Annotated in this window: 380 protein-coding genes, 1 tRNA gene, 10 pseudogenes and 2 riboswitches (1 of these 393 cut by a window edge); of the genes and pseudogenes, 165 read left to right on the top strand and 226 right to left on the bottom strand. The window is 73.7% G+C overall.

Annotated features, from left to right (window positions below; all coding sequences use genetic code 11):
- Positions 1 to 1,330, bottom strand: the 5' portion of a protein-coding gene (locus OG617_RS30705) for an RtcB family protein (protein ID WP_405096389.1). 77 nt of this gene lie to the left of the window's left edge; 1,330 of the gene's 1,407 nt are visible here — the first part of the coding sequence; its start codon is at positions 1,328 to 1,330; its stop codon lies off the left edge, out of view.
- Between the two features lie 166 nt (positions 1,331 to 1,496).
- On the opposite strand from OG617_RS30705, the gene OG617_RS30700 reads away from it, so the two are divergent.
- Positions 1,497 to 2,426, top strand: a complete 930-nt coding sequence (locus OG617_RS30700; protein WP_405096388.1) for a pentapeptide repeat-containing protein — start codon at positions 1,497 to 1,499, stop codon at positions 2,424 to 2,426.
- A gap of 246 nt (positions 2,427 to 2,672) precedes the next feature.
- Entirely contained in the window at positions 2,673 to 2,903 is a 231-nt protein-coding gene (locus tag OG617_RS30695; RefSeq protein WP_396685854.1) for a hypothetical protein, read from the top strand.
- 104 nt (positions 2,904 to 3,007) lie between these two features.
- Here the strand turns inward: OG617_RS30695 and OG617_RS30690 are convergent, their stop codons facing one another.
- The 5 genes from OG617_RS30690 to OG617_RS30670 form a co-directional block, all read right to left on the bottom strand.
- Positions 3,008 to 3,199 (bottom strand): ferredoxin, encoded by a 192-nt coding sequence (locus OG617_RS30690; RefSeq protein WP_405096387.1) that lies wholly within the window; start codon positions 3,197 to 3,199, stop codon positions 3,008 to 3,010.
- A 14-nt stretch (positions 3,200 to 3,213) separates the two neighbouring features.
- Entirely contained in the window at positions 3,214 to 4,437 is a 1,224-nt protein-coding gene (locus OG617_RS30685) for a cytochrome P450 (protein WP_405096386.1), read from the bottom strand.
- 86 nt (positions 4,438 to 4,523) lie between these two features.
- Positions 4,524 to 4,997 carry a ribonuclease HI gene (gene rnhA, locus OG617_RS30680; RefSeq protein ID WP_405096385.1) on the bottom strand — a complete coding sequence of 158 codons (474 nt, stop codon included), beginning with the start codon at positions 4,995 to 4,997 and terminating at the stop codon, positions 4,524 to 4,526.
- Between the two features lie 374 nt (positions 4,998 to 5,371).
- A complete protein-coding gene (locus tag OG617_RS30675) occupies positions 5,372 to 6,565 on the bottom strand; it encodes a lycopene cyclase family protein (protein ID WP_405096384.1) in 1,194 nt (397 codons plus the stop codon).
- Between the two features lie 34 nt (positions 6,566 to 6,599).
- Positions 6,600 to 7,496: an aldo/keto reductase gene (locus tag OG617_RS30670; RefSeq protein WP_405096383.1), complete on the bottom strand. Its 897-nt coding sequence runs from the start codon at positions 7,494 to 7,496 to the stop codon at positions 6,600 to 6,602.
- A gap of 87 nt (positions 7,497 to 7,583) precedes the next feature.
- Here OG617_RS30670 and OG617_RS30665 point away from each other — a divergent pair, with 87 nt between their 5' ends.
- Positions 7,584 to 8,411 (top strand): class I SAM-dependent methyltransferase, encoded by an 828-nt coding sequence (locus OG617_RS30665; protein ID WP_405096382.1) that lies wholly within the window; start codon positions 7,584 to 7,586, stop codon positions 8,409 to 8,411.
- 12 nt (positions 8,412 to 8,423) lie between these two features.
- On the opposite strand, the gene OG617_RS30660 is transcribed toward OG617_RS30665, so the two are convergent.
- A complete protein-coding gene (locus tag OG617_RS30660) occupies positions 8,424 to 8,957 on the bottom strand; it encodes a GNAT family N-acetyltransferase (protein ID WP_405096381.1) in 534 nt (177 codons plus the stop codon).
- A 187-nt stretch (positions 8,958 to 9,144) separates the two neighbouring features.
- Between OG617_RS30660 and OG617_RS30655 the strand changes: the two genes are divergently transcribed.
- Positions 9,145 to 9,654 (top strand): DinB family protein, encoded by a 510-nt coding sequence (locus OG617_RS30655; RefSeq protein WP_405096380.1) that lies wholly within the window; start codon positions 9,145 to 9,147, stop codon positions 9,652 to 9,654.
- A gap of 90 nt (positions 9,655 to 9,744) precedes the next feature.
- On the opposite strand, the gene OG617_RS30650 is transcribed toward OG617_RS30655, so the two are convergent.
- Both OG617_RS30650 and OG617_RS30645 read right to left on the bottom strand, forming a co-directional pair.
- Positions 9,745 to 10,677 (bottom strand): TauD/TfdA family dioxygenase, encoded by a 933-nt coding sequence (locus OG617_RS30650; RefSeq protein ID WP_405096379.1) that lies wholly within the window; start codon positions 10,675 to 10,677, stop codon positions 9,745 to 9,747.
- Positions 10,678 to 10,853: 176 nt separating this feature from the next.
- The gene (locus OG617_RS30645) at positions 10,854 to 11,291 is read right to left on the bottom strand and encodes a DUF6069 family protein (protein ID WP_405096378.1); all 438 of its coding nucleotides are present in this window, start codon (positions 11,289 to 11,291) and stop codon (positions 10,854 to 10,856) included.
- A gap of 198 nt (positions 11,292 to 11,489) precedes the next feature.
- On the opposite strand from OG617_RS30645, the gene OG617_RS30640 reads away from it, so the two are divergent.
- The 7 genes from OG617_RS30640 to OG617_RS30610 all read left to right on the top strand — a co-directional run bounded on the left by OG617_RS30640 (position 11,490) and on the right by OG617_RS30610 (position 17,532).
- A complete protein-coding gene (locus tag OG617_RS30640; RefSeq protein ID WP_405096377.1) occupies positions 11,490 to 12,584 on the top strand; it encodes a sensor histidine kinase in 1,095 nt (364 codons plus the stop codon).
- Positions 12,581 to 13,246 (top strand): response regulator, encoded by a 666-nt coding sequence (locus tag OG617_RS30635; protein WP_405096376.1) that lies wholly within the window; start codon positions 12,581 to 12,583, stop codon positions 13,244 to 13,246. The genes OG617_RS30640 and OG617_RS30635 overlap by 4 nt, the downstream gene beginning before the upstream one ends.
- Positions 13,247 to 13,439: 193 nt before the next feature.
- On the top strand, positions 13,440 to 13,922 hold the full coding sequence (locus OG617_RS30630) for an LPXTG cell wall anchor domain-containing protein (RefSeq protein WP_405096375.1): 483 nt from the start codon (positions 13,440 to 13,442) through the stop codon (positions 13,920 to 13,922).
- Between the two features lie 88 nt (positions 13,923 to 14,010).
- Positions 14,011 to 14,646 carry a class F sortase gene (locus OG617_RS30625; RefSeq protein ID WP_405096374.1) on the top strand — a complete coding sequence of 212 codons (636 nt, stop codon included), beginning with the start codon at positions 14,011 to 14,013 and terminating at the stop codon, positions 14,644 to 14,646.
- Positions 14,647 to 14,722: 76 nt separating this feature from the next.
- Positions 14,723 to 15,832, top strand: a complete 1,110-nt coding sequence (locus OG617_RS30620; protein WP_405096373.1) for a magnesium and cobalt transport protein CorA — start codon at positions 14,723 to 14,725, stop codon at positions 15,830 to 15,832.
- A gap of 432 nt (positions 15,833 to 16,264) precedes the next feature.
- Positions 16,265 to 16,930 (top strand): C39 family peptidase, encoded by a 666-nt coding sequence (locus tag OG617_RS30615; RefSeq protein ID WP_405096372.1) that lies wholly within the window; start codon positions 16,265 to 16,267, stop codon positions 16,928 to 16,930.
- Positions 16,931 to 17,112: 182 nt separating this feature from the next.
- Complete coding sequence (locus tag OG617_RS30610; RefSeq protein WP_405096371.1) at positions 17,113 to 17,532, top strand: YchJ family protein; 420 nt, start codon at positions 17,113 to 17,115, stop codon at positions 17,530 to 17,532.
- 64 nt (positions 17,533 to 17,596) lie between these two features.
- Here OG617_RS30610 and OG617_RS30605 read toward each other — a convergent pair whose 3' ends face one another.
- The 3 genes from OG617_RS30605 to OG617_RS30595 all read right to left on the bottom strand — a co-directional run bounded on the left by OG617_RS30605 (position 17,597) and on the right by OG617_RS30595 (position 21,327).
- Positions 17,597 to 18,646 carry a mechanosensitive ion channel family protein gene (locus OG617_RS30605; RefSeq protein ID WP_405096370.1) on the bottom strand — a complete coding sequence of 350 codons (1,050 nt, stop codon included), beginning with the start codon at positions 18,644 to 18,646 and terminating at the stop codon, positions 17,597 to 17,599.
- Between the two features lie 120 nt (positions 18,647 to 18,766).
- Positions 18,767 to 19,612 carry a hypothetical protein gene (locus tag OG617_RS30600; protein ID WP_405096369.1) on the bottom strand — a complete coding sequence of 282 codons (846 nt, stop codon included), beginning with the start codon at positions 19,610 to 19,612 and terminating at the stop codon, positions 18,767 to 18,769.
- Between the two features lie 35 nt (positions 19,613 to 19,647).
- Positions 19,648 to 21,327, bottom strand: coding sequence for a serine/threonine-protein kinase (locus tag OG617_RS30595; RefSeq protein WP_405096368.1), 1,680 nt, complete (start codon positions 21,325 to 21,327; stop codon positions 19,648 to 19,650).
- A 347-nt stretch (positions 21,328 to 21,674) separates the two neighbouring features.
- Between OG617_RS30595 and OG617_RS30590 the strand changes: the two genes are divergently transcribed.
- A complete protein-coding gene (locus tag OG617_RS30590; protein ID WP_405096367.1) occupies positions 21,675 to 22,805 on the top strand; it encodes an N-acetylmuramoyl-L-alanine amidase in 1,131 nt (376 codons plus the stop codon).
- A gap of 106 nt (positions 22,806 to 22,911) precedes the next feature.
- On the opposite strand, the gene OG617_RS30585 is transcribed toward OG617_RS30590, so the two are convergent.
- Positions 22,912 to 24,957, bottom strand: coding sequence for a HelD family protein (locus OG617_RS30585; RefSeq protein WP_405096366.1), 2,046 nt, complete (start codon positions 24,955 to 24,957; stop codon positions 22,912 to 22,914).
- Positions 24,958 to 25,047: 90 nt separating this feature from the next.
- On the opposite strand from OG617_RS30585, the gene OG617_RS30580 reads away from it, so the two are divergent.
- The 5 genes from OG617_RS30580 to OG617_RS30560 all read left to right on the top strand — a co-directional run bounded on the left by OG617_RS30580 (position 25,048) and on the right by OG617_RS30560 (position 30,295).
- Positions 25,048 to 25,725, top strand: coding sequence for a TetR/AcrR family transcriptional regulator (locus OG617_RS30580; RefSeq protein ID WP_405096365.1), 678 nt, complete (start codon positions 25,048 to 25,050; stop codon positions 25,723 to 25,725).
- A 93-nt stretch (positions 25,726 to 25,818) separates the two neighbouring features.
- Positions 25,819 to 25,930: riboswitch (SAM riboswitch) on the top strand.
- A 278-nt stretch (positions 25,931 to 26,208) separates the two neighbouring features.
- The gene (locus tag OG617_RS30575; protein ID WP_405096364.1) at positions 26,209 to 27,102 is read left to right on the top strand and encodes an ABC transporter substrate-binding protein; all 894 of its coding nucleotides are present in this window, start codon (positions 26,209 to 26,211) and stop codon (positions 27,100 to 27,102) included.
- Between the two features lie 80 nt (positions 27,103 to 27,182).
- The gene (locus OG617_RS30570) at positions 27,183 to 27,989 is read left to right on the top strand and encodes an amino acid ABC transporter permease (RefSeq protein WP_405096363.1); all 807 of its coding nucleotides are present in this window, start codon (positions 27,183 to 27,185) and stop codon (positions 27,987 to 27,989) included.
- Positions 27,986 to 28,735 carry an amino acid ABC transporter ATP-binding protein gene (locus tag OG617_RS30565; RefSeq protein ID WP_405096362.1) on the top strand — a complete coding sequence of 250 codons (750 nt, stop codon included), beginning with the start codon at positions 27,986 to 27,988 and terminating at the stop codon, positions 28,733 to 28,735. The genes OG617_RS30570 and OG617_RS30565 overlap by 4 nt, the downstream gene beginning before the upstream one ends.
- Before the next feature lie 165 nt (positions 28,736 to 28,900).
- Complete coding sequence (locus tag OG617_RS30560) at positions 28,901 to 30,295, top strand: endo-1,4-beta-xylanase (protein WP_405096361.1); 1,395 nt, start codon at positions 28,901 to 28,903, stop codon at positions 30,293 to 30,295.
- A 137-nt stretch (positions 30,296 to 30,432) separates the two neighbouring features.
- Here the strand turns inward: OG617_RS30560 and OG617_RS30555 are convergent, their stop codons facing one another.
- From OG617_RS30555 to OG617_RS30520, 8 genes are all read right to left on the bottom strand, one after another.
- On the bottom strand, positions 30,433 to 31,242 hold the full coding sequence (locus OG617_RS30555) for a hypothetical protein (protein ID WP_405096360.1): 810 nt from the start codon (positions 31,240 to 31,242) through the stop codon (positions 30,433 to 30,435).
- Positions 31,239 to 31,820 carry an RNA polymerase sigma factor gene (locus OG617_RS30550; protein ID WP_405096359.1) on the bottom strand — a complete coding sequence of 194 codons (582 nt, stop codon included), beginning with the start codon at positions 31,818 to 31,820 and terminating at the stop codon, positions 31,239 to 31,241. Before OG617_RS30550 ends, OG617_RS30555 begins: the two co-directional genes overlap by 4 nt.
- A 54-nt stretch (positions 31,821 to 31,874) precedes the next feature.
- Entirely contained in the window at positions 31,875 to 32,981 is a 1,107-nt protein-coding gene (locus OG617_RS30545) for an ABC transporter ATP-binding protein (protein ID WP_405096358.1), read from the bottom strand.
- Positions 32,978 to 33,748 (bottom strand): ABC transporter permease, encoded by a 771-nt coding sequence (locus OG617_RS30540; protein WP_405096357.1) that lies wholly within the window; start codon positions 33,746 to 33,748, stop codon positions 32,978 to 32,980. The genes OG617_RS30545 and OG617_RS30540 overlap by 4 nt, the downstream gene beginning before the upstream one ends.
- 57 nt (positions 33,749 to 33,805) lie before the next feature.
- The gene (gene modA / locus OG617_RS30535; protein WP_405096356.1) at positions 33,806 to 34,609 is read right to left on the bottom strand and encodes a molybdate ABC transporter substrate-binding protein; all 804 of its coding nucleotides are present in this window, start codon (positions 34,607 to 34,609) and stop codon (positions 33,806 to 33,808) included.
- Positions 34,606 to 35,028: a molybdopterin-binding protein gene (locus OG617_RS30530; protein ID WP_405096355.1), complete on the bottom strand. Its 423-nt coding sequence runs from the start codon at positions 35,026 to 35,028 to the stop codon at positions 34,606 to 34,608. The genes modA and OG617_RS30530 overlap by 4 nt, the downstream gene beginning before the upstream one ends.
- Before the next feature lie 224 nt (positions 35,029 to 35,252).
- On the bottom strand, positions 35,253 to 36,437 hold the full coding sequence (locus OG617_RS30525) for an acyl-CoA dehydrogenase family protein (protein ID WP_405104016.1): 1,185 nt from the start codon (positions 36,435 to 36,437) through the stop codon (positions 35,253 to 35,255).
- A gap of 126 nt (positions 36,438 to 36,563) precedes the next feature.
- Positions 36,564 to 37,367, bottom strand: a complete 804-nt coding sequence (locus tag OG617_RS30520; protein ID WP_405096354.1) for a maleylpyruvate isomerase family mycothiol-dependent enzyme — start codon at positions 37,365 to 37,367, stop codon at positions 36,564 to 36,566.
- Between the two features lie 179 nt (positions 37,368 to 37,546).
- Between OG617_RS30520 and OG617_RS30515 the strand changes: the two genes are divergently transcribed.
- Positions 37,547 to 38,482, top strand: coding sequence for a hypothetical protein (locus OG617_RS30515; RefSeq protein WP_405096353.1), 936 nt, complete (start codon positions 37,547 to 37,549; stop codon positions 38,480 to 38,482).
- Positions 38,483 to 38,537: 55 nt separating this feature from the next.
- Here OG617_RS30515 and OG617_RS30510 read toward each other — a convergent pair whose 3' ends face one another.
- On the bottom strand, positions 38,538 to 39,089 hold the full coding sequence (locus OG617_RS30510) for a carboxymuconolactone decarboxylase family protein (RefSeq protein ID WP_405096352.1): 552 nt from the start codon (positions 39,087 to 39,089) through the stop codon (positions 38,538 to 38,540).
- Between the two features lie 247 nt (positions 39,090 to 39,336).
- Between OG617_RS30510 and OG617_RS30505 the strand changes: the two genes are divergently transcribed.
- The 3 genes from OG617_RS30505 (at position 39,337) to OG617_RS30495 (ending at position 42,498) form a co-directional block, all read left to right on the top strand.
- Positions 39,337 to 40,491 carry a M20/M25/M40 family metallo-hydrolase gene (locus OG617_RS30505; protein ID WP_405096351.1) on the top strand — a complete coding sequence of 385 codons (1,155 nt, stop codon included), beginning with the start codon at positions 39,337 to 39,339 and terminating at the stop codon, positions 40,489 to 40,491.
- A gap of 144 nt (positions 40,492 to 40,635) precedes the next feature.
- Positions 40,636 to 41,751, top strand: coding sequence for a glutamate--cysteine ligase (locus OG617_RS30500; protein WP_405096350.1), 1,116 nt, complete (start codon positions 40,636 to 40,638; stop codon positions 41,749 to 41,751).
- Between the two features lie 147 nt (positions 41,752 to 41,898).
- Positions 41,899 to 42,498 (top strand): nitroreductase family protein, encoded by a 600-nt coding sequence (locus OG617_RS30495; protein WP_405104015.1) that lies wholly within the window; start codon positions 41,899 to 41,901, stop codon positions 42,496 to 42,498.
- 3 nt (positions 42,499 to 42,501) lie between these two features.
- Here the strand turns inward: OG617_RS30495 and OG617_RS30490 are convergent, their stop codons facing one another.
- The gene (locus tag OG617_RS30490) at positions 42,502 to 44,055 is read right to left on the bottom strand and encodes an NAD(P)-binding domain-containing protein (RefSeq protein WP_405096349.1); all 1,554 of its coding nucleotides are present in this window, start codon (positions 44,053 to 44,055) and stop codon (positions 42,502 to 42,504) included.
- A gap of 179 nt (positions 44,056 to 44,234) precedes the next feature.
- Positions 44,235 to 44,549 (bottom strand): hypothetical protein, encoded by a 315-nt coding sequence (locus tag OG617_RS30485; RefSeq protein ID WP_405096348.1) that lies wholly within the window; start codon positions 44,547 to 44,549, stop codon positions 44,235 to 44,237.
- 626 nt (positions 44,550 to 45,175) lie between these two features.
- Here OG617_RS30485 and OG617_RS30480 point away from each other — a divergent pair.
- The 5 genes from OG617_RS30480 (at position 45,176) to OG617_RS30460 (ending at position 55,025) form a co-directional block, all read left to right on the top strand.
- Positions 45,176 to 47,092, top strand: a complete 1,917-nt coding sequence (locus OG617_RS30480; RefSeq protein ID WP_405096347.1) for a CRTAC1 family protein — start codon at positions 45,176 to 45,178, stop codon at positions 47,090 to 47,092.
- Positions 47,089 to 48,084 carry an enediyne biosynthesis protein gene (locus tag OG617_RS30475; protein ID WP_405096346.1) on the top strand — a complete coding sequence of 332 codons (996 nt, stop codon included), beginning with the start codon at positions 47,089 to 47,091 and terminating at the stop codon, positions 48,082 to 48,084. The genes OG617_RS30480 and OG617_RS30475 overlap by 4 nt, the downstream gene beginning before the upstream one ends.
- 97 nt (positions 48,085 to 48,181) lie before the next feature.
- Positions 48,182 to 54,001: an SDR family NAD(P)-dependent oxidoreductase gene (locus tag OG617_RS30470; RefSeq protein ID WP_405096345.1), complete on the top strand. Its 5,820-nt coding sequence runs from the start codon at positions 48,182 to 48,184 to the stop codon at positions 53,999 to 54,001.
- Between the two features lies 1 nt (position 54,002).
- Positions 54,003 to 54,476 carry an acyl-CoA thioesterase gene (locus OG617_RS30465; protein ID WP_405096344.1) on the top strand — a complete coding sequence of 158 codons (474 nt, stop codon included), beginning with the start codon at positions 54,003 to 54,005 and terminating at the stop codon, positions 54,474 to 54,476.
- A 45-nt stretch (positions 54,477 to 54,521) separates the two neighbouring features.
- Positions 54,522 to 55,025 carry a flavin reductase family protein gene (locus tag OG617_RS30460; protein WP_405104014.1) on the top strand — a complete coding sequence of 168 codons (504 nt, stop codon included), beginning with the start codon at positions 54,522 to 54,524 and terminating at the stop codon, positions 55,023 to 55,025.
- Positions 55,026 to 55,142: 117 nt separating this feature from the next.
- On the opposite strand, the gene OG617_RS30455 is transcribed toward OG617_RS30460, so the two are convergent.
- From OG617_RS30455 to OG617_RS30445, 3 genes are all read right to left on the bottom strand, one after another.
- Complete coding sequence (locus OG617_RS30455; protein WP_405096343.1) at positions 55,143 to 56,147, bottom strand: multiprotein-bridging factor 1 family protein; 1,005 nt, start codon at positions 56,145 to 56,147, stop codon at positions 55,143 to 55,145.
- Positions 56,148 to 56,372: 225 nt separating this feature from the next.
- Positions 56,373 to 57,740 (bottom strand): cytochrome P450, encoded by a 1,368-nt coding sequence (locus tag OG617_RS30450; protein ID WP_396683552.1) that lies wholly within the window; start codon positions 57,738 to 57,740, stop codon positions 56,373 to 56,375.
- Entirely contained in the window at positions 57,737 to 58,723 is a 987-nt protein-coding gene (locus tag OG617_RS30445; protein ID WP_405104013.1) for a DUF1702 family protein, read from the bottom strand. Before OG617_RS30445 ends, OG617_RS30450 begins: the two co-directional genes overlap by 4 nt.
- 233 nt (positions 58,724 to 58,956) lie before the next feature.
- On the opposite strand from OG617_RS30445, the gene OG617_RS30440 reads away from it, so the two are divergent.
- Both OG617_RS30440 and OG617_RS30435 read left to right on the top strand, forming a co-directional pair.
- Positions 58,957 to 60,048, top strand: coding sequence for an SDR family NAD(P)-dependent oxidoreductase (locus tag OG617_RS30440; protein WP_405096342.1), 1,092 nt, complete (start codon positions 58,957 to 58,959; stop codon positions 60,046 to 60,048).
- Complete coding sequence (locus OG617_RS30435; RefSeq protein ID WP_405096341.1) at positions 60,045 to 60,722, top strand: maleylpyruvate isomerase family mycothiol-dependent enzyme; 678 nt, start codon at positions 60,045 to 60,047, stop codon at positions 60,720 to 60,722. Before OG617_RS30440 ends, OG617_RS30435 begins: the two co-directional genes overlap by 4 nt.
- Positions 60,723 to 60,953: 231 nt before the next feature.
- Here OG617_RS30435 and OG617_RS30430 read toward each other — a convergent pair whose 3' ends face one another.
- Positions 60,954 to 61,733, bottom strand: coding sequence for a helix-turn-helix transcriptional regulator (locus OG617_RS30430; protein WP_405096340.1), 780 nt, complete (start codon positions 61,731 to 61,733; stop codon positions 60,954 to 60,956).
- Positions 61,734 to 62,188: 455 nt separating this feature from the next.
- On the bottom strand, positions 62,189 to 63,259 hold the full coding sequence (locus tag OG617_RS30425; RefSeq protein WP_405096339.1) for a carboxymuconolactone decarboxylase family protein: 1,071 nt from the start codon (positions 63,257 to 63,259) through the stop codon (positions 62,189 to 62,191).
- Between the two features lie 348 nt (positions 63,260 to 63,607).
- Here OG617_RS30425 and OG617_RS30420 point away from each other — a divergent pair, with 348 nt between their 5' ends.
- Both OG617_RS30420 and OG617_RS30415 read left to right on the top strand, forming a co-directional pair.
- Entirely contained in the window at positions 63,608 to 64,168 is a 561-nt protein-coding gene (locus OG617_RS30420) for a carboxymuconolactone decarboxylase family protein (protein WP_405096338.1), read from the top strand.
- 25 nt (positions 64,169 to 64,193) lie between these two features.
- Positions 64,194 to 65,069, top strand: a complete 876-nt coding sequence (locus OG617_RS30415) for an SDR family NAD(P)-dependent oxidoreductase (RefSeq protein ID WP_396683542.1) — start codon at positions 64,194 to 64,196, stop codon at positions 65,067 to 65,069.
- A gap of 80 nt (positions 65,070 to 65,149) precedes the next feature.
- On the opposite strand, the gene OG617_RS30410 is transcribed toward OG617_RS30415, so the two are convergent.
- The 3 genes from OG617_RS30410 to OG617_RS30400 all read right to left on the bottom strand — a co-directional run bounded on the left by OG617_RS30410 (position 65,150) and on the right by OG617_RS30400 (position 67,839).
- Complete coding sequence (locus tag OG617_RS30410; RefSeq protein WP_405096337.1) at positions 65,150 to 65,749, bottom strand: copper resistance protein CopC; 600 nt, start codon at positions 65,747 to 65,749, stop codon at positions 65,150 to 65,152.
- Positions 65,739 to 66,329 carry a hypothetical protein gene (locus tag OG617_RS30405; RefSeq protein WP_405096336.1) on the bottom strand — a complete coding sequence of 197 codons (591 nt, stop codon included), beginning with the start codon at positions 66,327 to 66,329 and terminating at the stop codon, positions 65,739 to 65,741. The genes OG617_RS30410 and OG617_RS30405 overlap by 11 nt, the downstream gene beginning before the upstream one ends.
- A 163-nt stretch (positions 66,330 to 66,492) precedes the next feature.
- Entirely contained in the window at positions 66,493 to 67,839 is a 1,347-nt protein-coding gene (locus OG617_RS30400; RefSeq protein ID WP_405096335.1) for a carotenoid oxygenase family protein, read from the bottom strand.
- 96 nt (positions 67,840 to 67,935) lie between these two features.
- Here OG617_RS30400 and OG617_RS30395 point away from each other — a divergent pair, with 96 nt between their 5' ends.
- Together OG617_RS30395 and OG617_RS30390 are read left to right on the top strand one after the other, a co-directional pair.
- Positions 67,936 to 68,586, top strand: coding sequence for a TetR-like C-terminal domain-containing protein (locus tag OG617_RS30395; RefSeq protein ID WP_405096334.1), 651 nt, complete (start codon positions 67,936 to 67,938; stop codon positions 68,584 to 68,586).
- Between the two features lie 268 nt (positions 68,587 to 68,854).
- Positions 68,855 to 70,396, top strand: a complete 1,542-nt coding sequence (locus OG617_RS30390; protein WP_405096333.1) for a GMC family oxidoreductase — start codon at positions 68,855 to 68,857, stop codon at positions 70,394 to 70,396.
- 289 nt (positions 70,397 to 70,685) lie between these two features.
- On the opposite strand, the gene OG617_RS30385 is transcribed toward OG617_RS30390, so the two are convergent.
- The 5 genes from OG617_RS30385 to OG617_RS30365 form a co-directional block, all read right to left on the bottom strand.
- Positions 70,686 to 71,243: a pyridoxamine 5'-phosphate oxidase family protein gene (locus tag OG617_RS30385; protein ID WP_405096332.1), complete on the bottom strand. Its 558-nt coding sequence runs from the start codon at positions 71,241 to 71,243 to the stop codon at positions 70,686 to 70,688.
- 330 nt (positions 71,244 to 71,573) lie between these two features.
- The gene (locus OG617_RS30380) at positions 71,574 to 73,037 is read right to left on the bottom strand and encodes an MFS transporter (RefSeq protein WP_405096331.1); all 1,464 of its coding nucleotides are present in this window, start codon (positions 73,035 to 73,037) and stop codon (positions 71,574 to 71,576) included.
- A 209-nt stretch (positions 73,038 to 73,246) separates the two neighbouring features.
- Positions 73,247 to 74,047, bottom strand: a complete 801-nt coding sequence (locus OG617_RS30375) for an SDR family NAD(P)-dependent oxidoreductase (RefSeq protein WP_405096330.1) — start codon at positions 74,045 to 74,047, stop codon at positions 73,247 to 73,249.
- 96 nt (positions 74,048 to 74,143) lie between these two features.
- The gene (locus OG617_RS30370; RefSeq protein ID WP_405096329.1) at positions 74,144 to 75,403 is read right to left on the bottom strand and encodes an RNA polymerase sigma factor; all 1,260 of its coding nucleotides are present in this window, start codon (positions 75,401 to 75,403) and stop codon (positions 74,144 to 74,146) included.
- A complete protein-coding gene (locus OG617_RS30365; protein WP_405096328.1) occupies positions 75,403 to 75,738 on the bottom strand; it encodes a YciI family protein in 336 nt (111 codons plus the stop codon). The genes OG617_RS30370 and OG617_RS30365 overlap by 1 nt, the downstream gene beginning before the upstream one ends.
- A 203-nt stretch (positions 75,739 to 75,941) precedes the next feature.
- Between OG617_RS30365 and OG617_RS30360 the strand changes: the two genes are divergently transcribed.
- Positions 75,942 to 76,826 (top strand): alpha/beta fold hydrolase, encoded by an 885-nt coding sequence (locus tag OG617_RS30360; RefSeq protein ID WP_405096327.1) that lies wholly within the window; start codon positions 75,942 to 75,944, stop codon positions 76,824 to 76,826.
- A gap of 115 nt (positions 76,827 to 76,941) precedes the next feature.
- Positions 76,942 to 77,808 (top strand): helix-turn-helix transcriptional regulator, encoded by an 867-nt coding sequence (locus OG617_RS30355; protein WP_405096326.1) that lies wholly within the window; start codon positions 76,942 to 76,944, stop codon positions 77,806 to 77,808.
- Between the two features lie 202 nt (positions 77,809 to 78,010).
- Here the strand turns inward: OG617_RS30355 and OG617_RS30350 are convergent, their stop codons facing one another.
- Positions 78,011 to 78,772: a DUF899 domain-containing protein gene (locus tag OG617_RS30350; RefSeq protein WP_405096325.1), complete on the bottom strand. Its 762-nt coding sequence runs from the start codon at positions 78,770 to 78,772 to the stop codon at positions 78,011 to 78,013.
- A gap of 253 nt (positions 78,773 to 79,025) precedes the next feature.
- On the opposite strand from OG617_RS30350, the gene OG617_RS30345 reads away from it, so the two are divergent.
- Positions 79,026 to 80,210, top strand: a complete 1,185-nt coding sequence (locus tag OG617_RS30345) for an acyl-CoA dehydrogenase family protein (RefSeq protein WP_405096324.1) — start codon at positions 79,026 to 79,028, stop codon at positions 80,208 to 80,210.
- Positions 80,211 to 80,277: 67 nt separating this feature from the next.
- On the opposite strand, the gene OG617_RS30340 is transcribed toward OG617_RS30345, so the two are convergent.
- The 3 genes from OG617_RS30340 to OG617_RS30330 all read right to left on the bottom strand — a co-directional run bounded on the left by OG617_RS30340 (position 80,278) and on the right by OG617_RS30330 (position 81,687).
- Positions 80,278 to 81,060: an inositol monophosphatase family protein gene (locus tag OG617_RS30340; RefSeq protein WP_405096323.1), complete on the bottom strand. Its 783-nt coding sequence runs from the start codon at positions 81,058 to 81,060 to the stop codon at positions 80,278 to 80,280.
- Positions 81,061 to 81,145: 85 nt separating this feature from the next.
- Positions 81,146 to 81,400, bottom strand: coding sequence for a hypothetical protein (locus OG617_RS30335; RefSeq protein WP_161683792.1), 255 nt, complete (start codon positions 81,398 to 81,400; stop codon positions 81,146 to 81,148).
- Positions 81,397 to 81,687, bottom strand: a complete 291-nt coding sequence (locus OG617_RS30330; RefSeq protein WP_405096322.1) for a DivIVA domain-containing protein — start codon at positions 81,685 to 81,687, stop codon at positions 81,397 to 81,399. Before OG617_RS30330 ends, OG617_RS30335 begins: the two co-directional genes overlap by 4 nt.
- A gap of 1,319 nt (positions 81,688 to 83,006) precedes the next feature.
- On the opposite strand from OG617_RS30330, the gene OG617_RS30325 reads away from it, so the two are divergent.
- Positions 83,007 to 83,345 carry a nucleotide pyrophosphohydrolase gene (locus OG617_RS30325; protein ID WP_405096321.1) on the top strand — a complete coding sequence of 113 codons (339 nt, stop codon included), beginning with the start codon at positions 83,007 to 83,009 and terminating at the stop codon, positions 83,343 to 83,345.
- Positions 83,346 to 83,636: 291 nt separating this feature from the next.
- Here OG617_RS30325 and OG617_RS30320 read toward each other — a convergent pair whose 3' ends face one another.
- Both OG617_RS30320 and OG617_RS30315 read right to left on the bottom strand, forming a co-directional pair.
- On the bottom strand, positions 83,637 to 84,542 hold the full coding sequence (locus OG617_RS30320; protein ID WP_405096320.1) for a bile acid:sodium symporter family protein: 906 nt from the start codon (positions 84,540 to 84,542) through the stop codon (positions 83,637 to 83,639).
- 506 nt (positions 84,543 to 85,048) lie between these two features.
- Positions 85,049 to 85,348 (bottom strand): annotated as a pseudogene (locus tag OG617_RS30315) (3'-5' exonuclease); the annotation flags it as partial.
- Between the two features lie 450 nt (positions 85,349 to 85,798).
- Between OG617_RS30315 and OG617_RS30310 the strand changes: the two are divergent.
- The 4 genes from OG617_RS30310 (at position 85,799) to OG617_RS30295 (ending at position 90,031) form a co-directional block, all read left to right on the top strand.
- Positions 85,799 to 87,028: a trypsin-like serine peptidase gene (locus OG617_RS30310; protein WP_396683511.1), complete on the top strand. Its 1,230-nt coding sequence runs from the start codon at positions 85,799 to 85,801 to the stop codon at positions 87,026 to 87,028.
- Between the two features lie 356 nt (positions 87,029 to 87,384).
- Positions 87,385 to 88,221 carry a CPBP family intramembrane glutamic endopeptidase gene (locus tag OG617_RS30305; protein ID WP_405096319.1) on the top strand — a complete coding sequence of 279 codons (837 nt, stop codon included), beginning with the start codon at positions 87,385 to 87,387 and terminating at the stop codon, positions 88,219 to 88,221.
- Positions 88,221 to 89,375, top strand: coding sequence for a sensor histidine kinase (locus tag OG617_RS30300; protein WP_405096318.1), 1,155 nt, complete (start codon positions 88,221 to 88,223; stop codon positions 89,373 to 89,375). The genes OG617_RS30305 and OG617_RS30300 overlap by 1 nt, the downstream gene beginning before the upstream one ends.
- Positions 89,372 to 90,031: a response regulator gene (locus tag OG617_RS30295; protein WP_405096317.1), complete on the top strand. Its 660-nt coding sequence runs from the start codon at positions 89,372 to 89,374 to the stop codon at positions 90,029 to 90,031. Before OG617_RS30300 ends, OG617_RS30295 begins: the two co-directional genes overlap by 4 nt.
- Positions 90,032 to 90,062: 31 nt before the next feature.
- Here the strand turns inward: OG617_RS30295 and OG617_RS30290 are convergent.
- From OG617_RS30290 to OG617_RS30275, 4 genes and pseudogenes are all read right to left on the bottom strand, one after another.
- Positions 90,063 to 90,974: pseudogene (locus OG617_RS30290) on the bottom strand (IS481 family transposase).
- Entirely contained in the window at positions 90,886 to 91,767 is an 882-nt protein-coding gene (locus OG617_RS30285; protein ID WP_405096316.1) for a hypothetical protein, read from the bottom strand. The pseudogene OG617_RS30290 and the gene OG617_RS30285 overlap by 89 nt, the downstream one beginning before the upstream one ends.
- A 51-nt stretch (positions 91,768 to 91,818) precedes the next feature.
- Positions 91,819 to 92,700 carry a hypothetical protein gene (locus tag OG617_RS30280; protein ID WP_405096315.1) on the bottom strand — a complete coding sequence of 294 codons (882 nt, stop codon included), beginning with the start codon at positions 92,698 to 92,700 and terminating at the stop codon, positions 91,819 to 91,821.
- A gap of 277 nt (positions 92,701 to 92,977) precedes the next feature.
- Positions 92,978 to 93,184: pseudogene (locus OG617_RS30275) on the bottom strand (TetR family transcriptional regulator); the annotation flags it as partial.
- A 431-nt stretch (positions 93,185 to 93,615) separates the two neighbouring features.
- Here OG617_RS30275 and OG617_RS30270 point away from each other — a divergent pair.
- The 3 genes from OG617_RS30270 to OG617_RS30260 all read left to right on the top strand — a co-directional run bounded on the left by OG617_RS30270 (position 93,616) and on the right by OG617_RS30260 (position 95,085).
- Complete coding sequence (locus tag OG617_RS30270) at positions 93,616 to 93,897, top strand: hypothetical protein (RefSeq protein WP_405096314.1); 282 nt, start codon at positions 93,616 to 93,618, stop codon at positions 93,895 to 93,897.
- Between the two features lie 54 nt (positions 93,898 to 93,951).
- Positions 93,952 to 94,344 (top strand): hypothetical protein, encoded by a 393-nt coding sequence (locus OG617_RS30265; protein WP_405096313.1) that lies wholly within the window; start codon positions 93,952 to 93,954, stop codon positions 94,342 to 94,344.
- 213 nt (positions 94,345 to 94,557) lie between these two features.
- On the top strand, positions 94,558 to 95,085 hold the full coding sequence (locus tag OG617_RS30260; protein WP_405096312.1) for a hypothetical protein: 528 nt from the start codon (positions 94,558 to 94,560) through the stop codon (positions 95,083 to 95,085).
- A gap of 81 nt (positions 95,086 to 95,166) precedes the next feature.
- On the opposite strand, the gene OG617_RS30255 is transcribed toward OG617_RS30260, so the two are convergent.
- Complete coding sequence (locus OG617_RS30255; protein ID WP_405096311.1) at positions 95,167 to 95,853, bottom strand: SDR family NAD(P)-dependent oxidoreductase; 687 nt, start codon at positions 95,851 to 95,853, stop codon at positions 95,167 to 95,169.
- Between the two features lie 171 nt (positions 95,854 to 96,024).
- Between OG617_RS30255 and OG617_RS30250 the strand changes: the two genes are divergently transcribed.
- The gene (locus OG617_RS30250) at positions 96,025 to 96,633 is read left to right on the top strand and encodes a TetR/AcrR family transcriptional regulator (RefSeq protein WP_405096310.1); all 609 of its coding nucleotides are present in this window, start codon (positions 96,025 to 96,027) and stop codon (positions 96,631 to 96,633) included.
- Between the two features lie 101 nt (positions 96,634 to 96,734).
- Here the strand turns inward: OG617_RS30250 and OG617_RS30245 are convergent, their stop codons facing one another.
- Positions 96,735 to 96,992, bottom strand: coding sequence for a hypothetical protein (locus tag OG617_RS30245; protein ID WP_405096309.1), 258 nt, complete (start codon positions 96,990 to 96,992; stop codon positions 96,735 to 96,737).
- Positions 96,993 to 97,014: 22 nt separating this feature from the next.
- Complete coding sequence (locus tag OG617_RS30240) at positions 97,015 to 100,530, bottom strand: CHAT domain-containing protein (protein ID WP_405096308.1); 3,516 nt, start codon at positions 100,528 to 100,530, stop codon at positions 97,015 to 97,017.
- An 88-nt stretch (positions 100,531 to 100,618) separates the two neighbouring features.
- Between OG617_RS30240 and OG617_RS30235 the strand changes: the two genes are divergently transcribed.
- The 3 genes from OG617_RS30235 to OG617_RS30225 are packed head-to-tail and all read left to right on the top strand — an operon-like array spanning position 100,619 to position 102,426.
- A complete protein-coding gene (locus OG617_RS30235; protein WP_405096307.1) occupies positions 100,619 to 100,981 on the top strand; it encodes a hypothetical protein in 363 nt (120 codons plus the stop codon).
- Positions 100,978 to 101,808, top strand: coding sequence for a hypothetical protein (locus OG617_RS30230; protein ID WP_405096306.1), 831 nt, complete (start codon positions 100,978 to 100,980; stop codon positions 101,806 to 101,808). The genes OG617_RS30235 and OG617_RS30230 overlap by 4 nt, the downstream gene beginning before the upstream one ends.
- Before the next feature lie 18 nt (positions 101,809 to 101,826).
- Positions 101,827 to 102,426, top strand: coding sequence for a tetratricopeptide repeat protein (locus OG617_RS30225; RefSeq protein ID WP_405096305.1), 600 nt, complete (start codon positions 101,827 to 101,829; stop codon positions 102,424 to 102,426).
- Positions 102,427 to 102,527: 101 nt separating this feature from the next.
- Here the strand turns inward: OG617_RS30225 and OG617_RS30220 are convergent, their stop codons facing one another.
- Entirely contained in the window at positions 102,528 to 102,854 is a 327-nt protein-coding gene (locus tag OG617_RS30220; RefSeq protein ID WP_405096304.1) for a hypothetical protein, read from the bottom strand.
- 12 nt (positions 102,855 to 102,866) lie between these two features.
- Entirely contained in the window at positions 102,867 to 103,523 is a 657-nt protein-coding gene (locus tag OG617_RS30215; protein WP_405096303.1) for a DJ-1/PfpI family protein, read from the bottom strand.
- A 97-nt stretch (positions 103,524 to 103,620) separates the two neighbouring features.
- Here OG617_RS30215 and OG617_RS30210 point away from each other — a divergent pair, with 97 nt between their 5' ends.
- Entirely contained in the window at positions 103,621 to 104,589 is a 969-nt protein-coding gene (locus OG617_RS30210) for a GlxA family transcriptional regulator (RefSeq protein ID WP_405096302.1), read from the top strand.
- Between the two features lie 61 nt (positions 104,590 to 104,650).
- Here the strand turns inward: OG617_RS30210 and OG617_RS30205 are convergent.
- A pseudogene (locus OG617_RS30205) lies at positions 104,651 to 104,873 on the bottom strand (hypothetical protein); the annotation flags it as partial.
- 281 nt (positions 104,874 to 105,154) lie between these two features.
- Positions 105,155 to 106,075 (bottom strand): LysR family transcriptional regulator, encoded by a 921-nt coding sequence (locus OG617_RS30200; protein WP_405096301.1) that lies wholly within the window; start codon positions 106,073 to 106,075, stop codon positions 105,155 to 105,157.
- Positions 106,076 to 106,169: 94 nt separating this feature from the next.
- On the opposite strand from OG617_RS30200, the gene OG617_RS30195 reads away from it, so the two are divergent.
- Positions 106,170 to 106,895, top strand: a complete 726-nt coding sequence (locus OG617_RS30195; protein ID WP_405104012.1) for an SDR family NAD(P)-dependent oxidoreductase — start codon at positions 106,170 to 106,172, stop codon at positions 106,893 to 106,895.
- Positions 106,896 to 107,031: 136 nt separating this feature from the next.
- Positions 107,032 to 107,196, top strand: coding sequence for a DUF2255 family protein (locus tag OG617_RS30190; protein WP_405104011.1), 165 nt, complete (start codon positions 107,032 to 107,034; stop codon positions 107,194 to 107,196).
- A 53-nt stretch (positions 107,197 to 107,249) separates the two neighbouring features.
- Here OG617_RS30190 and OG617_RS30185 read toward each other — a convergent pair whose 3' ends face one another.
- The 3 genes from OG617_RS30185 to OG617_RS30175 are packed head-to-tail and all read right to left on the bottom strand — an operon-like array spanning position 107,250 to position 111,929.
- On the bottom strand, positions 107,250 to 107,867 hold the full coding sequence (locus OG617_RS30185; protein WP_405096300.1) for a hypothetical protein: 618 nt from the start codon (positions 107,865 to 107,867) through the stop codon (positions 107,250 to 107,252).
- A 6-nt stretch (positions 107,868 to 107,873) separates the two neighbouring features.
- Positions 107,874 to 111,329 carry a protein kinase domain-containing protein gene (locus OG617_RS30180; RefSeq protein WP_405096299.1) on the bottom strand — a complete coding sequence of 1,152 codons (3,456 nt, stop codon included), beginning with the start codon at positions 111,327 to 111,329 and terminating at the stop codon, positions 107,874 to 107,876.
- Between the two features lie 9 nt (positions 111,330 to 111,338).
- Positions 111,339 to 111,929: a DUF7019 family protein gene (locus OG617_RS30175; protein WP_405096298.1), complete on the bottom strand. Its 591-nt coding sequence runs from the start codon at positions 111,927 to 111,929 to the stop codon at positions 111,339 to 111,341.
- 48 nt (positions 111,930 to 111,977) lie between these two features.
- Here OG617_RS30175 and OG617_RS30170 point away from each other — a divergent pair, with 48 nt between their 5' ends.
- Complete coding sequence (locus OG617_RS30170) at positions 111,978 to 112,277, top strand: Scr1 family TA system antitoxin-like transcriptional regulator (RefSeq protein WP_405104010.1); 300 nt, start codon at positions 111,978 to 111,980, stop codon at positions 112,275 to 112,277.
- 22 nt (positions 112,278 to 112,299) lie between these two features.
- Positions 112,300 to 112,467, top strand: a pseudogene (locus OG617_RS30165) (DUF397 domain-containing protein); the annotation flags it as partial.
- Between the two features lie 150 nt (positions 112,468 to 112,617).
- On the opposite strand, the gene OG617_RS30160 reads toward OG617_RS30165, so the two are convergent.
- On the bottom strand, positions 112,618 to 112,923 hold the full coding sequence (locus tag OG617_RS30160; protein ID WP_405096297.1) for a hypothetical protein: 306 nt from the start codon (positions 112,921 to 112,923) through the stop codon (positions 112,618 to 112,620).
- Positions 112,924 to 113,315: 392 nt separating this feature from the next.
- Between OG617_RS30160 and OG617_RS30155 the strand changes: the two genes are divergently transcribed.
- From OG617_RS30155 to OG617_RS30140, 4 genes are all read left to right on the top strand, one after another.
- Complete coding sequence (locus OG617_RS30155) at positions 113,316 to 113,552, top strand: hypothetical protein (RefSeq protein WP_405096296.1); 237 nt, start codon at positions 113,316 to 113,318, stop codon at positions 113,550 to 113,552.
- Positions 113,553 to 113,776: 224 nt separating this feature from the next.
- Positions 113,777 to 115,111 carry a hypothetical protein gene (locus tag OG617_RS30150; RefSeq protein ID WP_405096295.1) on the top strand — a complete coding sequence of 445 codons (1,335 nt, stop codon included), beginning with the start codon at positions 113,777 to 113,779 and terminating at the stop codon, positions 115,109 to 115,111.
- Between the two features lie 153 nt (positions 115,112 to 115,264).
- Positions 115,265 to 116,578: a hypothetical protein gene (locus tag OG617_RS30145; RefSeq protein WP_405096294.1), complete on the top strand. Its 1,314-nt coding sequence runs from the start codon at positions 115,265 to 115,267 to the stop codon at positions 116,576 to 116,578.
- Positions 116,575 to 117,414: a hypothetical protein gene (locus OG617_RS30140; RefSeq protein ID WP_405096293.1), complete on the top strand. Its 840-nt coding sequence runs from the start codon at positions 116,575 to 116,577 to the stop codon at positions 117,412 to 117,414. Before OG617_RS30145 ends, OG617_RS30140 begins: the two co-directional genes overlap by 4 nt.
- A gap of 50 nt (positions 117,415 to 117,464) precedes the next feature.
- Here the strand turns inward: OG617_RS30140 and OG617_RS30135 are convergent, their stop codons facing one another.
- Both OG617_RS30135 and OG617_RS30130 read right to left on the bottom strand, forming a co-directional pair.
- Positions 117,465 to 121,379, bottom strand: coding sequence for a hypothetical protein (locus OG617_RS30135; protein ID WP_405096292.1), 3,915 nt, complete (start codon positions 121,377 to 121,379; stop codon positions 117,465 to 117,467).
- Positions 121,376 to 122,257: a hypothetical protein gene (locus tag OG617_RS30130; protein WP_405096291.1), complete on the bottom strand. Its 882-nt coding sequence runs from the start codon at positions 122,255 to 122,257 to the stop codon at positions 121,376 to 121,378. Before OG617_RS30130 ends, OG617_RS30135 begins: the two co-directional genes overlap by 4 nt.
- Before the next feature lie 221 nt (positions 122,258 to 122,478).
- Here OG617_RS30130 and OG617_RS30125 point away from each other — a divergent pair, with 221 nt between their 5' ends.
- Positions 122,479 to 123,798, top strand: coding sequence for a hypothetical protein (locus OG617_RS30125; protein ID WP_405096290.1), 1,320 nt, complete (start codon positions 122,479 to 122,481; stop codon positions 123,796 to 123,798).
- 19 nt (positions 123,799 to 123,817) lie between these two features.
- Here the strand turns inward: OG617_RS30125 and OG617_RS30120 are convergent, their stop codons facing one another.
- Together OG617_RS30120 and OG617_RS30115 are read right to left on the bottom strand one after the other, a co-directional pair.
- Entirely contained in the window at positions 123,818 to 124,876 is a 1,059-nt protein-coding gene (locus OG617_RS30120) for a pentapeptide repeat-containing protein (RefSeq protein ID WP_405096289.1), read from the bottom strand.
- A gap of 109 nt (positions 124,877 to 124,985) precedes the next feature.
- Positions 124,986 to 125,492: a hypothetical protein gene (locus tag OG617_RS30115; RefSeq protein WP_405096288.1), complete on the bottom strand. Its 507-nt coding sequence runs from the start codon at positions 125,490 to 125,492 to the stop codon at positions 124,986 to 124,988.
- Positions 125,493 to 125,684: 192 nt separating this feature from the next.
- Between OG617_RS30115 and OG617_RS30110 the strand changes: the two genes are divergently transcribed.
- The 13 genes and pseudogenes from OG617_RS30110 (at position 125,685) to OG617_RS30050 (ending at position 140,006) form a co-directional block, all read left to right on the top strand.
- Positions 125,685 to 126,617 (top strand): STM4015 family protein, encoded by a 933-nt coding sequence (locus OG617_RS30110; protein ID WP_405096287.1) that lies wholly within the window; start codon positions 125,685 to 125,687, stop codon positions 126,615 to 126,617.
- A gap of 7 nt (positions 126,618 to 126,624) precedes the next feature.
- Entirely contained in the window at positions 126,625 to 127,572 is a 948-nt protein-coding gene (locus tag OG617_RS30105) for an STM4015 family protein (protein WP_405096286.1), read from the top strand.
- Position 127,573: 1 nt separating this feature from the next.
- A complete protein-coding gene (locus OG617_RS30100) occupies positions 127,574 to 128,728 on the top strand; it encodes an STM4014 family protein (protein WP_405096285.1) in 1,155 nt (384 codons plus the stop codon).
- Positions 128,716 to 129,519 carry an STM4013/SEN3800 family hydrolase gene (locus OG617_RS30095; RefSeq protein ID WP_396683466.1) on the top strand — a complete coding sequence of 268 codons (804 nt, stop codon included), beginning with the start codon at positions 128,716 to 128,718 and terminating at the stop codon, positions 129,517 to 129,519. Before OG617_RS30100 ends, OG617_RS30095 begins: the two co-directional genes overlap by 13 nt.
- Positions 129,516 to 130,841 (top strand): STM4012 family radical SAM protein, encoded by a 1,326-nt coding sequence (locus OG617_RS30090; RefSeq protein WP_405096284.1) that lies wholly within the window; start codon positions 129,516 to 129,518, stop codon positions 130,839 to 130,841. Before OG617_RS30095 ends, OG617_RS30090 begins: the two co-directional genes overlap by 4 nt.
- Positions 130,838 to 131,722, top strand: coding sequence for an STM4011 family radical SAM protein (locus tag OG617_RS30085; RefSeq protein WP_405096283.1), 885 nt, complete (start codon positions 130,838 to 130,840; stop codon positions 131,720 to 131,722). The genes OG617_RS30090 and OG617_RS30085 overlap by 4 nt, the downstream gene beginning before the upstream one ends.
- Positions 131,723 to 132,090: 368 nt before the next feature.
- On the top strand, positions 132,091 to 133,734 hold the full coding sequence (locus tag OG617_RS30080) for an MFS transporter (RefSeq protein WP_405096282.1): 1,644 nt from the start codon (positions 132,091 to 132,093) through the stop codon (positions 133,732 to 133,734).
- A 24-nt stretch (positions 133,735 to 133,758) separates the two neighbouring features.
- A pseudogene (locus tag OG617_RS30075) lies at positions 133,759 to 133,920 on the top strand (AsnC family protein); the annotation flags it as partial.
- Positions 133,921 to 133,957: 37 nt separating this feature from the next.
- Complete coding sequence (locus OG617_RS30070; RefSeq protein ID WP_405096281.1) at positions 133,958 to 134,761, top strand: Lrp/AsnC family transcriptional regulator; 804 nt, start codon at positions 133,958 to 133,960, stop codon at positions 134,759 to 134,761.
- Between the two features lie 221 nt (positions 134,762 to 134,982).
- Positions 134,983 to 136,413, top strand: coding sequence for an MFS transporter (locus OG617_RS30065; protein ID WP_405096280.1), 1,431 nt, complete (start codon positions 134,983 to 134,985; stop codon positions 136,411 to 136,413).
- 37 nt (positions 136,414 to 136,450) lie between these two features.
- Entirely contained in the window at positions 136,451 to 137,713 is a 1,263-nt protein-coding gene (kynU, locus tag OG617_RS30060; protein ID WP_405096279.1) for a kynureninase, read from the top strand.
- Positions 137,714 to 137,852: 139 nt separating this feature from the next.
- On the top strand, positions 137,853 to 138,521 hold the full coding sequence (locus OG617_RS30055; RefSeq protein WP_405096278.1) for a hypothetical protein: 669 nt from the start codon (positions 137,853 to 137,855) through the stop codon (positions 138,519 to 138,521).
- A 111-nt stretch (positions 138,522 to 138,632) separates the two neighbouring features.
- Entirely contained in the window at positions 138,633 to 140,006 is a 1,374-nt protein-coding gene (locus OG617_RS30050; protein ID WP_405096277.1) for a CoA transferase, read from the top strand.
- Between the two features lie 190 nt (positions 140,007 to 140,196).
- Here OG617_RS30050 and OG617_RS30045 read toward each other — a convergent pair whose 3' ends face one another.
- The 3 genes from OG617_RS30045 to OG617_RS30035 form a co-directional block, all read right to left on the bottom strand.
- Positions 140,197 to 140,778, bottom strand: coding sequence for a GerMN domain-containing protein (locus tag OG617_RS30045; protein WP_405104009.1), 582 nt, complete (start codon positions 140,776 to 140,778; stop codon positions 140,197 to 140,199).
- A 170-nt stretch (positions 140,779 to 140,948) separates the two neighbouring features.
- Complete coding sequence (locus tag OG617_RS30040) at positions 140,949 to 142,232, bottom strand: sensor histidine kinase (RefSeq protein ID WP_405104008.1); 1,284 nt, start codon at positions 142,230 to 142,232, stop codon at positions 140,949 to 140,951.
- 92 nt (positions 142,233 to 142,324) lie between these two features.
- Positions 142,325 to 143,011 (bottom strand): response regulator transcription factor, encoded by a 687-nt coding sequence (locus tag OG617_RS30035; protein WP_405096276.1) that lies wholly within the window; start codon positions 143,009 to 143,011, stop codon positions 142,325 to 142,327.
- A gap of 152 nt (positions 143,012 to 143,163) precedes the next feature.
- Here OG617_RS30035 and OG617_RS30030 point away from each other — a divergent pair, with 152 nt between their 5' ends.
- The 9 genes from OG617_RS30030 (at position 143,164) to OG617_RS29990 (ending at position 150,703) form a co-directional block, all read left to right on the top strand.
- Complete coding sequence (locus OG617_RS30030) at positions 143,164 to 143,628, top strand: STAS domain-containing protein (protein WP_405096275.1); 465 nt, start codon at positions 143,164 to 143,166, stop codon at positions 143,626 to 143,628.
- A gap of 31 nt (positions 143,629 to 143,659) precedes the next feature.
- The gene (locus OG617_RS30025; RefSeq protein ID WP_405096274.1) at positions 143,660 to 143,929 is read left to right on the top strand and encodes a GlsB/YeaQ/YmgE family stress response membrane protein; all 270 of its coding nucleotides are present in this window, start codon (positions 143,660 to 143,662) and stop codon (positions 143,927 to 143,929) included.
- Positions 143,930 to 143,981: 52 nt separating this feature from the next.
- A complete protein-coding gene (locus tag OG617_RS30020; RefSeq protein ID WP_405096273.1) occupies positions 143,982 to 144,281 on the top strand; it encodes a BON domain-containing protein in 300 nt (99 codons plus the stop codon).
- A gap of 617 nt (positions 144,282 to 144,898) precedes the next feature.
- Positions 144,899 to 145,966 carry a hypothetical protein gene (locus OG617_RS30015; protein WP_405096272.1) on the top strand — a complete coding sequence of 356 codons (1,068 nt, stop codon included), beginning with the start codon at positions 144,899 to 144,901 and terminating at the stop codon, positions 145,964 to 145,966.
- 1 nt (position 145,967) lies between these two features.
- Entirely contained in the window at positions 145,968 to 147,008 is a 1,041-nt protein-coding gene (locus tag OG617_RS30010) for an ABC transporter substrate-binding protein (protein ID WP_405096271.1), read from the top strand.
- Entirely contained in the window at positions 147,005 to 147,910 is a 906-nt protein-coding gene (locus tag OG617_RS30005; RefSeq protein ID WP_405096270.1) for an ABC transporter permease, read from the top strand. The genes OG617_RS30010 and OG617_RS30005 overlap by 4 nt, the downstream gene beginning before the upstream one ends.
- Positions 147,907 to 148,698: an ABC transporter ATP-binding protein gene (locus OG617_RS30000; RefSeq protein WP_405096269.1), complete on the top strand. Its 792-nt coding sequence runs from the start codon at positions 147,907 to 147,909 to the stop codon at positions 148,696 to 148,698. The genes OG617_RS30005 and OG617_RS30000 overlap by 4 nt, the downstream gene beginning before the upstream one ends.
- Positions 148,695 to 149,615, top strand: coding sequence for an ABC transporter substrate-binding protein (locus OG617_RS29995; protein WP_405096268.1), 921 nt, complete (start codon positions 148,695 to 148,697; stop codon positions 149,613 to 149,615). Before OG617_RS30000 ends, OG617_RS29995 begins: the two co-directional genes overlap by 4 nt.
- A gap of 5 nt (positions 149,616 to 149,620) precedes the next feature.
- Positions 149,621 to 150,703, top strand: a complete 1,083-nt coding sequence (locus OG617_RS29990; protein ID WP_405096267.1) for an LLM class flavin-dependent oxidoreductase — start codon at positions 149,621 to 149,623, stop codon at positions 150,701 to 150,703.
- 29 nt (positions 150,704 to 150,732) lie between these two features.
- Here the strand turns inward: OG617_RS29990 and OG617_RS29985 are convergent, their stop codons facing one another.
- On the bottom strand, positions 150,733 to 151,311 hold the full coding sequence (locus tag OG617_RS29985; protein ID WP_405104007.1) for a flavin reductase family protein: 579 nt from the start codon (positions 151,309 to 151,311) through the stop codon (positions 150,733 to 150,735).
- 295 nt (positions 151,312 to 151,606) lie between these two features.
- Here OG617_RS29985 and OG617_RS29980 point away from each other — a divergent pair, with 295 nt between their 5' ends.
- The gene (locus tag OG617_RS29980) at positions 151,607 to 152,209 is read left to right on the top strand and encodes a hypothetical protein (RefSeq protein ID WP_405096266.1); all 603 of its coding nucleotides are present in this window, start codon (positions 151,607 to 151,609) and stop codon (positions 152,207 to 152,209) included.
- 93 nt (positions 152,210 to 152,302) lie between these two features.
- A complete protein-coding gene (locus tag OG617_RS29975) occupies positions 152,303 to 152,797 on the top strand; it encodes a hypothetical protein (RefSeq protein WP_405096265.1) in 495 nt (164 codons plus the stop codon).
- A 468-nt stretch (positions 152,798 to 153,265) separates the two neighbouring features.
- On the opposite strand, the gene OG617_RS29970 is transcribed toward OG617_RS29975, so the two are convergent.
- Entirely contained in the window at positions 153,266 to 153,484 is a 219-nt protein-coding gene (locus OG617_RS29970) for a hypothetical protein (RefSeq protein WP_405096264.1), read from the bottom strand.
- 94 nt (positions 153,485 to 153,578) lie between these two features.
- Between OG617_RS29970 and OG617_RS29965 the strand changes: the two genes are divergently transcribed.
- Complete coding sequence (locus OG617_RS29965) at positions 153,579 to 153,905, top strand: hypothetical protein (RefSeq protein ID WP_405096263.1); 327 nt, start codon at positions 153,579 to 153,581, stop codon at positions 153,903 to 153,905.
- 138 nt (positions 153,906 to 154,043) lie between these two features.
- Here the strand turns inward: OG617_RS29965 and htpG are convergent, their stop codons facing one another.
- Entirely contained in the window at positions 154,044 to 155,897 is a 1,854-nt protein-coding gene (gene htpG / locus OG617_RS29960; protein ID WP_405104006.1) for a molecular chaperone HtpG, read from the bottom strand.
- Positions 155,898 to 156,312: 415 nt separating this feature from the next.
- On the opposite strand from htpG, the gene OG617_RS29955 reads away from it, so the two are divergent.
- From OG617_RS29955 to OG617_RS29945, 3 genes are read left to right on the top strand one after another with little or no spacing between them, the layout of a single operon-like run.
- A complete protein-coding gene (locus OG617_RS29955; protein ID WP_405096262.1) occupies positions 156,313 to 158,055 on the top strand; it encodes an ATP-binding cassette domain-containing protein in 1,743 nt (580 codons plus the stop codon).
- 60 nt (positions 158,056 to 158,115) lie between these two features.
- On the top strand, positions 158,116 to 158,622 hold the full coding sequence (locus OG617_RS29950; protein ID WP_405096261.1) for a SigE family RNA polymerase sigma factor: 507 nt from the start codon (positions 158,116 to 158,118) through the stop codon (positions 158,620 to 158,622).
- Complete coding sequence (locus OG617_RS29945; protein WP_405096260.1) at positions 158,619 to 159,983, top strand: hypothetical protein; 1,365 nt, start codon at positions 158,619 to 158,621, stop codon at positions 159,981 to 159,983. Before OG617_RS29950 ends, OG617_RS29945 begins: the two co-directional genes overlap by 4 nt.
- A gap of 15 nt (positions 159,984 to 159,998) precedes the next feature.
- On the opposite strand, the gene rph is transcribed toward OG617_RS29945, so the two are convergent.
- From rph to OG617_RS29930, 3 genes are all read right to left on the bottom strand, one after another.
- Entirely contained in the window at positions 159,999 to 162,599 is a 2,601-nt protein-coding gene (rph, locus tag OG617_RS29940; RefSeq protein WP_405104005.1) for a rifamycin-inactivating phosphotransferase, read from the bottom strand.
- Positions 162,600 to 163,113: 514 nt separating this feature from the next.
- Positions 163,114 to 164,127 (bottom strand): XRE family transcriptional regulator, encoded by a 1,014-nt coding sequence (locus OG617_RS29935; protein WP_405096259.1) that lies wholly within the window; start codon positions 164,125 to 164,127, stop codon positions 163,114 to 163,116.
- 172 nt (positions 164,128 to 164,299) lie between these two features.
- On the bottom strand, positions 164,300 to 165,613 hold the full coding sequence (locus tag OG617_RS29930; RefSeq protein ID WP_405096258.1) for a helix-turn-helix domain-containing protein: 1,314 nt from the start codon (positions 165,611 to 165,613) through the stop codon (positions 164,300 to 164,302).
- 298 nt (positions 165,614 to 165,911) lie between these two features.
- On the opposite strand from OG617_RS29930, the gene cutA reads away from it, so the two are divergent.
- Positions 165,912 to 166,220, top strand: coding sequence for a divalent-cation tolerance protein CutA (gene cutA / locus OG617_RS29925; protein WP_405104004.1), 309 nt, complete (start codon positions 165,912 to 165,914; stop codon positions 166,218 to 166,220).
- Here the strand turns inward: cutA and OG617_RS29920 are convergent.
- The 22 genes and pseudogenes from OG617_RS29920 to OG617_RS29815 form a co-directional block, all read right to left on the bottom strand.
- Positions 166,177 to 166,977 carry a helix-turn-helix domain-containing protein gene (locus OG617_RS29920; protein WP_405096257.1) on the bottom strand — a complete coding sequence of 267 codons (801 nt, stop codon included), beginning with the start codon at positions 166,975 to 166,977 and terminating at the stop codon, positions 166,177 to 166,179. The two genes, cutA and OG617_RS29920, sit on opposite strands and share 44 nt — an antisense overlap.
- A gap of 227 nt (positions 166,978 to 167,204) precedes the next feature.
- A complete protein-coding gene (pip, locus tag OG617_RS29915; RefSeq protein ID WP_405104003.1) occupies positions 167,205 to 168,185 on the bottom strand; it encodes a prolyl aminopeptidase in 981 nt (326 codons plus the stop codon).
- Positions 168,186 to 168,314: 129 nt separating this feature from the next.
- Positions 168,315 to 169,487 (bottom strand): trans-sulfuration enzyme family protein, encoded by a 1,173-nt coding sequence (locus OG617_RS29910; RefSeq protein WP_405096256.1) that lies wholly within the window; start codon positions 169,485 to 169,487, stop codon positions 168,315 to 168,317.
- 31 nt (positions 169,488 to 169,518) lie between these two features.
- Positions 169,519 to 170,364 carry a carbon-nitrogen hydrolase family protein gene (locus OG617_RS29905; protein ID WP_405096255.1) on the bottom strand — a complete coding sequence of 282 codons (846 nt, stop codon included), beginning with the start codon at positions 170,362 to 170,364 and terminating at the stop codon, positions 169,519 to 169,521.
- The gene (locus tag OG617_RS29900; RefSeq protein ID WP_387017409.1) at positions 170,361 to 170,690 is read right to left on the bottom strand and encodes an AzlD domain-containing protein; all 330 of its coding nucleotides are present in this window, start codon (positions 170,688 to 170,690) and stop codon (positions 170,361 to 170,363) included. The genes OG617_RS29905 and OG617_RS29900 overlap by 4 nt, the downstream gene beginning before the upstream one ends.
- A gap of 5 nt (positions 170,691 to 170,695) precedes the next feature.
- Positions 170,696 to 171,640, bottom strand: a complete 945-nt coding sequence (locus tag OG617_RS29895) for an AzlC family ABC transporter permease (RefSeq protein ID WP_405096254.1) — start codon at positions 171,638 to 171,640, stop codon at positions 170,696 to 170,698.
- Positions 171,633 to 176,705, bottom strand: a complete 5,073-nt coding sequence (locus OG617_RS29890) for an amino acid adenylation domain-containing protein (RefSeq protein ID WP_405096253.1) — start codon at positions 176,703 to 176,705, stop codon at positions 171,633 to 171,635. The genes OG617_RS29895 and OG617_RS29890 overlap by 8 nt, the downstream gene beginning before the upstream one ends.
- Positions 176,706 to 176,721: 16 nt before the next feature.
- The gene (locus tag OG617_RS29885; protein ID WP_405096252.1) at positions 176,722 to 178,545 is read right to left on the bottom strand and encodes a condensation domain-containing protein; all 1,824 of its coding nucleotides are present in this window, start codon (positions 178,543 to 178,545) and stop codon (positions 176,722 to 176,724) included.
- Positions 178,542 to 181,292, bottom strand: coding sequence for an amino acid adenylation domain-containing protein (locus tag OG617_RS29880; RefSeq protein ID WP_405096251.1), 2,751 nt, complete (start codon positions 181,290 to 181,292; stop codon positions 178,542 to 178,544). Before OG617_RS29880 ends, OG617_RS29885 begins: the two co-directional genes overlap by 4 nt.
- Positions 181,289 to 182,155 (bottom strand): SDR family oxidoreductase, encoded by an 867-nt coding sequence (locus OG617_RS29875; RefSeq protein WP_161683875.1) that lies wholly within the window; start codon positions 182,153 to 182,155, stop codon positions 181,289 to 181,291. The genes OG617_RS29880 and OG617_RS29875 overlap by 4 nt, the downstream gene beginning before the upstream one ends.
- Complete coding sequence (locus OG617_RS29870) at positions 182,152 to 182,853, bottom strand: thioesterase II family protein (protein ID WP_405096250.1); 702 nt, start codon at positions 182,851 to 182,853, stop codon at positions 182,152 to 182,154. The genes OG617_RS29875 and OG617_RS29870 overlap by 4 nt, the downstream gene beginning before the upstream one ends.
- Positions 182,850 to 183,605, bottom strand: coding sequence for a thioesterase II family protein (locus OG617_RS29865; protein WP_405096249.1), 756 nt, complete (start codon positions 183,603 to 183,605; stop codon positions 182,850 to 182,852). Before OG617_RS29865 ends, OG617_RS29870 begins: the two co-directional genes overlap by 4 nt.
- Positions 183,598 to 185,451 (bottom strand): condensation domain-containing protein, encoded by a 1,854-nt coding sequence (locus OG617_RS29860; RefSeq protein ID WP_405104002.1) that lies wholly within the window; start codon positions 185,449 to 185,451, stop codon positions 183,598 to 183,600. Before OG617_RS29860 ends, OG617_RS29865 begins: the two co-directional genes overlap by 8 nt.
- Before the next feature lie 300 nt (positions 185,452 to 185,751).
- Positions 185,752 to 187,947, bottom strand: a pseudogene (locus tag OG617_RS29855) (amino acid adenylation domain-containing protein); the annotation flags it as partial.
- A 986-nt stretch (positions 187,948 to 188,933) separates the two neighbouring features.
- Positions 188,934 to 189,953 carry a TauD/TfdA family dioxygenase gene (locus OG617_RS29850; protein WP_405096248.1) on the bottom strand — a complete coding sequence of 340 codons (1,020 nt, stop codon included), beginning with the start codon at positions 189,951 to 189,953 and terminating at the stop codon, positions 188,934 to 188,936.
- Positions 189,950 to 191,047, bottom strand: a complete 1,098-nt coding sequence (locus tag OG617_RS29845; protein ID WP_405096247.1) for a TauD/TfdA family dioxygenase — start codon at positions 191,045 to 191,047, stop codon at positions 189,950 to 189,952. Before OG617_RS29845 ends, OG617_RS29850 begins: the two co-directional genes overlap by 4 nt.
- Positions 191,044 to 194,469, bottom strand: coding sequence for an amino acid adenylation domain-containing protein (locus OG617_RS29840; protein ID WP_405096246.1), 3,426 nt, complete (start codon positions 194,467 to 194,469; stop codon positions 191,044 to 191,046). Before OG617_RS29840 ends, OG617_RS29845 begins: the two co-directional genes overlap by 4 nt.
- Before the next feature lie 523 nt (positions 194,470 to 194,992).
- Entirely contained in the window at positions 194,993 to 195,568 is a 576-nt protein-coding gene (locus OG617_RS29835; RefSeq protein ID WP_405096245.1) for a GNAT family N-acetyltransferase, read from the bottom strand.
- 106 nt (positions 195,569 to 195,674) lie between these two features.
- Positions 195,675 to 196,088: a type II toxin-antitoxin system Phd/YefM family antitoxin gene (locus OG617_RS29830; protein WP_396685340.1), complete on the bottom strand. Its 414-nt coding sequence runs from the start codon at positions 196,086 to 196,088 to the stop codon at positions 195,675 to 195,677.
- Positions 196,089 to 196,289: 201 nt separating this feature from the next.
- Positions 196,290 to 207,524 carry a MupA/Atu3671 family FMN-dependent luciferase-like monooxygenase gene (locus tag OG617_RS29825; RefSeq protein WP_405096244.1) on the bottom strand — a complete coding sequence of 3,745 codons (11,235 nt, stop codon included), beginning with the start codon at positions 207,522 to 207,524 and terminating at the stop codon, positions 196,290 to 196,292.
- Positions 207,521 to 208,783 carry an MFS transporter gene (locus tag OG617_RS29820; protein WP_405096243.1) on the bottom strand — a complete coding sequence of 421 codons (1,263 nt, stop codon included), beginning with the start codon at positions 208,781 to 208,783 and terminating at the stop codon, positions 207,521 to 207,523. The genes OG617_RS29825 and OG617_RS29820 overlap by 4 nt, the downstream gene beginning before the upstream one ends.
- A gap of 94 nt (positions 208,784 to 208,877) precedes the next feature.
- Entirely contained in the window at positions 208,878 to 209,423 is a 546-nt protein-coding gene (locus OG617_RS29815; RefSeq protein ID WP_405096242.1) for an RNA 2'-phosphotransferase, read from the bottom strand.
- 594 nt (positions 209,424 to 210,017) lie between these two features.
- Between OG617_RS29815 and smpB the strand changes: the two genes are divergently transcribed.
- The 4 genes from smpB to OG617_RS29795 all read left to right on the top strand — a co-directional run bounded on the left by smpB (position 210,018) and on the right by OG617_RS29795 (position 214,462).
- Positions 210,018 to 210,506 carry an SsrA-binding protein SmpB gene (gene smpB / locus OG617_RS29810; RefSeq protein WP_405096241.1) on the top strand — a complete coding sequence of 163 codons (489 nt, stop codon included), beginning with the start codon at positions 210,018 to 210,020 and terminating at the stop codon, positions 210,504 to 210,506.
- 193 nt (positions 210,507 to 210,699) lie between these two features.
- Positions 210,700 to 211,407 carry a TetR/AcrR family transcriptional regulator gene (locus OG617_RS29805; protein ID WP_405096240.1) on the top strand — a complete coding sequence of 236 codons (708 nt, stop codon included), beginning with the start codon at positions 210,700 to 210,702 and terminating at the stop codon, positions 211,405 to 211,407.
- Positions 211,408 to 211,455: 48 nt separating this feature from the next.
- A complete protein-coding gene (locus OG617_RS29800; protein WP_405096239.1) occupies positions 211,456 to 212,943 on the top strand; it encodes an MFS transporter in 1,488 nt (495 codons plus the stop codon).
- A gap of 142 nt (positions 212,944 to 213,085) precedes the next feature.
- On the top strand, positions 213,086 to 214,462 hold the full coding sequence (locus OG617_RS29795; protein WP_405096238.1) for a hypothetical protein: 1,377 nt from the start codon (positions 213,086 to 213,088) through the stop codon (positions 214,460 to 214,462).
- Between the two features lie 10 nt (positions 214,463 to 214,472).
- Here the strand turns inward: OG617_RS29795 and OG617_RS29790 are convergent, their stop codons facing one another.
- The 3 genes from OG617_RS29790 to OG617_RS29780 all read right to left on the bottom strand — a co-directional run bounded on the left by OG617_RS29790 (position 214,473) and on the right by OG617_RS29780 (position 217,189).
- Entirely contained in the window at positions 214,473 to 215,672 is a 1,200-nt protein-coding gene (locus OG617_RS29790; protein ID WP_405096237.1) for an RtcB family protein, read from the bottom strand.
- Positions 215,673 to 215,705: 33 nt separating this feature from the next.
- Positions 215,706 to 215,779: transfer RNA gene (locus OG617_RS29785), tRNA-Gly, on the bottom strand.
- Positions 215,780 to 216,193: 414 nt separating this feature from the next.
- Complete coding sequence (locus OG617_RS29780; protein ID WP_405096236.1) at positions 216,194 to 217,189, bottom strand: hypothetical protein; 996 nt, start codon at positions 217,187 to 217,189, stop codon at positions 216,194 to 216,196.
- Positions 217,190 to 217,366: 177 nt separating this feature from the next.
- Here OG617_RS29780 and OG617_RS29775 point away from each other — a divergent pair, with 177 nt between their 5' ends.
- Positions 217,367 to 220,348 (top strand): S8 family serine peptidase, encoded by a 2,982-nt coding sequence (locus OG617_RS29775; protein WP_405096235.1) that lies wholly within the window; start codon positions 217,367 to 217,369, stop codon positions 220,346 to 220,348.
- Positions 220,349 to 220,454: 106 nt separating this feature from the next.
- On the opposite strand, the gene OG617_RS29770 is transcribed toward OG617_RS29775, so the two are convergent.
- A complete protein-coding gene (locus OG617_RS29770; RefSeq protein ID WP_405096234.1) occupies positions 220,455 to 220,853 on the bottom strand; it encodes a hypothetical protein in 399 nt (132 codons plus the stop codon).
- Between the two features lie 175 nt (positions 220,854 to 221,028).
- On the opposite strand from OG617_RS29770, the gene OG617_RS29765 reads away from it, so the two are divergent.
- Positions 221,029 to 221,814, top strand: a complete 786-nt coding sequence (locus OG617_RS29765) for an alpha/beta hydrolase (protein WP_405096233.1) — start codon at positions 221,029 to 221,031, stop codon at positions 221,812 to 221,814.
- Between the two features lie 72 nt (positions 221,815 to 221,886).
- On the opposite strand, the gene OG617_RS29760 is transcribed toward OG617_RS29765, so the two are convergent.
- The 6 genes from OG617_RS29760 to OG617_RS29735 all read right to left on the bottom strand — a co-directional run bounded on the left by OG617_RS29760 (position 221,887) and on the right by OG617_RS29735 (position 227,915).
- The gene (locus OG617_RS29760; RefSeq protein WP_405096232.1) at positions 221,887 to 222,393 is read right to left on the bottom strand and encodes a DinB family protein; all 507 of its coding nucleotides are present in this window, start codon (positions 222,391 to 222,393) and stop codon (positions 221,887 to 221,889) included.
- A gap of 139 nt (positions 222,394 to 222,532) precedes the next feature.
- Positions 222,533 to 223,207, bottom strand: a complete 675-nt coding sequence (locus OG617_RS29755; RefSeq protein ID WP_405096231.1) for a M15 family metallopeptidase — start codon at positions 223,205 to 223,207, stop codon at positions 222,533 to 222,535.
- A gap of 356 nt (positions 223,208 to 223,563) precedes the next feature.
- A complete protein-coding gene (locus OG617_RS29750; protein WP_405096230.1) occupies positions 223,564 to 224,424 on the bottom strand; it encodes a peptidylprolyl isomerase in 861 nt (286 codons plus the stop codon).
- A gap of 124 nt (positions 224,425 to 224,548) precedes the next feature.
- A complete protein-coding gene (locus OG617_RS29745; protein ID WP_405096229.1) occupies positions 224,549 to 225,298 on the bottom strand; it encodes a polysaccharide deacetylase family protein in 750 nt (249 codons plus the stop codon).
- Positions 225,295 to 226,485 (bottom strand): MGDG synthase family glycosyltransferase, encoded by a 1,191-nt coding sequence (locus OG617_RS29740; RefSeq protein WP_405096228.1) that lies wholly within the window; start codon positions 226,483 to 226,485, stop codon positions 225,295 to 225,297. Before OG617_RS29740 ends, OG617_RS29745 begins: the two co-directional genes overlap by 4 nt.
- A 191-nt stretch (positions 226,486 to 226,676) precedes the next feature.
- On the bottom strand, positions 226,677 to 227,915 hold the full coding sequence (locus OG617_RS29735; protein ID WP_405096227.1) for a D-alanyl-D-alanine carboxypeptidase family protein: 1,239 nt from the start codon (positions 227,913 to 227,915) through the stop codon (positions 226,677 to 226,679).
- 267 nt (positions 227,916 to 228,182) lie between these two features.
- On the opposite strand from OG617_RS29735, the gene OG617_RS29730 reads away from it, so the two are divergent.
- The gene (locus OG617_RS29730) at positions 228,183 to 230,456 is read left to right on the top strand and encodes an ATP-binding cassette domain-containing protein (protein ID WP_405096226.1); all 2,274 of its coding nucleotides are present in this window, start codon (positions 228,183 to 228,185) and stop codon (positions 230,454 to 230,456) included.
- Positions 230,457 to 230,554: 98 nt separating this feature from the next.
- On the opposite strand, the gene OG617_RS29725 is transcribed toward OG617_RS29730, so the two are convergent.
- The 3 genes from OG617_RS29725 to OG617_RS29715 all read right to left on the bottom strand — a co-directional run bounded on the left by OG617_RS29725 (position 230,555) and on the right by OG617_RS29715 (position 234,827).
- A complete protein-coding gene (locus tag OG617_RS29725) occupies positions 230,555 to 233,434 on the bottom strand; it encodes a M48 family metalloprotease (protein ID WP_405096225.1) in 2,880 nt (959 codons plus the stop codon).
- Positions 233,435 to 233,658: 224 nt separating this feature from the next.
- The gene (locus OG617_RS29720) at positions 233,659 to 234,081 is read right to left on the bottom strand and encodes a protein-tyrosine phosphatase family protein (protein WP_405096224.1); all 423 of its coding nucleotides are present in this window, start codon (positions 234,079 to 234,081) and stop codon (positions 233,659 to 233,661) included.
- Positions 234,082 to 234,233: 152 nt separating this feature from the next.
- Positions 234,234 to 234,827 (bottom strand): hypothetical protein, encoded by a 594-nt coding sequence (locus OG617_RS29715; RefSeq protein WP_405096223.1) that lies wholly within the window; start codon positions 234,825 to 234,827, stop codon positions 234,234 to 234,236.
- Between the two features lie 515 nt (positions 234,828 to 235,342).
- Between OG617_RS29715 and OG617_RS29710 the strand changes: the two genes are divergently transcribed.
- From OG617_RS29710 to OG617_RS29700, 3 genes are all read left to right on the top strand, one after another.
- Positions 235,343 to 235,705: a hypothetical protein gene (locus OG617_RS29710; protein WP_405096222.1), complete on the top strand. Its 363-nt coding sequence runs from the start codon at positions 235,343 to 235,345 to the stop codon at positions 235,703 to 235,705.
- Positions 235,702 to 236,364 (top strand): nucleotidyl transferase AbiEii/AbiGii toxin family protein, encoded by a 663-nt coding sequence (locus OG617_RS29705; protein WP_405096221.1) that lies wholly within the window; start codon positions 235,702 to 235,704, stop codon positions 236,362 to 236,364. Before OG617_RS29710 ends, OG617_RS29705 begins: the two co-directional genes overlap by 4 nt.
- 217 nt (positions 236,365 to 236,581) lie before the next feature.
- Positions 236,582 to 238,375: a bifunctional metallophosphatase/5'-nucleotidase gene (locus tag OG617_RS29700; RefSeq protein ID WP_405096220.1), complete on the top strand. Its 1,794-nt coding sequence runs from the start codon at positions 236,582 to 236,584 to the stop codon at positions 238,373 to 238,375.
- A gap of 113 nt (positions 238,376 to 238,488) precedes the next feature.
- On the opposite strand, the gene OG617_RS29695 is transcribed toward OG617_RS29700, so the two are convergent.
- The 3 genes from OG617_RS29695 to OG617_RS29685 all read right to left on the bottom strand — a co-directional run bounded on the left by OG617_RS29695 (position 238,489) and on the right by OG617_RS29685 (position 242,166).
- On the bottom strand, positions 238,489 to 239,376 hold the full coding sequence (locus OG617_RS29695) for a hypothetical protein (RefSeq protein ID WP_405096219.1): 888 nt from the start codon (positions 239,374 to 239,376) through the stop codon (positions 238,489 to 238,491).
- 189 nt (positions 239,377 to 239,565) lie between these two features.
- Entirely contained in the window at positions 239,566 to 240,456 is an 891-nt protein-coding gene (locus OG617_RS29690; RefSeq protein ID WP_405096218.1) for a hypothetical protein, read from the bottom strand.
- Positions 240,457 to 241,002: 546 nt separating this feature from the next.
- Positions 241,003 to 242,166 carry a geranylgeranyl reductase family protein gene (locus OG617_RS29685; RefSeq protein ID WP_405096217.1) on the bottom strand — a complete coding sequence of 388 codons (1,164 nt, stop codon included), beginning with the start codon at positions 242,164 to 242,166 and terminating at the stop codon, positions 241,003 to 241,005.
- Positions 242,167 to 242,325: 159 nt separating this feature from the next.
- Between OG617_RS29685 and OG617_RS29680 the strand changes: the two genes are divergently transcribed.
- Positions 242,326 to 242,562 (top strand): hypothetical protein, encoded by a 237-nt coding sequence (locus OG617_RS29680; RefSeq protein ID WP_405096216.1) that lies wholly within the window; start codon positions 242,326 to 242,328, stop codon positions 242,560 to 242,562.
- Positions 242,563 to 242,646: 84 nt separating this feature from the next.
- The gene (locus OG617_RS29675; RefSeq protein ID WP_405096215.1) at positions 242,647 to 244,128 is read left to right on the top strand and encodes an MFS transporter; all 1,482 of its coding nucleotides are present in this window, start codon (positions 242,647 to 242,649) and stop codon (positions 244,126 to 244,128) included.
- A 100-nt stretch (positions 244,129 to 244,228) separates the two neighbouring features.
- On the opposite strand, the gene OG617_RS29670 is transcribed toward OG617_RS29675, so the two are convergent.
- The 4 genes from OG617_RS29670 to OG617_RS29655 all read right to left on the bottom strand — a co-directional run bounded on the left by OG617_RS29670 (position 244,229) and on the right by OG617_RS29655 (position 249,094).
- Positions 244,229 to 244,828 carry a hypothetical protein gene (locus tag OG617_RS29670; RefSeq protein ID WP_405104000.1) on the bottom strand — a complete coding sequence of 200 codons (600 nt, stop codon included), beginning with the start codon at positions 244,826 to 244,828 and terminating at the stop codon, positions 244,229 to 244,231.
- A gap of 457 nt (positions 244,829 to 245,285) precedes the next feature.
- Positions 245,286 to 245,948 carry an LPXTG cell wall anchor domain-containing protein gene (locus OG617_RS29665; RefSeq protein WP_405096214.1) on the bottom strand — a complete coding sequence of 221 codons (663 nt, stop codon included), beginning with the start codon at positions 245,946 to 245,948 and terminating at the stop codon, positions 245,286 to 245,288.
- Positions 245,949 to 245,961: 13 nt separating this feature from the next.
- On the bottom strand, positions 245,962 to 247,746 hold the full coding sequence (locus OG617_RS29660; protein ID WP_405096213.1) for a DUF4012 domain-containing protein: 1,785 nt from the start codon (positions 247,744 to 247,746) through the stop codon (positions 245,962 to 245,964).
- A 115-nt stretch (positions 247,747 to 247,861) separates the two neighbouring features.
- On the bottom strand, positions 247,862 to 249,094 hold the full coding sequence (locus OG617_RS29655) for a glycosyltransferase family 4 protein (RefSeq protein ID WP_405096212.1): 1,233 nt from the start codon (positions 249,092 to 249,094) through the stop codon (positions 247,862 to 247,864).
- Between the two features lie 147 nt (positions 249,095 to 249,241).
- Between OG617_RS29655 and OG617_RS29650 the strand changes: the two genes are divergently transcribed.
- Complete coding sequence (locus tag OG617_RS29650; protein ID WP_405096211.1) at positions 249,242 to 249,796, top strand: low molecular weight phosphatase family protein; 555 nt, start codon at positions 249,242 to 249,244, stop codon at positions 249,794 to 249,796.
- Here OG617_RS29650 and OG617_RS29645 read toward each other — a convergent pair.
- The 10 genes from OG617_RS29645 to OG617_RS29600 all read right to left on the bottom strand — a co-directional run bounded on the left by OG617_RS29645 (position 249,777) and on the right by OG617_RS29600 (position 259,420).
- Positions 249,777 to 251,252, bottom strand: a complete 1,476-nt coding sequence (locus tag OG617_RS29645) for a polysaccharide biosynthesis tyrosine autokinase (protein WP_405096210.1) — start codon at positions 251,250 to 251,252, stop codon at positions 249,777 to 249,779. The two genes, OG617_RS29650 and OG617_RS29645, sit on opposite strands and share 20 nt — an antisense overlap.
- Positions 251,253 to 251,685: 433 nt before the next feature.
- Positions 251,686 to 251,892 carry a hypothetical protein gene (locus OG617_RS29640; RefSeq protein WP_387017484.1) on the bottom strand — a complete coding sequence of 69 codons (207 nt, stop codon included), beginning with the start codon at positions 251,890 to 251,892 and terminating at the stop codon, positions 251,686 to 251,688.
- Between the two features lie 119 nt (positions 251,893 to 252,011).
- Positions 252,012 to 252,134 (bottom strand): DUF1622 domain-containing protein, encoded by a 123-nt coding sequence (locus OG617_RS29635; protein WP_405096209.1) that lies wholly within the window; start codon positions 252,132 to 252,134, stop codon positions 252,012 to 252,014.
- A 270-nt stretch (positions 252,135 to 252,404) separates the two neighbouring features.
- Positions 252,405 to 252,992: a TMEM165/GDT1 family protein gene (locus OG617_RS29630; RefSeq protein WP_405096208.1), complete on the bottom strand. Its 588-nt coding sequence runs from the start codon at positions 252,990 to 252,992 to the stop codon at positions 252,405 to 252,407.
- A gap of 249 nt (positions 252,993 to 253,241) precedes the next feature.
- Positions 253,242 to 254,207, bottom strand: a complete 966-nt coding sequence (gene egtD, locus OG617_RS29625; RefSeq protein WP_405096207.1) for an L-histidine N(alpha)-methyltransferase — start codon at positions 254,205 to 254,207, stop codon at positions 253,242 to 253,244.
- Positions 254,208 to 254,223: 16 nt separating this feature from the next.
- Positions 254,224 to 255,000, bottom strand: a complete 777-nt coding sequence (gene egtC, locus OG617_RS29620; RefSeq protein WP_405096206.1) for an ergothioneine biosynthesis protein EgtC — start codon at positions 254,998 to 255,000, stop codon at positions 254,224 to 254,226.
- A 73-nt stretch (positions 255,001 to 255,073) separates the two neighbouring features.
- Entirely contained in the window at positions 255,074 to 256,405 is a 1,332-nt protein-coding gene (gene egtB, locus OG617_RS29615) for an ergothioneine biosynthesis protein EgtB (protein ID WP_405096205.1), read from the bottom strand.
- Positions 256,402 to 257,637, bottom strand: a complete 1,236-nt coding sequence (egtA, locus tag OG617_RS29610) for an ergothioneine biosynthesis glutamate--cysteine ligase EgtA (protein WP_405096204.1) — start codon at positions 257,635 to 257,637, stop codon at positions 256,402 to 256,404. Before egtA ends, egtB begins: the two co-directional genes overlap by 4 nt.
- Positions 257,638 to 257,822: 185 nt before the next feature.
- Positions 257,823 to 258,776: a hypothetical protein gene (locus tag OG617_RS29605; RefSeq protein ID WP_405096203.1), complete on the bottom strand. Its 954-nt coding sequence runs from the start codon at positions 258,774 to 258,776 to the stop codon at positions 257,823 to 257,825.
- A complete protein-coding gene (locus OG617_RS29600) occupies positions 258,773 to 259,420 on the bottom strand; it encodes an RNA polymerase sigma factor (protein WP_405096202.1) in 648 nt (215 codons plus the stop codon). The genes OG617_RS29605 and OG617_RS29600 overlap by 4 nt, the downstream gene beginning before the upstream one ends.
- Before the next feature lie 551 nt (positions 259,421 to 259,971).
- Between OG617_RS29600 and OG617_RS29595 the strand changes: the two genes are divergently transcribed.
- Complete coding sequence (locus OG617_RS29595; RefSeq protein WP_405096201.1) at positions 259,972 to 261,369, top strand: protein kinase domain-containing protein; 1,398 nt, start codon at positions 259,972 to 259,974, stop codon at positions 261,367 to 261,369.
- Between the two features lie 150 nt (positions 261,370 to 261,519).
- Positions 261,520 to 262,782 (top strand): nucleotide sugar dehydrogenase, encoded by a 1,263-nt coding sequence (locus OG617_RS29590; RefSeq protein WP_405096200.1) that lies wholly within the window; start codon positions 261,520 to 261,522, stop codon positions 262,780 to 262,782.
- Positions 262,783 to 262,830: 48 nt separating this feature from the next.
- Here OG617_RS29590 and OG617_RS29585 read toward each other — a convergent pair whose 3' ends face one another.
- From OG617_RS29585 to OG617_RS29570, 4 genes are all read right to left on the bottom strand, one after another.
- Entirely contained in the window at positions 262,831 to 265,311 is a 2,481-nt protein-coding gene (locus OG617_RS29585; RefSeq protein WP_405096199.1) for an ABC transporter permease, read from the bottom strand.
- On the bottom strand, positions 265,308 to 266,093 hold the full coding sequence (locus tag OG617_RS29580; protein ID WP_405096198.1) for an ABC transporter ATP-binding protein: 786 nt from the start codon (positions 266,091 to 266,093) through the stop codon (positions 265,308 to 265,310). Before OG617_RS29580 ends, OG617_RS29585 begins: the two co-directional genes overlap by 4 nt.
- A 148-nt stretch (positions 266,094 to 266,241) precedes the next feature.
- The gene (locus OG617_RS29575; protein WP_405096197.1) at positions 266,242 to 266,907 is read right to left on the bottom strand and encodes a response regulator; all 666 of its coding nucleotides are present in this window, start codon (positions 266,905 to 266,907) and stop codon (positions 266,242 to 266,244) included.
- Positions 266,904 to 268,151 carry a sensor histidine kinase gene (locus OG617_RS29570; RefSeq protein ID WP_405096196.1) on the bottom strand — a complete coding sequence of 416 codons (1,248 nt, stop codon included), beginning with the start codon at positions 268,149 to 268,151 and terminating at the stop codon, positions 266,904 to 266,906. The genes OG617_RS29575 and OG617_RS29570 overlap by 4 nt, the downstream gene beginning before the upstream one ends.
- A 337-nt stretch (positions 268,152 to 268,488) precedes the next feature.
- Here OG617_RS29570 and OG617_RS29565 point away from each other — a divergent pair, with 337 nt between their 5' ends.
- Positions 268,489 to 269,526, top strand: a complete 1,038-nt coding sequence (locus OG617_RS29565) for a hypothetical protein (protein WP_405096195.1) — start codon at positions 268,489 to 268,491, stop codon at positions 269,524 to 269,526.
- Positions 269,527 to 269,707: 181 nt separating this feature from the next.
- Here the strand turns inward: OG617_RS29565 and OG617_RS29560 are convergent, their stop codons facing one another.
- The gene (locus OG617_RS29560; RefSeq protein ID WP_405096194.1) at positions 269,708 to 270,718 is read right to left on the bottom strand and encodes a linear amide C-N hydrolase; all 1,011 of its coding nucleotides are present in this window, start codon (positions 270,716 to 270,718) and stop codon (positions 269,708 to 269,710) included.
- Between the two features lie 183 nt (positions 270,719 to 270,901).
- On the opposite strand from OG617_RS29560, the gene OG617_RS29555 reads away from it, so the two are divergent.
- Positions 270,902 to 271,690, top strand: a complete 789-nt coding sequence (locus OG617_RS29555; protein WP_405096193.1) for an SLC13 family permease — start codon at positions 270,902 to 270,904, stop codon at positions 271,688 to 271,690.
- Between the two features lie 40 nt (positions 271,691 to 271,730).
- On the opposite strand, the gene OG617_RS29550 is transcribed toward OG617_RS29555, so the two are convergent.
- Positions 271,731 to 272,198: a DUF1203 domain-containing protein gene (locus tag OG617_RS29550; RefSeq protein ID WP_405096192.1), complete on the bottom strand. Its 468-nt coding sequence runs from the start codon at positions 272,196 to 272,198 to the stop codon at positions 271,731 to 271,733.
- A 297-nt stretch (positions 272,199 to 272,495) separates the two neighbouring features.
- Between OG617_RS29550 and OG617_RS29545 the strand changes: the two genes are divergently transcribed.
- Positions 272,496 to 275,507 carry a carbohydrate binding domain-containing protein gene (locus OG617_RS29545; RefSeq protein WP_405096191.1) on the top strand — a complete coding sequence of 1,004 codons (3,012 nt, stop codon included), beginning with the start codon at positions 272,496 to 272,498 and terminating at the stop codon, positions 275,505 to 275,507.
- 190 nt (positions 275,508 to 275,697) lie between these two features.
- Here OG617_RS29545 and OG617_RS29540 read toward each other — a convergent pair whose 3' ends face one another.
- The 3 genes from OG617_RS29540 to OG617_RS29530 form a co-directional block, all read right to left on the bottom strand.
- Positions 275,698 to 277,299, bottom strand: coding sequence for an asparagine synthetase B family protein (locus tag OG617_RS29540; RefSeq protein ID WP_405096190.1), 1,602 nt, complete (start codon positions 277,297 to 277,299; stop codon positions 275,698 to 275,700).
- A 3-nt stretch (positions 277,300 to 277,302) separates the two neighbouring features.
- The gene (locus OG617_RS29535; protein WP_405096189.1) at positions 277,303 to 278,271 is read right to left on the bottom strand and encodes a DUF5715 family protein; all 969 of its coding nucleotides are present in this window, start codon (positions 278,269 to 278,271) and stop codon (positions 277,303 to 277,305) included.
- 130 nt (positions 278,272 to 278,401) lie between these two features.
- The gene (locus OG617_RS29530) at positions 278,402 to 278,530 is read right to left on the bottom strand and encodes a hypothetical protein (RefSeq protein ID WP_405096188.1); all 129 of its coding nucleotides are present in this window, start codon (positions 278,528 to 278,530) and stop codon (positions 278,402 to 278,404) included.
- A gap of 479 nt (positions 278,531 to 279,009) precedes the next feature.
- Here OG617_RS29530 and OG617_RS29525 point away from each other — a divergent pair, with 479 nt between their 5' ends.
- Positions 279,010 to 280,719, top strand: coding sequence for a DEAD/DEAH box helicase (locus OG617_RS29525; RefSeq protein ID WP_405096187.1), 1,710 nt, complete (start codon positions 279,010 to 279,012; stop codon positions 280,717 to 280,719).
- A gap of 98 nt (positions 280,720 to 280,817) precedes the next feature.
- Here OG617_RS29525 and OG617_RS29520 read toward each other — a convergent pair whose 3' ends face one another.
- Positions 280,818 to 281,189 carry a DoxX family protein gene (locus OG617_RS29520; RefSeq protein WP_405096186.1) on the bottom strand — a complete coding sequence of 124 codons (372 nt, stop codon included), beginning with the start codon at positions 281,187 to 281,189 and terminating at the stop codon, positions 280,818 to 280,820.
- A gap of 111 nt (positions 281,190 to 281,300) precedes the next feature.
- On the opposite strand from OG617_RS29520, the gene OG617_RS29515 reads away from it, so the two are divergent.
- On the top strand, positions 281,301 to 281,810 hold the full coding sequence (locus OG617_RS29515; protein ID WP_405096185.1) for a MarR family winged helix-turn-helix transcriptional regulator: 510 nt from the start codon (positions 281,301 to 281,303) through the stop codon (positions 281,808 to 281,810).
- A gap of 79 nt (positions 281,811 to 281,889) precedes the next feature.
- Here the strand turns inward: OG617_RS29515 and lon are convergent, their stop codons facing one another.
- On the bottom strand, positions 281,890 to 284,220 hold the full coding sequence (gene lon, locus OG617_RS29510) for an endopeptidase La (protein ID WP_405096184.1): 2,331 nt from the start codon (positions 284,218 to 284,220) through the stop codon (positions 281,890 to 281,892).
- 492 nt (positions 284,221 to 284,712) lie between these two features.
- Here lon and OG617_RS29505 point away from each other — a divergent pair, with 492 nt between their 5' ends.
- Together OG617_RS29505 and OG617_RS29500 are read left to right on the top strand one after the other, a co-directional pair.
- On the top strand, positions 284,713 to 285,060 hold the full coding sequence (locus tag OG617_RS29505; protein ID WP_161683941.1) for an Lsr2 family protein: 348 nt from the start codon (positions 284,713 to 284,715) through the stop codon (positions 285,058 to 285,060).
- A 778-nt stretch (positions 285,061 to 285,838) separates the two neighbouring features.
- Positions 285,839 to 286,120 (top strand): hypothetical protein, encoded by a 282-nt coding sequence (locus OG617_RS29500; protein ID WP_405096183.1) that lies wholly within the window; start codon positions 285,839 to 285,841, stop codon positions 286,118 to 286,120.
- Between the two features lie 440 nt (positions 286,121 to 286,560).
- On the opposite strand, the gene OG617_RS29495 is transcribed toward OG617_RS29500, so the two are convergent.
- Positions 286,561 to 287,454 (bottom strand): hypothetical protein, encoded by an 894-nt coding sequence (locus OG617_RS29495; RefSeq protein WP_405096182.1) that lies wholly within the window; start codon positions 287,452 to 287,454, stop codon positions 286,561 to 286,563.
- Between the two features lie 191 nt (positions 287,455 to 287,645).
- Here OG617_RS29495 and OG617_RS29490 point away from each other — a divergent pair, with 191 nt between their 5' ends.
- The 4 genes from OG617_RS29490 (at position 287,646) to OG617_RS29475 (ending at position 290,938) form a co-directional block, all read left to right on the top strand.
- Positions 287,646 to 288,788, top strand: a complete 1,143-nt coding sequence (locus tag OG617_RS29490) for a DICT sensory domain-containing protein (protein ID WP_405096181.1) — start codon at positions 287,646 to 287,648, stop codon at positions 288,786 to 288,788.
- A 77-nt stretch (positions 288,789 to 288,865) separates the two neighbouring features.
- A complete protein-coding gene (locus OG617_RS29485; protein WP_405096180.1) occupies positions 288,866 to 289,591 on the top strand; it encodes a helical backbone metal receptor in 726 nt (241 codons plus the stop codon).
- Positions 289,592 to 289,841: 250 nt separating this feature from the next.
- A complete protein-coding gene (locus tag OG617_RS29480; protein ID WP_405096179.1) occupies positions 289,842 to 290,399 on the top strand; it encodes a hypothetical protein in 558 nt (185 codons plus the stop codon).
- A gap of 170 nt (positions 290,400 to 290,569) precedes the next feature.
- Positions 290,570 to 290,938, top strand: coding sequence for an FKBP-type peptidyl-prolyl cis-trans isomerase (locus tag OG617_RS29475; protein ID WP_405096178.1), 369 nt, complete (start codon positions 290,570 to 290,572; stop codon positions 290,936 to 290,938).
- Positions 290,939 to 291,169: 231 nt separating this feature from the next.
- Here the strand turns inward: OG617_RS29475 and OG617_RS29470 are convergent.
- Positions 291,170 to 291,529, bottom strand: a pseudogene (locus OG617_RS29470) (STAS domain-containing protein); the annotation flags it as partial.
- A gap of 292 nt (positions 291,530 to 291,821) precedes the next feature.
- On the opposite strand from OG617_RS29470, the gene OG617_RS29465 reads away from it, so the two are divergent.
- Positions 291,822 to 292,841 (top strand): SMP-30/gluconolactonase/LRE family protein, encoded by a 1,020-nt coding sequence (locus tag OG617_RS29465; protein ID WP_405096177.1) that lies wholly within the window; start codon positions 291,822 to 291,824, stop codon positions 292,839 to 292,841.
- 117 nt (positions 292,842 to 292,958) lie between these two features.
- Here the strand turns inward: OG617_RS29465 and OG617_RS29460 are convergent, their stop codons facing one another.
- The 5 genes from OG617_RS29460 to pdhA all read right to left on the bottom strand — a co-directional run bounded on the left by OG617_RS29460 (position 292,959) and on the right by pdhA (position 300,406).
- Positions 292,959 to 294,218 carry an Ig-like domain-containing protein gene (locus OG617_RS29460; protein ID WP_405096176.1) on the bottom strand — a complete coding sequence of 420 codons (1,260 nt, stop codon included), beginning with the start codon at positions 294,216 to 294,218 and terminating at the stop codon, positions 292,959 to 292,961.
- Between the two features lie 227 nt (positions 294,219 to 294,445).
- A complete protein-coding gene (locus OG617_RS29455; protein ID WP_405096175.1) occupies positions 294,446 to 296,128 on the bottom strand; it encodes a right-handed parallel beta-helix repeat-containing protein in 1,683 nt (560 codons plus the stop codon).
- Positions 296,129 to 296,691: 563 nt separating this feature from the next.
- Positions 296,692 to 298,161 carry a dihydrolipoamide acetyltransferase family protein gene (locus OG617_RS29450; protein ID WP_405096174.1) on the bottom strand — a complete coding sequence of 490 codons (1,470 nt, stop codon included), beginning with the start codon at positions 298,159 to 298,161 and terminating at the stop codon, positions 296,692 to 296,694.
- Entirely contained in the window at positions 298,158 to 299,174 is a 1,017-nt protein-coding gene (locus OG617_RS29445) for an alpha-ketoacid dehydrogenase subunit beta (RefSeq protein WP_405096173.1), read from the bottom strand. Before OG617_RS29445 ends, OG617_RS29450 begins: the two co-directional genes overlap by 4 nt.
- Positions 299,174 to 300,406: a pyruvate dehydrogenase (acetyl-transferring) E1 component subunit alpha gene (pdhA, locus tag OG617_RS29440; protein WP_405103999.1), complete on the bottom strand. Its 1,233-nt coding sequence runs from the start codon at positions 300,404 to 300,406 to the stop codon at positions 299,174 to 299,176. Before pdhA ends, OG617_RS29445 begins: the two co-directional genes overlap by 1 nt.
- A 72-nt stretch (positions 300,407 to 300,478) precedes the next feature.
- Between pdhA and OG617_RS29435 the strand changes: the two genes are divergently transcribed.
- Positions 300,479 to 300,985 (top strand): Lrp/AsnC family transcriptional regulator, encoded by a 507-nt coding sequence (locus OG617_RS29435; RefSeq protein ID WP_405096172.1) that lies wholly within the window; start codon positions 300,479 to 300,481, stop codon positions 300,983 to 300,985.
- Positions 300,986 to 300,998: 13 nt separating this feature from the next.
- Here the strand turns inward: OG617_RS29435 and OG617_RS29430 are convergent, their stop codons facing one another.
- The 3 genes from OG617_RS29430 to OG617_RS29420 form a co-directional block, all read right to left on the bottom strand.
- A complete protein-coding gene (locus OG617_RS29430) occupies positions 300,999 to 301,967 on the bottom strand; it encodes a DNA polymerase domain-containing protein (RefSeq protein WP_405096171.1) in 969 nt (322 codons plus the stop codon).
- Between the two features lie 77 nt (positions 301,968 to 302,044).
- Entirely contained in the window at positions 302,045 to 302,866 is an 822-nt protein-coding gene (locus OG617_RS29425) for an SAM-dependent methyltransferase (protein ID WP_405096170.1), read from the bottom strand.
- An 82-nt stretch (positions 302,867 to 302,948) separates the two neighbouring features.
- The gene (locus tag OG617_RS29420; RefSeq protein WP_387017534.1) at positions 302,949 to 303,275 is read right to left on the bottom strand and encodes a hypothetical protein; all 327 of its coding nucleotides are present in this window, start codon (positions 303,273 to 303,275) and stop codon (positions 302,949 to 302,951) included.
- A gap of 339 nt (positions 303,276 to 303,614) precedes the next feature.
- Here OG617_RS29420 and OG617_RS29415 point away from each other — a divergent pair, with 339 nt between their 5' ends.
- Positions 303,615 to 305,105, top strand: a complete 1,491-nt coding sequence (locus OG617_RS29415; RefSeq protein ID WP_405096169.1) for a S8 family peptidase — start codon at positions 303,615 to 303,617, stop codon at positions 305,103 to 305,105.
- 62 nt (positions 305,106 to 305,167) lie between these two features.
- Here OG617_RS29415 and OG617_RS29410 read toward each other — a convergent pair whose 3' ends face one another.
- Entirely contained in the window at positions 305,168 to 305,314 is a 147-nt protein-coding gene (locus OG617_RS29410) for a hypothetical protein (protein WP_405096168.1), read from the bottom strand.
- 93 nt (positions 305,315 to 305,407) lie between these two features.
- On the opposite strand from OG617_RS29410, the gene OG617_RS29405 reads away from it, so the two are divergent.
- From OG617_RS29405 to OG617_RS29395, 3 genes are all read left to right on the top strand, one after another.
- Positions 305,408 to 306,619 (top strand): hypothetical protein, encoded by a 1,212-nt coding sequence (locus tag OG617_RS29405; RefSeq protein ID WP_405096167.1) that lies wholly within the window; start codon positions 305,408 to 305,410, stop codon positions 306,617 to 306,619.
- Positions 306,616 to 307,287, top strand: a complete 672-nt coding sequence (locus OG617_RS29400) for a hypothetical protein (RefSeq protein WP_405096166.1) — start codon at positions 306,616 to 306,618, stop codon at positions 307,285 to 307,287. The genes OG617_RS29405 and OG617_RS29400 overlap by 4 nt, the downstream gene beginning before the upstream one ends.
- A 94-nt stretch (positions 307,288 to 307,381) precedes the next feature.
- Positions 307,382 to 307,867, top strand: a complete 486-nt coding sequence (locus OG617_RS29395) for a GNAT family N-acetyltransferase (RefSeq protein WP_405096165.1) — start codon at positions 307,382 to 307,384, stop codon at positions 307,865 to 307,867.
- Positions 307,868 to 308,008: 141 nt separating this feature from the next.
- On the opposite strand, the gene OG617_RS29390 is transcribed toward OG617_RS29395, so the two are convergent.
- The gene (locus OG617_RS29390) at positions 308,009 to 308,857 is read right to left on the bottom strand and encodes a metallophosphoesterase family protein (RefSeq protein ID WP_405096164.1); all 849 of its coding nucleotides are present in this window, start codon (positions 308,855 to 308,857) and stop codon (positions 308,009 to 308,011) included.
- A 141-nt stretch (positions 308,858 to 308,998) separates the two neighbouring features.
- A riboswitch (ZMP/ZTP riboswitch) is annotated at positions 308,999 to 309,088 on the top strand.
- 18 nt (positions 309,089 to 309,106) lie between these two features.
- Here OG617_RS29390 and OG617_RS29385 point away from each other — a divergent pair.
- Complete coding sequence (locus tag OG617_RS29385; RefSeq protein WP_405096163.1) at positions 309,107 to 310,546, top strand: glycine hydroxymethyltransferase; 1,440 nt, start codon at positions 309,107 to 309,109, stop codon at positions 310,544 to 310,546.
- 121 nt (positions 310,547 to 310,667) lie between these two features.
- On the opposite strand, the gene OG617_RS29380 is transcribed toward OG617_RS29385, so the two are convergent.
- From OG617_RS29380 to OG617_RS29355, 6 genes are all read right to left on the bottom strand, one after another.
- A complete protein-coding gene (locus OG617_RS29380) occupies positions 310,668 to 310,928 on the bottom strand; it encodes a hypothetical protein (RefSeq protein WP_350887997.1) in 261 nt (86 codons plus the stop codon).
- A 61-nt stretch (positions 310,929 to 310,989) separates the two neighbouring features.
- Positions 310,990 to 312,393, bottom strand: coding sequence for a PLP-dependent aminotransferase family protein (locus OG617_RS29375; protein WP_405096162.1), 1,404 nt, complete (start codon positions 312,391 to 312,393; stop codon positions 310,990 to 310,992).
- A complete protein-coding gene (locus tag OG617_RS29370) occupies positions 312,342 to 313,454 on the bottom strand; it encodes an alpha-hydroxy acid oxidase (protein ID WP_405096161.1) in 1,113 nt (370 codons plus the stop codon). The genes OG617_RS29375 and OG617_RS29370 overlap by 52 nt, the downstream gene beginning before the upstream one ends.
- Positions 313,447 to 314,418, bottom strand: a complete 972-nt coding sequence (locus OG617_RS29365; protein WP_405096160.1) for an alpha/beta hydrolase — start codon at positions 314,416 to 314,418, stop codon at positions 313,447 to 313,449. Before OG617_RS29365 ends, OG617_RS29370 begins: the two co-directional genes overlap by 8 nt.
- A gap of 9 nt (positions 314,419 to 314,427) precedes the next feature.
- Positions 314,428 to 315,645 (bottom strand): cytochrome P450, encoded by a 1,218-nt coding sequence (locus OG617_RS29360; RefSeq protein WP_405096159.1) that lies wholly within the window; start codon positions 315,643 to 315,645, stop codon positions 314,428 to 314,430.
- A gap of 69 nt (positions 315,646 to 315,714) precedes the next feature.
- On the bottom strand, positions 315,715 to 316,986 hold the full coding sequence (locus OG617_RS29355) for an SGNH/GDSL hydrolase family protein (RefSeq protein ID WP_405103998.1): 1,272 nt from the start codon (positions 316,984 to 316,986) through the stop codon (positions 315,715 to 315,717).
- 377 nt (positions 316,987 to 317,363) lie between these two features.
- On the opposite strand from OG617_RS29355, the gene OG617_RS29350 reads away from it, so the two are divergent.
- The 3 genes from OG617_RS29350 (at position 317,364) to OG617_RS29340 (ending at position 322,519) form a co-directional block, all read left to right on the top strand.
- A complete protein-coding gene (locus OG617_RS29350) occupies positions 317,364 to 318,938 on the top strand; it encodes a class I adenylate-forming enzyme family protein (protein WP_405096158.1) in 1,575 nt (524 codons plus the stop codon).
- 116 nt (positions 318,939 to 319,054) lie between these two features.
- Entirely contained in the window at positions 319,055 to 320,302 is a 1,248-nt protein-coding gene (locus tag OG617_RS29345; RefSeq protein ID WP_405103997.1) for an MFS transporter, read from the top strand.
- A 1,515-nt stretch (positions 320,303 to 321,817) separates the two neighbouring features.
- The gene (locus tag OG617_RS29340) at positions 321,818 to 322,519 is read left to right on the top strand and encodes an SGNH/GDSL hydrolase family protein (RefSeq protein ID WP_405096157.1); all 702 of its coding nucleotides are present in this window, start codon (positions 321,818 to 321,820) and stop codon (positions 322,517 to 322,519) included.
- Positions 322,520 to 322,568: 49 nt separating this feature from the next.
- On the opposite strand, the gene OG617_RS29335 is transcribed toward OG617_RS29340, so the two are convergent.
- The gene (locus OG617_RS29335) at positions 322,569 to 323,312 is read right to left on the bottom strand and encodes an ABC transporter permease (protein WP_405096156.1); all 744 of its coding nucleotides are present in this window, start codon (positions 323,310 to 323,312) and stop codon (positions 322,569 to 322,571) included.
- A 77-nt stretch (positions 323,313 to 323,389) separates the two neighbouring features.
- Positions 323,390 to 324,043 (bottom strand): annotated as a pseudogene (locus tag OG617_RS29330) (ABC transporter ATP-binding protein); the annotation flags it as partial.
- Between the two features lie 131 nt (positions 324,044 to 324,174).
- Here OG617_RS29330 and OG617_RS29325 point away from each other — a divergent pair.
- Positions 324,175 to 326,100: a histidine kinase gene (locus OG617_RS29325; protein ID WP_405096155.1), complete on the top strand. Its 1,926-nt coding sequence runs from the start codon at positions 324,175 to 324,177 to the stop codon at positions 326,098 to 326,100.
- Positions 326,064 to 326,711: a LuxR C-terminal-related transcriptional regulator gene (locus tag OG617_RS29320; RefSeq protein ID WP_405096154.1), complete on the top strand. Its 648-nt coding sequence runs from the start codon at positions 326,064 to 326,066 to the stop codon at positions 326,709 to 326,711. Before OG617_RS29325 ends, OG617_RS29320 begins: the two co-directional genes overlap by 37 nt.
- Positions 326,712 to 326,755: 44 nt before the next feature.
- Here the strand turns inward: OG617_RS29320 and OG617_RS29315 are convergent, their stop codons facing one another.
- The 13 genes from OG617_RS29315 to OG617_RS29255 all read right to left on the bottom strand — a co-directional run bounded on the left by OG617_RS29315 (position 326,756) and on the right by OG617_RS29255 (position 339,185).
- The gene (locus tag OG617_RS29315; RefSeq protein ID WP_405096153.1) at positions 326,756 to 327,733 is read right to left on the bottom strand and encodes a phosphotransferase; all 978 of its coding nucleotides are present in this window, start codon (positions 327,731 to 327,733) and stop codon (positions 326,756 to 326,758) included.
- 219 nt (positions 327,734 to 327,952) lie between these two features.
- Positions 327,953 to 329,311, bottom strand: a complete 1,359-nt coding sequence (locus OG617_RS29310; protein ID WP_405096152.1) for a hypothetical protein — start codon at positions 329,309 to 329,311, stop codon at positions 327,953 to 327,955.
- Complete coding sequence (locus OG617_RS29305) at positions 329,311 to 330,282, bottom strand: alpha-ketoacid dehydrogenase subunit beta (RefSeq protein WP_405096151.1); 972 nt, start codon at positions 330,280 to 330,282, stop codon at positions 329,311 to 329,313. Before OG617_RS29305 ends, OG617_RS29310 begins: the two co-directional genes overlap by 1 nt.
- A complete protein-coding gene (locus OG617_RS29300) occupies positions 330,282 to 331,253 on the bottom strand; it encodes a thiamine pyrophosphate-dependent dehydrogenase E1 component subunit alpha (protein WP_405096150.1) in 972 nt (323 codons plus the stop codon). Before OG617_RS29300 ends, OG617_RS29305 begins: the two co-directional genes overlap by 1 nt.
- Positions 331,250 to 332,047: a DUF3050 domain-containing protein gene (locus OG617_RS29295; protein WP_405096149.1), complete on the bottom strand. Its 798-nt coding sequence runs from the start codon at positions 332,045 to 332,047 to the stop codon at positions 331,250 to 331,252. Before OG617_RS29295 ends, OG617_RS29300 begins: the two co-directional genes overlap by 4 nt.
- Positions 332,048 to 332,051: 4 nt before the next feature.
- Positions 332,052 to 332,981: a phytanoyl-CoA dioxygenase family protein gene (locus OG617_RS29290; protein ID WP_405096148.1), complete on the bottom strand. Its 930-nt coding sequence runs from the start codon at positions 332,979 to 332,981 to the stop codon at positions 332,052 to 332,054.
- Positions 332,978 to 334,063: a 4-hydroxyphenylpyruvate dioxygenase gene (gene hppD, locus OG617_RS29285; RefSeq protein ID WP_405096147.1), complete on the bottom strand. Its 1,086-nt coding sequence runs from the start codon at positions 334,061 to 334,063 to the stop codon at positions 332,978 to 332,980. Before hppD ends, OG617_RS29290 begins: the two co-directional genes overlap by 4 nt.
- A 70-nt stretch (positions 334,064 to 334,133) precedes the next feature.
- Complete coding sequence (locus OG617_RS29280; protein ID WP_405096146.1) at positions 334,134 to 335,393, bottom strand: beta-ketoacyl-[acyl-carrier-protein] synthase family protein; 1,260 nt, start codon at positions 335,391 to 335,393, stop codon at positions 334,134 to 334,136.
- Positions 335,390 to 337,006, bottom strand: a complete 1,617-nt coding sequence (locus tag OG617_RS29275) for a class I adenylate-forming enzyme family protein (RefSeq protein WP_405096145.1) — start codon at positions 337,004 to 337,006, stop codon at positions 335,390 to 335,392. Before OG617_RS29275 ends, OG617_RS29280 begins: the two co-directional genes overlap by 4 nt.
- Positions 337,003 to 337,590, bottom strand: coding sequence for a hypothetical protein (locus OG617_RS29270; RefSeq protein WP_405096144.1), 588 nt, complete (start codon positions 337,588 to 337,590; stop codon positions 337,003 to 337,005). Before OG617_RS29270 ends, OG617_RS29275 begins: the two co-directional genes overlap by 4 nt.
- A complete protein-coding gene (locus OG617_RS29265; protein WP_405096143.1) occupies positions 337,587 to 338,681 on the bottom strand; it encodes a beta-ketoacyl-[acyl-carrier-protein] synthase family protein in 1,095 nt (364 codons plus the stop codon). The genes OG617_RS29270 and OG617_RS29265 overlap by 4 nt, the downstream gene beginning before the upstream one ends.
- The gene (locus tag OG617_RS29260) at positions 338,674 to 338,919 is read right to left on the bottom strand and encodes an acyl carrier protein (RefSeq protein WP_405096142.1); all 246 of its coding nucleotides are present in this window, start codon (positions 338,917 to 338,919) and stop codon (positions 338,674 to 338,676) included. Before OG617_RS29260 ends, OG617_RS29265 begins: the two co-directional genes overlap by 8 nt.
- Positions 338,919 to 339,185, bottom strand: a complete 267-nt coding sequence (locus OG617_RS29255) for a phosphopantetheine-binding protein (RefSeq protein WP_405096141.1) — start codon at positions 339,183 to 339,185, stop codon at positions 338,919 to 338,921. The genes OG617_RS29260 and OG617_RS29255 overlap by 1 nt, the downstream gene beginning before the upstream one ends.
- 15 nt (positions 339,186 to 339,200) lie before the next feature.
- Between OG617_RS29255 and OG617_RS29250 the strand changes: the two genes are divergently transcribed.
- On the top strand, positions 339,201 to 339,884 hold the full coding sequence (locus OG617_RS29250; protein ID WP_405096140.1) for a 4'-phosphopantetheinyl transferase family protein: 684 nt from the start codon (positions 339,201 to 339,203) through the stop codon (positions 339,882 to 339,884).
- A 50-nt stretch (positions 339,885 to 339,934) separates the two neighbouring features.
- Here OG617_RS29250 and OG617_RS29245 read toward each other — a convergent pair whose 3' ends face one another.
- On the bottom strand, positions 339,935 to 341,329 hold the full coding sequence (locus OG617_RS29245) for a class I adenylate-forming enzyme family protein (RefSeq protein ID WP_405096139.1): 1,395 nt from the start codon (positions 341,327 to 341,329) through the stop codon (positions 339,935 to 339,937).
- A 405-nt stretch (positions 341,330 to 341,734) separates the two neighbouring features.
- On the opposite strand from OG617_RS29245, the gene OG617_RS29240 reads away from it, so the two are divergent.
- Positions 341,735 to 345,313: a trypsin-like peptidase domain-containing protein gene (locus tag OG617_RS29240; protein ID WP_405096138.1), complete on the top strand. Its 3,579-nt coding sequence runs from the start codon at positions 341,735 to 341,737 to the stop codon at positions 345,311 to 345,313.
- Positions 345,314 to 345,364: 51 nt separating this feature from the next.
- Here OG617_RS29240 and OG617_RS29235 read toward each other — a convergent pair whose 3' ends face one another.
- From OG617_RS29235 to OG617_RS29195, 9 genes are read right to left on the bottom strand one after another with little or no spacing between them, the layout of a single operon-like run.
- Positions 345,365 to 345,685, bottom strand: coding sequence for an antibiotic biosynthesis monooxygenase family protein (locus OG617_RS29235; RefSeq protein ID WP_405096137.1), 321 nt, complete (start codon positions 345,683 to 345,685; stop codon positions 345,365 to 345,367).
- Positions 345,682 to 346,971 (bottom strand): beta-ketoacyl synthase N-terminal-like domain-containing protein, encoded by a 1,290-nt coding sequence (locus OG617_RS29230; RefSeq protein WP_405096136.1) that lies wholly within the window; start codon positions 346,969 to 346,971, stop codon positions 345,682 to 345,684. The genes OG617_RS29235 and OG617_RS29230 overlap by 4 nt, the downstream gene beginning before the upstream one ends.
- Positions 346,968 to 348,242: a beta-ketoacyl-[acyl-carrier-protein] synthase family protein gene (locus tag OG617_RS29225; RefSeq protein WP_405096135.1), complete on the bottom strand. Its 1,275-nt coding sequence runs from the start codon at positions 348,240 to 348,242 to the stop codon at positions 346,968 to 346,970. The genes OG617_RS29230 and OG617_RS29225 overlap by 4 nt, the downstream gene beginning before the upstream one ends.
- Positions 348,239 to 348,673 (bottom strand): cupin domain-containing protein, encoded by a 435-nt coding sequence (locus OG617_RS29220; protein WP_405096134.1) that lies wholly within the window; start codon positions 348,671 to 348,673, stop codon positions 348,239 to 348,241. The genes OG617_RS29225 and OG617_RS29220 overlap by 4 nt, the downstream gene beginning before the upstream one ends.
- Positions 348,666 to 349,394, bottom strand: coding sequence for an SRPBCC family protein (locus tag OG617_RS29215; RefSeq protein WP_405096133.1), 729 nt, complete (start codon positions 349,392 to 349,394; stop codon positions 348,666 to 348,668). Before OG617_RS29215 ends, OG617_RS29220 begins: the two co-directional genes overlap by 8 nt.
- Entirely contained in the window at positions 349,394 to 350,830 is a 1,437-nt protein-coding gene (locus OG617_RS29210) for an acetyl/propionyl/methylcrotonyl-CoA carboxylase subunit alpha (protein ID WP_405096132.1), read from the bottom strand. Before OG617_RS29210 ends, OG617_RS29215 begins: the two co-directional genes overlap by 1 nt.
- Before the next feature lie 13 nt (positions 350,831 to 350,843).
- Positions 350,844 to 351,272, bottom strand: a complete 429-nt coding sequence (gene accB, locus OG617_RS29205) for an acetyl-CoA carboxylase biotin carboxyl carrier protein (RefSeq protein ID WP_396679113.1) — start codon at positions 351,270 to 351,272, stop codon at positions 350,844 to 350,846.
- A gap of 11 nt (positions 351,273 to 351,283) precedes the next feature.
- Positions 351,284 to 353,236 (bottom strand): acetyl-CoA carboxylase carboxyltransferase subunit alpha, encoded by a 1,953-nt coding sequence (locus tag OG617_RS29200; RefSeq protein WP_405096131.1) that lies wholly within the window; start codon positions 353,234 to 353,236, stop codon positions 351,284 to 351,286.
- Positions 353,233 to 353,466 (bottom strand): hypothetical protein, encoded by a 234-nt coding sequence (locus OG617_RS29195; RefSeq protein ID WP_405096130.1) that lies wholly within the window; start codon positions 353,464 to 353,466, stop codon positions 353,233 to 353,235. Before OG617_RS29195 ends, OG617_RS29200 begins: the two co-directional genes overlap by 4 nt.
- Before the next feature lie 425 nt (positions 353,467 to 353,891).
- Between OG617_RS29195 and OG617_RS29190 the strand changes: the two genes are divergently transcribed.
- From OG617_RS29190 to OG617_RS29170, 5 genes are all read left to right on the top strand, one after another.
- Positions 353,892 to 354,704: a BTAD domain-containing putative transcriptional regulator gene (locus tag OG617_RS29190; RefSeq protein ID WP_405096129.1), complete on the top strand. Its 813-nt coding sequence runs from the start codon at positions 353,892 to 353,894 to the stop codon at positions 354,702 to 354,704.
- A gap of 256 nt (positions 354,705 to 354,960) precedes the next feature.
- A complete protein-coding gene (locus tag OG617_RS29185; protein WP_396678773.1) occupies positions 354,961 to 355,311 on the top strand; it encodes a TcmI family type II polyketide cyclase in 351 nt (116 codons plus the stop codon).
- A 15-nt stretch (positions 355,312 to 355,326) separates the two neighbouring features.
- Positions 355,327 to 356,676, top strand: coding sequence for an FAD-dependent oxidoreductase (locus OG617_RS29180; protein ID WP_405096128.1), 1,350 nt, complete (start codon positions 355,327 to 355,329; stop codon positions 356,674 to 356,676).
- An 889-nt stretch (positions 356,677 to 357,565) separates the two neighbouring features.
- Positions 357,566 to 358,204 carry a hypothetical protein gene (locus OG617_RS29175; RefSeq protein WP_405103996.1) on the top strand — a complete coding sequence of 213 codons (639 nt, stop codon included), beginning with the start codon at positions 357,566 to 357,568 and terminating at the stop codon, positions 358,202 to 358,204.
- Between the two features lie 497 nt (positions 358,205 to 358,701).
- Positions 358,702 to 358,911 carry a hypothetical protein gene (locus OG617_RS29170; protein ID WP_350888920.1) on the top strand — a complete coding sequence of 70 codons (210 nt, stop codon included), beginning with the start codon at positions 358,702 to 358,704 and terminating at the stop codon, positions 358,909 to 358,911.
- 177 nt (positions 358,912 to 359,088) lie between these two features.
- Here OG617_RS29170 and OG617_RS29165 read toward each other — a convergent pair whose 3' ends face one another.
- The 3 genes from OG617_RS29165 to OG617_RS29155 form a co-directional block, all read right to left on the bottom strand.
- The gene (locus OG617_RS29165) at positions 359,089 to 361,308 is read right to left on the bottom strand and encodes an amino acid transporter (protein ID WP_405096127.1); all 2,220 of its coding nucleotides are present in this window, start codon (positions 361,306 to 361,308) and stop codon (positions 359,089 to 359,091) included.
- A 482-nt stretch (positions 361,309 to 361,790) separates the two neighbouring features.
- Complete coding sequence (locus OG617_RS29160) at positions 361,791 to 362,561, bottom strand: DUF5995 family protein (protein ID WP_405096126.1); 771 nt, start codon at positions 362,559 to 362,561, stop codon at positions 361,791 to 361,793.
- A gap of 124 nt (positions 362,562 to 362,685) precedes the next feature.
- On the bottom strand, positions 362,686 to 365,637 hold the full coding sequence (locus OG617_RS29155; RefSeq protein ID WP_405096125.1) for an AAA family ATPase: 2,952 nt from the start codon (positions 365,635 to 365,637) through the stop codon (positions 362,686 to 362,688).
- Positions 365,638 to 365,825: 188 nt separating this feature from the next.
- On the opposite strand from OG617_RS29155, the gene OG617_RS29150 reads away from it, so the two are divergent.
- On the top strand, positions 365,826 to 368,339 hold the full coding sequence (locus OG617_RS29150) for an AAA family ATPase (protein WP_405096124.1): 2,514 nt from the start codon (positions 365,826 to 365,828) through the stop codon (positions 368,337 to 368,339).
- Between the two features lie 45 nt (positions 368,340 to 368,384).
- Here OG617_RS29150 and OG617_RS29145 read toward each other — a convergent pair whose 3' ends face one another.
- Positions 368,385 to 368,951, bottom strand: a complete 567-nt coding sequence (locus tag OG617_RS29145) for a dienelactone hydrolase family protein (RefSeq protein WP_405096123.1) — start codon at positions 368,949 to 368,951, stop codon at positions 368,385 to 368,387.
- Positions 368,952 to 369,156: 205 nt separating this feature from the next.
- Here OG617_RS29145 and OG617_RS29140 point away from each other — a divergent pair, with 205 nt between their 5' ends.
- The gene (locus OG617_RS29140; RefSeq protein ID WP_405096122.1) at positions 369,157 to 370,338 is read left to right on the top strand and encodes a hypothetical protein; all 1,182 of its coding nucleotides are present in this window, start codon (positions 369,157 to 369,159) and stop codon (positions 370,336 to 370,338) included.
- Between the two features lie 50 nt (positions 370,339 to 370,388).
- Here the strand turns inward: OG617_RS29140 and OG617_RS29135 are convergent, their stop codons facing one another.
- Positions 370,389 to 371,360: a zinc-binding dehydrogenase gene (locus OG617_RS29135; protein ID WP_405096121.1), complete on the bottom strand. Its 972-nt coding sequence runs from the start codon at positions 371,358 to 371,360 to the stop codon at positions 370,389 to 370,391.
- 332 nt (positions 371,361 to 371,692) lie between these two features.
- Between OG617_RS29135 and OG617_RS29130 the strand changes: the two genes are divergently transcribed.
- From OG617_RS29130 to crcB, 3 genes are all read left to right on the top strand, one after another.
- Positions 371,693 to 372,475, top strand: coding sequence for a class I SAM-dependent methyltransferase (locus tag OG617_RS29130; protein WP_405096120.1), 783 nt, complete (start codon positions 371,693 to 371,695; stop codon positions 372,473 to 372,475).
- A 149-nt stretch (positions 372,476 to 372,624) separates the two neighbouring features.
- Positions 372,625 to 373,200, top strand: coding sequence for a FluC/FEX family fluoride channel (locus tag OG617_RS29125; RefSeq protein WP_405096119.1), 576 nt, complete (start codon positions 372,625 to 372,627; stop codon positions 373,198 to 373,200).
- Entirely contained in the window at positions 373,197 to 373,559 is a 363-nt protein-coding gene (gene crcB / locus OG617_RS29120; protein ID WP_396678797.1) for a fluoride efflux transporter CrcB, read from the top strand. The genes OG617_RS29125 and crcB overlap by 4 nt, the downstream gene beginning before the upstream one ends.
- A 63-nt stretch (positions 373,560 to 373,622) precedes the next feature.
- Here the strand turns inward: crcB and OG617_RS29115 are convergent, their stop codons facing one another.
- The gene (locus OG617_RS29115; RefSeq protein WP_405096118.1) at positions 373,623 to 373,958 is read right to left on the bottom strand and encodes a hypothetical protein; all 336 of its coding nucleotides are present in this window, start codon (positions 373,956 to 373,958) and stop codon (positions 373,623 to 373,625) included.
- Positions 373,959 to 374,179: 221 nt separating this feature from the next.
- Positions 374,180 to 375,430 carry an MFS transporter gene (locus OG617_RS29110; protein WP_405096117.1) on the bottom strand — a complete coding sequence of 417 codons (1,251 nt, stop codon included), beginning with the start codon at positions 375,428 to 375,430 and terminating at the stop codon, positions 374,180 to 374,182.
- A 164-nt stretch (positions 375,431 to 375,594) separates the two neighbouring features.
- Here OG617_RS29110 and OG617_RS29105 point away from each other — a divergent pair, with 164 nt between their 5' ends.
- Complete coding sequence (locus tag OG617_RS29105; protein WP_405096116.1) at positions 375,595 to 376,311, top strand: alpha/beta hydrolase; 717 nt, start codon at positions 375,595 to 375,597, stop codon at positions 376,309 to 376,311.
- A gap of 45 nt (positions 376,312 to 376,356) precedes the next feature.
- Here the strand turns inward: OG617_RS29105 and OG617_RS29100 are convergent, their stop codons facing one another.
- The 4 genes from OG617_RS29100 to OG617_RS29085 all read right to left on the bottom strand — a co-directional run bounded on the left by OG617_RS29100 (position 376,357) and on the right by OG617_RS29085 (position 380,706).
- On the bottom strand, positions 376,357 to 377,481 hold the full coding sequence (locus OG617_RS29100; RefSeq protein ID WP_405096115.1) for an FUSC family protein: 1,125 nt from the start codon (positions 377,479 to 377,481) through the stop codon (positions 376,357 to 376,359).
- Positions 377,482 to 377,567: 86 nt separating this feature from the next.
- Positions 377,568 to 378,413, bottom strand: coding sequence for a sugar phosphate isomerase/epimerase family protein (locus OG617_RS29095; protein WP_405096114.1), 846 nt, complete (start codon positions 378,411 to 378,413; stop codon positions 377,568 to 377,570).
- Positions 378,410 to 379,561 (bottom strand): dihydrodipicolinate synthase family protein, encoded by a 1,152-nt coding sequence (locus OG617_RS29090; RefSeq protein ID WP_405096113.1) that lies wholly within the window; start codon positions 379,559 to 379,561, stop codon positions 378,410 to 378,412. The genes OG617_RS29095 and OG617_RS29090 overlap by 4 nt, the downstream gene beginning before the upstream one ends.
- A complete protein-coding gene (locus tag OG617_RS29085) occupies positions 379,558 to 380,706 on the bottom strand; it encodes a Gfo/Idh/MocA family protein (protein ID WP_405096112.1) in 1,149 nt (382 codons plus the stop codon). The genes OG617_RS29090 and OG617_RS29085 overlap by 4 nt, the downstream gene beginning before the upstream one ends.
- A gap of 188 nt (positions 380,707 to 380,894) precedes the next feature.
- On the opposite strand from OG617_RS29085, the gene OG617_RS29080 reads away from it, so the two are divergent.
- Positions 380,895 to 381,911 (top strand): LacI family DNA-binding transcriptional regulator, encoded by a 1,017-nt coding sequence (locus tag OG617_RS29080; RefSeq protein ID WP_405096111.1) that lies wholly within the window; start codon positions 380,895 to 380,897, stop codon positions 381,909 to 381,911.
- Between the two features lie 7 nt (positions 381,912 to 381,918).
- Here OG617_RS29080 and OG617_RS29075 read toward each other — a convergent pair whose 3' ends face one another.
- From OG617_RS29075 to OG617_RS29040, 8 genes are all read right to left on the bottom strand, one after another.
- Positions 381,919 to 382,545 (bottom strand): bifunctional 4-hydroxy-2-oxoglutarate aldolase/2-dehydro-3-deoxy-phosphogluconate aldolase, encoded by a 627-nt coding sequence (locus tag OG617_RS29075; RefSeq protein WP_405096110.1) that lies wholly within the window; start codon positions 382,543 to 382,545, stop codon positions 381,919 to 381,921.
- Positions 382,545 to 383,702 carry a sugar kinase gene (locus OG617_RS29070; protein WP_405096109.1) on the bottom strand — a complete coding sequence of 386 codons (1,158 nt, stop codon included), beginning with the start codon at positions 383,700 to 383,702 and terminating at the stop codon, positions 382,545 to 382,547. The genes OG617_RS29075 and OG617_RS29070 overlap by 1 nt, the downstream gene beginning before the upstream one ends.
- Positions 383,699 to 384,766 (bottom strand): PmoA family protein, encoded by a 1,068-nt coding sequence (locus OG617_RS29065; RefSeq protein WP_405096108.1) that lies wholly within the window; start codon positions 384,764 to 384,766, stop codon positions 383,699 to 383,701. The genes OG617_RS29070 and OG617_RS29065 overlap by 4 nt, the downstream gene beginning before the upstream one ends.
- Positions 384,763 to 385,371, bottom strand: coding sequence for a hypothetical protein (locus tag OG617_RS29060; protein WP_405096107.1), 609 nt, complete (start codon positions 385,369 to 385,371; stop codon positions 384,763 to 384,765). Before OG617_RS29060 ends, OG617_RS29065 begins: the two co-directional genes overlap by 4 nt.
- A gap of 4 nt (positions 385,372 to 385,375) precedes the next feature.
- A complete protein-coding gene (locus OG617_RS29055) occupies positions 385,376 to 386,137 on the bottom strand; it encodes a carbohydrate ABC transporter permease (protein WP_405103995.1) in 762 nt (253 codons plus the stop codon).
- 119 nt (positions 386,138 to 386,256) lie between these two features.
- A complete protein-coding gene (locus OG617_RS29050) occupies positions 386,257 to 387,240 on the bottom strand; it encodes a carbohydrate ABC transporter permease (RefSeq protein ID WP_405096106.1) in 984 nt (327 codons plus the stop codon).
- Between the two features lie 31 nt (positions 387,241 to 387,271).
- Positions 387,272 to 388,612 (bottom strand): ABC transporter substrate-binding protein, encoded by a 1,341-nt coding sequence (locus tag OG617_RS29045; RefSeq protein ID WP_405096105.1) that lies wholly within the window; start codon positions 388,610 to 388,612, stop codon positions 387,272 to 387,274.
- Between the two features lie 19 nt (positions 388,613 to 388,631).
- Complete coding sequence (locus OG617_RS29040; protein WP_405103994.1) at positions 388,632 to 389,756, bottom strand: LacI family DNA-binding transcriptional regulator; 1,125 nt, start codon at positions 389,754 to 389,756, stop codon at positions 388,632 to 388,634.
- A gap of 238 nt (positions 389,757 to 389,994) precedes the next feature.
- Between OG617_RS29040 and OG617_RS29035 the strand changes: the two genes are divergently transcribed.
- The 8 genes from OG617_RS29035 to OG617_RS29000 all read left to right on the top strand — a co-directional run bounded on the left by OG617_RS29035 (position 389,995) and on the right by OG617_RS29000 (position 400,020).
- On the top strand, positions 389,995 to 391,323 hold the full coding sequence (locus OG617_RS29035; RefSeq protein ID WP_405096104.1) for a Gfo/Idh/MocA family protein: 1,329 nt from the start codon (positions 389,995 to 389,997) through the stop codon (positions 391,321 to 391,323).
- Positions 391,324 to 391,425: 102 nt separating this feature from the next.
- Positions 391,426 to 392,856, top strand: a complete 1,431-nt coding sequence (gene uxaC, locus OG617_RS29030) for a glucuronate isomerase (RefSeq protein WP_405096103.1) — start codon at positions 391,426 to 391,428, stop codon at positions 392,854 to 392,856.
- Positions 392,853 to 394,157, top strand: a complete 1,305-nt coding sequence (locus OG617_RS29025; protein ID WP_405096102.1) for an enolase C-terminal domain-like protein — start codon at positions 392,853 to 392,855, stop codon at positions 394,155 to 394,157. Before uxaC ends, OG617_RS29025 begins: the two co-directional genes overlap by 4 nt.
- A complete protein-coding gene (locus OG617_RS29020) occupies positions 394,148 to 395,638 on the top strand; it encodes a mannitol dehydrogenase family protein (RefSeq protein WP_405096101.1) in 1,491 nt (496 codons plus the stop codon). The genes OG617_RS29025 and OG617_RS29020 overlap by 10 nt, the downstream gene beginning before the upstream one ends.
- Before the next feature lie 92 nt (positions 395,639 to 395,730).
- Positions 395,731 to 396,888, top strand: a complete 1,158-nt coding sequence (locus tag OG617_RS29015) for a Gfo/Idh/MocA family protein (protein WP_405103993.1) — start codon at positions 395,731 to 395,733, stop codon at positions 396,886 to 396,888.
- Positions 396,889 to 396,952: 64 nt separating this feature from the next.
- Positions 396,953 to 398,305: a polysaccharide lyase family 1 protein gene (locus OG617_RS29010; protein WP_405096100.1), complete on the top strand. Its 1,353-nt coding sequence runs from the start codon at positions 396,953 to 396,955 to the stop codon at positions 398,303 to 398,305.
- A 378-nt stretch (positions 398,306 to 398,683) separates the two neighbouring features.
- Positions 398,684 to 399,472, top strand: a complete 789-nt coding sequence (locus tag OG617_RS29005; protein WP_405103992.1) for a phosphohydrolase — start codon at positions 398,684 to 398,686, stop codon at positions 399,470 to 399,472.
- Positions 399,473 to 399,672: 200 nt separating this feature from the next.
- Positions 399,673 to 400,020 (top strand): hypothetical protein, encoded by a 348-nt coding sequence (locus tag OG617_RS29000; RefSeq protein ID WP_405096099.1) that lies wholly within the window; start codon positions 399,673 to 399,675, stop codon positions 400,018 to 400,020.
- Between the two features lie 28 nt (positions 400,021 to 400,048).
- Here OG617_RS29000 and OG617_RS28995 read toward each other — a convergent pair whose 3' ends face one another.
- The 10 genes from OG617_RS28995 to OG617_RS28950 form a co-directional block, all read right to left on the bottom strand.
- Entirely contained in the window at positions 400,049 to 400,996 is a 948-nt protein-coding gene (locus tag OG617_RS28995; protein WP_405096098.1) for a hypothetical protein, read from the bottom strand.
- Positions 400,996 to 401,613: a thymidylate synthase gene (locus tag OG617_RS28990; RefSeq protein WP_405096097.1), complete on the bottom strand. Its 618-nt coding sequence runs from the start codon at positions 401,611 to 401,613 to the stop codon at positions 400,996 to 400,998. The genes OG617_RS28995 and OG617_RS28990 overlap by 1 nt, the downstream gene beginning before the upstream one ends.
- Complete coding sequence (locus OG617_RS28985) at positions 401,603 to 402,199, bottom strand: hypothetical protein (RefSeq protein ID WP_405096096.1); 597 nt, start codon at positions 402,197 to 402,199, stop codon at positions 401,603 to 401,605. The genes OG617_RS28990 and OG617_RS28985 overlap by 11 nt, the downstream gene beginning before the upstream one ends.
- Entirely contained in the window at positions 402,192 to 402,869 is a 678-nt protein-coding gene (locus tag OG617_RS28980) for a hypothetical protein (RefSeq protein ID WP_405096095.1), read from the bottom strand. The genes OG617_RS28985 and OG617_RS28980 overlap by 8 nt, the downstream gene beginning before the upstream one ends.
- Positions 402,866 to 403,273, bottom strand: a complete 408-nt coding sequence (locus OG617_RS28975) for a hypothetical protein (protein ID WP_405096094.1) — start codon at positions 403,271 to 403,273, stop codon at positions 402,866 to 402,868. The genes OG617_RS28980 and OG617_RS28975 overlap by 4 nt, the downstream gene beginning before the upstream one ends.
- A gap of 34 nt (positions 403,274 to 403,307) precedes the next feature.
- On the bottom strand, positions 403,308 to 404,420 hold the full coding sequence (locus OG617_RS28970) for a hypothetical protein (RefSeq protein WP_405096093.1): 1,113 nt from the start codon (positions 404,418 to 404,420) through the stop codon (positions 403,308 to 403,310).
- Complete coding sequence (locus OG617_RS28965; RefSeq protein ID WP_405096092.1) at positions 404,362 to 404,685, bottom strand: hypothetical protein; 324 nt, start codon at positions 404,683 to 404,685, stop codon at positions 404,362 to 404,364. The genes OG617_RS28970 and OG617_RS28965 overlap by 59 nt, the downstream gene beginning before the upstream one ends.
- Positions 404,682 to 406,871, bottom strand: coding sequence for an EAL domain-containing protein (locus tag OG617_RS28960; protein ID WP_405096091.1), 2,190 nt, complete (start codon positions 406,869 to 406,871; stop codon positions 404,682 to 404,684). Before OG617_RS28960 ends, OG617_RS28965 begins: the two co-directional genes overlap by 4 nt.
- Positions 406,872 to 407,052: 181 nt before the next feature.
- Entirely contained in the window at positions 407,053 to 407,787 is a 735-nt protein-coding gene (locus OG617_RS28955) for a restriction endonuclease (RefSeq protein WP_405096090.1), read from the bottom strand.
- A 109-nt stretch (positions 407,788 to 407,896) separates the two neighbouring features.
- Positions 407,897 to 408,136: a winged helix-turn-helix domain-containing protein gene (locus OG617_RS28950; RefSeq protein WP_405096089.1), complete on the bottom strand. Its 240-nt coding sequence runs from the start codon at positions 408,134 to 408,136 to the stop codon at positions 407,897 to 407,899.
- Between the two features lie 315 nt (positions 408,137 to 408,451).
- Here OG617_RS28950 and OG617_RS28945 point away from each other — a divergent pair, with 315 nt between their 5' ends.
- The 3 genes from OG617_RS28945 to OG617_RS28935 are packed head-to-tail and all read left to right on the top strand — an operon-like array spanning position 408,452 to position 410,068.
- The gene (locus OG617_RS28945) at positions 408,452 to 408,745 is read left to right on the top strand and encodes a DivIVA domain-containing protein (RefSeq protein ID WP_405096088.1); all 294 of its coding nucleotides are present in this window, start codon (positions 408,452 to 408,454) and stop codon (positions 408,743 to 408,745) included.
- Between the two features lie 2 nt (positions 408,746 to 408,747).
- Positions 408,748 to 409,092 (top strand): hypothetical protein, encoded by a 345-nt coding sequence (locus OG617_RS28940; RefSeq protein WP_405096087.1) that lies wholly within the window; start codon positions 408,748 to 408,750, stop codon positions 409,090 to 409,092.
- Complete coding sequence (locus OG617_RS28935; RefSeq protein ID WP_405096086.1) at positions 409,025 to 410,068, top strand: ADP-ribosylglycohydrolase family protein; 1,044 nt, start codon at positions 409,025 to 409,027, stop codon at positions 410,066 to 410,068. The genes OG617_RS28940 and OG617_RS28935 overlap by 68 nt, the downstream gene beginning before the upstream one ends.
- A 205-nt stretch (positions 410,069 to 410,273) precedes the next feature.
- Here the strand turns inward: OG617_RS28935 and OG617_RS28930 are convergent, their stop codons facing one another.
- Positions 410,274 to 412,073 (bottom strand): ABC transporter ATP-binding protein, encoded by a 1,800-nt coding sequence (locus OG617_RS28930; RefSeq protein ID WP_405096085.1) that lies wholly within the window; start codon positions 412,071 to 412,073, stop codon positions 410,274 to 410,276.
- Positions 412,074 to 412,285: 212 nt separating this feature from the next.
- On the opposite strand from OG617_RS28930, the gene OG617_RS28925 reads away from it, so the two are divergent.
- On the top strand, positions 412,286 to 412,714 hold the full coding sequence (locus tag OG617_RS28925) for a MarR family winged helix-turn-helix transcriptional regulator (protein WP_405103991.1): 429 nt from the start codon (positions 412,286 to 412,288) through the stop codon (positions 412,712 to 412,714).
- Positions 412,715 to 412,812: 98 nt separating this feature from the next.
- Here OG617_RS28925 and OG617_RS28920 read toward each other — a convergent pair whose 3' ends face one another.
- Positions 412,813 to 413,775, bottom strand: coding sequence for a DUF559 domain-containing protein (locus tag OG617_RS28920; RefSeq protein ID WP_405096084.1), 963 nt, complete (start codon positions 413,773 to 413,775; stop codon positions 412,813 to 412,815).
- A gap of 283 nt (positions 413,776 to 414,058) precedes the next feature.
- Here OG617_RS28920 and OG617_RS28915 point away from each other — a divergent pair, with 283 nt between their 5' ends.
- From OG617_RS28915 to OG617_RS28895, 5 genes are all read left to right on the top strand, one after another.
- Positions 414,059 to 415,444: a flavin monoamine oxidase family protein gene (locus tag OG617_RS28915; protein WP_405103990.1), complete on the top strand. Its 1,386-nt coding sequence runs from the start codon at positions 414,059 to 414,061 to the stop codon at positions 415,442 to 415,444.
- Between the two features lie 786 nt (positions 415,445 to 416,230).
- On the top strand, positions 416,231 to 417,994 hold the full coding sequence (locus tag OG617_RS28910; protein WP_405096083.1) for a discoidin domain-containing protein: 1,764 nt from the start codon (positions 416,231 to 416,233) through the stop codon (positions 417,992 to 417,994).
- Between the two features lie 24 nt (positions 417,995 to 418,018).
- Positions 418,019 to 419,317, top strand: coding sequence for a DUF1996 domain-containing protein (locus tag OG617_RS28905; RefSeq protein ID WP_405096082.1), 1,299 nt, complete (start codon positions 418,019 to 418,021; stop codon positions 419,315 to 419,317).
- Positions 419,314 to 419,967: a DUF305 domain-containing protein gene (locus tag OG617_RS28900; protein WP_405096081.1), complete on the top strand. Its 654-nt coding sequence runs from the start codon at positions 419,314 to 419,316 to the stop codon at positions 419,965 to 419,967. The genes OG617_RS28905 and OG617_RS28900 overlap by 4 nt, the downstream gene beginning before the upstream one ends.
- Positions 419,968 to 420,008: 41 nt before the next feature.
- Entirely contained in the window at positions 420,009 to 420,389 is a 381-nt protein-coding gene (locus tag OG617_RS28895; RefSeq protein ID WP_396672491.1) for a YccF domain-containing protein, read from the top strand.
- A 2-nt stretch (positions 420,390 to 420,391) separates the two neighbouring features.
- Here the strand turns inward: OG617_RS28895 and OG617_RS28890 are convergent, their stop codons facing one another.
- Entirely contained in the window at positions 420,392 to 420,514 is a 123-nt protein-coding gene (locus OG617_RS28890; protein ID WP_111132521.1) for a ribosomal protein bL36, read from the bottom strand.
- A 247-nt stretch (positions 420,515 to 420,761) separates the two neighbouring features.
- Between OG617_RS28890 and OG617_RS28885 the strand changes: the two genes are divergently transcribed.
- Both OG617_RS28885 and fmdA read left to right on the top strand, forming a co-directional pair.
- Entirely contained in the window at positions 420,762 to 421,040 is a 279-nt protein-coding gene (locus tag OG617_RS28885; RefSeq protein ID WP_405096080.1) for an FmdB family zinc ribbon protein, read from the top strand.
- Positions 421,041 to 421,088: 48 nt separating this feature from the next.
- Positions 421,089 to 422,345, top strand: a complete 1,257-nt coding sequence (fmdA, locus tag OG617_RS28880; protein ID WP_405096079.1) for a formamidase — start codon at positions 421,089 to 421,091, stop codon at positions 422,343 to 422,345.
- Positions 422,346 to 422,474: 129 nt separating this feature from the next.
- Here fmdA and OG617_RS28875 read toward each other — a convergent pair whose 3' ends face one another.
- The 3 genes from OG617_RS28875 to OG617_RS28865 all read right to left on the bottom strand — a co-directional run bounded on the left by OG617_RS28875 (position 422,475) and on the right by OG617_RS28865 (position 425,162).
- Entirely contained in the window at positions 422,475 to 422,696 is a 222-nt protein-coding gene (locus OG617_RS28875; protein WP_405096078.1) for a hypothetical protein, read from the bottom strand.
- A gap of 100 nt (positions 422,697 to 422,796) precedes the next feature.
- Positions 422,797 to 423,849, bottom strand: coding sequence for a sporulation protein (locus OG617_RS28870; protein WP_405096077.1), 1,053 nt, complete (start codon positions 423,847 to 423,849; stop codon positions 422,797 to 422,799).
- 209 nt (positions 423,850 to 424,058) lie between these two features.
- Positions 424,059 to 425,162, bottom strand: a complete 1,104-nt coding sequence (locus OG617_RS28865; RefSeq protein ID WP_405096076.1) for a hypothetical protein — start codon at positions 425,160 to 425,162, stop codon at positions 424,059 to 424,061.
- Between the two features lie 266 nt (positions 425,163 to 425,428).
- On the opposite strand from OG617_RS28865, the gene OG617_RS28860 reads away from it, so the two are divergent.
- Positions 425,429 to 425,599 carry a hypothetical protein gene (locus tag OG617_RS28860; protein ID WP_405096075.1) on the top strand — a complete coding sequence of 57 codons (171 nt, stop codon included), beginning with the start codon at positions 425,429 to 425,431 and terminating at the stop codon, positions 425,597 to 425,599.
- 337 nt (positions 425,600 to 425,936) lie between these two features.
- On the opposite strand, the gene OG617_RS28855 is transcribed toward OG617_RS28860, so the two are convergent.
- Positions 425,937 to 428,558: a discoidin domain-containing protein gene (locus OG617_RS28855; RefSeq protein WP_405096074.1), complete on the bottom strand. Its 2,622-nt coding sequence runs from the start codon at positions 428,556 to 428,558 to the stop codon at positions 425,937 to 425,939.
- Positions 428,559 to 428,964: 406 nt separating this feature from the next.
- Positions 428,965 to 430,071: a LacI family DNA-binding transcriptional regulator gene (locus OG617_RS28850; RefSeq protein ID WP_405096073.1), complete on the bottom strand. Its 1,107-nt coding sequence runs from the start codon at positions 430,069 to 430,071 to the stop codon at positions 428,965 to 428,967.
- A 220-nt stretch (positions 430,072 to 430,291) separates the two neighbouring features.
- On the opposite strand from OG617_RS28850, the gene OG617_RS28845 reads away from it, so the two are divergent.
- Positions 430,292 to 431,710 (top strand): GH1 family beta-glucosidase, encoded by a 1,419-nt coding sequence (locus tag OG617_RS28845; RefSeq protein ID WP_405096072.1) that lies wholly within the window; start codon positions 430,292 to 430,294, stop codon positions 431,708 to 431,710.
- A gap of 165 nt (positions 431,711 to 431,875) precedes the next feature.
- Here OG617_RS28845 and OG617_RS28840 read toward each other — a convergent pair whose 3' ends face one another.
- Entirely contained in the window at positions 431,876 to 434,917 is a 3,042-nt protein-coding gene (locus OG617_RS28840) for a discoidin domain-containing protein (RefSeq protein ID WP_405096071.1), read from the bottom strand.
- Positions 434,918 to 435,092: 175 nt separating this feature from the next.
- Complete coding sequence (locus tag OG617_RS28835) at positions 435,093 to 436,499, bottom strand: DUF1996 domain-containing protein (RefSeq protein WP_405096070.1); 1,407 nt, start codon at positions 436,497 to 436,499, stop codon at positions 435,093 to 435,095.
- A gap of 828 nt (positions 436,500 to 437,327) precedes the next feature.
- On the opposite strand from OG617_RS28835, the pseudogene OG617_RS28830 reads away from it, so the two are divergent.
- Positions 437,328 to 437,528, top strand: a pseudogene (locus OG617_RS28830) (DUF427 domain-containing protein); the annotation flags it as partial.
- Positions 437,529 to 437,603: 75 nt separating this feature from the next.
- On the opposite strand, the gene OG617_RS28825 reads toward OG617_RS28830, so the two are convergent.
- The 3 genes from OG617_RS28825 to OG617_RS28815 form a co-directional block, all read right to left on the bottom strand.
- A complete protein-coding gene (locus tag OG617_RS28825; RefSeq protein ID WP_405096069.1) occupies positions 437,604 to 439,091 on the bottom strand; it encodes a hypothetical protein in 1,488 nt (495 codons plus the stop codon).
- Between the two features lie 3 nt (positions 439,092 to 439,094).
- On the bottom strand, positions 439,095 to 439,535 hold the full coding sequence (locus tag OG617_RS28820) for a hypothetical protein (protein WP_405096068.1): 441 nt from the start codon (positions 439,533 to 439,535) through the stop codon (positions 439,095 to 439,097).
- Between the two features lie 65 nt (positions 439,536 to 439,600).
- Entirely contained in the window at positions 439,601 to 449,326 is a 9,726-nt protein-coding gene (locus OG617_RS28815; protein WP_405096067.1) for a pre-peptidase C-terminal domain-containing protein, read from the bottom strand.
- Positions 449,327 to 449,692: 366 nt separating this feature from the next.
- Between OG617_RS28815 and OG617_RS28810 the strand changes: the two genes are divergently transcribed.
- The 3 genes from OG617_RS28810 to OG617_RS28800 all read left to right on the top strand — a co-directional run bounded on the left by OG617_RS28810 (position 449,693) and on the right by OG617_RS28800 (position 453,292).
- Positions 449,693 to 450,031: a hypothetical protein gene (locus OG617_RS28810; protein WP_405096066.1), complete on the top strand. Its 339-nt coding sequence runs from the start codon at positions 449,693 to 449,695 to the stop codon at positions 450,029 to 450,031.
- Positions 450,032 to 450,114: 83 nt separating this feature from the next.
- Positions 450,115 to 451,410 carry a low temperature requirement protein A gene (locus OG617_RS28805; RefSeq protein ID WP_405096065.1) on the top strand — a complete coding sequence of 432 codons (1,296 nt, stop codon included), beginning with the start codon at positions 450,115 to 450,117 and terminating at the stop codon, positions 451,408 to 451,410.
- A gap of 301 nt (positions 451,411 to 451,711) precedes the next feature.
- Complete coding sequence (locus tag OG617_RS28800; protein ID WP_405096064.1) at positions 451,712 to 453,292, top strand: DHA2 family efflux MFS transporter permease subunit; 1,581 nt, start codon at positions 451,712 to 451,714, stop codon at positions 453,290 to 453,292.
- Positions 453,293 to 453,336: 44 nt separating this feature from the next.
- Here the strand turns inward: OG617_RS28800 and OG617_RS28795 are convergent, their stop codons facing one another.
- Positions 453,337 to 454,233: a GNAT family N-acetyltransferase gene (locus OG617_RS28795; protein ID WP_405096063.1), complete on the bottom strand. Its 897-nt coding sequence runs from the start codon at positions 454,231 to 454,233 to the stop codon at positions 453,337 to 453,339.
- A gap of 137 nt (positions 454,234 to 454,370) precedes the next feature.
- Here OG617_RS28795 and OG617_RS28790 point away from each other — a divergent pair, with 137 nt between their 5' ends.
- Positions 454,371 to 454,655 carry a hypothetical protein gene (locus OG617_RS28790; protein WP_405096062.1) on the top strand — a complete coding sequence of 95 codons (285 nt, stop codon included), beginning with the start codon at positions 454,371 to 454,373 and terminating at the stop codon, positions 454,653 to 454,655.
- The gene (locus tag OG617_RS28785) at positions 454,652 to 455,665 is read left to right on the top strand and encodes a cupin-like domain-containing protein (RefSeq protein WP_405096061.1); all 1,014 of its coding nucleotides are present in this window, start codon (positions 454,652 to 454,654) and stop codon (positions 455,663 to 455,665) included. The genes OG617_RS28790 and OG617_RS28785 overlap by 4 nt, the downstream gene beginning before the upstream one ends.
- Positions 455,666 to 455,856: 191 nt before the next feature.
- On the opposite strand, the gene OG617_RS28780 is transcribed toward OG617_RS28785, so the two are convergent.
- The 6 genes from OG617_RS28780 to OG617_RS28755 all read right to left on the bottom strand — a co-directional run bounded on the left by OG617_RS28780 (position 455,857) and on the right by OG617_RS28755 (position 461,255).
- Entirely contained in the window at positions 455,857 to 457,140 is a 1,284-nt protein-coding gene (locus tag OG617_RS28780) for an NAD(P)/FAD-dependent oxidoreductase (RefSeq protein WP_405096060.1), read from the bottom strand.
- Positions 457,141 to 457,302: 162 nt separating this feature from the next.
- Positions 457,303 to 457,584, bottom strand: coding sequence for a TraR/DksA family transcriptional regulator (locus OG617_RS28775; RefSeq protein WP_405096059.1), 282 nt, complete (start codon positions 457,582 to 457,584; stop codon positions 457,303 to 457,305).
- A 95-nt stretch (positions 457,585 to 457,679) separates the two neighbouring features.
- A complete protein-coding gene (locus OG617_RS28770; RefSeq protein ID WP_405096058.1) occupies positions 457,680 to 457,961 on the bottom strand; it encodes a potassium transporter TrkA in 282 nt (93 codons plus the stop codon).
- 157 nt (positions 457,962 to 458,118) lie between these two features.
- A complete protein-coding gene (locus OG617_RS28765) occupies positions 458,119 to 458,322 on the bottom strand; it encodes a hypothetical protein (RefSeq protein ID WP_405096057.1) in 204 nt (67 codons plus the stop codon).
- 144 nt (positions 458,323 to 458,466) lie between these two features.
- Entirely contained in the window at positions 458,467 to 459,699 is a 1,233-nt protein-coding gene (locus OG617_RS28760) for a PucR family transcriptional regulator (protein ID WP_405096056.1), read from the bottom strand.
- Positions 459,700 to 460,043: 344 nt separating this feature from the next.
- On the bottom strand, positions 460,044 to 461,255 hold the full coding sequence (locus OG617_RS28755; protein ID WP_405096055.1) for a peptidase M23: 1,212 nt from the start codon (positions 461,253 to 461,255) through the stop codon (positions 460,044 to 460,046).
- Positions 461,256 to 461,373: the final 118 nt, after the last annotated feature.

Raw genomic sequence — 461,373 nt, 5'->3', positions numbered from 1 at the left:
CGGCCGTGACGTCCTTGTACGCCTCCGGCGTCTCCTCGGCCAGCCCTCGCCAGGACGCCCCGCGCACGGCGATGCCCCGGGCCTCCAGCTCCCGGCGCAGCTCCTGCCCCCGTACCGTCTTCATGGCCTGGCTGCGGCTGCGGACCCGGCCCGCGCCGTGGCAGGTGGACGCGAACGCCGGGGCGCCGGCCACCCCGGTGAGCACGTACGAGGCGGTGCCCATCGAGCCGGGGATGAGCACCGGCTGGCCGGCGGCGCGCAGGTCGGCGGGGAGGTCAGGATGCCCGGGCGGCAGGGCGCGGGTGGCGCCCTTGCGGTGCACGCAGAGCCGCCGGTCGACGCCGTCCACCCCGTGCGTCTCGATTTTGGCGAGGTTGTGCGAGATGTCGTACACCAGGTCGAGCCCGCTGCCGGCGACCCGCCGGAACACCCGGCGGGCGGCGGAGGTGAGCAGCTGCCGGTTGGCCCGGGCGTAGTTCGCGGCGGCGGCCATCGCCCCGAGGTAGGCCCGCCCCTGCGCGGAGTCGACCGGGGCGCAGGCGAGCTGCCGGTCCGGCACCTCGATGCCGTGCCGGGGCATCGTCTGTTCCATCGCCCGGACGTGGTCGGTGCAGATCTGGTGGCCCAACCCGCGCGACCCGCAGTGGATCATCACGACGACCTGGCCGGCGCGCAGCCCGAACGCCGCCGCCACCGGCTCGTCGTGCACCGCGTCGACCGCCTGCACCTCCAGGAAGTGGTTGCCCGAGCCGAGGCTGCCGACCTGCCCCTGGCCGCGCTGCGCGGCCCGCTCGCTGACCTGGGCAGGGTCGGCGTCGGCGACCGCGCCGAAATCCTCGCACCGGTCCAGGTCACGCGGCACGCCGTGGCCGCGTTCGACGGCGTACCGGGAGCCGCCGCGCAGCACCGCGTCCAGCTCGGCCGGGTCGGCCAGCTTCCACACCGCGCCCCGGCCCATGCCGCGCGGGACCGCCGCGTCGAGGCCGTCCATCAGCGCGTCGCGCAGCCGGGGCAGGTCGGCCCGGTCCAGGTCGGTGGCGAGCAGCCGCACCCCGCAGGAGATGTCGAAACCGACGCCGCCCGGGGAGACCACCCCGCCGGCGGCGGCGACGCCGCCGATCGGGAAGCCGTACCCCCAGTGCACGTCGGGCATCGCGTACGAGGCGCCGACGATGCCGGGCAGGGTGGCGACGTTCGCCACCTGCTCCAGGGACCGGTCCGAGCCGACGTCGGGAAGCAGCGCCCGGGAGGCGAAGACGACGCCGGGCACCCGCATCGGGTCGCGCCGGTCGATCCGGAACCGGAACGGCGACTCCTCGACCAGCTCCATGGGTGGGCGGCTACCCGCCCCGCGGCCGGCCACACCTGCCCCGTCGGCCGGCCCGGGAGACAGCGTGCCCGGCGGCACCCCCGGCCCGTGGTCATGGGAGCCGGCGGGACAATGGGGGAACCCGGGGGACCCGCCCCGGCGCCTCGCCCTGTAGGAGAACGCCACCGTGTCCGGAACGCCCCAGCCCGCACCGTCACCGTCCACCGGCGGCGGCGACCTGCGGGCGGACTGCTCCCGGTGCTTCGGGCTGTGCTGCGTGGCGCCCGCCTTCGCCGCGTCGGCGGACTTCGCCGTCGACAAGCCGGCCGGGCGGCCCTGCCCGAACCTGGGCGGCGACTTCCGTTGCGGCATCCACCGGGACCTGCGGGACAGGGGCTTCCCCGGGTGCACCGTCTTCGACTGCTTCGGGGCCGGGCAGCAGGTCGCCCAGGTCACCTTCGCCGGCCGCGACTGGCGGTCCGCCCCGGACACCGCGGCGCGGATGTTCGACACGTTCGCGGTCATGCGTCCGCTGCACGAGCTGCTGTGGTACCTGACCGAGGCGGTCGCGCTGACCCCGCCCGGCCCGCTGCGCGAGGAGTTGGGCGTCGCGTTGACGCAGACCCGGCGGCTCACGGCCGGCAGCCCGCAGGAACTGCTCGGGCTGGACGTCGACGCGCACCGGGGGCGGGTGAATCCGCTGCTGTCCCGGGCCGGCGAGCTGGCCCGGGGCGACCGGGCCGGGCTCGACCGCCGGGGGGCCGTACTGGTCGCCGCCGACCTGCGGCGGGTCGACCTGGTCGGGGCGAACCTACGCGGCGCCGTCCTGCTCGGCGCGGACCTGCGCGACGTGGACCTCACCCTCGCCGACCTCACCGGCGCGGACCTGCGCGGCGCCGACCTGCGCGGGGCGGATTTGCGGCGCGCCCTGTTCCTGCACCAGTCGCAGGCCGACGCGGCCCGCGGCGACCACCGGACCGGGCTGCCGCCGGCGCTGACCCGGCCGGCGCACTGGTCCCTGCCGGTCACCCCGGTCCGCCGACCCGCCGCGCCCCGGCAGCCCCGCAGGCCCCACCGCAACGGCGGCAGCCCGGCGGCCGGCGGGCACCGCAGGTGACGAGCCGGGCCGAAGGCGAAGCGGAGCCGCCCCGGCCGTGGCGTCGTTCTTGGGGCGTTGAACAGTGCGAAGTGCCGGCCGGTGGAAGCCACCTGAGCGGGCGGCCACCGGACGCGCGACGCCGACCGGGACAGCATGGCTGAAACACCGCCGCCACCGAACACCGTGGCCCCGCGACGGGCGGGCCGCGCCGGTGCGGGCCGCCGGGGAACGTTTGTCGGCGGCCGGGGCGGGCAGGACTGCGGCATGACCAGTGAGGAACGCTTCGACCGAGCCAGCAGCGATGAACCCGACGGCGCGACCGCCTACGAGGCGTCTCTACGACCGCCGGGCGACTCGCTGCGCACGACCGAGGACACCGGGGACGACTTCGCCGACCTGCCGGCCGAGAACGCCCGCCCGGCACGGGAGACCAGCCGCGCCGGTTACGACGTCGACGCCGTCTCCGGCACCACCGATCCCTCCCGCGAAACCTGACCCCACCCCCACCCCGGCGCCCCCGCCGCCGCAGCGCCCGGTGATCAAGAAGTTTGCGTCGGCCGGGGGCTACGGGGCTGACGCAAACCTCTTGATCACCGGGGTCAGGTGAGGTGGATGGCGCCGGCCGGGCAGAGGTCGGCGGCTCGGCGGATCCGGTCGGCCGACTCCGGCGGCGGTGTGGGACGGAGCAGGAGCACCAGGCCGTCGGCCTCGTCCTGGTCGAAGACCTCGGGCGCGGCGAGCACGCAGTTGCCCGACCCGCAGCAGCGGTCCCGGTCCACCTCGATCCGCATCGTGCCGCCCCCGGTCACCACGTCACCGGGAGGCTGTTGAGGCCGAACACGATCGACGTCTCGCGGGTGGAGACCTGCTCCGGCGTCGCGGTGGTGCGCAGGCCGGGGAAGCGGCGGGCCAGCTCGACCAGGGCGATCCGCAGCTCGGCGCGGGCCAACGGCTGGCCGATGCACTGGTGCACCCCGAAGCCGAACGCCAGGTGCTGGTGCGCCTGCTGGTAGGGATCGAACTCGTCGGCGGCGCCGAAGACCTCCGGGTCGCGGTTGGCCAGCGACAGCACGGCGATCGCGCCCTCCCCCGCCCGGATCAGCCGGCCGCCGATCTCGACGTCCTCCACAGCCAGCCTGGGCAGGCCGGTGCGGACCACGCTGAGGTAGCGCAGCAGCTCCTCGACCAACGCGGGGGCCCGGTCCGGGTGCTCGCGCAGCGCGTCGAGACCTCCCGGCTCGCGCAGCAGCAGCAGGGTGCTCAGGCCGATCATGTTGGCCGTGGTCTCGTGGCCGGCGACGAGCAGCAGCAGCGCCATGCCGACCAGCTCGTCGACGGAGAGCTCGCCGGTGGCCACCCGGTCGCGGACCAGCCGGCTGATCAGGTCGGTGGCGGCGTCCGCGTCGGCGTGCCGGGCGAGGACCAGCTCGCGCAGGTATTCCCGCAGCTCCCGGACCTCGGTGCGGACCCGCTCCACGGGCGCGGTGCGGTCGAGCAGGGTACGGCTGCGGGCCTGGAAGAAGCCGTGGTCGGCGTACGGGACGCCGAGCAGGTGGCAGATCACCATCGAGGGCACCGGCAGGGCGAACGCCTCGACCAGGTCAGCGGGCGGGCCGGCGGCCTGGAGGCCGTCGAGGGCCTCGTCGACGGTCTGCTGGATCAGCGGCTCGATCCGCCGGACATTCTTGATCATGAACTCGGCGGTGAGCATCCGGCGCAGCCGGGTGTGCGCGTCGCCGTCCATCCGGATGAAGCCGCCCTGACGGTCCAGCTCGGACTGGAGCGGCAACGGACGCACCAGCGGGAATCCCGGCTTCTCGAAATTGGCGCTGAAGGCGGGGTGGCGCAGCAGCTGACGCACGTCGGCGTGCCGGGTGACGAGCCAGGCGGTGGTGCCGGTCGGCAGCCGGACCCGGGTCACGGGCTCGTCCAGGCGACCCCGCTCCTCCTCGTCGAGCAGGGCGAACGGGCCGTGGTCGGGGTTGGTCGGCGGCCAGAGGGGCAGGTCGGTAGCGGCGGTCGCGGTCACGCGGACACCTCCCGTGACAACTGTGAGTGATGCAATCGATCCGAAACGCTACCTATCGATGTAGATCGACACAAGACCGCGTGGCCTCACCGGGTCGCGGTCACCGTCCGGGCCTCGGTCATCCCCCGGTTGGCCAGGGCGTCAGCCCGCTCGTTCTCGGGATGGCCGTTGTGCCCCTTCACCCACAGCCAGGTCATCTCGTGCCGGGCGCAGGCCGCCTCCAGCCGCTGCCACAGGTCGGCGTTCTTGACCGGCTGCTTCGCCGCCGTCAACCAGCCGTTGCGCTTCCAACCCGCCAGCCAGCCGGTGATGCCGTTGCGCACGTACGTGCTGTCGGTGTGCAGTCGCACGGTCACCGGCCGGGTCAGGCTCTCCAACGCCCGGATCGCGGCCATCAGCTCCATCCGGTTGTTGGTGGTCGGCGTCGCCTCCCCGCCGCACAACTCCCGCTCGTGGGTGCCGTAGCGCAGCAGGGCACCCCAGCCGCCCGGGCCCGGGTTGCCGCTGCACGCCCCGTCGGTCCAGATCTCCACGACCCTGTCGGCCGCCGCGTCCACCATGCCCGCAACCTACCGGGTACGCCCCGCGCCACCGCGGACCGGACCGTCGAAAACGGGCGGCGCCGGCCGGGCCCTCTGGCAGGCTGCCTCACCATGACCGGACGCTTCGACGGCCTGCGGCGGGCCGAGGTGCGCGATACCATCGACGGTCTCGTCTCCTCCGGGCGGGAGGCGGGGGTGCAGGTGGCGGCGTACCTGCACGGCGAGCCGATCGTCGAGGAGCAGGCCGGCGTTCGCGTACCCGGACCTGGGGCTCACCGTGGCGGCGACGCGCAACCGGCTCGCGGTCGGCGACGGCGACCCGCTGGAGCGGCTGCGCCTGGCGATCCGCGACGCGGTCGCCGCCCTGCCGGCTGACCCGCCCCGGGGGCGGGTCAGCCGGCAGGGCGGCGCAGCCGGCCGCGAAGCCGCCCGGCGGCGTCACCGACGACGGCGGAGGTCATCGCCAGTAGCGGGCTGGACCGCATCACCGCCAGGTCCTCCCCCGGCGAGGTGTCGCCGTCGAGGAAGCGCAGCACCCGCTCGGCGGGATTACGGTCGAACAGCCGGTCGAAGAACTCCGGGCCGCCGACCCGGCCGGTGTCCAGGGCCCGCAGCGCGACCGCGTCCATCCACAGGTGCCGCCGGGGGTACGCGGGCGCGGGCACCGGCGGCCGGCCGGCGGCCAGCGCCCCGGCCACCTGGTCGGCCTGGCGCAGCATGGCGGAGAAGGTGAACCCGGTGGAGGGGCGGGTGGCGCCGCCGGCCGTGCCGAGGCGGACCACCCGGGGCGAGGGGCGGCGCGGGAACGGGGCGTCGGTCATCGGGATCACCCCGTCCTCCACCTCCCGCACCGTCAGCGCGGCCGGGTCCAGGCCGAGCCGGCCGAGGTAGCCGCGCAGCGCCCGGTCGTACCCGTCGTCGGTGAGCCGGTCCGGGGAGAACTCGGTGTACTCGACCAGCGCGTACCGGTCACTGACCGGCAGCACGTAGCCGAAGGAGACGCCCCGCCCGGGCTGCGGGGTGCGGAAGTCCATCAGCACCGCCCGGGCGGGGTCGAACAGCGGCCCGCCGGACTCCACCCACCAGCCACGGAAGTGCTGCAACCAGGACGTGCGGCCGGGCCGGGCCGGCGGGCGGGGCCGGGAGTCGAGCACCCAGGACGCCCGGGCCAGCGGGACCCCGTCGGCGCCCCGGACCAGCACCCCGGCGCCGTCGTCGTCCAGGCCGGTCACCGCCGCGTCGATCCGGCTCACCCCGAGGCGCCGCTCGGCCTCGGCGGCCCGGGCGTAGACCGGGGCGGAACGCAGCATGGCGTACCGCAGCGGGGTGAGGTCGAGCACCCGGCGGCGGGCCGGGGTGGTCACCTCGACCTGGTCCCAGCTGGCGCTGAGCAGCGGGTCCAGGCTCCCGCCGGGGCGGCCCCAGAACGCCCAGGTGCGGTCCTGGCCGCGCCTGCGCACCGGGTCGACGACGGCGACCCGCAGCCCCCGCACGCCGTGCCGGTCCAGGGCGGCCAGCACCAGGGACGCGGCCCCGCCGCCGCCGACCAGGGCGAGGTCGACAGCGACCGGCGCGGACTCGTTCACCCCGCCACGCTGTCACACCGCCGGGCCGGGGGCGTCACTCGCCGCGCTGGTGCACAGCCTCCAGCCGGGCCAGGTCCTCGGCGGTGAGCCGCAGCGCCCCGGCGGCGACGTTGGCGACCAGGTGCTCGGGGTTGCCGGTGCCGGGGATGGCCAGCATGTTCGGGCCGCGGTGCAGCGCCCAGGCGAGCCGCAGCTGGGCGGTGGACACCCCGTGGGCGGCGGCGACCGCGCGGACCTCCGGGTCCTCGTCGCCACTCGCGCCGGCCTCCCGGCCCGTGGTGGCGATGGAGAAGAACGGCACGTACGCCACCCCCTGCGCGGCGCAGTCGCGGACGAACTGGTCGTGCCGGGGGCGGAAGCCGAGACCGTACGCGTTCTGCACGCACACCACCGGGGCGACGGCCAGGGCCTGCGGCAGGTGGTGCGGCCGGACGTTGGAGATGCCGAGGTGCCGGATCAGGCCGGCGTCGCGCAGCTCGGCGAGCGCGCCGAAGTGCTCGGCGACCGACTCCAGGCCGGCCTGGCGCAGGTTGACCAGGTCGAGGTGGTCGCGGCCGAGCTGACGCAGGTTCTCCTCGACCTGGCCGCGCAGCTCGTCCGGCCGGGCCAGCGGCAGCCACCGCCCGGACGGGTCCTTGCCCGGCCCGACCTTGGTGGCGATGACCAGGTCGTCGGGGTACGGCGCGAGGGCCGCGTTGATCAGCTCGTTCGCGGAGCGCAGCGGCGAGAAGTAGAAGGCAGCGGTGTCGATGTGGTTGACGCCCAACTCCACGGCCCGGCGCAGCACCGCTATCGCCCGGTCCCGATCGCTGGGCCGGCCGTCGGCGGTCGCGGTGAGCCGCATCGCGCCGAAGCCGACCCGGTTGACGGTCAGGTCACCCAACGTCCAGGTGCCTGCGGCGTCTGCGGTGGTGGTCGTCCCCGTGTCCATGATCACGATTGTGGCATGGGCCGGGGGCCGCCGCCGTCCCGTGAATCCCCGTTGAACCCGCAGCGGCGGGTGTGGGACCGTCACGCCGTGACGGACTATCGCAGCGTCAACCGGGCCAGCTGGGACGAACGGGCGCCCGCCCACGCCAGGTCGCCGGAATACGCCCTGGACCGGTTCCTCGCCGACCCCGGGCATTTGAGCGAGGTGGTCCGCTTCGACCAGCCGCACCTGGGCGACCTCACCGGCCTGCGCGGGGTGCACCTGCAGTGCCACATCGGCACCGACACCGTGTCGCTGCACCGCCTGGGGGCCCGGATGACCGGGCTGGACTTCTCCCCCACCGCCCTGGCCGAGGCCCGTAGCCTCGCCGCGGGCACCGGCGCGGCGGTCGACTTCGTGGAGGCCGACGTGTACGACGCGGCGGCGGCGCTGGAGCCGGGCGGATTCGACCTGGTGTACACGGGCATCGGGGCGTTGTGCTGGCTGCCGGACATCCGCCGCTGGGCGTCGGTGGTCGCCACGCTGCTGCGCCCTGGCGGGCGGCTGTTCCTGCGTGAGGGCCACCCGATGCTGTTCACGGTGGACGACGCCCGCCCCGACGGGCTGCTCACCGTCGAGTTCCCGTACTTCGAGCGGCCGGAGCCGACGGTGTTCCAGGCCCCGGGGACGTACGTGACGACCGAGGAGACGTTCACGCACAACGTGACCCACGAGTGGAACCACGGGCTCGGCGAGGTCGTCACAGCCCTGCTGGACGCGGGGTTCGAGCTGACCATGCTCGCCGAGCACGACAGCGCCCCATGGGACGCCCTGCCGGGGCGGACGGTCCGAGCCGGGCCCGGCGAGTGGCGGCTCGCCGACCGGCCCTGGCGGCTGCCGCAGACGTACACGCTCCAGGCCCGCCGACGCGCCTGACCCGGGGTGGGGTCAGGCGTCTGCCCGCCGGCGGTACAGCACGCTGCGGCGCAGCGGGCCCGACTCGACCTCGGGGTCGTCGAAGTCCTCGCCCGGGTCGGTGGTCATGCCCAGGCGCCGCATCACCGCCTGGGAGCGCACGTTGCCGACGGCGGTGATCGCGACGATCTCGGGCAGCCCGAGGGCGTCGAAGCCGTGGCGCAGGGCGGCGCGGGCGCCCTCGGTGGCGTAGCCGTGGCCCCAGGCGGGGCGGGCCAGCCGCCAGCCGACCTCCACGCCGGTGAGCGGCATCCCCTCGTCGACGTCGTCGAGGCCGACGAAGCCGACGAAACCGCCGGTGTCACAAACCTCGACGGCCCAGAAGCCGTAACCCTTGGCGTCGAGGTCGGCCTGGAAGCGGCGGGCGGACGCGGCGGACTCCTCGGCGGTCAGCGGCGGGCCGAGGAACTCGCGCACCTGCGGGTCGGCGTTCATCGCCGCCCACGGCGCCAGGTCGCTGTCCCGCCAGCCCCGCAGCACCAGCCGTTCGGTGCGGATCTCGATCATCGACCCACCGTACCGCCGGGGTCGAGGGGTTTTCGGCACCGCGACGACGCCCGACCGGCCTGCCGCTGTGGGCGTACATGAAGGACGCCTCGTTGCAGTACCGCGGCCGAGCCTGAGCGCCGCGCCGCCGGCCGGTCACCGGGGGAACGCCACCCGCGGTGGCCGGCCGTGGCCCATACTCCCGGCCATGAGCCTGCCGCTGCCGGAGCCGGGGCCGTCGTCGGACGTGCCCGCCTTCTTCCTCACCTACCTGGACTTCTACCGGGAGGCCGTCGCCGACGGACTCGCCGGGCTGACCGACGCGCAGGCCCGGTCGGTGCGGGTGCCGTCGGGCTGGACGCCGGTCGAGCTGATCCGGCACCTGACGTTCATGGAGCGCCGCTGGCTGGTGTGGGGGTTCCTCGGCGAGCCGGTGCCCGACCCGTGGGGCGACCGGGTGGACGGGCGCTGGCACGTCGGCCCCGACGAGACGGTGGCCGACGTGGTGGCCGCGCTGCGCCGCGGCGGGGCACGGACCAGGAGCATCGTCGGGGGCGCCGCGCTGGACTCGCCGGCCGCCCTTGGTGGGCGGTTCACCGACCCGGCCGCCCGGCCGACGCTGGCCGCGATCCTGTTCCACGTGCTGCAGGAGTACGCGCGGCACGCCGGGCACCTCGACGTCGTCCGCGAGCTGATCGACGGCCGCACGGGCGAGTGACCGCCTGCTGGAGATCGCCGTTGAACCGGTCGCAGCCGCACACCGACCGCCGGTGCCCCGTCCCGCTGCCCGCCGGCTGAGCCGGGCGGGTCAACGCCGGCCCGTGTCCAGCCAGAGCCGGATCAGGTCGCGGCGCCGCTCCCGCTCGGGATGGTCCTCGTACGCGGTGCGCGCGTGCACCACGACACCGTTGTCGAGGAACTGCATGTCCCCGGCCCGCAGGTCCATGCCGAGCACGAACCGCGGGTCGGCGTGCAGCCGGTCCAGGGTGTCCATCGCCTCCCGCTGCGCCGGGGTCAGCGGCGGTACGTGCGCGCCCCGCTGGGCCGAGCGGATGTAGTCCGGCCCGTAGTGGGCGGCGAGGCGGTCGCCGTCGCGGGTGTACACCGGCCGCTGGGCGAAGCTGTCCGGCCCGTCGCCGGTGCGCCGGTCGTACCACCACGGCTGGTAGAGCACCCGGGCCAGGTCGGGGCGGGTGCGCACGACCTCGTTGTGCACCGCCACCGAGCTGACGACCGTGCTGAGCCCGCCGCTGCGGGCCGGCCGGATGCAGAGCAGGGCGACGACGTCGGTCGGGTCGGCGTGATACCCGATGCCACGACGGTGCTCGTAGCTGCGGGTGGTCGGCCGGGCGGGGTCGGCCCCCCGGTCGCGGACGTGCCGCAGGAGCACGCCGTCGGGCCCCTGCGGGACGAGCCGGCCCAGGTGGGCGGCGACGCCGAGGGCGAGCAGTTCGCACCCGCGTTCGGTCAGCCCGGCGACGGGCAGGCCCCGCACCATCCCGACGCCGCAGCCGCCGGTCACCTCGGCGGCCAGCCGATCCAGCTCCGGGCCGAGGGTCGGCAGCGGGAAACCGGCCCGGGACAACCCGTCGAGGGGTACGCCGGCGGCCTCCACGGCGGCGACGGCGGCCCGCAGCTCGGCGCGCTGGGCGTCGTCGACCGTGAACCGCCACCGCCCGCCGTCGGCGAGCTGGTCGGCCCGCCAGTCGGCCGGCCCCCGCACCTGGTCGATCACCGCCACGGCGCCTCCCCGGATCGGGCCCGGCCGGGACGGCCGGGCGTCACCTCAGTCTGGACCGGCACGGTGTGCGGACGCGGCACGATCTGCCAGGGGCATAACGGCGGCCGGACCGCGCCCGATCGGACCAGGCCGCCCGCCGGTGCCCGTTCGTTCGGCCCCTGCCGGCCTCTGCCCGGTCAGGGGCGCCGGGCGCCGCCTCGGCCGAGCACCGGGATCAGGACGGCCCCGGCCGCGAGGTGCAGGGCCAGCAGCGTCACCGTCGCGGCCGTCCCGACACCCTCGGTCCCCGGCCCGGCCAGCGAGACCAGCAGGACCGCGACCGCGACCGCCGTCCACACTCCACGCACCCGCCGGATCCGGCGCTCCAACAGGGCGAGCAGCGCCCAGCCCGCGAGGCCGGCCAGCAGTGTGGCGGCGGCCACGGCCCACGGGCCCACCGGCTGCGGCCCGGTGCCCGACCGGACCTCGACGTCGATGCCGGCCGGCCCCGTGGCGGCGTACCAGACGGCGTGGGTGGCCCCCGTCGCGGCGAGAACGGCCAGGGCCCGGGTCCGGCGCCGGGCCGCCGCGCAGGATGGGACGGGGGACAGCCGGCCGATCGTGTCAGTGATCATCGCGATGCGCCTCTCGGTGGGTGGGCCGGGCGCCGCCCGGCGGTTCTGCGTTGTTCTCCGGGCACCGTAGGCGGGGCCGCGTCCCGCACGGATCGGCTGCGGGAACGGTTCCGCGCTCCGTCCCCGGACTCAGGTGTCGGCCGGATCTCCGTCTCACGGCCGATGAGCCCGACGTCGGGCCCGCCTAACATTCCGGGCATGCGCCGCTGGCCCCGCCCCACCCGCCTCCTGCTGGTCGACGCCGGTCTCACCCTCGTCGTCCTCGCCGTGACGCTGCCCGTCGCCGCCGTCGGGCAGTCCGGCGGTGGCCTCGCGGCGGCGTGGGGGCTGGCCGCCGCGCAGGCGAGCTGCCTGCTGTGGATCCGCCGGCGGCCCGTGGCGGCGCTGGCGGTGGCGACGGTCGCGGGCGTCGGCCTGGAAGTCCTCTGCCCGCAGCTCGGCTGGCTGGGGCTGGTGGCCGCGCCGCTGGCCTACCTGGCGCGGCTGCGGCCGCCACGGGTGTCCCTGGCGGCGCTGGGGCTGCTGGCCGCCGGCACACCCTGGAAGCTGATCGACGGCGGCCGGCTGGACCTGCTGCTGGCGCTGGCCGGCCTCGTGGCGGCCTGGGCGCTGGGCGAGGTGCAGCGCGGCCACGCCGAGCGCCGCGACGCGCTGCGCCGGCAGGTCGCCGTGGCCGAGCGCGCCCGGATCTCCCGCGAACTGCACGACGTGGTGGCGCATCATGTGGCGGTCATCGCCGTGCAGGCCGCCGCCGCCGAGGACGTGCTGGAACTGCGGCCGGACCAGGCCCGCGCCGCGCTCGGGTCGATCCAGGACGCCGCCCGCTCCGCGCTGACCGAGCTGCGCGCGATGCTTCAGACGCTCAGCGCGTACGACGACGGGGCCGAACCGAACCGGCCACAGCCCGGCCTGGCCCAACTCGACACCCTCGTCGAGGCGGTCCGGGCGGCCGGGGTGCAGGTCACCGTCGACCGTGACGGCCCCGGCGGTGCCCTGCCCGACGGGGTGGAGCTGTCGGCGTACCGGATCGTGCAGGAGTCGCTGACCAACGTCCTGCGGCACGGCCGGGCCCACCGGGTCGACGTCACCGTCCGCCACGACGACGGTGATCTGCGGGTGGAGGTCGTCGACGACGGCCCGGGCCCGCACCGCCGGTCGAGCACAGGGCTGGGCCGCGGCGTCGAAGGCATGCGCGAGCGGGCTCGGCTGCTGGGCGGCACGTTGGAGGCCGGTCCGCTGCCGTCGGGCGGGTTCCGGGTCCGGGCCCGGCTCCCCGTGCGGGAGGTCCGGTGACGATCCGGGTGCTCATCGCCGACGACCAGGACCTGATCCGCGCCGGCCTTGCGATGATCATCGAGGCACGGCCGGACCTGACCGTGGTGGGCGAGGCCGCCGACGGCGTGGAGGCGGTCGCCCTGGCGCAGCGCAACCGCCCCGACGTGGTGCTGATGGACGTCCGGATGCCCCGCCGCGACGGCATCGAGGCCACCCGGGACCTGGTGGCGCGGGGAAACCCCGCCCGGGTCATCATGCTCACCACCTTCGACCTGGACGAGCCGGTGTTCGCGGCGCTGCGCGCCGGCGCCAGCGCATTCCTGCTCAAGGACACCCGCCCCGCCGACCTCGCCGAGGCGGTACGGGTCGTGGCGCGCGGCGACGCCCTGCTGGCCCCGACGGTGACCCGCCGGCTGCTCGACCGGTTCGCCGACCGGCTCCCCGCCGACCCGCGGGCGTCCCGGCACCTGGCCGCGCTGACCGCCCGGGAGACGGAGGTGCTCGTGCTGGCCGCGCAGGCGCTGTCCAACGCCGAGATCGCCGCCCGGCTGCACGTCAGCACCGCCACGGTGAAGACCCACATGTCCGCCGTGCTCACCAAGCTGGGCCTGCGGGACCGCGTCCAGGCCGTGGTCCTCGCCTACGAGACCGGCCTGGTACGACCCGGACCGCCGGGCTGACGAGCGCCAGCACCGCCGTTTCCGCAGCTCTCATGCCGCCCGGGTGGACACGTGACGGCAACGAAGAATTCTCGTTTTCACCGGATCGGGGGCCCAACCCTCCTAGTGTTGGGCACACCGGTGCTAGTCACGGAGTTGGCCACCCGAACGACGTCCCACGCAGTCAGCGGACGAAAAGTGAGGGAAGACGCGTATGAAGACACAGTCAATTCTCGGATCGGCGGCGCTCGGCGTGGGTATCGGCACGCTCCTGCTCCCGGCCGCCGCGCTCGCGGACACCACGGTGTCACCGGCCACCACCCCCGTCGGCGGGACCGTGGTGCTCACCTCGACCTGCAACCCGAAGTCGGGCGACGCGATCTTCCGCGTCACCGGCCCCGACCGCGACCAGAACGTCCGGTCCACCACCGCCGCCGCAGGCGGCGGACTCAGCGCCGAACTGTTCACCGCCGGATTCACCCTCGGCACGTACACGGTCACGGCGACCTGCGGCGACGGGACCTCCTCAGGCAGCGCGACGTTCACCGTCACCCCCATCGGCGGGGCCCCGGCCGGCACCGGCACCGACACCGACAACCACGGCCTGCTGGCCGCCGGCGGCACCCTCGTCGGGGCCGCGGCCACCGGCGCGCTGCTCCTGACACGCCGCCGACGCCACGCGGCCACCCACGCCTGACGACACACGTCACCACCATCCTGAAACGGGTGCCCGCGCCGGCCCACACCGCCGCGGGCACCCGCCGCATACCCGAAGGAGGGCGCACGTGCCCACCGGCGACCAGGTCCCACGGACCGCCGTGGCGCTGATCGCGCTCGCCGGCGTCACCGGAGGCGGACTACTCACCCTCGGGGCGACCCGCACCCACCCACCACCACCCCCGGCCGCCCCGGGCACCGGGACCGACCCGGCCACGGGCCGCAGCACCCCACCCGGGACACCACTACCCCACGCCACACCGGTCAGGATCACCATCCCGGCGATCGACGTACGCGCCGACCTGGTGCCCGTCGGCGCCAGCACCACCGGCGAACTGGAGGTCCCACCGGCGGACCGGCCCGCCGTCGCCGGCTGGTACCGCCTCGGAGTCAGCCCCGGCGAAGCCGGCAACGCCGTCGTCGTCGGACACGTCGACTCCCGGGAGACCGGCCCGGCGGTCTTCTTCGCCCTCAGCAGGCTCCAGCCGGGCGACCGCATCCAGGTCACCCGCTCCGACACACGGATCGCCACGTTCACCGTCGACGGCGTCGGGTCGTACCCGAAGGCACGCTTCCCCACCGACCTCGTCTACGGTACGGGCGCCGTGCCCCGGCTGCGCCTGATCACCTGCGGCGGCCGATTCGACGAACACACCCGCTCCTACCTGGACAACGTCGTCGTCTTCGCCACCCTGCTCCCCTGACCGCCGCCCCCAGGCCCACCGGCGGCCGGGAGATCGCCTACGGTTGCCGTCAGTCCCGGCATGGCGGAGGTGAACGGTGGACCAGCGACCCGTGCGGACCCGATGGCTCGGGCGACTGCCCACCCTGTTACGCCACCCATGGAGCCGGCCGATCACGGACGCCACGCCAGCCGGCACGCGGTCCAACCCGGACGCCGTGGTCGACTGCGCCGTCTACGTCGACGGGCGACGCCAACCCGGGCGCCCGCACTACGCCAAGGCGTACACGCAACGCCGCCGCGACCGACGGTCGTTCGTCTGGCTGGGCCTGCACGACCCGACGCCGGCGGTGATGGCCACGGTCGGCTCGACCTTCGGCCTCGACGAGCACAGCGTCGCGCAGGCCCTCGCCGACGGACACCGGCCAACCCTGCAACGGCACGGCGACGTGACGCTACTGGTGCTGCGCACCGCCGGCTACGTCGCACACACCGAACTGACCGACACCTCCGAAGTGATCGACACCGGGGACGTGATGGTGTTCCTCGGCGACCGATACGTCATCACCGTCCGGCACGGCGCGGCCGGAGCGCTCGCCACGGTCCGCGAAGACGTCCAGCGCCGCCCGACGGTGCTGGCCGAAGGCCCCTGGGCCGTGGCGTACGCCGTCTGCGCCCGGATGGTCGAGCTGTACCTGGAGGTCGCCGGTCACGTCGAGACAGACCTGGAACGGCTGGAGGAAACGGTCTTCGCCCGCGACCGGTCCGCCGACATCCAGCAGATCTACCAGCTCAAGCGGGAAATCGTCGAGTTCAAGCGGGCGGTCCTGCCGTTGCAGGCACCGCTACGGGCGCTGCTCGGGCAGCAGCCCGACGGCCCACCCCCGGCCCTGCACAACTGGTTCGCCGACGTGGACAACGACCTGGCCCGGGCCGTCGACCGGGTCAGCGCGTACGACGACCTGCTCAACTCGATCCTCCAGTCCCGGCTGGCACAGCTGGCCGTCGAGCAGAACAACGACATGCGCAAAATCGCCGCATGGGCGGCGATCGCCGCCACCCAGACCGCCGTCGCCGGGATCTACGGCATGAACTTCACCAACATGCCCGAACTGCAATGGCGCTACGGCTACGCGGGAGCACTGCTGGTGATGGCAACCGCCGCCCTGACCCTGCATCGACTCTTCCGCCGCTCCGGCTGGCTCTGACACCCACCCCCAAACCCCCCACCCCCGCCCACCGGTATCACCCCGTTGATCAAGAGGTTTACGTCTACGGGGCGTCGGATCCGGACGTAAACCTCTTGATCAACGGGGTGAGGGAGGGGCGTGGTGTCCGGTTCGGGGGTAGATGTCCGGTTGGCTGGGTGAATCGGTGGGCGGGGTCAGCTCGGTGGGGGAATCGGTTGGGGGGCGGGGGCGTTGTACATGGTTCACCCGGGTGAGACCGGCTCGGGGTAGCTCCCCGGGACCGGGCCCTCCGTGGAATGTGGGGCCGGCCGGGGTGGTTACATCCCCTGGACGCTCGAGCAGGTCCCCCCGATCGCCGGGCCCGTCCCCCCGAACCTGACCCCCCTCGCGGCACACGTCGCTTCCCAGCGGGTGTTGCCGCGTGTCCCCCGACCAGAGGAGCACGCCATCATGCGTACCGATCTGATCCGTAAGACTGTTCTTACCGCTGCTGGTATCGCCGCCACCGCCGGTGGTATCGCTGTCCCCGCCATCGCCGTTCAGGCGGCTCCGGCTGAGAAGGCCGTCGCCACCGCGTCGGTGCAGGCCGACCGTAGGGCTGCCGGGGAGCGGCAGCTCGATGTCCGGTACGAGGCTCAGCCGAACTTCTACTACTGTGGTCCGGCTGCCGCGCGTAACGCCCTGTCGGTGCAGGGTAAGGCCATCAGTGTTGACGCCATGGCGAAGGAGATGGGTACCACCGAGGACGGGACTGATTCGATCAACGACATCACTCCTGTGCTGAACAAGGAGACCGGTAAGGCTGACGCGTACCGCAGTGTCGAGATCAAGACCGGCAAGGCCGACGACGGTCAGACCGACAAGTTGCGCGGCGATGTCGTCCGTACCGTCGACAGCGGTCGTGCGGTGGTGGCCAACATCGCCGGCACCTCCACTGACATCGACGGCGGCGTCCACTCGTTCGAGGGCGGCCACTACATCAGCGTCGTCGGTTACCGCGACAACGGCGGCATCGTGAGGATCGCCGACTCGGCCAACCCCGACCAGGCCAGCTACGAGGTCACCGTCGACAACCTTGCCGACTGGACCGCCACCCGCGGCTACGCCACCTCCTGACAACGACAACGCCAACGCCAACGACAACGCCAATGACAAGGGCCGGCCCCCACCCGGGGACCGGCCCTTTCGTCGTCGGTCAGCCGACCAGGTCCCGTCGGGCGTGCGAAGGGCCGGGGCGCCCGGGACAGAGCCAGGGAGCCCTCGCCCAGATGTCCCGACCGCTGCGGCAGGATGGGGACGTGGCGAAGAAACCCGCTCGGCGCGGCGCACCCCGAGACGCGACCGGACCCTGCCCGTGCGGGAACAGCCTGCCCTACCCGGAGTGCTGCGGACCGCTGCACCGAGGCGAGACGGACGCAGCCACCGCCGAGGCGCTCATGCGGTCCCGGTTCAGCGCGTTCGCCGTCGGCGACACCGCCTACCTGCTGCGCAGCTGGCACTCCTCGACCCGACCCGAACGGCTGCGCCTCGACCCCGGCCAGCGGTGGACCCGGCTGGAGATCCTCGGAGCCGAGCACGGCGGCCTGTTCGACAGCGCCGGCACGGTCGCGTTCCGGGCCCACTACCGCGAAGGCGGACAGCCCGGGACACTCACCGAGCACAGCCGCTTCACCCGCGAGGACGGCCACTGGGTCTACGTCGACGCGCTGCCGGACTGACCGCCTCTGCCTCCCAGACGCGGGGTGGACCGGGCCCGCCGCCCATCCACCCCGCGCCCCGGTGTCAGCGAGCCGGGGCCTCCCCGTCCGGCCGGGGAATGACCACCGTGGCGTCACCCGGCAACCGATCGTGGTCGCCGCCGCGCTGCGCATACGGCGGGGTCGGCTCCGACCCGACGTACGGGACCACCGGCTGGGTCGGCTCGACACCGTCGCCGGACAGCCGGGGCACCACCTGGGTCCGGTCAGGATCCTCGCCAGCCGTGACCACCTGCGTGCGGTCGGGGTCGTAGCCGGACCCCCTCGGCACCACCTGCGTCCGGTCGGCGTCCCCGGCCACCGGGACGACCGGCTCGACCCCCTCGGCGTCCCCGGCCGCCGGCCCCGTCGCCGCCAGCCGGGCCGCCACGTCCCGCCGACCCGCCTGGTACGCCCGCGCGTGCGTCGCGATCAGCTGCGACTCCCGCTCCGCCCGGCTCAGCCACGACTCCCACCGACTCTGCATCGGCCGGACCAGCCCACCGCCCACCCCGACGACGAGAATCCCGCCGACAGTCGCCAGCACAGCGACCAACACCGGCGTGGTCACCGCCGTCGCCACGCCGATCTGGTTGAGCGCCGCGATGACACCCAGCCCGAGGATGAACACCGACGCGATCGTCGCCAGCACCCGCCCGTACGACAGACCACCCAGCGCACTGCTGATGATGTCCTTCACCGCGTGCGCGATAGCCGCCGCGACCACCACGATCACGATCGCCACGAACGCCCGGGGCAGCCACGCGATCACCCCGGCGATCAGATCCGAGATCGGGTTCGGACCCCAGATACCGAAGGCGAGCTGCAACGTCACCAGCAGCACCCCGTAGTAGGCGAGCTTCGCCACGATGTCGCTCGCGTCGTACCTGGACCGGGCCAACGCGGCCTTGACCCCGCCGCGCTCCACCGCCCGGTCGAAGCCGACCCGCTCCAGCACCTTGTCCACGACCTTCAGCACGGCCTTCGCGACCAGCCAACCAGCCACCAGGATCGCCACAAAACCAAGAGCCTTGGGCAGGAACAGCAGCACCGCACGCAGGGCATCCCCCACCGCGTCACCGAAGTTGTCACTCATCGAAGGGTCCCTCACACCAGTAGGTCGCAACAGATCCGCCCGTCCTACCCCGACCGCCCAACCCGCAAACGCCCCGACACCCCGACACCGACCACCGGCGGCGCCCACAGACGTCCGCCGTCAGCGCCGCCGGCAGACGTAACTGACCTCGGTGCCGGCCTGCACCGCCGACGGCTCAACGATGTTGACCGTCGCCGTCTCACGCGTCGCGCCCACCCCGCTGAAGGACCACTTCAGGGGCAGCGCCACCGTCCGCTGCCCCCGCCCGACCCGCTCGCCGACCAGCGCCCCCGGCGTCGACCCGGAACGCAGCCACTGGTAGCGGATCGTGCCGGCATTGCCGTTGGTCCGCACCGTCGCGACCACCTCCACCGTCACGTCACACCGGTCGCCGGCGGGCTCGGTCACCGCCACCGTGACCCCTTCGATCACCAGGGGACTCAGCCGCTGCCAGACGAACAGCCCGACCACCACCACCAACACCACAGTGACCAGGGTGGACAGCACCGAGACGACCCGCCGCCACGCCGACCGGGGCCGCCGGACCGAGCCCGACTGCCGCCAGGCCGGGGCAGCCGGCACCCCCGGCCCGAACCGCACCTCGCCCACCGACCCGCCGACGGTCGGCCCAGCCACCGTGGCCGGTGCGGTCCCGCCGGCCCCGATCGTGGGACCGGTAAAGCCCCCGGCGGTACGCGCAGAGCCGCCCCCGCCCCACGTCGCGTCCGGGCCGCCCGGCCCGGGCGGCCCGGACGGCCACGCCCAGCCCCCTGCGGGCGGCACAGTCGCAGCGGGCTGGCCGCCCAGCCCAACCGTGCCGCCCAGCCCGACCGTACGGCCGAGGTCCACCGTCCGGCCCAGGTCGGCGGTCGGCTCCCCCGGGCCCGGCCGCCCCGAGCCGGACGGCGTCCCGGGGCGCACACCACCGAGTGGCAGTGCCGTCGTCGGCTCGTTCGGATCGCTCATCGCCAGCCTCCCGGCATCATCGTCGGTCGCCCCGGTCAGCCCGGCGTGCAGAACGACTGCAGGCTCACGTACGCCGGCCCACCCGACCCGGCCGAGTTGCCCGCGGCGTCGACGGCGGTGACCTGCACCGGGATACGCTCGCTTTCGGCGGGGCGGTCGAACGGGCCGAGAGTGCCCTCGAACACGCCCTTGCCGACCGACGACATGACCACCGTGCCGGACTGCCCGCCAGACGTGTAGCGGAACGACACCCGCAGCCCGTCGGCGCCCGACCGGTCGTCGGTGACCGTCACCGTGACCGGGGTCGACGTCGCCCCGTACGGGCAGCCCCTCGGATCCAGGGTGGTCCACTGGGCACTCGGCACCCCGACCGTGGGGGCGGTGACGTCCCGCGCCGGCGGGGTGCCGGCCGCGGTGGGGGTCGGCGTCGCAGTCCGGGTGGGCCGGCCCGTCGGCGTTGGGGGCCGGGACGTGGGGGCTCCGGTCGTCGGCCCGCCGGTGGTCGGGGCGATGACCGAGGGCGTCGGCGTGACCGGCGGCGGGGTCGGCGTGACCGGCGGCGGCGTGGCGGATCCGGAGGCCGGGTCGACCGGCGCCGGGGCGGCGACCGGGGCGGCGTCGTCCGCCACGGCCACCACGTCGGGCTCGGCGCCGGAGGCGTACCGGTAGCCGACGCCACCGACCAGTACAGCCGCGACCAGGGCACCGCCGAGCAGGGCCGGGCGGGCCCGACCGGTGCGCATCCGTCGACCGGTACGGATCTCCCGACCCGTGCCCAGGTTGCCGTCCGGCACGAGGACCGTGCTGGCCACGCTGGTGCTGCCGCCCGAGGCATCGGAGAACGGGAAGAACGCGGCCAACAGGGCGGCCCGCCGAGCCAGCTCGCGCACCCCACGCTCCTCCCAGTCCGCCCCGTACCCCTCGGCGGCGATCTGCTCCAGGATGCCGAGGAAGACGTGCGCCGGTTGGGGTCGCTCGGCGGGCAGCTTGGCCATCCCCCAGCGCAACAGCTCGTGCACCGGCGGCGGAGCCGGGTCGGTGGGGACCGGCGCGTACGCGTGCTGCTCGCGCAGGGCCAGCAGACTACGGCCGTCGTACGGGGGGTGACCGGTCAGACACTCGAAGAAGGTGGCCGTGGCGGCGTAGATGTCGCAGGCCGGGGACGCCGCCGCGCCCGTCCACTGCTCCGGGGCCATGTAACGGGGCGTGCCGGTCACCGTGGTGGCCGACTCCCGGCCGACCGGCATGGCGATGCCGAAGTCCGCGAGCTTGCTCTCCCCCTCGGCGGTGACCAGCACGTTCTCGGGCTTGTAGTCGCGGTGCACCACGCCCCGCGCGTGCGCGGCGGCGAGCCCGGCGAGGGACCCCTTGAGGACGCGGAGCGCGGCCTCCGGCCCGGTCGGCCCGTTGGCGCGCAGCATCTGCCGTAGCGACACCCCGTTGACCAACTCCATCACGATCGCCGCGCCCCCGGTCGACTCGACGTACTCGTAGAGCCGGGAAACGTGCGGATCGTCGATGTCGGCCAGCAGCCGGGCCTCGGCTCGGAAGGGATCGCGGAAGGCCGGGTCCGCGCCGAGGACGCCGACGAGGTACTTCACGGCGACCGGCGTGCCGGACGCGTCGTGGGTGGCGAGCACCACCCGCCCGGACGCGCCCGAGCCCAGCTCGCGCACCTCGGTGTAGCCGGACACCCGCCAGCTGTTCCCACTCATTGGACGGTCTCCACGGCTCTTCCGGATTTATGCCCGGCACACAGGGACGCCGCTCATTGTGGCGGGCGCTGTCCAGTCCGCCATCGGCGCAACGGTTGCATCCTCCGCGCCGCACGTCGGTGCCTTGCTTGTCGTCCGCTCGGCTTGACTGTGGGTGGTGCCCCACCCCCTAGCGCATCCTAGGAAGCTAGGTGTACGGGTAGGCGGGCTGGCGGGTATCCGTATCGACACCGACTCCCTGCCCGCCACCTCTGGTGTTGCCCGCCAGCTGGAAATATCCTCCACCTCACGCGTTGCCCCTGAAGCTCCTTTTCACCCCGGCCGTCGTCGGCCACAGAGGAGATGTCATGCACTTCGACCACCCCGAGCTGGACCGCCGCACCCTGTTGCGGGCCGGACTCGGCGCGGCGGCTGTCGCCGTCGTCGGCACGGAACTGGCGTTCCCCGTCGCCGCGCAGGCGTCCGAATCGGACGTCGATTGGATCATCAGCTGCGACGAGTGGGGTGCCCGGCCGCCGGCCGGCTCCCTGCCGCTCAGCGCCATCGCCACCAACAAGATCATCGTGCACCACATGGCGTTCCCGAACGTCACCGACTACTCGCGGGACCAGGCCGTGAAACTGGCCCGGGACTGCCAGGACCTGCACATGGACGGCAACGGCTGGTCCGACACCGGCCAGCACTTCACCGTGAGCCGGGGCGGGCACGTGCTGGAGGGCCGGCGCGGCAGCCTCGAGCGGCTGGCCGCCGGCGACCGGCAGGTGATCTCGGCGCACTGCCCCGGGGAGAACGGCCGGGCCATCGGCATCGAGAACGAGGGCACGTACGTCACCGAAACGCCGCCGCAGGAGCTGCTGGACTCGCTGGTCCGGCTCTGCGCCACGGTCGGCCGCCGGTACGGCCTGCACGCCCACGACATCTTCGGGCACTGGGACTTCCGCACCACCGCGTGCCCGGGAGCCGCGTTCTACCGGCAGTTCCCGGAACTGCGCCGGCGGGTCTTCCGCGAGCTGGGCACCAGCATCGGCGACGTGCCGGCCCGCCGCTGGCCGGACCTGTGGCGGTTCGTCAGCTCCCCCACCGTGCGGGTGGTGCAGTACCTGCTCACCCACCACGGCTACGTCGTGCCGGTGAACAACGCGTTCGACGCCGCGACCGTCGCCGCCGTGCAGGACTGGCAGGCCCGCAACGGCATCCCGGTCGACGTCGACGCCACCCTCACGGAGCCGACCTGGGAGACCCTCGCACCCGAGCTGGACAAGAACGCCACCGGCGCCCCGGTCAGCGCCGTGCAGTTCATCCTGAACTCGAAGGGCTACGCCGACGTCACGGTGACCGGCGAGTTCGACCACCCCACCAAGAAGGCCGTCCAGGACATCCAGCGGCTGCATGGCCTGCACCCGAACGGCAAGGTCAGCACCAGCACCTGGTGCGCGCTCGTCGGCGGCGTGGTCCGCCAGTCGTTCCAGGCGGGCTGACCGGCCCACGGTCGTGGTGGGGCGGGTCCGGCCGTGGGCCGGCCCCACCACGCACGCCCGGGTGCCCGTAGGAGGCCGCAGGACACGGGGGCGGCACCTCGGCCGGTCAGCCGCGCAGCGCCGCCGGCAGGGGCCGGTGGTGGACGATGTCCAGTCGGGACACCGCCCTGGTCAGGGCCACGTACAGCCGGTGCGGGCCGCGCGCCTCGGCGGCCACGATGTCCGCCGGTTCGACCAGCACCACGTGGTCGTACTCCAGGCCCTTGGCCAGGGTCACGGGCAGCAGGGTGACCCGGGCCGACGGATCCACCTCGTCCACCCCGGCGGCCGGGACGCCGGCGGCGCGCAGCGGGCCGGCGAGCCGCGCGACGGCCGCGTCGACGCCGATGACCGCGACCGAGCCCGCGTACCCGAGCGCGTCCCGGACCGCGTCGAGGACGCCGGCGACCAGGTCGTCGGCGTGATGTACGCGCAGGTGGCCGTCGGCGCGGACGGACCGGGTCGGCGGCACGTCCACGCCGAGCGTCCCGAGCAGCCGGTTGGCCGGCGCCAGCACCGCGCCGGGCACCCGGAATCCCGCGGTCAGCGGCACGACCCGGGCCGTGGGCCGGCCCAGGTGGGTCAGCTGGTCGGGCCAGCTCCGCGCCGCCCACGGCGTCGTGCCCTGGGCCAGGTCGCCGAGCACGGTGAGGGAGCCGTGGACGCTGCGGCGGGCGAGGGCGCGGCACTGCATCGGCGAGAGGTCCTGCGCCTCGTCGACGATGACGTGGCCGTATCCGGGGGGATGCTCGATCAGCCCGGCGACCTCGTCGAGCAGGACGAGGTCGGCCGCGGACCAGCGGGCGGTCCGGGCGCCGCGCGGGCGGGTCCAGCGGACGGCGTTCTGCTCGTCGGCGGTGAGCGTCCCGTCGGCCGCCTCGGCGAGCGCATCCGGGTCACCGAGCAGCCTCGCGAGCAGCTCCTCGGGGCGCACGGCGGGCCAGGCCCGGTCGAGGAGGTCGCGGACCGGGGCGCAGCGGCCCACCCGCCGCGCCCAGGCGGCGCCGGACAGCTCCACGCGTCGCTCGGCCTGTCGTTGCAGCAGGCCCACGACCCGGGACCGCAGCCGCTCCCGGCCGATCCCGTAGGGCGGGGACTCCCGCCGGATCTCGGCGACCAGTCCGGCGACGGCCCCGGCGGGCAACCGCCAGCGGTAGGACCCGTCGGGCACGGTGAGCGCCTCGGCGGGTACGCGAAGGCGTCCGTACAGCGCCCGGTCGAGCACGGCGGCCATCCGGATGTCCTGCTTGACGGCGGCTGCGGCATCGTCGACGACGACGGTGGCCGCGATCGGGTGCCGGGCCAGGAGGTCCTCCAGGGTCCGCTGGTCGACGTCGACCTCGCCGAGCGCGGGCAGCACGGCCGAGACGTACCGCAGGAAGGCCGGGTTCGGGCCGATCACCAGCACCCCGGTGCGGCCGAGCTGCCGCCGGTGGGTGTAGAGCAGCCAGGCGGCGCGGTGCAGCCCCACGGCGGTCTTGCCGGTGCCGGGCGCGCCCTGGACGCAGACGGACGTGTCGAGGTCGGCGCGGACCAGCTCGTCCTGTTCGGGCTGGATGGTGGCGACGATGTCGCGCATCGGGCCGATCCGGGGACGCTCGATCTCCGCCGCCACGAGCCGGCTGCCGCCGCCGAGTTCCTCCCCCCGGTCGAGGTGCTCGTCCTCGAACCCGGTCAGCCGGGCCGGGGCCAGCGGGGTGGAGCTCCACCCGTACCGGCGGCGGACCGCGACGCCGAGATGGTCCCGGGCGGTGGCCCGGTAGAAGGTGCGCGACACCGGCGCCCGCCAGTCGATGACGAGCGGGTGGCCGGCCTCGTCGGTGATGTGGCGGCGGCCGAGATGGTAGCGCTGGCCGGCGTGCTCGCCCGCCTCGGCGGCGACGCCGAACCGGAGGCGGCCGAAGTAGGGCGGGGCGTCCGGCTCCTCGGCGAGTTCCTTGGCGTGGGTCCGCAGCATCCGGCCGAGGGTCTCGGCGGTCCACCGGTCGCCGGCCACGTCCGCGCCGGTGGCCACCCGGTGCCGGGCGGTGTCGCGCATCCGGTCGAGCGCGGCGCGGGTCGCGGCAAGGTGCGCCTGCTCCCGCGCGAGTTCCCGGTCTACCCGGTCGTCCATGGCAACCTCCGATGAAATAACTTAACCGGGTTAACACTCTAACTCAGTTATGAAATTGACCTGGTATCGGTCGCTGATAGCCTGGTCCGCGTGACCGGAGAGCAGGGACTGCGCGAACGCAAGCGGCAGCGCACCCACGACGCGATCTCGGCGGCGGCGATCTCGCTGTTCGTCGAGCGAGGCTTCGACCGGGTGTCGGTCGCCGAGGTGGCCGCGGCGGCGGAGGTCTCCAAGCCGACGCTGTTCAAGTACTTCGCCACGAAGGAGGACCTGGTCCTGCACCGGATCGCCGACCACCGGGGCGAGTCGGCCCGGGTGGTGCGCGGCCGACACCCGGGCGAGGCGCCGCTCGCCGCGCTACGCCGGCACTTCCTCGACGGGCTGGACCGCCACGACCCGGTCACCGGTCTCAACGACGACCCGCGGGTGTTGGCGTACCACGGGATGGTCTTCTCGACCCCGAGCCTCGCCGCCCGGCTGGCCGGGCACGCCGCCGCCGAGGAGGCGGCGCTGGCCGATGCCCTCGACGACGCCGCCGGCACGCGCCGCGACGAGCGGGGACGGCCGGTGGCCGGGGCCCGGCCCGACGGGCTGACCGGCCGGCTCGCGGCGGCACAGATCGTCGCGGCGCAGCGGGTGCTCGCGCGGGACAACTGGCGCCGTCTCACCGAGGGGCGCACCGCCGCGCGGGCACACCCGGAGGCGGTCGCCGCCGCCGACCACGCCTTCACGCTGCTCGGCGCCGGCCTGGCCCCGTACCGGGGCTGAACCTCGGCGAGGGCCGTGTCCGACGTGGCGCCGGAGTGAGCGTGGTCATAACGACTGGACGCCCGGCCCGGTGCCGTTGCTAGGCTCCCCCCAGGTCATGAGCGCCAGCGTCAAGCCCCGGCTCGCTGGCCGGCAACCCTCCTCCGCGGTGGGGTGCCCCGGGTGAAGACCAGGCACCGGAGTGTCACCGGTGCAAGCGTGGCCTGGTCCCCAGGTCAACACCGACCTTGGAGAACCATGTCTGCTCGTCCTTGCGTCCTGCTCGGTGCCGCCCGCTCGGCACCGGCCGCGTCACCATCCCGCCCCGCGCTGATCAGGCGCCGGCACGTGGACCTGATGCGGGTGTGCAGCGACGGCTGTCGCCGTCACGCGGCGCGCTGAGCGCCTCCCCTCTTCCGTAGCAGCCCCTTCCGCGGTGCCCCACCGGCGTGCCGCGTCCGACGGTGTGCCGTCCGCACGCCGCCCTCATCCCAGGAGACACCTGTGCGATTCCTCCCTGCCCTGACCAGGTTCGCCGCGCTGGGCGTCGCGGCCGTCGTCGGCGCCGCCGCCCTCACCGCCTGCGGCGACGACACCTCGGCCGCCGCCGAGAACCCGTACGGCCTGGTCCAGCCCGGCGTGCTGCGGGCCGGCACCCTCACCGACGCGCCGCCGAACGTGTACCTGAAGGACGGAAAGTTCACCGGCTTCGACAACGACCTGCTCACCGCGGTCGCGGAGAAGATCGGCCTGAGGGTGGAGTTCGTCGGCACCGACTTCTCCGCGCTGCTGTCGCAGGTCAACAACCGCAAGTTCGACGTGGGCAGTTCCTCGATCACCATCACCGAGGCGCGGAAGAAGACCGTCGACTTCGGCAACGGCTACGACTTCGGCTACTTCGGGCTGGACGTCCCGGCCGGTTCCCCGATCACCGGGTTCGACCAGCTCGCCGGCAAGCGGGTGGTGGTCGTGCAGGGCACCGTGCAGGACGACTACGCCACCGGCCAGAAACTGGACCCGGTGCGGGTGCCGGACTACAACGGCGCGCTCAACCAGCTCAGGGCCGGCACCGCCGACGCCTGGATCGCCCCGGCCGAGATCGGCGAGAAGTCCGCCGCCGACAGCGGCGGGAAGATCACGGTGGCCGCGAAGCAGCTCAGCCCCACCCCGACCGCGTACGCGGTGGCCAAGGGCAACGACGCGCTGCGCGCGGCGCTGGACAAGGGCCTCGACGAGGTCATCGCCGACGGCACCTGGAGCCGGTTGCAGGAGCAGTACTACCCGGGCCGGCCGGTCCCGGCGGACTTCAAGCCGGGCAGCGGCTCGGTGCCGGTGCCGGGCGCATCGGCGGCGGCCCCGTCCGGGTCTGCCGCGCCGTCGCCGTCGGCGTCGTCCTGAGTACGCGGGCGTGACGGCACGGGCGACGCCGGGCCGACGGTACAGATGACCAGCGAGCGGGGCGGACGGGAAGACGACTGATGGATCCACTGAGCACCCTGTGGGAGACCTTCTTCGACTGGGACTCCATGCGTGCGGCGCTGCCCGAGATGCTGACCGTCGGGCTGCCCAACACGCTGATCCTGGCGGTCTCGGCCGCCCTGCTCGGCTCGCTGCTGGGCATGCTGCTGGCGGTCGCGGGCATCTCGCGTACCCGGTGGTTGCGCTGGCCGGCGCGGGTGTACACGGACGTCTTCCGCGGCCTGCCGGCGGCGGCGACGATCCTGCTCATCGGCGTCGGCCTGGCACCGCTGGGCATGCAGGTGTGGGGGCCGAACCCGTACCCGCTGGGCATCCTGGCGCTGTCGCTGATCGCGGCGGCGTACATCGGGGAGATCTTCCGGGCCGGCATCCAGAGCGTGGAGGCCGCCCAGCTGGAGGGGGCCCGGGCGCTGGGGTTCTCCTGGGGCGAGGCGATGCGGCTGGTGATCATCCCGCAGGGGGTCCGCCGGGTGCTGCCGGCCTGGGTGAACCAGCTCATCGCCCTGATCAAGGACTCCAGCCTGGTCTACTTCCTCGGCCTGGTGGCCAGCCAGCGGGAGCTGTTCCGGATCGGGCAGGACCACGCGGCGACCACCGGCAACGAGTCGGCGCTGCTGCTGGCGGGCCTGCTCTACCTGACGCTGACCGTGCCGCTGACCCACGCGGTGAACTGGATCGACCGGCGGCTGCGGCAGGGCCGGCCGGCCACGGCGGCCGAGGACGACGGCGCGCTGGCGCTCGCCGGGCAGAACGCGCTGCCCGGCGACGCCGCCGCCCGCGCGAGCACGGGAAAGGACGAGCGATGAGCACCGCGACCGGCACGACGACCCCGGTGAGCCTGAGCGTGCGGGACGTGCACCTCGCCTTCGGCGCCAACCGGGTGCTGCGCGGCGCGAGCCTGGACGTCGGCCGGGGCGGCACGGCCTGCGTCATCGGGCCGTCCGGGTCGGGCAAGTCCACCCTGCTGCGTACGATCAACCGGCTCATCGAGCCGGACCGCGGGGACGTGCTGCTGGACGGACGCAGCGTGCTGGGCGACGACCCGGACGCGCTGCGCCAGCGGGTCGGCATGGTGTTCCAGCAGTTCAACCTCTTCCCGCACATGACGGTGCTGCGCAACATCACCCTGGCGCTGCGCCGGCTCAAGCGGCTCGGCGAAGACGAGGCCGCGCAGGTGGCCCGCGCCCAGTTGGAGCGGGTCGGCCTGGCCGGGCGGGCCGACGCCCGGCCGGCGCACCTGTCCGGCGGGCAGCAGCAGCGGGTGGCGATCGCCCGGGCGCTGGCGTTGCAGCCGCAGGTGATGCTCTTCGACGAGGCGACCTCGGCCCTGGACCCGGAGCTGGTCAAGGGGGTGCTGGGCATCATGGCGGAGTTGTCGGCGGGCGGCATGACCATGGTGGTGGTGACCCACGAGATGGGCTTCGCCCGCGAGGTCGCCGACACCGTGGCGTTCATGGACGGCGGGGTGGTGCTGGAGGCCGGCGAGCCGGCGGCGATCTTCGAGCGTCCCGAGCACCCCCGGCTGCGCCGCTTCCTGGCCCAGGTGCTCTGACCGGACCGCCCCGCCGGCAGGGTTCCGAAACTTTCGGCGTCGTTGGCCACGTATGACCGGCAAATGTCGGACTAGAGCTTTCCGAAACTTCTCGATAACCTGTATCGAAAGTCGCTGATGTCGTCGGCCGCGCGACGACTTCGATCCCCCGGAGGGCAGTCAGGCATGAGCAGCTCAGCAGTACGCGACCGCGGAAGCGCCAGGGTTCGACCGGGCCGACGCGCGGCGCTGATCTCCGCCACCGTCGGCACGGTGGCCGCCGGCACGGTGCTGGCCCTGGCCACCGCGGCCAGCGCCGGCACCACCCTCGCCACCTCGGCGGCCGAGAAGGGCCGCTACTTCGGCACCGCGGTGGCGGCGAACAAGCTGTCGGATTCCACGTACGTCGGGATCCTGAACCGCGAGTTCAACATGGTCACCCCCGAGAACGAGATGAAGTGGGACGCCACCGAGCCGTCCCAGGGCCAGTTCAACTACACCAGCGCCGACCGCATCGTCAGCCACGCCCAGGCCAACGGCATGCGGGTCCGGGGCCACGCGCTGGCCTGGCACTCCCAGCAGCCCGGCTGGGCGCAGAACCTCAGCGGCAGCGCGCTGCGCTCGGCGATGGTCAACCACGTCACCCAGGTCGCCACCCACTACCAGGGAAAGATCCACTCCTGGGACGTGGTCAACGAGGCCTTCGCCGACGGCGGCAACGGCGCCCGGCGCGACTCGAACCTCCAGCGCACCGGCAACGACTGGATCGAGGTGGCGTTCCGCGCCGCCCGCACCGCCGACCCGGGCGCGAAGCTCTGCTACAACGACTACAACACGGACGGGCAGAACGCGAAGTCCAACGCGGTGTACGCGATGGTCTCCGACTTCAAGGCCCGGGGCGTGCCGATCGACTGCGTCGGATTCCAGTCGCACTTCAACAGCGCGTCCCCGGTGCCCGGCGACTACCAGGCGAACCTGCAACGGTTCGCCAACCTCGGCCTCGACGTGCAGATCACCGAGCTGGACATCGAGGGCTCCGGCACAGCTCAGGCCACCTCGTACGCGACCGTCGTCAAGGCGTGCCTGGCGGTGTCCCGCTGCACCGGCATCTCGGTGTGGGGCATCCGGGACACCGACTCCTGGCGGGCCAGCGGCACCCCGCTGCTGTTCGACGGCAACGGCAACAAGAAGGCCGCGTACACCGCGACGCTGGACGCGCTGAACGGCGGCACCACCCCGCCCACCACCGTCCCGCCGACCACCACTCCCCCGACCACCCCGCCGCCCGGCGCGGGCTGCACGGCGTCGCTGTCCCTGCAGACCTGGACCGGGGGCTTCGTGGCGACGGTGCGGGTGACCGCCGGCTCGTCCGGCACCAACGGCTGGGCGGCCACCGTCACGCTGCCGGCGGGCACGGCGGTCACCAACGCGTGGAACGCGCAGAACAGCGGCACCACCGGAACGGTCCGGTTCACCAACGTCGGCTACAACGGCCGGCTCACCGCCGGGCAGTCGACCGAGTTCGGCTTCCAGGGCGCCGGCACCCCGCCGTCGGGCACCCCCTCCTGCACCGCGAGCTGACCCCGCGTCCGGCCCGCCGTCGAGGCGTACCCTCCTCGGCGGGCCGGAGCCACGCCGGGGCCCGGCGTGGCAACCGGGGGCAGGACGCCCCGCTCCCCCACCGGTGAGGTCCCCCGGTCCTGCGTTGGGCCCGGCGGCTACCGGGTCCAACGTTCCGCAGGTCGGCAGTCCGTACCGGCCGGACCGTAGATGACCTCACCGGATGGGGTCGCGTAGCAGTGGTCGAACCGGTCCGACGGGCGGAACAGCGGGCGGCGATCCAGCTCGCCGCCAGCGGCGTCGTAGCTGACCAGCTCGGCCCTCCCGGTCACGGGTCTGGCGTGGGTGACCAGCCCGAACGCGCCCCGGGAGATCCGGGCGGTGGTGGTCCGCCCGTCGCCGTGGTCGAGCACCAGCCGGTGCACCCGGGCGCTGACCCGGCCGCTGACCGCGACGTCCCCACCTCTGGGCTCCGAGGACGTGAGCAGGAGCCGCTGCACCGGGCCGGGCAGCCAGTCCGACCGGGGCCACCGCTCGTGGCTCGACCCGCCGCTCGGCTCCCCACCGCCCTGCCGGGTCACCTCGCAGGTGAGGTATCCGGCATCGGACATGAACAGCACCATCGCCCGGTCGCCACGCTCCACGGCGACGGCGAGGTCGTCGAGGGTCAACGACGAATCCCCGCCCTTCGTCCAGGTCAGACACTGCCGGGCGGCCCGCAGCAGGCTCCCCGAGAGCTCCGCCCGGCCCATCGCGAGCACCTGCGCGCCGCCGGCGCCGGGTTCCCCCTCCAGGGTGGCCGCCACCCCCACCCCGGCCAGCAGCACCGCCACCGTGGCGGCGGCGAGCCGGAGGCGGACGGATCGGGTGGGCCGCCCCCGCAGGGTCTGGTGCAGGTCGGCGCGCATCCGGGCGGCGCGGGCCGGCGGCAGGTCCCGCTCGGCCGGCGGGTCAAGGATGTCGTTCATGATCTCCCCTCCGGGAATTCGGTGGCGGTCAGGCGGGCCAGCCGGCCGCGCGCCCGGCTCACCCGGGACCGCACGGCGGCCTCGGTGACGCCCAGGACTGCTGCGGCCTCCGGGTACGGGACGCCGGCCCACAGGCACAGCGCGACGGCCTCCCGTTCCGCTCTCGGCAGTCGGCGGACGAGGGCCCGCAGGCGGGTCATCCGCCGCTCGTCGTCGAGGCGGGCGGCGACCTCGTCGGCCGGGTCGTCGGCGGTGTGGCGGTCGGGCGGCACCCGGCGCAGCAGCGCCAGCCACCGTCGGGCGGACCGCCACTCGGTGCGCACGGTGTTGGTGGTGACGACCAGCAGCCAGGGCAGGGTGGAGCCGTCGACGATCCTGGCGTCGCCGCGCCGCCGCCACGCGGTGAGGAACGCCGTCTGGGTGACGTCCTCGGCCGTGGACCAGGAGCCGGTCAGCCGGAAGGCGTGGTTGTAGACGGCGCGGTGGTGCCGATCGAAGAGCAGCCCGAACGCGCTCTCGTCACCGGCGGCGACCGCCGCCCAGAGGTCGGAGTCGGTGGGCCGTACCTGAGTCGTCACAACCCACTATGGCCGGCCGGCGCGTTCCTGTTGCATGTCCGCGTCAGCGGCAGGTCAGTGCCCCACCGGGTACGCGCGGGTCTCGGCGGCCTTGACCGCCGCCCACACCGCCCGGCCCGGGACCAGCCGCAGCTGCGCGGCGGCGGCCGGGGTGACGTCGGCGGCGACGGACAGCGGCCCGTCGAGCTGGACGCGCAGGTTGTCGCCGTGCCGCTGCACCCCGGCGACGGTGGCCGGCCAGGTGTTGCGGGGGCTGCCGTCGGGCCGGGCGGGGTGCAGGGCGACGGCGGCCGGCGGGAACGCCACGAACGCCTCGCCGGCCACGCTGTCGGCGGCGGTGAGGGTCAGCCCGCCGACCCGGACCCGGTGGCCGTCGGCGTGGCCCCGGTGCAGGTTCAGCCCGACCAGGCGGGCGACGTAGTCGGTGCGGGGGCGGGCGGTGACGGTGGCCGCGTCGCCGGTCTGGACGACCCGCCCGCCCTCCACGATGACCAGCCGGTCGGCGAGCACCAGCGCGTCGAGGGGGTCGTGGGTGACCAGCACGGTCGCGCCCGGGTGGGCGGCGAGGTGGCGGTGCAGCTCGGCGCGGGTGTCCAGGCGGGTGCGGGCGTCAAGTGCGGCGAGCGGCTCGTCGAGCAGCAGCAGGGTGGGATCGACGGCGAGGGCGCGGGCCAGCGCGACCCGCTGCGCCTGCCCGCCGGAGAGCTGCCGGGGCCGGCGCCGGGCGTGCTCGGTGAGGCCGACCCGGGCCAGCCAGGCGTCGGCGACGGCCCGGGCGGCCCGCCGGTCGGCGCCGCGCCGGCGCGGGCCGAAGGCGACGTTGTCCCGGGCGCTCAGGTGCGGGAAGAGCAGGTAGTCCTGGAAGACGACGCCGACCGGACGGCGCTCCGGCGGGGTCCACGCCCGGCGGTCGGGTCGGTCGAGGTCGACCCCCGCGAGGGTGAGGTGGCCGGCGGTCAGCGGGTGCAGGCCGGCCAGGACGCGCAGCGCGGTGGTCTTGCCGGCGCCGTTGGGGCCGAGCAGTGCCACGACCTCCCCGGCACCTACCCGCAGGGCGACGTCGAGGTGGAAGCCGCCCCGGTCGGCGACGAGGTGGGCGTCCAGCAGCGGCGGGACGGGGTCGCCGGTGCCCGGCCCACCGGGCGGCGCGGCGGCGGTCACGGGCCGGCCGTCCACTTGTCGCGCAGCCCGGCGAGGATGGCCACGGAGACGGTGAGCAGGACGAGGCTGAGCACGATCGCGGCCTCCAGGTCGGTCTCCAGGGCCAGGTACACGGCCAGGGGCATCGTCTGGGTGCGGCCCGGGAAGTTGCCGGCGAAGGTGATGGTGGCGCCGAACTCGCCGAGGGCGCGGGCCCAGCACAGCATCGCCCCGGCGGCCACGCCGGGGGCGACCAGCGGCAGGGTGACGTGCGTGAAGGTGGTCCACCGGCCGGCCCCGAGGGTGGCGGCGGCCTCCTCGTACCGGACGTCGGCGCCGCGCAGCGCGCCCTCGACGGCGATGACCAGGAACGGCATGGCCACGAACGCCTCGGCCAGCACGACCCCGGCGGTGGTGAACGGCAGGGTGATCCCGAAGGTGGCGTCGAGCCAGCCGCCGAGCAGGCCCCGCCGCCCGAAGACCAGCAGCAGGGCGACGCCGCCGACCACCGGCGGCAGCACCAGCGGCACGGTGACCAGCGCCCGGACCAGCCGCCGGCCGGGGAACTCCACCCGGGCCAGCAGCCACGCCAGGGGTACGCCGAGGACGACGCAGACCAGCGTGGCGACCGTGGCGGTGAGCAGGGACAGCCGCAGTGCCGTGAGCACCCCCGGCGCGGCCAGCCGCTGCGGCAGGGTGGCCCACGGAACGCGGGCGAGCAGCCCAGCGAGGGGCAGCACGAGGAAGATCAGCCCGAGCCCGGCCGGGACGAACAGGGCGACGGGCATCCGCCGCCCGGGGACGCGGCGGCGCGGTGTCGCCGAGTGGGCTCGTAGCACCGCAGGTCAGGCCCGTGGGGGCTGGAACCCGGCGGCGGTCAGCGCGGCGCGGCCCCGGTCGGACCGCACGTACGCGACGAACTCCCGGGCGGCGGCCGGGTTGCCGGCCTGCCGGAGCACGACGATCGGGTAGTCGTTGACGGCCTCGGCGGACTCGGGGAACTCCACGGCGTCCACCTCGGACGCGGCGGCGGCGTCGGTGCGGTAGACCAGCGCGGCGTCGACCTCGCCGAGGCGCAGCTTGGACAGCGCGCCCTTGACGTCCTGTTCGAGGGTGACCGGGGTGAGCGGCACGCCGGCGGCGTCGAGGGCGGTGCGGGCCGCCGCCCCGCAGGGCACCTGCGTGGCGCACAGCGCGACCTTCGTCCCGGGTCGGGTCAGGTCGGCGAGCCCGGCCACCGACCGCGGGTTGCCCTTCGGCACGGCGATGACGAGCTGGTTGCGGGCGAAGGTGACCGGGGAGCCGTCGGCGTTGCCGGCGTCGGTGACCGTGCGCATGGTGGCCGGGGACGCGGCGGCGAACACGTCGGCGGGTGCGCCCTGGTTGACCTGGGTGGCCAGGGCGGAGCTGCCGGCGAAGCTGAAGGTGACGGTCGTGCCCGGGTGAGCGGCCTCGAACTCGGCGCCCAGCCGGGTGAACGACTCGGTCAGCGACGCCGCCGCGAAGACGGTGACCGGGCCGTGCACCCCGTCGCCGCCTGCGGACGGGTCGGACCCGCCGGCACAGCCGGGGACGGCGAGGGCCAGGGCGACCGCCCCGGCCAGCGCGGCGCGGGTCCAACGGGTCCCGGGGTTCCCGCGTGCGGTCACGGGCCGGTCCTTCCTCGCGGGGGGTGCGGGGCCGGCCGTTCCACCACGACCGTGGTCGACTTGATCACCGCGACGGCGACCGAGCCGACCTGGAGGCCCAGGTCGTCGACCGCCTCGCGGCTCATCAGCGACACGATCCGGAACGGCCCGGCCTGGATGTCGACCTGGGCCATCACGGCATCCTTGACCACGGCGGTGACGATGCCACGCAGCCGGTTGCGGGCCGACGACAGCTCGGCGTGCTCCTCGGGCGCGGCGGCCGCGGCGCGGACGAACGCGGCCAGGTCGGCGCCGCCGACCACCCGGTGGCCGTGCTCGTCGCGGGGGGCGGCGAGGCGGCCGGCGTCGACCCAGCGCCGCACCGTGTCGGCGCTGACGCCGAGCAGTTCAGCCGCCTCGCCGATCCGGAAGTCCGTCACGGGGGCACTCTACCGTGCCGCCGATGCGGCCCATAAGGCCGCCATCGGCTCGCATCCACGATGCCAAGGGTGGCGTCCAGCTCGCAGTTGCGCATCCAGTGGCGGGGCCGGATCGTACACCTCACCTGGTCAGCTCGGGGGCGACGGGGCGGGGGAGGTCGGGCCGGACCGCCGCGAGGGCCCTCCCACCATGGCGGTGGAAGGGCCCTCGCGGCGCGGCGGCGTCACAGGTAGAGGGTGTTGGGCTCCAGCCCGCACAGCACCCGGCCGTACAACTCGGTGTTGACGTCGGGGACGACGAGGCCGTGCAGGGCGGCCGAGGTCAGGTCCCGCACGATGCGCTGGATCGGCACGTCGTTGTAGACGGAGGTTCCGCCGCTGGCCATCTGGAAGATGTCGGCGACCTCCCGGGCCAGCCGGGCCGCCTCGCCCTGGTCGGCGCGCACCCGGACCCGCTCCTCGACGGTCCACGCCTCGCCGCTGAACGCCTTGTGGTCGACGACCTCGGCGATCCGGCGGGCGTGGAACACCGCCTGGTCAATCTTGTGGGCGGCGGAGCCGACCCGCAGGTGGGTCAGCGGGGCCTCGGCCTGACTCGGGTAGTCGGTGTAGATGATCTTCCGGTCGGGCAGCCGTTCGAAGAAGCTGTCCCAGGCCGCCTTGGCCATGCCGGCGAGCATGCCGGCGCCGGAGACGGCGGCGACCAGAGTGGCCGGGGTGGAGTAGATCGGGATGTTGCGGTTGGTGGCGGACAGCGTGTCCGGGCCGAGTGCGGCCCCCAGCGGGATGACCCGCTCGGCCGGGAGGAAGACGTCGGTGGCCACCGTGGTGATGCTGCCGGAGCCGCGCAGCCCGGTGGTGTGCCAGTCGTCGACCAACTCCATGTCCGACATCGGAACCATGGTCATGACCGGCTCCGGCTCGGCGCCGTCGCGCAGGATCACGGCCGCGGCCTCCATCCAGTGCGCGTGGTGCGCGCCGCTGACGAACGGCCACCGGCCGTTGAGGAGGTAGCCGCCCTCGACCGGGACCATCGTGCCCTTGGGGGCGTTGGTCCCGCAGACCCGCACGTCCGGGGTCGAGAACACCTCGTCCTGCACCTCGTCGGGGAACATGCAGACCAGGTAGGTGGGGATCCAGTTGACCATCGCCACCCAGGCCGCGGAGCCGTCGATGCGGCCCAGCGCCGTGCCGACCTCGACCAGGGTGGCGCCGTCACACTCGTAGCCGCCGTACCGCTTGGGCACCCGCATCCGGAAGATGCCCGCCTCGGCCATCGCCTCGACCGTCGCCTCGTGCAGGCGCCGGTTCTCCTCCGACCACGCGATGTTCTCCCGGATCACCGGCTCGGCCTTGGCGACCCGGCGGAGGATCTCCTCACGCGTAGGGGTCTCAGTGATCGTCACGATTTCCTCCTTGAAGGCTCTCCGGTCCGTGGACCGTGTCCACCCCACCGTCGCACCGCCCGCCGCGCCGTACTTCTTCCGTATTGCGCGGTGCGCCCGACGGGTCGGGGACGCCGGCCACGGGTCCGGTCAGGACGGCATCCGCATGGTCCGCAGGAAGACGGGCAGCAACCAGGGCCGCCGCCCGCCGACGGACAGCTTGCGGGCGAGCACCGCGCGCACCCGGTGCACCCGCCCGAACAGCATCAGGGTGAAGGTGGCCGGGTCGAAGGAGAGCCGGACGTCCGGGCGGGGGTCCGGCGGTTCAACCGACACCCGTCCGTCGACCAGGGCCAGGGTCACCTCCGGGCCGAAGCGGTGCCGGAAGTTCACCGAGATCCGTCCCGGGCGCGCCGGGGCGTCGCGGTCCAGCAGCCGGCCGTAGCTGCGGCGGGTCATGTCGACCAGGAACAGGTCCACGAAGAGCGCGGCGTCGGCGGGGTCGACGATCCAGCGCCTCCCGAGCGCCCGGGCGATGTCCCAGGAGTGGATGTTCAGCTCGTTGAGCAGGTGGGCCAGCAGTCCAGTGACCGGCAGCCGGGCCCCGCCCAGCCAGGACACCTCGTGCTCCGGCCCGGTCTCCCCGACCGCCCGCAGCACCTCCTCGACGTCGGCGCGCAACCGGTCGGCCAGGACCGGCAGGCGCCGCTCGGTGAAATGCCGCAGCACCTCGGCGTTCATCACCGAGATGGTGTCGACGGTGGTACGGCGGCGCAGGTCGAGCAGGCCGGGCACCGGAAGGTCGGGCGGGGCACCCCGGACGAGGGACAGGCCCATCGCGGCGACGCCGCACAGGTGGGCCATGGTGTCGGCCACCGTCCAGTGTGCGGTGGCGGCCCGGTCGGGCGGGGCGTCCTCGACGAGGTCGAGCAGCCGCCCCAGGACGACGGGCACGGAGGTTCGGACGCGGCGCCACTGATTCGGGGTGACCGACATAAATCCACTATGGACGACGCCCCGGGCCTGGCACTTGTTCCAGGTTGCCGTCCTGCCGCCACGGCTGCCGTCGGGGCCGCCGCGAATTCGGCAATACCGAAGAAGCCAACGGGCGGAACCGTCCCCACAATCCATCCATGACTGTCACCGGAAGCGGGCGCGCGATCCACGTCGCCGCGCACACCCGCCCGCAGGCGCGCGGGCGGATCGTCCTGGGCGGTGTCGCGGCGGGAGTCCTGCTCGCGGTGCTGTGGTCGTACGAGTTCGTCGACCACGTGATCGGCGACAACGTCGCCAACACCCTGCTGGGCCACGACGCGAAGACCACCGCCATCGGCGGCACCATCGCGGGCCTGGTGTTCGCGTTCGTCTCCGGCCTGGCCGGCACGTTCACGGCGTGCAACATCGCCATGGCCGCCGCGGTCGGCCCGATGAGCCAGGCCGGCGGCGCCGGGGCCACCCGGGCCGGGCTGCGTGGCCTGCTGCGGCCGGTCGGCTGGCTCACCGTGGGGATGGTGGCGGTCTCCGCGGTGTACGGCTTCGTCGGCGTGCTGCTCGGCGACCGGCTGCCGCAGCTGTCCACCGACACCGTCGGCGGGCTGCCGGTGCGCCTGATCCAGTCGATGGTCGTCTTCGGCGTGATCGGGCTCGCCTTCGTCTACCTCGGGCTGGCCGCGCTCGGCACGTTGCCCGACCCGTTCGCGCACCGCCCGGTCGCCCGGGTCGTGGTGCTCGGCGCGCTGGTCGGCGGGTTCCTCATCGGCCGGCCGTACCCGCTGTTCAACAAGCTGTTCCACTGGGCGGTGGACACCGGAAACCCGCTCTACGGCGCGGGTGCGTTCGTGCTCCAGTCGCTGGGCAACATCGCCATCGTCGCCGCGCTGTTCGCGCTGATCATCGTGGCCACCCGGGGCCGGTTCATCCAGTGGCTGGCCGGCAGCCCCACCCGCACCGCCGCGGTGACCGGGGCGCTGCTGATCGCGCTGGGCGTGTTCATGGTCGTCTACTGGGACGTGCGGCTGCCCGCCATGTTCGACTACGGCTGGTTCCCCACCATGCCGTACAACGCGTGATAGCACCCCGCCGTGCCGGCGGACGCGTCCCCGCGCCCGCCGGTGCCCGCTCCGGTCAGGCCGAGCCGACGTACCCGCCGATCTTGATCCGCTGTGCGGTCTCCTCGTAGGCGACCGGGTCCTCCGGCAGCCGGGTGCCGAGCCCGTCGACGTAGCGGTTGAACATGCAGAACGCGCCGGCGATCAGCACCGCGTCGTGGATCTCCAGATCGGTGGCGCCCTCGGCGCGGGCCGCGTCGACCAGCTCCACGCTCACCTTCTGCCCGCTCTCCTGCACCGCCCCCGCGATCCGCAGCAGGCCGCGCAGCTTCGGCGACACCTCGGCCGCGTCCAGGTCCGCCCGGACCTGCCGCACCAGCGGCATGCCGCCGTCGAGTTGGGCGGCGGCGAACGCGGAGTGCGACGAGCAGCAGAACGTGCAGTCGTTGAGCCCGGAGACGTACGCCGCGATCAGCTCCCGCTCCCCGGCCGTGAGGGTCGGGTGCGGCGCGTGCAGCAGCGCCTCGGCCAGCGCGTTGAGCGCAACGGCGGTCTCCGGCCGGTAGCGCATGAGCCCGGTGATCCCCGGGTATTCAGCCTCGTCCAGACCCAGATCGATGTGTGCCACATGTTCTCCTCGGCGTGACAGGCCGCGGCCGACGGCTACGCGGTCCTGCTGCGCATGGTGCCGGCCCGGCGGCCCGTCCGCTTCTTCCAGCGTGCCCGTTCGGGCCGGCGACGCGGGCCGCGATCTCTCCCAGCGTGCCGCCCCCAGAGCCGGCACCTGGGCCGACACGGAGCGCCACGAGCAGGGCACGGACGCGTATTGCCGCTGCGTACGGGGCGCTGCCACGATCGGGTCCATGGTCGACACAATGGACATACGGCAGGGGGCCCTGGCACAGGCCGGGGCCATGGTGGACCGACTTCGCCAACTCGTGCACCAGGAATCCCCACCCGGGGAGATACGTCATCTGCACGCCTGCGCCGACCTGCTGGAGAGCTGGATCAGCCCGGTGCTGGGCCGCCCCGCCGTGCGGGTGATGCGCGACGGGCTGCCGCACCTGCTCTGGCCGGCCGAGGACCAGCGGGTGCTGCTGCTCGGGCACTACGACACGGTGTGGTCGGAGGGGACCGTGCAGGACTGGCCCTTCGCGCTCTCCGACGGCATCGCCACCGGCCCCGGGGTGTGCGACATGAAGGCCGGCATCGTCCAGATGGTCACCGCCCTGTCGCTGCTGCCCGACACCTCCCGGGTGGGGGTGCTGCTGACCTGCGACGAGGAGAGCGGATCGCCGACGTCCCGGCCGCTGATCGAGCAGCAGGCCCGGCGGTCGCGGGCGGTGCTGGTGGGCGAGCCGTCCACGGAGACGGGCGCGGTCAAGGTCGCCCGCAAGGGCGGCTCGAAGTACGAGATCACCGTACGGGGCCGGGCCGCGCACGCGGGCGTGGAGCCGCACCGGGGGGTGAACGCGGCCGTGGAGCTGGCCCACCAGGTCCTGGCCGTGCGGGCGTTCGCCGCCGAGGGCACCAGCGTCACGCCGACGGTGCTCAGCGCGGGCAGCATCAGCAACCAGGTGCCCGAGTCGGCGACGTTCTGCGTCGACGTGCGTGCCTGGACCCGGGAGGAGCTCGACCGGGTGGACCGGTTGATCCGCGCGATGACCCCCTGGCTGCCCGACGCCGCGCTCGTGGTGGGCGGCGGGATCAACCGGTACCCGCTGCAGGAGGCGGTGGCGACGCCGCTGCTGGAGATCGCCCGGCGGGCGGGCCGGGAACTGGGCCTGCCGCCGCTGGAGGCCGCGCACGCCGCCGGGGCGTCCGACGCGAACTTCACCGGGTCGCTGGGCGTGGCCACCCTGGACGGCCTGGGCGGGGTGGGTGGCGGGTCACACGCCCGCACCGAGTGGGTGGACGTCACCCAGATGCCCGACCGCGCCGCCCTGCTCGCCGCGACGGTCGCCGGCGTGCTCACGCAGCCGCGCCGGGGCCACGTCGCCGCGGGCCGGGGCGTCCCCGCACGCCTCTGACGCGCGTCGCTGCTCCCAGGGGCGGGCTTCCCGTCCATAATGGTGCGTCGAGACGGCGCGCCGCCCGGTTTCCGCGCCGCTGCCCATCCGCCGGCGGTCCACGTCCGTGGCCGCCGGCGCAGCGAGCGGGAGGACGACCGCCCCATGACCCCCACCACGCGTCAGCCCGCGCCGCCACGCTTCGGGGTGGAGGAGGAGTTCCTGGTCGTCGACGCCGTCACCCGCGCCCCGGCGCCCCGGGCCGCCGACGTCGTCGGGGCGGCGTCCGCGCTGCTCGGGGAGCGGGTCTCCGGGGAGATCACCACCCTGCAGATGGAGACCCGCACCGACGCCTGCGACACGCTCGGCGAGCTGGCCGCCCAGCTCGCCGAGGCCCGCAAGGTCATCGCGGACTGCGCGCGGACGGCCGGGCTGCGGGTAGTGGCCACCGGCACCGCCCCCGTCGCCGGGGCGGTGCCGCCGCCGATGACCGTCGGCCCGCGCCAGAGCAGGGGCAACGAGACGTACCGGGGCCTGCACGACGAGCTGGCGCTGTGCGCGCTGCACGTGCACGTGGAGATGCCGAGCCGGCAACGGGCGGTGCTGGTCGGCAACCACCTGCGGCCGTACCTGCCGCTGCTGCTCACCCTCACCGCGAACTCGCCGTACTGGGACGGGCGCGACTCCGGGTACGCGAGCTGGCGCACCACCGTCTGGGGGCGGTGGCCGGTGGCCGGTCCGCCTCCGGTGTTCGACTCGGCGGAGCACTACGACGAGGTGGTGCAGCGGCTGCTGGACACCGGCGCCCTCGTCGACCGGGCCACCATCTTCTGGGACGTGCGCCCCTCGGAGCGGCACCCGACCCTGGAGGTCCGGGTCGCCGACTCCGCCGTCACCGCCGAGGACTCGGCGCGGTACGCGGCGCTGGTGCGGGCGCTGGTGGTGCACCTGTCGGCCGCGGTGGAGGCCGGCGAGCCAGCCCCGGACGTCGCCGGCGAGCTGCTGCGGGCGGCCTACTGGCGGGCGGCCCGCGACGGCCTGGACGGCGAGGGCGTGGACCCGCGCACGGGCCGGTTGCGGCCCGCGACGGCGCTGGCCCGCGACCTGCTGGACATGGTGGAGCCGGTGCTGCGCGCCCACGGCGAGCACGACCTCGTCGCGGGATGGCTGGAGCGGCTGGGAGCCGACGGCACCGGGGCGCGGCACCAGCGGTCGGTGGCCCGCCGGGGCGGGACGCTCGCCGACGTCGTCGACCACCTGGCGGAGCAGACCGCGGGCTGACCCCGACCGGCGATCTGGGCAATTCCGCGCAACCAGCGGCGGGTGCCGTGAGTAATGCTGGAGAGGCCCCTGACCTGCCGATGGAGGCTTTCCGTGAACCAGATCGCGACCACCCCGTTCCACCTGGACAGGCTGGAACCCATGCTGATGAACCGCACCGCCCGGGCGTTCGCCGACCAGATGGCGGCCCGCCGGTCGGTGCGACAATTCTCGGCCGAACCCGTGCCGCTGGACGTCGTCGAGGAGGCCGTACGGGCCGCCGCGACGGCGCCCAGCGGCGCCAACCTGCAACCCTGGCGCTTCGTGGTGGTCACCGACGCTGAACGCAGGCGCCGATTGCGGGAGGCCGCCGAGGCCGAGGAGGTCGAGTTCTACACCCGACGCGCCTCGGCCGACTGGCTGAATGCGGTGGCCCCGATGGGCACCGACTGGCAGAAGCCGTTCCTGGAGACCGCCCCGGTGGTCATCGTCGTGTTCGAGGTCCACCAGGGCCCGCACACCCCGAAGCCCTACTACGTCAAGGAGTCGGTCGGCATCGCCGTCGGCGTGCTGATCACCGCCCTACACCTGTCCGGGCTGGCCACGCTCACCCACACCCCCAGCCCGATGCGGTTCCTCAACGAGATCTGCGAGCGCCCGGCCGAGGAGCGCGCCTGCGTGGTGATGCCGGTCGGCTACCCGGCCGAGGGGGTCACCGTCCCGGAGCTGACCCGCAAGCCGCTGTCGGAGGTCATGGTCCGCCGGTAGGCGTCACCGCCCCAGATCCGCGGCGAAGAAGTCGAGCAGGGGCTGCACGTGCCGGTCCGGCCGGCGCCACTCGGCCAGCAGGTCCTCCAGCAGGTGCAGCTCCTCGACCAGTTCCCCGCCCCGGTAACGGCGCACCACCGGGTGGATGAAGGCGCTCTCGGCGGCCCGGTCGGGCTGCGGATGCCGCTCGACGGCGAACACGTCGACGTACGCGTCGCGGCCCCAGCGCAGCGAGAACGTGTAGTAGTGGCTCTCGCCGCCGAACCGCTCCACCGCGTGGTCCTCGGGCAGGTCCTGGTAGTGGCGGGCCCCGCCGGCGCCGGGGTCGACGACGATGACGTCGCAGAGGAACTCGAACTGGGTCCACAGCGCCGAGCTCCAGTTGACCCGGTCCAGCACCACCCCGGTGAGCGTCTCGGCGTCGGCCTCCACCTTCTCGTACGGCAGCGGCGCGCCCTCGTACCGCTCGCGCAGCAGGGCGGTGAGCGTCCGCAGGTTGTAGCGGAACCCGTCGATGAAGGCCGAGGACGCCTTCTTGAAGTCGCGGTCCTGGGCGAGCGTGCCGGCGAAGTACAGCCCGTCGACGTCGACCGACTGCCAGTCGGTCCGGGTGGCCGGGAGCCGCCCGCTGGGCACCCTCGCCGGGCGGCAGTTCTCGGCGAACATCGAGGTGTCCATGGCGAAGCCGGTGCAGCGCAGCACGGTCTCGTACTCCATGACAGCCGTCTCGCCGTCGGCGTGGGTGTAGGTCAGGTGCACCTCGTACTTGTCACCCACCGGGCGGATCTCGTCGATGACGCAGTCGAGCACCGCGTGCAGGGTCTTGAACTGGTAGCTGTCCAGGACGGCGCCGTGGTGGCCCCGCACGTCGCCGGGGTGCTTGGTGTTCCAGGCCAGCCGCATCGGCCGAGGGCTGGCCAGGTGGATCATGGCGGCGTGCCCGAGGATCGCCGAGGCGGTCTCGAAGCCGGAGTTGCCCTTGCCGAGGATGAGCACCCGCTGGCCGGCGTAGTCGGCCGGGTCGGTGCTCATGTCCTCGTAGCCGACCGCGTGCTCGATGCCGCGCACGTCGGGGACGTTCGGGGGCCCCCAGCCGGCGGCCACCACGACGCAGTCGGCGTGCAGCAGCCGGCCACCGGCCCGCACGAGGAAGCCGTCGTCGGTCTTCTCGACCCGTTCGACGGTGGTGTCGTAGCGGATGGCCAGCCGGTGGTGCTGGGCGAAGTCGCCCAGGTAACGGACCAGGTCGTCCGCGGAGGGGAAGTACTCGCGGCTGTAGTCGGAGAACGGCAGGTCGGCCGGCTCGTGCAGCAACGAGTTCCAGTCCCAGCGCAGCCGAATCTCCGGGTCGGTGCTCGTCGTGTGCACCTTGTTCAGGGAGATCAGCCGGCGGTGCCGGGGGAACCGGCGGAAGAACTCGCCGGGGCTGGCCGTGCGTTCCAGCGTCAGGTAGTCGCTGCCGGCCTGCTGGAGGTAGTAACTCAGCTGTAGGCCGGCCGGACCTGCGCCGATGATCAGGTAACGGTGGTGCTCGGTGCCATCTGGCAGTTCGGTCATGGGTGCTCCCGCGTCGAGTACCCAAAACCATTGATGATAAATGCACTTAAGTCAATACATATCCGGGTTGGAGCGTGGACCCGAAGGGCCGAGGTGCGACCCCGGCCGGGGTTCCGCTCCGGTGCCGACCGCCCCCGACGGGCGGACCCCAGGGGCGGTCGGGCGACCCGGGCGGCGACTCAGGCCGGCTGGGCGGCCGGCTCGCGGTGGCCGCTGACCTGCGCAGCCGGCATCGGGCCGCCACGGGCGGTTCCGGTCATCTCGTCGCCGTCGACCGTCACGTCGAAGACCAGGTCCATCCGCATCGGCCTCTTGATGGACTGGTACCACGACAGGCGGTTGCCCTCCAGCTGGAGGTCGTTCAGCGTGAGCGTCTCCTTCTCACCACGCGAGATTCCCTGTAGGACACCGTCCTTGCTGAACAGTTCCAGCTCAGTACGGCGGGTGCCGAACGGGGTGGCCACGGCCACCTTCCAGAATCCCTCGACAGACACGGCGGCTTCCTCTCTTCCCGGGGTCCCGGGCAGGGTGGTCCCCGAAGACAGCGCGCCCGGGCGGCGCCGCAACCCACGCTAGCCACCGCGCGGTCCATAGACAGTCGCCATATTGCCGTCTTCGGCCCCCGGGTGGACACAGCGGGTCAAGACGACGAGATTGACCTAAAGGGATCCGGCGCGTCAAACCGTCCGCTAAACGCGAACCAAACGGCGAGATGCTGGGAAAACCTCGGGAGCAATGTGAAAGAAGCGTAGTCCGGGGCCACCGTCGCACGATGAACCTGGGCCCGGTCCGGTCGCCCTAATCCACTTTCCCCGCCCGCCGCAGGAGGAAACCAGCCACCCCAGAAATCACATTCGCCACGTCGGCGAAAACGGCCGGAGAAGCGCCCTTCGCCGGCCGGGTCCGACGCGCCGGCGGAGCCATGCCGCCAGGCGACACTTCCCCGTTCCCTACCGCGCCGCCCACGGCACCGACCGTGGAACCCCCGCCGCGGCGACGCCGTCTGCCCTGTTCACGCCATCGGCTTTGGCAGAAGCCGATGGCTCTGTCGTAAGGAGACCTTACCGTGCTGGGTCAACGCCTACGCTCGCTCAGTCCCGGAATAGTCGCGATTCTACTCGTGGCCTCGCTCTTTTTCATCATCGACAGCCGGGTCTCCGTCGCCGGTGCCGAGCAGGCCGCCTCACGATACCGCTTCACCGAGCAGCCGATCGCCTATCCGGACGGCTACGACCGGTTGCCCAAGAGAACGATCCGGGACGTCAACCCGTCTTACCACAAGATCCGCGCGTGGATCTCGTCGGTCGGCGCGAGCATCGCCCTCAACGACCTCACCGACCACGGCCGGGCCAACAGCCTGTGCTTCGTGGACGTGCGCACCAACCAGGTGGTGGTCACCTACGCGCCCACCGCGCCGAAGGAGGACCAGTTCACGCCGTTCCTCCTCGACGCGGCGCCGCTGCCGATCGACGACACCATGGCGCCGATGGCCTGCGTCCCCGGCGACTACAACCTCGACGGCCGGATGGACCTGATGGTCACCTACTGGGGCCGGGTGCCGATCCTGTTCCTGCGCAAGGCCGGCGCCACCACGGTGGCCAACGCCTCGTACCAGCGCCAGGAACTGCTGCCGCAGAGCTCGCCGGACGGCCGCTACCACGGGCCCAAGTGGCACACCAACGCCTCCCTGGTCAGTGACCTCGACGGCGACGGCAAGCCGGACGTGGTGATCGGCAACTACTTCCCCGAGTCCGACGTGCTCAACACCCGGGGCCAGGACAACGTCGAGATGAACGACACGCTGTCCAGCGCCACCAACGGCGGCGGCCTGCACGTACTGCGCTGGCACGCGGCGACCACCGGCGACAACCCGTCGGTGAACTTCGTGGCCGAGCGTGGGGCGGTGCCGTTCAAGAAGTCCACCGGCTGGACGCTGGGCCTGGGCGCGGCCGACCTGACCGCGCGGGGGCTGCCGGACGTCTACGTCGCCAACGACTTCGGGCACAACCACCTGCTGCACAACGTCTCCTCCCCCGGCCGGATCAAGTTCAAGGCGGCGATCGGGGAGCGCACCCCCACCACCCCCAAGTCGTTCGTGCTCGGCAACGGCTCGTTCAAGGGCATGGGCATCGACTTCGGCGACCTGGACCGCAACGGCAACTTCGACATGGTGGTCTCCAACATCACCACGGCCTGGGGCCTGGAGGAGAGCAACTTCGTCTGGATCAACCGGGCCCGCGACGAGCGCGACATGCTCGCCAAGCTGGGCAAGGGCGTCGCACCGTTCACCCAGGAGGCCCGGCCGCTGGGCATGGCCTGGAGCGGCTGGGGCTGGGACATCAAGTTCGGCGACTTCCTCAACAGCGGCGACCTGGAGGTCGTCCAGTCGCTCGGCTTCGTCAAGGGCAAGATCAACCGGTGGCCGTGGCTGCAGGAGATGGCCATGATGAACGACGACCTGCTGTCCAACCCGGCCATGTGGCCGAACCTGCAACCCGGTGACGACATCGCCGGCAGCCAGCCGCTGGCGTTCTTCGCCCGCACGGCCAGCGGCGAGTTCGCCAACATCACCAAGGAGGTCGGGCTCGACGTCCCGATCCCCACCCGCGGCGTCGCCACCGCCGACACCCGGGGCACCGGCGCCCTGGACCTCGCGGTGGCCCGGCAGTGGGGCCCGCCGGCGTTCTACGTCAACGAGGCGCCCAGCAAGGGCAACTTCCTGAACCTGCGGCTGTACCGGCCCGCGGTCGGCGCCCCGGCGGGCCAGATGCTCTGCACCCCGGCGTACGGCGCCACCGTCACGGTGACCACGCCGGACGGCCGCAAGCAGATCTCCCAACTCGACGGCGGCAGCGGCCACGCCGGCAAGCGGAGCTTCGAGGTCCACTTCGGGCTCGGCAACAGCAGCGGCCCGGTCACCGTCGACCTGCGCTGGCGCGACCTGGCCGGCCAGCAGCACAGCACCAGCCAGCAGTTCACCGCCGGAACGCACACCCTCGTGCTGACCGACCGCGTCGAGGAGGTTCCGAACCGATGACCACGATCGCCCCACCCCCCAGCATCAACACCGCCCCCGCGGCCCGCGTCGTCCCCGCTCCGGCCAAACCGGAGCCCGACCGCCGCTACCTGGCCCTGCGCAACTTCGCCCTCTCCATCAGCGTCTTCAACATCTTCGGCTACACCCTGCTCGGCTTCGAGCAGCCGTGGCTGTGGCCCATCTTCGCGGTGCTCACCGCCTACGCCGCCGAGATCACCTTCGAGCTGATCCGGGCCTGGGCCAAGAAGGAGGCCCCCCGGTTCCTCGGCGGCGGCGGACGCCGGGTGTACGAGTTCCTGCTGCCCTCGCACATCACCGCGCTGGCCTGCAACATGCTCCTCTACGCCAACGACATGTTCCTGCCGATCGCGTTCGCCGTGATCATCGGCGTCACCGGCAAGTACGTCCTGCAGGCCCCGGTGTACGGCCGGATGCGGCACTACATGAACCCGTCGAACTTCGGCATCACCATGGCGCTGGTCTGCTTCGGCTCCTGGATCTCCATCGCCCCGCCGTACGAGTTCACGGAGAACGCCAACACCTACTTCCGGGTGATGATCCCGATCATCATCGTCACCGCCGGCACCGTGATCAACGCGCTGCTGACCCGCAAGGTGCCGCTGATCGTGGGCTGGCTCGGCGGCTTCGCCATCCAGGCGTTCATCCGGCACTGGATCTGGGACGTCGCCCTGTTCTCCGCGCTCGGCGTGATGACCGGTGTGGCGTTCGTGCTGTTCACCAACTACATGATCACCGACCCGGGTACCACTCCGGCCAAGCCGATGAACCAGTTCATGTTCGGCTCGTCGGTGGCCATGGTCTACGGCGTGCTGATGCTGTTCAACGTCGTCTACACGCTCTTCTTCGCGGTGGTCGTGGTCTGCGGCATCCGTGGACTGGGCTGGTGGATGGCGCACCTGCGCAAGAAGTCCCGGGAACGGGCCGCCGCGCCCGCCGGGCTCACCCTCGGCACCCCCAGGCGCATCGCATGAACCTGCGGGACAGGGCGCGCCGCGCCAGCGGACGCGGCGCGCCGGCCGACCAGGTCGACCCCGTCGGGGCGGTCGAAGGACGAAGCGAGGAGCAGGAATGAGCGAACGCATCGCGGTCGTCGGGATCGCCTGCCGGTATCCCGACGCCGAGAACCCCAACCAACTGTGGGAGAACGTGCTCACCGGCCGCCGGGCGTTCCGCCGGCTGCCCGACGAGCGGATGAACTCCGAGGACTACTACTCCCCCGACCCGACCGCGCCCGACCGGTTCTACTCGGCCAAGGCCGCCGTGATCGAGGGCTTCGAGTTCGACCGGGTCCGGTACAAGATCGCCGGCAGCACCTTCCGGTCCACCGACATGACGCACTGGCTGGCCCTGGACACCGTCGCCCGGGCGCTGGAGGACGCCGGCTTCCCCGACGGCGAGGGGCTGCCGCTGGCCACCACCGGTGTGGTCATCGGCAACACCCTCACCGGCGAGTTCAGCCGGGCCAACCTGCTGCGGCTGCGCTGGCCGTACGTGCGGCGCACGGTCGGGGCGGCGCTGCGCGAGCAGGGCTGGGGCGACACCGAGGTCGGCACGTTCCTCGACGAGCTGGAGCCGCGCTACAAGGCGCCCTTCCCGCCGATCGACGAGGACACCCTGGCCGGCGGCCTGGCCAACACCATCGCCGGGCGGGTGTGCAACCACTTCGACTTCAAGGGCGGCGGCTACACCGTCGACGGCGCCTGCTCGTCGTCGCTGCTGTCGGTCTCCACCGCCTGCAACGCCCTGGCCAACGGCGACCTCGACGCCGCCGTGGCCGGCGGGGTGGACCTGAGCATCGACCCGTTCGAGGTGATCGGCTTCGCCAAGACCGGGGCGCTGGCCACCGGGGAGATGCGGGTGTACGACCGCAACTCCAACGGGTTCTGGCCGGGCGAGGGCTGCGGCATGCTGGTGCTGATGCGCGACGAGGACGCCGTGGCGCGCGGGCTGCGCCGGCACGCCGTCATCGCCGGCTGGGGCTACTCCTCCGACGGCAAGGGCGGCATCACCCGGCCCGAGGCCAGCGGGCACCGGCTGGCTATCCGCCGGGCGTACGAGCGGGCCGGCTACGGCATCGACTCGGTCGCCTACCTGGAGGGCCACGGCACCGGCACCGCCGTCGGCGACGCCACCGAGCTGACGGCGTTCACCGAGGCCCGGCAGGAGGCCGACCCGGCGGGCGCGCCCGCCGCGATCAGCACCGTGAAGGGCAACTTCGGCCACACCAAGGCCGCCGCCGGGGTCGCCGGGCTGCTCAAGGCGATCCTCGCGGTACGCCAGCAGGTCATCCCGCCGGCCACCGGGCACATCGACCCGCACCCGGTGCTCGACGTGGAGCGGCCCGCCATGCGGGTGCCCGCGACGGCGGAGCTGTGGCCGGCGGACAAGCCGGTCCGGGCGGCGGTGTCCTCGATGGGCTTCGGCGGCATCAACGCCCACGTGGTGGTCGAGAGCGCGGAGAACGGCCGGCGGACCCGGATCGGGGCGTCGACGACCGCGCTGGTGCGTTCCCGGCAGGACACCGAGCTGCTGATGTTCGACGCGCGCACCCCGGAGGAGCTGGGCTCGCGGCTGTCGGACCTGGCACCGTGGGTCGGCCGGCTGTCGTACGCCGAGCTGGGCGACCTGGCCGCGGCCCTGGCCGGGAAGCTGGCCGACCGGCCGGTGCGGGCGGCGGTGGTCGTCGCGTCGCCCGAGCAGGCCCGGCAGCGCCTGGAGCGGCTGGTCGAGTTGGTCGACTCCGGCGAGCGGCGGGTGATCGACGCGGCCGGGGGCGTCTTCCTCGGCACGGCCGGTTCCGCCCCGCGGATCGGGTTCCTGTTCCCCGGCCAGGGCGCGGGTCGGCGGGCCGACGGCGGCGCGCTGCGCCGCCGGTTCGAGGAGGTCGATGCCCTGTACCAGGCCCACCAGCCGCCGCCCGGCGCGGACCTGGTGGCCACGGCGGTGGCGCAGCCGCGGATCGTGACCGCGTCGGTCGCCGGCCTGCGGGTGCTGTCGATGCTCGGGGTGCGGGCGGTCGGGGCCACCGGGCACAGCCTCGGCGAGCTGACCGCGCTGCACTGGGCCGGCGCCATGGACGAGGCGACGCTGATCGCGACCGCCGGCGCGCGTGGCCAGATCATGGCCGACGCCAGCGCCGGCGACGGCACGATGGCCAGCATCTCCGCCGCCCCCGAGGTGGTGGAGCCGCTGCTGGCCGGAACGCCGGTGGTCATCGCCGGCTACAACAGCCCGCAGCAGACCGTGGTCTCCGGTCCGGTCGCGGCGGTGGAACAGGTCGGCGCGCTGGCCGAGCGGGCCGGGCTGTTCTGGACCCGGATCGCGGTGTCGCACGCCTTCCACTCGGAGGCCGTCGCCCCGGCCGCGGTCGCGTTCGCCGAGCACCTGGGCGGCCTGCCCTTCGCCCCGTTGTCCGGCGGGATGGTCTCCACGGTCACCGGGGACGTGCTGCCGGCCGACACCGACGTGCCCGACCTGCTGCGCCGGCAGGTGCTGGACCCGGTGCGGTTCACCCAGGCGGTGCGCCGCCTGGCCGACGACGCCGACCTGCTGCTGGAGGTCGGTCCGGGTCGGGTGCTGCGCGGCCTGGCCGCGGACATCGCCCCGGAGGTGCCGACGATCTCGCTGGAGACCGACAGCTTGTCGCTGGCGGGCCTGCTCAGCGCGGTCGGCGCCGCGTATGCGGCGGGCGCGACGGTGAACCACCCGGCGCTGTTCCAGGACCGGTTCACCCGGCCGCTGGAGCCGGGCCGGCCGCTGCGGTTCTTCGCCAGCCCTGCCGAGTCGGCACCGGCCGGGGACTTCGCGGTGGCCCGTGCCGGGGCCGCGCCGGCCGCGGTCGCGGCGTCGCCGGCCGACGCGTCGGTCGCGGTCTCCGGGCCCGGCACGCCGGCCGACACCCTGGAGCTGCTGCGCCGGCTCGCCGCCGAGCGGGCGGAGTTGCCGCTGGAGGCCGTACGGCCGGACAGCCGGCCGCTGGACGAGCTGCACCTCAGCTCGATCACCGTCGGGCAGATCGTCAACCAGGCCGCCCGGGAGCTCAACGTGACCGCCCCGACGCTGACCTCCAGCTACGCCACCGCCACGGTGGCGGAGATCGCGCAGATCCTCGACGAGGCCGGCAGTGGTGGCGGCGCGGAGGAGCCGGAAAGGTCGATCGCCGGGGTGGCCCCGTGGGTCCGGGCGTTCGCGGTGGACCTGGTGCCCACCGAGGCCGGTCCACGGGTCGGCGCCCCGGTCGAGGGCGGCTGGCAGGCGTTCACCGCGGGGCACACCCCGCTCGCCGAGCCGTTGCGTACGGCGCTGCAACAGGCCCGGGTCGGCGGTGGGGTGCTGCTGTGCCTGCCGCGTGACTGCCAGCCCGAGCACATCCCGGTGATGCTGCGGGCCGCCCGGGCCGCCCTGGCGCAGGGCGGTGCCGTCCGGTTCGTGGCGCTGGGCGACCGGCGCAACGCGGCCGGCCTGGCCAAGACGCTGCACCAGGAGCACCCGGAGATCACCACCACGGTGGTCACGCTGCCCCTGGCCGGCGAGCCGTCCGCCGACGACGTCGCGGCCACGGTGGCCCGGCTCGTCGCCGACGTGGCGGCGACCGCCGGATTCAGCGAGGTCCACTACGACGCCGAGGGCAACCGGCACGTGCCGGTGCTGCGGCCGGCGCCCCTGCCACCCAACGGCGGGCCCGGCCTCGGCGTGGAGGACGTGCTGCTGGTCACCGGAGGCGGCAAGGGCATCACCGCCGAGTGCGCCCTGGCGCTGGGGCGGGACACCCTGACGGCGGTCGGCCTGATCGGCCGCTCCGACCCGGCGGCCGACGCGGAACTGGCGGCCAACCTGGAACGGCTCACCGCCGCCGGGGTGCGCTTCCACTACGCCCGGGCGGACATCACCGCCCTGGACGAGGTGAAGGCGGCCGTCAACGACATCGAGCGGGTGCTCGGCCCGGTCACCGGCGTGCTGCACGGCGCCGGCCGCAACGAGCCGACCACGGTGGCCAACCTCGACGAGGCGACGTTCCGGCGGACCCTCGCGCCGAAGATCGACGGGCTGGAGGCCGTGCTCGCCGCGACCGACCCGCACACGCTGCGGCTGCTGGTCACCTTCGGCAGCATCATCGGCCGGGCGGGGCTGCGCGGCGAGGCGCACTACGCCACGGCCAACGACTGGATGACCGACCTGACCCGCCGGGTCGGCGAGGACTACCCGCACATCCGGTGCCTGGCGCTGGAATGGTCGGTGTGGTCCGGCGCCGGCATGGGCGAGCGGCTCGGGGTGCTGGAGGCCCTCACCCGCGATGGCATCGCGCCGATTCCGGTGGAGGCCGGCATCGCCACGCTGAAGGAGGTGCTGGCCAGCCCGTCCGCGCCGCAGGCGCTGGTGGTGATGGGCCGCGCCGACGGCCTGTCCACGGTCACGCTGGAGCGGCGCGAGCTGCCGCTGCTGCGCTTCGTCGACCGGCAGCAGGTGCACTACCCGGGCGTGGAGCTGGTCGTGGACGCCGACCTGACCGCCGACGACGACCTCTACCTGCCCGACCACCTGCTCGACGGGGACCTGCTCTTCCCCGCCGTGCTGGGCATGGAGGCGATGGCGCAGGTGGCGGCGGCGCTCACCGGGCGCACCGAGGCCCCGGTGCTGGAGGACGTCGAGCTGCTGCGCCCGATCGTGGTGCCGCCCTCGGGCAGCAACACGATCCGGATCGCGGTGCTCGCCACGGCCGACGGCGCGGTCGAGGCGGTGGTGCGCAGCAGCGACACCAACTTCCAGGCCGACCACTTCCGGGCCCGGCTGCGCTGGGACCAGCCGCTGCGGGTCGAGGCCCGACCGGGAACCGCCGCCGCGCGGCTGCTGCCGATCGACCCGGCCCGCGACCTGTACGGCCCGGTGCTGTTCCAGGGACGGCGGTTCCAGCGCCTGCTGGGCTACCTGGACCTGGCGGCGACGAGCTGCACGGCGCGGGTGTCCAACCAGCCGGTCGACGCGTGGTTCGCCCGATACCGGCCCGGCGACCTGGTGCTCGGCGACCCGGGCACCCGGGACACGGTGATGCACGCGTTGCAGTGCTGCGTCCCGGACGCGACCCTGCTGCCGGGGGCGATCGAGCGGCTGCACCTGGCCGACCCGAAGGTCGCCGCCACCCTGGACACCGTCACCATCCACGCGGTGGAGCGGCTGCGCCAGGGCGACACCTACCACTACGACGTGGACGTCTGCGACGGCGACGGCAACCTCGTCGAGCGGTGGGTGGGGCTGCGCCTGCACGCCGTACGCAAGCAGGACGGCACCGGGCCGTGGCTGCCGGCGCTGGTCGGCCCGTACCTGGAGCGGCGGGCCGGCGCGTTCCTGCCCGACGAGCTGCGCTGCGTCGTACGGCCCGACGACCCGGACGCCACCGGCACGCCGGCCCGGCGCCGGCAGACCGCCCGGGCGGTGAGCTGGGCGTTGGGCGCGGAGACGACGGTGCGTTACCGGCCCGACGGCAGGCCGGAGATCGACGGGGACGTCCGGATCTCCGCCTCGCACGGCGCCGGGGTCACCTTCGCCGTCGCCGGCACCTCGGCTTCGGTGGGCTGCGACGTGGAGCTGGCCGCGGCCCGTTCCGCCGCCGAGTGGGAGGGCCTGATCGGCCCGGACGGGGTCGCCCTGGCCACGCTGCTGGCCCGGGAGCAGGGCGAGGACCTGTCGGTCGCCGCCACCCGGGTCTGGGGCGCGGTCGAGTGCCTGCGCAAGAACGGCCACACCCGGGTCGACCTGGTGGCCGAGCCGAACGGAACGGCCGGCTGGGTCGCCCTGCGGTCGGGGGCGGCGCGGGTCGCCACCTTCGTCACCGCGCTCAACGACATCGGCGACCCAGTGGTGTTCACGATGCTGGCGGAAGGAGGCAGGTGAGATGGAGTCCTACTACGAGTACCGGCACCTGGTGGGTTTCGAGGAGACCAACCTCGTCGGGAACGTCTACTACGTCAACTACATGCGCTGGCAGGGCCGGTGCCGGGAGATGTTCCTGCGGGACGAGGCGCCGGAGGTCCTGGCGGACATCCGCGACGACCTGAAGCTGTTCACGCTCAAGTGCGAGTGCGAGTTCTTCACCGAGATCACCGCGTTCGACGAACTGTCGATCCGGATGCGGCTGGAGGACCTCACGCAGACCCAGATCGGCTTCGCGTTCGACTACGTGCGGCTGCGTGACGGCTTCGAGGAGCTGGTGGCCCGGGGCCGGCAGCGGATCGCGTGCATGCGCGGCCCGAACACCGACACCCGGCCGACCCGGGTGCCGGACACGCTGCGCGCGGCCCTGTCGCGCTACGCCGTGCCCCCCGCCGCGGGTGGCCGGCGGGTGTTCGAAGGCGTCGGGGAGGGTTGAGCCGTGACCAGAGCGGACCAGCGACCGACCGCCGGCCCGGCGACGATGCCGGCGCCCGCCGCGGCCAACCACGCCGAACTGCGGGCGGTGATGGGGATGTTCGCCACCGGCGTGACGGTGGTGACGTCGGGCCGGGACCTGCCGCACGGCATGACCGCGAACGCGTTCACCTCCGTGTCCCTGGACCCGGCGATGGTCCTGGTGTGCGTGAAGCGCAGCGCGGTCATGCACGACACCGTCCTGGCCCAGGGCACCTTCGCGGTGTCCATCCTGGCCGCCGACCAGGAGGGGTTGGCTCGCTACTTCGCCAGCTCCAGCAGGCCCCGCGACGAGCGGGAGTTCGAAACGGTGCGGTGCGAGCCGGGTCCGCACACCGGCGCGCCGATCGTGACCGGGAACGTGGCCTGGGTGGAGTGCAAGCTGGCGGCGGTGTACGACGGCGGCGATCACTCCATCTTCCTCGGCTCGGTCCTCAGCACCGGCCGTGGTGACAGCAGCGACGCGCTGCTGTTCCACGGCGGCCGGTTCCGCGAGGTCGGCAAGGGCTGACCGGGTCGGCCGGGCACCCACCGGGCCGACCACCGACGGCCGGGCGGCCACGCACCCCGCGTGGTCGACCCGGCCGTCGGTGTCCGCCGCCTGTCCAGAACCTGTCCGTGGACGGGGTCAGCCGGCGTCGACCAGGGCTCGCCGGTACTCCGTCGTCCACTCCGCGTCACGCTGGTCGTCCGGCAGGCCGTCGAGGCCGGTGCGCAGGTTGTCCACGGCGGTGCGCTTGTCGCCGAGGGCCAGGTACACCAGCCCGAGGCCGAGCCGGGAGAAGGTGGGCGTCAGCCAGTACGCCGACGGCGGCGGCGGCTCGGACCCGGCCCGTTCGGTGAGGTCACTCGCCTCACCGAGGAGGCGCTCGGCGGCGGCCCGGTCGCCGAGCAGCGCGTACCCGTGGGCGGCCTGCACGGCGTCGCCAACGCGTTGCGGGCCGGATGCCCCGGGGGTGTGGTAGGCGGCGAGGAAGTGTCGCACGATGCCGCGGGGGTTCCCGCGCTGGCGCTCCAGATAGCCGCGGAAGTTCTCCACCTGGGCGGCGAGAGGGCCGCTGTCGGCCGCGTCCGCCTGGTCGGCTGCCTCGGTCAGCACCCGTACCGCGTCGGCGTCGTTGCGGGCCTCGGCGTGCAGCCAGCCGACGAACTGCGTCCACTCCGCGGCCACTGTGTGCAGCTCGGGGGCGTGCGGGCCCCCGGCCTGCGCGGCGAGTTCCTGCACGGTACGCCACTGCGGAACGGCCGACGGCAGCATCAGCGGCGCGGCCACCGCGTCGTCGAGGCGACGTTGCGCGGCCAGCACGTCGGCGAGGAGACGGACGGTCACCGCGTCCAGGTCGGTGGGCTGGGCGATCACGTGCGCGATCCGCTGGTTGTCGTCGGGTGTGGTCACGGTCGGCGTGTCGATGACCATCGCGGCGAGCTGCCCACCGGCCTGCAAGGCGGTGTCGAGGCGGCCCGCGACGTCGCTGGTCGGCGGCGTTCGGCCGACCTCAAGATCATGCAGGTAGCTTTTGCTGTAGTAAACGCGCCGGGCCAGGTCGCGCAGCGACATGCCGCGCTGGCGGCGCAGCCGGGCCAATTCGGCGGGGAATCGTGGGGCCACGAGGGTACGGACGCGTGCTGGCATGAGAACTCCGCAGGTACTGTGGCGGCCTGGGTGGTGGGCCGCCGACCGCCACCACCGGCGACGTCACCGTCCGCAACGGTACGCCTCCGGAACGACAGCGGAGCCATCCGTGATTGTGGGTGCCCTGCGGCTGTCGAGGTCCGGCGGCCCGGACCCCCGGGCGGACACGACGAGGCGCAACCGGCGGGAAGCACCGGTTGCGCCTGGATCGACGGGTCGGACGGGTCAGGCCTCGTGGACGTGCATCGGCAGGCCGCCCCGCACCCGCAGGGTCAGCATCGGCTCCGGCACCACCTGGTGGCCGGGGCTCAGTGTCAGGCGCAGCTGGCGGGCCACGCAGGCGAGGACGAACACCGCCTCCATCAGCCCGAGGTTGTTGCCGACGCAGAAGCGCGGGCCGGCGCCGAACGGGATGTAGGCGTACCGCGGTCGGTCGGTGCGCTGGTCCGGGTCGAACCGCAGCGGGTCGAAGCGGTCCGGGTCGGGCCAGAACTCCGGGTGCCGGTGCAGGGTGTACGGGCACAGCACCACGTCGGCGCCCGCGGGCACGTGCCACCCGCCCACGTTGTCGTCGGCCTGGGCGACGCGCGGCAGCAGCCACACGGGTGGGTAGAGCCGCATTACCTCGTCGACCACCATCGCGGTGTACCGCAGGCGGTGCAGGTCCTCGTACACCGGGTTCCGGTCGCCGAGCACCTCGACGGCCTCGGCGTGCATCCGCTCCCACACCTCGTGGTGCTGGTCGAGCAGGTAGAAGGCCCAGGTGAGGGTGCTGGCGGTGGTCTCGTGCCCGGCCAGCAGCAGGGTGACCAACTCGTCGCGCATCCGCTGCCTGGCCACCCCCGGGTCGGTCTCCCGGCTGGTCGACTCGATCAGACGGGACACCACGTCGTCGCGGCCCTCGGTGCCGCCGGGCTGCGCCCGCCGGTGCGCCACCAGCCGGTCGACGATCTCCTGGAGTTCGGCGCGGGCCCGGCGGAAGCGCAGCTGCCGGGGCAACGGCACCCAGGTCGGCACGGTGCTCAGCGACATCATCTCGAAGATCGCCTGGTCCTGGACCGCCTCGAACGCCTCGCCGAGCCCGCCGAACTCGCTGAGGTCGGCGTCGAGCAGGGTCCGGCCCAGCACACCGAGGGTCAGCTCGGTCATCTCGTGCCGGATGTCGACCGGTCCGCCGCCGGCCATGCGTTGCAGCCGGGCGGCCATCCGCACCGCCTCCTCGGCGACCGCGTCGGCCTGGCGGGCGATGCGGCGCGCCTGGAACACCGGCTGGATCACCTTGCGCTGCTTGGTCCACAGCTCGCCCTCGCTGGTCAGCAGGCCGTCGCCGAGGGTGCGGCGGGCGTGCACCAGCCCGATGCCCTTGTGGTAGTTGCCGGGGTTCTCGGCCAGCACGTACTTGGCATGGTCGGGGTGGTTGAAGAAGTAGAGCGTCTTCGGTCCCAGCGGCAGCCGGACCGCGTCGCCGTGCCGGGCGGAGACCGCCCGCATGACGTCCAGCCGGTTGCGGGCCATCCGCCCGAGCAGCACCGGTGCCGTCCAGGGCGACGGCCCCGGCGGGCGCAGCCGGCCCCGGTCGGCGACGGCGGTCACGGCTGCACCCTCGCGCCGACCCGGAACCGCTCGGCCACGGCACGCCGCCACACCTCGTAGGCGGGCAGGCCGTCGGCCGACGGGCCGGCGGGGATCAGCTCGTCGGTGATCCGGCCCGCCTCGGCGGCGGAGGTCCGGCAGAACACCCGGGCCGCCAGCTCCGTGTGCGGCACCAGCAGCCCGGCCCTGATCCGGGCCTGCGCCGCGAACGCGGAGGCCTGGGCGACGAACGGGGCGTGCCCGCCCGCCCGGGTCAGGAACAGCCGCAGCTCGTCCTCGGTGCAGCCGCCCGCGTACGTCGCCGCGAGGCCGGCGCCGCTGTAGAGGTCCTGGTGTCGCGCCGGCTCGAACCGGTCGATGAGGTCGGCCGCGAGCGTCGCGTCGCACCCGGCGACGAACCAGGTGGCCCGGCCGATGCCCTGATCGATGGCACGGGCGGCGTACGAGGTCGGGCCCTCGGACGGCCACGGGAAGTCGGTCACCGCGCGCCGGCCGTGTACGTACGCGTCGGTGTGGAAGTACGCCTGGTGGAAGCCGTAGCCGTCGTGCACGAGCCAGCGCAGCAACGGGTCGGTGGCGGCCGCCAGGGCCCGCCGCCACAGGAACTTCGGCAGTCGGGCGAGCGCCCAACCGAACCCGACGTATGCCATGTAGACGTGCCGGTCGCCGGTGCCGGCGAGGAACTCGGCGCTGCGCCGGGGTGTGCCCGGCATCAGCGCGTCGACCAGCGCGAAGCCCATGGCCGCGCCCTCGTAGGCGAACCCCTGGAACCGGGTGGGCAGCTCGGCGAGGTCGGTGTCGACGTCGGTCACCAGGCGGGCGCCGGCTGCCGAGGAGAGCCCCGTCAGGAACGACGAACCGACCGTCTCCAGGATGGTGCGGGCCTCCGGCCCCTTGTCGTGGAACCCCCGGGTGGAGACGAGGGTCTCCGAGACGTCGGGGGTGAGGACGCGGCGCCTGAGCGCCCTGATGGTGCCGGCCACCTGCTGCTCCCATTCATCCAAGATTGACGATCCAACTGCCCAATCCTCCCGGCCGACCGGTGCCCGGCACCACTTCCCGATTGCCCTCTGACCTGCGGTGGAATGGCCAGGACAACGGCACGCTGGGAGTAGTTCGCCGCCGCCGGGCGGGGCACGATCGAGCCGCCCGCCAGGCCCGGCAGCCGCGACGCGCCGCGCGTCCCAAACCGGTCGCGGGCGGAGAGGAACTCGCGATGTTGGTACTCGTGACGGGCGGTACAGGCTTCGTCGGCGCGCACACGGTGGCGGCGCTCGCCGCGGCCGGGCACCGGGTACGGGTGCTGGCCCGCGACCCCGACCGGGTCGCCCCGGCCCTGTCGTCGCTGTCGGTGCCGAACGACGCCGTGCAGGTCGCGGACGGCGACGTCACCGACGAGACGGCGGTGGCCCGGGCCGTCCGCGGCGTCGACGCGCTGGTGCACGCCGCCTCGGTCTACTCGTTCGACAGCCGGTGGCACGACGCCACCCGGCGCACCAACGTGCGCGGCACGGAGGTGGTGCTGGCGGCGGCCCGCCGGCTCGGGGTGGGGCGCTCGGTGCACGTGTCGACGTTCGGCGCGCTGCTGCCGTCCCCGGCCGGGACGGTGGGCCCGCAGTCGCCGCCGAGCACGGCCCGGGAGACGTACCTGGCGAGCAAGGCGGGCGCGGAGCGGGTCGCCCGGCAGCACCAGGCGCACGGCGACCCGGTGGTGATCGCCTACCCGCCCGCACTGCTGGGCCCGGACGACCCGAAGCTCGGCGACCAGAACTCCCGGCTGCGCAACGTGCTGCGCGGCCTGATGCCGATGTGGCCCACCGGCGGCTTCCCGGTCGGCGACGTGCGGGACACGGCCGCGCTGCTCGCGGAGCTGGCCACCGGGCCGGCCGAGGTCGGCGACCGGCACCTCGGCCCCGGCCGCTACCTGCGCACCCGCGGCTACGTGCGGGCCGTGCGCGAGGTGACCGGCCGGCGGCTGCCCACGCTGTTCCTGCCGGCCCGGGCGATGCTGCCCTTCGCCTACGCCACCGACGTGGTGCAGCGGGTGTGGCCGTGGCACATCCCGGCCGAGTACGGCGCCTGCTACGTCTGCGCCTGCGACGCCCGCCCGGAGGACGTGGCGCGGTCGGCGGGGCCCGAGCCCCGGCCGGTCGCCGAGACGCTCGCCGACACCGTGCGCTGGCTGCACCGCACGGGGCGGCTCACGGCGGCGCAGGCCGGCCGGGCCGCCGCACCCGCCGAACCCGCCGCGCCCGCGGCGGGGTCCGTTCGAGCCGCGGCAGCGCCGCGGAAGGAGGCACGACCATGACCGTCACAGAACCGCACCCCGCCCGCTCGTCCGAGGGTGACGCCGTCGCGGCCTACCGCCAGGTACGGGAGACCACGGCGGCCCTGCTGGCCCAGGGGCCCGCCGAGCCCGGCGCGCAGCCGGTAGCCAACTGTCCGGGGTGGACGGTCCGGGACCTCGTCGCGCATCTCGTGGAGATCTGCGCGCGGGTGCACGGCCGGGCCACCGGGTCCGCCCCCGGGCCGGTGCCCGCCGGCGGGCTGTCGGAGCTGCTCGACGAGTGGGAGCGGTTGAGCGGGCCGGTGGAGGAGTTCCTCGCCGGCCCCGGGTCGATGGACCGGCACATCCTGGTGATGGACGCGTTCACCCACGAGCTGGACCTGCGTCAGGCGCTGGGCGTGCCGCCACCGGTCGACCACCCGGCGCTGCCGGTGGCCTCGGGTGTCCTGCTGACGGGGCTCTCCGCCTCGCTCGACGGCCACGGCCTGCCGCCGCTGGCGGTCGAGACCGAGCACGGGCGGCGCGTGGCGGGAACGGGCGAGCCGTCGGTCACGATGTCCGGCCCGTGGCACGAGGTCTATCTGTCGCTGGCCGGTCGCCGCACCACGGCGCAGATCCGGTCGCTGCGGTGGAGCGCGGACCCGGGGCGCTGGCTGCCGGCGTTCACCTGGGGGCCGTTCCGGGTGCCGGAGTAGTCCGGCGCCGAAACCGTACGCTGAACGCCTGTTGCGACGCGCGCACCGGTCGGCGGCCCAGCCGGCCGGTGCCCCCGTCCCACCGGCCTGCTCCCCTCCCCGCAGGGAGGTCTTTCAGGGCGCGTTGCCGGGTCCCGCGCGGCCCGCGCCCTCATCCCCCGGTGGCGACGCCGCCGCCCGGTCCGTGGCCCTGGCCCGGGGTGCGGGGTCGGCACCGCCCGGTGGCTGCGGTCACGACTTGGTCCCGTGCAGCATCCGCGACGACCGGGTGGCGCGCCGGTCGTTGCGGGCGAAGCCGTGCCGGGTCCGGCCGCCGGGAGCGCTGCTGTCCAGTTCGGGCAGCGCGATCAGGATGGGCAGGTCGAACACCCCGGTGTGGTGCAGCTCCAGATCCACCCTGAGGTCCTCACCGACGGCGACGGTGAGCACGTCGTGCGAGCCGACCGCCAGGGGCCGGCGCATGGACGGCCGGGCCGCGATGTCGTCGAGCGCGATCGCCGCGGCGCGCAGGTACCACTCCCCCTCCGGCACGTCACGCAGCATGTACTCGCCGGAGGCCTCCAGGATGTCGCAGGAGGCCGGCAGGCCCTGCACGATGGGGCTGTCGAAGATGCCGACGTACACCTTGACCGGCACGTCCACCTGGGGCAGGACGAGGCGTCCGCCGATGCTGGCGCGGCGGCGCGGGCCGGCCGTGCGGGTGCGGGCCAGCTGCGGGATGCCGTGCTCGGCCAGCCACCGGTACCGGGCCGGCGAGATCCCCACGCTGCGGGTGAACCGGCTGATGAAGGTGCCCAGGCTGTTGTAGCCGACCGCGTAGGCGATGTCGGTGACGCTCATGTCCGTCTCGAGCAGCAGGTTCTTGGCCTTGTAGAGCCGGATCGCGGTCAGGAAACGACCTGGCGAGGTGCCCGTCTTGGACCGGAAGAGCCGGGAGAAGTAAAAGCGGCTGAGAAAGGCTGAATCGGCCATTGCGTCGAGCGACAGCGGTTCGTGGTAACGATCCCACATGATCGTGATGGCTCTTTCGACGGCGTTGTGCACGGCGAATCAACTCCATTCGGTGAACACGTTGGAGACACTCCGGCCGCATCCGGACACGACGTGCCCGCGCGCCGGGCGCCGGTCGTGGGGCTGTCCCCACGACCGGCGACGTGGTCCTGCCCAGGGGTCGCCACGACTTCGTCGTCGCACCGTATCGGAACAGGTGTTCGATCATCCGGTGGAAACTGTGGAGAATCGCCAGTTCACCGGTGTGGTCGCGTAGCGTAAGTGCGGGCCGAAACCTTTCGAACCGCCCTTACTGTAAGTGTCCTAAGTGGTCCGGATGGGTTAGGACGATACCATGCATGGAGATCAATAAATACGGTAGTTTTCAATGTTCTTACTCGCAGCGACGTGACTTAATCTGACAGTCGCAGCGATTATCCGAATTGTTCGACGATGCGCGTCGTGTCCGGACATGATCAGTGCGGGACCGGGAGCTGCCCCCCCAGCCACCGGGCCGCCGCCATCGCCGCCCAGGAGCAGATCTCGACCAGCGTCTGGTCGTCCGCGCCGGCCAGCCGGCAGCTACGCAGGACCCCCGGGTCCACCTGGTAGGAGGCGAACGCCACCAGCAGGGCCAGCCGGCCGACGGGGCGCTGCTTCTCGGACAGCCCACCGACGAGTTCCTCCACCCAGTCCCGGCTGATCCCCCGCGGACCGCCGCGCCAGCCGACCAGGTTGACCAGCACCAGGTCGCGAACCGCCTCGGGCACCGAGCGGCGCCCCGCCTCGTCGATCGCTGCGCAGGCCCGGCCGAACGCCTCCGCGATCGCCGGGTTGCCGGCCGCCCAGGACAGGTCCGCCGGCAGCGGCGCGGCCGGCAGCAGGTCCAGGGACCGGCCCGGCTCGTGCGGGCGCCGCGACGCGCTCATCATCGCCCGGCCGAGCACCCGCAGCACCATGGGCAGGGCGACCTCCGGCACCCCGGGTGGCAGCGGCACGTCGCGCAGGAACACGTTCACCACCCGGTTGAGGTAGTGCAGCAGCACCGCCACCCCGGCCAGCTCCGGCATCTGGGCCGCGGGGAACGGCGGCCGGTCCGGCCGGGTCCGCCCGTCCGCGGGCATCGCCCAGGCGACGATCCCCTCCAGCGCCGCCGCACCGACGTCCGGTTCCGGGCCGGGCCTGTCGGGGCCGGCGCCGCCCCCGAGCAGGTCCAGCGCGTTGTTGTGGATGGTCGCGCAGTACGGGCAGGCGTTGCCCAACGAGACCGCGGTGGCCACCGCCTCCTTGGCCGCCCGCGGGGCGGCACCGGGAACGACCAGCGCCTCCCGGAGCAGCATCCACGCGGCGGCCAGCACCTCGGGAGCCGGGGCATGCAGGGCCACCGGCGGCGCGAGCACGCCGAAGTCCCTCTCCACCTGCTTGTACACCTCGGCCACCAGGCCACTCGCCCGACCCCGACGCACCGCGTCGACGTATCGGATCTGCGTCAACCCGAGCGCGCCCAGCACCGGTCGCAGCACACTTGCCGGCATCACGTACCTCATCCATCTCTGTGAATTGAATACAGGCTATCGGCGAAAAGTGCCTTCAACCAGTGCTCAGTACGGTCGAACCGCGCCGTCGGTTCATCCCGGACGGTTGCAGTAGGCAACCTGGAAGAGCCTCGGACCTGCGGAGACGTGCCATCATGGGCCAGCGGAATCGCTGCCCGACCGCCGTCGTCGGCGTTTCCGTGTCGCCCCGCAGCCCCGTCGGAGATGGCTGCGGCCAGCGCCGACAGCGCTCCCACTTCGTTGCGGAGCGCAATGTCGCACGGCTGGCCCGGCGTCGCCCGAGCAACGAGGAGAAGGCTCATGGAAACGACGACAAAACAACCGGGAGTCAGAGTCCCGATGATTGACGAGGATCAGGCGGAGGGACGCACCGCCGAACTCTACGAGGAAATCAAGGCGGTCACCGGGCTCCCGTTCGTGCCCGACATGTTCCGGCTCACCTCCACCAATCCGCGGCTGCTCGCCGTGGTGCTCGCCGGATACGGCGGCGTATTCGGCGGTGACACGCTCCCCCGACACCTCAAGGAACTGATCTCGGCCTGGACATCCAAGCTCAACGGCTGCCCGTACTGCGTCGGGACGCACAGCTGGTTCCTGAGCCAGTTCGGCGGCAGCGACGAACTGCTGGAGGCGGTTTCGGACGCGAACACCGCCGAGGAGTTGCCGGTCGACGAGCGCACCATGCCGCTCATGCAGCTGGTGACGAAGGTGAGCACCGGCGCGTACAAGATCACCGACTCGGACTGGGAGAAGGCCGCCGCGGCCGGCTGGAGCGACGCCGAGATGCTGGAGGCGGTCTTCACCGCCTGCCTGTTCGCGTTCATCAACCGGCTGGTCGACGCCACCGGGCTGGGCTCCTCCGTGGACCGCAGCCGCATCGCGCGGCTGTCCGACGAGTGACTCCCGGCCGGGAAGGGACTTCATCATGACCCAGTCACGCGCAATCCTGCTGACCGGCGCCTCGTCGGGCACTGGTATGTCCTCGGGCAGTGGCAAGGCGACCGCGCTGCGGTTGCACCGGGCCGGCTGGCCGGTCTACGCCACCGGCCGCAACCTGGAGGCCCTGGCCGACCTGGCCGACGAGGGCATCACGGTGCTCTACCTCGACGTCAACGACGAGGAGTCGATGGCTGCGGCGGTCAAGCGGATCACCGACGAGCACGGTGCGGTCGGCACCCTCATCAACAACGCCGCGTACAGCCTCAACGGCACCATCGGCGAGACCCCGATGGACCAGGTCCGCGCCCAGTTCGAGACGAACGTCTTCGGGCTGTGCCGGCTCACCCAGATGGTCCTGCCGGGCATGCGCGAGCAGGGCGGCGGGCGGGTGATCATCATGTCGTCGCTGTTCGGCATGTTCGCCACCCCGGGCCGGGGCTACTACCAGGCCACCAAGCACGCGCTGGAGGCCATCGGCGACTCCCTGCGCCTGGAGGTGGCCCGATTCGGCATCAAGGTGGTGCTGCTCCAGCCGGCGCCCATCCTGGGCGGCTTCGTCCCCGACAGCGTCGGCGACCTGGGCATGGACTCGCACGAGAACCCCGCGCTGTACCGGGAGTTCTGGGAGCACTTCGTCGACTGGCACCAGGCGTACCGGCTCAGCGACAACCCGCCGCTGCGCGGCAAGATCGCGGTCCGGGCGGAGAACGTCGCCAAGGTCCTCGAGACGGCGGTCACCGCCCCGAACCCGCGCATCCGGTACCGGCTCGGCATGCCGCCACGGCTGCTGCCGAAGATGCGGGCGATCCTCGGTGAGCGCGGGTGGGAGAAGTTCGTGCGCTCGTTCTTCCCCATACCCTGACGGCAGGCACGGGCGGCGCCGACGGATCTCGTCGGCGCCGCTTTCCGCTGCCCCGGGTGCCGTCACGTCGTGCCCGCCCGTCAGGTCCGCGGGTCGAGGCGCATGGACGCGGCCCGCCCGCCGCGCGGACGCAGCCACAGCAGGGCGAGGACCACGGCCAGCACCGCGCCGTCGACGACCAGCAGGAAGGCGCTGAATCCGTCGATGCCGTGCCCGTGCTCGGCCACCGCGTCCACGCCGGCCTGGCGGGCCGCGTCGTCCAGCGGGGCCGGCGCGACGCCGGTGCCCACGCTGAACCGGTGCGCCCCGGTGGCGGTCGAGCCGTCGGTGAAGGTGACGTGGTACGCGATCGTGTAGTCGCCGCCGGCGCCGATGCTCACCGGCAGCCGCAGCCGCGTGGAGCCGGCCCGGGTCGGCTCACCGTCGGTGACCGTCCGGCTCTCGACGTCGAGCACCGCGACGTGTGACTGCCCCTCGTCGACGCCAGCGCCGAAGTCCAGGGTCACCTCGGCCGGCGCGGCGGTGAGCACCGCGCCGGCCGGAGGGTCGGCGGAGACCAGGCCGCCCCCGGCCCGGGCCGCGCCGGGGGTGAGCGCGAGCAGCCCGGCGACCGCCGCGACCACGGCGGCGACGGCCGCCCGTCGACGGCCGCCGGACGGGAGGCTCAGCTCACGCGGCATGGGGCACGACGGACTGGCGGGAGATGCGGTGCCCGATGCAGCTGCACGTCATCAGCTCCTGCTCGCGCCGGTTCGGCCGCAGGTGCAGGTACATCGCGATCACCATCGGGACGAACACGATCGAGTTGTAGAACAGGTGCAGCTCGACCCGCGGCAGCACCAGCTGAAGAATGCTGGTCGGCACCTTCTGGCCGAAGAACATGGTGCCGCTCTGCACCTGCCACAGCAGCATGAAGTGCTCGATGTGGTGCCAGAACTGGATGGCCAGCGCCACCACCCACCAGGTGTGGGCGCGGCCGACGAAACCGCGGCGCAGCGCGAAGAGGAAGACCAGCATCACGATGGCGTAGCCGTAGTGCAGCCACTCGGAGGAGACCAGCCAGGGGTAGAACTGGCCCAGCACCCCGCGCGCCTGCGGCCGCGGCGTGCCGAGCACCCAGATCTGGTACGCCTGGACCAGGTGCTCGGCCCAGTGGGCCAGCACGATGATGAGGAAGCCGTTCAGGGCCGCCTTGTGATGGGCCCCGTTGAGCCGCGCGAGCAGCCCGGACGACGGAGCGGCGGTAAGGGGTTGGGTCATCTTCAGGCACCTTCCGTGAAAACGCGAGGGAGTCCGCCGTACGACCCGTGGGAACGGGGACAGCGGCTTGCCGCGAAGCTAACCGCCTATCCTGTTCCACGGTTCCTCCAAATTGCCCAGTTGCTGTCGGCAATCTGCCTGTCCCGGTTTCCCGGGTGGCGACTCAGGACACGAGCCAGTTGGCGTGGAACCCGCTGGGCACCCGGCCCGGCAGGTGCACGACGGCGACCGGCGGGCCGGTGAAGTCACCCGCGTCGAGCACGACGAGGTCGCTGCGGTCGGTCCGGCCGTCGTAGACGTAGGTCAGCAGCCAGCCGTCGTCCTCGGCGGACAGCGGCCCGCGCGGGACGAACACCGCCTCACCCGCCTCGCGGTACGGCCCGAAGTCGTGCACCGCGACCTCCCGGCGCACCATGTCGTGGCGCAGCAGAGCCGAGCCGCCCAGCACCCCGGCCCCGGACTGCATCGCCACGGTGTAGGCGTACCGGTGCGGCATCGTCTTGCGGCGGTCGTCGATGCGGGGGAACTCCTGCGGGATGTCGTCGAGCTGCTCGGCGCCGACGGTGCCGCGGGTCAGGTCCAGCGTCCACCGCCACAGGGTCGGGGCGGACTCGCCCGGGGCGTGCAGGTCGCGGTCGAAGACCCGGTCGTAGCGCACCACGTCGACCACGCACCGGTCGTCGACCTCGTAGGCGTTGACGGGGTGGAAGACGTAGCAGGGGTCGACGTCGAACCAGCGAACGTCGGCGCCGCGCCCCTCGCGCGGGAGCAGCCCGAGCCGGGCCGGCCGCTGCGGCGACCACGCGTACGGGAAGCGCGAGCCCGCCCGGGCCAGCGCCGGGTTGAAGATGACCGGCAGGTCGAACAGCACCGAGTGCCGGTCGGTCAGCGCCAACGAGTGCATCAGCGGCGGGCCGGACACCTCGATCCGCTCGCTGCGGCGCACCCGCCCCTCGGGGGTCAGCACGAGGTGCTCGACGTACGGCAGCTCGTGGTAGTAGGCGACGGCGAACAGCTCTCCGGTGACCGGGTCGCACTCGGCGTGCGCGGCGAAGCCGTGCGGCAGGGTGGCGTCGAAGTCGATCCGGGCCACGGAGTCCAGCTCGTCGTCCAGCTCGACGGGTAGCACCCCCGCCTCGCCGAGGGCGAGGATGCGCCCGCCGTGCCGGATGACGTTGGCGTTGGCGTTGTCGGACAGCCCGTGCCGGGGGCCGGGCAGGGCGAGCTCGCCCAGGGCGCGGGTGGTGCGGTCGGTGCGGATCCACCGGTTGCGGTACCACAGCGCGCGGCCCTCGCGCAGGCGCACCCCGTGCGCCATGCCGTCGCCGACCAGGGCGTGGCCGGGCCGGTCGCCGGCCATCGGGTTCGGCCCGATCCGGACGAAGCAGCCGTTCAGCTCGGCGGGCAGCCGGCCGGTGACCGCCAGGTCGAGCTCGGTCGCCTCGGCGGCGACGGGGCGCCGACTGTCGTGCTGGGGCAGGGTCTGGGGGGCGAGGGCGACGACACTCATTGGGGCCTCCACGAGCTGGCACGATCTTTTGAGGTATCGCAGTTACGTAACAGCGTTACTTCATCGAACGTACGCCGGGCATGAGATCATGTCAACGTGAGTCCGCGTCGAATCGACCCGCAGTTGGCGACCACCCTGCTGGAGGCCGCAGCCCGGCTGCTGGCCGAGGAGGGCACCGCCGGCCTCACCACGCGCCGCCTGGCCGCCGCGGTGGGCACCTCGACCACGGCCGTGTACACGCACTTCGGCGGCATGGACAACCTGGTCCGGGCGATGGTGCACGAGGGCTTCGCGCGGCTGCACCGGCGGATGTCCACCGTGCGGGCCACCCCCGACGCGGTCGCCGACGTGATGGCCCTCGGGTACGCGTACCGGGCCAACTCGCTCGACCACCCGCAGCTCTACCAGGTCATGTTCGGCAGCGCGGCGCTCGGCGGGTTCGCCCTCGCCGACGGCGACCGGCAGCACGGCAAGTACACCCTCCAGCCGCTGGTGGACGCGGTGGCCCGGGCCACCGAGCAGGGCCGGTTCCGCGCCGGCGACCCGCTGCTGGTCGCGCAGAACATGTGGATCGCCCTGCACGGGCTGGTCAGCCTCGAACTCGGCGGCTACCTGATCGACCCGTACGACGCCGACGTGTGCTTCGAGGCGCAGCTGCGCTCGCTGATGGTCGGCGCGGGCGACGAGTACGAGGCGACGGCCACCTCCCTCGCCCGGGCCCGGCGGCGGCGCTCCCCGCGCACCTGAGGCGCCCGCACAAGCGGCCCGACGACACCCGGCGGCTTTCCTGAACGCCAAGGCCCGCCCGCGGGCCCTGGCGTCCCGGTCCGCGCCCCATGGCATGGAACGCGCCCCGGGAACGCCCGGGGCCGGTGAGCAACGGCGGAGAAGCGACGGGCGGAGCCCGGTGTGATGCTCGTGGCGGGTCCCGAGCACGTCCGCAATGGAAGCGCATCCACTCCTGTGGGTCAGTCCGACAGGATCGCCAACCTCCACGTACCGAAGGACGCCGATGATGAACGGAATCGATTATCTCGTGGTCGGGTCCGGCTCCGCCGGAGCCGCGCTGGCCGCCCGGCTGAGCGAGGATCCCCACCGCAAGGTCCTGCTGCTGGAGGCAGGCCCCGACTTCGCCACGGTCGCCGACACGCCATCCGACCTGCTCAACGGCAGCGCGATGTCGATGGACATCCACGACTGGCACTTCCAGGCCGAGATCACCGACCGGCGGCGGATCATCTACCCGCGCGGGAAGGTCACCGGCGGGTCCTCCGCGGTCGGCGCGACCATCGCGCTACGCGGCAATCCGGTGAACTTCAACGAGTGGGCCGAGATGGGCAACCCGGCCTGGGCCTGGGACGAGGTGCTGCCGTTCTACAAGCGGCTCGAGGACGACCTGGACTTCGACAACGAGTACCACGGCAAGGGCGGCCCCATCCCGATCCGGCGGTTCAAGGGCGACGAGCTGGCCCCGGTACAGCAGGTGTTCCAGGACGCCTGCCTCAAGGCCGGCTTCCCCGCCATCGAGGACCACAACCACCCGGAGGCCAGCGGCGTCGGCCCGATGCCGTCGAACCGCCGCGACACCCGCACCCGGTTCTCCACGGCGATGGGGTACCTGGGTGAGGCCCGCGGCCGGGAGAACCTGGAGATCCGGTCCGGAGTCCAGGTCAACCGGGTGCTGTTCGCGGGCAACCGGGCGCGCGGCGTCGAGGTGGCCAAGCCCGGCGGCGGCACCGAGGTGATCGAGGCCGGCACCGTCGTGCTGGCCGCCGGCGCGGTCAACTCCCCGGCCATCCTCATGCGCTCGGGCATCGGGCCCGGCGGCGACCTGCGGCGGCTGGGCATCGACGTGCTGCTGGACCGACCCGGGGTGGGCGCCGACCTGATCGACCACCCGCGCACCGGCGCGTTCATGGTGCCCGAGCCGGGCACGTTCAACCCCGACGACGCCTTCCTCCAGATGCTGTTGCGCACCACCGCACCGGGGTCCACGGAGTTCAACGACCTCCAGTACTACATGATCAACCACTTCGACCTGACGCTCTTCCCCGAGCTGCAGATGCTGGCCGCAGCGAAGACGATCTTCGGGGTGATGGTCGTGCACCAGCGGCCGGAGTCCCGGGGGCGGCTCACCCTCACCTCGGCCGACCCCACCGCACCGCCGGACGTCGTGCTCAACTTCCTCGACACCGAGAGCGACGTCCAGACCCTCATCGCCGCCGTGCGCCAGTGCTGGCAGTTCATGCAGACGGCGGGCATCCAGGACAAGGGCCAGCGGTTCGTCGTGCTCGGCGAGGAGATGGCCGAGGACGACGAGCTGATGCGCCACTACGTCCGGCTCAGCCTGGACAGCGGCTACCACCCCGTCGGCACCGCCCGGATGGGCGCGGCCGGCGACGAGGGCGCGGTGGTCGACGAGCGGCTGCGGGTGCACGGCATCGAAGGCCTGTACGTCTGCGACGCCTCCGTCATGCCGTCGATCGTCAACTGCAACACCAACCTCACCTCGATCATGATCGGTGAGCGCCTCGCCGACTGGCTCAGGCAGTCCTGACCGGCGGTACCGGACACGGGCGTCCCGCGGTGTGAGTCCCGCGGGGCGCCCGTCGTGCTGCCCGGCCCCGCCGGCGGGCCGGTGCACCTCTCCCGGAACGGGGGCGGGGCTGGGCGGGGCTGGCCTACCTCGGCGGCAGGGTCCGGATGTGCCCGAGGCCGCCCGGACGCCGTACGGGCCGCCCGCCGGGTGACGGACGGCCCGCGGAGGCGGACGCGCGGCGTACGGAGCCCTCAGCGGCCCCGAGGGGCGGGTGGACCGCCCCCGGCCGGCGCAGGGCACCGCCGGATCAGGGCACCGGATCCGGGGACGCCCCGTGGGCGGGGGCGTTGACCTCGGCCGGCGGCGGGAACCGGGTGATGAAGTCGCACACGGTCACGTGGGTCGGCACGATCGTGACCAGCGCCATCTCTCTCGTGTGCTCGCGCTTGCTGCGCTCCCACTCCGGCACGTTGTGCTCACCGATCATCCGGCGGGACGCGTCGATGTGCACCTGGGGCAGCCCCTGCTCGACCTCGATCGAGGCCGTGCCGCGGACCAGCATCATCAGCGGCGTGTAGTCGGCGACCGGTGCCCCGAGCGCCGCCGCGGCCTTCGCGCGCGGCTCGGCCGCCATGGTGTCGACGGTGAAGGACACCTGCGGATGCGCCGCGATCGCCCTGACCTTGTACGCCGTGGTCGGGCTGGCGAAGACGAAGGCCCTGCCGTTCCACACGTAGGCGACCGGGACCGAGCGTGGATGGCCGTCCAGCCCCACGTATCCGAGCCGCATCAGGATCGGCGCCTCCAGCAGGGTCCGCACCACCGGGTCGGTGTTCACCAGGCGCACTAGCTCCGGGTAGTCCATGGGTGCCCCTTCTCTACGAACGGAGCGGCGACGGCGGAGACCACGCCCGCTCCGTCACGGTGCACACCCTCCGCCGCGGTCCGATTTCCCGCGCCTCGGGTGGCATGTCCACACTGGCCAATTCTGGCAAGGCGCGGAGGGGCCCTCCTTCTCTGAGAGTGCCAACCCGGGTGAACCGCCATCCCGGCAATCACGGTGACAGCGGCGAGGCCTCCGGCAGCTGGTCATCGTCGTCGATGAACCATCCGCCGGAGGCCTCTCGGTCACCGGTCTCGGCACCCGGCCGAGGATCGAGGTGGGTCAGCCGCTGCGGCGGACCCTGGGTCGGCCCTAGACCGGGTTCTCGCTGACGGTGCGCGGCACCGGCACCGGCGCGGGCTGCTGCGCCTCGGGGGTCAGCTCCGGCTCCTGCCGCCCGGTGGACGACGGCCCGGCGGCGGTGCCCCGGTCGCGCAGGCCGAACCAGATCAGCGCCACGGACACCAGGATCACGACGATCTGCACCTGCATGGCGAGGTGGACGCCGTCGAGCACGTTGGTGCGGGCTGCGACGATCGCCCCGAAGATCGGAATGCCGATGGTGACCGCGATCTGCTGGGCCAGGGTGGCCAGGCCGGTCGCCAGGCCCTGCTGCGAGTCGTCCAGCCCGGAGGTGGCGGTCACCGTGTAGGCGACGACGGCCGTGACGTGCCCGAAGTACATCAGGAACAGCGACGGGACGATCAGCAGGAGGCTCGGGGTGGTCGAGGTGCCGGTCAGCAGCAGCGGGACGGTGGTCAGCCCCTGCACTAGCAGGCCGACGGCGAGCACGTTGCGGTAGCCGTAGCGCCCGATCATCCGCCCGGCGATGACGCCGGCGATGACGGCCACCAGGCCCGGCACGCCGAACACCAGGCCGGTGGTGAACGGCTCCAGCTTGAGCACGTCCTGCATGTAGAGGGTGAGGCCGAAGTTGACGCCGCTGGCCATCACGAAGGCGACCATGCCGCCGAAGTTGCCCCACTTGATGTTCGGCCGGTTGAGCAGGGTCAGCGACACCAGGGGCGCCTTGGCCTTCAGCTCGACGAACCAGAAGGCGGCGATGAGCACCGCGCCGACGGCGAGCGCGATCCAGTTCTGCATGCTCACGCCGTACACCAGGGCGAGCAGGCCGGCGGTGACCGTGACGGCGCCCGGCACGTCCAGCTTGACGCCGGCCGGACGGACGCTCTCCTTGATCACCAGCGGGGTCAGCACCATGATGGCGACCGCCACCGGCACGTTGATCCAGAACGCCCAGCGCCAGTCCAGGGCACTGACCAGGCTGCCACCGACCAGGGCGCCGACGGTGAAGCCACCGGAGAGCAGCGCGCCGTTGAGGCCGAGCACCCGGGCGCGGGCCCGTTCGTCGGACACGGTCGTGATCAGCAGCGCCATCGCGGCCGGGATGGCGATCGCGTTGGCGAAGCCCTGCAGCACCCGGGCGCCCAGCAGCATCGTGGCGTTGGTCGCGAAGCCGCCGAGCAGCGAGGCCACGGTGAGCAGCGCGATGCCGGTCAGGAACAGCCGCCGCCGGCCGAACAGGTCGGCGATCCGGCCGAACAGGAGCGTGAAGCCGGCCGCGGGCAGCGCGTACGCGCTGGCGACCCAGGGAAGGTCAGCCAGGGTGAGCCCGACGCCCTCGCCCATCCGCGGCAGGGCCACGTTGAGGATGGAGAAGTCGACCGACAACATGAACTGCGCACCGAGCAATACGAAAAGGGCAAGTTTCTGCGCGGAGCTGAGCTGCTCCGACGTGCTCTGGTTCTCCGCCATGACCACGAACACTAGGTAGCCACGGTCGGGGTACCCATCCCCCTGCCGTGCGTACCACTGGCAGTGGCACCCTGAGCACCCCCCGTGGGGGCTCACCCACACGCTACCCCGCCCCGCCCCTCTTCGAGCTTGCTCCATTTCTCACATGGTGAGGAGAGCCGGTCGCCGGCCGCCCGGCCGATGTCGCGCCCGGGCGGCCGGCCGGGCCGTCAGTCGACGAGGACTCCACACCCGACGGTGGTGATCGATCCGGTGAGTCCGCTGGACAGGTCCGAGGCGAGGTACACCGCGGTGCCGGCGACGTCGGCCAGGGTCACCGCCCGGCCCAGCAGCGGGTCGGGCATGCCGGGCTTGGCGGCCAGCATGTCCTCCAGCGTCGCCCCGTTCGCCTCGGCCGCGCGCCGCCACGTGTCGCGGACGTACGAGCCGTGCCGCACGCTCTCCGGGATGGCATCGGGCCGCAGGCAGACCACTCGCACCCCGAACTGGCCGACCTCCCCGGCCAGTTCCCGGGAGAGCGACTCGATGCCGGCGCAGGCCACGCCGAACCCGCCCGAGGGCATCGGCGCCCGGGCCGCCGACGTGGACAGGATGACGATGGCCCCGGAGCGCTGCTCGACCATCCGCCGCGCCGCCGCCGTGGAGGTGAGGAACTGGGTGCGGACGAAGGTGTTCATCGGCATCAGGAAGTCGTCCAGGTCCAGCTCGCGCAGCGGGACGCCCTGCACGTGGTCCAGGCCGACGGCGTTGAACGAGACGTCGATGCCCCCGGCCTGCTCGGCGACCAGCGCCGCGTGCTCGTCGACCGACTCCTGGTCGAGCGCGTCGACCTGGTGGGCGTACGCCCGGCCACCCTCGGCGGTGATCTCCTTGGCGAGCATCTCGACCCGGTCGAGGTGGCGTCCGGCCAGGTAGACGGTGGCGCCCTCGCGGGCGAAGGCGCGCGACACCGCGCCGCCCAGCGCGCCCGCGGCGCCGTAGACGATCGCGGTCCTGCTCTCCAGCAACATGTCTGAATCCCCTCGTCGTGGACCGGGCCGGCGGTACCGGACCGGGTTCGTCAGACCGACGGGCAGCCCTTGGGAAAACATACATTTTCTGGTGCTTTATTTTGCTTGGTCCCGGGGCGGGCCGGTCACCTCCGCCAGCCGCCCCCGCAGGTACCGGCGCTCGGCGTCGTTGCCGGCCAGGTCGAGCGCCCGCCGGTACGCCCCGGCCGCTTCGCCGCGCCGGTCCAACCGGCGCAGCAGGTCCGCGCGGACGGCCGGGACGAGGTGGTTCCCGGCCAGCTCGCCCGAGCGCTCCACCTGCTCCAGCAGCGCCAGGCCCCGCTGCGGGCCGTGCGCCATCCCGACGGCCACCGCCCGGTTGAGCCGCACCACGGCCGACGGCGCCAGCTCCACCAGCTCGGCGTAGAGCCCGGCGATCTGGGCCCAGTCGGTGCGCGCGGCGTCCGGGGCGGTGGCGTGGCAGGCCACGATCGCCGCCTGGACCTGGTACGGGCCGGGCCGGTCACGGCGCAGCGCCCGGTCCAGCAGGCCCACCCCCTCGGCCACCCGGCCCCGGTCCCACCGCCGGCGGTCCTGCCGTTCCAGCGGCACCAGGTCGCCGTGGGCGTCGGTCCGGGCGTCGCGCCGGGCCTCGTGCAACAGCAGCAGCGCGAGCAGGCCGAGCGTCTCCGGGTCGTCGGGCAGCAGCCGGGCCAGCAGCCGGCCCAGCCGGACCGCCTCCGCGCACAGCCCGCGCCGCACCAGGTCCGCGCCGGCTGTGGCCGCGTACCCCTCGGTGAACAGCAGGTACAGCACTGCGCGCACCGCCGTGGCCCGCCCGGGCAGCTCGGCGGCCGGTGGCAGCTCGCAGCGCAGGCCGGCCTCGCGGACGCTGCGCCGGGCCCGCACCAGCCGCTGGGCCAGCGTCCCCGGCGGGACCAGCAGGGCGCGGGCGATCTCCGCCGGGCCGAGCCCCACGACGGTACGCAGGGTCAGCGCGACCTGCGACGGCAGCGACAGCGCGGGGTGGCAGCAGGTGAAGATCAGGCGTAGCTGGACGTCCCGGATCAGGGGCGGCGCCGGCGGCAGTTCGTCGTACGCCGGAAGGATGGCCGCCGCCTCCCGCAGCCGGGCGGCGCGTACGGTCTCGTGACGCAGCCGGTCGACGGCCCGGTTGCGCGCCACGGTGGTCAGCCAGGCCCCGGGCCGGCGCGGCACGCCCTCGCGCCGCCAGCGCTCCAGCGCGGCGGCGAACGCCTCCTGCACGCAGTCCTCGGCCAGGTCCCGGTCCCGGGTGAGGCCGACCAGGCCACCGACGAGCTGGTGGTACTCCCGGCGGAACGCGCCGGCCACGGCGGCGTCGACGGTGAAGGTCATCAGGTCCAGACCGGCCTCACCTCGATGGCACCCAGCTCGGCGAACGGGTGCAGGGCGGCGAGCTCGGTCGCCTCGTCGAGGTCCGCGCAGTTCAGCAGGACGAACCCGCCCACCTGCTCCCGGGCCTCGATGAACGGCCCGTCGGTGACCAGCGTGCCCTCGGCCCGGGTGCGGACGGTCCGGCCGGCGCGGCCGGGGCGCAGCCGCTGCCCGCCCGCGAACGCCCCCCGCCGGCGCACCTCGTCCAGCCAGGCCCGGTGCCGGGGGTGTTCGTCGATCTCGGCCGGGCTCAGCTCGCCGGCCTCGTCGTGAAAGATCACCAGTGCGTACTCCACGGTCCCCCTCCCAGGTCCGCGCAATACAACGACGGGGGGACCGGGACAGACGCGACCACCCGGTCTTTCACCGGATCGGGGACATCCCGGTCGATGCCGCACGCGGGGCGTCGAATCGTGGTATGGGCAGCACGCACGGAGAAGCGGGGCACCATCGGCTCGGCCAGTCTTGGATCAATCCATGCCCGCCGAGGAGGCATCCCATGCGTCAATCGCAGGTCACCGTCAACGGTGTCGACATCGCATACCGTGAGCTGGGCGAGGGGCCGCTGGCCCTGCTGGTGCACGGCTTTCCCTTCACTCCCAACTCGTTCCGGCACCTGATGCCGGTGCTGGCCGACGCCGGCTACCGGGCCGTGGCCCCGTGGACCCGCGGCTTCGCCCCCAGCTCGGTCCCGCCGCCCGGCGGCGAACACATCCGGGACATGGCGGCCGACGTCAACGCCCTGCACGAGGCCTTCGGCGGGGACGAGCGGGCGGTGCTGATCGGGCACGACTTCGGGGCGGCCACCGCGTGGTGCGCGGCGGTGCAGGAGCCGCAGCGGTGGTCGCGGCTGGTCGCCTGCGACGTGCCGCCGTTCCAGTTCTTCGGCGAGTACCTGCTCGACCCCCGGGGCATCAACATCCAGGCCCACTTCTGGTTCTTCCAGATGGCCGCCGCCAACGAGCTGGTCGCCGCCAACGACCTCGCCTTCCTGGAGTTCATGCTGCACAAGTACTCAAGGGACGGCTACGACGTCACCCAGGACCTGGCCGACATCCGGGCCGCCCTCGGCACCCCGGAGAACCTGAACGCCGCACTCGGCATGTACCGCACCAACTTCCCCGCCACGACGTTCGGCACCCCCGAGTGGGCGGCCGAGCAGGGCGCGCTGTGGGGGGCCCTGCCGAGCCAGCCGACGCTGAACATCTTCGGCGTCCAGGACGTCGCCTTCTCGATGAACGAGGAGAAGCTCGCCCGAATCGTCGAGGCGCTGCCGAAGGGATCGGTCGGCGCGCTGGTCCCGGACTCGCGGCACGTCCCGCTCACCGAGCAGCCGGACATCACCAACGCCCACATCATGCGCTTCCTGGCCGAGACTGCCTGACCGGTCCGGACGGCTGGCCGGCCCCGGCCGGGCGCGGCGGATTTCCCTCCCCGCCCGGCCGGAAACGGTTGGTACCTCCACAGTGGATACCACTGGCAGTGTCATACTGAGTCACATGAATCCGCTGGGCGAGTTCCTCCGATCGCGACGCGGTGTCATCCGGCCGCAGGACGCCGGCCTGACCCGCTACGGCGAGCGCCGGCGGGTCTCCGGGCTGCGCCGCGAGGAGCTGGCCCAGCTCGCCGGGGTCAGCGTCTCCTATTACACCCGGCTGGAGCAGGGCCAGGCGCACAACGTGTCCGACGAGGTGCTCGACGCGGTCGCCCGGGCGTTGCAGCTCGACGGCGACGAGCGGGCGCACCTGTTCACGCTGGCCCGCCCCGGCCGGACGGCGCCCGAGCGGGCGGTCCGGGCCAGCTCCGCGCCGCCGGCCCTGCGCCAGATGCTCGCGATGATGCCGGACGTGCCGGCGATGGTGCTCAGCGCCGCGACCGACGTGCACACCTGGAACCCGCTGGGCCACGCCCTGCTCGCCTGGCACCTCGACGAGGCGCCCAACATGAGCCGGTCGGTCTTCCTAGACCCCCGGATGCGCGAGCTGTACGCCGACTGGCCGGGCAAGGCCCGCTCCGTGGTGGCGTACCTGCGGATGGCCGTGGGCCGCTACCGCGACGACCGCCGGGTCGTCGGGCTGGTCGAGGAGCTGCTGTCACGCAGCCCGGAGTTCGCCGGGATGTGGGCCGAGCACCCGGTCAGCACCTGCGAGACGATGACGTACGACATGGCCCACCCGGTGGTCGGCACGCTGACGGTCAACCAGCACACGCTGCGGCTGGAGGAGGCCCCGGACCTGATGCTGGTGACCTTCACCGTCGAGGCCGACTCGCCGTCGGCGGCGGCGCTGCGGATGCTCGGCGGCATCCCCCGGCGCGCCGCGGCCCCGGCGCCGGCCCAGCGGCACAGCGTCGCCGTACCCTCCTGATCCCCCGCGCGCAGCCCGGCGCGGCCGAGGCGACACGCGCCCGAGGCGACACGCAAGCCGAACGACGCGCAGCCCGGCACCCGGCCCGCGCGTCCTGCCCCGCGCGCGACGGCGGCCGGCTCCCCGACGACGGCCGAAGCCGCCGGCCGGGAACCGGCCGCCGCAGCGCGGTGGAGTGCCGCCGCACCCCACCGCGCCGCCGTCACTGCGTTCCGGCCTCCGCCTGCTGCTGCGCGGCCGGGCTGTCGTGGCGCACCTGCCGCACCTCGAACTTGTTCACCCCGGTCCACCAGTTCTCGCCCGGGTTGGCGGCCTGCTCGGCGTCGTAGCGGTCGTGGTGCCGCCACCAGTCCCACGGGTGCGCCAGCTCCTCCTCCTGGCGGCCCAGCGGGGTGACGTCGAGGTAGTTGTAGGTGTTGATGAACACCTCGCCGCCCCGGTCGAACACCGAGCTGGCGTGGAAGATCTGCTCGCCGTCGCGGATGAAGGAGCTGACCGCCGGCAGCTCGCCCTTCTCCATGGTGACGTTGAAGTCGTAGTTGAAGTCGCTGCCATACGAGGACACCCACGGGATGTGGGCCCAGCCCATTCGGGCCTTGAACTGCTCGATCTTCTCCAGCGGGGCTCGGGCGATCATCACGAACGAGGTGTCCCGGGCGTGCATGTGCGACAGGTCCCCGACGTTGTCGGCCTGCATCGAGCAGCCGACGCAGCCCTCCTCCGCCTTCGGGTCGAACATGAAGTGCCGGACGAGCAGTTGGCGACGCCCCTGGAACAGTTCGAGCAGCGTCACCTCACCATTGGGCGAGGCGAACACGTACTCCTTCTCCACCGGCACCACGGGCATGGCCCGGCGCGCGGCGCTGAGCTGGTCGCGGGCGCGAGTCAGCGCCTTCTCCTCCTGCAGGAGGCTTTCCCGGGCGCTGGTCCATTCCTCACGCGAGACGATCTGCGGAAAACTCATTGTTCCTCCCTCAACGGTCGCCGCCGGCCCACACGAAGACCGGGCGACACCTGCGACCCTGACACGTCCGCGGAGGGGTCGACTTCTCCACTCGTGCCTTCTTCACCGGCCTTCTTCACCGGCCTTCTTCACCGGCCTGGACCGTGCCGGCACCGAGCAATCCGGAAGAGGCCTCGACAGCCGGGATGTGACAGCGTCGGTGGCGCTTGGCAGACAGGACTCCGGTCGATCCGGTCGCCTTTGAGGAGGACACGTGCCTACGACCATCGAAGCACCGACCCGCGAGGAACTCGTCCAACGCGCCGCGGATCTCGTCCCGCTGATCCGCAAACACGCGGCGTGGCAGGAGGAGAACCGTCGTCTCCACGACGAGACGGTTGCCGCGATCGAGGAGGCGGGGCTGTTCAAGCTCCGCACGCCCCGCCGCTACGGCGGGTACGAGGTGGACACCCGCACGCTCGTGGCGGTCGCCACCGAGCTGGGCCGGGGCGACGCCAGCACCGCCTGGGTCACCTCCGTGCTGTGGATCCCCACCTGGCTCACCGGACTGTTCCCCGACGAGGCCCAGGACGAGGTGTTCGCCACCCCCAACGCTCGGGTGTGCGGCACCAACAGCGTCGGCGGCACGGCCATCCCCACCGACGGGGGCGTCGTCGTCAACGGCAGCTGGCACTTCATCAGCGGGGCGCACCACGCGCATTGGCAGGAGATCGCCGCGGTCGTGCTGCGCCCGGACGCCGAGCCGGAGCCGATCATGGCGCTCATCCCGATCGGCAGCATGGAGATCGTCGACGACTGGTACACCACCGGCCTGACCGCCACCGGCAGCGTCACCACCGTGGCCCGGGACGTGTTCGTACCGAGCAGCCACATCATCCCGATGAGTGCGGCCATGATCCCGCAGGGCCTGTCGCAGGGCAACGCGGACTCCCCCGGCTGGCGCACCCCGGCCGCGCTGAACGCGGCGGCGTCCGGCGTGGGCGCGGCGGTCGGCGTGGCCAAGTCCGCGCGCGACGAGTTCCTCGCCCGGCTCCCCGGCCGGGGGATCACCTACACCGACTACGAGAACCAGAGCGAGGCGCCGGTCACCCACCTGAAGATCGGCACCGCGCTCATGAAGATCGACCAGGCCGAGTTCCACGCGTACCACGCCGCCGACATGGTCGACAGCAAGGCGGCCAGCGGCGCGGAGTGGACGCTGGAGGAGCGGGCCCGGGTCCGCGCCGACCACGGCTGGGCCACCCGGCTGGCCAAGGAGGCGGTGGACATCTTCGCCTCCGCCAGCGGCGGCTCGTCCATCTACCGTGACGTGCCGATCCAGCGGATCGCCAGGGACGTCAACGCGATGAGCTTGCACGGGCTCATCAACTCCGACACCAACACCGAGCTGTACGGCCGGGTCGTCTGCGGCCTGGGCCCGAACACGCTCTTCCTCTGAGCTTTCCCCGACGTGGCGAGCCGCCCGGCGCAACCCCCCGCCGGGCGGCTCGTCGCACTTTTCGGCGTCAGCCCAGCGTGGCGACCCGGGGCCGGAACTGGTCGATCAGCTCCGGCGGCGCGGCGAGCACCCGGCTGCCGTTCACCTCGACGGCCGCGCCGGCCTCGGTGGCGATCACCAGGCCGGCCGCCCAGTCCCAGCGGAAGGCGCGGTCCTCGACGTACGCGTCGCAGCGCCCGGCGGCCACCCAGCACAGGGCCAGCGCGGTGGAGCCGAGCATCCGCACCCCGCGTACGTCCCCGGCCAGGTCGGTGACGACGGCCGCCTGCACCTTGCGGTGGGCGACGTCGTACGCGTACCCGCTGGCGAGGATCACCTCGTCGAGGGCGGTGCCGGCGGGACGGGTCAACCGGGTGTCGCCCAGGTACGCGCCCCGGCCCCGGGCCGCGTGGAACAGCTCGTCGTGCACCGGGTCGAGGACCACCCCGACGACCGGCTGCCAGCCGTCGGCCGTCTCCTCCTCGCAGGCCACGCTGACGCACCAGAACGGCATCCCGGAGAGGTAGTTCACGGTGCCGTCGAGCGGGTCCAGCACCCAGCGCAGCCCGGAGCTGCCGACCCGGTCGCTGCCCTCCTCGGCCACGATGCCGTCGTCGGGCCGGCGGGCGCGCAGCAGCTCCACGACGCGCGCCTCGCTGGCCCGGTCCGCCTCGCTCACCGGGTCGGTGGAGGCCGTCTTGTAGTCGACCCGGCCGTGGTCGCCGAAGCGCCGCAGCAGCTCCCGCCCGCCGAGCCGCGCCGCCTCCTCGGCGACCCGCCGGCAGTCGTCCAGCTCAGCGTCACTGACCATCGCGCTCTCCTCGCCCGGTTCGGGGACGGTCCGATCGTCGCATCGGAGCGGGCCGGGCACCACTCGCCCTCCGTGAACCCGGTCCTCAGCGGCGCAGGCGGCGGGCGCAGGGGCCGTCGTGGTCGGCGCGCAGCAGGCAGCGCCGGCCCCCGCCGGGCATCCGCCGGTCGCAGAAGACCCGGTGGCGTACGTTCTGGTCGTCCTCGGTGGACACGGTGGTCTCCCCCGGGTCGGCGTGCGGCAGCACGAGCAGCCACCGGCCGACCAGCCGGGCCAGCCGCTGCGCGGCGGCCAGGTCGACGGCGACGACGGGCAGGTGGATGACGTACCGCCGGGTCACCGGCGCCGGGCCGGGTCGGTGGATGGGGCCGGCTCGCGCCGGCGCAGCGCGTACGTGAGCCGGGCGGTCTCCCGGCGGCTGGCACCGAGCGCGGCGTAGACGCCGGCCAGGTCGGCGGAGACCCGGTCGAGGAAGGCGTACACGTCGTCGGGGTCCAGGCTGCGGTGTCCGCGCCCGGCGGGCCGGAAGCGGCGCTCACGCACCTGCCACGGCAGCAGACTGGTGTACGCGGAGGAGCGGTACCTCGCTCCGCCCAGGTGATCCGGACGCTGGTTGCGCAGGCTCATCCGGCTCCGTCCTCTCGGCTGTCGGGGGGCTGGCTGGGGGCGCGCGGCGGCCGGCGCCGGGGGGATGGTCCGGCCGCCGCGTCGGAAACCAGAATCGGACAGTACGACGTGGAAAAGCAACGCTCGAAGGCCCATTTTTGCCGCGCTGCGTTGACTTCATTTTGTGGGGACTGCATTGGTTGCAGAGCGCGCTTGATTCCTGTTTCGTAATGAGCCTCCGAGGTCCCGGAGGGTCGCGTCACGATGACCATCGTCGCAGGTGGAATGTATGGTCGAAAACAGGAATACGGCTGACGAGCGATCCCTTTCGACAATCTCCGTCGGCGACACAGCATTCCATCCTTGGCGTTCTGATGTAACGCGATGCAACACGGAAGGAGTGGTGAGCGAATGACGGAGGACGTGCGCAGGGCGATTGCGAAGTCGAGCGGGGGCGCTTCGATCGGGAGGTCTGGGGGTTCCTGGCGTGGGCGCCGCTCCACGGCAGGTGTGCCTCCCGGTGCCTATGGAGCTGAGTCGGATACGACATCAGCCACGCCCGCCGCGCTCGGCGACCGCAAGCGACGACCCGACGGGGCGGTGGGTGATGCGACGGCGGTGGCCCGACCGGCGGTGATGACGTAAACGACTCAGCTCCAAAGGCACCGCCCCACGACATCGACCGCCCCGCCCACAGCTCCACCCCGGCCACGGTCCGGGCCGACCGGGGACCGCACCCGCGACAACGCAATGACCCTGAGGACGTGCGGGACAGCAAGGACCCTGCCGGTCCCGCCTCCTCTCTCCCCCAGGGCCCCGGCAAGGTCGCGGAGTGTCCGGTGCTGCGCATATCGAAGTCGCGTGCGCGGATGCCTCCAGTCGACCTGGGCGGAGCGGTCTCCCGCTGGCACGTTCCGCCGACGTGCGGAGCCGACCGGGCCCAATGTCCCACCAAAGGGACATCAGCCGAGTCCGGCTGGGCGCGGAATATCCGACCCGTAGTCATTATCGGCCACAATCCCTGTCAAAAAGGAGACACGACAGCATTGGCGATGCCCCACGTCAGTACCGTCCACGGGACTCGCGCGGCCAGAATGCTGCGCGCACGATCTGTGGGGACCCATCGATGACCGCTCCTGGCCAACCGAACCAACACCAGCCCTACCCGAACCCGCCCCTGGCTGGGCCCTCGCCGTACGGGCCGCCGCCGACGCCGGGGTCGACCGCGCCCGCCCCGCGCAACCTGTTCACCTTTGCCGCGGACGCCGTTGTGACCTTGTGACCGCGGCCGACAGGTTCCGTACTCAGGAGTGCGACACCGGCACGGTGTGGAGGATGCTGTGGACGAACTGACGGCCAGGGTGCGAGCGTTTGCCGAGGAGCGGGACTGGCAGCAGTTCCACACGCCGAAGAACCTCGCCATGGCCCTCGCCGGCGAGGTCGGTAAGCTGCTGGCCGAGTTCCAGTGGCTGACGCCCGAGCAGGCCGCCACCGTGATGGACGACCCCGAGGCCGGCGCCCGGGTCAAGGCGGAGATCGGCGACGTGACGATCTACCTGACCCGCCTCGCCGACGTGCTCGGTATCGACCTGTCGGAAGCGGCGCTGACGAAGCTGGACGAGGTCGCCACCCGCTACCCCATCGTCGAGACCAGGGGGTCGCCGAAGTCGGCGCGCTGAGGCCGTACCAGGAGAGAGAGCGCGCCCGGCGGAGGCCGCCGGGCGCGCTCCTCGGTCTACGCCCGCATCACGCCGGCCGAAGGCCGTCGACCCACTCGGGTCGGGCGATTCGACCGCCGTCTTCCGCTGTACGTGAGGAATCGGCCGCCCAGGCGGTTCCGTGCCCGCTCCGGAGCCCATGATGAGGACTGGATCCGGGGCGGGCACGGGTTCGCCGCTGTGTCAGGCGTCGACTCTAGGTACCTGTCGGCAGGTTGTGGATCACGCCGACCGTGTTGACGCGAGCCGGGTTCACACCCGGCTCGGGGTCGCCGACAGGTCGCCGGTCGGGGTCGTGGCGCGCACGCGGCGGGAGACGATGATGCCGAAGACCACGGCGGTGAAGAACATGACGAAGCCGTACGTCACCGACGGCATCGCCATCGTGGAGTTGTTGAGCAGCATCGGGCTCATCCCGATGGTGATGGCCAGGCTGGCGTTGTGCAGGCCGATCTCGAACGCCGAGGCGATCGACTCCCGCTCGCCGACCTTGAGCAGGCGCGGGCCGAAGTAGCCGATCGCCATGCTGATCAGGTTGAACGCCAGCACCGCGAGGATGATCTCCCCGAGGATGTCGAACACCTCCGCGCCGATGCCGGCGATCACGCCGGAGATCATCACGATCAGCGCCACCACCGAGAGGATCTTGACGGCGCGTTCCATGCGCCGTGCGGCGGCGGTGAACTTCGCGCGGATGGCCATGCCGATGGCGATCGGGACCAGGACCAGGGCGAAGACCTGGATCACCTTGTCGAACTGGAGGCCGAGCGAGCTGTCCGATCCGGCGAAGGCCGACACCGACAGGTTCACGATGATCGGCAGCGTGAACAGCGCCAGCACCGAGTTCACCGCGGTCAGCGAGATGTTGAGCGCCAGGTCGCCCTTGAACAGGTGGCTGTAGAGGCTGGCCGTGCTGCCGCCGGGCGAGGCGGCGAGCAGCATCATGCCGACCGCCAGCTCGGGGCGCAGGTTGAACGCGACCACCAGGCCCAGGCAGATCGCCGGCAGGATCAGCATCTGGGAGACCAGGCAGACCACCATCGCCTTGGGATACTTCACCACCCGGCGGAAGTCCTCAAGGGTCAGGGTCAGGCCGAGCCCGAGCATGATGATGCCCACGATGATGGGGAAAAGTATGAGGACCGCACCGCTACTCATAATCACTCTGCCTTCTGGTCGTAAGAGATCCATGAGTTTCACATCGGCGATCGACACCATGCTTCTCGAAACTTGCCCTGTGCGGAGCCGGTATCCGCGCCAAGTGCACAGTGGACCATGACGTCGCAAAACGGCAGGTGGCGCGGCCGAGGCGAAGCAGCCGGCCGGGGCGGCAAGCCCTGGACGGACAGCATCGCGCAGCAACATTCCCCGGCCCGGCCTGCACACCAGGTCGCCGGGTTCACATCCCCCGGCAGCCGGGAGCGACACCCTGATGAGCAGCCCCCTCGACGCGGCGTGGGCGGTGGCCAGGACCGCACACGCCTGGGCGGCGATGGAGACCGCCTCCCCCACGTCAAGCCGCTCCTGCTCGGCGATGTGGTCGGCGAGGCGCCGCGTCCGATGGGATGCGTCAACTCGTACCGATCGCCGATGCGATCCAGCGCCTGCACCTCTTCTTGCCTCCCCTGGTCGCGAACCGGCCCTGAACGCGCCGGGGGCGGCACTCAGGTTAGTTGTCGCTGGACGAGGCGGCTGGTCAGAAAGGGGCTGGGCGTACCGTGCCAGAGCACCGTCAGCCCGTCGCGGGGCCGGGTGGCGGCGACGAAGAGCAGCGACCGGTCCCGTTGGCGTTCGCGCTGGTAACGCTTGGGGTCGGCGTCGCGGTACCGGTTGATCATCTGCCGTGGCACCAGCCCGTCACTCACGCCGGCGATGATCATGCGCTGGTACTCGAGGCCCTTGAAGCGGTGCATGGTGCCGACATGGACGCCGTCGGGCTGCTTCGGGCCGTCCGGGCCCAGCTTGCAGGACACCCGGTTCATCGCCATCTCGGTGGATGACTGGATACTTCCCAAGGCCGGTGCCGTGGTGGTGTGGAAGCGCAGGTGATGGCCATCCGCCGGGAAGTGCAAGGTTCTGCGACCAAGCTGGTCGGGTTCCACCGCGGCCGGCTGCTCCCCGGGGAGCAGCCGCCCCAGACGGCGTACGCGTAATGCCTTGATCGCGCCGACGATCTGAGCGGCGGCGATCCGGGCAACCATGTCGGGCGCCCTGGCGCGTAGCTCGTCCGCCACGAGTTCCTCCCTGCGTGAGGCGAGCCGGCCCGCGCGTTGGAGAAGCGACGGCGTGCCTATCACGAGCCTGTAGTGCAGCGGCGTCGCAACCCGGGCCATTGCTGTATTTGCATGTGTCGATTGATTCGGGTATGAAGGCTGGATACACGTCTGGATGCTGGTTCCTGGGGAGGAGCGACGATGAGACACACCCTGCGCCGTCTGCGAACGGCGGCGGTCGCGCTCGGCGCCTGCACACTCGGGCTGAGCCTGCTGTCAGTACCCGCCGCCGAGGCGTACTCGGCTCAGCCTCTCGCACCACAATCCGAGCGGGCACCCGAATCGGATCAGTTCTCGGCCGAGGGCGTCACCACGGTCGGTGAACTCCGCACCGTCGACGGCTCGCTGTCCTCCGCTCAGGACGGCGGGACACAGATCATTCGGCACCCCGGTGCGGCGTACGTCAAGGTGCACTTCAGCTCGCTGCGGCTGGCCCCCGGCGACCACGTGACCGTGTCGAGCCCCGACGGCCGGGAGAGCTACCGGTACGACCGCCACCTGAACCGGGCGACCGGCTCGGACTACACCACCGACGGACAGCCGGGCTTCTGGGCGATGTCGGTGGAGGGCGACACCGCAGTGGTGACGTTGCACAGCAGCCGCCCGTCCCGTGGCAACGCCGCGACCATCGACCGGTTCTGGCGCGGCTACGACCGCGCGGAGATCACGCAGCAAAACCTCTCCACGCAGTCCGTCTGCAGCACCGACGCGCGCCGCGACGTGGTCTGCTACCAGAGCAGCCACCCCAACGAGTACGCCCGCGGCAGGGCGGTGGCGCGGCTGCTGATCAGCGGCGGTGGGATGTGCACCACCTGGCGGGTCGGCAACACCAACCGCATGCTGACCAACAAGCACTGCTTCTCGACGCAGTCCGCCGTCAGCGGCAGCGAGATGCAGTTCGACTACCAGTGCGCCACCTGCGGCGGCTCGAACCCCGGCGCCGGCACCAAGGTGAGCGGCGCCACCCTCTACAAGGTGAGCAGCGGCGGCTCCGGCGACCTGGACTACACCCTGTACTCGGTGAACAACTTCGCCAACATCCAGGGGTTCGGCACGCTGTACCTGGCGACGGCCGCCACCACCACCGGCACGCGGATCTACATCCCCGGGCACGGCGATGGCAGCCCGAAGCGACTGTCGATCTACGAGGACACCCAGAACGGCACGACGTGCAGCGTGCGGAACGCCAACTACAACACCTCGAACATCAGCTACAGCTGTGACACCTCCGGCGGCAACTCGGGCTCGCCGGTACTGAACGCCAGCCACCGGGTGGTCGCCCTGCACCACCTCGGCGGATGTCCGTCGAACCAGGGCGCGAAGGCGCACCTGATCTACAACGAGATCGCCAGCCTGATCGACAACGGCTGACGACAAGGGACAACCACGGGCTGTCGGGGCGCGACACGCGCCCCGACGGCCCGCCTGCTCTCCCACCCCGGCACGACCCTGCCCCACCCCCGGACTCCGGACTCCGGACTCCGCCGATCTTGCACTTCGGGCCCCGACAGAAGGTGCAAAAGCCTCACCACAGGGGCCGAAAGTGCAAGATCGCGGGGGTGGGCGGTGGTGGGCGGGGATGGGGTGGGGCGGGGCGGGGGGTGGGGTTGTCCCTCGCGCGAGCTACCCGTAAGTGTCCACCGCGTGGTGACGATTCCTGACCGGCGACTCCATAGCGTTTGACGTGGCCGCTGCGCTCCAGCCGCGACCTCGTTGAAGGAGTCATCGTGCGTTTGTTGAAGCAGTTCGTGGCCGTTCTGGCGGTCACCTTCGTCGGCAGTCAGGCCATCGCCGCGGTGGACGGGAACGCCTGGCTCACCCTGGCCCTGGGTGTGTTGACGGCGGTGGCCGCGATCCTCGTGTACGCGTGGGTGGTGCGGCGCACCGAACGGCGCGCGGTCACGGAGGTGGCCCGGGCCGGGGCCGGCGCCCGGATCGCCCGGGGGGTGCTGATCGGGGTCGGGATGTTCGCGGCCGTCATCGTCAACATCGCCTTCATCGGCGGCTACCACGTCAAGGGCCTGGGCTCGGTGTCGGGCGCGGTGGCGCTGTTCGGGTTCATGGCCGCCTCCGCCGCGACCGAGGAGCTGATCTTCCGCGGCGTCCTGTTCCGCGTCGTCGAGGAACGCACGGGCACCTGGATCGCGCTGTTGCTGACCGGCGTGGTGTTCGGCCTGATGCACCTGCTCAACCCGGACGCCAGCCTGTGGGGTGCGGTCGCCATCGCGGTCGAGGCCGGTTTCATGCTCGCCGCCTGCTACGCCGCCACCCGCAACCTGTGGGTGCCGATCGGCCTGCACTTCGGCTGGAACTTCGCCGCGGGCGGGATCTTCAGCGTCGTGGTCTCCGGCAACGGCGAGTCGAAGGGGCTGCTGGACTCCACGACGTCTGGCCCGGCCCTGCTCACCGGCGGCGACTTCGGGCCTGAGGGAAGCCTGTACACGGTGGCGGCGGGTGTGGTGCTGACCCTGGTGTTCATGTGGCTGGCCCACCGCCGCGGTCACCTCGTCCCGCGTCGCCGCCGAGCGGTCGGCGTCGAGCCGGCGACCGCTACGGTTTCCTGATGATCGGCTTTCGGATGGTCCCGGACTCGTGGCGGCGCTGGCCCGTCACGGTCCGGGATCTCCCGTTGGCGCTGCTGGTCGCCCTCGCGTCGGGGGTGCCGGCGCTGCACAACCACGGTACGCAGCTCGGCGACCTGCCGGGGCGTCCCTTCGACGCGCTGACCGTGATGGCGGTCGCCCTGGAGTGCCTCCCGCTCGCCGTCCGCCGCCGCTGGCCGGCGCTCTGCCTCGCCCTGGTGTCGGTCGGCTTCGCGATCGACCAGCTCCGCGCCTATCACACGGTCGCGGGCGCCGCGTTGGCCATCGCGCTGGTGAGCGCGGGGGCCCACCTGAAACGTCGTCGGCGCGCCACCGTGGCACTGGCCTCCGCCGCGTACGTGGCGCTGGCCGTCGCCCTCGACCGGCTCGGGTCGACCGAGGGCGTGACCGGGTTCGTCACGTTCTACCTTGCGACGACCCTCGCCTGGGGCATCGGGGCCTGGCTGCGGCAGTCCCGGGCCGCCGAGGCCGAACGCCGCCGCCACGTCGCCGTGACCGCCCGCACCGCCGAACGCACCCGCATCGCCCGCGAGCTCCACGACGTCGTGACCCATCATGTGACGGCCATGGTCGTGCAGGCCGAGGCGGCACGTTACCTGACCGCCGCCCCCGAACGCCTCGACACGACCCTGACGGCCATCACCGACACCGGCCGGCGGGCCATCACCGACCTGCGGCACCTGCTCGACCTGCTCAACCCCGACCACAGCGCCGAGCCGCGTACGCCGTCCGTCGGCGAGCTCCGCGCCCTCGTGGAGCAGACCCGACAGGCCGGGCAGCCGGTGGAGTTCACCGAGGAGGGTACGCCGGCCGAGACGACCGGCGGCGCCGAGCTCGCGGCCTACCGGATCGTGCAGGAGGCGCTGACGAACGCCCTCAAGTACACCCACGGCAGCCGCACCACTGTTCACGTGCACCATGGCGAAAGGGAGATCACGGTGGAGATCAGCACCGACGGCTCGGGCTCGTACGCCGCGGCCCCCGGCGAAAGCGGGCGCGGCCTCGCCGGGCTCCGCGAACGGGTCGGCGTGCTCGGTGGCGAGTTCAGCGCGGGACGGCGGGCGGGCGGCGGCTTCGTCGTGCGGGCCCGCATTCCCACCGGGAGCCCGTCGTGACCGCGCCGATCCGGGTGCTGGTCTGCGACGACCAGGCGCTGATCCGTACCGGCTTCACGACGATCATCGACGCCCAGCCCGACCTCGAGGTGGTGGGCGAGTGCGGGGACGGCCGCGCCGCGGTCGACCTCGCCGGCCGGCTGCACCCGGACGTGGTCGTGATGGACGTACGGATGCCGGTGCTCGACGGGATCGGGGCGACTCGCCTGCTGGCCGGCGCCGGGGTGGCCCAGCCCGTCAAGGTGCTCGTGGTGACCACGTTCAACCTCGACGAGTACGTGTACGAGGCGCTGCGCGCGGGAGCGAGCGGGTTCCTGCTCAAGGACGCCCCGGCGGCGCAGCTGCTGCACGGTATCCGCACCGTCGCGACCGGTGCCGCGCTGCTGGCGCCCGAGGTGACCCGGCAGCTCGTGGGCAGGTACGCGGCGCGGATCCGTCCCGCCGAGGGCACCCCGGACGACGTGGGGCTGACCCCGCGCGAACTGGAGGTGTTGCGCCTCATCGCCGACGGCCTGTCCAACGGCGAGATCGCCGCGACGCTGGTGATCAGCCACGAGACCGTCAAGACGTACGTGTCGCGCATCCTCACCAAGCTCGACCTGCGCGACCGCGTGCAGGCGGTGGTCTACGCCTACCGCGCAGGCCTGGTGACCTGACAGTGCCGGAGTTCGCGGCCGGCGGTGTCTCCTAGCTGTACTGACCGGGGACATTGATCAACCGCGTGAAGGGTGGCTGGTTCGCGCAGGCTGTGTGGGGTCGGTGATGGTTGTAGTGGTGCAGCCACGACTCAAGAGTGTCGCGTCGTTCCGTCTCTGATCGGTAGCAGCGGGCATAAGCCCACCCGTTGGCCATCGTGCGATGGAAGCGCTCGACCTTCCCGTTCGTCTGCGGTCGATACGGGCGCGTGTACCTCGGCCGGATCGACAGCGCCTCGCAGATATCACGCCACAGGTGCGAGCGGTAGGCACTGCCGTTGTCGGACAGCACTCGCTCGATCGTGACCCCGCGCTCGGCGAACCAGTCGGCCGCTCGGTGCAGGACGCCGATTGCAGTGACAGCAGTCTCGTCGTCGTGGACCTCGGTGTAAGCGACGCGGGAGTGGTCGTCGATGACGGTGTGGACGTAGGCGTAGCCCAGCTTGGGTCCGCCGTACTGGTTACCGTGGCTTGTCCGGCGTGCCGGTGCGGTTGCGGTCGCCTTGGCGTCGGCCGACGTAGCGCCAGCCACCGCCGTCGGGGATGTTCCCTAGCTTCTTCACGTCCACGTGCACCAGCAGCCCTGGGTGCGCGTGGACGTAACGGCGGATCGGTTCACCCGTCGCCCGATCGACGTGCGGCAGCCGATTCAATCGGGCAGTGGTGAGGATGCGGTGGACCGTGGAGGGCGCGATCCCGAGCCGCGCTGCTAGTTCTTCGGGCGGGAAGGCTGGTCGTGCATAGGCTCGCCGGCGCGGTAGCGGTCGACCCGGCGCTTCACGGTCGGCCACGAGACCTGGAAGCGGGCGGCGACCTCACTGATCGGCCAGCCCTCCTCGACGACGAGCTGGGCAACCTTCAGGCGGTGACGCGGTGTGAGGGCAGCGGCACCCCGAAGAGCCACGGCAACCGCGATGCCCCGGATGGAGCGGCAGACGACAGCGCACCCGCGACAAGGCCGCAGCGAGCCCGGCTCCCGCATGACAAGATGCGCCGAGCCGGCACTCGTAGCTGGGCAACCGGCTCGAGCGCAACAGCCCCGCTCTTTCAGACGGGCTCGGTCGACTCCGGGCCGGTATAGGACTGCGCCGTCGGCGTCGCCGTTGGATTCGCGTCCTCGTTGCTGTGGCGAAGACCATCGGCGCCGGCCCGGGGTCGGCAAGCATGCGTACGGCCTTTCCTTTGAACCTCGGGTCCTCGGTCTTTTCCAGGACACCCTTGTAGAAGTCGAGATCGTCGCGGCCCTGCGCCAGGCCTGTGGGGTGGCCCGGTTTGATCTCGCCGATCTCGATGGCGGTGTCGTCCCAGCGGGCGAGGTCGAGCCGGCCTTTCGTGCCCCGCCCGCCGCCGGCGACGACCTTCACCTCGCTATCGACGCCGAGCGCGCCCATCTTCGACTGGATCTGGGTGTGCGCCTGGGTGCCTGCCGGGCCCGGGTCGATGCAGAACCCGCAGCCGGCGGGCTCTTCGGCTTCGTCCTCGCTGCGCTGCACGGCGACGGTCGGCGCCTGGAGCCGCTGCGCCACGAGTGCGGCGACCGCCGCGTTGCCGGCCTGGCGCTGCAGTGCGACGAGGGACCAGGGCGTCATCACCGGACCGGTCGCGTTCGTGGGGCTGCGCCTGACGGGGGCGCCGGTCTTCGGTCGCTGTGACATATCGGTGCGACCAGAATCCTGATACGCGAATGACGCGCCCATCTTTGCATTCTAATCGGGAAACGCGGGCACGATAGTGCATGGTTTCCTGCCCTATCGGGACTCCGAGTCGGGGCCGGTCAGGAGCATCGTCGGCGACCATTTCAACTCCGGCGCCTTGCGTCCGTTACGTCGGGCGGTCTCCGCCAAGTGGTCCCAGGAGTCCTCGTCAATCCCCTGGACGTGCTCCTCCAGCAGGGCGCCGTCGGGATCCAAGGCGTCGTACCGCTCCCACTGCTCGGTGCAGAAGAGGAAACGTGCCAACAGGTTCGGTGACTCCGGCTCCTGGCCGCTGTCCATGGCGGCGGCCAGTGCCTCGGCGTCGCCCTCACTGGCGAGCAGGCACAACCACTCCCGGCCCGGGCCGGGGCCCAGCGCACGCAGCCAACAGCGGCACACCTCGGCGACCGGTGCCGGGAACGTCCCGCCCGCGAGGCGCACCAGCTCCGACACCACGGACGCCGGGTCGTAGCTGTCGAGCAGGTCGACCCGCCCTTTCAGGATCGCGACGACTGCGAGCCCGGTGCGGTACTGCCCGACCGGCGCGGGCCGGCACAGGTGGGGGTTGTCCAGCGCGAGGTCGAGCACCGCCTGGGAGGCGGTCCCCCCGCCGCCCAGGGCCGCCTCGAAGTCACCGAGGAGAACTGGATGGTCGGTGGCGCGCAGGACGCCGGCCATCGCCTCGCGCACCTTCGGATCGGGGCAGTCCAGCGCGGCCCGCAGCACCCGGCCACCGTCTGGTGGCGCGGTGATCAGCCGTACCCGCGGCTCGTGCGGACAGTCCGGCGCGGGCGCGAACAGGAACCGCGACGCCGGCCCCGGCGTATCGGCCAGCGCGGTCCAGATACGGTTGGACGCCTTCTGGTCGCTGCCCCAGGCTCGGGCCAGGGCCTCCTCGGCCATCGCCGAGACCCGCTCGTCCCGCGCACCCGACATCAGCCGGACCGCCGCGCCGGTATGACGGTGGCGGCGCCGCAACCGTCTACAGAGCAGCCGCGTGGCAAGTCGTGCCGCCGGCCCGCCGCCACTTACAGCGATCCGCTCCAGCATTCGCCCATCATCCCCAGGAACCGCCAAGGTCGCCAGGTGCTGCCAAATGGTGCCAGTGAGCGGTTGCCCTCGCGGGCGTGGTGGCGATTGACGGCGGCGACGGTGGTCGCTCCGGCGGTGCGGAGTGCGCTGCTGGCGGTGCCTGCTTCGGGCCTTGGACCTGTCAGTGAGGTCTGCTCAGCCCGGCGACGAGGACTTCGACGAGTCGGCGTGGGTCGTAGCGGGAATGGCCTGCGCCGGCGCAGAGACTTCCGGCGCCGCGCATGAGCTCGTAGGCGTCCTGGCCGGGACTGATCTCTTCCGAGCCTACGGCGGCGTCGAGCAGTTGAGCGCAGACGGGTTCGAGCTGGTCGAGGAAGTGTTGGTGCAAGGGGCAGAGCCCAGGCGGGTGTCGACCAGGGCGATTGCGAAGTCGGGCGGGGGCGCTTCGATCGGGAGGTCTGGGGGTTCTGCCGTAGGCGCCGCTCCATGGCGGGTGTGTCTCGCGGCGCCTATGGAGCTGAGTCGGATCCGACATCAGCCGCGCTCGGCGTGCTCGGCGACCGTGAGCGACGACCCGACGGGCGGTGGGTGAGGCGACGGCGGTGGCCCGACCGGCGTTGATGACGTAAACGACTCAGCTCCATAGGCGCCGCCCACGGCGTCGACCGCCCCGCCCACAGCTCCGCCCCGGCCATAGTTCCGCCGCGTCCACAGCTCCGCCCCGGCCACGGTCCCCCGGCCGACCGGGGACCGCACCCGCGACAACGCAATGACCCTGGGTGTGGACTCACATGAAAAGATGCGCCCGTGGACAGCGACATGACGATCGACGTGAGCGCACTGGCCATCAATGTCACGATCCCGGAAGAACTCCGCTGGACCGACACCCGACGCGGCGAGGAGTTCAGGCTGAGCACGCTCAACGTCCGGCTTCTCCCGGACGGGCGCCTCGCGGCGAAGGCCTACGGCCGACCGACCGCCGGCGGCCGGGGCGCGTACGTCTCGTTCCCCGTTCCCGACAGACCCGAGCTGATCGCGCTGGCGGACGAGGCGGCCCGGCGTGCCGGCGCGCTCTGGGCGGCCCACCGCGGTCTCGGCTAAGGGTTCGACTGCACGGGCACACGGTCATGCCGGCCCCGCCGGTAAGGTCCCGGCATGACTGCGGGAGACGGCGGGGCGCAGTGGCCCGCCGACAAGCTGACCGCACTGCGCCTCGGCCGACGCTTGGTGACCGAGGTGACCGCCTCCGGACCAGGCCGGCGAGCGTTCGTCGAGATCCGACCCGGCACCGCCGCCGACTCCGACGCGCGACGGCAGGGCTGGACCCGAAGCGACCGTGACCGCACCGACGCGCGACGGCAAGGCTGGACGCGAAGCGACCATGGCCGCACCTTCGGGCTGGAACACTGGGAGTACGACGCCGACCAGATCACCGGCTTCGACTACGACATCGGCGCGGTCCTGGTGCGGAGCACGACGGTCACCGACGAGACCCGGCTCGCCGGGGGCGCGGACATCAACGCCCGCCAGCGGGCCCGATCGAGCTGAATATGAAGCGTCGTCGTAGAGCGGGCTCCGGCCTCGGCAACCTCCGCTGTCCGGATGCGCTGGAAAAGGGTCCCGGGTGGACGGAACCGCCGGATGGCGGCGACCGCACGGCCGCATGGTCGATATGGCTCCGCCGAAGGCCGATTGGATACTGCACGTGCCCAATCGAGCGCCCAGGGTTATCAATCTGGGTGTCTGCTGACAGGAGATGACGTGCTCAGACGCACTGCAACCGTCGGAATCGCCCTGCTGGCCTGCCTTGCGGGTGCCGGCGCGCTGGCCATGCCGGCGCATGCCTGGCTACCCGAGTGCCCCATCGAGGAATGCGGCGGTGGCGGTGACGGTGGCGGCGGCGGCCCCGTTACGCCGCCTTCGCCGGCGTACAACCTGCAGGGCGTCATCCAACTGGAAGAGACCGGTCACGAGGGAGCCTGGCCGTTGCGCACCGGCGGCGTCAAGGTCCGTGGGTATTCACGGCTCGCCACCTGGGGCAACGACCGGGTGGACGCCAATTACATCAACGTGCGGTGCTTCGCCAACGTGCTCAGCTACAGCACGCAGGAGTACGACTCTGAGAACAACGGTGCGCTCGTTGATGTGCACTTCTGGTCTCCGACAGTCCCGGTCAGTGGCGTTCCCGTCCAGTCCCGGACGGTCACGGTCAACTGCGTCCACCACGCCGAGAAGTACGGCGTCAGTTACGACACCACCAGCACCGCGCAGTTCGTCATTTCCGAGTGATTCCCGGCGGGGTGCCCCGAACCGGGTCGCCCCGCCGGGCTGCTGCCGGACGACGCCATCGACTGGTATGGGCGTTGCCGCCTACCAGCTCAACTCCCCGAGTTCGTCCGTAAAGGTCCCGGTCGGGCCGTCCGCGCCGAGCGTGGCCAGGCGCACCACGGTCTTGGCACTTTCCACCACTGATCTCCCGATTCCGAAGGCGGCGGTCATGTCGGTGGCGGTGGCGCCGGGCTCGATTGCGTTGAACTTGATACCCGGCTGGGACTTGGCGTACTGGACAGTGAGCATGGTGGCTGCCGACTTGGACGCCGCGTAGAGCGCCAACGGCATATTGAACTCCGGCCGGTCGGGATTGTTCACCGCCCAGAAAGATCCAAGGCTGCTGGAAAGGGTGACCACCGTGGGGTTCGACGACTTTCGCAGCAGGGGCAGTGCTGCCTCCGTGACTCGGACAATCCCCACCGCGTTGGTGTCGAACACGCGGAGGGCCGTTGGTCCGTCGATGACTCCGGCCCCGAGGATACCCGCGTTGTTCACCAGGACGTCGAGTCGACCCTCGGCCGAATCAATAGTTGCCAGCGCGTCGCTCACCGACGCGTCGTCGGTCACGTCGAGCTGCACGAATCGTACGCCCAGTGCCGCCGCGGCCTTCTCGCCTCGCTCGACGTCGCGTGCGCCGATGTACACGATGTGACCCAGTTCGAGGAGCTGTTTGGCTGTCTCGAAACCGATGCCCTTGTTCGCGCCGGTGATCAGTGTGACGGTCATGTGTCTCCTCGAGTCTTGCGGCGGAGCGGGCCGTTGACAAGCCATGAACGACCGCGGTGCTCAAGCCCGGCCGCCTTTTGTACTGCTCGGTTGCAGGGCAACGGTAGCAGGTTTTGTACTGATCGGTCGGTGAGTCGGATCACCATCTGTACCGAGCGGTAGACTGAACCCATGAGCACTGAGACGCCCGCCATCGGACGACCGCGGGCCTTCGACGAGGAGACGGTCCTCGCCCGCGCCGCCGAGGTCTTCTGGCGACACGGCTACGAAGGTGCGTCGCTGAGCGTCCTCACCAGCGCGATGGGCATCAACCGGCCGAGCCTGTACGCCACGTTCGGCAGCAAGGAGCAGCTGTTCCAGCGCGCCTTCGCCCGCTACCACGAGACCCAGGTGGCCAGCGCTCGCGCCGCACTCGAACAGCCCACCGCGTACGCCGCCATAGAAGCGTTCCTGCGCTCCAGCGCCGACGGCCTCACCGCCGACGATCACCCCGCCGGCTGCCTCTCCATCCAGGGAGGGCTGGCCTGCTCGCCGGAGAACGCCCGCATCTCCGAGATCCTGGCCGCCGGCCGGGCCGCCACCGAGTCCGCCCTCGAAGAACGACTGTCCCGCGCGGCGAAGGAAGGAGACCTCCCGGACGGCATGGATGCCCGGGCGCTGGCACGATTCGTGATGGCGCTCAGCGCGGGCCACGCCGTCCACGCCGCGTCCGGCGCGAGCCGCGAAGATCTCCAGGCCTCCGTCGACATCGCCCTGCGAGCCGTCGCGCTCCACTCCTGAGTGCCGTTGCCGTACTCAGTGGTCAAGTCCGAGATCGGTCTTGAGTTCGCGGTAGTCGTGCTCGATGCGCCAGCGGCTCTTGGCCAGGCGTGTCGAGGGCGTCAGGTGGCGTCGAGGTCGGGTCTGCCCCGATCGGGGCGTAGGACGTCGAAGGCCTTCTCCGTCAGGTCGGGCAGCAGGCCGACGCAGTCGCCGGCCACCCAGATCGCGATCGCGGCGTTCAGTGCGCCGATCGCCGCACCCGCAAGGGTGCGGGGCCGCAGGTCCACGTCGATCTCGCAGCCGAGTCGTGCCGCCAGGGCCTCCGCGACCGTCTGTTCCCAGGCGGGCTGAAGCTTCTGCCGAAAGTAGCTGCTCACCGGAGCCGAACTCGCTCCGTGTTCACCTGCCGTGGTGGATGAACGGTGCCCACCGGCTCGGCTGGTACGGATCCTGCCGTCGCAGCCGCGCCGTCACCCCGTGCAGCGCCTCCGCTGACCGGGACGGGTCGAGTGCGCCGCCTTGGGCGGCAAGCACGTCGTACAGCTCGGCAGCCACGGCAGCCGCGGTGTCGTCGCCGATCGCCCACAGCGTGGAGACGACCTGGCGGAACCCAGCCACCTGGAGGGCGGCGGCCAGGTGGCCGGCCTCGTCGGGCAGTTCAGCGCCGCCCATGGCGGTGTGGCAGGCCGACAGCACCGCCAGGTGCGCGTCGGAGAGATCCAACCGCGCAAGGTCCGTGGTGGTGAGCGGGGCGTCGGCGAGGAACAGCGCGGCCCGACCCTCCGAGCCGACGTCGCCGTGGCAGGCGAAGTGGGCGCAGGTCTGCCCGGCCAGCAGCTCCGTCACCCGGGCAAGGGTGGCCGACGCTCCGCTCAGGACTATGGCGTCGGGAAAGCGGGACCGTAGCAGGTCGGCCTCCCGGGCTGCGGCGGGCAGGTCGGGCAGCCCGGTGACGTAGCCGGGCCGCTCGGCGCAGGCCACCACCAATAGTCGGTGCTCCGACGACCGTGACGGCCGGCGGGCATGGCGCAGCGACCGCACGGTCGAGGTGGTCGATGAGACCACCCGGTCGAGCACCGCGCGCCCTACGGGCTGGTCGTCGGGATCGTGATAGCCGGCGGCGTGCAGCGGGGCCAGGGCGAGCGGGCCAGTCGGGCACCACCACAGCCTCGTCACCGACGGTGGCAGGGCGGCGAGCACCGGGGCCGCGACCGCGTCCCACAGCCACTCCAGGTAGCCCAGCAGCACCTGCTCGCGGGGCCCCGACGAGAGGCCGCCGACGCCGACCTGGGTCACCGTCTCAAGGTATCGACTGGTGCGCTCGTCGGCCTGCGCCGCGCTCAGCTCCGGCAGTGGCACGACGTGGACGTCCCGCTCGGTGAGCACGAGCGCGTCGCACCGGTGGCGGCTCACGTTGACCAGCACCACCGGGCCGTCGGTCGCCGCCTGCGCCAGCTCGACGAACGGCGTGGGCAGCAGGAAGTTGGCGAATCCGGGCCGGGCGCGTACGGCCGCAACGGCCTCGTCCCACCCCCGTGCCGAACGGCGCCGGCGCGCGGCGTCAGCCGACCCGTCGGTGCCCACCGGTTGGTCCTCGCGTAGTGCGGCGAGTCGGTCGGCGAGGTCCGGATGGGCCGCGCGCAGCGCGGTCAACTCGGCCCGGCCGTCCAGCACCTGCCCCCACCACAGGGACCGTCCGTGGTCGAGCAGTTCCACCGCCCGCCGGGGGGTGCCGGCGGCGATCGCCGCGGCTGCGGCGTCGCACGCGACGATCGCCCAGCGCTTGACCAGGGTGTCGCGGTCCGCGGCCCCGAGCCCCCGCCACACGGTCAGGTGCAGCTGCGCCACGGCGTCGTCGTAGGCCCGGGCGGCGTCGTTCCACCCGGCGCGACCGTCGGCGGCGAACTCGGCCCGGAGCCCGGCGAGCATCGCCAGCGCGTCCATCCGGTCGAAGGAACGGTCGGGGCCCACCTCCGCCACCCCGTCAAGCACGGCGAGGGCCTCCTCGGCGCGACCGAGGTCACCAAGCACCTGGGCCAGGCCCAACCGGGCAGTCAGGTGGGCCGGCGAGCCCGGCGGCACCGCGGCGAGGACGTCGCCGAACTCGTCGACCGCCTCGAGCAGATCATCGCGGCGCTCCGGGCCACGGTCCCGCAGGGCAAGAGCGAGGTTGAGCCGTGTGTTCGGGTTCGGATCGACTGCCGCCGCCGCGCGCAGGTGGGTCACCGCCGCGTCCAGGTCGTCCGGGTTGCGCCCGAGAACGAAGCGATGACGCAGCCGGTTGCCGAGGTTTGCCCGCGCCAGGTTGGCGACGTCCCCGGTGCCGGCTGCCGCCAGGGCCGCCTGCCCCACCTCGATCGCCTCGTCCAGGTCGAAGCGCCGCCCGGTGTGCTGCGACCGGTAGACCAGCGCGGTGCCCAGCGTGAGCAGGTAGCGGGCATGACTCGGATCCTCCCGCTCGGTCAGCTCCACGGCGCGGCGGCTGTGTGCGATCGCCTCGTTGAGGTCGGCCACGTCGCGGTCGCGTAGGAACCGGTTAATCAGGGCCGCGGCGAGGTTGATCAGCTCACCGCGGAGGTGCGTGGGGCTCAACGCGGGGCGGTCGACGGCCTCACGCAGCAGATCGACCGCTTCGTCCAGGTCGGCGGCCAGCCCGTGCGCCTCGAAACGGCGCATCAGTGCCGGGCCCAAGGGAATGGCGATCATCGGACGGGCCGGATGACCGGCGGGCAACCGCGCCAGCAGGGTGTGCCCGTCGTCGCGGACGCGCTCCAGCAGGGCGAGGTCGCCGGTGCGCTCGTACGCGCCGAGTAGGCCGGCGAGCGCCGCGCTGTGCCGGGCCAGATCCTCGACGTCGTCGACGGCGACCTCGGCCGCCGGGCGCAGTGGCGTGGAGCCGGGGCCGGCGACGAACACCAGGTCGGGGGGTAGGCGCACCGGGGGCTGCGGACCCCGCAGGTCGACGATCTCGGCCAGCGCGCCCTCGGCCGACGCGCGTATCGTGTCGTCCGCTGCCCGCTCGGCGACCAGCCGCAGGTGGTGCGCGGCAGTGTCCAGGTCGGCCACATCGCCGGTCAGCCGGTAGCGGTCACGGTGCCCCAGGCCCAGGTTGTGCAACATGGCCATCGCCGCGGGATGCTCCGCCGGGTACAGGTCGAGCACCTCGCGGGTGGACCGCAGCATCGCGTCGAGCGCCTCCGCGCTGCCCGTCTGCTGGTAGCGCAATAGGTGTACGCCGCTGAGCAGAGCCACGAACGGCAGGTGGTTGGGATCACCGGCCGGGCACAGCCGCACCGCCCGTTCCACCTCCTCGGTGGCCTCACCGATCCGCGACCCGTCGCCGGTGCGTTCCGTCCACTGGATCAGGGCGGCGCCGCGCAGGGCGGCCAACGCGGCGCGGTCGGGATGGTCGACGGGCAGCAGCAGCACCGCCTGCCCCAGCAGCTCGGCCGCTGCGGCGTGCATCGGGGCTGTGCCGGTCGACGCGCCGAGGTCGTTGAGCTCCCGGGCGGCGAGCACGGCGTCCTCGACGTGGCGTTGTACGCCCGTGACGACCCCCAGCCGCAGCGACAGGCCGGCGAAGGAGTACAGGAAAACGCCCGTCAGGTCGGGCTGCTCCACCGGGGCCAGCCGGGCCAGCTCCCGGTAGACCTCGACGCAGCCCGCGAGGTCCTCGGGTGAATCGGCGACCTCGGCGCGCGCTTTCCGCGCCTCGCCGATGACGAGCAGGGCGGCGAACCGCTCCGGCGCGTCGGCGGGACAGCGCGCCAGCGCATACGCTCCCGCGGCCACCGCCTCGTCGAGGTCGGCGGTCCGGCCGGACTCACGGAACCGGGCGAGCCAGCCCCGGACCTCCCGCAGCGCGGCACCGATCCGATCCTCGTCACCCGCTGGCCGGTCGCGTCGTCGAAACACCGCACAACCTCCCGTGGTCGGCGTGACACCCAGGGTAGAGCAGCTCGATAGACTCAGGCGCCCACAACGGACCGGGGAGGTCACTCAGGTGCAGTCCGATGTAGACGTCCTGGCCGTGTGGTGCGCTCTACTGCCCGCGCTGCGCGAGCAGGCCCGGGCCAACGGCGTGCTCGACCGGCTCGACCGCGACGCCGAGCGGGTCCGGGCGGGCGGCTCCGCGCGGCAGGCGCTGCTCAAGTGGCAGCCACGCGACGCCGCCGGGGAGCTGCGCGGCTGGGCCGACCGACCGACGGCCGGGCTGGCCGGGCTGCCGGGGCTGGCCCACACGCCGGGTGTCGGTGCGGGGGACTACACCTGCCCGCGGGACCGGTGCGCCCGCCGCGCCACCCGTGACGAGCACGGCCACCCGCCCCGCTGCCCCGCCTTCGGCACCCCGATGCGGCCGGCATGATCGGCGTCCTCACCGAGGTCGGCAAGCGGATCAACGGCCGCTGGCTGACTGCGGTCCTCCTGCCGGGTCTGCTGCTGGTCGCCGTCGCGGCGGTCGCCGTCGCGCTCGGTCACACCCGCCCGTTCGACGTGGACCACCTCGCCGCGACGACCGGGCGGGCGGGCCGCGACCTGGCGGCGGATCCGGGACGGCTGGTGGTCACGCTGGCCGCCGCCCTCGTCGCGGCGGGGCTGGCCGGCACGGCTGCACCCGGCCTCGGGCGGCTCGCCCAGCGCTGGTGGCTGCGCGAGCGCTTCCTCACCGGTGACCTGATCACCCGTACCCGGTGGTCACGGCGCTCCCGGGCGCTCGCCGCCGCGCGCCGCGCCGACGCGCCCGTCGTCGCCGCGTACCTGCCGCAGCGTCCCACCTGGCTGGGCGACCGGGCCCGGCTGGTGGAGGTGCGGGTGCGGGCGCAGTACCACCTCAGCGCGGCGCTGGTGTGGCCACGGCTGTGGCTGCTGCTGGACGAGGACTCCCGCCGCCCGATCAGCGACGTGCGGACCCGCTACGGCGAGGCCGTCGCGCTGGTCGGCTGGGCGGTGCCGTACCTGTTGCTCGGGCTGCGGTGGTGGCCTGCGCTGCTGGTCGGGGCGGGGATGCTGCTGACCGCCTGGCGTCGCCTGCGCGACACGCTGGCCGAGTTGGCCGAGCTGATCGAATCCGCGCTCGACCTGCGCCTGCGTGACCTGGCGGAGGCACTCGGCCAGCCGCTGGCCGGTGCCGAGCCGAGCCCCGCCGAGGGGCGGGCGCTCGACGACCGGCTCGGCAAGGCCGGGCCCGTGTAGCGACCCGAGGAGCACCGGATGAGATTCCTGCCGTCCCGACCCAAGCCGCTGCCCGCCGACCTGGACCGGCGCGCCCGGGCCGCGCTGGCCCTCTTCGACGCCGGCCAGTATGCGCTCGCCGAGCGCGCCTGGCACACCCTGCTGGCCGACTGCGAGCGCCAACTGGGTCCGGATCATCCCGAGACCCTGTGCACCCTCGACCGGCTCGGGTCCGCGCTGTTCCGCCTCCGTCGGCCGGTCGAGTCGGCCGACCGGCACCGCGAAGCTCACCGCCGGGCCGCCGCCAGCCTCGGCCGCCGCCATCCGACGACACTGATGTACGCCTACAACCTTGGGTGCGCACTGGTGCTGATCCACGAGTGGGGCGAGGGGCTGCCGGTGCTGCGGGAGACCCTGCGACGCCAGCGGCGCGAGCTCGGCGAGGCGCATCCGGCCACCCTGGTCACGGCCAAGACCCTCGGGGTGTCGCTGTTCATGGCCGGCGACGCCCAGGCCGCGTTGGAACTGCTCGAATCCAGCTACCAGGTGGCTGCCCAGGCCTTCGGACCGCACGACCCGCTGGTGCGTGACATCGGCGAGAACCTGCGGGTGGCGCGGCGCAACACCCACCGAACCTGAAGGACGTCGGGGGTGCGTGGACTTCGGGATCGCCGAGCGGCCCTGCTGCATTCCTTGTCTGAGCACAACGACGGTTCCTGCCGAGACAACTCGGCCGTGGCCTAACATCGAGTGTCTCCGGACGCCTGATCGCGGCGGGTGCCGGTAACCGCAGTACGGGGCAGGCGTCCCGCGCGGGAGTGGCCGGTCAGGGTGGCGCCATCCACGACTACGTCGAAGTCGAGATTGAGGCGCATCGGGCGGGTCACCGACTGCCGCCAGGTCACCCGAGGGCCGTCGCAGACGAGTGCGGCCAGCGCCACGGTCTCCGACGCGGTCGACGCGGTGCCGGTGAGCGCGCCGCTGACGTCGTCGAAGACATAGGTGGCGCGCAGGGTGCCGATCGGGGTCTTCAAGCTGACGTCCCAGGTGCCGAGAATGGGGTGCACGAGCGCCTCCCTTCAGACCGTGACGGGCGCGAGGCCGGCATTGCGCCACACGATGCCGCGCCGTTCGTACTCGAAGAGGGTTTCGACGGCGTGCGCGACGCGCGGGCCGAACTCGCGCTCCAGGATGTGCAGCCCGAGGTCCAGGCCGGACGTGACGCCACCGGCGGTGACGAGGTCGCCGTCGTCGACGACCCGCGCCGGCACCGCGCGGACGCCCGTCGCGTCGAGCACGTCCATGCCGAGGTGGTGGGTCACCGCGTGGCGGCCGTCGATCAGGCCGGCCATGGCCAGGGCGAGCGACCCGCCGCAGACGGCCGCGACCGTGACGTCGGGGTTGTGGAGGGCGGCGCGCAGCAGCGGTACGACCGCCGACTCGGCGAATCGGGCCAGCAGTACGGGGATCGTCACCGCGCCCTGGTCGGGGTCGCCGACCGTGGGCCCGCTGGCACCGGGTACGACGACGTAGCCCGGCCGGTCCGGGTCCAGCTTCCCGGTCGCCCGCAGCAGCAGGCCGCGGGTGCCACTGACCACGTCCCGCCGGCCCTCGGCGGAGACGAGCTCCAGGGTCAGGGCACCTCCGGCCGCGTCGCTTCCGGCCGCGAGGACCTCGAAGGGGGCGATGACATCGAGCGGGTCGAACCCGTCGAACAACACGATCTGCACCAACATGGCTCAGATCCTCGGCGTCACCGGTCGACGCGACCAGTGGCAAGATTGCCATCGTTCGACTGTTTCCTGCCGCGCCCTTCGACAGAGGAGTGTCGCCGTGCACACCGTGCTCGTCCTGGCGCTACCGGACACGATCGCGTTCGACCTCGCCACGCCGATCGAGGTGTTCGGCCGGGTGCGGCTGCCGGACGGTCGGGCCGGCTACCGGGTGCTGGTCTGCGGCAGCGAGCCCACGGTCGACGCCGGCCCGCTGCGACTGGCCGTCGACCACGGCCTCGACGCGCTCGCGGGCGCCGACACCGTGATCGTGCCCGGTCGGTACGATCCGGCCGTGCCGGTGCCCGCTGCGGCACTGGGCGCGCTGCGGGCCGCTGCGGCCGCCGGCACCCGCATCGCCTCGATCTGCGTCGGCGCGTTCACGCTCGCCGCCGCCGGGCTGCTCGACGGCCGGCGGGCCACCACGCACTGGGCCGCCGCCGAGCGGTTGCGCGCGGCGTTCCCGGCCGTGCGGGTCGACCCCGAGGTGCTGTACGTCGACGCGGGCCAGTTCGTCACCTCGGCCGGGGCGACGGCGGGCGTCGACATGTGCCTACACCTCGTGCGCCGCGACTACGGTGCCACAGTCGCCGCCGACGCCGCCCGGCAGGCCGTGGCGGCATTGCACCGCGACGGCGGGCAGGCGCAGTTCATCGTGCGCCCAGGGGCGGGCGGCACCGAGATCGGCCTCGGCGCGGTCCTGCAGTGGCTGGAACTGCACGCCTGCGAGGGGCTGACCCTGGCCGATGTGGCCGCCCATGCCGGGCTCAGCGTGCGCACCCTCAACCGCCGCTTCCACGAGGAGACCGGCCGCACCCCGATGCAGTGGGTCACCGCCGTGCGCGTCCGCCGGGCGCAGGAGCTGCTGGAGAGCACCGATCACGGTGTCGACCGGATCGCGCACCTCGTCGGCTTCGCCTCGCCGGCGCACTTCCGCGTCCAGTTCAAGCGAATCAGCGGGGTGGCGCCGCAGGCGTACCGCAGCACCTTCCGCCCCCGGCCCCGCACGGCGACGGGCGCGCCCGCGTAGCGCACACCGTCAGCCGGTGCTGCGCTCCCCGCCCACCGGTAGGGTCACGGATTGACTGCGGGGCACGACGGGCCCGGCGCACCGGCTCGGGCGCGCCGGTGAACCGGGACAGCGCGGCCGGCAGGCCCAGGTCGGCACAGTCCTTCCCCCGGAAGGGCACGGGCTGCGGCGGAGACCAGGACACGTCCCGTGCTGCCCACCGCCACCACCCGGTCGCCGGCCAGCCCGGCCCCGCCCCGCCCCGCCCCGCCCCGCCCCGGGACACAGTGGCCTTGGGTGTCGATCAAGAAGTTTATGTCGGGATCGGCGATCAAACTTGACGTAAACCTCTTGATCACCGCCGCGGGGTGGGGGTGGGACGCCTTGCTCAGCCTGCGGGATCGGGACCGGGCGGAGGTAAGTGCCCGTTCGGTGGGGGATGCCCCCGGAGGGTGGCGGACCGCCCGGTTTGGAGCCACTCCAGGCTGGAGACCCGCCCGACTTTTCAGGGCCTTGGCGGTCAGGCGCCGAAGCTACCTCGGGTCGTCGGTCTGCCAGGGGTAGCGGAACACGTCCGTGAAGTGACTCAGCACGGGTGTCGCGTTGCGGTCGTGTCCGGCAATCGCCGGACATTCGCCTTGGCAGTCGGCGGGACTGGGGAGCGAAGGCTCAGAGGCGTGTGGCTATGCGGACTAGGTCGGCGAGTGCTCGGGAGCGGCTGTGTGGCGGCCAGGCGATGACGGTCGTCACGGTCGGCGCGTCTAGAACCGGCACGGCGGCCAGGCCTTCGAGCAGGTTGGCTCGGCAGGATTCGGGCATGACCACGGTGGTGCGCCCAAGCGCGATCAGCTGGAAGAGCTGCGTCTGGTTGCGTACTTCCGCGCCGGGGCCTTCGGGGTAGGCGCCGCCGGGGCCGGGCCAGCGGGCAAGCGGGAGGTCCGACAGTGAACTGACATCCGCTGTCCGGACGTGGGATCTGCCGGCGAGTGGATGCGAGGTGGGAAGGATGGGCTACCTGTCCCTCGGTGTTCAGGATTTCGGTGTCGAGTTCGGCCGTCGAGTCGAAGGGTTGATGCAGTAGTGCCACGTCGGCCTGGCCGTCATGCAGCGTTTGCTGGGGCTGGGATTCGCAGAGCAGCAGGTCGACGGCGACGGCACCCGGCTCGGCGGCGTACGCGTCGAGTAGCTTTGCCAGTAGTTCGCCGGAGGCGCCGGCCTTGGCGGCCAGGACGAGCGAGGGCCGACTCGTCGCGGCATGCTGGGTGCGCCGCTCGGCTGCGGCCAGCGCCCCGAGGATCGCCCGGCCTTCGGCCAGCAGCACTGATCCGGCTTCAGTGAGCGTGACTTTGCGGCTGGTGCGTTTCAGCAACGGAACTCCGAGTCGTTGCTCGAGCTGAGTGATCGTCCGCGACAGCGGCGGCTGGGCGATACCCAGGCGCTGGGCGGCCCGGCCGAAGTGCAACTCCTCGGCGACCGCAACGAAGTACCGCAACTCCCGCGTCTCCACCCGTTCAGACTACCGTTCGATCCATATCAGCTGGGTATCGTTGCGTGACTCAGACGGTGTTGGTGCCTGCCGGTTGCCCGTTACGTTCAAAGGCATGAGCGAACAGACGATTGCACTGGTCACAGGCGCGAACAAGGGAATCGGATACGAGATCGCGGCCGGGCTCGGCGCGCTGGGCTGGAGCGTCGGAATCGGGGCTCGGGACGAGCAGCGCCGGGAGGACGCCGTGGCGAAGCTACGTGCGGCCGGCGTCGACGCGTTCGGTGTGCCCCTGGATGTGACCGACGACGCGAGCGTTGCGGCCGCCGCCGCACTGATCGAGGAGCGCGCCGGGCGGCTCGACGTGCTGGTCAACAACGCCGGCGTCGCCGGGGCATGGCCGGAGGAGCCCTCGACCGTTACGCCGGAGGGTATGCGGGCGGTGGTGGAGACCAACGTGATCGGCGTCGTGCGGGTCATCAACGCGATGCTGCCGCTGCTGCGCCGCTCCGAGCGCCCGCGGATCGTCAACCAGTCCAGCCACGTCGCTTCCCTGGCCTTGCAGACCACGCCGGGCGTCGACCTCGGCGGCGTCAGCGGGGCGTACTCACCGTCGAAGACGTTCCTCAACGCGGTCACCATCCAGTACGCCAAGGAGCTGAGCGACACCAACATCAAAATCAACAATGCCTGCCCCGGCTACGTCGCGACCGATCTCAACGCCTTCCACGGAACCAGCACGCCCGCAGAAGGCGCCAAGATCGCCATTCGGCTCGCCACGCTGCCGGACGACGGCCCGACCGGAGGGCTGTTCGACGACGCCGGGAATGTGCCCTGGTGACGAGCCTCCTGCTCGCCCACCGTTGAGATGCCCCACGAGGTCTCCGGGCTGCCAAAGACCTCGTGGGGTGTCGCGCAACGGACGCGAACGAATGGGGGAACTTCGCATCATGGCTGCCATCTGAACTCCGGACGACATACGGCGAATCGGCTCTGCCGACGAACTGCAGACTGCCGCCAAACGTACCGACGGGACCCTGTGGCGCTGGTTGCCGATTTGGTTCGTGTGCGTCAATGAGCAGGTATATGTGCGAACCTGGTACCGAGGGAACACCGGCTTGTCGATGCCGCCTCAATCGTGACCAGGAACAGTACGAATAACGGCTGCCCGATGGCGGCTGACCTGCCTGTCGGATCAAGATGCGGGGGGAATGGAGACCCCGTCGTCGTCGAGTGGCGAGCCGTCCAATGCACGGTCCGTCTCGACGGCGGTCAGCCGCACCGTCACGTCGCCGTCGGGGGTTGGGAATCGGGTGAAGTCCAGCAGAACGAATCCCAAACGATTGCTGCCCCGCACGCCGCCGCCGATGGGCGTCGTGCTCACGCCATTGACGAGCCACTGGTAGAGCGACTGTGCGTCCTCGTCCCGCCAGCTCTTCAAGTCGGCGTGGTGAACCGCCATGGTCAGCTTTTCTGCCAGGTATCCGGGGTCGCAGAGGCTGATGATCGTCAGATCGAGTTTCTCGAACCGGTGTCCCGCCCCGAAGTGCCACAGGGCCCGCACTTCACGGACCCCCGGGCTCAGCGGCCGCGCGAAGAACATCCAGTCGTACTCGTCCATGAAGGGCGCGTGGCGCTTGAGCCAGCTCGCCCTGTCCCGCTCCACCACGACCCAGGGCGAAGGGACCTCATTGAACTCGTCGGTCCACACCACCTCGGGGATCTCCCATGCCTCGAGCCAGGATCTGACACGTTCCCGATTGGCCAGGAACGCGTTGCGCAGCTCCTCGTGCTGGTGGTGACGTCTAGTCATCGCCGATCACTCCCCGTAGTCCCAATCGAGGCCCCAGATGCGGACATTGCCCTTGTGGTCACCGGTGACGATCGTGCCGAACGCGGCATCGGCGCGTATCGCATTCACGCATTCGGCGTGGCCGTGCAGCGACCGGATCCGGCGCCCTGCGCGCAGATCCCAGACGTCGACGGTCTGTTCTCCCGGGTCTCCCGCCACGGCGAACCTCCCGTCGGAGGACACCGCCACCTTGTCGATTCCGTGCAGGAGTTCGGACGGCTCGTCGAGGGCCCTCCCGTCGAACACCAGATCCCCGTTCGCGGGGTTCCAGACCACGAAGCCCGTCGTTCCGGCGATGACGGCAAGGCGCCGATTGTCAGCGAAGGCCAGGTCCGCCATTGAGCTGCGCTTGACCCCGTCGAGGCGGTACAGCGGGTGCCTGCCGCCCGGCCGCCAGGCGGTGACGCGGTGCATCTCGGCCAGCAACAGCACGCCAGCGGCGAAGCGGATCTCGGTGTGCGCGTCGACGTGTTCGAAGGACTTCACCGGCTTTCCCGTGTCGATCGACCGGACCTCCACAGTGCTCGTGTCGCCGGTTCGCAGTAGCACCGCGATCGAGCGGGACTTCTCGTCGGCTGTGACGCCGACGATCGTCCCGCGCCCGGTGCGGACCGTCGCGATGTGGGCGGCGGCCTCCAGCGACCACACCGTCGCCAGCCCATGTCCGAACCCGACCGTCAGCAGGTCGCCCGAGATGTCGAGCGTCGTGTTCCCCTCATCGCGGAGCCGGGCGCCGACGACTTTGAACCGCGGCTGGAACGTCGCGGTGTCGTGGCACGCCACCGACCCGTCCGCGTACCCGATGATCACGTCGCGCCCGGCTCGGGCGAAGTGCAGTCTGGTGGCGGGGTTCCGTCGCTGGATCACCGAACCGGCCTTCTCAAGCGTCTCCAGGTCGAAGATCTCGACCTCGTCCAAGTTGGCGGGGAAGGCGAACAGCCTCCCGGAGTCGCTGACATCGAAGGCCCCGCGGGTGAGCGTCACGTCGGACAGCACCTGCTCCACCCAGATACCGTTCAATCCGGTCCGCCGCAGGTTCCGGCCCGCGGCCCGTGACGCCCGACGCACACGAGGATGGCGTTGATAGCCGGGAATGGCTCTCGCCTCGTGGATCGCGTCGGTCGCGCGCCGGCCCTCCCCGGTCACGATCATCCCTTCGATGCGTTCCATCACCTGCTCGAATGCTCGTTCCTCGTGCGCGAGGACACCGACCGGGCGAGGCGGCGCGTACGACCAGGGGGCGAGATGTCCGCGCAGCGGCATGGGGAGGCGGGACAGCGAGGTCCGGTCACGGTAGCCGGCCGATTCGGCGATGACGGCGTACCCGCAGTCGCCGCTGAACGCGGTCGCGTCGCGATGCGTGCCCCGCTCCCAGTCCTTGGGGAAGGTGCGGACGCACCGACGGTTGGCGAGTTCGAGGACCTGGAGGTCTCCGGTCCCGGGTTCGAGCAGGGCCCAACCCGCCCGGCCAGAGACGCCGAGCATGCGGTATCCCATGAGCCAGGGGATCTCCCAGCGTCGCGGCTCGTCCCAGACCCGCATGTCCACCATCATCATGGAGCGGAAGTCGAGCCTCAGGACGACCGAACCGTCCGCCGCCAGGGCGACCTTCTGGTCGTCCCGATCCGACCCGTCGGAAGGTATGCGCAGGCCCCGCTTCCTGGTACGACGCAGCGGCCACCACTGCTCCACCCGGTGATCGACGTCGGAGTTGGGACGCCCCAGCGAGGCGGAGACGAACACCTCGGCGTCCTCGCCGAGGATCACCCGGGTGACCCTGCCCTCGTGGGCCCGGATGTCGGCAACCGGCTGCCACGTGCCGGCGCGGAAGACGAGGACACGACCGTCGGCCGTTCCCACCGCCGCGAAGCCGCCCTCGGGGCTGAGCGCCACGGCAGTTCCTCCCTCCCACCGGCCTTCGAGATCAGCGGCTCCGTCGGCGAGATGCCACCTCTCGACCAGGAAATCCTGGTAGCAGACGAGGACCCGGGTGCCGGCGTGGTCGATGGCGACGTCGACGGGAGTCCGACCGGAATCGGCGAGTTCCCCGACGACCCGGCCCTCGAACGCGTCCCAGATCCGCACCCGGCCCGACTCCTCCGCCACCACGACATGTGTCGCGTCGTGGTCGCAGGCCATCGCCACGACCTTGCCGGACGTCCACCCGAACACTTCGAGGGTGCCTCTCGGCTCCAACCGGGCGCAGCGTTCGCTCGCGGCCGCGATCTCGGGCGAGCCCGGATGCTTCCGGGCCGCCTGGGCCAGGTGGTGCGCCGCGAGGACACCGTCGCCACGTTCCATGTGCACCATCGCGGCCAGGTAGTCCGCTTCCCACGAGTCGCCGGTGGCGCGCAGTTCCGACAGCAGGGTCTCGTCGGTGACCCGGCCGTCGGCCCACCTGATGAGCCCGCGGTTGTAGACCGCGCGGACGTTGTGCGGATCGATCGCCCTGGCTCGCTCGAACAGCTCGATCGCCCGGTTCGGCTCACCGAGGTCCCACAGCGACAGCGCCTTGTTGGACAGGCCGTCGGCCCGCAGCGACGGCGGGACCTGGTTGGAGTGCGGGTAGGGGGTCCCGGTGCGGTCGGCGTACACCTCCAGGAGGACGGCCTCCGCCTCCGCCGTGTCGCTGACCCGCGACCGGGGGTCGCGGGCGAGGCAGCCCGCCAGGAGGTCGCGCAGCGCTTGCGGGAGATCGCCGCGTAGTGCCGCCAGCGCATCCGCGCCGCCGTGGCCCCACTCCCAGAGCCGACGCCCGTGCAGCAACTCGATCACCGTCAGCGCCCAGGACCACATGTCGCTGGCCCGGCCGATCCTGCCGTCCGGATCGACCTGCTCGGGGGAGCAGTACTGCGGCGTGAAGCCGCCGAGCGTCGCGTACGCGGTCTCGGCGCCACCCTCCGGGGTGTGGGAGACGGACGCCTTCGCCTTGGCCGTTCCGAAGTCGGTCACCCTCGCCGTCTCGCCGTCGTACATGACGTTGGAGGGCTTGATGTCCTGGTGCACCAGACCCGCGGCATGGGCGTGCCCGATGCCGCGCAGCATCTGGATCGCGACGTCGAGGGCCCGCGGGAGGTCGCGGCACCGACCCTCCCGCACCGCCGAGGTCAGGTCGCCGCCCGTGACCCATTCGGCGAAGACCACCGGGTACGCGCCGACGCGCTGCACGTAGTTGCAGCCGACCACGTTCGGATGGGGATCGAGATCGGTCCAGGCCTGCGCCTCCTGGGCGAGCAGGTCAAGAATGCCGGGGGCCGCGGCCAGGTCGGGGCGGGGCGTCTTCACGGCGAGGTCGACGCCCCAGGCGAGGTGATGGGCGCGGTACACAAATCCCATGCCGCCCGTCTCGACGACCTCCTCGATGCGGAACGTGTCGAGGACGATCTCCCCTGGCCGCCACCGGATCACCTCCCCCGCGTTCACACCGAGGCCCTAGTCGACGAGCGCCACGTAGATCGGGCTGCCCAGCAGCGTGCCCTTCGGCCCTGACTTCTCGGCCAGCCGCTTGGCGATGAACTCGACCCGTTGTGTCGGGCCCGGAAGCGCGGTTCCGATCTGCGACAGGGTCTCGTGGAAGCGTTCGTCGTCGAACTCGCCCGGGTCCGATTGCAGTTCCTGAAGCTTGCGGAACAGGTACGGCGGGACCGATCCGAGCGGTTCGGCATCGCCTCCGCCGACCACGTGCGACGCCGACCCGCCCAGGACGATGACCTGGTCGTCGAGCGTTCCCGCGAAGACCACGATGCCGGAGGTGGGGAAGACCTTCCAGCGCATCTCCAAACAGGCCTGGAAGTAGGGGCCTGGCTCGGCTGCGGTGCCGATCTGGTCGGCGTCCTGAAGGTGCCGGACAACCTTTTCGAGCTTGTCGAGGTCGTGGCGCTCGGGCAGGACCGCCTTGCGGCTGTAGCGGACCAACTTCAGATCCACGGCGAGTTCGGTCTCGTGCTGCGCGGAGGAGGCGACTTGCGCCGCGAGGAGCCCGATCTTGAGACGCGATAGGTAGAGGTAATACGTGAGACCCAAGGTGCGCTCCGGTGACGGGGAGTTATCAGGATTCAGACTACTCGATGAATCCTTGAGCGCACGACCCCGCCCAACGTGTTCATCCGGGTCTTGCCGCTGTCCGCAGGCGCTCACTACGGCGCGCTGGCGGGTGCCTTCGTCATGCTCGACTTCCCGCTTGGCAACCGAGTCATCCCTGGCCCGTCCGTCGTCTACTGCGGGTCGGTGACCGGGGCCTTCTACCTGAACAGACCCGAGGAATTGGCGGTCTACGAGAAGGTCTGGGCGAGCCTACTCAGCCTCGCGCTTGATGAGGAACAATCGAGAAGGATCTCCGCCAACATCAAGGAAGAGGTCCATCATGGCTGATGACCTGTTCTGCGCGCAGTGACGCAAGAGCACCCGCAGCGGCGACAACGGCGGCGCGTGCGTCGAGGTCGCCGACAACCTGCCCGGCCTCGTCGCCGTACGCGACAGCAAGGACCCGGCCGGGCACGCCCTCACCTTCTCCCCCGCCGCTTGGACCAGCTTCGTCCGGTCCACCATGTCGGCGCGCTGAACACCACAGACGGGAGCGCAGCCGGCGGGCAGGCCGAACGCGCTCCCGTCTCGCGCTCGGTCGAGGACCGAGTTCGCCACGCCGTCCGGACCCGTGGCCATCCACTTGACCAGCGGGTGCCCAGCCGCCGAGGGGCTGCTTGTCCACGGGTCAGCCCTGCCTCCCGCAGTGGACGCAGTGGTAGCCGGGCATCGGGCTGTCCCCGCAGGCAGCGCAGTCGGGGCTCTCGCCAGCGGGCACTTCCAGGTCCCGCCAGTGCAGGTGGTCGAGCATCATGCCGAGGATGCGCACCGCCCGCCACACCCCGATGGCTGCGGACACCGTGCCAGCGGTGAGAGGGATCGCCCAGTAGGCACCGTAGAGGGCGGGAAGGATGCCTGCGGCGAGGACGGCGAGGGTCGGTGCCCAGCCGATGCCGACAGGCACTTTCAGGTCATCTGCGGAAATGCGTGCCATAGGGGTGGGCTCCTAGATCGGTGGACCGTGCGGTTCCTTCACGGGCGAACATCCTGAGTGCCTGGCCATCGTCGGGGTCGGCGACAGCGGCGGGTAGCCGGAAGACCGGTGAGACTGCACAGTCATTCCTGACGCCCGCCGTAGGCCGGGTCGTTTCGACATGTCATGCCGGCGAACCTATCGACTTCCGCTTTCGGTCACCTCGTCCGTACGTCCACTTCAGACCGTCTTGACGTTCTGCGCACGACGCGCGCCCGTGATCAATTCAAGGAGGCGACAACCTCAAGTGCGATTCAATGCGCGCGGGAATTGCGCGGCGATGGCTCTTGTCGGGGGCATCTTGTATCGTCAGAGGCGCATTCGAATTGGATGGTCGCCCATCTCCGTGAGAGATGACCCGGCTGGCCGGCGAGCTGCGCCAGGCGGCGGAGGAAGCGGTGCGGCACGACGGTGACCGGTCCCGGGCGGCGCTGCGCGGCGCGGAACTGCTCCGGCTCGCGCTGGAGGAACACGAGGACCGGGGCGAGGGCCCCTGCCCGGCCTGCGCCACCGGCACCCTCGACGGCGGGTGGCGGGCCACCGCCACGGCGTCGCTGACCGAGCTGCGGCGCCGCAGTGTCGCCGCGTAGTCGGCGGCGACCCGGCTGACCGCACTGCTGCGGCGGGCGCACCACCTCGTGGACGCCCTGACGGTCCCCGGAGACGACGTGCCGCCCACGGCGGGCGAGACGGCGGGGACGCTGCGCGAGACGGCGGGGCGCTGCGGCGGGCGCTGCGGCGCGTACCCGCTGATCCCGCGGAGCTGGCCGACCACCTCGCCGCGCGGTACCCGCGGGTGCTGGCGGCGGCGGACATGGCGCGGACGCACGCCGAGGAGTTCCTGCGGGGGCGCGACACCGGGTGGCGTGCGGCGGTGACCGAGCTGCGGAGCTGGCTGGCCGCCTCGACGGGCCTGCCCGCCCGGGAGGCCAGCCTGGCCCGGTTGAAGGCCGCGCGCGGGTGGCTGAAGGAGGCCGGCGCGGCGATCCGCGACGAGCGGGTCGCGCCGTTCGCCGCGCACTCCCAGCGGATCTGGGAGCAGCTGCGTCAGGAGAGCAACGTCGAGCTGGGGACGGTGACCCTCGCCGGAACCAACACCCGGCGACGGGTGGTGTTCCCGGTCAGCGTGGACGGCTCCGACAACGGCACCGCGCTGGGGGTGACGAGCCAGGGCGAGATGCACGCCCTGGGGCTGGCCACGTTCCTGCCGCGCAGCTGCGCCGAGGAGAGCCCGTTCCGGTTCGTCATCGTCGACGACCCGGTGCAGAGCATGGACCCGTCCAAGGTGGACAACCTCGCCCGGGTGCTCGCGGAGCTGGCCGAACACCGGCAGGTGGTGGTGTTCACCCACGACACCCGGCTGCCCGACGCGGTGCACCGGCTGGACCTGGGCCGAACCCGGATCGTGGAGGTGCACCGGGCGGAGCAGTCGGTGGTGACGCTGCGCCCGGCTCCGACCCGGTGTCCCGCTACCTCGACGACGCGTGCGCGCTGTCCCGCAGCGACGAGGTGCCGGCCGAGGTGCGCGGGCCGGTCGTGCGGAGCTGTGCCGCTCGGCGGTGGAGGCTGCCTGCCACCAGCGGGCGTGGCGGACCAGGGTGGCGCGCGGGGTGCCGCACGACGAGATCGAGGCGGCGGTCGCCTCGTCCCGTCGGCTGACCACGACCGTGGCGCTGGCCGTCTTCGACGACGCCGAACGCGGCGGCGAGGTGCTCGGCTGGCCGGGCCGGCGGGGCCACCGGGCGGTCGACGCGTACCGGGCGTGCAGGGAAGGCGTGCACGGGGCCTACCTGGCGGACCTGCCCGGCCTCGTCGCGGACACCCACGCCCCGGCGGGGGCGCTGTCGTGAGCGCCCCGACAATGCTCCGCAGCAGGGTGACCACGCCGACCCCCCAGCGCTGCCTGGCGGCGGCCGACCAGCTGCTGCGCGGGGCGGGCCCGCTCGGCGCGCAGGCGGTGGACGCCGGCTGGTGGCCGCGGGCGTGCGCGTGCCTGATCCGGCTGGCGCTGGAGTGCGGCGTCGACGGCTACTGGCGGCGGGTGCGTCCGACGGCGGCGGAGCTGCGCCGGCTGCACACGGAGGTCAACGCCCTACTTGCTCGCCTCGACCGGACGGACACGGCCCCGGCCGGCGACGGGACTGACTGACGGTCGGCCCGATGTCGCCGATCGGACAGCACGGGTGACGTCCGGTCGCGATGATCGCGTCTACTGTCGAGGCCCGCCGCCGGGTCGCCCCGCTCGGCGCATGCGCGGCCCTCGTGCGGGTCGTCGACACACAGCCGAACGGAAGGCTCCCCTGTGGATCGGGCATCGACCCCGGGACCGGCGGCGGAACAGGCCGGGTCGGACCCGCCGCCCGACCGGCGGCGGGTCCAGGCGCTCACCCGCCGGCTCGCCCAGCTCGCCACCCGATACGCCGAGGCCGAACACCGGCTGGTCGAACTCGACCGTGCGGTGCAAACCCACGCCCACGAGAACGGGCGGCTGCGCGCCGCGCTGGACCAGGCGACGCGCACGGCGGACGACCTCGCAGCCCGGCTGGCGGAGTACGGCGAGCTGCCCCCCGAACACCTGCGCCAGCGGGCGGTCGAGGTCGACCGGGAGGCCGCCGCCCGGCTCGCCGACGCCGACAGGCGGGCCCAGCGGCTCGACGCCGACACCGACAAGCGGGCCCAGCGGCTCGTCGCCGACGCCGAGGAGCTGCGGGAGCAGGCACGCCGGCGCGCGACGCTGCTGATCAGCGCCGCGCAGGAGGAGGCCGAGCTGTGGCGGCGGGCCGCGCGGGAGGAACTGGCCGAGCAGGCGGCGGCGGCCATCGAGGAGAACGCGGCCACCCGGCGGGCGATGATCGACCAGGTCGACCGGCAGTGCTCCCGGATGCTGGCCGACGCGGCGACCCTGGCCCGGGAACTGCTGCAACTCGCCGATCCCGACGAGTCCCGCGCGCAGGCCCGGGAGGAGGCCCAGGCCCTGGTGCGCGTCGCCCACCGGGAGAGGGCGGACATCCTGGCCGACGCCCGCCTAGGGGCGGAGGAGATCGTCAGCGACGCCCGCCGGGAGGCGGCGGACATCATCGCCGCCGCGCGCCGGAAGGCCGACCGCATGTTCTCCGGTCCCCCGCCCGAGGCCGTCCCTCGGCATCGGACCGTCGTCGCCACACCCGACACCCGCCCGGCCGGTGACCGGCCACGACCGCAGGACACGGCGACCGACGACCGCCCGCCGCCAGCGCCCCCGGAACCGATCGAGCGGGAGCCGGCCGCCTTCGTACGGGCCCTGGACCTGCTCCAGCCGGCACCGTGGAGGCGGCGGGCCGACGACGAGGGCCCGAACCAGGGGCCGCCGACCCCCTCCGGCAGTCAGCCGACCATGCCTGTTTTCCCCCAGTTCGACACCGTCCTCAGGGGATACGACCGCACTGAGGTCGACAACTATGTGCAGTGGGTCGCCCGACTCGACCGGAACACCTCCGGTACCAGGACGTGGCGGCCCGCCGTGTTCCATGTGGTCCTCCGCGGCTACGACCAGGCGCAGGTCAACGCCTACGTCGAACAGGTCGACGCGGTGCTGCGCCCCGACGACACGAATCGGAAGACAGGTGATGGGAGATGACGGTCGACCAGCCGGTGCTCGGCGTGCACGGGATCTGGAACGCGCAGCCGGGACGGGAGCCCGCGGAGGCTGCGGCCCGGCTCGCCGGGCAGTGGGCGAAGGCGCTGGCCACCGGCTACCGCGACGCCGGCCTCGTCGAGCGGCCGCCGGCCGTGGCCGCCACCTACTACGCGCACACGCTGGCCGACGGCGCCCAGGGCAACGTCGACGACCTGGCCGCGCTGACCCCCGACGAGCAACGCATGGCGTGGGCCTGGATGCGGGAGTTGGGCGTGCCGCAGGAGGCCGCGCAGGGGTTGCTCACCGTGCCGCTGCGGCAGGGCCTGAGCTGGCTCGCGCAACGCGACGGGCGTCCGCAGCAGATGCTGGCCAGGATCATGACCGCGCTCCTGCGGGAGGTCTACACCTACCTGACCCGGCCGGCGTCCCGGGCGCGCGCCCGGGACGCGGTGATCGAGGCGGTCCGGGCACACGGGCCGAGGGTGCTGGTCGCCCACTCGCTCGGCTCGGTCGTGGCGTACGAGGCGCTGCACCAGCGCCCCGACCTGGAAGTGGATCTGTTCGTGACGCTCGGCTCGCCGCTCGGCCTGCCCGGCGCGGTGTTCGAGGCCCTCGACCCGCCGCCCCGGGACGGGCGGGCGCACCGCCCGCCGGGCGTACGGCGGTGGGTGAACATCGCCGACCCGGGCGACCTCGTGGCGACGCCCGCGCGGCTGGGCGGCCGGTTCGACGTGGACCTGCACGCGGAGGCCCACATCGGCAGGGTGGACTTCCACACGATGCGGGGGTACCTGTCGTGCGGGCTGGTGGCGGCGGCGATCGCGCCGTACGCGTAGGCCCGGGCCTCCTACCGTTGGCGGGGCGGAGCGGGGGCGGGCCGGGCCGCCTACCGTTGGCGGGGCCGGGCCGCCAGGAGCACGACCCGTCCGGCGCACCGGACGGCGAGGTCCGGCCCGACGAGGGTCACCCCGTCGACCGGCGCGCCCAGGTCGATGTCCGCGAGCAGCCGCTCGGAGAGCGCGTCGGCGATGAACAGGCGGGTGTCGCGCCAGGTGACGGTGGCCTGCCCACCGTCGGGCAGCACGATGTGCTCGACCTGCCCGGGGCCGTCGGGCTCCGGTGCCACGGGCGTGGCCAGCGGTGAGACGTACCGGCTGCGCAGGTCCGTGACCCGGATGCCGTCGGCGGCGGCGGAGAGCGCGACCGGGCGACCGCCGAGCGGGGTGAGGGCCACCGACTCCACCCGGCCGTCGTGCCCGGTGAGCCCGTGATACTCCGTGCGGCCGGTCGCCGGGTCGGTGACCGCGAGGTCACCCGATTCCGAGGCCGACACGAGCAGACCCCGCGGCGCGAAGGCCAGCGCGGTGACGGGCTGCCGGTGCGGGTGGCAGGCGCCGACGACCGCGCCGGTGGCGGCATCGCGCACCAGCACCCTGCCGTCGACGGTCCCGGTCGCCACCCGAGGCTCCCCTACGGCGGTGGCGACGACCGAGACGAGGTGTCCGCCGGCGGCGGGCACGGGCGTCAGCGGGCCGGCGGCGGTGGCGCGGTCGGCCCTCAGCCACCACGCCTGCGCCCGCTCCCCCTCAGCGAGCACGAGCAGGTCCCGGCCGGCCAGCGCGCAGGTCAGCCGGGTGCCGCCGGTCGGCCGGGTGCCCGCCGGCCGGGGATCGTCGCCGGTCGGCGTGGCACTGTCGGACAGCCGGCCGAGCAGGTGTCCGGCGTCGGTGGGTCGCGCCTCCTTGCGCAGGTTGTGTGAGGTGACGACGACGTCGCCGCCGTCGACCCGGACGATGGTGAGCCGGGGGCCGACCGCGATGCCGGCGAGGGCCGTCACCGGGTGACGCGTCGGTTGCCAGCCGGCCGGGATCCACTGCCAGCCGTCGTGACGGAGCAGGCGGATGCCGCCCCGGGGGTCGGCGGCGAGCAGGATCGGCCCCGACTCGGTCGCCACCCGCGCGGTGGGCCCCGGAGGTGGGGAGTCCGGAGGCGGGGACTCCGGGGATGGGGCGGCCGGCGGCGGGGAGGTCTGCGGTGGGGCGGCCGGCGGCGGGGGTGGTCCGTCCCCGGCCGGAGTCGGGCCGGAGTCGCCGTCGACCGGCGCCGGCCGACCGGTGGCGACCTCCCAGCCGTACACCCGCCCGGAGCCGTCCTCGACGACGACCACGCGCCCCCGGTGGTGGAGGGACCGGGGGTGACCGCCGAGCTGGGCCGACCAGAGTGGCGCGAGGTCGGCGGCCCGCCACACGGTGAGGCTCCCGTGCGTCGTCACCACGCAGATGTGCAGTTGCCCGCGCCACCTGACGAGCGCGGTCACCTCGGTCGGGGCGTCGACCAGCAGGCCCGCCGGCCGCAGGCCCACGGTCTCCTCGCCTGCGGCGGGGACGGCCCAGCCGGGCGCCCAGTCCAGCGGCGGCTGACCGGGCGGGTGGCAGAGGGCGCGGGCGGTGCCGGGCTCGCCGCCGAGCAGCGCGGTGACCGCGAGCGCGTACCGGCGCGACCGGGTCGACTTCGGGAGCCGGGCGAGGCCGTCCGGGGACAGCCACGGGAGTTGGTGCGCGGCCATCAGCTCGGCCACGGCCTGCGGTTCGCCGTGCACCAGGAACTCCGGGTCGTCGGCCAGCAGGTCCAGCCGGCCGCTCTCCGCGCAGTGGGTGACGGCGTGCCGGCGCAGGTACGGCTCCGCGAGGTCCCAGCGCCGGCCGGCGCCCGCCATGCTGGTCAGCGGCGCGAGCATGGCCTCGGCCAGGCGGGCCGACTGCGCGGGGCCGCCGCCGGAGCGGCGGAGGTGGTCGGAGAGCCCCTGGTGGAAGAGGCGGTAGAGGGTGGTGCCGTCGACGTCGGCGCTCACCCGCAGGTAGAAGCGGCCGGCGTCGAGGGCCTCGGTGATCCGCCGCCGCTGCGCCTGCGGGGACGGACCGTCCGCCGCGACGTCCGGGGCGGGGGCGAACGCCGCCGCGGCGTCCTGGATGACGTCGGCGGGCATGCCGTCGCCCCGGGCGTGGGCGAGCGCGGTCAGCACCGGTCGCAGCCACGCCTGGGGTCGCGTCGACAGGTCCAGATCCAGCAGGTCGGGCAGCGTCCGGGGAACGGCGGCGGCCAGCTCACGGGCCCGGACGTTGTCGGCGACGGCGTCGTACGCGGCGACGAAGTGGTAGGTGTAGAGGCCAGCGACCAGGAACTCGCCCCACCGGTGCTCGTCGTCGCCGGGGCGGTCGTGGACGAGGGTCGCGGCGAGCGCGTGGGCGAAGCTGGCCCGGGCACCCGCGTACTCCACCCCGTCGTAGGGCGGGTGGTAGCGCAGCAACGTGTCGACGTACCGCTCGATGTCGCGCTCCAACTGCCACCGGTCGGCGGCGTCGAGGTCGATCAGCCCACCCGCGCCCTCGGCCAGCTCGCGCAGTGCCGCGAACTCCGGCCACGGGCGCATCCCGACGAGCAGCCGGCAGGCGGGTCGCCCGTCCGGTCGCCTGGCCCCGGCCAGGGGCAGCAGGAGCTTCGACATCACCTGCTGGTGCTGCTCGGCCTCGTCGAGGGCGTCGAGCACGATCACCGGCGGTGTGTCGAGCTCACCGATCCCGGCGACCAGCTCGGAGACCTCCCAGGGCCGCCCGTCCGGGGGCGTGAGCGCCAACTGGCTGGCCAGGGAGGCGACGATCTCGGCCAGGCCACGCTGGCGGGCGTGCACGGCCGCCAGGTGGCGGTTCACCCTCGGCGCCCAGTCGGCGGTGTCCCAGATGCGCCGGGTGGGCCCGTTCAGCAGGTGGTGGGCGGCGCAGACGATCACCCCGATGATGGCGGACTTGCCGGCGCCCGGCCCGCCGGTGACGACCCGCAACCACGGCTCGCCGTGGCCGTCGCACCAGGCGGTGAGGGCGCGCAGCTCCCGGCTGCGCCCACTGAAGCAGCCCCGCCCGTGGTGGCCCTTCATGCCGCTGGCGACGTCCATGAAGTGCACCGGGTCGAGGGCCTCGTCGACGTCGTCGAGGAAGGGGGCGACGGCGACGTCGACGCTGGCCCGGACGGCCCGGCGTCCCCCGCCGTCGAGGAAGCCGGGGTTCGGGAAGAACGCGACGTCGGGTGAGCCGGCGGCGATGTCCCAGAGGCTTCCGGTCACCTCCTGGGGTAGTGCCCCGTCGCGGGCCACCAGCCGCCTGACCTCACGGCGCAGCGCCGCCGCCACCCGCTCCAGAGGCAGGTGCCGCTGTTCGGCATCGGTGTGCGCGTCGGCGCCGGCGAGCATGGTCAGCACGTTGGCCACGGCCGCGGAGTAGCGGCCCCGGAACGCCTGCTGGTGCGGCGCGGACGCGGCGATCACCCAGGCCCGACCGGCGCCGTCGGCCGTGGACAGGTGCCAGGGCTGGCGTGCGGCGGCGCCCGCGTGGCAGAGGTCGAGCAGGAACAGGGCCGCCGGGAGGTGCGGGAAGTGACCGAAGCGGCGTATCCACTCGGTCACTTGGCCCTCGGGGTGGTGGCGGCCGTCGGCGCCGACGACGTAGAGCGCGCCGTCGTCGGTGAGCACCCCGTGGCTGATGATGTGGACGACGAGCAGGCCGTCCGGTCCACACTCCTCGGCCTCCCGCCAGATCAGCTCCGGCAGCGCAGCCCCGGACAGGTGGACCGGGTCGAGGCACTCGGTGACCGTATAGTCGAACCGCCGCAGGGCGGCGGTGACGGCGGGCACCCGCTCGTGGACGAAGGGCAGCGGCGCGGGGGCGAACGGATCCGCACCGGGCGCGACGCCGAAGGTCGGCACGCCGATGCTGATCGCGCGGCGGCGGCGCGGCTGGACGCCCGTCACGCGGCACCGCCGGGGGTTCCGGGCTCGTCGGCGTGGCCCCGCCGGATCAGCCCGAGCACCGTGCGGACCCAGGCGTCCACCGCGGCGTGCTCGTAGCCCGAATCGGCGGCCCGGAACTCCGTGCTCGGAGGCTCGGGCGCGGATGCCGGATCCGCCGCCGCCTTCTTCGCCCAGCCGACGAAGTTGTTCACCTGGCCTTTGGCGTACCCGTGTCTGACGGTCCGGAAGGCCGGCCGCGCCGGCAGGGCGACGGCCGCGAGCGATTCGCCCCGCAGCCGGCGTGCCTGCAGCGCGGCCTCGGCGAGGATCGCCTCGGCCCTGTTCTCAGCGCGGGCGACGATCTCCCGGTGGGCGTCCTCGGCGTGCCGGTGGGCGGTCCGCCGGTCCCGCTCGATGCGCGCCTCGGCCTCCGCTCTCGCGTTCGCCAGCAGCTCCGCCGCCTGCCGCCGGGCCTCGGCGACGACCTGCTCGGCCTCCGCGGCCTGGCGTGCGGCCTCCTCCTCGCGCGCCGCGAGGTCCCGCTCCGTCCGGCGGACCCGGGCGGCGAACTCCTCGGGCGTGACGTCCCCGAAGTCCCTGAGGCGGGCGTCGAGGAGGGCGGTCCGGTCCAGGGCGGCGCTCAGGTCGTGCCGCAGCTGATCGAGCTCCGCTGCCCTCGTGTCCAGGACGTACCGCAGGTCCACGAGCTCCTGTTCGGACCGGGCGTGGTGATCCCGCAGCCTGCGGATGCGCCGGACGAGTGCCCGTTCGCGGCGGCCCAGGTCTCCCTCCGGCGCGTCGGTCGGGGGGACGCCCTCCCCCTCCGTCACCGCATCCGCCTCACCCGGGCGGCCGACCGTCGTCTGGTAACGCACCGGCTCCGCCTGACTACCGTCCATCGGGTGCCGAGCATAGGCGGTGTGTGCTCGCCGGGCGGGCCCCACCGGCGGCTCACGCCCGGCAGGCGGGCCAGTGTGGACACCCGGGCGGGGCGGGGTGACCGAGTGCGGCCAGCGGCGGTAACGTTGCGCGGCATCACGTTCGGCGGAGGGGTGGTCCGCCCGCAGCGTCCCGGAAGTACGGAGGTCGACGCATGTCCACTGCTGGTGATTCTTTCGCGATGCGGGGGGACGCGGCCCAACGGCCGAGCTTCGAGCAGGCGCTGCGCGGCTACGACAAGCGGCAGGTCGACCGGTACGTCCAGCAGGTCGACGGCGCCGCCGCGTCGCTGTCGTCCGAGCGGGACCGGGCGCAGCACCAGTTGCGCAACCTCACCCTCCAGTTCCAGCAGCTCCAGGCGGAGGTGTCCGAGCTGCGCCAGCGCCCGGCACAGGTGGACCGGGCGTCGTTCAGGGACCTGGGGCCGGTGGTCGACCAGATCCTCGCGCTGGCCGAGAAGCAGGGCGGGCTGATCGCGGAGGCCGCCACGCAGCGGGCCGGGGAGTTGCAGGCCGAGGCGGAGCGGACCCTGTTGGAGGCACAGGAGCACGCCGCCCAGTCGTTGCACGAACTCAAGACGGAGCTGTCGGCGCGGCGGGCCGAGCAGGAGAAGGCGTACGAGGAGCGGCGCTCGGCTGCCGAGGCGCAGCTCGCGGACATCCAGGAGCTGGTGGAGCAGTTGCGGGTGGACGGCGAGGCCGCCCACGAGCACGCCCAGCAGGAGGCGAAGCGGATCAACGAGCTGACCGCCCAGCAGGTGGAGCAGGCCCGCGCCGCGGCCGAGGCGCTGACCAAGGCGGCCCGTACGCAGATCCAGCAGGAGGTCCAGGCGGCGCGCGCGCAGAGTCAGCAGGAGCTGACCCAGTGGCGGGTCAACGTGGAGCGGGAGATCAACGAGCGGCGGGCGGCGGCCGAGCAGGAGCTGGCCGAGCACCGGGCGGCGGCCGAACGGGAGGTGGCGGGTCAGCTCACCGCCGCCGAGGAGAAGATCGCCACGCTGATCGCCGAGGCGCAGCAGTACTCGACGGAGGTGCGCAAGCGCGCCGACGAGCAGGCGACCGCGCACCAGGAGCAGCTCACCGCCGTGCAGCAGGAGGTCGGCAGCCAGCGGCAGGCGCTGACCCAGTTGCACGCCGAGCTGGACGCCACCCAGCAGCAGCTCGCCCGGGTCCGCCAGGAAGGGGCCGCGGTCGAGCAGCAGGTCAACCAGTTGCAGCAGCGCCTGGGTGAGCTCCGGCAGGAGCTGGCGGCCGAGACGAACCGGCTGGAGGAGGCGCGCCGCTCGGCGGACTCGGTCGAGCAGCACGCCAAGGACGTCCGGGCCCGGGTGCAGCGGGAGGCGAAGCGGGTGGCCGACCTGGCCGCCGCCGCCGTGATGGCCGCCGCGGCCGGGGGCGGCGAGACCGCCGAGTACCCGACGGTGCGGGGCCGACCGGGCGCGCCCCGGCCCGCCGAGAGGGCCGGCGAACAGCCCGCGCCCGAGGTGGCCGCGAGCGCGTAGCCTGACCGTCCCGGTCAGGTCAGGGGCTCGGCCTTGTGACGTGCTCCAGCACGTACGGGTCGCTCAGCTTGGCCCTGCTCAGATCGGCACCGGTCAGGTCCGCGCCCCGCAACTTGGCCCCTGTCAGGTCGGCGCCCCGCAGGTTGGCGCCGGTCAGGTCAGCGTCGCGCAAATCAGCGTCGCGCAGGTCAGCCCCGGACAGGTCAGCGCGGGACAGGTTCGCGTCGCGCAGGTCGGCGCCGGACAGGTTCGCGCCGGCGAGGTTGGCATGGGTGGCGGTGGCCTCGGTGAGGACCGCGTCGCTGAGGTCGGCGTCGACGAGCCTCGCCGAGTCGAGATGAGCTCGGTGCAGCAGGGCGCCGGTGAACGTCGACCCGGTCAGGTCGGTGTCGGTGAGGTCCCAAAGGGCCAGTTCGGTGCCGGCGAACCAGCTGCGGGGCAGGGCGGCACTCGGGATGGAGACGTAGACGTTGGTGAGGTCGAGCACCCGGTGCTCCGGCCACGTCGGCCGGGGTCTGCGGCCGAGCACGGTCACCGCGGCGCGGACGTCCGGGGGTGACTCCTCGGCCCTGCCCTGCAGCGCGGGCTGCACGGGCGCGTGGGTACGCAGGAACGCGCAGAGGACCTCGATGATCGGCCCCTCGTCCTGAGCGGAGTCCCGGGCGATGCGTTCGAGCGCGTAGACCGCGCCGAGGCGGACGTCGAGCTTCTCGGAGCCGAGCTGTTCGACGCTCGTGGCGTACCGCTCGGTGATCTGCCCCTGGGCGCTCAGTCGTTGCTGGTCACGATTCGCCTCGTTGGTCATCCACAGCCCGACCGCGACGACCAGCACGGACAGGATGCTGCCGACCGCGATCAGCCGCTGCCACGGGTCGGGACGCAGGTCGACCGGCGCGGCGAGGGTCAGCTCGACCGAGGTGGGGCGGCCCGTCCGCAACCGGCGGGGCGGCGGCGTCGCAGGGACACGGGCGGCGGGGGCGGGCGGTCGCCGCCCGCCCCCGGAGGGGCGGGACGGCGGCGGCTCGGGCGCGACCCACGCGGCACGCACCGCGCGCAGACGATGACCAAGTGTGGGCATCCGCTCATTGAAGCAGTGCGGGAAAAGCCGGTCGGCGAGGGAAACGGCAACGGCGCGCAGCAGGCCGCCACCCGCATGCGTGGGTGACGGCCTTCCTCGTCGTACGCGGTCAGCAGCCGCCGCAGCTGTAGAAGAGGATGTCCCAGTGGCTGCCTTCCTTGGTGTACAGGTTTCCGGAGCCCGCGCGGTACTGGTAGCCGAAGCCGGAGATGTACCCGACGTAGGTGTAGGCCGCCGAGATGTAGTTCTGCACGCAGGTGCTCAGGGCGATGTCGAGCTTGTAGCCGTTCCAGTGACTGTAGGTGCCGCCGATGTGGCCGGTCTCGGTGCCGGCGGTGACGGTGATTGCACAGCCGCTGGCCCGCTTGAACGTGATGATGCCCTCGATCGTGGCCTGCCGGACGCCGTCGAACGACGTGCAGGTGGGGTTGTTGCGGTCGCTGCATCCGCCGCTGGAGGTCCAGGAGATGCCGGCGGCGGCGAGCTGCGAGGTGGCGCTGGAGTGGGTGACCGCCAGGGCCGGGCCGGCGAGACCGACGGTGATGCCGATGGCGGCGAGCGAGGCGACGAGCAGAGTCACCGCTCGGCGGCGCAGGGTGGAACGGGGCGTGGACATGGTTCTCCCGGTTCGCCTGGGGGTTGATTTTCTGCGGTTCAGGGGCCGGTCTTGCAGAATTTCTACCAGGTATCGACGTTCATGACTAGATGCCCCTGTCGTGGTCGGGGTCGGCCGACCGCCGGTGATCTTTCTGTCGGTACGGACTGTTACGGTCGCGCCGCCGCTGCACCAGTCGAATCGGAGGTTGGCGTGATCCACTCCCATCTGTCGTCGTTCACGGGGCTACCCGTGTTGCCCTTCACCCCGGGGATGACCCTGCCCGACGACCCGTCGGCGGTCGCCTGGCGGCTGGAGGTGGAGGACTTCGACGCCGACCCGGAGGAGTTCGCCGCCCTGGTGGCGGCCCTGCGCGCCGAGGTGCCCGCCGACGCGGTCCGGGCCCTGGTGATCGGCGAGTGGGGCTCGGCGTACGAGCGGGCGCTGCCGGTCGACCTGCTGGTCGAGGCGGCGGAGGAGTGGACGTCGCTGCGGGCGGTCTTCCTCGCCGACCTGGTCGGCGAGCAGTGCGAGATCTCCTGGCTCACGCAGGGCGACATCACCCCGCTGCTGGCGGCGTACCCGTCGCTGGAGGTGCTCTGGGTGCGCGGGGGCAACGAGCTGCGCCTCGACCCGGTGCGGCACACCGGGCTGCGGGAGCTGGTGTTCCAGACCGGCGGGCTGCCCGGGTCGGTGGCCGCCGCGGTGGGCGGCTGCGACCTGCCCGCGCTGGAGCGCCTCGAGCTGTGGCTCGGCCGGCAGGACTACGGCGGCGACACGACCCGCGCCGAACTGGCCGACGTGCTGGCCGGCACCCGGCTGCCGGCGCTGCGCCACCTCGCGGTGTGCAACGCCGAGTTCGCCGACCGGATCGCGGAGGCGGTCGCCGCCGCGCCGGTGGTCCGCCAGCTCGAGGTGCTCGACCTGTCGAAGGGGATCCTCACCGACGTCGGCGCGGAGGCGCTGCTGGCCGGGCAGCCGCTGACCCACCTGCGCCGCCTCGACCTGCACCACAGCTTCCTCTCCGAGTCCGCGCGCGAGCGGGTCGTCGCCGCCCTGCCGGGCGTCGAGGTCGACCTGTCGGACCCGCAGACCGCCGAGGTCTACAACGGCCGCGAGTACCGCTTCACCGCGGTCGGAGAGTGAGCAGGCCATGACCGTCGGATCCCACGCCGAGTTCTTCGCCGGTCGCACGGTCGTCGAGGTCCCCGCAGACGGCCCGCTGCCCACCGTGGACGGCCCCACCGCCTGGCGGATCGCCACGCGCGAGTGGGACCGGGGCCGCGACCACAAGCTCTCCCCCGAGTTCCGCGACGCGTTCGAGCACTTCCTCGACCGGGCCGACGAGTCCGTCGAGGCGCTGGTGATCGGCTCCTGGGGGTACGCGGCGTTCAACGGCGCCCCGATCGCCCAGCTCTGCGAGGCCGCGCCGCGCCTGCCGAACCTGAAGGCGCTGTTCCTCGGCGACATCGTCGGCGAGGAGTGCGAGATCTCCTGGATGCGGGTGGGCGACGTCAGCCCGCTGCTGACCGCCTACCCCGGCCTGGAGCTGCTGCGGGTGCGCGGCGGGGAGGACTTCCGGTTCTCGCCGGTGCGCCACGAGCGGCTGCGCCGGTTGGAGGTGGAGAGCGGCGGCCTGCCCGCCGAGTTCGTCCGGGCCGTGCTCGACTCCGAACTGCCCGCCCTGGAAGACCTGGAGCTGTGGCTGGGGGTCGACGAGTACGGAGGCGACACCACCGTGGCGGACCTGGCCCCGCTGCTGGCCGGGGAGCGGTTCCCCGCGCTGCGCCGGCTCGGGCTGTGCAACTCCGAGATCGCCGACGACATCGCCGAGGCCCTCGCCGCCGCGCCGGTGGTGAGGCGGCTGGAGAAGCTGGACCTGTCGCTGGGCACCCTCGGCGACCGGGGCGCGCTCGCCCTGGCCGGCGGGCAGCCGCTCGCCCACCTCGCCAAGCTGGACCTGAGCCACCACTTCGTCTCCGACGAGGTTGTCGCGGCGGTGAAGGCGGCCCTGCCGGGCGTGGAGGTGGACCTCTCCGACCCGCAGGAGGAGGAAGAGGACGACGACGAGACGTACCGGTACACGGCGGTGTCGGAGTGACATGCGGCTGACCGTCGTCGGCAACCCCGACAACCGCCGGGTGGGCCTGTTCACCCGGGCCGTGCTGGCCGCCGGCCTGCCCCGGCCGGCGGTGCTGCCCTGGGCCGACGTGCTCACCGGGGCAGCCCCGCCGCCGGCGGGCGCCCTGGTGCGCGTCGACTCCCCCGGCGAGGACCCGGAGGTGGACCGGCTGTTGCGGCGGGCGGCCACCCCGGCCCGGCACGGCGAGCTGGTCGGCCTCGCCGACACGTACGCCGGCCTGGTCGACGGCCTCGGCCTGGTGGCGGCGGGTGGTGCGGAGCTGCTCAACCACCCGGCCGACGTGGCCGCGCTGTGCGACAAGCGGCGCTGCCACGCCCTGCTGGACGCCGCCGGGGTCCCGGTGCCGGGCGCGCTGCCCCCGGTCGACGGGTACGCGGGGCTGCGCGCGGCGATGACGGAGGCGGGCTGGTCGCGGGTGTTCGTCAAGCCCGCGCACGGCTCGTCGGCCGCCGGGGTGATCGCCCTCGCGGTCGGTCCCGGCCGGGTCCGGGCGGTCACCCCGATCGAGGTGGCCCCGGACGGGCTGTTCAACTCGCTGCGGGTGCGCCACTACGACGACGAGGCCACCGTCGCCGGGCTCGTCGACCGGCTCGCCCCGGAGGGGCTGCACGTGGAACGGTGGCTGCCCAAGGCGGGGCTCGGCGACCGGGTCGTCGACCTGCGGGTGGTGGTGGTCGCCGGCCGGCCCACCCACGCGGTGGTCCGCGCCTCCCGGGGGCCGATGACGAACCTGCACCTGGGCAACGCCCGTGGCGACCTGGCCGAGCTGCGATCGGCGGCCGGGCCGGCGGCGTGGGCGGCGGCGATGGAGACCTGCGAGCGGGCGGCGGCGTGCTTCCCGCGCAGCCTGCACGTCGGCGTCGACCTGATGTTCCTGCTCGGCTGGCGGCGGCACGCGGTGGCGGAGGTCAACGCGTTCGGGGACCTGCTGCCCGGGGTGCTCGTCGACGGCCGGGACACCTACGCCGAGCAGGTGCACGCCCTGACCAGCGGCCGGTGGGACAGCTGGCGGGAGGCCGCCGGGCGGGCCACTCCGGCGACGGCCCCGGAGGCCGCGCGGCCGGCGGCGCCGGGACGCCCGGCCGGGCGGGAGGTCATCGCGTGCGGAGCCTGATCGGCGGCCACGACATCTGCCTGGTCACCCTGGACACCCTGCGCTGGGACGTGGCCGACGGGCTGGCCGCCGCCGGGCGCACCCCGCAGCTGGCGCGGGCGCTGCCGGGCGGCCGGTGGGAGCGCCGGCACTCCCCCGCCAGCTTCACCTACGCGGCGCACCACGCGTTCTTCGCCGGTTTCCTGCCCACCCCGGTCAGCCACGGCCGACACGAGCGGCTGTACGCGGCGGCGTTCCCCGGCAGCGAGACGTCGGGCTCCGACACCTGGGTGTTCGACGCGCCGGACCTGCCGACCGCCCTGGCCGGGGCGGGTTACCACACGCTCTGCCTGGGCGGGGTGGGGTTCTTCAACCGGCGCAGCCCGCTCGGGTCGGTGCTGCCCGGCCTGTTCGCCGAGGCGCACTGGGAGCCGGAGTTCGGGGTCACCTCCCCCACCTGCCTGGACGCGCAGCTCGACCGGCTGGCCGAGGTGCTGCCCCGGGTCCCCGCCGCCCAGCCGCTGTTCACGTTCCTCAACGTCGCGGCGCTGCACCAGCCCAACCGGCACTACGTCCCCGGCGCCGCGCACGACGACCCGGCCAGCCACGCCGCCGCCCTGGAGTACGTCGACAGCCGCATCGGCCGGCTGTTCGCCCTGCTCACCGGGCGCGGCCGACCGGTGTTCACGATCATCTGCTCCGACCACGGCACGGCGTACGGGGAGGGTGGCCACACCGGCCACCGGATCGGCCACGACGTGGTGTGGACGGTCCCGTACGCCCACTTCACCCTGCAACCGGGAGAATGGTGACCAGCACCGACACGGGCCTCGACGGCTCGCCGTACCAGCAGTACCTGTACGCGTACCCGCACAAGACCTCGTACCGGGCGCTGCGGCCCCGGCCGCTGCTGGCCGACGTGTGGCGGGCCGAGGCACGCGACGCGCTCTTCCTCTACGTCCACCTGCCGTTCTGCGAGATGCGGTGCGGGTTCTGCAACCTGTTCACCCGCGCCAACGCCCCCGCCGAGCAGGTCACCGCGTACCTGCGGCAGCTGCGCCGGCAGGCCCAGCGGGTGGCCGACGCGCTCGGCGGCGACACCGGGTACGCCCGCACGGCGCTCGGCGGCGGCACGCCGACCTACCTGACCGCCGACGAGCTGACCGAGCTGTTCGACATCGCCACGTCCACGCTCGGCGCGCGGCTGCCCGGCGTACCGCTGTCGGTGGAGACCTCGCCGGCCACCGCGACGCCGGACCGGCTCGCGGTGCTCGCCGCGCACGGCACCACCAGGGTGAGCATCGGGGTGCAGAGTTTCCTCGACGTCGAGGCCCGCGCCGCCGGCCGGCCGCAGCGCCGCACGGAGGTGGAGGCCGCCCTCGGCGCGATTCGCGACGCGCGGATCCCCGTGCTCAACATCGACCTGATCTACGGCATCGACGGGCAGACCGCCGACACGTGGCGGCAGAGCCTGGACGCGGCCCTCGCGTGGCGGCCGGAGGAGCTGTACCTGTACCCGCTGTACGTGCGACCGCTGACCGGGCTGGGCCGGCGGGCGCACGGCCGGGCGGACTGGGACGCGCAGCGGCTCGCCCTGTACGAGCAGGCGGTGGACGCCCTCGGCGCGGCCGGGTACCGGCAGGAGTCGATGCGGCAGTTCCGCCGGGCCGACGTGCCGGCGCCGGACGGCCCGGACTACTGCTGCCAGGACGACGGGATGGTGGGGCTGGGCTGCGGCGCCCGCTCCTACACCACGGGCCTGCACTACTCGTTCGACTACGCGGTGAGCGTGTCCGAGGTGCGGGTGGTGCTCGACGACTACCTGGCCCGGCCGGCCGACGACTTCCGGTTCGCCGAGTTCGGGTTCACCCTCGACGACACCGAGCAGCGCCGCCGCTGGCTGCTCAAGTCGCTGCTGCGCGCCGAGGGGGTGGACCCGGTCGCGTACCGGGCCCGGTTCGGCCGCCCGGCCGGCGAGGACTTCCCCGAGCTGGGGCGGCTGGTCGACCGGGGCTGGGCCACCGACGGCGGGCTGCGGCTCACCCCGGCAGGGCTGGCCCGCTCCGACGCGGTCGGCCCGTGGCTGACCTCCGCGCAGGTGCGCAGCGCGATGACCGGGTACGTGCCACGGTGAACCCGGCCGATCGGTGCGGCGGGGAGGCGGGCCTGGCGATCCTCTACCGGGGGCCCCTGGCGAGCTGCAACTACGACTGCCCGTACTGCCCGTTCGCGAAGCGGCGCGACCCGCCGGAGCTGCTGGCCGAGGACCGGGCGGCGCTCGCCCGGTTCACCGGCTGGGTGGCCGCCAGCACCGACGTGCGGCTGTCGGTGCTGTTCACCCCGTGGGGCGAGGGGCTGACCCGCCGCTGGTACCGGGACGCCATGGTGTCGCTGTCGCACCTGCCGCACGTCGACCGGGTGGTCATCCAGACCAACCTGGCCGCCCGGGTGGACTGGCTGGCCGACGCCGACCCGGCCCGGGCGGCACTGTGGACGACGTACCACCCGGGGCAGGTCACCCGGGAGCGGTTCCTGGCCCGCTGCGCGCGGCTGGCGGAGCTGGGGGTCCGGTTCTCGGTGGGGGTGGTCGGCCTGCCGGAGCACCTCGACGAGGCGCGGGCCCTGCGCGCCGCGCTGCCGCCCGAGGTGTACCTGTGGGTGAACGCCGCCGAGGGCCGCCGCTACGACGCCGCCGAGGAGACGACCTGGACGGCGCTGGACCCGCTGTTCGGCTACAGCGTGCGCCCGCACCTGTCGCTGGACCGGCCGTGCCACGCCGGGGAGACGGCGATCTCCGTGCTCGGCGACGGCACGGTGCGCCGCTGCCACTTCGTCCCGGAGCCGATCGGCAACCTGTACGACGGGTCGTGGCGGGCCGCGCTACGGCCCCGCACGTGCGTCAACGCGGTCTGCGACTGCCACATCGGGTACGTCCACCTCAAGCCCCTCGGGCTGCGCGACGTGTTCGCCGGCGGCCTGCTGGAACGCATCCCGGCTGCCTGGCCGCACGGCTGACTCCGGCCGCCCGGCGGTCAGGCCCGCAGGCTGTGCGGCCCGGCGGCTGCCGATAGGCGTCGGCGAAGCGGGCGTCGCGGTACGCGTCGGCGAAGCGGAAGCGCCCGTCGTGGGCCAGCCCTCCGCCGCACCACAGCCGGCTCCGGTCCCGGCGGCCGTGTCGGAAATCGTGGGCCGACCGGGTCCTGATGTCGAGTTCCCGCGAGGTGGCGGGATCTGGCTGGCCCGGTGGCGTGGATTCGACGGATCGTGGGCGTGCGGTGACCAACCGCGACGTGCCGTGTCGTGCCGTGCCGTGCCGTGCCGTGCCGTGTCGTGTCGTGTCGTGCTGGAGAAAAGGGCGTCCTTTGAACGTGTCAAGTGGGGGAATGACGGCTCGCGGGCGGGGGGCCACGATCGCGCTGGCGTGCGCGGGGGTCTTCGTCGCCTACCTGCCGGTGGTCACCGTCACGGTGAGCCTGCCGGCGATCCAGCAGGCGCTGGGCGCCTCCACCGCGCAGCTGTCGTGGGTCTCGGACGCCTTCGTGCTGCCGGTGGCCGCTTTGATCCTCACCGCCGGGGTGTTCGCGGACGTGCACGGCCGCAAGAGGGTTTTCCAGGTGGGCCTGGCGTTGTGCGCCGTGGGCGCCCTGGTGGCGTTGTGCGCCCGTTCGGTCGAGGTGCTCTGGGTCGGGCAGGCCCTGGCCGGTGCGGGAGCCGCCGCGCTGCTGCCGGTGACGTTGGCGTTGATCAGTCACGCGGTACCCGATCACCGTGAGCGCGGCAAGTACATCGGTTGGTGGACGACCTGCATGATGGCTGCCATGGCGGTGCCGCCGCTGTTCGCCGGGGTGCTCCTCGAACATGTGGGCTGGCGGTGGATCTTCCTGCTGCCGGTGCCGGTGGCGCTTCTGACCATGGTGTTCGCCGCACGGCTGCTGGACGAGTCCCGGGCGCCGGGCGAGCGCAGGCTCGACTGGCCCGGACAGGTCACCGCCGCGCTGGCGATCACCGCGTTGATCTACGGGGTGATCGAGGGTGGGGCCGAGTCGTTCACGCATCCGCGGGCACTCGCGGCCCTGGCGGTGGCCGTGGTGAGTGCCGCCGCCTTCGTGCGGGTGGAGCTGCGCAGCAAAGCGCCCATGCTGAACCTGTCGTTGTTCCGCAGCCCGGCCTTCGCCGCTTCCACGCTGGCGGCCATGATCAGCTTCCTGGGGCTGATCGGCTTCTTCTTCGTGCTCAGCCTGTACTTCGGCCTGGTGCAGCAGTTGACCACCCTGGAGTCCGGCATCCGCATGGTGCTGGTCAACGTCGTGTCCATGTTCCTGGGCCTGGTGATGGGGCGCGTGATGCGTCACGTGCCGGCCCGGGTGCTCATCACGGTCGGGCTGCTGGTCGCGGCGGTCGCGCTGCTGTGCCTGACCACGGTCGGCCCCGACACGTCCTTCGTCTCGGTGGCCTGGCGCCTGGCCCTGCTGGGGCTGGGCCTCGGCCTCGCCTTCCCGTGCATCACGAACATCGCCGTCGCCTCGGTGCCCCCGCACTGGGCCGGCATGGCGGCCGCGGGCAACAACGCCTTCCGGCAGGTCGGCGGCGCGCTCGGACCGGCCCTCATGGGAGCCCTGCTGACCGTGAAGGCGGTGGGCACCCTGCCGGGCCACCTCGCCGACGCGGGGCTGACCGGTGAGCGGGCACGGCAGATCACGGAAACGGCCGACGCGAGCGGGATCGGCGCCGTCGCCGGGCTGGACCTGGGCGCCGACACCGAACGCGCCCTGGGCGCGATGTCCGAGGCGTTCCTCGACGGCCTACGGCTGTGTCTGTTCGTCTCGGCGACCCTGCTGGTGCTCGCCGCGCTGGCTGCCGCCGTACTGCTGCGACGACGGCGGCCGGCCACGACGGCCCCCGCCGTGGCGAACCACCCCACCTCCGCCGGCGCGGTGCCGCAGCCGGCGCTGACCACGCCGCAGGCGGCGCGGTCTTCACATCCGGGACGCCACGATCATGCCTACAATGAGCCCGACCAGCCCTGAACGCCCGCCGCACCCGGCCGCGCCGTGCCCCGTTGCCGCCCCGCTCAGGAGAAGCCTGTGGTGCCCCAGACGCTCGATCTGCTCGACCTGAGGCTGCTGCAGGCGCTGGAGCTCGACGGGCGGGCGTCGTTCAGCCGGATCGCCGAGGTGCTGGGGGTGTCCGACCAGACCGTCGCCCGCCGGTTCCGGCGGCTGCGCACCACGGTACCTGCGGGTGACCGGCATGACCGACGACAGCCGCCTGGGCCGCGACATATGGATGGTCCGGCTGGGCTGCACCCCCAACGTGGCCGAGCAACTGGCGCTCGCGCTCGCCAAACGCCCCGACACCCAGTACGTCGACCTGGTCTCCGGCGGCACCGAGGTGTTGTGCGCGATGAGGCCGCGCACCCGCCAGGAACGCGACGATCTGCTCCTGGAACGTCTCCACCGCACCCCGCGCGTCACCTCGGTCAGCGCCCATTGCATCCTGCACTCCTTCTACGGCGGACCCCTCGGCTGGTTACGCAAGATCAGCGCCCTCGACCCGGACCAGGAGGCCGCACTGCGTCCCCCGGCCGCAGCCGCCCCCACCGCGACGCTCGTCCTGGACGCCGTCGACGAGGCGCTGCTGGCCGCGCTGCACCGTGACGGCCGCGCCGCCCTCGCCGAGCTGCAGAAGGCCACCGGCCAGTCCGAGGCGGTGACCCGGCGACACCTGGAGCGGCTGCGCGCCACGGGAGTGCTGTACCTCGCCGTCGAGTACGACTACGAACCCCTCGGGCATGGCGTCGGGGCGATGTGCTGGCTGACCGTCGCTCCGCACGCCCTCGCCCAGACCGGACGGGCGCTGGCAGGCCACCCGGAGGTGCGCTTCGCCGGGGCCGTGACCGGCCCGGCCAACGTCGCCCTCTTCATGGTCTGCCGCACCAGCAGCGACCTGTACGCGTACCTCAGCGACAGGATCGGCGCCCTGACCGGGGTCCAGAGCGCGGAGACCGCCCTCATCCTCCGACGGGTCAAGACTCTCACCTACCTGCCCCGCTGACGCCCGCCGGCAGCCGACGCAGGCAGCGGCCGGCCGCCTGGCCGCCGGGCGGACCGCCCCGTGTGCCGGCCGAGCCCGCCGGACTTGACCTCAACATTTGTTCAGGTTGCAGTCTGGTGCCGGATGACGACATTCGGATGGCACGGTCGGCCCGGTCAGCGGCGGGTGGACCCAGCCGGAAAGGCGAGGACGGCCGGATGAGCTCAACGAACCGGAGAAAGATGCGCAGGAATCCCAAAATCGTACTCGCGGCCGTCCTGTTGTCGACCGTGTCGCTGCCGATCACCCTGACCGGCGCGTCCGTCGCGCTGTCCGACATCGCGGCCGACCTGAACGCCGACCTGACCCCGGTGCAGTGGGTGGTGACCGGCTACAACGCCGCCTTCGGGAGCTTCATGCTCGCCGGCGGCTCGCTCGCCGACATCCTCGGCCGGCGCCGGATGTACGCCCTCGGCCTCGCCCTGTTCGTGGTGACCGGACTGATCAGCGCGGTGACGAACGACATCATGGTGCTCGACGTGGTCCGCGCGATCGCCGGCATCGGGGCCGCCGCCGCCGCGGCGAGCGGCGCCGCGCTGCTCGCCGCCTCGTTCGAGGGAGCGGCCCGGACCCGGGCGTTCGGGCTCTTCGGCACCGCGATCGGTGTCGGTCTCGCGTTCGGGCCGACCATCGCGGGGGTGCTCGTCGACGCGTTCGGCTGGCGGGCCGCCTTCGCCGCGCCGGCCCTGGTCGCACTGGCCGTGCTGGCGATGGTGCCCCGACTGCCCGAGTCGAGGGATCCGGCGGGCCGACGGGTCGACGTGCCGGAAACCCTGTCGTTCACCCTCTTCCTGCTGGCGCTCATCTTCGCCGTGGTGGAGGGCCCACGGCAGGGCTGGACCAGCCTGTGGATCGTCGGCGCGTTCGTCGCCTCGGCGGCGCTGCTCGTGTGCTTCGTCGTGGTGGAGCGGTGCCAGGAGAACCCGATGTTCGACTTCGGGCTGCTGCGCAGCCGGCACTTCGTCGCCTTCTCGGCGGCTGCCGCCACGATCATCTGCGTGATGATCCCGCTGCTGATCTACCTGCCCTCGTACTTCACCGGGGTGCTGGGCATGACGTCGGGGCAGGCCGGCGCGACGCTGATCCTGCTCACCTCGCCGGCCCTGGCGCTGCCGCTGGTCGGCAGCTTCATCACCCGGTGGATTCCGCCGACCGCGGTGGTCGTCACGGCGGTCATCCTCGTCGGGGTGGGCGCGGCGTGGCTCACGATCATCGAGCCGGGGATCAGCACGATCGCCCTGGCCGGGCCACTGCTGTGCATCGGCGTGGGCATGGGCGTGACGACCGGAATGATCGACGGCGTCGCGCTGGCCAGCATCGACACCCGCCGCGCCGGCACCGCCGCCGGCATGCTGAACACCGCGCGCATCGCTGGCGAAACGATCGTCATCGCCATCTTCGGCGCAGTGCTGGCCAGCACGACCGGTGGCCGGCTGGCCGACCCCGGCTACACCCGCGGACTGCACCTCACGCTCTGGGGGATGTCGGGCTTGGCCGCGGTGACGGTGCTGCTGGTGGCGCTGCTGCTGCGGCGCCGAGCGTCGGCGCCCCGCCCACGCCCGACCGTGGGACCGGCGTACGCGGCCGTCCCCCCGACGCCACCGATCAGCTAGGTTGGCCGTCGGTGCACGTCGGAGGAGAGAGCGGCACATGCGAGATGACTTCCCGCGGTACCTGGCCAAGGAGCTGGACGCCGCCGACCCGCTGGCCGACCTGCGGGACCGGTTCGTGATCGCCGACGACGACCTGATCTACCTCGACGGCAACTCCCTCGGGCGGCTACCTGCGGCCACCCCGGCGCACCTCGACCGGCTGGTCCGGCAGGGGTGGGGCGATCGGCTCGTCCGCTCCTGGCCCAGCTGGATCGAGTGGGGCCGGCGGCTCGGCGACCGGCTGGCCACCCACGCCCTCGGCGCGCGCGACGGCGAGGTGGTGATCTCCGACTCCACGTCGGTGAACCTGTACAAGCTGGCAGCCGCCGCACTGGACGCCGCCGGGGACCGCCGCACGGTCCTCGTCGACGCCGAGGACTTCCCCTCCGACCGGTACGTCATCGAGGGGCTGGCGCGCTCACGCGGGCTGACGCTGCGGATGCTGCCCTCCGACCTCGACGAGGGGCTCGGGCTCGACGAGCTGCGCGCCGCCCTCGACGGGGACGTGGCTCTGGTGGTGCTGTCGGCGGTGTCGTACCGGTCGGGGGCGCTGTTGGACATGGCGGCCGTCAACGCCGCCGCCCGCGAGGTCGGCGCGGTCGTGCTGTGGGACCTGTCGCACGCCGTCGGGGCGGTGCCGATCGAGCTGGAGGCCAGCGGCACCGACCTCGCCGTCGGCTGCACCTACAAGTACCTCAACGGCGGCCCCGGCGCCCCGGCCTTCCTCTACGTCCGGCGGGAGTTGCAGTCCCGGCTGCGCCAGCCGATCCAGGGCTGGTTCGGCCAGCGCGACCAGTTCCTCATGGCGGCCGGGTACGATCCGGCCCCCGGCCTGGACCGGTTCCTGGTCGGCACCCCGTCGATCCTGGCGCTGGCCCCGCTCGACCCGGCCCTGGACGTCCTCGCCGAGGCCGGCATCGACCGGGTACGCGAGAAGGGCCGCCGTCTCAGCGAGCTGATCGTGACGCTGACCGACGCGTGGCTCACCCCGTACGGCTTCCGGGTGGCCTCCCCGCGCGAGGCGGGCCGGCGCGGCAGCCACGTCTCGCTGCACCACCCGGAGGCGTTGCGGATCTCCCGGGCCCTGGCCGAGCAGGGCCGGGTGGTGGGCGACTACCGCACTCCGGACCGGCTCCGCCTCGGTCCCGCGCCGCTGTACACCCGGTTCGTCGACGTGTGGGACGCCATGGACCGACTCCGGGACATCGCCGAGAGGCACGCCTGGGAGCGGGTGCCGGGCGGGCCGTCCCGGGTCACCTGACGCGTCACCCACCCCAGCCCCGCAACGGCCGGCAGCGACAGCGGCCCGGCCGACAGGCCACCCGGAGGGCGGCGGGTCGCGAGAGTTCCCGGCCGGGCACCCGGGGCCGGCCCCGCCCAGGGTGGGGTTGGATGTCGGGATGAGCGTTCACGACGTCGCCCGTGTCCTGCCCGACCCGGCTACGCTGCGCGACCGGTGCCGGGCGCTGGCCGTGCTCGACGCCGCCCTGGTCAGCAGCCCGCCCTTCACCTACCGCTTCGACGCGCGCTGGGGGCCGGGGCAGGAACTGGCGTCGATGGACAACGGCGCCGGCGACCAGTGGTCGATCGTGTTCGCCGCCGCTGGGGTCTTCGTGCGCGGCTTCGACCACGAGTCCCCGCTGAGCCCCGCCGGCAACGACTCGGGCGAGCTGTGGCCGGGCCTGGTCGACACCGTGCCGGAGGCGTTCGCGGCCTGCGTGCGGGAGCCGGCGTTCAGCCTCGACGGCACGCTGGCGGCCACGGTGTGCCTGTGGCGGGAGATTGGCGACGACCGGTGGCGCCACGGCGACGTCGCGCTCCCCGCCGACGGCGACGACGGGGCCGACTTCCTCTTCGGGCTGCTCACCGACGGGACGCCGGAGGCGTACCGGGACTGGGCCGAGGGCTACTACGGGCGACCTGTCGACCTGCACGCCGTGCGCGAGGTCTTCGCGCTGCGGCCGGTGACCCCCGACCTGCTGCGCCGGCTCGACGCGCGGCAGGCGCCCGAGGAGCTCGCCGGGGAACTGGCCCGGATCGGCTACCCGGTGCGACAGGACCCGGCCTGACCGCGCCCCGCACCGCTGGACGTACTCCCCGTTTGTGACTCTCCATGATCGGGGCCGCCGCGCGGGGGCGCGGGGGCGCGGGGGCGCGGGGCGCGGGGGACGATGGGCCGTATGACAGTGTCGACCGATGTGTTGGCGGAGCTGGGTCTCCCGGCCGGGACCATGCCCCGGCTGATCGGTGACCCCCACCCGGCGGCGCTCTCCGCGCCGCTGGCGGTCGCCGAGTGCGCCGTCGCCTCCGTGGCCGCGTGCCTCGCCGCCGCCGCCGAGCTGGGGCACGCCCGCACCGGCCGGCGGCCCGCCGTCGCCCTCGACACGGCACACGTGGCGGCGGCGGTGCGCGGAGAGGTGTGGCTCCGGGACGCCGCCGGGCGCAGCCTCGAGGGCTTCGCGCCGCTGTCGCGGCTCTGGCGGGCCGCCGACGGTTGGGTGCGTACCCACGCCAACTACCCCTGGCACCGGGCGGCGCTGCTGGCCGCCCTCGGCGTCGCCGACGGCCCGGACGTCGAGGTCGTGGGGCGGCTGGCCGACGCGGTGGCCGCCCGCCCGGCTGCCGACGTCGAGACCGTCGTGTACGGCGGCGGCGGCCTGGCCGTGGCCGCACGCGCGCCGGAGCATTGGTGGGCGGTCGCGCCGAGCGAGACGGCCACCGGTTCGCCGCTGGTGGGCGTCGACCCGCTCGACGGCGCCGCGCCGCCGCTGCCCGCACCAGGTCGCCTACCGGCGTCGGGGGTACGGGTGCTGGACCTGACCCGGGTCATCGCCGGCCCCGTCGGCACCCGGATGCTGGGGGCGCTCGGCGCCGAGGTGCTGCGGGTCGACGATCCGCTCCGGCCGGAGCTGCCGCTGCACGCCCTGGACGGGGTGGTCGGCAAGGCGAGCGCCCTGCTGGACGCGCGCACGGCTGCCGGCCGCGAGGCGCTGCACCGCCTCGTCGACGGGGCCGACGTCGTCGTAACCGGGTACCGTCCGGGCGCTCTGCGCCGGCTCGGGCTGGACCCCGACCAGATCGCCGACCGGCACCCCGGCACCGTCGTCGCCACGCTGTCGGCGTGGGGCACCACCGGGGCATGGGGCGCGCGCCGCGGCTTCGACAGCCTGGTGCAGGTCGCCACCGGGATCGGCTGGACGGTACGCGCGGACGACGGACGCCCCGGCGCCCTGCCGTGCCAACTCCTCGACCACGCCACCGGTTACCTGCTCGCCGCCGGGATCCTCACCGCCCTGACCCGACGCGCCCGCACCGGCGCGGCGAGCCACGTGTCGGTCTCCCTCACCCGCACCTCGCGGTGGCTGCTCGACCAGGGTTCCCGGTCACCGGTCCCGGGCGGGGATGACGAGGCGGGCCGGCAGGCCGACGCGTACCGGACCGCCCTGGGGAACGGGTGGAGCGGGATCAGCCCGCTGGGCAGCGTCGACGGGCGACCGCTGCGCTGGCCTCGGCTGCCGCCGGCGTACGGGCGAGCGGCCCCGGCCTGGGGCTGACGACCAGCCGGGCCGGACTGGAGGGCCCAGCGTGCTGATCGGCTTCCCCGCTGACGCCACCGGGCTGACGCCCCTGCGAGGAGGGCACGGCGGCCGGCCGCAGGCCAGCCCGCGGCTCACCGAGGCACGGGACGCACGCGGCGGCGGGCCGGGCTCCACGGGTGAGCATGACCGCTCGACCGCAGGGCGGTCAGCGGACGGCGGTGAGGGCGGTGTAGTCGGCGGCCGTCAGCGGCTGGGCGGAGAGCGAGCCGTCCGCCCGGGGCACCCCGAGGGGGCGGCCGTCGCGCAGGAACGACACGGTGGTGACGTCGTCCCGGGCGTCGAGGGTGCAGACGATCTGCCCGAACGCCAGGACCTCGTCGCTGCGGCCGGTCTCGTCGCCGGTCTGGCCGACCGTCACCCGGGCGTGGCCCCCCGCGACGTCCGCGACGACGGCGCTCATCGCCCCCGGCAACGCGCTGGTCAGCCCGGCGTCCCGCTCGACTGTGATGGGGCCGGCGAGCAGGTCGCGCAGCTGGGCGTCGGCGTCGGGCGCGGGGTCGACGCGGCGCGGCACCGGCACCAGCCGGTCGTCCCGGACGAAGCACAGCGTCTCGGTGACCCGGCCGGTCGGGGCGGTGCTGCCGGCCGTCGCCGGGGACGGGAACGGCCCGGGCGGGACCTCGACCACCCGGGGCCGGTCCTCGGCGGGCACCCCGCAGGCGGACGCCAGGACGAGCAGGCCGGCCAGGACGGCCGGGGCGACGACGCGCCGGGCGAAGCCCGGCAGGCCGACCCGGTCGGTTCCCCCGGCCTGGCCGCCGCCCACGGCGGGCACTGCGGCGGGCACTCCGGCGCGGGCTGCGGCGGGCACTCCGACGCAGGCTCCGGCGGACACTCCGACGCAGGCTGCGGCGCGGGCTACGGCCCAGGCTGCGGCGGGCGCTGCGGCGCGGCCGGTCACGGCAGGCTCCCGGGCAGGGTGACGTGGAATCGGGCGCCCCCGCCGGGGCGGTCGCGCACGCCGGCCCGCCCGCCGTGCGCGGTGGCGTGCTGGGCGACCAGAGCCAGGCCGAGGCCGGTGCCGTCGCCGGCGCCCCGGGCGTGGGCGGCCCGGCCACGGACGAAGCGGTCGAAGATGGCCTCCCGGTCCTCCACCGGCACCCCGGGGCCGTCGTCGTCGACCTCGATCACGCCGGCGTCGCCGTCGCGCGACAGCCGCACCGCGACCGGGCCGGCCCCGTAGCGGGTCGCGTTGTCGAGCAGGTTCACCAGCACCTGCGCGACGCGCCGCCGCTCCACCCGCCACGTCCGTGGCGTGCCGGCCGCCAGGCTTACCAGCGAGGCCGGCAGGTCCCGCTCGGCGCAGGCCCGCCGCGCCAGCTCCGCCACGTCGACCAGGGCGCGGTGGGCGGGCTGGTCGCTGCGGGCCAGGTCGATGAGATCGTTGACCAGCCGCTGAAAGCGGTCGATCTCGTCGGCGACGAGACCGGCTGCGGTGGCGGTGCGCTCGTCGTGGTGCTCCCGCCGCCGTTGCAGGACGCTGGCCGCCGCGGCGAGGGTCTGCAACGGCGAGCGCAGCTCGTGGCTGACGTCGGCGGCGAACCGGCGGTCCCGTTCGATCCGGCGGGCCAACTGGTCGACCATGTGGTTGAACGAGGTGGACAGCCGGGTGAGGTCGGGGTCGGTGGCCGGGTCGAGGCGGGCGGTCAGCTCACCGGCGGCGATCTTCTCCGCGGCGTTGGCGACCGCGGTCAGCGGACGCAGGCCGTGCCGGGTGGCGTACCAGCCCAGCGCCGCGCCGGAGCCGGCCACCATGATGGCCACGGCGGTCAGCGTCAGGGCCAGCGCCTGGAACGTCCGCTCCAGCTCGCCCAGCGAGTTGACCTCGTAGTACGTCGCCGAGCCGGACAGCGGCACCCCCACCAGCAGGGCGGCCTGCCCGTCGACGCGGACCCGTTGCACGGCCGGTTCCCCGGCGCCGACGAGCCGTTGCAGCTCCTCAGGCACGGCTGCGGTGAGCCCGACGTCGGCGGTGCGGGCGTGCCAGTCGCCGTCGAGGTTGAGCAGCGCCCGGCGGCTGCCGCCGGTGTCCAGCGAGCGCAGCACCTCCACCACGTCCGGGTCGTCGGTGTCCAGGCCGTTGCGCACCACGGCGGCGTCGAAGTACGCGGCCCGCACCGCGGTGCGTTCCCGCTCGTCCATCAGGGACCGGCGGGTCAGCTCGTACGAGACCAGGGCCATCGAGGCGGCAAGCAGCAGCGCCCCGGCGGCGAATGCCGCGGTGACCCGGGCGCGCAGGCCGAGGCGACGCCGCGCGGGCCGGCGGGGGCCGCTCAACGTTGCAGCTTGTAGCCGAGGCCGCGCAGGGTCACCAGATGCTCGGGGTTGGCCGGGTCCGGCTCGATCTTCTGCCGCAGCCGGCCGACGTGCACGTCGACCAGCCGCTCGTCGCCGGTGTCGTACCCCCAGACCCGTTGCAGCAGTTGCTGGCGGGACAGCACCCGGCCGGCGTGCTCGGCCAGCTCGCACAGCAGCCGGAACTCGGTGCGGGTCACCGACACGCGATGCCCGGCCCGGCGCACCTCCCCCGCCTCGGGGCTGACCTCCAGGTCACCGAAGGCCAGCACCGGCACCGGCTCGGCCAGGGCCGGGACGACGGCGCGGGCACGCCGGTGCAGGGCGCGCAGCCGGGCGGTCAGCTCCTTGATCGCCACGGGCTTGACGACGTAGTCGTCGGCGCCGGCCTCCAGGGCGGCCACGATGTCGTGGGTGTCGTCGCGGGCGCTGACCACCACGATCGGCACGTCGTCGTCGCGGCGTAGCTGGCGGATGCACTCGAAGCCGTCCAGGCCCGGCAGCATCAGGTCGACCAGGACGTAGTCGGCCGGGTTCCGGCGCTGGGCGCGCAGCCCCTCCTCGGCCGTGGCAGCGCCGTGGGCGTCGTAGCCCTCGTCCTCCAGCGCGAGCAGCAGCGCCAGCCGGATGCGGTCGTCGTCCTCGATCACCAGTACGGACGTCATACCGGAATCATCTCCAAGGCCGTCCGCCGACGGCCAACCGTGTCCCACGGATGGCGGATTTGTCACGCAACTGTCACACGTCCGCGTGGTGCCCGCCAACCCCGACCGGCACGGTGGTGGGCGTCCGGGTCGCGAGGGGAAGGGGTACGGCCGTGACGACGCCACTGGCACGTCGGGAGTGCACGATTCCCCTGGTCGAGGTGGCCGTGACCGAGTTCGACCTGGCCTGCCTGTCGGCGACCGGCGCCGTGTTCGACCGGCTGCTCGCCCTGCACCCCGCCCAGGTCGTGGTCGACCTGTCCGGCTGCCGGCACATCGACGCCGCCGCGATCGGGCTGCTGCTCGACGTGCACCGGCGGCTCACCCGCGCCGACGCGGTGCTCACCGTACGTGACCCGAACCCCCGGATCTGGCGCATCCTGCAGTCCGCCCGCCTGGACCAGGTCCTGCCGATCGTCGCCGGCCGGACGCCGGACGCCGACCGGCCCGACCGGCCCGACCGGTCCGACCGGTCCCTTCCGTCGGGGTCCCACCGGACGGCGCCGACGCCCGCCGGCCGGGCGGCCGTGCCGGTGCGGGGACTGCCCGACGGTACGCCGGCCGGCGGGCCACGGTGAGTCTCCGTACCCTCGTCACCCGGCAGCCATCGTGACCGTCGCCGGGCTCGTCAGCGCCCTTCTCGTCGGGCTCGTCGTCGGGGCCCTCGGCCGGCTCGTCGTCCCCGGCCGGCGGACCGCGCCGCTCTGGCTCACCCTGGTCGTCGGCGTGGTCGCCGCCCTGCTCGGCACCATCCTCGCCCGCCTCGCCGGCGTGGCCGGGGCCGGCTTCCGGTTCCAGGACGTGCTCGTGCAGGTCGGGCTGGCCGGGGTCGGCGTCGTCCTGGTCGCGGCCACCGCCGGCCGCTCCGACTCCGCCTAGACCCGCCGACACCGCACACCGCGCACCGCGCACCGAGAAGGGACCGTCCCCCGTGGTCATCCCCTGGCCGTCGCCCGACGACCACTCCTGGCCCGCCGAGCCCGACAGGCCCGGGCCGGCGGACGAGGACGCCCGGCTCGCCGCCGTCGTCGCCCGGCGGCTCGGCGGCGACCCGACAGTCCGCCACGAGCGGGTCAGGGTCAGTGTGCAGAACCGGGTCGTCATCCTCACCGGGACCGTGGCCGACCCGCGGGCCCGACGGGCCGCCGGGGAGTTGGCCTGGGAGGTCACCGACGTCGTCGACGTCTGCAACGTCCTACGGCTGGCCGAGCCGGGGCGCCCGCGCCGGTGACCACGAGCCCTCGCGCCGCCGCCCGGCCCCGCCGGAGCGACCCGGCCGGGGCGTGACCGCGGGGCCCGCAGCGCCTGCACCAGCGCTGCGGGCCCCGCGGTGACGCGCGCCGCCGGGGGTGGCCAGGCCGCCCGCCGGGTGGGCCGCCGAGAGAAGCGGCGCGGGTTCCGGCGGGTCGGGCGCCGCACCGGGTCCGGACCCGCCCACGAATTGCCGGCCACGACGTGAGCTACCGCATGGTGGAAGCTCCTTGCCTTTCCCGCCGCGCCCGTGTCACGCTCCTCCACAGCAATTCCTACAAGACCTGTAGGGTTAGTCGGGAAATCGGGGAGGTGTGGCGCCAATGACGCGTGAGCCGTCGGCCATGGCCGCCCTCCCCGCCGCCTTCCGTGGGCCCGCGCTGACCACCCGGCGGTACATCGACCACGGGCTGTTCGGCAGCTGTCGCTGTCGCTGACGCCGCACCGCCCTCCCGCACCGCCCCGTCGCCCCGAACCCGCGCGCACCCCGACCCGGCACGCCGTCGGCCCGCGCGTTCCCGCCGCGCGCCCCGACCACAGAGACGGTGGCCGTCCCGCGCGTGATCCACGCCTGCCTGCCAGAACCGGAGAACAGCCATGTCCACTGCCCCGGCCACCGTCCGCCTCGACGAGCTGTGGTTCACCCGCTGCCCGGTGCCCACCGCCACCGGGATCGCCGCCGACCGGGGCACCCTCGGCGCCGAGTTCGCCGCCGACGGAATCCGGGTGCGGTCCTTCCAGGACGACCCCGGGAGAGGGCTCAACGAACGGCACTTCACCCACGAGCACCCCACCCTGATCCGGGAGGGCGGCAACGTCCCGGCGCTGTGGGCCCACTCGCGCGGCGCGGACACCCGGCTGATCGGCCTGACCTGGATCGAGGAGCGCCAGGTGATCCTGATCCGGCCCGGCGACGGTCCCCGCTCCCCCGCCGAGCTGCGCGGCCGGCGGCTCGCGGTGCCCCGGCACCCGATCGCCGTCGACTTCTGGGCGGCGATGGCGCTGCGCGGGTTCGCCGGGGCGCTCGGCGTCGCCGGACTGCGGCCGGCCGACGCCCGCCCGGTGGACGTGCCGGCGGGCCCGGAGCACCCCGGGCAGTGGGAGGCGGAGCTGGCCGCGCTGGTCCGTGGCGACGTCGACGCCGTTTACGCCAAGGGCGCCCTCGCGGTCGAGTCGGCGCGCCGGCACGGCGTCGAGGTCGGCATCGAGCTGGACGACGAACCCGACCTGCGGAGCCGGATCAACAACGGCACGCCCCGGCCGGTCACCGTGGCCGGCTGGCTGCTGGAGCACCGGCCCGACGTGGTCGTCCGGCTCCTCGCCGTGCTGGTCGAGGCCGCCGACTGGGCCGCCGCCCACCCCGCCGACGTCGGCCGGATCCTGTCCGCCGAGACCGGCGCCGGCAGGGCGGGGGTGGCCGGGGCGTACCGCGCCGGCCAGCACCTCGGCCTGCACCTCGACCTGTCCGAGGAGCGGCTCGACCTGCTCGCCGCGCAGGAGCACTTCCTGCGCGCACACGACTTCCTCGCCGCGCCCGTGGACGTGCGCGGCTGGGCCGACCCCGAACCGCTGCGGCGCGCCCACGAGCTGGTCGCCCGCCGCCGGCAGAACCCCGCACCGGCCGGGAGCACCGCTCCCCCGCCGACGGACCGCACAGGAGAATGAGATGAGCACAGCACCGACACCTCGCCGTACCCGCCGGCAATTCCTGACCGTCGCCACCGCCGCCAGCATGGTCGCCGCCCTGGTGGGCGTCGCCGGCTGCGGCACGTCCGGCGAGCCGGCCGACGCCGCCGGTGGACGCACGATCGAGATACGCATCCCCGACCCGGGCAACGCGGGCGTGCTCGCCCTGGGCAAGAGGGACGGCTCGCTCGACGCGGCGCTGAGCACGGTCGGCGCCAGGGTGGCGTGGACCGGCAGCTCCGGCCCGTTCGCCCCGGCGGCGCAGGCGATCAACGCCGGCCAGCTCGACGTCGCCCTCGGCTCGATCACCTCGGCCGTCGGCGCGCTCGCCGGCAGCCCCGGCTTCACCCTGTTCGCCGCCGCCCAGCCCGACCCGGTCGGCGAGGGCATCCTGGTCAGGGGCGACTCCCCGATCCGCAGCGTGGCCGACCTCGCCGGGCGGAAGGTGGCCGTCAACAAGGGCGGCACCGGCGAGTACCTGCTGCTGCGGGCGCTGGTCACCGCGAACGTGCCCGTCGACCGCGTGGAACGGGTCTACCTGCGCCCCGACCAGTCCGCTCCGGCGTTCGAGTCCGGCCAGGTGGACGCCTGGGCGAGCTGGAGCACGTACGTGGTGTCCGCGCTCGCCGGTGGCGCCCGGCTGCTGGTCGACGGCCGCACGATCGGCTCGGACAACGCCACCGTGTGGGCGGTGCGCAGCGCGTTCGCCACTGAGCACCCGGAGGTGGTCCGGGCGCTGTACGCGTACCTGCGGGACAAGGGGGCGGCGTCCCAGGCGGACCCGGCGCCGTTCGTGAACGTCTTCACCGACGCCGGCCCGCAGTCCGTGAGCGGCCGGGCCCGGGAGATCACCATCGACTTCGCCCGGCAGAGTTCGCCGGTCGAGCCGATCGGCGCCGACCTGCTGGCCCGCTTCGACACGGTGGCCCGGTTCTTCGTCGACGCCGGGGTGACCCCGAAGAAGGTGGACGTCGCCGCGCACGTGCTGGACGTGGCGAAGCTGCCGGCGGGTGGGGCGTGACCGTGACCACGGCACCCACCGCGCCCGGTCGGGCCAGCGTCGGCCCGGCCGGCCCCGCCCGGGCCCACCCCGACGCCACCGGGGTCGCCCGCGCAGCCGGGCTGGTCGAGCCGCCGGTGCGCCGCCGCCGCGAGCGGCCCCGGTGGGCCGCCACCGCCCTGCGCGCGCTCGGCCCGGTCGCGCTCCTGCTCGCCTGGTACGCCGCCTCGGCGACCGGCCTGCTCAGGCCGTCGCTGCTCGCCTCCCCCGGCCAGGTGCTGGGGGCGGCCGGCGAGCTGTGGGGCAACGGCCAGCTCCCCGACGCGCTCACCACCTCGCTGACCCGCTCGGCGCTGGGGCTGGCCTGCGGCCTGGCCGCCGGGCTGGTGCTCGGCGTGACCACCGGGCTGACCCGGCTCGGCGACGAGCTGGTCGACTCGACCGTGCAGGTGCTGCGCACGGTGCCGTTCCTCGCCCTGGTGCCGCTGTTCATGGTCTGGTTCGGCATCACCGAGAGCGCCAAGATCATCCTGATCGCCGTCGCCACCACCTTCCCGATGTACGTCAACGCGGTCAGCGGCGTGCGCACCGTGGACCCGAAGACGGTCGAGGCGATGCGGTCGTTCGGGATGGGCCGCTGGCGGCTGGTCCGGGAGGTCGTCCTCCCCGGCGCCCTGCCCGCGCTGCTCGTCGGCCTGCGGCTGTCGATGACCCTCAGCGTCATCGCGCTGATCGCCGCCGAGGAAATCAACGCCACCGCCGGCATCGGGTACCTGATGACCCAGGCGCAGAACTACGCCCGCACCGACATCCTGGCGCTCTGCATCATCATCTACGGCCTGCTGGGGCTCGCCGCCGACGCCGCGGTGCGTGCCCTGGAGTGGCTGCTGATGCCGTGGCGGCGGGCGGGGCGGACCCGGTGAGCGCCGGCGCGGCCACCCCGGCCGCCACGGAGACCGGCACCGGGCCGACCCCGGCGATCCACGTCCGCGGGCTGCGGCGGGTCTTCGGCGACCGGGCCGTCCTCGACGGCCTCGACCTGGACGTGCCCAGGGGCGAGTTCCTCGCGCTGCTCGGCGCGAGCGGCACCGGCAAGACCACCCTGCTGCGCATCCTCGGCGCGCTGGACCACCCCGACGACGGCACCGTGCTGGTGCCCCGCCGGCGGACCATCGTGTTCCAGGAGCCCCGGCTGGTGCCCAACAAGCGGGTGCTGGCCAACGTCACGGTCGCCATGCCGCGCGGCGAGGCCACCCGCGCGGTCGGCCTGCGGGCCCTGGCCGAGGTCGGCCTCGACAGCCACGCCCGGGCCTGGCCGGCGACCCTGTCCGGGGGCGAGGCGCAGCGGGTGGCGCTGGCCCGGGCGCTGGTCCGCGAACCGGAGCTGCTGCTGCTGGACGAGCCCTTCGCCGCCCTCGACGCGCTGACCCGGCTGCGCATGCAGGACCTGGTCGGCGAGCTGTGCGCCGCGCACCGCCCCGCCGTCCTGCTGGTCACCCACGACGTCGACGAGGCGATCCGGCTCGCCGACCGGGTCACGGTCCTGCGCGGCGGCGCGCTGGTCCGCGACGAGCGGGTCACCGTGCCCCGGCCCCGCGACGCCGCCGATCCGGCCTTCCGCGCCCTACGCGACCGGCTCCTCGTCGACCTGGGCGTCCGCCGCCCCGGCGCGGGGGCCGACCCGACCATTCGAGAAGGAGAACTGACATGAGCATCACCATCGGAGTGCACCGCAGCAACCCGTCGCTGTACCACCTGGCCCGGCTCGGTCTGGCCGAACGGGCGCTCGCGCCGCTGGGCGAGACGGTGACCTGGCACCACTACACCGACGGCACGAACACCGCCCGGCTGCTCGCCGCGGGCGTCATCGACCTCGGCGGCACCGGCTCCACCCCGCCGCTGACCGGGCAGGCACAGGGCCACGACATCGTGTACGTCGCGGTGTCCGCCCCGCGCCCCGGGCACGGCGCGCTGCTGGTCGCCGCCGACGGTCCGGTCCGGACGGTGGCCGACCTCGCCGGCGGGACCGTGGTGTTCGGGGTCGGGTCGTGGCAGACGCACCTGCTGGCCAAGGCGCTGCACGAGGCCGGGCTGTCCTACGCCGACCTCGTGGCGCGGCGGCCCGCCGACGACCCGACCCCGCCGGCGGAGCGCCTGGCGGCCGGGGAGATCGCCGGTTGGGTCGCCCAGGAGGCCGAGCTGGCCGCGGCCCGCCGCGCCGGGGGCGTACGCGTCCTGGTGGAGACCGGGTCGGTGATCTCGGACCGGTCGGTCTTCTTCACCCGGCGGGACCTCGCGCAGCAGCGGCCGGAGGTGGTCGCGGCGCTCGTCGGCGCGCTCCAGCGGGCCGACGACTGGGTGGCCGCCCACCTGGACGAGGCCGCCGGCCACGCCGCCGCCGAGCTGGGCGGCGAGGCGGCCGACTGGCACACCGCGCTGGCCGGGCTGCCCTGGCGGCTGGAGAGCGTCCCCGCCGCCTTCGTCGCCGAGCAGCAGGAGGCGGCGGACATCTTCGTCGCGGCCGGCTACCTCGACCGGCCGATCACCGTGGCCGACGCCCGGGTGCCGGCGCTCGCCCCGCTGGTCGACGCGGCGCTCGCCGCGGTGACCCCGGCGGGCGCGCGGTGAGCGGCGTGGACACCGAGGTCCTGTGGTACATCATCCCCCGGGAGGGGCGCTACCCGTGGGAGCCGGCCGGTCGGCGGCCGGTCGACCTGGGCTACCTGCAACACCTGGCCGCCGCCGTGGACCGGCTCGGCTACACCGGGGCGCTGCTGGCCACCGACCAGTACGACGTGTGGCCGCTGGGCAGCGCCCTGGCGGCGGCGACCAGCCCGGCGTTCAAGCCGCTGCTGGCGGTGCACCCCGGGCTGATCTCCCCGACCCTGCTGGCGAAGTCCGCGCTCACCTTCGACCACCTGTTCGGCCCGCGCCTGCGGTTCAACGTGGTCAACGGCTCCACCGACACGCTGCACCGCTACGGCCTGCATCTGGAGCACGACGAGCGCTACCGGCTCAGCGCCGAGTACTGGCAGGTCGTCCGGCGACTCACGGCCGGGGAGGTCTTCGACCACAAGGGCGAGTTCTACGACCTGCCGGGCGCCGGGGCGGACCTGCGGGACCTGCCGCCGGTGCAGAAGGGCGGCATCCCGCTGTGGTTCGGCGGCTCCTCGCCGGCCGGCATCGAGATGGCCGCCGAGCACGTCGACGTGTACCTGACCTGGGGCGAGCCGCCCGCCCAGCTCGCCGAGAAGCTGAACCGGGTGCGCGAGCGGGCCTTCGCCCACGGGCGCACCCTGCGGCTCGGGCTGCGGCTGCACCTGATCGTCCGGGACACCGAGGACGAGGCATGGGCCGCCGCCGACCACCTGCTCGATGTCACCAGCCGCGAGACGTACGCCCGGCAGCTCGCCGCGCACGGCGAGGACGCCGGGGTGGGCTGGCAGCGGCAGTTCCGCCAGCACGGCGGGCGGGTGCCGGCGAAGGCCCGGGAGCTGGAGACGTACCCCAACCTGTGGCCGGGGATGGGGCTGTTCCGGCCCGGCCCGGGCACCGCCGTGGTGGGCAGCACCCGCCAGGTCGTCGAGCGGCTGGAGGAGTTCCGGTCCCTCGGCGTGGACACCTTCATCCTCTCCGGCAACCCGCTGCTGGAGGAGGCGTACCGGGTGGCGGAGACCGTGCTGCCCGCGCTGGGGATCCGACCCGACCGATCGTGACCCCGGGCGTCACCCGCCCGGTCGGACGGTCACCCCGTCGGCCGGGCGGGGGCGGTCACGACGGCAGCCCCGGGGCCGTGGGGCGGTTCAGGGCCAGTCGCCGGGTCCAGGCCGGCGTAGCCGCCCCGGTGGTAGAGCAGCGGCGTGCCCACGTCGGCGTGCAGCAGCTCGGGCTCGGCGAGCACGATCGCGTGGTCGCCGACGGTCACCCGGTCCACCACCCGGCAGAGCAGCCACGCCAGGACGCCGTCGAGGATCGGCACCCCCTGTGGCCCCGGACGCCATCGCGTCGGGCCGGCGAACCGGTCGACGCCGCTCGTGGCGAACCTCCGGGCCAGCTCCCGCTGGTCGTGGGCGAGCAGGTGCACTGCGACGTGACGGGACCGGGACACCGTGGGCCAGCTCGACGAGGCGAGGTTGAGGCAGAACGACACGATCGGCGGCTCCAGCGACACCGAGGTGAACGACGTCGCGGTGAAGCCGACCGGCGGGGCCCCCGGGGCCGTCACCACGGTCACGGTGCTGGCCTGGTGGCGCAGGATCGCGCGCAGCGCGGCGCTGTCCGCGTCGATGGGCGGGTCCGGTTGCGCAGGGGTGGACGGGGGCATGTGCTCCTCCGGGTCGTCGCTCTTCCGGGACGGTACCGGCGGTCGCCGCGCGACGCTGCCCGGCGGCCGGTCGGCTCCACGCCGGTCGAAGTCACCCACCACTTGAGACATCCTCAGGCAAACCCGGAACAGGCCTATGTGGAACACTCCATGAGTGACGCTGCCTCCGCCGCCGAGCATGCCCGACCAACCGGGTCTGCCACCACCAAGCCCCGGGGCGACACCACCTCAGCGGCCAGCACCACCACCGACGCAGCCACCGCCACCGAAACGCAACACGCCCCTCATCATCGGCGTGGTCGCCGCAGCGCTGGCACTGTGCCTGGTCGGAGTCTGCGGGGTCGCAGTGGGCGGGGTGGTCATCTTCAAGGCCAGGAGCGGCCCGCAGGACCGGTCCGCGGTCAACTCCTCGCCCGGGCCGATGGAGACGACAGGAGCACTTCCGCAGGTTGAGCCGACGGACTCGCCGCCCCAGACCGTCCCCACGACCGAGGCGGCTCCGCCACCGCCACCGGCAAAGAACGGGCAGTGCATCGTCGTCAGCGAGAAGGGCAGCTTTCAGGGCATCGGCAACTGCAACGGCACCCGTGGCACCTACCGGGTGGTCTCGGTGGATCGCGCCCAGGGCGAATGCGCTGACCCTGATTCCTCGTGGATCACCGAGGCCGGCTATCGGCTGTGCGTGGAGCCTCACCTGGTGCGCTTCTACTGTTACAAGTTCCCGAAGGGCGATGGCTGGATCGTCGGTGCGCCGAAATGCAAGGCGAAGGGCACTGTCCACATCATCGACATCGTCCCCGGCGCCTCCAACGGAGACAGGTGCACGCGGGACCGCAAATGGAATCGGTGGTACCGGTTCGTGAACCCGACTGTCGTCTACTGCGTCATGAAATACTGAACGGCGCCGCAGACTGACGCGGACCACACCCTCGGGGGGCCCGCGATAGAGTTGTCCATGCCTTCAAATCTCCCATCCAACCGGGTTTGCTGTTTGGCTCTGATCTCAGCGATCGCGATGGCCGGGTGTGACTCCACACCCGAGACCCCGTCCGAGCCCTCGGCCCAGGCATCCGCCTCCGGGCAACTGCAGGCAGCCAACCCGTCGGCACCGCCTACCGCCCCGGCCTGTCCGCCGACCGCCGAGTTGAACGGGCCCGACACGTCCTATGACCGGCAGGGCACCGGCGATGGCGCAACGCTGTGGGCGATGCTGTTTTCTTCAGGAGAGGGTGTGTTGAGGGCCAGCAGGGAACTCAAGGTCGCCTGGCGTATGACCGGCAGTGGCGACTTCTCGATCAGCGCCACCGGCCCCGACGGGAAAGTCGTCAAGCCTGTCTGGGGTCCCGAGCCCCATGGCAGCAGCAACTGGGGTCGGCCGGGCGACGAGTGGGGCACCGGCTGGGTCTTTCCCACCTCTGGTTGCTGGACGATCAATGCGACGCGAACCAGCGGGACGGGATCCCTGGCATTGCGGGTCGCCGAATAGTCTGGGTGGCCTTCGGGCGTGGTCAGTCCCAGGGTCATTGCGTTGTCGCGGGTGTGTTTCCTGGTTGGCCCGGGGACCGTGGCCGGGGCGGGGCTGCGGGCGAGGCGGTCGAGGCGGTGGGGCGGCGCCTATGGAGCTGAGTCGTCCATGTCATCACCGCCGGTCGGGCCACCGCCGTCGCCTCACCCACCGCCCCGTCGGGTCGTCGCTCACGGTCGCCGAGCACGGCGAGCGCGGCTGATGTCGTATCCGACTCAGCTCCATAGGCGCCGAGAGGCACACCTGCCGTGGCGCGGCACCCACGCCAGGAACCCCCGAGACCTCCTGATCGAAGCGCTCCCACCCGACTTCGCAGTCGCCCTGGGTCAGTCCACCCTGTCCGAGGAAGCGGCCCGTCCTGAGATCAGGGGCGCTCGTCCGGGCAGCACACGGTCAGCGCGCCAGGCACGACCCGGACCTTCAACCGGGTCACCTGGCCGCGCGCCCCGCGTCCAGTTCGGCCGGGGCGTCGGCGAGCAGGGGGCGCAGGTCGTCGGCGGTGAGCCACCCGGCGCGCAGGTCCGCGAGCGCCCCGGCCAGCCGGCCGGCGGCGGCGAGGGCCCGGGCCCGGGCGGCGAGGGCTGTCATCCGGTCCCGGTACGGCAGTTCGTCGAGGTCGTCGAGCAGGGCGGCGGCTCGGCGCGGCATCGCGCCATTGTGCCCGGCGCCGGGTCCGGCGGCCGACCTGTTTCTCGGGGCGGCGACGGCGCGTCCGACGGTGCTCCCGCGATACCTTCTCCGGATGGAGCCGCTCGCGTTCGACTACGAGAACCTGCACCTGCGCGTGGACCGGGGAGTGTTCGAGCTGTTCAACCTGGACAGCTCCGAGCACACGTTCCGGGTTCCGTTGCGGTGGCTCGGGGCGTTGGTGTACTACAAAAAGCCGGACAAGCCGGGCGAGTTGTTCTTCGGTGTCGTGCGCGACCCGAACGCCCCGATCTACGGCACCGACCGGCTCGCCTTCCGGTTCGCCAACTCGCCCGCGGTCCGGGTGCCGCCCGGCGACGAGCGGTTGTTCCGCGAGTACTTCACCCGGGTGGCCGCGCTCGCCGAACGGCGGGTGGCCTGACGTTGTCGGCTTCCCACCGGGGGTGGCCGACGCCCCGGCCCGAAGTGCGTGCACCCGACGGGACGCGCAACGGCGCGCGCCGGGCGTCCACGGTCGACGGGGTCGACCGGGAGCCCGGCGCGCAGCGCGGCGCGGCGGCTACAGGGTGCGGGCCAGCCGGTCGGCGAGGATGCGGGTGAACCGGGACGGGTCGGCCAGCTCGCCGCCCTCGGCCAGCAGCGCCATCCCGTACAGCAGTTCGGCCGTGTCGCCGAGCGCGTCGGCCCCGGCGTCCTGCTCGTGGGCCTTGCGCAGCCCCTCGACCAGCGGGTGCCCCGGGTTCAGCTCCAGGATCCGCTTGACCTGCGGCACCTCGTGCCCCATCGCCCGGTACATCTTCTCCAGCGTCGGGGTGATGTCCTGGGCGTCGCCGACCACGCAGGCCGGTGAGGTGGTCAGCCGGGTGGAGAGCCGGACCTCCTTGACGCTGTCGGAGAGCCGGCCCGTCATCCAGGTCAGCAGGTCGGCGTACTCCTGGCGCTGCTGCTCGCGGGCCGACTCGGCCTCCTTCTTCTCCTCCTCGGTGTCCAGGTCGACCTGGCCCTTGGCAATGGAGCGCAGCGGCTTGCCGTCGAACTGACCGACCCGCTCGACCCACACCTCGTCCACCGGGTCGGTGAGGACGAGCACCTCGTAGCCCTTCGCCCGGAACGCCTCCATGTGCGGCGAGTTCTCGATCATCGGCCGGGACTCGCCGGTCATGTAGTAGATGTCGCCCTGGCCGTCCTTCATCCGCTCGACGTAGTCGCGCAGGCCGGTCAGCTCCGCCGGGTCGTGAGTGGAGGCGACGGAGACGATGTCGAGGATGGCCTCGGTGTTGTCCTGGTCGTCGAGCAGGCCCTCCTTGAGCGCCGGGCCGAACTCCGACCAGAAGGTGCGGTACTTCTCGGCCTCGTTGGCCTTCAGTTCCTTGACGGTGGCGAGGATCTTCTTCACCAGCCGGCGGCGCACCGCCTGGATCTGGCGGTCCTGCTGGAGGATCTCCCGGGAGATGTTCAACGACAGGTCGTGCGCGTCGACGACGCCCTTGACGAAGCGCAGGTAGTTCGGCATCAGCGCGTCGCAGTCGTCCATGATGAACACGCGCTTGACGTAGAGCTGCACGCCGCGACGGGCCTGCGGGGCGAACAGGTCGACCGGGGCGTGCGACGGCAGGAAGAGCAGCGCCTCGTACTCGAAGGTCCCCTCGCCCCGCATGTGGATGGTTTCGAGGGGGTCGGCCCAGTCGTGGCTGACGTGCTTGTAGAACTCCTTGTACTCAGCCTCGTCGACCTCGCTGCGCGGGCGGGCCCACAGCGCCTTCATCGAGTTGATGGTCTGCACCTCGCGGGTGACCGCGTCGTCCTCGCCGGGACGCTCCACGGTCATCCGGATCGGCCAGGCGATGAAGTCGGAGTACCGCTTGACGATCTCGCGGATCTTCCAGTCGACGGTGTAGTCGTGCAGGTTGTCGTCGCTGTCCTCCGGCTTGAGGTGGACGGTGACGGCCGTGCCCTGCGGCGCGTCGTCGATGGTCTCCACGACGTACGTGCCCTCGCCGGTGGACTCCCAGCGGGTGCCCTCAGTCTCCCCGGCGCGGCGGGACACCAGGGTGACCTTGTCGGCCACCATGAAGGTCGCGTAGAACCCGACCCCGAACTGGCCGATCAGGTCGGCGGACCCGGCCGAGTCCTTCGACTCGCGCAGCTTGGCGAGCAGCTCGGCGGTGCCGGACTTGGCGATGGTGCCGATCAGGCCGACGACGTCGTCGCGGGACATGCCGATGCCGTTGTCCCGGACGGTCAGGGTGCGCGCCTCGCGGTCGGCCTCGATCTCGATGTGCAGGTCGGAGGCGTCGGCCACGAGATCCTTGTCGACCAGGGACTCCAGGCGCAGCTTGTCCAGCGCGTCGGAGGCGTTGGAGATGAGTTCGCGCAGGAAGACGTCCTTGTTCGAATAGATCGAATGGACCATCAGCTGGAGCAGCTGGCGCGCCTCCGCCTGGAATTCCAGCGTCTCGATCCGGTTGCTCACACCGACCCCCTTCAGTTACGTCCGACCTTCGCGCACAGGATACGAGCCGTCGCTCGCGGTCGCGTCACCCGCCCGGCCCGGCGAAGGGACCGGGTAACTTTCCCTGCAGTGAAGGTGCCGGCGCAGCCATCATGTCCGGATGACAGCCCCCACTGCTCTCCTCGCTGGGAGGCGAGGTAGCGAACGAGGTAGGGTTGGCACCGTGACTCACACAGGCATCGCGTCGATGAGGCTCCGCATCCGCCGCTGACGGCGGCGCACCGAGCGATCCTCACCTCCCTGCCCGCCGTTCCGGTCTCCTGCCGGGCGGCACCTTCAGGCTGCCCGGCTCCATCGCGAGCTGCGGAGCGTTCCTGTGTCCTTTCTTCCCACGAATCCATCGTTCCTGCCGCGAGGCGGCTCTCCCGTCCACCACGAGCCCGTCCACCACGAGCACGTCGGCGTGGACGAACGGCTGTCGGCGGACGGCGCGGTCCCGGCCGGGGAGCACGCGCACCTGCGCGCCGAGGGCGTGAGCGTCCTCCTCGGCGGGCGACAGGTCCTCCACCACGTGTCGGTCACCGTCTCGGCCCGGTCCCGGCTGGCGATCGTCGGCGAGAACGGCTGCGGCAAGACGACTCTGTTGCACGTCCTGGCCGGCATGGTCCATCCCGACGCCGGCTCGGTGCGCCGGGTGGGCACCATCGGGCTGGCCGAGCAGGCCTTGCGCGCCGGACCGGGCCTGACCGTCTGCACCCTCACCGATCAGGCGCTGCGCGCCGCCAACGCGGCGTTGGGCGCGCTCGACGAGGCGGCCGACGACCTCGCCGCGGGGGTGGACGGCGCGGAGGAGCGCTACGCCGCCGCGTTGGAGGCCGCCACCCGCCTCGACGCCTGGGACGCCGAACGCCGGGTCGACATCGCCCTGCAGGCGCTGAGCGCGTGCACCGACCGCTCGCGCGAGCTGAGCACCCTCTCGGTCGGGCAGCGCCACCGAGTGCGCCTGGCCTGCCTGCTCGGCGCCCAGCACGACGTCCTGCTGCTGGACGAGCCCACCAACCACCTCGACGCCGACGGCCTGGCGTTCCTCACCGCGCAACTACGCGCCCGCCGTGGTGGCGTCGCCCTGGTCAGCCACGACCGCGCTCTGCTGCGCGACGTCGCCCGGGACTTCCTGGACCTGGACCCCAGCCAGGACCGCATGGCGCACCTGCACGCCGGTGGCTACGACGGCTGGCAGGAGGGGCGCCGCCGGGAGCGCGAACGGTGGGAGCAGGAGTACGCGGCGCAGCAGGCCGAGCAGCACCGGCTCACGGCAGCCGTGGAGCAGGCCCGCGACCGGCTCAGCACCGGCTGGCGCCCGGACAAGGGCACCGGCAAGCACCAGCGCCAGTCCCGGGCCCCCGGGGTGGTGCAGGCGCTCAACCGCGAGCGGGACGCCCTGGAGTCGCACCGCATCACCGTGCCCGAGCCACCGCTGCACCTGCGCTGGCCGGAGCTGACGACCCGTCGCGGCGCCGGGCTGGTGCGCGTCAACGGCGTGCGACTCGCCGGGCGCCTGGAGCAGCCACACACGCTCAGCCTGAACGGTGGCGACCGGCTCCTGATCACCGGCGCGAACGGCGCGGGCAAGTCCACCCTGCTGTCGGTGCTGGCCGGTAGCCTGCGACCGACCAGCGGATCGGTGCACCGCCTCCCGGGCGCGCGCATCGCCCTGGTGGGGCAGGAGGTGCCGGGCTGGCCGGCCGAAACCACCGCGCGGCAGGTGTACGAGCAGCACATCGGTCAGCTGATCGCCTCCGGTCGCCTCCGCGAGAGCGAGGCGGTGCCGCTGAGCGCGACGGGCCTGCTGGACCGCGAAGCGCTGCGTACCCCCGTGCAGCGGATGTCCCAGGGCCAGCAGCGGCGCCTGGACCTGGCTGTGCGACTCGCCGCCCGGCCCGATCTGCTGCTCTTCGACGAGCCGACCAACCACCTGTCGGCGGCGCTGGTCGACGAGCTGACCGCGGCTCTGCTGACCACGCCGGCCGCTGTCGTTGTCGCCACCCACGACCGTCAACTGCTCGACGACCTGGCCGGCTGGCCCCACCTGAACCTGCTCCACCACCATGCGGCTTGATTACCAACCGCCACAACCGAAACGGGTCGCGGGCCACTCATAGTGTGGTGGGAGGCCGGGTTGCGGAGTGAACAGGAGTACGTCGAGTACGTGCGCGCACGCATGCCGTGGTTGCGGCGGCTGGCGTACCGACTGTGCGGGCAGTGGTCAGCCGCCGACGACCTGGTGCAGGAGTGCCTCGTCGCGCTGTACCGGCATTGGCGAAAGGCGTCGGCGGCGGACTCGATCGACGCGTACGTCCGGACGATGCTGGTGCACGCCTACCTGGCGGAGCGGGAACGGTTCTGGAACCGACGGGTCCGGCCCGTGGCCGACGTTGTCGGGCCCCCGACGGCGCCGCTGGCCGGCGCCGAAGGCCGCGTCGACCTGCTGGCTGCGCTGACGAAGTTGTCCCGCGGGCAGCGCGCGGTGCTGGTCCTGCGGTACTGGGAGGACCTCGACGTCGCACAGACTGCGGCGGCGTTGGATTGCTCGACCGGGACCGTCAAGAGCCAGACCTCGTACGCCATCGCGACGCTGCGCCGCCTACTGCCGAACTACGTTCTGGGAGGGTCGAACACGCCATGAGGGAGCTGCTCGCCACTCTGCCGGACGATCCGCCGCCGTTGCCGCCCGGTTACCTGGACACCGTGCTCACCCGGGGCCGCCGCTCGGTTCGGCGCCGACGGCTCGGCACCGCTGCGGTGTGGATGGTCATCGTGCTCCTCGTCGCTGCCCTGGTCGTGCCCGGCGTCCAGTTTCCCGTCCAGACAGCGGCCTCGCCGCCGAAGCCCGGCCTGCCGGACCGCCTTGCCGGCTACTCGATTCTCACCAGCACCGTCGCCAAGGCGCCGCCCGGCCGCGCGATCGCCCTCTACACCTACGGCAACGGCGAGTCGTTCAACATGTTCCAGTCGCTGGTCGTCGGGGCCGACGGGAACACGTACCGGCAGGTCGACGCCGCAGAGGAGCGGGACCGTCCGTCGGCGCTGCTCGCTCCGGACGGCACCCGCGTGCTGCTCGGCGACAATCGCGGCGCGACCCGCGACCTGATCCTCGTCGACCTGACCAGCGGCAGGCGCCGTTCGATCCCGCTCGGCGACCCGGTCGGCGTGCGGCTGCTGGCCTGGTCCCCCGACGGCCAGCACGTCGCGTACAGCGCCACAACCCTTGTCGGCTACGACGAGTTCGGGACTGTCGACGGCGAGGTGGCCCGCACCGGCACGCTGCGGCTGCTCGACCTGTCGACCGGGCGCAGCACCGAGGTGCCGGCGATCACCCCGGCGTGGACAGCGGCGTTCGCGCCGGACAGTCGCCGCCTTGCCGCGCAGGTCGGCCAGAAGGCCCACCTCGTCGACCTCGAAGGCCGCGGAACCGGCAGCATCGACATCCCGTCCGGACGCGAGCTGGCCGCCAACGTCGGCTGGTCGCCGGACGGCAGTTTCCTCGCCACCGTGCCATGGTTCTTGGAAGGACCGTTCACCGGCACCACCGGCGGCGACACCGGCCAGGGCGTGTTCCTGTCGACGGTCGGCGACGTCGACTTCGTGCCCGTCACAGGCGCCAGCACCCCACCGGCGCCGGTGCAGGGCGTCGTGCGACTGCTCGGCTGGCGTTCCGCGGGCAGCGTGATCGTCATGACCTCCGACGCCGACGAGCACGCGTCGCTGGCGGAGGTGCGACTCGACGACGGCACCCGCCGAACGCTGTCCCGCTTCGACACCGGTTCCACGTGCGAGCTCGGCATGGGGATCTGCCACATCTCCGACCTGCATCTCGCCACGGGTCTGCTGCCCGACCTGACCGTCCGGAGCGCCGGTCGCCCGCAGCGTGGCCCCCTGCCGATGATCGTGAGCGCCGTCGTCCTCGGCGCCGCGTTCCTACTCTGGCGCCGGGCACGCCTGTCGAGGCGTGCCCGGCGATCGCGCGTGGATCAGCCGCAGCCCTAGCTCGGCCGTGGTCGGTCAGGACAGGATCTCGACGTACCCGTCGGTGCCGTGCACGCGAATCCGCTGCCCGTCGCGAATCAGCTTGGTCGCATGCGCCACACCGACGACGGCGGGCAGGCCGTACTCCCGGGCGACCACCGCCCCGTGGGTCATCAGGCCGCCGACCTCCGTCACCAACCCCTCGACCGCGACGAACAGGGGTGACCAGCTCGGGTCGGTGAAGGCGGTCACCAGGATGTCGCCCGGTTCGAGATCGGCCTCGGCCAGGTCCAGGATGACGCGGGCCCGCCCCTCGACGACCCCGCCGGAGACCGGGAGGCCGACCAGCGCGCCGGTCGGCACACCGTCGCGTCGGTACGCCCCGGCGACGCACTCACCGTCCGACGTGAGCACCCGGGGCGCGGTGAGCGCCTGATACGACCGGAACGCCTCCTTCCGGCGGTGGATGAGCTGGTCATCCGCCCGATGCGTGCGTACGACGTCGTGAAGCTCCTGAAACGTGAGGTAGAAGACGTCTTCCCTCTCCCGAAGCACGTTCGCGTGCACGAGGCGCTCGGCCTCTTCCAGCAGGGCCTGCTTGTAGACGAAGTAGCGACTGACGATGGCGTACTTCGGGTACTCCCGGTACCCGATGAAGGTTCGGACCCGGTCGATCATCCGCTTGGTCTCTTCGGCTTTACGCTCCCCGTCCGGCAGGGCCCGCAGGCGCTCCAGGACGTCCTGTTCCTTCCTCTCCGCCTCCTGCCGCCCCTGCTCGAAGCGCCGCTTGCTGGCGCCCGGCTCGAAGTTCCTGACGTTGTCGAGGATGACGGGCACGAGCGTGGTGGGGCGTTCGCTCCAGCGCGGCCTCGTGATGTCGATCTCGCCGACGCAGCGCATGCCGTACCTGTCGAGGTAGGCCCGGATGGCGTCGCGCGCCTCCCCGCCGCCCGGGAGCTTGGCCAGCTCCTCCAGGAAGCCCTCGTCCTCGACCTCCCGCAGGAACGCCACCACCTCCGGATGCGGGCGGATGACGTCGGCGACATCCAGGAGCGCCAGCCCCATCTCCGACGTGACGTTGTCGGGCGCGGAGAGCGTGAGGGTGTCGGCGGCGTTCTTCTCGCCCAGCCACGCCCGCAGTTGCTCGTTGAGCCACCGGGTGGCATCCATCCCCGCCATGATCACCTGCATGCTCCGGGGGTCACCGAGGGACCGCTTGTGCTCCTCGAAGGCCGCCAGGAGAAGGTCGAAGAGCGCCGGCCCCGAGGCCGTCCGGATGGCGTGCCGCAGGGTGGCGATGGACGCCCGGCTGCCTTCGACCAGGTCGGTGACGATGGCCGGATCGGTCTCGATCGGGGCGGGCGGACCCCCGGCGGGCGTCCACACCTGCACCTGATCGGGCAGCGACGGGATGAAGTCGCCGCGGTCGATGACGGTCTCCAGCGCGTTCCTCATCAGCGGATCGGTATACGTGCCCAGGGCGTCGAGCAGGCCGGCGCGGCTCGACGGCGATGCCAGGTGCCGGGTGACGTCGACGAAGAGCCGTCCCCCCGCGTGGAGCATCGGCGCGAGGGCCGTCAGCTGCCACACGGAGAGCCCCAGGGGCTTCATGGGGTCGGTCATCATCTGCTGATGGCCGACGGAAACGTAGACATGGTTCTCTCCGTCGCCTGCCTCGGGGACGGGGAACAGCGTGGTGATCGGCCGGCTCTGGACGATCTGGAAGTCATCGTCGACCAGGCACCATTCGATGTCCTGGGGGTGCCCGAAGTGGGCTTCGATCCGCCGGCCCAGCTGCACCAGCCGCACGACCTGTGCATCCGTCAGCGCCGGCTGCTCCTGCCGCTCCGGGTCGATCGCCTGTTCTTTCGTCCCGCCACCCGGCAGGGCGTGGACGGCAAGCCGCTTGGTGGCGATCGCCCTGTCGATGATCTCGCCGTCGCGCACCCGGTAGGCGTCCGCGTTCACCAGCCCGGAGACCAGAGCCTCACCGAGGCCGAAGCTGGCCTCCACGGAGGCGACCTTCCGGTTGGACGTGACGGGGTCGGCCGTGAACAGGACGCCGGCCGCCTGCGGGAAGACCATCTTCTGCACGACCACGGCCATGTGGACCGTGCGGTGGTCGATGCCGTTCCGCTGACGGTAGGTCACGGCGCGCTCCGTGAAGAGCGAGGCCCAGCACCGGCTGACGTGCGACAGGATCGCCGCCGGCCCCATGACGTTCAGGTACGTGTCCTGCTGGCCCGCGAAGGAGGCCGTCGGCAAGTCCTCAGCCGTCGCGCTGGATCGGACGGCGTAGGCAGCTCGCTCACCGAGCTCAGTGAGAGCCCGGGTGATCGCCGCAGCCACATCGTCGGGGAGGACGACCCCTGCGATGGTCCGGCGGATCTCCGCACTGAACGTACGGATCGCCTCCCGGTCGTCCGGGTTCAGGCGCGACAGCCGATCGAGCTGATCGTCGATCAACGGCGCCTCGGCCATGATCCGTCGGAAGGCGTCCGTCGTCACGCAGAATCCAGCCGGCACCCGGATGCCGTCGATCCGCGATAACGCCCCCAGGTGCGCGCCCTTGCCGCCAACGATCGCGCCCTGCGTCTTGTCGACCTCTTGGAGACCTAACACGTACTGCTCAATCATCGCGATACCTCCGAGGCCGCCGTCGTCCACCGCACTTCGCTGACCGGGTGAATCACCACGCACGTCTTGCCCCAATTCTTCGTCCATTCCTGGGTCCGGCCGACGATTCTGCGGCAAGACCCGGGTCTTGCGGCAAGCCCCCCAGTGCGATATAAGTTCAAGTGGGACGTTGCACTTGTTGTTGACACCATCCATCGCGATAGGCCGCCACCTCATCTGAGGTGAAGCCGAGGTCGACAGCCCGTTCCAACAGCGCGCAGACCAGGGGTTCCTGCCTGGTGACCTCTTCGGCGAACCGAAGGCGCCAGCGGCCGACCCAGAGCTCGCATTCAGGCCCTGTTTCACAAGCCGGGTCGGAGCCATTGATTGATCGTGGCGATGTGCACGGTGGCGTGGTGTCCGGCAGGTCGGGCAGCGAGCGTCCGGCCGGGTCGGTGGTCGCGGAGAACGGTTCGGACGGTGAGGATCAGTCGGTTGTGGATCTGGGTCAGGGACAGGAATGGCGCGGTCATGCTCAGGTCACGCCGAGGGTGAGGGCGAGTTGGATGATCGTGGCCGGGGCGTGCGGGTCGCGGGCCACTTGGGCGACGACTTCCCGGGCGGCGGGGCGGTGGCGTAGCTCGGCCGGTGCCGTACGGTCGGCCTCGATCAGTGTCCGGCCGGCGTTGGTGGGGTCGTCGGCCTGGAGGTAGGCGCGGGCGGCGTCGAGCAGGTGGGCGGCGCGGTGCTCAGGCGGCAGCCACCGCCAGGCGTCCCGCTGGGTCGTCTTCTCGTGCCAGGCCACGGCGTCACGGGCTTCGCCCAGGTCGACGGCTGCCGCGACCCGGGCCAGGTCGACGGCCGTCGGCCCGAACCCGGTCCGGTGGTGGTCGTGGCCCTCGCCCACCCGGGCGGCCATGCCGGCGGCCTCGCCGAGCAGCTCGGCGGCGGCGTGGTCGCCGCCGTGGCGGGCTACCGCGAGGGCTGCCTGGACGAGCAGCGTCCCGCACAACGACAGCTCCGCGGGCGTGCCAGCGTCGGGGTCGGGAGGGGCGATTCGGTACGCGGCGGCCAGCGCCGCCGACTTCGCCGCCCGCACCCGCCCCGACGCCCGTAGCACCGGACCGAGCTGCACCGCAGCGGCGGCCACCAGCATCCGGTCGCCGATCGCAGCGGACATGGCCCGGTCGACAGCCAGCCACGCCAGATCCGCCTCGCCGAGCTTCACCAGCAGCGCAGCGGTCACCCGATACGCCTCCACCAGCGGCACCCGCCCCTCCCCGGGGTCGCGGGCGTGGGTGCGCTGCGCATCGGTGAGCAACTGCGGCACCAAACCAACCACCTGCGGGTAGCGGGCGTGCTGGAAGGTAGTCCAGGCGTGCGCGACCTGCCGGGCCAGCCGGTCAGCGGGGTCCGGTACCGCACGGGTGGTCTCCTCGGCTGGTATTCGGTCCGCATCGGCCTGCGCGAGGATGCGTTGCTTCGCGGCTTCCCGTTCCGCCGCCTGGATCTGCTCGCCTCTGTCATCGACCGCACCGGCGTCGCTCATCCCCACCTCCGCTGGTAGGGGCGCGGCGGCGTGCTCTTGGAAGGACCGACACCGCCGCGCCCGGCTAAAGGACGCGGCTCGCAGCCGAACCGGTACTGACGGGTCCACACCCGTCGCGCCCCGACCACAGCCTGTGATGATTCGGCTGCGTGATCCAGCCGGACGCCGTCCGCTACTGTCCGCTCGGACGTACCGAGCCGATGGCGGACAGGTCAGCGGAGCTGTCCAGGAATTCACATACAGCCACCGAGTTCGGAGCAGCCTCGACCAGGAGCCGGCGTACCTCAGCCACCCTCCGGGCCGCACGGTGCGACTGCGCCCGCCGAGCCATGTCCAGCGCCCGCCCCGCCGCGTCCGCCGCCCGCTCGACCTCCCCCGCCTGAAGCAGGCCCTCGGCCAACCACGTGAGGTACAGCGATGACTCCCGGGGCACCTCCGGGCCATAGCCGGTGATCACCCGTTCCAGGATCGGCACCGCACGCAGCGGCCGGCACAGTTCCGTCCACACCCGGCCCGCCATAATCTCCACCTCGTCCGAGGTCAACCAGTACGCCCACGGCGGCGAGGCGCTCGGGTCGCGAGTCGCGTACACCTCCTCCACCATGCCCAGCGCCCGCTCGGCCAGGCTCGCCTCGCCAGCGCGAGCATGCGCCCACGCGACCCGTTCCAGCAGCAGCGCCTGACCGGTCGCCTCGGCCCCCGGTCGGCCCCCGGTGTACGCGGACCTGGCCAGGGTCACCGCCTCACGTCGGTCCCCGATGCTCGCTTCCAGGTAGCTCAACGTGCTGAGGCAGTTGGCCGCGCTGGCAGCATCCCCGGCAGCGTGCGCGGCCCGCATGCCGGCCAGGTAGTACCGGCGCGCGTCGACGATCCGACCGGCATCCTCGGCGACGAATCCGGCAAGCTGGCACAGGTCCGCCGCTGCGGCAAGCAGCCGTCTGCCGACCGCCTCGGAGTGGGTGCCCTCACGGAGCAGGCCGGCGGTGGCGTCCAACTCGGCGACCATCATCGCGTACATCTGAGCCCCGCCGACGTGGTCGTCCAGACGACGGAGCTGCCGCACCCGGCGCTCGACGCGATCCACGGTCTCGATGCCCACCCCCCGGCCGGCGCTCAGCTCATAGCGCTGCGGAGGATCAGCGATCAACCACTGGTGCGCCAACTCGGCAGCATTGTTCGAGGCCGGGACTGTGGTGACGAGCAGATCGGCGAGCTGCTCGGCGTCGTGGTGCCGCCAGTGCGTGCCGCAGGCGATCGTCCATCGCCCGCCGTCAAGGATGCCCGTAAGGGCGGCCAGCTCGCCGCCGGCATCCAGGGCGGCGTCCAGCCGCTCGGCCGTCTCCGGGGTCGGCGGCTTGCGGCCATGCGCAAGGTCGTGGAGATAGCTCTTGCCGTAGTAGGTACGGGCGGCGAGCGCGCGGTAGCTGACACCTCGGTCCCTGAGCAACTCTCGTAGACGCACGGAAAAGCGCGACGATGCAGACATGGCGGAGACTCCCAGCAGAGGTCTGAGCGGCAGCATCGCCGACCTCTACGTCGGCGAGCCACCACATCGGACGATACACCGACAGCCACGCCATTTAACTCAGCGTTGATGTGCCCGTCCCAACCAGCAACCGCCTCCGCCACCCGCAGGGCCCGGACCACACCATCAGGGCGGGGGTGACCAGTGACTTACATGAGACTTGTGGGTGGGTCGGTCGGAGACCAGCATCGCGCCGTCCGCTGGCTGTCCGCGCTGTCCGCGGACCACCCCCAGTAGGGTGGCCCGGGTGACTGACTACATGCAGGTGGCCACCGCCACGGACAGCCGCGACGCGGGGATACGTCTCGCCGAAGGCGCAGTCGCTGGACGACTCGCTGCGGGCGCGCAGGTGGTGGGGCCGGTGACGAGCGTGTTCTGGCACCAGGGCGAGCAAGGTACCGGTGAGGAGTGGCAGGTGCTGCTGTTCACCACCGCCGCCAGGTATCCGGAGCTGGAGCGACACCTGATCGACGCACACCCGTGGAGCAACCCGCAGGTGATCGCGGTGCCGATCGTGCAGGGCTCTACCGAATACCTGGCGTGGCTGGCCCGGTCGGTGGACGCCTAGACATCTCGGCTGCGAGCGCGCGGAGCTCGACGACGCAGGGCAGATCGGCGTGCGGCTCAAGCCGGTTGAGGACGGAGTCCAGTCGCTGGCCCGGCCGGATCGACCCGGCACCACCGGCCAGCCGCACAGCCGTGACTGCGGTCGCACACGCCTGCTCAACCTCGTTCGCGTCGAAGTAGGCGTCCGCCAGCCACGACAGGTACAGCGCCTTGTCCCGGGCGTAAGTGTCGTCGAACTCAGCCAGCGCCCGTTCAAGGGCGGGGATCGCCCGCATCGGCCGGTGCAGCACCGCCCAGCACCGGCCGGTCATGATCTCACCCTCGGTGCGGTCGACCCAGTACACCCAGTCAGGTTCGGGGCGGTCGTCGTGTTCCGTCAGGCAAATGGTGCCGACGTTGAGGTGTTGCTCTGTGGCTGCGCTGTCGCCAGCGAGGGCGTGCGCCCAAGCGGCGCGCAGGTGCAGCAGCGCCCGGACCCGGGGGGTGGCGGTGGGGCAGCGTGACGGCCAGACCCGCGGCGGCGACGAACTCGCGGCGGCGCAGTCCCGGATGGGCGGCAGCAAGTGCGGCGAGTTCCCCGCCGGCCTCAAGAATCTTGTCAAGCCGTTGGGCGACCTGCGGATTGGGGGCTTTCGCCCCGTCTCCAGCTCGTGCAGGTACGACTTCCCGTGGTGGACGAGTTTGGCCAGGCCGCGCAGTGAAAGGCCGCGGTCGTCGCGGATCTGTCGCAGGCGGGCCGCAAAGGACGGTTCGGTCATCGCTGGCTCCCAGGTAACGGTCTGGGCGGCGGCCGCCGACCGCTACAACCGGCGGGCCGCCACCATCGACAGTACCCTCCGTCACCGTCCAGTAGCCCCCCGGTCAGCGGGGTGTCGACAGCGAGGGCGGACCCTTCTCGCCCCCGCTATCGAAAGGCCGGGGCGTTCGGCCACAGCAGACGAACCGCCGCTGCAGAACGGCCGCACCGGAACTGATTGAGCATGGCTCAGCGGGCGGCGAACCGGCCCAGCGCGGCGCGCAGGTGCCCGCGCAGGGTGTCACTGCCGGTGTGGCCGGAGTCGTCGACCACGATCAGCTCCGCGTCGGGCCAGGCGCGGGCCAGCGACCACGGCGTCTCCAGCGGCGAACCGAGGTCGAGGCGGCCGTGCACGAGCACCCCGGGAATGCCGGCCAGCCGCCCGGCGTCGCGCAGCAGGGCATCGTCGTCGAGCCACGCCCCGTGCGAGAAGTAGTGCGCGCAGATCCGGACGAACGCCAGCCGGGCGTCCGACGGCCGGTCGCTGTACACGCCGGGCCTGCCCTGTGGCTCCAGCGAGACGACGGCGTCCTCCCACTCCAGCCAGGCGTTCGCCGCCCGGTGCCGCACCCGCGCGTCCGGATGCTCCAGCAGGCGCGCGTACGCGGCGAGCAGGGCGACGGCCGAACCCTGGCCCGGCTCGACCGCCGGGCGGTCGGCGGCCGGCACGGCGTCGGCGAACCGCCGCCACTGCTCGGGGAAGAACCGGCCGACGCCCCGATACAGCCAGTCGATCTCGGAACGGCGGGTCATGGTGATCCCGACGAGGACGATCGCGCTGACCCGCTCCGGGTGCCGCTGGGCGTACGCGAGCCCCAGGGTCGAGCCCCACGAGTCGCCGAACAGCAGCCAGCGGTCGATGCCCAGGTGCTCGCGCAGCCGCTCCATGTCGGCCAGCAGGTGCGGCGTGGTGTTGTGCCGTAGGTCGGCGGCCGGGTCGCTGGCGTGTGGGGTGCTGCGCCCGCAGCCACGCTGGTCGAACTGGACGATCCGGTACCGGGCCGGGTCGAACAGCCGGCGGACGCCCGCACCGGAGCCGGCCCCGGGCCCACCGTGCACGACGAGCGCCGGTGTGCCGCCCGGGTTGCCGGACACCTCCCAGTGCACGAGGTTCCCGTCGCCCACGTCGAGCATGCCCTGTTCGTACGGTTCCCCGAGCCCGTACCCCATCTCCACGCTGCCCCTCCCGGGCCTCTGGTGCGCGCAATTACACGGAATGTGCGGCCTTCGGAGCATGCAATAGCCACGAATTCCGTGAATGTGCGCCGGCGGGTCAACGGGCGGACCGCCGGCGGCGGGTCAGCCGGCGATAGCGTCCAGGGCTCGGGTGAAGTCCGCCAGTAGGTCGGCCGTCTCCTCGATGCCGGTGGAGACCCGCACGAGGCCCTCGCCGATGCCGGTTTCGGCGAGCTGCTCGGCGTCGACGATGCCCGCCCACATCGAGCGCGGGTGCACCACCAGGGTGCTCACGCTGCCCAGGCTGGCCGCCCGCTTGGCCAGCCGCAGCTCCGCCAGCAGGGTGGCCGCCGCCGGCCGGCCGCCGGCCAGGTCGAGGCTGAACACGCCGCCGTACCCGCTCATCTGCTTGGTCGCCAGGTCGTGCTGGGGGTGGCTGGCCAGCCCGGGGTAGCGCACCCGGGCGACGGCCGGGTGCTCCTCCAGTGCCTGGGCCAGCGCGAGGGCGTTGTCGTTGTGCCGGGCCATCCGCAGCGGCAGCGTCCGGATGCCGCGCAGCAGCAGCCAGGCGTCGATCGGGCCGAGCGTCGCCCCGGTGACGACGGAGGTCTGCCACACCCGGTCGACCAGCTCGGCGGGGCCGACCACGACCCCGGCGGAGACGTCGGAGTGGCCGCCGAGGAACTTCGTGGCGCTGTGCCAGACCAGGTCCGCGCCGAAGGCCGCCGGGCGCTGGTTGACCGGGGTGGCGAAGGTGTTGTCCACGACGGCGTACGCGCCGTGGGCGTGCGCCAGGTCGACCACGGCGGTCAGGTCGGTCAGCTCCAGCAGCGGGTTGCTGGGGGTTTCCACCAGCACCAGCCGGGTCTGCGGCGTGAGCGCCCGGGCGAACGCGTCGACGTCGGTCTGGTCGACCTGGGTGCAGGTCACCCCGAACCGGGTGAGCAGCCCGGTGGTCAGCGAGGTGGTGCCGCCGTACGTGCTGCGCTGCACGATCACGTGGTCGCCGGCGTTGAGCAGGGCCAGGGCGATCGTGGTGATCGCCCCCATCCCGGACGCGGTGACCAGGCCCGCCTCGACGCCCTCCAGCTCGGCCACCACGGCGGCGACCTGGGCGTGGTTGGGGTTTCCGTAGCGGGTGTAGAAGGCGTTCCCGCGCGTCTGCGTGGCGATCTCGGTGAACTGCTCGTCGGTCTCGGCGCTGAAGGTGGCGCTCTGCACGATCGGAGGCGACACCGCACCCGTGGGGCTCAGCCCGTCGTCGCCGTGGATCGCGGTCGTGCCGATGCCGGTCACCGGTGCTCCTTCGGTTGTCTGCTGCGAATGGTCAGGGTACGACGACGACCGGCGCCGGGGCGGACGCGGGGGCGGCCCGGTCGGCGAGCATCCGCTGGCTGTCGCGCTGGTGCCGCAGCCGGGCGGCGTCGAGGGCGGCGACGGCCAGGCCTGCGGTGGCCCCGGCGTCGGCGAGGGGACGGCCGTCGGGGGCGTACACGGCGCTGTGGCCGGCGAACCGCCACCCGCCGTGCGCCCCGGCGAAGTTGGCGAACACCACGTAGCTGGTGTTCTCCAGGGCGCGGGCCGGGAAGTAGACGCTTCGGCGGTGGTCGGAGTCGCCGACGGTGAACGCGCCGGACACCAGGTAGGCGTCCGCGCCGGCCAGCGCGAGGCCCCGGGCGTGCTCGGGGAAGCTGGCGTCGTAACAGACGCCGAGGCCGAGCCGCCAGCCGCGCACCCGCACGAGGGTGTCGGTGGTGCCGGGGACGAACACCGCCCGCTCGTCGGCGTCGAGGTGCCGCTTGTGGTAGGTCGCGGCGACCGCGCCGTCGGGGCCGACCACGTGGGCGGCGATGGCCCAGCCGTCGGCCCGCCGGGCGCAGCCGCCGACCACGGCGGTCACCCCGCGCTCCCGGCAGGCCTGGCCCACCGTACGCAGGGCCGGGTCGCCGGGGGCGACCTCGCACCGGGCGACGTCGGCGGTGAGCAGCGGGTAGTCGTACCCGCACAGCGACAGCTCGGGGAAGACGACCAGGCTCGCGCCCAGGTCGGCCGCCCCGGCGATCGCGGCGGCGTGCGCGGCGGCGTTGCCGGCCAGGTCGCCGCCGACCGCCTCGATCTGCGCCGCCGCCACCCGCAGCGGCTGCCGCAGCGGAGCGTCGCCCGTCGTCGTCACATCGCCCCCAGCCACCAGCGCAGCCCGAAGAAGACCGCCAGCCCGACGGTCCACACGATCATGAACCGTTCGACGAAGAGCCCGGTCACCAGGGTCACCACCCCGGCCACCAGGTACGGGACCGTGACCACGGTGATCTCCACCCGGTTGTCGACGGGGGCGAGCACCGACGGCACCGCGATCGCGGCGAGCAGCGCGGGCGGCAGGTAGCCGAGGAACGTCTTCACGTCGGCGGGCAGTTCCCGGTCGCGGAAGACCAGCAGCGGCACGTACCGGGGGGCGAAGGTGGCCAGCCCCATCCCGAGGATGAGCAGCAGCATCGACATCGCGGTCACCTTCCGTCCACGTCGGCGGCGGCGTCGGCCGCCCGGTCCCCGGCCCGCACGGGCTCACCGGGCCGCCCGCGCGGCACGGAGCCAGGCGGCGGCCCGTCCGGCGGCCCGGCAGGCGCCGCCCCGGCACCCGCCGCGACCTCCGGTTCCACCGGGCGGGCGGGGTCGGCCGGGTCCGGCGGGTCGGCGGGGTCGGCGGGCTTCGGCGGGAACCAGCGGCGTTCGATCCGCTCGCAGGCCATACCGACGCAGGCGCCGCCGAGCGCCGCCAGGATCAGCCCCAGGTTGTACGGCAGGCCGAGGGTCAGCATGGCCAGCGCGCCGGCCGAGACGGCGGTGGTCCAGATCTTCCAGCCGGCGAGCGCCCCGGCGAGCACGACCAGGAAGACCGCGGTCATCGGGAAGTCCAGGCCGTGGCGCAGCCGCTCCGGCAGCAGGTGCCCGGCGACCATGCCGACGACCGTGGCGATCGCCCAGTTGACGTACATGATGGCGGACGCGCCGAAGTAGTACATGCTCTTGCGGCGGGCCGGCTCGTCGCCCTTGATCCGGTCGAACGCGACGAAGAACACCGCGTCGATCAGCCCGAAGCCGAGCAGCAGCCGCCACCGCTGCGGCAACTCCCGCACGTGCGGGGCGAGCAGCGTCGAGTAGATCAGCATGCGCAGGCTGAGGATCAGCGTGGTCAGGACGATCACCGGCCACGCCGCGCCCTCGGAGATCAGCTTGAAGCCGATGAACTGGGCAGTGCCCGAGTTGACCACCATGGCCAGCCCGAACGTCTCCAGGTAGGACAGTCCGCTGGCCAGGCCGAGCGTCCCGCCGATCACCCCGAGGGGGAACGCGGAGAGCAGGAACGGCACCATCGAGCGGGCCCCGGCGACGAACTCGCCGCGCGGCGTTGCCGGCCGCGCGGCGGCGCTGGTGGGCGTGCGGTCAGACATGGTCCTCCCCGGGGCGGCGGGCACGCGGAGCGGCCGGGCCGGCGGCGCCGACGAGGGCGGCCACCTCCCCGGCGCGGGTACGGCAGAAGTAGTGTCCCCCACCGTCGATCTCTTCGAGGGTCACGTCGGCGGCGATTCTCCGCCACGCGGCGTGCTCGTCGGCCGAACCGGTGGTGAGCGGGTCGTCGCCGGCGAGCACCACCGTCACCGGCACCGTCAGCGGCCGGTCGGCCAGCGGGGTGAGCCGGTCCCGCAGGTACGCGTGCGAGCCGAGCGCGTCGTGCCGGAACGCGGCGACCAGCGCCGAGGTGTGGTCGGCGTCGAGGCCGTCGAGGTCGGTGAAGCCGGTCTGCCCGACCAGCCAGTCCACCACCCCCGCCTCGTCGAGGGCCCGCACCTCGGCGATGCTGGCGTCGATGTCGGCCGCGTCGCGTAGCAGCTTGCCGCCGAGGAAGAGCCGCGCCGGCGGGGCCCCGGCGGCGTCGAGCAGCCGGGTCACCTCGACGGCCAGGGCCGCGCCGACGCAGTGCCCCCAGATGAGCACCTCGCCCCGGGCGTCGGCGCGGATCTCGTCGGCCACCCGCCTTGCCACCTCGTCGAGTTCGGCCAGCGGCTCGGGGTTTCCGAGGTCGTGACCGGGCAGGGCCACCGCCTGCACAGCCACGCCGTGCCCGGCGAGCGCCTCGGCGAGGGGACGGAAGGCGAGCGGGTTGCCGGCGGCGTACGGGAAGCAGACCAGGACCCGGTCGGCGGCGACGCCGGACGGCGACAGCGGCTGGAGAAGCGGGTCGTCGCCGGACCGGGCGACCCCGACCCCCACCGCCGCGCCGGACCCGGAGGCGACCGCCGCGCCGGACCCGGACCCCGTGCCGGAGCCGGCGGGGGCCTCGGCGGACTGGGCGGGCTTGGCGGACTGGGCGGCCTCGGCGACCCGGGCCAGCGGGCCGAGGTCGGAGTGGGTCATCAGCTGCCGCAGGGTGACCAGCGGGCGCAGCGCGGCGACGACCCGCATCGCGGCGAGGGAGTTCCCGCCGAGGTCGAAGAAGTTGTCCTCCTCGGCGATGTCGTCGACCGGCACGTCCAGGGACCGCGCCCAGACCTCGGCGATGCGCCGGGCCACGTCGGTGGCGGGCGGGGTGCGCCCGGCGGGGCCGGCGGCCGGGGCGGGCACGGTCCGGCCGAAGGTCCGCCGCGCGGGGGTGACCCGGGCCGGCGGCAGGCCGGCGGCGTACCCGCCGTGCGGGGCGTCCGGGGTGTCGGCCAGCGCGGCGAGGGCCCGCCGGTACGCCTCGCCGATCCCGGCCGCCTGCTCCGGGCTGAACTCGGCGGAGTGGTAGTGCAGGCTCAGCCGGACCTCGTCGGTGAAGAAGTCCCGCATGAACTCGGCCCGCAGGGCGAACTCGGTCTCGGTGCTGACCCGCACGTCGAGCAGGTCGAAGCCGGGCCGCTCGCGCAACTGCTTGAGCAGGTAGAAGTGGGTGTAGTTGAACACCGTCTCGAACAGCGGGTCGGTGGTCGCGGCGTCGGCCTTCATCTGGGCCATCGGGTAGCGCCGGTGCGGCAGCAGGTCCGCCTCGGCCCGGTAGACCCGGCCGACGAGGTCGGCCCAGCTTCCGTCGCCGAGGTCGACGCGCAGCGGCACGGTGTTGAGGAACAGCCCCATCGCGGTCGTGGCGCCCTCGGACTCGGGCCGGCCGCTCTGCTCGTACCCGGTGACGACGGCCGCCTCGGCGGCGAGCGCGCCGATGACCTTGACGTGCGCGGCGAGCAGCAGGGTCTTCAGCGGCACGGCGAGCCGGTCGGCCAGCCGCAGCAGCCGCTCGGACAGCCCGGCGGACACGTCCACCTCGTGGAAGACCACCGGGCGCTGCGCCTCGACGGTCGGCGGCTCCCAGCGGGGCAGTTCGGTGACCCCGCCGCCAGCCAGCACGTCCCGCCAGAATTCCCGGTCGGCGGCCGAGGCGACGGCCCGCCGCTCCAGGCCGATGTAGTCGCGGAAGTGGTTCCCGGCCGGCGGTTCGGGCAGCGGCCGGCCGTCGCGCAGCCGGTGGTACGTGTCGAACAGCCGGGTGTGCAGCAGGGTGATGCTCCACCCGTCCAGGGCCGAGTTGTGCTGGCTGAGGCTGTACCGGTACAGGTCGTCGGCGAACAGGTGCACGTGGACGCGGACCAGCCCCGGCTCCCGCCAGACGAACCGGTACGACTGCTCCCGGTCGTGCCAGTCGGCGTACCGGCGCTCCTGCTCGGCCGGGTCGAGGCCGCGCAGGTCGGTCACCCACAGCGGGGTCGGCGCGTCGGCGTGCACGAGCTGGAGGTACTCGCCGTACCCGGTGAGGTGGTAGCTGGTGCGGAAGATCGGGTTGTCGGCGACCAGCCGCCGCACCGCCCCGGTGAACGCGGCCTCGTCGAACGGCGCGCTGATCAGGAAGCTGATGATGTCGTGGTACTGGGCCGCGCCCCGGGCCAGCTCGTTCTGGAAGATCAGCCCGGCCTGGAGCTGCCCCAGCGGGTACGCGTCGACCACCCCGTCGGGCAGCAGCGCCCGGTCGGCCGGGGACACCAGGTCGAACGGCGCATACGTGGGGGGCCGCTCGCCGGTCGCCGGGGCGGCGGCGAGGGCGGCGATGGTGGGGTGGCGGAACATCTGCTGGAAGGTGAGGTCCAGCCCGGCGGCGTGCGCCCGGGCGAGCACGGTGACGAAGTGGATGGAGTTGCCGCCGAGGGCGAACAGGTTGTCCTCCACCCCCACCCGGTCCACCCCGAGCACGTCGGCCCACACCTCGGCGAGGATCCGCTCGGCGTCGGTGCGCGGCGGCACGTACGGGCGGTCGTCGGCGGGCGGGTCGGGCAGCGCCCGCCGGTCGAGCTTGCCGCTGCCGGACAGCGGGAACTCGGCCAGCTCCACCACCCGGGCCGGGACGAGGTACCGGGGCAGCAGGCCGGACAGGTGCTCGGTGAGCGCCCGCTCGGCCACCGGGGAGTGGGTCAGCACGTACCCGAGCAGGTTGCCGTCTCGGGCCACCACCACGGCGTCCTTCACGGCCGGGTGGCCGCGCAGCGCCTCCTCCACCTCGCCCAGCTCGACCCGGTGGCCACGCACCTTGACCTGGTGGTCGAGGCGGCCGAGGTAGTCGATGGTGCCGTCGGGCAGCACCCGGGCCAGGTCGCCGGTGCGGTAGACCCGCTCCTCCCCCGCGTCCGGGACGGCCACGAACCGGTCCCGGGTCAGCTCGGGGCGGTTGAGGTAGCCCCGGGCGAGCTGCACCCCGGCGATGCACAGCTCCCCGGGCACCCCGACCGGCTGGACCCGCAGCCGCTCGTCGAGGACGTGCAGCCGGGTGTTGTCCACCGGCCGGCCGATCGGCACCCGTTCCCCGCCGGGCACGCAGCGGTGGTGGGTGACGTCGACGGTGGCCTCGGTCGGGCCGTACAGGTTGACGAGGGTGACGTGCGGCAGCAGCGCGGCCAGCCGGTCGACGTGGTGCGGGCCGAGCGCCTCGCCGCTGGCGAAGACCCGCCGCAGCCCCGCCAGCGGCGCGGTGTCGGCGGTGGCCAGCCAGTCGAGGAACGCCCCCAGCATGGACGGGACGAAGTGCAGCGTGGTCACGCCGTGCGCGGCGACCGCCGCGACGATGGCCTGCGGGTCGCGTTCCGCGCCGGGCGGCAGCAGGCACACCGAGGCGCCCTCGCGGGCCCACCAGAACAGCTCCCACACCGACACGTCGAACGTGGTGGGGGTCTTGTGCAGGATGACGTCGTCCGGGCCGATCGGGTGCAGCCGCTGCATCCAGGCGAGCCGGTTGGCCAGCGACCGGTGCTCGATCATCGCCCCCTTCGGGGCGCCGGTGGAGCCGGAGGTGTAGATGACGTACGCCAGGTCCCGCCCGTCGGCCACCGCCTGCGGCGCGGACACCGTCGCGTCGGGCCGTGCGTCGGCCGGCGGCAGCGGGAGCACCGGGACGCCCTCGGGGACGGCCGCCGGGTCGGTGGCCAGCACGAGCGCCGCGCCGCTGTCGGCCAGCAGGTAGCCGATCCGGGCCGGCGGGTAGCCGGGGTCGACCGGCAGATAGGCCGCGCCGGCCCGGTGCACGGCGAGGATCGCCGCGAGCTGCGCGGGCGACCGCTCGGCGAGCACGCCGACGACGGCCTCCGGGCCCGCGCCGGCCGCCCGCACGGTCGCGGCGAGGGCGGCCACCCGCCGGTCCAGCTCCGCCCACGTCCAGGTGGTGTCGTCGGTACGCACGGCGACGGCGTCGGGCGTCTCGGCGGCCCGGCGGGCCACCCAGGCGTCGGGGCGCAGGGCGTCGCCGGGGTCCACGGCGGTGTCGTTCATCGCGTCGAGCACCGCCCGGTCGGCGGGCGTGACCAGGGCGACGTCGTCGATCGGGGCGTCCGGGGCGGCGAGCGCGGCGGTCAGCAGGAGCAGCAGGTGCCCGGCGATCCGGTCGGCGGTGGCCCGGTCGTGGCGGGCGGCGTCGTGGTGCACGGTCAGCTCGGCGGCGGAGACCGCCACGGTGACGCCGATGCGGGGATCGGGGGCGGCATCGGTGGTGTGCACGGCGACGTCGAGGAACGGGTGCCGGTCGGCCTCGGCGTGCGGGGCGAGGTCCTCGGCGAGCAGCTCGACGGGGTAGTCGGCGTACCGCTGCGCCTCGGGCAGCGCCGCGCGGAGCTGCCCGAGCAGGTCCCGGTAGCTGGCGTCGGGGCCGCAGGTCACCGGCAGGGGCAGCAGGCCGGCCAGCGCGTCGGCGTCGGCCGGGCGGCCGACCAGCAGCGCCGACGCGCCGGTCCAGCGGCGCAGCAGCGCCGCCACGGCGGCGGCCACCAGCACGTACCGGGCGGGTTCGGCGCCCCGGCTGGCGGCGGCGAGCCGGTCGGCCAGCGCGGCGCCGAGGGGCACGGTGACGGCCTGCGGGCGCGCCGGGGCGCCGGGGGCGGGGGTGCGGTCGGCGGGGAAGCCGATCCGGTCCGCGCCGGCGGTGAGCACGTCGCGCCAGTGCCGGGCGTGGTCGGGCCGCCGCGCCGCGGCGATCCTGAGCTGGCCCCGGGTCATCAGAGACTGCATGATCTCGCTCTCCGGCTCACAGGTCGATGTCGATATCGATGGTGGCTGCCGGGTCGGCGGCGGCCCGCGCGCCGGTCAGCGCGCCGACCGGTCGGCCCGGGTCGGCCAGCACGGCGTCGAGGAGTTCGAGGTACAGGTCGGCGAACGCGCGCACCGTCGCCGGCAGGAACAGCCCGGCGTGGTACGCCCAGTGCACGCGCAGCGAGTCCGCCCGCTCGTAGACCTGCATGTCCAGGTCGAACATGGCCTGCCCGGTGGGGGCGATGGCCAGCTCCACCGGCCGGCCTAGAAAGTCGACCCGGGCCACCTCGTCGTGCTGCATCGCGAAGAGGGTGTCGAACAGCGGATGCCGGTGCGGGTCGCGGACCGGCAGCACCGCCTCGACCAGGCTGTCGAACGGGAAGTCCTGGTGGGCGAAGGCGTCCACCACGTCCCGGGCCACCTCGTCGAGCAGCGCCCGGAACGGCGCGTCGGGGCGGACCCGGTGGCGCAGGCAGACCGTGTTGACGAACATGCCCATCGCGGCGTCCAGGCCCGGCGCGCCCCGCCCGGCGACCGGGGTGCCGACCGTGACGTCCGCGCCGTCGGAGGCCGCGCCGCCCATGGCCGCGCCGTCGGTGGTCGCGGCGAGGAAGGTCGCGTAGACGGCGAGCAGCAGTTGGAACAGGGTCACCCCCTCGCGCCGGGCCAGGGCGCGCAGCGCGGCGGTGCGGGCGGCGTCCACGGTGAACTCGACGACCCCGCTGCCGGCGGTCGGCGCCGGCTCGTCGCCCGCCGGCCGGTCGGCGTCGGTGGGCAGCCGGGGCGGGGCGGGCGGGGCGGCGAACCGGGCCAGCCACCAGTCCCGCCCCGGCGACTCCCGCCCGTCGACCCAGGCCGCGTAGTCGGCGTACTGGGCGGGGACGGGCGGCAGGTCCCGGCCGGCGTAGCGGGCGTCGACCTCGCGCAGCAGCAGGGCCAGGGAGAGCCCGTCGGTGACGATGTGGTGCAGCTCCAGGGCCAGCTCCGGCCCGGCCGGGGTACGCCGCAGCTCGGCGCGCAGCAGCGGCGGGGCGGCCAGGTCGAACGGGCTGACCGGCACCGGGGCGTCGGCGGGGGCGGCCACCTCGGGCAGCTCGAACGTCACCCCCGCCAGCACCCGCTGCGCCGGCCGGCCCGCCTCGGTGCCGAACGCGGTACGCAGGACGTCGTGCCGGGCGATGACGTGCCGGAACGCACCGGCCAGCCGGCCGGCGTCCACGTCGGCCGGCAGCGGCAGCACCAGCGGCAGGTGGTAGGCCACCGACGCCGGGTCGCGGGACTGGGCCAGGTACACCCGGCGCTGCTGCGGCGACAGCGGGTGCGCCACGCCGACGGCGGCCGGGGGCAGCGGCGCGGCGGCCCGGGACCGGCGGATCTCGTCGGCGAGGGCGGCCACGGTCGGGTGGCGCAACACGGCGGCCAGTGACACCGCCACCCCGAACACCCGCTGGGCCTCCACCGCCAGCCCGGCGGCGGCCAGGGAGTCCCCGCCCACGGCGTAGAAGTCGTCGAGGACGCCGAGCTTCGGCACCCCGAGCACCCGCTCCCAGACGCGCACCAGCACCCGCTCGGTGTCGTCCCGGGGCGGCAGGTACGCCCCGTACCGGTCGTCGGGGGCGACCAGGTCGGCCGGGTCGAGCGAGTCGACCTGGACGACGTGGCGGGGCAGCTCCTCGTCGGTCAGCTCCGCGGCGAGCTGGCCGCGCAGCACCAGCGGGTCGAGGAAGTCCTCGGCGACGACGTACACGCAGCCGTCCTTGACTGCCACCTGGCCGACCTGCGGCCAGAGCCGGGCGAGGGTGTCCACGTCGGGGGTCATCGGGCCGCTCCGATCGCCTCGGCCAGCCCGCGCACGGTCTGGTGCAGGTAGAGGTGGCGGGGGGTGAGGTCGGCCAGGCCCTGGTCGCGCAGTTCTCTGAGCAGCCGCAGGGCCAGCAGCGAGTTGCCGCCGAGGTCGAAGAAGTTGTCCTCCGGCCCCACCTCGGCGCCGAGGACCCGCTGCCAGATCGCCCGGATCCGCTCGTCCAGCCCCGCGTCGTCGGCCGGCGCGGACACCGGCTCGGCGGCGGGGACGGGGGCGGGGGCGGGCAGCCGGGCGGCGTCGAGCTTGCCGTTGGCGGTCAGCGGCAGTGCGGGCAGCGCGGTGATCGTCGCCGGGACCATGTAGTCGGGCAGCAGCCGGGCCGCCCGGCGACGCAGCTCGGCCACCGAGCCGGCGGCGTCGGCGAGCACCACGTACGCGTGCAGCCGGGTGTCGGCGGCCTCCGCGCCGGTGGCCACCACCACCGCCACGGCGAGCGCCGCCGGGTCGTCCAGCAGCACCTGGCGGATCTCGTCCAGCTCGATCCGGTAGCCGCGCACCTTCACCTGGTTGTCGAGGCGGCCGAGGTGCTCCAGCCGGCCGTCGGGCAGCAGCCGGCCCCGGTCGCCGCTGCGGTACATCCGCCCGCCGGAGAACGGGTCGGGCCGGAACCGCTCGGCGGTCAGCTCCGGGCGGTGTAGGTAGCCGTCGGCCACCCCGGCCCCGCCGACGTGGATCTCCCCCGCCGCGCCCGGGGGCAGCAGCCGGCCGGCCGGGTCGAGCACGTACACCCGCCAGCCGGGCAGGGCCCGGCCCACCGATCGGCTGCCGGCCAGGGCGAGCCCCCGGTCGAGGGTCTGCGCGGTGACGTGCACGGTGGTCTCGGTGATGCCGAACATGTTCACCACCCGGCAGTCGGGCTCCGGGTGGCGGTCGTACCAGCCGGTGAGCATCCGGGCGTCGAGCGGCTCGCCGCCGAAGACGACCAGCCGCACGGCGAGCGGGTCGGCGGCCCGCCGGTCGACGTCGAGCAGCTGCGCGAACGCCGACGGGGTCTGGTTGAGCACGGTCACCCGCTCGGCGGCGAGCAGGGCGTGGAACTCGCCCGGGGAGCGCACCACCAGGTGCGGGACGACGACGAGGTGCCCACCGGTGAGCAGGCAGCCCCAGATCTCCCAGACGGAGAAGTCGAAGGCGCTGGAGTGGAACATCGTCCAGGTGTCGTGCGGGCCGAGCCCGAAGTCGGCGGCAGTGGCGTCGACCAGGGCCAGGACGTTGCGGTGCGGGACCCGCACGCCCTTGGGCCGGCCGGTGGAGCCGGAGGTGTAGATGACGTACGCCGGGTCGTCCGGGCCGCCGACGTGCGGCTCCGCCGGGCCGGACCCTTCGACGTTCAGGTCGGCGGCGGTCGACTCGACGGCGGTCAGCTCGGCGGCGTCGACGCCCCCGGTGCCGACCAGCAGGGCGACGCCGGAGTCCTCGACGGTGTAGCGGATCCGGTCGACCGGGTAGGCCGGGTCGACCGGCACGTACGCGGCCCCGGCGCGGAGCACGCCGAGCAGCACCGCGACCAGGTCCACGGAGCGGTCCAGGCAGACCCCGACCCGGTCGCCGGGGGCGACCCCGCGCGCCGCGAGGGCGCGGGCCACCTTCCGGGCGCGGTCGTCCAGCTCGCCGTACGTCAGCCGCTCGCCCACGCAGGAGACGGCCGGCGCGTCCGGGTGGGTCGCGGCGTGCCGGGCGATCCTGTCGTGGATGGTGTCCTTCGCGGCGGGCAGCTCGCCGGGGCCCCGGCCCAGGGCGACGATCGCGGCCCGGTCGGCGTCGCCGAGCGGGTCGCAGTCGTCCAGCGGGCGGTCCGGGTCGGCGAGGACCCGCCCGAGGACCCGGACGACCTGCCGGGCGAACGCCTCGACCAGATCAGCCGCCCACCCGGCCGTGCGGTGGTGGCAGGCGAGGGTGGTGCCGGCCAGGGCCAGGGTGAGCGGCCACACCGGCGCCAGGCAGGGCCGGTACGCGTCGGCGGTGCTGTCCGCGTCGAGCGCGCCCACCTCGACGTCGAGCAGCCCGGCCGGTGCCGGGGTCCCGGGGGCCGGCCAGGACGACCCGGGCCCCGCCGTGGCGAGCAGGTCGCGGGCGCCGCCGTCCACCGGCACCGCGACGGCGGTCAGCCGCTCGCCGACGACCGCGCCGACCCGGGGCCGGCGCACCCCCCGGTACCGGGCCAGCACCGCGCCGACGGCGGCGACCAGGGCGGTGAGGTCGGTTCCGGCCGGCACGGCGACGGTGTGCACGGCGGTCCGGTCCACCCCGGGGTCGCCGCGCAGCCACCCGACGTCGCCCGCGTCGTCGCCGGCCGACGGCTCAACGGCCGACGGCTCAACGGCCGACGGCTCAACGGCGATGGCGGGGTCGGTGAGCTGGGTGAGTTCGGTGAGCAGGGTGCCTAGGCGGTGCCGGCCGACGGCGTGCCGGCCGGCGACCAGCACCAGGTCGGCGCCGTCGTCGTGACGCAGCAGCACCGCCCGCAGGTCGGGCCCGCCGACCGGCAGGGGCCGGGCCAGCTCGGCGTCCCGGCGGGTCGACGCGAGCCCCGCCGGGACCCGCTCGACCCACAGCCGCCCCGCGGCCAGCCGGTGCCGCCGGGTGACGGTGGCGAACCGGTCGGCCAGCCGGTCCGGGTCGGCTTCGGCGGCCAGCCGGACGGCCGCCGCGTGGCACAGCCGCGCCGGGTCCGGGTGCTGTGCACTGTGCTGGGCGCTCATCGGGTGGTGAACCCCCCGTCGACGGTGATGACGGCACCGGTGACCTGCGCCGACTCGTCGGAGGCGAGCCAGAGGGCGGCCTGCGCCACGGACCCGGGCTCGATCAGCGCGTTCATCGGCTGGGCCTGCACGAAGGTCTCCTCGTGCTCGGCGACCGGGACGTCCAGCGACCGGGCGATCTCGGCGAGCATCCGGCCCTCCACGTGCGGGTCGTCGCGGACCGAGCCGGGGCACAGCGCGTTGACCCGCACCTTCAGCGGGGCGTAGTCGAGCGCGGCGGCGCGGGTCAGCCCGACCAGGCCGTGCTTGGCGGCGACGTAGCCGGCGAAGTGCCGGTAGCCGACCAGGCCGGCGGTGGAGGCGACGTTGACGATGCTGCCGGCGCGCTGCCGGCACATCACCTCGCCGACCGCGCTGATCATCCGCCACGGCCCGGACAGGTCGACGTCCAGCATGAGCTGCCACTCGGCCTCGGTGATCTCGTGCGTCGGCTTGCCCGACGGCGCGGCGATGCCGGCGTTGTTGACCAGCACGTCGACCCGGCCGAACCGGTCCAGGCACAGCGCGACGGCGGCCCGGACGGCGGCGGAGTCCCGCACGTCGGTCCGCACCGGGTACGCGGCCACCCCGTACCCGGCGCACAGGTCGGCGGTGTGCCCGAGCTGGCTGGCCGAGCCGAGCGGGTACGGCACCCCGGGCAGGTCGGCGGCCAGGTCGACGAGGACCACGTCGGCGCCCTGGGCGGCGAACGCGACCGCGCAGGCGCGGCCCAGCCCCCGGGCCGCGCCGGTGACGATGGCGGTCTTGCCGGCCAGCCGGTCGCCGGTGACCACCGGAGCGGGCCGGGTCGGCGCGTCGGTCATCCCGCCAGCTCCCGCCGGACCAGGTCGAGCAGGACCGCCGGGGAGTCGGCCAGGTACATGTGGCCGCCGGGCAGCCGCTGCGCGGCGAAGCCGGCCGAGGTGACCCGCTCCCAGCCGATCAGCGCGGCGTCCGCGACGAGGGCGTCGTCGGCGCCGCGCAGTGCGGTGACCGGCACCTCGATCCGCTTGTCGGACGCCGGCCGGTACGTCTCGTGCAGTTCCACGTCGGCGCGCAGCCCGGGCAGCAGCAGCTCCCGCATGTCCGGGTCCTCCAGGGCCGGGTGGGTGTAGCCGGCGAACTCCTCCACCCGGGCGACGAACTCGTCGTCGGGCAGGTCGGCGGCCGTGCGGTCCCGGCCCGACCAGGGGTCGGGCGAGCCGCTGACGAACAGGTGCGCCACGGTCACCCCGGCCGTCCCGGTCAGCCTGCGGGTCATCTCGTACGCCAGGACCGCGCCCATGCTGTGCCCGAACAGGGCCACCCGGTCCGCCCCGGCGGCCAGTTCCAGCACCTCGTCGAGCAGCCCGTCGACGGCCTGCTCCATCCGGCGGTAGGGCTCCTCGACGAACCGCTTCTCCCGCCCGGGCAGCGACACCGGGGCGACCTCCAGCTCAGGCGGGGCGAGGCGACGCCACGGTTGGTACACCGACGGGCCCGCGCCGGCGTACGGGAAGCAGAGCAGTGTCGTGCGGGTCAAGACGGCTCCTTGCCGACGAGGGCGGACCGGACCGCGCGCAGCAGCCCGGCATCGGCCCGGGCGAGCAGGTCGTGCCCGCCGGGAACGGTCAACGTGGTGCAGCCGGCGGTGGTCAGGTCGGCCCAGGCCGCCGCCTGCGTCGCCGGGACGTGCGGGTCGGCGTCGCCGACGATCGCGGTGACCGGGACGCCCACCGGGTCCGGGTCGCGCAGCCGGTAGCTGCGGCCCAGCTCGAAGTCGGCGCGGGCCGCCGGCAGTGCCGCCGCTGCCAGTTCCGGGTGCCCTGCGACCGCCGGTGGCATGGTGCCCAGCGCCACCAGTTCGGCGAGGAACGCGGCGTCGTCCATGGCGGACCAGTCCGGCTCGACGCCGGCCCGGTGCGGGGGCACCGCCGAGGAGACCACCAGCAGGTCGGCGGGGCGGTGGCCGCGCCGGGCCAGCCGCCGGACCAGCTCGAACGCCACGTACGCGCCGAGGCAGTCGCCGTAGACCGCGTACGGGCGGTCCAGGTGGGGGGCGAGGGCCGCCTCCAGGGCCTGCACCAGCGGGGTCATCCGGCGGGGCGCCTGCTCGTCGGCCCGTTCCCGCCGGCCCGGGTACTGCACGGCGTTGACCTCGACGGACCGGGGCAGCCCGGCCCGCCAGGTCTCGAACGCCCCCGCGTTGCCGCCCGCGTACGGCAGGCAGAACAGCCGCAGCGCGGGGCGGGGCACCGGCGCGCGGACCACCAGCCAGGGCGTGTGCTCAGCCATGCCGGGCCATCCGGTCGACGAGCGCCCCGAAGTCGTCCAGGGCGACGAACTCGGCCAGGGTCAGGTCACTGCCGTAGCGCTGCCGCAGCCCGGCGACCAGCCGCAGGGCGCGCAGCGAGTCCCCGCCGGCGGCGACGAACCCGGTGTCGTCGGAGCGCGGCGTCACCCCGACGACCTCCCGCCACAGCCCGGCGACGCGGGCGGACCAGCGGGACCGGGCGTCGGTGGGCACCGCCTCGGCCGACCCGACCGGCGGCAGCGGCGCGGTCGGGTCCGCGGCCAGCAGCCGGGTGAACGTCCCGGCGAGCCGGTCGGCCCAGTCGTCGTCGAAGTGCCGGCCGTCGTACTGGAGGGTGAGGGCGAGCCGGCCGGTGTCCGGGGCCACCTCGACGTCGACGGCGAGGCTGAACGCGACGTCGACGGTGATCCCCCGGCTGGCCACGATCCGGGGGCCGGCGGTGTCGGCGGCGGCGTGGAAGTGGGTGTAGTTGAAGAAGCTGTCGAAGCGGGGGCCGGCGCCGCCGGCCCGGACGATCTCGGCGAGCGGGAACCGGTGGTGGCCCATCAGGGACCGCTCGACGTGCCACGCGTCGCCGGCCAGCTCGGCCAGCGGCCGGTCGCGCAGGGTCGCGGTGACCGGCAGGGTGTTGAGGAACAGCCCGAGGGTGGCGTCGCTGCCCTCGCCCTCGGGCCGGCCGCCGACGACCAGGCCGGAGACCACCTCGTCCCGGCCGGTCGTCTCGCCGAGCGCCCGCAGGTGCACCGCCAGCAGGTACGCCTTCACCGGCACCCCGGCCGCGCGGGCGGCCCCGGTGACCCGGTCGGTGACGTCCGCCTCCAACGGCACCCGCCGGGTGACGGTGATCCGGGGGGCCGGGCCGCCGAGCAGCAGCGGCGCCGCCGCCCCGGCGCCGTCCAGCCAGTACCGGCGGGCGGCCGGGTCAGCGAGGGCGGCCCGCTCGGCGGCGACGTAGGCGCGGAACGGCAACGTCGCCGGGGCCGGCGCGGACCGGCCGGCGCGGCGTCGGTCGTGGTCGGCCAGCAGGGCGCGGACGAACGCATCGAGGCTCCAGCCGTCGAGGACGGCGTGGTGCTCGGCGACGACCAGGGTGAACCCGTCGGCGCCCTCGTCGAGGGCGTACAGCCGGACCAGCGGCGGGCGGGCCACGTCGAACGGCCGGGTCCGCTCGGCCTCGACCAGGGCGTCGACCTGGGCCCGCCGGGTCTCCTCGTCGGCCCCGGCCAGGTCCCGCACCGGCACCTCGACCGGCACGTCGACGTGCACCAGTTGCAGCGGCTCGGCGTACCCGCCGGGGGCGAATCCGGTGCGCAGCACCGGGTGCGCGGCCACCAGGGCAGCGAACGCGGCCCGCAGCGCGTCGGCGTCGAGCGGGGCGTCGACCCGGTGCGCGGTGACGTTGTGGTAGGTCGCCGGGTCGCCGGTCAGCTCGCAGTGGTAGAGCATGCCCTGTTGCAGCGCCGTCATCGGGTACGCGTCGACCAGCCCGGCCGGCAGCCGGTACCGGTCGGCGGCGGCCAGCAGCGCGAACGCCTCGGTGTCGGGGGTTTCGGCGGCCGGCTGGCCGGCGGCTTCGGCCGTCGCGGCGTCCGGGTCGGCGAGGCTGATCTCGCCGTGCGTGACCAACTCCCGGATCGACTGGTGGACGAAGATGTCCCGCAGCCGGAACGACAGGCCCCGCCGGTTGGCCGCGACCTGCATCTGGATGCTGCGGATCGAGTCGCCGCCGAGGGCGAAGAAGCTCTCGGTCACCCCGACCGTCGGCACGCCGAGCACCTCCTGCCACGCCTCGACGAGGATCTCCTCGGCGCGGTTGGCGGGGGCCACCTGCGGGCCGGCGGGCCGGCGGCCCAGCTCAGGGGCCGGCAGGGCGGCCCGGTCGAGCTTGCCGTTGCGGGTCAGCGGCAGCGCGTCGAGGACCACCACAGCAGCCGGGACCAGGTGCGCCGGCAGCCGGTCGGCCAGCCACCCGGCGAGCCGGTCCGCCAGCGGCTCGCCGCCGGCCGGTTCGGGGGCGGTGACCACCGGGCGGGGGTCGTCGGCGTACTCGGGGCGCACGGCGTGCAGGGTGTACCGGTCGGTGCCGACGAGCAGGTCGTCCTGGCGGGTGACCACGTCGAAGCCGCGCTCCTCGAAGAAGGCGATCAGCTCGTCGAGGCGGCCCTCGGTGGCGGTGCCGACGCCGTCGTGCACCTCCATCGCGACCTGGGCGACCAGCGGCCAGTGCCGCTCGTGCAGGCCGGCGAGCACGTCCGCCTCGGCCCGCTGCACGTCGATCTTCAGCAGGTCGATGCGCTCGGGGGCCACCTCGTCGATCACGTCGGACAGCGGCCGGACGTCCACGGTCAGCGTGTCACCGGCGAACCGCTCCTGGAGCAGCTCGTCGACCCGGTCGAGCAGGGCGTCCCGGTCGGCCTCGCCCCGGTCCCGCTCGTTGGTCAGGAACCGCTTGATGACGGCCCGCTCGGCGTCCGGGTCGGCGTACTCGGCGTGGCCGGACATCATGGCGTAGCCGGGGTAGTAGGTGAAGCTCACCTGCCCGGGGCCGGCGGCGAGCCCGTACGGGTGCACGGTGGCTGGGACGCCGAAGGTGGCCACGTTGCGGCGCAACGCGTCGGCCACCGACGGCACCGGCTCGAACGCGTGGATGGTGGCGTCCGGGCAGACGGCGTGCGCGAACAGGGAGAACATGCCGATGTTCGCGCCGACGTCGAAGACCGTGGCGCCCTGCCGCAGCACCACCCCGTCGCGCAGGTAGACCTGCTGGACGAAGATCTCGTCGTACAGGTAGCGGGTCTCGTGCGGGTTGATCCCGACGACCCGGTCCACGTCGACCGTCGCGCCCGCTTCGGCCGGGGTGACGTAGCCGACCAGCCGGGCGCCGTGCCCGTCGTCGTCGCGGGCCACCACGGCGGCGTCGGCGACCCCGGGGTGCTGGCGCAGGGCGGCGGCGACCTCCCCCGGTTCGATCCGGAAGCCGTTGACCTTGACCTGGTCGTCGAGCCGGCCCAGGTACGCCAGCCGCCCGTCGGCGTCGAAGCGCACCCGGTCGCCGGTGCGGTAGACCCGCTCGGCGCGTCCCGACGGCAGGGTCACCGTGACGAACCGGCGGGTGGTGGTCTCCGGGTCGCCGAGGTAGCCGTCGGCGAGCTGGGGGCCGCTGAGGCACAGCTCGCCGGCCACCCCGGGCGGCACCGGGCGCAGCTGCTCGTCGAGGACCCACGCCCCCACCCCGGGCAGCGGCCGGCCGATGGTCGGCGCGACCCCGGCGGTGATCTCGGCGGCGGTGGCGTCCACGGTGCACTCGGTCGGGCCGTACAGGTTGACCGCGCGCACCCCGGGCAGCCCGGCGAGGGCGTCCCACAGGTCGGGGGCGACCGCCTCGCCGCCGAGCAGCAGCAGCCCCGGCAGCCGGGTCCGGCCCGTGGCCACCCCGTCGGCGGCGAGCAGGATGCGCAGCTGCGACGGGGTCAGGTCGAGCACGTCGACCTCGTTGGTGGCGAGCACGTCGGCCAGCTCGGCGCCGTCGCGGCGGGCCTCCTCCGGCACCAGGTACAGGCCGCGGCCGTGGCCGAGCTGGACGAGCTGCTTGATCGAGGCGTCGAAGGTCAGCGGGGCGTTCACCGCGACCCGCGCCCCCGCCGGGGTACCGGCGTGGACGGTGCGTTCCAGGGCGTGCGCCAGGTGGGCGGCGGCACCGTGCGAGACCTGCACCGGGCGCGGGGCCCCGGTGGAGCCGGAGGTGAAGATGACGTACGCGGGGTCGGCCGGCCGGGGGGCGGGCACGGCGGCGGTGGCGGCGGTGGCCGCCAGTTCGGCGACGCCCGCGTGCGGCACGTCCCCGACGGCCCGGTCGCCGAGCACCAGGCCGGCGTCGACCGCGCGGACCAGGCCGGCGAGCCGCTGCGCCGGGGCGGCCGGGTCCAGCGGCACGTACACCGCGCCGGCCCGCAGCACGCCGAGCAACGCGACCACGGTGTCCCGGGACCGGGTGGCCAGCACGCCGACCCGCCGGCCGCCGTGCAGGCCGCGCTCGACCAGGCCGGCGGCAACCCCGGCGGCCAGTTCGCGCAGCTCCCCGAACGTGTACGCCCCGTCGGCGGCGACCACCGCCTCGGCGTCCGGGTCGGCGGCGGCGAGCCCGTCGTCGAGCAGCTCGGCGAGGGTGCGGGTGGGCGCGTCGGACGCGCTGCCGGCGGCCTCGACCAGCCAGCCCGCCTCGGCCGCGCCGAGCAGGGCCAGCGGGGTGCCGTCGGTCAGCGCACCGGGCAGCGTGCCGAGGACGGCGAGCAGCCCGTCGCGCAGCGCCCGGCCGCCGGTCACCCGCAGGGTCACCGCGTCCGGGCCGCACACGGCGGTCAGGTGCGGCCCGGCGGGCGGCGGTGGGACGGCGACGTCCACGGCGGTGGCGCCGAGGCCGGCCAGGGTCGACAGGTCGACGGCCGGCACGGCGGCGAAGCCGGCCACCGCGTCGGAGTCGACGCCGACCGGCTCCAGCAGGTGGAACGCCTCCTCGGCCGGGCGCTCCGCGCCGCGTACCTCGTCGAGGAGCTGCTTGGGCGCGGCCGGCAGGGGCAGGCCGAGCCGGACCGGCGCGTAGCCGCCCAGCGGCCCGACCACGGCGGCGGTCCCGTCGGCGTGCCGGCCGTCGGTCCACCGGGCGAGCACCAGCTCGGCGTCGTCGGCCCCGGCGGGCGGCTCGGTCCGGCGGGACAGGGTCAGCGCCCACGCGGCGAGCAGCAGGCTGGGCACGCCCACCCCGGCGGCCTCGGCGGCGGCGGCCAGCGGGCCGAGCGGCACCTCCGCCTCCGCCGGCCCGTCGTCGGCGTCGCCGTGCGGGGCGACCAGCCGGGCGGCCGGCGCGGCGGGGGCCGCCGACGGCTGCGCCTCCTGGCGCTCGCCGAGCTGCCACTCGGAGACGTCGAGGAACTGCAACCCGTCCGGGTCGTCGGCGAGGCCCTGCCCGGCGTACGCGGCGGCCAGGTCGGTCAGCACCAGCCGCAGGCTCGCCGGGTCGGCGAGCAGCGGGGTGGCGGCCAGCTCCAGGGTGTCGTCGGTGAGGGTCACCGACAGCTCGCCGGCCGCGCCCACGGTGACCGAACGGGCGTCGTCGACATCCTGCAACGGCACCCGCAGGCCGGGGTGGTGCACCAGGGTCAGCCGCAGCGCCTCGTGCCGGGCGACCACCGCGTCCACGGCGGCCTGCAGGCGCGCGGCGTCCAGCGGCCGGTCCAGGCGGACCCGGGCCCGGACCAGCTCCCGCGCGCCGGTGTAGGCGAGCCGCTGGACCGGGGAGAGTCGGTAACCGTTCACACCACGCTCCGGTTGACGTAGAGGTCGGACATGGCGACCAGGATCTGCCGGTCGCCGGAGAAGGGCTCCCGGCCGTGGGTGGCGAGGAAGTTGTCCACCACCAGCACGTCGCCGCGCTGCCACGGGACGGAGACGGCGTGCTCGCGGTACAGGTCGCGGATGCCGGCGACCACCTCGTCGTCGATCGGGCTGCCGTCGCCGTGGTACGCGTTGCGGGGCAGCCCCTCCGGGCCGTACTCGCGCAGCAGGGCGGCGGCGACCTCGGCCGGCAGGTTCGAGGAGTGGAACAGGTGGGCGTGGTTGAACCACACGGTCTCGCCGGTGCGCGGGTGGGTGGCGATGGCCTGCCGGCGGGCGCGGGTACGCAGCCCGTCGTCGCCGAGCCAGGTGAACTCGGTCGCCGCCGCGGCGCAGTACGCCTCCACCTCGGCCCGGTCGGTGGTCTGGAACGCCTCCTGCCAGGGCAGGTCCAGGTGCGGGCCGTAGTTGCGCACGTAGCACAGGCCGTCGCGGGTGAACCGCTCGCGCACCTGCGCCGGGATCCGGGGGGTCACCACCCGCTCGCTGGCCAGCGGGGTGGCCCCGCCGTCGCCGGTGGCCGGCTGGGCACACCAGAAGTACAGGTGGGTGGGCCAGTTGTGCGAGTACGACATCTCGTGGTGCAGCGGGATCCACTGTTCGGCGTTGAACTCGGTGGAGGTGAAGACCCGGTCGGCGACCTCGTTGCGGGGGGCGGCCCGCTCCAGGTAGCCGAGCAGGTCCGGGGTGACGGCGCGGGCGGCGCGGCTGAAGTCGTCGGGGGTGCCCACCTCGAAGCCGCGGAAGAAGACCGCGCCGTACGAGTCGAGGTCGCGCAGCAGCTCGTCGTGGCGCCCGGCGAGCCAGCCGGCGAGGTCGAGGTCCGGCACGGTGGCCTCGACCAGCAGCACGAACATGTCGTCGACCAGCACCCGGCGGGTGACCGGCGCGGTGGCGGCGGCACCCGCGCCGCGGCGGCGCGGTCCCGGCCCGCTCACGACCGGTCCCCCGTTGTCGCCGTGCCCGCCGGGGCGGACGCGGCCCCGGGGACGGGCGTGGACACGGATGCCGCCTCGGGGGCGGCGATCGGGTCGGACATCGCGGTGAGGATCCGCCGGGGCGGCGTGAACGGCTCCCGGGCGTGCGCGGCGAGCATGTTCTCCACCAGCAGCACGTCCCCGCGCCGCCAGGGGAACGACCGGGTCTCCGCCGCGTACGCGGCGCGCAGCTCGGCGAGCACGTCGTCGCCGATCGGGGTGCCGTCGCCGTACGTGGTCTGGTAGGGCAGGTCCTCCTCGGCCAGCGCCCGGCGCAGCCCGGCGCTGACCTCCTCGGGCAGGGAGGTGACGTGGAAGAACAGCGCGTGGTTGAACCAGGTGCGCTCCCCGGTGACCGGGTGCTCGCGTACCGCCGGGCGGACCTGCCGGGTGCGCAGCTGCTCGTCGCCGACCCACTGCGCCTCGATCGCCGACCGGGCGCAGTACGCCTCCACCTCGGCGCGGCTGTCGGTCTGGAACGCGGTCTGCCAGGACAGGCTGATCCCGGGCAGGTAGTTGCGCTGGTAGCCGACCCCGCCCCGGCGCTCGAACTCCGCGACGGTGGCCGGGCTCAGCCGCGCCAGCACCCGCCGGCTGTCCGCCAGCGGGGTGCGCCCGCCCGCGGCCGGCTCGGTCTCGCAGAAGAACACGATCCGCAGCGGCCAGTTCAGCGTGTACGACTGCTCGTTGTGCAGCACGATCGGCTGGTCGGCGGGGTGCTCGGTGGAGGTGTAGACGCCCTCGGTCACCTCGCTGCGCGGCGAGGAGCGTTCGCCGTAGCTGAGCACGGTGCCGGAGAGGGTGGCCATCGCGGTGCGGAAGTCGGCGGCATCGGCCACGGCGAAGCCCCGGAACAGGACGGCGGCGTGCCGCCGGGCCAACTCGTCGACGGTGGCCCGATTGCCGGCCAGCCAGGTCGCCAGGTCCAGGTCGGGCAGGTTGGCCTGGACGAGGACCGGCAGCGGCCCGCCGGGCCAGTCGGGACGCACGTCGACCAGGGCTCGTTCCCGGTTGCGGCGCGGGATCACCGGCGCCACCCGGATCTGCTCAGTCATCTCTCGTTCCCCCAAGGGTCGTCGACACACTCGGCGAGGCTGCGCTGCGGATCGGCGGCCGCCCGGCGCAGCACCTCCGTGAAGCGTCGGTGCCATGCGGTGACGCGCCCGCCGTCGAACAGGTCGGTGCGGTAGGTCCAGAGCGCTTCCAGGTCGCCCCGGCGCTCGTCCAGCCAGAGGGTCAGGTCCAGCCGGGCGGCGTCCGGCGCGAGTTCCACGCCGGCGAAATCCAGCCCCCAGGAGCCGTTCCAGGCCGCCGCCGGGGCGTTCTGCACGCCGAAGGCGACCTGGACGAGAGGGCTGCGGTGCGGGTGGCGGGCCGGGCGCAGCCGCTCCACCACGGCGTCGAACGGCACGTCCTGGCGGGCGGCGGCGGACAGGGCGGCGTCGCGGGCCTCGGCGAGCAGGTCGGCGAAGGACCGGCCCGGCGCGGGGCGCAGCCGCAGCGGCATGGTGTTGACGAAGCAGCCGAGGCTCTCCTCGGCCGGCACGCTGGTCCGGCCGGCGAAGGCGGTGCCGACGAGCAGGTCCGTGCGCCCGGTCCCCGCGCCGAGCAGGGTGGCGAAGGCCGCCAGGCCGACCATGTAGAGGCTGGCCCGGTGCGCCCGGGCGAGCCGCCGGACGGCGTCGGCGGTGTCGGGGTCGACCGGGACGCGCAGGCTGGCGCCGTCGGGCCGGTCCGCGGCCCCGGCTCCCCGCCCCGCGGTCGGGCCCTCGGCCGGTCCTGCGGTCGGGCCCACGGTCGGCCGCGCGGTCTGGGCCTCGGCCGGCCGCGCGGTCGGGCCCCCAGTCGGCCGCGCGGCGTCGGGGGTGGCCGGGCGGGCGGCGAGGTCGAGCAGGGTGGGCGCGCCCCGCAGCCCGGCGACGACCTCGTCGAGGGCCCGGCGGCCGGCCGGGCCGGCCAGCCAGTCCCGCTGCGCCACCGCGAACCCGGCCGGGCCGGGCGCGGGGTGGGCGGGCCAGGGCGGCCGGGGCCGGGTGACCCGCACGGCGGCCTCGCGCTCGCTGTCGTAGCAGCGGCCGAGGTCACGGACGAGGACGCTGAACGACCAGTCGTCGCAGACGATGTGGTGGGCGACCAGCAGCAGCGCGAAGCGCCGCCGCCCGTCGCCGACCAGGTGGGCGCGCAGCAGCGGCCCGGCAGCCAGGTCCATCGGGGTGCGGGCGCTGGTCGCGGCGATCCGGGCGACCCGCTCGGCCAGCGACACCCCCGGCAGGGGCGCCTCGATGACCAGCTCCACCTGCGGGTCGTCGTGCACCCGCTGGACCGGGCCGGCCACCGAGCCGGGGAAGACGGTGCGCAGCGCGGGGTGCCGGGCGACCACCCGGCGCAGGGCCCGGGCCAGCGCCGCCCGATCCACAGGCCCGTGCAGCTCGACCACGTAGGACACGAGGTACGAGGGGTCGGTGGGGTCGAGCTGGTGCAGGAACCACAGCCGGCGCTGCGCCGCCGACAGCGGCGCGTCCGCGTCCCCCGTCGGCCCGGCGTCCGGCCCGGCCCCGGCGTCGAACGGCACGTCCTGGCGGGCGGCGGACCGTCCGGCGGCGGCCGATCCGCTGGCCGTGGCGGGACCGGTCGCCGTCCCGACCCGCGTCGGCCGGTTCCCCGTGGACTTCGGCGCGTCTCCCGGGTCACCGGGACGGCCGGGGGTGGCGAGGTGGGCGGCGAGGGCGGCCACCGTGGGGTGGTCGAAGAGCGCGGCCGGCGGCACCGGTACGCCGGTGGCGGCGGTGAGCCGGGCCGCGCACCGCACCGCCAGGAGGGAGTCGCCGCCCAGGTCGAAGAAGTCGGCGTCCGGCCCGGTGACCGGCACGCCGAGCACGTCGCGCCACACGGCGGCCACCTCACCGGCCGGGCCTGCGTCGAGATCGACCGTGGCGGGAGCTGCGTCGGGATCGGCCCAGGTCGGCGCGGGCAGGGCCGCCCGGTCGGTCTTGCCGCTCGGCGTGGTGGGCATCCGGTCCAGCCAGACCACCACTGCCGGCACCATGGGGGCGGGCAGCCGCTCGCGCAGCCGGGCCGGCACGTCGTCGCGACGCTGGCCGACCAGGTAGCCGACCAGCACCGGGTCGCCGCTCGGCCCGGTCCGCACTGCGGCGGCGGCCTCGCGTACGCCGGGCACGGCGGCGAGGGCGGCGCCGACCTCGCCCAGCTCGATCCGGTGCCCGCGCAGCTTCACCTGGTCGTCGAGGCGGCCGAGGAACTCCAGTTGCCCGTCGGGGCGCAGCCGCACCCGGTCCCCGGTGCGGTACATCCGGTCGCCGGGGCGGAACGGGTCGTCGAGGAAGCGGGCCGCAGTTTCCTCGGGGCGGCCGAGGTAGCCCCGGGCCAGGCCGGCGCCGGCCAGGTACAGCTCGCCGGGGGCGCCGGACGGAACGGGCAGGCCGTCGGTGTCGAGCACGTACGTCCGGGTGTGCGGCAGCGGCCGGCCGATCGGCGGCACTGTCCCGTCGGCGGTGACCTCCGCCCAGGTCGAGTAGGTGGTGTCCTCGGACGGGCCGTACAGGTTGAGCAGCCGGCGTACCCCCGGGCGGGCCAGGACCCGGGCGGCGAGGGCGGCGGTCAACGGCTCGCCGGCCAGGCAGACGGTGCGCACGCCGGCCGGCAGGGCGTCGGCGGCGAGCAGCTCGCTCATCGCCGAGGGGACGGTGTTGACCACGGTGACCGACAGCCGGGCGGCGTCCGGCGCGGCGAGCGCGAGAACGGTGTCGACCAGCACGACCCGCCCGCCCCAGCAGAGCGGCCCGAAGATCTCGAAGATCGACAGGTCGAAGCAGACGCTGGTGGCGGCAAGCATGCCGCCGAGTTCCTCGTCGGCGAAGGCGGACCGGGTCCAGTGCATCAGCACCGACGCGGAGCGGTGCTCGACGGCCACTCCCTTGGGGCGGCCGGTGGAGCCGGACGTGTAGATCACGTAGGCCAGGTCGGACGGGTCGCCCCCGACGTCGGGACGGTCGGCCGGCTGGTCGGCGAGGTCGAGGGCGTCCAGCGGCAGCGCCGCTTCGCCGAACCGGTCGGCGAGGCCGGAGCGGGTGAGCACCACCCGGGCACCGGAGTCCTCGGTCATGAACGCCACCCGGGCCGGCGGGTACGCCGGGTCGAGCGGCACGTACGCCGCGCCGGCCTTGAGCACGGCGAGCAGCGCGACGACCAGGTCGACGTCGCGGGTGAGGCAGACGCCGACCCGGTCCTGCCCGGTGACGCCCCGGGCGAGCAGGGCCCGGGCGAGCCGGTTGGCGGACTCGTCGAGCTGACGATAGGTCAGCGCGCGGTCGCCGTGGCGCACCGCCTCCGCGTCGGGGGTCCGTTCCACCTGGGACTCGACCATCCGGTGCAGACAGTCGACGATGACCGGGATGCCGGAGGCGCGGGGAGCGGTGGACCGGCGGACCGGTCCGGTGGGCCGGACGGAGGTGGTCACTCCCGCCCGCGATTCGTCGTACGCATGCAGCCAAACACCGAACGCCCCCAAGGATCGTGACGGTACGTGTGCTTCGGATGACCCCTCGGCAGGTCAACGCCTCGGGCCCTTCACGCTCTGCTACTTAAAGCGATCAATTGATCGCTCTCCGGTGAGAGGTTCCACGAGCATCGACGGCGCTGCCAAGAGCCCTCCCGAAATACGGGACGGCGTTGGCGAAACCCGGAACGGGGGTGTTCGACCGCGCACTCAGGCCGGCGGTCGCCTCCGACGCGTCCACCAGCACCGATGCCCGCCCGCGCGAGCCCCGGCCCGTCTCCGCCGGGGCGGCTCCTGTCAGGAAGACGCCATCGGTCGTGGGACCGCGATCACCCGGGTCGGCGGCGCCCCCGGGGCTGCGACCTGCGGGGATGGATACGACATGCCGGATACGCCGCCGGGTGCTACGCGCCGCCGACCGTCCTCAGGGGATGGCGGGAACCGGCGGCGCGGCGGTCGGAAACCTGTCCGGGTCCGATGCCCGTCAGATCGCCGCCGGGGGCGGCACGGTGGTGGACGGATTGCGCCACTCGTCGGCCAGCACCGACCAGATCTCGATGTCGATGCGCCGGACGGGCCCCGGGTACACCTGCCGAAGGGTGCCGTCGTGGCACATGCCGAGGCGTCGGGCCACGGCGAGGCTGCGGACGTTGGCGGCGTTGGTGTGCCACTCCACCCGGTGCACCCCCCGCTGCCCCACCGCCCAGTCGACGACGACGCCGACCGCTCGGGTGACCAGCCCGCGCCCCTCCGCGGCCGGCTCCAGCCAACAGCCCACCTCGCACACCCCGAGCGCGGCGTCGAACGCCACGAACATCACCCCGCCGACCAGCACCCCGTCGAGCCAGATCCCCCAGATTCCCCCGGCGTCGCGGGCCCACAGGTCGGCATAGCGTTGCAGCACCGCGCGGGCCGACGGCAGGTCGGTGGCCACGAAGGACGCGCCCACCCACGGCGCGATGTGTTCCCGGGCCCGGTCCAGGTTGCGCAGGAACTCCTCGGCCCGCCACGGCTCCAGCGGGCGCAACTCGGCTTCGGCAGTCAGGGCGCGGGCGAACACCGAGCCTCCTGGGGTCGACGGACGTCAGGGACCCGGCTAGCAGACCACAGACTGATCGCAATCGGCCACCCGGGGGCGCCCGGCCGGCGGCGGGGAGCCGGGCGGGTCAGTCGCGCAGCAGGTCGGCGTGGGCGGCGCGGAGCCGGGCCAGGGCCGGGTCGCCGCCGGGGACGACCCGGCGGTCGAGCTCGGCCCAGACCTCGGCGAGCGCCGCCGTGAGGACCCCCAGTTCGACGGCGTGCCGCCGGCTGCTCTGCCGGTGCAGCTCGTCGAGGCGGCGGGCCCAACCGGCGGTCACCGTGGCCAGCCGGTCGGCGTCGGCCCGGGCCTGCGCCGCCGAGCGGGCGGCGGAGGCGGGCACGATCGCGGCGATCGGGCGGGGGTCGCCGTCGCGGGTGACCAGCGTGACCGCGTCGGTCAGCTCGGCCATCGCGATGAGCTGGGTCAGTCGGGTGCGGGCCTCGCGCAACGGCAGGGCACGCGGCGGGGTGGGCTCGTGGGCCAGGGCGGGGGCAGCCATGCGTCCATGCTGACGACGGGGTACGACAATAAATGTCCCCGACCGTCCACGATGGGCGTCGTCGCAGGTCAGGACTCTGCACGCATCGTCCTGATCCCGGTGCTGAACGTCGCGGCAGGGCCAGGCCGGACATGGCCGTGCCGAGATCGGACAGGCACTGGCTGACCCAGAGCAGGTTGAACGCGCGGTTGCGCCACAGGCTCACCGGGCGTCCGCGACCGCGCACGTCAGGATGTCGACGTACCGGCGGCACCGGCCGGCGACGGTCGCCTCGTCGAACAGGTCCGTCGCATACTCGACGACACCCCGCAGGCCCCCGCCGGCGGGGATGACCATCACCACCCAGTCCCGGCGCGCGCAGTCCAACTCCTGGTCGGTGATGTCCGTCACCAGTCCGGCCAGGCGCAGCGGCGGCATCCCCGGATTCCAGACGAAGGCCGCGCCGGTCACCGGCGGCGGATCCCCCATCCGCCAAGCAGAGTCGACGACGGCGTGGAGGAACGGCAACGGGGCGGGCTGGTGCCGCACCGCGTCGAGGAACACCGCGTCGGTCCGGGCCGCCAGGTCGACGAGGGGCTCCCCGTCGCGCAGCCGCACCCGCAGCAGCAGGGTGCTGGCGAACAGGCCGACCACCGGCTCCAGCTCCCGCCCGTCCCGGTGGGCGTACGGGCAGGACAGCAGGACGTCCCGGGCCCCGGTCAGCTCGCCGACCAACCGCGCGTACGCGGCTGCGAGCAGCGGGAACAACGTGAGGCCCGCGTCGGCGGCGAGCCGGTTCAGACGGCCGGTCAGCTCGGCCGGCACGTCGAAGGCGTACTCCGCCCCGCGGCCCGACGGCGTGGCCGGCCGGGGCCGGTCGGTGGGCAGCGGGACGGCCCGGGGCGCGTCGGCGAGCCGGTCCCGCCAGTGGCGCAGCACCGCCGGCGGAACCCCGGTCGCCCGCTGCCGGCGCGCGTGGTCGACGTAGCGCAGCGCCGGCGGGGCGGGCGGCGTACCCGAGTAGCCCCGCCCCAACTCGTCGAGGAGCTGGAGCATGGACCAACCGTCCCCGCACAGGTGGTGCACGACCATCAGGAGCACCCATCGGTCGCCGGCCAGCCGGGCGAGGCGGGCCCGCAGCCACGGCCCGTCGGTCGGGAACGGCTCCCGGCCGGCCGCCACGCACCACGCCCGCGCCCCGGCGAGGTCGGCGGTGGCGAGGTCGGTCACCGGCACCGCGACCGGCCGGTGGGCCAGCACCTCCTGCACCACCGCGCCGTCGCGCGCCACGACGCGGGTACGCAGGGCCTCGTGCCGGGCGACGAGGGCGTCGACCGCCGCAGCCAGGGCGGGCACGTCGAGCGGGCCGGCGAGGTCGACGCGTACCGCCATGTGCACGGCCGCCGGGTCGGGGGCCAGGCGCTGCCTGTGCCACATCAGCTCCTGCTGGTACGTCGCCGGCGCCCGGTCCCGCACCGCGACGTCGCACACCGCCGGGGCCGGGCCGGCGTGCGGGACCGGAGCCACGGAACCGGCCCGGTCACCAGGGTCTGCCGGGCCGCCGGGCCCGGCCGGGGCGGCGGGGACGGCCGGGGTGCCGGGCCCGGGCGGGGCCGCGGGGACGGCCGGGGCCGCAGGGGCGGGCGGCGGATCGGCGGCCATCGCGCGGACGCCCGGGCTGCGCAGCACCCGGTCCACCCCGACCTCGACGCCGAGCGCCTCGCGTAGCCGGTTGGCCAGGCGGACCGCGCCCAGGGAGTCGCCCCCCGCGGCGAAGAAGGAGACGTCCAGCGGGACCTGGGCCACGCCCAGCTCCGCGCACCAGGCATCGTGGACGAGCCGTTCCCGGCCCGGGCGCGGCTCCTCCCCGGCGGGCGGCTGGTCGGGCGCCGGGAGCCGGGCGACGTCGACCTTGCCGGTGTCCCCGGTGGGCAGGGCGTCCAGCGTCACCCACGCCCGAGGGACGAGGTGGGCCGGCAGCCGCTCCCCCAGCTCGGCGGCCAGCCGGGCGGTCCGGGCGGCGGGCGGCTCGCCGTCGTCGCCGCCGCCGACCACGTACCCGACCAGGTACGGCTCGGCCCGGTCGTGCCGGGCGACGACGGTGGCCTGCCGTACCCCCGGCAGGAGCGCGAGCGCGGCGGCGGCCTCGCCCGGCTCGACCCGGTGCCCGGCGATCTTCACCTGGTCGTCGACCCGGCCGAGGAACTCCACCGCGCCGTCGCCGCGGAGCCGGACCAGGTCCCCGGTCCGGTACATCCGGCCCCCGGGCGTCGTGGCGAACGGGTCGGGCAGGAACGCCGCCGCGGTCGCCGCGGGCCGGCCCAGGTAGCCCCGGGCGAGCCCGGTGCCGCCGACGTGCAGCTCGCCGGCCGCGCCCGGCGGCACCGGCCCGCCCCGCCGATCCAGCACGTACAGCCGGCGGTGGTCCACGGGCCGGCCGATGTCGATCGGACCGGGGCCGTCGGCCGGCACCGGGCCGGCGGTGGTGACGACGGCGGCCTCGGTCGGGCCGTACGCGTTGAGCACCGCCGCCGGGTACCCGGCGGGTGGCCGGCGGCGCAACTGACTCCCGCCGACCACCAGGGTCCGGACCGTCGGGGCGGGCGGCGTCGGGAGCGCGAGAACCAGCTCGGCGAGGGGCGCCGGCAGGAAGGCGACGGTGACGCCGGCTCGGTGCCACTCCGCGACCAGCCGCGCCGGGTCCGCGCGCACCCGCGCCGGCACGAGGTGCAGGGTCGCACCGGCGGCGAGCGCCGGGTGGATCTCGGCGAGGTTCGCGTCGAACCCGAGGCCGAGGGCGTGCGCCACGGTGTCCGCGCCGGTGAGGGCCAGAGCGCGCGCGTGCCAGTCGACGATGTCCACGGCGGCCCGGTGCGGCACGCCCACCGCCCTGGGCCGGCCGGTCGAGCCGGAGGTGTACACGCACCAGGCGAGGTGGCCGGGGCCGGCCGTGTCGACCGGGTCGGGCAGGTCCGGCTCGGCAGGCCCGTCCACCAGCACCCGGACCACCCCGGCGCGGTCGGGAACGTCGGCGGCGGGCCCGGTTGGGTCGGGGACGTCGGCGGCGGGCCCGGTTGGGTCGGGGACGTCGGCGGCGGTCAGCAGCAGGCGGGCGCCGCTGTCGGCGAGCAGGTCGCGCAGCCGGGCCGCCGGCAGGTCGGGGTCCAGCGGCAGGAAGGTCGCGCCGGCCATCAGCACGGCGAGCTGCGCCGCAACCAGCTCCGGCCGGCGCGGCAGGAGCACGGCGACGAGGTCGTCCGGCCCAGCGCCGTGCGCCGCGATCCGCCGGGCCAGTTCCCGGGCCCGGTCGCGCAGTTCCCGGTACGTCCACCGGCGCTCTCCGGAGACCACGGCGACCGCGTCGGGGGTCCGGGCGGACTGCCGGAGGAACAGGTCGTGCAGCCGGTCGGCGGCGGGTTCGGGCTGCGGCCCGACCGGGCGGGCGACCGGGTCGTCGAGCCGGTCGGCCAACCGGGACAGCGGCAGGCCCGGCTCCCGGGTCAGCACATCCAGCAGCCGGTGGAGGTGGTCGAGCAGCCGGTCCACGGTGGCCCGGTCGAGCACCTCCGTGCGGTACTCGACGTGGCAGCGCAGCGTCCCGCCGTGCGACAGGTAGACCATCAGGTCGACCGGAGCCTTGTCCAGGCCCACCGGCAGGGGCTCGGCGGTGACGCCCGGCAGGTCGAAGGCGAACGCCTCGGGGCCGCTCTCGTACTCCACGACCACGTCGAAGAGGGGATGACGGCCGGCCTCGCGGTTCGGGGCCACCGCGCGGACCAGGGCGTCGAACGGGACCCGGTCGTGCTCGTACCCGTCGGCGGCGGTCACCCGGACCCGGGCGAGCAGCTCCCGGAAGGTCGGGTCGCCGGTGAGGTCCAGCCGCAGCGGGAGGGTCCGGACGAAGAACCCGATCAGGTCGGCGGTCCGCTCGTCCCGGCCGCCCGTGCCGGTGCCGATCACCAGGTCGGCCTGGCCGGTGAACCGGAACAGCAGCACCCCGAACGCGCTCAGCAGGACGGTGAACGGGGTGACCCGCTCGTCCCGGCCGAACCGCCGTACCCGCTCCGCCAGCTCTGCGGGCAACTCCCGGAAGACGCTCTCCCCCGCCGCCGACGGCAGCGCCGGGCGGGTCAGGTCGGACGGGATGACGAGGGTGGGCGGGGGCGGGTCGAGACGGCCCCGCCAGTAGGCCAGGTCCTCGTCATCGGGCTCGCCGGCGCCGGCCGCCGCCAGCTCCGGGTAGGTGACCGGCAGCGGCGGCAGGTCGGGGGCGGCGCCGGCCGCGCGGGCCCGGTAGCAGGCCGAGACCTCCCGGGTCAGCACGGCGTACGACCCGCCGTCGGTGGCCAGGTGGTGGAACGTCAGCACCAGCACGTGATGGGTGGCGGAGAAGCGCAGCAGCGTGAAGGCGAACACCGGGCCGCGGGCCAGGTCGGACACCCGCCGGCTCCCGGCGGCCAGCGCGGCCCGGACCGCCGCGTCCTCGGCCTCGCCGGCATGGTCGCGCACCGGGCACTCCACCGGCACCCACGCGTGTACGACCTGCCGGGGCTCCCCGTCGACCTCGGCGTAGCTGGTGCGCAGCGGGGCGTGCCGGTCGACCACATCCCGCAACGCGCGCCGCAACGCGGCGTGGTCGAGCGGGCCGCGCAGCCGCACGGCCACCCCCTCGTGGTACGCGGGGGTGCCCGGGTGCAGCCGCTCCACCAGCCAGAGCCGGCGCTGCGCGGACGACAGCGGCGCGGTCCGAACGGTCCCGCCTGCCCCGTCGGTTCCGTCGGTGCCGTCGGCCCCCTCGGCCCCCTCGGTTCCTGCGGTTCCTGCGGTTTCTGCGGGCGGCGGGGGCACCGGGCTGCCGGGGTCCGGCGCCGGTGCGTCGTTGCCCGCCGGGGGTCCGGTGGGGGCGGCGACCCGGCGCGGGGTGGCCCGGCGCAGCGCGTCGAGCGCCGGCAGGCCGGCACGGACCGCGTCCCCCGGGAGTCCGAAGTCGACGAAGCAGGCGATCTCGTCGACGCCGACGTCGAGCACCGCCTCGACAACCGCCCGGCAGCCTTCCGGGGACCCGATAAGCGCGCGCTCGGCGCAGTACCGCTCGTACGCCCGGGACAGCACGAACCGGACGTCGTCGTCCGGGGTGTCAGCCAGGTCGACGTTCATGCCGAGGCTGTTGACCACCTGCCCGAGCAGGCTGAACGAGGAGCGCAGGTAGGCGCAGAACGGCTCGAACGCCTCGGCCCGGGCCCGCTCGGCGTCCTCGCCGAGGTAGGCGTGCAGCAGCACCACCACGCGCCCGCCGGCCGGGTCGAGCCCGTGCTCGGCCCGGGTACGCCGGTACAGGGCGACGTTCTCGGCGAGGCGCGCCACGTCCTGCGTCATCAGGTTGGTCACCACGCCGACGTCGCGGCGGGCCGCCTCCCGGTAGCTGTCCGGGTTACCGACGATCGCGGTGAAGACCGGCGGCTCCGCCTGGACCGGCCGGGGGAACAGGCGTACCTCGATCCGCTCGCCGCTGCCCGACCGGGCCGGCACCGTCTCCCCGCGCCACAGCCGCCGGACGGTGTCCAGGTGCTCGTACATCACCTGCTTGTGCCGCCCGAAGTGGTCGGGCTGGAAGACGAAGTCGTTGGCGTGCCAGCCGGGCGCGCAGCCGAGCCCGATCCGGCCGCCGGAGAGGTTGTCCACCATGGACCACTCCTCTGCGACCCGGACGGGATGGTGCAGGGGCAGCACGACCGAGCCGGCGTTGAGCCGCACCCGCCGGGTACGCACCGCGAGGGCTGCGGCGAGCACCGACGGGTTGGGGAAGAGACCGCCGAAGGAGTGGAAGTGCCGCTCCGGCATCCAGACGGCGTGGAAGCCGTGCACGTCGGCGAACTCCGCCGCGTCGAGGACGACCCCGTACTTGTCTTCCCGGTCCTGGTCGGGGTAGTCGCCGAAGAAGTAGAGGCTGAAGTCGGCGGTGTCCGGCGCGGCCGCCGGCGGCGCGACGGCGTCCGTGGGAGCGGCGACCGGCACGACCACCGGCACGACGGCGCGGGGCACGGCGGCAACCGGCTCGGCGGCGAGTGACACGGCGGCGGGCGGCGGGGCCGACGACACGGCCGACGACACGGCCTGGGTCGCGCCTGCCGGCGGGCCGTCGCCGAGCCCGGAAGCGGCGCCGAGCAGGGCGAGCTGCTGCTGCATCAGGTCCAGTTGCCGATGGATGATGCCGGCCAGCTCGCCCGACCCCGGCCGGCCCCCGCCGGCGGCGAGGCCGGCCGGAACAGGCGCGGCCACCTCCGGCCCGGTCGACTCCGGCCCGATCGCGGGGGACCCGGCCGTTGCCCGGTACGGCCCGGTAGGCACGGTCGCCCCCGGGTCCTTCGCCGCCGGGGCGGCGGCGGTGATCGCGGCGGCCAGGCGGCGGGGGGTGTCGACGGCGGTGAACAGGTCCCGCACCGGCACCCGGACGGCGAAGGCACGGTCGATCTCCCGGGACATGGTGATCAGTAGGAGCGAGTCGGCACCCAGGGCGAAGAAGCTCTGGTCCGGGTCGACCTCGGCGACGGCCAGGCCGAGCCGCTCGGCGGTCAGCGCCCGCACCCGCTCCAGCACCGCCAAGTCCACCCCCGCCGAGTCCACCCCGGCCGCCGGACCCGGCGCGGCGACAGACCCCACGGACGCGGACACGACCGATGCGGACACGACCGATGCGGGCACGGCGGCACGCGGGTCGGCGGCGCCCGGGTCGGCCCAGAACCGGCGGCGCTGGAACGGGTACGCGGGCAGCGTGACCCGCCGGCCGCCGTAGCCGTCCACGAGTCCTGCCCAGTCCAGCGGCGTCCCCGCGACGTGCAGCTCCGCCGCCGCCCGCCACAGTCCGGCGGCCGGGTCGAGGCCGCGACGCTGGGACGGGACCCAGCGCGGCACCGGCCCGGCCGCCGCGGCGATGCCGGTCAGCACGCCGTCCGCGCCCGCCTCGACCACCGTCCGGCAGCCCTCGGCGGCCAGGGCGGACACGGCGTCGTGCCAGCGCACCGGCTCGCGCGCGTGCCGGCACAGGTGGTCGGCGTCGGGCCGCCAGCCGGGCGGGCGGATCCGGCCGTCGAGGGCGCTGACGACCGGCAGCCGGGTGGGCCGGAACGCGACCTCGTCGGCCAGCTGCCGGAGACGGTCCAGCACCGGCGTGACGGCCGCCGAGTGGAACGCCCGGTCGACCGGGAGCCGCCGGGTCACCACCCCGAGCCGGGCGGCCCGGGCCACGGCGGCGTCGATCTCGGCCGGCGGGCCGGCGAGGACGTGCCGGGCCGGCCCGTTGACCGCCGCCAGCTCCAACGGCGAGCCGGCGAGCAGGTCGGCCACGACGGACCGGTCGGCCAGCACCGCCAGCATCGCGCCGGGCGGCAGGCCGTCGGCCATGAGGCAGCCCCGGCAGGCGGCGAGCCGGACGGCGTCGGCGAGGGACAGCGCGCCCGCGACGACCAGGGCCGCGTACTCGCCGACGCTGTGCCCGAGGACGTGGTCCACGGCCAGGCCCCACGACCGCCACAGCTCGGCCAGCGCCACCCCGACGACGACCAGTGCCGGCTGGGCCACGTCGGTGGGCCGGCCGGCGGGCGGGCGCTCCTCGCTCAGCCGGACGACCAGGTCCCCGCCAACCGCCTCCCGGTACGCGTCGGCGGCCTCGTCGAGCACCGCGCGGACCACCGGGAACCGTGCCGCCAGCGGGAGCAGCGCCTCGCGGACGTCCCCCTGACCGGGGAACGCGAGGGCGACCGGCCCGGCGGCGTCACCTTTGGTCTCGCCGGCGACCACGTCGGCCGGGAGACCGGCGGCGTGCCGGTCCAGGGCATCGGCCAGCGCGGCGGTCGAGTCGCCGAGGGCGACGAGCCGGTGGCGCAGGTGACGGCGACCGGTGCCGGCGGTCAGCACCAGGTCCGCCAACGGCAGGGCGGGGTCGGCGCGGAGCCGGTCCCGGTGGGCCAGGGCGAGCGCGGCCAGCGCGGCCGGGTCGGCGGCGGAGACCGGGAGCAGTCCGGGGACCGGGGCGGGCCGGTCGCCGGGCCTGGGCGGCGGGGGTGGCGGGAGCGGCGGCTCCTCGACGATCACGTGGGCGTTGGTGCCGCCGACGCCGAGGGCGCTGACCGCGGCCCGCCGGGGCGACCCGGTCGCCGGCCAGTCGGCGGCGACGGTGGTGACGGTGAACGGCCCGTCGGCCACGCCCAGCGCGGGGTTCGGCCGGGTGAAGTTGATCTGCGGCGGGACGCGGCCGGAGCGGACGGTGAGCACGGCCTTGACCAGGCCGGCCATCCCGGCGCAGCTGTCCAGGTGCCCGATGTTGGCCTTCACCGAGCCGAGGAACGCCCGCGCGGGCGCGTACGCCTCGGCGAGGGCGTGGTGCTCGACTTGGTCGCCGAGGGCGGTGCCGGTGCCGTGCGCCTCGACGTACCCGACGGAGGCGGCCGGCACCCCCGCGTCGCGCAGGGCCCGCCGGACGACGTCCACCTGTCCGGACACCCCGGGCGCGGTGTAGCCGACCTTTCCGGCCCCGTCGTTGTTGACCGCCGAGCCGAGGAGCACCGCGTGGATGCGGTCGCCGTCGGCGAGCGCCCGGTCGAGCGGCTTGAGCACGACGGCCGCCACCCCGTTGCCGCCGACGGTGCCGTCGGCGTCGGCGTCGAAGGGCCGGCACCGCCCGGTGGCGGACAGGATCGACCCGGGGGTGTGCCGGTACCCGGTGACCTGCGGGACGTGCACCGCCACGGCGCCCGCCAGGGCGATGTCGGCGTCGCCGGCGAGTAGGGCGCGCGCCGCCAGGTGCACCGCGACCAGCGAGGTGGAGCAGGCGGTCTGCACGGTCACCGCCGGGCCGGTCAGCCCGAGCCGGTACGCGACGCGGGTGGCCAGGAAGTCGGGCTGGTTGCCCAGCGCCGCGCCGATCGTGGTGGCCGGGTCGGCCGAGCCGACGGCCTGCGGGAGCTGGTGACGCAGGTAGGTGTGGTGGGGGTACAGGTTCATCCCGCCGCCCGCGTACACGCCGATCCGCCGGCCGTCGGTCTCGCCGGGGCAGCCGGCGTCCTCGAGGGCGTGGTGGCAGGTCTCCAGGAACAGCCGGTGCTGCGGGTCCAGCAGCTCGGCCTCCCGGGGGCTGACGCCGAAGAAGCCGGCGTCGAAGCCGGCGATGTCGTCCAGGACGCCGCTGGCCGCCACGAAGCCGGGGGCGCGCACGGCCTCCTCGGGCACCCCGGCCGCGGTTAGCTCCTGCGGGGTGAAGAAGTGGACGCTCTCCACCCCGGCGAGCAGCCGCTCCCAGTACTCGTCGGCGGTGCCCGCGCCCGGGAACCGGGCGGCCATGCCGACGATCGCGACCCGCCGGTCCGCCGGGGGTGCCTGCGTCGGTGCCGGGCCGGCGGTCGGGCCGGCGGCGGCGAGGTGCGCGCTGAGGGCGTCGACGGTGGGGTGGGCGAACAGCGTCGGCTGCGGGACCGGGCGGCCCAGGGCCTGCTCCAGCCGGGCCCGGAACCGGACGATCTCGACGGAGCCGACGCCCAGCTCGTAGAACGGCCGGTCCGCGTCGACCGGCCGGCCGAGGACGTCGGCGAGCGCGGCGCGGACGACGGTCCGCATCGCCGCCCGCCCGGGCCCGGCCGGCGGCGGCTCCCCCGCTGGATCCGCGCCGCCCCCCGCCGGCTCCGCGCCCGCACCCGCCGGGCCGGCGACGGCCACCGGGCCGGGGCCGGGGCCGCCGGGCGGGAAGCCGCCGGCCAGGAACCGCCGCCGCAGCTCCGCCCGCTGGAGCTTCCCCCCGGAGGTACGCGGGAACTCCTCCTCGGGCACGGCCAGCACCCGCGCCGGGACGACCTGCCAGCGCCGGGCCACCACTGCGGTGAGCGCCTCCGCCACCCCCTGCGCCGGCTCGGCCGCGTCGGGATCGGGGACGTGGAACAGCACCAGCGACTCGGTGCCGGTGCGGGAGTCGGGTACGCCGACGGCGGCGACGAGCCCGGCGCGTACCCCGGCGACCCCGGCGGCGGCCCGCTCGATCTCGTGGCAGGGGATGTTCTGCCCGTTGAGGATCAGCAGGTCCTTGGCCCGCCCGGTGACGGTGACCGCGCCGTCGCGCAGGTAGGCCAGGTCCCCGCTCTCCAGCCAGTCGCCGTCGGGAAAGGCCGTGCGGTTCGCCTCGGGGTCGCCGAGGTAGCCGGGGGTGACCCGGGCCGAGCGGGCCTGCAGCCGGCCGATCCGGCCCTCGGGGAGCACCGCGCCGTCGGCGTCGACGATGCGCAGCGTGACCCCGGGCGCGGGCCGGCCGACGGACAGGAACTCCGTGCAGTCGGCCGTCGGGTCGTCGTCGACCCACTCCAGGTCGCCGTCGAGGCTCGCCGTGCCGACCCGCTGCCGGCAGCCGGGCGCGGTGAACGACGCGAAGGTGATCCCGGTGCAGGTCTCGGACATCCCCCAGGCCGGGGTCATGGCCGCCGCCGGCACCCCGGTCGCGGCGACGAACGCCTCGAACGTCTCCGGCAGGCACTGCTCGCCGCCGCTGACCATGCGCCGCACCCCGCCGAGGTCCCACCGCCGGCCCGGGGCGCGCGCCACCGCGTCGACGACCAGCCGCAGGCCGAAGTTCGGCGCCCAGCTGTGCGTCACCCCGTACCGGCGCATGAGGTCCAGCCAACGCGGCGGGTCCGCCAGCACCAGCCCGGTGGCGACGTGGACGGACGTAGCGCCGAGGAACACCCCGCCGAGGTGATACAGGAGCAGGCCGGCGACGTGGTCCAGCGGCAGCCAGTTGAGCAGCACGTCGCCCGGGCGGACGTCGAGCATCTCGCGGGCGCCGACGGCGTACTCGGACAGGCCCCGGTGGGTCAACGGAATGATCTTCGGGGTGCCGGTGCTGCCCGACGACAGTTGCAGGACGGCCACCCCGGTGGGGTCGGGGGCGACGTCGGGCAGTTCCCCGGCGGGGTCCGTGTCCCCCGCCGCCAGCTCCGCCACGGCGAGCACCCGGCCGGCCAGCGGCAGACCGGCCAGCCCCGCCACGTCCTCCGCCCCGGCCAGGACGACCGGGGCGTCGAGGGCCCGCCAGGCGTGCAGCAGCGCCGCGAGGGCGGGGCTGTCCGCGTCGTAGCCGGCCGGGGCGCCGACGGTCAGCGGCACGACGCCGCCGAGCACGCAGCCCCAGAACGCCGGCCAGTACTCCGCGCCGGCGGTGACCCGCAGGATCGCCGACGAGCCGGCGGCGACCCCCCGCGCCCGCAGGCCGGCCCGCACGACGCGAGCCCGGGCGAGCAGCGTCGGATGGTCGAGGAACACGCTGCGGCCGTCCTCGTCCACCACCCGGATGCCGGCGTCGGGGAAATCCCGCGCCGCCCGCCGCAGCGCGTAGCCCAACGTCCGCGGGTGCTCCGGGTCGGCGGGCAGGTCGCCGCCGTGGCTGACGGCCGGGCGGCGGGCGGGCGGTACGGCGGTCACGGCGTCACCTCGACGGGTCGGGGGCTCGGTGGACCGTGCCGGTGGGCCGGTCGGAACGTCTGGACGAGGAGGAACGCCAGGGCCGTGGCGAAGGCCGCCCCGTGGGCCACGACGACGACCGTGAGCGGGGCCACCCGGTCCAGCGCGGCGGCGCAGCCGACCATGCCGAGGCCGAAGCCGGCGTTCTGCGCCGCGCTGGCGAACCCGAACAGCCGGGCGCGCCGGGGCTCGTCGACCGCCTGGAGCCGGGTGGTGTAGCTGATCTCGGCGTAGCCGTCGGCGGCGCCCGCCGCCACGGTCAGCGGGACCAGCAGCCACAGGGGAGGATCGGTGAAGGCGAGCACGAAGAAGACCGACATCAGGCAGGTCGCGACGCCGAAGGAGCGCGGGGAGCCCACCCCGCCGGTGCGGGCGGCCAGCCGGGCGCACCACCGGCCGGCGACGAGGCTGCCCACCGCCCAGCAGGTCAGGAAGACGGCGGCGTACCCGGCGGGCGAGTCGGGGCGGACCAGGCTGGCCTGCACCGGGATGCCCACGTTGTGCGACGCGGACCCGAACGCGTCGGCGGCGCGTACCCCGATCATCGCCACCACCACCGGGGCGACCGTCCGCAGTATCCCGAAGCCGGCCAGGGCGCGCGGCCCGGCGGGCGGCGCGGTCCCGGGCTCGGCGGTGGCCGGCCGGCGGGCCGCCACCCGGGCCAGCAGCCCGGCGGACAGCACGTACGTGCCGGCGTCGAGCAGGAACGCCACCTCGTAGCCGAGCTGGGCGACCAGGATTCCCGCCGAGGCGAACCCGAGCAGCATCGCCACCGACCGGGCCGCGACGAGCCGGGCGTTGGCGCGGGCCCGCCGGTCGGGGCCGGCCAGCTCGGGCAGCTCGCTGCGCAGCGCGACCCCCCACAGGGTCTGCCCGCAGCCGAGCACCACGGCGAGCGCGTAGAGCATCCCGGTTCGCGCCCCGTCGGGGGCCGCGACCAGCAGCGCCAGGGTCACGGCCGACAGCACGTCGGCGCCGATCATCAGGCGGGTACGCCGGCACCGGCCGGCGAGCAGCCCGCTCACCGGTCCCATGAGGAAGCCTGCGGTCATCCGGACGGCCATGAACAGGCCGGTCTGCACGGCGGAGCCGGTGACCTCCAGCGTGAACAGGCCCAGTGCCACCAAATTCAGGTAGCTGCCGTACGTCGACGCCGCGTGCGCGGCCACGACCAGCCGCAGGTCGCGCGCCGGACGCCCCCCGTCGGCCCCATCCACCACTGAAGGTCCCCACCACTGTCGATGCCTCCGGACCGCCGATCCTGCCTGCCGGCCGGGCGACTTTCAATGGCGCAGTCGGGATTGCGGGGTGCCCCTACCGTCCCGGGGTGAGATAACGGGCGGGGACGGCGTCGGTCAGCCACACCCCGTTGGCGCTGCGGTGGAAGACGAGCCCGTCGCGGGCCATCGCCGCCGCGTCCACGGTGAACACCACCACGGCCCCGCCCCGCCGCGCGCCGACCCGGCGGGCGGTCTCGACGTCCGGCGACAGGTGGACGTGGTGACGGCCGCCCCGGTGCAGCCCGGTCGCCCGGATCGGGTCGAGGGCGGCGGCGCCGGTGCCGTGGTACAGCAGGTCGGGCGGCACCGCCGGCGGCAACCCCAGATCGACCGGGATGGAATGGCCCTGGTTGGCCCGGATCCGTTCGGCCCCGTCGGGGCCGCGCTCCACCGCGAAGCGCTGCTTGTCGTTCTCGGCGACCACCACGTCGAGCGCGTCCCGCCCCACCCGCAGGGCGGCCAGCAGGTCGTCGACCAGGACCCACCCGGCTCGGTCCGGCGTGAGGCCAAGGCGGTGCGGCTCGTGCCGCAACGCCCGGGACATCCGCTTGCTCAGCTTGACCGTGGCGCGGTGATCCATCCCGGAATTGTGGCCGGTGGTGGCCCCGCCGTTCCACCCGTTTTCCACGCGACGTCCGGGGCCACGACGGCAGGGGCGTTGCGTTGTCGCGGGCGCGGTCCCTGGTCAGCCTGGGGACCGTGGCCGGGGCGAAACTGGGGGCGGAGCTGGGGGCGAGGCGGTCGATGCTGTGGGGCGGCGCCTATGGAGCTGAGTCGTCCACGTCATCAACGCCGGCCGGACCACCGCCGTCGCATCACCCACCGCCCCACCGGATCGTCGCTCACGGTCGCCGAGCACGCCGAGCGCGGCTGATGTCGTATCCGACTCAGCTCCATAGGCGCCGGGAGACACACCCGCCATGGAGCGGCGCCCACGCCAGAACCCCCGAGACCTCCTGATCGAAGCGCTCCCGCCCCACTTCGCAATCGCCCTGGTGCGCCCCGGTACAACCGCCGCCGCCGGTGCCGGTGCCGGTGCCGGAAACATCCGGTGGTCGACACCGGGGGACAACCACCCGGCCGGACAGGCCGCCGGCAGGGAAAGCTCGGCGCGGTGCCGGGGCCGGCTGCTAGCCTCTCGCGTTGACGCGGAACCAGCATCGGGAGGCCGACCGTGCCCAGGGAGACCGGACGCACCCTCGTCGCCTCGAACAAGAAGGCCCGGCACGACTACGACATCCTCAAGACGTACGAGGCGGGGATGGTGCTCGCCGGCACCGAGGTGAAGTCGCTGCGGGCCGGCCGGGTCTCGCTGGTCGACGCCTTCGCCCAGGAGCACGACGGCGAGTTGCTGCTGCACGGCCTGCACATCGCCGAGTACGGCTTCGGCAGCTGGACCAACCACCAGCCCCGCCGCACCCGCAAGCTGCTACTGCGTCGCGTCGAGATCGACCGGATTCTCGACCGGACGCGCGAGGGCGGTCTCACTCTCGTGCCGTTGTCGCTGTACTTCGCCGACGGCTGGGCCAAGGTCGAGCTTGCCCTTGCCAAGGGCCGTAAGTCGTACGACAAGCGGCAGGCGATCGCCGAGCGGGACGCCAAGCGGGAGATCGCCCGCGAGTTCGGCCGCCGGCTCAAGGGCGCCCGCGCCCGGCGCGCCTGACCCGCACCCGCCGCCTCGTCACCGGGCCCCGCCGTGCCCGATCCCGGAACATCGTGCCCGGCCCCAGATAATCGACCATACCAGCACGAAACGACCTCGTTTCGCCCCCGCAATGCGATACAGATCGCATCCCGGCTTGCAAACGCCGAGTCTTCACTACGCTCGGGTACGACACCGTTTCGCAGGAGGGCCAGTGACGAGCGAGCAGCAGAGCCCGACGACCCCGGCCGTCCCGCCGGCACGGACCGCCCCGGCACCGACACCGGCACGGACCAGCGCACCGGTACGGACCAGCCCGGCACCGGCCGTTCCGGCGGCGCGGACCGCCCCGGCACCGGCGCGGACGGAACGCTTCACGGAGCTGCTCGCCACCGTGATCCACCTGCTGCGCGAGGTGGGCTACGACCGGCTGACCATCGACACCGTGGCCGCCCGGGCCCGGGTCAGCAAGGCCACCATCTACCGGCACTGGCCGGGCAAGCCCGAACTGGTCGCCGCGGCCCTGCACGAGCGCCACGTCGACCGGCACATCCCCGCCGACACCGGCTCGCTGCGCGGCGACCTGCTGGAGATGCTCCGCGTCACCGCTGCCATCTGCACCGCGGACAGTGACCTCATCCAGGCGCTGACCCTGGCCATGCGCACCGCCCCGGAGCTGGAAAAGCTCATCCGACATCAGGTGATGCCGGCCGGCCGCGTCCTCAGCGCCGCCGTCATCGTCCGCGCCGCCGCCCGCGGCGAGATCCCGCCCGAGGCCGGCGAGCGCGATCTCTTCCACGACCTCGCACCCGCCATGGTGATGTCCCGGATCCTCTCCCACGGGCTCCCCGCCGACGACACGTTCCTCACTCATCTCGTCGACCAGGTACTGCTTCCCGTTCTGCGGTACCACGCCGGCTGACGCGGCGGTCCGCCCGCGCACCGACACCCCTCCACGGAAGGCTCCACCATGCCCGGATCCACGTCCAGCGCGCCCGCGTCGCCCGGGGCGACCGCCACGTCCGCGCACCCGCGGCGCTGGATCGCGCTGGCGATCATCGCGATCGCCCAGCTGATGGTCGTCCTCGACGCGACCATCGTGAACATCGCCCTGCCGAACGCCCAGATCGACCTCAACATCTCCGACGCCGACCGGCAGTGGGTCGTCACCGCCTACACCCTCGCCTTCGGCGGCCTGCTGCTGCTCGGCGGCCGGATCGCCGACTACTGGGGCCGCAAGCGGACCTTCCTCGTCGGCATGGCCGGCTTCGCCCTCGCCTCGGCCCTCGGCGGCCTGGCCCAGAGCGGCGGGCTGCTCTTCGCCGCCCGCGCCCTCCAGGGCGCCTTCGGCGCGCTGCTCGCCCCCGCCGCGCTGGCCCTGCTCACCGTGCTGTTCACCGAGACGAAGGAACGGGCGAAGGCGTTCGCCGTCTACGGGGCCATCTCCGGCGGCGGCGCCGCCGTCGGCCTCCTCCTCGGCGGCGTGCTCACCGAGTACGCCAACTGGCGCTGGTGCCTGCTGGTCAACATCCCGGTCGCGATCATCGCGATCATCGCCGCCGTCCCGCTGGTGCCCGAGAGCCGCGCCCACGGCGACACCCGGTACGACGTACCCGGCGCCGTCGTGGTCACCGCCGGCCTGGTCTCCCTCGTCTACGGGTTCACCAAGGCCGCCGAGGACGGCTGGGACGCCACCGCCACCCTGGCCTTCATCGCCGCCGGCGTGATCCTGCTCGCCGTGTTCGTGGTGATCGAGCTGCGCTCCAGCCACCCTCTGCTGCCGATGCGCATCCTGCTCGACCGCAACCGGGGCGGCGCGTACATCGCCTCCACGCTCATCGGCGCCGGCCTGTTCGGGGCGTTCCTGTTCCTCGCCTTCTACTTCCAGGTGGTGCTCCAGTACACCCCGCTGGAGGCGGGCCTCGCCTCCCTGCCGGTCACCGCCGGCGTGCTGGTCGCCGCCGCCGCGGCCAGCGTCCTGCTCCCCCGCATCGGCGCGAAGCCCCTGATGCTGGCCGGCGCGGTCCTGGCCGGCGCCGCCATGCTGTGGCTCACCCAGATCGACGTGGACACCTCGTTCGTGGGCCACCTGCTCCCCGCCCAGGTCGTCCTCGGCATGGGCCTCGGGTTCACCTTCGTACCGGTGTCCAGCCTCGCCCTGGTCGGGGTGCCCAACCACGACGCGGGCGCGGCCAGCGCCACGCTCAACGCCACCCAGCAGATCGGCGGGTCGCTCGGCACCGCCCTGCTGAACACCATGTACACCAGCGCGGTCGCCGGATACCTGGCCACCCGGGTCCCCGGCCCCGCGACCCAGGTCAACGCGCTGGTGCACGGCTACACGGTCGCGTTCGCCTGGGGTGCCGGGCTGATCCTGCTCTCCGGCCTGGCCACCCTGCTGCTGATCAAGGTCCGCCGGGAGGACATCCCGGCCGGGGGCACCGTACACATGGGCTGAGACCGCCCGGGGCCACGGCCGGTCCCGGCACCGCGCACCTCGCGCGCCGCCGGGGCCGGCCTTTCCTCTTCCGGTACGCGCCGCGTGGCCACACCGACCCCGCGCGGTGGTATCAAGGACCGGAGTCCGCGGAGGAGGGGCCGTGCAGAGCTTCACCCGTGCGTTCGTCCGCAATCTCGTGATCTTCACCGTCTGCGGGGTGGCCGGGCCGGTCTTCCTCGTCGTGGGCGCCCTCGGCGTCAGCGAGGTCGGCTCGGGCGAGGAAGGCGTCCCGCTGGCCTTCCTCATCACTGGCCTGGTGTTCACCCTCGCGATCCCGATCGGCGCCTTCCTGTTCACCCGGGCGCACTTCCGGGTGATCACCGACCGCAACCAGGTGTACGACGCGCACCGGCGCGACGACGACAGCTTCGCCATGTGGACCCCCACGGCCCGGATCCCGATCCAGGATGGCCGGTTGGCCACGGCCGAGGTGCGCGAGGCGACGTTCGTGACGTACGGCCAGGACTGGGAGGCGACGTACCAGAGCTACGGCGGCGACCTCGACCCCGACGAGCCCAAGGCGCGCATCCGGCTCAGGCTGTGGGTTCACCCCGAGGGCGGCGAGCCGTTCGAGTCGACGGCCACGTGGCGCGTGCCGTCCCTGTGCCTGGCTGCCGTCACTGCGGGGCGACTCGTCGCCGTCACCCACCCAGGCGTCCCCGCGGAATTCGGCATCGACTGGCCGCGCAGCGCCCTGCTGTCGGGCGCCCGGACCTTCCGGCTGGTCGGGCTCGACGGCCGACGCGTCGACCTGACCGGGCACCCGGATCTCCTCCTGGAGCAGATGAGAAGCGCGAGGGCCACGGGCCGGATCGCCCTGGACGGCGACACGATCGACCTGCGACGCGTCGACCCCGCCGTGGCAACACGACTGCAGAGCCTCGTCGAGCGGGCCGCAGCCGGTCGACCGACGCCCGAGCCGCTGCCGGACGGCAGGGCCAGGTGGGTGATCGACCGCCTGCCCGGTGCGGAGGGGGCGTTCGGTGGCGTCGACCGCCGGTGGGCACGCCACGGCGGGCAGCTCGTCCGGGGCCGGTTCCTGGAGCTGCGGGGCACGGACACCTTCCAGTACGAGGGCCCGGTGCTGGAGACCGTCCTGCGGCTGTTCCCCGACGGCGGCGCCCCGTTCGACGTCGGGAAGAAGCTGACGGTGCCGATGAACTACCTCGCGCTGCTGCACCGAACGAAGCAGCTCGTCGTGCAGGTCGGCGGGGACCGCCGGTCGTACGAGATCGACTGGGAACGCACCAACCTCGCCGCCGGGGTCAGCCCCGCCGTCGTGATCGGTCCCGACGGCCGGCAGTTCGACCTGACCGGCCGGTTCGACCCCCTGCTGGCGATCATGCGGCTGCTCGTGGCCCACCGCGTGAGCCTCCCCGGCACCGTCCTGGACCTCCGCGACCGCCGCCCCTCCGCCGCGGCGGCGCAGGTCATGGACGTCATCCGACGTACCCCGCTGAGCCTTCGATCAGGCTGACCCGCGCGGCTCAGCCCTTCACGCAGACCACCTGCTTGAGGTGGGCGACCACCTCGACCAGGTCCTCCTGCTGCGCCATCACCTCCGTGATGTCCTTGTACGCGGCGGGGATCTCGTCGACCACCCCCGCGTCCTTGCGGCACTCCACCCCGGCGGTCTGCCGCGCCAGGTCGTCCGTGCTGAACGTCCGCTTCGCCTGCCCGCGCGACATCCGCCGCCCGGCCCCGTGCGAGGCGGAGCAGTACGCGTCCGGGTTCCCCTTCCCCCGCACGACGTACGACCCGGTGCCCATCGAGCCGGGGATGACGCCGAGGTCCCCGGCGCCGGCCCGGATCGCGCCCTTGCGGGTGACCAGCACGTCCACCCCGCCGTACGTCTCCTCGGCGACGTAGTTGTGGTGGCAGCTGATCGGCTCGTCGAAGCCGACCTGCGGGAACCGGTCACGGACCACGTTGCAGAGCAGGGCCAGCATCACCGCGCGGTTGCGGCGGGCGTACTCCTGCGCCCACCACAGGTCCCGCCGGTACGCCGTCATCTCCGGCGTGTCGGCGAGGAACACCGCTAGGTCCCGGTCGGGCAGCTCGGCGTTGTGCGGCAGCCGCCGCGCGATGCCGATGTGCCGCTCCGCCAGTTCCTTGCCGATGTTGCGCGACCCGGAGTGCAGCATCAGCCAGACCCGGCCGGCGTCCGGGCCGCCCTGCTCCAGGCAGACCTCGATGAAGTGGTTGCCACCGCCGAGGGTGCCCATCTGCTGCTGGGCCCGGGTCTCGAGCTGGGCCACCCGCTTGTCGAGGGTGCCGAAGCGCCCCCAGAAGTCGGCCCAGCCGCGCTGCTCCAGCCCGCGTACCCGGCGCGGGTCGATCGCGGCGTCGCGCTTGGCGAAGCCGACTGGGATGGTCGCCTCGATCTCGGAGCGCAGCCCGGCGAGGTCGTCGGGCAGGTCGGCGGCGGTGAGCGAGGTCCGCACCGCCGACATGCCGCAGCCGATGTCCACGCCGACGGCGGCCGGGGAGACCGCCTGCCGCATCGCGATCACCGAGCCGACGGTGGCGCCCTTGCCGAAGTGGACGTCGGGCATCACGGCGACGCCCTCGACCCAGGGCAGCGCGCCGATGTTGCGTAGCTGCCGGGCGGCCTGCTCCTCGATGGCGTACGGGTCGGTCCAGACCCGGACGGGCGCGCGGGTGCCCGGAAGCGGGGTGAATGCCATCGTGTTCTCCTCGTTCGGTCTCGTTTTTCGCGGAGCGGCTGGCCGGATTCGAACCGGCGATCTTCACCGTGGCGGGGTGACGCGCTGCCGGGCTGCGCCACAGCCGCGAGTCCGGTCCACCGGCGGCGGGACGGACGTGGGCGATCACGGTCCGACGGGCGGGCACCGGGGACGAAAAAGCCGCCCGGTCCCGGACTCGGGATGGGCGGCTGCGCATGTCGCGCTGGCGCTATCCGCGCCACCACCCGAGTTGTCGGCGCTGACACCGGCCGAGGGTCTGCTCGCCGGTGAGCAGCGGGGCACCGCCGCGCGGCGTGGGCCGCGAGGTTGTGGTGCGTTTGCGCTGCGACACGGCATGCTCCCTGAATCAGCTCGGGTTGACCTTGCCCAATGACCGTAGGCGAGGGCCAAGACGGTCGCAAATGGATATTCGGCCGCCCTCAGCACCCACCGACACGCCCGCCCGACGTCGGCGGTTCGGCGAGTCGGCCGGTCGGCGGGTCGGTGGGTCGGCCAGCCGGTCAGAGCCAGCCGCGCGCGGACGCCTCGGCGCCGGCCTGGAACCGGGTGGTGGCACCCAGTCGTTCGATGACGGAGGCGATCCGGCGGGTGGCGGTGCGGGCGCTGACCCCGAGTTGGCGGGCGATGGCCTCGTCCTTGAGGCCGGCCTTGAGCATCCGGAGCAGCAGCAGATCCTCGTCGCTCGGCTTGTCGTCGGCCGGCGGGTGGGCGCCGGCGAGCGGTGTGGCCCGACCCCAGTACGCCTGGAACAGTTCGGTCAGCGCGTCGAGCAGCCCCGAGGGATGGATCAGCGCGATGTTGTCATAGGCCCCGCCGGTGAGCGAGACCACCGCCACCCGCAGGTCCATGATCCGTAGTTTGAACGGCAGGCTGGGGAGCATCCGGGCCTGTTCACCCGCCTCGGCGAGCCTGACCAGCAACTCGAAGCGACCCGGCCGTCCCATGGACTCCGGGCAGTAGACCGTGCGGATGTCCACCCCTCTGGCGATCAGGTCCTCGGTCTCGGCGATCTCCGCCTCGTTGGTGTCCGGGGTGCCGTCCACGTGCTTCATGTAGGGCGGCCGGTCGAGCACCCACAGGTGGGTTCGCACGGACCGGGTGAGTTCGTCCACCCGGCGGTTGACCGTCTCCCGGCCCGACAGCACCTCCACCCAACGCCCGGGATCGCGGAGCCGGGCTTCCTGGAACAGTTGGGCGAAGTCCGCGACGGCAGCCTGTACGCCGTCCAGCGCCGCTTCCGTCTCCAGCCGGTGCCGGGCGACGAGTGCCGTCAGTGCCGCCTGCGGCCCCATGGCTTCGTACTTGCCGGGCGCTGTCCGTCTCAGCAGGCCGAGCCTGCTGAGCCGGGCGACGGCGCCGCGCAGCCGGGCGGTGTTGACGCCCAGGGCGCCGGCGGTCTCCGACAGCGGTTGGCCGGGCCGGAGCAGCAGCAGACGGTAGACCTGTTCGTCGAACTCGCTGATGCCCAGCGCGCCCAGCACCGGATCGTTCCGCACATCCCACCCGCCCGCATCCACGCCCCCGGCGCGTGGCGTGATTCGCCACGTGACCGAAGACGTCATGAAGATATCTCGACTTATTTCGGCCTGAGACGTTCACTACTCACCATCCCACCTGGCGATCTTGCCGACAGGGCAGACCCTCGTCGTCTCGAACACCCCCAAAGAGGAGCAATGGCGCGCAGACCCCGACACACCTCCCTCCGTGGCGCGGCGATAGTTGCTGCTGCCCTGGCGATCACGATCAGCCCGGTCCCGGCATCCGCCCAGCCCGCGCCTCCGGCGTCGCCGAGCGTCCTGCCCCCGGGCACCGGAGGCAGCGGCACCTACATCGTCACCCTGGCCGAGAAGCCGCTGGCGACCTACGAGGGCGGGGTCGCCGGAATCGCCGGCACCAAGCCCGGTAGGGGCAAGAAGGTGGACGTGGGCACCGCCAACGCCCAGCGCTACCGCAGCCACCTCACGGACAAGCACACCAAGGTGGCGCGCAGCGTGGGCGCCAAACCGCTCAGGAGCAACTCTGTCGCCTCGAACAGCTTCGTCGCGGAACTGACCCGGGCGCAGGCAATAAAGCTGCTGGTCACCGGCGGCGTGCTCTCCGTGGTGCCCGACAGGCTGCTCAAGACCACCGACGACCGCAACTCCGTCGACTTCCTCGGTCTCTCCGGCCGCAGGGGCGTGTGGTCCAAGCTCGGCGGCACGGCCAACGCCGGCAAGGGCGTCGTCGTCGGTGTGATCGACACCGGGGTCTGGCCGGAGAGCGCGTCGTTCACCGCGCCGGCGCTCGACGCCACCGCGCCCACGGCGGCCGATCCGTACCGGCCGTACCGTCAGGGTACGGCCACCGTCATGCACAAGTCCGACGGTGGCACGTTCACCGGCACCTGCCAGACCGGCGAGCAGTTCGCCGCGACCCTCTGCAACGAGAAGGTCATCAGCGCCCGGTACTTCGGCGACGGCTGGCTGAGGCGCGTTCCTGCGGAGAAGCGGAAGGACTACGTCTCTCCCCGGGACGCGCAGGGACACGGCACACACACCGCGAGCACGGCGGCCGGCAACACCGCTGTCCCCGTCACCGAGCAGGGCGTCAACTTCGGGGAGATCACCGGAGTCGCGCCGGGTGCGGCGATCGCGGTCTACAAGGCACTCTGGCAGGGCATCGACGACGACACGACCGGCGGGCAGACGTCGGACATCGTCGCCGCCATCGACCAGGCGGTGGCCGACGGCGTCGATGTGATCAACTACTCGGTGGGCAGCGGAAGCGAGTCGTGGCCCGACGACCCGACCCAACTCGCCTTCCTCAACGCGGCGGCGGCGGGCATCTTCGTCTCCGCGTCCGCCGGTAACTCCGGTCCGGACGCGTCGACGATGGACAACACCGTGCCGTGGACGATGACGGTCGGCGCCAGCACGGTCGCTCCGTACCCGGCCAGCGTGGAGCTGGGCAACGGGGCCCGCTTCAACGGCACCAGCACGACCGTCGCGGCGGCGTTCGGACCCAAGCCCCTGATCGCCTCCCGGGCGGCGAAGGCCGCCTCCGCCGACGACACCGAGGCGGACAACTGCATGGCCGGCAGCCTCGACCCGGCGAAGGTCGCCGGCAAGGTCGTCGTCTGCCTCCGTGGCGTCATCGCACGGCCGATCAAGTCCGCCGAGGTCAAACGGGCCGGCGGCGTCGGGATGGTGCTGGCCAACCCGAGTGACCAGGACCTCAGCGGGGACCTGCACAGCGTGCCGACCGTGCACATCAACTCGCCCGACACGCAGGCCGTGCTGGACTACGCGGCGACCGCGGGGGCGCAGGTGACCCTGCTGCCGACCGGCCCGACCATGCCGTACCCACAGGTGGCGGCGTTCTCCTCGCGTGGTCCCTCGGAGCGCAACCCGGACCTCCTGAAGCCGGACATCGCGGCTCCCGGCGTCGCGATCCTCGCGGCCGTGGCCCCGCCGGGCGCCGAGGGGAAGAACTTCGACTTCTACTCCGGCACCTCGATGGCCGCGCCGCACATCGCCGGCATGGCCGCGCTCTACCTCGCCAAGTACCCGGACTGGTCGCCGGCGCGGGTCAAGTCCGCGATGATGACCACCACCTTCCCCACCAAGACCGCCACCGGGAAGCGGACCAGCGACGTCTTCGCCCAGGGCGCGGGTCACGTCGACCCGGCCAAGATGCTCAACCCCGGTCTGGTCTACGACGCGTCGGAGCAGGACTGGCTGGGCTACCTGGAAGGGCTGGGCGTCCGGACCGGTTCCGGGGTCGAGCCGATCCAGGGCAGCGACCTGAACTACCCGTCCATCGGCGTCGGCAATCTCTTCGGCACCCGGACGGTCACCCGTAAGGTCACCGCCGTCACCCCCGGCGTGTACCACGCCACGGTCGACCTGCCCGGGTTGAAGGCCAAGGTGAGCCCATCCACCCTGCGCTTCAAGAAGGCGGGAGAGACCAAGCAGTTCACCGTCACCATGGAGCTCAAGACGGCTCCCGCCGGCGTGCCGACCGTCGGTTCGCTGACCTGGCATGGTGGCGGCACCGCCGTTCGCAGCCCGATCGTGGTGACCCCGCAGAGCGTGCTCGCGCCGACCGAGCTCCGGGGCACCGGCGCCGCCGGCTCGGTGTCCTTCGAGGTGACCCCGGCGGTCAAGAAGCTCCCGATCGAGACCTACGGGATGGTGTCGGGGCCGTCGACGCCCGGCACGGTGAACATCAGCGACATCTGGGGCAAGGACTTCCCGGTCACGGTGGCCAAGGGCACCAAGGTCGTTGAGTTCACCGCACGCGCGGACCACCCTCAGGCGGAGATCGCCCTCATCGTCTTCCGGGTGGTGAACGGCAATCTGGTCTTCCACGACTGGACCGTGCCGGCCAATGACGTGCACCTCACCTTTGCGAGGCCGGAACCCGGCCTATACCAGATGACGATCATCACCCTGGCGGACCTGCCGGGAACCACGGAAACGCCCTTCAAGGTGAAGGCGAACCTGGTCACCGGCGAGGGTGGCGTCGGCAAGCTGACGGTGTCCCCCAAGAACCCCAAGGTCACCCCGGGCACTCCGCTGACGGTCACCGCGAAGTGGTCGGCAGTGCCCGCCGGGCGGCACACGGGCTACATCGAGTACCCGAACGGGGCCGGCACCATCATCAGCGTCAACTGACCTGATCATGTAGGGCGGCGGGGCCGGACAACATCGTCCGGCCCCGCCGTCGCAGGTCCGAGGCCCGGCCCGGCGGCCGAATGCGCGCCGGGGCGGTCGGGGCCGGTCAGGCGAGGGCGGCGTCCTCGCCGACCGGCTCGGTCACGTGGTCGAGGAAGGGGAAGCGGGCGCGCAGCTCGGCGAACCCCGCGCCGCCGCGCCAGGCGTCGGCGATCCGCACGACCTGGTCCAGGTCGGTGGTGTCGCCGTCGGCCCGGGACCCGTCCGAGCCCGAGATGTCGACCATGAAGTAGCGGGCCTGGGATCCCAGACCCACGCAGATCGTCCCCCGCTCGGAGGTCAGCTCGGCGCACGTGAACCGGCTCCGCCCCTGCTCGGGAGCGCTGATCCGGCCCACGTCCACCTGACACCGGGTGGCGGTCAGGGCCAGCGCGGACGCGAGCCCGCCCAGCTCGACCAGGTCGGGGTAGAGGCGCACACCCAGGGCCGTCGACACGTCGCTCATCACTGACTCCCACTTCTCTGTGACAGGTCCAGCAGCGCGGACGTTACAGCCTGGTAAACCTTTGATCTAGCCTCATGGACACCCCAGGACAAAATCGTTCCTCCGTGGCCGGTCCCGCCCGGGACGCCGCCGCGCCAGCCGGGGTGCCGGCCGGCGCCGCGTAGCATCCACGCCCATGGCGCTGATCCGCTGCGACTTCCACTCCGAGGCGCTGGGCATGGGCACCTCGATGACCGTGCTCCTGCCGGACCCGGCCGGCTCCGGGATCGGCCTGGCCGGCAGCGCGCCGGCCGGCGACCCGCCCGTGCTGTACCTGCTGCACGGCCTCAGCGACGACGACACCGTCTGGACCCGGCGCACCTCCGTCGAGCGGTACATCGCGCCGCTCGGGCTGGCCGTGGTGATGCCACAGGCCGGGCGCAGCTTCTACACCGACGAGGAGCACGGCAACCGGTACTGGACCTTCCTCAGCGCCGAGTTGCCCGAGCTGTGCCGATCGTTCTTCCGGCTCTCCGACCGGCGCGAGGACACCTTCGTCGCCGGCCTGTCGATGGGCGGGTACGGCGCGGTCAAGTGGGCGCTACGCGAACCGGGCCGGTTCGCGGCGGCGGCCAGCCTCTCCGGGGCGCTGGACTTCGCCCGGCGGCGCGACCACCCGACCAGCCCGGTGGACCCGGCCGTGTGGCACCCCGTCTTCGGCGACCGGCACGTCCCCGGCAGCGACGACGACACGATGGCGCTGCTGGAACGCGCCGGGGACGACCTGCCGGCGCTCTACGTCGCCTGCGGCACCGAGGACTTCCTGTTCGACGACAACACCCGGTTCGTCGAGACGGCGCGGCGGCGCGGCGTGCCGCTGACCGTGGACTTCTCCCCCGGTGCCCACGACTGGGCGTACTGGGACGCGAAGATCCGCGACGTGCTCGCCTGGCTGCCGCTGCGCACGCCCAGCGGGGCGTGACGGCCGGGTCCCGTAGGTCCTCGAAACGGTCCAGGACCTCCGGGTAGCCCCTCGACCTGGCGCAGCGGCGGTTCAGACGCCGACCGAGCCGTCGACGGCCTCGCGCAGGAGGTCGGCGTGGCCGTTGTGCCGGGCGTACTCGTGCATCATGTGCAGCATCACCAGGCGCAGCGATACGTCCTCGCCCCAGCGGGGGTTGTGGGCGACGACGTCCAGCGACCCGGCCTCCCGCTCGATGCGCCGGGCGTGTTCGACCTCCCGCCGCCACGCCTCGAACGCCTCGGACGCGCCGGCGGTGCGGGCGTCGTACGCCTCCTGGTAGTCGCCGCTCTCCGACCAGACCAGCGGCACGTCCTCGCCGCCGATCACCCGGCGGAACCAGTTGCGCTCCACCTCGGCCATGTGCCGGACCAGGCCGAGCAGGCTCAGCGTGGACGGCGGGGACGACTGCCGGCGCAGCTCCTCGTCGGTGAGACCCTCGCACTTCAGGGCGAGGGTGGCACGGTGGAAGTCCAGGAACGCGCGCAGCATCTCGCGCTCGTCGGCGATCAGGGGCGGGCCGATCCGCTCGGTGGTCATGTCCGGGTCCTCTCCGATCACCGCCGGCCGGGTCCCACGACCGGCGACCGGAGGCCGCCGAGGGGCGTTGCTCTCGCCGGGCGAGCCTAGCGCCGGAACCGCCGGAGCCGGCCGGCGCGGTCGGACAGGGCCCGCCGGGTCAGCCGGACGGGCGGGCCACGGGAGAATCGAAGTACGTGTCGGGGTACGGCTCGTCGTCGTACCGGTAGTGCCACCACTCACGCGGATAGTTGGTGAACCCGCCGTCGGCCATCAGCCGCTTCAACAGTTCACGGTTGTCCCGGGCGACTCCGGTGACCCGACCGTCGGCGGTGTGGGCGCGCGGGTCGAAGCAGTCGAAGCCGGTGCCCATGTCGACGCCGTTGTCCGGGAAGCGGTCGTCCTTCGGGTCGGTGCAGGCGACCAGGGGCTCGCCGGGGGCGTAGGGGCGTTGGCCGGGCGGCGGGTCGTCGACCAGGGTCAGGTCGACGGTGCTGCCCCGACTGTGTGCGGTGGGCGCGCCGAGGTAGCCGTCGGCGAACAGCCGCGATTTGGCCACCCCGGGATAGAACTCGGCCTTCGTCTGCTCCTCGCCGGGACGCTTCGCCCAGGCCACGAAGTCGTCCACGGCAGGCTGCGGGCGGTAGCAGTCGTACACCTTGAGGCTGTGGCCCGTCGCGCGGGCGGCCTGCTGCACCCGGCTCAGCGCCTCGGCGGCGGGCCGGGTGAGCAGGCACAGGGGCTCCCGGTACCCGGCGATCGGCCGGCCGACGAAGTTGTGCGCGGTGGCGTACCGAATGTCGGACCCAATACTCGGATCCACATCGGACAACACCACAAACCCACCCGGCACCCCCACCCCACCCCCACCCGACGCCCCCACCCCGGCAGGCCCCGACGCGGAACACCCCGCCAACAACAGCACCCCAACAACAACCCGACCCAGCCCCCCAACCCCCCACCACCAACCCCCCACCCCCACCCGCCCCGCGGCGGTGATCAAGAGGTTTACGTCAGGTGTACGCCCCGATCCCGACGTAAACCTCTTGATCGACCCGCAAGGGAGGATGCCTGGGCGAGGGTCGGTGGGCAGGGTCGGCCGGTGGCGCTGTCCCATGCACCCGTTCTAGCAGCATCCGGTCCGGTTCATGGGGAACCGGTGGGATCTGTCCTGGGTGAGGGGGCCGACGCTTACAGTCGGCGGGCCGCCCGGCAGATCTCCACCGGCAGCGCGGGTGCGCCGTCGACCGGGGCCGGGTCCTCGGCCGTGGGGGCGATCCCGCCGGCGGCGATCCGGTCCAGGGTGGCCAGGCCGGCGGCGTCCACCTCGCCGAAGATGGTGTAGTTGGGGCGCAGCGCCGAGTTGGCGTACACCAGGAAGAACTGGCTGCCGTTGGTGTCCGGGCCGGCGTTGGCCATGGCGAGCACACCCCGGGCGTACACCTTGCGCACGCCCGTCGGGTCCGTCGGGGCGGGCGGCAGGTCGGTGGGCAGTTCGTCGGCGTACCGGTAGCCGGGCCCGCCCTCGCCGGTGCCCGACGGGTCGCCGCACTGGAGCACGCTGAGCGTCGGGTACGCGGTCAGCCGGTGGCACGAGGTGCGGTCGTAGAACCGGTGCCGGACCAGGTGCAGGAAGCTCTGCACCGTGCAGGGCGCCTGCTCGCGGTCAAGGGTCAGCCCGATCGGGCCCTGGTTCGTCCGCAGCGTGACCCGCACGGTGCCGTGACCCGGCGTCCGCCGGGGGTCGGGCGGCAGCGGGACGGGCCGGGCGGCCGGCTCGTCCGGCGTCTCGGTGTACGCGCACGGCCCCGGGGTCGTCCTCGGCGGCGCGGCGGCGGCCGGGACCGCACCGCTCGGGACCGCACCGCCTGCGGCGGCGGCCGGGACCACACCGCTCGGGGCGGCGGCCGGGGCGGCCACGGCGGCGACGCCGCTGCCGCCGATCAGGGCGGTGGCGAGCAGCGCGACACCGGTGAGGCGGGACAGCGTACGTGTCCTGCGGGGGTGGGCCGGGAACGGCGGGACCGACTGCCGACGGGGTGACCTCGACACGGGGCGTCCTCCTGGGCTGATGAATCCAGAAAGATCGCAGTCTATGGATCCGGCGGTCCTCCTGTCGATGGCGACACGCGAAGCAGGGCGCGGCGGCCAGGGCGCCGGCCACCGCCGGGATCCATCACGCCGGGTCCCGGTGCTCGCCGAGCGGGCCCACGGTCCACCCCCGGCTGCGGCACTCGGCCAGCAGCCGGGGCAGGGCGGCGAGGCTCGCCCGCCAGGCCCCGGGGGCGGCGGCGCAGTCCGCGTCGTGCAGCAGGACGGTGCCACCGCCGGCCAGCCCGGCGGTGACGGTGTCGAAGACCGAGTCGGCGCTCGCCGTCGCCGTCCAGTCCCGGCCCCAGCAGGTCCACAGCACCGGCGCCAGCCCCAGCCGCGCGCTCGCCACCAGCGCCGGGCCGGTCAGCACCCCGTACGGTGGGCGGAAGAAGCGGGGGGTCAGACCGCTGGTGGCCTCGACGAGCGCGCGGGCCCGGGCCAGGTCCCGGTAGGTGGCCAGCGGGCCCCGGCGCAGCAGGTTGCGGTGGGCCCAGCCGTGGACGGCCACCTCGTGCCCCCCGGCGGCGATCTCCCCGGCCAGCCGGGGCGACCGGGCGAGCATCGCGCCCAGCAGGAAGAACGTGGCCCGCACCCGGTGCTCCGCGAGCATGTCGAGGAACCGGGGGGTGGACTCGGGGTCGGGCCCGTCGTCGAAGGTCAGGGCGATCCGCCCTGGCCCGCCCGTCCCGGCGAGCCGGGGGAACAGCCGGCGGCGCACCGCCGGCACCGCAGTGACCGACGGGGCGAGTTGGGCGGTGGCGAGCGCGACGGTGGCCGCGCCGACCAACGCGGTGGACCGCCTTCGCGGCAGACGTCCGACAGGGGCGGTCACCGCCGGCCCGTCCAGCGGATCGACGGCAGGACCGTGGCCAGCACCGCGACCGCCTCGCCCACCGCGTCCAGCACCGACCTGCGGCGGTACGCCTCGGGCTCGGCGACGGCCGACGGCCGGGCAGCCACCTCGGCCACCAGACCGGCGGGGTCGGCACAGCGGGTCATCCCCCCATCGGTGGACTCCAGGCCGGCCGTGGACAGCGCGGCCAGCGCCCGGCACAGGTGGTCGGCGGACGGTGCCAGCCGGGTCAGACCGGCCTTGGCGAGGATCGCGGCGTTCACCCGGCCGTGACCCGGTATGGGGCGATAGGTGACCACGGGCAGTCCGCAGCTGAGCGCCTCCTGGCAGGTCAGCCCGCCCGCGTTCTCCACCAGCACGTCGACCGCCCGCATCAGCGTGGGCATGTCGTCGACCCAGCCGAGGGCGTGCTGCGTGGACCGCCGCAGCCGCTGGCGCAGGGGTTCGTTACGGCCGCAGACGACCACGGTGCGCACGCCGTCGACGGCACCGACGTCCGCGACCGTCGCCTCGATGTCACCCACCCCCCACGCCCCGGCGACGACGAGCGCCAACCGGCCCCGCTCCGGCAGGCCGAAACGCCGCCGGGCCTCGCTGCGGCTCGTCCCCGTGGCCGCCCGGAAGTCGATCGACACCAGCGGCTCGACCGTCCGGACGTCAAGGTCGGGGATGGCTGTGCGGGGGTGGGCATGCGGCAGGGCGCAGTAGACGTCGACGCCCGGCGCGACCCAGGTGGGGTGGATGACGAAGTCGGTGACGTAGGTGACCAGCGGGACGGCCAGCCTGCCGCTGCGTCGCAGCGGCCCGAACAGCTGGTTCGCGAACGGGTACGTAGTCACGACCGCCCGGGTGCCTGGTGGGACGGCCCGCCGGGCCCGTCTCCGCAGCGGCGTGAGCGCCCCTCGCAGCACGGCGGCGACCAGCCGGGACCGACCGGTGACGGCAAACAGCGCGCCGTAGCCCCACGGAGCCCAGCGCAGGGCGCCCCGGTACGCCTCCCGACAGATCCACCGCAACGGGCGCGGCAGCAGGTCGAGGAAGTTCACCCGGTCCACGACGAAACCCTGGTCGGCGAGCCGGCGCGTCAGTTCGGCGGCGGCCGTGTCGTGGCCGGCGCCGACATCGGCCGACACCACGACGATCCGCCCCCGGTGCTCCGCGGTCACCGCCCGCGCTTACCCGCCCGCCGCGGGTTGACTCCCCCGGCCCGGGCGGACAGCGCGCGAAGCTGGCCGCCTACTCCGGTGGCCCGGCCCGGGCGGACAGCGCGCGAAGCCGGCCGCCTACTCCGGTGGCAGCGGCGGCGGCGCGGGGACTCAGGCCTGGCGGCGGGGACTCAGGTCTGGCGGGCGGGGACTCAGGTCTGGCGGCGCCGGCGACGCAGGAGCGCCGTGGTGAGCAGCGCGGCCACGACGACGGCAGCGGCGGCGGCCCCCGCGACGACCGGCCACGACGCGGCCAGGCCGGGGCGGGCGACCCGGTGGGCGGCCATCGCCCGGGGCTCGGGCGTGACCGCCGGGCCCGGCGACGCGGACGCCGACGGCGAGCCGTTGGCGGCCGTCTCCCCCGGGGAGACGAGACGGCCCACCGAGGCGTCCCGGGGCAGCGAGAAGCCCCAGTCCAGCAGCGTGGCGCCCTGTTCCCAGCCGCGCATCGGGCTGGGCTCGGCCCCGAGCAGGGTGACCACCAGCCGGCGCCCGCCGCGCTGCGCCGCGCCGACGTAGGTGTGCCGGGCGTAGTCGGTGAAGCCGGTCTTCCCGCCCAGCGCCCCCGGATAGCGGTAGATGAGCTGGTTCTCGTTCTGGATCTGGAAGCCCTTCTTCCGCAGCGCCGGCTGGGCGGGGATCCGGGTGCTCTCGGTCAGCGCGTACCGGCGGAAGGTGGGGTCGGCGAAGCAGGCCCGGGCGATCAGCGCCAGGTCGTACGCGCTGGTGAACTGGCCGGGGCCATCCAGCCCGGAGGGGGTGACGGCGTGGGTCTGGAGGGCGCCGAGGCGTGCCGCCTCGGCGTTCATGGCCCGGACCCCGCCGGCCGCCCCGGCCGGACCGCCGACGAGCCGGGCCAGCACGTTGGCCGCCTCGTTGCCGGACTGGAGCAGCAGCCCGAGGAAGACCGTCTCGACGGTGTAGCGGCCACCCTCCAGCAGGCCGACGGCGGAGCTGCCGGGGGCGATGTCGAGGTCAGCGTGGGTGACTGTCACCACCTGCTTCGGGTCCAGCCTCGGCAGCGCGGTGGCGGTCAGCAGCAGCTTCTGCACGCTGGCCGGGGTGGCGTACCCGTGCGGGCCGCAGCCGCCGAGCACCGCCCCGGTGTCCAGGTCGGCGACCAGCCAGGAGGTGGCGGTGACCGCTGGCGGCGGGGCCGCCCCGGCCGGCGCGACGAGGCCCGGGGCGGCCAGCGCCGCGCCGCCCACCGCCTGCTGCTCCGGCACCGACGGCGGGGGCGTCGGCTTCGGGGAGCGCGGCACTTTCGGCGCCACCGCCTTCGGGCAGGGCACCGCCCCAGTGGCCGGGACGGCCGGCGCGGCGGCGGCCGGGACGGCCGTTCCGGCGGTGAGGAGGAGGACGGCAGCGGCGGCCAGCACCGAGGCTCTCATGCCCAGCACCCTAACCGGCAGGACCCGGCCCCGGCGGGCGGACCACGCCCGCGCCGGACGACCCGCCCGCAGCCTCCGTTCCGCTGCCCGCTCCGCCACGGCGTCCACCGTCCTGCTTACGCGCTGTTTGAGACTTTCCGTCGCCGCTAACGCTGCATCGTCGCGACAAGTCTCAACGAGAGGGTCAATGAGATGATTGACCCGGCCAGGCCCAGCAAGCAGCAGCCGGGCAGGATTCACCCTGCCACGATCGCCCGAAGGGTTCGCATGCAGCAACCAACTCGGACCGTCGCCGACAGCCACGACATGATCGAGGTAAGCGGTGCCCGGGAGAACAACCTCGCGTCCGTCTCCGTGGACATCCCCAAGCGGCGCCTCACCGTCTTCACCGGGGTCTCCGGCTCCGGCAAGTCCTCGCTCGTCTTCGGCACCATCGCCGCCGAGTCGCAGCGGATGATCAACGAGACCTACAGCGCCTTCCTCCAGTCGTTCATGCCCAGCCTGGCCCGGCCGGACGTCGACTCGCTGCACAACCTCAGCGCCGCGATCATCGTCGACCAGGAGCGGATGGGGGCGAACTCGCGCTCCACGGTGGGCACCGCCACCGACGCGTACGCCATGCTGCGCATCGTGTTCAGCCGGCTCGGGCAGCCGCACGTCGGGTCGGCCGGCGCGTTCAGCTTCAACCTCGCCGAGGGGATGTGCCCCACCTGCGAGGGGGTGGGCCGGGTCTCCGACCTCGACGTGCGCGAACTCGTCGACGTCGAGCGGTCGCTCAACGACGGGGCGATCACGGTGCCGAACTTCGCGGTCGACTCCTGGTACTGGCAGGCCTTCGTCACCTCGGGACTGTTCGACCCCGACGCCAAGCTCCAGGACTACACGCCCCAGCAGTGGCAGGACTTCCTGCACAAGCCGGCCACCAAGATGAAGGTCGGCGGCGGCAACCTCACGTACGAGGGCCTGGTCGTCAAGGTCCGCCGGCTGTACCTGAGCAAGGACAAGGAGCCGGCCCAGCCGCACATCAAGGCGTTCGTCGAGCGGGCCGTCACGTTCACGACCTGCGGCGACTGCGGCGGCGCCCGGCTCAACCGGGCCGCCCTGTCCTCCCTGATCGCCGGCCGCAACATCGCCGAGTGCTCCGCGATGCAGATCAGCGACCTGGCCGCGTTCGTCCGGGCGGTCACCGATCCGTCCGTGGCGCCGCTGGTGGCCAACCTGCGCGACCTGCTGGACTCGCTCGTCGAGATCGGCCTGGGCTACCTCAGCCTCGACCGCGAGTCGGGCACCCTGTCCGGGGGCGAGGCGCAGCGGGTGAAGATGGTCCGCCACCTCGGCTCCAGCCTCACCGACGTCACGTACGTCTTCGACGAGCCGACGGTCGGGCTGCACCCGCACGACATCGCCCGGATGAACGGCCTGCTGCTGCGGCTGCGCGACAAGGGCAACACGGTGCTCGTCGTGGAGCACAAGCCGGAGACCATCGCGATCGCCGACCACGTGGTCGACCTCGGCCCGGGAGCCGGTCCGGACGGCGGCCGGGTCTGCTACACCGGCGACGTCGCCGGGCTGCGCCGCTCCGACACCCTGACCGGCCGGCACCTCGACCACCGGGTCACCCTGCGCGACCGGGTCCGGCCACCCGCCGGGCAGTTGCCGATCCGCAGCGCCGACCTGCACAACCTGCGCGACGTCAGCGTCGACGTGCCGCTCGGGGTGCTGACGGTGGTGACCGGCGTCGCCGGCTCCGGCAAGAGCTCGCTGATCCACGGCTCACTCCCCCGCCGCGCCGGGGTGGTGGTCGTCGACCAGTCCCCGATCCGCGGGTCCCGGCGCAGCAACCCGGCCACCTACACCGGCCTGCTCGACCCGGTCCGGGCCGCCTTCGCCAAGGCCAACGGGGTCAAGCCGGCGCTGTTCAGCGCCAACTCCGAGGGCGCCTGCCCGGCCTGCAAGGGCATCGGGGTGATCTACACGGATCTGGCCATGACGGCCGGGGTCGCCTCCACGTGCGAGGAGTGCGAGGGCCGCCGGTTCACCCCGAAGGTGCTCACGTACACCCTGCGGGGGAGGAACATCAGCGAGGTCCTCGCTATGTCGGTGACCGAGGCCCGGGACTTCTTCCCCGGCGGGCCGGCCCGGTCGGTGCTGGACCGCCTCGCCGACGTGGGCCTGAGCTACCTCAGCCTCGGCCAGCCGCTGACCACCCTCTCCGGGGGCGAGCGGCAACGACTCAAGCTGGCCATCCACATGGGCGAGAAGGCGCACACCTACGTGCTGGACGAGCCCACCACCGGCCTGCACCTGGCCGACGTCGACAAGCTGCTGGCCCTGCTGGACCGCCTGGTGGACGCCGGCAACACCGTGGTGGTCATCGAGCACCACCAGGCCGTGATGGCGCACGCCGACTGGATCATCGACCTCGGCCCGGGCGCCGGTCACGACGGCGGCCGGATCGTCTTCACCGGCACCCCCGCCGACCTCGTCGCGCACGGCGACACCCTGACCGCCACCCACCTGCGGGAGTACGTCGCCCAGTGAGGTCCGGGCCGGGTCCACCGCGCCCACGGTGGACCCGGCCCGTCGTCGACGCACCCGCGAACGCGCCGGCCGGAGTTCCCGTTCCGGCCACGCGGAACCTAGCGGCGGCCGGCGTCCAGCACCGTTTTGATCCGGGCGACGGCCGCGCCGAGGGCCTTCTGGGCCGCGTCGAGTTTCTGGACCGCCAGAAGGAGAAGCTGGCCGTTGTCCTCGTCCACGGCGCGTTCACAGTCCTGGACGCTCTGCTCCAGCTGGCTGATGAACGTCCGCCAGAGCGACTGGGCCTCCGCGTCGGGGATGCGGAAGTAGGCGCGGGCGTCCGGCACGATCCCGTTGAGGTTCAGGCAGTGGGAGCGCACGACGGAGCTGTCGAGCTTGGGCTTCCCGGAAGCGTCGAGCTCGGGCGCTGCCAGGTACTTTGCGAAGCCGCCCGCCTCGGCAAGGAACCGCTTGAGGAGGTCGGTCCCGCCGTACTGCATCCAGGCGGACACCTGTCTCGCCTTGATCTCGGCGGACACCACCTGGGGCTCGGCGGCGCTCAGCCGTTGCGAGGCCCTGGCGTCGAATCCCGTCGAGCGCTCGGGGGCGGGGTGCGCCACCTCCAGCGCGACGACTCCCAGCGTCGCGGCGCACAGCACGCCCACCCCGATGCGGCGGATGGCCAGCCCGCCCCGTCGGGGGACCCGCGACGGGGCGTCTGCCGCACGCCGCTCCGTGGAGCGCCACGCCGCGCGGACTGCCGAAACACCCGCCGCCACCACGGCGACGATCACGGCCAGTACGGGGCCGGCCGTCAGCACGAACGGGATTTCCTGCCACAGCGCGTCGGCGGGGCCACGGTGACAGGTCGCCCGGATCGTGTCGAGCGGCCCGAGGCATCCGTCCAGGGAGGCGAGGAGCATCAGCCCGGCGGCGCCCACCACGGTCGCGGTCTGGGCGGCGATGAGCGCCATGATCAGCCGATGGCGCCTCGCCGACACGCTCGCGACGACGGCGGCGGCCAGTGCCGCCGCCACGAAGGCCACGAGCACCCAGGCGAGGTAGATCCAGACGTGGAGGAGGCCGCGCTGCCCGGGCGGCGGTTGCCAGCCGTGCAGGTACGCCATCACGGCCGCGACGGCGACCCAGCAGACGGCCCCTGTCAGCAGGCCCGGCAGCAGGGCCCGCCGCAGGGGTGGCAGAGCCTCCCCGGCGGCCTGCGCGTCGTCGACGGCACCGGCCGGAGCGCCGCTCGCCGGGGCGGGCGTGGCGACGGTCGGGCGGACCGTCCAGGCCAACAGCGGTACGACCCACAGAGCGGCGAACGCCAACAGCTCGAGGGGGCGGGTGGGCAGGGTGTTCAGCAGCGATCCCACGGTGGCGATCACCGACAGGGCGGCGCCGTGCTCCGCGATGTCGCCGGGCGTCTGCCCCTGCTCCAGCAGTTGGCGCAGGCCCGCGCTGTCGAACGGCCACTCGTACGCGAAGAGCACACCGTTGAGCCGCCACCACGCGAACCACGACGACAGCACCAGACCGGCGGCCGTCAGGGTCAGGGCCATGACCAGGCGGGTCGTCCGCCCCTGCCCCAGCCCGGCCCACAGTTGGGCGCACTGCGCGGTCCACCACGCGAACACCACTCCCACGAGCACGACCAGCAGCAGGATCGCCGGCCGGGTGGGCAGCCACTGGAGAAGCGACAGGTCACTCATGACCAGATTGCTCGCCGCCAACCCGACGCCCAGCCACAGCCCTGCCCGCACCCCGGAGGGCACGGCCCGCGCGGTCAGCACGGCGTGGGTGACCGCCCGCCACAGCACGACGCCCACCGACCCGGTGACCAGGACCGCCGCGACGAGCGCCATCGCCTGGAGCGCCCACGCGTCGGTCAGGCCGCGCGCCCCCAGGATGTCCGAGGCCTGAAAGGTCAACAGGGAGGCGGCGACCCCGGTCAGGAACATCGGCAGCGCCCGTACGCCGAACAGCGCCGCGGGATCCGCCAGGGCGTCCCGACGCAGATCCCATCGCGGATGGGTCCGCCACAGTTCGACGAAGCGGCCGCCGATCCGCCTCAGCCTGCCCCCGACCGGATCAGGCGCCGCCGTGACCGCCCACGCTCGGGGCGCCGCACCCCAGCGGACGGCGGCGAGGTCGGCGTAGACCTCACGGCTGCGCAGCACGTCCGCCCGGGCCAGGTGGACCAGCCCGACCAGGACGACTGTCAGCAGGAGCCCTCGGGCGAGCATGGGCAGCTCACCGACGAAGAACGGCGATCGCATGGCGTTGACGAAAATGGTCATCTCGATCGCCAGGTAGGGCAGGAGCACCATGCCGACGAACACCCGCCACAAGGCGACGGTGATGTAGGTGATGGTGACGTCTCCGTTGCGGATGTGGGCCAGCTCGTGCAGGAGCACCGCCCGGAAGCCGTCGGGGTCGGTGGTCCGGCGGGCGAGCAGGCCACCGTGCAGACACATCGTCGGCCGGCGACTGCGGCCGAAGACCACCGCGCCGGTCGAGGCCGTCCCCGGATCCACGACGACACGCGGCATACGCGCCAGGCCAGCCGCCGCCGCGAGACCCTCCAACGCGCGCAGGATCTCACCGTCCTGGTCGACTGCGGCCAGCGGTACGACCCGACCGCGCCGCGCCTTCCAGGCCGGCAGGCCGAGGAACAGTACGGCGGCGGCGACCAGCAGCGCGGCCGGCCAGGCAAGGCTCCACCAGCCCGACACCGACGAGTAGCGGGCCACGCAGGCCTCGAAGGCGTCCGCCTGGTCGAGGACGGCGGCCGTGGCCGTCAGGTCGCTGCTCCGGCTGGAATCCACGCCCGCCGCGAGTGAGCAGCCGTTACCGGACGAGTCACTGAACACCCAGAGCGCGCTGTCCATCATCGACGAACTGGCCACCACCAGCAGGGCGATCAGCAACGCGAAGCGCAGCGTCGTGCCCGCGGCCACCACCCGCTCTCCCGCCTGCGGATGGGGCGAACCGGTCACGCCGTCGTCCCCCCGTGCTCGCCGCTGTCCGGGCCCGCCACATCGACGGGACCGACCGTCAACGCCTGGACGAGCCCACTGGCGAGCTCCACTTCACGCGTATCGACATGTATACCTGTTGGATGCGGGCGTTGACTGTCGGCAATCGACACCGGCCGGAACCCGAACGGCGGCGGCGAGACGTATGACCAGCGCCGGGGCCCACGCCTCGGCGTCGCTGCGGATCAATGCGGCACCCGTCGCACCCAGCGCCGCTGCCAGGCTGTCTCCACCGCCCGCGGGTGGTAGTGCTCGCGTACCCACGACACCGCCCGATCGGCTGGCAGCCCGTCGAGCACGGCGAGCGCCGCCAGCGCCGTCCCGGTCCGGCCGATCCCGCCCAGGCAGGCCGCCTCCACCCGCTCCCCCGCGTGCGACCGACGCAGCGCCTCCCGCAGCGCGTCCAGCGCGTCGGCCCGGTCCAGCGGCACCCAGAAGTCGGGCCAGCGAATCCGCCGGTGCGCCCAGGCCGGTGCCGGGCCCGGTGCCAGCAGCAGCGCGAAGTCGGCGGGCGAGGCCGGATCACCGATCCGGCGTCCGCGCACCGCCGACCCGCCCGGCAGTACGACCACCCCGACGCTGCCGTCCCATCCCGTCACCTCGTCCATGCCCCCTATTGTCCGACCGGAGGGAAGGTCCGCTGTCAGCGGCTTCCTTCCCTACGCCTCTCGGCCCGGCAGACGCCGCTGGCCGGGCCCCCGTTGTCGGGGACCCGGCCAGTTGGCTGTGCGGTGGTGCGGTGGTGCGGTGGTGCTGGGTGTCAGCTGTTCCAGTGCTGGGTGACGAGGTCGGCGGCCTGCTGTTCCCACTGCGCGTACGCGTCGGGGTAGGCGGACACCTGGACGGTCTGCGCGGCCTCGGTCAGCGGCATGTCCTGCCACCCGTCAACCTGCTTCAACCCCTTCAGGAACGCCAGGGTCGAGTACTCCGGGTCGGTGATCTGCTCCGGCGTACCCCACCCGGAGGTCGGACGCTGCTGGAACAGACCCTGCGAGTCGTGGTCGTTGCGGTCGCCCAGGTGACCCAGGTTCTCCAACTTCGACTCCTGCAGCGACGTGCCGATGGAGATCACGGCGGCCCGCTCGTCGAGGCCGGCCTTCTTCGTCGCGGCGATGATCGCCTTCACGTTGGCGGTCTGCTCGCCGCCGAGGTCGATGCGGGACTGCTTGCCCTGCACACCGTGGGGAATCAGCTTGCCCTTGTCGACGCCGGGCTTGTCGGCCTGCACGGCGACGGCGGTCGGGGTCGACTCGGTGGTGGGGGTGGCGTGGGCCGTGGCCGGGCCGGCGAAGATGCCACCGGCGAAGGCGAGACCGGCGATTCCGAGAACGCTCTTACGCGTGATCGTGTTCATGGGGGGTGACTCCAATCGGGGGTCGACACATCACCGTCCCGGGGGAAGGGACAGGGGTGTGAGCACCACGTCGAGGCGCCCAAGGATCAAGGGGGAAAGGTCCTCGCTCACTGCACCGGGGGGTGCTGGTGGCGGGTCCATGTGTAACGACCGGCGGCCGACCCACATTCCCCGGCGGGGGTCACCGGGGTTCGGGCAGCTCAGCAGCGGTGTGCGCTACTCGATCGTCTGCCATGTGTAACGACCCCGCCCCGCCCGATGTTCCGCCGACCGGATGCCCCCGGCCACACCCCAAAACCCCCCAGAACCCCCAAACACCCCACCCCGCCCCCGCCTGCCCCGCCCTTTGCGCGGTGATCAAGAGGTTTGTGTCGGGTTCGGGGCGCAACCTGACGTAAACCTCTTGATCACCGCGGAAGGCGGGGTGGGGGTGAGGTGGGGCGGGGTGGGGGCGGGGTGGGGGTGGGGTGGGGCGGTGGGGGCGTGACAGCCGGACCAGGCGTTACCCTGACACCATGCAGGGCGTAGCCTCCCCCACCTCGGCCGGCGTGGCCTTCCTGGCCCGCCCGGGCCGCCCGGCCGTCGTCACCCCCACCCTGGCCGAGCTGACCGGCCCCACGCGGGGGATCGTCGAGCTGCCCGTACGCCTGATGTGGAACTCCCACCGCACCTTCGACCTCGGCGACCCGGACGACCTGCTCTGGATGTACGAGAACGTGTTGCGCGAGACCACCCACGCGGACGACCTGCGGAACCTGGTCAACGGTCACCTGCTGCGACAGGTATGGCCCATGCTCAATCTCCCCCGTGGGGTCCGCGCGGCGTGGGAGCACCGCCACCGGGCCCTGCGGGACGACCTGGCCCTCCGCACGGCGTGAACGACGCCGCACCGCCGGACGAGTTCTACCGCGAGGTCGCCCGGGTGGCCCTGTCGGTCGCCGGCCGGCACCGGTTCGTGCTCGGCGGCGGCGTCGCCTGGGCAGCGCACGGGCTGTTCTCCCGTCCCACCGAAGATGTGGACCTCTTCGCCGACGTCGAGGGGGCAGCCGCTGCGGCGGCGACCGGCGTGCGTACCGCCCTGGAGCGCGCCGGCTTCGGGGTGACCGACGCGGACCCGGACAGTGACCTGGCCGAGTTGTTCGCCGGGTTTGACCGGGACATGAAGGACTTCGTGGTGAGCCGGGGGACACGGCAGATCCGGCTGAGCCTGGCCCGGCTCGACCGGTACCGCAGCCCGGTGGTGATGGACCTCGGACCGGTGATGGACATCCGCGACCTGGTGGCCAACAAGACGGCGGCGCTGGTCAACCGGCGGGAGGTCCGGGACTTCATCGACGTGGGGGCCGCCCTCGACCACTATTCGGTCGCGGAACTGCTCGGCCTGGCCCGGCAGCTCGACCCGGCGCTGGAACCGGAGGACGTCCGGGCCGCCGGCCGCTACCTGGACCGCCTGCCCGACCGACGCTTCGCCCGGTACGGCCTGGACGCGGCGCAGGTGGCGCGGCTGCGGGCCCGGCTGGCCGCCTGGCCCCGCTGACGACCCCCCGGGGCCGGTACGGGTCGTCGTGGCGGTCGACCGCCGCGCTGGTGGGTGGCCGGACGGCGGCGCTGGCGGGTGGCCCCGTCTTACGCGAGGTGACCGCCAGCGATCGTGGTGTGAAACATGTCGGGCCTCTGTGGCGGGAGTGACAGAGGCTCGTTAGGGTGCGCAACGGCGCCTGTGAGGCGCGCCCACCCCCATGGAAAGGCACCCCATGACCTCCTCCTCCGGCGCGTCGCGCCGCCAGGTGCTGGCCGTCGCCGCCGCCGCAGCGACCGCACCCCTGATCGCGGGCGCGCCCGCGCAGGCGGCCGGGTCCAAGGGCCCGAAGACCTGGGACCTGACGATCCTGGGCACCTCGGACACCCACGGCAACGTGTACAACTGGGACTACTACAAGGACGCCGAGTACGACGACAGCAAGCACAACGACATCGGCGTCGCGAAGCTGGCCACCCTGGTCAACCAGATCCGGGCCGAGCGCCGGGGCAGGGCGACCCTGGTCCTCGACTCCGGCGACACCATCCAGGGCACGCCGCTGGCCACGTACTACGCCAAGCAGGAGCCGATCACCGCCACCGGTGCGACGCACCCGATGGCCAACGCGATGAACATCCTGAAGTACGACGCGGTGACGCTGGGCAACCACGAGTTCAACTACGGCCTGCCCCTGTTGGCCAAGTGGATCAAGCAGCTCGGGTTCCCGGCCCTCGCCGCGAACGCGGTCAACGAGGCGACCGGCAAGCCGGCGTACCTGCCGTACGTGATCAAGGAGGTCCGGCTCGGCGGGCACGGCGCGCCGAAGCTGAAGGTCGGCATCCTCGGCCTGACCAACCCGGGCGTGGCGATCTGGGACAAGTCCAACGTCGAGGGCAAGCTGATCTTCGCCGACATGGTGGAGACCGCCGCCAGGTGGGTACCGGTCATGCGGGCGCGCGGCGCCGACGTCGTCATCGTCTCCGCGCACGGCGGCGACAGCGGCACCTCCAGCTACGGCCCGGAGCTGCCGAACGAGAACCCGTGCACGATGATCGCCGAGCAGGTCCCCGGCATCGACGGGATCCTGTTCGGCCACGCGCACAACGAGGTCGTCGAGAAGTTCGTGACGAACACGAGGACCGGCGTCGAGGTGCTGCTCTCCGAGCCGTCCAAGTGGGGCCAGCGGCTGACCCGGATGGACTTCACCCTCACCCGGGAGCGGGGCCGCTGGAAGGTGGCCACCAAGCACGCCACCATGCTGAACACCAACACGGTGGTCGAGGACCCGGCGGTGCTCGCGGCCGTGCGCGGCCAGCACAGCAAGACCATCGCGTACGTCAACACGGTGGTCGCCCAGTCGACCGTGGAGCTGTCGGCGGCCGAGTCGCGGTACCAGGACACCCCGATCCTGGACTTCATCAACCACGTCCAGACCGAGGTCGTCACGGACGCGCTGGCCGGTACCGCGTACGCGGGGCTGCCGGTGCTGTCGATCGCGGCGCCGTTCAGCCGCACCGCCGTCTTCCCCGCCGGTGACGTGCGCATCCGCGACGTGGCCGGGCTGTACGTCTTCGACAACACCCTGGAGGCGGTGGTTCTCACCGGCGCCGAGGTGCGGGCCTACCTGGAGTACTCGGCGAAGTACTTCACCACCCTCGCCCCGGGCGCGTCGGTCGACCCGGCGACGATCAGCGACCCGGCCGTCCCGGACTACAACTACGACGTCTTCTCCGGGCTGGACTACGACATCGACATCAGCAGGCCGATCGGCCAGCGGATCACCCACCTGGTCCTGCCCGGCACCGACACCCCGGTCGCCGACGGCGCGCAGTTCGTGGTCGCGGTGAACAACTACCGGCGCAGCGGCGGCGGCAACTTCCCCGGCATCGTGAAGACCCAGGTCTACAACGCGCAGCAGGAGATCCGCCAGCTCCTCATCGACTGGGCGCAGGCCCGGGGCACCATCGACCCGGCCGACTTCTACGTGCCGAACTGGAAGCTGGTGCGCGAGGGCGTACCGGTCTTCTGACCCGGCGCCCCGCACGTCAGGGGCGAAGGGAAGAACGCGTGAGGGGGGCACCACGAGCCGGTGCCTCCCTCGACTACGCGGGGTGTCCTCGGACGACCGGCGGAGGTGGCCGCTCAGCCGGGGGAAGGGAACCGGGGAAAGCCAGTCAGGGTGTCAAGTGCCCACAACTGCACTTCGGAGGGTGGGGGGTTCGGCTCGACTTCCGGCGCAGGCACTTCGTGTCGAGCGATGAGCGCGCGTTTGCCGTCGTGATTGAGCGCGATCTCCCACAGCAACGCGGAGCCGCCGCTGGTGTCCGGGACGATCTTCCACCCGGTCATCGGCCTCAGTTCGGTCTTGTCCCACGTGCGCAGGTCCCAGTAGGTGACGAAATTCTTGTAGGTGGTCCAGTGGTGGTAGCCGACGAGTGCGGTGTTTCCGTCGCCGCTGAGGGCAACCGTGTTCGAGGAGTAGTACCCGGCATTGCGTATCAGCGAATACCCCTCCGGGTCGGCCCGGTTCGACAGGTCGTAAACCATCACGCCGCCATCGCCGTTGCCGGACTGGTGACTGACCAGAGCGCGTTTCGCGTCGTCACTTATCGCCACCTCGTACCAGTCGGTCGAGTACTTGCCCATACCCAGGAGCATCTTTTTCCGCACCTGGTTCGGGTTGGCGAGGTCCCAGAAATGGACGCCCTCGTCGCCGCCGGAGATGGCGTAGCGGCCGTCGTAATTCAAGGCCAGTGACGTTACCCCTTTGGCGGCCAGTTTCCGGGGAGACGGGTGCGAAGGGTCTGCGAGGTCCCAGAGAGTCAGCTCTCCCCGCAGGTTGAAGGTCGCCGCATGTCTGCCGTCGCCGCTCAGGGCCACCTCGCGCGCCGTGCCCCCGCGATCAGGTACGAGTGCGGAAGCACGAGGCTGCAGCGGATCGCTCAGGTCCCAGAGCGACACGGATCCGTGCGGAGGATCGGCCATTTCTTCCACGGAACTCGTAAGGGCGCGTTCGCCGTTACTGCTCATGGCGACACCGTGGGCGATGTTCGTCTGCTCCGACAGAAGGGTGACTCGAAAGTCCTTCTTCGGTGGCTGGGCAGTTGGCGAGTTCGCGGCCCCGCTCGGGGCCTTGCCTGCTGAACAGGCCGTGCTCGTTGCGAGAAGGACTGCCGCCACGCAGATGAGCCCAGCCAGAGAGGTGCGCCTCATGTTCGCTCACCCGCCGCACGCGGAGGAAGTTGACACCTTGGTCCAGCCCCGTTTTGAAGGTTGGTGCACTTGTCGGTAGGCGGAGCAGTCAAGGTGGCCGCCCTGGACGACCAGGGCCGTTACCCGGAACGGCTTGCCCTGGTTGTCGACGGTCATCGACTCGGGTTTGCCGTCGGCAATGTACTCCAGCTCGAAGGCGTATTCGCAGTATCGTCTGCTGGTCACGGCGGAAAGGCGAAAAGTGGCCTGCTCACCCAGCTTCAGCACGTATTTTCGGTCGGCAAAATAGTTGCCGGTCAACTGCGGCCGCAGATCGCCGTCGTTCGTCTTGGACTCCTGCGCGAAAACGGGATCGCGGTCGAGATCGTAGCCGATCTGGACGGTTTCCGCAGATCCCTCCGGTGGGTTGTCGAAGAGCGCGCCCGTCAGCGGCTCATGGCAGTTCGGGCGGATGGCGATATTGGTCAGCCGCACGTCCTTCACTCGATTGCCCTCGAGTTCCAGCTCTACCGTGGAGACGCCAGCTTCGACGCCTCCGTGCGAGCGCATGATGTCATGGCTGCTCTTCTCGTACGCTCGGAACTCGCCATTGATGTGCCCGAGGGTCTGCGCGCTGACCACACCGGGGAACACCCAGGTGTTGTCGTTCTCCCTGGGCACGAGGGTGATCTTGTTGATTTTGATCGGATCGCCAGCAGGAGCAGGCGGCGGCGTCGGCTTGTCCCCACCGAGGCCGAGCCACTCCTGGCCGGCGGTGGTTCCCAGGGTGCCGACCACGGTGAAGACCACGGTGATGGCGCCCGTCACGAGCGTGCGCCACAGCCACTTCTCGCGCGAGGTCGACTCGCTGTCTCGAATATCCGGCCGTCGTCGGGTGGCTGACTTCTTGCCAGGCAACTACGTCACCAGCCTTGGGGCACGAGAGCTAATGGGGCCATTGCTGCCACATCACAGCTCCGCATCGTCGTTCGGTGAGGGGCACGGGAGACCCGTCAAGGTCTTCGCAAGGTGGAATTCCGGATAAGAGCGCGGTCTTCTGACGATCATTCAGGTGCCCATGCCTCGCGCCTTCGGTAACGAGTGCCCAAGGGCCGGGCGAAGGAAGAAGAGGCGCGCTCTGATCAGGAGAGACAGGACTTTGCTGAACCCCTGTCACGCAAGGCACTTGCTGGGTGAGGGCGACAAGCTACCTTCGCCGCCTGAACTCGCCGAGCAGTACGAATGCTCCGTCGGCACCATCAGCCGGGGCGGTCCCGCCGGGGGTCGGTCTCGGTCGACGCAATTCGCTCGTCGGGGCGCACCCCCCGTTGGCAGTTCCCCGAAACGGACCTGGAGCAGGAAGGCGTACTCCTCGTCGGTGAACGAGGCGTCGGACGCGGTCATGGCTACTCCCTCCACGAACCTCCATCGTGCGCCCGGCCGCCATCGACGCGGACCCTTCACTCACCGGGAGCCGACCGGGTCCGGGCGGACCTGGCGGGCCGGTGGGAGCCGGTCCAGCAGCGCCAGCGCCGCCCGCACCGGCGCCCGGTCCAGCGTCTCGGCGAAGCTCGCCTGTCCCTGACAGAACCGGACGAACATCCGCCACCCGGGCGGGGTGGCCAGCAGGGCGTGGAAGACGTCCGGCCGGCGGGCGAACACGTCCAGCAGCCGGTGACCGGCCCACATCGACGGGACCAGGTCCCGGTCGACGGCGCGGGGGTAGCCGTCCAGCTCGCCGTCGACGACCGCCGCGCCGGCCAGCGCGCCGGAGCGCAGCGCGTAGCTGATCCCCTCCCGGCTCCACGGTTCCAGCAGGCCGGCCGCGTCCCCGGTCACCAGCACCCGGCCGCGGCGCAGCGGTGAGTCGTCGGCGCGGCACCGGGTCAGGTGACCGGAGTCGTGCTCCGGCGTCGCCCCGGACAGGCCCAGCCGGTCGACGAAGTCACGCAGGTACTCCCGGGTCCGCTCCCCCGCGCCCCGGCCGGCGATCACCCCCACGGTCAACCTGTCCCCCTTGGGGAAGACCCACGCGTACGAGCCGGGGATCGTCCCCCAGTCCAGCAGCAGCCGGCCGCGCCACCGGCGCTGCTCCTCCTCGGGCACCGGCAGCTCCAGCTCCAGCCCCAGGTCGACCTGCCGGTACCGGACGCCGACGTGCCGGGCGGTCACGCCGGAGGAACCGTCCGCGCCGATCACCGCACGGGCGCGCACGGTGTCGCCGTCGGCGAGCCGCAGGCGTACCTCGTCGGGGTCCTGCTCCAGGGCACGGACGGCAACCCGCTCGCGCACCTCGGCCCCGGCGGCGACCGCGGCGGCGCGCAGCCGGTCGTCGAACTCGTCGCGGCGCACCATCGCGACGAGGGGCCCGTCGGCGTGCCGGCGGGTGAACTCGCGCCGCCCGTCCCGGGTGAACGTCACCCGGTCCACCCGGTCGTGCGCCGGCACGTCGATCCGGTCGCCGACCGCCGCGAGGGAGGTGCCGATCAGGCCGCCACCGCAGGTCTTGTACCGGGGGTGCGCGGCCCGCTCGACGACCAGGGTGCTCAGGCCGGCGCGGGCCGCGACGTGGGCGGCGGAGAGCCCGGCGGGGCCGCCACCTACGACAGCGAGGTCCCAGATGATCACGGATGCAGCCTAGGGCACGGCCCGTCGGAAGGCCGGGCGGCGCAGCGGGTACGGGACGGCGGGAACCGCTCGATCGGGCGGGCATCAACGGCGGGGTGGCGGGTAACCGCGCGGCGCAGTCCCCGCCCCCAGCCGGGCGGCCACGCCGAGGAGGAAGTCATGCAGCAGGTACGGCTGTCGGATGTCGAGAAGCGGGTCTACCAGGCGGTGGCCGCACTGGAGTCCCGTGGGCAGGTTCCCTATCCCGACATGATCGCGCAGGAGTCGGGGTTGCCCCAGGACGAGATCCACGCGCCACTGCACATGCTGACCGAGAAGAACCTCCTGCATCGGGAGGATTCACCGATGGCGGGGCTGGACTTCGGCCCGCGCTGGTGTGCCCGCCAGATGGCGTGAACCGGCGCGAGGTCCCGGATTGCCCCTCATGGGCCCGGGTAGCGATCATTGGTACGTGATCGACGGCCGACGGAGGGCACCAGCATGAGCCCAGGGCGGCCGGACCCACCGGACCGGTCGACGGACGCTGCGGGCGGGGCCGACAACGTCGACAACCGACGGCGCTGGCAGGCCCTCGGGGTCGGCCTGGTCGCCGCCTTCATGACGCTGCTCGACGTGAGCATCGTCAACGTCGCCGTGCCGTCCATCGACCGGGCGCTCGGCGCGACCCCGAGCGACCTGCAATGGGTCCTGTCCGGGTACGCGCTCACCTTCGGCCTGGTGCTGGTGCCGGCCGGACGGTTCGGCGACGCCCGGGGCCGCCGCAACGCGTTCGTCCTGGGGATCGCCCTGTTCACGCTGACCAGCGCCCTGGCCGGGCTGGCCCGATCGCCCGAGTGGCTGGTCGCCGCCCGGCTGGTGCAGGGCGCCGCCGCCGGCATCGTCAACCCGCAGGTCACCGGCCTGATCCAGCAGCTGTTCCGGGGCCCGGAACGGGCCCGGCCGTTCGGCCTGCTCGGTGCCACGATCGGCATCTCGACCGCGGTCGGCCCGCTGCTCGGCGGGCTGCTGATCCAGGCGGGCGGCGAAGAGCACGGCTGGCGGTGGATCTTCTTCGTCAACGTGCCGGTGGGTATCGTCGCGGTGCTGCTCGGCTGGCGGCTGCTGCCCGCCCGCCCGTCCGGCGGCCCGTCCCGCCACCGGCTCGACCCGGTCGGGGTGCTGCTGCTGGCCGTCGGGGTGGTGCTCCTGCTGCTGCCGCTGGTGCAGCGGGAACAGTGGCACAGCCCGTGGAAGTGGGCGCTGGTCCCTGCCGGCCTGGTCGTGCTCGCCTGCTTCGGCCTCTGGGAGCGGTGGTACGCCCGGCACGACACTCCGCTGTTCGACCTGCGACTGTTCAGGTTCCGCTCGTACACCCTCGGAGCCCTGATCGCGCTGGTCTACTTCGGCGGCTTCACCGCGATCTTCTTCATCTTCACCCTGTACCTCCAGAACGGCCTCGGCTACAGCGCGCTGGTCGCCGGCCTGGCGATCACGCCGTTCGCCCTCGGCTCCGCCGCCGCGTCCGCGCTGGGCGGCCGGATCGTCAACCGGTACGGCCGCCCGCTGGTCGCCGTGGGCCTGCTCGCCGTGGTGCTCGGTCTCGGCGCGGTGGTGTTCGTGCTGCGCGGCAACCCGCACGGCTCGGTGCCCCTGCTCACGGCGGTGCCACTGCTGATCGCCGGGCTGGGCAGCGGCCTGGTCATCGCCCCGAACCAGACTCTCACCCTGTCCCAGGTGCCGGTGGCTCAGGCGGGCAGCGGCGCGGGGATGCTCCAGACCGGTCAGCGGATCGGCTCCGCCGCCGGCATCGCCGCCGTCGGCGCGGTCTTCTTCTCGTCCCTGGCGGACACCGGCGGAAACTGGTCGACGGCGTTCCGACACTCGCTGCTGCTTGCCACCGGCATCATCGGGCTTGCCCTGATCGCGGCCCTGATCGACATCCACCGCAGCCGCCGGGACCCCCAGCCTCCCACCCACCTCTGACCACCCCACGCCCGGCGGGGCTCGCCCCTCTCGGACTCCGCAGACGCCAACTGGCCGGGCCCTCTTGTCGAGGGCCCGGCCAGTTGGCTGTTCGGGTGGGTCAGCTGTTCCAGTGCTCGGCGACGAGGTCGGCGGCCTGCTGCTCCCACTGCGCGTACGCGTCCGGGTACGCCGACACCTGAACGGTCTGCGCGGCCTCGGTCAACGGCATGTCCTGCCACCCGTCAACCTGCTTCAACCCCTTCAGGAACGCCAGGGTCGAGTACTCCGGGTCGGTGATCTGCTCCGGCGTACCCCACCCGGAGGTCGGACGCTGCTGGAACAGACCCAACGAATCGTGATCGTTACGGTCACCCAGGTGACCCAGGTTCTCCAACTTCGACTCCTGCAGCGACGTCCCGATCGAGATCACGGCAGCCCGCTCGTCCAGGCCGGCCTTCTTCGTCGCCGCCACGATCGCCTTCACATTGGCGGTCTGCTCGTCACCCAACTCGATGCGGGACTGCGCGCCCTGCACACCGTGCGGAATCAGCTTGCCCTTGTCCACACCCGGCTTGTCAGCCTGCACGGCCACAGCAACCGGCGCGGTCGACTCCACGGTCGGGGCGGTGGCGGCGTGATGCAGAGGACCAGCGGCCAAACCACCGGCAAAAGCCAGACCAGCAATACCGAGAACGCTCTTACGCATGATCGTATTCATCAGGGGTGACTCCAATCGGGGGTCGACACACCACCGCCCCGGAGGAAGGGGCGAGGTGTGAGCACCACGTCGAGGCGCCCAAAAGATTCAGGGGGAAAGCCCCTCGCTCACTGCACCGGGGGGTGCTCGTGGCGGCGGGACCATGTGTAACGACCGCAGGCTGACCCGCATTCCGTGAGGAGGTCACCGGGTCCGGGCAGCTCAGCAGCGGCGTGCGCTACTCGATCGTCTGCCAGGTGTAACGACCCCGGGCCGGCCGATGTTCCGCCGACCGGATGCCCCCGGTCACAGCCACTCAGCCGAGGCCGGCAAATCGGACATTCGACGCGACCGGACCCAGCCGGGAGGGTACGACCCGAGCCCGCCGACGCCGCGCAGGCCGCATGACGGTGCCCGCCGGTGGAACAACCCGGCGGGCACCGTTGCGGTGGCTCGGGCACTGCCCGGCTCAGAGCGGTCAGCGCGTCGACCCGGTGCCGAAACGGTTGCGGCGACGCCAGGCCAGCCCGGCGAGCGTCAGCACCACGCCGACGCCGACCAACCCGCCACCGACGGCCAGCGGCGTGCTGATGCTGTCACCGGTCACGGGCAGCCCTCCGTGCGGCTTGCGGGTCGGGGTCGGTGTGGGCCGCTCGCGTGGGAGCACGGTCAGGGTGGCGGCGGCCGTCCAGCCCGTGTTGGCACCAACGGCCGTGAACGCGAGCCGGCCGGTGACACTCGGCGTGTAGCGAACGGAGAACTTCCCCGCCGCGTCGGCCTTCGCCGTGAACTGCAACGGCGCCGCCGCCTGGTAGGCCACCGGAGCCATCGCGACGGTGCTGCCGTCGCTGCGGCGGGCCGGCGCCTGACCGGGCAGGCCGGCGGCAAGTGGCGTTGTCGCCCCGGTGTGCTCGACGGACTCGTTCGGCCCGAACCCGGCACCGGTCAGGGTGACGGTCTGGCCGAGGACGATCGTCGACGGGTTGACCGTCAGCGCCGGGGGTTGCGGCGGGTACTGCGGCGGCTGTTGTGGGCCGGACGGCGACGGTGTCGGCTGCGGCTGCGCCGCCCCCGCCGCGGTCGGCGCCGCCACGACGGCAAGGCCGACCGTGAGCGCCATGATGATGCGGGATAGCCGCATGATTGGTTCCCTCCTACTGGTCACAGTGTGGTGCGGACTTAACTTGGGTGGTCCATGGGGTGGCGGTCGGGGTGAGCCAGAGGTCGGCGTCTCCGCTGCCGGTCCTGCCGGTCAGCACGTCGACATCGAGGGTCCGGGTGGCACCGGGCCGTACCTCGACGTTGGCGATGACGACCTGTCGCCGCCGTTCGAGGCCGCTGCCGACCCGCAGGTCGGCTCCGTCGAGCCGACTGGCGAGCACCGCGCCGCCGGCCGGGCTGTAGACGGAGACCAGGGTGCGGGCGGTATACGGGTCCCCGGCCAGGCCCAGGCCGAGGACGGAGGGAGACAGCCCTGCGGCGGGCGCGGTCGAGTGGAGCGTGAAGCTCAGCCGTAGCTGCCGCCGGCCGTCGGGGCGGCACTGTCCCACGGTCAGGGTCGCCGACGGCCGCAGGTAGTAGCCGAGTTTCGCGCCGCTGCCGTCGTTGAGGAACACGCCGACGGTGGGAACGTTCTCCTGCTCGGGCAGCGCCCCGCCCAACCGGTTGCCGGCGATGACCCGCTGCTCGGCCGGGTGGGCGCTCCAGAACAGGATCCGCCGTTCGTCGATGGCGCGGTCCAGTGCGGACAGCAACGCCCGGGGGTTGACCTCCCGGGCGAAGAAGGTGCTAAACACCGCCGCCGCGGAGGCCGCGAAGTACTCGTCCTGCCTGGCCTGGTCCAGCCGCTGGTACGTGTCGGAGAGCAGGGTGTGCACCACCTTGTCGCTGACCAGGGTGGCGTTGCCCGGCACGGGCACCGGTCCGGTGGCCTTGAGCAGGTACGACAGCACCACCGGGTCGACCGCGAGCACCCCGTCGACCGTGGTGCCGCTGCGCTTGCGGTACATCTCCCGGAAGAGCGCCGCAGCGGTCGGGAAGTGCGGGGTCAGGTTGACGTCCGCCGGATACGTGCCGACCAGGTTGGTGTAGAGGTTGCGGACCTCGGTGCTCAACTTCGCGGACAGGTCGAAGCGGCCCAGGCTGCTGGCCGCGTCCTGTGCGCCCATCCGGAGCCGGCCGTCCTCGGCCTTGATCACCGCGTACGCGCCGAACATGCCGCCGGTGGCCCGCAGTTCCGCCGGGTTCTGCGACACCAGCAGGTAGCTGCGCGGCCCGTCCGCGCCGAGCAGGTTCGGCAGCAGGCGGGCGGCCTGGTCGGCGGACCGGGTCAGGGCGGCCAGTTGGTCGGTCTCGGCCCGCAGGTCCGTCACGGCCTGTCGGACCTGGTCGACCAGTCCGGTGGTGGACACGGCGGCGAGCCGGGCGTTGGTGCGCCGGACGACCTCGTCGGTGTCGGCGAGTTGGGCCGATACGGCCCGGAGCTGGTTGACGTCCAGCCGCCCCTTGCCGGGCAGCAGGGTGGACAGGTCGGTGCGCAGCAGGGCCGGGAACGCGTCCCGGGCGAGTTCGTCGACGGCCACCGCGATCTCGCGGACTGCGGCGAGGTCGTCCCCGGCGTACGGGGTGTGCCGCCCGACCCACCAGCCCGGGTCGGCGGTGGCGTCACGGGCCGCCGCGGCCTGTTCCTGGAGCGCGGCGAGGGTGCGTTGCGCCCGGTCGGCGTCGGCCCCGACCACTTCGGTGCTGAGCTGCCGTGCCAGCCCGGCGGCGTTGAGCAGGTGGGCCCGGGCCTGCCAGCCGCGGAAGCCGACCCAGCCGCCGCTGAGCGCGACGAGCGAGCCGACGATCAGGCCGGTGAGCAGGACGCGGCGTACCCGCGCCCTGGTACGCCGTCGGGATCTCCGCCGACGGCGGTGGGGCCGCACAGTTTCGATCACACCTTCTCCCGTCAAAAAGCGGACAGAAATGACGATTCATCGTTTTCTAGCACGCATGACCCAGGCCGTGTGGCAGTATCACGCTTTTTCAGGCATCGAGTCCCGTACGAGAGTTTTATTCCGTCGAGTCCGAACCGCGGCGCAGCGCGGCCACCTCGTACAGCAGCTCCTCGACGCGGTCCACCCCGCCGCGCGTGGACATGTCGCGCAGGTACGTCTCCCGGCCGCGTCGCCCCATCTCCAGCCGGGCCGACGTCGGGATGGTGGCGGCCAGCCAGAACCGGTCGGCCAGGGTGGCCCAGTCCTCGGGCGGGCAGGACAGCCCGGCCCGGGCCCGTTCCACGATCTCCACGGTGTCGCCCCCGGCGGAGGCCACCACCGGCGAGGCGGAGCTGAACGCCGCCTGGAGCTTCCCGGGGACGCTCCCGCGCAGCTCCGGCAGGTCGCGCAGCATCACCAGCTGGTAGTCCGCGGCGGCGTACAGGTCGGACATCTCCAGCGGCGACCGACGCGCGACGAACCGGACGTTGCGGGCCCCCAACTCCTCGGCGAGCCCCCGCACCCGCCCCTCGTCGGGACCCGAGCCGACCAGGACCAGGTCCATCGTGCCGCGCAGCGGGGCGGCGGCCCGGACCGCCGTCTCCAGGCCCTGCCGGGCGCCGATGGTGCCGGCGTACATCACCGAGCAGCGGCCGTCGCCCCGGACCAGCCGGCGGGCCTCCCGGGTCGGCTCGGCGGGGTGGAACAGTCGCTCGTCGGTCCAGTTGAGCACCACCCGCACCCGGTCCGCGTCGGCACCGCCGGCAACCACCAGGTCACGCATGGCGGGGGCCGCCACCGCGACCAGGTCCGCGGAGCGGTAGAGCCGCCGGGTGGCGGCGGCGACCCGGCCCGCCCAGGGACGTGCCGCCTCCGCCGGCCCGGGCAGCTCCGGGTGCACGTCCTGGACGTGCAGCAGCGTCGGAACCGCGCCCAGCAGGCGCAGCAGCCCGACCGCGGCGAAGGTCGTCGGCGGCAGTTGGTGGACGTACAGGGCGTCGACGCCGGCGAGTTGTCCCCGGCCGATCGTCCCGACGCTGGCGGCGAAGGACAGCCAGTTCGCCATCCGGGCGCGGACGGAGGCGTCCCCGCCGGTCCACCGCGGCACCCGACGCACGGTCAGCCGCTCGCTGCGGCTCTCGTAGCGCCACCGTTGCCGCCAGCCCGGATAGACGTGGCCGCCCGGGTAGTCGGGAAAGCCGGTCAGCACGCGGACCTCGTGGCCGCGGGCTGCCAGCCCTTCGGCGAGGCTGCCGGGGATGAACGCCGGCTCCGGCGGGAAGTGGTACGCCAGGATGCCGATCCTCACCGGACGCCCCCACCCCGGATGTCACCTTCCGGCGCGGCGCAGCCACCCTGCGTGGTGGCACCTGCGTACGATGCCGGCAGCGCGCTGCCCACCGGCGCCGGCACGGCGCCAGGCCGCCGCGCGCCCAGACCGCTGGGAGAGTCTCCGATGGCCGACCGGATCCTGTTCGTCTGCCACGCCAACCTGTGCCGCTCGCCGATGGCCGAGTACCTGGCCGGCTGGCTGCTGGCGAAGCTGCCGGTCGAGGTGGCCAGCGCCGGCACGGCCGCCGTGGACGGCCGGTCGATGCATCCGTACGCGGCGCAGGTGGCCGCCGGGACCGGCCGGGACCCGGCGGCGTTCCGCAGCCGGGCGCTGACGGTCGGCCAGCTGACCGACGCCGCGCTGGTGCTGACCGCGACCCGTCGCCAGCGGGCGGCCTGCGTGTCGCTGGCTCCCGCCGCGCTGCACCGCACCTTCACCCTGCGCCAGTTCGGTCGGCTCGCCGGGCTGGCCGACGCGCCGGACACCACGGACGCCGGGGCGCTGCGCGCGGCGGCGCGGGCGGCGGCCCAGGCCCGGGGACGGTTGCAGCCGACCAGCACGGCCGAGGACGACCTCGTCGACCCGATCGGTGGCACGCCCACGGACTTCCGGCGCTGCGCGCAGGAGATCGAGCGGTCGTTGACACCGGTCGCGGCGCTCATCGACGCAGCCGGGTGAGTTCCTGCGTCGGGTCGGCCGCCCGTTCCTGACCGAAGAACCCGCTGCTGCTGGTGGCGGCCGCCGGGGGGCCCATCCGCTCGGCCGGGGCGGCGGCGGGCGCGGGTGGCACGTCGATCCGGTAGCTCTCGTACTGGTCGGTCTCGGCGCGGCCGAGCTTGGCCATGTTGAGCACGCAGCCGAGCATCCGGACGGAGACCGACTGGAGCGCCTGCGCGGCGGCGGCGATCTGGCCGCGGTCGGTGCGCCCGTACCGGCTGACCACCAGCGCCCCGTCGGCCTGGACGGCCACGACGACGCCGTCGGTGACGGTCCGCAGCGGGGCGGTGTCGATGACGACGATGTCCGCCGACTCCCGCAGCACCAGCAGCAGGTCCGCCATCGCCTTGGAGCCGAGCAGTTCGCTGGGGTTGGGCGGGACCGACCCGGCGGGCAGCACCAGCAGGGACTTGTCGCCCCACCGCTGCACCACGTCCCCCACGCTGACGTCGCCCAGCAGGACGTCGGTCAGCCCGACGCTCGCCTCCAGGTTCAGGTACTCGGCCACCTTCGGCCGGCGCAGGTCGGCGTCGACCAGCGCGACCCGCCAGCCGGCCTCGGCGAGCGCGATGGCCAGGTTGCAGGAGAGGGTGGTCTTGCCCTCCCCCTGCAACGCGCTGGTCACGGCGATGACGCGGGCCGGTTCGTGGACGTCGACGAAGCGCAGGTTCGTCCGCAGCTTGCGGACCGCCTCGGCGCGCGGCGAGCTGGCCGCGTCCCCGACGATCAGCGGCGCGGTGCGTGCGGCGGGGTCGAACGGGATCTCACCGAGCAGCGGGCTGCCGGTGGCGCGCTGGAGGCCGACCGCGTCCCGCAGCCGGTTGTCGAACCGGGTCCGGAGCACGGCCAGTCCGATGCCGACGAGCAGGCCGGCGAGCCCGCCGACGGAGAGGTTCAACGGCGGCTTGGGCGACACCGGTACGGAGCTGACCCTGGGTCCGCTGATCACCTCCACCTTGATCGGGGCGGTCCGCCCCTCGGGGGGGGTCTCCACCGCCTTGACCAGCTCGACGAACTGGGCGGAGACCGCCTCGGTCAGCCGCAGCGCCCGCGTTGCGTCGGTGTCGGTGACGGTGCCGCGCAACAGGACGGTGTCGGGGACGGTGCTGGCGCCGATCCTGGCCTGCACCTCCTCCGCCGTGAGCCCGAGCGGGTTCTTCGCCACGACGCTCTGCGCCAGCCGGTCGCTCTCCAGCAGGTCGGCGTACGACTTGACGCGCTGTTGCATGAAGATGCCGCCCTGGTACGCCTCGCTGACCCCCTGGTTGGGGACGGTGACGAAGTAGGTCACCGAGGCGACGTACCGGGGCTTCGTCTGGACCGTGACCAGAGCGGCCACGCCGAGGCCCACCATGACGGCGAGCAGGACCAGCCACCAGCTGCGTCGGACGGCCCGGAGGTAATCACGAACGTCCATCAGCCGGGAAGCCCCCGTCCGGTCCGTGCGGTCGACTTGTCAAGCACAAGAGCTCCTCAGCAGTCACGGGGCGGTCACCGGCTCCGACACCCCCACCCAGCGCATTCGGTTCCACCGACTGTAGAGGACGTAAGCGGTCAAAATGTCGCAAACGGCCCATTCGACAAGGCATCGCCATTAATAGGGCCGCACGCATCGCCGAATTCGTTCGGAACAACTGCCCCGGGACCCGGGAAGTGACGTACGACGCGGCGGACGGGTGTCGCCCGGCGGCCCGCCGGGCAGGGCGACTGGCAACGGCGGGCCGGGAACCAGCCCGGCGGACGGTCAGCCCGAGGCGGCCCGGGGCGGGGCCGGCGGCCCTCGCGACGTGGCGGGCCCCGCCTCCCGGGTGCGGCGGTGGGGCCGGCTGCCGTCACCCCCACCGGTGGACTCAGCGGCGGCGCTCGGCCGGCTCGTCCTCCTCGGACTGCTCGGTCTCCTCGCTGATCGCCTCGTTGAACGGCTCGGTGAGGTCATCGCCCGGGACGGCCACCTCCTCGGCGAGGTCCTGCTCGTCGGGCCGCCCGCCGGGTTGCGGCTGGGGCGCGGTGGCGCCACCGGCGAAACCGTACTCGTTGGGCTCGTCGTGCCGGCTCATACCGTCATCCTCCCGATTTCTCCGGTTTGTCTCCCGTGGCCCACGGTAGGCCGTGATCTTCCTCGGCGCAGCGCGCTACGGATTGTCGACACGACACCGACTCGACCGCCCCGGCGCGGTCATCGATCCGGGGTTACCTGTCGCTGCTCCTGGGCGATCTCGCGACGCAGGAAGAAGTTCAGCGCGGTCCGGATGGTGGCGATGGCCGCGAGCTGGCCGATCTGGTCGAAGGTCGGCGACACGGCGGTGCGCAGGATGTCGGCGGCGAGCTGGAAACTCCAGCCCGAGGACGAGGAACCGGCCCAGGGAGAGCCGGATGGGGGTGAAGACGGCGGCGCTGCGGTGGCGCAGTCCCTCGACCACGAACCGCAGCGCCGCCCAGACCGCGCCGACGAAGATCACCAGCGCGCCCGTGACCTCCACCAGGGCGACCAGCACCTGGTCGCCCTGGCGCAGGAATTCCTCCCACCTCACCCCGGGCCGTTACCCGCCCCGGCAGGCGGTAGTCGGGATCAGTTGAGGTCGGCGACAGCCTCGAAGATGAGCCAGAGACCGCAGATGGCGAAGAGCACCGCCGCGCCGTACCGGATGGCGCGTTCCGGCAGGTGCCGGCCGAGCATCCGGCCGACGACGATCGCCAGCGCGTCCGCCGCCACCATGCCGATCGTCGACCCCAGCCAGGTGCCGAACCAGCCGTACTTGGTGGCCAGGGTGATGGTGGCCAGCATCGTCTTGTCACCCAGCTCGGCGAGGAAGAACGCGACGCCGACGGCGATGACGGCGGACTTGCCGCTCCGCTCGGCCTTGCGCTTCTCCTCCTCGGTGAGCTTGTCGCCGCGCAGCGTCCACGCGCCGAAGCCGAGGAACGCGATGCCGGCGATGAGGGAGATCCAGCCGGTGGGCAGGGCGGCACCCAGCCCGTAACCGATGGCCACCGAGACCAGATGGACGAGGGCGGTGGCGATCGTGATGCCGATCAGCACCGGGACCGTCTTGAACCGCGTGGCGAACGTCAGCGCCATGAGCTGGGACTTGTCGCCCAGTTCGGCGACGAAGATGACGCCGAAGCTGACGACCAGCGCGACGAGGAAACCTTCCATGACACCCTTCCCGATGGGGCCGGGCCGGGGTGTCGGGGCGCCCTCGACCCGGCCGTTGTGCACAGCCTGGATCGAAAGTCTCGCCCGCCCCACCTAAGGTGGGGCCGCGTGGCCGGATGCGTGACGCACCAGTATGTCGACCACGACATTGAGGGCTACTCCCCTTCGCCCCGGTAGCCTAGCCGACCGGCGTGGCAGGGGCCGACGCGGGTGGACTGCGTCACCCGCGTCGGGCCGGCGGGGGGCGGCTCAGTCGGCGCGGGCCAGGGTCACGCCGAACAGGACGTCGGCGTCGGTCCAGAACTCGTCGGCGGCAAAGCCGGCGGTGGCCAGCTCCGCCGCGATCCGCTCCGGGCGGAACTTCGCCGACACCTCGGTGCGCAGCTCCTCCCCCGCCGCGAACGCCACATCCAGATCGAGCACCCGGACCCGCTGCGGGCGCTCGGCGCGCAGCCGCATCTCGATCCACTCCCGCTCCGGATCCCAGAGCGCGACATGCGTGAACGCCTCCGGGTCGAAGTCGGCGCCCAGCTCCCGGTTGACCACCCGCAACACGTTGCGGTTGAACTCGGCGGTCACCCCGGCCGCGTCGTCGTACGCGGGAACGATCACCGCCGGGTCCTTGACCAGGTCGGTGCCGAGGAGCAGCCAGTCGCCGGGTTCCAGGGCCGCGCGCATGGCGGCGAGGAAGCCGGCCCGCTCGGCGGGGAGCAGGTTGCCGATGGTGCCGCCGAGGAAGATCACCAGTCGGCGCCCACCGGCGGGCAGCCGGTCGAGATGTCGGGTGAAGTCCCCGACGATGCCGCGTACCCGCAGCCCGGGGTAGTCGGCGGCGATCTGCTCGGTGGACCGGCGCAGGGCGCTGACCGAGACGTCCAGCGGCACGAAGGTGCCCAGCCCGCCACGGCGGGTGAAGGCGTCCAGCAGCAGCCGGGTCTTCTCCGACGAGCCGGAGCCCAGCTCGATCAGCGTCTTCGCCCCGGTCAGCTCGGCGATCTCACCGGCGCGCTCGGCCAGCACGGACCGCTCGGCCCGGGTCGGGTAGTACTCCGGCAGGCGGGTGATCTCCTCGAACAGCTCGCTGCCCCGGGCGTCGTAGAACCACTTGGGCGGCAGCCACTTCGGCGCCGCGGCCAGCCCGGTCCGTACGTCCTCCCGCAGCCCGCGGCCGAGGTCCTGCTCCTCCAGGTAGATCTCCAGCGGTTCGGCGCTCATCAGGTCTCCCCCTCCGTCACTCAGTCGTTTCCCCACCTGCCGGACGGTCGACGGCCAGGGCGTCGACCCGGGCCCCGGCGGTCGTGGCGACCACCAGCCGCCCGTCCGGCACCGCCTGCCAGCCGGGCTCGTCGTCGTGCGGTTCCGAGGCCAGCAGCACCGCGCCCGGGGTCCGCCGCAGCGACAGCGCGTGGCCGGCGACGCTGGCCACGACGGTCCGCCCGTCGGTGAGCAGCAGGTTGAGCCGGGACCCGGGCGCCGCCGCCGCGACCCGGGTCACCGTGTCGGCGACCGCCCGCGCCGGGTCGTCCCCGGCGCGCAGCCGGTGCCGCACCAGGGCCCAGAGCAGCGCGGCGTCGGTCGGCGCGTCGAGGGTGAGCAGGTCGCGTACGGGCAGCCGGCCGGCGAGCCCGGCCACCGCGTCGGGCCAGCCGCGGACCACCCCGTTGTGGCTGAACAGCCACGGACCCTCCGCGAACGGGGCGGCGGCGGTGTCGAGCACCGGCATGCCGACGCTGGCCGACCGGACGGCGGCCAGCACCGCGCCGCTGGTGGTGGCCGCGGCCAGCTCCGGCAGCGTCACGTCGCCCCAGATCGGCGTGCCCCGCCGGTAGCGCAGCGGCTCGCCGCCGCCGGGCGGGTACCAGCCGACGCCGAAGCCGTCGGCGTTGACCGTCCCGCCGCCGCGCATGTCCCGGGGCGCCCAGGACTGTCGCACCAGGGAGTGCGGCGGGTCGTACAACAGGGCCCGCAGGCTCACCGGCGGCCCGACGTACGCCAGGTGCCGGCACATCAGGCGGCCCCGCCGGCCGGGCGCGCGGCCCCGCCGGACGTCCGCCGGGGCGCGGTCGCCGCCGGGTGCGGCGTCACCGGGGGGACTCCTCCGGCCGGGCGTCGCGGGCACAGCGGAAGCCGCTGAAGATCTGCCGCCGGATCGGGTAGTCCCAGTTGCGGAACGTCCCCCGGCAGGCGGCCCGGTCGGTGCCGAAGGACCCGCCGCGCAGCACCCGGTGGTCCTCGCCGAAGAACACCTCCGAGTACTCCCGGTAGGGGAACGCGGCGAACCCGGGGTGCCCCCGGAAGGCGCTGGCGGTCCACTCCCAGACGTCGCCGACGAGCTGGTGCACCCCGAGCGGCGACGCGCCGGCCGGGTACGCGCCCACCGGCGCCGGCCACAGGTGCCGCTGCCCGAGATTCGCGTGCTCGGCGGTCGGGTCCTCGTCGCCCCACGGGTAGCGGCGGGACCGGCCGGTGGCCGGGTCCCAGCGGGCGGCCTTCTCCCACTCGGCCTCGGTGGGCAGCCGCCTGCCGGCCCACGCGGCGTACGCCTGCGCCTCGTACCAGCAGACGTGCACCACCGGCTCGTCGGCGCGTACCGGGGACCACCGACCGAACCGCTGGTACGCCCACCCGCTGCCGTCGCGCCGCCAGTGCATCGGGGCGGTCAGTCCGGCCTCGGTGCGGCGCCGCCAGCCGGCCTCGCTCCACCAGCGCGGGTCGTCGTAGCCGCCGTCGGCGATGAACTCGGCGTACCGACCGTTGCTGACGGGGGCGGCGTCGATGACGTACGCGGGCAGGTGGACGGTGTGCGCGGGGCGCTCGTTGTCCAGCGCCCACGGGTCGGTGGAGGTGCCCATGGTGAACTCGCCGGCCGGGACGAGGACCTCGTCGGCGACCCGGGCGCGCGGCTCCGGCGGGGGCGGGGCGTGCAGCGCCGGCGGGCCGAGGCGGAGCTGGTGGGTGGCGAGCATGGTCTCGTCGTGCTGCTGCTCGTGCTGGACGATCATGCCGAAGGCGAACCCGTCGGCGACCAGCGGCCGGTCGGTGAACGGCACCCGGTCGAGCAGGTCGTGCACCTTGTCCCGGACGGTGGCGAGGTAGGCGCGGGCCTCGGCGGGCGGCAACAGCGGCAGGGCCGGGCGGTCCCTGCGGGGCTGCTTGAACGCGTCGTACAGGTCGTCGATGTCCCGACGGACGGGCTCGCGCCCGCCGACGTCCCGGACCAGCCAGAGTTCCTCCTGGTTGCCGACGTGGGCGAGGTCCCACACCAGCGGGGACATGATCGGCGAGTGCTGGCGCATCAGGTCGGCGTCGTCGACCGCCTCGGTGAGCAGGGTCGTCCGCGTCCGGGTGCGCTCCAGTTCGGCGGCGATCCGGTCGCGCAGCCGCTCCGTGCCGAGTTCGTGGATGGTCGTCACCTCGGTCCCCTCTCCGTGGCGGCCAGTCGCCGCCGTAGTGCGCGGGTGGTCTCGTCGTGCAGCTGGGCCGGCAGGTCGAGCCGGGGCAGGGCCGCCAGCGCCAGGTCGAGCAGGCCGGCGGCGGCGCGCGCCAGCGGGGGGTCGGCCAGCCCGTGTCGGGCTGCGGCGTCCCACCGGTCGGCCACCGGGGCGGCGACGCTCGCGGCGCGGGTCACCGTGCCGGGGTCGGCGAAGAGCGCGGCCAGCACGGCCAGCGGGAGCCGCCAGTCCGGCCCCGGCTGGGCGTCCAGGTAGCGGATCTCCAGGTACCCCCGGGGCCGGACCACCGGGAACAGGGTGCTCAGGTGGTAGTCCAGGTCGTCCGGGGTGGGCGGGCGGGGCAGCGCACCGGCGAGCCAGTCGCCGAAGGTCACCCCCGGCGGCGGGGTCCAGTCCGCGGCGTCGTCGCGCAGGCAGAGCAGCGGCGCGGCCAGCGCGTACGCCGTCCAGGCCGCCACCGGGTCGGCGTCGGGCCGGACCGGGGACCAGACCGGCCGGGTGCGGGCGGGGTCGATGGCCAGCCAGGCCGCCATCCGGGCGGAGGCCCAGCCGGTGCGCCGCCCGGCGTGCCGGCCGGCGGTGGCGAACGCGGCGAGCAGCGGCGGGCCGACCGCGTGCGCCGCCGCCCAGCGGGCCGCCACCTGGTCCGGTTCGCCCGCGTCGAGGCAGACCTGGAGGCCTGCGGTGCTGTACATCATGGTCCGGCCGGCCGTCCCGCCCCGGTCGAACACGCAGCGCATGGCGCGGTAGCGCGGGGTGTCAACGACCGGGCGCGGTGCCCGGAACGGGTCGATGCCGGTGCGGCCGAGTGCCAGGCCGGCGGCCCGGAGCAGGTCGGTGACCTGGGCGATGTCGGCGTCGGTGGCCTCGATCAGCGCGGTGATCGAGGGTCGTGGCGGGGTGGATATCTCGAGCTGGCCGCCGGGCTCGACGGTCACGGCGCTGCCGTGCCGGAGCGGTGCGGCTGGGCTGGAGTCGTCGATGGTGACGGGGCTGTGTCGCCCCAGCGCCGCCAGCAGCCGTTCCCGGTCGACGGGGAGGGCGGGGTCGGCGGCGTCGTGCACGGTCCATTCCAGTTCGACGCCGGTGTGGGTGGGTGGGCCGGTTTTGAAGCAGATCCGGGCGATGTGCCGGGCGGCGTCGGCCGCCTCCAGCAATCGGATGTTCCGGTCCAGCTCCGGTGATGTCACCACGAGACGATTCCTCCCGCGCTGGTTGACTGACGACCGAACCGGTGACGGCGTTTCGTGACCGAGACCGGTCCGGGCGTCCACGATGCCCCCATCCTCTGTCTAGCAGACGAAATCCGCTCGCCTTGCCGTAACAGATGTTTCGTGGTCGGTCGTCCCGGTCGGGGCGCCGGGGCCGTCGGCCCGGGTCAGGACGGGGGCGTCGCGGCGGCCGGGGCCGCGTCCGGGATCTCGCCGCCGGCCGCCTCCGCCCCGCCCCTGTCCGGCTGGCCGGGGTGGGAGGGGCTGACGGTGGGGGCCCGGCCGGAATCCGCCCCGGACAGCAGGTCCCGGCAGAAGCTCTCCACCTCGGCGGCCCCGCCGGCGGCGACGACCAGGGGCGCGAAGCCGGACTCCTCCAGCGCCCGTTCCCGCTGGGCGGCCGACTTGGCCAGGTACGCCCGGCACAGCCCCGGCAGTTGGGCGCCGGCGCCCGAGTGGCCCGGGCCGGTGGTCCGGCCGGGGCTGCGGGTGTCGGCGCCCGGCGTCCCGGGACGGGCCGGGCCGGACGGGCCTGAGCCGCCCGGCGGGACGGTCGGGGCAGGGACGGGGGACGGGGACCCGCCGGGGCCGGACCCGGTGAGGCCGGGCGTGGTGGCACCCGGGTCTGTGGGGCTGGCCGGCGCGGTGGACGACGCCGGCGGGGGTGCCGGTTCCTCCGCCCGGTCCAGGGTGGCCGCCGCGACGGCGACGCCTGCGGTGGCGGTGACGGCCAGCGCGCCGATCCAGGCGACCGCGCCGACAGTGAGCCGGCGGGGCGTCCGCGCCGGGACCGCCGCCGGGACCGCCGCCGGGGCAACCCGGGCGGCCCGGAAGGCCGCCAGCGCCGCCTCCTCCCCGGCCAGTTCGCCGGGGCGGGTCGGTCCGGCCGCGGCGGCGAGCAGGCGGGCCAGTGGATCCCCGACGGGACGGCCGGGGCCTCCGGAGCCCCCTCGGTCGCCGGCCAGGTCTCGTCGGGCAGCGGTGTCGCCTCCGCGCTCAGCCGCCTGGTCCGGACCGGGTGCCGCGGCGTCCCGGGCGGCGCGGGCCGCGTCGAGGAGCCGGTCGGACTCGGACCGGTCGGCGGGGTACAGCCCGGGGCGATCGGGTTGGCGGAAGCTCATCGGTTTCCCCTCACGTCACCGTCCGCCGGCTCGACGCGCGGCGCGTCCGGGGCCGACCGATCCGTCCGGGGAAGGGGCGGGGTGGCGGACAGCACCGCGCTCGCCGGTGGATCGTGACGTTGCACCAGTGCGGCGAGCCGGCGCAGACCGCGGTGGGCTGCCGTGCGCACCGCGCCGGCCCGGCGGCCCAGCACCCGGCCGGCGGTCTCGGCGTCCAGGCCGACGACCGCACGCAGCAGCACCGCCTCGGCCTCCCGAGGCGGCAGGGTGGCGATCAGCGCCAACGCGGCCTCGGTGCCGAGAGTCTCGCCGGCCCGCTCGGCCGTGTCGGCGTCACCGGCCAGGTCGCTGAGCGTCTGCACCGGCACCGGCGTCGAGGGCCGCCGGCGCTGGCGGCGCAGATGGTCCATGGCCCGGTTCCGGGCGATGGTGACGGTCCAGGCGCGAAACTCACCGCTGGTGAAGGTCGGCAGGTCGCGGGAGATCTGCAACCACGTCTCGGAGGCGACGTCCTCCGCCTCGGCCCCGACCAGCGTGGTCAGGTAGCGCAGCAGGCCGGGCTGGAGGCTGCGGTAGAGGAACCGGAACGCGTCCTCGTCGCCGGCCCGCGCCGCGACGACCGCCTCGTTCAGCTCACCGGCCACGGCTCCGCCGCCCGGTCCCCGAAGACCCGCGTACGCCGATCGCGGCACACGCGGCGCCCGCCCGGCCCGGCGGCCGGACCTCCTTCCGCACCATCAGCCCCCCGCTGACCAGATCACGCCCCGCGCCGGCACTGGCGCGGACGGCACGCCCGGGCGCAGCGCGCGGCACGTCAGCCGGCGGACGCGCCGTGCCAACGCCGCCGGGTGGGCCCGAGCCGGGCTAACGCTAGGAGTGGAGGGTCGGGTGGACAAGTCACCGACTGCCGGGAAAAGAGTGAGAATTCTCAACCCGCGCATCCGGCGTGTCGGGGTAACGCGTCGGGACCGAACCACGCGCGTGGCCGCCCGCGATCGACGTGGGCGCCCCGGTTGACGCAGGCCACGGCCCGCTTGACCGGGCCGCCTGAGCGGATCCCGTGACCATCTGTCGCTAAATGGTCACAGAATATCCGACCCGGAGAGCCACCCGCAGCCCCGTCGCCACGAACGGCCGGTCCGATTGGGCCAGATCACGAGAAGTGCTCCGCGCCGGCTCTGGGTACGGTAGTGCCGTGTTGTCTTCGGGAGTCGTGCTCAGCGGTCGGTACCGCCTGGACGACCGTGTCGCCACCGGCGGCATGGGTGACGTCTGGCGGGCCACGGACCAGATCCTCGGCCGCCAGGTCGCGGTGAAGGTCCTCCTTCCGGCGCTGGTCTCCGACCCCGACTTCATCGCCCGGTTCCGGACCGAGGCGCGGATCATGGCCGCCCTGCGACACCCGGGCATCGTGCAGGTCTACGACTGCGGCGAGGACGACCTGCCCGACGGCGGGCGGGCCGACTACCTGGTCATGGAGTTCGTCGAGGGCCAGTCGCTGTCCCGGCGGATCGAGGCGGCCGGGCAGCTCGGCGTCACCGAGACCATGTCGATGGTCGCCCAGGCGGCGCAGGCGCTGCACGCGGCGCACATCGGCGGCATCGTGCACCGCGACGTCAAGCCGAGCAACCTGCTGGTGCAGGACGACGGCACCGTCGTGCTGGTCGACTTCGGGGTGGCCCGGTCGGCCAACGTCACGAGCATCACCAGCGCCAACGCCGTGCCGGGCACCGCGCTCTACATGGCCCCCGAACAGGCTGCCGGCCGGCCGGTCTCCGGAGCCACCGACATCTACGCGCTCGGCGCGGTGGCGTACTGCTGCCTGACCGGCGGCCCGCCGTTCACGGGGGACAACCCGTTGCAGGTGGCCGTCCGGCACCTGGACGACGAGCCGCCGGAGCTGCCGCAGGAGATCCCGGCGTCGGTGCGGCAGCTGGTGGGTCGCGCCCTGGCGAAGGATCCGGCGGAGCGGTTCGCCACCGGCGCGGCGATGGCCGAGGCGGCGCGGGCCACCATCGCGGACGGCTCGGCGCCGACCAGCACCGTGCCGGTCCCGCTGCGCGGGGCCACCGGCGGCACCACCGCCCCGGGAGCCAGCGGCACCACCCGCGACGACCTGCAGCCGGTACGGCGACCCATCCCCTTCTCCACCCGGCGCGGCGGGCGGCGCGGCACCCTGCTCGGCGCGCTCGCGGCGGTGCTGGTGGCGCTGGCCGGGCTCACCGCTGCCCTGGGCGCTACGCACGGCGAGGACGCCCCCGCGACGAAGTACCAGCCGACCGCCCCGGCGGAGGTCCCGACGCAGGGCGGCGACTCGGCCGCCACCGAGGACGCCGCGGTCGACGAGGGTCGCACCGACCGGCCGGGCCCGGGTCGCTCCTCGGCCCCGGCCAGCCCGACGGCGACCCCGCAGCCGAGCGGGTCGCCCGCGCCGAGGCCGTCCAACGGGCCGACGACGACGAGCCCGCCGGTCGACCCCCCGACCACGGCGAGCACGCCGGCCGACCCGCCGCCCACCACGGCGAGCACCCCGGCGGATCCGCCGCCCACCACGGCGAGCACCCCGGCCGACCCGCCCGCCCTGAACGGCTGACCCCACGCGCCGACCGACCCCGGTCCGGATGACCGATCCGGCCGGGGTCACGGCTTTCCCACCAGCCCCGTCATCCCCAAACCGGACTTTAAACGCAGATACTCCCTTACGCTGACGAGGATGCATGTTCCGTCGTCTGAGGGAGCGCGGGTGAGCGCTGAGAAGTTGGTCGTCATCGGCCAGGGATACGTCGGCCTGCCACTGGCCGTGCGGGCGGTCGAGGCGGGAATGGACGTCGTCGGCCTCGACGTCGACGCCGACCGGGTCAAGCGGCTGGCCTCCGGCGAGTCCTTCGTCGAGGACATCCCGACCGACCGGCTCGGCCGCGCGCTGGGCAGCGGCCGGTACCGGCCGAGCACGGAGTACACCGACGCCGAGGGCTTCGACGTCTGCGTGATCACCGTGCCCACCCCGCTGCGCGACGGCGTCCCCGACCTGAGCTTCGTCGAGCGGGCCGGGGTCGGCATCGGCCCGTACGTACGGCCGGGCTGCGTGGTGGTCCTGGAGTCGACCACCTACCCGGGCACCACCGAGGAGCTGCTCCGGCCGCTGCTGGAGTCGGCCAGCGGGCTGACCAGCCCCGGCGACTTCCACCTCGGCTACAGCCCCGAGCGGATCGACCCCGGCAACCCCACCTGGAAACTGGAGAACACCCCGAAGGTGGTCTCCGGGGTGGACGCGGAGTCCCGCGACCGGGTCGACGCGTTCTACCGGCGGCTGGTCGAGCGGACCGTGCCGGTGGACTCCACCCGGGTCGCCGAGCTGACCAAGCTGATCGAGAACACCTTCCGCCAGGTCAACATCGCGCTGATCAACGAGCTGACGATGCTCAGCCACCACCTCGACATCGACGTCTGGCAGGCGATCGAGGCGGCCGAGACCAAGCCGTTCGGGTTCATGCCGTTCCGCCCCGGGCCGGGGGTCGGCGGGCACTGCCTGCCGATCGACCCGTGCTACCTGTCCTGGCAGGTCAAGCGGCGGCTGGGGCGGCAGTTCCGGTTCATCGAGCTGGCCAACGACGTCAACCACGAGATGCCCGAGCACGTCGCCCAGCGGATCATGGGCGGGCTGAACCGGGTCGGCCGCGCGGTCAGCGGGGCCCGGCTGCTGCTGCTCGGGCTGGCGTACAAGCCGAACACCGGGGACATGCGGGACTCCCCCGCCGTCGACGTGGCCCGCCGCCTGCAGGCCCTCGGCGCGGACGTGCGCGCCGTCGAGCCGTACGCCGAGCCGCACCACGTGCCCGCCGGGGTGACCGTGGTCGGGCTGACCGAGCACGAGGTCCGGCAGGCCGACGCGGTGGTCGTGGTGACCGACCACGACTGCCTCGACTACGACCTGGTGGTGCGGCACGCCCGGTACGTCTTCGACACCCGCAACCGGTGCCACGGCCCGGCCGTCGAGCGGCTCTGACCAGGGGATCGCGTGGGGTCCCCGCCCGAGGGCGGGGACCCCACGTCGTCACTCGGCGCCGAGGGACTCCACGACCGGGCGGGCCAGGGCCCGCCGAGCCGGGAGGACGGACGCGGCGAGCGCGGCGAGCACCGCCACCGCTAGGATCAGCCCGAGCTGCCCCCACGGCATGACCAGCGTGAAGTCGCCGCCCATCCGGGCGACCACGGCCATCGCCCCGGCGCTGACCCCGGTGCCGAGGCCCACCCCGAGCACCGCGCCGACCAGCGCCATCAGCACCGCCTCCACGGCGAGCATGGCGCGCATCCGGCCCCGGGTCAGCCCGACCGCGCGCAGCACGGCGTTCTCCCGGGTCCGCTCCAGCACTGACAGGCTCAGCGTGTTGGCGACCCCGACCAGCGCGATCACCACGGCCAGGCCGAGCAGCGCGGTGACGAACGCCAGCAGCATGTCGACCGCGCCGGTGAGCATCTTCTTGTACGCCGCCTGGTCCATCAGGTTCACCGTCGGGTAGCGGATCACCACCGACTCGACGGCCTCCCGGGCCCGCTCGGCGGGCACCCCGGCGGCCGGGTCGACCTCGACGAGGTAGCCGCGCTCGGCCGGGAAGAGGCGGGTGAAGTCGGCGTCGACCACGTCGACCACGTGCCCGGCCGGGACCGGGCTGCCGGCCAGCAACGGGCCCTCGGCGTCGACGACGGCGGCCACCTCGAACGGCCGCCCGGCGAGGGTGACGGTGTCGCCGACCGCCCAGCCCTTCGCCCGGGCCAGCTCCCGGTGCACCAGCACCCGGCCCGGTCCGAGCCGGCCCGCGTCGCCGGCGTCCACGGCGGTCAGGGTGCGCCCGACCAGCGTCGGGTGGGCGGCCCGCAGCTCGATCCCGCCGCTGACCCGGCTGCGCTGCTCGTGCACGACGCCCAGCTCGGCGCGGGCGGCCAGCTCGTCCGCGAGGTTCGGCGGCAGGCCCCCGCCGACGCCGGTGACCAGGAAGTCCACCCCGATCTGCTGGTCCACGGCCCGCTCGATGCCGGTCTTGACGCTGCGCGCCCCGACCATGAACGCGGACACCAGTCCGATGCCGATGACCAGGGCGGTGGCGGTGGCGGCGATCCGGCGCGGGTTGCGCACCGCGTTCGCCACGGCCAGCCCGGCGGTCGCCCCGAACAGCCGGCGCGCCGGCCAGCCGAGGACCCGCACCAGCGCCGGCACCAGCACCGGGCCGAACAGCACGATGCCGAAGAAGGTGAGCACCCCGCCCGCCGCGACCAGCGGCACCTGGCCGCTGGTCCCCGCCGCCACCAGCGCGGCCACCCCCGAGCCGAAGACCAGCGCGCCGGCGGCCAGCCGGACCCGTCCGGCCCGGCGGGTGGGCTGCACCGCCGCGTCGGTGAGCGCGGCCACCGGCGCGATCCGGGTGCCCCGCCAGGCCGGCACGGCGGCGGCCCCGACGGTGAGGGCGGTGCCCAGCAGCAGGCAGGTCAGCACGGTCGACGCGGTGACGGCGAGCCCGCCGGAGACGGGCACGTCGAACGCGGACAGCAGCGCGTCCATCCCGACGGCGAGGCCGGTCCCGGCGGCCACCCCGAGCGCGGAGGCGGCCAGCCCGGTCACCGCCGCCTCCAGCAGCATCGCCCGGAACACCTGCCCCCGGGTCGCCCCGACCAGCCGCAGCAGCGCGGTACGCCGGGTCCGCTGGGCGAGCACGATGGTGAAGGTGTTGGCGATGACGAACCCGGCCACCACCACGGCGACCCCGGCGAAGGTGAGCAGGAGCAGGTTGAACTGCTTCACGTCGCGTACGGAGTCCTCGACGGCGGCGTCGAGGATCTCCTGCCGGTCCTGCACGGTGACACCGGCGCCGGTCACCGCCGCCAGCCGGTCGGCCAGTTCCGCCGCCGGCACGCCGGGCGCGGCGGCCACCATGATCCGCCCGTAGCCCTTCTCCGCGGCGACGACGAGGGCGTCGGGCCCGGCCAGGCCGATGAACGGCCCGCCGACGTCCCGGGAGGTGCCGGCCACGTCCACCGTGCCGACCAGGGTGTACGGGCGGGCCGCTCCCCCGCTGCCGCCCACGCTCACCGGCGACCCGAGGGTGAACCCCTCCTCGGCCGCCGTCGGCGCGTCGAGCACCAGCTCGCCGGGGCGCTGCGGGAGCCGCCCGGCCACCACGTCGTACGACTGGAGGGCCGGGTCGGTGGGGATCGCGGCGAGGACGGCGAAGCCGAGCACGGGCCGGCCGTCCGAGCCGACCACCCCAGCGGTGCCGGTCAGTTCCCCGTCGGCGGCGCGCACCCCGTCGACCGCGCGCACCTTGTCGACCAGGGCGGGCGGGATCGGGGTCTGCTCCGCGTACACGGCGAGGTCGGTGTGCCGGTCGAAGGTGCCGGCCCGGTCGTACGCGCCCTGTTTCATCCCGTCGGTGAAGATCAGGGTGCCGGCGATGAAGGCGACGCCGAGCACCACGGCCAGCGAGGAGAGCATCAGCCGCAGCGCGTCGGCGCGCATCATCCGCAGGGTCAGCCGGATCATCGACGGGCCCCCGTCGCGCCGGCCGGGGCCGGGTCGAGGCGGGCGAGGGCGTCGAGGACCGCCTCGGCGGTCGGCGCGGTCAGCTCGCGGACCAGCCGACCGTCGGCGAGGAACACCACCCGGTCGGCGTGGCTCGCGGCGACCGGGTCATGGGTCACCATCACCACGGTCTGGCCGAGGGTGTCGACGGCCTCGCGGAGCAGCCGCAGCACCTCCGCGCCGGAGCGGGAGTCGAGGTTGCCGGTCGGCTCGTCGGCGAAGATCACCCACGGCTTGGTGATCAGGGCGCGGGCGACGGCGACCCGCTGCTGCTGGCCGCCGGAGAGCTCGGCGGGCCGGTGCCGCAGCCGGTCGGTCAGCCCGACGGCGGCGACCACCTGGCGCAGCCAGCCCGGTTCGGGGCGGCGGCCGGCGATGGCCAGCGGCAGCACGATGTTCTCCTCGGCCGTCAGCGCGGGCAGCAGGTTGAACTTCTGGAACACGAAGCCGACCCGGTCCCGGCGCAGCAGGGTCAGCCGCTTGTCGTCGAGCCGTCCGGTGTCGGCGTCGCCGATGCGCACCGTGCCGGCGCTGGGCCGGTCGAGGCCCGCGAGGCAGTGCATCAGGGTGGACTTGCCGGAGCCGGACGGGCCCATGATGGCGGTGAACCGGCCGGCGGCGAAGTCGACGTCGACGCCGTCGAGGGCGACGACCCGCGCCTGGCCGGCGCCGTACTCCTTGCGCAGGCCCCGGGCGGTGACCGCGACGCCGGCAGCGGCGAACGCGGGAGGTGGTACGGACACGCGGTGCTCCCCGTGGAGAGGGTGGCTGGGACGTCTCCGACGCTATGGCCGGCGCCGGTGCGCCCGCGTCCACCCGCGCGCTCGACCTCGGTGCGCCGCAGGGCGTCCCCGACGGGGCGGTCCCGTACGCCTCAGGTCGTACCCCCGGTCAGCCTCCGGGGGTGACCAGGCCGCTCTCGTACGCCAGCACCACGGCCTGGACCCGGTCGCGGAGCCGGAGCTTGGCCAGGATCCGCCCGACGTGGGTCTTCACGGTCGCCTCGGCGACGTGCACCCGGGCGGCGATCTCGGCGTTGGACAGGCCCTGCGCCACCAGCAGCAGGATCTCCCGCTCCCGCTCGGTGAGCTGGGTCAGCCGGGGGTCCCCGGTGGGGCCGGGGCCGAGCTGGCCGGCGAACCGTTCCAGCAGCCGGCGGGTGATCGGCGGGGCGACCACCGAGTCGCCCTCGGCCACCACCCGGATCGCGGCCAGCAGTTCCTCCGGGGGGACGCTCTTGAGCAGGAACCCGCTCGCCCCGGCCTGGAGCGCGGCGAACGCGTCGGACTCGGTGTCGAAGGTCGTCAGGACCAGCACCCGGGGGCTGCCCCCGGGACGGCCGGCGCAGATCCGCCGGGTCGCCTCCACCCCGTCCATGGTCGGCATCCGGATGTCCATCACCACCACGTCGGCCTCGATCCGGTCGAGCACCCGCAGCGCGTCCGCGCCGTCGATCGCCTCGCCGACCACGGTCAGGTCCGGCTGGGAGTCCAGCACCATCCGGAATCCCGCCCGCACCAGCGCCTGGTCGTCCACGATCACCACGCGGATCGTCATGCCGTCACCTCCGTCACGGTGCTCGACGGTAGCGGCAGCCGTACCTCGACCTGCCACCCCCCGGCCAGCCTGGGCCCGGCGGTGAGGCTGCCGTCGTACACCGTCACCCGTTCGCGCATGCCGACCAGGCCGTGGCCGCCGGAGGGCGCGGGCCGGACCACCGGCCGGCCGCGACCGTCGTCGACGGCCCGGACCACGACGGCGTCGGGCGGGTGGTCCATGCCCAGCGCGACCGTCGCGCCGACCCCGGCGTGCTTGAGGGCGTTGGTCAGCGCCTCCTGCACCACCCGGTACACGGTCAGCTCCAGGCCGGGCGGCAGCGCCGGGGGCTCGCCGGTGACCGTCCAGTCGATACGCAGCCCGGCGGCGCGGAACCGGTCCAGCAGGTCCGGCAGCCCCACCAGCGCCGGTCGCCGGTGCACCGGTTCCGCGGACAGGCCCGAGGGCCCCGGGCCGTCCGTCCCGGCCGCCGCGGCGGGCCCGGCCGCCGGGTCGGGCCCGCTCGGCTCCCGCAGTACGCCCACCAGGCGGCGCATCTCCTCCAGCGCCTGCCGGCCGGTGTCGGCGACTACCTTCACCGCCTCCCGGGCGGTCTCCGGGTCCCGGTCGAACATGTACCGCGCCCCGTCGGCCTGCACGATCATCACGGCCATGCTGTGCGCCACCACGTCGTGCAGCTCCCGGGCGATCCGGGTGCGCTCCTCGGCCACCGCCGCCCGTGACTCGGCCTCCCGCTCGCGCTCCAGGGTGGCGGCCCGCTCCTCCAGGCTGAACACGTAGAGCCGGCGGGTACGCACGTTGAGCCCCATCAGCCAGACCGCGCCGGTGACCAGGGCGAACCAGATCGCCGTGGCCCACCAGGCGGCCGTGCCCTGCATCTGGAACGCGCCCAGCAGCACCCCGACGGCGGCGACGATCCCGGCGATGATGCCGTCGCGCAGCCGCTCGGCGTACTTCACGACGCTGTACAGGGCGATCAGCACGGCGATGTCGAAGGCCAGCGGTCCCCAGCCGGCGACCACCTGGACCAGGGCGAGCGCGGCGATGGCCGCCGTCACCGCCGACGGGTGGCTGCGCCGGAACAGCAGCGCCCCGGCCATCGCCGCGCCGACTCCGCCGGCCCACCACCCGCCGGGCTGGTTGACCGCGCCGGCGAGGCCGAACAGCACCACGAAGCCGGAGACCGCCACGTCGAAGGCCACGCTGCGCAGCGGCCGGCCGAACAGGATCCGCTTCACGGTCACCCAGCGTACGGGCCGGCGTGCGATCCGGGCATCGCCGGCCGGCTCCGGGCTGCGGGCGCACCCGGCTACCGGTGGGCCCCGCCGGGTGGGGCGCGAACGGGTAGGCGTACAGGAGTGTCGTGGGCCGCCGTTGATACACGATCACGCGTGACTATCTGATTCATGTTCCGCCGTATCCGGGAATTACCGCCTCCCCGGCATATGCGGACACCCTTTCAGTAATCGACATTCTTGAGTGTTTCATTGTTCGCGGCCATTGCCCTACAGTAATCGAGCCGGGTGGCCTGGAACACCAAAAGCACTCGGACCTCCACCGCCCCGTCGAAAGGGAATCAGCATGAGAATCGCACGCACACGTCCACGGCCGCGCGTGGCGCGCCTGCTGTTCGGTGCCGTCCTGACCGCCGTCATGGCATTCGCCGTGGGCGGCACCGCCGCAGTCGCAGCGGACGCGGGCAGCGGCATGTCCGCCAACGCCCGCACCGACGTCTACATCCGGGACATCGCGAGCGACATCGGCTCCGAGCCGCACGGCGCCATCTACTCGTCGTTCTTCAACAGCCCGGACATCAAGATTTGCCCCACCGCGGTGGAGTGCGCCGCGTCCACGAATCCGGTCGTCGGCTCGACGAGCTACGTTTTCGCGAAGCTGAACCAGCACGGCCCCTACGGTTCCGGAATCAGCACCGGAACGCTGAAGGCGTACTACACCACCTCCGGCGGCGCCGCGAACTGGCCGCTCAACTGGACGGAGATCGGCGCGAAGCCGCTGGTGGTCGCCGCCTCCGGGGTCACCACGACGTCGATCGCGTGGAACAACGTGCCCTCCATCGGGCACTTCTGCCTCCTGCTGCGTTGGGAGTCGCCGACCGACCCGATGCTGTTCGAGGGCACGTCGACGTCCATCAACACGCAGTACAACAACAACATCGCCTGGAAGAACGCCAACACCGTCCCGGCGGGTGGCGGCACGGGCGTCGTGGTCCGGCCGTACGCCCTGGCGAACGGCCTGGCGGTGCCGGCCAAGTACGACCTCGCGTTCCGGCCGCTGGGCGAGCCGGTGCCGGGTGCCAAGATCATCGCCGACCTCGGTCCGGAGATGTTCCAGCGCTGGCGGGCCGCGGGTGCGCCGGGTGAGGGCATCCGGGTCGTCGGCAACACCTCGATCCAGATCGTCGACCCGGCCAAGGCACAGATCAAGGACCTGCTGATCAACCCGGACGAGCGGCCGGTGCTGTCGCTCAGCTTCTCGACCGACCAGGTCCTGCAGAGGTCGTACGTGCTCCAGGTCGTCCAGGTCGGCCCGGCCAAGGAACTCGGGGAGAAGTACGACGTCGGCGGGGTGGACTACACCTTCGAGCCCGCCAAACGCTGATCGAGGGGGCGGTGGGCCGGGGCCGGGGATCACACCCCACGGCACCCGGCCCACCGGCATGCCCCCCGTCTGCCCACCCCCTGTCCGCCCCCGCCGCCTCCCTCCTCCCACGCCGGCCACTGCACGCCGGGACAGACCTTGGAGGGAAACGGCCCCTCCAGGGGCCGAAATCTTCCAAGATCTACGGGAGGGTGATCGGGAGGCGGTACGTGCGGTCCGTGGCCAACGCGGTGCGGAGGTGGATCTCGCCGGTGCGCAGGCCGTACGTGATCGACCAGCGGGTGTGGCCCTGCCGGACGTCGTTGAGCAGTTCCAGCGCCGCCCGGTCGTCAACCACCCCACCGGCCTTGGCCAGCGCGGCGGCGAGCACGCCGTAGCGGTGGTCGGTGCGCCGCTTCTCCTCGGGTACGCCGACAACGGGCACGTTGGTCAGCGCCTGCCAGCTCCCCCGCCCCTTCTCGACCCGCATCGAGCCGTCGACGAACTCGACCACGGCCGAGGCTCCGGTGGCGTCGGCGAGCAGGTAGTGCAGCGGGGGCCCGCCCTCGAAGTCGAGATTGTGCCGGCCGAACACGGCGACGGCCTCGTCCACGGTGGCGGCCTGGTCGAGCACCAGCCGCAGGATGCGCACCGAGCCGACGGTTGGCTTGCCCGCCTCGGGTCGGGCCGTGGCGGCGTCGTCGGCGGCCAGCCCGACGGCGAGCCCGCGCTCGTTCATCCCGTCGAAGGGCAGCAGGGGCGCGTCGAGCAGCCGGCGATCCCCCGTGGGGTCGGCGCCGACGCCGAGGTAGGACATGTCGACCAGGGAGACCGTGGCGTACCCGTCCGGTGGGTCGGTGCGCAGCACCAGGGCGGGGTTGGCCTCCCAGTCGAAGTTGCGGGCGAACAGCGGCCGGCTCCGGTCGCCCCACGCGGCGAAGAGCGAGCAGCCGAACGGGCTGGGCGGCGCGGCGTCGGTGCCCACGGTGGGGTCGTAGTCGCCGACGAAGGTCATCTCCCACATCGGCAGGTCGTCGACCTTGCGCAGGCTGGCCAAAGTCTGCGCGGCCTCGGCCGCGCTCTGCCGCGAGGCGGTAGGCGTGCCGGTCGACGGGCCGCCGGGCGTCGACCCGGCGGCGGTGGGCTCGGGTCCGGAGCAAGCGGTGACGGCGAGCAGCAGGGTCAGGCCGGCGCCGAGGAGGGTCCTACGCATAATTCCTGAACGCTAAATCAGCCATCGACCGTTGTCCACCACGGCTGGCGGCCCGAAGAATCGGCGGCGGGAACGCCGCCGCCGTCCGTCAGGTCCGTCCGATCCTGGCGGCATCGAGTGGCTGGTCACAGGGGTACAGCGAGCCGCCGGGGCGGCCCGGCCGCTGTGCGAGGATCAGCCGCCGTGATCCCTGACGTCGGCGAGCCACCCGCATCGGCCGGTCGAACCCGGCTGCGTGGGTTGCACCCACTCGACGGGGTGGCGCTGGGGCTGGCCCTGCTCGGGGCGGCCTGCGCGCTGACCGGGCTGCTGCCGCGCGCCGAGACGGCGGCCACCCTGGCACGCGTCCTGCCGCTGCTGCTGTTCCTCGGCACGGTGGTGGTGCTGGCCGAGCTGACGGCGGTGGCCGGGGTGTTCGACGTGCTGGCCACCCGGCTGGCGATCGCCGCCCGGGGCAGCTACCCCGCGCTGTTCGTGCTCTGCGTCGGCTTCGCCTCCGTCACCACGATCGCGCTGAACCTGGACACCACGGCCGTCCTGCTCACCCCGGTGATGCTGGCGCTCGCACGCCGGCTGGGCATGCCGCCGCTGCCGCTGGCGATGACCACGGTGTGGCTGGCCAACACCGCGAGCCTGCTGCTGCCGGTGTCCAACCTGACCAACCTACTCGCCGCCGACCGGGTCGGCCTCGACCCGCTGCCGTACGCGGCCCGGATGGCGCTGCCGCAGCTCGCCGCGATCGGGGTCACCATGGCGCTGCTCTGGGCCGGGTACTGGCGGCGGGGTCGGCGTGGGTCGGCCCGGTTCGTCGCGCCCGAGCGGTCCGCGCCGGTGGACCGGGTGCTCTACCGGACCGCGCTCGCCGGCTGCCTGCTCTTCGTCGCCGGGATCCTCGCCGGGGTGGAGATCGGGATCGCCCTCGCGGTGACCGCCACGCTCGCCGCCGTCGGCGCGCTGCTGCTCACCGGCTGACCCGACGCGCCGGGGTCGCCGCCCGGGGAGCCGGGGCGGGTCAGTCGAGCCTGTCCACCGTGAACATGAAGCACCCGTACGCCACGTTCCGGCTGTGCAGCCGTTCCACCGCCGGGTCGGCCAGCAGTTCCGCGATCACCGCCTCGGGGTCGGCGCCGTCGTGCACCCGGGCGTCGTGGATCCACCCCCGCCGGTCGTACGCGCGTAGCACCTGTGCCCGCCCGCGCCAGGCCGGCGGGTACTCCGACGCCGGGGCGGCGCACGGGCCGGCGTGGGCGAAGACCGGGCCGACCTCCCGGTACGGGCCCGACGGTATCGGCGGGGCGTAGCCGAACAGCATGATCTCCTCGCCCGTGGTGGCGTCGCGCAGGCAGCAGCGCAGCGGTTCACCGCCGACTGCGGTCGAGCGGTGCGCCGGCAGGCCGGAGGCGTCCCGGCCGGTGGCGCGGACGGCGGCGGGGACCTCGGGCGGCAGCGCCCGGACCCGGAAGGCGTGGGTCGTCGTCATGGTGCCAGCCTGCGCCCCCGGCGGCCGGGACGCTGGCGGGAATCGGTCGTCGCGCTCGCGTGGCAGGGAGTGCCGGCAGGGTGTTTTCCCGCCTGTTGTGAACATCTGGTGTCGGGACGTTGATGGTGGTAACTTTCTCGATACTTGCAAGACCTTGCAGAAAGATTCGGCCTTTCTTGACGCTATGCGTCATGCCACTGTCCGGATCGGACAGCCACCCCCGAACCGACGGCTGTCCCGCAAGGGTCCCGTCCCCCCTCGGCCCAGGCGCCGACATCTCACCCCCGAGGAGCCCTGATGGGCAGCAGAACCGGGCGACGACGACGGATGATCGGGGCCGCGACGGCCGCCGGTCTGCTCGTCGGGCTGGCCCCGCTCAGCATCGCCGCCGCCGCGAACACCGTGACCGTCTACTACCAGCCCCCGGCCGCGTGGACCGGCACCGTGAACCTCCACTGGGCCCCCGACGGCGGCGCGTGGACGGCCGTGCCGGGCGTACCGATGGAGCCGGCCTGCACGGGCTGGCGCAAGCGGACCGTCGACGCCGGGTCCGCCGCCGGCATCCAGGCGGTCTTCAACAACAACGCGGGGACCTGGGACAACAACAACGGCCGCAACTACCGCCTCGGCACCGGTGCGGTGACCGTCTCCGGCGGCGTGGTCGGCACGGGCGACCCCTGCGCCGGCACCCCGTCGCCCACCCCGCCCTCGCCCACCCCGTCGACCGGCCGGACGGCCGACGTCTGGTACCACGTCGCCACCCGGGGCTGGACCACCGCGAACATCCACTACCAGCCCGCCGGCGGCGCCTGGACCGCCGTGCCCGGCGTGCCGATGGAGGCCGTCTGCACCGGCTGGGCCCGCCGGGCGATCGACCTGGGCAGCGCCGCGACGATGAAGGCGGCGTTCAACAACGGCGCCGGGAACTGGGACAACAACAACGGCGCGGACTACTCCATCGGGGCCGGGGTGACCACGGTCAAGGGCGGCGTGGTGACCGCCGGGGCAACCGCGCCGTGCGCACCGGAGACGCCGGACACCACCGCACCCTCCACCCCGACCGGGCTGGGCGCCACCGCGAACGGGGTCCGGGTGGCGGTGTCCTGGGCTGCGGCCACCGATGACCGGGCGGTCACCGGCTACCGGCTCACCCGCACCGGCGGGCCGCAGGGCACGGTCACGATGACCACCGCCGCCACCAGCTACCTCGACGGCGCGCTGACCGCGAACACCCGCTACGAGTACACCGTGCGGGCGTACGACGCGGCCGGCAACACCTCGCCGGCCAGCGACCCGGCGGCGGCGACCACCGGCGACGCCCCGCCCCCGGCGACGGCCGGCAGCCCGCTCGGCGGCGATCCCCGCGAGGACAGCATCTACTTCGTGATGACCGCCCGGTTCGCCGACGGGGACAGCGCCAACAACCGGGGCGGCAGCCAGCACGTCAGGTCCGGCAACGCGGCCAACAACGACCCGATGTTCCGGGGCGACTTCAAGGGCCTGGTCGACAAGCTGGACTACATCAAGGGGCTCGGCTTCTCCGCCCTGTGGATCACCCCGGTGGTGCTGAACCGGTCCGACTACGACTTCCACGGCTACCACGGCTGGGACTTCTACCGCGTCGACCCGCGCCTGGAGAGCCCCGGCGCGAGCTACCAGGACCTGATCAACACCGCGCACGGCAAGGGCATCAAGATCTTCCAGGACGTGGTCTACAACCACAGCTCCCGGTGGGGCGCCAAGGGCCTGTTCACCCCCACGGTGTACGGCGTCCGCGACGAGCAGTGGAAGTGGATGTACAGCAAGCAGGAGCCGGGCCGCGAGTACGACCCGATGGTGGAGCACGCAGGCGCCGACCCGGAGCTGACCCCGGCGCAGAACGCCCTTGCGAAGGGCCGCCCGTACAACGGGGACGTCTGGTCGACGGCCCCACCGGCCGGCAACCAGTGCCTGCGCTGGGGCACCCCGAACGGGACCAGCCCGGAGGGCTTCACGCTCTACGGGTGCCAGTGGCCGGCCCCGACCAACAAGCTGTTCCCGGCCGACCTCTACCACCAGTGCTGGATCGGCAACTGGGAAGGCGAGGACGCCCGGAGCTGCTGGCTGCACGAGGACCTGGCCGACTTCAACACCGAGAACGCCACCGTGCAGCAGTACCTGATCGACGCCTACAACCGGTACATCGACATGGGGGTGGACGGCTTCCGGATCGACACGGCCGTACACATCCCCCGGGTCACCTGGAACCGCCGCTTCCTGCCCGCCATCCAGCAGCACGCCCTGGCCAAGCACGGCGAGAAGGGCAAGGACTTCTACGTCTTCGGCGAGGTCGCCGCGTTCGTCAACGACAAGTGGAACCGGGGCTCGGTCAACCACTCGGCGCAGTTCTTCACCTGGAAGGAGCGCAAGGAGTACAGCCCCGACGACGTCAGGGCAGCGATCGAGCAGTTCGACTACGAGCAGCTCGCCGGCCCGGGCGGCCAGCCCACCACCGACAACGCGTTCCTGCGCGGCAACACCTACCACGCCCCGGACCACTCGAAGTTCTCCGGCATGAACGTCATCGACATGCGGATGCACATGAACTTCGGCGACGCCAACAACGCATACGGCAACGGCAGGGACTCCGACGACAGCTACAACGACGCCACCTACAACGTCGTCTACGTCGACAGCCATGACTACGGGCCGAACAAGTCGAACACCCGGTACACCGGGGGCACCGACGCCTGGGCGGAGAACATGAGTCTGATGTGGACGTTCCGGGGGATCCCGACGCTCTACTACGGCTCGGAGATCGAGTTCCAGAAGGGCGCGAAGATCGACTGCGGGCCGACCTGTCCCCTCGCGACCACCGGCCGGGCCTACTACGGCGACCACCTCCAGGGCACGGTCACCGCGGCGGACTTCGGCAAGGTCAGCTCCGCCACCGGGCCGGTGGCCACCACGCTCAGCCAGCCGCTGGTCAAGCACGTGCAGCGGCTCAACCAGATCCGCCGGGCGGTGCCGGCCCTGCAGAAGGGGCAGTACTCGACCGAGGGGATCAGCGGTTCGATGGCGTACAAGCGCCGGTTCACCTCCGGCGCGGTGGACAGCTTCGCGCTGGTGACGGTCTCCGGCAGCGCGGCGTTCACCGGGGTGCCCAACGGCCGGTACGTCGACGCGGTCACCGGCGACGTAAGAACGGTGACCAACGGGACGCTGACGGCGACCGTCACCGGCAAGGGCAACCTGCGGGTGTACGTGCTGGACCTGCCGGGCAACCCGGCACCGGGAAAGATCGGCGAGACCGGCCCCTACCTGCGGTGACCCGGGGCGGGGCGGCCGGACCGGCCGCCCCGCCACCGCCACCGCCACGTCGATCATGGGGTGGTGGTGCCGCGCAGAAGCCGCGCCGGTGTCTTCTCGCCCACCACGGCTCCGGCCCCTCACACGTTCGGCCCTGACACGGTGTCAGAGTCAACCGGACGGGGCGGGCCCGGCGGGCGACCAGCAGCGGTCAGCCGACCGGCGTACGCCGCGTGGCGCGCGGGCCGACCAGCCGGCGGACCACCGGCGCGGCGTTCCACCTCGCCGCCCCGACCAGGTCCCGGGCGTGCTCCAGCACCGTGTAGTCCGGCCTGGCCAGCCCGTCGGCGATGGCCCGGTCCAGGTCGTTGCCGCAGCGGCTGAGCACGCTGTCGAAGTCCCGCCGGACGGGTTCGAGCAGGTGGTAGCCGAACGAGCGGTGCAGCCGGGCGAACAGCGGCTTGTAGAGCCGGGCCCGCTCGTGCAGCCCCGACGAGTACGACATCGGGTTCTTCGGCCGGCGCAGCACGTAGTCGGGCAGCACGTCGGCGAAGGCCCGCCGCACGATCCACTTCTCCCGCCCCTCGCGCAGCTTCAGCTCCAGCGGCAGCCGCATCGCCAGCTCCACCACGCTGAGGTCGAGGAACGGCACCCGCGCCTCGACCCCGTGGCCCATGCTGGCCCGGTCCACCCGCTGCAACTCCGTACGACACAGGTTGCGGATCCGGTGCAGGAAGAGCCGGCGGGCCCGCTCGGGGCCGACCTGGTGGTACATCGGGTAGCCGCCGAACAGCTCGTCGGAGCCGTCCCCGGTGAGCACCACCCGCACGCCCAGCTCGCGGAGCCGACGGAAGATCGGCACCGAGACCACGGCGTTGATGATGTCCCCGTACTCGGTCAGCTCCGAGATCCGGATCGCCTCCCGCACGTCGGCGAGCCGGACGTCGCGGGGGCGCAGCTCGACCACCTCGTGCGGCACCCCCAGGTCGGCGGCGAGCCGCCGGGCGTACGCCACGTCCGGGCTCTCCGGCACGCCGACGGTGACCGCCACACAGTCCGGGTGCATCTGGTGGGCGTGCACCAGGGCCAGGGAGCTGTCCAGCCCGCCGGAGAGCACCACGCCGAGGGGAAGGTCGGTGTCCACCCGCATCCGGATGCTGTCGGTGAGGGCGGCACGGACGAGCAGGGCGGCCTCGTCCGGGTCGTCCACCATCGGCAGCCCTTCGCCCAGGGTCAGCAGGTCGACGTACGGGCGCAGTCGGACGTCGCCGCCCGGCTCGGCCCAGCCGTGGTGCCCCGGTGGGACCTCGCACACCGGCGCGCCGTGCCCGACCAGCGCCTTGACCTCGCTGGCGAGGTGCAGGCAGCCCGGCACCCGGGACCAGTACAGCGGCTTGACCCCGATCGGGTCACGGGCCAGGTAGGCCCGCCCGGTGGTCCGCTCGACGACGACGAACGCGTACTCGCCGCGCAGCCGCCGCACCGCGTCCTCGCCCCAGGCCAGGAACGCGGCGAGCAGCACCTCGGTGTCGCTCTCGCTGCGGAACGGGTGGCCGAGTCGCGTCAGCTCCGCGCGCAGCTCGTGGTGGTTGAAGATCTCGCCGTTGTGGCAGAGCAGGAACCGCCCGTCGGCGGATACCCAGGGCTGCACGGCCCGGTCCCGGTCGACGATCCGCAGCCGGCGGGTGCCGGCGAGCAACCCGGCCTCCCGGCGGGTCTCGGTCACCTCGCCGCGCGGGGCGAGGACGGCCAGCATCCGGCGGAAGGTGGCCGGGTCGGCCTCCGGGCCGATGCTCAACGCGATGCCGCACACGGCTCAGACCCCCATCTCGGCCTCGTACGACCGACGGAACCGCAGCCCGGCGGCGGGCGCGAGACACAGGTGCCAGGCCTGTCCCTCGTCGACCACGTTGACCTCCCCGGCCCGCTGCCGGGCGAGCAGCAGGCCGGCCAGGGCGTCCCGAGCGCCGAACCGCTCGAACCAGTCCAGCTCCACGTCGACGGCGTAGCCGAGACAGTGCCCGCTGGGCACCATCGCGGCATAGCCGAGGCGGCGTAGCTGGTGCTGGTGCTCGGCGCTGCGGACCAGGCTGGTCACCCACAGCGGCGGGGTGCCGGGCAGGGTGATCCGGTCGAACTCGCGGCCGATGTCGTTGAGCAGGCCGACCACCTCGCGCCGGGCGCGGCGGAACTTCAGCCCGGCGGTGTGCGGCCGGGCCTCCGGCAGCAACCGGCGGCGCACCGCCCACACGCCCCGGCCGACGAGGGTGGCCGGCTGCTGCTGGTACCGGAAGCGGAGCAGGTCGCGGCGGCGCAGCCACTCCAGGTCCACCAGGTCGGCGCTGGCGTTCACCTCCGCGTCGGTCATGAAGGTGGGTGCGCCGCGCCACCACAGCACGTCGATGCGGGAGAGCAGGTAGATCCGGACCAGGGCGGTCAGGTCGGCGGCGGAGCTGCGCGGGTTGGGCCGGTAGCGGGCCATCTCCAGCAGCAGCGTCTCCCGAGCGCCGATGAGGCCCTGCGGGGTGGCGTCGAGCACCGCGGCGATCGCCGGCTCGCGCAGCCGCTCGTCGAGCAGCACCTGGCGGGCCCCCGCCGACTCCGGGGCGGCGAGCGCGCCGACCTCCACCAGCAGGTCCGCCACGGCCGCCCGGTAGGCGTCGAGGTCGGGGGCGGCCGGCGGGACCGGTCGGGGGACGACTCCCCGGGGCACCCGCCGCACCGCCGTGGCGGACGCGACGGACGTGCCGGGCTGCTGGCCGGGGCTTCGGCTGGGCACTCGCATGGTCGGGTCCTCTCTCCCGGTACGACACGGTGCGGCTGACATGAAACCCACCGTAAGCGCCCTGAGTGGTAAAAGCCCGAACAGTTCTCCTATTTCCCCCGAAGGTCGGCACTCGGCCCAGCCAGCCCGGCTACCGCTCCGCCAGCGCCTGCACCTCGGCGTACGTGGGCACGGCCGGTCCGGGCACGGCGGCGTCGGCCGCCACCGCGGCGAGCGCGGCACCCAGCGTGGCCCGGTACGGAAGCGAGCCGGTGCTCACCCGGGCCACCCTGAGCCGGCCCAGCTCGGCCAGTCCATGGCCGCCCGGTGACCGCCGAGTTCGACTACCGCGCTTCCACCGCCGACGGGGTGAAGCTGGACGGCCGGGGTGGGTGCGGCACCCCGGCCGTCCGCCCGGGCCTCGATTCCGATCGGAAGAGGCCCTTGTCCCAGTTTCGCCGAAGCCAGCCGATCCCGCAGCCCCCTCCGCCGACCCGGAAGCCCTGCGTCGCGGTCGCCGCAGCCGTGGCCGTGGCCGCCGACACACCGGCGACCGGATGCTCCGTCACGTGGACGGAGACGCCCGGGCCGGGACGGTGCCGAGGGTTGGGCCGGCGGAGCCGGCAGGCTCCGGCGGCGGGGAGCAGAGCAGCTCGACGGGACGCACCCGGCCAGGCCAGTCGGGGCCCGCGGGTGCCCCAGCCTACTGTTGTGCCGGTCGCCCGAGCGGGCCGGCGGGGGTGATGAAAGGCTTGTCCCATGAGCTCCGCACCAACACCGACCGACCCGACCGCCGCGCCCAGCACCGACGAGGCGACCGCCTTCACGGATCTCGGGTTGCGCGCCGAACTGCTCGGCGCCCTCTCCGCCCTCGGCTACGAGGAGCCGACCCCGATCCAGCGAGAGGCCATCCCTCCCCTGCTGGCCGGTCGTGACCTGCTGGGCCAGGCGGCCACCGGCACGGGCAAGACCGCCGCGTTCGCGCTGCCACTGTTGCAGCGCCTGCCGGACCGGCGCCCCGGTGGCGACCCGGTGGCGCTGGTGCTGGTGCCCACCCGGGAGCTGGCGGTGCAGGTCTCCGAGGCGTTCCACCGGTACGGCAAGGACCTCGGTACCCGGGTGCTGCCGATCTACGGCGGGCAGCCGATCGGCCGGCAGCTACGCGCCCTGGACCTGGGCGTGGACGTGGTGGTGGCCACCCCGGGGCGGGCGCTGGACCACATCGCCCGGGGCACCCTGCGGCTGGGCGAGCTGGCCACGGTGGTGCTCGACGAGGCCGACGAGATGCTCGACATGGGCTTCGCCGAGGACATCGAGGCGATCCTGGAGCACGCCCCGGCGCAGCGGCAGACGGTGCTGTTCTCGGCGACCATGCCGTCGCGCATCGACGGGATGGCCCGCCAGCACCTGACCGACCCGGTGCGCATCCAGATCGGCCGGGAGCAGCAGGTGGCCGGCGAGGCCCCCCTGGTCCGGCAGAGCGCGTACATCGTGGCGCGGGCACACAAGCCGGCGGCGCTGGGCCGGGTGCTGGACGTGGAGTCGCCGACCGCGGCGATCGTGTTCTGCCGCAGCCGCGAGGAGGTGGACCGGCTCACCGAGACGATGAACGGCCGGGGCTACCGGGCCGAGGCGCTGCACGGCGGGATGAGCCAGGAGCAGCGGGACCGGGTGATGGGACGGCTGCGCGCCGGCACCGCCGACCTGCTGGTGGCCACCGATGTGGCGGCCCGGGGCCTGGACGTCGAGCAGCTCACCCACGTGGTCAACTACGACGTGCCGTCGGCCCCGGAGTCGTACGTGCACCGGATCGGCCGGGTGGGCCGGGCCGGCCGCGAGGGCGTGGCGATCACCCTCGCCGAGCCGCGCGAGCACCGGATGCTCAAGACCATCGAGCGGGTGACCGGGCAGCGGATCGCGATCGACAAGATCCCCACGGCGGCCGACCTGCGCACCCGACGGCTGGAGCTGACCCAGGCGGCGCTGCGGGAGTCGCTGCTGGAGGACGACCTGGATCCGTTCCGGGTGATCGTGGAGTCGCTGTCGGACGAGTTCGACCTGATGGAGGTCGCGCTCGCGGCGGTGAAGCTGGCCCACGAGGCCGCCTCGCCAGGCTCGGACGACGAGGAGGAGATCCCCCAGGTCGCGGTCCGCCCGCAGCGGGAGACCCGCCCGGGGTACGAGGGTCGGAGCGGCGACCGTCGTCCGACCCGGCCCCGCTCGGGGAGCGCCACGCAGGTGTTCATCGGGCTGGGACGACGCGCCGGGGTGCGCCCGCAGGACCTGGTGGGGGCGATCACCGGAGAGACCCGGGTGAGCGGCCGGGACATCGGCTCGATCGAGATCGCCGACCGGTTCTCGCTGGTGGAGGTCCCCAACGGGGCGGTCGACGAGGTGATCGCCGCGCTGCGCGGCAGCACCATCAAGGGCCGCAAGACGACCGTACGCCGGGACCGCGACCGCCCCTGACCTCTTGATCGATTCGGCGTCGGTGACCATCGCGGCCCCGCGTTCCGGGGCACACCGCTGGGTCACCGACGCCGAATCGATCCGCGGCGCGGGTCGGGTCAGAACGCGTACGGGCCGAACCGGCCCCAGGCGACGACGAGCGCCGCGACCAGCAGCACGGCGGTGAACGCGGTGCCCGGGTACTCCTTGGCCCGGGCGTGCACGACGACGGCGCCGGCCATCACGATCGCCGCGCCGACGGCGGCCAGCGGGGTCAGCACGGTGGCGATGCCGGTGAGGGCCGGCAGGATCAGGCCGACGGCGGCGAGCACCTCGAGCGCGCCGAGCGCCTTCACTGCGGACTGGGGCACCCCGTCCACCCAGCCCATCCTCTCGCGCAGCTTCTCCTTGGGCTGGGCCACCTTGGTCAGCCCGGCTCCGAGGAGGACCAGCGCGAGCAGAACCTGCAGGATCCACAGGACGACGTTCATGAGGGTGCCTCCGAAGGGCTGCCGCCCATCCGGGCGGGTAATTTACTTGACGTTTCAAGCATCACCGTACGGCCGGATACTTGAAGCGTCAAGTATCGGTACGCTGGGGCGATGGAACCCACCCGCTGGCTGACCGACGGCGAGCAGGAGGTCTGGCAACGGATGCTCGCCGTGCTCACCCTGCTGCCGGCCGAACTCGACGGGCAGTTGCAGCGCGACGCGGACCTGACCCACTTCGGCTACGGGGTGCTGGCGCTGCTGTCGGAGACCCCTGGCCGGTCCCGCCGGATGAGCGAGCTGGCCGCCCTGGTCAACGGCTCACAGTCCCGGCTGTCCCACCTCGTCGGCCGGCTGGAGCGCCGGGGCTGGGTACGCCGCGAACGGGCCGACGACGACGGCCGGGGCTCCGTCGCGGTGCTGACGGACGCCGGGTACGCGCACCTGGCGGCGAGCGCGCCCGGGCACGTGGCCCTGGTCCGCTCGCTGGTCTTCGACGCGCTCACCCCGACGCAGATGGCGCAGCTCGGCGAGATCACCGCCGCACTGCTGGCCCGGCTCAGCCCGACCGGCGACTGCCCGGCGAATGCCCGGCGACGCGGGAGCGCGGCCGACGGGTCGTGACGGCGGGGGCCTTGCCGGGCGCGCGTGGACAGAGGCCCCTGCCATGCGTGAAGCGATGACAGGGGCCTCTGTTCGCCCCTCAGGCGGCCGTCAGGGTGGGGCCGGCGAGGGTGTCGGCGTCGGCCGGACGCAGGGCCAGGGCGAGCACGTCGGCGACGTCGGCGAGGATATGCACGGTCAGCGCCTCCCGTACCTCGGTGGGCAGGTCGTCCAGGTCCGGCTCGTTGCGGACCGGGATGATCACCTCGGTCAGGCCGGCCCGGTGCGCGGCGAGCAGCTTCTGCTTCACCCCGCCGATGGGCAGTACCCGGCCGGAGAGCGTCACCTCGCCGGTCATCCCGAACTCGGGCCGCACCGGCCGGCCGGTCACCAGCGAGGCCAGCGCCGTCACCATCGTGATGCCGGCGCTCGGCCCGTCCTTGGGCACCGCGCCCGCCGGAACGTGCAGGTGGATCCGCCGCCCGGCGAGGACGTTCGGGTCGATGCCGAGCCGACGCCCATTGGAGCGCAGGTACGACAGCGCGATGTGCGCGGACTCCTTCATCACGTCGCCGAGCTGACCGGTGAGGGTCAGCCCCGGCTCGCCCTCCATGCTGGTGGCCTCGATGAAGAGCACGTCCCCGCCCGCGCCGGTGACCGCGAGGCCGGTGGACACGCCGGGCACCGCCGTCCGCTCCGCCGACTCGGGGGTGAACCTGGGCCGACCCAGGTAGCGGGCCAGGTTGTCGGTGTCCACCCGGACGGGCGTCGGGTCGGTCGCCAGGGCGACCGCGACCTTGCGCAGGATCTTCGCCAGCGCCCGCTCCAACTGCCGGACGCCGGCCTCCCTGGTGTGCTCCCCCGCGATCCGGGCGAGCGCGTCGTCGGCGACGGTGACCTCCTCGGCGGTCAGGCCGGCCCGCTCCCGCTGCCGGGGCAGCAGGTGGTCGCGGGCGATGGCGATCTTCTCGTCCTCGGTGTAGCCGTCGAGGGTGACCAGCTCCATCCGGTCCAGCAGCGGGCCGGGGATGGTCTCCACCACGTTGGCGGTGGCCAGGAACAGCACGTCGGACAGGTCGAGGTCGACCTCCAGGTAGTGATCGCGGAAGGTGTGGTTCTGCGCCGGGTCGAGCACCTCCAGCAGGGCGGCGGCCGGGTCGCCGGCGTAGCCGACCGCAAGCTTGTCGACCTCGTCGAGGAGCACGACCGGGTTCATGGAGCCGGCCTCACGCAGCGCGCGGACGATCCGGCCGGGCAGCGCGCCGACGTACGTGCGGCGGTGGCCCCGGATCTCCGCCTCGTCGCGGACGCCGCCGAGGGAGACTCGGACGAAGTTCCGGCCGAGCGCCCGGGCGACGGACTCCCCGAGGCTGGTCTTACCGACGCCGGGAGGGCCGGCGAGGGCGAGCACCGCGCCGGAGCCACGCCCGCCGACCACCCCGAGGTTGCGCTCGGCCCGACGGTTGCGCACCGCGAGGTACTCCAGGACGCGGTCCTTCACGTCGGCCAGGCCGGCGTGGTCGGCGTCGAGCACGGCGCGGGCCGCGGCCAGGTCGGTGTTGTCCTCGGTACGCGTGGTCCACGGCATCTCCAGCACCGTGTCCAGCCAGGTGCGGATCCAACCCGCCTCCGGGGAGGCGTCGCTGGCCCGCTCCAGCTTGCCGACCTCGCGCAGCGCCGCCTCGCGGACCTTCTCGGGAAGCTCGGCGGACTCGACCCGGGCCCGGTAGTCGGCGGAACCGTCGGGCTCGTCCTCGCCGAGCTCCTTGCGGATGGCGGCGAGTTGCTGGCGGAGCAGGAACTCTCGCTGGGACTTCTCCAGCCCCTCGCGGACGTCGCTGTTGATCTGCTCGGTGACCTCCTGCTCGGCCAGGTGCTCCTTCACCCAGCCGACGAGCAGCTCCAGCCGGGCGGTGACGTCCGGCGCGGTGAGCAGTTCGGTCTTCTGCGCCAGCGTGAGCCAGGGCGCGTAGCCGGCCGCGTCGGCCAACTCGGAAAGGTCGGTCATCCGCTCCATGGCATCGATGACCTGCCACGCACCGCGCTGCTGGAGCACGGACGTCATCAGGGCGCGGTACTCGCGGGCGAGTTCCCGGGCCCGGCCGGTGGGGACGGGTTCGGGCAGTTCGGTGGCCTCGACCCAGAGGGCGGCGCCGGGTCCGGGTACGCCGGAGCCGATCCGGGCCCGGGACAGCCCTCGGACCACGGCGGCCGGCTCGCCGCTGGGCAGTCGACCCACCTTCTCGATGGTGGCGACCGTGCCGATGGGGCCGTACTCGCCGTCGATACGGGGCACGGCGAGGAGTTGCTTGTCGCCGGTGGCGCGGGCCGCGTCGACGGCGGCCTGGGTGGTCGGGTCGAGGGTCACCGGGATGACCATGCCGGGCAGCAGGACGTCGTCGGTCAGCGGAAGTACCGGAAGAGTTGCCATCGAACACCTGCTATCGCGTTGAAGTTGAGCCTGATTCACTCAAGTAACAAAGCGTTCCCCTTGTTCCGAAGCGTGATTCAGGCCACTCACGCGGCCGCTCGGGTGACCCCGGCGCAGGGCCCGGGAGCGGGTCTCCCTCGCCGACCCGGGGCGTCCGACGAGGAGCGACGGCAATCCCCGCACCCGATCGCGGCCGGGGCCGGGGCCGTCGAGATCTCCGGGAAACCGCCTGCTACCGAAGGGAAGGCGTGGCGGATGACGACAACATCGCCGCGCCGGCCACGGGTGTCGGACCGAATCGGACGGCCCGTCCCGCAGGGCCTCGGGCCTGCTCAACCGCTTGAGCGGCACCAGCAAATTCCACCGGTCGAGCGGGATTCCATCCCGCGTAACTCGACTCGCCGAATGCAGAACCGGGCATATTCTTGCGGAATTGCCAGTTGATACGTCAAACTCTTAGCACACCCCGCCCCACACAAGGAGTAATTGGCGATGGCTCGGAAAGTAATCACCGTTCTGACTGATGACCTCGACGGCGGGAAGGCGGATCGGACCGTCGAGTTCAGCCTGGACGGCGTGGCGTACACCATCGATGTCTCCGACGAGAACGCCGGCACCCTACGCAAAGCACTCGACCCCTACATCAACGCCGGCCGGCGCATCGGTCGGGGACCGGTCGAGACCGGCCGGACCGCCCGCCGCCCCGGAAGGGCCCCGGTCTCCGGAATGGACCGCGAGCAGAACCGGGCCATCCGGGAATGGGCCGCCAACAACGGCCACGAGATTTCCGACCGCGGGCGCATCCCGGTGTCGGTCGTCGAGGCCTACAAGAACCGCTGATCCGGCGGCGGGGCCGTGATCCGAGGATCCCGGTCGCGCCGTGGAGGCCGGCACCCGCTGGCCCCTTTCCGGTCGCATTTCCCACAGCGCCGGCCGGTGCCGGAGCGGGCCGCCCCGCGACCCGGCCGGTCAGCTACTTGGCCGTTCCCGGCCGGTCGGCGCACGCGGCGGAGCAGCGGCCGGGCCGGGCACACCAGGCACTCCGGGGACGCCGGTCGGCACCTCGGTAAACGGCGCGCGGACGGGGCCCGGCCGGCCCGCACCGGCGTCCGCTCCACCCGACGGCCGAGCCGCCCGAGGTACGGCCCACCCGAGCGCCGGGCGTCCGCGCTTCCCGCCGTACCGAAGCGCCGGTCCGCCGAGGTGACAGCCGCCCATGCCGACCCGCGTCCCACGCCCACCGGCCCAGGCCCGCAGGCCCCGGCGCCGCCGGTGCCCGAACCGCGTGACGGGTCGCCCGGGGGCCGATCGCCCCCGGGCGACCCCGGATCTTCCGACGGTCGCGGCACCGCCGCGCGACTCAGTTGACCTGGATCCGCACACGTCGAAGGCGGGGGTCTGGTTGGCCCGCTCCGTCATCGCGATGCGGTGCGGGCCGCCACCGGCCCAGACCGCGCACTGGGCGGCACCGGGCTGCGGCAGGCCGGGGATCCGGATGATCATCACGGTCCGGGCTGCGCGCCGCCTGACCGGCGGCGAGGAACCGGTCCCGCACCAGGTTGCGGGGGCACCCGGCAGCTGGAGCGCCTGGCTACGCTGGGCCCGCTTCGGGAACTGAGTGATCAGCAGCGACGGGTTGTTGGCCGCCGCGCCCACCTCGCCGAACGAGGTGTTGACGCAGCGGTTCCCGACCTGGAAAGCCGGCGTGCGGCTGAAACCGGCTGTTGCCGCAGCCCTTCGCGAGGACCTCCAGCCCGCTACCGCCACCGTTCTCGCCGCCTCCGTTCTGGCCGCCGCCGTTGTTCCCGCCGTGCTGACCGCACTTGTTGCCGATTCCGCCGAAGACCGCGAGCGTGCCGACAACGGCCAGCAGCCGCCGGCTCCGCGCGATACCGGATGACGGCGTGCCCGGGTGGACCTGCGCGTCGAATTGCTCTCCTTCTCGATCCGGTAGCCGTCACGTGACCCCGTCGGACCGATCAATTCGGGAGGGCCGCCTCGGTGAGGATCACTGCGACGTGCGGGCGCAGTCGCTGGTCGTCGACGGCGTTTTTCCGCACCGTCATCCACGCCCGCAGGCGCGGTGGGGGGAGAGATCCTGTCCATTCCCGCTGAAGTCGGGACCGTGACGCGAAGGTTCAACCCGAATATGGGAATTCTGCGGGAGCGACCGCCCCGGTGAACGGTGAGACCGGCCGGGACGCGCAGTCGCGCCACCGGTCGTCGCGCCACCGCCGTTCCAAAGGCGTACGGTCGCCACCGACGGCCGGTATACGGCCGTCCCACAAAGGGCGTCAGCCCGCCCGGGGACGGCCGGTCGACCGCCCCGTTCCAGGGGCGTCAGTCCGCACAGAGGTGATCGAAACCGAAGCCGTTCCGCATTTCGTCACGGCGCGCCCGCAACTGGCGGATGTCCCCGTCGAGCTGTTCGCGGTCCATCAGCTCCGGCTCGCCGCCGTCGAGGCCACGCAGCCGCTCGCCCACCGCCACGGCGGCGAGATCCTCGGCGAGCCGTCCCGGGTCCACCCCGCAGGAGAGGCGGTGTTCTGACACCCGCACCCGTTCCACCAGGCACCGGCCGGGACGCACCTCGACCCAGCTCCAGCCCTCGGCCGGGCCGTCCGCCCAGCACACGTGCAGGCCCCGAACGATCGGGTCGACCAGCCGACGGGAGACGTAGGCCTCCACGGCTGCCGCCCGGGCCAGGGCACCGAGGTCGTTGACGTGCCCGCTGCGCCCGTCCGGCAGCCGGCCGACGATGTCCCGGAAGGCGACCGGCGTGGCCTCCCCGGGATCGGTGTGCCCCGGGTCCGACCGGACGGCCTCGGCGTAGGCGCGCGCGTCGATGACGTACTCGACGATCCGCCGGCCATGGTCCGCGGCGCGCAGGGTGGGCGAGGCGATCCGCAGCACCGCCAGGCCGACCGCCGCACACACGGCGTCCTTCATCCGCTCGGCGCGCTGGGCCGCCGACCCGGGCGGCACCGGCGGCCCGACCTCGACGGCGAACAGCGGGCGGCCAGTAGGGGCAGCGCACACCACGTGGTCAAAGCACTCCCGGCCGGCCGAGCTCCACTGGTGGCCGGTGACCCCCGGCGGGCGGCCGTGCAGCAGCTCGCCGAGCCGCCGGGCGGCGTACACCACCTGGCCGCCCCGGGCGAGGGCCGGGCCACGGCCGTTCGACGCCGCGACGGGGCGCAGCAGGGAGCCGTCGTCACTACCGGTACTCGTCATCCGCCTTGTCCATCCATCGGGCCGTCGACCGGCCCGAGTCTAGGCCGTCGATCATGGTTCCCACCTCGCCGGTGCGGCCTGCGCCCGGCCGCCGGTCGGCCCGGGGTACGCCACCCGGCCCGTCCTGCCACGGTGCCGGCGGGACGGGGCCGGCGGAAGTGGTCCATGGTCCGATTCTCTAGGCTCAGCGGGTGCTGCACAGTGGACGGCCCCCGGAACTCATGACCAAGCGCAGCCTCGTCGCCGTCTCCCACGCCATCGAATGCGCCGCCATGGCCACCGCCGAGGACGGGCCGCTGGTGGTCATCGCGCTCTTCCAGCGGATGCCGTACTTCGAACGGGAACGGGCGGTCTACGAGCGGATCGCCGCCTCGGGGGCGGTGGCGGTGGTGGGCGTGGTCGGGCAGCGCCCTTCGGGGCTCCCCGACGGCGCGTACGGGGTGGCCCTGGAGGAGACCGAGGACCTGGCGCGGGAGTGGAGCGTGCTCGCGCTGACCCCCCGGTTCGGCGCGGCGCTGGTCGCGTACGACCGGGCGGAGGTGCAGCCGGCGGCCACGCTGGAGGCCGGCCGGCTCTTCGACGGCCAGTGGTGTTTCCGCCGCGACGAGGCGCTGCACCAGGTCCTGCGGCTGCGCGACCGGCTCGCCGACCGGCTTCCCGACGCGGTCCGCGCGGCCGTGGACGACGTGCTGGCCCGGGTGCGTGATCTGCCCTCGACGCCCGGGGAGACACGCGGCGAGGCGGCACTGCGGCTGATGTTCTCCCGCGCCGAGCGGGCGGCCCGGGACCGCTGGGCGACCGGGTCGGGGCCGGGTGACCGCGGCCGGGGCGCCGAGGCGGGAGCCGCCGAGGGCGCCGCCCCGCTGCTCGACGAGTCGGGGATGCGGCGGTGGACGGGCGCGGACGGGATCACCGCGTCGGGCACGCTGCCGGTGGCGCTGATCGGCGTTCGGGTGGACGAGCCGGCCGGCGCGCCGGAGCGCTTCGGCCGGCGCAGCGCGGCCCGCGAGGCACAGGCGGTGATCGGGGCGGTGACCGCGCCGCTGCGCCCGGTGGACCGGGCCGTACGCCTGTCGGACCAGGAGTACCTGCTGTTGCTGCCGGCGCTGACCGAGGAGCAGGCGGTGACGGTGGCCGGTCAGGTGCACGAGGCGGTCGGCGGCCTGGTCCGGTCGTACCCGTTCGTCGCGTTCGCGGTGCACGCGGCGGTCACCGTGACGGCCCGGCGGCCGCTGCCCGTGGCCGACGTCCAGCACGCCGTCGGGTGGGCCGCCCGGGAGGGCGTGCCGGTGGCCCGGCTGGCCCCCGAGATGGCCGAGGTGCCGGTCGGGTAACGCGGGACGATCAGATTGCCCCGCTCCCCCTGCCGGCGGTCGAGCAGCTCGTTGAGCAGGCGAAGGGGGTGTCGGGCGTGCGGGTGGTGTCCCTGGTGCCGTCGCTGACCGAGGCGGTGGCGGTGACCGCGCCGCGGCTGCTGGTCGGCGCGACGGACTACTGCACCCATCCCGCCGGGCTCGACGTGGCCCGGGTCGGCGGCAGCAAGTACCCCGACCTCGACCGGGTACGCGCGCTGCGGCCCGACCTCGTGCTGCTCAACGTCGAGGAGAACCGCAAGGCCGACGCGGAGGCGCTGCGGGCGGCCGGGGTGCCCGTGCGGGTCACCTACCCCCGTACCGTGCCCGAGGCACTGCGGGAGCTGGCGGACCTGCTCGCCGCGCTCGGCGTACCCGACGATCCGGGTTGGTTGCGGGCGGCCCGGCGGGCCTGGGCGGCGCCCGCGCCGGCACTCACCCGGCGGGCGGTCGTGCCGGTGTGGCGTCGACCGTGGGTGGTGCTCGGCGCCGACACCTTCGCCGGTGACGTGCTGCGCCGCCTTGGGGTCGCGAACGCCTACGCCGCGCACCCCGAGCGTTACCCCCGCCCGGAACTGGCCGAGCTGCGGAGCCGGGAACCGGACCTGGTGGTGCTGCCGGACGAGCCGTACCGGTTCACGGCCGACGACGGCCCGGAGGCGTTCCCCGGCACGCCGTGCGCGCTGCTCTCGGGCCGGCACCTCACCTGGTACGGCCCGTCGCTGGCAGAGGCGCCCGCGCTGCTGGCCGGGCAGCTCGACCGGCCGGTGTCCCGCCCCGAATGACCCCTGCGGACCGGTAGCCGGCGTGGTCACCGGTCTCCCGGTCCCATCGGTTGCGGTTGCGGTTGCGTGATCATCGACTACGGTCGGACGAGGCAGGCGGGGTACGGTCCCGGCCGGGACGGCCACCGGACCGAGCAATCGGGGTCAAAGGTCCCGGTCGGAAGCGGACCCATCGGCCCTGACGGGGACAACGGTGACGATGTCCAATGGAACTGCCACCGGGAACGCGGTGCGAAGCACAGGAAGGGACGTGAAGACCATGGCCGCGACGATCGAGCGGACCACCGCCAACACTATCGCTCCATCGGGCGAGACCACCCGGCAGAAGGCCACCCGGTACGTCCTGGCTGGAATTCGGATCGCCCTGGGCTGGACCTTCCTCTGGGCCTTTTTGGACAAGATGTTCGGCCTCGGCCACGGGACCGAGGCGAAGAACGCCTGGATCGACGGGGGCAGCCCCACCAAGGGCTTCCTGGCCTTCGGCACGGCCGGCCCGTTCAAGGGGTTCTACACCGAGATCGCCGGCGCGGCCTGGGCGGACTGGCTGTTCATGGCCGGCCTGGCCGCCATCGGCGTGGCCCTGATTCTCGGCATCGGGATGCGGATCGCCACCGTTGCCGGCGGCCTGCTGCTGGTGATGATGTGGACGGCCGTCCTGCCCCCCGAGAACAACCCCTTCATGGACGACCACCTCATCTACGCCGCAGTCCTGGTGGTCCTCGCCCTGCTCGGCGCGGGCGACACCCTCGGCCTCGGCCGGGCCTGGAAGCGGCTGCCCATCGTCCAGCGGTTCCCCTGGCTGATCTAGTCGGACGAGCACGGCCCCGGCGGGCGCCACCTTCCCGGTGGCGCCCGCCGCCGCATGTCGGGCCGCGCCGGGACCGCCGGGTGCGGGACCGCCGGGCATCGGCAGATCACGATCCGGCAGGATCGACGGCGACCGCAGTTAGCCGCAGCACCGAGCAGGAGGCGTACGACATGGACAAGCCCCAGGTTGGCCCGATCGAGGGCGCGCCGCCCGCCGATCTCGTCATCGAGGACCTCACGGTCGGCGAGGGCCCGGAGGCCCAGCGCGGTCAGCGGGCCACCGTGCACTACGTGGGGGTGGCCCACTCCACGGGTCGCGAGTTCGACGCGTCCTGGAACCACGGCGAGGCGTTCGAGTTTCCGCTGGGTGGCGGGAGGGTCATCGCCGGCTGGGATCAGGGCGTGGTCGGCATGCGGGTCGGCGGCCGGCGCAAGCTCACCATTCCGCCGCACCTCGGGTACGGCAACCAGGGCGCCGGCGGCCTCATCAAGCCCGGCGAGACCCTGGTGTTCGTCGTCGACCTGCTCGGCGTCCGCTGACCCGGGTGGGGTCGCCGGCCGGTGCCGGCGGCCCCACCCGACGACAGGCCGTCAGACGCAGGCCAGCATGGGTGCGGAGGACGCCTCCGCCACGGGCACGAGCGACCCCAGGGCGCGGGCCAGCGACCCGAGCGCGGCCGGTTCCGGCGGGGTGACCGCCGGACCCGGTCGCGCCGACGACTCCCCCGCCGGGGCGAGGGCGAGCGGTGCCAGCACACGCGGCACTGCCGGGGAAGAGACAGCGGCGGCAGACGAGGTCGCAGTGGCGGCGCCGTCCCGGACGGGGATGACGCGGTCCAGGCCGGTGACGTGCAGCACCCGGGCGACCACCGGGGCCGGGTCGACGAGCACCAGCTCCCCACCGCGGGCGCGGACCCGCCGGTGCGCGGCGATCAGCGCCCGGACCCCGGCTGCGGAGAGCAGCCGGACGCCGGAGATGTCGAGCCGCAGCAGCGGCCGGGCCGGGGCGGCCCACAACGCGGCGCGCAGCAGACCGACGGTGGCGATGTCGACCTCGCCGGTCGCCCTCATCTCCACCACGTGATCCTCCACGCTGACCTGCACGTGGAACCGATCGCTGCGCTGCTCCATGACCACGAATCTAGCCCCACCCCCCGACAATTCCACCCTGCCGAGGGGTGACTCCGGGTACACCCAGGGTCTGACCCCGAGTCACTCCGGGTCCACCCTGAGCAGGAGCTGCGGCAACGCCGGGCGCCCCGGTGGCACCGGCGGACCCGGCCGACCCGGTGCGGCTGGCGGGCGACCCGGGCGGGGCCCGGCGACCGTCGGGGCGCGGGCGGGCGGGGTGCCGGGCGGGCGGGCCTGCACGACACGCGCGGCGGGGACAAGGCCGGCGCGCGCGGCGGGTGACAATGACCCGATGGTCGTACCCCGTCCCCGTGTGCCCCGGCCCATCCGGCCCGTCCGCGAGCCGGCCACCGTGCCGCCCCCGTTGAACGGGCCGTGGGCGGCGACCGACCTGCGGCTCGACGACGCGGAGCTGCTGCCGCTGGCCGAGGGCGCGCACGGCCCCGAGGACGTCGTGGTCGACCCGGACGGCCGGGTGGTCAGCGGCGACGAGGACGGCCGGCTCTGGTGGTGGCCGGCGGACGCGCCCGCGGGCACCCGTTCCCAACTGCTGGCCGAGACCGGCGGCCGGCCGCTCGGCATCGAGGTCGACCCGCGCGACGGCAGCCTCGTCGTCTGCGACGCCTACCGGGGGCTGCTGCGGGTCACCCCGGACGGGGCGGTACGGAAGCTGACGGGCACCGCCCCGCCGGTGCACCTGGCGAACAACGCCACCGTCGCCCGGGACGGCACGATCTACTTCACCGACTCCTCCGACCGGTTCCCGCTCTCGCACTGGAAGCACGACCTGCTCGAACACCGGCCCAACGGGCGGGTGCTGGCGTACGCCCCGGGCACCGGGCGCACCGAGGTGGTGGCGAGCGGTTTCTACTTCCCCAACGGGATCGCGCTCACCCCGGACGAGTCCGCGCTGATCCTGGTGGAGACGACCACCCACCGGATGCTGCGGGTCGACCTGCCCGGCGGGGCGGCCACCGTGCTGACGGACCTGCCGGCCTACCCGGACAACCTGTCCGCGGTCGGCGACGGGACGTACTGGATAGCCCTGCCCAGCCCGCGGCTGCCGGCCGTGGAGCGGCTGCTGCCGCACCCGCGGCTGCGGCAGCTGGTGGCGCTGCTGCCCGACGCGGTCCGGCCGCAGCCGCGCCGCTACGGGCTGGTCGCGCTGGTCGACGGCGCGGGCACGGTGCTGCGGACCCTGCACGGCCCGCGCGGCGCCTACTGGATGATCACCGGCGTACGTCAGCACGGCGACCGGCTCTGGCTCGGCAGCCTGGTCGGCCCGGGCGTGGCCCGGGTGCCGCTCGCCTGAGGGCCGACCGGGGGGCGTCCCCTGCGTGGTTGGGCGACAGGGGCGCACCCGGTGAGAACGGCGACCGGTCCGCCACCGTGCGGTGGCGGACCGGTCCGGCGGTCGTTCCTCCCGTGCTCAGCCGCCGCTGGCCGAGGGGGCCGGTGCGGGCGAGCTGCCGCCGGCCACCGCGCCGGGGTGCTGCGCCGCGTGCGGGCTGGGCCGCAGCCCGGCCGGTACGGGCAACGCGCTGCCCTTCGCGAACTCGTCCCAGCCGACGTTCCAGGCCGTCCAGCCGTTGCCGGCCTGCAGCGGCACCTCGGTGCCCTTGACGGTCACCAGGTCGCCGACCTGGGTGTTCTCCATCAGCCAGTCGGCCGCCGTGGCGGAGACGTTGGCGCAGCCATGGGAGACGTTGGTGTAGCCCTGGTCGCCCTCGGACCACGGAGCCGAGTGGATGAACTCACCACCCCAGGTGAGCCGCTGCGCGTCGTCGACGTCGACCACGTAGCCGCCGTCGGGCTCGCCGCGGGTGTCGAACGTCGTCCGCTCGTGCTTCTCCATGATCACCATCTTGCCGCTGGAGCTGGGCGTGCTCGGCTTGCCGAGGCTGACCGGGATGCGGCGGACCAGCTTGCCGTCCCGGAACACCGACATCTGCTTCGTGGCGTTGTCGATGTCGACGGCGACCTGTCGCCCGATCTTCGAGGTGGCCCTGCGGTCGGCGTCGCCCATCCGTTCCTTGCCGATCGGCAGCCCCTCCAGCGCCGCCCGGACGCTGATCGCGGTGCCCGGCCGCCAGAAGTCGGGCGCCCGGTAGTACACCTGGCTGCCGTCCTCCAGCCACGACCAGGTGCCCGGCTGCGGCGGATCGGTCTTGACGAACAGCCGCTTCTGCACCGCCGCCCGCGCCTCCTTCGGCACGGCCGGCTCGAAGGCCACCGTCACCGGCATCGCGGTGCCGTACGTCTGGTTGCCCGCGAAGTAGAGCGTGCTAGTGATCGCCGGCTTCGTCGGCTTCGTCGCCGTGGTGAAGGTGGTCTTCCGGGTGGAGGTCCGCCCCCCGTCCCCGGTCACCGTCACCTCGGCGGTGTACGTCCGCCCGTTCGCCAGGGGCCCGCTGGGCACCCAGCTCGACCCGTCATCCCGGGGCTCTCCGCCCACCTGCCGCCCCTTGTCGTCGGTGAGCCGGACGGAGCTGACCTTCCCGTTCGTCACGCTGGTGCCCACCTCGGCGCTGACCGGGATGTCCCGGGCCCGGTCGGCGGGCGTCAGCTCGACCGCGGGCGGTGGCGCCGATTCCCCGGCTGCCTTCCGCTCGGCGGTGCACCCGCCGATGACCAGTGGCGTGGCTGCGATGGTTACCGCAAATAGCGTCAGTCGCCGCCTCACGTTCATATTCCGCACCCCATTCCCATTTCCCCTTGGCCACATTCTGTACGGCCCGACGGGAGGCGCGGCGCATCTTTCCGGGAATTACGTGAAACATTTTTCGGCAGTTTCGGCGGCACCGGGGCGAAAGTGTTCCCGCCGACCTGACAGGACCCGGTGTCACGGTTCGGCCGGGTCACCCCGGACGACCGGTTCGCCCCGCCGTGCGCCCGACCGGAACCGTCCACCGGCGGTCAGCAGTCCCAGTCCTGGTCACCGTGGTTGCGGTCCCACCGGCCGCCGACCGGCGGGGTGTCGAGCCGGGTGGGGGCCACGGCGTTGCCGGCCAGGTCGTTGTCCTCCACCCGGCAGGCGACGCAACTGCCCCGCTCGGTGATCCACAGCCCGTGGGTCTGCGTACGCCTGTCGTGGTTGTCCCAGATCCGGTTGCCCCGGACGGTGGCGGAGTCGAACGGCGCGTTGATCGTGATCCCGGCCCGGCACTCCGGCGCCGCCGACAGCTCGTACGCGACGCCGGGCAGGGGGGTGTCGCCGCTCCACGCGCTGTAGGCGTCGGGGCGGACCGGGGCGAGGCTGAGCTCGTTGCCGTCGTTCGCAGCGACCACGGCAACCCTTCTGTCCACCCGCAGCACCTTGCCCCGGTGCCCGTCGTGCGGCCAGTCCGCCGCCCGGTCGACCAGCGACCGGTCGTTGCAGCGGACGGACTCCCCGCTGCCCCGGTACTCGTCGGCGCACTGCCGGCCGTTGTTGCGGATCCGGTTGTTGAGCAGCACGGCGTCGGCCATCGGGCGGTCGATCCGGATGCCGTCCAGGCCGTTGCCCCAGAAGTCGTTGCTGTCGATGACCACGTCCATGGCCGCACCCTCGTAGCCGTGACCCAGATCGTGCCCGTGGTACCCGTACGCCCCGTTCCCGCTGATCCGGTTGCCCCGGAGCGTGTACGGGCCGGGGGTGTTGCCCATGCTGACGCCGTCGCGGATGTTGCCGTCGATGACGCAGTCGGCCAGCAGGCCGCCCCGGCCGGCGATGCCGGACGTCCCCTCGGCGGAGACGTCGAAGCCGGCCTCCAGGTTGCCGATCATGGTGCAGGCGGAGACGACCAGCCCGTCGGCGCCCCAGTCGGAGATGCCGAACCGGTTGCCCTGGCTGTGGCAGCCGATGATCCGGTAGCCACGCGGGGGCGGCCAGTAGGGCTTCTGCAGCTCCAGGAAGATGCCGTTGGTGCCGTTGCTCAGTGTGGTGCAGTTGGCGATGGTGAGCCGCTCCACGGTGCCCCAGCCGCCGATGCCGACGCCGATCCCGGCGCCGCCCATCTCCTCGCCGTTGTCCAGTCGGCCGCAGCCGACCACCACCACCCCCTCGATCAGGCTGTCCTGGAGGAAGTCGCAGCCGAGCCCCGTCGCGGCGGTGTGGTGGATGTAGAGGTTCCGGAACGTCCCACGCACCACGTACTGGAGGCCGAGCCCCTTGGCCAGGTAGTTGTACTCGGCCATGGCCACGCCGGAGCCGTCGATCTCGAAGTCGGCGAAGGTGCAGTCGGCGATGTGCCGGTCGCGGTCGGCGCCGTGCTGGACCGTGGTCCAGAAGGCCAGCGGCGTCGGCTCGGAGCGGTTGCCCTCGTTGCTCAGCAGGAACCGGGTCGCGCCCGGTCCGGCCCCGATCAGCGACACCCCGCTGCGCCACACCGTGCCCGCGTCCCGGATGGAGTAGATGCCGGGCGGGCAGTAGATCACCCGGGCCCGGCCGTCGGCGGCGTACCCGTCACCGAGGCGGTCCACCAGCGCGGCCAGCGCTGGTTGGTCGTTGGTCACCCCGTCACCGCACAGCCCGTACTCGGTGGCGTCGCAGTGCAGCGGCGCTCCGGCGACGGCGGGACGACGGTCCCGGACGTTGACCGGCACTCCCTGGAACGGCACTGCGCTCTCCTCTCGGACGGCGAACGACGGGCGGTGGAGGGGCGCGGCTCGCACCCGTACCGCCACGGACGACCGGGGTGGCCGCCCACGGCGCCGATTTCCCGGCCGCCGCTCCGGAAAACGGAATGGCGCCGCCCTGTCCCCGGCGCCCCAGTCAGGATTGCGCTCGTTCGGGAAACAGTTCCCTCATCGCACCGCGCGACCGTTATTCGCCGGATCGCGCACGGTATTCCCCGCCGTGACAGGTTGGCGGAATTGTCGGGGCAGTGGGCCGGCCGGGGCTCGGAAACCCGTTTTCGCCGGAAAGGACGTCGTCGGCCGGGCGAGGTGGTTTCGCGACAAGGCGCGTCGAATGCCGTGACCGACGGGTTCGCGTGCGGACCGGACCGACTGCTGCGACCGAGCCGGGCCGTGGTCCGGCGCCTATCCGGTGCCCGGCCCAGCCGGCGCCGTCACCGGCAGGCCGCGCGCCCGGGTCCCGCCGCCCTTCGGGTGCCTCTCTCGTTGCCTGGGCGGCAAGAGAGGCACCCGAAGGCGCGGCACGCGCGCCGGGACCGGCACGGTCAGACGTTCGCCACCAGCAGGGCCGGCTGTTCGACGCAGTCGGCGACGTGCCGCAGGAAGCCCCCGGCCACCGCTCCGTCGCAGACCCGGTGGTCGAAGGTGAGGCTGAGCTGCGTCACCTTTCGTACGGCGAGCTGCCCGTCGACCACCCACGGCTTGTCCACGATCCGGCCCACCCCGAGCAGCGCCGCCTCCGGGTGGTTGATGATCGGGGTAGAGCCGTCGACCCCGAACACCCCGTAGTTGTTGAGGGTGAAGGTGCCGCCGGTGAGGCGGGCCGGGGGCAGTGCGCCGGCCCGGGCCGCGGCGGTGGTCTCGGCGAGGGCCACGGACAGCTCCCGGGTGGTGAGCAGTTGGGCGTCGCGCAGCACCGGGACGACCAGGCCCCGGTCGGTCTGCGCGGCGATGCCCAGGTGCACTCCACGGGACTGGACGATCCGCTGCCCCTCGGTGTCGACGCGCGCGTTGAGCTGTGGGAACCGGCGCAGGCCGCTGAGGCAGATCCGGGCCAGCAGGGCCAGGATGCTCACCGGCTGGTCCGGCGTCGCGGCGTTGATCGCCCGCCGGGTCTGCACCAGCGCGGTGGCGTCCGCGTCGACCCAGATGGTCACCTCGGGGATCTCCCGCCGGCTGCGGGAGAGCTTGTCGGCGATCGCCTTGCGGATGCCGGTGAGCGGGATGACGAGGTCCTCGTCGCCGGCCGACCGGGCGGGCTCGGGCCGGGTCGGCACCGGGGCGAGTCGGGGGGCCGGGGCCAGCGGCGTGGCCGGGGTGGCGAGGGCTGCCTCGACGTCGGCCCGGCGGACCACCCCACCGGGGCCGGTGCCCCGCAGGGTGGCCGGGTCGATGCCGTGCTCGCGGGCCAGCCTCCGGACGATCGGCGAAATGACCAGCGCCGACCCGGTCCCGGTGCCCGCCGCCGGGGCGAGCGCGAGAGCCACCGCCGGATGGGCAGTTGGCGTGGAAGCGCCGGCCTGCACGGGGGACGGCGCGGGAGCCACCGCCGGGGCCGGGGCCGGGACTGGCCCGGGCGCGGGTGCCGGGGCCACGGCCGGGGTGACGGCCGGCGGTTCCGGGGCGATCGCGAGGCGGGGGCGGCGACGCCGCCGGCCCGTCCCGCCGTGCCCGGTGCCGTACCCGATGAGGACGTTGCCGGAGCCGGCGCGCTCCTCCTCCCGGTAGGCGGCGTGCCCGGCGGGCTCGCCGCCGTCGCCGTCCAGCGGCGCGATGGTGATCAGTGGCTGGCCGACCGGGCGCGTCTCGCCGGCCGCGCCGTGCAGGGTCACGACCCGGCCGGCGTACGGGCAGGGCACGTCCACGACCGCCTTGGCGGTCTCCACCTCGACGACGGTCTGGTCCACGGTCACGGTGTCGCCCACGGCGACCCGCCACTCGACGATCTCCGCCTCGGCCAGCCCCTCACCCAGGTCCGGCAGGAGGAAGACCTGGGTACGGTCGACGGTGGTCATGCCGCGCTGCCCTGGGCCAGCCAGCGCGGGTCGGGCTGGTCGTCCCACTGGAGCCGGGCCACCGTGTCGAGCACCCGGTCCACCCCGGGCAGGTGGGTGTGCTCCAGCATCGGCGCCGGGTACGGGATGTCCAGCCCGGACACCCGCAGCACCGGGGCGTGCAGGGCGTGGAAGCAGCGCTCCTGCACCCGGGCGGCGATCTCGGCGCCGACCCCGGCGAAGCCCTGCGCCTCCTGGATCACCACGCACCGGCCGGTCTTGCGCACGGAGGCGGCGATGGTGGCGTCGTCGAGCGGGACGATGGTGCGCACGTCCACCACCTCCAGGTCCCAGCCCTCCTCGCGGGCGGCCTCGGCGGCCTCCAGCGCGACGGGCACCGCCGGCCCGTACGCGACCAGGGTGGCGTCGCGGCCGGGGCGGCGCACGACGGCCCGGCCGAACGGCTCGGTGCGGGTGGGCAGTTCGGCCTCGGCGCTGGAGAAGTAGAGCTTCTTCGGCTCCATGAAGACCACCGGGTCGGGGTCGGCGATCGCCTCGCGCAGCAGCGAGTACGCGTCGGCGACGGTCGCCGGGGTGACCACCTTCAGGCCCGGGGTGTGCGCGTAGTACGCCTCGGACGAGTCGCAGTGGTGCTCGACCCCGCCGATGCCGCCCGCGTACGGCACCCGGATGACCATGGGGACGCTCAGCGCGCCCCGGGTGCGGTTGCGCAGCTTGGCCACGTGCGAGGCGATCTGCTCGAACGCCGGGTACGCGAACGCGTCGAACTGCATCTCCACGACCGGCCGCATCCCCGACATGGCCAGGCCGACGGCGAAGCCGACGATGCCGGCCTCGGCGAGCGGGGTGTCGAAGCAGCGCCGGTCGCCGAACCGGCCCTGGAGCCCGTCGGTGATCCGGAAGACGCCGCCGAGCTTGCCGACGTCTTCGCCGAAGACGAGCACCCGCTCGTCGGAGGCCAACGCGTCGGCGAGCGCGGCGTTGAGCGCCTTCGCCATGGTGGTGGCGCCCATCAGCCGTTCCCCTCGGACTCCCGGTCGGCGGCCAGCTCGGCGCGGACCAGCTCGCGCTGCTCGACGAGCTGCGGGGTCGGCTCGGCATAGACGTGGTCGAAGAGGCTGAGCGGGTCGACCTCCGGCTGGATGTGCATCCGCTCCCGCAGGTCGGCGGCGTACGCCTCGGCCTCCTCGGCGACCGCGGCGATCGCGGCGTCGTCGAGCACCCCGCGCGTGCGCAGGTACGTCTCCAGCCGGGCGACCGGGTCCCGGTCGCGCCAGGTGTCGACCTCGGCGCCGTCGCGGTAGCGGGTGGCGTCGTCGGCGTTGGTGTGCGGCTCCATCCGATAGGTGTGCGCCTCGACCAGGAACGGGCCCTGACCTGCGCGGGCGTGCTCGACCGCGCGGGTCAGCACGGCGAGCACGGCGACGGGGTCGTTGCCGTCGACCTGCTCGCTGGGCACGCCGTACCCGACGCCCTTGTACGCCAGCGACGGCGCGGCGGTCTGCCGGGACAGCGGGACGCTGATGGCGTACTTGTTGTTCTGCACGAAGAACACGACGGGGGCCTTGAACACGGCGGCGAAGTTGATCCCCTCGTGGAAGTCGCCCTCGCTGGTGGCGCCGTCGCCGATGAAGGCCAGCGCGACGGTGTCCCGCCCCTGGTGGGCCTCCCCGTAGGCGAGCCCGGCGGCGTGCACGCACTGGGTCGCCAGCGGCGTGCACTGCGGGGCGGTGTGCCGCTGCGCGGGGTCGTACCCGCAGTGCCAGTCGCCGCGCAGCAGGGTGAGCACCTCGACGGGGTCGATGCCCCGGGAGACCAGCGCCATCGACTCGCGGTAGGTGGGGAAGACCCAGTCGGTGTCCCGAACGGCGAGCACGGCGCCGACCTGGCAGGCCTCCTGGCCCCGCGAGGAGGGGTAGACGGCGAGCCGGCCCTGCTTGGTCAGGGCGGTGGCCTGGGTGTCGAACCGGCGGCCGACCACCATTCGGCGGTACAGCTCGCGCAGCGCCTCGGCGGGCGGCTCGGGGTAGTCGGCGCGGGCCGGCAGCGGGGTGCCGTCGGCGTCGAGCAGCTGTACCGGCTCCGTCTGCGGCAGCAGGCCGGCGGTCGGGTCGGTCGTCGCCTGCCCGCGGGCGGGGGCCTTGGTGGGCTTCTTGGCCGGCGGGCGGGTGCGCGGGGATGCCCTGCGGACCGCCTGGGGTGTGCTCGTCACGGCGGGGACCTCCTGGACGTGTGGTGGCCCTATGCTCCTGCTGTTGGATGATTGACTCAAGATTCACGATGAACGTGGGACAAACGGCACTCGGGAGGGCCTAAGTTGAGCCAGGAGACAAATCCGGAGCCGGGCGGAACGGGCGGGGCGGGACGTTCGGCCGGGCCGCTGGACGAGGTCGACCGGCGCATCCTCGACGAGCTGGTCCGCGACGGCCGGATCTCCATCCGCACCCTCGCCGAGCGGGTGCACGTCTCCCGCACCAACGCGTACGCGCGGGTGGAGCGGCTGCTGCGCGACGGCGTGATCACCGGGTTCCGGGCCCGGGTCGCGCCGGAGCCGTCCGGGCTGGGCACCTCGGCGTACATCGCGCTGACCATCCAGCAGAACACCTGGCGGGAGGTGTCGGCGGAGCTGGCCCGGGTGCGCTACATCGAGCACGCGGCCCTGCTCGGCGGCGAGCACGACGTCCTCGCGCTGGTCCGGGCGCCGGACAACGCCACCCTGCGGGACGTGGTGCTGGGCCGGGTGCAGAGCATCTCCGGGGTGCTGTCGACCCGGACCTGGCTGGTCTTCGAGGAGTTCGACGGCGCGCAGAGCCCCTGGGAGTGAACCCGCGCCCGGCTCAGCGTTCCGGCGGGGCCTCCAGGCCCTCCCGGTCGGCCAGCTCCAGCAGCGGCTCCAGGGAGAACCGCTGCCCGTCCAGCCCGGCGTGCGGGTCGCCCCGTTCGGCGAACCGGGCCGGCATACCGACCACGTCGAAATCCTCCGGGCGGGCGTGGTCCAGCTCCGACCAGTCCAGCGGCGCGGAGACCAGGGCCTGCGGGGTGGGCCGGATCGAGTACGCCGAGGCCATGGTGTGGTCCCGGGACATCTGGTTGTAGTCGACGAAGACCGGCCGGTCCCGCTGGTCGCGCCACCAGGTGGTGGTGACCAGCTCCGGCAGCCGGCGCTGCATCTCGCGGCCGAGCGCCAGCACCGCCCGGCTGCAGTCGGCGAAACCCCACCGCGGCTCGATCGACAGGTAGACGTGCAGGCCGCGCCCGCCGGTGGTCTTCGGGTAACCGGTCAGGCCCAGCTCGGCGAGGAACGCCCGAACCTCCCGGGCGACCGGCACCACCTGGTCGAAGCCGACCCCGGGCATGGGGTCGAGGTCGATGCGGAGCTGGTCGGGGCGCTCCACGTCGGCGGCGGTGACCGGCCACGGGTGGAACCGCAGGGTGCCCAGGTTGGCCGCCCAGACCACCACGGCCAGCTCGCTCGGCGCGACCTCGTCGGCCGTCCGGCCGCTGGGGAAGGTGAGGTGCGCGGTGCGGACCCAGTCGGGCGCGCCGGCCGGCAGCCGCTTCTGGTAGAAGGCGTCGCCCCGGTTGTCCTGCCGGGTGCCGATCCGCGCGCCGGAGAAGACGCCCTTGGGCCAGCGCTCCAACATGGTCGGGCGGTCGCGGAGCGCGCGCAGGATCCCGTCGCCCACGGCGAGGAAGTAGCGCACCACGTCCAGCTTGGTCAGCCCGCGCTCCGGGAAGTATGGCTTGTCGGGGCTGGAGACGCGCACGACCCGCTCCCCGACCCGGATCTCCTGCGCCGCCGCCATGCCTGACACCGTACGACGTGGCACCGACACGCGCGGGCGGGTCGGCGCCACCCGGCCGCCGGCCGGTCGGCCCGCGGTCAGGGCTTGCGGGCCACACAGCCGTACTGCGGGACGGTGACGGGCTCCTCCCCGTCGGCCGGCCGCCACCGCCCGCACGACACCAGGCCCGGGTCGATCAGCTCCAGGCCGTCGAGGAACCGGGCGATCTCGGCTGCGGTGCGGGACCGGATCGGCGGGGCGGCGTTCTCGTTCCAGAACTTCATCGCCGGCACGTTCGCCTCGCCACCCAGCTCGACGGTCGGGTGGGTGAGCGCCAGGAAGCTGCCCGGCGGCATCTCGTCCATCAGCCGGTGGACTATCGCCACGGCCTCGTCGGTGTCGAGCACGAAGTTGAGGATGCCCAGCATCATCACCGCCACCGGCCGGTCGAGGTCCAGTGTCCGGGCGGCGCCGGCCAGGACCGACGCCGGGTCGTGCACGTCGGCCTCCAGGTAGTCGGTGGCACCCTCGGCGGAGCTGGTCAGCAGGGCCCGGGCGTGCACCAGCACCATCGGGTCGTTGTCGACGTAGACGATCCGGGAGTCGGGGGCGACGGCCTGCGCGATCTGGTGGGTGTTGTCGGCGCTGGGCAGGCCGGTGCCGATGTCGAGGAACTGCCGGACGCCCGCCTCGCCGGCCAGGTGTCGCACCGCGCGGGCGAGGAAGCGCCGGTCGGCCCGGGCGACCTCCTGGATGACCGGGAACATGGTGCGGACGTGCTCCCCGACCCGGCGGTCCGGCTCGAAGTTGTCCTTACCGCCGAGCCAGTAGTTCCACACCCGGGCGTTGTGCGCCACTGAAGTGTCGATGCGCTCCGCCCGTTCCCCGTTGCGGACCCCGACGTCGCCGGCCTCTGACACGAAAACTCCTCGACTGTCGCTGTTGTCCGGTCAGCGTAGCCGAGCCCGTGGCCGCCGCGTCGACGGAGGACAGTGTGGACGGTCAGGCCAGCACCGTCACGCCGACGACCATCAGCGGCAGTGAGACGAACAGGAAGATGCCGACCCCGGTGAGCACCCGGCCGCCGCCCGCGTCCTCGCGCTCCGGGGCGAGCCCGAACGTCGCCCGGGCCGGCAGCATGCCGATCCGGCTCAGGGTCAGGTCGCCGGTCAGCCCGAGCAGGGTGCCGACCACGATGAGCGCGACACCGAACCGGAAGACGAAGTCACCGCCGCCCACCACCGTCCACACGCCCACCGCGACGGCCACCGCCACGAGCGCGATGACGAACAGCACGAGAGCCTCCCGCAGGCCCCTGACCACCGTCATCGCTCGCCGCCTCCTCTGGCCGGCCGGTTGCCGGCGTCGCACCGACACCCCGCCGCCGGGGACCCGGCGACGCCGGTGACATTCTGCCGGTCGGCACCCCTCGGCGCTGCCCCCTGTCCCGTCCAGTCCGGACCGGGAGAGCGTCGGCCACAGCCGCGCCCGTTACGGACGGCCCTCATTGTCACCGTCTGACAGTTCCTGTCTGGCCGGACGGAGGTTTGTAACGCCGCGACGAGTTCCTACGCTGTGCATCGGAAGCGGGCGCCCCGTCCGCTTCCCGCCGAGCCGCGCCTCCACCAGGGGCGCGAGCCGGCCGGATACAGCCCCCTGGGAGTCTGTGTGAAGAACCTCCGTCGCAAGACCCTGGCCGCCGCGTCCTCCGTGACGCTCGGCGTCGGTCTCGCCCTCACCGGCGGACTGGCCCCGGCGGCGGCCGCCGGCCCGGACGCCACCTACCTCGTCGTCGCCCCGCTGGGCGGCAAGGCCGACAGGGCTGCCGCCCGGGTGGCCGCCGCCAACGGCACGGTGGTGGCCCGCTACGACCAGATCGGTGTGATTGTCGCCCGATCCACCAACCCGAACTTCGTCACGGATGTGAAGGGTGCCGGCGTCGAGGCGGCGGCCTCCACCGCCGGCCTCGGTACCGCCCTCGAAGAGGGCGAGACCGTGGAGGTCCCGGCGGCCGACGTCGTCAACTCCACGGGCGACCCGACCGCCGAGCCGATGTACGGCCAGCAGTGGGACATGCCGATGATCGGCGTTCCGCAGGCCCACGCGGTCAACAACGGCCGCCCGAGCGTGGTCGTCGGCGTACTGGACAGCGGCATCTCCAGCAGCCACCCCGACCTGGCCGGCCAGATCGCCAAGGACAAGAGCGCGTCCTGCGTCGGCGGTGTCGTCGACACCGCCGAGGCTGCCTGGAACCCGACCTCCTCCGACCACGGCACCCACGTCGCCGGCACCATCGCCGCCGCCGTCAACGGTGTCGGCGTCACCGGTATCGCCCCTGGCGTCAAGGTCGCCGCGGTCAAGGTGGTGAACGACGAGGGCTTCATCTTCCCGGAGTCCGCGGTCTGCGGGTTCATCTGGGCCGCCGATCACGGCATGCAGCTCACCAACAACAGCTACTTCGTCGACCCGTGGGAGCTGAACTGCCGCAACGACCCGCGTCAGCGTCCGGCGTGGACCGCGATCCACCGGGCCATCCGTTACTCGCAGAGCAAGGGCGTGCTGAACGTGGCGTCCGCGGGTAACTCGAACTGGGACCTCGCGGGCAAGATCACCGACGACGGTAGCCCGAACAACGGGACCCCCGAGACCCGCCCGGACCTGGGCAACGAGTGCCGCGTCCTGCCGGCCGAGGTGCCGGGTGTGGTGACGGTGTCGGCGGTCGGCCCGACCGGGCAGAAGAGCTACTACTCGTCGTACGGCAAGGGCGTCGTCGAGGTTACGGCCCCGGGCGGCGACACCCGGTTCCGCACCCAGGGCGTGCAGTCGACCATCGCCGACAGCATCCTGTCCACCACCTTCAACACGGCCACCCGGACCAACGGCTGGGGCTACAAGCAGGGCACCTCGATGTCCTCCCCGCACGCGACCGGCGTCGCCGCCCTGGCGCTGTCGGCCCACCCGAGGATGGGGCCGCTGCAGCTGACGCTCTTCCTGCAGCTCACGGCGGTGGCACAGGCATGCCCGGCGGGCGCGGTGTACAACCCGGTGCCGCTGATCGCGGCCGGCCCGCACGCGTACGACTCGACCTGCTCCGGCGGGAAGTACTACAACGCGTTCTACGGCTCGGGCATGGTCAACGCGTACAACGTGGTGAAGTGACCGCCTGACCGCACGACCAGTGGTGGGGCCCGGCGCGTGTGTGCCGGGCCCCACCCGTGCGGTCACCGGGCCAGTCCGACCACCATCACCAGGTGCGCCACGCCGGCCGGCGTCGGGCCGCCACGCGCCATGTCGGCGGTCACCGTACGCGCCAGCGGCCGGCACCGGACCTCGGCCGGCGCGCGGACGCCCCGCTCGACCTTGTCCACCCCACTCTTCGACTTGCGTCCGCCGAGGTGTGGGCGGCACGGGCGGTGACGACGCTCGTTGACAGCCCTCGGTGGCCGGGGAAGGGTTGCGCCATGATCGGACACCTCGACGACGACCGGCTTCGCGCCTTCGGCAAGCCGGCGCGGGTCACGGTATGGCCCGCGCGCGACGCGTTGCTGCAGATCGGTGACGCGGAGACCCTGCTCAGGATCGTCGAGCGGGACGGCCGGTTCGTGGTGGAGAAGCAGGACCGCGGCGGGGCGTGGCGGCCCCAGATGTCCACCGAGTCGCTGGCGGTCGCGCGCCGCTACGTGATCGGGGAGATCGGCGTCCGGGTGCGGGCCTTCGTGGAACGGGGACATCGAAGGCCATCCCCGGACGAGCCGCTTCGGGACGGGTTCACGTTGACCGATCTCGGGCCGGCGGGGCTCGTGCTGTCCTGGCGCGAGGCGTCCGGCGAGCGGTCGGCCAGCTTCCCGCCCGGCTCGTGGCGTGACAAGGCCGTACGGTTCGCCAGGTACGCCGAACTGTCGGAGGAATCGATCGTGCGGCGGTTCGGCGGAGGCGGCGGGGCGGCGTCGAACGCGTTGCCGCCCGGCAGCACCGCCCCTGCCGGCGCCGACGCCGACGCCGAGGAGCAGCGGGTGGCGGCGCGGGAGATCGTGCGGTTGGTGCGCCGCGAGCTGCCGGCGGGAGCGGACCGCCTCACGATGCGCGCCGGCGTCCTGGCGACGGTCGACTGCTGCCGGTGGTGGGCGGCGTGGGGCGAACGGCGCGAGGAGATTCACCGCCCGGACGACCCCGCGCTCCGCGACGCGCTCCACGCGTCGCGGCGGGCCTCCTACCGGCCGGGCCTGGGTACGTGGTTCAGCCTGGAGCTGACCGTGACGTCAGCGGGCGACGTGACGATGCGGTTCGACCGCGACGACGAGCCGGTGTGGTGGTCGGAACCCCTCGATCCCACCGCGTACGTGGCGGAGCAGCGGTCCTTTCCCCGCGAGGAGACGCACCAGCCGCCGTGGCTGCGCCAGCGCCTGGCGCAGGGGCGTGCGCAACTGCCGCAGCGCCTGATCGAGCGGGGCACCGAACTGTTCGGCCGGATCGCGCCGGGCGCCGAACTCGTCCACCACCTGCTGCCGGAGGACGACGCGGTGCTCGTCGTCCGCCCGGTCCGGGGCGGCGGGTCGATCTACGTCGCGCACGACGGGAGCGTGCTGTTCGCGCCGTCCGCCGTGCCGCCGCACCAGGCGCTCGAACTGTTCCGGTCCGGGCAGCGTACGCCCGCCGAGAAGTTCGCGGGATGACGCCCGCAGCAGGATCCGCGCCCGGGCGGGCACCGCTCCGCGAGTTCTCCCGTCGGATCGGCTCGGCGACCGTCACGGTCGACGCCGGGGAGCATCTCAGGACGCAGGCGGATGCGCTGCTGGACATCGTCGCCGCCTACGCCGACGAGCTGAGGGACGGGTTCAGCGTTCAGGCGGGGTGGGGGCCATTCGTGCTCGTCGCGCGTGGTGAGGACCGGTTCGGTGTCGTCGCGCCGGACTTCGCGACGAAGACCCCGGACCAGGTGGGGTGGGTCGGGGACCTCACGCTGGCGCTTTGGGTGCTCAACGGCCAGGTGACGGTCGCCCGCAGGCTGCCCGGAGTCGAGCCGCAGCCCGTGCACTTCAACGACACGGTGCTGTGCTGTCGCGGCATCGAGAACGCCGAACGGCTGATCATGAGCCGGACCGCGCGCAAGGACCACGCCGACGACTCCGGGTGGTACATCGACGTGTTCCCGCAACCCCGTGAATCCCGGCAGGCGAACGAGTTCGTCCGCTGGCCGGCGTTCCAACTGCTCGGCATCAACGAACACATCGCCCGGGCGTTGCTCCTGCCGGTGGGTTACGGCGCGGTCGTGAGCCCCACCCGGATAGATGCGATCATCGACCTCTCCAGCACCAGCGTGGCGGTCCGTGGGCCGCTCTGAGCCCAGGACCGTACCGTCCGGGCGGAGGTTTCGCCGGCACAGCCGCCCAGGGTCGCGTCGGCCGGCCCGACGGCGGGTTGCTAGGGTCGCGCGGGTGACCGGACTTGAGCGGCTCGACGTCCACCACGCCGCCGCACTACTCCGCTTCGAGCGGGAGAACCGGGCGTACTTCGCCCGGTCCGTGCCGGACCGGGGCGACGACTACTTCGCCGGTTTCGCCGCGCGGCACGCGGGCCTGCTCGCGGAGCAGGCCGCCGGCCTGTGCCACTTCCACGTCCTGGTCGACGGCGACGGGGTCGTGCTGGGCCGGTTCAACCTGGTCGACGTCGCGGACGGCGGGGCGGAGCTGGGCTTCCGGGTGGCCGAACGGGCGGCCGGGCGGGGCGTGGCGACGGACGGCGTGCGCCGCGTGGTCGAGCTGGCCCGCGCCGGGTACGGGCTGCGCCGGCTGGTCGCGTCGGCCGCGCTGGACAACGCCGGTTCGCTCGGGGTGCTGCGGCGCACCGGTTTCGTCCCGGCCGGCGAGGTGCTGCTCGACGGGCGTCCCGGGCTGCGGCACGTCCGGGAGTTGGGGGCCTGACACGGGATCGACGCGCATCCGCGTCGCCCGCCCGGGGTCGGTTCGATGGAGCTGCCGCACGCGCGGGTGTGGGCCGAGTTCCTGACCCCCGACTGGCCGGCCCCGGCGCGGGAGGCCGGCGAGCGGGAGGCCACCCCGGGGTCAGGTGGTGGGGGGCGGGGGGAGGATCTGGCGGAGCTGGCCGGGTGGGGTGGCGCGGGGGCGCCACTCCCGGGGGTAGCCCACCGACACCTCCTCGAAGCGCACCCCGTCGTGCCAGGTGGTGCGGGGGATGTGCAGGTGGCCGTAGACGGCCGCGACGGCGTCGTAGCGCAGGTGCCAGTCGGCGGTGGCGTCGGTGCCGCACCACTGGGCGAAGATCGGGTAGCGCAGGACCCGGGTCGGCTCGCGCACCAGCGGCCAGTGGCTGACCAGCACCGTCGGTATTGCCGGGTCGCGGGCGTCGAGCCGCCGGGCGGTCCCGGCCACCCGGGCCGCGCACCACGCCTGCCTGCTCGGGTACGGGTCGGGGTGCAGCAGGAACTCGTCGGTGCAGACGATCCCGGTGGCGTACGCCTCGGCGAGCGCCGCCTCCCGGGTGTCCAGCCCCTCGGGCCGCCAGCCGTAGTCGTACAGCAGGAACAGCGGCGCCACCAGCGCCGGCCCGCCGGGGCCCCGCCACACCGGGTACGGGTCCTCCGGGGTCAGCACGCCCAGCCCGCGGCAGACCTGGACGAGGTGCCGGTAGCGGGCCTCGCCGCGCAGGGCGATCGGGTCGGCCGGGGGCGTCCACAGCTCGTGGTTGCCGGGCGCCCAGACCACCTTGGCGAAGCGGCGGCTGAGCACGCCGAGCGCCCACTCGACGTCGGCCACGGTGTCGCCCACGTCGCCCGCGACCAGCAGCCAGTCGCCCGGCGAGCGGGGCCGTAGGCCCTCGACGATGTCGCGGTTCTCCGCGTACCCCACATGCAGGTCACTGATGGCGAGCAGCGCGCCGTCTTCCTTCGCCATCCGTCGATCGTACGGGAGGCGGCTCCCGGCCGGGAGGCGCGGCGGCGACGGCCGGGTCATGCGCTCATCGCGCCTCTGCGCTCCCCCGCCGATGGGGCCACGGAGGTCGGCCGGGGCGGCGGGGGCGGACCGGGTACGATCAGCACGGGCCGTGACTGGCGCGTGGGGATGGAAAACCATCGGGAAGCGGTCCCGTCATCAGGACGTTTGCCGAGCGCCTGGGCCTTCCGCACGTCACCAGGAGGTCGCATGTCGTCGCCGAATGCCGAGTCCACCGCCTTCCGTAGCGCCCTTGAGGTGATCCGGGCCGTGGAGCCCCGGGTCGCCGACGCGATCGGGGCGGAGCTGGCCGACCAGCGCGAGTCGCTCAAGCTGATCGCCAGCGAGAACTACGCCTCCCCCGCCACGCTGCTGGCGATGGGGAACTGGTTCAGCGACAAGTACGCCGAGGGCACCGTCGGCCGCCGCTTCTACGCCGGCTGCCAGAACGTCGACACCGTCGAGGCGCTCGCCGCCGAGCACGCCAAGGAACTGTTCGGCGCCGCGCACGCGTACGTGCAGCCGCACTCCGGGATCGACGCGAACCTGGTGGCGTTCTGGGCGATCCTGGCCGACCGGGTGGAGTCCCCGGCTCTGAAGAAGGCCCAGGTACGGCACGTCAACGACCTGACCGAGCAGGACTGGTTCACGCTGCGCCGGGAGCTGGGCAACCAGCGGATGCTCGGCATGTCCCTGGACGCGGGCGGCCACCTCACCCACGGCTTCCGGCCGAACATCTCCGGCAAGATGTTCGACCAGCGCAGCTACGGCACCGACCCGGTGACCGGGCTGGTCGACTACGACAAGGTCGCCGAGGCGGCCCGCGAGTTCAAGCCGATGGTCCTGGTCGCCGGCTACTCGGCGTACCCGCGGAAGGTGAACTTCCGGATCATGCGGGAGATCGCCGACTCGGTCGGCGCGACGTTCATGGTCGACATGGCGCACTTCGCCGGCCTGGTGGCGGGCAAGGTCTTCACCGGGGACTTCGACCCGGTGCCGCACGCGCACATCGTCACCACCACCACCCACAAGTCGCTGCGCGGCCCGCGCGGCGGCATGGTGCTCTCCGGCCCGGAGCTGGCCGACCAGGTGGACCGGGGCTGCCCGATGGTGCTCGGCGGCCCGCTGCCGCACGTGATGGCAGCCAAGGCGGTCGCCCTGGCCGAGGCCCGTCGCCCCGACTTCGCCGACTACGCCCAGCGGATCGTCGACAACGCCCAGGCCCTCGCGGAGGGGCTGCTGCGCCGGGGCGCGAAGCTGGTCACCGGCGGCACCGAGAACCACCTGGTGCTGATCGACGTCTCCGGGTACGGGCTGACCGGCCGGCAGGCCGAGCAGGCGCTGCTCGACTCGGGCATCGTCACCAACCGCAACTCCGTCCCGCAGGACCCGAACGGCGCCTGGTACACCTCGGGCATCCGGATCGGCACCCCGGCGCTGACCACCCGGGGCCTGGGCGTCGCCGAGATGGACGCCACCGCCGAGCTGATCCACACCGTGCTCAACCAGACCGTCTCCGGCTCGAACGCCGACGGCACCCCGTCGAAGGCCAAGTACGTCCTCGACCCGGCGCTGGCCGACAAGGTCAGCCGCCAGGCCACCGACCTCCTGTCGACCTTCCCCCTCTACCCCTCGGTCACCCTGACCTGACCCGCCCGACTGATTGGTGATCAAGAGGTTTGCGTCGGCGGCGAGGCCGATCCTGACGCAAACCTCTTGATCACCGGGGCGAGGGCGAGGCGCGGGGGCGGGGGCGGGGCGGGGGTTAGGGTCAGGCTAGGGGGCGCTTTAGGTGGTAGCGGTGGACCTCGGTGCTGCCCTGGACGTTGTTCACGTCCTCGGCGGCGGAGACCAGCTCCCAGCCGTCCCGGCCGGCGCGGTTGAGGTGGGCGATCGCGGTGTCGCCGTACGCGGTGATGTCGGTGCGGGACCCGTCCGGGCCGTACCAGACGAACGAGACGTGGAAATTGCGTCCCTGCCCCTGGTAGCGGCGGACCAACAGCGCGTACTCCCATGCGACCATGCGATCCATTATGGCCGGTGCGTCCGGGCGGCGGACGCACGGGGGGTGGCGGAACGGCGACAGTGCGGGGTCAGGCCAGCGCCGCCGGGGCCGCCGCCCGGGCCAGCTCGTCGGCGATCAGCGCGGCGAGGCGGTCCAGGCCGACGTCGATCTGCTCGCAGGTGACGGCGCTGATCGACAACCGCAGCGCGGCCACCGGTGCGGTGTCGTCGTAGAAGTGCGCCATCGGGGTCCACAGTACGCCGTACTCCTGCGCCGAGCGGCGCAGCAGCGCGTCGTCGACGGGGAACGGGACGGTCAGCACCGCGAAGAAGCCGCCGGCCGGGACGTTCCAGGACACCGGGGAGGGCGCCGGGAACCGCCGCTCCAAGCCCGCCACCAGGTGGCGCAGGTTGCGGGCGTACGCGGCGCGCTCTCGGACGTTCGCCGCCACCAGGCTGCCCCCGTGGGCGAGCAACGCGCCCCCGACCACCGCCTGGGCGATCGCCGAGGTGTTCACCGTGACCATGCTCTTGATCTTCGCGAGCTGGTCGGCGAGCGGCCCCACCGTCCCGTCGGAGTCGCGGACCCGCTGGTCGGCCACCAGGTAGCCGACCCGGGCCCCGGGCAGCACGGTCTTGGCGAACGAGCCGAGGTAGACGACCCGACGGCCGGTGTCCAGGGCCTTGAGCGTCGGCACCCGCTGCGCGCCGTCGGCGTGGAACAGCCCGTACGGGTTGTCCTCGATCAGCAGCAGGTCCTCCTCCGCGGCGAGGTCGAGCAGCCGCCGCCGGTCGGCCAGGTCGATACTGGTCCCGGACGGGTTGGCGAAGTCCGGCATCACGTAGCAGGCGCGTGGGCGCAGCCCCTCGGCGCGGGCCCGGCGCACCTGCTCACGCAGGTCGGCCAGGTCGATCCCGGTCGGGCCGCCGGCCACCGGGCGCACCGGCAGGTCCACCAGCCGGGCCGCGCCGGTGAGCCCCACGTACGTCGGGGCGACCGCGAGCAGCACGTCCCGGGGGCCGGCGCGCAGCGCGCGCAGCACCAGCAGCATCGCTTCCTGGCAGCCGACGGTCACCACGATCGACTCCGGGTCGACGGTGATCCGCTCGTCGACGGCGAGGTTGCGGGCCACCAGGTCGTGGATGATCCCCTTGGTCCGGCCATACTGGAACAGGGTGCGGTGCACCTGCTCCGGGCCGTACCCGAGGTCGTCGACCAGGTGCGCGCGGAAGGTCTCCAGGTGCCGGTGCAGGTCGGCGACGTCGAAGAACTCCTCGTACGGTCGGCCGGCGGCCAGCGACACCGCCGCCGGGTAGCGCTGGGCCACCTCGTTGAGGAAGTTCATCGAGTTCAGCGCCGGATCGTCCACCGCCGGGTGCAGGTCCGCGACGTCCAGGTCCACGTCCATGGCCACCTCCACCGGTCGTCCACCGTCCACGTTCAGCCTCCCGTGATCGTCCGCAGGTCGCGGGCCTCGGCCGGGTCGGCGCACCCGGCGAGGGTGAGCGCGTCGCGCAGCTCGGCGGCGAGCAGCGCGAACGCGGCGTCCGCGCCGGCCCGTCCGCCGACGGCCAGCGCCCAGAGCAGCGGCCGGCCGACCAGCGCCCCGGTCGCGCCGAGCGCCAGGGCGCGCAGCACGTCGACGCCGCCGCTGATCCCGCCGTCGACCAGCACCTCGCACCGGTCGCCGACGGCGGCCAGCACCTCCGGCAGCAGGGTGATGCCGGGCGGGGCCGCGTCGAGCTGCCGCCCACCGTGGTTGGACACCACCACCGCGTCCGCGCCCGCGTCGGCGGCGAGCACCGCGTCGCGGGGGTCGAGGATCCCCTTGACCACCAGCGGCAGGTCGGTCTGCCCCCGCAGCCAGCCGACGTCTGACCAGGTCAGGGCAGGGGCGAAGGCGGCGCTGGTGTGCCGGGCCACGGCGGAGGTGCCGGGGATGCCGGCGTGCGCGAGGTCGTCGCGACTGCCCGGCAGGTTGGCCGCGCTCACCTCCGGCGGCAGGGCGAAGCCGTTTCGCACGTCGCGCAGCCGGGGGCCGAGGGTCGGCACGTCGACGGTGACCATGAGGGCGGTGCAGCCGGCCCGGTGCGCCCGGTCCACCAGCTCCCGCACCATCCCCCGGTCGCGCAGCCAGTAGAGCTGGAACCAGACCGGGCCGCCGGCCGCCGCGATCTCCTCAACGGTGGTGCTGCTCAGTGTGCTCGCCACGTACGGCACCCTGGCCGCGTGGGCCGCCGCCGCGAGCGCCGGCTCGCCGTCGGGGTGCACCAGCCGCTGGTACGCCATCGGCGCCACCGCCACCGGCAGGGCGTGCGGCCGGCCGAGCAGCGGGGCGTCGGTGCGGGGCCGGTCGACGCCGCGCAGCATCCGGGGCAGCACGGCGATCCGGTCCAGCGCGGCCCGGTTCGCCGCGAGGGCGGTCTCGGTGCCGCTGCCGCCGGCCACGAAGTCGTACACCTCGGGCGGGAGGACGTCGCGGGCCAGGGCGGCGAAGTCGGCGAGGCTCGCCGCGAGCGGCACCCCGCCCGGGGCGGTGGCCGGGTCAGCCATCGACGGCGCCCTGGTCGGAGGGGAGCCCCGGGGCGGTCCCGAGCCGCTCGCGCAGGAACGCGGCGGCCCGGTCCTGGGCCCGCCGGCCCGCGTCGAACGCGCCCGGCATGGCGAAGAACCCGTGGATCATCCCGTCGTAGCGGGCCAGCTCGACCGGCACCCCGGCGTCGCGCAGCCGGGACGCGTACTGCTCCCCCTCGTCGCGCAGCGGGTCGTACTCGGCGGTGACGACCAGGGCCGGCGGCAGGCCGGTCAGGTCCTCGGCGAGCAGCGGCGAGGCGAGCGGGTCCTCGGCGGCGGCGGGGTCGGGCAGGTAGTGCCCCCGATACCAGGCCACCGAGTGCCGGTTGAACAGCAGCGGGTCCTGCTCGCCGGCGGGCTCGTCCCGCCGGCGCTGGTCGGTGTTCGGGTAGATCAGGAGTTGGGCGGCGAGCGCCGGCCCGCCCGTGTCCCGGGCCAGCAGGGTGACCGCGGCGGCGAGGTTGCCGCCGGCGCTGTCGCCGCCGACGGCCAGCCGGTCCGGGTCGATCCCGAACTCGTCGGCGTGCCCGGCGAGCCAGCGCACGGCGGCGTGGCAGTCGTGCACGGCCGCCGGGAACGGGTGCTCGGGGGCCAGCCGATAGCCGACGGTCACCACCTGGCAGCCGGCGGTGTTGGCCAGCCGACGGCAGATCCCGTCGGCGGTGTCGACGCTGCCCAGCGTCCAGCCGCCGCCGAAGAAGTAGACCAGCGTGGGCAGCCGGCCCGACCCGGCCGGCCGGTGCACGCGGACCGGGAGGTCCCCGGCGGGGCCGGGGACGACTCCGTCGTACACCTCGTGCACCGGTTCGACGTCGCCGCCGCCGGCCCGGATCGCGGCCAGGTCGGCGGCGCGGGCCTCGGCGAGGGACTGGGTGTACAGGGGCGTGACGCCGGCCGCCGCGCGGGCGGCCCGGTACGCGATCACCTGCGGGTCCAGGGGCATGCTGGTCTCCTAACCGCCGGTCGTGACGAACAGCTTGTCGATGCCGCGCAGGAACAGACTGCCGCTGTACACCGGCGTCTGGGTGATCCGCAGCTCGGGGAAGCGGGCGAACAGCCGGGGCAGGGCCAGCCGGCCCTCCAGGCGGGACACCGCCGCGCCGAGACAGAAGTGCAGGCCGACGCCGAAGGCCAACGACGGCGGGCCGCCCCGGCGCGGGTCGAAGCGGTCGGGGTCGGGGAAGCGGGCGGGGTCCCGGTTCGCGGCGGCGATCAGCAGCATCACGTTCTCGCCCTCGGCCACCGGGACGCCGTTCAGGACGGTGTCCCGGGGCGCGGCCCGGGCCAGGAAGTGCACGGGGCTCTGCATCCGCAGCACCTCGTCGACGCAGCCCATGGTCAGCGCGTCGTCGCCGGGCAGGGCGGCGGTCACCTCGGGGTGGTCGAGCAGCAGCGGCAAGCCGTTGCTGAACATGTAGACGGTGGTGACGAAGCTGGCGTTGAACAGGACGATCAGGTTGCTGATCAGCTCTTCCTCGGTGAGGTCCACGCCGCCGGAGTCCAGCGCCTCGACCAGGCCGCTGATGAGGTCCTCGCTGGGGGCGCGGCGGCGGTCGGCGATCAGCTCCCGGTAGTACGCGCGCAGCTCGGTGGCGGCGGTGTCGGCCTTGGCCAGCCGTTCCGGGGTCGCCCCGGCGATGTCCAGGAAGTCGTCGATCCGCTCGACCCGCTCGCGGTACCAGGCCAGGTCGGCCTCGGGCAGGCCGATGAACTCGGCCATCACCAGCGCCGGGATCGGGTAGGCGAAGTCGGCCACGAAGTCGACCTCGGCCCCACCGGCGCCGGCCTCGGCCATCTGGTCCAGCAGCCGGTCGGTGATCCGGTCGATCACCGGTTCCAGCGCGCCCAGCCGGCGGGGGGTGAACGTCTTGGCGAACACGGCCCGCATCCGGGTGTGGTCCGGCGGGTTGATGAACATCATCGAGGACTCGAAGGTACGCAGGATCTCGTGCTGCTCCCAGCCCGGCGGGGACTGCTTGGACCACTCGGGGTCGCGCAGCACCTGGTCGACCAGGTCGTATCCCCCGGCGACCGCGGCGACGGTGCTGTGCGCGGCGCGGTTCGGGATCTCGCGGATGGGGCCCAGCTCGTGCAGGGCCGCGTAGAAGGGGTACGGGTTCTGCCGGCCCTGTTCGCTGTACAGGCCGGCGAGTAGCTCTTGGACGTCCACGGTGGTGCTTCCTCCCCAGGAATCTTCAGACGGGGCGGCGGGGGGATCACCCCCGCCGCCCCGCCGATGTCACAGACCGAGCAGGCGCAGCGGCACCGCGTCGGCGATCGCCTGGTTGCCCAGGTCGTTCGGGTGGATGTGGTCACCCGAGTCGTACGCCGGGAGCAGCCGGCTCTGCTGCGCCGGATCGCGCAGCACCTTGTCGAGGTCGAGGACCCCGTCGAACTCCTGGCTGCCGCGCAGGTACGCGTTGACCGCCTGGCGGGTGGCCTCCTTCTCCGGCGTCCACACCCCCGCGACGCCGTGCCCCTCGTACGGGGTCAGCGTGGCCACCACGCTGGTCAGGCCGCGGGCCTTGACCTGCTGGTTGATCTGCCGCAGCGAGGCGATGATGTTCTCGGCGGAGTCGCCGGACATCCAGATGTCGTTGATGCCCAGTTGGGTGACGACGGTCTGCACGCCGGTCTGCGGGAATACGTCCTCGTTGAGCCGGGCCAGGCCGTTCGGGCCCAGCTCGTAGTAGCCGGGGAAGCCGCCCGTGCCGGGCTCCGTGCCCTCGTGGTTGAGCCGGTTGCCGGCCAGGCTGAGGTTGAGCACGCCCGGGGTGCGCACCTCGGGACGGCCGTCGATCAGCCGGTCGGCGAGCAGGTCCGGCCAGCGCTTGTTGGAGTTGACCGAGCTGCCGTTGCCGTCGGCGATCGAGTCGCCGAGGACGACCACCGAGCCGGGGCTCTGCCGCCGCTGCACGTCCACACCGGACAGGAACATCCAGCAGCAGTCGGGGCGGGTGGTGAAACCGGTGCCCGCGGCGGCACCGGTGAGGTCGGTGGCGCCGATGAACGTGGTCTGCCGGGACTGGCCGTGGAAGGTGACCGGCCCGGTCAGCACCGGGAAGTACAGCGTGACGACCAGGTCCTCCTGGTCACCGACCGGGAAGTCGATCGGGTCGCTGAGCAGCTCGGCGCCCCTGTTCATGGTGACCGTGGCGGAGCCGTTGAACTTCAGCTCCCGCACGCTGGCGGCGGTGACGTCCGACAGGTCCGTCGGGGTCGAGGTGTCCGGCCGGGCGACGGTGGCCCGGCCGACCTTCACGGCCTGCTCGCCGTAGACGTTGCTGAGTCGGATGCGCAGCCGCGGACCGCCCACAGTGGTGTGCACGATCATCCGGATGCTGTGGTTGTTCAGGCCGGTGTTGGTCAGGCCCACCGAGTTGCCCCGGGTCACCGCGGCGGCCCAGCTACCCGCCCACACGGGGGCGCCGCGGCGCTCCCCGGTGTCCGGGCCGGCGGTCGCCACGACGGCCGGCGCCCCCACGACCAGTGCCGTGGCCACGGCCGCGATCATCTGCCATCTCTTCGGGGCCTTAGTCAAGTGCCATCTCTTCGGAGTCGACATTGAACCTCCATGTTGGCCCAGGGTCGTCCACTGACGACAGTTGCCTGGACGATGGTCCAGAAACCTAGCGGCGCCCCTGACAGGCGTCAATCAACCTGATCGACAAGATCAATTGACGTCGAGGTATGGCGGGGCACCGATCGGCCCTGTGCCGGGCGGGCCCGCGCGGCCTAGGCTCGAAGCGGCGGCGGTGCGGTCGTCGAAGCGCCCCGCCGTCGCCGCGTCCTGGCCGTGAGCTGCCCGGACGTCGCTCGCGGCCGGTCATCGCGGGTGCCTCGCCGGGTCGCCACCGATCGCCGCCGAAAAGCTGATGGGGGCTGGCGATGACTGATGGGTCCAACCGACCGACCACCTACGTCCACGAGGCGCTGGAACTGTTCGCCGGCTTCGGCGACCGGGAGGCGCTGGTGGGCGGCGGACGCCGATACACCTACCTGGACGTGGCCGCCGAGGTGCGCGGCATGGCCGGCGCGCTCGCCCGGGGCGGGGTTCGGCCGGGCGCAGCGGTGCTGGTGATGCTCGGCAACGCGGTGGAGGGCCCGCTGCTCCAGCTCGCCCTGCACCTGCTGGGCTGCCGGACGATGTGGATCGCCCCGGTCACCTCCCGCCGCGAGGTCGACGACTTCGTCCGGCTGTCCCGCCCCGAGGCGTTCGTCTACGACGCCCGCACCGGCGACGGGTTGGGCGCGGAGATCGCCGCCGGGCTGGCCGGCGTACCGGTGCTCTGCCTCGGCCCGGCCGGCGCGGGCCCGGACCTGACCGCCGCCGACCGGGACGCGGCGGTCGGGCTGCCCGGCGACGTGCCGGAGCCGGAGTCGTTCCTGCAGACCAGCGGCACCACCGGCACCCCGAAGCTGGTGCACCACCGGGAGAGCTTCTACCGGCAGATCCTCACCCTGGCAGCGGGCTTCCGCGCCGGCGGGGTCCCGCTGCTGCGGCACCTGTCCCACTCGCCGATGTGGCTGGCCAGCGGGCAGATCACCACACTGGTCAACCTGTTCAGCGGCGGCGTGCTGTTCCTGCGCGAGCAGTGGGACCCGGCGACGTTCATCGCCACCGTCGGCCGGGAGCGGGTCAACTCGACGTTCGTCACCCCGCCGATGCTCTACGAGGTGCTCGACCACCCCGACTCCGACGGCGCGGACTTCTCCGCGATGTTCATGTTCAACGTGGGCGCCGGGCCCGCCGCGCCCGCCCGGCTGCGGCAGGCGATCGCGCGCTTCGGCCCGTGCCTGCGCATCGTGTACGGCCTCAGCGAGGCCGTCGTGATCACCGCCCAGCCGGGGCTGACCGAGGACCCGGAGCACCCGGAGCGGCTGCGCTCCTGCGGCAGGCCGTACGGTGACGTGGCCGTGGAGATCCGCGACGCCGACGGAGCGGTGCTGCCGCCGGGCGTCGACGGCGAGGTGTGGGTGCGCACGAAGCTGAGCTTCGCCGGCTACCACGGCCAGCCCGAGCTGACCGCCGAGACCCTGGTCGACGGCTGGGTGCGGACGCGCGACATCGGCCACCTGGACGCCGACGGGTACCTCTACCTCGTCGACCGGCTCCAGGATCGGATCCTCACCCGGCAGCGGAGCTGGCCGATCTACTCGCGGCCGATCGAGGACGTGCTGGCGGGCCACCCGCAGGTGCGCGCCGCCGCCGTGATCGGGGTGCCCGACGAGGTGGCCGGCGAGCTGCCGTACGCGTACGTGGTGCCGGCGCCGGGGGCGACGGTGACCGGGGCGGAGCTGATCGAGCTGGTCATCGCCGAGCTGAGCGACACGTGGGCGCCCGGCGCGGTGGAGTTCGTCGACGCGCTGCCACTCAACCGCTCGGCGAAGGTGGACAAGCGGGCGCTGCGCGAACGGTACGCCGCCCGCCGACCGGCCGACCCCGTCGGCAGCCCGGCGTGACGACCGACGCCGCCCCCGAGCCCGTGGTGAAGACCAAGGCCGCGCCCGGGGCCACGGCACCGTCCGAGGCCGCACGGGAGGCTGACGTGCCGGCCGACGCCGAAGGACCGCCCGGCGTGAAGGGTCCCCGGCCGCCCGGCGTCGCCGCCGCCCGGCGGGAGCTGGTCACCCTGGTCGCCGCCGACCTGATCTCCAATCTGGGCAGCCGGATCTCGGTCATCGCCATCCCGTGGCTGGTGCTGACCACCACCGGCAGCCCGGCGAAGATGGGCATCGTCGCGGCGGCGGAGTTCCTGCCGTACATGCTCTCCAGCTCCCTGGCCACGCCGTGGGCGGACCGGTTCGGGGTGCGGCGCACCTCCATCGTGGTGGACGCCGCGAGCGCGGTGGCGATGGCCGTGGTGGCGATGACCCCGTGGCTCGGCTTCTGGGCGCTGGTCGCCCTGGTCGCGGTGGCCGGTGGGCTGCGCGGCATCGGCGACCGGGTCAAGCACGTGATGTTCCGGCCCGCGGCGCAGCGCGCCGGGGTGGAGCTGATCCGCCTCACCTCCGCCTACGACGGGCTGGCCCGCGGGGTGACCCTGTTCGGGGCGGTGATCGGCGGGCTGCTCATCGACTGGGTCGGGGTGACCCGGGCCATCTGGATCGACGCGGGCAGCTTCGCGCTCTGCGCGCTGCTGGTCGGCGCGCTGGTGCGCCCACCGGCCGCCGAGGCGCCGGCCGCGCCCCGGGAGAGCTACTTCCGGGCGCTGCGCACCGGCTTCGCCTACCTGCGCACCGACCGGGTGCTGCTGGCCATGCTGCTGGTGGTCTCCGCGCTGAACATGATGGCCGCGGCCAACACGACCGTGTGGCTCCCGGTCTGGATCCGCGACGTGCTCGGCGACCCCGCCGGCTTCGGCCTGGTGCTCGGCGTGTTCGGCGCCGGGGCGCTGCTGGGCAACCTGGTCTTCACGGCGATCGGCCCCCGGCTGCCCCGGACGCTGGTCTTCGCCGTCGGCGCCGCGTTGAGCGGCGCTCCCCGGATGCTCACCATGGCCGTCACCGACCACCTGGTGGTGGTGCTGGTGGTGACGTTCCTGTCCGGGATCGGGATCGCCGCGGTCAACCCGCTGCTCGGGGCGACGCTCTACGAACGGGTGCCGGACGCGCTGCAGACCCGGGTGCTCGGCATCGCCGGCTCGCTGGCCTTCGTCGGGCTGCCGATCGGCGGCCTGCTCGGCGGCTGGTCGGTGGCGGCCCTCGGGCTCAAGCCGGCGCTGCTGGTGATGTCGGTGGTGTGCGCGGCGCTGACCGTGGGGCCGCTGCTCGTCGGCCCGCTGCGGGCGGGCCGGTCACGGCCCCGGCCGGCCCCGGCGGGCTGACGCCGGCCGGGCCGGCGCGAACGGTTACCCCCTCGGGGCGGCGCTTGCGGCCGCCACGGATGATGATCAACGTGTTCGGACGAATGTGGGCGAAGGCCCGGGAAAACCGCCGGGAGCAGGACAGGTTCGCGCGGTCGATGAGAAAGTCGAAGAACCCGGACGGCTGCTGCGACTGCTGCGACCTCAACCTGTTCTCGACGCTGCTGACCCTGGGGGCGGCTACGGCGGCGGCGACCCGGGCCCCCGCGCTGGACCGGGCGGGGGTGACGGCGATCCGTGGCTACCGGAGGCCGGTGGGGGAGGTTCCTCCTGTGGGGGGGTGCCCTTCGCGTCCTGTGGAGCTGATGTCGTCAACGACTCAACCGAGGGTGATGTCGTAGACGACATCAGCTCCACAGCGTCCGGGACAGTGGGTGTCGTCCCCGCGTGGCGGCCGGCAGTCTGCCCGGCGGCTTCGCCGCCGTCGCTCGGCACGGCCCGCACCGCCGCCCCGACCGCCCCGACCGCCCCGACCGCCCCGACCGGCCTGACCGGCCTGACCGCCCCGACCGGCGTCGATCATGCACTTACGGCCCTTGGTTTGTTCACTTTTGTTCCCTTTAGGCGGGGCAACAAGTGCATGATCGACGCCGGAGAGCGGGGCGGGGTGAGCGGGGTCGGCGCCAGGAGTGCCAGCCGCTCACCACTAGCAGAAGGACCATCAGGCTCGGGGAGAGGCCGGCTCCGGCGCCGAAGAGGAGGTGGACCGTCAAACAGCCGGCCGCCATGCCGACCAGGACTGATCCGGCCAGGTACAGCAGCACCCAGCGGCGGGACCGCCGGAATCGCACTCCCCCGGTTCGCTTACCGAAATCATGACCATCTGGTGCCGATTTCACCGGGCGGCAAACTTATGGCCCGCCAGGGCTGCCCCCAATGGGTTTCGTCGCGCGCCGAGCCCCGTCGTGTTTCCGTCGTGGCGCCCGTCTCGCCCACCCACCGCGGCGCCCCGCCCGGACCTTGGACAGTTCCCGTCTATGGTGGACGAGAACTGTCCAAGGTTGACGGTTCGTCGGGCGGGGCTTCGGGCCAGCGGCCTGTCGTGGCGTCCCTGGGGTGAACGCGCGGGCGGTGGCAGCCCAGCGGTGCGCTTCGGACGGCTCCAGATGCTCGGGGGTCATGCCGAGCCCAGGGCTCGTGCCTGTTGGTGTGCGGTGGTGCCGGTTTCTGGCTCCGGCGGTGGTCAGACGGTGAAGATCCGCTCGGCCTGATCGCGGTAGGTGTACAGCTCCCAATAGACGGGCGAGATCTGGTCCGCAGTAGCGGCCGGAGCGCCCTCGGGGCGCGGTCACCAATCCAGACGCCGACTGCGACGTGGGCTGCCTGGATGCCTTCGGGTTCGAGTTCCTTGTGCAGGTTGATCACCCAGTTCCGCAGCGCAGCACCGGCGGGAGGGCTCGCTCCTGCGCGACCACGGCGATTCCCGGGCCGGTCGTGGTGTCGACGCCCGGGCGGGGCTCGGCTAGCGTGCCGATCATGACATCGACCCTGACCGAAGCGACCGATCCGCACTGCCTGCGCGCCGGGGAGAGCGCGCGGCTGCTGGCCGGCCACCCGTGGCGGCGGTTCGTGGTGCTGGGCGACAGCGTCGCCGAGGGGCTCTGCGAGCCGGTCGACGGGTACCCGGACGTGCAGTGGGCCGACCGGATCGCCGCCGAGTTGGACGCGGTTCGGCCCGGGCTGGCGTACCGGAACCTGGGGTTGCGCGGGTTGCGGGCGCACGAGGTGCGGGCCGCGCAGCTCGGCCCGGCGGTGGAGTTCGGGCCCGACCTGGCGCTGGTGGTCTGCGGCGGCAACGACGCGTTCCGCCAGGCGTACGACGCGGACGCCGTCGACGCCGAGCTGGCCGCGATCGTCACCGGCCTCCGGGCGGCCGGGGCCGATGTGATCACGGTGGGCATGTTCGACGTGTCGCACAGCCCGGCGGTGCCCGAGCGGCTGCGCGAACCCCTGGGCGAGCGGATGCGCCGGCTGTCGGCGCGCACCCGGGCGCTGGGCGAGCGGCTGGGCACCCTGCACGTGCACCTGACCGACCACCCCGCCGTGGCCGACCCGGGCCTGTACAGCGGCGACGGCCGGCACGGCAGCGCCCGCAGCGACGCCATCGCCGCCGCCGAGACGATCCGCCGCCTCGGCGCCCACCTCGCCGCCGTCCAGGGAAAGACGGAGGGCCCCTGACCGCCGGCCCCCACCCGCCCCTCACCCCGTCATGGCACCCGGTCGCGGCTCATTCCCAGCGGAAGTAGCGGGCCGCGAACCCACCCAGCACCACGGTGAACCCCACCATCACGGCCAGGTGCAGCAACGTGGGCCAGGCGCCCGCCCAGGCGTCCTGCACGGCCAGGGACGCGGCCCCCAGCGGGGTGAAGTCGGCGATCTCCCGCACCACGTCGGGCATCAGCGGCCCCGGCGTCCACACCCCGGCGAAGAACATCATCGGGAAGTAGATCAGCTGGCCAACCCCCGACGAGGCCCGGGCGCTGGGCGTGACCGCCGCCACGAGCAGTGCGAGGGCGCACATCGTGCACGACCCGAGCGTGAACGCCAGCACGAAGCCGGCCACGTTGCCGGGCGGCGGGACGTCGAAGACAGTCGCCGCCACCAGCCAGGCCAGGGCGCAACCGACCAGCAGTGCTCCGACGTTCACGGCCACCTGCGCGACAAGCAGCGCCGCCGGGGAGACCGGGGTGGTCGACAGCCGGCGCAGGACGCCCCGCTCGCGGTAGCTGCCCACCACGCCCAACAGCGTCACCATCGTCACCGTCGCGATGGCCAGCGTCATGGTGATCGGCAGGTAGACCTCCATGGGAAGCCGGCCGTCCAGCTCGTCCGTCGGCTCCCGAAACCCGGGCATGGCCAGGCCGAGCACCAGGAGCAGCAGGGCCGGAAAGGCGATGGCGAAGAACGCGCCGACCGGATCCCGGAGGAACAGCTTCGCCTCGACTCGAATGATCTTGGCTAGGGCGGTCATCAGTTGCTCCTGGCAGAGGTGAGGGAGAGGATCGCGTCCTCGAGGGTGGGCTGTGCGACGCCGGGCAGCGCAGCACCGGCGATCAGGTTGCGGGGCGTGTCGACGGCGACAACCCGGCCGGCCGCGACGACCGCCAACCGGTCACACAGCCGCTCCGCCTCGTCCATGAAGTGGGTCACCAGCACGACCGTGACGCCGCGGTCCCGGACCTGCCGGACCAGCTCCCACGTGTCCCGCCGCGCCTGCGGGTCCAGCCCCGTGGTCAGCTCGTCCAGGATCGCCACCGACGGGTTGCCGACCAGTGCCAGCGCGATCGACAGCCGCTGCTTCTGGCCGCCGGAGAGCTTCGCGAACACCGTGTTCCGTTTGGGGCCCAGGCCCAGCTCGTCCATCAGCGCCCGCCAGTCGGCCGGGTGCGGATAGAACGAGCTGTACAGGTCAAGGGCCTCCCACACCCTGATCCGGTCCGGCAGCTGGCTCTCCTGGAGTTGGATGCCCAGCTTCTGCCGTACCGCCGCGCGGTCCCGGCGCGGGTCCAGCCCCAGCACCCGTACCGATCCGGAGTCCGGGACCCGGAGCCCCTCGATGCACTCCACCGTGGTGGTCTTGCCGGCGCCGTTCGGGCCGACGAGCCCGAAGATCTCGCCCTCGTCCACGCTCAACGACACGTCGGCGACGGCCACCTGATCGGCGTACTGCTTGCGGAGGTTCCGCACCTCGATGACTGGCATGCCGACAACGCTAGGAATCTCACCGGCCGCGGATAATGGGTCCAGCTGCCCGGTGGGGGTGTACCCAGCCCCACCCCTGGTCGGTAGCCTGCCCCAGTGTGGCGGCGGTCGGTGCAGCGAAGACTCGGCCCGTGACTCGCTTCGCGCTCGCCGTACCACGCTGCGTCGCCCTGGTCGTGCTGGCCGTGGCGGGGCTCGCCTACGCGCATCTCCTCGTGGTCGGCGCCACCCTGGTGATCGCCTATCCGCTCGCCGTCTCCGGCCAGGTCCGGCTGACCGCGCTGGCTCGCCGGCTCGCCCGCGCCTGGGCTGGGGCCGACCTCCCCGCCCCCGTCCGGTCGCCGCCACCCACACCGCACCGGCGCGAGGACGGCTGGTACGCCCACGACGGCACGTTGTTCAAGTCGCCCCGGCTGCCGGCGTTCCTGCTGAAGATGGAGCACCACTCGAAGGACCCGACGCTCGTCCGGGAATGGCTGTGGCTGATCCTCACCCCGGTCACCGGCGCGGTCCCGGTCCTGGTGCCCCCCGCACTGATCGCGGCCGGCGTGTTCCTGCTCGTCTCGCCCCCCTGGCCACTCGCGTGGTCGGTGCCGGCGGCCGTCGTGGCCGTCGTGGCCGCGTTCCTGCTCGCTCCGGGTGCGCTGCGGGCGTACGGGCTCTGGGCCGGTGTGCTGCTGGGGACCGGGGAGCTGCCGCAGACGGCGGTCAGCCGGTGGGTCACCCGGACGTCGGCCGCGACCTGGCGGGGGGCCGGCCTGGCCGGGCTCTCCCTCGCCGCGTTCGGCGGCCTGCTGCTCAACCTGCTCGCCGCAGCCCTGTCGTGGGGCGGGCTGCTGCCGTACACCCTGCCGGTCACGCGGGCACTGGTGGAGCTCTACCGGCGCCACGTCGGCCGGTGGACGGGCACCGAACTGCCCGCACCGTACCGGCCGTACCCGCCGTCGCCCAGCCCCGGCGAGGACGGCAACTACCGGGTCGGGCGGGTCCTGTACACCGACCTCCCGGCGGCCGTCCAAGGTCAGCGGCCAGGGTGGTTGTTCGGCGACCCGGCCACCTGGCGGGACCAGCTGTGGTCACTGGGCTCGGTCGCCCTGGCCCCGCTCTCGTTCGTCCCGGCGGTCCTGGTCGGCTTCGGGTTCTACGGCCTGTTCTGCCAGCCCCTGACGTGGGTGGGCTGGGCGGCGCCGATCGGCCTGTTCACCGGCTACTGGGTCACCCCGTTCTACCTGTGGTTCGGCATCGAGCACGTCGGCCTCGTCGCGCCGTGGTTCCCGGACTGGGCGAGCATGCCCGTCGGGCTGGCCATGGCGCTGCTCGGGCTCGGCCTGGCCAGCCCGCTGATGAGGCTGCGGCTGTCGTGGGACCGGCTCCTGCTCACCCCCACGGCCGCCACCGTGCTCGCCTCGCGGGTCGCGCACCTCGCCACCACCCGGGCCGACGCCGTCGACGTGCAGGCGGCCGAACTGCGCCGCATCGAACGCGACCTGCACGACGGCGCCCAGGCCCGGCTCATCGCCGTCGGGCTCGGCCTGGCGGCCGTCGCACGGCTCATGGAGACCGACCCGGTGCGCGCGCGGCGGGTGCTGGAACAGGCGCAGGAGACGTCCGCCGCCGCGCTGGCCGAGCTGCGCGGCCTCGTACGCGGCATCCACCCGCCGGTGCTCGCCGAGCGCGGGCTCGGCGACGCGATCCGGGCGATCGCGCTCGACACCCCACTACCGGTGGACGTGGACGTCGACCTGCCCGGCCGGCTCGACGCGCCGGTCGAGTCGGCCGCCTACTTCGTCACCTGCGAGGCCCTCACCAACGCGGCCCGCTGCGCGTCCCACATCTCCATCTCGCTGGCGCACCGCGACGGGGTGCTCCGGATGGTCGTGACCGACGACGGTCCCGGCGGGGCCGACCCGGCCGCTGGGACCGGGCTGCGCGGCATCCAACGGCGGCTCGCTACATTCGACGGGACCCTGACCCTGCACAGTCCGCCCGGCGGACCCACCACCGTCACGATGGAGATCCCGTGCGCGTTGTCCTCGCCGAGGACCTCCACATCCTGAGGGATGGGCTGGTCCTGCTCCTCGAAAGCCACGGCTTCACCCTCGCCGAGGCCGTCGGTGACGGGCCGTCGCTGCGCGCCGCCCTGGCCCGGCACCGGCCCGACGTGGCCATCGTCGACGTGCGGCTGCCGCCGACCTTCACCGACGAGGGCCTCCAGGCGGCGCTGGCCGCCCGGCGGGAGGTCCCCGGCCTGCCGGTGCTGGTGCTGTCCCAGCACGTCGAGCAGCTCTACGCCCGGGAACTGCTGGCTGACGGGGCTGGCGCGGTCGGCTATCTGCTCAAGGACCGGGTCCTCAACGCGGACCAGTTCATCGACGCCGTACGCCGAGTCGCGTCCGGCGGCACCGCGATGGACCCCGAGGTGATCGCCAAGCTGTTGACGGCTGGCGGCACCGCCTCGCCCCTGACCCGCCTCACGCCGCGCGAACGCGACGTCCTCGAACTCATGGCCCAGGGGCGTTCCAACGCCGCCATCTCGCAGCGGCTGTTCCTCAGCGAGAGCGCCGTGGGCAAGCACACCGCGAGCATCTTCGACAAGCTGCGTCTCCCCCCGTCCTCCGACGACAACCGCCGCGTCCTCGCCGTCCTCACCTACCTCAACAACGCCTGATCCCCGGGTTCACACCCGCCCGCACGGTCCTCGCCGCCACCGGCTCAGGCGAGCTGGTCCAGCGTCCGGGCGACGTTGTGCTCGGCGATCGCGCGCATGCCGGCCCGGTCGGGGAAGTCGCCGTCGAGCAGGCGTAGCGGGCCTGCCACCAGCGACAGGTGCAGCGCGAGCCGGTAGAGGCGCATCCGGTCCTCGTCGAGACCCTGCACGGCCAGCGCCGGGTAGGCGTCGCCGAAGCGCAGTTCGAGGAAGGCGTGCTCCCACTCCACGTCGAGGAAGACCGCACCCTCGATGTCGACGAGCACCGGATGGTCCCGCGCGTCCACGAGCACGTGGTCCGGGCCGAGTTCCCCGTGGATCAGGCCGTAGCGGGAACGGGGCGCCACGGCGGCGTACCGCTCGGCGAGGGCCCCGGCGAGACGGTCCCGCACGGCGGCGATCCGCTCGACCCGGGCGGCGGCATCGGCCAGGTCGCCGAGCGCCCGGTCGAGGATGATCCGCTGCACCGACCGGCCCGCCGTCGGCCCGTCGAGCCCTGGTCGGCCGTGCCGGTCGCGGCGGCGGGCGTGCATGGCCCGCACGGCGTCACCGAGCCGGTCCAGCACCACCCCGGCGCGTCGCGGATCACGTCGACACAGGTCCTGCAGGGTGCCGCCCCGGACGTCCTCCACCACCGCCACCTCGCCGGGCACGAGCCGTGCGGTGGGGGCGAGCAGCAGCCCGGGCACCCGCACCCCGGCGGCGGTGAGTTCCCGGTACGCCGCCGCAAACAGGCCGGCCCCGGTCGCGTGCCCGAACGGGTCATCCGGGTCCGGGGCAGACGGTGCCGGCCAGTAGTCCTCCGTGGGGTGCCACACGTAGGCGATGCCCGTGGACCCGTCGTCGAGGGTCAACCGGTAGACGCCCTTCTTCGTGCCGCCGGTCAGCCGTCCGACCGAGAGCAGCGCCCGCTCCCGCCCGAACGCCGCCCACCCCACCGCGCGCAACCCGTCGACCGTCAACCCCACCCGAGCCCCGTCCACCCGCCAATCCTGCCCGACCCCCCACAACCCCGCCCCCGGCCTGACCCGCCTGACCGGCCTGACCCGCCTGACCCGCCTGACCGACGTCGATCATGCACTTATGGCCCTTGGTTCATTCACTTATGTCCACTTTAGGCGGGCCGCAAGTGCATGATCGACGCCGGTGGGCCGGGGCGGGGCCGGGCGGGGGGTGGGTGGGGTGGGGTGGGGTGGGGTGGGTCAGTCGGTGAGGAGGATGCCCGTGAGGAGGACGCCGCGGGCGAGGTTGAGGATGCTCTCGCAGCCGGGGAAGCCGACCCGGGCCAGGGCGCCGGAGCCCTGCCGGCCGAACAGGTAGGGGGCGAGGCTGTACGGGACGTCGGCGGTGACCGTCTCCCCCGTCTCCATCCGGACGAAGTCCATCGCCACCCGGTCGGCCGGCATGTACTCCTGGAGGATGTAGCCGCCCTCGTCGATGGCCGCGCGCAGCCCCTCCTCCCACGCCTTCGCGTCGGTCTCCCGGCCGAGCAGCACCCCGATGCCGGCGGAGCCGTCGGCTGGCTTGGCGACCAGGTCGTGCTGGTCGGCCAGGGCCCGGGGCAGCTCGGCGGCGGTGAGCGCGCTGGTGCGCGGGACGTACCGGCGGATCAGCGCCTGGTCGGCCTCGGGCAGGGTGTCGAGATCCTCCCAGAGCCAGGCGAAATTGATCTTGTTGCCGAGCAGCCAGGCGGCGGAGCTGACGAACATCGGCAGGGTGCCGGCCGCGAGGGCCCCGGCGACGGCGTCCAGGCCGGCGCTGGCGTGGACCCGGTTGGGCACGAAGAGCCGGAACAGGCCGTCCACCGGGGCGCCGTCGACGACGAGCCGGCTGTCCTCGTCCAGGGTCGCGTACTTGAGCTGGGCGATGACCAGGTCGATGCCGAAGTGCCTGGCCCGGTCGGCCAACGGGGAGAGGATCCTGATGAAGTCCTCCGGGCTCTCCAGGCCGGGGTAGTCGGCGTCGAAGTCCAGCAGCAGCGCCACCCGGGCCCCGTCGGCCAGGGCCAGCTCGTCCCGGATCGCCACGAACCGCTGGTCCAGCAGGGACGGTGCGGGCCGCACCGGCAGCCCGTCGAGGATGCCCTGGTCCTGGTAGATCTTCGTGTACCGGTAGACGACCGTGTCGGCGTCGAAGCCGCCGCCGAGGCTGCTGTCGATGTTGTACTCGACGAACTTCGGCACCCCGCCGGAGATCAGCACGTCCGGCCGGTACGCGGCGAGCAGCGCCTCGGACAGCTCCTCGGACTCGTCGAGCAGCTTCGTCTCCTCCGCCGGCACGCCGAGCAGCCGGGTCAGCTCCCCCGCGGTGCGGGCACGTCGCTGGCACGCCTCCAGGATGAGCTGGGCGAGCCGGTCGCAGACCTCGTTCAGCTCGCGGAAGGCGTCCGCCGGCATCACCGGCGGGCGGGCCAGCCGCCACGTCTGGTTGTACGTGGCGCAGCCGTAGAAGACCTCCTTCCAGGCGGCGGCACCGGCGGCCACCATCGCCGCGCGGGTCGACTCCGGCAGGTCGTTCCACGCCTGGTCCAGCCGGGGCCAGGGGTAGTTCGGATCGATCATCATCCGTCCTTCATGGTGAGTTGGATGGCGGCGGTGAGCTGCTCGCGGCCGGGCTGCACGGCCCGGTCCAGCGCCGGGGCGAAGGGCAGCACCGCGCCGTCGGGGCGGGTGACCCGCCGGGGCGGCGCGAGCAGCCGCACCCGTTCGACCACGGTCGCGATGATCTCCCCGGCGATGCCGCAGGACCGGTTGGAGTCGTCGACCACGACCAGCCGGCCGGTGCGGGCCACGGACTCGATCAGCCCGTCCCAGTCGAACGGGTAGAGCGTGCGGGGGTCGAAGACCTCCACGGACACCTGGTCGACCAGTTCGTCGGCGACGGCGAGCGCGTCGTGCACCAGGTGCCCGACCGCGACCACGGTGACGTCGTCGCCGGCCCGGTGCACCCTGCCCCGGCCGATCGGCACCGGGGCCAGGGTGGCGAAGTCCACGTCGGCCCGGACGTCCATCGCCCCGGCCGGGGCGAACAGCACCACCGGGTCGACGTGCCGGATCGCCGAGACCAGCAGCCCGTACGCGTCCTGCGGGGTGGCCGGGACGAGGGTGGTCACCCCGACGTGGGCGAACAGGCTGTACGGGTGGTCGGAGTGCTGCCCCGCCCACCCCGTCCGCGAGCCGGAGCCCGGGACCAGGTAGGTGACCGGCACCGCGCACTGCCCGCCCGTCATCAGCGGGAACTTGTGCGCGTGGTTGACGATCTGCTCGAACACCAGGAACAGCAGGGACGGGATCTGGAACTCCACCACCGGGCGCAGCCCGGCCAGGGCCGCCCCGGTGGCGAAGCTGGTGAACGCCTGCTCCGACAGCGGGGTGTCCAGCACCCGCTCCGGCCCGAACTTCTTCAGCAGCCCCGAGGTGACGTTCGAGGCGGCAACCCGGATGTCCTCGCCGAGCAGGAAGACCGACTCGTCGCGGGTCATCTCGTCGGCGAGCGCCCGGGTGAGCGCCTTGCGGTACGACAGCCGTGGCATCAGCCACCTCCCGTCCGGGCGACCAGCCCGCTGGCGTACAGGTGCTCCAGCGCGCCGGCCGGGTCGGGCTCGGGGCTGGCCAGGGCGAACTCCACCGCCGCGTCGAGGGTGGCCTCGACCTCGGCGTCGACGGCGGCCCGGTCGGCGTCGGCCAGCCGTCCGCCCTGGATCTTGACCGGGTCCCGGGACCGGCCCCGGGCCACCTCCTCGGGCGCGCGGTAGTCGAGGCGTACCGCGTGCTCGAAGGTGTGGTGGGCGTCGAAGCGGTAGGTGCGGGCCTCGATCAGCTCCGGCCCGCCGCCGGCGCGCATCCGGTCGACGGCGGCGGACGCGGCCAGGCGTACCGTCTCGGGGTCCTGGCCGTCGACGACGGCGGCCGGCATGCCGAACGCCTCGGCCCGGCCGCCGATGGTGCCGGCCACCGCGCCCTCGACGGGCATGGTGGTGGCGTAGCCGTTGTTCTCGCAGACGAACAGCACCGGCACCCGCCACAGCGCGGCCAGGTTGAACGCCTCCAGCAGCATCCCCTCGTTGACCGCGCCGTCGCCGAAGAAGGTCGCCCCGACGATGTCGTCGCCGCGGCGCCGCCGGGCCCACACCGCTCCGGTGAGGATGGCCCCGGCGGCGCCCACGATGGCGTTGGCGCCGAGCACCCCGACGCCGAGGTCGGCGGCGTGCATCGAGCCGCCCCGGCCCCGGTTGAGCCCGGTGACCCGGCCCAGCAGCTCGGCGAGCATGCGGGCCGGGTCGGCGCCCTTGGCGAGCACGTGGCCGTGCCCGCGGTGGGTGCCGGTCACCAGGTCGTCGGCGCGCAGCGCGGCGCAGACCCCGACGGCGATCCCCTCCTGACCGAGGTACGGGTGGATGCCGCCGACGATCGCTCCGGAGCGGACCAGCTCGATCGCCCGCTCCTCGAACCGGCGGATCAGCCGCACCGTCCGGTACAGCCGGACGGGATCGGAGGGGATCACGCCGGGTGACCCTCCTTGATCGTGTCGAGGATGTCGTCCCAGAGCTGCGCCCGGGCGGCCAGCGCCATGTTGACCGTGTCGGCGCACTCCTGCCACTTGGTGTCGTCGTCGCCGCACAGGTCCGCCAGCATCTGCATGGCCATCGGGGTGTGCTGCTCCCCGTCGACCTCGATGTGCCGCTCCAGGTAGTCGACGAACTTGTGCAGCTTCTGGCTGCGCTCGTTGACTGCGACGACCTGGGTGAACATGTCGGGGATCAGGTCCTCGCGGCCGAAGGCGAACGCCGCCGCCTGGCAGTGCACCGGGGTCGACTCGATGATCTTCCAGGTGGTGCCGGCGAACGCCGTGGATGGGCCGGGCACGCCGGCCTTCACCAGCGCCTCGGTCACCGACGCGCCGCCGCGCAGCAGGTCGATCAGCGCGTCGATGGCGGTGGTGGAGGCGCCGGCCTCCCGCATGCCCTGCACGTACAGCTCGAAGTGGCTGATGTAGCCCTCGCCGAGCTCGTCGCTCTCCTCCACCATCACGATGTCGTTGATCAGCCGGCGGCTGCCGGTGGGCCCGGTGGGGATCCACGGCACCGTCACGCAGGTGAGCTGCCGCTGCAACGACTTCAGCAGGGACATGAAGTCCCAGACCGCGAAGACGTGGTGCTCCATGAAGGTGACCAGCGCCTCGTGGGTGTCCAGGTTGGCGTACAGCGGGTGCTTTACCACCGCCTCGCGGCGGTCGCTCACCGCCTGCTCGAGCCGCTCGATGCCCGGGTGGGTCTTACCCCAGTCGTACCGTGACATTTGTTCAGCCTTCCTGATGGGCGCGGTCGCGCCAGATGACCGGGCAGTACTCGGGGTCCGCGTAGTCCGGCCGCCCGTCGTCGGTGCGGCGGACCAGCACGTCGTGGTTGTACGCGGCGAGGGTGCCGTCGGAGAGCGGGAACTCCCGGTAGGCGTTCGCGCCGTCCTGCAGGTGCAGCGAGATCGCCCGGCGGGGACGGCCGCTGACGTTCGCGCCGCTGCCGTGGTAGGTCCGGCAGTGGTGGAAGCTCACGTGTCCCTTGGGGATCACCATGGGGATCTTGCTGATCTGGGCGCCGTTGTGGGCGGCGTTCTCGGCCAGCATCTCCTCGAGCTGGCTGCGGTCGCGCTCGGCGAAGTGCCGCACGACGGTGTCGTTCGCGCCGATCTCCTTCCACCGGTGCGACCCGTCGACCATGGTGATGGTGCCCATCTCCTCGCCGCAGTCGTGGAAGGGGATGAACGCGGTGAGCATGTCCTCCGAGGACGATGACGACCAGTAGTGCTTGTCGAAGTGCCAGGGCACGATGTTCGACGGCTCGCCGGAGATCGGCGGCTTGTAGATCAGCGTGGACTGGAACACCCGGATCTCGGCGGCCCGGGCCAGCCGGGCGGCGACCGCCCCGAGCAGCGGCTTGCGCAGGATCGCGGCGATCCCGTCGTGCTCGTGGTGGACGTAGTCGTTGTGCCGCTGCACCGGGCCCTTCGACGGGTCCCAGTAGGCCAGCTTCGGCGGGCGCACCGGCAGGGTGCGGTCCCGCTCGCCGTCGTAGTACCGGTCGGTGGCCGCCACCAGGGCGTCCACCTCGTCGTCGGTGAACAGCTTCTTCGACAGGTACCAGCCGTGCTCGGCGTAGAACCGCACGTCGGAGTCGGACGGCAGCAGCGCCTCCTCCTCGGCGGTCAAAGCCGGCTGAAAGTCGACGGTCGTCACGCTCCCACCCCCTGTGCTGTGGCCGTTGCGGCCAACTCCCGTTCCTTGGCCTCGTAGAGGGCCTTGATGTTGCCGCTGCCGAAGGTCAGCGCCCCGCGCCGCTCGATCAGTTCGAGGAAGAGCGTGCGGCGCACGTGCATCGACTCGGTGAAGATCTGCAGGAGCTGGCCGCCGTGGTCGCGGTCGACCAGGATGCTCAGCTCGCGCAGCTGGTCCAGCGGCGCGTCGACCGGGCCGACCCGCCGCTCCAGGTCGTCGTAGTAGGCCCCGGGGGTGCCGGCGAAGCGGACCCCCCGCCCGCGCAGCGCGCCGACGGCGCTGACGATGTCGTCGGTGCGCAGCCCCAGGTGCTGCACCCCGGCCCCGGCGTGCCCGGCGAGGAACGCGTCGATCTGCCCCGGCCGGTGACCGCGGTCCGGCTCCAGCAGCACCAGGGTGACCCGCCCGGACGGGCTCTGCACCACGGTCGAGTTCATCGCCTGGCCGGCGACCTCGACGTGCTCGGTGAAGATCTGCGCGAAGCCGAAGACCCGCTCGTAGTGGGCGACGGTGTCCTCGAGCTGCCCCGGCGGCACGCAGATCGCCAGATGGTCGATCTCGGCGAGCAGGCCGTCGTCCCCGCCGGCCGGCGGGTCCATCTCGATCGCCCCGGGCAGGAACTCGTGCCGGTCGCCCCGGCGCTGCACCAACCGGTGCAGCACGTCGCCGAAGCCCCCCACCTCTGCGGTCACCACCTCGGCGTCCGCGCCGGTGAAGGTGGTCGGTGGGGTCACCGGCGTCGCCCCGCGGGCCACCAGCTCGGCGTACGCCCCGGCGGCGTCGTCGACCTCCAGCGCCACCACCGCGATGCCGTCGCCGTGCCGCTGTACGTACGTCGACGCCGGGTGCTGCGCGGTCAGCCCGGAGGTGAGCACCATCCGGATGTCGGCCTGGCCCAGCAACAGCGAGCGCTGCCCGGCCAGCCCGGTCTCCGGGCCGCCCTGGCCGCGGAGCCGGAACCCGACGGCGGTGCCGAAGTAGAAGGCTGCCTGCCGGGCGTCCCCCACGTAGAGTTCGATGTGATCTATAGAACGGATGTCCATTTTCCAGCCCTTCCCCATGTCCCCCCGTGACTGCCGCCCGGGCGGTGCACCGCCCGGAGTGGAACGACGATCACCTCCCCGGACCGGCGGCGCGCACACCCGCACCGGTGCTGCGCCGCAGTAGGAGGCTGACGTTCTGGCCGCCGAACCCGAACGAGTTGGTCAGCGCGTGCTCCGGGGCGGCCACCCTCGGTTCCTTGCTGATGTGGTCGGCGGGGCAGGCCGGGTCCGGGTCGTCGAGGTTCCAGGTCGGGGGCAGCAGCCCTCGGCCCAGCGCCAGCGCCGTGGCCGCGGCCTCCAGCACCCCGGACGCGCCGAGCAGGTGCCCGGTGAGCGCCTTGGTGGAGCTGACCGGCACCCCGCCCTCGCCGAACACCGCGGTCAGCGCGGCGGTCTCGGCGATGTCGCCGAGCTTGGTGGCCGTGCCGTGCGCGTTGACATAACCGACGTCGCCAGCCGTCACTCCCCCGCCGGCCAGGGCGCGGCGCATGCACTCCGCTGCCCCCGACCCGTCCGGCCGGGGCGCGGTCGGGTGGTACGCGTCGGTGTTCGCCCCGTAGCCGGCCACCTCGGCGTACCCGGTGACGCCCCGGGCGGCGGCGTGCTCGGCGCGTTCCAGCACCAGCAGCGCCGCCCCCTCGGCGAGCACGAAGCCGTTGCGCCGGGCGTCGAACGGCCGGCTCGCCTCGGCCGGGTCGGCCCAGCCCCGCGCGAGGGCCCGGGCGTTGCCGAAGGTGTCGGCGAAGGTGGGGAACAGCGGGGCCTCGCTCGCCCCGCAGACCACCACGTCGGCCTCACCGGCCCGGATCAGCCGGACCGCGTCGGCCACCGCCTGCGCACCGGAGGCGCAGGCGGTGCCGACCGACGAGCTGTAGCCGCGGATGCCGTGGGCGATGGCGATCCGCGCCGCCGGCATGTTCGGCAGGATCCCGGTGAGCAGGTACGGGCTGACCGCCGCCCGGCCCCGGGCGGCCCGGGCCAGCACCTGGCTCTCCAGGGTGGACATCCCGCCGACCCCGCCCACGATCACCCCGATCCGCCCGGGGTCGACGTCCCGGCCCACCTCGATGCCGGCGTCGGCGAGCGCGTCGGCGGCGGCGAGCAGGGCGAGCACCACGATCCGGTCCAGCACCCGGGTCTCCGGGCCGGACGCGACGGTGCGCGGGTCGATGTCCGGCAGCAGCCCGGCCACCTCGAGGGACTCCCGTGCGGGGTGGTCGTCGGCCGGGCGGGTCAGCCCGGACCGGCCGGTGAGCAGGGCGTCGAAGGTTTCCGCGACGCCCCGGCCGACCGGGGTGAACAGGCCCATCCCGGTGATGACGGCGGTCATGACGGCGGCTCGGTCAGGTAGCGCTCGCGCAGCGCCACCTTGCGCACCTTCCCGGTCACGGTGACCGGGATGTCCTCCGAGCGCACCGGCACCACCCGGCGCAGGGTCGGCCCGACGTCCTCGCCCAGCGCGGCGCGCACCGCCTCGGTGCGGTCGGCGTCCGGGTCTGCGCCGGCGGCCAGCTCCAGCAGCACGTCGGTGACGACCGTGTCGTTCTCCTTGACGATGACCACCGTGCAGTCGGTGACGTCGGGGCAGGCGGCGAGGATCCGCTCCTCGGACAGCGCGGTGAAGTACCGCCGGCCGTCGCCGACCTCGACGGAGTCGGCCGCCCGGTCCATGTGGTAGTAGCGGCCCTCGTCGTCGGCGTACACCAGGTCGCCGGTGAGGTACCAGCCGCGCAGCCGGAACCGGTACGTGGTGACCGAGTCGTTCCAGTAGCCCCGGAACAGCGACGGGGAGTCGATGCCGAGCCAGCCGACCTGCCCCGGGGGCAACTCGTTGCCCTCGGCGTCGAGCACCGCGACCCCGGTGAACCGGTACGGGCGGCCGACGCAGCGGCCGTACCGGTTGGTCTCGGCGGTGTGGGTGATGTGGAACATCGAGTGGCCCATCTCGCTGGAGCCCAGCCCGTCGATGAAGACGGACCCGGGCACCCGGACCACTCCCTGGCGGGTGACGGTGTCCCGCGAGCCGACGGCGACGAGCCGGCGCACGTGCGGCTCGTGCGAGCAGTCCCCGGTGTTGAACCACAGCCGCACCGAGTCCAGGGCGTACCCGGACAGGTCGAACCGGGCCAGCTCCGCCCAGGTGACGGAGAACCCGAACACCCCGTCCGGCCGCCACCGCTGGATGGCGTCGAGCACCCGTTCCCCGCCCTGCTCGGACAGCAGGAACATCTCCGCCCGGTTGCCCAGCGCCTGGTTGACCATGAGCACGGTCGCGGTGTGCGGGGCTGGCAGCGCGTTGAGGATGCGGCGGGTGCCCTGCGCCTGCGGCATGGACAGCAGGTGCCGGGTGGCGGCGAAGAGGCTCGCGTGCGAGTGCAGCACCGCCTTCGGCACGCCGGTGGTGCCGGAGGTGTGGGTGATGACGATCGGGTCGTCCTGATGGTGCCGGTAGTGCGCCGGGGCGGCGGCCGGGTCGCCGGCGCCGGCCTCAGCGGGGGTGCCGATCAGCGGCGCGCCGAGGTCGTGCCCGGCCAGCAGGTCGGTGTGCGCGGCGTCGGCGAGCACGCCCGCGCCGCGCAGCCGGCGGATGTACTCGGCGGCGATCTCGGGGCGCAGCCTGCCGTTCATCAGCGCCGGGATCGCGCCGATGCGGGTCAGCGCCAGGAAGCTGAGCACCATGTCGGCGGCGGCGGTGGCCCAGACGGCAACCGGGTCGCGCGGCTTGACGCCCCGGGCGTGCAGCCAGGCCGCCCGGGCGGCGACCAGCCCGTCGAGCTGCCCCAGCGTCAGCGGGTGCTCGGCCGGGTGCCCGTCGACCGGCGTGTCGAAGGTCAGCCCCGGGCCGTCCGGGTCGGCGCCGTGCGCCAGCACCCGGGCCAGCATGTTGCCGGCGCCCAGTTCGGTGTCGGCGGCCAGCACGCCGCGCAGTCCCCTGGTCCTCATCGCGTGTCTTCTCCCCCCAGCAGCACTGCGGCGGCCCGGATCCCGGGCGCCTCGCCCGGTTCCCCGGCCGCGACGCCCGCACCGGCGTCGTCGGGTGCCTGCTCAATCATGATCAACAATGTCTCGTCGGCGTCGCCGTCGTACCGCAGCAGTTCCGCCTCGGCCGTGCCCTCGGCCAGCGGGTCCCCGGTCGGGGCGACGCAGACCACCGGCCCACCCAGCCCCCAGCGCGCGGCGACGTGCCCGGCGACGCTGTTGGGCACCGACTGGAAGAAGAACAGCGGACCGGGCCGCCCGCCCCGCGCGACCGTGGCGTGCACGTGGTCGGCGCCGGCCCGGTCCCCGGCGGCGCTGACCAGCACCACCGCGGTCCGGACGCCGACCGGCTCCGGGGCCGGCCGCTCGCCGTGCCGCCGGGTGAGGCACCGGTCGGCGACGGCCGCCACGACCGGGCTGAACGTCGAGTGCACGAAGCCGGGCAGGGTCGGCGGCGCGCCGTCGCCCGGCTCGGGCCAGCGTGCCTGCGCGAGCACCCGCAGAGCGCCGGGCGTTCCCCCGCCGGCCCGGTCGGCCCCCCCGGTCACGTCGCACCCACCAGCAGGGCGGTGTTGGCACCGCCGAACGCGGAGTTGAGGCTCAGCGCGTAGGCGGTGGCGGCCGGACGCGGCGCGTCGAGGATGACGTCCAGCGGGCACGCCTCGTCCGGGCCGAGCCAGCCGGCGTTGACCGGCAGCTTCCCGTGCCGCACCGCGAGCACGGTCACCACCAGCTCCAGCAGCCCGGACGCCTCCAGCGCGTGCCCGTGCAGCGCCTTGGTGGAGCTGACGGGCACCCGCCCGGCGTGCTCGCCCCAGGCCAGCCGCAGGGCCGCCGCCTCGGCGGCGTCGCTGTACCCGGTGCCCGTGGCGTTGGCGTTGACGTATCCGATCTCCTCGGGGTCGAGCCCGGCCCGGCGCAGGGCCGCGCCGACCGCCCGGGCCAGCCCGCGCCCCTGCGGGTCGGGCTGGCAGGGGTGGTGGCCGTCCCCGGCCCGCCCCCAGCCCAGCACCGACGCCAGCGTCGGCGCGTCCCGCCGCCGGGCCGCCGCGGCCGACTCCAGCACCACGGCGGCCACCCCGTCGCCGAGCAGCAGCCCGCGGCGGCCGGCGCTGAACGGACGCACCGCGCCGTCGGTCGCGAACGCCCGGCCGGCGTCGAACAGCGCGTACTGGTCGGGCTCGACCAGGTAGCCGGCGGCGACGACGATCCGGTCGACGTCGCCGCGTCCGATCATCGCGGCGGCGTCGGCCACCGCCGTGGACGCCGACACGCAGGCGGTGGTGTAGACCCGGGGGGCGCCGGCCAGCCCGCACCGGCGGGCCAGTTCCCCGGCCAGCGCCGGCACGCCCGCCCCGCCGTGCGCGGCGAGCAGCAGCGGCGCGCCGGCCCGGTCGCCGGCGCCGAGCCGGGCCGCCGCGCAGGCGGCGTCCACCGCCTCGGCCAGTTCGTCGGCGAGCGGGCCGACGTCCGGCAGGGTGGCCGCCACGGCGACCCGGCGGGCCGTGGTGTCGAAGCGACCGACCGGCCGGAACGCCGGGGCGCCGGCGAGCACCCCGGCGAGCTGCGCCTCGGCTCCCCTGCCGAGGGCGCTGAGCGCGTGGACGCCGGTGATCCGTACGCCGGGCCGCTCAGCCATCTGCGGGAGCGGTCAGGCAGGTGTGGAACACCGCCAGGGCGTCGTCGACCGTCCGGATGCCGGCGAGCTGGTCGTCGGTGAGGTCGAGCCGGCGGTCGTAGCGCTGTTCGACGAGGTGGACCAGCCAGGCGAGTTCCATCGAGCCCACCCGGTCGGACACCTGGTCGACCGGTTTCGCGGTCATCTCGGCGAGCATGGTCATCAGGTCAGCTCGCCCCAGGTCGGGCTGACCGGACATCAGGAGTTGCCGTCGGCCGACGCGGCGACGCGGTCGGCGATCATCGTGGTGAACTCGCCGACCGTCATCAGGGCCAGCTTCTCGGACTCGTCGTCGGCGAACTTCAGGCCGTAGCGGTCCTCGACCCGCACAGACAGGTCGGCCAGGGCCAGCGACTCCAGGTCGACGCCGGAGGGGCCGAGGGTGGTGTCGTCGTCGATGTCGTCGATGTCGTAGTTCATGTCGGTGAGCTGCTCGATGACGAATGCACGGACCTCGTCGCGCATGGTTAACCTCTTTCCGTGAGCCAGTCAGCGGTGCCCGGTCGGGACACCGTGTGGTTGTGGTTCGGCCGTACCACCGGCGATCGGCCGGAGGCGGCCCGGCGGCTGTTGCTGCGCGCGGGTGGCGCGCTGCTCGGCCGGGCGGAGGCGGAGATCCGGGTGGGGCGCGATGCCGCGGGGCGGCCTTTCGTCCACGCCGGTGACGCGGCCGAACTGCCGGTCAGCGTGAGTCACGCCGGCGACGCCGTGGTGGTCGCGGCCCGCCGCGTCGGCCCGGTCGGGGTCGACGTGGAGACGCGCCGGGAGCTGCCCGCGGTGGCGCTGGCCCGCCGCTGGTACGCCCCGGAGGAGGCCGCGTGGCTGGCCGCCCGGCCCGCCGAGCGGCGCGCCGAGGCGTTCCTGCTGCTCTGGACGGCCAAGGAGGCCGTCGGCAAGGCCCTCGGCCGGGGGTTGCGCGACGGCGGCCTGGGCCGGCGGATGCCCCGGCCCGACGGGCCGGGCGGGCCGCTGCGCCCGGTCCCCGGGCCGGGCTGCCTGTGGGTCGGCCATCCCAGGCTGAGCGGCGACGCCGCCGGTTACCGGGTCGCCGCCGCCCTGACCGGCGGCCCGGCGCCGTTCGACGCCGCGGCGGGGCCCGGCGGCCTGGTGCTGGCGGTGGCGGTCGGCGGGCCGGTCGACGGGATCGAGATCGTCGCCGACTGATTGATCAGTCAGGGTCGGGGGCGCGACGGAGGACCGCCGGAGCGGGCTGATCACGGCGTGGCCGCCCGCAGCGCCTCGGTCGAACGGACCAGCTTGCCGGTAATGGTCCGGGGCAGCCGGTCGAGCAGGTGCAGCGTCCGGGGCCGCTTGTAGCCGGCGAGCCGCTCGGCGATCAGCTTCTCCAGCACCTCCTCCGACAGCGGCCCGTCCGGCTGCACGTACGCGGTGATGCCGGCGTCGTAGACCACCACGGCGGCTCCGACGCCGGGCAGCCCGGCGAGGGTCGCCTCGACCTCGGTGAGGTCGACCTTCATCCCGCCCACGGACACCTGGGAGTCGAGCCGGCCGCGCACGGTCACCAGGCCGGTGTCCGGGTCGACGGTGCCGGCGTCGCGGGTGTGCAGCCAGCCGTCGGACCAGCGGTCCGGGTCGGAGAGCCCGACGTAGGGCGACTCCGGGCAGCTCACCCAGAGCTCGCCGGTGGAGGACTCGCGCACCTCGATGCCCGGGGCGGGGGCGATCGCCGGGCGGTGCCGACCGTGCAGGTCGGTGCCGATCACCCCGACCTCGGTCATCCCGTACATGTTGCCCAGCGGCACCCCGAACCGGTCGGTGAACGCGGCGACGACGGCCGCCGGGACCAGCTCGCCGCCGGTCGTCATCCGCTTGAGCTGCGGCAGCGGGCCGGCCGACCGGGTGGACGCCAGCAGTCCGATGTGGAAGGGCACGCCGAGCACCGTGGCCGGGCTGTCGTCGGCGGCGACGGCGGCGAGCACCGCATCGCCGCTGAGCCGGTCCGGTGCGACCAGCGTGATCCGGGCGTGCAGGCCGTAGAGCAGGCCGCCCACGAGGCCCAGCACGTGCACCATGGACGGCAGCAGGACGATCCGCTCCCCGGGCAGCGCGACCCCGTCGATCCGGGTGTAGCGACGCACCTCGGCGACGAGCGAGGCGGCGCTGCGACCGATCACCTTGGACGGTCCGGTGGAGCCGGAGCTGAGCTGGATCACCGCGTGCGGGCTGCCGGCCGGCCGGTCCGAGTGGGGGGTGACACCCTCGGTCACGTCGACGAAGACCTTCAGCGCACCGGGGCCGGTGCGCACCGGGGCCACCACGACCTGCGGGGTGAGCCGCTCCAGGGCTTGCTCGACCTCGTGGTCGGTGAGCCGGTGGTCCAGCAGGATGGCCTGCGCGCCGCTGCGCCAGGTGGCCAGCAGGTTCACCACGTACGCCAGCGACGGAGGCAGACGCAGCGCGGCGGCCCCGCCGGGGCGCAGCCCGCCCTCGACGAGCCGGGCCTGGGCCTCGCCGACCAGCCGGCGCAGGGTGCCCCGGTCCACCGGGTCGGGCAGCCGGAAACAGACGTCGGTCGACGGGCCGGCCAACAACGTTTCGTCAACCCAGGAAGCGTCATCTACTGTGGATGCTGCTGCCGAACGATCCATGCTCACTGTGGTCTACCGCCCAGCATCGAAAAAGGGCGCAACCGCCCAATATGGTGCGTCTTTCGGGGTGCTGACGGAACAGTACGACAAGCGCCGAGACCATTACTAGATGCGAATGGCTAGATCAAAAAGGTCGGCCGGCCCGATTGCCGGTCGGCCGGTTCGGCGGGCAGGATCGGCCGCGACGCGGTGGCCGGCGGCAGCCTGCCCGCGTACACCCGACGTCCGGCGGGGGCGTGAGCCTGCCCACCTGAGAGCGGGCCCACCAGGGCGGCAGCCTGCCCGGCGCACGGGCCCGAGGCAGCGGCCCGGCCTCGTCCACGTGGCGGCGCGGACCCGGCATGATGGTCGGAGGGCCGCCGCCGGCCCGGCCCCTGCCGATCGACCGACGGGAACGGGTTGACCGTGGACGGAACGCGCCGCATCCCGATCGAGGCCGCTCTGGTCCGGATCTGGAAGGGCGACATCCCGGTCGGCGCCGGCTTCCTCGCCGGGCCGACCCACCTGCTCACCGCCGCCCACGTGGTGGCCACCGCACTCGGCTGCCCGGCTGACGGCGACCCGCCCACCGACGCGGTCGAGGTGGACTTCCCGCTGCTCGCCCCGGGCCGCCGGCTGGCCGCCGAGGTCGTCGCCTGGCAGCCGGTCGCCCCCGAACACACCGGCGACGTCGCCGGGCTCCGCCTGCTCTCCCCGCCCCCACCCGGGGCGAGGCCGCTCACCTTCGCCCGGCACCGCAGCCTCTCCGACGCCCAACTGGTCATGGTGGGCTTCCCGGCCGCCCTGAGGATGGGTGGCTGGGTGTACGGCCGCACCGGCGGCGCGGTCGCCACCGGCTGGGTGGAGATCCTCAGCGACGACCGCCGGCCGTCCACGCTGGAGAAGGGCTTCTCCGGGTCACCCGTGTGGGACACCGAGGTCGACGCCGTGATCGGCATGGTGGTGCAGAAGGCCAGCGGCACCCCGCCCCGGATCGGCTACCTGCTCCCCACCGACCGGCTCCTGCCGGCCTGGCCGGAGCTGGCCCGGGTCGCCGAGGGCGAGTCCCCGTTCCGGGGGTTGCGGGCGTTCGGCGAGCAGGACGAGGCGCTCTTCTTCGGCCGCGCCGAGCAGGCGGAGCAGTTCGCCCGGCAGGCGCTGTCCGTGCCGGTGCTCTGCCTGGTCGGGCCGTCGGGGGTCGGCAAGACCTCACTGTTGCACGCCGGGGTGCTCGCCCGGCTACGCCGCACGCCGCGCCTCGCCGTCGCCGTCCTGCGCCCGTCGGACGCGGCCACCGGGCTCCACGCCCTCGCCCTGGCGCTGGACCGGCTGACCGACCCCGACCCGGTGGACGGGACGGCCGCCCCCGTCCGGAGCCCGACGGACCGGGTGGACCGGGTGGCCGCCCTGGCCGCCCGGCTGGCCGACGCGGGCGGCGCCGACGTGCTGGCGACCGTGCTCGCCGCCACCGGCGCCGACCGGCTGGTCCTCGTGGTGGACCAGTTCGAGGAGGTGCTCGCCCAACCGGAGGCCGCCCGCCGTGCCCTGACCGACGCGCTGGGCGCGGCGCTGCGCCCGGGGGCGCGGGTGTCGGTCCTGCTCGCCCTGCGGGACACCTTCCTCGGGGCGTGCCTGCGCGACCCGACGATGACGGAGCTGACCGCCCGCTGGCTGCCGGCCACCGTCGCCGAACTCACCCCGTCCCAGCTGCGCGAGGTGGTGACCGGGCCGCTGGCCCGGACCGGCACGGTGACGGCGGAGGCCGGTCTGGTCGGGCGGATCGTCGACGACGTGCGGGACGCGCCGAACGCGCTGCCCCTGGTCCAGTTCACCCTGACCGAGCTGTGGCAGCGCCGGCACGCCGGGCTGCTCACCCACCGGGCGTACGACGAGCTGGGTGGGGTGCGGGGCGCGCTGGCCGGCTACGCCGAGCGGGTGTGGGGCAACCTCGACCCGGCGGCCCGGGCCGCGGCGGAGCGGCTGCTGGCCCAGCTCACCCGGCCGCTGCCCGAGTCCGGGCTGTCGGTGCGCCGTACCGCCGCCCTGGCCGACCTGGACGACGCGCAGCTCGCGGTCGCCCAGCGGCTGGCCACCACCCGGCTGCTGGCGCTGCGGACGGCCGGCGCGACGCCCGGCGTCGAGCTGGCCCACGAGTCGCTGGTCACCGGGTGGGAGCGGCTGCGCGCGCTCACCGACCGGCACCGCGACTTCCGCACCTGGCAGGAGATGCTGCGGCTACGGATGGCCGGCACGCCGGCCGGTGACGCGGCGGGGCGGCGGCGGCTCACCGGCGGGGACCTGCACGACGCCCGGCGCTGGGCCGGCACGCACGGCGACCAGCTCGCCCCCGCCGAACGCGACTTCGTCGCCGACAGCCTGCGCCGGCGCAACCGGCGGGTCCTCGCGGCCCTCCTCGTCCTGCTGGTCGTCGTGGGCGCGGTGGGTGGCGCGTGGCGCACCACCGCCGAACAGCGCGCCGAGATCGCCGCCGCCGACCTCGCCACGGAGGCCAGTGCCCGGGCGGGGGTGGACAGCTACGGGGCGAACCAGCTCGCGCTGCGGGCCTGGCGCACCGACCCCGACGTGTCGTTCGAATCCGGCGCCCCGGACTGGTACGAGGGGGTGGACGCGCTGCTGCCGCACTACGCGGGTGCGCGGAGCAGCACGGCGGAGCCCACCTCCAGCAGCGCGACCGGCAAGCCGCCCCCCGGCGAGTGGTTCGGCAGCGACCTGTCGCAGCAGCTCAGCGCCGACGGCACCCGCCTGGTCACCCAGGACGCGGCGCTCCGCCCCGCACTGTGGCACCTGACCGACGCGGTCAGCCGGGACGCCACCCTGACCTGGCTGGCCCGATCGAGCGTCGGCACCGGCCGGCCGGTCGTCAGCCGCTCCGGGGATCGGGTGGCGTTCGTCCAGTCGGTCGTGCCCGTCCTGCGGACGGGGGCGCCGGTGGACGACAGAGGGCTGCCGAAGCCCGACCCCGACGACTACCCCACCTGCCGGCCCGCCTCGCTGTTCGAGGCGTTGAGCTGCCTCGTGGTCTACGACACCGGGGCGCGGCGGGTGAGCCACGCGGTGCCGCTGGACGGGATGACGGCCGGCCTGCGGGTCCGGGCCATGAGCATCGACCCCACCGGTGAGGTGCTCGCCCTCGTGACGCCGGCCAGCAGAAAGCTCGGCGACCCGGGCGCGGACCTGAACACCGTCGTCCTGTACGACCTGCGCACCGGGGCGGAACGCGGCCGGGTCACCCTGGCCTGGCGCAGCACGGTCGCCAGGCTCTGGCTGGGCCCCGGCGGGCGCAGCGCGCTGCTGGTCGAGCGGCCCTCGGGCGACGGCGGCACGCTCGGTCCGCGGATCGCCCTGTCCGCCGCGGACCTGACCGGGGCGACCGCCCGGCGGGTCCTGGTCGACGGGATCAGCGACGTGGCGATGAGCGCGGACTGGAGCACGGTCGCCGCCACCACACGGGACCGGACCGGCGACAACGCCCGGGTGAGCGTCCTGGACACCGCCTCGCTGCGCCCGAAGGCCCCGACGATCGACCTACGGCCGGAGGAACGGAGCGGGGCCATCGCCCTGGACGCGACCGGGTCGACCCTGGTGCTGTCCTGGCGGCGCGACCTGCTCAGCGCCACCACCAGCAACATCGGGGAGCTGGCCACCGGCTACACCCCCGAGGTGAGCGTGTGGTCGCTGCCCGACGGGGCGCGCTCCGGTGAGCATCGCACCCACTCCGGCGAGTGGGCGGCGGTGGTGCCGCTGGGCCGGGGCCCGGACGGGCCGGTGGCGGTGCTGGACAACAGCACGATCGGCGTCGCGCTACCGGCGGCCGGGAAGCCGCCGCCGCTGCGCCGGCTGGCGCAGACCGCCGACACGCGCCGCCACTCCGTCGACGACGTGATGGACCGGCTCTGCGGGCTGCTGGCCGACCCGAACACCGACAACGCCGTACGCAAACTCGTGCCGGACGACGCCTACCAGGGGAAGCTGTGCCCGGGCTGAGGCGAGGCCGGTCTCGGCCACGCCCTGCGGCCCGTCCCGCGCGGGCTCCGGTCACGCCAGCGCGGGCGTCTGCGCGTAGACCAGGAAGCGCAGCGACAACTCCTCCTCGCTGAAGCACTCGCGCAGCGGTCGCACCAGGTCCCGGTGCTGCGCGCTGCGCTCCCACGCCTCGAACGCGGCCAGGTTGACCCACTCGCTGGTGATCAGCCACTGCTCCGGGTCGGCGGCCGAGCGGCACACCTGGTCCACCAGGTGCCCCGGCGTCCCCTCGGCGACCAAGTGCCGGATCGACTGGTACGCGCGGAGGAAGTCCCCCGTGCGGTCGTCCGGCACCCGCACCAGGAACACCACCCGGGCCCGCTGTTCGATCATCCGTCCGCTCCTCTCGTCACACCGGACTCGGCCGCCCGGCGAGGTTGTGGCGCCGGGCGGCCCGCCGCGCCGCGCAGCACCAGCGCGCTGTTGAAACCGTCGAACCCGCGGGCGCCGACGAGCGCCACCCGGGAGGCGGGCCGGCGCGGCTCGCGCAGGAAGTCCAGCTCGCAGCCGTCGGCGGGGCGGTCCGGGCCGGCGGAGGCGGGCAGCGTGTCGTGCGCGAAGGCGAGCAGGGCCGTGGCCACGTCCAGCGCCGACCCGCCCTGGTGGGCCCGGCCGGTCAGCGGTTTCTGGGTGGTCACCGGGACTCCACCCGCCCCGAACACCGCGCGCAGCGCGTCGGCCTCGGCCCGGTCGTGGCGGGGGGTGCCCAGCGCGTCGGGCAGCACCACGTCCACGTCCTCCGGGGCGACCCCGGCCCGGTCCAGGGCCAGCCGCATCGCCCGGGCGTACTGGGCGGGGTCGCCCGCGGAGTCGGGGCCGGTGTGCGCGGCGTCGTGGGTGGCCCCCCACCCGGTGACCTCCCCGTAGACCCGGGCGCCCCGGGCCAGGGCGTGCCCCAGCTCCTCCACCACGAACACCGCGCCGCCCTCCGCAGGGACGTACCCGGCGGCGTCGGCGTCGAAGGGCCGGTACGCCCGCTGCGGGTCGTCCTCGGCGCTGAGCAGCCCGGAAGCAAGCTGGCAGGCCAGCGCGTACGGGCTCAGCGGGCACTCGGTGGCCCCGGCGATCACCACCGGGGTGCCCCGGCGCACGGTGCGCACCGCGTGCGCGAGGCTGTCCAGCCCGCCGGCGGACTCGCTGACCAGCACCCCGCACGGGCCCTTGAACTGGTGGTGGATGGAGAGCTGCCCGACGCTGGCCGCGTAGAACCAGGCGATCGACTGGTACGCCCCGACGGTGCGCGACGGGCCGCCCCAGAGCCGTTGCAGCTCCCGCTGGCCGAACAGGTTCCCGCCCGAGGAACTGGCCAGGGTGACCGCGTACCCGTACGGGTCGGGGGCCCGCTCGGGCAGCCCCGCGTCGGCCAGCGCCAGCCGGGTGGCCGCGAACCCCAGGTGGGTCCACCGGTCGGTCTGCACCAGCCGGCGGTTGTCCGCCCAGGTCAGCGCCTCGAAGCCGGGCACCTCACCGGCGAGGCGGGTGGGGTAGGACGCCGGGTCGAACAGGGTGATCGGGCCGGTGCGCCGGGTCCGCGTTGACACCGTGGACCAGTGCGCGTCGGCGCCGACGCCACTCGGGGCGACCACCCCGATGCCGGTGATCACCGCCCGGGCGGTCACCCGGCCACCGCCGGGGACAGCCGGCGGAACACCATCGCCGACTGGAAGCCGCCGAAGCCGCTGCCCACCGACAGCGCCACGTCCACCGGCAGCTCCCGCGCCACGTTCGGCACGTAGTCCAGGTCGCACTCCGGGTCGCGGGTGGCCCAGTTGGCCGTCGGCGGCACCACCCCGTACTCGACGGCCAGGGCGCAGGCGGCCATCTCGATGGAGCCGATCGCGCCGAGCGAGTGCCCCACCATGGACTTGATGGAGCTGATCGGCACCCGGTGGGCGGCCTCGCCGAGGGCCCGCTTGAACGCCGCCGTCTCGTGCCGGTCGTTCTGCCGGGTGCCGGAGCCGTGCGCGCTGATGTAGGAGACCTGCGAGGCGTTCAGCCGGGCCTGCTTCAGGGTGGCCGAGATGGCCAGCCCCATCTCCAGCCCGTCCGGGCGCAGCCCGGTCATGTGGTAGCCGTTGCTGCGGCTGGCGTACCCGGCCAGCTCGCAGTAGATGTGCGCGCCCCGGCGGCGGGCGTGCCCGTACTCCTCCAGCACCAGCACGGCCGCGCCCTCGGCGAGGACGAAGCCGTGCCGGTCGGCGTCGAACGGGCGCGAGGCGTGCGCCGGGTCGTCGTTGTCGGGGCTGGTCGCCTTGATCGCGTCGAAGGAGGCGACGGTGACCGGGGAGATCGGCGAGTCGGCCGCCCCGGCCAGCACGATGTCGGCCTCGTCGTCGGCGATGAGCTGGTGGGCGTACCCGATGGCGTCGATGCCGGAGGTGCAGCCGGTGGAGATCACCTGCGCCGGGCCGTGCAGCCCGTGCCGGCAGGCCACGTCGGCGGCCAGGCTGCTGGGGATCAGGGCCTGATACAGGTACGGCCCGCCGCGCGCGTGGTCGACGAGCCAGCGGCTGCCGGAGTCGCTGACGGCGACGTACTCCTGTTCCAGGGCCATGGTGCCGCCGACGGCGGTGCCGAGCACCACCCCGGCGCGGTCCCGCTCGGCATCGGTCAGCTCCAGCCCGCTGTCGGCGACCGCCTCGATCGAGCAGGCCAGCGCGAACTGCACGTACCGGTCGGCGCGGCGCCGCTCGGCCTCGGTGAGCCCGGCGGCGACCGGGTCGAAGTCGCACTCGGCAGCGATCCGGGAGCGGAACGGCGACGGGTCGAAGAAGCTGATCCGCCGCGTCGCCGTCCGCCCCTCGGTGATCGTCTTCCAGAACCGGTCCCGGGTCGCGCCGCCCGGGGCGACCACCCCGATGCCGGTCACCACCGTGCGGCGCGCGGTCACGACGCGCCCCGCTGTTCGGCCAGTTCGGTGTCGACGTGCCCGAGCTCCGGGCGGGGCGCGAGCGGACCCAGGTGGAACACCACCTCGGCCGGCTCGGCGCCGGTGTTGCGCAGCCGGTGCCGGACGTTGACCGGCACGAACAGGGACTCACCGGTGGCCAGCGGCACGGGCCGGTCGTCCAGGTCGACGGTGATCGCCCCGCGCGTCACGTACAGGAACTCCTCGCTGTAGGGGTGGTAGTGCTCGGCGATCCGCTCCCCCGGGGCCAGGGCCGCCACCCCCATGAACCCGGAGGTGCTGCCGACCGTCTTCGGGCCGAGCAGCACCCGCAGCTCGCCGCCGCGGCGCCGGTCGGCCGGCACGTCCCGGCCGGCGACGGGCCGGTGCGCCGGTGCGCCGGCCGCCGGCCGCTGGTCGGTGGTCTCACTCATCGTCGCCTCCATTGGTGGTGGAGCGGATCCCGGCCGCCCGCTCGATCCGTTCCTTGATCACCGTGAGCTGGACGCGGCTGTTGGCGTTGATCCGCGCGGTCATCCCCGCGTTGTCCAGCGGCGCCTGCGGGCGCATCGCGAAGTCCTGCACCCAGGTCATCCGGGTGCCGTCGGGCTCGGTGTCGTAGCGCCAGTGGATGCGCATGTACTCGAACGGGCCGGTCTCCACCCGGTGCGCCCGCACCTCGCGGTTCTCCCAGTCGGTGGTGCGTTCGCTGACCCAGCTCCACACCGTGCCGTTCTCGTCCGGGTGCATGGTCAGCCGGAACCGGACGGTGCGGCCGTCGCGTTCGAGGATGTCCGCCGCGGCGTACTCGGTGAACAGGTCCGGCCAGTTCGCCACGTCGTTGGTCAGCTCCCAGACCAGCGGCAGGGGCGCGGCGATGACGATGCTGTTCTCGGTGTGCCCGGGCGGGTCGGTCTCCCGGGCGACCAGGTCGGCGACGGCGTCGATGCTCAGCTGCCCGGCCTCCTCCGGGATGCGCACCCGGTACCGGTCGGCGAGCACGGCGGACAGTTCGAGCAGGGCGAGCGAGTCCATGCCGAGTTCCTCCAGGGACGCGGCCGGTTCCCGGGCCGCGGCCTCGGCGTCCAGGCCGCAGTGCGCCACCAGGATCTCGGTGATCTCGGTGGTCAACGGTCGGCCGTGGGTGACGGTCATCAGTTCCTCCTCTGGTCGGGGCCGGACGGCACGGCGCCGTCGGCGGTCGGGGCGGCGGCACCGGCCGCGGCGTCGTCGGCCGGGTCGGCGGCCCGCAGCAGCCGGTCGACCAGGCCGGTCGAGTAGCGCCCCTTGCGGAAGGCGGCGTCGTCGAGCACCCGCCGGACGAAGGGGATGGTGGTCCGCACACCCGGTCCGCCGATGTCGAACTCGCCGAGCGCCCGTTCCAGGCGGTTCAGCGCCAGTTCCCGCTCCGGCGCCCACACGGCGACCTTGGCGAGCAGGGAGTCGTAGTGAGGGCCGACGACGTAGCCGGGTCGGCCGTGGGTGTCCACCCGGGTGAACGGCCCCCCGGGCGGGTGGAACCGTTCCAGCCGGCCGGGGGTGGGTGCGAACCCGCGGTCCGGGTCCTCCACGTTGACCCGGCACTCCACCGCGACGCCGTGCGGGCGGACGTCGGACTGTCGCATTCTCAGCGGCACCCCGGCGGCGATGTGCAGCTGCTCGTGCACCAGGTCGATCCCGGTGATCATCTCAGTGACCGGGTGCTCCACCTGGATCCGGCAGTTGATCTCCAGGAAGTGGAACCGGTCGGCGTCGTCCACCAGGAACTCCACCGTGCCGGCACCGGTGAAGCCGACCTCCAGCACCCCCCGCAGCGCGGCCCGCGCGATGCTGTCCGCGACAGCCGCCGGCAGCGACGGGGCGGGTGCCTCCTCCACCAGCTTCTGGTGGCGTCGCTGCACCGAGCAGTCCCGGGTGCCCAGGTGCACGCCGCTGCCGTTGCCGTCGCAGAGCACCTGCACCTCGACGTGCCGCGCGTCGGTGAGATACCGCTCGACGTACACCCGGTCGTCGCCGAAGGCGGCCTGGGCTGCGGCCCGGGTCCGCGCGTACGCCCGGGGCAGGTCGCCCGGGGTGTGCACCACGGTCATGCCCCGCCCGCCGCCACCGGCGGCGGCCTTCACGATCACCGGGTAGCCGACCTCGGCGGCGATCTCGGCTGCCCGCTGCGCCGTCGGCAGGGTCTCCACGCTGCCCGGGGGCAGCGGCAGCCCGGCCCGGCGCATCCACGCCCGCGCGGTGGCCTTGTCCGACAGCGCGGACATCACCGACGGCGGCGGGCCGATGAACGTGAGCCCGTTGTCGGCGCAGATCTCGGCGAAGTCGGCGTCCTCGGAGAGGAACCCGTAGCCCGGGTGCACGGCCTGCGCCCCCGTGCGCCGGGCCGCCTCCACGATCGCCGCCGCGTTGAGGTAGCTGCGCCGGGCCTCCGCCGGCCCGATCCGGACCGCCTCGTCGGCCAGTCGCACCACGGCGGAGTCGGCGTCGGCGCTGGAGTAGACGGCCACCGTCCGCACGCCCAACTCCCGGCACGCCCGCAGCACCCGCAACGCGATCTCGCCCCGGTTGGCGATCAGCACCTTCTCGAACATGTCCCCACCCGACCTAGGCCGGTTCCAGCGCGACCAGCGGCTGGTCGTACTCGACCGGCGCCGCGTCGTCGGCGAGCACCGCCGCCACCCGGCCGGCCCGGTCGGCCGTGACCTCGTTCATCAGCTTCATCGCCTCGACGATCCCGACCACCTGACCGGGCCGGACCAGGTCCCCGACCGCGACGAACGGCGCGGCGCCAGGTTCCGGCGCGCGGTAGAACGTGCCGACGATCGGCGACCGCACGACGGCGCGGTCGGTCTCCTCGCGCGGCGGCGCGGGCTCGGCGCGCGGGGCGGGCGGCTGCTCCGCCGTCCCGTGCCACTCCACCTCCAGGGCGGTCTGCCCGCTGCTCAGCCGCACCCGGCGCACCGGGCCGGCCAGCTCGGCGACGAGGGCCCGGGCGTGCCGGCGCAGCCCCGCCAGCACGGCGTCGTCGGGCATCGTCTCGGCGCTCACCGGACGACCCCCACCGTCGCGCCCGCGCCGCCGGTCCGGGCCGCGCCGTACCGGCGGAACCGCTGCCGGCGGCGGCGTACCAGCGTCGCGGGCGGCACGTCGAGCAGCGGGGTCAGGTTCGCCAGCACCGCCCGGCGCAGCAGTTCCCCGGCGGCCTCCGGGTCCCCGTGGGCCGCCGGCTCCGGCTCCGCCACGATGTCGTCGGCGATGCCGAGCGCGCACAGGTCCGGCGCGGTCAGCCGCAGCGCCCGGGCCGCCAGCGGGGCCGCGGAGCTGTCCGGCCAGAGGATCGCGGCGCACCCCTCGGGGCTGATCACCGAGTAGACCGCGTGCTGGAGCATCAGCACCCGGTCGGCGACCGCGAGGGCCAGCGCCCCGCCGCTGCCGCCCTCACCGGTGACCACCGCGACCACCGGTACCGGCAGGCTGCTCAGGGTGAGGATGTTCTCGGCGATGGCCGCCGCCTGTCCCTGCTCCTCGGCGCGCACCCCGGGATCGGCCCCGGGGGTGTCGACGAGGGTGACCACCGGCAGGCCCAGCCGGGCGGCGAGCCGCATCAGCCGCAGCGCCTTGCGGTGCCCGGCGGGGCTGGCCATCCCGAAGTTGCGGGCGACGAGCTCGGCGGTGTTGTGCCCCTTCTGGTGGCCGATGACCATCACGTACCGGTCGCCGAGCCGGGCCAGCCCGCCGACCACGGCCGGGCAGTCGGCGCCGAGCCGGTCGCCGTGCAGCTCGACGAAGCCGTCGAACGCGGTGTCGAGGTAGTCCAGGGTGGTCGGTCGGCCCGGGTGCCGGGCCGTCCGCACCGTGTCCCACGGGTCGCGCGCGCCCGCCCGGACCCCGTCGCCCCGGCCCTCGCCGCCCCGAACCCCGTCGGCCCGAACTCCATCGCCCTGGACCCCGTCGGCCCGGACCCCGTCGCTCCGGCTCGCCGCCGCGCGGCCGTCCGGAGCGTCGCTCAGCCGGCCGGGCGACACTTCTCCCCCGGCGCGACCGTCCGGCCCGTCGCTCGTGGCAGGGCCCGACAGGGCGGTGAGCCCGACACGGCTGTGGCCGGCCGGCACGGCGGCCAGCTGGCGGGGCATCAGTTGCACGGCCTCCGGCCGGCACACCAGCCGCCGGTCCGCCGCCCGCCGGTCCGCACGGGCCGAACGGGCCGCCGCGAGCAGCACCAGCAGCCGCGCCCGCAGGGACCGCCGCTGCACCACCATGTCGACCTGACCGTGCCGCAGCAGGAACTCGGCGGTCTGGAACCCCTCAGGCAGGTCCCGCCCGGTGACCTGGCGAATCACCCGGGGGCCGGCGAAGCCCATCCGCGCGCCGCTCTCGGCCAGCACCACGTCCGTGTTGGTGGCGAACGACGCCGCCACACCCCCGTACGTCGGGTCGGTCAGCACGCTCACCGTCAGCAGCCCCGCCTCGCGCAACGCCGCCACCGCCTGGCTCACCGTGGCCATCTGCATCAGCGCCAGGGCGCCCTCCTGCATCCGCGCCCCGCCCGAGGCGGTGACCAGCACCAGCGGGACGCCGTCGTTCAGCGCCCGCTCGGCGGTACAGGTGATCAGCTCGCCGACCACACAGCCGAGGCTGCCGCCGAGGAACCGGAAGTCCATCACCGCCAGCGCCACCGGGTGACCCCCGATCGTGGCCGTGCCGCAGACCACGGCCTCGGGCAGGCCGGTGCCGGCCCGGGCAGCCACCAGCCGGTGCGGGTACGGCAACACGTCGACGAAGCCGATCGGGTCCACGTCGTCCGGACGGTCCGGCAGGGCGGCGAAGGAGGACGGGTCCACCAGCTGGCGCAGCCGCTCCGGCGCGCCGAGCCGGACGTGCGAGCCGCACTCCGGGCAGACGTCCAGGTTGCGCCGCAGCCGCTTGCGGTAGAGCAGGGCCTCGCACCCGTCGCAACGCGACCAGAGCTGCTCGCCGTGACCGACGGTGGCGGTCACGGCCGCCGCCCGGCTGTCGGCTCCCAGCGGTGGCAGCAGCCCGCCACCGGCTCCCACCCCGGCCACCCGGGATCCCCCGGGCGGACGTGGCGGACGTACGGCCGGCACGGCGACCGGTGGCGGTCCCCGGCCGGGCGCGGCAGCGCCGTCGCGCCGGGCCCGGCGAAGACCCCGGCGGCCTGCTCCCCGGCGATCGGGACCACCGGGTCGACAATCAGCGAACGATCCATGGACGTGCCTCCCTAGGGCGCGTGGCGGGCGTGGCCTGGCCCGTCCGTCACGCGGGACGACTGCCGCCACGGTGCGCGTGTCGCCGTCACGGCGGCGTCACCACCGAACCCCGACCGGACACGACCTGCGGTGACGGTGCGTTGATGCAAGCTGTGAATAATCCATGCCGCACCTTTGAACCACCTTGACGGTGACGACAAGTTTTCGCAGTTGGGAAGGTGTCAATCAGGTGACATGGCTCGCGTCACCACAGACCGCATGTTGACTCACTGTAATCAGTGGGTTTAATCTCCGAGAGGGCCAGCCCGGTGGTCGCGGCGCTCGGTCCGATGCCTTGTGGAGCCACCGGCGACAGTGGCGTCCCGGGTATGCCGCACCGGGACACACGACAGTCCGGACGAGGTCCGGTGCAGGGGGTGCCGCCGTGACCGCTGATCCGACCACGCCGACCACGGAGGACGGCGCCTCCCCACAGGTCTCGCTGCACCTGCTCGGCGGCTTCCGCCTGCTGCACGACGGAACCCCGGTCGTCGTCCCCCGCGGGCTGCAACGGGTCCTCGCGCTGCTCGGGCTGCGCCCCGGCGCCACCCGCAGCCACCTCGCCGGCCTGCTCTGGCCCGAGGCGCCCGAGGAACGCGCCCTGTCCTCCCTGCGGACCGCGCTCTGGCGGCTGCGCCAGGACCCGTGCTGCCCGCTGGTCACCACCGGCGACACCGCGCGCCTGCACCCCCGCGTCCGGCTCGACGTCGACGAGCTGACCACCACAGCCGCCCGGGTACGCGACGGCGACGACCCGGGCACCACCAGCGCCGCCCGCACCGCCGGCCGGCACGACCTGCTGCCCGGCTGGTACGACGACTGGGTACTGCTCGACCGGGAACGACTGCGCCAGCTACGGCTGCACATGCTGGAACAGATGGCCCGCAACCACATCGCGGCGGGCCGGCACGGGGAGGCCCTGGAGGCCGCGCTGGAGGCGATGGCGGCGGAACCGCTGCGCGAGACGCCGCACCGGCTGGTGGTCCGCATCCACCTCGCCGAGGGCAACGTGTTCGAGGCCGTGCACGCCTTCTACGCCTACCGCGACATGCTCCTGCGGGAGCTGCGCCTGGAGCCGTCCCCGGCGATGTCCGCCCTGCTGCACGACACGCTCGCGCCGATCCGGCGGGCCACCCGGCCGACCGCGCCCGAGCCGCGCCGCGAGCCGCTCCCCCGCACCGGCCCCCGCCCACGCTGACCCCCGCCCACGCCGCCCCGCCCCCACACGGCCCTCGCCCGGTGTTGGCCCGATCCCGTACGGACACCACGCCAGCGCCAGCGCCAGCGCCCACCCGATCCCGGCACCGGCCGACCCCGCCCCGCGCCGGGCGGCCCCGTCACCATCGCCACACGGACAGTGACGGCGACGTGACAGGGTGGCCGGCAAGGTGGGCGGCAACGGTGCACGCGGTCACCCGACCTGATCCAGGAGCACCACCGGCGGGAGGGGTCCCATGAGTCGTCTACTAATCGTCAGCCGGATCATCCCCGGCGCGGAAGGCCGGGTGGCGCAGATCTTCGCCGAGGCCGACGCGACGGAACTACCGGGCCTCACCGGGGTCCGGCACCGCTCCCTGTACTGCCTGCACGACCTGTGCGTACACCTGATGGAGACCGAGGACGTCGACCCCGACGTCCTGGCCGAGGCACGCAACCACCCGCTGTACCTCCAGGTCAACGAGCGGCTCTCCGCGCACACCTCGCCGTACCTGCCGACATGGCGCTCACCGCGCGACGCGATGGCCGGCTGCTTCTACAGCTGGGACGCCACCTCGTCGGTCAGCGCCACCGGCACGGCCGGCTGAACCGGAGCCGGCCCCGTGTCAGCCAAGGCTCCACACGTACTGGTCATCGGGGCCGGCACCGGCGGCCTGTGCCTGGCCCACGGGCTGCGCCAGGCCGGCCTCGACGTCTCGGTGTACGAACGCCACACCACCCGCGCCGACGGACTGCTCGGCTACCGCGTCGGCATCAGCCCCACCGGAAGCAGGGCGCTGCGCGAATGCCTGCCGCCGGAACTGTTCGACACCTTCGTCGTCACCTGCGCCCGCGCCCCCCGCTACTTCAACGTCATCACCGAACGGATGCACCAGACCGCGTCGTTCGAGCTGCGCCCGGACACCGACCCGGTCGACACCGAACGCTCCGTCGCGCGCATGACCCTGCGCCAGGTGCTGCTCACCGGCCTGGAGGACGTCGTCCACTTCGGCCGGACCTTCACCCGGTACGAACAACGCGACGACGGCACCGTCACCGCCCACTTCGCCGACGGCAGCAGCGCCACCGGCGATCTGCTGGTCGCCGCGGACGGCACACACTCCGCGGTCCGCCGCCAGTACCTGCCGCACGCCGCGAGCCGGGACGCCGGCACCATCAACATCGCCACCCGGATCTCGCTGACCGACCACACCCGCGAGCTGATCCCGGAGCGGCTCCAGCAGGGCATCTCGCTGATCTTCGGCGCCGGTGGGATGATGGGCGTGCTGCACGTGATGGAGTTCAAGTGGGACCGCCACGGCGAGATCAAACCCGGGGTGGCCGACGCCGACGCCGCGCTGTTGCGCCGCTGGCCGGGCCTGCGCCACGACACCACCCGCGACAACATCAACCTCATCGTGTGGAGCACCGCCCGCCGGTTCCCCGCCGACATCATGCGGCGCCGAGGCGGCGAACTGGTCGAGGTCGCCCGGGCACTCACCCGCGGCTGGCATCCGCGGATACGCGAGTTGCTGGCCCGCTGCGACCCGGGCAGCGCCCTGCCGGTCAAGGTGTCCACCGCCGAGCCGGTCCCACCGTGGAAGAGCAGCACCGTCACCCTGCTCGGCGACGCGATCCACAGCATGACCCCGGGCCGCGGGGTCGGCGCGAACACCGCCCTACGCGACGCCGCCCTGCTCAGCCGCCAGATCAGGCTGGCCGCCTCCGGCGACAAGACCCTGGTGCAGGCCGTCGCCGACTACGAGGCCGCGATGATCCCGTACGGCTTCGCCCGGGTCGCCGACTCGTTGCGCAGCAGCGGCACAAGCGGCGACGACGCGCTGTACCGGCCGGTGATCGGCCGGCTCGCGCTGTTCGGGGCGCGCAGCTACTTCGGCGTCACCAGCCGGGTGCCCGCGCTGCGCCGCAGGTTCGTCGACGACTTCTACACCTACCGCGGCGAGGCCGACTGACCCAGTCCGCGTGGGCCCGGCACCGACCTACGGGTGCCGGGCCCACGCTGTCCGGGCCATTCGTGTGCCCTCGGTGGACGGCGGGGCAGGGCGACGCGTCGGAGCGCGGACGCCGCACCGCACTACGCTCGGTCACCCTGCTGCCACCCCGGGTGCGGAGCATCTCACCAGCGCTGGAAGCCCACGGTCCTCCCTGTCGCCGACACGGCGCGTGTGCGAAGCTGCGACGGATTTTTCTCGCGACTTTTCACCGACCAACTCAATAAGAGGGAGGTTGGCCGTGCCGTCGACTTTCGGGCAATGGCTGATCATGATCCTGGCTCTGCTGCTGGGTGCGGCGGCCGGATGGGTGCTACGCGGCCGGCAGGCCACCCCGGCCACGGGTACGCCCATCGTGGAGGGCGACCCCGTCGCCGGGGTGGCCGTGGTGTCCGGCCCGACCCCCGAGGCCACCGTCGACACGCACCGGCCGGAGGCGACCGTCGCCACGGCCGTGGTCCCGGCCGCCGTGGTCGACCGCCCCGCTCCGGAGACCGCCGAGGCGACCCGGCCGGGCACGGTCCTCGGCGACAGCGACCCGACCGCCTTCGCCCCGGCCGACACCGCCACCACCGAGCCCGGCCCGGCCTCCGCCACCGACCCCGCCACTGCTCCCGCCACCGACCCGAGCCCCGTTGACGCGGTCACGACCGGAGCGCTCTCGGCCGACGCCGCCGTCGACAACGGAACGCCGAAGACCGACCCGTCCGTCGACGAGGGCCGGACGGACGACGAGGCCAGCCCGGCCGTGCCGGCCACCCCGACCCACACCGAGGCCGCCCCGGTCGAGGCCACCCACGCGGTGGCCACCGACGCCGAGGCCGCCCCGGTCGAGGCCGCCCCTGCGCAGGTGGCTCCGGTCGAGGCCGCCCTTACCGAGGCCGCTCCCGTCGAGACCACGCCCGCCGAGGTCTCGACGGAGGAAACCGCTCCTGTCGCGACCTCGGCGGCTGAGGATGCTCCGGTCCCGGCTGAGGCGACGCAGGAAACCGCTCCGGTCCCGGTCCCGGCGACTGAGGAGGTCCCGGTCCCCGCAGCCGCCGGGCCGGTCGTGCCGGCCCCCCGGGCCGCCGACGACGCCGAGCTTGCCCCGGCCGTTCCCGGCGACGCCGAGCCGACCCCGGATGTTCCCCGCGACGCCGAGGCGCCCGAAGCCGAGTCCCTGGACAGCGTCGGCGAGGCCAGCCCGTCTGCCCCGGACGCGACCCCCGTCGCCGCACCGTCGGCCGGTGCGACCGCCGACGACTTCCGGCGCATCCAGGGCATCGGGCCGAAGATGGCCGCCGCGCTCCAGGACGCCGGCATCCGCACCTACCGGCAGCTCGCCGACCTGGACGAGGCCGGATTGCGGAACACCATCCGTGCCGCCGGCCTCCGGGGGGCGCCGAGCCTGGCCACCTGGCCCCAGCAGGCCAGGGTGCTCGCGGGCGCCCCGGCTGAGGCCGACCGGGTCCTCCCCGCGTCGGTCGGCGCCGACGACCTGTCCTGACCGACGACGCCGGTCGGTGGCCCCGTGTGGGGCCACCGACCGGCGCGCGGCCGACCGTTCCTCGTCATCACCCTGGGCAACGGCGCTCTGGCCGCCGGCGCCATGTTCAGCCTCAGTCAGCGAAGGCGGGCAACCCGGCTGACGGTCCCCGCCGGCCCGGGCGACGGTCGACTCGGGCGTCCGGCGCCGTTCCCGGTCGATCGGGCCGGCCTGGGGCACGGGGTTGCCCGACCTGGTCTCGCAGTCCTGTCCCGACGGCCTACCGGCCCTGTTCACCGCCGCACTCGGGGACGCCACCCGCCGCCGCAGGTCACTGTGCCCCCGGCGCTCACCTACGTCGCCGTGACCGAGCACCGGCGCAGCCGGGGTCAGCCACCCGGGGCACTGACCGAAGTCGGACAACCGCCCCGCCTGCTCGGCCTGGACGCCGTTTAGCCGGTCGTCGCATGTGGGTACAACGGGGCTCACCTCGACTTACCACAACCCGGGAGGAAGCCATGCGGCGTGGCCCGTCGATTTTGGGAATCATCCTTGTCATCTGGCTCGTCATCGGCGCGATCGCCGCAGGCCAGCGTGGCTACTACAAAGGCGACGACACGAACTGCGCCGAGGCGGGCACCATCCTGGTGACCATCGTGGCCGGCCCACTGAACTACATCGGCGCCAACCCGAAGGTCGACTGCGATCTTCCAGAGCCGTCCAAGTAGACCCGCCCGCATCCGGCCCGCGCCCCCACCTCCAGGGGCGCGGGCCGTTGTATGCCCGCCCGCCCCCGCTCCGCCCTCCCGGGGACACTTCGGCCCCTGGGAGAGCGGGACACCACCCCTAAGGCGTCCTAGGAGGCTGGTTTTCTTTGGGACGAGTTCTTCCGGAGCCGCCGAGGGTCAGCCGCCGACGTGGATGCCCGGACGGCGGGACGGGTCCGGCTCGGACTTGCGGATGATCTCCCGTACCACGGGCGGGGTGTCGCCGCGGCCGAGGATCAGGTACCGCAGCAGGTGGGCGATGGGGTTGCCCTCGGACCACTCGAAGTGGGCGTGCGGGCGTACGCCGGTGGCGTCGCGCAACGCGAGCAGGATCGCGGCGATCGCGTTCGGCACGGCCGGGCTCGCCGCCCGCAGCACCCGGAACCCGCCGGCCTCCACCCCGTGCACCCGCAGCACCCGGCTGAACTCCGACGGGTCGACCACGTCGATCTCCAGGAACAGCACGTCGGCGGCCCCCGGGACCGGGTTCATGCCGCGCTGCGCGCGCTCCTTGACCCGGTACTCGCTGACCGTGCCGCTGTCGCGCTTCTTGGCGATCAGGTGCAACCGGCCGTCATGGGCCAGGGACTCGGCGACGAACCGGCGGGCGGCGGCGTCGAACTCGATCCGCTCGGCGCGCAGCTCGGTGGTGCGGGTGACCCGGGAGACCAGCGAGACGACGACGATGCCGGCCACGAACATACCGGAGATCGCGATCCCGTCCGGTTTCTCGATCACGTTCTCGGCCAGGGCGTAGAGCAGCACCGCCGTGAGCACGGCGAAGCCGGCCGCGGCGGACCGCTGGCGGGCGCGGGCCGCCGAAGCGGTCACCGCCACCGCGCCGGAGACCATCATCGCCAGGATGCCGGTGGCGTACGCGCCGGCCTGGGCGTTGACGTCGGCGCGGAAGGCGACGGTGATGGCAATGCTGATCAGCGTGTAGACGATCACCACCGGGCGCACCGCCCGCCCCCACTCCGGAGCCATCCCGTACATGGGCAGGTAGCGCGGCACGATGTTGATCAGGCCGGCCATCGCGGAGGCGCCGGCGAACCAGAGGATCAGCACGCTGCTGACGTCGTAGACGGTGCCGAACCCCTCGCCGAGGCGCTCGTGGGCAAGCCAGGCCAGCGCCCGGCCGTTGGCCGCGCCGCCGGGCTGGAACTCCCGCGCCGGGATCAGCACGGTGGTGACGAAGGTGGTGCCGACCAGGTACACCGACATGATCAGCGCGGCGGTGGTGAGCAGCCGACGGGTGTTGCGGATCCGGGCGGCCAGGCGCCGGGCGGGGTCCGGGCCGTTCCCGCGTACCAGCGGCATCATGCTCACCCCGGTCTCGAATCCGGAGAGCCCCAGCACCAGCAGCGGGAAGGCCAGCACCGCCGGGCCGACCACGTCGGCGAACCCGGAGCCGCCGGCGGTCAGCGCGCTGGACCAGTCGCCCACCGTGCCCGGCTCGGCGACGATCTGCGCCAGCCCCGCCACCACGATCACCGCGTTCAGTGCGAGAAAGACCGCGACCAGCGGGATGGCCACGGTCACCGCCTCGCTGAACCCCATCAGGAACACCCCGCCCAGCACGAGCAGCAGCACCACGGTCACCGCCACCGCCGCGAGATCGCCGTGCGGGGCGGACGCCGGCAGGTACGGGTTCTCCAGCAGGTGGACGGTGGCGTCGGCGGCCGACAGGGTGATCGTGATGATCCACGAGGTGGCGACGAAGCCGAGCAGGACGAGGACGAAGATCTTGCCGCGCCAGAACGGCAGCAGCCGCTCCAGCATCGCCACCGAGCCCTGCCCGTGCGGGCTCTCCCCGGCGACCCGCCGGTACATCGGCAGCATCCCGAACAGGGTCAGCGCCACGATCAGCAGCGTGGCCAGCGGGGACAGCGCCCCGGCGGCGAGCGCGGCGATTCCGGGGAGGTACGACAGGGTGGAGAAGTAGTCCACCCCGGTCAGGCACATCACCTGCCACCAGGGGTGGGTCTTCGCCTGCGCCTCCCCGGCCTCCGGCCCGACCGGCTGCACCCGGTGCTGGAACAGCCAGCGGCGCAGCCGGCCCGCGGGCTCGTCCCGGGGGCCGGGGCGCCCGACGCGCTCCGGGATCGCCGCCGCGCCGGGGCCGCCGTGTCCACCCAGGCGCGGGTCCCGGGCGGCCCGCTCGGCCGGGCTCGGATCCTGGGCAGGCCGCTCCCCCTGGCTCGGGTCCCGGGCGGCCCGCTCCGACCGGCTCGGCTCCCGGGCGGCGTCCCCGACGTCCGACGGGTCCCGGGGCGCGCGGGGTTTCCGGTCGGGATCCGGCGCACGCCGGTGCTCCCGGGCCCGCCTCGGCCGCGCACCGTCCCGCCGCTCCGCCATGCCACGCCACCCCTTCACGCCCTGCTCCGACGGTAGGCGGTGCCGGCGGCGTCGCCCGCCGGAACGGTGAGGAAGGCCGGCGGATTGGCGCGGACCCGGCTGGGGTACCGAGGCCAGCGAAGCGGGCCACGCGGCGACGGGGAGCAGTACGGCCGTCGACGAGGGCCCACAGCCGCGCCGCCGACTCCCGCACCGGCCGGCCCGGACGCATCCCGGCCGCGCTCTGCGCCGCGTACGCCAGCTCCCACAGCCGCGACCCCGGCCCGGCGGCGTCCCAGTCGATCAACGCTCAGCCGCGCGACGACCGGACCAGGTTCCACGGTGCGGCGTCGGCTACGTGCCTGCGGTGTCGCCGACCCGGACGACGCCGGCGGTGGCGTTGCCGGGCAGGGGCTGTTCGCCGGTCACCCTCCGGCCATCCTGCCCGGGACAGGGGGATGCCCCCGCGCTCCCCCCGGTAGCGCGGGGACCCCCCGTCCCGGCTACTGCAGGAACGCCCCGAGGGGCGACAGCAGCAGCCGGCCGAGCGCGGCGGCGTTGTCGTCCAGCCGTTCGCGCTCACACTCACGGGCCTCCGGATCGTGCCGGCAGCGCCAGATCTTCTGCGCGTTGCGCCAGGCCACGTTCCGGGTGTACTCCACCAGCTCGCCCTGGTACCAGTCGTCGATGTCGCCGTTGAGCATGTCGATCATGAGCTGCCAGTTGTCCAGGTAGCCGCGACGCAGCTCCGGGATCCGCTCCGCGAAGATCTGATTGATCTCCAGGTAGTCGTGGTGCTGGTCGCTGCCGTCGACCGGCTCGGACTCCAGGCTGTCGAACGTGGTCACCAACGCGAACGGCAGGTCGTAGTTGATGTGCGCGTTCACCCCGGCCGCGGCCGAGGGCAGCGGACGGGCGTCCGGGCCACGCATCCGCCGGAACAGGCATGACCAGGCCCGCGGCGTGACCGGGCTCGACTCGGTCCAGTACCGCAGCGCGTCGAAGTAGCGGGCGGCGAACTCCACGTCGAGCCGGGCCAGGAAGACCGGGTCGGCGAAGCGGTCGTCGTACAGGCCGTTGAGCACGCTGGTGGTGATGGTCAGGTAGAGCTCGTTGAAGTCCGCGAGGGGGCAGCTGCGCTCCAGCGGCGGCAGCCGGACCAGCATGTCCTGAAGCTTGGTGAGGTGGTCGACCACCGCCGGCACGTCCGCCGGGTGGTCGGCCAGCAGGCCGGCGATGTCCTCGTGTACAGGGCCCCAGACCGGTTCGCCCATTTCTCCTCCACTGTGGTCCGAGGCACCCCCGTGCCGCCGTCATCGGAGCACAGCCTCCCAGCCACGGCCCGTGCGGCGGATCAGTAGAACGACGTATAAACAGCCGACCGACGTACGTCGTCGGCTACTCGGAACGGTTACGCAGGAAGATGGCGCTGGCCTGCACCCGGGTGCGAACCTGGAGTTTGTCGAAGATGTGCGAGACGTGCACGCCGATGGTCCGCTCGCTGATGAACAGCCGCTGGCCGATCTCCTTGTTGGTCAGCCCCTCCGCCACCGCGGCGAGCACCTCGCGCTCCCGGGCGGTGAGCACCGCCAGCTCGTCGCTGGCCGACTCGGCGCCGGCCGGGGACCGGCCCTCGACCGACGCGCCGTGCTCCTCCAGCTGCACCCGGGCCCGGCCGGCCAGGATGCGGATCTCGGTGCTCAGCGGCACCGCGCCGAGCCCCTGCGCCACCTGGTACGCCTGGCGCAGCAGCTTGCCGGCGGTCGCCGTGCGGCTGCGCCGGGCCAGCAGCGCCTCGGCCTGCCGCAGCCGCGAGTACGCCGCCGGATACGGGTGATGGCGGCGGTCCCACTCGACCACCGACCGGGCCCACAGCGCCGGGTCGCTCCCGTCGAGGCGGCTGAGCTCGGCGTCGCACAACGCCAGGAACCCGTCGACCACGTCCCGCACCGAGCGGACGGCGTGCTCGCTCTTGCGGGCCACCCGCTCGGCCACCTCGCGCAGCCGGCGTACCGCCGTCCGGTCGACCGGCACCGTGCGGGACGCGTACGCCTCGGCCTCGGCCCGCAGCCCGTGCCAGACCAGCGCGGCGAGGATGCCCACGTCGTCGGAGCGGCTCTCGGTCAGCCCCCGCTGCACCGCCTGGCGGGCCAGGTCGTGCCGGCCCTGCCACATCGCCAGGCCGGCGCGGAGGGTGAGCAGCGGGATGACGTGCCGGGCGCCGCCGCCCGCCAGCACCGTGGCGACCGCCTCCAGGTCCCGGTCGGCGGCCTCGATGTCGCCGTAGCCCACCGAGAGGCGGCAGCGGGCCAGCAGCAGCTCCACCGCGTCCGCGCCGGACGGGCGGTGCCGCAGGGCCGCCGCGACCACCTTCTCCGCCTCGGCCCACTGCCCGACCCGGAACAGCCCGTTGGTGGCGATGGCCAGCAGCCGGGTCTCGTACGTGCGGCCCAGCCCCAGCTCGGCGACCCGCTCGGCGCCCCGGCGGGCCACCACGACACCCTCCTCGAGGATGTTCAGCGGCCCGGTGAGCAGCTCCGCCAGGTGCAGGTACGCGCACGCCACGTCCTCCGGGCGGCCGGCCCGCTCGGCGGTGTCCAGGGCCTCCCGCATGACCGCCAGCCCGGTGTCCGGGTCCTCCAGGTACGCCTCGCTGAACCCCAGCGCCATGCTGGCCATGACGACCTCGGGGACGGAGCCGTCCACCTCGGCGGCCAGCGCCAGGGCCTCCCGGGCCCGGTCGCCGGCGTCCGCGTACCGGCCCAGGTGCAGCAGCAGCTCGGCCAGGTGCGCGGCGGCGGTGGCCCGCTCCCGGGAGGTGCAGTCGGCCGCCGCGAGGGCCCGCCGGTACTCCGCCTCCGCGGGGGCGGACCGGCCGGCGGCGGCCAGGTAGCGGGCCCGCCGGATGTGCAGCGCGCAGGCCGGGGCCCCGCCGTCGGCGGTGGTGGTGACCAGTTCCTCCAGCAGGGCCAACGCCCGGGCGTGCTCGCCGCAGTGGTGCGCCGCCTCGGCGGCGTGCCGCAGCAGGTCCGCGCGGTCGATGTCGAGGCCGCCGTCCGCCGGGGACGCCCCGGTGGTCGCCGCGGACGCCCCGGTGGGCTGGACGCCGGCCAACTGGAGGGCCACCGACCAGTGCCGGTGGGCCTCGGCGTAGCCGTGCAGCCGCTCGGCCTCCTCGGCGGCGGCCACCGCCGCCGGCAGGGCACGGGCGGGCTCGCCGGCCAGCCGCCAGTGGTGTGCCAGCCGGGCCTGGTGCAGCTCCGCCGGGGCCGACGTCAGCGCCTCGGCGTACCGGCGGTGCAGGGCCGACCGCTCGGCGGGCAGCAGCTCGTGGGCGAGGACCTCGGCGACGAGCCGGTGCCGCAGCCGGTACCCGTCGTCGTCGCCGACCAACAGCCGGTGCGCCACCGCCGCCCGGACCGCGTCGATCAGCTCCTGCTCCGGCAGCCGGGTCACCTCGGCCAGCAGCCAGTGCGCCACCGGCTCCACCCCGGCGGCCACCGCGTGCACCACCGCGTGCGCGGGCTCGGGCAGGGCGTCCACCCGGGCCAGGAACACCTCCCGCACGGTGTCCGACAGCCCGTCCCGGCCGTCGCGCAGGTCCCGCGCCAACTCCTCCACCACGAACGGGTTACCGCCGCTGCGCTGCCACACCGACTCCGCCGCCTCCACCCCCAGCGGCCCGCCCACGATCTCCGCCGCCAACCGCTCGGTGTCCGCCCGGTCCAGCGGGGCCAGGTCGAGCACCCGCACCGACCGCAGCCGACGCAACTCGGTCAGCACCCGGCGCAACGGGTGCGCGCCCTGCAACGACTCGGCCCGCACCGCCCCCAGCACCGACAGCTGCAGGTCGCCCAGGCCGGCGAGCAGGTAGAGCAGCAACTGCCGGGTGCTCCGGTCGACCCACTGCAGATCGTCGAGCACCAGCACCAGCGGCCGGCCCTGGGCCACCAGGTGCAGCCCCCGGGAGACCCGCTCCAACAGGGCCCCCGCGCCGTCCGGGCCGCCGGTCTCCTCGGCGAACATCTGCAACAGCCCGCGCACCGCCGACGAGGTGCGGGGGTGCGAGGCGGTCAGATCCGCGTCGAACCGGCGCAACGCCTGCAACAGGGGGTGCAGCGGGGAGGCGTCCCCGATGTCGAGGCACGCGCCGGTGAGCACCAACGCGTCGGCCGCGCGCAGTTGGTCGCCCACCTCACGCAACAGCCGGGTCTTGCCCACCCCGCTCTCGCCCGTGAGGAAGACCGCCGCCGTCTGTCCCGGCCCGACATCGTCGAGCAGCGCGGACCGCAGTGTCGCCACCTGGCCGGCACGGCCGACGAGCGGTGCGGTGTCCACATCGCTGGCCATGGCTCGCAGCCTAGTCACAGGTCCCCGGACCGTTCTACGGGTCTTTACCGCCACTGGTCCGCCTCGCGTCGACATTGCGACTAAAGGTTGCGGGGGGCCGACATACGTCGTTCTGCCGATCCCCCGACCTGCCGGTGGTGGGAGTCTCCAGAGGTCGTCAGGCACCAAACGGGGGGAAGGACGGTGCGATGCTTATGTCCACGATCGTCACAGAAGCGCAGGTCACGGCACCGGCGGACTGGCCCGTGCCGGAGGAGCGGCGGACGGTCAGCGTGCTCTTCGCCGACATCGTCGGCTCGACCGCGCTGGTCGACCGGCTCGACCCAGAGGAGGTCCGGGCGCTGCAACGCGCGTACTTCGACACCGTCGCCGGGGTGCTGGCCCGATGGGGCGGCGTGGTCGAGAAGTACATCGGCGACGCCGTGATGGCCCTGTTCGGGGCGCGGGAGTCCGACGGCTTCGACGCGTACCGGGCGGTGCGGGCCGGGCTGGAGATCCAGCGCGCGCTGGACGGGCGGACGCTGCCCGGCGCGGCAGCCCTGCGTACCCGGGTCGGGGTCGCCACCGGCGAGGCGCTGGTGGACGTCGCCGCGTTGCGCGACGGCGCGCACGGCACGGCCAGCGGCGCGGTGATCACCGCCGCCGCCCGCCTCCAGGAGCACGCCCCGCCCGGCGCCGTCGTCGTCTGCGCGGCAACCCGCCGCGCCACCGGCGGCCTGATCGCCCACCGCGCGCTCCCCCCGCTGACCGTCGCCGGCAAGCCACTGCCGATGGACGTCTCGATCGCCGCCGGCGTGGCCCGCCCCGAGCCGGCCGGCCACCACGGCCGGCTGGTCGGCCGCCGTCGCCAGCTGGCAGGCGCGCGGGACCAGGTGCTGCGGGCGGTACGCGAGCACAGCCCGCGCTGGGTGTCGCTGGTCGGCCCGGCCGGCAGCGGGCGCAGCCGGATGCTGCACGAGCTGCGCCGGGCCGTCGACGCCTCCGACGGGACCCCGGTGCGCTGGTACGTGGTCGCCTGCCCGCCGTTCCCGGAGCGGCCGATGGAACCCGTGGCCGACCTGCTGCGCGCGTTCGCCGACGTACGCGCCGAGGACCCGCCGGCGACCGTCCGCCGACAGCTGCTGGCGGCGACGGACGGCCTGGTGCCACCGGTACGGGCGCTGTCCACGGCCGTCGCCCTGGAGGGGCTGCTGGACGGGTCGTTCCCGGCCGGCGCGATGGTCTGGCAGCGGCTGCTGCTGTGTCAGGCCGCCGTGCAGCCCCTGGTGGTGGCGGTGGACGACCTGGACCGCGCCGCCCCGGCGGTGACCCGGTTCCTTCGCGGCCTGATCGCGGCGGCCGTCGTGCGTCGACTGCCGTTGGCGGTGGTGACCACCCACCGTCCGGAGTTGGCCGACACCCGGCCAGGGCCGGACGGCCGGCGTGCCGAGGTGCCGCTGCCGCCGCTGTCCCAGGTGGAGACCGGACGGCTGCTGCGTCAACTGCTCGCCCGGGCCGGTCAGCCGACGGCGCTGGCAACGCGGCTGCTGCCCCTGGTCGGCGGCCTGCCCGGGACCGCCGAGGCGTACGCGCGGCGGATCCCCGAGGGGGCGGACCCGGCGGCGGCGCTGCCGGACCGGGTGCGCGCGAGCGCGGCTGCCCGGCTGGACGCCTGCGACGGCGCGGAGCGCGCCGCGACGATGGTGGTCGCCGCGCTGGGGCCGTCGGTCCCCGCGGCGACGGTGGACCGGGCGATCGGCTGGGCGCCGGGGCGGGCCGAGCCGGTCCTGCGCCGGCTCGCCGTACGCGGCCTGCTGCAGCGCGCGGCCCGGGACGGCTACCGCGTCGCCGATCCGGCGCTGCGCCGGGTCGCGCACGACCGGCTGCCCAGGTCGGTACGGACCGAGATCGCCCGGCGGGTCGACCTGACGGCCCCGGTCGGGCCGCACCTGGCGCCGCTGCCGATCAGCGCTGCCCTGGATTGCCCGGCGAACCCGGCGCGACCGAACGACACGACCCTGCGCTACCCGGCGCGACCGGCCGGCGCGGACCTGCGCTACCCGAGCGGCGCGTCCCTGCCTCGCCGCCGGGGCGGCCCGCCGGTGCGGACGCAAGCCGTCCCTCGGGCCCTGACCGCGCTGTCCGGCCCCACCGTGGCTGCCCGTCCCACGCCCGCCGATCCCGCCCTGGGTGCGCCACGCCCCACGCCCACCGGCCCGTCCGAGGGCCCACGCCTCACGATCGCCGTTCCACCCACCACGGCGGGGACCCCGCGGCTCGCGATCGCCCGTCTTCCCACACCCGGTTCCCGCACGTCGGGCGGCCCTGCCACGCCGGCCGGCCGGCCCGCATGGGAGATCCGGCGCGGGCCGGGAGACATCGGGTCGGCCCGAACCGGTTCCGGCGGCGCCGACGGGACCCGTGCCCGGTGGGCGGCGGTCGTCCGCCTACGCGAGCGGGCAGCGCCGCCGCCGGCACCCGACGGGGCGGTCACGTCGGTAGGTTTGGTGGGCCCGACAGGGAAGGCCGGCGGGACCAGGACCACCAGGACCGGGAGCGGGGCCGGGCCGGGCGGCCGGCCGACGCCGGGCGGCACGGCGACCGGACAGGCGGCAACGGTTCGGGCGGCGGGCCGGGCCGTGGCGGTCGGGGTGACGGGCCTGACGGGGGCCGACCGCCCGGCCACCGGGACCGGCCCGGCCCGACTGGCCGCAGCCGCCTGACAACCGACGCCGACCGAACGGGGCGGGGTCAGCCGGGCGTGCGCGTCAGCGGCCGTCGAGGAAGGCGAGCACGCGTTCCCAGGTCAGCTCGGCGGCGGCCGGGTCGTGATCAGGGACGTCCGCGTCGGTGAAGAGGTGACCCGGGCCCGGGTAGCGGTACACCGACAGGTCGGCACCCGCGGCGGTCATCGCCCGCTGCCACGCGTCGACCTCGTCCTGCGGCTCGTACTCGTCGGGGTCGGCGAGGTGCAACTGCACCGGCAGGCCCGGCCGGACCGTCTCCGGCGGGCCGGCGATGCCGTGCAGCAGGAGCAGGGCGGCGGCGTCGGGACGCTCGGCGAGCAGTTCGGCGGCCACCCAGACGCCGAAGGAGAAGCCGGCCAGGACCGTGTCGGGCGGCAGGTCGGCCACGGCAGCCCGGGCCCGGCCGAGCACCGTCCGCTTGCCGATCTTGTCGAGCAGGGCGAACCCCGCCTCGACGGTGTCGGTGGCGGGCTCCCCGTACAGGTCGGGGGCGACGACCTGGTGCCCGGCCGCGCGGAGCCGGTCGGCGGCGGCGAGCACGGCCGGGCGCAGGCCGTAGACGGAGTGGAACAACGCGATCTGACTCATCCCGTCATCGTGGCGCGGGGGTCCGACAGCCGCCGACGGTGGGCGGTGCCCGCCGGCCTCCGGGCGGCCTGCGTGCCGTACGCGCCCCTACCGGTTGTTCCACCAGGTGGACGCGGGCGACCCGCCAGGAGCCCGACGATCCCACCACATCACACAACGGAGTCGCACAATGACATCGAGTTACCGACCTCCGAGAGGACCACCGATGACGAGCAGCGGAGTCCGCCACGAGCCATCCCCGTCCACCCCTGCGGCCGTCCCCCGGGTGCCGCCGGCCACCCGCCGGGAGGACCTGGTCACCGTCCTGTTCGGCGCATGCCTGACGGCCGGGGCGATGTCCGACGGCTGGGCGCACAGCAACATCGTCGAGACCATCGAGGGGTTCTTCACCCCGTGGCACGGCCTGCTCTACGCGGGCTTCGTCGCCACCGCGGCGTGGACGTTCTGGCTGGCGTACCAGCGGCGCGACGCGGCGCCCCGGTGGTGGCGGGACGCCTTCCCGGCCGGTTACCGGGTCGGGGCGATCGGGGCGGTGGTCTTCCTGCTCGCCGGCCTGGCCGACATGGCCTGGCACGAGATCCTCGGGGTGGAGGTGGGCCTGGACGCCGAGTTCAGCCCGAGCCACCTGCTGCTGGACGCGTCGGCGGTGCTGCTGCTGACCAGCCCGCTACGGTCCTGGTGGGCCAGCGGGGAACGCGGCGGACGATCAGCGACGGGGGTGGCGTCCCTGGCCCTGGGCGTGATGGCGCCGTCGATCCTGCTCACCTACGCGTCGGCATTCCTCACCCTGGCGCCGACCCGGGCGATCGGCGCCGTCGGGACGCAGCAGGCGGCGATCCTCGGCGTCGACGCGTACTTGATCACCACGCTGGTGCTGGTCGGACCGTTCCTGTTCGCCCACCGGAGGCGGGCCACCCCTGGGGCGGCCGCCGCCCTGGCGGCCGGGGTGGCGCTGTTCGACATGGTGATGCACGAGTTCCCGACACCGCAGGCGTGGGCCGCCCTCGGGGCGGTCTGCGGCGCCGGCCTCGCCGACGTGCTGCTGCTCCGGCTGGACGCGATCCGTGGGCGGGACGCCGCGCTGCGACTGCCGATCGCCGGCGCCCTGCTCGCCGGGCTGGTGGTCGCCGGGCACCTGGCGGGGCTCGCGCTGACCGCCGGGATCGGCTGGACGCCGGAGGTGACCAGCGGCGTCGTCACCCTCGCCGCGCTCCTCGGCGCCCTGCTCGGCGGCCTGGCCGCCCGGCCGGCCCCGGCCCCGGCCGATCCGGCCCGGATCCCGCCTCCGGCCGGGCCGGCCCGAATCCCGGCCCCGGCCGGGCCGGCCAGTGCGGCCCCGGTGGTCGCCGACCCCGTCCCGCCGGCCCCGGCCGACCCGGGTCGCTGACCGGCGGCCGGCCGGGGCGTCGGTCCCCGGCCGGCCGCGGTCCGTCCGGGTCAGACGGAAAGCAACGTCTTGCCGACCGTCTCCCGGTCCTCGATGGCCCGATGCGCGTCGGCGGCGCGGTCCAGCGGGAACGTCTGCCCCACCAGCGGCGTCACCCGGCCGGCCGCGACGGCGTCCAGCGCCGCCAGCAGGTGGCGCCGTCGGGCCTGCGCCGTGAGGGCCCGCAGGTCCCCGATGCCGGTGACCGCCACGCCCCGGTCACGGGCCGACGCGGGGTCCGGCACGGCGAAGCCACCGGCCGGAGCGCCGTACGCGCACGTCCGGCCGCCGGGCACGACCAGGTCGAACGCGGCCCGGCCGTACGCCCCGCCGGCGCCGTCGAGGAGGATGTCGACGCCGCCGAGTACGGTGCGTACCCGATCGGTCCAGTCCGGGGCCGCGTAGTCCACGATCTCCTCGGCGCCGAGCCGGCGCAGCGCGTCCCGCTTGGTCGCGCCGCGCGCCGCGCCGACCACCCGGGCGCCTGCGGCGTGTGCCGCCTGGAGCAGCACCGCCCCCGCTCCCCCGGCGGCTGCGGTGATCAGCACCCGCTCGCCGGCCCGGACGCCGCCGACCAGGTCGAGCACGGCGAACGCGGTGAGTCCGTCGGTCAACAGGGCGGCGGCGTCTCGCAGCGACACCGTCGGGGGCACGGCGAAGAGGTCGTCGACCGGCACCAGGGCCCGGTCCAGGTAACCGCCCCCCGGCCCGGTCCGCGTGACCACCCGCCGGCCGACCCAGGCGGGATCGACGCCGGCACCCACCGTGGCGACCGTCCCGGCCACCCCCGAGCCGGGCCGGTACGGAGGCCGGTCCGGGAACCACGCCCCGGCCCGGCCCGCGCGGATCGCCGTGTCGATCCACAGCACGTTCGCGTAGGCCACCTCGACCACCGCCTCGCCCGGGCCCGGCGACGGGTCCGGCACCTCGGTCAGCGCCAGCACCTCCGGTCCACCGAACCGGGTCACCTCGATCACTCTCATGCCGTACCTCCGTGTGACTCGCCCTTACCAACCAGGCTCGGAGATGAAGCGGCGTTGAGGTCAACCAGCGGCGGGAGCGACGTGGGTCACGGGCTCTCGGGGTCGAGCCGCCGCTCGCGCAGCAGCGCGCCGGAGAAATTCCGACTGCCGGCCCGGCGGGACGGGCGGGACGGGGGCGACGGGGGCGACGTCCCGGGCGGGGATGGAACCGCCACCGCCCGGGACACCCACGCCGGCCACCCGGCGATCATCGCAATGCCATCGTCCAGCAAATGCCAATAGTTTGCAACAAGGTCTGGACTTGCATCGGTGGCGTAACTAGCCTGCTCGATATGACTCCTTACATTGTCGAGGCTGCGGACCGGCTCGCCGGCACGGCGACGGCCTTTCAGGAAAGCTGGGACCGGCAGCAGGAGGCGTTCCTGCCGGACCGGGAGGAACGCCTCGCGGCCATGCTCGACGCCGTCGACGCGATCACCGACGGGGACGCGCCCCGCCTGCTCGACCTCGCCGGGGGCACCGGCACCATCTCCCTGCGGGCGCTGGCCCGTTTCCCCCGGGCCGAGGTGACCCTGGTCGACCTCGACCCGGCGCTGCTGGCCCTGGCCGGCGCGTCGCTGCGCGACCGGGCGAGGGTGCTGGTCGCCGACCTGAGCCGCCCCGACTGGCCCGACCGGCTGCCGCACCGCGACTTCGACGCGGTGCTCACCGCCACCGCCCTGCACTGGCTGCCGGCCGACCGGCTCACCGACCTCTACGGAGAGATCCGGGACCTGCTGCGTCCGGGCGGGCTCTTCGTCAACGCCGACCGGATGCCCGACGACGCGCTGCCGGGGCTGACCGACAGGCTGACCGCCCGGGCCCGCGAGCGCCGGGCCGCCCGGTACGCCGCCGGGGCGGCCCTGTCCTGGCCCGACTGGTGGCAGCGGGCCGGCGCGGACCCGGTGCTCGGCCCACTGGTCGCGCGGCGCCACGAGATCTACCCGACCGGGCACAGCCCCGAGTGGAACCCCCCGGTCTCCTGGCACCTCGACACGCTGACCGCCGCCGGCTTCGCCGAGGTCGGCACGTTGTGGCGGGGCGGCGCCGACGCGGCGGTGGCCGCCGTCCGCTGACCGGACGCGCCACCTGCGTCGCGGCGGCCGGTGGGCCCGCCGACGATAGGCTCGTCCCGGCGAAGCCACGAGGGGCCGCCGCCGGGCACCCGTCAGGACGCGCGCCGGAGGGTTCCCGCCGGCGGCGGACGTGCTGGTGGGAGGGCGAGGTGACCGGAGCGGACCCGCGCCGGGTCGATCCCGACGTCGACCTGCGCGTACCCGGGGACCGGGGCGAACTGCGGGCGCGCCCGGCGGCGGTGCTCGGCGTGATCGCGGCGGGCGGCGTGCTCGGCGCGCTGGCCCGCGCGGGGCTCCAGACCGCCTTCCCGCACCGGCCCACCGGCTTCCCGTGGGCGACGTTCGCCGTCAACGTGACCGGATGCCTGCTGATCGGGGCGCTGATGGCGGTGGTCGCCGCCGGGCGGACCCGGCCGCTCACCCGGCCCTTCCTCGGCGTCGGCGTGCTGGGCGGGTTCACCACCTTCTCCACGTACGCGGTAGACGTGCGGCTGGCGGTGGCCGCCGGGGCGGCCGGCACCGCACTGGCGTACCTGGTCGCCACCCTGGTGGGGGCGCTGGTCGCGGTGTGGCTCGGCGACGCCGCCGCCGGCCGGTTCCTGCACCGCGCGGCCCGCGCCGCCCCGGCAGCGGCGGGCGGCGGCCGGCCGGGGGCGGGCGGTTCCCGGGAGGCGGGTGGGCCGGCCCCGACCGGCCGGGCCGACGAGAATCGGGAGGCCCGGTGACGGTCCTGCTGATCGCCCTCGGCGCGGCCGTCGGGGCGCCGCTGCGCTACCTCACCGACCGGGCCGTGCAGTCCCGGCACGGCTCGTCGTTCCCGTGGGGCACCCTGACCGTGAACGTGCTCGGCTCGCTGCTGCTCGGCGCCCTGGTCGCCGCGCCGGTCGGGCCGGACGTCGCCGCGCTGCTCGGCACCGGCTTCTGCGGTGCGCTCACCACCTACTCGACCTTCGGCTACGAGACGCTGCGGCTGGCCCGCGACAAGTCCCCGTGGACCGCCCTGGCCAACGCGCTGACCAGCGTGGCCGCCGGGCTGGCCGCGGCGTCGCTCGGCTACGCGGTGACCCGTGCGCTGAGCGGATGACCCACGCGCCGAACGGATGACCCGGTCCCGGTGTTTCGTGGGGGCGACGCCGCCTGCCCGGGGTCAGCGCACCCGGCGCTCGGGGTGCGCCCGGTTCCAGGCCCGCATCCGCTCCGGGTACCCGGTGCGGGCGGCCTCGTACAGGGGCACCGCGTGCCGTTGGGCGATCTTCGCGGCGGCCCGGGGCGAACCGGTCCGCCGCCGGATCCACTCCCCGTCGTGGGCGATCGCCACCACCGTGGTGTCGGTCGCGGTGGTCTCCGGCTCGAGGTAGAACTCCACACCCCGGCGACTGGCCACGAACGCCTCCAGGGCGGCGAGGTCGTCGGGCGTCGCCTCCCGGTCGAGTTTCGTCGGGACCCCGTCGACGGCGCGCTGTCGGCGGCTGAACCAGCCCATGCCCGGCTCCTCTCCTCGGCGTCCCACCAGTGGAGCACCCCCGCCTGGCAGCCGGCTGGACGCGGGGTGAGAGGAACCTGACCACGGGCCGGCGGGCCGTACGCTCGCCCGGTGACCGGCGTCGGCGGCCCGGCGGCGGCCCGGCGGACCCGGCGACCTCCGGCGGCGGGGACGGCGGCCCGGCGTTCGCTCGGCACCCCCGGGGCGCCGAGCGGGGTGGGTCAGCGGGTGGGCCGGGAGCCGGCCAGCGGCCGGATCACCGGGACCAGGGCGAGGGCTGGCAGCAGCAGGAGCGGCACCACGATCAGGGCGCGCAACGTGCCCACCTGGTCGCCGAGCAGGCCCAGCAGCGGCGGACCCCCGAGGAACGCGGAGTAGCCGATCACCCCGACGACGCTGACCCGGGCCGGCGCCCGGTCCTCGTCGTCCGCGGCGGCGCTCAGCCCCACCGGGAAGCCGAGCGACGCGCCGAGCCCCCACAGCGCGACCCCGGCGATCGCGACCGGCCCGGAGCCGGCCAGCACGGCGAGGGTGGCGCCGACCCCGGCGCACAGGATCGTGCCGAGCAGCACCGGCACCCGGCCCCAACGGTCGAGCGCCACCGTGCCGGCGGTGCGGCCGACGGTCATGCCGACCACGAAGACGCCGAAGACGGCGGCGCCGGCGGCCTCGCTCAGCCCGTACCCGTCGACGAACGCCACCGCGAGCCAGTCGTTGGCGCTGCCCTCGGTGAACGCCATCACCAGCACAAACAGGCCGATGAGCAGGGTGCGCGGCTCCCGCCAGGCGGCGAGCAGCGAGCCTCGGCGCGCGGCGGCGGCGTCGCGGGCGGACCCCGGGTCGGCCCCGCCGGCCGCCAGGAAGGACCGGGCCCCGAGCAGCGTGCCGGCGAGCACGACCGCCGCCAGCACGGTCAGGTGCGCGGCGACCGGCACCCCGGCCCGGGCCGCCGCCGCGCCGAGCCCCGCGCCGGCCACCGAGCCGAGGCTCCACGCGGCGTGGAACCGGGGCAGGATCGTCCGGCCCAGCCGCCGTTCGACGGCCGTCCCCTCGATGTTCATCGCCACGTCGCAGGTGCCGGAGCCGTAGCCGAACAGGAACAGGCCGACGGCGACGCCGGGCAGGAACCCGGCGAACCCGGCGGACATCCCGGCCACCGTCATGCCGGCCGCCACCAGCAGGACGCTGACCGCCACCGTGCGGGTCGCGCCGAGGCGCTGGGTGACCAGCCCGGCGGTCGGCATCGCCAGCAGCGCGCCCACGGACATGGCGAGCAGCAGCAGCCCGAGCTGCCCGGCGCTGAGGCCCAGCGCCTCGCGGACCGCCGGCACCCGGGAGAACCAGGAGGCGACCGCGAGGCCGTTGAGGGCGAACACGGCCGCGACGCCGTTGCGGGCGGCCAGGACCGCGCGTGGTACGCCGGGAGGCGCGCTGCCCGGGCCGGCGGTCGGGGCGTCGGCGGTGCTGCTCACGGGGTGGTTTCCTCTCCGGGGGGTACGTCGCCCGAACATTGGACACCCCGGGGCGACAGCACCGCCTACTGGCCCCACCCCTTACCGGGATCCGGACCGGTTAACCGGCGGCGGACCGGGTATCCCGGCCCCGGCGACGACCGACGCGAGGCGGTGAGGACGACGTGACCGAGCCCGCGCCGCCACACCGGGAGCCGGCGCAGGACCACCGGCACGGCCGGCTGGCCGCCCGCCCGGCCCCACCGACCGGCCTGGCCCGGCGGGGACTGACGCCGGTGACCGGCCCCGGGGGCGAACCCCGGGCCCTGGTGTACGCCCCGGACGACGCCGACGAGCAGCCGTACCGGTTGGTGCTGCTGCTGCACGGTGCGGGCGGCTCGGCCCGGCAGGGCCTGGACCTGCTGCTGCCGCTGGCCGACACGCATCACCTGCTGCTCGTCGCGCCGCAGGCAACCGCCTCGACGTGGGACCTGATCACCGCGGGCTTCGGGCCGGACGTGCGCCGGATCGACGAGCTGCTGGAGACCGTCCTGTCCGCCCACCCGGTCGCCGACGTGGCGTTCGGCGGCTTCTCCGACGGCGCCTCGTACGCGCTGTCGCTGGGCCTGACCAACGGCGACCTGGTCCACGCGGTGCTGGCCTTCTCCCCCGGGTTCGCCGCGCCCCTGGTCACCCACGGTCGGCCGCGGGTGTTCGTCTCGCACGGCGCCGCCGACCGGGTGCTGCCGGTGGACGTGTGCAGCCGCCGGCTGGTGCCCCGGCTGCGCTCGCTCGGCTACCCGGTCGACTACGCGGAGTTCGCCGGCGGGCACGAGGTGCCGACGGAGCTGCGCCGCCGCGCGGCGGACTGGCTCGCCGCCCCCGCGCCCGGCCCGGCCTGACCGCCCGCGCCGACCCGACCACCACCCGCGCCCACGCCGGCCGGGTCACAGCGCCGGCAGGCCGAGCGCTTCGTCGACCCGCCCGAGGACGGTCGCGTCGTCGTCCACCCCGACCCCGCGCAGCAGGTCGATGGCGGTGGCCCGCACCGAGCCGACGATCATCGCCAGCGGCAGGGTCTGACCGGCGGTGAACAGCCGGCCGGCGCCCCGGACCGCCTCCAGCGCGACGGCCTCGGCGCGGGCGGCGTGCTCGTCGGCGACGGCGTCCCGGCCGTCCAGGTCGGCGGCGAACGCCTCCCCGGCGGCGTGCATCGCGTCGGCCAGCGAGCGGATGGCGACCCCCAGACCGGGCGGGACGGGGGTGGGCTGCCGGGTCAGGGTCACCCCGGCCCGGGCCAGGACCCGCACGTTACGCACCGCGTAGTCGATCTGCCCGATGGACACGTCGACCGAGCGCAGCCGGCCCAGGTGCCGGCGACGGCGTACGTGCAGGGTCACCGCCTCGCCGGCGGCGAGGACCCCCGTGCGCAGCCGCTCCACGGCGGCGTCCATCCCCCGGGCCCGGTCGAGGGCGGCCAGGGCTGCGGTGGGGTCGCGCTCGTCCAACGCGTCGGCGACCTCGCGCAGCAGCCCGGCGAGGTCCTCGAAGGTCTGCCGGAACTCGGCGACCAACGGGGCGAGCGGGTGCCGGGCGTCGACGAGCTGGCTGGCGACGAGGGCCACCGCCCCACCGATCAGCGCGTCGACGAACCGGAACGGGACCAGCGACTCGGTGGGCGGGGCGACCACCACCAGGTAGAGGGCCGACACGGCGGCCTGCACCACGGAGACGCTGCTCGCGCCGATCGCCACGGCCAGGACGATGGTCAGCAGGATGACCGTGAAGACCGTCCAGCTGGTGTGCGGCCCGAGGGCCTGCACCACCACGTCGGCGACGAGCACCCCGGCGGCGACGCCGAGCACCACCTCCACCGCCCGGCGCATCCGCTGCCCCCGGGCCTGCCCGAGGACGATCAGCGCGGCGGCCGGGGCGAAGAACGGCTGCGGGTGCCCGACCAGGCGGGTGGCCAGCACCCAGGCGACGGTGGCCGCCACGGTGCCCTCCACCACCGGCAGCCAGCCCTGCCGGACCCTGCCGGCGGCCTCCCGCAACCAGCCCCACCGCGCCATCGCCGCCTCCTCCGCCGTCGCACCGCCCCACCATGGTGCTCCCCGGCGGGCCCGGCCGCCGGGCCAGGGGCGGGGGCCGGGGTGGGTCAGCCGACGTGGGTCAGGTAGGCCGTGATCGCGGCGGCGAGGATGTCGGGGCCGGGCCGGGACCACAGGTCGGCGTGGAAGACCTCCACCTCGATCGCGCCCCGGTAGCCGGAGTCGTCGACGGCGTCCCGGAACCGGCGCAGGTCGATGCAGCCCTCCCCCGGCAGGGCCCGCCCGAGCAGCACGCCCTCGGGCAGCGGCGTGACCCAGTCCGCCACCTGGAACGCGGCGATCCGGTCCCCCGCCCGGGCGATCTGCCGGTACACGGTGTCGTCCCACCACAGGTGGTACGTGTCGACGACCACCCCGACGGTGCCCGGGTCGAACCGTTCGGCGATGTCGAGGGCCTGGCCCAGGGTGGCGATGACGCACCGGTCGGCGCAGAACATCGGGTGCAGCGGCTCGATCGCCAGCCGCACCCCGGCCGCGGCGGCGTGCGGGGCCAGCTCGCCGATGGCGTCGGCGACCCGCTCCCGGGCCCCGTCGACGTCCCGGCTGCCGGCCGGCAGCCCGCCGGAGACGAGCGCCAGCTCGGCGGTGCCGAGGGTGGCGGCCTCCTCGATCGCCCGCAGGTTCTCGTCACGCCAGCCGTCGGCGGTGAAGAACCCTCCCCGGCACAGCGAGGTGACCCTCAGCCCGGCGTCGCGGACCAGCCGGGCGGCCCTGGCCAGCCCGTACTCGCGCACCGGCTCCCGCCACAGCCCGACGCCCGGGACCCCGGCGGCCACGCAGCCGGCGACCAGCTCCGCCAGCCCCCATCCGGTGGCGGTGGCCTGGTTGAACGAGAACCGGGCCAGCCGGCCTGCGGCGGGGGCGGCCACCGCCGGCTCCTCGACGGCGGTCACTGGGCCACCCCGGCGACGGCGAGGTACGCCCGGGCGCGGGTGGCGGCCAGCTCCGCGTCGGGCAGCAGCCCGGCGGCGTCGGCGAGGGTGAGCAGCCGGGCCAGGTGGGCCGGTGACCGGCCGGCCTGCTGGCCGCCGACCATGGTGAAGTGGTCCTGGTGGCCGGTCAGCCAGGCCAGGAAGACGATGCCGGTCTTGTAGTGCCAGGTCGGCGCCGCGAACAGGTGCCGGGCCAGCGGCACCGTGGGGGCGAGGATCTCGTCGTACGCGGCGAGGTCGCCCCGGTCGAGGACGGCCAGCGCGGCGGCGGCGGCCGGGGCGATCGCGGCGAACACGCCGAGCAGGGCGTCGGAGTGGCCGGCCGCGTCGCCGCGGATCAGCTCCGGGTAGTGGAAGTCGTCGCCGGTGTAGAGGCGCACCCCGGCGGGCAGCCGGCGGCGCAGGGCCACCTCCCGGTCGGCGTCGAGCAGCGACACCTTGATCCCGTCCACCTTCTCGGCATGGTCTTTGATCAGGTCCAGCACCACGTCGGCGGCGAGGTCCAGGTCGGCCGAGCCCCAGTAGCCAGTCAGCGCCGGGTCGAACATGTCGCCGAGCCAGTGCAGCACCACCGGCTGGTCGGTGGCGGCCAGCAGGTGGGCGTACACCCGCTGGTAGTCCTCCGGGCCGCGGGCGGCGGCGGCCAGGTGCCGGCTGCACATCAGCACCGGCCGGACGCCGGCGGCCAGGACCTCGGTGAGCTGCTCGGTGTACGCGTCGCGAATCCGCTCGATGCTCGCCGGGCCGACGGGGAGCTGGTCGGTGGCGACCCCGGCGACGATCCGACCGCCGCACGCGCGGGCCTCGGCGGCGCTGCGTCGGATCAGCTCCCGGGTGGCCGGGGGGTCCAGCCCCATGCCGCGCTGCGCGGTGTCCATCGCCTCGGCCACGCCGAGCCCGTACGACCACAGGTGGCGGCGGAACGCCAGGGTGCGTTCCCAGTCGACGGCGGCCGGGGCGCCGGGAATGTTCTCGGCGCGCGGGTCGGCGACCACGTGCGCGGCGGCGTACGCGATGCGGGAGGTGGCCGGGGCGTCGGGGCGGGCGAAGCCGCCGGCGCCGGAGAGCCGGTGCCGGGTGCCGTCGGGGAGGGTGACCTCGGTGCTCACCGGCCCAGCTCCGGGATCTCGACGCGGCGGTGCTCGCGGGCGGAGCGCAGGCCCAGCTCGGCGAGCTGCACGCCGCGGGCGCCGGCCAGGAAGTCCCACGGAAACGGCTCGCCGGCCACCACGTGCCGCAGGAACGCCTCCCACTGCACCTTGAACCCGTTGTCGAACTCGTCGTTGTCCGGCACCTCGGTCCACTGCGAGCGGAAGTCCTCGCCGGAGGGCAGGTCCGGGTTCCAGACCGGCTTCGGGGTGACCGACCGGTGCTGGACGCGGCAGTTGCGCAGCCCGGCGACCGCGCTGCCCTCGGTGCCGTCCACCTGGAACTCGACCAGCTCGTCCCGGTTGACCCGGACGGTCCAGGAGGAGTTGAGCTGGGCGATGATCCCGCCGTCGAGCTCGAAGATGCCGTACGCGGCGTCGTCGGCGGTGGCCGGGTAGGGCCGCCCGGCCTCGTCGACGCGGCGCGGGATGTGTGTGGCGGTGACGCAGGAGACCGCGCGGACCGGGGCGAACAGCTCCTCCAGCACGTAGTGCCAGTGCGGGAACATGTCCATCACGATCCCGCCGCCGTCCTCGGCCCGGTAGTTCCAGGACGGGCGCTGGGCGGGCTGCCAGTCGCCCTCGAAGACCCAGTAGCCGAACTCGCCGCGCACGGAGAGGATGCGGCCGAAGAAGCCGCCGTCGATCAGCCGCTTGAGCTTGCGCAGGCCGGGCAGGAAGAGCTTGTCCTGCACCACGCCGGTACGCACGTTCGCCGCCTCGGCTGCCCGGGCCAGCTCCACCGCGGCGGCGCTGTCCTCCGCGAGGGGCTTCTCGGTGTAGATGTGCTTGCCGGCGTCGATCGCCTGGCGGACGGCCTTCTCCCGCTGCTGGGTGAGCTGGGCGTCGAAGTAGATCTCGATGTCGTCGCGGGCGAGCGCGGCGGTCAGGTCGGTGGTCCAGTCGGTCAGCCCGTGCCGCTCGGCGATGTCGCGCAGCCGGTTCTCGTTGCGGCCGACGAGGAACAGCTCGGGCCAGATCCGGGTGCCGTCCGCCAGCGGCACCCCGCCCTGCTCCCGGATGGCGAGCAGCGAACGGACGAGGTGCTGGCGGTAGCCCATCCGGCCGGTGACGCCGTTGACGATGATGCCGATCGGCCTGCGCATGTTCTCTTCCCTCTCCTCGGGCCGGCGCCCGGCTGGAGGGCAGGGGTCACCGACACGCCAGGCAAGCGCTTTCCTGAGAGCGTAGGGGCCGGCCGCATCGCGGGGCAAGGGCTTTCGGTGCCGCTGCGGTAACCTGTCCGCGACCGTGCGGGGCGGGACCGCCCGGGAGGACCACCAGGGGGCGGCGGATGGCGACGCTGGCCGATGTCGCGCGACGGGCGGGGGTCTCCCCCGCGACGGCGTCGCGGGTGATCAACGGCAGCAGCAAGCCGGTCGCCGAGGAGCTGCGCGAACGCGTGCTGCGCGCCGTCGCCGACCTGCGGTACGTGCCGAACGCGCACGCCCAGTTGCTGGCCCGGCCGCAGCGCAGCGTGGTCGGCGTCGTCGTGCACGACGTCTCGGACCCGTACTTCGCCGAGGTGACCCGGGGGCTGCAACGGGTGGCCATCGAGCGGGGCCGGCTGCTGATCATCTGCAACAGCTACCGCGACCCGATCCGCGAGCTGGAGTACGTCGAGCTGCTGCGCGGCCAGCAGGTCGCCGCCATCGTGCTGGCCGGTTCCGGCTACCACGACGCCGCGTTCACCACCCTGCTCAACGAGAAGCTGGCCGCGTACGAGGCGACGGGCGGGCGGGTCGCGGTGATCGGCCGGCACGACCACTTCGGCGATGCGGTGATGCCGGCCAACGACGCCGGCGGCGAGCTGATCGGCCGGGAGCTGCTGCGCCTCGGGCACCGGGAGATCGGGGTGGTCGCCGGCCCCCGGATCCTGACCACCATCACCGACCGGCTCACGGGGCTGCGCCGGGGGCTCGCCGGGGAGGGCGTGGAGCTGCCCGAGGAGCGGATCCGCTACGCCGACTTCGACCGCGACGGCGGGGCCCGGGCCACGGCCGAGCTGCTGGAGGCGACCCCCGGCCTCACCGCGCTGGTGGCGCTCAACGACTCGATGGCCGTCGGCGCGCTCGCCCTGCTGCGCTCGCGCGGCGTCCGGGTGCCCCGGGACGTCTCCGTCCTCGGCTTCGACGACATGCCGATCGCCGGCGACGTCACCCCGGCGCTGACCACGGTGCGGCTGCCCCTGGTCGAGCTGGGCGTCCGGGCGATGACCCTGGCCCTCGACCCGGCCGGCGGCCAGCCCCGCGTCGAGACGCTGCCGGCGGAGCTGGTCCGCCGGGGCAGCTCCGGCCCCGCCCCCGACTGAGCCCAGGTCAGCCGGGGCGGACAACGGTCTCCCCGCCGCCCCGGGCCAGCTCGGCGAGGCGGTCGATCTGGGCGGGGTCGGAGAGCGCGGACCCGACGGCCACCACCCTGACCCCGGCGGCCAGGAAGCCGGCCGCGTTGCCCGCGTCGATCCCGCCGGTGGCGACGAAACGCAGCTCGGGCAGGGGCCCGGCGACCGCCCTGAACCACTGCGGCCCGAGGCTGACCGCCGGAAACGCCTTGAGCCAGACCAGCCCGTGGTCGCGGGCCCGCTGGGCCTCGGTCGGCGTGGCCACCCCCGGCAGGTGGGGAATCCCGTGGCTGAGCGCGGCGTCGGCCACCGCGAGGTCGAGCCCGGGCGCGACGGTGAACGCGGCCCCCGCGCCGGCCGCCTGCCGCACCTGTGCCGGGTCGAACACGGTGCCCGCGCCGACGATCCGGTCCCGGTCCCGGCCGGCCTCCACGGCGACGCGCAGCGCGTCCATCGCCTCGGGGGTACGCACCGGCACCTCCACCACGTCGATGCCGAGATCCCAGGCCCGGTTCGCCAGCCGGACAGTCTCCTGCGGCGGCAGGTCTCGCAGGATCACCATGACCCGCGCGCCGTCGAAGATCGGGCCGAAGTCGTGCGCCATCACCGGCCGCTCCTTCCGTTCTCGGTGCCGGCCCAGCCGGTCTCCACGACTGCCGAGCCGGCGACGCCGGCCCCCGCTGTTCCGGAGCCGGCCGCGCCGGCCCCCACGGCTACCGCGTCGAGCCCTCCGGCTACCGCACCGGCCGCAGCCGGGACTGCGCTCCCGCCGTCGGCCGGGGCCGGGTCGACGAGGCCCGCCGCGACCAGGTCGAGCGCCGCCCAGCGGTCGGGGGGCAGCGCGACGGCGGCGTCGAGGTCCCGCCGGTCCGGCGACGGCGCGCAGTCCCCGGGCACCGCGAGGGCCCGGACCGCGACGAGGTGGCCACAGCGCAGCGCGGCGGTCGGGCCGAGCCCGCGCAGCAGGCCGGAGAGGTAACCGGCGGCGAACGCGTCCCCGGCGCCGACCGGCTCGACCACCGGCGCCCGCAGCGCCGGCACGAACACCCCCGGCCCGGCACGCGGCAAAGCGGTGGCGCCGACGGCACCGTCCTTCACCACCACCACCTGCGGGTGGGGCAGCAGGCGGCGCACGGCCTGCGGGTCGGTGCTCCCCCACAGCCGCTCGGCCTCGTCCAGGCCGACGAACACCACGTCGGCCCGGTCGGCGAGGTCGCGCAGCAGGTCGGCGGCCCGGTCGGCCGGCCAGAGCCGGGGCCGGTGGTTGACGTCGAAGCTGACCAGCGCGTCGCCGAGCGGCCGGCCGTCGACCGCGTGGGAGACCAGCGCCCGGCAGGACTCCGACAGCGCCGGGGTCACCCCGGACAGGTGCAGCAGCCGCGCGCCGGCCAGCCGGGGGTCGTCCAGCGCCTCCGGGCCCAGCCGGGACGCGGCCGAGCCGGCCCGGTAGTAGTGCACGCCGGTGGCGTCCGGCCGGGGGTCCTTGAAGTAGACGCCGGTCGGGGCGGCCGGGTCGACGGCGACCAGGTCGACGTCGACGCCCGCGTCGGCGACCTCGCGGGCCACCATCCGGCCGAACGGGTCGTCGCCGACCCGGCTCACCCAGGCGACGCGGTGGCCGAGGCCGGCCAGGCCGACCGCCACGTTGGACTCCGCCCCGCCGACGCCGAGCCGGACCCGGTCGGCGTGTTCCAGCGCCGCGTCGACCGGCGACAGCACCACCATCGTCTCGCCGACGGTGACCGCCTCCGGGCCGGTCATGCCCGCCCCGCCGGTGCGCCCTGGGCCGTCGGCTCACCCGGAGCCGCCAGCTCGCCAGGGGCCACCAGCTCCCCGAGGGCCGCCGGGCCCGCCGCGTCCGCGGCGGCGGCGAGGGCGGCGGTCGCGGCGCGGTCGAGGATCCCGTCCGCGACGGTGACGGTGTGCCGGCCAGGCCGGCTGGTCCCGGCCGGGACCACGGCCGGGGACTCGAACGCGAAGGCCACGCAGACCCCCGGGTACATCGCCGTCCGGACGAACCACCGGTCGCCCGGCCCGAGCCCGGTGAAGACCAGGGTGTACGCGCCGCCCCCCGGCCCGGTGCCGGCCAGCGCCACCCACGGCGCGCCGGAGCCGTTGACGGACTCCTCTCCGTCGGCCCACGCCGTGAAAGTACGGGGCGGCTCGGCGGCGACGGCCCGCCAGAAAAACCCGCCGTACCCGGCGCCGCCGGGGCGGCCGTTGGTGGCCGGGCTGCCGAGGGGGACGTCCCGGTCGGCGGGGGCGGTCAGCGCGTACCGCAGGTCCAGCCGCCACGCCCCGGGGGCGTCGGGCACGGGCACGGCGGCGAGCCGGCGGTGCTCGGTGAGCAACACCCCGCCGGCCGGATCGCGCCACTGGAGCCGGTGTTCCAGTACGTCGTCGGCCCGCTCGATCCAACCGGTGTGGACGATCCGACCGTGGTCGTCGCGCCAGGTGTAACCGGTGTCGCGCACGTAGGTGCGCCCGCCCCACAGGTTGGTGCCGGCGACGTCCTGCGCGGCCAGGGACGCGCCGAGGTGCCACACATGGTCCTCCGGCAGCGCGTCGGTGACGACCGTGCCGGCGAGGGTGCGCACCGGGTGCAGGTAGGGCCGGGGGCCGTGCCTCGCGTCGAGGTCCGGGGCGAGGACGTATCGGGCCACCTCGACGCCGCCGACCAGCAGTCGGGGATCGTCGCCGGAGTCGCCGGTCCGGCGGCCGGGCCGGTCTGCGGGGACGGCCTGAGTGCGGGGGTCGGACCGGGTGCGGGGGTCGAGCCGGGGGGCGGCCCCGTCGACCCGGGTGCGGGGGGCGTGGTCGGTCACGACGGCTCCACGGCGACGGCCGGGCGGCGGGCGACCGCGTGCAGTGCGGCCAGGGCGTACCCGGCGAGGATCGGCAGCGCGACCGGGATGACCAGCGCGGCGAGGAGCCCGGCCAGGCAGCACACTCCGCTGGCCGCCGCCCAGCCGGCCGGGCGGGCGACGCAGGAGCGGGCTGCGGTGCGGGCCGCGGGCCGCCAGCCCCGCCCGCCGGCCCGCCCGACCTCGACGACGACCAGCCCGGCGTACCCGGCCAGGGCCGCCGTGACCACGCCGGTGACCAGCAGGGCGGGTGCCCCGCCGGGGACCCGGCCGGTGGCCAGCGCCGCCAGGTCGGCCCCGAGCAGGACCGCGCCGGCCAGCCCGGCCAGGGTCACCGGCACGCCGGCCGGCAGCGCCCGGACGTACCGGCGCAGCGTGGTCCGCAGGTTCGGCCAGCCACCGTCGGTCACCCGGTCGTGCACGGCGGCGCTGGCGGCGGCGAGCGCGGCGCCGGCGGTCAGCACCGGCAGCGCGCCCGCCACCAGCAGGAACCCGACCAGCGCCAGGTCGGCGGCGTCCCGGACCACGTCCCGCCAGTCCCGGCGGGCCGGTCTGTCCCGCGTCACGGCGTCACCCCTTGATTCCGCTGGTGTTGATGCCCTCGACGAGCATCCGCTGGAAGGCGAGGAAGAACAGGAACACCGGCAGCAGCGACAGCACCGACATGGCGAACATCGGGCCGACCGCGCTCTGGCTGGTCGAGTCGATGAACAGGGTTAGCGCCACCGGCACGGTGTAGTCCTCCAGGCTGGACAGGAAGACGAGCTGCCGGAAGAAGTCGTTCCAGGTCCAGATGAACGAGAAGATCGCGGTGGTGACCAGGGCGGGTCGGCTCAGCGGCAGGATGACGTGCCGGAAGATACCGAACGCGCTGGCCCCGTCGATCTTCGCCGCCTCGTCCAGCTCGCGCGGGATGCCCCGCATGAACTGCACCATCAGGAAGACGAAGAACGCCTCGGTCGCCAGGAACTGCGGGATCAGCAGCGGCAGGTAGGGCCACTCGCCGCCGACCAGTCCGAGCGTGCGGAACAGGATGTACTGCGGCACGATCAGCACGTGCCCGGGCAGCAGCAGGGTGCCGATCATGACGGCGAACCACATCCCGCGCAGCCGGAACCTCAGCCGGGCGAAGGCGTACGCGGCGAGCAGGCAGGAGACCGCGTTGCCGACCACGGTCAGCAGGCTGACCATGGCGCTGTTGAGGAAGAACCGGCCGAAGCTGAGGTCGAAGTTGGCCCACCCGTCGGCGTAGTTGCCGGGGGTGAACTCCCTCGGCAGCAGGCCGGTGTTGCTGACGATCTCCTCCTGGCCCTTGACCGAGGTGCCGATCATCCAGAACAGCGGGTAGAGCACGACCACCACGATCGCGATCAGGACGACCAGGCGCACGGCCTGCCCGCCGCCGGAACGCGGGCGGCGCGGCCGGGTCACCACCGGGCTTGCGGTAGCCGTCACCGGTCCTCCCCGTCGGAGTAGTGCACCCAGAACCGTCCGGTGCTGAAGAAGATGGCCGTGATGAGCCCGATGGCGAGCAGGAAGACCCAGGCCATCGCCGAGGCGTAGCCCATCTCCAGATCGGTGAAGCCCTTGATGTAGAGGTTCAGCGTGTACATGAGGGTGGAGTCGACCGGGCCGCCCGTGCCGTTGCTGAGCACGAAGGCCGCGGTAAAGCCCTGAAAGCCGTTGATGGTCTCCAGCACCAGGTTGAAGAAGATGACCGGGGAGAGCATCGGCAGGGTGACGGCGCGGAACTGCCGCCACTTGCCGGCCCCGTCGACCGAGGCGGCCTCGTACAGCTCCGTCGGCACCTGCTTGAGCCCGGCCAGGAAGATCACCATCGGGGCGCCGAACTGCCAGATGGCGAGCACCATCAGGGTCTCCAAGGCCCAGTCCGGGTCGTTGACCCAGGGCTTGCCCTCGATGCCGAACAGGGCCAACACCGAGTTGAACGCGCCGTCGCGGTTGAACATGTTCACCCAGACGATGGCCAGGGCGACGCTGCCGCCGAGCAGCGACGGCAGGTAGAACAGGCTGCGGAACAGCCCGACCCCGCGCCACGCCCGGTTGAGCAGCAGCGCCACCCCCAGCGCGGCGGCCAGCTTCAGCGGCACCGCCACCAGGGCGAAGGTCAGCGTCACCCGGACCGCGTGCCAGTACGAGGGGTCGTTGGTGAACATCCGCTCGTAGTTGGCGAACCCCACCCACTCGACCTCCGAGAAGGGGGTGAGGATGTCGTAGTCGGTGAAGCTCAGGTAGAGCGACAGGAGCATGGGAATCGCCGTGATGGCCATCAGTCCGATGAGCCAGGGCGAGAGGAAGACGTACCCCGCCAGACCTTCGCTGTGCCGGATCCGCCCGGCCACGTCCCGGGGGGCGTGGGCGCGGGCGGATCCGGTGCCGCGTCGGGTCGGGTCGGGCGCCGTGGTCAGTGCCACGAGCCGCTCCTTTCCGAGCGTGTGCGGCGGCTCAGACGATGGCGGACTTGCAGGCGGCGAGGAACTGGGCCGCCGCCTCGGCCGGGGTGGCCCGGCCGTACTGGGCGTTCTCCGCCGCCTTGATCAGTTCTGCGCGGACCTTGCTGTGGCCCTTGATCGGCACCTGCGGCGACTCGCCGAACCTCTGGGCCAGCTCGGCCTCCACCGCGATGGACTGCTTCATCGCCGGGTCGGTGGCGCCCTCGCTGACGAGCCGGCGCAGGTCCTGGTTCGACGGCAGGCCCCGGTCGGTGCCGAGGAGCTTGACCGCCTCCTGGTCGTTGGCCAGGAAGTTCAGCACGTCGACCGCGATGTCCTTGTGCTTGCTGCCCTTGAACACGGACCAGTACATCGAGGCGCGGGCCCACTGGGCGCTGGGGTCACCCGGGTAGGCGACGACGCCCAGCTCGTCCTTCGTGTTCTTCTTCAGCTCCGGCATCTGGTTGACCCAGACCCAGGACGTGCCGGCCTTGCCGGTGACCACGAGCTGCTTGGTGATGTCGGTGGCGTTGCCCTCGTGGATCACGTCCGAGGTCGGAGTCGCGCCCCGGTCCCGCGCGCCCTTCCACAGCTCGAACCACCGGGTCACGTCCTCGACGGTGAAGCCGAGTTCCTTGCCCTCGTACAGGTCCTTGCCCTGCTGGCGCAGCCAGACCCAGAACGCCTTGTAGTCGGCGCTCGGGTCCTGGGTGCCGGGGACCTTGGTCTTCTTCGCGACCTGCTCGGCCCAGGCGATGTGCTCCTCCCAGGTCATGCCGGTGGTCGGCTCCGGGAGGCCGTTCTTGGTCAGCAGGGTCTTGTTGTAGACCAGGCCCTGGGTGTTCTCCCCGGCGGCCAGCCCGGCGAGCTTGCCGTCGACCACGCCGTACTGCCACAGGCTCTTGGGGAACTTCGACACGTCGAGCTTGCCGGAGCCCTGGTAGCTGGTCAGGTCGAGCGTGGTGTTGCGGGACGCGTACTCGGCGAGGAAGTTGTCGTCGATCTGGAAGATGTCCGGCGGGTTGCCGCCGGCGGTGAGGGTGGCCAGCTTGTCGAAGTAGCCCTGGTTGGCCTGCCAGGTCTTCTCGAACGTGACGTTCGGGTGCTTCCTGGTGTAGAGGGCGAGGGCGTCCTCGGTCAGCTTCGCCCGGGCCTCGCCGCCCCACCAGAAGATGGAGAGCTTGACGGGGGCGTTGGGGTCGTCACTGGCCTCGTCGCCGCCGCAGGCGGCGGCGCCCAGGACCAGCGGCGCGGCGACCACCAGGGCGGCGAGCCCGCGCAGCAGCCGACGGCGGGGGGTACGGTGGGAACGCCCGGCGGGTGCGCCGGCGGTGGGGGGCGTGGCGGGGTGCATGTGCGCTCACTCCTTGGCGTTAGGAGGCGACGACGCCACCGGTGGCCGCAGTCGGGCGGCCCGGGTCCGCAAGGCGATGCGGGCCCGGGCCGACACGTTCGGCACCGGGGCTACCGGACGACGGAACTCCTCCGGTGGAGTCGCGGATGACCAGCTCGGTCTGGAGCATTACCTGTGCGTTGGTGCGACGGGCGCCGGCTGCCGTGCCCCGACCGGCGCCCCGCGGTCCCCGCGGCGCATCGGTGTCCTGTTGCAGCAGCATGTCGACGGCCGTCCGGCCGGCGGCCGCGGTAGGCGTGGCCACCGTCGTCAACTTGGGCCGGGTGAGCCGGCTCAGGGCGATGTCGTCGATGCCGACGACGCTGATGTCCTGCGGCACCCGGACCCCGAGGGCGTCGAGCCCCTCGATCAGCCCGATCGCCATCAGGTCGTTGTAGGCGAGCACGGCGGTGACGCCGGCCCGCTGGACCTGTTCGGCCAGCGCGCCGCCGCCGTGCTCGGTGGGCGGGTTGGGCCCGAGCACGGTCAGTTCCGCGCCGCCGGCCCGCGCCGCGGCGGCGGCCGAGCGGCGGATCTCCCGGTTGGTCCACGAGCCACGCGGCCCGCCGAGCAGGGCGATCCCGGTGTGGCCGAGGCCGACCAGGTGCTCGATCGCGGAGCGGGCCCCCTGCCCGACGTCCATCATCACGCAGGGCAGGCCGGTGACCTGCCGGTTTATCACCACCAGCGGGACCTCGCGGCTGAGCTGCTCGATGAGGCTGTTGCTCATCCGGGGGCTGCACAGCAGCACCCCGTCGACCTGCTTGGCCAGGGCGTGGACCAGCTCCTCCTCGGCCACCGGGTCCTCGTTGGTGTCGGCGACGAAGACGTGGTAGTCGCGCTGCCGGGCCTGCCCCTCCGCCGCCTTGATCAGCGGCGGGAAGAACGGGTTGGCGATGTCGGCGATGATCAGGCCGATGTTGTGGGTGCGGCCGGTGATCAGGGCCCGCGCGGCGCGGTTGGGCCGATAGCCCAGGTCCTCCGCGCAGGCCAGCACCCGGACCCGGGTCTCCGGGTTGACCAGGTGCGGCGCGGAGAACGTGCGGGAGACCGTGGAGATGTGCACGCCCGAGGCCCGCGCGACGTCCCTGATGGTGACTGGCACGGCGGCCCCTTCGTCCAGTGTGGCTGCGGTCACGTGGGTGTCGACAATTAATGCAAACGGTTGCTCCACTGTCAACGCTCCCACGTGACAGCCAGGTTTCGAGAGGTCACCCTCCATGCCCCGTTAAGCCGCCAAAGACGGACAAGCCGCACGGATTTTGTTGACGTCGTTGACTCATCGCGATCGATCGTGGTTTCTTCACTGCAAACCTTTGCAGTCTCACCCGGGAGGCGACGCGATGTCTTCGAGATCCGGTGAACGGACACGTCACGCGGTGGTCGGCACCGGCGCCCGGGCCGAGATGTTCGTCCGGGCCCTGGTCCGGGACCATCCCGACACCGCCGAACTGGTCGCGTTCGCCGACGTCAACCAGTCCCGGATGGACGCGCACAACCGCTGGCTGGCCGAGCTGGGCCACCGGGCCGTGCCGACGTACCGGGCCGGCGAGTTCGCCGCGATGCTGGACAAGGAGCGCGTCGACACCGTGCTGGTCACCACGGTCGACGCCACCCACGACGAGTACATCGTGGCCGCCCTGCGCGCCGGCTGCGACGTGGTGTCGGAGAAGCCGATGACCGTCGACGCGCCACGCTGCCGGCGGATCCTGGACGCGGTCGCCGAGACCGGCCGGCAGGTCACGGTCGCCTTCAACTACCGCTACAACCCGCTGCACGAGCAGCTGCGCCGGCTGCTGGCCGGCGGGACGGTGGGCGAGATCGGGTCGGTGCACTTCGAGTGGCTGCTCGACGTGCGGCACGGCGCGGACTACTTCCGGCGCTGGCACCGGGACAAGGCCAACTCCGGCGGGCTGATGGTGCACAAGGCCAGCCACCACTTCGACCTGGTCAACTGGTGGCTCGACGCCACCCCGGTCGAGGTCTACGCCGCCGGCCGGCTGTTCTTCTACGGCGACGCCGGCCGCCGGCACGGCTACGCCCGGGACTACGACCGGGCACACGACGCCCCGGACGCCGCCGGCGACCCGTTCGCCCTGCGGATGGCCGAGCACCCTCGGCTGCGTGAGCTCTACCTCGACGCCGAGGCCGAGGACGGCTACCACCGCGACCAGAACGTGTTCGCCCCCGGCGTCACCATCGAGGACGACATGGCGGTGCTGGCCCGCTACTCCTCCGGCGCGACCATGACGTACCACCTCACCGCCTACGCCCCCTGGGAGGGCTACCGGGTGATGGTCAACGGCAGCCGGGGCCGCGTCGAGTTGGAGGTCGTGGAGAGCGACTTCGTCAGCCCCGGGGCCGCCGGGGCGCTCAAGGGCGCGGCGCTGCACGGCGACGAGGCCGCCGCCGAGGGCGGCTCGGCCACCCTCACCCTGCGCCCGTTCTGGTCGCCGCCGCGACGGGTCGAGGTCGAGGGGTACACCCGGCAGGGCCACGGCGGGGCGGACGCCCGGATGACGAAGGTGCTCTTCGGCGGCGCGGCGGACCCGCTGCACCGGGCCGCCAGCGCCCGCGACGGGGCCCTGGCCCTGCTCACCGGCCTGGCCGCCAACCGGTCCTTCGAGACCGGGCAGGCCGTCCGGGTCGCCGACCTGCTCCCCCTGCCCTGACCGACCGCGCCCGGAGCGCGCCGCCGCGGCCACCCCACCGGGCCGGGCGGCCCGGCCGGTCCGCCCCCTGTTCGACCGACCGCACCCGAGGAGCCGTCCGACGTGCCGACCACCTCCCGACCCGACCTGCTCCTGCCCGCCGACCCGGGCCTGCGCGCGCTGTCCCGGCAGCTCTACGCGCTGGCGGCCGAGCAGCCGATCATCTCGCCGCACGGGCACGTCGACCCGGCCCTGCTGGCCGAGGACCGGCCCTTCCCGGACCCGTCCCGGCTGATCATCGTGCCCGACCACTACCTGACCCGGATGCTGCTCAGCCAGGGCGTGCCCCCGGCGGAGCTGGGCGTCCCGACGGTGGACGGCAGCACCGTGGAGACCGACGGGCGGACGATCTGGCGGCGCTTCGTCGACGGCTGGCACCTGTTCCGGGGCACCCCGTCGCGGCTGTGGCTGGAGCGGACCCTCACCGAGGTCTTCGGGGTGGACACCCCGCTCTCCCCGGCCACCGCCGACGCCGTGTACGACGAGGTCGCGGCCCGGCTCGCCGAGCCCGAGTTCCGGCCCCGGGCGCTGTTCGACCGGTTCCGCATCGAGGTGCTCGCCACCACCGAGTCGCCCCTGGACGACCTGGCCCAGCACGCCAAGCTCGCCGCCGACGGCTGGGGCGGCCCCGGCGGCAAGGTGGTCACCACGTTCCGGCCGGACAACGTCGTCGACATGGAGTTCGACAACTGGGCCGACAACGTCGAGCGGCTCGGCGAGGTCTCCGGCGAAGACACCGGCACGTACGCCGGGTTCCTGGCCGCCCTGCGGCGGCGCCGGGAGGCGTTCATCGCGGCCGGCGCCACCTCTTCCGACCACGGCCACCCGACCGCCCGCACCCTGCACCTGAGCGGGTCGGAGGCGGCGGCGCTGTACGAGCGGGGCCGGCGCGGGGCGGCCGACGCCGCCGACGCGGAGGCGTTCCGGGCGCACATGCTGCTGGAGTTCGCCCGGATGTCGATCGACGACGGCCTGGTGATGCAGCTGCACCCCGGCTCGGTGCGCAACCACAACCGCTGGCTGTACGCCCGGCACGGCCGCGACGTCGGCGGTGACATCCCCCAGGCCACCGAGTACCTGCACGCGCTCACCCCGCTGCTGGACGCGTACGGCAACGACCCCCGGCTGCGGGTGGTGGTCTACACCCTCGACGAGTACACCTTCACCCGGGAGTTGGCCCCCCTCGCGGGCGGCTACGCGGCCCTGTACCTCGGCGCGCCCTGGTGGTTCCTGGACTCCCCCGAGGTGCTGCGCCGGTTCCGGGAGGCGGTCACCGAGACCGCCGGGTTCTACAACACGGCCGGGTTCGTCGACGACACCCGGGCGTTCTGCTCCATCCCGGTGCGCCACGACGTGGCCCGCCGGGTCGACGCCGGCTTCCTCGCCCGGCTGGTCGCCGAGCACCGGCTGACCGAGGACGAGGCCGCCGAGACCATCGTCGACCTCGCGTACCGCCTGCCCAAAAGGGTCTTCAAGATCGGGGAGAAGCTGTGAGCGTCACCATCACTTCCGTGGACGTGCACGACGTGCGCTTCCCGACCGCGGCGGCCGGCGACGGCTCGGACGCGATCAACCGGGGCGACTACTCGGCGACGTACGTCGAGCTGGGCACCGACGCCGGGCCGGTGGGCGCCGGGTTCACCTTCACCAACGGCCGGGGCAACGAGATCACCTGCGCGGCCGTGCGCGCCCTGGCCCACCACGTCCGGGGCAGGACGGTCGAGGAGATCGTCGCCGAGCCGGTGGCGTTCTGGCGCTCGCTGACCGCCGACGTCCAGCTGCGCTGGCTGGGCCCGGAGAAGGGCGTCATCCACATGGCGACCGGTGCGCTGGTCAACGCCGTGTGGGACCTGCGGGCCAAGCTCGCCGGCAAGCCGATGTGGCGGTTCCTGGCCGAGCTGCCCACCGAGGACCTGGTGGCCAGCATCGACTTCCACCACATCACCGACGCGCTCACCCCCGGCGAGGCGGCCACCATCCTGGACAAGGGCCGCGACGGGATGACCGACCGGCTCGCCCTGCTGGCGCGCGACGGGTTCCCGTCGTACACCACCTCCGTGGGTTGGCTGGGCTACCCCGACGACAAGGTCCGGGCGCTGACCCGCGAGGCGTACGCGCAGGGCTGGCGGGCGATGAAGATGAAGGTCGGCGGCCCGCCCGCCGACGACCTGCGCCGCGCCCGGATCATCCGCGCGGAGATCGGTTCCGACGCGCTGCTGATGATGGACGCCAACCAGGTGTGGGACGTCGACGAGGCGATCGCCAACATGACGGCGCTGGCCGAGGTGGACCCGTACTGGATCGAGGAGCCGACGCACGCCGACGACATCCTCGGCCACGCCCGGATCGCCCGCGCGGTGACCGAGCTGACCGGCGGGCGGTGCCGGGTGGCCACCGGCGAGGTGGCCGCCAACCGGGTGGTCTTCAAGCAGCTGCTCCAGGCCGAGGCGATCGGCGTGATGCAGATCGACGCCTGCCGGGTCGGCGGGGTCAACGAGGTGCTCTCCGAGATCGTCATGGCGGCGAAGTTCGGGGTGCCGATCTGCCCGCACTCCGGCGGCGTCGGCCTGTGCGAGTACGTGCAGCACCTGGCGATCTTCGACTTCCTGCGCGTCGGCGCCAGCCTCGACGGCCGGATGGTCGAGTACGTCGACCACCTGCACGAGCACTTCGTCGACCCGGTGCGCACCCGGGGCGGCCGGTACCTGCTGCCCGAGGCGCCCGGCTACAGCTCGACGATGCGCCCCGAGTCGGTCGCGGAGTTCCGCTTCCCGGACGGCCCGGTATGGCGGTGACCCTGGGGGCGTCCCGGCTCGGGCTGGCCGCGCTGCGCCGGCTGCCCGAGGCGAGCCGCCCGCTGCTGCGCCCCGGCACCGTGCCCGCCGGGATCGTGCACCTCGGCCTGGGCGCGTTCCACCGCGCCCACCAGGCCGTCTACACCGAGGCCGCGATCGGCGCGGCGGGCGGCGACTGGGGCATCGTCGGGGTCGCCCCACGCAGCACCGAACTGGTCAAGACGCTCGCCGCGCAGGACAACCTGTTCAGCGTGACCACCAGGGCCGCCACCGGCGGCAGCACCCGGGTGATCGGGTCGCTGGCCGGGGTCCGGCACGCCGCGAGCGACCCGGCAGGGATCGTGGCGCTGCTCGCCGACCCGGCGATCCGGGTGGTCACGCTGACCGTGACGGAGAAGGCGTACCAGCTCGACCCGGTCACCGGCCGGCTGCGCCCGGACCCGGCGCTCGCCGCCGACCTGGCCGGCGACGGGCCGCCCGGCACGGTGCCCGGCCTGCTGGTACGCGGGCTGACCGCCCGGGCGGCGGCCGACGCCGGGCCGATCGCGCTGGTCAGCTGCGACAACCTGCCGTCGAACGGGGTCCGGCTGCGCGGCCTGGTCGAGCAGGCGCTGGCCCGCTCCGGCGCGTCGGAGCGGGTGCTCGGCTGGGTGGCCGCGAACGTCACCTTCCCCGGGACCATGGTGGACCGGATCGTGCCGGCCAGCACGGCGGACACCCTCGCCGTGGCCCGGCACGCGCTGGGCTTCGCCGACCTGGCGGCGGTGGACGCCGAGCCGTACACCCAGTGGGTGATCGAGGACGCCTTCCCCGGCGGCCGGCCGGCGTGGGACCGGGCCGGAGCGGTGCTCACCGACGACGCCGGGCCGTGGGAGCGGCTGAAGCTGCGCGGCCTCAACGGCCTGCACTCGGCCACCGCCTACCTGGGCGCCCTCGCCGGTCGGGAGACCGTCGCCGACGCGCTGGGGATCCCCGGCCTGACCGGGGCGCTGCGCCGCCTCGTCGCCGAGGAGGTGGCGGTCAGCTTCGCCCCGCCGGCCGGGGTGTCCGTGGTCGAGTACGGCGACGAGGTGCTGGGCCGCTTCGCCAACCCGGCGATCCGGCACCGCACCCTCCAGGTGGCCATGGACGGCTCACAGAAGCTGCCCCAGCGGATCCTGCACACCATCGCCGACCTGCGTGCGGCCGGCCGTCCGGCGCGCTGGTCCGCGCTGGTGGTGGCCGCGTGGGCGCGGTTCGCCTGCGGGCACGCCGACGACGGCGGCGCGCTGCCGCTGGTCGACCCGCTCGCCGACCGGATCCGGGGCGCGCTGGCCACCGCCGGCGGCACCCCGGCCGGGGTGGTCGACGCCCTGTTCGGGCTGCGCGAGGTCTTCCCCGCCGAGTTGGCCGACGACGACGAGGTGCGGGCCGACGTCACCGCCTGGCTGGCCGCCCTGCACCGGCACGGGGTGGCCGCGACCCTGGCCGCTGCGACGTGAGCGACCACCGGCCCGGGGCCGCCCCGGGTGGCCCGGGTGGCGGGAGTGGCGCGGGCCGGTCCGGCGGCGCGGCGGCCGGGGGGCCGCCCCGGGTGGCGGTCATCGGGGCGAACGGGCACGGCCGCTCGCACCGCCGGGCGATCGCGCCGCTGCACGCCGCCGGCCGGGTCCGGCTGGTCGCCCTCGTCGACGTACGCCCGATCGAGGAGGAACCGCAGGCACCGGTGCCGGCCGGCGCGGGGGTCTTCACCGACCACGCCGCGATGCTCGCCACGGCGAAGCCGGACGTGGTGGTGGTCTGCACCCCGCCGCACACCCACCTGCCGATCGCGCTGGACGTGTTGGCCGCCGGGGCGGACCTGCTGCTGGAGAAGCCACCTGTGCTGTCCACGGCCGAACACCGGACGCTGGCCGTCGCGCTGGCCGACACCGGCCGGTCCTGCCAGGTCGGCTTCCAGGCCCTCGGCTCGGCCGCGCTGGCCGAGCTGACGGCGGCGGTGACCGGCGGGCGGCTCGGCGCGGTCACCGGCATCGCCACGGTCGCGGCCTGGCGGCGCTCGGACGGCTACTACGCCCGGGCCCCCTGGGCGGGCCGGCGGACGCTGAACGGCCGGCCGGTGCTCGACGGGGCGCTGGCCAACCCGTTCGCGCACGCGGTGATGCAGTGCCTGGCGGTGGCCGAGGCGGTCGCCGGGGCGCCGGTGCGGCCGGCCGTGATCGAGCTGGAGCGCTACCGGGTCCGCCCGATCGAGGTGGACGACACGGCGGCCCTGCGGGTCGTCCCGCGCTCCGGGCCACCGATCGTCGCCGCGGTGACCCTGGCCGGCGGGGACTTCGTCGCCGGTGAGGTGATCGTGACCGGCACCGCCGGCCGGGCGGTGCTGGAGTACCCGACGGACCGGCTGCTGCTGCCCGGCGACGACGCGCCCCGGGAGGTTCCGGGGCGGCGCGGCCTGCTGGAGAACCTGCTGGATCACCGCGCCGACGGGACGCCGCTGATCGCCCCGCTGACCCGCACCGCGCCGTTCACCGCCGTGCTGGAGGCGGTCCGGGCCGCGCCCGAGCCGACCCTGCTCGGCGGCGACCTGGTGACCGCCGCCGGGGTCGGGCCGGACCGGGTGCTGAGCGTCCGCGGCGTCAACGGCGCGCTGCGGCGGGCGGCCGAGTCCGGCGCGCTGTTGTCGGAGCTGGCGGTGTCGTGGGCGGTGCCGCCGGTGCGCATCGAGCTGACGGAAAAGGAAGGCGGTTGAGGCGGGGGCCCGGTGACGGGCCACGGAAAACGCACTGCAAACAATCCCACTCCGGAGGGTCCTCATGCGTCCACGCGTTCTCGGGGCGGCCCTGGTCGCCCTTTCCCTGCTAGTCGTACCGGGCGCGGCGGCGTCGGCCGCCCCCGACGCCGCCGGCCCGGTGCCTGACACCGTCGAGCGGCTCGCCCGCCAGGCGCTGCCTGCCGGCGACGGCTGGGCGGCCGACGGGGCCGGCACCACCGGCGGCTCGACGGCCGCCGCTGACCAGGTCCACCTGGTCCGCAGCCGCGCCGAGTTGGTCCGCGCCCTGGGCGGCGACAACGCCACCAACCGGACCAACGCCACCCCCAAGGTGATCGTCGTCGACGGCGTCGTCGACGGGTTCGAGGCCGACGACCGCAGCCTGCTCGACTGCGCCGGCCTGGCCGACCCGGGATACTCGCTGCCGGCCTACCTGGCCGCGTACGACCCGGCGGTGTGGGGCATGGCGCCGCCGACCGGGCCGCTGGAGACCGCCCGGGTGCGCTCGGTGGCGAACCAGACGCGGCAGACCCAGATCAACGTCGGCCCGAACACCACCATCGTCGGGCTGCGCGGGGCGACGCTGACCGGGCTGACCCTGATGATCGACACCGCCAGCAACGTCATCGTGCGGAACCTGACCTTCGACGACGCCAGGGACTGCTTCCCGGCGTGGTCGCCGACGGACGGCGCCACCGGCAACTGGAACTCCCAGTACGACCAGATCTCGGTGCGGCGCAGTGAGCACGTCTGGGTCGACCACAACACGTTCACCGACGGCGACAACCCGGACAGCGCCCAGCCGGTGTACTTCGGCCGGCCGTACCAGGTGCACGACGGGTCGCTGGACGTCACCCACACCGCCAGCCTGGTCACCGCCTCGTACAACCGGTTCGTCGGACGGGACAAGCTGATGCTGATCGGCTCGTCGAACACGGTCGGGCCGGACGTCGGCCGGCTCAAGGTGACCCTGCGCCACAACCTGTTCGACAGGGTGCTCCAGCGCCTGCCCCGGGTCCGGTTCGGCCAGGTCGACGTCTACAACAACTGGTACCGGCTGGCCGGCGAGGACTTCCAGTACGCCGTCGGCGTCGGGGTGCAGTCCGCGCCGTACGTGGAGAACAACTACTTCACCCTCGGCGCGGGCCTCGCCGCCGAGGACCTGCTGTACGACTGGGGCGGCACCGCCGCCACCACCCGCGGCAACTGGGTCCGCGCCGACGGCGACCGGGCCCGGCCGGTCGACCTGGTGGCCGCGTACAACGCGACCCACGACCCCGACCTGGGCGTCGACGCCGGCTGGACGCCGGCCCTGCGCAGCGGCCAGGCGCTGCCCGCACCGCTGGTCCCGCTCGTGGTCGGCGCGCTGGCCGGGGCGAACCGGCTGCCGCTGTAGAGACCCCCGGCACGCCGCGTCGTCCCGCGCGGCGCGCCCGGGAGGTGGGTCGCCGTATCGGCGCTCAGCGCGGCGGCCCACCCACTCCCCCTCGCCCCCACCCGGCCACCTCAACCTGTGAGGACGGGGCCTCTTCCTGACGCGCCACGACGGCAGGGGCTCCTGACCGTCGCTGCGCGCCTGGCTCGCCGGGCTGGGCGTCGACTCCTCGGACGTCGAGACCGTGCTGATCGCCGCCGGGGACCGGCGTGCACGACGCCCCGGAGGGGACCACGGTCCGGCTGGTCAGGCGGGTGTCGGGCAGCGGCTGACGCGCGGTTGCCGTCGCAAGGCCGACGACGGTACCCACGGACGGTGAAGATCAGCTATAAGTGGTCCATGGACTTCCCGCCGTACCTGGCCACCATGCCGATGCACGCGATCACCGAGATCCACGGCGAGCCCGGCCTGCTGGAACGGTTCCGGCTGGAGATCCGCACGTTCGACTCCGACGCGCGGGCCCGGCTCACCGCCGCCCTCGACCTGGCCGCCGAACTGCACCGCGACGACCGGCGCGTACGCGAGCCGTACCTGAACCACCTGCTGCGGGTGGCGATCCGGATGATGCACCACTACCAGGTGCGCGACCTGGACGTGATCGTCGCCGGCCTGCTGCACGACGCGGTGGAGGACCACCCGGCGGAGCTGGCGGCCCTGACGGAGGGTCACCCGGTCGAGCCGGCGGGCCGGGCGGGGGACCACCCGGCGGGACCGGAGGTCGCGGCCGGCGACCGCACGGCGGCAGCGCTGGCGGTGCTCGCCGCGCGGTTCGGCCCGCGGGTCGCGCGCCTGGTCGCCGCGGTCACCAACCCGGCGTACGACCCGGGGCGCGACCGGCACGCGCAGTACCGGGAGCACGTGGCGGCCAGCCTGGACCGGGAGCCGTGGGCCCGGGTCATCAAGGTCTCCGACTTCACCGACAACGGGGTAGGCGTGATCCACGCCGTCGGCCCGAAGGTGTTCTCCTCGGCGGCGAAGTACCGTCCGCTGGTGCCGGTCTTCCGGGAGCTGATCGCCCGGCCGGACACCCCGCTCGCCCCGGCGGTGAAGGCGCACATCTTCAGCCAGCTCGACCTGGCCGAGGAGCGCTTCAGCGCCATCCTCGACCATCCGGTGAGCGCCACCTGAGGCCGGTGCCACCCGGTCGACTTGACCCACCCTGTCGGTGTTTGAACGGCGACGGAACGCATGACACGCTTCCGGCCATGCGACGCGCCACGGGCGGGATACGGCTACCGAGACACCCGCGTCGCCTCGATCGCGCCGGGTGCCTCGCGGTCGTCTCGGCGGCGACGGCGCTGAGCGCGGCGACCGGCCTCCGGTGGGCAGTGGCGAGAGAGCTGCCGGACCGGGGCCTTCCGGGCCTGTCCGAGAGCCTGGCCCGGGCGCGCCGGCAAGGCCAGCTCTTCCTTCTCCCGCCTGGGTCCCGCTCCTGGCTCGACCTGCGGTACGCGCACGCCGACACCGGCTACGCAATGGCCCTGATGCTGGTGTGGTCGTACGGCGCGAGCCGGACCCCGGCCGACCGGGCGAGTCCGGGCGACTACGTGGAGGTCGCCATGTGGCACCTGCGGCTGCTGTCACCACCACACACCCACCGAATGCTGGAGCACGTGGAGGCCGCCTTGGTCAGGCACCGCTCGGCCACGCGGACGGCGGCCGACGAGTCACCGTGAACGGGCCACCGAGGGTCGCTTCGCCGGGTCACGCCCCGGGCTGCCGGAACGCCCGTTCGAGGTGCATGAGCAGCAGGAAGGGGCGGGCGCGCTGGGCCGCCTTGCGCCACGTGAGGGCGCGGAGGCCGTACTTGAAGACCACCGTGGAGGGGACGGTCGCGCCGAGAATGTCCCAGGCGACCTCCTCCACGGCCTGCCGGGCGACCCGCGGCCGGGCGAACTCCGCCACCGTCTCGCGGTAGCGGCGGGTCAGCTCGCGTGCGGTGGCCTCCGGGGTCAGCACCGGATCGTAACCACGCGCCATTGCCAGCAGCGAGTCGTCCAACAGGACACGGAAGGCGCCGTTGAGCCGCCGCGCCTCGACGATCTGCGCCACGCTGAGCTGATTCAGCGAGCCGATTCGCAACTGCCCGAGGACGTCCCGGACGACCGCGGCCTCGAACCGCTCCGACGGTTGGTGCCCGAGGCTGTTGGCGAGGTGCGTCCTGACTGCGGGGTTGGTCAGCATTCCGTCCTGCTGAAGCTCCGAGGAGATCACCAGCGAGGCCATGTGGTTACGGAGGCTGACGATCTCCGCCGCTCCCTGCCTCAGGGGTCGCGCCCCGCCCTCGGCAGGCCGATAGGCTTCCTCCCGGACGGCGCGCATCACCTCGTCCATCCGGGTCAGGCTCTCGCGCAACTGGCCCTGCGGTATCACGAGATCAGCTCTCCGGCCGCGCCCCGCGACGCCTCCCACCCGCACCCTGCCCGAGTCGTCCACCTCGTACTCGTGGCCCCACAGCTTCAGCAGGCCCGCGTCGTGCAGGTCGTCGATCCGCCGGTTGATCTCCATGGTCCGCTCGCGATGCGGCGTTGCGACCTCGAAGGAGGCGCGCAGCACGACACAGTCGGAGAAGAACACGACCGACTGCAGAAGCTTGTCGATCGTGTGAGTGTCGATCACGCCGCTGTCGAGCAGCGTCAGCGAGCGGGTCATCACGCCCCCGACAGGTACGTCAGGTAGTCGACTTCGTACAGGTGGGCGCTCCACGCCTGGTAACACACCTTGCTTCCGGTGAGCCGCAGGTCCAGCGCCGCGTCCGAGACGAGCTGCCCGAAGGTCAGCAACTCGGGCACCAGGCCCACCCAGACGTCCACACTCCGCGCGGTCAGGAAGAGGAGGAGCTCGCCTCCGACGATCCTCAGCGCGCCGCCCACCGGTGAGACGGGGAACGGGCCGCCGAGGTCCTCTTCCGGCCGCCAGGTCGAGAAGACCGCCGATCGGGTGTGTTCGTCCTGGCGGAGCAGGGCGACCGCCTGCTCGAACTGGTCGACCGGTGCGCCGCCCGCCGGGACCCAGCGGCGCAGCCGCTGATAGAGCAGCGAAGACTCGCGCTGCTCACCGAAGACCCGGTCCCGGTAGTCCTTGATCAGCTCGGGGTACGGGTACCCCGGGGGCGGCGTCAGGTCCGCCGGATTCCGCAGCCACACCGTCAGGCCGGGAATGTCGAACGACACGCCGTGACGCGTGGCGACCCGAACAGGTAGCTGCCCGGAGTACAGGGCGATGACGTCCTGCCAGCCGGACGCGACAGTTCCGATCTCAATCTCCACCGTGCGACCCCCGTGACCGGTCCCGCGTCGTCGTCCCGGATGCCCGCTGCAGGTACCTGTTGGACTGGTAGAACGCCTCCACGCTGCCGGCGTCCCACCAGCCCGTCAGCTCGGGCCGCATGATCAGGTCGGGCCGGTGGAACGCGACGGCCCCCGAGTCCAGCCGGGCTCCGGGCAGAGACGGGTGCGCAGCTCCCTCCCGCCTCAGCCGGACCAGGTCGGCACCGGCGAACCCGACGCCGAGCCGGCCCAGCACCCTGCGGACCGCGATGTCCTGCAGGTGTTGCGGACCGGGCCGCTGGCGCGAGTAGTCGAGCCCGGCGGCGACGTCCTCGGGACTGATGTCGTACACGTCGCGAGCCGTCGTCACGAGTTGCCGGAGCAGGGACTCGTCCTCGGACAGGCGGCGGTGGTACGCGTCCTCGTAGCGGGCCAGCGCGCTATGCCAGGGGTGAACGGCCGACCCGATGCGCCAGACGAGGCGCCAGCGACCCGGCCCGTACGTCGCGTCCCACTCCGCGACCCGCTCCCGACGTCGGGACCCCAGGTGGCCGGGTCTTCCGACGTCGAGCCAGTGCTCACTCACGGCGATCCGGCCCGGCATGAGACCACGCCGCTTCCGTCGCCGCCGCTGCCCCGCCGCTGAAGGACGGCATCTCCAGGACGGGCATCGCCGCGAGATCGAACATCCCCGGAGCGGGCGAGTCAGCGGTACGGGTCACCAGGCAGACGTCCGTCGCCATCAGGGGGATGTCGTGGTCCAGCCCGTTCACCGCCAGCGTCTCGCCCGATGTCACGAGCAGGACGCCGGCACCGTGCGGATCCGCCCTGATCACTCCCTCCGTGGAGCCGTGCAACGTCACGACCCGTGGATCCCCGGCTTCGGCCCGCGCCCTCATCCACGCCCTGGTGACGGCCGGGTACTCGGTGTAGATCGTCCGCACGTCGCGGCCGGTCACCGTGCAGTACGTGACGAAGGACGTCCGCACGGCGGGTAGCGCACGCAACACGAGCCTCTCGGCACGGGCCAGCGACCATTCGACGCACACGTCGTAACCGGTGATCCCGACATCGACGACGCCCGTCGCGACCAGCTGCGGGATGTCGAAGCCTCGGCAGAGGACGAGGGTGTCGGCGGCGGCGCGGTGCCACAGGGAGCGCGGGTGGCCCTGCGTCAGTCCCGGAAAGAGACCGGCGGTGAGATTGGCGACCGGGCCGTGCAGGCGGCTGGACGAGCCGGGCGCGGCTACGATCACGCCGATCCCCCGGCAGGTGAGTCCCGGCTGATCCGACGCACCTCGTCACCGATCTCGTCGACCGGCACCACCGCGTCGACCAGCGCCCGCAGGGCAAACTCGGTCGGCTGTTCGGAGAACACCACCGTCTTACCCTGGCCGACGGCGTAGCCCACTTCGATGCAGACGCTCACCCCCGCATATCCGCCGTTCGCGATGACGAAGACAGCATCAGACCTGGCGACCTTGTCGAGGAACTCACGGGTCAGCCGGATCTTGTCCGACTCGCCGACCCGTACCTGCTGCTCGCTGTAGTCGTAGCGCGGGGTGTAAACGGTCAGACCCGCCTTGCGGAGAAGGTCCTCGGCTCGTCGCGCCGTGTCGTAGAACTTGGAACTGCTGCAGATCGTGACTGAGCTGATCACGGAAACTCTCTCCATCACTACCGAAAGGCGATCATCAGTTCAACGGCACGAGGTGCCGAGGTCTTTGGAGATACCTCGCGCCCGACCTGCTGAGGAGAATCTTCTCCCACAACACGGACGGCGCCTCGGGTTCCCTGGGACGGGGCAGTCGCCGCCGGTCGGCCAGGACGGGATAGTCGAGGTGGAACGGCCGAACCGCCAGTCGTGCGGGGAGACCGGGGCTGATCTCGGCCAGTTCGTCGTGGAGCCGTTCGAGTTGCTCAACGGTCCAGTCGTTCGCGCCGACGGCCGGGTACAAGTCGAACCCGATGCCGAGCGCGAACTCGATGCCGCTCCGGATCGCCGGCCAGAGCCTTGCGCCCGGGGGGAAATGGAGGGTGGAGTGGAGTTTCACGCGGGGCATCTCGACGGCCTCGTCCCGCGTCAGCCGGACCGAGTTCTCCCGCCAGGCAAACGGAAGCGCCGAGAGATTGGACTCCACCTTGAGCACGGTGGAGGAGAGCAGTTCACGCCGGCGCAGTTCGCGATGGATGCCGATCACGAGAGCGGGCGCCAGCAGGGGTTCGCCGCCGCTGACGCGGAGCAGGCTGAGCCTGCGGCCGGACGCCTCCATCGATCGCCGCAGCAGGGAGAACTCGTCCACGACGGCCGCCGCGGTGGCGAGGAAACTGTCGGCACCGGACAGGTGACCGAAGTCGACGTAGCAGTAGGGACATCGGAAGTTGCAGGCGGCGACGTGGGTGATGGCGGCGAGGTTGTGCTCGCTCCAGTGCCCGCCGAGTTCGGCCGCGACCGTGAGCGGGCTGTCCGACAGGTTGGCCACATGCCGGAGGGCGGAGAACTCCGGAAGGGAGGTGGGCAGTCGCATCCGCTCTCGCTTGACCGGCGTGAAAAGGCGAAACTGCCGGTTCTGCACGTCGCCGAGCGCCGTCTCGCGCAGATCGGTGAATGCGTACTCCCCGGAACTGACGTTGACGATTCGGTACGACCGGGACAGCAATCGCCCCTCGTCCTGACCGGGCGTCGGTGCCGATTCAGCCACGCGCTCCTCCGTCGAGGTGGGTATAGTCCCGCACGGCGAAAGGGCGTCAGTCCTGCTCTTCGAGGAGCGGGCGGAGTTGCTCCAACAGCCGAGCTCGGCTGACATTCCGCGGCAGGTCCACCTTCAGGTCGATTCCGGGTCCGGTGACCGTCAGGGTCACCGAGGGGCGAGGGTCCCGCAGCCGCCAGTTGCGAATCGCGGCCACCAGGTCGCCCAGTTGGGGCTGCAACGCGGCGAGTGCGGCGAGGTTCGCCAGCAGGCCCGTCCCTTCGACGGCAAGGGTGATCGCCGACAGGTCACGAACGCCCTCGTACGGCAGGTCCAGTTCCTCGAAGACCTCGGCCGGCAGCAGCAGTTTGACGGTGGTCATTCCTCGCCTCTCACCAGGCCCGCGATCCGCTCGCGGGCGGCTTGATCCAGTGGTTGCAGCGACGTCGACGCCACGGCGCCGCTGAAGAATCCCTGCACGTGGTGGATTCCCAGGTCGTAGATCTGCTTGAGGGTCACCGGTGCCGCGTCGTCGAACCCCTCCACGATGACGGCCCGTGGCGTGGGGGCCTGCCCGAGGTCGCTCGCGTGCCGGGACACCCGCGCCACCAGCGCGAGTTCCTCCAGCGCCATCGGATGGTGCAGCACCGCCCGGTCGACCTTGATCTGGGTCAGCGGCAGCTCCGCCATCCGGGCCAGCGAGGCGTACCCGACGCCGAAGTCGTCGACGGCGAAGCTGATCCGAAGCTCCCGGGCCAGCTCGGTGAGGCGCCGGTGGAAGTAGAGCAGCGGCTCCTGCGGCCACCGCTCCCCCGGGCCGGGCTGGATCGCGTCCTGCTCGGAGATCTCCAGCGTGAGCGTTCGCGGATGCATGGCGGCCTCGGCGAGCGCCCTGCTCACCTGGTTGAGGTAGGAGTCGCTGAGCAGCGAGCGGACCGCGACGTTCACCGACAGCGGCTTGGTGCCGTGCCACGGGGCATCCGCGTCCGCGGTGGCGTACGAGTGGATCGACTTGGCGAGCAGCAGCGAGTCGCGCTCGATGATGAAGCGGTCGCCCCAGACGTACGCCATCTGCAGCGCGGCTAGTGGCGCGCGGAGCTCCTTGTCGCTGCGGCGCGCGAGGGCCTCGAAGCTGTGGATGCTCACTCCGGCCGGGCGCAGGTCCAGCTCCACGACGGGCTGGAACACCATGATCATGGAGTCGACGAGCTTCTGGTAGAGGCTGAACGCGTACTCGTACAGGTTCAGTGGCAGCCGGCCGAAGGCGGTGCGCAGGGCGGTCACCACCTGCATCTCGGCCTGCAGCGGGTCGCCGAGGAGATTCGAGTCCCACAGGGCACGCAGCATGACGGCGAGCGGCTCGCCCATGTCGAGCAGCGCGACGGCGGGGTCGACGACTGTCAACGTGAGGATGCGATCGTCCTCGTAGGAGAGCGGGACGCAGAGCAGCCGCATGCCGGCGTCGTTCGAGACGATGTGCCCGGGCATCGACGTGCGGTACCGGATCGCGTCGGCGGAGCTCAGCTCCAGCAGCGGCCGCAGCTCCTCCTTGTCGAAGCGGGCGGTGGAGTCGGCCACCCGGATGGCCGAGCCGGAGAACTCCACCACGGCCACGGAGCTCGCGTCCAGCGCGTGCCGGACGATCTCCACCCGCTCGGCGTGCCCGCGCTGCTGGGACGCCCGCATCGGGTGAGCCTCGGACCGGAAGACCCGACCGAGCAGCTGCACGATCGAGCTGGACTGGTCCTCAAGTGGGCTCTTGCAGGGCCGGGTGGTGCTGGGGTTGGCGGGCGAACTCTGCAACCGACGCTCGTGCCGCGAGGTCGGCGGCTGGACCAGCACGGTGGTCGGGCCCCACATGTGCACGAGTTGGACCGGTGGTGGTTCGAGCCCCTGCTCGGCCACGAAGGCGGCCATCTGACCGAACGACACCCGACCCCTGTCGTCGGCGGCGCCACCGCGAAGGGCACTGAGCAGGTGGTAGGTCAGCACCCCGTGCCCGTACTCCTCGTTCTCCCGCGCCGCCGCACCGTTACGGCAGGCCAGCAGCGCGCTGTGCCGGTCGACCCGGGTGCGGTAGGTCTGCATCGCCTCGGCGTGGCGCAGGTCGGCGTCCAGGTAGATCCCGGCGTGGCAGCAGTCGAGGACGAGGAAGGAGGTGCCGGCGAAGGTCTCGAAGACGTCCCGCTTGAGGAAGGCCATCCGCAGGCCGTTGTCCGGCTCCCGGCGGAGGGCGTCCGGGTTGAGGTCGGCCGTGACGAGGTACGCGTCGAGCTGGGTGCTCCACTCGGGCACCAGCGCGTGGCCGGCGAAGTACACGAGCAGCACGTCGGAGGGGCCGGAGTCCAGCGCCATCTCCCGAAGCCCGGCCTTGATCTCACGCCAGGTCGCCTCCGCGCCGACGTACATTTTGATGTCGGCGTCGTCGAAGGTGCCGATCTCCTCGTCGAGCAGCACCCCCCTGACCGCCTGGACATCGCGTTCCGCGTATCGCAGAGCGGGCAGTCGAACGTCGCTCCCGCCCTGGTTGACCCCGATCAGAACCGCCCGCCGCCGGCTCGGCGCCATGCAGAACCCCCACTGGATGATCCGCCCGCGCTGACGAGACGGAGTCGGAGCAGCGCTCAGGGCGAGGCTATCGGTTTCGACGAGCGTCCTTGATCCGACCGCCGAGTCAGATACCCGTCAACGGTGGAATCGGCCGGCGAGCACCGGTCTTGCCGCCCGAGCGGACGGCCGATCGGAAGACTCAGCGGGCCACGAACAGGCCCGGGGGCGGAGTGTGCGTCGACGCCCAGGTCTCCAGGGCCGCCCGGTCCACCAGCGTGATGTCGAGCTGCTGGGCCAGCCGCACGCCGTCGCCCGCCGTGAAGAAGCTGTTGGTCACGATCACGCAGAGCTGACCCCCGTGCACCTCGCGGCAGGTCCCCGCGAAGCGCTGGATGGCGGCGCTGCCCACCCGGTTGCGGATGCCCTGCCGCTTGCACTGCGCCACCACCCGCCGCCCGTCCGGCGCGACCGCCACGACGTCGGCGCCCCGGTCCCCCGACCCGCCCGTGACCGTGACCTGCCGGAACCCCGACGCCTCCAGCAGCCGGGCGAACCATCGCTCGAACTCCGGCCCGGACATCGCATCCGTCACCGCGATCAGCCGGTCCCGCCGGGCCTGCTCAGCCCACTGCCGGGCCTGCTCAGCCCGCTGTCGGGCCCGCTGCCTCGCCCGGGCGAAGAGCAACGCGGCGACGGCAAGGCCGACGACCGCCACCAGGAGGACCGACCAGTACGGGTGCCGCCGCACGAAGCCGACCGCCAGGACCACGAGTACCAGCGCGGACACGCCCCCGACAAGCACCGCCGCGCTCCCGGCCCCGCCACCGGACCGACCACGGCGGGCCACCCCGCCGCCGCGAGCGCGCCGCCGCTTGCGGTAGTGGGCCCGGACCCGGGCACCGTCGCGGCGAATGTGGGACTTCACGTACGGCATGCGGCACCTCCGACGACGGGACACCAGCTTGCCGATCGGCGGGGACAGATTTCACGCCCCGACGCCGGTTCTGTCGGCTACCCGTCACGCCGGCACCGACCTCGTCCGCCTACGGCTCTCGCATCCAGGTCTTCGGATCGGTGACGAAGACACCCTTGCCCTGGTGTCGTCGGATGACGCGCAACGCCTCAAGGCGCACGTAGACCATCTGGATCGTGGACGTGCCGACCTTGTAGTCCACCGCCATCTGCGCGATCGGCGGCAACTTGTCCTCGGGCTTGAGTGTGCGCGCCTTGACACCGGCAACGATGTCGTCGGCAATGCGGATGTAGTCGGGTGTTGTAGGCATGGCGCTCCTTGCGTGGCTCGCCAATTCGATCACGAAACGCCCACGGACGACAACAGCCAGTGGTTGACTTAAACGACTAAGCCGTTACCGTTGGACCCGAGCCGCTCCTCGCGTGGCAACGAGATCGGCTCATCCCCCGGTCGGGGCGGGCGCCCCCTGCCCGCCCCGACCCACCGGGCCGCTCTGCCGTCGTACCGCCGAACCTGACTGCGGCGGCGGAGCGGGCGGGCCGCCCGTAGCCGGCGCGGGCGGCCCGCCCTTCCCGACCCACCGCACGGACCCTGCACGCTTCCGTCTGCCCCGGAAAGGACCGTCGTGGCCCAGGTGTATCGAGGTGGCCAGCTCTACGGGACGGGCCAGCCGGCCCGGCTGACCCCGCAGGAGGTGCGTACCCGGGCGTTCGACCCGCGTCGGCGCGGCGTCGACGCCGATCAGGTACGCGAGTTCCAGACCCGGCTGGCCGGCGAGCTGACCGAGCTGTACGAGGAGGTGCGGCTGCTCGTACAGGAGAACGACCGGCTCAAGCGGGCGCTGCGCGACTGGCAGATCATGCACGCCCAGGAGTGCCGCCCGCCGGAGCAGCAGCCACCCAACCGGGGCCGCTGGTAGCGATGGGCCCCTCCCCCGGCGACCTGCTGACCATCGACGGCCGGGCCTCGGTGCAGTTCGCCGGGGACCGGGCCCTCACCTTCCGCGTGGTGTCGGTCCCCGACCTGCCGACGTACCACGGCTGGATCTGGCTGTCCGGCTACGTGCTCGACCATCGCGGCCTGGCCACCGCCAAACGCGAGGTCTACGTCCAGCTCGCCGGCCTCCGCCCGGCAACCGCCCCGGAAGCACCGCGTGCGGGTCGGCAGAGTCCACCCACCCGCCCCTATGCTCTGCCGGGTGACCAAGGTGACCGCGGAACAGTTGGCCAAGGCGCGCGGGTGCCTGCTCGGGCTGATGCTGGGTGACGCGCTCGGGGCCTCCGGCACAGACCTGCCGGCGAGCGGGCCGCTCCGCGCCACGAGCGCCGGCCAGCTCGTCTGCTTCACCGTCGAAGGCACCATCCGGGCCAACATTCGCGGCTCCCACAAGGGCATCTGCCACCCGCCCAGTGTCGTCAGGCACGCCTACACCCGGTGGGCGGCGTTGCAGGGCATCCCCGGCATCAATCGGTCGCGGGAGGAGGACTGGCCGGACGGTTGGCTGGCCCAGGTGCCGGTGCTCGCCGCGCGGCGCGGCTCGGCGCCAGCCACGGTCGCGGCGCTGCGGGGCCGACAGGAGGGTGTGCCCGACCACCCGATTCGCACCAGCCTGGGAGCGCACGCCCTGACACGTGCGCTGCCGACCGGGCTGATCGAGCCGTGGGGTCCGGCGTCGGTGCGTTTCGCCACGGAGGTGGCGGCAACCACCCACGCCGTCGAGGCCGCCGAAGTGGCCGCGATCGGTGCCACGACCGTGGCCAACTGCCGGGCCGGGCATCCGGTCGAGGCGGCGGTGGAGCTGGCGCAGCGGGAGTGCGCCACCCTCGCCGCCCGCCCGGTCAGCCTTCCCGAGATTGCCGACGCGCTGGCCACCGCCAGGTCGAAGCCGGCTCAGCCCGGTGAGCTGGCTCGGCTCGCCCCCGACGCGCGGGCGTCGTCCGCGCTCGCGGGGGCCGTCTACGTGGCCGCCTGCTTCCCCGCCCCCGAGCAGATCCGACACGCCTTGCTGTTCGCGGCCGCCAGCCCGCACGGCCGGGATGTCGCCCCCACCGTCGGCGCCCTGCTCGGGGTGACCCACGGATTCGACGCTCTTCCCATCGAGTTGGTGTACCGGCTGGAGCTGGGCTGGGTCGCCGATGTCCTCGCGCGGGACCTGCTGAGCGAGTTCGTCGACGGCCCGTCCGGCAGCGACTACACACCTGCGGCCGATCCACGCTGGTGGGATCGCTACCCGGGTTGGTGAGTCAGTTGGGCTTGCTCATGTTCCGGCGCTGACCAGGCTCGCGATCATCCTCGACCGTCGCTCGTCCTCGACCGTCGCTCGTCGAAGTCGCTGAAGTCCACGTCCGGAGAGGGCCCTGGCGCGAAGCCAGCCGTCCGTGATCCGCGTACCGGGACAGGGCCCGCCCGGTGGGCGGCCGGTCGGCGTGCGGCGGGATTCCGGTTGGTCAGGTGGCGAGGGCGGCGTAGCGGCCGGCGCGGTCGAGCAGGCCCTCGTGCGTGCCGGACTCGACGATCCGGCCGTGGTCGAGCACGGCGATCTGGTCGGCGTCCCGCACGGTGGAGAGCCGGTGGGCGATCGTGATCGTGGTACGTCCCCGGGCCAGCTCGTCGAACGCCCGCTGCACCGCCCGCTCGGTCTCTGTGTCCAGCGCGCTGGTGGCCTCGTCGAGGACGAGCACCCGGGGATCCCGCAGCAGGGTGCGGGCGATGGCGAGGCGCTGCTTCTCCCCGCCGGAGAACCGGTGCCCCCGCGAACCGACCATGGTGTCGTACCCGTCGGGCAGGGCTGCGATGAGATCGTGGATCTGGGCGGCGCGGGCCGCGTCGGTGATCTCGGCGTCGGTGGCGTCCGGCCGGGCGTACCGCAGGTTCTCCCGCACGGTGGTGTGCAGCAGGTACGTCTCCTGGCTGACCACGCCCACGACGGCGGCCAGGTCGGTCAGCCGCAGGTCGCGCAGGTCGATCCCGTCGATGGTGATCCGCCCGGCGGTGGGGTCGTGCAGCCGGCTGACCAGGGCGGCGAGGGTGCTCTTGCCGGAGCCGGTGTGCCCGACGAGAGCCAGGCCGGTGCCGGCCGGCACGTCGAGGGTGACCCCGGCGAGCGCGGCGGTGTCGCTGCCCGGATAGGTGAAGGTGACGCCCTCAACGCGGACGTGGCCGCGCACTCGGCGCGGGTCGATCTCGACCGGGCGATCGGGGTCGTCGACCTCGACGGGGAGGTCAAGGTACTCGAAGATCCGGGCGAACAACGCCATCGAGGCGGTGAGTGAGACACCCACGTCGAGCAGGCCCATGAGCGGCCGGAACAGCCCGCCCTGGAGGGCGGTGAAGGCGACCAGGGTGCCGATGCTCAGCGTGCCGGCGGTCCCGGGGAGGCCGGCGCCGAGGTAGATGAGCGCGGGGATGGCGGCGAAGATGACGCTCATCGAGGCCATCCGCCACCGACCCGCCAGGTCGGAGCGCAGTTCCAGGTCGACCAGTCGGGCCGACGAGGCGTCGAACCGGTCGATGAGCGCGGCGCCCGCGCCGAGGGTCTTGCTGAGCTGCACGCCGCTGATCGACAGCCCCTCCTCGATGGTGACGTTGAGGTCGGCCAGCTCGCGCTGCCGCTGCGCGGTGATCTCCCGCCGCATCCGGGCGACCCGGCGGGTGAGCCAGATGGACGGGGGCAGCACGACCAGGGAGATCAGCGACAGCCGCCAGGACAGCGCCGCCATGGCCACGGCGGTGGCGACGACCGTGGTGAGGTTCGACGCGATCGAGGTGGCGGTGGAGGTGACCACCGTCTGCATGCCGCCGATGTCGTTGGTGATCCGGGACTGCACCTCACCGGTGCGGGTGCGGGTGAAGAACCCGATCGACTGGCGGTGCAGGTGAGCGAAGACGTCGGTGCGCAGCCGGTGCATGACCTGCTGGCCGACGCGGGTGGAGAGCCAGGTCTGGACCACGCCGAGGGCCGCGGTCACGACCGCGACGGCGACCATGCCGAGGACCAGCCGGACCAGCAGGGTCAGGTCGCGCTCCGGCAGGGCCCGGTCGATCACCGTACGCAGCAGGAACGGCGACGCCATGGCGACGACCGAGGAGACCACGATGATCGCGGTGACGGTGCCGAGCTGCCAGCGGTGCGGGGCGAAGAGCCGGCCGATGCGGCGCAGCGACACCTGTCGGGCCTGGGCCTTCTCCGCAGGGCTGACGGTGCGGGAGCCGCCCCGGCCCTCACGGTGGGTAGGGGGTGTGTCCAAGGGTGTGCCTTCCGATGGGGGACGATGATGCTGAGGTTACCTCATCATGAGGTTACAACAGGAAGTGCTGCTACGGTGTTCCGGTGACCGCCGACGACCGCGCGCCCGGACCGGCGCACCCCGCCTGGTCGGGCGAGGAGAGCGCCGGAGCCAGCGTGGAGAGCGCCAGGGCCGGTGAGGAGAGCGCCGGAGCTGGCGACGAGAGCGCCGGGATGTACGAGAAGAGCTCCGGGGCGCAGGAGGAGGGCCTGGCAGAGAGCTTCTGGGCCGTCGCCCGGCGGTTGCGTCACCTGTCCCGGCAGACCCTCGAACCGTGGGCGATCAACCCCGGGCACTCCCGGGCGCTGGGCGTACTGACCCGGCACGGGGCGATGCGGCTCAGCGCGCTCGCCGAGCACCTGCGCATCGCGCCGCGCTCCACCACCGAGGTGGTCGACGGCCTGGAGGAGCGAGGGCTGGTCGCCCGCCGCCCCGACCCGGTCGACCGGCGCGCCACCCTGGTCACGCTGACCGACGAGGGCACCCGGGTCGGCGCGGCGATCCGGGCGGCCCGGCACACCGAGGCGGAACGCCTCTTCGGCGGGCTCAGCCCGACCGACCGGGCCCACCTGGCCCGCATCCTGCGCACCCTGCGCGACTGACCTGCCGCCCGATTCAGCCGAACAGAATCGTCAAGCCGGGCATCGATCGGCGTAACGGTTGATCTTCAAGTGTCCCCTGGGTCGGTCCGGCGGGCAGCTCAGCGACCGCTGCGGCGGCTGGTCAGGATGGCCAGGACCTCGGCACGCACCCGGTTCGGCTCGCGTACCAGCCTGCGGTGGGCGAAGCGGACGACGAGGATGCCGCAGGTGGCCAGCAGCGCGTCGCGGCGCAGGTCGATCTCCCGCTGCCCCGGCTCGCCGTGGGCGGTGGCCCCGTCCAGCTCGAAGTCGACCCGTTCCCGCTCGGCGTAGACGTCGAAGTACATGGTGCGCCCCTCGATCCGCACCCGGAACTGCCGCCGCAGGCGGGGCATCGCCGGGCCGGTGAAGACGTGGTCGTGCCCCCACACCTCCAGCGGGCTGCGGCAGCCGGCGGCCAGCCGGTCCAGCAGCGCGCGCAGCTCGGCGCGGCGGGTGAGCCTGGGCGCCCCGGCGAGCGCCGCCCGGACCCGGGCCGGGGTGGTCAGGCCGTCGTTGACGGCGCGGATCAGCGGGGCTGGGCGGCCCACGGCCGGCAGCAGCGGCCAGGCGTCGACCAGCGCCCGTTCCAGCCGGACGACGGGCACACCCCGGCGGTTCAGCGCGTGCGGCGGTGCGGGGCAGAACCCGCGCCGGTGGTGCAGCACGAGGTTGGGCCGGGAACGCAGCCCCGACCCGGCCGGCACGTCGAGGTGCACCGGCTCCCCGTCGGGTTGCCCGCGTACGCCCCAGGCGTGCAGGGCCGTGGGCCCGCCGAGCGCGGCCAGCCCGTCCCCGTACGCCAGCGCGGCGCGGTGCCGCAGCTCGGGCGGGAGCCGGGCCAGCGATGAGGAGCCGCCCGGATGTGTCAGCTGGCTGGCCTGCGCCAACCGTCCGTCGACGTACACGGCGGGAAGCACCCGGAGGAGTTGCCCGGCATCGCGGGCCTGGCGCAGCACCCAGTCGGGCACCACCTGGGCTGCCAGTGCCCGGGTGAGCAGGCCACCGTGCCGGGCCAGCAGTGCTTCCAACGTGGCGTTCACGCCGCGACGGTCCCGCTCGCACACCCCGGCCGCAATCCGGCCTGTGGACGATGGGCCGCCTGTGGACGATGCCCCACCTCACCATTGGATCTGATACGGGCGCCCATGATCGTCTGCTGATTTCGGAGACCACGGCCGGCGTGTCAACTCACTTTTCAGCAGACGATCAAGGGAGGCGGAGGGGCACGGGCTGGCGTGGTGGGCCGGGCTAGGGGTATGCGGCGGGGGGCGAGGGGCGGGTGGAGCAGGCGGGAGGGGTGGGCGGGTGGAGCAGGCGGGAGGGGTGGGGCGGGAGGGGCCGGTGGGGCGGGTGGGAGGGGTGGGGTCGGTGGGGCGGGTGGTGGTGGTTGGGGGTGGGTTCTCCGGGCTTGCCGCTGCGCTGGCACTCGGCCGAGTCGGGTGGGACGTTCGGCTGGTGGAGGCTCGGGACCGGGTGGGCGGGCGGACGCTCACCCGCTGGCTGCCCGACGGCACCCAGCTCGACCTGGGCGCGCAGTGGCTCGGCCCCACCCAGGACCGGATGTACGCCCTGGTCGCCGAGTACGGCCTGACCACGTTCCCGTCGGCGGCCCTCGGCACGCCGGTGCTGCGCTGGGACAATGGGCTCCACCCCGAGCCGCCGGAGCCCACCGGGCGGGTGCTGGCCCGGCTCGACGCCCTCGCCGCGCGGCTGGACCCGGCGGCGCCCTGGCTAGCGGCCGAGGCGCCCGAGTGGGACCGGCTGCCGCTGTCCGGCTGGCTGGCCGACGCCGCAGGTGATCCGACAGCCGCCCGGTACCTGGGCCGGCTGCTGGCCGGCGGCCTGCTCGCCACGGGCCCGGACGAGATCTCCCTGCTCCAGATACTGTTCTACCTGCGCAGCGGCGGCGGCAGCGCCCTGCTGCTGGGGATGGCCGGCGGGGCGCAGCAGGACCGGGTGGTGGGCGGCCCGGCCGCGCTGGCCGAGCGGATGGCGCAGCGACTGGCGGCCACCGCGGGGCCGGGGGCGCTGTGCCTGGGTGCGCCGGTGACGGTGATCGCGCAGGACGCCGGCGGGGTGCTGGTGCGCACCGACCGGGACGCGTACCCCGCCGACGCCGCAGTGGTCGCCGTGGCCCCGGCGCTGGCCGGCCGGATCCGGTACGACCCACCGCTGCCGGCACTGCGCGACGGGCTCACCCAGCGGATGCCGATGGGTTCGGCGGTGAAGGTGCACGCGCTCTACCCGGAGCCGTTCTGGCGAGCCGACGGGCTTTCCGGCGTCGGCACGAGCGCCACCGGCCCGGTGACCGAGACGGTGGACAACAGCACCCCGGACTCGACGCGCGGGGTGCTGACCGCGTTCAGCTACGGCGACGAGGCGCGTGACCTGCGCCGGATGTCCCCGGACGCCAGGCGGGCGGCGGTGCTGGACGCGCTGGTGGCCATGGTGGGCCCGGACGCCGCCCACCCGGACGGGTTCGTCGAGTACGACTGGTCGGCCGACCCGTACACCCGGGGGTGTTTCTGCGGGGTGTTGACCCCCGGCTCGTGGCGCGGGTACGGGCCGGCGCTGCGCCCGCCGGTGGGGAGGGTGCACTGGGCGGGCACCGAGACGGCGGTCGGCTGGACGGGCTACCTGGAGGGGGCGGTGCGCGCGGGCGAGCGCGCGGCGGCCGAGGTGACCGCCGGGACCAGCGGATACAGATAGTCCGCTACGACAGATCTATCGACCGGTGGACCGCCGGTCGTAGGTCCCCGACGTGTGGGACGCCTGCCCAGCGGCGGCAATCCCACGTGCAGTGGCGGCGTCTGGTCATCCGCGCTGACGGCAGGGTGGAACACCTACGCCACGGATTTGTACACGGCCACAAAAAAGCCCACACTACCATTTGTCATGCCCGTTCATTCCTTTTTGCTTGCACCAGGAGCAGATCGACGGCAACAACTGGGACCATTCCAGCCGCCCCCAACAGTGCCGCTTGCCAGGTCGGCAAGTTCACCACCATTCCGACAATGAACAGAATCAACAGTGCCGCTGGATAGGCGAAGCCCCATGATTAGACCGTAGCATATAGAAAAGGCTAAGCGAATCTGCTGTTTCGGTGCAGCAGTCCATTCACCAACGCCCTTTGAAGTTGACCTCGACCCCCTTCGGGCACCTCAACGGGCACTCCACCCCGCTCATGCAGCAGCTCAGCAGCGCGATGCACAGCCACGGCAAGCCGCTCACCGTGGCCGTCGCGTCGGGCGGCAACCAGGCCAACGGCAGCGGCGCAGGGCCGTGCGGTGCCGCAGGGCGCGCACACCGCACCGGCGGTGGACGGGACGGGCCGACCAGCCGCTCCGGAGAGATCAATCGGCAAGGATCAATCAGTAGGTCATTGACAGCCGTGGTCGGCAGAGCTGAGAGTAGGTGGCACGGGAGAGCGCTCTCCCGTGCCCCGGACCCGATGGGTGATCCGTCGGTCCCACCACCACCTCCCAAGGAGTACCGATGCTTCGGACTCTTGCCCCTCCGCTCACCCGTCCGTCACGCGCCGGCCGTGGCCGGCGCCTCGCCGCCCTCGGCACCGCGCTGCTCACCCTGCTCGGCGCGTACCTGGCGGTCGCGGCGCCACCCGCCGGGGCCGCCGACCCGCTACTGTCCCGGGGCCGGCCGGTCACCGCATCGTCGGCCGAGTCCGTGGCGTTCCCCGCCTCGGCCGCCGTCGACGGCGACGCCGGCACCCGCTGGTCCAGCGGGTTCAGCGATCCGCAGTGGCTCCAGGTCGACCTCGGCGTCTCCGCCACCCTCACCCGGGTGGTGCTGCGCTGGGAGGCCGCCTACGCCCGCGCGTTCACCGTCGAGACGTCGCCCACCGGCACGGGCGCCTGGACGACGATCCACACCACCACGGCCGGCGCGGGCGGCACCCAGGACCTCGTGGTCACCGGCACGGGTCGCTTCGTGCGGGTCACCACCACCCAGCGCGCCACCCAGTACGGCGTGTCGCTGTGGGAGTTCGAGGTCTACGGCAGCACCGGCCCGACCACCCCGCCGACTACCACCCCGCCGACGACCCCGCCCCCCGGCGGCGCGACGCTGCTGTCGTACGCCAAGCCGGCGGTCGCGTCGACCAGCCAGAACGACGGCGCGTGCTTCGGCTGCACGCCGGACAAGGCGTTCGACAGCGACCCGGCGAGCCGCTGGGCGACCAGCCCCACCAACGGCTGGGTCGACCCCGGCTGGATCTACGTCGACCTCGGCGCCACGGCGACCGTGACCCAGGTCGTGTTGCAGTGGGATCCCGCGTACGCCCGGTCGTACCAGATCCAGGTCTCGCCGAACGCGTCCACCTGGACCACCGTCTACTCGACCACCACCGGGCAGGGCTTCAGGGAGGCCATCAACGTGACCGGCACCGGCCGGTACGTGCGGATGTACGGCACCGCCCGCAGCAGTCAGTACGGGTACTCGCTGTGGGAGTTCAAGGTGTACGGCACGGGCGGCAACCCCACCCCGCCGCCGGCGATGCCCGCCGATCCCACGTTCCCGGCCACCCGGCTCGTGTTCGCCGACGAGTTCAACGGCGCCGCCGGCAGCAAGCCCGACCCGGCCAAGTGGACGATCGACCCGGGCACCGGCCAGAACAACGAGGTCCAGTACTACACGAACAACGACAACGCCAACATGGACGGCGCCGGCTCGCTCGTCATCGAGGCCCGGCGGGAGACCGTCAACGGTCGCGACTACACCTCGCACCGGATGAACACCGGCAACAAGTTCCACGTGCAGTACGGCCGGATCGAGGCCCGCATCCGGGTGCCGAAGGGCAACGGTCTCTGGCCGGCGTTCTGGATGATGGGCGCCGACTTCCTCACCGGGCGGCCGTGGCCGTACAACGGGGAGATCGACATCATGGAGGTCCTCGGCCGCAACACGCAGGAGGCCTACTCCACCCTGCACGCCCCGGCCTACAACGGTGGCGGCGGGTACGGCCAGAAGTACGCGGCGCCGGGCGGGGTGGACCTGTCCGCCGGCTACCACGTCTGGTCCGCCGAGTGGGACAGCCGCGGCATCACCTTCAAGATCGACGGTCAGACGGTCTTCACCGCCAGCAAGGCCACGGTCGAGTCGACCCGCGGACCGTGGATCTTCGACCACCCGTTCTACCTGATCCTCAACCTCGCCGTCGGCGGCGACTTCCCCGGGCCGGTCGACGGCACCACCCCGTTCCCGGCGCGAATGCTCGTCGACTACGTCCGCGTGTACCAGTAAGCCCAGGCCCGAAAGGAAGTCCCCATGTCCCTACCGACATCCCTGACACCGACTCGCGGGCCGCTGCGGACCGCCGCGCTCGCCGTGGCACTCGTCGCGCTGCTCGGCGGCTATCTGGTCGCCACCGCCATCCGGGCCGACGCGGCCGACCCCCTGCTCTCGCAGGGGCGACCGGCCACGGCGTCCTCCACCGAGAACGGCGGCACGCCCGCCGCCAACGCCGTCGACGGCGACAACGGCACCCGCTGGGGCAGCGCGTTCAGCGATCCCCAGTGGCTGCGGGTCGACCTCGGCGCCACCGCGACCGTCAGCCGGGTGGTGCTGCGCTGGGAGGCCGCGTACGCGCGCGCCTTCACAGTGCAGACCTCCGCCGACGGCAACGCCTGGACGACCGTCTACAGCACCACGACCGGACCGGGCGGCACCCAGGATCTCGCCGTCTCCGGCAGCGGCCGGTACGTCCGGGTCAACGCGACCCAGCGGGCCACCCAGTACGGCGTGTCGCTCTGGGAGTTCCAGGTCTACGGCGTCGGCGGCTCGACGCCGACGACGCCGCCCGGCGGCCCGGTCGTGCGGGTCTCCGAGTTCCTCGCCGACTGCCCGTTCAGCCACCGGCTGCCGGACGACCCGATCGTCTTCCCGGGCCTGCCCGGAGCCTCGCACATGCACAGCTTCTTCGGCAGCGAGGTGACGAACGCGCACACCACCGTGAACGACCTGATCAACGCCAGGAGCAACTGCAGCCCGTCGGTGGACACCTCGTCCTACTGGATCCCGACGCTCTACGTCGACAACCAGCCCGTCGAACCGTCGATCGCCACCTTCTACTACCTCGGCGAGGGCGTCCGCCCCGACGTGACCGCACGGATCCAGCCGCTGCCGCTGGGCCTGCGTATCGTCGCCGGCAACGCCAAGGCGACCGCGCCGGAGCAGAGCATCGCCCGCTGGTCCTGCCTGCACCACGGCGAGGTGAACCCGTCGAAGAACTTCGTCGCCTGTCCGGCCGGCAGCATGCTCGAGTCGTACCTGGACTTCCCGCAGTGTTGGGACGGCGTGAACCTCGACTCCGCGAACCACCAGAGCCACATGGCATACCCGGTCAACAACGACTGCCCGTCCACCCACCCGGTGCCCGTGCCGAAGCTGCGCCAGGTGATCCGGTATCCGGCGAACGGTGACCCGGCCCGCTTCCGGCTCGCCTCCGGCGCCGGCTTCACGATGCACGGCGACTTCTTCAACGCCTGGCCCGTGGCGGAGATGGAGCGCCGGGTGCGTGACTGCATCCGCCCGGTCGTCAAGTGCGGCGTCAACGGAACCCCGTGACGGTCGTTTCCCCTCGCCGGCCCCGCAACGGGCCGGCGAGGGCCCCCGTCCTCCTCATCGGGCTCCTGCTCGTCGCCGGGCCGTCGGCGACCGGCTGCGTCGCCGAGCCGTCCACCGCACCGGCCACCGGCGTCCCGACCGCCAGCGTCCCGGCCCCCGGCATCCCGGCCCCCGGCGTCCCGACCGCCGCCACCGCGACGTTCGGCGGCACCGACGCGGCGTGGATCCAGCTGATGATCCCGATGAACGAACAGGCGCTCGCGGCGCTCGACCTGGTGCCCGGCCGCAGCACCGACGAGGGGGTCCGCGAGGCGGCCGGGCGGATCGCGGCGGCCCGGCGCGCGGAGCTGGACGAACTGCGGCGGCTGCGTGGCAGGGCCGGGCTCCCGGCGGTCAACGAGCACGAGGGGCACGACCTGCCCGGGATGGTCGTTCCCGCCGATCTCGTCGCGCTGCGCTCCCTGCGCGGCCCGGCGTTCGACCGCGCCATCGGGCAGACCCTGCGCGAGCACGTGGAGCAGGGCGCTCGGCTGGCCGATGCCGAACGGGCCAACGGGTCCGATGCACAGACCCGGGGGCTCGCGGAGCGCGTGGGCAGGACCCGCGCCACCGAACTCGGCTGGCTCGCGGGCGCCCCGGCCACGGGGTAGCGCAAATCGCGCCGGTGGCGGGCGGCAGTCATGATGGAGGGGTGATCCGCTTTCTGCTCAACGTGTTGTGGCTGGTCTTCGGCGGCGGTCTCGTCCTCGCCGTCGGATACGGCATCGCCGCGCTGATCTGCTTCGTCCTGGTCGTCACGATCCCGTTCGGGGTCGCCTCCCTGCGCCTGGCCAGCTACTCGCTGTGGCCCTTCGGTCGCACCCTCGTGCCCAAGCCCGGCGCCGGCGCCCCCTCCGGCCTGGCCAACCTCCTCTGGGTGGTGCTGGCCGGCTGGTGGCTGGCGCTGTCCCACGTCCTCGCCGGCATCGCGCTCTGCGTCACGATCGTCGGAATCCCGTTCGGCATCGCGAACTTCAAGCTCGTACCCGCCGCGTTCTGGCCCCTCGGGCGCGAGGTCGTCGACGCGCCGTAGGTTCAGCCCTGCCTCGCCTTCTGCCGCCGGTCCGCCTTGTTGATCACGAACGTCCGGCCCCGCCGGCGTACCACGATCGAGTTCATCTTCCGCTTCAGCCCTCGCAACGAGTTCCTGACCTTCACGCGAGCCCTCCCAGGGTCACCGTCGGCCGGGTGCCGACCTCCCTGCCGGATACCCGCCGCAGCCCGTCAGGCACCAGGACGGCCGGAAGGGACCGCGCGCCCAGGAGTTTCGCCACCGACGGCCCGCGAGAGTCCCCCGTTAGTGGCTTCATGCCACTTGAGGGCGAAAGCGGCGGAGGATGGGCATACGGGCGATTCAGCCGCCAGCCGGCTGCCGCCCGCGAGGCGCTGCGAGGGGGCGGTGGAGATGGCCACGTACGAGTACCGATGCCAGCAGGACGGCAGCTTCGACACCACGCTGCCGATCGGCACGGCCGGCACCGCCGCGCGCTGCCCACGGTGCGGGGGTCCGGCCGCCCGGGTCTTCTCGGCGCCCCGGCTCACCCGCACACCGGCGCCCCTGCGGCACGCGATCGACCGGGCGGAGCGCAGCGCGGAGGCGCCGGACGTCGTGACGCGCGTCCCGGGCCGGCATCCGGTCCGGCGGTCGTCGAACCCGGCCCACGCCCGCCTGCCCCGCTGGTGACCGGCCAACACCGGCGGTCCCACCAGCCCGACCGAAAGGCAGAACGACATGCCCGAACTGCTGTTCCCGCTCGACTCCAGCAGAAGGTTCACCGACCAGGAGAAAATCGGCCACAACAGGTGGCACCCGGACATCCCACCCGTGGCCACCGTCCGGCCCGGGCAGACGTTCCGCGTGGACTGCCGGGAGTGGTTCGACGGGGCGATCCACAACGACGACTCGGCCGAGGACATCCGGGACGCCCCGCTGAGCAGGGTCCACGCCCTCAGCGGCCCCTTCGCGGTGCAGGGCGCCGAACCCGGCGACCTGCTCGTCGTCGACATCCTCGACCTCGGGCCCATCCCGCAGGAGGACTCCGGACCGCTGGCCGGCCAGGGCTGGGGATACACCGGCGTGTTCCCCACCGGCAACGGCGGCGGATTCCTCACCGAGCAGTTCCCCGACGCCTACAAGGCCATCTGGGACTTCACCGGCCGGCAGGCCACCTCCCGGCACATTCCCGGGGTCGAGTTCACCGGGATCACGCATCCCGGGCTGATGGGCACCGCCCCGTCCGCGGGGCTGCTGGCCACCTGGAACCAACGCGAGGGCGCGCTGCGGGCCACCGACCCGGATCGGGTGCCGCCCCTGTCCCTGCCGCCCGAGCCCCACGACGCGATCCTCGGCACGCTCACCGGCGCCGACTTCGACCGGGTGGCGGCGGAGGCGGCGCGTACCGCCCCGCCCCGGGAGAACGGCGGGAACCAGGACATCAAGAACTTCACCGCGGGCACCCGGGTCTTCTACCCGGTCTACGTGCCCGGCGCGAACCTGTCCGTGGGCGACCTGCACTTCTCCCAGGGCGATGGGGAGATCACCTTCTGCGGCGCAATCGAGATGGGCGGCTTCATCGACCTGCACGTCGACCTGATCAAGAACGGCATGCAGACGTACGGCGTCGCCGAGAACGCCATCTTCCTGCCGGGGAACACGCCACCGCAGTTCAGCCAGTGGCTGGCCTTCTCCGGAATCTCCGTCACCCTCGACGGGCAGCAGCGGTACCTCGACTCGCAGTTGGCCTACCAGCGCGCGTGCCTGCACGCCATCGACTACCTGACCCGCTTCGGTTACCAGCCCGAGCAGGCGTACCTCCTGCTCGGCGCGGCACCGATCGAGGGCCGGCTCTCCGGGGTGGTGGACATCCCCAACTCCTGCGCGACGGTCTACCTGCCCACCGAGATCTTCAACTTCGACGTACGCCCGTCCGCCGGCGGCCCGACCAGGATCGACCCGGGTCCGGGCGCCCCGAGGGCCAGCATGTCCTGACCGCACGGCTCCAAGGCCGCACCGGGGCCGGCGGGGTGCCGCCGACCGGGACGCGCGGGCCCGGACGACCCGAGCGCCACCGGCCGGCCGGTGGCCGGCGACCGCAGGCGCCGGGCACCGGCCGGGGTTCTACTTGGTGCCGGTCAGAGCGACGAGGGCGCTGGCCGTGTGGAAGTACGGGTTGCGGCCGAGGTCGCCGACGGTGGTGATGTCGAAGGCGTCCTTGAGCAGCTTGGCGTCGCCGTCGCTGACCCCGGCGAGGGCGGACACCGGGGCGTCGACCAGCTCGGCGAGGGTCTTGTCCTGGTATGCCTTGTCGACCAGCTTGGTGAGGTCGGCGGTGACGGGCATGCACACTCCTTCACACTTGGCCGGGAATTCCGGCCTAAACGGAACAATCACCTGAATTAGATCATCTCGCGTGCCGACGGTCCACTCCGGACCGTGGTCCTCAGTCCTCGTCGTCGCTGCCTTCGTCGCCGCCTTCGTCGTCGTCACCGAAGGAGTCGAAGACCTCGTCGGCGACCATGCCGCCGGCGAAGCCGAGCGCCGCGCCGCCGACCACACCGGCCGCGACGGCACCCATGCCGGGGCCGCGCCGCTCGTGGTGCTCCTCGTGATGGTCGCCGTGGGCGTACCCGCCGGGGCCGTGGCCGGGCGGCGGGTAGCCACCGGGCACGGGGGAGCCGTACCCGACCTGGCCGTAGCCGTGCCCGGCGTGCCGGCTCTGGTGCCCGTCGAGGGCCTGGCGGAGCCAGGTGTCCACCTGGGCGACCCAGTCGACGTTGTCGGCGTCGACGTGGTCCACGCGGTAGCGGCCGAAGGAGTCGTGACCGCCGGCGAACAGGCCGCCGCGCTTGTCGAACTCCAGCACCACGTCCACCCCGTACTCGTTCGTCACGAAGGTCAACTCGACCTCGTTGACGCCGTGGGCGTACTGCGGGGCGGCGTAGTACTCGATCTCCTGGTAGAAGGGCATGGTCTGGTGCAGGCCGGCGATGTGCCCGCGTTCGAGGTCGGCGCCCTTGAACTGGAAACCGAGCTGGCCGAAGGCCTCAAGGATGCGTTCCTGCACCGGCAGCGGGTGCACGTGGACGGGGTCGAGGTCACCCTTGTCCACCGCGCCACGCACGGCGACCTCGGTACGCAGGCCCATGGTCATGCCGTGCAGGTGCTGCCCGTACACGGTCGTCACGGGGGTCTCCCACGGCACCGGCACCTGGAAGGGCAGCGACAACTGCTGCCCCTCGGACAGGCGCAGGCCGCCCGCGACCTGGATGCGGTGGAACTCGACGAGCGCGTCGTACTCCTCCTCCGCGCCCTCCGCCTCCACCCTCGTGACGAGGCCGAGGGTGATGTGGTCGATCTCCACATCGTGCCCGCCCCCGGTCAGATTCACCTGCCCCACCAGCACCAGCCCCGGCCGGGTGCCCGGGTTGGACAGCACCGTGTCGACGCTGGGCCCGCCCACCCCGAACGCTCCCAGCATCTTCTTGAACACCACGAACCACTCCCTCGCCAGTTTCGGTCGTGCCGGCGCCCGTCGGCAGTGAATCGCCGGCAGATCCCTTGCGGCACAACGTGATCGGCGGCGTCCATGGTGGATGCCGCTGGTCGGGCAACCCAGCAACGTCACCTGTGAGGTAGCTGGACGAGTTCGGTCAACTACGGTGAGCCAGACCGGCGGCGGGTGCGCCCCGCGCCGTCGGCGACCTACCGGCCCACGCGACCCGTGCCCCTCGCCATGGCCAGCACCAGGGCGAGCAGGGCCAGCACCGCGGCTGCCGCCCCCACGACCGCAGACGTGGGGCCGCCCCGGTCGGCGCGGTCGGGGGCGTCGGCACCACGGGGCGCGGCCGGCGCCGGGTCGGTCCGGGGTCGGGCGGAGGCCGGCGCCGGGGCCAGCGCGTAGCGCAGGATCGTGGGCCGCGTGCCGGGCGGCTGGTCCGCGGTCTCGGAGACGGTGAGCAGGGACCGGCCGTCGCGGCTGTAGGTGACCGACTCCCCCTGCGGCTCGTCCGGCAGCGGGACGACCCTCGGCGTGCCGGTGGTCAGGGCGGCGACCACGTCGCCGCCGGGCACGTCGAACTCGAACGCGTCGGCATAGGTGCGCAGGACCACCCGACGCCCGTCCGGCGCGGTCGCGCCGCCGGTGACCACCGCCCGACCGACGAAGAAGAACGGGTTTCGGGTCCTGGTGGACGGCAGCCGCACCTGCCCCACCCGGGCCAACGGCACCGTCGCGCCCGGCCGCAGGGCGGCGGCCGGGCGGTACAGGCCGGCGCCGCCGCCCTGCTTGGTCACGATCACCGGACGCCCGTCACCGGCGACCAGGAGGGCCTCCGCGTCGTGCGGACCGTCCGGGTACGCCAGGCGGTACAGCACCGGGCGTTTCCCGCCGGGCCGAAGCCGCCACAGGGCGATCGTCCGGCGGGAGCGGTCGTTGTCGCCGACGTCGGCCACCCAGACCGTGCCGTCCGCGCCGACGCCCAGGTCCTCGGTGTCGCGGGGACGCGACGGGTACCGCACCGTCCGCACCACCGCGCACTCGGCGTCGAGGAAGAAGATCCGACGCCGGGCCTCCTCGTCGGCGGAGTCGTTGACCATCACGAACCCGTCGCCGGTGGCGGCCATCCCGGAGATCTCGTTCAGCCGGCCGTCGCGGACCTGACACACCGGGGTGCCGGCGGACGGCGACAGCACGGTGGGCGGGCCCGCCGCCGCCCCCGGGGCCACGCCGATGATGATCACGGCGGCCAGCGCGGCCCCCGCCGTCGCCCGCCGCCGCCGGGCCGGCCCGCGCAGCCGAATGTCCATCAACCGTCCGCCCGTGTGTCCGTCCGCAGCCCAGGGTGCGATCGCGCCCCGAGGCCGAGACGATCCGCCGGCCCCGTCCCGATGCCCGTTCGGCAGCGACTCTAGTCGATTTCCGGGGCGGGCCGTCCCGGCCGGGTGGCGGACCCGGCGACTGAGGCTCGCGTGGAATCGGCCGACCGGTCGACCGGGCACGACTATCCGGTTGCCGACGGCCAGTTGCCGCCGTCCCCGTACGGTGACCGCGATGACCCGCGCCGGCCGCCACCGTGCGGCTGGGGCCCGGTCAGCTGCTGCGCATCGAGGAGGTGGTCACCGCCGCCGCGCGGGACCCGCGCTGGGAGCTGACCGAGGACCAGGTCGCGGTGCTGCGCGACGCGGTGCGGGACGCGTTCGCCCAACGGTTCGGCGTCGCCACCCTGGATGTCGACGGCAACTGAGGGCGGCGGCGGGGCCGGCGAGGGACGCCGCCGCCGGCCGCGTTCGCGCTGATCGTGCAGGTGTCGGCGTGGTCGGTGCTGCGTGCCCGGGAGTTCGCCGCCGACGCCCGGTTCACCGGCGACGACAGCGCGGCCGTCCGGGCGCTGCTCGCTACCGACCGCGGACGGCCGGGTGGTGGGCCCGGCTGGGAGCGGCCTTCCGGTTCCACCCGCTGGCCCGGGCCCGCGCGGACGCCCTGGACCGTCCTGGGACCTTCGTCCGCAGCCGGGCCTGACGGCGGCGCCGAGGTGCGGGCCCGGCCGGCGTCGCCGGCCGGGCCCATGGCCGTCGGCCGGGTTACGAATTCGTGGTCAGGTAGACCACCTGGGTGCCGGCGTTGGCCGTGCCGCCGGCATTGTTGATCACCCGGTTGATGGTGCCGACCCCGCCGAGCGACACGGTGACCATGTTGGTGAACCGGACGTTCGGGTTGGTGGGGGCCTCGATGGCCCGGTCGGCGACGACCGAGGGGTCGACGTTGAAGTAGCAGTAGCTGCCCAGCCCCCACGCCTGGTGGCTGGTGACGCCGTCGGCCACCTTGTACGCGGCGTACCCGCGGGTCGCGCCGTTCATCCAGGCGCCCTGGTTCGGCGGGTCGTAGGGCATCTCGTTCTGGTAGAAGTAGGTGCGCCCGCCGTTGCCGTTCCAGACGGTCTGGTACTTCTGGTAGTGCTCGACGAACAGCCCGTACATGGTGACGTCGTCGCCGTTGACGGTCAGGCCGGTGTCGGCGGTGTTCGCCGCCCAGCCCACCCCGTCGCCGTGATCGGCCCGCCACAGCCACATGTGGTCGCCGATGACGTTGTCGCTGTTGACGGTCAGCGTGGTGCTGGCCCGACCGACGCCCGGCCCGCCGATGCGGAAGAAGACGTCGTGCAGCGAGGTCGGGTTGGCGGCGTGGCTGGCCGCCGAGCCGGCCGGGCCGACCTCCATCAGCACCGGCGAGTTCACCGTGCCGGCCTCGAACATCACGCCGGCCACCTTCACCCCGTCCACATCGGCGACCCGCATGGCGGCCGTGCCGTTGTCGGGCTGGATGGTGGCCAGGCCGAGGCCGAGGACGACGGTGTTGGCGCGGTTGATCTGGATCGGCTCGCTGACGTGGTGCACGCCGGGGGTGAACAGCAGGTGCCGGCCCTGGGCGAGCGCCGCGTTGATGGTGGCCGCGCTGGTGCCCGGGCGGACGACGTAGAACTCGCTGAGCGACAGCGACGAGCCGGCGGGGGTCTTGCCGTACCAGCTGGTGCCCGCCGAGTTGGCGCGCAGGGCCGGCACGAAGACCCGGTACTCGCCGGTGCCGTCGACGTACAGGAAGGGCTTCTCCCGCACCTGCGGGGTCTGCGCGATGACGGTGTGCGACGGGTTGGGGAAGTTCGGCGGCGGGGCGCCGGTGACGCCCTGGAACACCATGTTCCACACCGAGCCGGTCCAGGCCCCGAACTCGCTGTTGCGTGAGTACCACTGCTGTTGCGAACCGGAGACGACCGTACCGTCGATCTTCGTGTCGGCCATCAGCCCGCCGCTGGACCAGCCGTCGCCGCCGTTCCAGAGCTGGATCTGGTTCTGCGCGCCGCGCAGGTGCATCCGGCGGTAGGGGGCCGCCTGCGACACCGCCCAGCGTTCCACGCTGGTGCCCGCCGGCAGGGTCACCGACAGGTTCTCCGCCGAGCGCCAGAAGTTCTGGGTGGCGTTGCCGCCCATCCAGAACGCCTCGACCCGCACGTGGCCGTTGAGGTTGACGTCGTCGGGGCTCATGCCGAGGCCGGCGACCTGGGTGAAGAAGCCGAGGTTGACGTCGGCGGTGTAGGTGCCCGGCTTGAACAGCACCGCGTACCGCTGGGGGCCGAACTGGTTGGTCTCCTGCTGGGTGAACAGGGTGTTCAACCGGCTCTGGATGGTGGCGGTCGGCGTGCTCGGGTCGAACACGAAGGTGTTCGGGCCGAGGTTCGGGTTGCGCGGGTCGGTGGGCTCGACCGGCGGGACGTCGGTCCCGGTCACGTTCACCTCCAGCTCCCAGAGCGAGTAACCGTATCCGGTGGCCCGGGCGGTGCCGTACACCCGCAGGTAGCGGCCGGTCGCGGTGAGGTCGAGGGACTGGACGCCGCCGGGGCCGGTGGTGGTGCTCCAGGCGGTGCTCCACGCGCTGCCGTCGGCCGAGGTCTGGATCTGGAACGCCCGGGCGTGGGCGGCCTCCCAGCGCAGGACGACCCGGCAGATCGACCGGCTGGACCCGAGGTCGACCTGGAGCCACTGGGGATCGGCCGCGAGGCTGGCCCACCGGGTGCCGGTGTTGCCGTCGACGGCCGCCGACGCGGGGGTGCCGGCGTTCTCGGTGGACGAGGCGGTGGCCGGCCGGCCCTGCGCGGCGTTGGCGCTGCCGCAGGTGGGCGTCGTGCCGCCGGTCTCGCCGTAGACCTGGAACTCCCAGAGCGAGTAGCCGTATCCGGTGGCCCGGGCGGTGCCGTACATCCGCACGTAGCGGCCGGCCCCGGTGACGGTCAGGTTCTGGGTGCCACCGGTGCCGGTGGTGGTGCTTGCGACGGTGGTCCACGCGCTGCCGTCGTCGGAGGTCTGGATCTGGAACGCCCGGGCGTAGGCGCCCTCCCAGACCAGGGTCACCTGGCTGATGGTGGCGCGGGCGCCCAGGTCGACCTGGAGCCACTGGGGATCGCTGAACGCGCTCGCCCAGCGGGTGCCGGTGTTGCCGTCGACGGCCGCCGACGCGGGGGTGCCGGCGTTCTCGGTGGACGAGGCGGTGGCCGGCCGGCCCTGCGAGAGCAGCACCGGCGCCGCCTGGGCCGGTGACCCGCCGGTCGGTGCCAGCGCCGCGACGAGCGCGAGCACCAGCCCGACGAGGGTACGCCGCCGGGCGGGCCGGAGGCCCGGTGCCGGACGTACGGATGGGACGCGAGATGTCATGACTTCGCCTGTCGGTAGAGGGCTGCGGACGCCGGGCGCGACGGGGGAGGACGAGAGGACCGTGGCGCCGCGGCTGGTGCCACCGGAGCGGCACCATGATGGGAGAGCGCTCTCGGAGAGTGTTACGGCGAGATTGCATCCCCGTCAAGGCATCGATCTCCGACACTGCCGGTCGACGCGACTTCCGTCCTCTCGGGACACCTCACCCTTGACGAATCCGCCGGTGGAGACTTTAATGACGACATTAATTAAGCGTTGAGGAATTGCCCGCGGGCGAGCCGGCGCGCCGCCGGGGCACGCGAACGCCGCCTTCGCCGACCACCCGCCCCCGCACCCCACCACCCCACCGAAGGGGGCAGATCGTGTCGAGCCGACCGCCTCCCCCGCCGCCCGCCCGCTGGCCCGCTCAGGCGCTGCGGCGCACCACCAGAACGGGGTCGTGGATGACCGACGCGACGCGCAGTTGCGGCTCCTCGATGCGGGCCAGCAGCAGCCGGGTCGCCTCGGCCGCCATGACCTCCAGCGGGTGCCGGACGGTGGTCAGCGGCGGCTGGGCAGCCTGCGCGGCGCTGCTGTCGTCGAAGCCCACCACCGCGACGTCGTCGGGCACCCGGCGGCCCGCCTCGTGCAGGGCGACCAGGGCGCCCTGCGCCATCAGGTCGTTGGCGACGAAGACACCGTCGAGATCGGGGTGGGCGGCCAGCAGGCGACGCATGGCGGCCTCGCCGCTCTCCCGGGTGAAGTTGCCCGCCTCGGACGGCGACCACGCGTACCCGCGGCGGGCCATCGCCTGCCGGAACCCGGCCACCCGATCCTGGCTGGCCGGCACATGCTCGGGGCCGGCGACCAGCCCGATGCGCTGGCAGCCCCGGGCGAGCAGGTGCTCGACGGCCAGCGCCGCGCCCGCCTCGTTGGCCACGTCGACGTAGCTGATCGGGGCCGGGCGGGCGGGGCGGCCCACCATCACTGCGGCGACCCCCGCCTCGACCAGCAGGCCGGGCAGCGCGTCGTCGGGGTGCAGCGACAGCAGCACCACCCCGTCGGCCTGCCCCTGGCGCAGGTCCCCGACCAGCCGGACGCGCGCCGGTGGGCTGCCCACCAGGTGCAGGCCGAGCTGCACACCCGCCGGGCGCAGGGCACTCAGCACGCCGCCGACGACCCGGCCGAAGAACGGGTCGGCGAAGAACCGGCTCAGGAACGGGTCGTCGTGTTCCTCGCTGTCGGACACGACCAGCGCGACCGTCCCGGCCCGCCGGGTGACCAGGGAACGCGCGGCGCGGTTCGGCACGTACCCGGTGGAGTCCACCGCCGCCCAGACCACGGTGTGCAGGTCCGGATCGACGTTGCGCACCCCGTTGACGACGCGTGACACGGTGGCCCGGGACACCCCGGCCACCCGGGCGACGTCCTCCAGGGTGGGCAGCCGGCTCCGGGCCGCGCCACGCTCCCCCGTCGGCCCCGGGACGCGCTCCCCCGGGCGGGACAGGTTGCCCGTCTGGGGCGATTCCGCCATCCGGAAGTTATAGCATGCGCACTGGAAAGCGCTCTCTGAGCTGCGGCGCGGGCCCCGCTCTCCGAGCTGCGGCCGAAGCGGCCCCGGGGAGCGGGGCCCAGGGCCGCTTCGCGGTTCACGCAGTGCCCGCCACTTGACAGTGGGTGACCGTCGGGAAAGACTGGCGGGAAGCCTCGGAGAGCGCTCTCCGGGATTCGGAACTCCGGGAAGTGGTGATCGGATGCGAACGCTCGCGGCCGCGCGGACCTCCGCCGGACAGCCCCCCGTCGACCTACGGTTCCCCGCCGGCTTCCAGTGGGGCGCGGCCACCGCGGCGTACCAGGTCGAGGGGGCCGTGCGCGCCGATGGTCGGCTCCCCTCGATCTGGGACACCTTCGCCGCCACCCCGGGCCGGATCGCCGGCGGCCACACCGGGGAGCACGCCAGCGACCACTTCCACCGGCACCGCGACGACGTGGCGCTGATGGCCGAGCTGGGCCTGTCGGCGTACCGCTTCTCGGTGGCCTGGCCCCGGGTGCGCGCCGCCGGCGGCGGGGTCAACGCCGCCGGCCTGGCCTTCTACGACCGGCTCGTGGACGACCTGCTGGCCGCCGGCATCAGCCCGGCGGCCACCCTGTACCACTGGGACCTGCCTCAGGAGCTGGAGGACGCCGGTGGCTGGGCGGCGCGCGACACCGCCGCCCGGTACGGGGAGTACGTCGCCGCCGTCGCCGCGCGCCTCGGCGACCGGGTCCGGCTGTGGAACACCCTCAACGAGCCGTGGTGCTCGGCCTTCCTCGGGTACGGCAGCGGGGTGCACGCCCCGGGGCGGCGCGACCCGCGCGCCGCGCTGAGCGCCGCGCACCACCTGCTGCTGGCCCACGGGCACGGGGTCGCCGCGCTGCGCGCCGCAGGCGTCACCGGCCAGGTCTCGGTGGCGCTCAACGTCGGCACGGTGCGGCCCGTCAGCGACGCGCCCGCCGACCACGACGCCGCCCGGCGCATCGACGGGCTGCTCAACCGGATCTTCCTCGACCCGCTGCTGCGCGGCGCCTACCCGGCGGACGTGCTCGCCGACACCGCGGCCCTGAGCGACTGGTCGTTCGTGCGCGAAGGCGACCTCGACCTGATCGCCGCGCCGCTGGACGCGCTGTGCGTCAACTACTACCAGCCCGACCTGGTCGGCGCCGGCCCGGCCGGCCACCACGACGCCGACACCCCGTACCCGGGCGCCGAGGGCGTCGCGTTCCATCCGGTGCCCGGGCCGGTCACGGCGATGGGCTGGTCCGTCGACCCCGGCGGGCTGCGCGACATGCTGCTGCGGGTCACCCGGGACTACGGCGCGCCGCCGCTGTACGTCACCGAGAACGGCGCCGCCTACCCGGACGAGGTCGACCCCGACGGCCGGGTACGCGACCCGGAACGCACCGACTACCTGCACCGGCACCTGGCCGCCGCGCACGAGGCGCTGACCGCCGGCGCGGACCTGCTCGGCTTCTTCGTCTGGTCGCTGCTGGACAACTTCGAGTGGGCCCTCGGCTACGACAAGCGGTTCGGCCTGATCCACGTCGACTACGCCACCCAGCGGCGGACGGTCAAGGACAGCGCCCACTGGTACGGCCGGACGATCGCCGCGAACGGCTTCGACCGCCCCCGCTGAGGGGCACCGCCCGCGCGCCCGGCCGCCCATGCACCCCGCCGGGCGCGACACGCAGCCGGCGCGGCCCCGGGATCTCCCGGGGCCGCGCCGTCGCCACCGCAGGAGCGGCGGTACCGCGCCGGTGGGTCACGGGCGCCACGGGGGCGGCCGTGACCCACGGCGAGGTCACCTGCGGTAGACGCCGAACTCCCAGAGGGAGTAGCCGTAGTCGGTGGCCTTCCTGGTGCCGTTGACCCGCACGTACCGGCCGGTGCCGGAGAGGTCCAGGCCGTCGAAGCCCCCGTCGCCACCCGTGGTCGAGTAGATCGTCGTCCAGGTGTTCCCGTCGTTGGACACCTCGACCGAGTAGGCGGTGGCGTACGCCGCCTCCCAGGCGAGCTGGACGTGGTCGAAGGACTGCACCGAGCCCAGGTCGACCCGGAGCCAGGCGGTGCCGACCCACTCGCTGGCCCACCGGGTGCCGTGGTCGCCGTCGACCGCGTACCCGGGCAGCTGCGGGCCGTTGGCGCCGGTGGGCTGGTACGAGGAGGCGGTGACCGCCCTGCCCCGGGCCAGGTTGGTGCCCGGGACGGTCGGCGGCACGACCTTGAAGGAGCGCTGCTCGATGCCGACGTTGCCGTGCCCGTCGAAGGCGTACACGTAGACCTTCCACACCCCGAGCCGCTCGGGGGCCCGCACCGTGAACCGGCCGTTCCCGGTCTGGGTGAACGTCAGGTTGGTCAGCCCCCGGTTTCCGGTGATGTGCTTGTCGCTGGCCATCAGGTTGTAGCGGACCAGGTCGCCCTGCGGGTCCCCGGCGGTCACGTCGACGGTGAAGGTGCCGCCGGCCGGCACGGCGGTCTGCGGGCTGACCGACATGGCGGTGATCTCCGGCGGGGTGTTCGCCGCCGCCTGCCCGGTGTACGCCTGGCGCAGCGCGTGGTAGCCGAGCCGCCGCCAACCGCCGGTGGTGGAGTTGAGCCACACCCCGCCGAAGTCGTTCTCCAGGCCGTAGTGGAACTCGGTGGCCCCGAGCGCCACGCCGGGATGACCCTTGACGGCGTTCCAACTCGCCGTGTAGCCGGCCCGCTTCGCCAGGTCGGCCGGCTCGTCGGGCACCCCGTTGACGTCGTTGGGCACCTCCCACTCGCCGTTCGGACCACCCTCGGTGAGCAGGTACGGCTTGGTGTGGCCGCCCGCGATCCAGTCCGACTTCACGGTGCCGATCGCGCCGTAGGAGTTGACCGCCAGCAGGTCCAGCGCGGGCGAGTACCGCTGGTAGTACGTCCACGCGTGGGTGTAGGCGTCGGTGGAGGTGACCGGGTGGAACGGGTCGGCGGCGTGGACGGCCTGGGCCACCTCGTTGACGAACTGCGCGTACGCCACCCGCCGGGCCTCGACCACGTCGGCCGGGAGGCCGTGGTCCTGCATGGTCAGGATGACCTCGTTGCCGACGTCCCACATCAGCACGCCCTGCCGGTTCTTCAGCGCGTTGACCCGGGCGACGATCTCGGCCTTGACGGTGTTCTTGTAGGCGGTGTCGTTGACGTAGTCGGCGCCCTGGTTGAGCCAGTGCCCGACGACGACCTTGATGCCCTGCTGGGCCGCCCGGTCGAGCAGGGCCGGGGTGTGGGTGTCGTCCACGCCCCAGATCCGGATCGTGTTGACGCCCATGTTCCGCAGGTCCCGCATATACCCGTCGGCGGCGGCCTGCGGCGGCCCGTAGGTCATCCCCCGCACCTCGTACGGGGCGCCGTTGACCTGGAGCTGCCAGTTGCCCTGGGTGCCGGTCACCCGCACCGTGCTCGGCCCAGCCGGGGTGGGCGGGTCGGTCATCGCGGCGGGGACCGTGCCGGCGGCCCGGGACACGGTCACCGAGTCGACGCTGAGCACCCCGCCCGAGGTGGTCGCCGGGGTGGGGGTGCTCCGGCCGGCGATCGCGTTGGGCAGCGAGCCGCCGACGGCCAGGTCCAGCCGGAGGAAGAAGCCGTGGTGCACGGCCGCGTTCCAGGCGGCGACGCCGACCTGCGACTCGCGTACCACCCAGGTCTGTCGCCCGTCGAGGTAGAAGCGGATCTCCTCGTCGGTCCTGGTCCGGTCGATGACCTGGGTGTACTCGTGGTAGCCGGTCCGGCAGCCGGCGCAGGTGGCCAGCCCGCTGGAGCGGCCGGTGTACTCGGCGCACACCCCGTCGGGCGCGGTGCCGCAGTGCAGCGTCTGGGCGAGCTGACCGCGGCCGTTGACGTCGGTCATGATGTCGGTCTCGCCGACCCCAGGCCAGTTGGTGAAGTTGCCCCGGAAGGCGGCGCCGGTGGCGCGGAACCCGGGCCAGTACCCGAGGCCGTCGGCCACGTCGGGCTGCCGGAGCACGGCGGTGAACCGCAACTGCTCGCCGGCGCGCGGCTCGAAGTCAGCCCGCTGGGTCTCCAGCCGGCCCGACGTCCAGGCGCCGGCGGCGTCCCGGATCGCCCGGATGCTCAGCCGGCCGGCACCGTCGAGCTGGACGTTCGCGGTCGACGCGGTCGCCGTCTCCACCTCGCCGGTGCCCCAGTTCGCCGCGCCGCCCGGGTAGGAGGTGCCGGTGCGCAGCAGCCAGTTCGCCGCCGACGGCGAGGTGCCGGCGGGGCCGGTGAAGTCGTCGGTCCAGACGGTCTGCCAGTTGCCAGGGGCCGGCGTCGGGCTGGTGGGCGGGGGTGTGGTCGGGCCACCGAGCGAGCCGTAGACCTTGAACTCGTACAGGGAGTAGCCGTAGCCGCTGGCCCGCGCGGTGCCGTACATCCGCACGTACCGCCCGCTGCCGGCGACGGCGATCGTCTCGGTGCCCCCGGCCCCGGTGGTCGTGCCGTGCACGGTGGTCCAGGTGCTGCCGTCGGCCGAGGTCTGGATCTGGTACGCCCGCGCGTACGCGCCCTCCCACTGGAGGACGACCTGGCTGATGGTGGCGGTTCCGCCGAGGTCGACACGCAGCCACTGGGGGTCACTGAACTGGCTGGACCAGCGGGTGCCGGCGTTGCCGTCGACCGCGTTGGCCGCGCCGACGTCGGCCCCCTCCTGGGAGGACGCGGTGGCCGGCCGGCCCTGCGACAGCAAGGTGTCGGCGGCGTGCGCGCCGGGTTGGGCGACGAGGAGGTACGCCGCCACCAGCGCGACGACGGCGACGACGAGCAGTACGGGCCGGTGCCGCGACGATGGTCGGCGGCGGCGGGGAACGGGAGGGTGAACGGTCATGGGCCTGCCTGTCGGAGAGGGGACGCCGACGCGGGGACGGCGGCGGATGGCGGCGGATGGCGGCGGTGTTGGTGGTGTTTGGTGTGGTGGTGGTCGCGGCCGGCGGGACCGGCGTGGGCGTCCGGGCCGATGACCGGGGGGCGGGTCACGCCCCCCGGTCACCGCACGGTGTCGGTCAGGGCAGCTCGTAGTTGGCGTTGAGCGCCGCGCCGCGCTCGGGCTTGTACAGGTCGAAGCCGCGCGGGTCGCACTGGAGCCCGCCGTTGACGCAGTGGGTCACCAGCGCGTTGAGCGTCGGGGCGTCCCAGGCGTTGTAGAAGTCGTAGTGGAAGGAGTAGCCCCGGCCGCTGGCCAGCCGGACCCCGGACATGTCACCGCTGACCGGGAAGGCCATCTTGAACTCGATCATCGGCACGGCCACCGGGTGGCTGGCCGGACAGACGCCGACGGTCGGGTACGCCATGTGGCTCTTGTGGTCAGGCGTGTCCAGGTACCGGCCGTCCCAGCAGCTCGGCGCCTGGTAACGGATGTTGAGCTGGCTGCCGGCCGGGCAGGACGCCGGGAAGTCCCAGTTGCGGACGCTGTCGCCGCACTCCCAGCCCTCGACCGCGCCCGGGGCGTTGCGGAACTCCTCCAACGTGGTGGCGGGGCTGCCGACGACGTACCGCAGGCCGGGCGGCGAGGGGCGGACGCTGCGGTAGTCGATGACGCCGCTCTTGTAGTAGATGACCTGCCGGCCCACCGGCTGGATGGCGGTGTCGCCCCGGTACAGGGTCGGCATCCAGTAGCCCGTCTTGTCCCCGGGCGTGATGCAGGAGGTGCCGCCGGCCCGGAGGGAGGCCAGCGTGGTGTTGGCGTTCGTGGTGGTGTTTCCCATGAACGTGTGCGAGTGCGAGGCGCCCGGCAGGTTCGGGAAGACGATCGGGTCGTCGGGCAGGTTCGACCGGCTCACCGAGCAGTTCGCCTGGAACTCGTGGTGGGTGGTCGGCGGGTTGGTGGGCGGCGGGGTCGCCGTGGACGGGACCACGCCGGTGACCGGCGGGTCGGCCGGCACGTAGCCGGGTCCGCCGGTGGGCGGCGGGGTGGTCCCGACGGAGCCGTAGACCTTGAACTCGTACAGCGAGTAGCCGTAGCCGGTGCCACGCTGGGTGCCGTACAGCCGGACGTACCGGCCGCTGCCCGTGACGGCGACGCTCTCGGTGCCGCCGGCGCCGGTGGTGCTGCTGTGGACGGTGGTCCAGGTGGCGCCGTCGGCGGAGGTCTGGATCTGGTACGCCCTGGCGTAGGCGTACTCCCACTGCAGGACCACCCGGCTGACGGTGGCGGTGGCGCCCAGGTCGACGCGGAGCCACTGCGGATCGGCCCACTGGCTGCCCCAGCGGGTGTCGGGCCGCCCGTCCACGGCGGCTGCGGCGGGTGCCTCGCCGTTCTCCACCGACGATGCCAGCGTCGGCCGCCCCTGGGACAGCAGGGTCTCCGCGGCCTGCGCCGTCGGGACACCCGCCACCAGCAGCGATGCCGCCAGCGCCAGGGCAGCGACCGGCGCGATGGTTCTCCTGAGCCGTGGTCTGTCGGTCTTCATGATGACCTCTCCAGGGGTAGGACGACTGCGCTCCGGCTGTCTCGCCGGCCGGTGGGCCCGCTCGTGCCGCACCTGGCCCGGGGCAGGATCGCCGCCGGGCCACACGCTCGGAGAGCGCTCTCCAAGTGTTACGCCGAAATTTCACGTACGTCAATACGACCGGCCCTCGAAGGTCGGTGGACGCACCCGAACCGGACGGTGGGCGGTCCCGCGAACGTGGACCTCACCCGCCTGGTCCCGTCGGACATCCCGCCGAGGTACCAGCCAGGTAATGCCACCCCGTCCCTTTGCTCTGCTGCCGCCACCGCAACACCCGCAACACCGGCAACGCCGTGCACCGTGCACCGCAGCACCGGCACCGGCACCGGCACCGGCATCGCGCAGCCGCTTCGCGTCGGGGGCCGGCACGAGAGGTCGGCAGAACCGTCACGCTCCGCGAGCGTTGCACCGGGGGCAGCAGAGCAAAGGGGGCGATGCGGTGTTGCCCACCGGTCGGCGACGACGTCAGCGTCGGCGTTCCCGCCCCCGCCCCGCCCCTGGGGTGGGACTTCACGATCGTTTTGCTGTTTTGGAGAACTCGCCCGGCGTGTCGTCTCACAAACAAGCAGACGATCACGACAGGCGGCCGTGCACCCCGACGCCACCGCGAACATCGTCGCCACCAAGGTGTGACTGTGTCGATGACTCCGACGCAGGCCCTAAACCAACCCACCCGCCCCGCCCACCCCACCCCATTCTGCGCGATCTTGCAGTTATGGCCCGGGCAAAGAGGGTGAAACGCCCTTGTAGGGGGCCGTAAGTGCAAGATCGGCGCATCGAGAGTGGACCGCCTGCCCGTACAAGGGACGCACCACCGGCTACTGGTCGGTGCGGACCGACGCGGCTGTGCACCCGGACCTGGCCTGGTCCTACGGCTTCCCGACCGGCGTTCTGGGTCCCGTCGCCGGGCTGATCGCCTTCTACAACGAGCACGTCGACCTCGTCATGGACGGCCGGCGGCTGGACCTGCCGAGGACGGCGTTCTCCTGAGCCACCACCCGGTCGGCGCGGACCGGAGGAGCCGGGACCGGAGGGTCGCCGGAGGGTCGCCGGAGGGGCCCGGGCTCAGCCGGCCAGCTCGGCGAGCGGGAACGCCCGGTGCCGGCGGGGCGGGATCAGGAAGTTCTGCCGGCGGGTGCAGGTCAGGAAGCGTTCCAGGCCGTTGTCCTGCTCGGTCACCCGGTGCTTGCGCGCCAGGTCCACCGACGCCTGGCTGCGCCGCATCCGGGCGAAGAAATCGGCGGTCGGCACGAACACGCTGAAGTGCAGCTTCGGCTGGCTGCTGCCGTCGGGCACGTCCAGGGCGTCGAAGCCGGGGCCATCGACCCGCAGGTGCATCGGGGTGCCGTCGGCCGCCCGGGAGCTGCGCTGGAGGGTGGACAGGTGCCCCATCCGGCGCTCGCCCCGGGGCAGGCCAACGCCCCGGGCGGTGCGCTCGGCGTAGTCCGGGCCCCGGTTGTCGGCGGGCAGGAAGGACGGCCCGCCGCCGTCGGTGAGCTGGTCGGCGTTGCCGGGATGCACCGGCGGGGCGTGGAACATGTACTGCACCCGCTTGGTGAAGTTGCCGTTGTCGCTGGGCGGGGTGTCCGGCGAGGCCATGTCGTAGAACTGGAGCATGTCGAGGATGACGTGCGACAGGTGCTGGATGCCGCCGGTGTCCAGGTAGTCGCCGGGGTGGGCGGTGGTCAGCCGGGCCGAGGGGTGGCCGGCGAAGGTGCAGATCGCCGGCGGGCCGGAGGCGTTGGACTGCTGGTCGGAGAAGCCCATCCACATCGGCGAGTCGGGCTGGATGAACCGGGCGTACGGCAGCCGGTTCTGCTCGGCCACCGAGCGGGGCAGGCCGGCCTGGGTGAACATGTGCCGGCTGGAGGTGACGGTGAGCAGCCCGGCGAAGGCCGGCGGGGGCGTGGGCCGGCCGGCCAGCGTGCCGCTGCCGTCGAACCAGGCCAGCACGTCCTGGATGACCGTGGCCCGGTCACTGCGGAAGGTGAACAGCAGGTCGTTCTGCTCGATGCGGACCGGCACGGTGAACCGCCGCTTGGCGACCCCCGGGTTGTCCGGGTGGATGTCGGTCGGCCCCGGCTCCGCCTCCTCCAGCACCGACCGGGACGGGTCGGCCAGCAGCCGGGGCAGGTGCGCGCCGACCAGGTCGCCTGCCAGGCCGCCCGGAAGCCGCCGGAAGTACGGCAGGCCGTAGGAGACGAAGGTCATCAGGCCGGCCGCGCCGAACGGGTACCGGGATTCCAGGGCGGCGAGCACCCGGGCCAGTTCCCGCTGGTCGTCGAGGCCGGGGCCACGCGACAGCGCGGCGGTCAGGTAGACGGTGTGCACCGGCGGCATGACGAACGGCCCGCCGGTGGGCGAGGTCTGCTCCGGCGCGCTGTACCGGGCGACGTCGAACTGGATGTCGGGCAGCCCCTGCGTCGGGTCGGGCGCGGCCGGGCGGTCCGGGGTGCGGGCGCCGGCCGAGCAGGCCGCCAACGCGGACGCGGCCATGGCCAGAGCGCCGCCGGCCAGCACCGTCCGGCGGTGCAGCCGGGGTTGGTCGCCCATGCCTCAGCTCGACCGGTCGAGCGCGGCGCGCAGCGCCCCGCCGAGTTCCTCGTCGCCGGGCGCGGTCAGCCGAACCGCCTGCCCGGTCAGCCCGACGAAGCCCTCCCGGGCGCCGCCGTTGCGGGTCGGGCTCACCAGCACCGTCGCGCCGTCCTGCTCGACGTCGACGTGCCGGGCGCCCTTGGCGTACGTGGCCCAGGAACGCAGGCCGAGCGCGTCGAGGGCCGGTGCGAACGGCGAGGGCCCGCCCCGCAGGTCGGGGGTGGGCACGCCGGTGCGCGAGGCGTCGAGCATCCGGCGCACCGCCGCGCCCAGCAGGGCGTCGGCCGGCTCGTCGAGGAGCTCAAAGGCCCCGTTGGCGATCCACAGGCCGTCGCCGGTCAGCGAGGAGGAGTGCGCGACGTACCGACCTCTGCGCAGGTCGAGTGCGGCGAGTCTGGTCATCGGTGTCCTCGGTGGGGAGGGGGACGCCCCAGGGTACCTTCGGGACGTCCCCGCCGGGGGCCCGGTTATCTCATCGGGATGACCCGCACGGTCACCCCCTTCTGGGCGCCGTACTGGACTATCTGGTTGAGCGCGTTCTGCTGGGCGGTGGTGGCCGCGCCGCGTTGGACGGCGATCTCCAGTTCCCGGACGGCGACCTGGCCCGGTTTGATGGTGACGCCGTCCCAGGTGACCGGGTTGCTCTTGGCGAAGCCGGCCGCCTTGTCGACGTAGCCCTGCAACCGGCTGGTGAGCTGGCCGGCGGTCTGGTACGACTTCGCGGTCAGGTCGACGCTCTTGATGCTGGTGGCGGTGCCGTTGGCGAACCGGTCGATGGTCGGGAAGCTGCGCGGCAGGTTGCCGCCGAGCTTCGCCTCGATGGCCAGGCCGCGCTCGAACTGGTTGAGCTTCCACACCGAACTTCCGGCCTTCAGGTACGCCCCGAGGCCGCCGCTGACCGCGCCCAGCGCGCCGCCGATCGCGAAGTCCTTCAGGGCGTCACCCATGCTGTACTTGCGGCCGGTCAGCGCCGCGAGGCCCGCCCCGATGCCGACCGAGGAGGCGCCGCCGATCAGCGCCCCGATCAGGATCGGCACGCAGATCGGGCAGTCGCCGTTGGGGTCGGACAGGTTGACCGGGTCGTTGAGGGCGTACGTGTACAGGTTGGCGCTGCCGCCGCCGAAGCCCGCCGGGTCCTGACTGAGGAACCGGCCCGTCTCGGGGCTGTACCAGCGGGCCCGGTGGTAGTTCAGCCCGGTGGCGGCGTCGCGTTCCCGGCCGGTGAACTGCTGGGTGTTGCCGCTGGCGGCGCCGCTGGCGGTGACCGCGCCGAACGGGTCGTAGGCGTACCGGGTGGTCAGGGTGCCCGCGGAGTCGGCCAGGCCGAGCACGCTGCCGAGCGCGTCGGTGATCGGCACCCGGGGGCCGGCGGCGTCGGTGCGGACCAGCGTCTGGTCGAGCCCGGCGGTGAGCCGGTCGGCGGCCGTCGCGCCGGTCTGCTCGCGGACCAGGTTCGGGCCGTCGTAGAGGAAGCCGGTGGTGGCCCCGCCGGCGGCGCGGCTGGCGAGCCGCCCGGCACCGTCGTAGCCGTACGCGGTGGTCAGGCCCGGCCCGGTGACCCCGGTCAGCTCCCCCCGGGCGTTCCAGGTGTAGCCGAGCACGCCGTCGCCGGTCAGGTTGCCCTCGTCGTCGTAGCTGAACGTCCGGTCGCCGCGGCTGGTCAGCCGGTTGGCGGCGTCGTAGCTGGCCGGCGGGCTGGTGCTCGGGACGGTGACCTGGGCGAGGCTGCCGGTCAGGTCCCGCACCCGCCCGGCGCCGTCGTAGGAGTAGCCGAGGTGGCCGATCGGCACCCCGCCGGTGCTCTCGTAGAACATCCCGGTGAGCTGGGAGGCGGCGTCGTAGGTGTACTTCGTGGTGACGCCGGCCTGCTCGACCCGGTCGGTGCGGCCGGCGGCGTCCCGGTGCCAGGTGGCGGTGGTGCCGCCCTGGGTGATCTGCTCGATCAGGCCGGTCTGGTCGTAGTCGTAGGCGACCGCCGGCTGGCCGGGCACGGTCATTCCGGAGCGCCGGCCGGCGGCGTCGTAGGTGTAGCCGACGGTGCCGGTGGGGCTGGCCACGCTGACCACCTGGTCGAGGTCGTTCCAGCCGAGGGTGAGCAGCCCGCCGGCCGAGTCGTTGATGGTGGTGAGCCGGTCCAGGGTGTCGTAGCCGAACTGCTTGGTGCTCTCGTAGCTCGGTCCGGCGGTCTTGCCGTACCCGATGAAGGTGGTGCGGCCGAGGACGTCGTAGCCGGTGACGGTGGTCTTGCCGCGCCGGTCAGTGGCGGAGACGACCCGGCCGAGCACGTCGTACGTCTGCTGGGCCTGCTCGCCGAGCGGGTCGGTGACGGTGATCGGGCGGTCGGAGCTGTCGTAGGCGACGGTGGTGCTGTTGCCCCGGGCGTCGGTGACCTTCGTCAGGTTGCCGTTGCCGTCGTACTCGAAGGCGGTGGCCCGGCCGAGGCCGTCGATGCTGGTGAGGACCTGGTTGTCCGGGTCGTAGCGGACGTGTTCCAGCACCCCCCTCGGGTCGGTGACCGCCACCGGGCGGCCGACGGCGTCGACGAAGCTGCGGGTGGTCCGGCCCACCGGGTCGGTCACCGCGACGAGGTCGCCCTGCTCGTAGGTGTAGTGGGTGGTGTTGCCGAGCGGGTCGGTGAACGAGGTGACCTGGCCGGCGGTGTTGTAGGCGTAGCGGCGGGTGCGGCCGGCGGCGTCGGTCGCCGCCGTGAGGTTGCCGGTGTCGTCGTACCCCATCCGGGTGGTCCGGCCCTGGTCGTCGGTGACCGAGGTGAGCTGCCGGTACGGGCCGCCGGAGGTGACCGTGGCGGACTGCGCGGCGGCGGTGCCGGCGAGCGCGGTGAGCGAGGTGAGCTGCCCGTTCGCGCCGTACCCGAGGGTGGTCTGCCGCCCGTACGGGTCGACCAACGCGGTCGGCAGGTGGGTCGCCGGGTCCCGGGCGGTGGTGGAGGTGCGCGCGTGGGCGGTGCCGGCGGCGGTGGTCTCGGCGACCACCCGGTGGTCGCCGTCGAAGCTGGTCTCCCGGACGCTGCCGTCCGGCTCGGTGACGGCCGTCTTAACGACTTTGCCGGCGGTGTCGGTGGTGTACGCGAAGCCGTAGGTGACCCCGCCGGGCATGCTCTGGGCGGCCACCCGCCCGGCCTCGTCGTACGTGTTGGTGAGGTAGGTGACGCCCCGGGCGTCGGTGACCGTGGTCATCCGGTGCGCGGTGTCGTAGGTGTACGTGGTGGTCCGCCCGCCGGGCGAGGTGACCGTGGTCAGCCGGCCGGAGCTGTCGTAGCCGTACTGCACGGCCCGGCCCGCGTTGTCCTGCGCCCGGGTGACCCGGCCGCCGCTGTAGGTGAGCTTGATCCAGCGGCCGTTGGGCGAGGTGACCTGGGTGATGTCGCCGGACTGCCCGCCGGTGGACCGGGTCAGGGTGATCTGGTTGCCGTGCCGGTCCCGGATGGACTGCAACGGGGCGTTCTCGCCGAAGACGTAGACCATGCCGTCGGTGCGGACCAGGTCCCAGCCGTCGCCGTTCCAGGTCATCAGAGCATCCCGGAACGGCCCGGTGGTGTCGACGGTCTTGAACACCGCGTCGGTCCAGCCGGTTCCGGGGCTGATCCGGTCCATGTGGACCTTGCCGCTGTCGGGGAAGACCAGGTCGGCCTCGGTGTACTCCCGCTCGGAGAAGACGAAGATGCCGTAGGTGAAGTTCGCGCCGATCCCGAACTCGCGGTTCTGGGTGTCGTTCTGCCGGTAGGTGCGGGTGACCGAGATCGGCAGCACGTCGTTCACGGTCAGGTCGGTGTGCTCGTCGACGAACAGGCCGCTGGCCAGGTCGACGGGGTCGCCGCCGGAGTCGCCGTCCTCACCGGGCCCGGTGCCGGCGGGGCGCTTGCCGCTGCCGTTGAACATCGCGCCGGTGAACTCCCAGACCCGCACGTCGGGGTCGGGCACGATCTGCCGGCCGTCGGCGGTGACGGTGCCGTGGCCGTAGATGTACCAGCCCGCCTCCGCGCCGGTCACCGCGCACACGGCCGGGGTCTTCGCCGCCTTGGCGGGCTTCTTCGGGTACGACTTCACCGGCGCCCTGGTGCACGGCGCCCGCTCCGGGTCGTAGTCCCAGAAGTCCAGCCGGCTGCCCGGCGCCAGGCCCTGGGTGTTCGGGTAGATGATCTGCGCGCCCTTCGGCAGGATCACCGAACCGCCGGGCTGCACGGTGAAGTAGACCGGGGTGCGCACCCCGGCCGGGAGCGGGAACGGCGGCTGGTCCACCGGCAGCGCGGTGATGGACAGCTCGGTGACCCGCTTGCCGGCCCGGTCGCGGATCACGCTGCCCTTGGGCAGCCGCACCTCGAAGCCGGGGATCGCCGGGGTGGTGATGACCGTCTGCTTGGTGGTGGGCGACGGGAAGCGGACGCTGTTCGCGGTGTCGAGGCGGGTCATCCAGATCGGGTACGACAGCTCGACGGTCTCCCCCGCCCGCAGGTCCACCCCGGTCTCGAAGCGGCCGAAGCCGCGACCGGGGCGGCTGGCCGTCGCGCCGTCGATGACCAGGACGTGGTGGCCGGCGGTGAGCCCGGTGAGCAGGAACCGGCCGGTGGCGTCGGTGCGGGTGCTGCGCCGGCCCACCGCGAGGGTGACGTCGGCGAGCGGGTGGCCGTTGAGCAGCAGGGCCTGCCCGGCGAGCGCGGTCGTCCCCCGCTCGGCGCGCAGGGCCGGCTGGAGGTTGCCGTACGCGCCGGTGCGGTGGCTCTCCCAGTCCTCGCCGGCCAGGTTGAACCGGTCCGGCGTCCAGGTCTCGGTCACGTCGCCGGCCGGGCGGGCGGGGATCTTCGCCGGCGCCTTCCTGGCGGCGGCTGGGGCGGGCAGCCGCACCTCGCCGGTCAGGCCGCCGACGGTGCTGGACGCCGGGTCGACGAAGAGGGTGTAGGTGCCGGCCACCGGCAGGGTGATCGAGGTGAAGGTGCAGGTGCCTCCGCAGTAGACGCTGCTGCCGAGGTTCGTCCCGTCCGGCTTACGGATGACCGCCGTGGCGTTGTACGTGCCGTAGGTGCCGGCGGTGACCGCCACGGTGACCACCTGGCCGGCGGTGCCGGGGAAGGTGAGAGTGGCGTTCTGGCCGGGCACGGCGGTGGTCAGGGTGGCCCCCGGGCCACCCGGGGTGACGGCCGCGGTCGCGTCGGCCGGCACGTCGTAGACGCGCAGGGTCACCGCGCCGGTGTAGGCCGCGTCGGGGTTCAGCAGGATCGTGTACGTCCCGGCGACCGGCAGCGTCGTGACGTCGAAGAAGCACGACGCACCGCAGTAGACGCTGCTGCCGAGGTTCGTCCCGTCCGGCTTACGGATGATCGCCGTCGCGTTGTACGTCCCGTAGGTGCCGGCGCTGCCGAGCACCGAGATCCGCTGCCCGGCGGTGCCGGTGAACGACAGCACCGCGTTCTGGCCGGGGACCGTGGTGGTCAGGGTGACCGCGCTGCCGCCCGGCGTGGTGCCGGCGGTCGCGTCGGCCGGCACGTCGTACATCCGCAGGGAGACCGAGCCGGTGTACATGCCGTCGGGGTTCAGCAGGATCGTGTACGTCCCGGCGACCGGCAGCGTCGTGACGTCGAAGAAGCACGACGCACCGCAGTACGCGCTGCTGCCGAGGTTCGTCCCGTCCGGCTTGCGGATGATCGCCGTCGCGTTGTACGTCCCGTAGGTGCCGGCGCTGCCGAGCACCGAGATCCGCTGCCCGGCGGTGCCGGTGAACGACAGCACCGCGTTCTGGCCGGGGACCGTGGTGGCGACCGGCACGGCCGGGCCGCCGACCGTGGCGCTGGCCGCCGCGTCCGCCGGCACGTCGTAGACCCGCAGGGTCACCGCGCCGGTGTAGGCCGCGTCGGGGTTCAGCAGGATCGTGTACGTCCCGGCCACCGGCAGCGTCGTGACGTCGAAGAAGCACGACGCACCGCAGTACGCGCTGCTGGTCAGGTTCGACCCGTCCGGCTTACGCACGATCGCCGTCGCGTTGTACGTCCCGTACGTGCCGCCGGTCCCCTGCACCACGATCCGCTGACCCGCCGCGCCGGTGAACGACAGCACCGCGTTCTGGCCGGGGATCGTGGTGGTGAGGGTGGCTGCGGACCCGCCCGGGGTGGTGCTGGCGGTGGCGTCGGCCGGCACGTCGTACACCCGGACGGTGAGCGAGCCGGTGTAGGTGGACGCCGGGTCGAGCAGGAGGCTGTACGTGCCGGCGACCGGCAGCACCATCGCGTCGAACAGGCAGGACGCCCCGCAGTACGCGCTGCTGGTCAGGTTCGTGCCGTCCGGCTTGCGCACGATCGCCGTCGCGTTGTACGTCCCGTACGTGCCGCCGGTGGCCTGGACCAGGATCCGCTGCCCGGCCGTGCCGGGGAACGTCACCACGCCGTTCTGCCCGGGGACGCTGGTGGTGACGGTGACCGGTGCGCCGCCCGGGGTGGTGCTGACGGTGGCGTCGACGGGCACGTCGAACACCTGCGCGGTCAGGCTGCCGACGGCCACCCCGACCGGGTCGACCAGCAGTGTGTAGGTGCCGGCCGTGGCCAGCGACACCGAGCTGAACGAGCAGCTCGTCGCGCAGGACGAGGAGCTGGTGACGGCGCTGCCGTTGGGCGCGCGCAGCGTCACGGTCGCGTTGCCCCCGCCGAACGCGCCGGCGGAGAGGCTGACGGTGACGACCTGCCCGGCGGTGCCGGGGAACGACACCACCGCGTTCTGCCCGGGCACGGTGGTGGTCACCGACACCGCCGCGCCGCCCGGGGTGGTGGCCGCCGTGGCGTCGGCGGGCACGTCGTGCACCTTCGCGGTGAGCGCGCCGACGGCGGTGGCCTTCGGGTCGACCAGCAGGGTGTACGTGCCGTCCGCCGGCAGGAGGATGCCGTCCAGGAAGCACGAGGTCCCGCAGGCGGTGTTCGACGCGACCGTGGTGCCGTCGGGGCGGCGCAGCGTCACCGTCGCCTCGGCGGCGCCGAACGTGCCGCCGCTGAGCTGCACCGCGACCCGCTGCCCGGTGGTGCCCGGGAACGACACCACCGCGTTCTGCCCGGGCACGGTGGTGGTCACCGACACCGCCGCGCCGCCCGGGGTGGTGGCCGCCGTGGCGTCGGCGGGCACGTCGTGCACCTTCGCGGTGATGCTGCCGACGACCGTGCCCTTCGGGTCGACGAGGACGGTGTACGTGCCGGCCACGGTCAGCGCCTGGGTGTCGAGGAGGCAGGAGGTCCCGCAGGTCGTGTTGGACACGACCGTGGTGCCGTCGGGGCGGCGCAGCGTCACCGTCGCCTCGGCGGCGCCGAACGTGCCGCCGCTGAGCTGCACCGCGACCCGCTGCCCGGCGGCGGCGGGGAAGGAGACCACCGCGTTCTGGCCGGGCACGGTGGTGGTCACCGACACCGCCGCGCCGCCCGGGGTGGTGTTGGCGACCGCGTCGTTGGGCAGGTCGTAGACCCGGGCGGTGACGGCGCCGAGGGTGGTCCCGGTCGGGTTGACGAACACCGTGTACGTGCCGGTGGCCGGGAGGGTGACCGCGTTGAAGGAGCAGCTCGTGCCGCAGTAGCTCTCGCTGACCACGGTGGAGCCGTCGGGGGCGCGCAGCGTCACGGACGCGTTGTAGGTGCCGAAGGTGCCGTTGGTCAGGGTCACCGAGACTGCCTGCCCGGCGGTGCCGGGGAAGGAGACGACGGCGTTCTGCCCCGGCACGGTGGTGGTCACGGTGACTGCGGCCCCGCCGGGCGTGGCGATCGCCGAGGCGTCCGCGGGCACGGCGTTGACCTGCGCGGTGACCTGCCCGATGTAGGTGCCGTCGGGGTTGAGCAGCAGGGTGTACGTGCCGTCGACCGGCAGCACCACCGTGTCGAAGAAGCACGACGCACCGCAGTACGCGCTGCCGGTCAGGCTCGACCCGTCCGGCTTACGGATCACCCCCGAGGCGTTGTACGTCCCGTACGTCCCGCCGCTGAGCTGCACCGACACCCGCTGCCCGGCCGTGCCGGCGAACGAGACCACCGCGTTCTGCCCCGGCGTCGTGGTGGCCACGGTGACCGCGGCCCCGCCCGGGCTCACGGTCGCCGTGGCGTCCGACGGCACCAGGTGGACCTGCGCCGCGACCTGGCCGACGTAGGCGCCGTCCGGGTTGAGCAGCAGGGTGTACGTGCCGTCGACCGGCAGCACCACCGTGTCGAAGAAGCACGACGCACCGCAGTACGCGCTACCGGTCAGGCTCGACCCGTCCGGCTTACGGATCACCCCCGAGGCGTTGTACGTCCCGTACGTGCCGCCACTGAGCTGCACCGACACCCGCTGCCCGGCCGTGCCGGCGAACGAGACCACCGCGTTCTGCCCGACGACCGTGGCCACGGTGACCGGGGCGGAGCCGGGCGTGGTGCTCGCCGTCGCGTCCGCCGGCACGTCGTGGACCTGCGCGGTGACCGCCCCGACGTAGCTGGTGTCGGGGTTGACCAGGATGGTGTACGTCCCGTCGACCGGCAGGACCGTGGTGTCGAACAGGCAGGAACTGCCGCAGTACGCGCTGCCGGTCAGGCTCGACCCGTCCGGCTTGCGCACCACCGCCGAGGCGTTGTACGTCCCGTACGTGCCGCCGGTGAGCTGGACCAGGACCCGCTGGCCCGCCGTGCCGGGGAACGAGACGACGCTGTTCTGGCCGGGCACCGTCGTGGTGGCGGTGACCTGTGGCCCGCCGGGAGTGGTCGCCACGGCGGCGTCGGCCGGCACGTCGTACACCTGGACGGTGATCGCCCCGGTGGTGGTGGACTGCGGGTCCACCGCGACGGTGTACGTGCCGTCGGTGGGCAGCACGGCGGTGTCGAGGAAGCAGGCGGCGCCGCAGGATCCGTTGGAGGTGACGGTGCCGCCGCCCGGCTTGCGCAGCGTGACGGCGGCGTTGTAGGTGCCGTACGTGCCGCCGCTGAGCTTGACCGAGACGCGCTGGCCGGTGCTGCCGGCGAAGGTGACGGCGGCGTTCTGGCCGGGCACGGTGGTGGTGACGGTGACCGGGTTCCCGCCCGGCGTGGTGGCCGCCGCCGCGTCGGCGGGCACCTCCCGCACGGTCGCGGAGACCGCGCCGGTGGCCGTGCTCGACGCGGCCAGCAGCAGCGTGTACGTGCCCGCCGTGCGGGCCGTCACCGTGTCGAGGAAGCCGGTGGCGCCCACGCAGCCGGACGACGCAGCGGTGCGCCCGAACGGGTCGAGGACCTTCGCGGTGGAGATGCCGCAGGAGCCGAAGGTCCCGTCGGCGAACTGCACGCTCGCCCGCTGCCCCTCGGTCAGGTCGAACACGACCAGCGCGACGTCGCCCGCGCTCGGGATCGACACGGATCCGGTGCCGCCGAGCGCGACCCGGGAGGTGTGCACCACGTCGGCGACGGTGTACGGGGCCGGGGCGACGAAGACGTCGGCGGCGCCGTCGCCGCTGCCGTGCCGGGTGCGGACCCCGATCCGGCCGGAGCCGGCGCCGGTGGGCACCTGGACGGTCAGGCTGCCGGCGGCGACCGCCGAGGGGAAGGCCCGGGTGCGGTTGAGGGTGACGGCGTTGTCGGCCGCCTCGGCGGCGAAGCCGGTGCCGGTGACGGTGACCGTGCCGCCGGGGGCGACGACGGCCGGGGAGACGGCGGTGACGGTCGGCGCGGACTCGTCCGGCCCGACGACCACGAAGGACTGCGGGCTGCTCGCGGTGGCCCCGCCGACGGTGACGGTGACCAGGCCGGTGGTCGCCCCGGCGGGGACCCGGGCGACCAGCCGCCGGCTGGCGGCCGAGGTGACCGTGGCCGGGACGCCGTTGAACGCGACGGTGTTCTCGGCCGGCACGGTGGAGAAGCAGCCGCCCTCCAGAGTGACCTCGGCGCCGACTGCCGCCCGGGCCGGCACCACCGACAGCAGGGCGAGGGCGGGGCTGCCCTCGCCGGTGACGGAGGCGATGTTGCCCGCCGCGTCGTACCGGTACCGGGCGGTCCGGCCGGCCTGGTCCTGGACGCCGGCCAACTGCCCGGCGGCGTCGTAGGCGTAGCCGACCGAGTCGCAGGAGACCGAGGCCGGGACCATGTCCGGCAGGTCCGCCCGCACGGCGAGCGCCGGCAGCAGGACGAGTGCGGCGAGGGCCGCGCCGAACCGCAGTCGGGCACCGGCCCAGACCCTCGATCGGATGGTGCGCGGGCCGAGCGGTCCCGACATGCTGCCTCCCAGGACGGTACGTTCTGGGAGGCAACGTAGGCGGTTTCCATCAACGGGAATAGATCGCCAGGTGGACGGGAGGTCGGCCCGTCGAGATCACCCACGGTGACCGCGCCGCCTACCGGCCGAAACGGTCGTGGCGGGCGTGGCAGTGTCGGCTATCGGACAGTTGATTGTGTTGCCTGATCCCGGGGCAAAAGCGGGCAGGTCAGCGGGCATCTCCGAAATGGACGCGCACCGGTGCAACCCACCCGGCGGTGAGCAGCGAGGGGATCACCGGGTGGGCTAGCGTTTCCGCGCGGGACCGGCGGCACGCGCTCCCGGAGGCGGGTGTGACGGCCGGCGGATCAGATCGGGAGGACCACCGTGGCGGATGACCGCGCCGGGGCGGCGTTGCGGAAGGCGCTACTGCTGCTCGACCACGGCCGCGCCGAACGCGCCGAGTCGGTCCTACGGGGAATCCTGCACGAGACGTCGGACCCGCTGTGGCAGGTAAGGGCGCGCGTGGTGCTGGGCGAACACCTGCACGGTCGGGGCCGCCACGACGAGGCACTCGCCGTGCTCACGGAGGTGCCGCGGCTCGGCGTGCCGGACGCCGACGACGACGTCGTGGCGTACGAGCTGCGACGCGCCGGTGAACTCCTCGCCCGGCTGCGCGGGCGCCGGGGACCCGTGGTCGCGGGCGCTGCCGGCGCACGCGGCTGAGTCGCGGTCGCGGGGCCGAGTGGTCGGGACAGGATTCCTCGTTCCTCCCCGTGGCCATCGGGGCGGCTGCCACACTCGGCAGGATGAGCGCCGTCCGCCAGCCCGGCCGGTTCCTGCCTGCCGCGCCCGGGTCGCGGGTCACCCGCCTGGAACTGTTCTACGACCTGGTGTTCGTGTTCGCGTTCCTCAACGTCACCACGCTCCTGTCGGAGAACCTGAAGCCGGTCACGCTGCTCGGCGGGGCGGTGGTGCTGGCGCTGCTGTGGTGGTGCTGGGTCAGCTTCGCCGCGATGGGCAACTACCTGCGGGCCGACCAGGGAGTGGTCCCGCTGATCGGCGCGGTGACGGTGGCCGCGCTGCTGGTGCTGATGCTGTCGCTGCCCGAGGCGTTCGACGACCGGCCGGGCGGGCCACCGGGGCCACTGGTCTTCGCGGCCTGCTATCTGGTCATCCGGGGACTGCAGGTGTTCGTGCTGGTGACGCGCAGCCGGGAGCAGCGCGGCGCGCTGTGGAGGCTGAGCCGGCCGGTGATCGTCAGCATGGCACTGATCCTCGCCGCCGCGCTGCTGCCGCCCGTGTCAACACATTGGCCGTGGGTGAGCTGGCTGCGGCTCGGGCTGTGGGTGGCCGCGGTGGGGGTGGAGTTCGTCGTGGGGCCGAGGACACGTAACTCGGGCCTGACGGTGGTCTCCGCCGGCCACTGGGCGGAGCGGTACGCGCTCATCCTGCTCATCGCGCTCGGCGAGTCCATCATCGCGCTGGGCACGGGGGCGAAGTTGACCCTCGGCCTGCCGTTGACCTGGCCGGTGGTGGTGGCGGCGGTCCTCGGCGTCGCCGTCATCGCGGCACTGTGGTGGATGTACTTCGATGTCCTGGCCTCGGCTCTGGAGCAGAAGATGCACCGCACCCGGGACGCCGCGCAGCGGGCCGTCCTGGCCCGGACCGCCTACACCTACCTGCACCTTCCCCTGATCACGGGGGTCATCCTGTTCGCGCTGGGCCTCAAGCGGTACCTGACCACCATCGCCGAGGCGCGGGGCGACGCCTGGCTCGCCCGGCCGGCCGGGCTGGACGACGGGGTCCTCTTCGGCGGGGTGATCATCTACCTCACGACGCTGCTCGCCCTGGAGTGGCGCGTCGTCCGGCGGGTGCGGCCGGCGCCGGTCGTCACGCTCGTGGCGCTCGTTGTCGCGGTGCCGGCCGTGAGCGGCTGGCCCGCGAACATCGGCCTGGCGCTCCTGGCGCTGATCTGCGTCGCGCTGGTGCTTGGTGGAATGCGCAGCGGTGATCCACTTCGCCGCGAGGTGCGCCAGACGGCTCTGGAGGAGCAACTCGCCACCGAACACGACCAGTCGGAGTGGCGCCGCCGCAACCTGTGACGGCGCGAGTCCGACCGGCCGGTGCCCGCGCACCGGCGGCGGCCGGCGACCGCCCGGCACCGTGACCGCAACCACAGCCGGATGAACCGGTAAAGGGCGGTGAGGTGGGCGTCGGCCTTGTTACCGTCGCGGCGTGCGTCCGCAGGCGGACCAGGCGCGCGAGGGGGGAGACGGCGTGTGGGCCCGGGGCGCAGGGGCGGTCGTCTGCGACCTCTCCGCCTGACCTCTGACTCAGACGTGGGGCGGCGTGCGGTGTGGCGCGCGGCCGGCGTCATTCGCAAGTTTCACCAGGAGATTCGCTTTGAGTAGTCAGTCCGCGGCGCCGGCCAAGCTCGACGCCGCCGTATTGAAGATCGCCGGGGTCGTGGTCCTCGGTGCGATCATGTCAATCCTCGACGTTACGGTGGTCAGCGTCGCGCTGCCCACCTTCCAGACCGAATTCGACGCGTCGTACGCCCGGGTCGCCTGGACGATGACGGGCTACACGCTGGCGCTGGCCACGGTGATCCCGTTGACCGGCTGGGCCGCCGACCGGTTCGGCACGAAGCGGCTCTACATGGCGGCGCTCCTGCTGTTCACGCTCGGCTCCGGCCTGTGCGCCACCGCCGACTCGATCGGCCAGCTCATCGGCTACCGGGTGCTGCAGGGCCTCGGCGGCGGCATGCTGATGCCGCTCGGCATGACGATCATGACGCGGGCGGCCGGCCCGGCGCGGATCGGCCGGCTCATGGCCGTGCTGGGCATCCCGATGCTGCTCGGCCCGATCGGCGGCCCGATCCTGGGTGGCTGGCTGATCGACGTGGCCAGCTGGCACTGGATCTTCCTGATCAACCTGCCGATCGGCGCCGTCGCCCTGGCCTACTCGCAGTGGGCGCTGCCGAAGGACAACCCGGAGCCGTCCGAGTCGTTCGACATCGTCGGCATGCTGATGCTCTCGCCGGGCCTGGCCCTCTTCCTGTACGGGGTGTCGTCGCTGCCCGAGACCGGCACGTTCGCCGACAACAAGGTGTGGCTGCCGATGCTGGTGGGCGGGCTGTTGGTCATCAGCTTCGTCCTCTATTCGTTCAAGCCGAAGCACCCGCTGTTGGACCTGCGGCTGCTGCGCGACCGCAACCTCACGGTCGCGGCCGTGACGCTGGCCGTGTTCATGGTCGCGTTCATGGGCGCCGGCCTGCTGTTCCCCAGCTACTTCCTGCAGGTACGCGGCGAGTCGACGCTCGACGCCGGCCTGCTGATGGCGCCGCAGGGCATCGGGGCGATGGTCACCATGCCGATCGCCGGCATGCTGGCTGACAAGTTCCCGGTCGGCCGGACGGTGCCGTTCGCGCTGGTGCTGATCGCGGCCGGCTTCTTCGCGTTCACGCAGGTCGGCACCGACACCTCGTACTGGGTGCTGTGCGGTTCGCTCTTCGTCATGGGTCTGGGCATGGGCGGCACGATGATGCCCGTCATGACCTCCGCGCTGAAGACGCTGACGAACCACGAGGTGGCCCGGGGCTCCACGCTGCTGAACATCCTCCAGCAGATCGCCGGCTCCGTCGGATCGGCGATGATGTCGGTGATCCTGACCAAGGAGCTGAACAACTCGCCGGCCATCCCGGGGGCGGTCGACCCGAACACCGGCAAACCGATCACCGAGGCCGGCCTCGCGATCGCCGTCAAGCAGAACCCGGACCTGGCCCAGCAGTTCCCGGTCGACCCGGGGATCCTCCAGCGGGGCCTGGAGTACGTGGCCAACTCGTTCGGCACCACGTTCTGGGTCGGCTTCGCGCTGATGCTGGTGACGTTCGTCCCGGCCTACTTCCTGCCGCGCAGGCGGCAGAAGTCCCACCTGCTCGACGACGAGCAGGGCGGCGACCGCACCCCGGTGATGATCCACTGATCGGCCGCGGCGTGGGGCCGGTGGGCCCCACGCCGCGGCACCGGTCACGGGGCGAGGTGCTTCTCGAACCAGTGGTGGGCGTAGGGCTCGGTGTTGAAGGGCTCGACCTCCCGGTAGCCGGCCGAGCGGTACATCGCGATCGCCTCGGTGAGCGCTCGGTTGGTGTCCAGCCGGACGGCGGCCCAGCCGCGCTCGGCGGCGTACCGTTCCAGTTCGTCGAGTATCCGCCGCCCGACCCCGAGCCCGCGCACCGAGTCGGACACCCACACGCGCTTGATCTCGGCGGGGGCGCCGGGGTGCAGCTTGACCGCGCCGCAGCCGACGGGCTCACCGTTGAGGGACGCCAGCAGGAACACCCCGGCGGGCGGGACCAGTTCCTCGTCGTGGACGGGGCTACTCACTCCCGGGTCGAATCCCCCGTCGAACCGCCGGCCCACGTCCCGGGCGTAGGCCCGCACGCAGGCCCTCGCCCGCGGGTCACCCGGGGGGCATTGCCCGATGACCACCAGCGACGCGACGAGCAGGCGCTCGACCTCGGCCATCGCCGCGACGAGCCGTTCCCGCCGCCGCCCGGGAAGCGGGGCGAGGATGGACCGGGCGAACTCGTCGGAGCGCCGGTCCAGCTCGGACCACTCGGCCCGGCCGGCCCCGGTGAGCGCGGCGACCCGCACCCGCCCGTCGCCGCCGGCCCGGTCGGCCGGCCCCACCGTGACCAACCCGTCACCCTCCAGCGCGCGCAGGAGCCGGCTGAGGTACCCCGAGTCCAGTCCGAGTCGGGACCGCAGCGCGGCCACCTCCGCGCCACCGGGGCCGATCTCCCACAGCAGGCGCGCCTGCGCGAGGGGCCGCCCGCGCGCCATGTACTCGTCGTCGAGCGCCCCCACCCGCTGGGTCACCGTCCGGTTGAACCGCCGCACCGCGGCGACCAAGTCCACGTCCATATACCTGACTTTAGTCAGGCAATCCCGCGACCATTCGCCCGGGGTGCGGGCGGCGCCGCCGACCGCCGGGAGCATCCCGGCCGGACGGGACACCTGTCCCTGGCGGCCGGGTCGATCCGGCGCGTTGACTCTGGTCCATGACCTCACTTCCGGACCACTTCCCTGCCCACGTCAAGGGCTCCTACGTCAACTGCGAGGAGTACACCCGCAAGGCGCAGCTCACCGCCGTCCCGGGCACGGAGCAGTTCGCCGCCCACGTCAAGAACAACTACGTCACCTGCGCCGAGTACACCCGCGAGGCGCAGCTCACCGCCGTCCCGGAAACCGACCACTTCCCGGCCCACGTGAAGAACTCCTACGTCAACTGCGAGGAGTACACCCGCGAGCCGCAGCTCACCGCCGTCCCGGGCGCCACGGCATGACCCTGCTCGCCACCTCCCGGCTGGACCGCGTCTGGCAGGAGTGGCTCGCCGAGAACCTGGCCATGGGCGCCCCCGTCGAGCAGGCGCGGGCCGCCGCCGTCGCCGGGGGCGCCGACGCGGACGCCGTCGACGCGGAGCTGGGCGAGCTCACCGCCCACCCGTACTTCGCCGTGTGCCGCCGCCTCGCGCTGCGCTACGACTGGATGGAGTCCGTGCTGGACACCTACCGGACGCTGCGCAACAGCGACGGCGGGAAAACCCTGGACCGCCGCGCGGGCATCACGCCGGAGGAGTTCTTCGCCCGGTACTACTTCGGCCACCGGCCCGTCGTGCTGGAGGGCCTGATGACGGACTGGCCCGCGCTCGACTGGACCCTCGACGGCCTTGCCGCGGCCTGCGGCGACGCGGTCGTCGAGGTGATGACCGGGCGGGAGGCCAACCCCGACCACGCCTGGCAGTACGACCGCCACCGCACCAGAATGCCGTTCCGCGACTACCTGACGCTGCTCGGGTCCGGGAACCGCACCAACGACTACTACATGGTGCCCCGCAACGAGAACTGGTCCCAGGCGCTGCGCCCGCTCGCCGCCGACGTGCGCCCGCCCGAGGGGATCGTGGACCCGACGGCCCTCGGGCATCTGCTGCTGGGCCCGGCGGGCACGGTGACGCCGCTGCACGTGGACAACAGCACGGTGCTGCTGTGCCAGGTCCTCGGCCGCAAGCACGTGCGCCTCGTGCCCTCGTACGAGCGGCATCTGGTCTACCCGCGCGGCGGCACGTTCAGCGCGGTCGACGCCGCCCGACCGGACCTCACCCGGCACCCGCGGTTCGCCGAGGCCACCGTGCTGGAGACCGTCCTGGAACCGGGACAGATGCTGCTCATTCCCGTCGGCTGGTGGCACTGGGTGCAGGCCCTGGACGTCAGCGCCACGGTCACCTTCCACCACTTCCAGGTCCCCGGGCAGAACCACAAGATGGCGACCCCGCCGGCTGCGGGCCTGGACGGGTGACGCCCCCGGGGCTGGGCCGCCGACCGGCGGCGCCGCGGTGACGTGACGCATCGGCCCCGGTTGGGCGGCGGGCCCGTGGAACCGGATCGGCCGCCGGACGCGCAGCCCGGGGTCAGGACTGCGCGTCCGGCGCAGCCGGACAGGGTGTCGGCGACGGTGGCGGTCCCCTGCCCGGGGTCCGGGGCCGGCCGTCAGCGCAGCGGGTCGAACGGCGCCAACTCCGGCGGTGCCTCCCCCTTGAGCACGGTCTGGGCCATCAGCTGCCCGGTGATCGGGCCGAGCGCGATGCCCCACATGCCGTGGCCACCGGCGACGAACACCCGGGGGGAGGCGGTGACCCCGGCCAGCGGCAGACCGTCGGGGGTGCAGGGCCGGGAGCCGACCCACTCGTCGCGCCGGTCGTCGAGGTCCACGCCGGTCAGGAACGGGCGGACGGCGTCGACGATGGCGGTGATCCGCCTCGGGTCGAGGGGGTCGTCGGGACGACGGAACTCCATCATCCCGGCCACGCGCAGCCGATCGCCCAGCGGCGTGCACGCCACCCGCTGCTTCGGGAAGTAGAGCGGGCCGCGCGGCATCTGCCGGACCGGCACGCTGAAGCTGTAGCCGCGGCCCGCCTGCACCGGCTGCCGCACGCCGAAGCGGGTGGCCAACCCCCCGAGCAGCGCGCCCGTGGCGACGACCACGACGTCGTGCTGTCTCTCGCCGGCACCGGAGAGCACCGAGACGCCACCGGACCGGGGCCGCAGGTCGGCCACCTCGACGCCTTCGACGATCTCGCCGCCGCGCTCCCGCACCGCCTCGGCGAGAGACCGCACGAACTCGGGCGGATCCAGGTAGCGCTGACCATAGATCTGGATCGCGACACCCACCCGGTGGGTCAGCGTCGGCTCCAGGGCGCGTGCCCGCCAGCCGGTGACCGGGTGGAAGCTGACCTCCTGGCCGGCGTCGCGGATCTGCTCCAGCTCGGCCAGCAGGCCCCGCGCGTCGCGTTTCCCGGCGAAGCAGGCCAGAAAGCTGTTCGCCCGGTACGTCTGCGCTGCCACCCCGCCCGCGGCCAGCACGTCGAACGCCTCCAGCGCCCGCTCGTTCAGCGGCACGTAGGCGGCCATCCCCCGCCGCCACCGCCGCGCCGTGCTGTGCGCCACGAACGAGGTGAGAAACCGCAACAGGCTACGGTCGGCACGCAGCGGCAGGTACACCGGCGACCGGGGACTGAGCACCGCCCGCAGCCCGTACCGCAGCACCGCAGGCTCCGGCAGCGGCGCGGTCAACCCCGGCGTCAACCACCCGGCATTGCCCCAGGAGGCCCCGGCACCCACGTGGTCCCGCTCGTACACCGTGACGTGCACGCCCGCCTCCTGCAGGAACCAGGCGGTGGCCAGACCGACCATCCCGGCCCCGACGACCGCGACGTCACGCGGTGCGCCGGCCACGAACGCCGGCGCGTGCTGCTGCTCGGGTTCCGGTGACATTGCCTGCTCCTTTCCTGGGGCGGGCACCCGCCCGACCGCAGATGGCCCAACCATGTCCGCGCGCCACCCACCCCGGCCAGGGCCGCCGCCGGTCAAGCTGGGCCTGTCGTCTTGCCGACGCCCGGCAATCTGTGCTGGCAGCGCCGGGCGCCGCCGCCCGGCTCAACGGCGAGTGGACGCGGCGTCGCAGCGCGGGCAGAATCTCGCGGCGGGCCGGTGGGCCAGGAACTCGATGGGGATGTCGGTCCGGCATCGTTGGCAGGTGCCGTACCGGCCCTGGTCCAGGTGGCGCAGGGCGCGGGCGAGGTCGTCGAGCGCGCGCCGCGACGCGGCCGTCAACGCCGCGGCGGTGTCCGCGCCGGCCGTCGGGTCGGGCCGGGTGCCCTGCCGGGCGAGCAGGGCGAGTTGCGTGTGGTGTCGCGCGTACTGTTCCTCCAGCACCATCCGAAGCACGTCGAGCTCGCCTTGTCGGCTGACCGAACGGATCCGCGTCGCGTTCTCCTCCCGCGGCCACCGGGGAGCACGTGGGGCGGCGGCGGTCACGATCCGGATCCGTTCCGCGGTTCGTGGTCGGCGTCCCCGCGGTCCGGGCAGCCAGCCACGTCGACGATGTCCAGGATGCCGAGCAATCCGGCGAGCGCGAGCGCCTCGGAGCGGGTCAGGGTCAGGCTGCAGGTGCTGTCCGGGTCCCTGCCGTCGTCGTGCACAAGGTCGCGATGGCCGCCGGCGTGGTGGGTGACGACACCGACCCTGCGCCCGCGCTCCGTGGTGAAGCAGTGACGTAGGCCGATTCCGGGCAGTGAGGTGCGTTCGACTTCCATGGGGCAACTCCGCAGAAGGTGTGACGGGTGAGGCGTGGGGCCGGCAGGACGCGAACACCTGGCAGCGGCGCGCGGGCAGGTGTCGACGCGAGCCGTCGACGCCGCAGGCCCGGACGACGACCGGCCCGGTCGTGGGTCGGTGCGCGGCGAGCAGGTGTCAGGCGGCGGCGAGCTGCGGCGGCGCGCGGTCGGCGGACCAGGCCGGCACGCAGCCCGGCACGGCGCGGCGGCCCAGTCGAAAGACGATGCACAGGCCCACCGCCCGTGCCGCGCAGAGGACGACCACGAGCACGGCCAGCACGAACAGCGTCGACAGCGGTCTACGCTCGTCGACGCCGAGGTGGGCGTGCCCGGCGCGCATGCGGCGACTATAGCCCACCTCTCGGGCCGTACCCGATCGCCGTTTGCGCTGGCGGGAGCCGCCTCCCGTCCGCCACGACCCGTCAGGAGACCCGAACGCCGGGCCAGGATCCCGGTGCGGCGCCGGCCTGCGGGTCGGCGACGTTCAGCCGGAGGTCGGCAGGGGTTGCGCCGGCCAGTTGAGGGCCTTCGCGCCGAGCACGGCCGCCTGCAGGGTGAACCGGTGGGCCGGGTCGGCGGGGTGGTAGCCGGTCAACCGCCGGACGCGATCGAGCCGGTAGGTGACGGTGCGTACCGATACGTGCAGGCGCTTGGCCGACTCGGTGGCCACCGCCCCGGTGTCGAAGTACTCCCGCAGGGTGTCTAGCAGCGGCTGGGCGCCGCCCCGGGCGTTCACCAGCGGACCGAGCACGGCCTGCACCAGGTCGACGATCGCCGGCTGATCGCGCAGCAGCACCCGGTACACCAGCAGGTCATGGGCGTCGACCACCGGGGCGGTCACCTGCAACCGTCCCGCCATCGACAACGCCTCGCGTGCCTCCTCGTACGAGCGGGCGATGCCGTACAGCCCGGGATGGGCCCGGCCCACCGCGATCCGCCACGCGTCTCCGCGCGGCAGCCGGGTGAGTTCCCGGTGCATCAGCCGCCCCAGCTCGCCGCTCGGCTCGGAAGACGGCGCCACCCGTTGCGCGGTGGTCGCCTCGGCCGGCGCGATGACGACCAGCAGGCCCTCCTTGGTGGCCACGAGCACGTCGCGGTCGCCGAGCCGGTCGAAGATCACCGCCTCCAGCGCGCTGATCGCCGCGTCGGCGTCGGGCAGCCGGCGGCTCGGCGCGGCCAGCGCCACCCGGTGCGCCCGGGCCAGGTCCAGACCGAACGGCTCGGCCCGTTCGACCAGCGCGCCCAGGTCGGAATCGCCGCGCAGCAGGTCGTCGACGAGTTCGCGCCGCAGCGTCTCCTCGCGGCGCACCAGGTCGCGCCGCGCCACCGCGTAGCCCTCGGCCAGGGTCGCCACCGCGTCGTCGACCACCTGCAGCACCGCGGTCGCCGCGACCCGCACCGCCTCGCAGTCGCGCGAGCGCGCCACGGCCGGCAGGTCGTGCCACAGTCGGCGGGCCGCCGACAGGTACAGCTGCACCACCCGTCCTGCCGATATGCCCTGTTCCGCGGCCCGCCTGCCGAGCGCCTCCACCACGTCCAGTTCCTCGCGCCGTGGACGGCGTCCGTGCACCGCCGCGTCGGCCAGCATCGGCAGATACTCCCCCAGCAGGTGCACATCCACCCCGCCGGCATCGCGGCTCGCGCCCGCCGCCACCTCGGCCAGCCAACGGTCCTCGGGCGCGGCGGCAGCCTCAGGACGCCGAATGCTGTCCGCCATTCCGCCTCGCCTTCACGCGTGACCGCCACAGGAGCGCCGCGGTTCCGGCGGCAGCGCCGCCTGCGGTCCAGGACGACCACGGTCAGCCCGGTGGGCGAGACCGCCCGGACGCCCGGCGCTTCGTTGCCGCGCACCGGCAGTCTAGCCCCGGCTGCGACGCCCCTGCCGGGGTTGTCTCGGCCAGGAGCCCGCGGCGTCCGCCACGGTCTCCTGGCCGCCGTCCTCGATCAATACACCGGCAGGAGGCGGGCACCATGACCCGCACCACCGTCATCGCCCGGGCCGGCCGGCCCGGGGCCGGTGCGGTTCCGGGCCGGCGGGCCCGCAACCGCACCGGTGCGCTCTCAGCACCAGCCGTTGGCCGGTCCGTTCACCCCGGTCCACATGTACGCGTCGCTGACCCAGGTGCCGTCGGTGAGCCTGTTCCACAGCGCCGTGGTGCCCCACCGGCCGGTGTGCGTGGTGCCGTTGGCCGAGCAGGAGATCGTCACGGTGGAGCCGTCGGCGATCGCGCCGGCGACCCCGTACCCCGTTCCGGGGCCGGTGCGCCGGTTGGCGGTGCCGCCACCGTTGGCGTCGATGATGCCCTGGTTCAGCCCCTGCGAGCCGTAGTTGTACAGCGCCCCGCCGACGTTGACCCGCGCCGAGCCGTGCAGGGCGTACCCCTGGTAGGTCCCGCCGCCGTTCGCGAAGGCCCACTTGCCGAGGCCGTGCCCGGCGAACGGCACGTAGGCGTTGTTCTGCCGCAGGCCGAAGTGCACGTGTCGACCGGTGGCGGATCCGCCGCAGGTGACGTCGGTGCCGGTGTTGCCGAGGAAGGCCCCCTCCCCGACGCCCGCCCCGTTGACGCTGATGCTGTTCCACAGGTGGTAGTAGTCGGTGGCGTAACCGCGGTCGTGGATGACCCGGATCCAGCCCTGGCACATGGTGTAGGCGGTTCCTCCGCGCGCGGCGAGCACCCGCTGGTCTCCGCCGGCCAGGTCGATCGAACTCCACGGCGATTCGCTCCCTCCCCAGCCGTGGGGCCCGCCGGTCAACGACCACGACTGGCCGACGCCGTACGGCAGCCGCATGCCGGTGCGGTAGTCGCCGCCGGCGTACGTCGGGCGGGGCGCGGTGAAGACGTCCCGCTCGCGCGGCGACACCACCGTGGACGGGGCATCGGCGGCGAGAGCGGCGAAGCCGGACTCACCGTCGAAGGCGACCCGCCAGCCGGCGCTGTCCCGGTGGGCCACGAACACCCAGCCCGCCGGGTACGCGCCCTCCTTCGCTGGGGCGACGACGACGGCGGTACCGGACGCCCACGTCCGGCCGTCACGCCGGGTGACCGTGACGCGGGTGTCGTCCGCCCCGGCGGCCCGAAGCTCCGGGTCGGTGGCACTCGCCGCCTGGTCGAGCAGCTTCGCGGTCACCGCCGCCGTGACATCGCCGGTCGGCGACGTGGGACCCGCGGCCCCGGCCGGCGCCGCGACGGCGGTGGTGGTGGGGACGGCGAGCACGAGCAACGCGGTCAGCGCCGCCGCGCCGACAGAACCCCGGGCATGACTTTTGGACACAGGCACCTCCAAGACATGGATGGGCATCGTTGCTATCCAGGTGTCGGGACGGTATCCAATCGCATCGAAGATTGTCTACCGAGCGCGCGGTCCTCGACGTTCGGCCGGTCACGGCGCC

Source organism: Micromonospora sp. NBC_01412, assembly GCF_045040215.1.
In the GTDB taxonomy this organism is placed as follows: domain Bacteria; phylum Actinomycetota; class Actinomycetes; order Mycobacteriales; family Micromonosporaceae; genus Micromonospora; species Micromonospora rubida.
This window is presented reverse-complemented; position numbering and strand designations above follow the sequence as displayed.

Excerpts from the sequence above, each read along its gene's own strand:
- OG617_RS30695 (WP_396685854.1), top strand. The coding sequence starts at position 2,673 with ATGACCAGTGAGGAACGCTTCGACCGAGCCAGCAGCGATGAACCCGAC.
- OG617_RS30690 (WP_405096387.1), bottom strand. The coding sequence starts at position 3,199 with ATGCGGATCGAGGTGGACCGGGACCGCTGCTGCGGGTCGGGCAACTGC.
- rnhA (WP_405096385.1), bottom strand. The coding sequence starts at position 4,997 with ATGGTGGACGCGGCGGCCGACAGGGTCGTGGAGATCTGGACCGACGGG.
- OG617_RS30670 (WP_405096383.1), bottom strand. The coding sequence starts at position 7,496 with ATGGACACGGGGACGACCACCACCGCAGACGCCGCAGGCACCTGGACG.
- OG617_RS30660 (WP_405096381.1), bottom strand. The coding sequence starts at position 8,957 with ATGATCGAGATCCGCACCGAACGGCTGGTGCTGCGGGGCTGGCGGGAC.
- OG617_RS30655 (WP_405096380.1), top strand. The coding sequence starts at position 9,145 with ATGAGCCTGCCGCTGCCGGAGCCGGGGCCGTCGTCGGACGTGCCCGCC.
- OG617_RS30645 (WP_405096378.1), bottom strand. The coding sequence starts at position 11,291 with ATGATCACTGACACGATCGGCCGGCTGTCCCCCGTCCCATCCTGCGCG.
- OG617_RS30640 (WP_405096377.1), top strand. The coding sequence starts at position 11,490 with ATGCGCCGCTGGCCCCGCCCCACCCGCCTCCTGCTGGTCGACGCCGGT.
- OG617_RS30630 (WP_405096375.1), top strand. The coding sequence starts at position 13,440 with ATGAAGACACAGTCAATTCTCGGATCGGCGGCGCTCGGCGTGGGTATC.
- OG617_RS30615 (WP_405096372.1), top strand. The coding sequence starts at position 16,265 with ATGCGTACCGATCTGATCCGTAAGACTGTTCTTACCGCTGCTGGTATC.
- OG617_RS30605 (WP_405096370.1), bottom strand. The coding sequence starts at position 18,646 with ATGAGTGACAACTTCGGTGACGCGGTGGGGGATGCCCTGCGTGCGGTG.
- OG617_RS30600 (WP_405096369.1), bottom strand. The coding sequence starts at position 19,612 with ATGAGCGATCCGAACGAGCCGACGACGGCACTGCCACTCGGTGGTGTG.
- OG617_RS30595 (WP_405096368.1), bottom strand. The coding sequence starts at position 21,327 with ATGAGTGGGAACAGCTGGCGGGTGTCCGGCTACACCGAGGTGCGCGAG.
- OG617_RS30590 (WP_405096367.1), top strand. The coding sequence starts at position 21,675 with ATGCACTTCGACCACCCCGAGCTGGACCGCCGCACCCTGTTGCGGGCC.
- OG617_RS30585 (WP_405096366.1), bottom strand. The coding sequence starts at position 24,957 with ATGGACGACCGGGTAGACCGGGAACTCGCGCGGGAGCAGGCGCACCTT.
- OG617_RS30570 (WP_405096363.1), top strand. The coding sequence starts at position 27,183 with ATGGATCCACTGAGCACCCTGTGGGAGACCTTCTTCGACTGGGACTCC.
- OG617_RS30565 (WP_405096362.1), top strand. The coding sequence starts at position 27,986 with ATGAGCACCGCGACCGGCACGACGACCCCGGTGAGCCTGAGCGTGCGG.
- OG617_RS30560 (WP_405096361.1), top strand. The coding sequence starts at position 28,901 with ATGAGCAGCTCAGCAGTACGCGACCGCGGAAGCGCCAGGGTTCGACCG.
- OG617_RS30555 (WP_405096360.1), bottom strand. The coding sequence starts at position 31,242 with ATGAACGACATCCTTGACCCGCCGGCCGAGCGGGACCTGCCGCCGGCC.
- OG617_RS30540 (WP_405096357.1), bottom strand. The coding sequence starts at position 33,748 with ATGCCCGTCGCCCTGTTCGTCCCGGCCGGGCTCGGGCTGATCTTCCTC.
- OG617_RS30515 (WP_405096353.1), top strand. The coding sequence starts at position 37,547 with ATGACTGTCACCGGAAGCGGGCGCGCGATCCACGTCGCCGCGCACACC.
- OG617_RS30505 (WP_405096351.1), top strand. The coding sequence starts at position 39,337 with ATGGACATACGGCAGGGGGCCCTGGCACAGGCCGGGGCCATGGTGGAC.
- OG617_RS30500 (WP_405096350.1), top strand. The coding sequence starts at position 40,636 with ATGACCCCCACCACGCGTCAGCCCGCGCCGCCACGCTTCGGGGTGGAG.
- OG617_RS30495 (WP_405104015.1), top strand. The coding sequence starts at position 41,899 with ATGAACCGCACCGCCCGGGCGTTCGCCGACCAGATGGCGGCCCGCCGG.
- OG617_RS30490 (WP_405096349.1), bottom strand. The coding sequence starts at position 44,055 with ATGACCGAACTGCCAGATGGCACCGAGCACCACCGTTACCTGATCATC.
- OG617_RS30475 (WP_405096346.1), top strand. The coding sequence starts at position 47,089 with ATGACCACGATCGCCCCACCCCCCAGCATCAACACCGCCCCCGCGGCC.
- OG617_RS30470 (WP_405096345.1), top strand. The coding sequence starts at position 48,182 with ATGAGCGAACGCATCGCGGTCGTCGGGATCGCCTGCCGGTATCCCGAC.
- OG617_RS30465 (WP_405096344.1), top strand. The coding sequence starts at position 54,003 with ATGGAGTCCTACTACGAGTACCGGCACCTGGTGGGTTTCGAGGAGACC.
- OG617_RS30460 (WP_405104014.1), top strand. The coding sequence starts at position 54,522 with ATGCCGGCGCCCGCCGCGGCCAACCACGCCGAACTGCGGGCGGTGATG.
- OG617_RS30455 (WP_405096343.1), bottom strand. The coding sequence starts at position 56,147 with ATGCCAGCACGCGTCCGTACCCTCGTGGCCCCACGATTCCCCGCCGAA.
- OG617_RS30440 (WP_405096342.1), top strand. The coding sequence starts at position 58,957 with ATGTTGGTACTCGTGACGGGCGGTACAGGCTTCGTCGGCGCGCACACG.
- OG617_RS30435 (WP_405096341.1), top strand. The coding sequence starts at position 60,045 with ATGACCGTCACAGAACCGCACCCCGCCCGCTCGTCCGAGGGTGACGCC.
- OG617_RS30430 (WP_405096340.1), bottom strand. The coding sequence starts at position 61,733 with ATGTGGGATCGTTACCACGAACCGCTGTCGCTCGACGCAATGGCCGAT.
- OG617_RS30425 (WP_405096339.1), bottom strand. The coding sequence starts at position 63,259 with ATGAGGTACGTGATGCCGGCAAGTGTGCTGCGACCGGTGCTGGGCGCG.
- OG617_RS30420 (WP_405096338.1), top strand. The coding sequence starts at position 63,608 with ATGATTGACGAGGATCAGGCGGAGGGACGCACCGCCGAACTCTACGAG.
- OG617_RS30415 (WP_396683542.1), top strand. The coding sequence starts at position 64,194 with ATGACCCAGTCACGCGCAATCCTGCTGACCGGCGCCTCGTCGGGCACT.
- OG617_RS30410 (WP_405096337.1), bottom strand. The coding sequence starts at position 65,749 with ATGCCGCGTGAGCTGAGCCTCCCGTCCGGCGGCCGTCGACGGGCGGCC.
- OG617_RS30405 (WP_405096336.1), bottom strand. The coding sequence starts at position 66,329 with ATGACCCAACCCCTTACCGCCGCTCCGTCGTCCGGGCTGCTCGCGCGG.
- OG617_RS30400 (WP_405096335.1), bottom strand. The coding sequence starts at position 67,839 with ATGAGTGTCGTCGCCCTCGCCCCCCAGACCCTGCCCCAGCACGACAGT.
- OG617_RS30390 (WP_405096333.1), top strand. The coding sequence starts at position 68,855 with ATGAACGGAATCGATTATCTCGTGGTCGGGTCCGGCTCCGCCGGAGCC.
- OG617_RS30385 (WP_405096332.1), bottom strand. The coding sequence starts at position 71,243 with ATGGACTACCCGGAGCTAGTGCGCCTGGTGAACACCGACCCGGTGGTG.
- OG617_RS30380 (WP_405096331.1), bottom strand. The coding sequence starts at position 73,037 with ATGGCGGAGAACCAGAGCACGTCGGAGCAGCTCAGCTCCGCGCAGAAA.
- OG617_RS30375 (WP_405096330.1), bottom strand. The coding sequence starts at position 74,047 with ATGTTGCTGGAGAGCAGGACCGCGATCGTCTACGGCGCCGCGGGCGCG.
- OG617_RS30370 (WP_405096329.1), bottom strand. The coding sequence starts at position 75,403 with ATGACCTTCACCGTCGACGCCGCCGTGGCCGGCGCGTTCCGCCGGGAG.
- OG617_RS30360 (WP_405096327.1), top strand. The coding sequence starts at position 75,942 with ATGCGTCAATCGCAGGTCACCGTCAACGGTGTCGACATCGCATACCGT.
- OG617_RS30355 (WP_405096326.1), top strand. The coding sequence starts at position 76,942 with ATGAATCCGCTGGGCGAGTTCCTCCGATCGCGACGCGGTGTCATCCGG.
- OG617_RS30350 (WP_405096325.1), bottom strand. The coding sequence starts at position 78,772 with ATGAGTTTTCCGCAGATCGTCTCGCGTGAGGAATGGACCAGCGCCCGG.
- OG617_RS30340 (WP_405096323.1), bottom strand. The coding sequence starts at position 81,060 with ATGGTCAGTGACGCTGAGCTGGACGACTGCCGGCGGGTCGCCGAGGAG.
- OG617_RS30330 (WP_405096322.1), bottom strand. The coding sequence starts at position 81,687 with ATGAGCCTGCGCAACCAGCGTCCGGATCACCTGGGCGGAGCGAGGTAC.
- OG617_RS30320 (WP_405096320.1), bottom strand. The coding sequence starts at position 84,542 with ATGAGTAGCGGTGCGGTCCTCATACTTTTCCCCATCATCGTGGGCATC.
- OG617_RS30310 (WP_396683511.1), top strand. The coding sequence starts at position 85,799 with ATGAGACACACCCTGCGCCGTCTGCGAACGGCGGCGGTCGCGCTCGGC.
- OG617_RS30300 (WP_405096318.1), top strand. The coding sequence starts at position 88,221 with ATGATCGGCTTTCGGATGGTCCCGGACTCGTGGCGGCGCTGGCCCGTC.
- OG617_RS30285 (WP_405096316.1), bottom strand. The coding sequence starts at position 91,767 with ATGGGCGCGTCATTCGCGTATCAGGATTCTGGTCGCACCGATATGTCA.
- OG617_RS30280 (WP_405096315.1), bottom strand. The coding sequence starts at position 92,700 with ATGTCGGGTGCGCGGGACGAGCGGGTCTCGGCGATGGCCGAGGAGGCC.
- OG617_RS30270 (WP_405096314.1), top strand. The coding sequence starts at position 93,616 with ATGACGATCGACGTGAGCGCACTGGCCATCAATGTCACGATCCCGGAA.
- OG617_RS30265 (WP_405096313.1), top strand. The coding sequence starts at position 93,952 with ATGACTGCGGGAGACGGCGGGGCGCAGTGGCCCGCCGACAAGCTGACC.
- OG617_RS30255 (WP_405096311.1), bottom strand. The coding sequence starts at position 95,853 with ATGACCGTCACACTGATCACCGGCGCGAACAAGGGCATCGGTTTCGAG.
- OG617_RS30250 (WP_405096310.1), top strand. The coding sequence starts at position 96,025 with ATGAGCACTGAGACGCCCGCCATCGGACGACCGCGGGCCTTCGACGAG.
- OG617_RS30230 (WP_405096306.1), top strand. The coding sequence starts at position 100,978 with ATGATCGGCGTCCTCACCGAGGTCGGCAAGCGGATCAACGGCCGCTGG.
- OG617_RS30225 (WP_405096305.1), top strand. The coding sequence starts at position 101,827 with ATGAGATTCCTGCCGTCCCGACCCAAGCCGCTGCCCGCCGACCTGGAC.
- OG617_RS30215 (WP_405096303.1), bottom strand. The coding sequence starts at position 103,523 with ATGTTGGTGCAGATCGTGTTGTTCGACGGGTTCGACCCGCTCGATGTC.
- OG617_RS30195 (WP_405104012.1), top strand. The coding sequence starts at position 106,170 with ATGAGCGAACAGACGATTGCACTGGTCACAGGCGCGAACAAGGGAATC.
- OG617_RS30185 (WP_405096300.1), bottom strand. The coding sequence starts at position 107,867 with ATGACTAGACGTCACCACCAGCACGAGGAGCTGCGCAACGCGTTCCTG.
- OG617_RS30160 (WP_405096297.1), bottom strand. The coding sequence starts at position 112,923 with ATGGCACGCATTTCCGCAGATGACCTGAAAGTGCCTGTCGGCATCGGC.
- OG617_RS30155 (WP_405096296.1), top strand. The coding sequence starts at position 113,316 with ATGACCCGGCTGGCCGGCGAGCTGCGCCAGGCGGCGGAGGAAGCGGTG.
- OG617_RS30150 (WP_405096295.1), top strand. The coding sequence starts at position 113,777 with ATGGCGCGGACGCACGCCGAGGAGTTCCTGCGGGGGCGCGACACCGGG.
- OG617_RS30140 (WP_405096293.1), top strand. The coding sequence starts at position 116,575 with ATGACGGTCGACCAGCCGGTGCTCGGCGTGCACGGGATCTGGAACGCG.
- OG617_RS30130 (WP_405096291.1), bottom strand. The coding sequence starts at position 122,257 with ATGGACGGTAGTCAGGCGGAGCCGGTGCGTTACCAGACGACGGTCGGC.
- OG617_RS30125 (WP_405096290.1), top strand. The coding sequence starts at position 122,479 with ATGCGGGGGGACGCGGCCCAACGGCCGAGCTTCGAGCAGGCGCTGCGC.
- OG617_RS30120 (WP_405096289.1), bottom strand. The coding sequence starts at position 124,876 with ATGCCCACACTTGGTCATCGTCTGCGCGCGGTGCGTGCCGCGTGGGTC.
- OG617_RS30115 (WP_405096288.1), bottom strand. The coding sequence starts at position 125,492 with ATGTCCACGCCCCGTTCCACCCTGCGCCGCCGAGCGGTGACTCTGCTC.
- OG617_RS30105 (WP_405096286.1), top strand. The coding sequence starts at position 126,625 with ATGACCGTCGGATCCCACGCCGAGTTCTTCGCCGGTCGCACGGTCGTC.
- OG617_RS30100 (WP_405096285.1), top strand. The coding sequence starts at position 127,574 with ATGCGGCTGACCGTCGTCGGCAACCCCGACAACCGCCGGGTGGGCCTG.
- OG617_RS30080 (WP_405096282.1), top strand. The coding sequence starts at position 132,091 with ATGACGGCTCGCGGGCGGGGGGCCACGATCGCGCTGGCGTGCGCGGGG.
- OG617_RS30070 (WP_405096281.1), top strand. The coding sequence starts at position 133,958 with ATGACCGACGACAGCCGCCTGGGCCGCGACATATGGATGGTCCGGCTG.
- OG617_RS30065 (WP_405096280.1), top strand. The coding sequence starts at position 134,983 with ATGCGCAGGAATCCCAAAATCGTACTCGCGGCCGTCCTGTTGTCGACC.
- kynU (WP_405096279.1), top strand. The coding sequence starts at position 136,451 with ATGCGAGATGACTTCCCGCGGTACCTGGCCAAGGAGCTGGACGCCGCC.
- OG617_RS30055 (WP_405096278.1), top strand. The coding sequence starts at position 137,853 with ATGAGCGTTCACGACGTCGCCCGTGTCCTGCCCGACCCGGCTACGCTG.
- OG617_RS30050 (WP_405096277.1), top strand. The coding sequence starts at position 138,633 with ATGACAGTGTCGACCGATGTGTTGGCGGAGCTGGGTCTCCCGGCCGGG.
- OG617_RS30040 (WP_405104008.1), bottom strand. The coding sequence starts at position 142,232 with ATGGCCCTGGTCTCGTACGAGCTGACCCGCCGGTCCCTGATGGACGAG.
- OG617_RS30035 (WP_405096276.1), bottom strand. The coding sequence starts at position 143,011 with ATGACGTCCGTACTGGTGATCGAGGACGACGACCGCATCCGGCTGGCG.
- OG617_RS30015 (WP_405096272.1), top strand. The coding sequence starts at position 144,899 with ATGTCCACTGCCCCGGCCACCGTCCGCCTCGACGAGCTGTGGTTCACC.
- OG617_RS30010 (WP_405096271.1), top strand. The coding sequence starts at position 145,968 with ATGAGCACAGCACCGACACCTCGCCGTACCCGCCGGCAATTCCTGACC.
- OG617_RS29995 (WP_405096268.1), top strand. The coding sequence starts at position 148,695 with ATGAGCATCACCATCGGAGTGCACCGCAGCAACCCGTCGCTGTACCAC.
- OG617_RS29985 (WP_405104007.1), bottom strand. The coding sequence starts at position 151,311 with ATGCCCCCGTCCACCCCTGCGCAACCGGACCCGCCCATCGACGCGGAC.
- OG617_RS29970 (WP_405096264.1), bottom strand. The coding sequence starts at position 153,484 with ATGCCGCGCCGAGCCGCCGCCCTGCTCGACGACCTCGACGAACTGCCG.
- OG617_RS29965 (WP_405096263.1), top strand. The coding sequence starts at position 153,579 with ATGGAGCCGCTCGCGTTCGACTACGAGAACCTGCACCTGCGCGTGGAC.
- htpG (WP_405104006.1), bottom strand. The coding sequence starts at position 155,897 with ATGGTCCATTCGATCTATTCGAACAAGGACGTCTTCCTGCGCGAACTC.
- OG617_RS29945 (WP_405096260.1), top strand. The coding sequence starts at position 158,619 with ATGAGGGAGCTGCTCGCCACTCTGCCGGACGATCCGCCGCCGTTGCCG.
- rph (WP_405104005.1), bottom strand. The coding sequence starts at position 162,599 with ATGATTGAGCAGTACGTGTTAGGTCTCCAAGAGGTCGACAAGACGCAG.
- OG617_RS29935 (WP_405096259.1), bottom strand. The coding sequence starts at position 164,127 with ATGAGCGACGCCGGTGCGGTCGATGACAGAGGCGAGCAGATCCAGGCG.
- OG617_RS29930 (WP_405096258.1), bottom strand. The coding sequence starts at position 165,613 with ATGTCTGCATCGTCGCGCTTTTCCGTGCGTCTACGAGAGTTGCTCAGG.
- cutA (WP_405104004.1), top strand. The coding sequence starts at position 165,912 with ATGCAGGTGGCCACCGCCACGGACAGCCGCGACGCGGGGATACGTCTC.
- OG617_RS29920 (WP_405096257.1), bottom strand. The coding sequence starts at position 166,977 with ATGACCGAACCGTCCTTTGCGGCCCGCCTGCGACAGATCCGCGACGAC.
- pip (WP_405104003.1), bottom strand. The coding sequence starts at position 168,185 with ATGGGGTACGGGCTCGGGGAACCGTACGAACAGGGCATGCTCGACGTG.
- OG617_RS29900 (WP_387017409.1), bottom strand. The coding sequence starts at position 170,690 with ATGTCGATGCTGCTGCTCATCCTCGGGATGGGGCTGGCCACCTTCGCC.
- OG617_RS29895 (WP_405096254.1), bottom strand. The coding sequence starts at position 171,640 with ATGTCTGACCGCACGCCCACCAGCGCCGCCGCGCGGCCGGCAACGCCG.
- OG617_RS29890 (WP_405096253.1), bottom strand. The coding sequence starts at position 176,705 with ATGCAGTCTCTGATGACCCGGGGCCAGCTCAGGATCGCCGCGGCGCGG.
- OG617_RS29885 (WP_405096252.1), bottom strand. The coding sequence starts at position 178,545 with ATGACCCCCGACGTGGACACCCTCGCCCGGCTCTGGCCGCAGGTCGGC.
- OG617_RS29880 (WP_405096251.1), bottom strand. The coding sequence starts at position 181,292 with ATGAGCGCCCAGCACAGTGCACAGCACCCGGACCCGGCGCGGCTGTGC.
- OG617_RS29875 (WP_161683875.1), bottom strand. The coding sequence starts at position 182,155 with ATGACCGACGCGCCGACCCGGCCCGCTCCGGTGGTCACCGGCGACCGG.
- OG617_RS29865 (WP_405096249.1), bottom strand. The coding sequence starts at position 183,605 with ATGGCTGAGCACACGCCCTGGCTGGTGGTCCGCGCGCCGGTGCCCCGC.
- OG617_RS29845 (WP_405096247.1), bottom strand. The coding sequence starts at position 191,047 with ATGACTGAGCAGATCCGGGTGGCGCCGGTGATCCCGCGCCGCAACCGG.
- OG617_RS29830 (WP_396685340.1), bottom strand. The coding sequence starts at position 196,088 with ATGGCTGCCCCCGCCCTGGCCCACGAGCCCACCCCGCCGCGTGCCCTG.
- OG617_RS29815 (WP_405096242.1), bottom strand. The coding sequence starts at position 209,423 with ATGGATCACCGCGCCACGGTCAAGCTGAGCAAGCGGATGTCCCGGGCG.
- OG617_RS29800 (WP_405096239.1), top strand. The coding sequence starts at position 211,456 with ATGCCCGGATCCACGTCCAGCGCGCCCGCGTCGCCCGGGGCGACCGCC.
- OG617_RS29790 (WP_405096237.1), bottom strand. The coding sequence starts at position 215,672 with ATGGCATTCACCCCGCTTCCGGGCACCCGCGCGCCCGTCCGGGTCTGG.
- OG617_RS29775 (WP_405096235.1), top strand. The coding sequence starts at position 217,367 with ATGGCGCGCAGACCCCGACACACCTCCCTCCGTGGCGCGGCGATAGTT.
- OG617_RS29770 (WP_405096234.1), bottom strand. The coding sequence starts at position 220,853 with ATGAGCGACGTGTCGACGGCCCTGGGTGTGCGCCTCTACCCCGACCTG.
- OG617_RS29765 (WP_405096233.1), top strand. The coding sequence starts at position 221,029 with ATGGCGCTGATCCGCTGCGACTTCCACTCCGAGGCGCTGGGCATGGGC.
- OG617_RS29760 (WP_405096232.1), bottom strand. The coding sequence starts at position 222,393 with ATGACCACCGAGCGGATCGGCCCGCCCCTGATCGCCGACGAGCGCGAG.
- OG617_RS29735 (WP_405096227.1), bottom strand. The coding sequence starts at position 227,915 with ATGAGAGCCTCGGTGCTGGCCGCCGCTGCCGTCCTCCTCCTCACCGCC.
- OG617_RS29730 (WP_405096226.1), top strand. The coding sequence starts at position 228,183 with ATGCAGCAACCAACTCGGACCGTCGCCGACAGCCACGACATGATCGAG.
- OG617_RS29720 (WP_405096224.1), bottom strand. The coding sequence starts at position 234,081 with ATGGACGAGGTGACGGGATGGGACGGCAGCGTCGGGGTGGTCGTACTG.
- OG617_RS29715 (WP_405096223.1), bottom strand. The coding sequence starts at position 234,827 with ATGAACACGATCACGCGTAAGAGCGTTCTCGGAATCGCCGGTCTCGCC.
- OG617_RS29710 (WP_405096222.1), top strand. The coding sequence starts at position 235,343 with ATGCAGGGCGTAGCCTCCCCCACCTCGGCCGGCGTGGCCTTCCTGGCC.
- OG617_RS29700 (WP_405096220.1), top strand. The coding sequence starts at position 236,582 with ATGACCTCCTCCTCCGGCGCGTCGCGCCGCCAGGTGCTGGCCGTCGCC.
- OG617_RS29695 (WP_405096219.1), bottom strand. The coding sequence starts at position 239,376 with ATGAGCAGTAACGGCGAACGCGCCCTTACGAGTTCCGTGGAAGAAATG.
- OG617_RS29680 (WP_405096216.1), top strand. The coding sequence starts at position 242,326 with ATGCAGCAGGTACGGCTGTCGGATGTCGAGAAGCGGGTCTACCAGGCG.
- OG617_RS29675 (WP_405096215.1), top strand. The coding sequence starts at position 242,647 with ATGAGCCCAGGGCGGCCGGACCCACCGGACCGGTCGACGGACGCTGCG.
- OG617_RS29670 (WP_405104000.1), bottom strand. The coding sequence starts at position 244,828 with ATGAATACGATCATGCGTAAGAGCGTTCTCGGTATTGCTGGTCTGGCT.
- OG617_RS29665 (WP_405096214.1), bottom strand. The coding sequence starts at position 245,948 with ATGCGGCTATCCCGCATCATCATGGCGCTCACGGTCGGCCTTGCCGTC.
- OG617_RS29650 (WP_405096211.1), top strand. The coding sequence starts at position 249,242 with ATGGCCGACCGGATCCTGTTCGTCTGCCACGCCAACCTGTGCCGCTCG.
- OG617_RS29645 (WP_405096210.1), bottom strand. The coding sequence starts at position 251,252 with ATGGACGTTCGTGATTACCTCCGGGCCGTCCGACGCAGCTGGTGGCTG.
- OG617_RS29640 (WP_387017484.1), bottom strand. The coding sequence starts at position 251,892 with ATGAGCCGGCACGACGAGCCCAACGAGTACGGTTTCGCCGGTGGCGCC.
- OG617_RS29630 (WP_405096208.1), bottom strand. The coding sequence starts at position 252,992 with ATGGAAGGTTTCCTCGTCGCGCTGGTCGTCAGCTTCGGCGTCATCTTC.
- egtD (WP_405096207.1), bottom strand. The coding sequence starts at position 254,207 with ATGAGCGCCGAACCGCTGGAGATCTACCTGGAGGAGCAGGACCTCGGC.
- egtC (WP_405096206.1), bottom strand. The coding sequence starts at position 255,000 with ATGTGCCGGCACCTGGCGTACGTCGGGCCGCCGGTGAGCCTGCGGGCC.
- OG617_RS29605 (WP_405096203.1), bottom strand. The coding sequence starts at position 258,776 with ATGAGCTTCCGCCAACCCGATCGCCCCGGGCTGTACCCCGCCGACCGG.
- OG617_RS29585 (WP_405096199.1), bottom strand. The coding sequence starts at position 265,311 with ATGATCCGGCTGACCCTGCGGATGATGCGCGCCGACGCGCTGCGGCTG.
- OG617_RS29575 (WP_405096197.1), bottom strand. The coding sequence starts at position 266,907 with ATGACGATCCGCGTGGTGATCGTGGACGACCAGGCGCTGGTGCGGGCG.
- OG617_RS29565 (WP_405096195.1), top strand. The coding sequence starts at position 268,489 with ATGAGAATCGCACGCACACGTCCACGGCCGCGCGTGGCGCGCCTGCTG.
- OG617_RS29560 (WP_405096194.1), bottom strand. The coding sequence starts at position 270,718 with ATGCGTAGGACCCTCCTCGGCGCCGGCCTGACCCTGCTGCTCGCCGTC.
- OG617_RS29550 (WP_405096192.1), bottom strand. The coding sequence starts at position 272,198 with ATGACGACGACCCACGCCTTCCGGGTCCGGGCGCTGCCGCCCGAGGTC.
- OG617_RS29545 (WP_405096191.1), top strand. The coding sequence starts at position 272,496 with ATGGGCAGCAGAACCGGGCGACGACGACGGATGATCGGGGCCGCGACG.
- OG617_RS29535 (WP_405096189.1), bottom strand. The coding sequence starts at position 278,271 with ATGCGAGTGCCCAGCCGAAGCCCCGGCCAGCAGCCCGGCACGTCCGTC.
- OG617_RS29525 (WP_405096187.1), top strand. The coding sequence starts at position 279,010 with ATGAGCTCCGCACCAACACCGACCGACCCGACCGCCGCGCCCAGCACC.
- OG617_RS29520 (WP_405096186.1), bottom strand. The coding sequence starts at position 281,189 with ATGAACGTCGTCCTGTGGATCCTGCAGGTTCTGCTCGCGCTGGTCCTC.
- OG617_RS29515 (WP_405096185.1), top strand. The coding sequence starts at position 281,301 with ATGGAACCCACCCGCTGGCTGACCGACGGCGAGCAGGAGGTCTGGCAA.
- lon (WP_405096184.1), bottom strand. The coding sequence starts at position 284,220 with ATGGCAACTCTTCCGGTACTTCCGCTGACCGACGACGTCCTGCTGCCC.
- OG617_RS29505 (WP_161683941.1), top strand. The coding sequence starts at position 284,713 with ATGGCTCGGAAAGTAATCACCGTTCTGACTGATGACCTCGACGGCGGG.
- OG617_RS29495 (WP_405096182.1), bottom strand. The coding sequence starts at position 287,454 with ATGACGAGTACCGGTAGTGACGACGGCTCCCTGCTGCGCCCCGTCGCG.
- OG617_RS29475 (WP_405096178.1), top strand. The coding sequence starts at position 290,570 with ATGGACAAGCCCCAGGTTGGCCCGATCGAGGGCGCGCCGCCCGCCGAT.
- OG617_RS29465 (WP_405096177.1), top strand. The coding sequence starts at position 291,822 with ATGGTCGTACCCCGTCCCCGTGTGCCCCGGCCCATCCGGCCCGTCCGC.
- OG617_RS29460 (WP_405096176.1), bottom strand. The coding sequence starts at position 294,218 with ATGAACGTGAGGCGGCGACTGACGCTATTTGCGGTAACCATCGCAGCC.
- OG617_RS29450 (WP_405096174.1), bottom strand. The coding sequence starts at position 298,161 with ATGACCACCGTCGACCGTACCCAGGTCTTCCTCCTGCCGGACCTGGGT.
- OG617_RS29445 (WP_405096173.1), bottom strand. The coding sequence starts at position 299,174 with ATGGGCGCCACCACCATGGCGAAGGCGCTCAACGCCGCGCTCGCCGAC.
- OG617_RS29430 (WP_405096171.1), bottom strand. The coding sequence starts at position 301,967 with ATGGCGGCGGCGCAGGAGATCCGGGTCGGGGAGCGGGTCGTGCGCGTC.
- OG617_RS29420 (WP_387017534.1), bottom strand. The coding sequence starts at position 303,275 with ATGACGGTGGTCAGGGGCCTGCGGGAGGCTCTCGTGCTGTTCGTCATC.
- OG617_RS29405 (WP_405096167.1), top strand. The coding sequence starts at position 305,408 with ATGATCGGACACCTCGACGACGACCGGCTTCGCGCCTTCGGCAAGCCG.
- OG617_RS29400 (WP_405096166.1), top strand. The coding sequence starts at position 306,616 with ATGACGCCCGCAGCAGGATCCGCGCCCGGGCGGGCACCGCTCCGCGAG.
- OG617_RS29390 (WP_405096164.1), bottom strand. The coding sequence starts at position 308,857 with ATGGCGAAGGAAGACGGCGCGCTGCTCGCCATCAGTGACCTGCATGTG.
- OG617_RS29385 (WP_405096163.1), top strand. The coding sequence starts at position 309,107 with ATGTCGTCGCCGAATGCCGAGTCCACCGCCTTCCGTAGCGCCCTTGAG.
- OG617_RS29380 (WP_350887997.1), bottom strand. The coding sequence starts at position 310,928 with ATGGATCGCATGGTCGCATGGGAGTACGCGCTGTTGGTCCGCCGCTAC.
- OG617_RS29370 (WP_405096161.1), bottom strand. The coding sequence starts at position 313,454 with ATGGCTGACCCGGCCACCGCCCCGGGCGGGGTGCCGCTCGCGGCGAGC.
- OG617_RS29365 (WP_405096160.1), bottom strand. The coding sequence starts at position 314,418 with ATGCCCCTGGACCCGCAGGTGATCGCGTACCGGGCCGCCCGCGCGGCG.
- OG617_RS29350 (WP_405096158.1), top strand. The coding sequence starts at position 317,364 with ATGACTGATGGGTCCAACCGACCGACCACCTACGTCCACGAGGCGCTG.
- OG617_RS29340 (WP_405096157.1), top strand. The coding sequence starts at position 321,818 with ATGACATCGACCCTGACCGAAGCGACCGATCCGCACTGCCTGCGCGCC.
- OG617_RS29335 (WP_405096156.1), bottom strand. The coding sequence starts at position 323,312 with ATGACCGCCCTAGCCAAGATCATTCGAGTCGAGGCGAAGCTGTTCCTC.
- OG617_RS29310 (WP_405096152.1), bottom strand. The coding sequence starts at position 329,311 with ATGATCGATCCGAACTACCCCTGGCCCCGGCTGGACCAGGCGTGGAAC.
- OG617_RS29305 (WP_405096151.1), bottom strand. The coding sequence starts at position 330,282 with ATGCCACGGCTGTCGTACCGCAAGGCGCTCACCCGGGCGCTCGCCGAC.
- OG617_RS29295 (WP_405096149.1), bottom strand. The coding sequence starts at position 332,047 with ATGTCACGGTACGACTGGGGTAAGACCCACCCGGGCATCGAGCGGCTC.
- hppD (WP_405096147.1), bottom strand. The coding sequence starts at position 334,063 with ATGGACATCCGTTCTATAGATCACATCGAACTCTACGTGGGGGACGCC.
- OG617_RS29280 (WP_405096146.1), bottom strand. The coding sequence starts at position 335,393 with ATGACCGCCGTCATCACCGGGATGGGCCTGTTCACCCCGGTCGGCCGG.
- OG617_RS29275 (WP_405096145.1), bottom strand. The coding sequence starts at position 337,006 with ATGAGGACCAGGGGACTGCGCGGCGTGCTGGCCGCCGACACCGAACTG.
- OG617_RS29265 (WP_405096143.1), bottom strand. The coding sequence starts at position 338,681 with ATGGCTGAGCGGCCCGGCGTACGGATCACCGGCGTCCACGCGCTCAGC.
- OG617_RS29260 (WP_405096142.1), bottom strand. The coding sequence starts at position 338,919 with ATGTCCGGTCAGCCCGACCTGGGGCGAGCTGACCTGATGACCATGCTC.
- OG617_RS29255 (WP_405096141.1), bottom strand. The coding sequence starts at position 339,185 with ATGCGCGACGAGGTCCGTGCATTCGTCATCGAGCAGCTCACCGACATG.
- OG617_RS29245 (WP_405096139.1), bottom strand. The coding sequence starts at position 341,329 with ATGGATCGTTCGGCAGCAGCATCCACAGTAGATGACGCTTCCTGGGTT.
- OG617_RS29235 (WP_405096137.1), bottom strand. The coding sequence starts at position 345,685 with ATGATCGAACAGCGGGCCCGGGTGGTGTTCCTGGTGCGGGTGCCGGAC.
- OG617_RS29220 (WP_405096134.1), bottom strand. The coding sequence starts at position 348,673 with ATGAGTGAGACCACCGACCAGCGGCCGGCGGCCGGCGCACCGGCGCAC.
- OG617_RS29215 (WP_405096133.1), bottom strand. The coding sequence starts at position 349,394 with ATGACCGTCACCCACGGCCGACCGTTGACCACCGAGATCACCGAGATC.
- OG617_RS29210 (WP_405096132.1), bottom strand. The coding sequence starts at position 350,830 with ATGTTCGAGAAGGTGCTGATCGCCAACCGGGGCGAGATCGCGTTGCGG.
- accB (WP_396679113.1), bottom strand. The coding sequence starts at position 351,272 with ATGCCCGACGACGCCGTGCTGGCGGGGCTGCGCCGGCACGCCCGGGCC.
- OG617_RS29195 (WP_405096130.1), bottom strand. The coding sequence starts at position 353,466 with ATGGATCGTTCGCTGATTGTCGACCCGGTGGTCCCGATCGCCGGGGAG.
- OG617_RS29185 (WP_396678773.1), top strand. The coding sequence starts at position 354,961 with ATGAGTCGTCTACTAATCGTCAGCCGGATCATCCCCGGCGCGGAAGGC.
- OG617_RS29170 (WP_350888920.1), top strand. The coding sequence starts at position 358,702 with ATGCGGCGTGGCCCGTCGATTTTGGGAATCATCCTTGTCATCTGGCTC.
- OG617_RS29165 (WP_405096127.1), bottom strand. The coding sequence starts at position 361,308 with ATGGCGGAGCGGCGGGACGGTGCGCGGCCGAGGCGGGCCCGGGAGCAC.
- OG617_RS29160 (WP_405096126.1), bottom strand. The coding sequence starts at position 362,561 with ATGGGCGAACCGGTCTGGGGCCCTGTACACGAGGACATCGCCGGCCTG.
- OG617_RS29155 (WP_405096125.1), bottom strand. The coding sequence starts at position 365,637 with ATGGCCAGCGATGTGGACACCGCACCGCTCGTCGGCCGTGCCGGCCAG.
- OG617_RS29150 (WP_405096124.1), top strand. The coding sequence starts at position 365,826 with ATGCTTATGTCCACGATCGTCACAGAAGCGCAGGTCACGGCACCGGCG.
- OG617_RS29145 (WP_405096123.1), bottom strand. The coding sequence starts at position 368,951 with ATGAGTCAGATCGCGTTGTTCCACTCCGTCTACGGCCTGCGCCCGGCC.
- OG617_RS29140 (WP_405096122.1), top strand. The coding sequence starts at position 369,157 with ATGACGAGCAGCGGAGTCCGCCACGAGCCATCCCCGTCCACCCCTGCG.
- OG617_RS29135 (WP_405096121.1), bottom strand. The coding sequence starts at position 371,360 with ATGAGAGTGATCGAGGTGACCCGGTTCGGTGGACCGGAGGTGCTGGCG.
- OG617_RS29130 (WP_405096120.1), top strand. The coding sequence starts at position 371,693 with ATGACTCCTTACATTGTCGAGGCTGCGGACCGGCTCGCCGGCACGGCG.
- OG617_RS29115 (WP_405096118.1), bottom strand. The coding sequence starts at position 373,958 with ATGGGCTGGTTCAGCCGCCGACAGCGCGCCGTCGACGGGGTCCCGACG.
- OG617_RS29100 (WP_405096115.1), bottom strand. The coding sequence starts at position 377,481 with ATGGCGCGGTGGGGCTGGTTGCGGGAGGCCGCCGGCAGGGTCCGGCAG.
- OG617_RS29085 (WP_405096112.1), bottom strand. The coding sequence starts at position 380,706 with ATGCGCAGGCCGATCGGCATCATCGTCAACGGCGTCACCGGCCGGATG.
- OG617_RS29080 (WP_405096111.1), top strand. The coding sequence starts at position 380,895 with ATGGCGACGCTGGCCGATGTCGCGCGACGGGCGGGGGTCTCCCCCGCG.
- OG617_RS29075 (WP_405096110.1), bottom strand. The coding sequence starts at position 382,545 with ATGGCGCACGACTTCGGCCCGATCTTCGACGGCGCGCGGGTCATGGTG.
- OG617_RS29070 (WP_405096109.1), bottom strand. The coding sequence starts at position 383,702 with ATGACCGGCCCGGAGGCGGTCACCGTCGGCGAGACGATGGTGGTGCTG.
- OG617_RS29055 (WP_405103995.1), bottom strand. The coding sequence starts at position 386,137 with ATGATCGGCACCTCGGTCAAGGGCCAGGAGGAGATCGTCAGCAACACC.
- OG617_RS29045 (WP_405096105.1), bottom strand. The coding sequence starts at position 388,612 with ATGCACCCCGCCACGCCCCCCACCGCCGGCGCACCCGCCGGGCGTTCC.
- OG617_RS29035 (WP_405096104.1), top strand. The coding sequence starts at position 389,995 with ATGTCTTCGAGATCCGGTGAACGGACACGTCACGCGGTGGTCGGCACC.
- OG617_RS29020 (WP_405096101.1), top strand. The coding sequence starts at position 394,148 with ATGGCGGTGACCCTGGGGGCGTCCCGGCTCGGGCTGGCCGCGCTGCGC.
- OG617_RS29010 (WP_405096100.1), top strand. The coding sequence starts at position 396,953 with ATGCGTCCACGCGTTCTCGGGGCGGCCCTGGTCGCCCTTTCCCTGCTA.
- OG617_RS29005 (WP_405103992.1), top strand. The coding sequence starts at position 398,684 with ATGGACTTCCCGCCGTACCTGGCCACCATGCCGATGCACGCGATCACC.
- OG617_RS28995 (WP_405096098.1), bottom strand. The coding sequence starts at position 400,996 with ATGACCCGCTCGCTGACGCTGCTCGACAGCGGCGTGATCGACACTCAC.
- OG617_RS28970 (WP_405096093.1), bottom strand. The coding sequence starts at position 404,420 with ATGTCAGCCGAGCTCGGCTGTTGGAGCAACTCCGCCCGCTCCTCGAAG.
- OG617_RS28965 (WP_405096092.1), bottom strand. The coding sequence starts at position 404,685 with ATGACCACCGTCAAACTGCTGCTGCCGGCCGAGGTCTTCGAGGAACTG.
- OG617_RS28960 (WP_405096091.1), bottom strand. The coding sequence starts at position 406,871 with ATGGCGCCGAGCCGGCGGCGGGCGGTTCTGATCGGGGTCAACCAGGGC.
- OG617_RS28955 (WP_405096090.1), bottom strand. The coding sequence starts at position 407,787 with ATGCCGTACGTGAAGTCCCACATTCGCCGCGACGGTGCCCGGGTCCGG.
- OG617_RS28950 (WP_405096089.1), bottom strand. The coding sequence starts at position 408,136 with ATGCCTACAACACCCGACTACATCCGCATTGCCGACGACATCGTTGCC.
- OG617_RS28940 (WP_405096087.1), top strand. The coding sequence starts at position 408,748 with ATGGGCCCCTCCCCCGGCGACCTGCTGACCATCGACGGCCGGGCCTCG.
- OG617_RS28925 (WP_405103991.1), top strand. The coding sequence starts at position 412,286 with ATGTACGAGAAGAGCTCCGGGGCGCAGGAGGAGGGCCTGGCAGAGAGC.
- OG617_RS28910 (WP_405096083.1), top strand. The coding sequence starts at position 416,231 with ATGCTTCGGACTCTTGCCCCTCCGCTCACCCGTCCGTCACGCGCCGGC.
- OG617_RS28905 (WP_405096082.1), top strand. The coding sequence starts at position 418,019 with ATGTCCCTACCGACATCCCTGACACCGACTCGCGGGCCGCTGCGGACC.
- OG617_RS28885 (WP_405096080.1), top strand. The coding sequence starts at position 420,762 with ATGGCCACGTACGAGTACCGATGCCAGCAGGACGGCAGCTTCGACACC.
- fmdA (WP_405096079.1), top strand. The coding sequence starts at position 421,089 with ATGCCCGAACTGCTGTTCCCGCTCGACTCCAGCAGAAGGTTCACCGAC.
- OG617_RS28875 (WP_405096078.1), bottom strand. The coding sequence starts at position 422,696 with ATGCCCGTCACCGCCGACCTCACCAAGCTGGTCGACAAGGCATACCAG.
- OG617_RS28865 (WP_405096076.1), bottom strand. The coding sequence starts at position 425,162 with ATGGACATTCGGCTGCGCGGGCCGGCCCGGCGGCGGCGGGCGACGGCG.
- OG617_RS28855 (WP_405096074.1), bottom strand. The coding sequence starts at position 428,558 with ATGACATCTCGCGTCCCATCCGTACGTCCGGCACCGGGCCTCCGGCCC.
- OG617_RS28850 (WP_405096073.1), bottom strand. The coding sequence starts at position 430,071 with ATGGCGGAATCGCCCCAGACGGGCAACCTGTCCCGCCCGGGGGAGCGC.
- OG617_RS28845 (WP_405096072.1), top strand. The coding sequence starts at position 430,292 with ATGCGAACGCTCGCGGCCGCGCGGACCTCCGCCGGACAGCCCCCCGTC.
- OG617_RS28840 (WP_405096071.1), bottom strand. The coding sequence starts at position 434,917 with ATGACCGTTCACCCTCCCGTTCCCCGCCGCCGCCGACCATCGTCGCGG.
- OG617_RS28835 (WP_405096070.1), bottom strand. The coding sequence starts at position 436,499 with ATGAAGACCGACAGACCACGGCTCAGGAGAACCATCGCGCCGGTCGCT.
- OG617_RS28825 (WP_405096069.1), bottom strand. The coding sequence starts at position 439,091 with ATGGGCGACCAACCCCGGCTGCACCGCCGGACGGTGCTGGCCGGCGGC.
- OG617_RS28820 (WP_405096068.1), bottom strand. The coding sequence starts at position 439,535 with ATGACCAGACTCGCCGCACTCGACCTGCGCAGAGGTCGGTACGTCGCG.
- OG617_RS28815 (WP_405096067.1), bottom strand. The coding sequence starts at position 449,326 with ATGTCGGGACCGCTCGGCCCGCGCACCATCCGATCGAGGGTCTGGGCC.
- OG617_RS28805 (WP_405096065.1), top strand. The coding sequence starts at position 450,115 with ATGAGCGCCGTCCGCCAGCCCGGCCGGTTCCTGCCTGCCGCGCCCGGG.
- OG617_RS28795 (WP_405096063.1), bottom strand. The coding sequence starts at position 454,233 with ATGGACGTGGACTTGGTCGCCGCGGTGCGGCGGTTCAACCGGACGGTG.
- OG617_RS28790 (WP_405096062.1), top strand. The coding sequence starts at position 454,371 with ATGACCTCACTTCCGGACCACTTCCCTGCCCACGTCAAGGGCTCCTAC.
- OG617_RS28785 (WP_405096061.1), top strand. The coding sequence starts at position 454,652 with ATGACCCTGCTCGCCACCTCCCGGCTGGACCGCGTCTGGCAGGAGTGG.
- OG617_RS28780 (WP_405096060.1), bottom strand. The coding sequence starts at position 457,140 with ATGTCACCGGAACCCGAGCAGCAGCACGCGCCGGCGTTCGTGGCCGGC.
- OG617_RS28775 (WP_405096059.1), bottom strand. The coding sequence starts at position 457,584 with ATGGTGCTGGAGGAACAGTACGCGCGACACCACACGCAACTCGCCCTG.
- OG617_RS28770 (WP_405096058.1), bottom strand. The coding sequence starts at position 457,961 with ATGGAAGTCGAACGCACCTCACTGCCCGGAATCGGCCTACGTCACTGC.
- OG617_RS28765 (WP_405096057.1), bottom strand. The coding sequence starts at position 458,322 with ATGCGCGCCGGGCACGCCCACCTCGGCGTCGACGAGCGTAGACCGCTG.
- OG617_RS28760 (WP_405096056.1), bottom strand. The coding sequence starts at position 459,699 with ATGGCGGACAGCATTCGGCGTCCTGAGGCTGCCGCCGCGCCCGAGGAC.